Origin of the sequence: Yaniella halotolerans DSM 15476 (genome assembly GCF_000420805.1) — a bacterium.
Lineage (GTDB): Bacteria > Actinomycetota > Actinomycetes > Actinomycetales > Micrococcaceae > Yaniella > Yaniella halotolerans.
The window spans coordinates 57672-475385 of sequence record NZ_ATVQ01000002.1 but is presented as its reverse complement, the minus strand read 5'-3'; the positions used below and the strand labels follow the sequence as shown (position 1 = coordinate 475385).

Annotated in this window: 364 protein-coding genes, 11 tRNA genes, 1 other RNA gene, 4 pseudogenes and 1 riboswitch (1 of these 381 cut by a window edge); of the genes and pseudogenes, 206 read left to right on the top strand and 174 right to left on the bottom strand. The window is 54.2% G+C overall.

The window, feature by feature from the left end:
- The 4 genes from G583_RS16790 to ppk2 form a co-directional block, all read left to right on the top strand.
- Positions 1-221 (top strand): hypothetical protein (locus G583_RS16790; protein WP_029629468.1); only part of this gene is annotated, 221 nt, incomplete at its 5' end.
- A 404-nt stretch (positions 222-625) separates the two neighbouring features.
- Complete coding sequence (locus G583_RS0109765) at positions 626-1111, top strand: pyridoxamine 5'-phosphate oxidase family protein (RefSeq protein ID WP_022870995.1); 486 nt, start codon at positions 626-628, stop codon at positions 1109-1111.
- Positions 1112-1515: 404 nt separating this feature from the next.
- Entirely contained in the window at positions 1516-3606 is a 2091-nt protein-coding gene (locus G583_RS15460; RefSeq protein WP_022870994.1) for an acyltransferase family protein, read from the top strand.
- 242 nt (positions 3607-3848) lie between these two features.
- The gene (gene ppk2 / locus G583_RS0109755) at positions 3849-4766 is read left to right on the top strand and encodes a polyphosphate kinase 2 (protein ID WP_022870993.1); all 918 of its coding nucleotides are present in this window, start codon (positions 3849-3851) and stop codon (positions 4764-4766) included.
- Between the two features lie 86 nt (positions 4767-4852).
- Here ppk2 and epsC read toward each other — a convergent pair whose 3' ends face one another.
- The 4 genes from epsC to G583_RS0109735 all read right to left on the bottom strand — a co-directional run bounded on the left by epsC (position 4853) and on the right by G583_RS0109735 (position 8455).
- The gene (epsC, locus tag G583_RS0109750) at positions 4853-5437 is read right to left on the bottom strand and encodes a serine O-acetyltransferase EpsC (RefSeq protein WP_022870992.1); all 585 of its coding nucleotides are present in this window, start codon (positions 5435-5437) and stop codon (positions 4853-4855) included.
- Between the two features lie 163 nt (positions 5438-5600).
- Complete coding sequence (cysK, locus tag G583_RS0109745) at positions 5601-6536, bottom strand: cysteine synthase A (protein ID WP_022870991.1); 936 nt, start codon at positions 6534-6536, stop codon at positions 5601-5603.
- An 80-nt stretch (positions 6537-6616) separates the two neighbouring features.
- Positions 6617-7174 carry a peptide-methionine (S)-S-oxide reductase MsrA gene (gene msrA, locus G583_RS0109740; protein WP_022870990.1) on the bottom strand — a complete coding sequence of 186 codons (558 nt, stop codon included), beginning with the start codon at positions 7172-7174 and terminating at the stop codon, positions 6617-6619.
- 132 nt (positions 7175-7306) lie between these two features.
- On the bottom strand, positions 7307-8455 hold the full coding sequence (locus G583_RS0109735) for a PucR family transcriptional regulator (RefSeq protein ID WP_022870989.1): 1149 nt from the start codon (positions 8453-8455) through the stop codon (positions 7307-7309).
- A 195-nt stretch (positions 8456-8650) separates the two neighbouring features.
- Between G583_RS0109735 and G583_RS0109730 the strand changes: the two genes are divergently transcribed.
- Together G583_RS0109730 and G583_RS0109725 are read left to right on the top strand one after the other, a co-directional pair.
- A complete protein-coding gene (locus G583_RS0109730) occupies positions 8651-10684 on the top strand; it encodes a hydantoinase/oxoprolinase family protein (protein WP_022870988.1) in 2034 nt (677 codons plus the stop codon).
- Between the two features lie 2 nt (positions 10685-10686).
- Positions 10687-12675 (top strand): hydantoinase B/oxoprolinase family protein, encoded by a 1989-nt coding sequence (locus G583_RS0109725; RefSeq protein ID WP_051129705.1) that lies wholly within the window; start codon positions 10687-10689, stop codon positions 12673-12675.
- Between the two features lie 172 nt (positions 12676-12847).
- On the opposite strand, the gene G583_RS0109720 is transcribed toward G583_RS0109725, so the two are convergent.
- Positions 12848-13891, bottom strand: a complete 1044-nt coding sequence (locus tag G583_RS0109720) for an NAD(P)-dependent alcohol dehydrogenase (protein ID WP_022870986.1) — start codon at positions 13889-13891, stop codon at positions 12848-12850.
- A gap of 120 nt (positions 13892-14011) precedes the next feature.
- A complete protein-coding gene (locus G583_RS16400; RefSeq protein WP_022870985.1) occupies positions 14012-14893 on the bottom strand; it encodes a C40 family peptidase in 882 nt (293 codons plus the stop codon).
- A 393-nt stretch (positions 14894-15286) separates the two neighbouring features.
- Here G583_RS16400 and G583_RS0109705 point away from each other — a divergent pair, with 393 nt between their 5' ends.
- Positions 15287-16195, top strand: coding sequence for a Nif3-like dinuclear metal center hexameric protein (locus tag G583_RS0109705; RefSeq protein ID WP_051129704.1), 909 nt, complete (start codon positions 15287-15289; stop codon positions 16193-16195).
- 7 nt (positions 16196-16202) lie between these two features.
- Positions 16203-16943: a zinc ribbon domain-containing protein gene (locus G583_RS0109700; RefSeq protein ID WP_022870982.1), complete on the top strand. Its 741-nt coding sequence runs from the start codon at positions 16203-16205 to the stop codon at positions 16941-16943.
- Here G583_RS0109700 and G583_RS0109695 read toward each other — a convergent pair.
- Positions 16935-17684: a YaaA family protein gene (locus G583_RS0109695; RefSeq protein WP_029629464.1), complete on the bottom strand. Its 750-nt coding sequence runs from the start codon at positions 17682-17684 to the stop codon at positions 16935-16937. The genes G583_RS0109700 and G583_RS0109695 overlap by 9 nt on opposite strands.
- A 64-nt stretch (positions 17685-17748) precedes the next feature.
- On the opposite strand from G583_RS0109695, the gene rnpB reads away from it, so the two are divergent.
- The 3 genes from rnpB (at position 17749) to G583_RS0109685 (ending at position 20444) form a co-directional block, all read left to right on the top strand.
- Positions 17749-18106: RNase P RNA component class A (rnpB, locus tag G583_RS16405), an RNA gene on the top strand.
- A 30-nt stretch (positions 18107-18136) separates the two neighbouring features.
- A complete protein-coding gene (locus G583_RS15450; protein WP_022870980.1) occupies positions 18137-18862 on the top strand; it encodes an HNH endonuclease family protein in 726 nt (241 codons plus the stop codon).
- 121 nt (positions 18863-18983) lie between these two features.
- Positions 18984-20444, top strand: coding sequence for a glyceraldehyde-3-phosphate dehydrogenase (locus G583_RS0109685; RefSeq protein WP_022870979.1), 1461 nt, complete (start codon positions 18984-18986; stop codon positions 20442-20444).
- A gap of 168 nt (positions 20445-20612) precedes the next feature.
- On the opposite strand, the gene def (G583_RS0109680) is transcribed toward G583_RS0109685, so the two are convergent.
- Together def (G583_RS0109680) and G583_RS0109675 are read right to left on the bottom strand one after the other, a co-directional pair.
- The gene (gene def, locus G583_RS0109680; RefSeq protein ID WP_022870978.1) at positions 20613-21233 is read right to left on the bottom strand and encodes a peptide deformylase; all 621 of its coding nucleotides are present in this window, start codon (positions 21231-21233) and stop codon (positions 20613-20615) included.
- Complete coding sequence (locus G583_RS0109675) at positions 21234-21539, bottom strand: antibiotic biosynthesis monooxygenase family protein (protein WP_022870977.1); 306 nt, start codon at positions 21537-21539, stop codon at positions 21234-21236.
- A gap of 182 nt (positions 21540-21721) precedes the next feature.
- Between G583_RS0109675 and G583_RS16395 the strand changes: the two genes are divergently transcribed.
- Together G583_RS16395 and G583_RS15440 are read left to right on the top strand one after the other, a co-directional pair.
- Entirely contained in the window at positions 21722-22333 is a 612-nt protein-coding gene (locus G583_RS16395) for a TetR/AcrR family transcriptional regulator (RefSeq protein WP_022870976.1), read from the top strand.
- 133 nt (positions 22334-22466) lie between these two features.
- On the top strand, positions 22467-25007 hold the full coding sequence (locus G583_RS15440) for an MMPL family transporter (RefSeq protein WP_022870975.1): 2541 nt from the start codon (positions 22467-22469) through the stop codon (positions 25005-25007).
- A gap of 20 nt (positions 25008-25027) precedes the next feature.
- Here G583_RS15440 and G583_RS15435 read toward each other — a convergent pair whose 3' ends face one another.
- Both G583_RS15435 and G583_RS15430 read right to left on the bottom strand, forming a co-directional pair.
- Positions 25028-25792, bottom strand: a complete 765-nt coding sequence (locus tag G583_RS15435) for an enoyl-CoA hydratase/isomerase family protein (RefSeq protein ID WP_022870974.1) — start codon at positions 25790-25792, stop codon at positions 25028-25030.
- 9 nt (positions 25793-25801) lie between these two features.
- Entirely contained in the window at positions 25802-26605 is an 804-nt protein-coding gene (locus G583_RS15430; RefSeq protein ID WP_169558781.1) for a MerR family transcriptional regulator, read from the bottom strand.
- Between the two features lie 267 nt (positions 26606-26872).
- Between G583_RS15430 and G583_RS0109650 the strand changes: the two genes are divergently transcribed.
- Entirely contained in the window at positions 26873-27139 is a 267-nt protein-coding gene (locus G583_RS0109650) for a GlsB/YeaQ/YmgE family stress response membrane protein (protein WP_022870972.1), read from the top strand.
- 175 nt (positions 27140-27314) lie between these two features.
- Here G583_RS0109650 and G583_RS0109640 read toward each other — a convergent pair.
- A tRNA-His gene (locus G583_RS0109640) sits at positions 27315-27387 on the bottom strand.
- A gap of 74 nt (positions 27388-27461) precedes the next feature.
- Positions 27462-28145, bottom strand: a complete 684-nt coding sequence (orn, locus tag G583_RS0109635; protein WP_022870971.1) for an oligoribonuclease — start codon at positions 28143-28145, stop codon at positions 27462-27464.
- 103 nt (positions 28146-28248) lie between these two features.
- On the opposite strand from orn, the gene mptB (G583_RS15425) reads away from it, so the two are divergent.
- From mptB (G583_RS15425) to G583_RS0109620, 3 genes are read left to right on the top strand one after another with little or no spacing between them, the layout of a single operon-like run.
- Positions 28249-29838 (top strand): polyprenol phosphomannose-dependent alpha 1,6 mannosyltransferase MptB, encoded by a 1590-nt coding sequence (gene mptB, locus G583_RS15425; RefSeq protein ID WP_022870970.1) that lies wholly within the window; start codon positions 28249-28251, stop codon positions 29836-29838.
- Positions 29838-31430, top strand: coding sequence for a polyprenol phosphomannose-dependent alpha 1,6 mannosyltransferase MptB (gene mptB / locus G583_RS15420; RefSeq protein WP_022870969.1), 1593 nt, complete (start codon positions 29838-29840; stop codon positions 31428-31430). Before mptB (G583_RS15425) ends, mptB (G583_RS15420) begins: the two co-directional genes overlap by 1 nt.
- A gap of 32 nt (positions 31431-31462) precedes the next feature.
- The gene (locus G583_RS0109620; RefSeq protein ID WP_022870968.1) at positions 31463-32143 is read left to right on the top strand and encodes an SDR family oxidoreductase; all 681 of its coding nucleotides are present in this window, start codon (positions 31463-31465) and stop codon (positions 32141-32143) included.
- 57 nt (positions 32144-32200) lie between these two features.
- Here G583_RS0109620 and G583_RS0109615 read toward each other — a convergent pair.
- Positions 32201-32274 (bottom strand) — tRNA-Arg (locus G583_RS0109615).
- Between the two features lie 159 nt (positions 32275-32433).
- Between G583_RS0109615 and G583_RS15415 the strand changes: the two genes are divergently transcribed.
- Both G583_RS15415 and ettA read left to right on the top strand, forming a co-directional pair.
- A complete protein-coding gene (locus G583_RS15415) occupies positions 32434-32880 on the top strand; it encodes a single-stranded DNA-binding protein (RefSeq protein WP_022870967.1) in 447 nt (148 codons plus the stop codon).
- Between the two features lie 79 nt (positions 32881-32959).
- Positions 32960-34642, top strand: a complete 1683-nt coding sequence (gene ettA, locus G583_RS0109605) for an energy-dependent translational throttle protein EttA (protein WP_022870966.1) — start codon at positions 32960-32962, stop codon at positions 34640-34642.
- A gap of 80 nt (positions 34643-34722) precedes the next feature.
- On the opposite strand, the gene G583_RS15410 is transcribed toward ettA, so the two are convergent.
- Positions 34723-36063 carry an MFS transporter gene (locus G583_RS15410; RefSeq protein ID WP_022870965.1) on the bottom strand — a complete coding sequence of 447 codons (1341 nt, stop codon included), beginning with the start codon at positions 36061-36063 and terminating at the stop codon, positions 34723-34725.
- Positions 36064-36109: 46 nt separating this feature from the next.
- Entirely contained in the window at positions 36110-37003 is an 894-nt protein-coding gene (locus G583_RS0109595) for an acyl-CoA thioesterase (protein WP_022870964.1), read from the bottom strand.
- Positions 37004-37039: 36 nt separating this feature from the next.
- Between G583_RS0109595 and G583_RS0109590 the strand changes: the two genes are divergently transcribed.
- Positions 37040-37777: a hypothetical protein gene (locus G583_RS0109590; RefSeq protein ID WP_156832089.1), complete on the top strand. Its 738-nt coding sequence runs from the start codon at positions 37040-37042 to the stop codon at positions 37775-37777.
- Here G583_RS0109590 and G583_RS17000 read toward each other — a convergent pair.
- Together G583_RS17000 and G583_RS16995 are read right to left on the bottom strand one after the other, a co-directional pair.
- Entirely contained in the window at positions 37774-38124 is a 351-nt protein-coding gene (locus G583_RS17000) for a globin (protein WP_051129702.1), read from the bottom strand. The two genes, G583_RS0109590 and G583_RS17000, sit on opposite strands and share 4 nt — an antisense overlap.
- Before the next feature lie 288 nt (positions 38125-38412).
- Positions 38413-38838: pseudogene (locus G583_RS16995) on the bottom strand (OsmC family protein); the annotation flags it as partial.
- A gap of 72 nt (positions 38839-38910) precedes the next feature.
- Here G583_RS16995 and G583_RS0109580 point away from each other — a divergent pair.
- Entirely contained in the window at positions 38911-39357 is a 447-nt protein-coding gene (locus tag G583_RS0109580; protein WP_029629462.1) for a molybdenum cofactor biosynthesis protein MoaE, read from the top strand.
- Here G583_RS0109580 and G583_RS0109575 read toward each other — a convergent pair.
- Genes G583_RS0109575 through G583_RS15400 form a run of 3 tightly spaced genes read right to left on the bottom strand, consistent with a single transcriptional unit; the run spans position 39354 to position 41835 of the window.
- On the bottom strand, positions 39354-39584 hold the full coding sequence (locus G583_RS0109575) for a MoaD/ThiS family protein (protein ID WP_040895348.1): 231 nt from the start codon (positions 39582-39584) through the stop codon (positions 39354-39356). The genes G583_RS0109580 and G583_RS0109575 overlap by 4 nt on opposite strands.
- Positions 39581-40780, bottom strand: coding sequence for a molybdopterin molybdotransferase MoeA (locus tag G583_RS15405; protein ID WP_022870961.1), 1200 nt, complete (start codon positions 40778-40780; stop codon positions 39581-39583). The genes G583_RS0109575 and G583_RS15405 overlap by 4 nt, the downstream gene beginning before the upstream one ends.
- Positions 40777-41835: a HesA/MoeB/ThiF family protein gene (locus G583_RS15400; RefSeq protein WP_022870960.1), complete on the bottom strand. Its 1059-nt coding sequence runs from the start codon at positions 41833-41835 to the stop codon at positions 40777-40779. The genes G583_RS15405 and G583_RS15400 overlap by 4 nt, the downstream gene beginning before the upstream one ends.
- A gap of 56 nt (positions 41836-41891) precedes the next feature.
- Between G583_RS15400 and fdhD the strand changes: the two genes are divergently transcribed.
- From fdhD to G583_RS16380, 3 genes are all read left to right on the top strand, one after another.
- The gene (fdhD, locus tag G583_RS15395; protein ID WP_022870959.1) at positions 41892-42905 is read left to right on the top strand and encodes a formate dehydrogenase accessory sulfurtransferase FdhD; all 1014 of its coding nucleotides are present in this window, start codon (positions 41892-41894) and stop codon (positions 42903-42905) included.
- Positions 42906-43111: 206 nt separating this feature from the next.
- A complete protein-coding gene (locus G583_RS16385) occupies positions 43112-43759 on the top strand; it encodes a DUF6318 family protein (protein WP_022870958.1) in 648 nt (215 codons plus the stop codon).
- Positions 43760-44084: 325 nt separating this feature from the next.
- Positions 44085-44693 (top strand): PKD domain-containing protein, encoded by a 609-nt coding sequence (locus tag G583_RS16380; protein ID WP_022870957.1) that lies wholly within the window; start codon positions 44085-44087, stop codon positions 44691-44693.
- Between the two features lie 2 nt (positions 44694-44695).
- Here the strand turns inward: G583_RS16380 and pepN (G583_RS0109545) are convergent, their stop codons facing one another.
- On the bottom strand, positions 44696-47161 hold the full coding sequence (gene pepN / locus G583_RS0109545) for an aminopeptidase N (RefSeq protein ID WP_022870956.1): 2466 nt from the start codon (positions 47159-47161) through the stop codon (positions 44696-44698).
- Positions 47162-47265: 104 nt separating this feature from the next.
- Between pepN (G583_RS0109545) and G583_RS0109540 the strand changes: the two genes are divergently transcribed.
- The 5 genes from G583_RS0109540 to G583_RS15380 are packed head-to-tail and all read left to right on the top strand — an operon-like array spanning position 47266 to position 51312.
- Complete coding sequence (locus tag G583_RS0109540) at positions 47266-47772, top strand: ribose-5-phosphate isomerase (protein WP_022870955.1); 507 nt, start codon at positions 47266-47268, stop codon at positions 47770-47772.
- Positions 47772-48638 carry an Fpg/Nei family DNA glycosylase gene (locus tag G583_RS0109535; protein ID WP_022870954.1) on the top strand — a complete coding sequence of 289 codons (867 nt, stop codon included), beginning with the start codon at positions 47772-47774 and terminating at the stop codon, positions 48636-48638. The genes G583_RS0109540 and G583_RS0109535 overlap by 1 nt, the downstream gene beginning before the upstream one ends.
- A 45-nt stretch (positions 48639-48683) precedes the next feature.
- Entirely contained in the window at positions 48684-49361 is a 678-nt protein-coding gene (lipB, locus tag G583_RS0109530; RefSeq protein WP_022870953.1) for a lipoyl(octanoyl) transferase LipB, read from the top strand.
- Complete coding sequence (locus G583_RS0109525; RefSeq protein WP_022870952.1) at positions 49339-50403, top strand: lipoyl synthase; 1065 nt, start codon at positions 49339-49341, stop codon at positions 50401-50403. The genes lipB and G583_RS0109525 overlap by 23 nt, the downstream gene beginning before the upstream one ends.
- Before the next feature lie 42 nt (positions 50404-50445).
- The gene (locus G583_RS15380) at positions 50446-51312 is read left to right on the top strand and encodes a M23 family metallopeptidase (RefSeq protein ID WP_022870951.1); all 867 of its coding nucleotides are present in this window, start codon (positions 50446-50448) and stop codon (positions 51310-51312) included.
- On the opposite strand, the gene G583_RS0109515 is transcribed toward G583_RS15380, so the two are convergent.
- Entirely contained in the window at positions 51309-52424 is a 1116-nt protein-coding gene (locus G583_RS0109515) for a fatty acid desaturase family protein (RefSeq protein ID WP_022870950.1), read from the bottom strand. The two genes, G583_RS15380 and G583_RS0109515, sit on opposite strands and share 4 nt — an antisense overlap.
- A gap of 61 nt (positions 52425-52485) precedes the next feature.
- Complete coding sequence (locus G583_RS16375) at positions 52486-54381, bottom strand: sensor histidine kinase (RefSeq protein WP_022870949.1); 1896 nt, start codon at positions 54379-54381, stop codon at positions 52486-52488.
- A 94-nt stretch (positions 54382-54475) separates the two neighbouring features.
- Here G583_RS16375 and G583_RS0109505 point away from each other — a divergent pair, with 94 nt between their 5' ends.
- Positions 54476-55195 carry a response regulator gene (locus tag G583_RS0109505; protein ID WP_022870948.1) on the top strand — a complete coding sequence of 240 codons (720 nt, stop codon included), beginning with the start codon at positions 54476-54478 and terminating at the stop codon, positions 55193-55195.
- Positions 55196-55198: 3 nt separating this feature from the next.
- On the opposite strand, the gene G583_RS0109500 is transcribed toward G583_RS0109505, so the two are convergent.
- Complete coding sequence (locus tag G583_RS0109500; RefSeq protein ID WP_022870947.1) at positions 55199-55504, bottom strand: hypothetical protein; 306 nt, start codon at positions 55502-55504, stop codon at positions 55199-55201.
- Positions 55505-55813: 309 nt separating this feature from the next.
- On the opposite strand from G583_RS0109500, the gene G583_RS0109495 reads away from it, so the two are divergent.
- The 7 genes from G583_RS0109495 (at position 55814) to G583_RS0109465 (ending at position 61349) form a co-directional block, all read left to right on the top strand.
- A tRNA-Gly gene (locus G583_RS0109495) sits at positions 55814-55887 on the top strand.
- A 339-nt stretch (positions 55888-56226) separates the two neighbouring features.
- Positions 56227-56300, top strand: a tRNA-Pro gene (locus G583_RS0109490).
- Between the two features lie 85 nt (positions 56301-56385).
- Positions 56386-57732: a trigger factor gene (gene tig, locus G583_RS0109485; RefSeq protein WP_022870946.1), complete on the top strand. Its 1347-nt coding sequence runs from the start codon at positions 56386-56388 to the stop codon at positions 57730-57732.
- A gap of 214 nt (positions 57733-57946) precedes the next feature.
- A complete protein-coding gene (locus G583_RS0109480; RefSeq protein WP_040895522.1) occupies positions 57947-58543 on the top strand; it encodes a ClpP family protease in 597 nt (198 codons plus the stop codon).
- 53 nt (positions 58544-58596) lie between these two features.
- Positions 58597-59247 carry an ATP-dependent Clp protease proteolytic subunit gene (locus G583_RS0109475; protein ID WP_022870944.1) on the top strand — a complete coding sequence of 217 codons (651 nt, stop codon included), beginning with the start codon at positions 58597-58599 and terminating at the stop codon, positions 59245-59247.
- 173 nt (positions 59248-59420) lie between these two features.
- The gene (gene clpX / locus G583_RS0109470; protein WP_022870943.1) at positions 59421-60731 is read left to right on the top strand and encodes an ATP-dependent Clp protease ATP-binding subunit ClpX; all 1311 of its coding nucleotides are present in this window, start codon (positions 59421-59423) and stop codon (positions 60729-60731) included.
- 9 nt (positions 60732-60740) lie between these two features.
- The gene (locus tag G583_RS0109465) at positions 60741-61349 is read left to right on the top strand and encodes a mycothiol-dependent nitroreductase Rv2466c family protein (protein WP_022870942.1); all 609 of its coding nucleotides are present in this window, start codon (positions 60741-60743) and stop codon (positions 61347-61349) included.
- Between the two features lie 69 nt (positions 61350-61418).
- Here G583_RS0109465 and valS read toward each other — a convergent pair whose 3' ends face one another.
- On the bottom strand, positions 61419-64076 hold the full coding sequence (gene valS, locus G583_RS0109460) for a valine--tRNA ligase (protein WP_029629458.1): 2658 nt from the start codon (positions 64074-64076) through the stop codon (positions 61419-61421).
- A gap of 93 nt (positions 64077-64169) precedes the next feature.
- Here valS and G583_RS0109455 point away from each other — a divergent pair, with 93 nt between their 5' ends.
- From G583_RS0109455 to ndk, 5 genes are all read left to right on the top strand, one after another.
- Complete coding sequence (locus G583_RS0109455; RefSeq protein WP_022870940.1) at positions 64170-64943, top strand: SDR family oxidoreductase; 774 nt, start codon at positions 64170-64172, stop codon at positions 64941-64943.
- A gap of 503 nt (positions 64944-65446) precedes the next feature.
- The gene (gene ileS / locus G583_RS0109450; protein WP_022870939.1) at positions 65447-68827 is read left to right on the top strand and encodes an isoleucine--tRNA ligase; all 3381 of its coding nucleotides are present in this window, start codon (positions 65447-65449) and stop codon (positions 68825-68827) included.
- Positions 68827-70305, top strand: coding sequence for a bifunctional folylpolyglutamate synthase/dihydrofolate synthase (locus tag G583_RS15370; protein WP_022870938.1), 1479 nt, complete (start codon positions 68827-68829; stop codon positions 70303-70305). Before ileS ends, G583_RS15370 begins: the two co-directional genes overlap by 1 nt.
- Complete coding sequence (locus tag G583_RS0109440; protein ID WP_040895346.1) at positions 70292-70777, top strand: DUF4233 domain-containing protein; 486 nt, start codon at positions 70292-70294, stop codon at positions 70775-70777. Before G583_RS15370 ends, G583_RS0109440 begins: the two co-directional genes overlap by 14 nt.
- Before the next feature lie 61 nt (positions 70778-70838).
- On the top strand, positions 70839-71258 hold the full coding sequence (gene ndk, locus G583_RS0109435) for a nucleoside-diphosphate kinase (protein ID WP_022870936.1): 420 nt from the start codon (positions 70839-70841) through the stop codon (positions 71256-71258).
- Positions 71259-71299: 41 nt separating this feature from the next.
- Here ndk and G583_RS0109430 read toward each other — a convergent pair whose 3' ends face one another.
- Positions 71300-71965, bottom strand: coding sequence for an NUDIX hydrolase (locus tag G583_RS0109430; protein ID WP_084677340.1), 666 nt, complete (start codon positions 71963-71965; stop codon positions 71300-71302).
- Between the two features lie 7 nt (positions 71966-71972).
- Complete coding sequence (locus G583_RS0109425) at positions 71973-72590, bottom strand: vitamin K epoxide reductase family protein (protein ID WP_022870935.1); 618 nt, start codon at positions 72588-72590, stop codon at positions 71973-71975.
- A 318-nt stretch (positions 72591-72908) separates the two neighbouring features.
- Between G583_RS0109425 and G583_RS15365 the strand changes: the two genes are divergently transcribed.
- From G583_RS15365 to G583_RS0109360, 12 genes are all read left to right on the top strand, one after another.
- Positions 72909-75668: an Rne/Rng family ribonuclease gene (locus G583_RS15365; RefSeq protein WP_407635165.1), complete on the top strand. Its 2760-nt coding sequence runs from the start codon at positions 72909-72911 to the stop codon at positions 75666-75668.
- A 165-nt stretch (positions 75669-75833) separates the two neighbouring features.
- The gene (gene rplU / locus G583_RS0109415; protein ID WP_022870933.1) at positions 75834-76142 is read left to right on the top strand and encodes a 50S ribosomal protein L21; all 309 of its coding nucleotides are present in this window, start codon (positions 75834-75836) and stop codon (positions 76140-76142) included.
- A gap of 36 nt (positions 76143-76178) precedes the next feature.
- Positions 76179-76436 (top strand): 50S ribosomal protein L27, encoded by a 258-nt coding sequence (rpmA, locus tag G583_RS0109410; RefSeq protein ID WP_022870932.1) that lies wholly within the window; start codon positions 76179-76181, stop codon positions 76434-76436.
- A 94-nt stretch (positions 76437-76530) separates the two neighbouring features.
- Positions 76531-78096, top strand: coding sequence for a GTPase ObgE (obgE, locus tag G583_RS0109405; RefSeq protein ID WP_022870931.1), 1566 nt, complete (start codon positions 76531-76533; stop codon positions 78094-78096).
- Positions 78097-78129: 33 nt separating this feature from the next.
- On the top strand, positions 78130-79275 hold the full coding sequence (proB, locus tag G583_RS0109400) for a glutamate 5-kinase (protein ID WP_029629454.1): 1146 nt from the start codon (positions 78130-78132) through the stop codon (positions 79273-79275).
- Between the two features lie 21 nt (positions 79276-79296).
- On the top strand, positions 79297-80571 hold the full coding sequence (locus G583_RS0109395; protein WP_022870929.1) for a glutamate-5-semialdehyde dehydrogenase: 1275 nt from the start codon (positions 79297-79299) through the stop codon (positions 80569-80571).
- Positions 80572-80655: 84 nt separating this feature from the next.
- Entirely contained in the window at positions 80656-80862 is a 207-nt protein-coding gene (locus G583_RS15360) for a hypothetical protein (RefSeq protein WP_022870927.1), read from the top strand.
- A gap of 58 nt (positions 80863-80920) precedes the next feature.
- Positions 80921-81562 (top strand): nicotinate-nucleotide adenylyltransferase, encoded by a 642-nt coding sequence (gene nadD / locus G583_RS15355; RefSeq protein ID WP_022870926.1) that lies wholly within the window; start codon positions 80921-80923, stop codon positions 81560-81562.
- Complete coding sequence (locus tag G583_RS0109375) at positions 81555-82913, top strand: prolipoprotein diacylglyceryl transferase (RefSeq protein WP_022870925.1); 1359 nt, start codon at positions 81555-81557, stop codon at positions 82911-82913. The genes nadD and G583_RS0109375 overlap by 8 nt, the downstream gene beginning before the upstream one ends.
- Positions 82914-82927: 14 nt before the next feature.
- Positions 82928-83293, top strand: a complete 366-nt coding sequence (gene rsfS / locus G583_RS15350) for a ribosome silencing factor (RefSeq protein ID WP_022870924.1) — start codon at positions 82928-82930, stop codon at positions 83291-83293.
- A 36-nt stretch (positions 83294-83329) separates the two neighbouring features.
- Complete coding sequence (locus G583_RS0109365) at positions 83330-83926, top strand: histidine phosphatase family protein (RefSeq protein WP_022870923.1); 597 nt, start codon at positions 83330-83332, stop codon at positions 83924-83926.
- Between the two features lie 100 nt (positions 83927-84026).
- Positions 84027-84099 (top strand) — tRNA-Ala (locus tag G583_RS0109360).
- Between the two features lie 49 nt (positions 84100-84148).
- Here the strand turns inward: G583_RS0109360 and G583_RS0109355 are convergent.
- Together G583_RS0109355 and G583_RS15345 are read right to left on the bottom strand one after the other, a co-directional pair.
- The gene (locus G583_RS0109355) at positions 84149-84766 is read right to left on the bottom strand and encodes an SAM-dependent methyltransferase (protein WP_022870922.1); all 618 of its coding nucleotides are present in this window, start codon (positions 84764-84766) and stop codon (positions 84149-84151) included.
- Positions 84766-85728 (bottom strand): NAD(P)/FAD-dependent oxidoreductase, encoded by a 963-nt coding sequence (locus G583_RS15345; RefSeq protein ID WP_022870921.1) that lies wholly within the window; start codon positions 85726-85728, stop codon positions 84766-84768. Before G583_RS15345 ends, G583_RS0109355 begins: the two co-directional genes overlap by 1 nt.
- Before the next feature lie 92 nt (positions 85729-85820).
- On the opposite strand from G583_RS15345, the gene G583_RS0109345 reads away from it, so the two are divergent.
- Both G583_RS0109345 and G583_RS0109340 read left to right on the top strand, forming a co-directional pair.
- Positions 85821-86411, top strand: a complete 591-nt coding sequence (locus tag G583_RS0109345; protein ID WP_029629452.1) for a helix-turn-helix domain-containing protein — start codon at positions 85821-85823, stop codon at positions 86409-86411.
- A 205-nt stretch (positions 86412-86616) separates the two neighbouring features.
- Entirely contained in the window at positions 86617-88719 is a 2103-nt protein-coding gene (locus G583_RS0109340; RefSeq protein WP_084677338.1) for a penicillin-binding transpeptidase domain-containing protein, read from the top strand.
- Between the two features lie 10 nt (positions 88720-88729).
- Here the strand turns inward: G583_RS0109340 and hrpB are convergent, their stop codons facing one another.
- Positions 88730-91408: an ATP-dependent helicase HrpB gene (gene hrpB / locus G583_RS0109335; protein WP_022870918.1), complete on the bottom strand. Its 2679-nt coding sequence runs from the start codon at positions 91406-91408 to the stop codon at positions 88730-88732.
- A 120-nt stretch (positions 91409-91528) separates the two neighbouring features.
- Here hrpB and G583_RS0109330 point away from each other — a divergent pair, with 120 nt between their 5' ends.
- The 4 genes from G583_RS0109330 (at position 91529) to G583_RS0109315 (ending at position 94973) form a co-directional block, all read left to right on the top strand.
- Entirely contained in the window at positions 91529-92101 is a 573-nt protein-coding gene (locus G583_RS0109330; RefSeq protein WP_022870917.1) for a hemerythrin domain-containing protein, read from the top strand.
- 42 nt (positions 92102-92143) lie between these two features.
- The gene (locus G583_RS0109325) at positions 92144-92539 is read left to right on the top strand and encodes a hypothetical protein (RefSeq protein ID WP_022870916.1); all 396 of its coding nucleotides are present in this window, start codon (positions 92144-92146) and stop codon (positions 92537-92539) included.
- 87 nt (positions 92540-92626) lie between these two features.
- A complete protein-coding gene (locus G583_RS0109320) occupies positions 92627-93766 on the top strand; it encodes a calcium:proton antiporter (RefSeq protein WP_022870915.1) in 1140 nt (379 codons plus the stop codon).
- A gap of 130 nt (positions 93767-93896) precedes the next feature.
- Complete coding sequence (locus tag G583_RS0109315) at positions 93897-94973, top strand: NADH:flavin oxidoreductase/NADH oxidase (protein WP_022870914.1); 1077 nt, start codon at positions 93897-93899, stop codon at positions 94971-94973.
- A 6-nt stretch (positions 94974-94979) separates the two neighbouring features.
- Here the strand turns inward: G583_RS0109315 and G583_RS0109310 are convergent, their stop codons facing one another.
- On the bottom strand, positions 94980-95696 hold the full coding sequence (locus G583_RS0109310; RefSeq protein ID WP_022870913.1) for a Crp/Fnr family transcriptional regulator: 717 nt from the start codon (positions 95694-95696) through the stop codon (positions 94980-94982).
- 130 nt (positions 95697-95826) lie between these two features.
- Here G583_RS0109310 and G583_RS0109305 point away from each other — a divergent pair, with 130 nt between their 5' ends.
- The 3 genes from G583_RS0109305 to G583_RS15340 all read left to right on the top strand — a co-directional run bounded on the left by G583_RS0109305 (position 95827) and on the right by G583_RS15340 (position 98474).
- Positions 95827-96060 (top strand): heavy-metal-associated domain-containing protein, encoded by a 234-nt coding sequence (locus tag G583_RS0109305; RefSeq protein WP_022870912.1) that lies wholly within the window; start codon positions 95827-95829, stop codon positions 96058-96060.
- 84 nt (positions 96061-96144) lie between these two features.
- On the top strand, positions 96145-98154 hold the full coding sequence (locus G583_RS0109300) for a heavy metal translocating P-type ATPase (protein WP_022870911.1): 2010 nt from the start codon (positions 96145-96147) through the stop codon (positions 98152-98154).
- A 47-nt stretch (positions 98155-98201) separates the two neighbouring features.
- The gene (locus G583_RS15340; protein ID WP_022870910.1) at positions 98202-98474 is read left to right on the top strand and encodes a dihydrofolate reductase family protein; all 273 of its coding nucleotides are present in this window, start codon (positions 98202-98204) and stop codon (positions 98472-98474) included.
- Here the strand turns inward: G583_RS15340 and G583_RS0109290 are convergent.
- From G583_RS0109290 to G583_RS0109280, 3 genes are all read right to left on the bottom strand, one after another.
- Positions 98471-99844 carry a DUF1731 domain-containing protein gene (locus G583_RS0109290; RefSeq protein ID WP_022870909.1) on the bottom strand — a complete coding sequence of 458 codons (1374 nt, stop codon included), beginning with the start codon at positions 99842-99844 and terminating at the stop codon, positions 98471-98473. The two genes, G583_RS15340 and G583_RS0109290, sit on opposite strands and share 4 nt — an antisense overlap.
- 82 nt (positions 99845-99926) lie before the next feature.
- Positions 99927-101435, bottom strand: coding sequence for a sodium/proline symporter PutP (putP, locus tag G583_RS0109285; RefSeq protein ID WP_022870908.1), 1509 nt, complete (start codon positions 101433-101435; stop codon positions 99927-99929).
- A gap of 98 nt (positions 101436-101533) precedes the next feature.
- Positions 101534-102433, bottom strand: a complete 900-nt coding sequence (locus G583_RS0109280) for a LysR family transcriptional regulator (protein ID WP_022870907.1) — start codon at positions 102431-102433, stop codon at positions 101534-101536.
- 116 nt (positions 102434-102549) lie between these two features.
- On the opposite strand from G583_RS0109280, the gene G583_RS15335 reads away from it, so the two are divergent.
- On the top strand, positions 102550-106110 hold the full coding sequence (locus G583_RS15335) for a bifunctional proline dehydrogenase/L-glutamate gamma-semialdehyde dehydrogenase (RefSeq protein ID WP_022870906.1): 3561 nt from the start codon (positions 102550-102552) through the stop codon (positions 106108-106110).
- Here the strand turns inward: G583_RS15335 and G583_RS0109270 are convergent.
- Genes G583_RS0109270 through G583_RS15330 form a run of 3 tightly spaced genes read right to left on the bottom strand, consistent with a single transcriptional unit; the run spans position 106089 to position 109910 of the window.
- Complete coding sequence (locus tag G583_RS0109270) at positions 106089-106304, bottom strand: hypothetical protein (RefSeq protein WP_022870905.1); 216 nt, start codon at positions 106302-106304, stop codon at positions 106089-106091. The two genes, G583_RS15335 and G583_RS0109270, sit on opposite strands and share 22 nt — an antisense overlap.
- A gap of 40 nt (positions 106305-106344) precedes the next feature.
- A complete protein-coding gene (locus G583_RS0109265; protein WP_022870904.1) occupies positions 106345-108153 on the bottom strand; it encodes an ABC transporter ATP-binding protein in 1809 nt (602 codons plus the stop codon).
- Positions 108150-109910 (bottom strand): ABC transporter ATP-binding protein, encoded by a 1761-nt coding sequence (locus tag G583_RS15330; protein WP_245540610.1) that lies wholly within the window; start codon positions 109908-109910, stop codon positions 108150-108152. Before G583_RS15330 ends, G583_RS0109265 begins: the two co-directional genes overlap by 4 nt.
- On the opposite strand from G583_RS15330, the gene G583_RS17070 reads away from it, so the two are divergent.
- Complete coding sequence (locus tag G583_RS17070) at positions 109909-110034, top strand: hypothetical protein (RefSeq protein WP_022870902.1); 126 nt, start codon at positions 109909-109911, stop codon at positions 110032-110034. The two genes, G583_RS15330 and G583_RS17070, sit on opposite strands and share 2 nt — an antisense overlap.
- A gap of 9 nt (positions 110035-110043) precedes the next feature.
- Here the strand turns inward: G583_RS17070 and G583_RS0109250 are convergent, their stop codons facing one another.
- Entirely contained in the window at positions 110044-111558 is a 1515-nt protein-coding gene (locus G583_RS0109250; protein WP_029629448.1) for a DUF1846 domain-containing protein, read from the bottom strand.
- Between the two features lie 120 nt (positions 111559-111678).
- Between G583_RS0109250 and G583_RS0109245 the strand changes: the two genes are divergently transcribed.
- From G583_RS0109245 to nrdF, 5 genes are all read left to right on the top strand, one after another.
- Positions 111679-112386: a hypothetical protein gene (locus G583_RS0109245; RefSeq protein ID WP_022870900.1), complete on the top strand. Its 708-nt coding sequence runs from the start codon at positions 111679-111681 to the stop codon at positions 112384-112386.
- 443 nt (positions 112387-112829) lie between these two features.
- Positions 112830-113081, top strand: coding sequence for a glutaredoxin-like protein NrdH (nrdH, locus tag G583_RS0109240; protein WP_022870899.1), 252 nt, complete (start codon positions 112830-112832; stop codon positions 113079-113081).
- Between the two features lie 38 nt (positions 113082-113119).
- Positions 113120-113611, top strand: coding sequence for a class Ib ribonucleoside-diphosphate reductase assembly flavoprotein NrdI (gene nrdI, locus G583_RS15325; protein WP_022870898.1), 492 nt, complete (start codon positions 113120-113122; stop codon positions 113609-113611).
- On the top strand, positions 113611-115755 hold the full coding sequence (gene nrdE / locus G583_RS0109230; protein ID WP_029629447.1) for a class 1b ribonucleoside-diphosphate reductase subunit alpha: 2145 nt from the start codon (positions 113611-113613) through the stop codon (positions 115753-115755). Before nrdI ends, nrdE begins: the two co-directional genes overlap by 1 nt.
- A 98-nt stretch (positions 115756-115853) precedes the next feature.
- Positions 115854-116834, top strand: coding sequence for a class 1b ribonucleoside-diphosphate reductase subunit beta (nrdF, locus tag G583_RS0109225; protein ID WP_022870896.1), 981 nt, complete (start codon positions 115854-115856; stop codon positions 116832-116834).
- A gap of 156 nt (positions 116835-116990) precedes the next feature.
- On the opposite strand, the gene G583_RS0109220 is transcribed toward nrdF, so the two are convergent.
- A complete protein-coding gene (locus G583_RS0109220) occupies positions 116991-117269 on the bottom strand; it encodes a metal-sensitive transcriptional regulator (RefSeq protein WP_022870895.1) in 279 nt (92 codons plus the stop codon).
- Between the two features lie 340 nt (positions 117270-117609).
- Here G583_RS0109220 and G583_RS0109210 point away from each other — a divergent pair, with 340 nt between their 5' ends.
- Positions 117610-119028 (top strand): MBL fold metallo-hydrolase, encoded by a 1419-nt coding sequence (locus G583_RS0109210; protein WP_022870893.1) that lies wholly within the window; start codon positions 117610-117612, stop codon positions 119026-119028.
- A gap of 143 nt (positions 119029-119171) precedes the next feature.
- Complete coding sequence (locus G583_RS0109205; protein WP_022870892.1) at positions 119172-120008, top strand: thioesterase family protein; 837 nt, start codon at positions 119172-119174, stop codon at positions 120006-120008.
- A gap of 72 nt (positions 120009-120080) precedes the next feature.
- Here the strand turns inward: G583_RS0109205 and G583_RS0109200 are convergent, their stop codons facing one another.
- Positions 120081-120752 carry an MBL fold metallo-hydrolase gene (locus tag G583_RS0109200; protein ID WP_211210755.1) on the bottom strand — a complete coding sequence of 224 codons (672 nt, stop codon included), beginning with the start codon at positions 120750-120752 and terminating at the stop codon, positions 120081-120083.
- Positions 120715-121809 carry an S-(hydroxymethyl)mycothiol dehydrogenase gene (locus G583_RS0109195; RefSeq protein WP_022870890.1) on the bottom strand — a complete coding sequence of 365 codons (1095 nt, stop codon included), beginning with the start codon at positions 121807-121809 and terminating at the stop codon, positions 120715-120717. Before G583_RS0109195 ends, G583_RS0109200 begins: the two co-directional genes overlap by 38 nt.
- Positions 121810-121931: 122 nt before the next feature.
- Here G583_RS0109195 and G583_RS0109190 point away from each other — a divergent pair, with 122 nt between their 5' ends.
- The 8 genes from G583_RS0109190 to G583_RS0109150 all read left to right on the top strand — a co-directional run bounded on the left by G583_RS0109190 (position 121932) and on the right by G583_RS0109150 (position 131550).
- Entirely contained in the window at positions 121932-122717 is a 786-nt protein-coding gene (locus G583_RS0109190; RefSeq protein WP_022870889.1) for an SOS response-associated peptidase, read from the top strand.
- Between the two features lie 169 nt (positions 122718-122886).
- Positions 122887-123210 (top strand): DUF6504 family protein, encoded by a 324-nt coding sequence (locus G583_RS0109185; protein WP_022870888.1) that lies wholly within the window; start codon positions 122887-122889, stop codon positions 123208-123210.
- 2 nt (positions 123211-123212) lie between these two features.
- Entirely contained in the window at positions 123213-126731 is a 3519-nt protein-coding gene (locus G583_RS15320; RefSeq protein ID WP_022870887.1) for a DNA polymerase III subunit alpha, read from the top strand.
- 50 nt (positions 126732-126781) lie between these two features.
- Positions 126782-127495: an AMIN-like domain-containing (lipo)protein gene (locus G583_RS0109175; RefSeq protein ID WP_022870886.1), complete on the top strand. Its 714-nt coding sequence runs from the start codon at positions 126782-126784 to the stop codon at positions 127493-127495.
- Between the two features lie 53 nt (positions 127496-127548).
- The gene (locus G583_RS0109170) at positions 127549-128106 is read left to right on the top strand and encodes an AMIN-like domain-containing (lipo)protein (protein ID WP_156832088.1); all 558 of its coding nucleotides are present in this window, start codon (positions 127549-127551) and stop codon (positions 128104-128106) included.
- A gap of 99 nt (positions 128107-128205) precedes the next feature.
- A complete protein-coding gene (gene thrS / locus G583_RS0109160; RefSeq protein ID WP_022870884.1) occupies positions 128206-130212 on the top strand; it encodes a threonine--tRNA ligase in 2007 nt (668 codons plus the stop codon).
- A 5-nt stretch (positions 130213-130217) separates the two neighbouring features.
- Positions 130218-130823: an HIT family protein gene (locus G583_RS15315; protein WP_022870883.1), complete on the top strand. Its 606-nt coding sequence runs from the start codon at positions 130218-130220 to the stop codon at positions 130821-130823.
- 22 nt (positions 130824-130845) lie between these two features.
- Complete coding sequence (locus tag G583_RS0109150; protein WP_022870882.1) at positions 130846-131550, top strand: GOLPH3/VPS74 family protein; 705 nt, start codon at positions 130846-130848, stop codon at positions 131548-131550.
- A 1-nt stretch (position 131551) separates the two neighbouring features.
- Here the strand turns inward: G583_RS0109150 and G583_RS0109145 are convergent, their stop codons facing one another.
- The 3 genes from G583_RS0109145 to G583_RS0109135 form a co-directional block, all read right to left on the bottom strand.
- A complete protein-coding gene (locus G583_RS0109145; protein WP_022870881.1) occupies positions 131552-132040 on the bottom strand; it encodes an aminoacyl-tRNA deacylase in 489 nt (162 codons plus the stop codon).
- Positions 132037-132480: a cysteine desulfuration protein SufE gene (locus G583_RS0109140; protein ID WP_022870880.1), complete on the bottom strand. Its 444-nt coding sequence runs from the start codon at positions 132478-132480 to the stop codon at positions 132037-132039. The genes G583_RS0109145 and G583_RS0109140 overlap by 4 nt, the downstream gene beginning before the upstream one ends.
- A 113-nt stretch (positions 132481-132593) precedes the next feature.
- Positions 132594-133487, bottom strand: a complete 894-nt coding sequence (locus G583_RS0109135) for a sulfurtransferase (protein ID WP_022870879.1) — start codon at positions 133485-133487, stop codon at positions 132594-132596.
- 232 nt (positions 133488-133719) lie between these two features.
- On the opposite strand from G583_RS0109135, the gene zapE reads away from it, so the two are divergent.
- On the top strand, positions 133720-134778 hold the full coding sequence (gene zapE, locus G583_RS0109130; RefSeq protein ID WP_022870878.1) for a cell division protein ZapE: 1059 nt from the start codon (positions 133720-133722) through the stop codon (positions 134776-134778).
- Positions 134779-134912: 134 nt separating this feature from the next.
- On the opposite strand, the gene G583_RS0109125 is transcribed toward zapE, so the two are convergent.
- The 4 genes from G583_RS0109125 to G583_RS0109110 form a co-directional block, all read right to left on the bottom strand.
- Positions 134913-134986 (bottom strand) — tRNA-Gly (locus tag G583_RS0109125).
- 22 nt (positions 134987-135008) lie between these two features.
- Positions 135009-135082 (bottom strand) — tRNA-Val (locus G583_RS0109120).
- A gap of 78 nt (positions 135083-135160) precedes the next feature.
- Positions 135161-135231, bottom strand: a tRNA-Cys gene (locus G583_RS0109115).
- Between the two features lie 14 nt (positions 135232-135245).
- A tRNA-Gly gene (locus G583_RS0109110) sits at positions 135246-135319 on the bottom strand.
- A 157-nt stretch (positions 135320-135476) separates the two neighbouring features.
- Between G583_RS0109110 and G583_RS0109105 the strand changes: the two genes are divergently transcribed.
- The 9 genes from G583_RS0109105 (at position 135477) to hisF (ending at position 142922) form a co-directional block, all read left to right on the top strand.
- Entirely contained in the window at positions 135477-136328 is an 852-nt protein-coding gene (locus G583_RS0109105) for a PD-(D/E)XK nuclease family protein (RefSeq protein ID WP_029629445.1), read from the top strand.
- A gap of 60 nt (positions 136329-136388) precedes the next feature.
- Positions 136389-136988 carry a peptide deformylase gene (gene def / locus G583_RS0109100; RefSeq protein WP_022870876.1) on the top strand — a complete coding sequence of 200 codons (600 nt, stop codon included), beginning with the start codon at positions 136389-136391 and terminating at the stop codon, positions 136986-136988.
- A complete protein-coding gene (gene fmt, locus G583_RS15310) occupies positions 136985-137974 on the top strand; it encodes a methionyl-tRNA formyltransferase (protein ID WP_022870875.1) in 990 nt (329 codons plus the stop codon). The genes def (G583_RS0109100) and fmt overlap by 4 nt, the downstream gene beginning before the upstream one ends.
- 5 nt (positions 137975-137979) lie before the next feature.
- On the top strand, positions 137980-139494 hold the full coding sequence (locus G583_RS0109090) for an RsmB/NOP family class I SAM-dependent RNA methyltransferase (RefSeq protein ID WP_022870874.1): 1515 nt from the start codon (positions 137980-137982) through the stop codon (positions 139492-139494).
- A 38-nt stretch (positions 139495-139532) separates the two neighbouring features.
- Positions 139533-140189: a ribulose-phosphate 3-epimerase gene (rpe, locus tag G583_RS0109085; protein WP_022870873.1), complete on the top strand. Its 657-nt coding sequence runs from the start codon at positions 139533-139535 to the stop codon at positions 140187-140189.
- Between the two features lie 17 nt (positions 140190-140206).
- Positions 140207-140929 (top strand): nicotinamide riboside transporter PnuC, encoded by a 723-nt coding sequence (pnuC, locus tag G583_RS0109080; RefSeq protein WP_022870872.1) that lies wholly within the window; start codon positions 140207-140209, stop codon positions 140927-140929.
- 67 nt (positions 140930-140996) lie between these two features.
- Complete coding sequence (locus G583_RS0109075) at positions 140997-141260, top strand: phosphoribosyl-ATP diphosphatase (protein WP_029629442.1); 264 nt, start codon at positions 140997-140999, stop codon at positions 141258-141260.
- A 20-nt stretch (positions 141261-141280) separates the two neighbouring features.
- Positions 141281-142132 carry an ATP phosphoribosyltransferase gene (gene hisG, locus G583_RS0109070; RefSeq protein WP_022870870.1) on the top strand — a complete coding sequence of 284 codons (852 nt, stop codon included), beginning with the start codon at positions 141281-141283 and terminating at the stop codon, positions 142130-142132.
- A gap of 22 nt (positions 142133-142154) precedes the next feature.
- Positions 142155-142922, top strand: a complete 768-nt coding sequence (gene hisF / locus G583_RS0109065) for an imidazole glycerol phosphate synthase subunit HisF (protein WP_022870869.1) — start codon at positions 142155-142157, stop codon at positions 142920-142922.
- A 13-nt stretch (positions 142923-142935) separates the two neighbouring features.
- On the opposite strand, the gene G583_RS15305 is transcribed toward hisF, so the two are convergent.
- On the bottom strand, positions 142936-143613 hold the full coding sequence (locus G583_RS15305) for a maleylpyruvate isomerase family mycothiol-dependent enzyme (protein ID WP_084677336.1): 678 nt from the start codon (positions 143611-143613) through the stop codon (positions 142936-142938).
- Between the two features lie 66 nt (positions 143614-143679).
- Between G583_RS15305 and hisI the strand changes: the two genes are divergently transcribed.
- The 9 genes from hisI (at position 143680) to pyk (ending at position 152244) form a co-directional block, all read left to right on the top strand.
- Positions 143680-144060 (top strand): phosphoribosyl-AMP cyclohydrolase, encoded by a 381-nt coding sequence (gene hisI, locus G583_RS0109055; RefSeq protein WP_022870866.1) that lies wholly within the window; start codon positions 143680-143682, stop codon positions 144058-144060.
- Between the two features lie 25 nt (positions 144061-144085).
- On the top strand, positions 144086-145654 hold the full coding sequence (locus G583_RS0109050) for a chorismate-binding protein (protein WP_022870865.1): 1569 nt from the start codon (positions 144086-144088) through the stop codon (positions 145652-145654).
- Positions 145655-146269 (top strand): Trp biosynthesis-associated membrane protein, encoded by a 615-nt coding sequence (locus G583_RS0109045; protein WP_022870864.1) that lies wholly within the window; start codon positions 145655-145657, stop codon positions 146267-146269.
- 43 nt (positions 146270-146312) lie between these two features.
- Complete coding sequence (locus G583_RS0109040) at positions 146313-146666, top strand: HGxxPAAW family protein (RefSeq protein ID WP_022870863.1); 354 nt, start codon at positions 146313-146315, stop codon at positions 146664-146666.
- The gene (gene trpC, locus G583_RS0109035; protein ID WP_022870862.1) at positions 146666-147487 is read left to right on the top strand and encodes an indole-3-glycerol phosphate synthase TrpC; all 822 of its coding nucleotides are present in this window, start codon (positions 146666-146668) and stop codon (positions 147485-147487) included. Before G583_RS0109040 ends, trpC begins: the two co-directional genes overlap by 1 nt.
- A 63-nt stretch (positions 147488-147550) precedes the next feature.
- Positions 147551-148852, top strand: coding sequence for a tryptophan synthase subunit beta (gene trpB / locus G583_RS0109030; protein WP_022870861.1), 1302 nt, complete (start codon positions 147551-147553; stop codon positions 148850-148852).
- 4 nt (positions 148853-148856) lie between these two features.
- The gene (trpA, locus tag G583_RS0109025; protein WP_022870860.1) at positions 148857-149657 is read left to right on the top strand and encodes a tryptophan synthase subunit alpha; all 801 of its coding nucleotides are present in this window, start codon (positions 148857-148859) and stop codon (positions 149655-149657) included.
- 27 nt (positions 149658-149684) lie between these two features.
- Entirely contained in the window at positions 149685-150677 is a 993-nt protein-coding gene (gene lgt / locus G583_RS15300; RefSeq protein WP_022870859.1) for a prolipoprotein diacylglyceryl transferase, read from the top strand.
- A 67-nt stretch (positions 150678-150744) separates the two neighbouring features.
- A complete protein-coding gene (gene pyk, locus G583_RS15295; protein ID WP_022870858.1) occupies positions 150745-152244 on the top strand; it encodes a pyruvate kinase in 1500 nt (499 codons plus the stop codon).
- Positions 152245-152249: 5 nt separating this feature from the next.
- Here pyk and G583_RS0109010 read toward each other — a convergent pair whose 3' ends face one another.
- On the bottom strand, positions 152250-152849 hold the full coding sequence (locus G583_RS0109010) for an ANTAR domain-containing response regulator (RefSeq protein ID WP_022870857.1): 600 nt from the start codon (positions 152847-152849) through the stop codon (positions 152250-152252).
- Positions 152850-152963: 114 nt separating this feature from the next.
- On the opposite strand from G583_RS0109010, the gene G583_RS0109005 reads away from it, so the two are divergent.
- The 9 genes from G583_RS0109005 to rpsA all read left to right on the top strand — a co-directional run bounded on the left by G583_RS0109005 (position 152964) and on the right by rpsA (position 163875).
- A tRNA-Leu gene (locus G583_RS0109005) sits at positions 152964-153045 on the top strand.
- Between the two features lie 282 nt (positions 153046-153327).
- Positions 153328-156162 (top strand): DUF4040 family protein, encoded by a 2835-nt coding sequence (locus tag G583_RS15290; RefSeq protein ID WP_022870856.1) that lies wholly within the window; start codon positions 153328-153330, stop codon positions 156160-156162.
- Positions 156159-156548 carry a sodium:proton antiporter gene (locus tag G583_RS15285; protein WP_022870855.1) on the top strand — a complete coding sequence of 130 codons (390 nt, stop codon included), beginning with the start codon at positions 156159-156161 and terminating at the stop codon, positions 156546-156548. The genes G583_RS15290 and G583_RS15285 overlap by 4 nt, the downstream gene beginning before the upstream one ends.
- Complete coding sequence (locus G583_RS0108990; protein ID WP_022870854.1) at positions 156548-158197, top strand: monovalent cation/H+ antiporter subunit D family protein; 1650 nt, start codon at positions 156548-156550, stop codon at positions 158195-158197. The genes G583_RS15285 and G583_RS0108990 overlap by 1 nt, the downstream gene beginning before the upstream one ends.
- Positions 158194-158601 carry a Na+/H+ antiporter subunit E gene (locus tag G583_RS15280; protein WP_022870853.1) on the top strand — a complete coding sequence of 136 codons (408 nt, stop codon included), beginning with the start codon at positions 158194-158196 and terminating at the stop codon, positions 158599-158601. Before G583_RS0108990 ends, G583_RS15280 begins: the two co-directional genes overlap by 4 nt.
- Positions 158598-158867: a monovalent cation/H+ antiporter complex subunit F gene (locus G583_RS0108980; protein ID WP_022870852.1), complete on the top strand. Its 270-nt coding sequence runs from the start codon at positions 158598-158600 to the stop codon at positions 158865-158867. Before G583_RS15280 ends, G583_RS0108980 begins: the two co-directional genes overlap by 4 nt.
- Positions 158867-159292: a cation:proton antiporter gene (locus G583_RS0108975; protein ID WP_022870851.1), complete on the top strand. Its 426-nt coding sequence runs from the start codon at positions 158867-158869 to the stop codon at positions 159290-159292. Before G583_RS0108980 ends, G583_RS0108975 begins: the two co-directional genes overlap by 1 nt.
- 111 nt (positions 159293-159403) lie before the next feature.
- A complete protein-coding gene (polA, locus tag G583_RS0108970) occupies positions 159404-162160 on the top strand; it encodes a DNA polymerase I (protein WP_051129696.1) in 2757 nt (918 codons plus the stop codon).
- Between the two features lie 242 nt (positions 162161-162402).
- On the top strand, positions 162403-163875 hold the full coding sequence (gene rpsA / locus G583_RS0108965; protein ID WP_022870849.1) for a 30S ribosomal protein S1: 1473 nt from the start codon (positions 162403-162405) through the stop codon (positions 163873-163875).
- A gap of 87 nt (positions 163876-163962) precedes the next feature.
- Here rpsA and G583_RS17065 read toward each other — a convergent pair whose 3' ends face one another.
- Genes G583_RS17065 through G583_RS0108950 form a run of 3 tightly spaced genes read right to left on the bottom strand, consistent with a single transcriptional unit; the run spans position 163963 to position 166299 of the window.
- Positions 163963-164514, bottom strand: a complete 552-nt coding sequence (locus G583_RS17065; protein ID WP_022870848.1) for a phosphoribosylanthranilate isomerase — start codon at positions 164512-164514, stop codon at positions 163963-163965.
- 4 nt (positions 164515-164518) lie between these two features.
- Positions 164519-165604: a class I SAM-dependent methyltransferase gene (locus G583_RS0108955; RefSeq protein ID WP_022870847.1), complete on the bottom strand. Its 1086-nt coding sequence runs from the start codon at positions 165602-165604 to the stop codon at positions 164519-164521.
- Positions 165604-166299 carry an IMPACT family protein gene (locus tag G583_RS0108950; RefSeq protein ID WP_029629437.1) on the bottom strand — a complete coding sequence of 232 codons (696 nt, stop codon included), beginning with the start codon at positions 166297-166299 and terminating at the stop codon, positions 165604-165606. Before G583_RS0108950 ends, G583_RS0108955 begins: the two co-directional genes overlap by 1 nt.
- 26 nt (positions 166300-166325) lie before the next feature.
- Between G583_RS0108950 and coaE the strand changes: the two genes are divergently transcribed.
- The 4 genes from coaE (at position 166326) to G583_RS15275 (ending at position 171833) form a co-directional block, all read left to right on the top strand.
- Entirely contained in the window at positions 166326-166931 is a 606-nt protein-coding gene (gene coaE, locus G583_RS0108945; RefSeq protein ID WP_022870845.1) for a dephospho-CoA kinase, read from the top strand.
- Positions 166928-168097, top strand: a complete 1170-nt coding sequence (locus G583_RS0108940) for a calcium:proton antiporter (protein WP_022870844.1) — start codon at positions 166928-166930, stop codon at positions 168095-168097. The genes coaE and G583_RS0108940 overlap by 4 nt, the downstream gene beginning before the upstream one ends.
- A gap of 60 nt (positions 168098-168157) precedes the next feature.
- On the top strand, positions 168158-170302 hold the full coding sequence (gene uvrB / locus G583_RS0108935) for an excinuclease ABC subunit UvrB (RefSeq protein ID WP_022870843.1): 2145 nt from the start codon (positions 168158-168160) through the stop codon (positions 170300-170302).
- Between the two features lie 214 nt (positions 170303-170516).
- The gene (locus G583_RS15275; protein WP_022870842.1) at positions 170517-171833 is read left to right on the top strand and encodes a TerC family protein; all 1317 of its coding nucleotides are present in this window, start codon (positions 170517-170519) and stop codon (positions 171831-171833) included.
- Positions 171834-171969: 136 nt separating this feature from the next.
- On the opposite strand, the gene G583_RS0108925 is transcribed toward G583_RS15275, so the two are convergent.
- From G583_RS0108925 to G583_RS0108910, 4 genes are all read right to left on the bottom strand, one after another.
- Positions 171970-173142, bottom strand: coding sequence for an IS1249 family transposase (locus tag G583_RS0108925; RefSeq protein WP_281162095.1), 1173 nt, complete (start codon positions 173140-173142; stop codon positions 171970-171972).
- Positions 173143-173366: 224 nt separating this feature from the next.
- On the bottom strand, positions 173367-174665 hold the full coding sequence (locus G583_RS0108920) for an alpha/beta fold hydrolase (protein WP_022870840.1): 1299 nt from the start codon (positions 174663-174665) through the stop codon (positions 173367-173369).
- Positions 174666-174741: 76 nt separating this feature from the next.
- Positions 174742-175230 carry a GNAT family N-acetyltransferase gene (locus G583_RS0108915; RefSeq protein WP_040895472.1) on the bottom strand — a complete coding sequence of 163 codons (489 nt, stop codon included), beginning with the start codon at positions 175228-175230 and terminating at the stop codon, positions 174742-174744.
- Positions 175231-175274: 44 nt separating this feature from the next.
- The gene (locus tag G583_RS0108910; protein WP_022870838.1) at positions 175275-177908 is read right to left on the bottom strand and encodes a DEAD/DEAH box helicase; all 2634 of its coding nucleotides are present in this window, start codon (positions 177906-177908) and stop codon (positions 175275-175277) included.
- Between the two features lie 105 nt (positions 177909-178013).
- On the opposite strand from G583_RS0108910, the gene G583_RS0108905 reads away from it, so the two are divergent.
- The gene (locus tag G583_RS0108905; protein WP_022870837.1) at positions 178014-178862 is read left to right on the top strand and encodes a methyltransferase domain-containing protein; all 849 of its coding nucleotides are present in this window, start codon (positions 178014-178016) and stop codon (positions 178860-178862) included.
- Between the two features lie 71 nt (positions 178863-178933).
- On the opposite strand, the gene G583_RS0108900 is transcribed toward G583_RS0108905, so the two are convergent.
- Complete coding sequence (locus tag G583_RS0108900; RefSeq protein ID WP_022870836.1) at positions 178934-179626, bottom strand: MBL fold metallo-hydrolase; 693 nt, start codon at positions 179624-179626, stop codon at positions 178934-178936.
- A 231-nt stretch (positions 179627-179857) separates the two neighbouring features.
- Here G583_RS0108900 and uvrA point away from each other — a divergent pair, with 231 nt between their 5' ends.
- The 11 genes from uvrA to G583_RS17060 all read left to right on the top strand — a co-directional run bounded on the left by uvrA (position 179858) and on the right by G583_RS17060 (position 192967).
- Positions 179858-182800: an excinuclease ABC subunit UvrA gene (gene uvrA, locus G583_RS0108895; protein ID WP_029629433.1), complete on the top strand. Its 2943-nt coding sequence runs from the start codon at positions 179858-179860 to the stop codon at positions 182798-182800.
- 63 nt (positions 182801-182863) lie between these two features.
- Positions 182864-183544, top strand: coding sequence for a lysophospholipid acyltransferase family protein (locus G583_RS0108890; RefSeq protein WP_022870834.1), 681 nt, complete (start codon positions 182864-182866; stop codon positions 183542-183544).
- Positions 183545-183567: 23 nt separating this feature from the next.
- Positions 183568-185511: an excinuclease ABC subunit UvrC gene (gene uvrC, locus G583_RS15270; RefSeq protein ID WP_022870833.1), complete on the top strand. Its 1944-nt coding sequence runs from the start codon at positions 183568-183570 to the stop codon at positions 185509-185511.
- Positions 185508-186401, top strand: coding sequence for an RNase adapter RapZ (gene rapZ / locus G583_RS0108880; protein ID WP_022870832.1), 894 nt, complete (start codon positions 185508-185510; stop codon positions 186399-186401). Before uvrC ends, rapZ begins: the two co-directional genes overlap by 4 nt.
- On the top strand, positions 186398-187450 hold the full coding sequence (locus G583_RS0108875) for a gluconeogenesis factor YvcK family protein (protein ID WP_022870831.1): 1053 nt from the start codon (positions 186398-186400) through the stop codon (positions 187448-187450). The genes rapZ and G583_RS0108875 overlap by 4 nt, the downstream gene beginning before the upstream one ends.
- Before the next feature lie 54 nt (positions 187451-187504).
- Complete coding sequence (gene whiA, locus G583_RS0108870; RefSeq protein WP_022870830.1) at positions 187505-188488, top strand: DNA-binding protein WhiA; 984 nt, start codon at positions 187505-187507, stop codon at positions 188486-188488.
- 174 nt (positions 188489-188662) lie between these two features.
- Complete coding sequence (locus G583_RS0108865) at positions 188663-189286, top strand: superoxide dismutase (RefSeq protein ID WP_022870829.1); 624 nt, start codon at positions 188663-188665, stop codon at positions 189284-189286.
- A 175-nt stretch (positions 189287-189461) separates the two neighbouring features.
- Positions 189462-190685 carry a phosphoglycerate kinase gene (locus G583_RS0108860; protein WP_022870828.1) on the top strand — a complete coding sequence of 408 codons (1224 nt, stop codon included), beginning with the start codon at positions 189462-189464 and terminating at the stop codon, positions 190683-190685.
- Between the two features lie 45 nt (positions 190686-190730).
- On the top strand, positions 190731-191546 hold the full coding sequence (gene tpiA / locus G583_RS0108855; protein ID WP_022870827.1) for a triose-phosphate isomerase: 816 nt from the start codon (positions 190731-190733) through the stop codon (positions 191544-191546).
- 24 nt (positions 191547-191570) lie between these two features.
- Positions 191571-191819, top strand: a complete 249-nt coding sequence (secG, locus tag G583_RS0108850; RefSeq protein WP_022870826.1) for a preprotein translocase subunit SecG — start codon at positions 191571-191573, stop codon at positions 191817-191819.
- A 488-nt stretch (positions 191820-192307) separates the two neighbouring features.
- A complete protein-coding gene (locus tag G583_RS17060; RefSeq protein ID WP_029629432.1) occupies positions 192308-192967 on the top strand; it encodes a LysM peptidoglycan-binding domain-containing protein in 660 nt (219 codons plus the stop codon).
- 108 nt (positions 192968-193075) lie between these two features.
- Here G583_RS17060 and tal read toward each other — a convergent pair whose 3' ends face one another.
- Both tal and tkt read right to left on the bottom strand, forming a co-directional pair.
- Complete coding sequence (gene tal / locus G583_RS0108840) at positions 193076-194200, bottom strand: transaldolase (protein WP_211210754.1); 1125 nt, start codon at positions 194198-194200, stop codon at positions 193076-193078.
- Positions 194201-194203: 3 nt separating this feature from the next.
- The gene (tkt, locus tag G583_RS15265; protein ID WP_022870824.1) at positions 194204-196351 is read right to left on the bottom strand and encodes a transketolase; all 2148 of its coding nucleotides are present in this window, start codon (positions 196349-196351) and stop codon (positions 194204-194206) included.
- A gap of 203 nt (positions 196352-196554) precedes the next feature.
- Between tkt and G583_RS0108830 the strand changes: the two genes are divergently transcribed.
- Both G583_RS0108830 and G583_RS0108825 read left to right on the top strand, forming a co-directional pair.
- Positions 196555-197547 carry a heme o synthase gene (locus G583_RS0108830; RefSeq protein WP_022870823.1) on the top strand — a complete coding sequence of 331 codons (993 nt, stop codon included), beginning with the start codon at positions 196555-196557 and terminating at the stop codon, positions 197545-197547.
- 2 nt (positions 197548-197549) lie between these two features.
- Entirely contained in the window at positions 197550-198089 is a 540-nt protein-coding gene (locus G583_RS0108825) for a Cpe/LpqF family protein (protein WP_022870822.1), read from the top strand.
- Between the two features lie 84 nt (positions 198090-198173).
- Here the strand turns inward: G583_RS0108825 and G583_RS15260 are convergent, their stop codons facing one another.
- The 3 genes from G583_RS15260 to G583_RS0108810 are packed head-to-tail and all read right to left on the bottom strand — an operon-like array spanning position 198174 to position 200868.
- Positions 198174-199190, bottom strand: coding sequence for a COX15/CtaA family protein (locus G583_RS15260; RefSeq protein ID WP_022870821.1), 1017 nt, complete (start codon positions 199188-199190; stop codon positions 198174-198176).
- A 60-nt stretch (positions 199191-199250) separates the two neighbouring features.
- Positions 199251-200021: an ABC transporter permease gene (locus G583_RS0108815; protein WP_022870820.1), complete on the bottom strand. Its 771-nt coding sequence runs from the start codon at positions 200019-200021 to the stop codon at positions 199251-199253.
- Positions 200008-200868: an ABC transporter ATP-binding protein gene (locus G583_RS0108810; RefSeq protein ID WP_245540608.1), complete on the bottom strand. Its 861-nt coding sequence runs from the start codon at positions 200866-200868 to the stop codon at positions 200008-200010. The genes G583_RS0108815 and G583_RS0108810 overlap by 14 nt, the downstream gene beginning before the upstream one ends.
- A 261-nt stretch (positions 200869-201129) precedes the next feature.
- Between G583_RS0108810 and G583_RS15255 the strand changes: the two genes are divergently transcribed.
- From G583_RS15255 to G583_RS0108775, 7 genes are all read left to right on the top strand, one after another.
- The gene (locus tag G583_RS15255) at positions 201130-201879 is read left to right on the top strand and encodes a helix-turn-helix transcriptional regulator (protein ID WP_022870818.1); all 750 of its coding nucleotides are present in this window, start codon (positions 201130-201132) and stop codon (positions 201877-201879) included.
- Between the two features lie 90 nt (positions 201880-201969).
- Positions 201970-203430: a Fe-S cluster assembly protein SufB gene (gene sufB, locus G583_RS0108800; protein WP_022870817.1), complete on the top strand. Its 1461-nt coding sequence runs from the start codon at positions 201970-201972 to the stop codon at positions 203428-203430.
- Positions 203431-203489: 59 nt separating this feature from the next.
- Positions 203490-204689, top strand: a complete 1200-nt coding sequence (sufD, locus tag G583_RS0108795) for a Fe-S cluster assembly protein SufD (RefSeq protein WP_051129694.1) — start codon at positions 203490-203492, stop codon at positions 204687-204689.
- Positions 204690-204753: 64 nt separating this feature from the next.
- Positions 204754-205518 (top strand): Fe-S cluster assembly ATPase SufC, encoded by a 765-nt coding sequence (sufC, locus tag G583_RS0108790; protein WP_022870815.1) that lies wholly within the window; start codon positions 204754-204756, stop codon positions 205516-205518.
- A gap of 45 nt (positions 205519-205563) precedes the next feature.
- Complete coding sequence (locus G583_RS0108785) at positions 205564-205890, top strand: metal-sulfur cluster assembly factor (RefSeq protein ID WP_022870814.1); 327 nt, start codon at positions 205564-205566, stop codon at positions 205888-205890.
- Positions 205891-205999: 109 nt separating this feature from the next.
- Positions 206000-206683, top strand: coding sequence for a ribonuclease H family protein (locus tag G583_RS0108780; RefSeq protein ID WP_022870813.1), 684 nt, complete (start codon positions 206000-206002; stop codon positions 206681-206683).
- 79 nt (positions 206684-206762) lie between these two features.
- Positions 206763-208361, top strand: coding sequence for an ABC-F family ATP-binding cassette domain-containing protein (locus G583_RS0108775; RefSeq protein ID WP_022870812.1), 1599 nt, complete (start codon positions 206763-206765; stop codon positions 208359-208361).
- Positions 208362-208389: 28 nt separating this feature from the next.
- Here the strand turns inward: G583_RS0108775 and G583_RS0108770 are convergent, their stop codons facing one another.
- Both G583_RS0108770 and G583_RS0108765 read right to left on the bottom strand, forming a co-directional pair.
- Positions 208390-209289 carry an SURF1 family cytochrome oxidase biogenesis protein gene (locus G583_RS0108770; protein ID WP_022870811.1) on the bottom strand — a complete coding sequence of 300 codons (900 nt, stop codon included), beginning with the start codon at positions 209287-209289 and terminating at the stop codon, positions 208390-208392.
- A 249-nt stretch (positions 209290-209538) separates the two neighbouring features.
- Entirely contained in the window at positions 209539-210033 is a 495-nt protein-coding gene (locus tag G583_RS0108765) for a DUF3099 domain-containing protein (RefSeq protein WP_022870810.1), read from the bottom strand.
- A gap of 132 nt (positions 210034-210165) precedes the next feature.
- On the opposite strand from G583_RS0108765, the gene G583_RS0108760 reads away from it, so the two are divergent.
- Positions 210166-210876, top strand: a complete 711-nt coding sequence (locus G583_RS0108760) for a beta-ketoacyl-ACP reductase (protein ID WP_022870809.1) — start codon at positions 210166-210168, stop codon at positions 210874-210876.
- Positions 210877-210882: 6 nt separating this feature from the next.
- Positions 210883-211653 carry an SDR family oxidoreductase gene (locus G583_RS0108755; protein WP_022870808.1) on the top strand — a complete coding sequence of 257 codons (771 nt, stop codon included), beginning with the start codon at positions 210883-210885 and terminating at the stop codon, positions 211651-211653.
- 112 nt (positions 211654-211765) lie between these two features.
- Here the strand turns inward: G583_RS0108755 and serB are convergent, their stop codons facing one another.
- Complete coding sequence (gene serB, locus G583_RS15250) at positions 211766-212617, bottom strand: phosphoserine phosphatase SerB (protein WP_022870807.1); 852 nt, start codon at positions 212615-212617, stop codon at positions 211766-211768.
- A 145-nt stretch (positions 212618-212762) separates the two neighbouring features.
- Between serB and G583_RS0108745 the strand changes: the two genes are divergently transcribed.
- The 3 genes from G583_RS0108745 to G583_RS0108735 all read left to right on the top strand — a co-directional run bounded on the left by G583_RS0108745 (position 212763) and on the right by G583_RS0108735 (position 214810).
- Entirely contained in the window at positions 212763-213533 is a 771-nt protein-coding gene (locus G583_RS0108745; protein ID WP_084677352.1) for an ABC transporter ATP-binding protein, read from the top strand.
- 17 nt (positions 213534-213550) lie between these two features.
- Complete coding sequence (locus G583_RS0108740) at positions 213551-214384, top strand: sulfite exporter TauE/SafE family protein (protein WP_022870805.1); 834 nt, start codon at positions 213551-213553, stop codon at positions 214382-214384.
- Between the two features lie 168 nt (positions 214385-214552).
- Positions 214553-214810, top strand: coding sequence for a type B 50S ribosomal protein L31 (locus G583_RS0108735; RefSeq protein WP_022870804.1), 258 nt, complete (start codon positions 214553-214555; stop codon positions 214808-214810).
- Positions 214811-214896: 86 nt separating this feature from the next.
- Here the strand turns inward: G583_RS0108735 and G583_RS0108730 are convergent, their stop codons facing one another.
- Both G583_RS0108730 and G583_RS0108725 read right to left on the bottom strand, forming a co-directional pair.
- Entirely contained in the window at positions 214897-215802 is a 906-nt protein-coding gene (locus G583_RS0108730; RefSeq protein ID WP_169558780.1) for an FUSC family protein, read from the bottom strand.
- 136 nt (positions 215803-215938) lie between these two features.
- Complete coding sequence (locus G583_RS0108725; protein WP_156832087.1) at positions 215939-216496, bottom strand: hypothetical protein; 558 nt, start codon at positions 216494-216496, stop codon at positions 215939-215941.
- 133 nt (positions 216497-216629) lie between these two features.
- On the opposite strand from G583_RS0108725, the gene G583_RS0108720 reads away from it, so the two are divergent.
- Positions 216630-217718, top strand: a complete 1089-nt coding sequence (locus tag G583_RS0108720; protein ID WP_022870801.1) for a lipoyl protein ligase domain-containing protein — start codon at positions 216630-216632, stop codon at positions 217716-217718.
- Positions 217719-217732: 14 nt separating this feature from the next.
- On the opposite strand, the gene pepN (G583_RS0108715) is transcribed toward G583_RS0108720, so the two are convergent.
- The 3 genes from pepN (G583_RS0108715) to G583_RS15245 all read right to left on the bottom strand — a co-directional run bounded on the left by pepN (G583_RS0108715) (position 217733) and on the right by G583_RS15245 (position 223207).
- Positions 217733-220378 carry an aminopeptidase N gene (gene pepN / locus G583_RS0108715; protein WP_022870800.1) on the bottom strand — a complete coding sequence of 882 codons (2646 nt, stop codon included), beginning with the start codon at positions 220376-220378 and terminating at the stop codon, positions 217733-217735.
- A gap of 145 nt (positions 220379-220523) precedes the next feature.
- Complete coding sequence (locus G583_RS0108710; RefSeq protein ID WP_022870799.1) at positions 220524-222557, bottom strand: acyl-CoA dehydrogenase family protein; 2034 nt, start codon at positions 222555-222557, stop codon at positions 220524-220526.
- On the bottom strand, positions 222557-223207 hold the full coding sequence (locus tag G583_RS15245) for a TetR/AcrR family transcriptional regulator (RefSeq protein ID WP_169558779.1): 651 nt from the start codon (positions 223205-223207) through the stop codon (positions 222557-222559). Before G583_RS15245 ends, G583_RS0108710 begins: the two co-directional genes overlap by 1 nt.
- Before the next feature lie 73 nt (positions 223208-223280).
- On the opposite strand from G583_RS15245, the gene G583_RS0108700 reads away from it, so the two are divergent.
- Genes G583_RS0108700 through G583_RS15240 form a run of 3 tightly spaced genes read left to right on the top strand, consistent with a single transcriptional unit; the run spans position 223281 to position 226920 of the window.
- On the top strand, positions 223281-224600 hold the full coding sequence (locus tag G583_RS0108700) for an acetyl-CoA C-acetyltransferase (protein WP_022870797.1): 1320 nt from the start codon (positions 223281-223283) through the stop codon (positions 224598-224600).
- Between the two features lie 38 nt (positions 224601-224638).
- Entirely contained in the window at positions 224639-226003 is a 1365-nt protein-coding gene (locus tag G583_RS0108695; RefSeq protein WP_022870796.1) for a 3-oxoacyl-ACP reductase, read from the top strand.
- Entirely contained in the window at positions 226003-226920 is a 918-nt protein-coding gene (locus tag G583_RS15240) for a MaoC/PaaZ C-terminal domain-containing protein (protein WP_022870795.1), read from the top strand. The genes G583_RS0108695 and G583_RS15240 overlap by 1 nt, the downstream gene beginning before the upstream one ends.
- Before the next feature lie 63 nt (positions 226921-226983).
- On the opposite strand, the gene G583_RS15235 is transcribed toward G583_RS15240, so the two are convergent.
- Both G583_RS15235 and G583_RS0108680 read right to left on the bottom strand, forming a co-directional pair.
- Positions 226984-228204 (bottom strand): glycosyltransferase, encoded by a 1221-nt coding sequence (locus G583_RS15235; protein WP_022870794.1) that lies wholly within the window; start codon positions 228202-228204, stop codon positions 226984-226986.
- 99 nt (positions 228205-228303) lie between these two features.
- Positions 228304-228389: transfer RNA gene (locus G583_RS0108680), tRNA-Leu, on the bottom strand.
- A gap of 109 nt (positions 228390-228498) precedes the next feature.
- On the opposite strand from G583_RS0108680, the gene G583_RS0108675 reads away from it, so the two are divergent.
- Together G583_RS0108675 and G583_RS0108670 are read left to right on the top strand one after the other, a co-directional pair.
- Positions 228499-229842, top strand: coding sequence for a M20/M25/M40 family metallo-hydrolase (locus G583_RS0108675; RefSeq protein WP_022870793.1), 1344 nt, complete (start codon positions 228499-228501; stop codon positions 229840-229842).
- A 10-nt stretch (positions 229843-229852) separates the two neighbouring features.
- Positions 229853-231028, top strand: a complete 1176-nt coding sequence (locus G583_RS0108670; RefSeq protein WP_022870792.1) for an acyl-CoA dehydrogenase family protein — start codon at positions 229853-229855, stop codon at positions 231026-231028.
- On the opposite strand, the gene G583_RS16965 is transcribed toward G583_RS0108670, so the two are convergent.
- Entirely contained in the window at positions 231029-231202 is a 174-nt protein-coding gene (locus G583_RS16965; RefSeq protein WP_407635167.1) for a DUF5703 family protein, read from the bottom strand. It lies immediately after the preceding gene.
- Positions 231203-231434: 232 nt separating this feature from the next.
- On the opposite strand from G583_RS16965, the gene G583_RS0108660 reads away from it, so the two are divergent.
- The 3 genes from G583_RS0108660 to mshC all read left to right on the top strand — a co-directional run bounded on the left by G583_RS0108660 (position 231435) and on the right by mshC (position 233968).
- Positions 231435-231737, top strand: coding sequence for a hypothetical protein (locus tag G583_RS0108660; RefSeq protein WP_022870790.1), 303 nt, complete (start codon positions 231435-231437; stop codon positions 231735-231737).
- A gap of 60 nt (positions 231738-231797) precedes the next feature.
- Positions 231798-232631: an undecaprenyl-diphosphate phosphatase gene (locus tag G583_RS0108655; protein ID WP_022870789.1), complete on the top strand. Its 834-nt coding sequence runs from the start codon at positions 231798-231800 to the stop codon at positions 232629-232631.
- 62 nt (positions 232632-232693) lie between these two features.
- Positions 232694-233968 (top strand): cysteine--1-D-myo-inosityl 2-amino-2-deoxy-alpha-D-glucopyranoside ligase, encoded by a 1275-nt coding sequence (gene mshC, locus G583_RS0108650; RefSeq protein ID WP_022870788.1) that lies wholly within the window; start codon positions 232694-232696, stop codon positions 233966-233968.
- A 46-nt stretch (positions 233969-234014) separates the two neighbouring features.
- On the opposite strand, the gene G583_RS15230 is transcribed toward mshC, so the two are convergent.
- On the bottom strand, positions 234015-234962 hold the full coding sequence (locus G583_RS15230) for a PAC2 family protein (RefSeq protein ID WP_022870787.1): 948 nt from the start codon (positions 234960-234962) through the stop codon (positions 234015-234017).
- A 236-nt stretch (positions 234963-235198) separates the two neighbouring features.
- Between G583_RS15230 and G583_RS0108640 the strand changes: the two genes are divergently transcribed.
- The 14 genes from G583_RS0108640 to G583_RS0108575 all read left to right on the top strand — a co-directional run bounded on the left by G583_RS0108640 (position 235199) and on the right by G583_RS0108575 (position 252041).
- Positions 235199-236365 carry a site-2 protease family protein gene (locus G583_RS0108640; RefSeq protein WP_022870786.1) on the top strand — a complete coding sequence of 389 codons (1167 nt, stop codon included), beginning with the start codon at positions 235199-235201 and terminating at the stop codon, positions 236363-236365.
- Between the two features lie 24 nt (positions 236366-236389).
- Complete coding sequence (locus G583_RS15225; RefSeq protein ID WP_022870785.1) at positions 236390-237469, top strand: tRNA (adenine-N1)-methyltransferase; 1080 nt, start codon at positions 236390-236392, stop codon at positions 237467-237469.
- 72 nt (positions 237470-237541) lie between these two features.
- Positions 237542-239251: a proteasome ATPase gene (arc, locus tag G583_RS15220; protein ID WP_022870784.1), complete on the top strand. Its 1710-nt coding sequence runs from the start codon at positions 237542-237544 to the stop codon at positions 239249-239251.
- A 7-nt stretch (positions 239252-239258) separates the two neighbouring features.
- Positions 239259-240926: a depupylase/deamidase Dop gene (gene dop / locus G583_RS15215; protein ID WP_022870783.1), complete on the top strand. Its 1668-nt coding sequence runs from the start codon at positions 239259-239261 to the stop codon at positions 240924-240926.
- A gap of 21 nt (positions 240927-240947) precedes the next feature.
- On the top strand, positions 240948-241154 hold the full coding sequence (locus G583_RS0108620; protein WP_022870782.1) for a ubiquitin-like protein Pup: 207 nt from the start codon (positions 240948-240950) through the stop codon (positions 241152-241154).
- 42 nt (positions 241155-241196) lie between these two features.
- Complete coding sequence (pafA, locus tag G583_RS0108615) at positions 241197-242594, top strand: Pup--protein ligase (RefSeq protein WP_211210758.1); 1398 nt, start codon at positions 241197-241199, stop codon at positions 242592-242594.
- Positions 242595-242651: 57 nt separating this feature from the next.
- On the top strand, positions 242652-243635 hold the full coding sequence (locus tag G583_RS15210; RefSeq protein WP_022870780.1) for an FKBP-type peptidyl-prolyl cis-trans isomerase: 984 nt from the start codon (positions 242652-242654) through the stop codon (positions 243633-243635).
- A 33-nt stretch (positions 243636-243668) separates the two neighbouring features.
- A complete protein-coding gene (locus G583_RS0108605) occupies positions 243669-244064 on the top strand; it encodes an FKBP-type peptidyl-prolyl cis-trans isomerase (protein ID WP_022870779.1) in 396 nt (131 codons plus the stop codon).
- A gap of 2 nt (positions 244065-244066) precedes the next feature.
- Positions 244067-246067: a helix-turn-helix transcriptional regulator gene (locus G583_RS0108600; protein WP_022870778.1), complete on the top strand. Its 2001-nt coding sequence runs from the start codon at positions 244067-244069 to the stop codon at positions 246065-246067.
- Between the two features lie 48 nt (positions 246068-246115).
- Positions 246116-246400 carry a Sec-independent protein translocase subunit TatA gene (tatA, locus tag G583_RS0108595; protein WP_029629423.1) on the top strand — a complete coding sequence of 95 codons (285 nt, stop codon included), beginning with the start codon at positions 246116-246118 and terminating at the stop codon, positions 246398-246400.
- 90 nt (positions 246401-246490) lie between these two features.
- Entirely contained in the window at positions 246491-247288 is a 798-nt protein-coding gene (tatC, locus tag G583_RS0108590; protein ID WP_245540607.1) for a twin-arginine translocase subunit TatC, read from the top strand.
- Positions 247289-247299: 11 nt separating this feature from the next.
- The gene (locus tag G583_RS15205) at positions 247300-250233 is read left to right on the top strand and encodes a DEAD/DEAH box helicase (protein WP_022870777.1); all 2934 of its coding nucleotides are present in this window, start codon (positions 247300-247302) and stop codon (positions 250231-250233) included.
- A complete protein-coding gene (locus G583_RS0108580) occupies positions 250230-251225 on the top strand; it encodes an amidohydrolase family protein (protein WP_022870776.1) in 996 nt (331 codons plus the stop codon). The genes G583_RS15205 and G583_RS0108580 overlap by 4 nt, the downstream gene beginning before the upstream one ends.
- 84 nt (positions 251226-251309) lie before the next feature.
- Entirely contained in the window at positions 251310-252041 is a 732-nt protein-coding gene (locus tag G583_RS0108575) for a polyprenol monophosphomannose synthase (RefSeq protein ID WP_022870775.1), read from the top strand.
- 75 nt (positions 252042-252116) lie between these two features.
- On the opposite strand, the gene G583_RS0108570 is transcribed toward G583_RS0108575, so the two are convergent.
- The 3 genes from G583_RS0108570 to G583_RS0108560 form a co-directional block, all read right to left on the bottom strand.
- A complete protein-coding gene (locus G583_RS0108570) occupies positions 252117-252464 on the bottom strand; it encodes an RNA polymerase-binding protein RbpA (protein ID WP_022870774.1) in 348 nt (115 codons plus the stop codon).
- 77 nt (positions 252465-252541) lie between these two features.
- Positions 252542-253669 carry an SPFH domain-containing protein gene (locus G583_RS15200; protein WP_022870773.1) on the bottom strand — a complete coding sequence of 376 codons (1128 nt, stop codon included), beginning with the start codon at positions 253667-253669 and terminating at the stop codon, positions 252542-252544.
- Between the two features lie 81 nt (positions 253670-253750).
- Positions 253751-254218, bottom strand: coding sequence for an NfeD family protein (locus G583_RS0108560; protein WP_022870772.1), 468 nt, complete (start codon positions 254216-254218; stop codon positions 253751-253753).
- 181 nt (positions 254219-254399) lie between these two features.
- Here G583_RS0108560 and G583_RS16370 point away from each other — a divergent pair, with 181 nt between their 5' ends.
- Positions 254400-255002 (top strand): maltokinase N-terminal cap-like domain-containing protein, encoded by a 603-nt coding sequence (locus G583_RS16370; protein WP_022870771.1) that lies wholly within the window; start codon positions 254400-254402, stop codon positions 255000-255002.
- A gap of 285 nt (positions 255003-255287) precedes the next feature.
- On the opposite strand, the gene G583_RS16365 is transcribed toward G583_RS16370, so the two are convergent.
- Positions 255288-255962 (bottom strand): hypothetical protein, encoded by a 675-nt coding sequence (locus G583_RS16365; RefSeq protein WP_156832086.1) that lies wholly within the window; start codon positions 255960-255962, stop codon positions 255288-255290.
- A gap of 66 nt (positions 255963-256028) precedes the next feature.
- Here G583_RS16365 and G583_RS15185 point away from each other — a divergent pair, with 66 nt between their 5' ends.
- Together G583_RS15185 and G583_RS0108540 are read left to right on the top strand one after the other, a co-directional pair.
- Positions 256029-256436 (top strand): DUF3054 domain-containing protein, encoded by a 408-nt coding sequence (locus G583_RS15185; RefSeq protein WP_084677332.1) that lies wholly within the window; start codon positions 256029-256031, stop codon positions 256434-256436.
- Between the two features lie 30 nt (positions 256437-256466).
- Positions 256467-256742 (top strand): Lrp/AsnC family transcriptional regulator, encoded by a 276-nt coding sequence (locus G583_RS0108540; RefSeq protein ID WP_022870768.1) that lies wholly within the window; start codon positions 256467-256469, stop codon positions 256740-256742.
- Between the two features lie 70 nt (positions 256743-256812).
- On the opposite strand, the gene trpD is transcribed toward G583_RS0108540, so the two are convergent.
- The gene (trpD, locus tag G583_RS0108535; RefSeq protein WP_022870767.1) at positions 256813-257847 is read right to left on the bottom strand and encodes an anthranilate phosphoribosyltransferase; all 1035 of its coding nucleotides are present in this window, start codon (positions 257845-257847) and stop codon (positions 256813-256815) included.
- A gap of 325 nt (positions 257848-258172) precedes the next feature.
- Between trpD and ctaE the strand changes: the two genes are divergently transcribed.
- From ctaE to G583_RS17135, 6 genes and pseudogenes are all read left to right on the top strand, one after another.
- Positions 258173-258805: an aa3-type cytochrome oxidase subunit III gene (ctaE, locus tag G583_RS0108530; protein WP_022870766.1), complete on the top strand. Its 633-nt coding sequence runs from the start codon at positions 258173-258175 to the stop codon at positions 258803-258805.
- Between the two features lie 99 nt (positions 258806-258904).
- Complete coding sequence (gene qcrC / locus G583_RS0108525) at positions 258905-259708, top strand: cytochrome bc1 complex diheme cytochrome c subunit (protein WP_022870765.1); 804 nt, start codon at positions 258905-258907, stop codon at positions 259706-259708.
- Positions 259709-259772: 64 nt separating this feature from the next.
- Entirely contained in the window at positions 259773-260876 is a 1104-nt protein-coding gene (qcrA, locus tag G583_RS0108520) for a cytochrome bc1 complex Rieske iron-sulfur subunit (protein ID WP_022870764.1), read from the top strand.
- Positions 260876-262573 (top strand): cytochrome bc1 complex cytochrome b subunit, encoded by a 1698-nt coding sequence (qcrB, locus tag G583_RS0108515; protein WP_022870763.1) that lies wholly within the window; start codon positions 260876-260878, stop codon positions 262571-262573. Before qcrA ends, qcrB begins: the two co-directional genes overlap by 1 nt.
- A gap of 666 nt (positions 262574-263239) precedes the next feature.
- Positions 263240-263481: pseudogene (locus tag G583_RS16595) on the top strand (ATP-binding protein); the annotation flags it as partial.
- A 1253-nt stretch (positions 263482-264734) separates the two neighbouring features.
- Positions 264735-264903: pseudogene (locus G583_RS17135) on the top strand (ATP-binding protein); the annotation flags it as partial.
- A gap of 899 nt (positions 264904-265802) precedes the next feature.
- Here G583_RS17135 and G583_RS0108490 read toward each other — a convergent pair.
- The 5 genes from G583_RS0108490 to G583_RS15170 all read right to left on the bottom strand — a co-directional run bounded on the left by G583_RS0108490 (position 265803) and on the right by G583_RS15170 (position 270923).
- The gene (locus tag G583_RS0108490) at positions 265803-266204 is read right to left on the bottom strand and encodes a cytochrome c oxidase subunit 4 (protein WP_022870759.1); all 402 of its coding nucleotides are present in this window, start codon (positions 266202-266204) and stop codon (positions 265803-265805) included.
- Position 266205: 1 nt separating this feature from the next.
- Complete coding sequence (gene ctaD / locus G583_RS15180; RefSeq protein ID WP_022870758.1) at positions 266206-267906, bottom strand: aa3-type cytochrome oxidase subunit I; 1701 nt, start codon at positions 267904-267906, stop codon at positions 266206-266208.
- Between the two features lie 6 nt (positions 267907-267912).
- The gene (gene ctaC / locus G583_RS15175; RefSeq protein WP_022870757.1) at positions 267913-268827 is read right to left on the bottom strand and encodes an aa3-type cytochrome oxidase subunit II; all 915 of its coding nucleotides are present in this window, start codon (positions 268825-268827) and stop codon (positions 267913-267915) included.
- 219 nt (positions 268828-269046) lie between these two features.
- The gene (locus G583_RS0108475; RefSeq protein WP_022870756.1) at positions 269047-269436 is read right to left on the bottom strand and encodes a HesB/IscA family protein; all 390 of its coding nucleotides are present in this window, start codon (positions 269434-269436) and stop codon (positions 269047-269049) included.
- Positions 269437-269504: 68 nt separating this feature from the next.
- Positions 269505-270923, bottom strand: coding sequence for a dipeptidase (locus tag G583_RS15170; protein ID WP_022870755.1), 1419 nt, complete (start codon positions 270921-270923; stop codon positions 269505-269507).
- A 90-nt stretch (positions 270924-271013) separates the two neighbouring features.
- On the opposite strand from G583_RS15170, the gene G583_RS15165 reads away from it, so the two are divergent.
- Entirely contained in the window at positions 271014-271559 is a 546-nt protein-coding gene (locus G583_RS15165; protein WP_022870754.1) for a DUF3043 domain-containing protein, read from the top strand.
- Here the strand turns inward: G583_RS15165 and G583_RS0108460 are convergent.
- Positions 271544-272653 carry a quinone-dependent dihydroorotate dehydrogenase gene (locus G583_RS0108460; protein ID WP_022870753.1) on the bottom strand — a complete coding sequence of 370 codons (1110 nt, stop codon included), beginning with the start codon at positions 272651-272653 and terminating at the stop codon, positions 271544-271546. The two genes, G583_RS15165 and G583_RS0108460, sit on opposite strands and share 16 nt — an antisense overlap.
- Positions 272654-272730: 77 nt before the next feature.
- On the opposite strand from G583_RS0108460, the gene G583_RS0108455 reads away from it, so the two are divergent.
- The gene (locus G583_RS0108455) at positions 272731-273702 is read left to right on the top strand and encodes an alpha/beta hydrolase (RefSeq protein WP_022870752.1); all 972 of its coding nucleotides are present in this window, start codon (positions 272731-272733) and stop codon (positions 273700-273702) included.
- Here the strand turns inward: G583_RS0108455 and G583_RS0108450 are convergent.
- From G583_RS0108450 to hrcA, 10 genes are all read right to left on the bottom strand, one after another.
- Entirely contained in the window at positions 273689-274471 is a 783-nt protein-coding gene (locus G583_RS0108450) for an isoprenyl transferase (RefSeq protein WP_022870751.1), read from the bottom strand. The two genes, G583_RS0108455 and G583_RS0108450, sit on opposite strands and share 14 nt — an antisense overlap.
- Positions 274472-274491: 20 nt before the next feature.
- Complete coding sequence (gene recO, locus G583_RS0108445) at positions 274492-275295, bottom strand: DNA repair protein RecO (RefSeq protein WP_022870750.1); 804 nt, start codon at positions 275293-275295, stop codon at positions 274492-274494.
- Positions 275267-277021, bottom strand: coding sequence for a 2-isopropylmalate synthase (leuA, locus tag G583_RS0108440; protein ID WP_022870749.1), 1755 nt, complete (start codon positions 277019-277021; stop codon positions 275267-275269). The genes recO and leuA overlap by 29 nt, the downstream gene beginning before the upstream one ends.
- A 289-nt stretch (positions 277022-277310) precedes the next feature.
- Positions 277311-278261: a GTPase Era gene (gene era, locus G583_RS0108435; protein ID WP_022870748.1), complete on the bottom strand. Its 951-nt coding sequence runs from the start codon at positions 278259-278261 to the stop codon at positions 277311-277313.
- On the bottom strand, positions 278258-279538 hold the full coding sequence (locus tag G583_RS15160; protein ID WP_022870747.1) for a hemolysin family protein: 1281 nt from the start codon (positions 279536-279538) through the stop codon (positions 278258-278260). The genes era and G583_RS15160 overlap by 4 nt, the downstream gene beginning before the upstream one ends.
- Positions 279539-279543: 5 nt before the next feature.
- Entirely contained in the window at positions 279544-280020 is a 477-nt protein-coding gene (gene ybeY, locus G583_RS0108425) for an rRNA maturation RNase YbeY (RefSeq protein WP_022870746.1), read from the bottom strand.
- Positions 280021-280026: 6 nt separating this feature from the next.
- Complete coding sequence (locus G583_RS15155; RefSeq protein ID WP_245540611.1) at positions 280027-281004, bottom strand: PhoH family protein; 978 nt, start codon at positions 281002-281004, stop codon at positions 280027-280029.
- A 149-nt stretch (positions 281005-281153) separates the two neighbouring features.
- Positions 281154-281903, bottom strand: coding sequence for a 16S rRNA (uracil(1498)-N(3))-methyltransferase (locus G583_RS0108415; protein ID WP_022870744.1), 750 nt, complete (start codon positions 281901-281903; stop codon positions 281154-281156).
- Positions 281900-283039, bottom strand: a complete 1140-nt coding sequence (dnaJ, locus tag G583_RS0108410) for a molecular chaperone DnaJ (RefSeq protein ID WP_022870743.1) — start codon at positions 283037-283039, stop codon at positions 281900-281902. The genes G583_RS0108415 and dnaJ overlap by 4 nt, the downstream gene beginning before the upstream one ends.
- An 80-nt stretch (positions 283040-283119) precedes the next feature.
- Entirely contained in the window at positions 283120-284133 is a 1014-nt protein-coding gene (gene hrcA, locus G583_RS0108405) for a heat-inducible transcriptional repressor HrcA (RefSeq protein WP_022870742.1), read from the bottom strand.
- A gap of 158 nt (positions 284134-284291) precedes the next feature.
- Between hrcA and G583_RS0108400 the strand changes: the two genes are divergently transcribed.
- Positions 284292-285140, top strand: a complete 849-nt coding sequence (locus tag G583_RS0108400) for a DUF3097 family protein (protein ID WP_022870741.1) — start codon at positions 284292-284294, stop codon at positions 285138-285140.
- 123 nt (positions 285141-285263) lie between these two features.
- Positions 285264-285653: a DUF4870 domain-containing protein gene (locus G583_RS0108395; protein ID WP_022870740.1), complete on the top strand. Its 390-nt coding sequence runs from the start codon at positions 285264-285266 to the stop codon at positions 285651-285653.
- A gap of 9 nt (positions 285654-285662) precedes the next feature.
- Here the strand turns inward: G583_RS0108395 and hemW are convergent, their stop codons facing one another.
- Together hemW and lepA are read right to left on the bottom strand one after the other, a co-directional pair.
- Entirely contained in the window at positions 285663-286886 is a 1224-nt protein-coding gene (hemW, locus tag G583_RS0108390) for a radical SAM family heme chaperone HemW (protein WP_022870739.1), read from the bottom strand.
- Between the two features lie 39 nt (positions 286887-286925).
- A complete protein-coding gene (lepA, locus tag G583_RS0108385; protein ID WP_022870738.1) occupies positions 286926-288764 on the bottom strand; it encodes a translation elongation factor 4 in 1839 nt (612 codons plus the stop codon).
- 338 nt (positions 288765-289102) lie between these two features.
- On the opposite strand from lepA, the gene rpsT reads away from it, so the two are divergent.
- Complete coding sequence (gene rpsT / locus G583_RS0108380; protein ID WP_022870737.1) at positions 289103-289369, top strand: 30S ribosomal protein S20; 267 nt, start codon at positions 289103-289105, stop codon at positions 289367-289369.
- 73 nt (positions 289370-289442) lie between these two features.
- Here the strand turns inward: rpsT and holA are convergent, their stop codons facing one another.
- The 6 genes from holA to glpK all read right to left on the bottom strand — a co-directional run bounded on the left by holA (position 289443) and on the right by glpK (position 298903).
- Entirely contained in the window at positions 289443-290441 is a 999-nt protein-coding gene (gene holA / locus G583_RS0108375; protein ID WP_022870736.1) for a DNA polymerase III subunit delta, read from the bottom strand.
- A 10-nt stretch (positions 290442-290451) separates the two neighbouring features.
- Positions 290452-292764 carry a ComEC/Rec2 family competence protein gene (locus G583_RS15150; protein WP_169558778.1) on the bottom strand — a complete coding sequence of 771 codons (2313 nt, stop codon included), beginning with the start codon at positions 292762-292764 and terminating at the stop codon, positions 290452-290454.
- A 176-nt stretch (positions 292765-292940) separates the two neighbouring features.
- Positions 292941-293654 carry a helix-hairpin-helix domain-containing protein gene (locus G583_RS15145; RefSeq protein WP_022870734.1) on the bottom strand — a complete coding sequence of 238 codons (714 nt, stop codon included), beginning with the start codon at positions 293652-293654 and terminating at the stop codon, positions 292941-292943.
- A 207-nt stretch (positions 293655-293861) separates the two neighbouring features.
- The gene (locus G583_RS0108360) at positions 293862-294830 is read right to left on the bottom strand and encodes a DegV family protein (RefSeq protein WP_022870733.1); all 969 of its coding nucleotides are present in this window, start codon (positions 294828-294830) and stop codon (positions 293862-293864) included.
- Positions 294823-297318: a leucine--tRNA ligase gene (gene leuS / locus G583_RS0108355; RefSeq protein ID WP_407635166.1), complete on the bottom strand. Its 2496-nt coding sequence runs from the start codon at positions 297316-297318 to the stop codon at positions 294823-294825. Before leuS ends, G583_RS0108360 begins: the two co-directional genes overlap by 8 nt.
- A 52-nt stretch (positions 297319-297370) precedes the next feature.
- Positions 297371-298903 carry a glycerol kinase GlpK gene (gene glpK, locus G583_RS0108350; RefSeq protein WP_022870731.1) on the bottom strand — a complete coding sequence of 511 codons (1533 nt, stop codon included), beginning with the start codon at positions 298901-298903 and terminating at the stop codon, positions 297371-297373.
- A gap of 78 nt (positions 298904-298981) precedes the next feature.
- Between glpK and G583_RS15140 the strand changes: the two genes are divergently transcribed.
- On the top strand, positions 298982-299935 hold the full coding sequence (locus tag G583_RS15140) for an alpha/beta fold hydrolase (protein WP_022870730.1): 954 nt from the start codon (positions 298982-298984) through the stop codon (positions 299933-299935).
- On the opposite strand, the gene G583_RS0108340 is transcribed toward G583_RS15140, so the two are convergent.
- From G583_RS0108340 to G583_RS0108225, 25 genes and pseudogenes are all read right to left on the bottom strand, one after another.
- Positions 299932-302016 (bottom strand): primosomal protein N' family DNA-binding protein, encoded by a 2085-nt coding sequence (locus G583_RS0108340; RefSeq protein ID WP_022870729.1) that lies wholly within the window; start codon positions 302014-302016, stop codon positions 299932-299934. The genes G583_RS15140 and G583_RS0108340 overlap by 4 nt on opposite strands.
- A gap of 1 nt (position 302017) precedes the next feature.
- The gene (metK, locus tag G583_RS0108335; RefSeq protein WP_022870728.1) at positions 302018-303268 is read right to left on the bottom strand and encodes a methionine adenosyltransferase; all 1251 of its coding nucleotides are present in this window, start codon (positions 303266-303268) and stop codon (positions 302018-302020) included.
- Positions 303269-303329: 61 nt separating this feature from the next.
- Positions 303330-304550, bottom strand: coding sequence for a bifunctional phosphopantothenoylcysteine decarboxylase/phosphopantothenate--cysteine ligase CoaBC (gene coaBC, locus G583_RS0108330; RefSeq protein WP_022870727.1), 1221 nt, complete (start codon positions 304548-304550; stop codon positions 303330-303332).
- A 28-nt stretch (positions 304551-304578) separates the two neighbouring features.
- Positions 304579-304953, bottom strand: coding sequence for a DNA-directed RNA polymerase subunit omega (gene rpoZ, locus G583_RS0108325; protein WP_022870726.1), 375 nt, complete (start codon positions 304951-304953; stop codon positions 304579-304581).
- Positions 304954-305015: 62 nt separating this feature from the next.
- Positions 305016-305624, bottom strand: a complete 609-nt coding sequence (gmk, locus tag G583_RS0108320) for a guanylate kinase (protein WP_051129690.1) — start codon at positions 305622-305624, stop codon at positions 305016-305018.
- Between the two features lie 134 nt (positions 305625-305758).
- Complete coding sequence (gene mihF / locus G583_RS0108315) at positions 305759-306073, bottom strand: integration host factor, actinobacterial type (RefSeq protein ID WP_022870724.1); 315 nt, start codon at positions 306071-306073, stop codon at positions 305759-305761.
- Positions 306074-306185: 112 nt separating this feature from the next.
- Positions 306186-307028, bottom strand: coding sequence for an orotidine-5'-phosphate decarboxylase (gene pyrF / locus G583_RS15135; protein WP_022870723.1), 843 nt, complete (start codon positions 307026-307028; stop codon positions 306186-306188).
- Positions 307029-307036: 8 nt separating this feature from the next.
- Complete coding sequence (gene carB, locus G583_RS0108305) at positions 307037-310345, bottom strand: carbamoyl-phosphate synthase large subunit (RefSeq protein WP_022870722.1); 3309 nt, start codon at positions 310343-310345, stop codon at positions 307037-307039.
- Positions 310346-310364: 19 nt separating this feature from the next.
- Positions 310365-311489 carry a carbamoyl phosphate synthase small subunit gene (locus G583_RS0108300; RefSeq protein WP_022870721.1) on the bottom strand — a complete coding sequence of 375 codons (1125 nt, stop codon included), beginning with the start codon at positions 311487-311489 and terminating at the stop codon, positions 310365-310367.
- Positions 311486-311995, bottom strand: coding sequence for a PH-like domain-containing protein (locus G583_RS15130; protein WP_022870720.1), 510 nt, complete (start codon positions 311993-311995; stop codon positions 311486-311488). Before G583_RS15130 ends, G583_RS0108300 begins: the two co-directional genes overlap by 4 nt.
- Positions 311996-312010: 15 nt before the next feature.
- Positions 312011-313339, bottom strand: a complete 1329-nt coding sequence (locus tag G583_RS0108290; RefSeq protein WP_022870719.1) for a dihydroorotase — start codon at positions 313337-313339, stop codon at positions 312011-312013.
- An 11-nt stretch (positions 313340-313350) separates the two neighbouring features.
- Complete coding sequence (locus tag G583_RS0108285; RefSeq protein WP_022870718.1) at positions 313351-314301, bottom strand: aspartate carbamoyltransferase catalytic subunit; 951 nt, start codon at positions 314299-314301, stop codon at positions 313351-313353.
- A complete protein-coding gene (pyrR, locus tag G583_RS0108280) occupies positions 314301-314882 on the bottom strand; it encodes a bifunctional pyr operon transcriptional regulator/uracil phosphoribosyltransferase PyrR (protein ID WP_029629409.1) in 582 nt (193 codons plus the stop codon). Before pyrR ends, G583_RS0108285 begins: the two co-directional genes overlap by 1 nt.
- Positions 314883-315003: 121 nt before the next feature.
- Positions 315004-315414, bottom strand: coding sequence for a transcription antitermination factor NusB (gene nusB, locus G583_RS0108275; protein WP_029629408.1), 411 nt, complete (start codon positions 315412-315414; stop codon positions 315004-315006).
- 56 nt (positions 315415-315470) lie between these two features.
- On the bottom strand, positions 315471-316034 hold the full coding sequence (efp, locus tag G583_RS0108270) for an elongation factor P (RefSeq protein ID WP_029629407.1): 564 nt from the start codon (positions 316032-316034) through the stop codon (positions 315471-315473).
- A gap of 120 nt (positions 316035-316154) precedes the next feature.
- Positions 316155-317279: a 3-dehydroquinate synthase gene (aroB, locus tag G583_RS0108265; RefSeq protein WP_029629406.1), complete on the bottom strand. Its 1125-nt coding sequence runs from the start codon at positions 317277-317279 to the stop codon at positions 316155-316157.
- 51 nt (positions 317280-317330) lie between these two features.
- A pseudogene (locus tag G583_RS16955) lies at positions 317331-317780 on the bottom strand (shikimate kinase); the annotation flags it as partial.
- Between the two features lie 41 nt (positions 317781-317821).
- Positions 317822-319054 carry a chorismate synthase gene (gene aroC / locus G583_RS0108260; RefSeq protein ID WP_022870713.1) on the bottom strand — a complete coding sequence of 411 codons (1233 nt, stop codon included), beginning with the start codon at positions 319052-319054 and terminating at the stop codon, positions 317822-317824.
- 70 nt (positions 319055-319124) lie between these two features.
- Positions 319125-320018, bottom strand: coding sequence for a shikimate dehydrogenase (locus G583_RS0108255; protein WP_022870712.1), 894 nt, complete (start codon positions 320016-320018; stop codon positions 319125-319127).
- The gene (gene mltG / locus G583_RS15125) at positions 320019-321521 is read right to left on the bottom strand and encodes an endolytic transglycosylase MltG (RefSeq protein WP_022870711.1); all 1503 of its coding nucleotides are present in this window, start codon (positions 321519-321521) and stop codon (positions 320019-320021) included.
- Positions 321511-322032 (bottom strand): Holliday junction resolvase RuvX, encoded by a 522-nt coding sequence (gene ruvX, locus G583_RS0108245; protein ID WP_022870710.1) that lies wholly within the window; start codon positions 322030-322032, stop codon positions 321511-321513. Before ruvX ends, mltG begins: the two co-directional genes overlap by 11 nt.
- A gap of 37 nt (positions 322033-322069) precedes the next feature.
- Positions 322070-324757: an alanine--tRNA ligase gene (gene alaS / locus G583_RS0108240; protein ID WP_022870709.1), complete on the bottom strand. Its 2688-nt coding sequence runs from the start codon at positions 324755-324757 to the stop codon at positions 322070-322072.
- A gap of 72 nt (positions 324758-324829) precedes the next feature.
- Positions 324830-325153, bottom strand: a complete 324-nt coding sequence (locus G583_RS0108235; protein WP_156832085.1) for a hypothetical protein — start codon at positions 325151-325153, stop codon at positions 324830-324832.
- 159 nt (positions 325154-325312) lie between these two features.
- Positions 325313-325939 carry a 30S ribosomal protein S4 gene (gene rpsD / locus G583_RS0108230; protein ID WP_022870707.1) on the bottom strand — a complete coding sequence of 209 codons (627 nt, stop codon included), beginning with the start codon at positions 325937-325939 and terminating at the stop codon, positions 325313-325315.
- Positions 325940-326158: 219 nt separating this feature from the next.
- Positions 326159-327586 carry a replication-associated recombination protein A gene (locus tag G583_RS0108225; RefSeq protein WP_022870706.1) on the bottom strand — a complete coding sequence of 476 codons (1428 nt, stop codon included), beginning with the start codon at positions 327584-327586 and terminating at the stop codon, positions 326159-326161.
- A gap of 56 nt (positions 327587-327642) precedes the next feature.
- Here G583_RS0108225 and dtd point away from each other — a divergent pair, with 56 nt between their 5' ends.
- Entirely contained in the window at positions 327643-328095 is a 453-nt protein-coding gene (dtd, locus tag G583_RS0108220; protein WP_022870705.1) for a D-aminoacyl-tRNA deacylase, read from the top strand.
- A gap of 84 nt (positions 328096-328179) precedes the next feature.
- Here the strand turns inward: dtd and aspS are convergent, their stop codons facing one another.
- The gene (aspS, locus tag G583_RS0108215; protein WP_022870704.1) at positions 328180-330000 is read right to left on the bottom strand and encodes an aspartate--tRNA ligase; all 1821 of its coding nucleotides are present in this window, start codon (positions 329998-330000) and stop codon (positions 328180-328182) included.
- A 77-nt stretch (positions 330001-330077) separates the two neighbouring features.
- Complete coding sequence (hisS, locus tag G583_RS0108210; protein ID WP_022870703.1) at positions 330078-331439, bottom strand: histidine--tRNA ligase; 1362 nt, start codon at positions 331437-331439, stop codon at positions 330078-330080.
- Between the two features lie 170 nt (positions 331440-331609).
- Here hisS and G583_RS0108205 point away from each other — a divergent pair, with 170 nt between their 5' ends.
- Together G583_RS0108205 and G583_RS0108200 are read left to right on the top strand one after the other, a co-directional pair.
- The gene (locus tag G583_RS0108205) at positions 331610-332971 is read left to right on the top strand and encodes a DUF349 domain-containing protein (RefSeq protein WP_022870702.1); all 1362 of its coding nucleotides are present in this window, start codon (positions 331610-331612) and stop codon (positions 332969-332971) included.
- A 94-nt stretch (positions 332972-333065) separates the two neighbouring features.
- On the top strand, positions 333066-333686 hold the full coding sequence (locus G583_RS0108200; RefSeq protein WP_022870701.1) for a hypothetical protein: 621 nt from the start codon (positions 333066-333068) through the stop codon (positions 333684-333686).
- A gap of 3 nt (positions 333687-333689) precedes the next feature.
- Here the strand turns inward: G583_RS0108200 and G583_RS0108195 are convergent, their stop codons facing one another.
- The 9 genes from G583_RS0108195 to G583_RS15110 all read right to left on the bottom strand — a co-directional run bounded on the left by G583_RS0108195 (position 333690) and on the right by G583_RS15110 (position 344241).
- The gene (locus G583_RS0108195) at positions 333690-335915 is read right to left on the bottom strand and encodes a RelA/SpoT family protein (protein ID WP_040895408.1); all 2226 of its coding nucleotides are present in this window, start codon (positions 335913-335915) and stop codon (positions 333690-333692) included.
- 212 nt (positions 335916-336127) lie between these two features.
- A complete protein-coding gene (gene secF / locus G583_RS0108190; RefSeq protein ID WP_022870699.1) occupies positions 336128-337156 on the bottom strand; it encodes a protein translocase subunit SecF in 1029 nt (342 codons plus the stop codon).
- The gene (secD, locus tag G583_RS0108185) at positions 337153-338892 is read right to left on the bottom strand and encodes a protein translocase subunit SecD (protein WP_022870698.1); all 1740 of its coding nucleotides are present in this window, start codon (positions 338890-338892) and stop codon (positions 337153-337155) included. Before secD ends, secF begins: the two co-directional genes overlap by 4 nt.
- 46 nt (positions 338893-338938) lie before the next feature.
- Positions 338939-339382: a preprotein translocase subunit YajC gene (gene yajC, locus G583_RS16360; RefSeq protein ID WP_051129688.1), complete on the bottom strand. Its 444-nt coding sequence runs from the start codon at positions 339380-339382 to the stop codon at positions 338939-338941.
- A 189-nt stretch (positions 339383-339571) separates the two neighbouring features.
- The gene (ruvB, locus tag G583_RS15115) at positions 339572-340744 is read right to left on the bottom strand and encodes a Holliday junction branch migration DNA helicase RuvB (protein WP_022870696.1); all 1173 of its coding nucleotides are present in this window, start codon (positions 340742-340744) and stop codon (positions 339572-339574) included.
- Positions 340745-340747: 3 nt separating this feature from the next.
- Positions 340748-341377 carry a Holliday junction branch migration protein RuvA gene (gene ruvA / locus G583_RS0108170; RefSeq protein WP_022870695.1) on the bottom strand — a complete coding sequence of 210 codons (630 nt, stop codon included), beginning with the start codon at positions 341375-341377 and terminating at the stop codon, positions 340748-340750.
- Between the two features lie 78 nt (positions 341378-341455).
- A complete protein-coding gene (ruvC, locus tag G583_RS0108165) occupies positions 341456-342100 on the bottom strand; it encodes a crossover junction endodeoxyribonuclease RuvC (protein WP_022870694.1) in 645 nt (214 codons plus the stop codon).
- Positions 342101-342862, bottom strand: coding sequence for a YebC/PmpR family DNA-binding transcriptional regulator (locus tag G583_RS0108160; RefSeq protein ID WP_022870693.1), 762 nt, complete (start codon positions 342860-342862; stop codon positions 342101-342103).
- A 77-nt stretch (positions 342863-342939) separates the two neighbouring features.
- Positions 342940-344241, bottom strand: a complete 1302-nt coding sequence (locus G583_RS15110; RefSeq protein ID WP_022870692.1) for an alpha/beta hydrolase family protein — start codon at positions 344239-344241, stop codon at positions 342940-342942.
- Positions 344242-344370: 129 nt separating this feature from the next.
- Between G583_RS15110 and msrB the strand changes: the two genes are divergently transcribed.
- From msrB to G583_RS17115, 4 genes are all read left to right on the top strand, one after another.
- A complete protein-coding gene (msrB, locus tag G583_RS0108150; protein WP_022870691.1) occupies positions 344371-344826 on the top strand; it encodes a peptide-methionine (R)-S-oxide reductase MsrB in 456 nt (151 codons plus the stop codon).
- A 66-nt stretch (positions 344827-344892) separates the two neighbouring features.
- The gene (locus tag G583_RS15105; RefSeq protein WP_022870690.1) at positions 344893-345486 is read left to right on the top strand and encodes a DUF3000 domain-containing protein; all 594 of its coding nucleotides are present in this window, start codon (positions 344893-344895) and stop codon (positions 345484-345486) included.
- On the top strand, positions 345402-346784 hold the full coding sequence (locus G583_RS15100) for an HRDC domain-containing protein (protein ID WP_245540606.1): 1383 nt from the start codon (positions 345402-345404) through the stop codon (positions 346782-346784). The genes G583_RS15105 and G583_RS15100 overlap by 85 nt, the downstream gene beginning before the upstream one ends.
- Before the next feature lie 11 nt (positions 346785-346795).
- Positions 346796-347233, top strand: a complete 438-nt coding sequence (locus G583_RS17115; protein WP_084677327.1) for a Rieske (2Fe-2S) protein — start codon at positions 346796-346798, stop codon at positions 347231-347233.
- Positions 347234-347618: 385 nt separating this feature from the next.
- Here G583_RS17115 and G583_RS0108135 read toward each other — a convergent pair whose 3' ends face one another.
- From G583_RS0108135 to dut, 7 genes are all read right to left on the bottom strand, one after another.
- Positions 347619-348593 (bottom strand): aldo/keto reductase, encoded by a 975-nt coding sequence (locus G583_RS0108135; protein ID WP_022870688.1) that lies wholly within the window; start codon positions 348591-348593, stop codon positions 347619-347621.
- Between the two features lie 2 nt (positions 348594-348595).
- On the bottom strand, positions 348596-349084 hold the full coding sequence (locus G583_RS16355) for a hypothetical protein (RefSeq protein ID WP_051129677.1): 489 nt from the start codon (positions 349082-349084) through the stop codon (positions 348596-348598).
- A 166-nt stretch (positions 349085-349250) separates the two neighbouring features.
- Entirely contained in the window at positions 349251-351956 is a 2706-nt protein-coding gene (acnA, locus tag G583_RS0108125) for an aconitate hydratase AcnA (RefSeq protein WP_022870686.1), read from the bottom strand.
- A 161-nt stretch (positions 351957-352117) separates the two neighbouring features.
- Positions 352118-353596 carry a class I SAM-dependent RNA methyltransferase gene (locus tag G583_RS0108120; protein WP_022870685.1) on the bottom strand — a complete coding sequence of 493 codons (1479 nt, stop codon included), beginning with the start codon at positions 353594-353596 and terminating at the stop codon, positions 352118-352120.
- A gap of 145 nt (positions 353597-353741) precedes the next feature.
- Entirely contained in the window at positions 353742-354488 is a 747-nt protein-coding gene (locus G583_RS15090) for a DUF3159 domain-containing protein (protein ID WP_022870683.1), read from the bottom strand.
- Positions 354489-354539: 51 nt separating this feature from the next.
- On the bottom strand, positions 354540-355250 hold the full coding sequence (locus G583_RS0108105; protein WP_022870682.1) for a DUF3710 domain-containing protein: 711 nt from the start codon (positions 355248-355250) through the stop codon (positions 354540-354542).
- Between the two features lie 43 nt (positions 355251-355293).
- Positions 355294-355782 (bottom strand): dUTP diphosphatase, encoded by a 489-nt coding sequence (dut, locus tag G583_RS0108100; protein WP_022870681.1) that lies wholly within the window; start codon positions 355780-355782, stop codon positions 355294-355296.
- A gap of 113 nt (positions 355783-355895) precedes the next feature.
- Here dut and G583_RS15085 point away from each other — a divergent pair, with 113 nt between their 5' ends.
- Entirely contained in the window at positions 355896-356492 is a 597-nt protein-coding gene (locus G583_RS15085) for a DUF3093 domain-containing protein (RefSeq protein ID WP_022870680.1), read from the top strand.
- Positions 356493-356605: 113 nt separating this feature from the next.
- Here G583_RS15085 and G583_RS0108090 read toward each other — a convergent pair whose 3' ends face one another.
- Positions 356606-356905 (bottom strand): DUF4193 domain-containing protein, encoded by a 300-nt coding sequence (locus tag G583_RS0108090; protein WP_022870679.1) that lies wholly within the window; start codon positions 356903-356905, stop codon positions 356606-356608.
- A gap of 298 nt (positions 356906-357203) precedes the next feature.
- On the opposite strand from G583_RS0108090, the gene sepH reads away from it, so the two are divergent.
- Complete coding sequence (gene sepH, locus G583_RS0108085; RefSeq protein WP_022870678.1) at positions 357204-358442, top strand: septation protein SepH; 1239 nt, start codon at positions 357204-357206, stop codon at positions 358440-358442.
- A gap of 23 nt (positions 358443-358465) precedes the next feature.
- Here sepH and G583_RS0108080 read toward each other — a convergent pair whose 3' ends face one another.
- Genes G583_RS0108080 through G583_RS0108070 form a run of 3 tightly spaced genes read right to left on the bottom strand, consistent with a single transcriptional unit; the run spans position 358466 to position 362991 of the window.
- Complete coding sequence (locus G583_RS0108080) at positions 358466-359629, bottom strand: alkaline phosphatase family protein (RefSeq protein ID WP_022870677.1); 1164 nt, start codon at positions 359627-359629, stop codon at positions 358466-358468.
- Between the two features lie 5 nt (positions 359630-359634).
- A complete protein-coding gene (locus G583_RS0108075; protein WP_022870676.1) occupies positions 359635-360216 on the bottom strand; it encodes a DUF5998 family protein in 582 nt (193 codons plus the stop codon).
- Positions 360217-360240: 24 nt separating this feature from the next.
- Positions 360241-362991, bottom strand: a complete 2751-nt coding sequence (locus tag G583_RS0108070) for a bifunctional acetate--CoA ligase family protein/GNAT family N-acetyltransferase (RefSeq protein ID WP_022870675.1) — start codon at positions 362989-362991, stop codon at positions 360241-360243.
- A gap of 55 nt (positions 362992-363046) precedes the next feature.
- Between G583_RS0108070 and G583_RS0108065 the strand changes: the two genes are divergently transcribed.
- Positions 363047-365578, top strand: coding sequence for a DNA gyrase/topoisomerase IV subunit A (locus tag G583_RS0108065; protein ID WP_022870674.1), 2532 nt, complete (start codon positions 363047-363049; stop codon positions 365576-365578).
- 2 nt (positions 365579-365580) lie between these two features.
- On the opposite strand, the gene cydC is transcribed toward G583_RS0108065, so the two are convergent.
- From cydC to G583_RS0108050, 3 genes are read right to left on the bottom strand one after another with little or no spacing between them, the layout of a single operon-like run.
- The gene (gene cydC / locus G583_RS0108060; RefSeq protein ID WP_029629398.1) at positions 365581-369186 is read right to left on the bottom strand and encodes a thiol reductant ABC exporter subunit CydC; all 3606 of its coding nucleotides are present in this window, start codon (positions 369184-369186) and stop codon (positions 365581-365583) included.
- Positions 369183-370202 carry a cytochrome d ubiquinol oxidase subunit II gene (gene cydB / locus G583_RS0108055; protein WP_022870673.1) on the bottom strand — a complete coding sequence of 340 codons (1020 nt, stop codon included), beginning with the start codon at positions 370200-370202 and terminating at the stop codon, positions 369183-369185. Before cydB ends, cydC begins: the two co-directional genes overlap by 4 nt.
- A 35-nt stretch (positions 370203-370237) precedes the next feature.
- Positions 370238-371815 carry a cytochrome ubiquinol oxidase subunit I gene (locus tag G583_RS0108050; RefSeq protein WP_022870672.1) on the bottom strand — a complete coding sequence of 526 codons (1578 nt, stop codon included), beginning with the start codon at positions 371813-371815 and terminating at the stop codon, positions 370238-370240.
- A 309-nt stretch (positions 371816-372124) separates the two neighbouring features.
- Between G583_RS0108050 and G583_RS0108045 the strand changes: the two genes are divergently transcribed.
- The 5 genes from G583_RS0108045 (at position 372125) to G583_RS15080 (ending at position 378480) form a co-directional block, all read left to right on the top strand.
- A complete protein-coding gene (locus tag G583_RS0108045; protein ID WP_281162087.1) occupies positions 372125-372478 on the top strand; it encodes a BlaI/MecI/CopY family transcriptional regulator in 354 nt (117 codons plus the stop codon).
- Between the two features lie 21 nt (positions 372479-372499).
- Positions 372500-373471 carry a M56 family metallopeptidase gene (locus G583_RS0108040; protein WP_022870670.1) on the top strand — a complete coding sequence of 324 codons (972 nt, stop codon included), beginning with the start codon at positions 372500-372502 and terminating at the stop codon, positions 373469-373471.
- A 172-nt stretch (positions 373472-373643) separates the two neighbouring features.
- Positions 373644-374666 carry a 3-oxoacyl-ACP synthase III gene (locus G583_RS0108035; RefSeq protein WP_022870669.1) on the top strand — a complete coding sequence of 341 codons (1023 nt, stop codon included), beginning with the start codon at positions 373644-373646 and terminating at the stop codon, positions 374664-374666.
- A gap of 11 nt (positions 374667-374677) precedes the next feature.
- Complete coding sequence (locus G583_RS0108030) at positions 374678-377470, top strand: alpha/beta fold hydrolase (RefSeq protein WP_029629396.1); 2793 nt, start codon at positions 374678-374680, stop codon at positions 377468-377470.
- Positions 377470-378480 (top strand): NAD-dependent epimerase/dehydratase family protein, encoded by a 1011-nt coding sequence (locus G583_RS15080; RefSeq protein ID WP_022870667.1) that lies wholly within the window; start codon positions 377470-377472, stop codon positions 378478-378480. The genes G583_RS0108030 and G583_RS15080 overlap by 1 nt, the downstream gene beginning before the upstream one ends.
- On the opposite strand, the gene G583_RS0108020 is transcribed toward G583_RS15080, so the two are convergent.
- Positions 378477-380582, bottom strand: a complete 2106-nt coding sequence (locus tag G583_RS0108020; protein ID WP_022870666.1) for a DNA gyrase/topoisomerase IV subunit B — start codon at positions 380580-380582, stop codon at positions 378477-378479. The genes G583_RS15080 and G583_RS0108020 overlap by 4 nt on opposite strands.
- A 423-nt stretch (positions 380583-381005) precedes the next feature.
- Here G583_RS0108020 and G583_RS0108015 point away from each other — a divergent pair, with 423 nt between their 5' ends.
- A complete protein-coding gene (locus tag G583_RS0108015; RefSeq protein ID WP_022870665.1) occupies positions 381006-381227 on the top strand; it encodes a DUF7455 domain-containing protein in 222 nt (73 codons plus the stop codon).
- Between the two features lie 189 nt (positions 381228-381416).
- On the opposite strand, the gene G583_RS15075 is transcribed toward G583_RS0108015, so the two are convergent.
- From G583_RS15075 to G583_RS15070, 3 genes are all read right to left on the bottom strand, one after another.
- Entirely contained in the window at positions 381417-382667 is a 1251-nt protein-coding gene (locus G583_RS15075; protein ID WP_245540605.1) for an RNA polymerase sigma factor, read from the bottom strand.
- Positions 382668-382960: 293 nt separating this feature from the next.
- The gene (locus tag G583_RS0108000) at positions 382961-384271 is read right to left on the bottom strand and encodes a DUF4192 family protein (protein ID WP_084677325.1); all 1311 of its coding nucleotides are present in this window, start codon (positions 384269-384271) and stop codon (positions 382961-382963) included.
- 105 nt (positions 384272-384376) lie between these two features.
- The gene (locus tag G583_RS15070) at positions 384377-385516 is read right to left on the bottom strand and encodes a PAC2 family protein (protein ID WP_022870661.1); all 1140 of its coding nucleotides are present in this window, start codon (positions 385514-385516) and stop codon (positions 384377-384379) included.
- Between the two features lie 161 nt (positions 385517-385677).
- On the opposite strand from G583_RS15070, the gene G583_RS0107990 reads away from it, so the two are divergent.
- The 4 genes from G583_RS0107990 to G583_RS0107975 all read left to right on the top strand — a co-directional run bounded on the left by G583_RS0107990 (position 385678) and on the right by G583_RS0107975 (position 391120).
- Positions 385678-387231 (top strand): leucyl aminopeptidase, encoded by a 1554-nt coding sequence (locus tag G583_RS0107990; protein ID WP_022870660.1) that lies wholly within the window; start codon positions 385678-385680, stop codon positions 387229-387231.
- Between the two features lie 274 nt (positions 387232-387505).
- A complete protein-coding gene (gene lpdA / locus G583_RS0107985; protein ID WP_022870659.1) occupies positions 387506-388879 on the top strand; it encodes a dihydrolipoyl dehydrogenase in 1374 nt (457 codons plus the stop codon).
- Positions 388880-388962: 83 nt separating this feature from the next.
- On the top strand, positions 388963-390735 hold the full coding sequence (gene sucB, locus G583_RS0107980; protein WP_022870658.1) for a 2-oxoglutarate dehydrogenase, E2 component, dihydrolipoamide succinyltransferase: 1773 nt from the start codon (positions 388963-388965) through the stop codon (positions 390733-390735).
- Between the two features lie 19 nt (positions 390736-390754).
- The gene (locus tag G583_RS0107975) at positions 390755-391120 is read left to right on the top strand and encodes a hypothetical protein (protein WP_022870657.1); all 366 of its coding nucleotides are present in this window, start codon (positions 390755-390757) and stop codon (positions 391118-391120) included.
- Positions 391121-391244: 124 nt separating this feature from the next.
- Here G583_RS0107975 and G583_RS0107970 read toward each other — a convergent pair whose 3' ends face one another.
- Entirely contained in the window at positions 391245-392744 is a 1500-nt protein-coding gene (locus G583_RS0107970; protein WP_084677324.1) for a serine/threonine protein kinase, read from the bottom strand.
- A gap of 95 nt (positions 392745-392839) precedes the next feature.
- Between G583_RS0107970 and G583_RS0107965 the strand changes: the two genes are divergently transcribed.
- On the top strand, positions 392840-393643 hold the full coding sequence (locus G583_RS0107965) for a DUF4191 domain-containing protein (RefSeq protein WP_022870655.1): 804 nt from the start codon (positions 392840-392842) through the stop codon (positions 393641-393643).
- A gap of 41 nt (positions 393644-393684) precedes the next feature.
- Here G583_RS0107965 and G583_RS0107960 read toward each other — a convergent pair whose 3' ends face one another.
- Positions 393685-394095, bottom strand: coding sequence for an RDD family protein (locus G583_RS0107960; RefSeq protein WP_022870654.1), 411 nt, complete (start codon positions 394093-394095; stop codon positions 393685-393687).
- Between the two features lie 157 nt (positions 394096-394252).
- On the opposite strand from G583_RS0107960, the gene glnA reads away from it, so the two are divergent.
- The 7 genes from glnA to G583_RS0107925 all read left to right on the top strand — a co-directional run bounded on the left by glnA (position 394253) and on the right by G583_RS0107925 (position 401261).
- Positions 394253-395680 carry a type I glutamate--ammonia ligase gene (gene glnA / locus G583_RS0107955; protein WP_022870653.1) on the top strand — a complete coding sequence of 476 codons (1428 nt, stop codon included), beginning with the start codon at positions 394253-394255 and terminating at the stop codon, positions 395678-395680.
- A gap of 111 nt (positions 395681-395791) precedes the next feature.
- On the top strand, positions 395792-396577 hold the full coding sequence (locus G583_RS0107950) for a spermidine synthase (protein WP_022870652.1): 786 nt from the start codon (positions 395792-395794) through the stop codon (positions 396575-396577).
- A gap of 52 nt (positions 396578-396629) precedes the next feature.
- Positions 396630-396766: riboswitch (FMN riboswitch) on the top strand.
- 56 nt (positions 396767-396822) lie between these two features.
- Positions 396823-397881 carry a bifunctional diaminohydroxyphosphoribosylaminopyrimidine deaminase/5-amino-6-(5-phosphoribosylamino)uracil reductase RibD gene (gene ribD / locus G583_RS15065; protein ID WP_022870651.1) on the top strand — a complete coding sequence of 353 codons (1059 nt, stop codon included), beginning with the start codon at positions 396823-396825 and terminating at the stop codon, positions 397879-397881.
- On the top strand, positions 397881-398504 hold the full coding sequence (locus G583_RS0107940) for a riboflavin synthase (RefSeq protein WP_022870650.1): 624 nt from the start codon (positions 397881-397883) through the stop codon (positions 398502-398504). Before ribD ends, G583_RS0107940 begins: the two co-directional genes overlap by 1 nt.
- Positions 398501-399739, top strand: coding sequence for a bifunctional 3,4-dihydroxy-2-butanone-4-phosphate synthase/GTP cyclohydrolase II (locus tag G583_RS0107935; RefSeq protein ID WP_022870649.1), 1239 nt, complete (start codon positions 398501-398503; stop codon positions 399737-399739). The genes G583_RS0107940 and G583_RS0107935 overlap by 4 nt, the downstream gene beginning before the upstream one ends.
- Positions 399740-399746: 7 nt before the next feature.
- A complete protein-coding gene (gene ribH / locus G583_RS0107930) occupies positions 399747-400217 on the top strand; it encodes a 6,7-dimethyl-8-ribityllumazine synthase (RefSeq protein WP_022870648.1) in 471 nt (156 codons plus the stop codon).
- A 54-nt stretch (positions 400218-400271) separates the two neighbouring features.
- Positions 400272-401261 carry an LLM class flavin-dependent oxidoreductase gene (locus G583_RS0107925; protein ID WP_022870647.1) on the top strand — a complete coding sequence of 330 codons (990 nt, stop codon included), beginning with the start codon at positions 400272-400274 and terminating at the stop codon, positions 401259-401261.
- A gap of 72 nt (positions 401262-401333) precedes the next feature.
- On the opposite strand, the gene G583_RS15060 is transcribed toward G583_RS0107925, so the two are convergent.
- Together G583_RS15060 and G583_RS0107915 are read right to left on the bottom strand one after the other, a co-directional pair.
- Positions 401334-404423 carry a bifunctional [glutamine synthetase] adenylyltransferase/[glutamine synthetase]-adenylyl-L-tyrosine phosphorylase gene (locus G583_RS15060; protein WP_022870646.1) on the bottom strand — a complete coding sequence of 1030 codons (3090 nt, stop codon included), beginning with the start codon at positions 404421-404423 and terminating at the stop codon, positions 401334-401336.
- The gene (locus G583_RS0107915) at positions 404420-405760 is read right to left on the bottom strand and encodes a glutamine synthetase family protein (RefSeq protein ID WP_022870645.1); all 1341 of its coding nucleotides are present in this window, start codon (positions 405758-405760) and stop codon (positions 404420-404422) included. The genes G583_RS15060 and G583_RS0107915 overlap by 4 nt, the downstream gene beginning before the upstream one ends.
- A gap of 76 nt (positions 405761-405836) precedes the next feature.
- On the opposite strand from G583_RS0107915, the gene panB reads away from it, so the two are divergent.
- Positions 405837-406670 (top strand): 3-methyl-2-oxobutanoate hydroxymethyltransferase, encoded by an 834-nt coding sequence (gene panB, locus G583_RS0107910; protein WP_022870644.1) that lies wholly within the window; start codon positions 405837-405839, stop codon positions 406668-406670.
- Here panB and G583_RS0107905 read toward each other — a convergent pair.
- Positions 406667-406858 (bottom strand): hypothetical protein, encoded by a 192-nt coding sequence (locus tag G583_RS0107905; RefSeq protein ID WP_022870643.1) that lies wholly within the window; start codon positions 406856-406858, stop codon positions 406667-406669. The two genes, panB and G583_RS0107905, sit on opposite strands and share 4 nt — an antisense overlap.
- Before the next feature lie 46 nt (positions 406859-406904).
- Here G583_RS0107905 and map point away from each other — a divergent pair, with 46 nt between their 5' ends.
- Entirely contained in the window at positions 406905-407876 is a 972-nt protein-coding gene (gene map, locus G583_RS0107900; protein WP_022870642.1) for a type I methionyl aminopeptidase, read from the top strand.
- 51 nt (positions 407877-407927) lie between these two features.
- Here the strand turns inward: map and nrdR are convergent, their stop codons facing one another.
- From nrdR to G583_RS0107850, 10 genes are all read right to left on the bottom strand, one after another.
- Positions 407928-408413, bottom strand: coding sequence for a transcriptional regulator NrdR (nrdR, locus tag G583_RS0107895; RefSeq protein WP_022870641.1), 486 nt, complete (start codon positions 408411-408413; stop codon positions 407928-407930).
- A gap of 139 nt (positions 408414-408552) precedes the next feature.
- Positions 408553-412131: a DNA polymerase III subunit alpha gene (gene dnaE, locus G583_RS0107890; RefSeq protein WP_022870640.1), complete on the bottom strand. Its 3579-nt coding sequence runs from the start codon at positions 412129-412131 to the stop codon at positions 408553-408555.
- Between the two features lie 51 nt (positions 412132-412182).
- On the bottom strand, positions 412183-413109 hold the full coding sequence (locus G583_RS0107885; protein WP_022870639.1) for an RluA family pseudouridine synthase: 927 nt from the start codon (positions 413107-413109) through the stop codon (positions 412183-412185).
- On the bottom strand, positions 413096-413632 hold the full coding sequence (gene lspA, locus G583_RS15055) for a signal peptidase II (RefSeq protein WP_022870638.1): 537 nt from the start codon (positions 413630-413632) through the stop codon (positions 413096-413098). The genes G583_RS0107885 and lspA overlap by 14 nt, the downstream gene beginning before the upstream one ends.
- Positions 413633-413746: 114 nt before the next feature.
- On the bottom strand, positions 413747-414427 hold the full coding sequence (locus tag G583_RS0107875; RefSeq protein ID WP_022870637.1) for a DivIVA domain-containing protein: 681 nt from the start codon (positions 414425-414427) through the stop codon (positions 413747-413749).
- Between the two features lie 190 nt (positions 414428-414617).
- Positions 414618-414911 (bottom strand): YggT family protein, encoded by a 294-nt coding sequence (locus tag G583_RS0107870; RefSeq protein WP_022870636.1) that lies wholly within the window; start codon positions 414909-414911, stop codon positions 414618-414620.
- Positions 414912-414954: 43 nt separating this feature from the next.
- The gene (locus G583_RS0107865; RefSeq protein ID WP_029629388.1) at positions 414955-415512 is read right to left on the bottom strand and encodes a cell division protein SepF; all 558 of its coding nucleotides are present in this window, start codon (positions 415510-415512) and stop codon (positions 414955-414957) included.
- A gap of 106 nt (positions 415513-415618) precedes the next feature.
- Positions 415619-416275 (bottom strand): laccase domain-containing protein, encoded by a 657-nt coding sequence (locus G583_RS0107860; RefSeq protein WP_245540604.1) that lies wholly within the window; start codon positions 416273-416275, stop codon positions 415619-415621.
- A gap of 70 nt (positions 416276-416345) precedes the next feature.
- Positions 416346-417524, bottom strand: a complete 1179-nt coding sequence (gene ftsZ, locus G583_RS0107855; protein ID WP_022870633.1) for a cell division protein FtsZ — start codon at positions 417522-417524, stop codon at positions 416346-416348.
- Between the two features lie 150 nt (positions 417525-417674).
- Positions 417675-417714, bottom strand: the 3' portion of a protein-coding gene (locus G583_RS0107850; protein ID WP_022870632.1) for a cell division protein FtsQ/DivIB. The gene runs 935 nt beyond the window's last position; the window shows 40 of its 975 coding nt (coding positions 936-975); its start codon lies beyond the right edge, outside the window; it ends in the stop codon at positions 417675-417677.

Sequence of the window (417714 nt, the reverse complement as noted above, 5' to 3'; positions counted from 1 at the left end):
TCAAGGCTTCCGGGATCCTGTCACAGCCCCAGCTTGATGAGTTAGAGGCCCTATATCGCAGTCTCAACCCCGCTCAACTGACCCGGCAGATCTTGACCTACCAGGACCGGTTGATGAGCCGGGCTAAAGATAAAACCCTGGCCATGGTCGCCAACATCGAAGACAAACAACACGCCCGCACCGCCCGCCAGAAAACTGGGGTCAAAACCAAAACCGCCTGACCCGGCCATTTCGCGCTCAAATACTGTGAGGCACAACAACCCGCTCACTTGAGCCTTGGCGCTCACGATCTATGAGGCACCACTTAGCGTTCGCGCTCACCTTGACATGAGGCACTCCGCACATGTCATCGCAACGTGCAGTAGGCCATGGTGTTCTTCCAGCTATACCTCGATTGAAAAGATATTTGGTGGTGGCGTCTGGTAGACCAAGTTTCAAAAGTGACAGAAAGTATGTCCCAACCAGCTGTTCCATGAGTCTAGGCTGGTTGTTTGCTCAAGATGTTCTCAAAGTCCACTTTCCTTCGATGCCAGACAGTACAGCTTTGCAATCACGCGTGTTAAGTTGGGCTAGGTGGAGGCTTAGTGCATCAACTATGTCCCACTATTGTCTACAAGGAGGTAATGTGAGTTCGAAAGATCCGGTAGAAAACTTATTACAGAAAACTCAAGACGCCAATATCTGTATGTTCACCACGACAGAGGATGACGGCAGCCTGGTGAGTCGCCCAATGGTAATCCAGGCAATTGACGACGACCACACGATATGGTTCATGACCCGCGTTAACACTCCGGCTATGCAAGAAGTCGCCGGAGGCCAACAAGTCAACGTAAGTGTTGCAGAGAAAGGGTTCTGGGCTTCGATTTCTGGGGTTGCCACGGCTGTCCAGGATATAGACCGTAAAAAAGAATTCTGGTCGAAAACCACCGAGGCATTCTTTGGCGATGCTAAGCCGGAAGATCCAGAAGTTGTTCTGCTGAAAGTGACCCCCGAAACTGGTCAGTATTGGGACTCACCAGGACTGCCCGCTATGGCTGTTGAACTGGTGAAAGGATTGAAGGGCGATAACGAGGCTGCTCGACCAGGCGAAAGTCGCGAAGTAGATCTCTAAATCGAATGTTTCGCCACGTCACTGGCTTACAGCAGCTACCATAGCTGTTGTAAGCCAGTTGCGTTGTTCAGTGATGAGAGAGTTTTCCAAGGTATCTCTAGAGTGTTTGGTCACCGTATGAGCTTGAAACGCCCAGACCACTGTTCTTCATGTGCGGCTTTCGGCTGCCTGGGGCAGCTTATTGCCATGTCAGCTGCCCCTGCCAGTATGGTGTGCTGTTTTGAACAATAGAACTGCCATACATATCTAAGGGTTAGACCTCGTCGTATAAGAATCCGAGATCCGTCGAGGTTTCTTTCAGCATTGCGTACTACCGTTGTTGGGAAGATCTAAGCACCCTACGATCCTGTGGAGTCCGCCCAACAATGACGTCAGCAACGGTAAAGCCGCCGAAGGAACCAGCCGTGAAGGCAGGTTCGGGGTTTAGGCCGGACATCCAGGGTTTACGTGCCATCGCAGTAGGTCTTGTCCTGCTGTACCACGCAGGCGTGACCTGGCTACCCGGTGGTTATGTCGGCGTCGACGTCTTCTTCGTAATCTCAGGTTTCCTCATAACCGGTATGTTGGTTCGCCAGTCCCTAGAAAAGGGCCGAATTGATCTCGCTGATTTCTATGCACGGCGCATCCGACGAATCTTGCCCGCGGCAACAATTGTCCTGGTCTTCGTTGCTATCTTCACCCTGGTGTTATTGCCTCGAACACGATGGGAAAGTATTGGCACCGAGATCGTGGGCAGCGCGCTGTACGTTGTGAACTGGGTTTTTGCAGATGGTACCGACTATCTTGATGCCGGTTCCGCAGCAAGTCCGCTGCAACACTTTTGGACGCTGGCGGTAGAAGAACAGTTCTATATCGTCTGGCCCGCACTGATCATGGGCCTGTTATGGTTAGCGCAACTCGGTTCAAAGCATCGGGCTGATCCTGATGCGCAGAGTGCAAGAATTCATCGCTTTTTACAGATCGGTGTTGGCCTGGTCATCATCCCATCAGGTATCTGGTCGATTTACTACACGCAGACGAACCCTGCGCCAGCATACTTCGTCACAACCACAAGGCTTTGGGAGATGGCGATCGGTGCGGCCATTGCCATCTTTGTGGTGCACCTTGAAAAGATTCCCCAGAAGCTTGGCTATATTCTCCAAGGTGGGGGACTCGTGGCGATTCTGGCCGCGGGAGTTTTCTTCACAGATGCCACATCTTTCCCAGGGTATGCCGCACTGCTGCCGACACTTGGTGCTGCTGGCGTCATTATCGGAGGTATGTCTGGCCGAGCCACAGAAGGCTTCGCCGTTGTGCTGAACGTTCGACCCATGCGTTGGGTTGGTGATCTGTCATACTCGCTGTACCTATGGCACTGGCCGCTAATTGTCTTTGCGACATATTTCTTCGATGCCACCTTGCCGGTATGGGCAGGACTCGTAGTGGTCGTCTTAGCGGTCGTTCCTTCGTGGTTGAGCTACCAGTATGTTGAGCAGCCTTTCCGGGACTGGCAGCGGTTGAAGGAAAAGTCCGTGCGTGCTCTCCGCGCCGGAGGGGGTTTGATGGTGACTACTGCTGCCTGCGGTCTGATCGTTCTGGTCTCATCTTATGTACTGGCCCAACAAAATACCTCGACCACGGCAGGAGGCGAACCACAAGGTGCTGAGGTTGTCGAACAAGAGCCGGATGCGGTGGAACCTGTGAAAAAAGCCGAAAGCATCAATCCCGATGTGACTGAAGCACAAGAAGACCTTGCAGTTGCATATGAGGATGGTTGTCATGTGGATCAGGTTGAATCCGGTGTGAAGTCATGCGTGTATGGGAATGAAGACTCAGACTACGTTGTGGCGGTCGTAGGCGATTCCCATGCCACACACTGGGTGCCCGCATTGGAAAAGATTGCCGAAGAGCATGACTGGCGGCTGGAAACCTACACCAAGAGTGCTTGTGCCCTCAACTCAGTGGCTGTGAATTACCAGGGTAGTTTCTACGAGAGCTGCTATGACTGGAACCAGCAAGTTATGAAAGAACTAGTTGGCGCTGATGCCCCAGACCATGTCGTTGTCAGTGCGGCCTCGTATCCTGCGGCAGAGAGTACCGATGTGCCAAAAGACGTGAATACCGGGGAAATACCTGAGGGCCTGGCAGACGCGTGGACCAAGCTCCAGGATGAAGGTATGGGCGTGACCGCTATCCTTGATACACCGCGCCTGGACTTCGATGTTCCGGAATGCGTCGCAAAACATCCGGATGAACTCACCGAATGTTCTGAGAACCGCTCAGCTGCGCTCGAGGCCAGTGCCTATGGAGACATGCAGCAGGCGGCTGAGACCAGTGCTACGGATACGGTGGATCTATCCGATATGTTCTGTTCCTCGGATTCGTGCTCTGCCGTAATCGGTGATGTGCTTGTGTGGCGCGACCAGCATCATATGACCGCTACCTATTCCGAATCGCTCACAAATAGCCTGCAGCAAGAGTTACGCGCAGAATCTTCCCTTAAATTTGTCGAGTAGACGCAAGCTGAGATCGTTCAAGTGTCTCATCCACACCTTGTGTTGTGTTTGAGTTTAGGATGACGCGCAGGTTAGTAAAATTTGAAAAGTGCCGTAGGCGAATATCCGATAGATTCCTTCTTGTATTTACCTGTTGTTCACCGTCCAGTGGTTAAAATAGCCAGTCTACGCATGTAATTTGTGGCCGGGTCGTGCACAATACCTAGTAGATGTTTTATGTGTTCGCAAAGAAGGAGTATCCCGTGTTCGAAGAACTCATCCCTGACCAGCCTCGTCAGAATCTCCGCGAGTTCATCGACACCCTTCGCGACGGTGGCTATCAAGTGACAGACGGTCATACACCGGACCCAGACCTGATTGATCCGCTGGGCAAAGCGGTTGAAACCTGGCGGGAAAATTATCCGTACTCTGAGCGTTTGTCGCGTGAAGAATACGAGCTCGAAAAATACTATCTCCAGATTGAACTACTAAAGCTCCAGTATTGGGCTGAAGATACTGGCCAAAAGATTATCGTCGTGTTCGAAGGCCGGGACGCTGCAGGCAAAGGCGGTACTATTCAGCGGTTCACGGAGTACATGAACCCACGTACTGCGCGTACTGTCGCGTTGAATAAGCCCACGGAGCGCGAAACAGGACAGTGGTACTTTCAGCGATACATTAATCACTTCCCAACGGCAGGAGAGATCGTGCTCTTTGACCGCTCCTGGTACAACCGTGCCGGAGTAGAACGGGTGATGGGCTTCAGCAACGAAGATCAATATCACACGTTTATGAACCAGGCACCGGTTTTGGAGAAGCTGCTGGTCGACGACGGTTTTGCGCTCATCAAGTTCTGGTTCTCCGTGACGCAGACCGAACAGCGGACTCGTTTCGCAATTCGGCAGCTGGATCCGGTTCGCCGCTGGAAACTGTCGCCTGTTGACCTCGAAGCGTTAGATCGGTGGGAGGCTTATACCGAAGCCAAAGAACTGATGTTCCTACACACCGATACGGATCATGCACCATGGATCACCGTGAAATCGAACGATAAGAAGCGTGGTCGGCTTAACGCCATGCGCTATTTCTTGAGCCAATTTGATTACGAAGGCAAAGATCATGATGTCGTGGGTGTCCCAGATCCACTGCTAGTCATGCGCGGGCGCGACGCAGTAGGCGACTAAAGGCGCTTAACAAAAACTGACCCGTGGGGTGGAGCTACCTGGAAAAGAAAGCTCAACCCCACGGGTCAGTTTTTATACCGTAGATCTTAGATCCACATTGCAGGATCAACGTATTCCGCTGGGTCTACCGCAGGCTTGGCCTCTTCGGCACGCCGGTGACGTGTTTTCGCAGGGATTCCTGTTGCAATGGAGTCTTCCGGAGTGTCTTTAACAACCACCGCGTTTGCTCCAACCGCCGTGCGCGCACCAATCACAACCGGTCCTAGTATCTTTGCTCCCGCCCCAACAACAACCTCATCTTCCAGGGTTGGGTGGCGCTTTTTCTTCTCAAGTGACTGCCCGCCAAGGGTCACACCGTGGTACAGCATCACGTCGTCACCAATTTCGGTGGTTTCCCCGACGACTACACCCATACCGTGGTCGATGAAGAAGCGTCGGCCGATCTCTGCACCGGGATGAATTTCGATACCAGTAAGAGCTCGGTTGAGCTGCGACAGAAGGCGTGCGGGAGTCTTGAGCTGCTCTGTGTGCCACATTTTGTGTGCCAGGCGGTGCATCCAAATTGCGTGAAGACCCGGATAACCCGCAACGACCTCGAATGTACTGCGTGCGGCGGGGTCACGGTCTTTGGCGGCCTGAACGTCCTCGCGGAAGCGGCTTAAGAATCCCAATGTATACCTTTCGAGAAAAACTGTTGCTACTAGTGCTACTAGGCCCAACACGGGTGATGGCATAATTATTCTATGTTGAGGCATCCCCGCGAAGTAAGGCTTAAAAGGTTCTGCCTTCGGCAGTTGTATGTGCCGAAGGCAGAACGGATAAATAGCGTATTATTTAGCCGCGAATGTCTTCGTAGAGCACAGTGGAAATGTAGCGTTCACCGAAGTCGGGAATGACCGCGACGATGAGTTTGCCGTCGTTTTCTTCCTTCTGTGCTTCATCAAGCGCTGCAGCAATGGCTGCACCCGATGAGATGCCGCCGAGAATGCCTTCTTTTGCACCCAGCAAGCGAGAGTTCTGCACCGATTCTTCCAGTGTGGCCGCATATACGGAGGAGTACAGTTCAGTGTCCAAGACTTCTGGGACGAAGTTCGCGCCGATACCCTGAATCTTGTGGGGTCCTGGTTTACCGCCGGAGAGAATTGGTGAGTCGGCAGGCTCTACCGCGACAATTTTGATGTCCGAGTTCTGTTCTTTCAGGTAACGCCCCGCACCGGTCAACGTCCCGCCGGTACCGATACCGGATACCAGAACATCGACTTTGCCCTCGGAAGCGTCCCAAATCTCGGGGCCGGTGGTGTTGTAGTGAATTTCAACGTTGGCCTCGTTGGCAAACTGTTGCGCCAAAATCGAGTTCTCGGTCTCCTCAACGATCTGGGCTGCCTTCTCGACGGCACCGCGCATGCCATCGGCACCCGGAGTCAGAACGATTTCGGCACCGTATGCCCGCAGCATCACACGGCGTTCGTTCGACATGGTTTCCGGCATCGTGAGAACCACGCGGTAGCCGCGTGCAGCACCCACCATGGCCAGAGCGATACCGGTGTTACCGGAAGTACCTTCAACAATGGTACCGCCCGGACGGAGCTTGCCGGATTTTTCGGCAGCGTCAACGATTGCTACCCCGATACGGTCTTTGACAGAGTTCGCCGGGTTGTAGAACTCAATCTTGACGGCAACGTCACCTGGGAGACCTTCCGTGAGGCGGTTGAGTCGAACGAGGGGAGTCTCACCGACTGCCTGAGTGATGTTATCGAGCATCTTTGCCATATGGGCATCATCCTTTACGGGTGCAAGCGTTAAAAAGTGTTCTTGCGTTTAATAATAGAAGGTCGCGTAGTAAATCGTCATTATCGTAGCCATGCAGAGTAATGTTTGCGAACGTTGGCCAGTTTAGGGTTGATGACAACCTGGCAATATCCCCAACTTGGGTTCCGCTGGTAAAAGTTTTGATGCTCTTGCTCTGCGGGCCACCACGGTTGGTTTTCTTCGATCGTGGTCACGATCGGCTCAGACCAGAATTGCTGGTGCCGTTCGATAGCATCTGCAAATAGCTGCCGATCTTCATCTGACTGTGGGAATAGTGCAGAACGATATTGGGGGCCGACATCTGCACCCTGGCGATTCAACGAAGTCGGATCGTGGGAGGCAAAGAGCATATCTAAAATGGTGTCGGCATCGATGATGTCCTGATCAAAGGTCACTTTCACTGCTTCAGCGTGACCTGTCTGCCCGGTGGTAATTTGCTCGTATGTTGGATGATCGACGTGACCACCAATGTAACCGCATTCTGAGGCGACGACACCTTTGGTTTGACGATAAACCGCGTCCTGACACCAGAAGCAACCACCGCCAACAATGAGTGTTTTGAGATCGCCGTTTTCTTGTGAAAGTTCTGCTTCGCTCATATCAAATACAGTACACATACGAAGTGAATTATTCCCAGATATAGTGAAGACAGATTGTTGGTAAGCATATGGTTATCCATGCTTGTCTATGCCGGATGAGATTCCACACGTGCCGCCTGGGCCACGTAGTAATTACCCACTAAGCTCTTGTTGTCGTGACCGCAATTCATCATAAAAGCCTAAGCATAAGTTCGCGATAACCCAGGGGTCTGACAAGGAGCTACCAAGGCTTCGCTCAACCTTTTGCATCCGGTATCGAAGAGTATTTGGGTGCACGTTTAACGAGCGGGCAGCATTCTTTATGTCCAGGTCAAAAGACAAAAATTCTACGAGCGACTCGAGCAGCTCGGTATCGTTTCTGAGCGTCTCGCCATACCGCATCAGAACGTTCCTATCGAGACGGTCAACTGAGACAGAAACCATCCAATCGACGGGGTTCATGGCCCCGGCATACACCAGATTTGCCTTGGGATATGTCCCTCGTCGCGCATTATTTTTTGCGTGTCTGAGAGCGATTTTTGTAGCTCGGTACATATCTGGGTACATGGACAAGCTGACAAATGGCTCGGATATTGCGGTAATAAAGAAGTCTTCGAGCATTTTGGCTAACTCGGCGACCAGGGGACCCTCCGGTACTAAAAATTGCCAACTGTCCAGCTTCGATTCAGCAACGAGGATTGGTCTGTCATCGGTGTATCGGCGAATTGCTTTCAACGCGTTCTTGACCGATCTCTCACGAGCTTCATGAGACTTTGACGCTTCGCAAATTATGATCTGGAGGTTGCTAAAAGGCGCATATCCAAATTGCTCAAGACGACGCCAATAGCTGGGTTCTTGGCTGACTAGAATTCCGATCTCTAGATCTTGGAGCGTTTTTACAGAACTTACCGCGCGTTGTGCAAGAGAAGTGCCATCGATGGAGGCAACTGTTCCAAGTATAGTCGCTAAAGCTTCAAAGATCGCTGCCGAGATGTTCTCCAAGTGCTCCCGGTCCTGGTTGGCGAGCGCGACGAAGTAGTTCTGTGATCGAACGCCAACGCGTCCGGCCAACACCAACCATCGACCAATGGGAACAGGTGTTGGTGACTCTTCAATTTCGACGAGATTGTCCCTGATAAGTATTTTTGGCGCACTACCTGCTGAAGAAATAACGGCGTGATCCGTATCAAAAATCACCGCAGAACCTGCGCATTGTCGTGCCATTTGCCGTACCAAGCCGTCAAAAGGATTGTCTGAGTTGGCTGCATACAGTAAATCCCGCAGAATTTCGGCGTTGTTCATAGCGTCTCTTTCGTTTTCCACTAGCGCGTCGACATGAATACGACGGGTCCTCCGTACCCAGTTAAAACCAAAAGTCGGTAGTGACCAATGTTTGGACATTTCACAAATTAGAGAATGAATATTTTTGTTTGCTCCATTGAGACATTATGTCACCGAGGTTTACGATATGACTCACATCACAAATCAAGGAGTGTTATGCAAGATCTTCGTGTAGCAGTGGACGTGGGCGGAACCTTCACTGATGTTTGTATTTTTAACAACAATGACCATTCAATGTCGGTTACGAAGGTCCCTTCGACACCGCACGATCCGATGGCTGCGGTCCTAAACGGCATCGAGCGTGGCGACATTGATTTGAGAAGAGTTGAGCTCTTGTCGCACGGCACAACCGTTGCAACAAATGCTCTCATCACCAGAAATTTTCCGACTGCTGCAATGGTGACGACCGAAGGCTTCCGGGACACTATTGAAATTCGTGATGGGACAAAAGACGATCTTTGGGATGCTTACAAAGATGTGTCAGGTCCCTACCTGCGTCGGCGCGATCGGTTCGAGATTCCTGAACGCACTGATTATTCGGGAAAAATTGTCAAAGCTGTTCCCGAAGACGAGGCAGTGGACTTAGCCCGAATCCTCATGAAGCGTGGCGTCACGACTGTGGCCGTGTGCTTTATTAATTCCTTCATTAATCCGGAAAACGAAAAACGGATGAAAGAAATTTTGCAACGCGAGATGCCAGAAGCGAGTATTACTACGTCGGCAGATATTCTTCCCGAGATCTTTGAACATGATCGCTTCAACACGGCGATTGCGAACGCATTGCTCGGTCCACTGGTGTCAGGATACGTCGGAAATCTCGAGGCTGAACTCGTGAAAGGAGGTTACCAAAGCGACTTGCTGCTCCTGCATTCAGGCGGAGGCTCTATGACCCCCTCTCTTGTGAAGGAATTTCCAATCCGTCTTGCGGCTTCAGGAATCGCTGCCGGTGCGATTGCTGCTCGCCACGTTGCTGAACAGAGCGGCTTTCCCAATGCTATAGGCCTGGACATGGGTGGAACCTCGACTGATATTTCCCTGGTGACTAATGGTGAGCTACACACAACAAACCGTTGGGAAGTTGAATACGGGCACCCAATCCTCTTTCCAAGTATCGAAGTCCTGAGTATTGGCGCTGGTGGTGGCTCCTTAGCGCATATCGATATAGCAGGTTCGCTTCGAAACGGACCACAGTCAGCCGGAGCCGACCCCGGGCCAGCATGTTATGACCGAGGCGGGACACAACCAACAAACACTGATGCAAACCTGCTGCTTGGTCGTTTGGGGGATGAGCTTGCCGGTGGGGAGCTGCACCTCAAGAGGGAACTGTCTAAAACTGCGATCGAAGACGGTGTTGCCAAATCGCTTGGTTTAGAAGTTCCCGCAGCCGCCGAATCAATTCTCGACATTGCTAATGCGAACATGGCTGATGCAGTCCGTCTCGTCTCCATCCGACGAGGGCTTGACCCGCGAGATTTCGCGCTTGTTGCTTTCGGCGGTGCAGGAGCCCTTCATGGTGCCGAAGTGGCCCGGGAACTTGACATTCCAACAGTGTTGGTTCCGCCGAATCCTGGTGTGACTTCTGCAATGGGCTGCCTTCTTGTCGATATACAACATGATCTTTCGGGCATGTTCACAGCAGATACGACGCAAGTTGATGAACATGAACTAGATCTGCAGTTCCGAACTCTTGAGAAGACTGCGGCTGAGCGTCTGTGGAAAGAAGGCGTCTCTGAAAACGACTCCATTATCGAACGAAGTATGTCAATGCGGTATCAGGGCCAATGGCGTTCTTTGGAAGTTCGCATGGGGGGCGGTCCAGATGCTCTAAGCGAGGCTATCGAGAGTTTCCACAGTGAGCATGAACGCCAATTCGCGCTCCGGCAAGATGACAAACCAGTGGAAATATATCGGATCGAGGTCCGTGCGCTAGGAAAAACTCCTAAACCGAGTTTCAAACCCGCCGAAAAGCAAGATGCCACACCACAACCTGTGGCAAGCAGGTCAGTTTATTTCGGCGGCTCGTGGCACGACACCCCCGTCTATGACAGGGCCGATCTTGGATTCGGGATGAAAATCGTCGGGCCCGCGATTATTGAACAGCTTGATAGCACGATCGTTGTCCCTCCCGAAGATGTTGCGGAAATCGATGAGTGGCTCAATATCAGAATTAATCTTTCAATAGGAGCGTAATGATGACTACGGCATTGAACGAAGCTACAAACCAACAGGAAAATACATTGCACCCAGTGACCTTCGAGGTGCTGAAAAATGCGTTTGCTACGAGTGTCGACCTTATGAGTGAACAGATCCTGAGGACTTGTTACTCCTTTGTCATTTATTCTCGTGATTTTTCTTCTGCGCTCTGCGACGCTCAGGGAAATACCGTTATGCAAGGCAGTGGTGACATTGCTGTCCATGTCGGTACGCTACATTTTCAATGTAAAGCCGTCTTAGAACAATTCGGCGACGATATAAACCCCGGGGATGTCTTCGCGATTAACGATCCTTATCGCGGCGGGACACACATGAACGATGTGAGTTTCATTCGGCCGATATTCGTAGGCGATGAAATTGTTGGGTATGCCCAAAACAAGGGTCATTGGGCGGATATAGGCGGAAATGTTTCGGGGTCCTTTGATGTGAGTGCAACCGAACACTTCTCGGAGGGCCTGCGAATCACACCGCTTCGAGTTTGGAGGAAAGGTGAATTTCTCCATGATGTTGCTCAGTTGCTCGTGTCGAATACCAGAGCCCCTGATCAGGCTCTAGGGGACTTACGTGCCCAGGCCGGTGCTACAGCAGTATGTGAGCGGGAAGTGCTTCGACTAGTAGAAAAATATGGCAAATCCACTGTCTTGCAGGCTATGCAAGAAACACAGGATTATGTGCAACGAACCGTTCTGGAACGGATAGCAGATCTTCCCCACGGTGAATGGCGGACGGTTGACTATCTGGATGAGGATCCGGCAAAAGGTGAAGGCTTGGTTCCTATTCACATCAAGATGCGAATAGATGACGACGGAATCCATTACGATTTATCCGGTTCTTCGCCTGTTGTCGCAACTTTCCTGAATTCGGGATATGGAACAACACATTCGGCTATCTACGCTGGTACCAAGAGCTTCTTCCCCGATGTTCCTCTCAATTCGGGCTTCTATGCCGCTGTCACAGCAGAGATTGGTGAGGAAGGGACTGTTGTCAACGCAGGTTGGCCCCATGCTGTAACCGGATTCTGTTCGGGACCGTATGAAAAGATCATGAACGGCATCTTTGAGCTCTGGAGTGCGATTATGCCAGAGCGTGCTATGGCCTGCGCATTCAACCTCGAGTACTTGCTTGTGGGAGGCCATGATGCCAGAAGCGACGCTCATGACTATTTCATGTGGTACGACTGGATGGCCGGCGGCTGGGGCGGTCGTGCGACAAAAGATGGATCGTCAGCCACATCACCCGTATTTGGTACGGGCTTAGCTGTACAGCCAGTGGAAGGCCAAGAGCGTCTGAACCCAGTATTGACGACCTCTCATAATATTGCAGTTGACTCAGCAGGGCCAGGCAAACATCGAGGCGGTTTTGGTGTTCAAAAGGGTGGGACGCTAACCGATGCGACGAGTACCGTGATGAGCTACTGCTGCGACCGAGGGCGATCAGTGACCTGGGGCATTAACGGAGGGCTACCGTCGATTCCTCACGGTGTCTGGCTGAACAGGGGCACTGACAACGAAAGATACCTGGGAGCTACCTTCTCAAATGTCCCTATCGTGCCCGGCGACACCTTTACTAGGCCTTCAGCTGGCGGTGGCGGCTTCGGCGATCCGATGGAACGGGATATTGAGGCAGTCTTAGAAGACGTTATCGACGGCTATGTTTCGTTGGAGCGAGCCCGTAAAGATTACGGCGTAGTCATTCATGAAATTGACGCTGAGCTTGATCAATACGAAGTTGATCACGCAGCGACTCAGGAAGCGCGTGACGATATCCGTCACAATCGTCAGAAGTGGTTGCAAGAAGCACCGGAACAGGTCGCGCAATGGTACCTAGAAGGCAAAATCGACGTGCACGATGCGGTACGTCAATATGGCGTGATCCTAGACTGGGGAACGGCAGAACTATTCCCGAAAACTACTGAGCAGTATCGAGAATCTATGCAGAAACGCTCGGCTGTTTACTGGAACGAATAAGCCCGGACGCAAAAAGGGGGCTTGAGCAGAGATTGTTTTGCTCAAGCCCCTTTTCTGCTGCCTGCCTCAGGCTTGGCCTGGTGCACCCGCGCTATAAGCATCGCACGAGCTCCGGGGCAAAGCATGGTCGAGGAACGACTATTGATGCTGTGTAGGGCAGACGACTGGTCGACTAGATAGTCTTCGCATCAATCACGAATCGATACCGCACATCTGAGCGCACAACGCGTTCGTAGGCTTCATCTACGTCATCTGCGCTAATAACTTCCACTTGCGAAGTGATGCCATGTTCAGCGGAGAAATCCAACATCTCCTGGGTCTCTTCGATACCACCAATATTGGAACCGGTCAGTGATCGTCGCTGCGACGTCAGCGAGAAGACACTGAACGTCTGAGCATTCTCAGGTAGGCCAACGAATACCATCGTGCCGTCGAGTTTGAGGGTTTTCAGCAGCGCATCAACATCGATGTCTGCTGAGACCGTATTGATGATGAGATCAAACGTGCCGCGCAAGGCCTTGAGCGTGCCTTCTTCACCGGTAGCGCGATAGTCGCTGGCTCCGAATCGACGACCATCGTCTTCTTTTGACCGGGTCTGCGATATCACCGTGACGTGGGCGCCCATCGCATGCGCATACTGGACAGCCATATGCCCAAGTCCACCCATGCCGATCACCGCCACATTCATCCCCGGGCCGGTATTGTAATGCCGCAGTGGTGAATACGTGGTGATACCAGCACACAGCAGGGGAGCGGCCGTCTCAAAGGCAATGCCCTCCGGAATACGCAGCACGTAGTCCTGTTTGACCACGATATGGGTCGAATAGCCGCCGTAGGTGACCTCGCTCTCATAATCCTTACTGTTATAGGTCATTACAGCACCCTGCTCACAGAACTGCTCTTCTCCTGCCTGACACGGACCGCACTGACCGCAGGAGTCCACAAAACAGCCGACACCCACTCGGTCACCTACCGCGAATTTGGTGACACTGGGGCCAGCCTCGGTGACAATACCGGCAATTTCGTGACCAGGGACCATCGGATACATGCCAGGGGCCCACTCGTCCCGGGCGTTGTGAATATCCGAGTGACAGATACCGGCATAGGCGATTTCAATCAGTACGTCATCGTGACCAACAGCGCGCCGGGTGATCGTGCCGCGCTCAAATGCAGTGCTTGGGGCATGGGTCAGTAGTGCAGGAATCTGTGTTGTCATAGTCCAGGTATATCAAACTTGTGTAGGAGACCAACAACGCGAAGAGTCAAGGCGGTTAACCAACTTCGCGGTGGTACCAGAATCGGTACCACCGCGAAGTGACGGAAAACGGGAGTTTGCTTAGTAGCGTGCCACCGTATTCATTGGTGGGTTGTACTGCGTGTATGTTGACAGGGAATCAATGCTGATACCGGCCTGTGGGTTACGTGCCTGAGCGATCTGACCGTCGCCAACGTATACGGCTACGTGATAAATGCCGGAGGCAGAACCGTTATTTGACCAGAAGATGAGGTCACCTTCTTGAACATTGTCGAGGCTGTCATGCGAGCTTGCTCCGCTGAACTGAGCACTCGAGGTACGTGGAAGTTCCACACCTGCCTCAGCGAAAGCGGCTTTCGTAAATCCGGAGCAGTCGTATGCGCTTGGACCGTTAGCACCATACTGGTAGGTGGCACCCGAATTTACGATATCGACCGCGGCGCTTGTGGCAGCCGTCGTACCGGTAGCTGAACCAGAGCCGGTTGATGCAGTGCTCACCGTGCTGATGTCGCTGTCTGCGCTCGCGGTAGAGGTTTCACCCGAGGTTAGGCCAACGCCAGCATCTGCGCTCTGCCCGGAAGACTCAGCGGAGGAGGCATTGCCGGACAGCTGCAGAACATCACCGGGGTAGATAACGCTAGAGGTGCTCAAGCCATTGGCATTTAACAGCGCATCGAGTGCCACGCCCTGGGAGCTGGCAATCGAAGCCAGGGTGTCACCGGTCTGTACAGTGTAGGAGCCTGATGAGCTGTTCGAAGTAGTATCGCTGGAGCTCGATGAAGTGGCAGGAGCTGGTGCATCGTCCATGGCTGCATTAGCCGGCGCCATACCGATGAAGGAAGCGCTAGCGGCGGTTGCCAGAGTAGCGATGCCCATGGAGAACTTCTTGTTCCGACGGGAACGCAGGGCTAGCAGTTCAGCGTTTTCGGCTTCAATGCGGGCTCGGCGAGTGGTGAAGGTCATGTTGTTACTCTCAGTAAGATGGCAGAAAATATTGCTTGTCTGGACCACGGACATCTTCTTCAAGACGTATCGTTATCAGAACGTTATTAACCGTGGCACTCCTGTTATCATTTCGCAACTTCCGTGAGCGCGTTTTTCGCCCGAGTCTGGCGTAAATTTGGGGATGGTCCGCAGCATGGTGGCGATTCGGGAAAAGTCTGACAATTTCCTGTTATTGTTCTGTGATCTTCGTGTGGGGTTGATTTTGCTCCATTTCTCGCAGACTTGTCTTGACCGCACGCGGCATAGTGTCGCCACGGTGTGCTGAGACGTCTTCATTCCGCGAGCGGTTGTCCAAGACCACTGGCAGGTTAAACAGTGATTTCATTGTCAACAGCAGGCACAATAGACAACATGGCATCATCGCAAGCATCAGAACATTCTGTCGTTCATCCAACGCTTTCCCAGGTCATCCAAGCAATGGAAGCACTGTGGCCGGTCAGCTTGCAGCAGGGGTGGGATGCTTCCGGCATCGTTGCCGGCCGACCCGAACAAACGATCCAACGCATTCACTGGGCTGTCGACCCAGTCCAGGCAGTCGCTGACGAAGCAGTAGCCCATGGGGCCGATCTGGTGGTGACACACCACCCCCTATTCTTGCGACCGGTTACTTCAATGGCGGCGACAACGTTTAAAGGCAAAGTGCTGCACACACTTGTCGAGAATTCCTGCGCGCTCATTACCGCTCATACCAATGCGGACTCGGCGGTCGGCGGTGTCTCTGATGTACTAGCAGAAATCTTGGGCTTGGAAAACGTGGAGCCATTGGCGGCCGCAGAGGAGGGCTTGACCGAAGAAGGCATCGGCAGAGTAGGGACACTCCCTACAGCTCTACGCCTCGAAGATTTTGCAACGCGGGTATATGGGTCCCTGCCTGCCGTCGCCGGGGGTGTCCGCGTGGCCGGTGATCCAGACGGGATCGTCTCTAAGGTGGCGATTACCGGGGGAGCCGGCGATAGTCTGTTCGACGATGTGCGTCGGCACGAAGCCGATGTTTATATCACAGCTGACCTCCGTCACCATCCAGCCTCAGAAGCCAGAGAGCAAGCCATGGCGGAAGCAGACCGACCCTATTTGATAGATGTGTCGCACTTCGCTTCGGAATGGTTGTGGCTACCAGCCGGAGCGAAAGCTTTGGAGCGTGCTCTTTCAGATGAAGGTCTCACCGTGACCACAGCTGTATCAGCCATTAATACCGACCCGTGGGACTTCATCTTGACCTCGGGCGACGAGACCAAGCAGATCGACAACGAAACGGAATAGTTGAAACATGAGTATCACCGCGACCACACAGCAGCAACGTCAACTTCTTGATCTGCAGTCACTCGATAGCCAGCTGACCCGGTTGCGAACTCAGCTGAGCGAACTGCGAGATGATGCTCAGTTGGCCGAGCTGCGTAAAACGGGAGCCATGGCAGTAGACCATGCTAAAACTGTTCAAGCTCGCGTTGAAGAACATCAGGCCGCTTCCCAGCAAGCAGAGCAGGCAGTTGAAGAAACCACCAAACGCAGAAACAGTCACCAATCTCGACTGGATGCAGACAAGGTCTCGCCTCGCGATGTTCAGGCAGTCACCATGGACATTGCGGAACTGACGGTCCGCATTGATCAGCTTGAAGAAACACAAGTTGAAGCGATGCAGACGCTGGAAACTTCACAGACAGACTTAGCCAACGCCCAGGCTGCGATCGCCGAAGCCGAACAAGCCGTCAATGTCCGGATTGCAACGATTAACGAGCAGGGGCAACAGCTCTCGAAACAGGGCAAAGAACTCACGGTTGAACGGGCCGCCCTAGCTGAGACCCTGCCGACGGACCTGGTGGCTGAGTATGAACAGCTTCGCGATGCCAATCACGGGATCGGCGTTGTTGAACTGACACCGAAGGGCCTGTCTGGCGCCGGTCTTCCGATTGCCCCTGCCGAGCTCGCTGAGATTAAAAAACTTCCTGCTGATCAACTGGCTTACTGCCCAGATACCGGTGCGATCTTGGCCCGAACCGAGCTAGTTTAGGACGATCCGTAGCGAGCCCGCCTTTTTCTCAGTTGGCGACACGAGTTCAACCTCGTAGAGCTCGCTGACTGCCTCTGCGACCTGTTGAACCGATCCCAGAGGTTCCTGGGCGTGGTGTTGCAGTAGATGTCTGGCAACATAGCCGCGCGCCTGCTTGGCCCAGTGGGACACAACTTTCAATTCGCCATCGACACGTTGAAACACATCAATAGTGACCGTGCGAAACGGGGGAGTTTTCCAAAACGAGCGGTAAGTTGTTGAGCGACAATCAATAATCGGACCACTGCCGTAGTCCGCCAGTTGATCGGTGAGGCGCGCACGCCACCAGGTGCCCACATTCCCAACACCCGGCAGCTTAGCTGTAGCAGGATAGCGGTAACTTGGAATATTGTCCGATAGTCGGGTCACACCAAACAGGGCCGAAAATACGAGGGTGAGATCGTCGTCAACATGCTCGAGTGCGCCGTAATCTAGGGCATCAAAGAGTACCCCCGTATATACCTGCCACGCTGGGGCAGTCGGGGCCTCAAGCAGGTGCTGATTTGCTGCGATTTCTTCGTGAAGAGACTTGCCGACTGTCAAAAGTTCGTGTGCGTTGCCCAAACTGGAAACAACTTCTAGCTCCTGAATAAGCGTCCGGCGTTCTCCAGACAGTTCTGGAAAGATCAAATCATCAAACGCGAGCTGATCGCCGTGCTCAGGTGCGGTTTTACCTTCAGAAGGGGGCAGCAAAATTAACATAAGTTTGAGTGTAGTTGTTCGAATTACGTTCATCGGACAATGTTCGGTAAAGTGAGATTTTCGGGATGGAGTTGCGGGTGATCGCGACAATACGTCGAGGAAAGTCCGGACACCACAGGGCATGATGGTGGGTAACGCCCACTCGGAGCAATCCGCAGGCTAGTGCCACAGAAAGTAGACCGCCTCCCAGGAGGTAAGGGTGAAAGGGTGGAGTAAGAGACCACCAGCGGGCGCGGTGACGCGCCCGGCTCGGTAAACCCCATCCGGTGCAAGATCAAGCAGAACACGTTATGAGGCTGCCCGCCCAGTGTTCGGGTTGATCGCTTGAGTACTGCGGCAACGCAGTCACCAGATAGATGATCATCAGCCAATCGGAGTATTCCGAATGGCCACAGAATCCGGCTTATAGCACTCCATCCCGTCCCCACACCACACGTCTTGAAAGTGCAATAGTGTCTCAGCGTCGCCGGAAAAAGTCGCAGCTCGCCAAGCTGCCGCTGCCGATAGCCATTGTTGTTGTCGGCGTTTATCTCATCGCCACATTCGTCCTTCCAACCGAAAAAGATTACGTGCCCGCAGAAGGTACGGCGCTAGAACAACTAGAAACGCTGGAGGTTAAGGGACGTGCCCCGAAAACCGGATACAGCCGTGATGAATTTGGCGACGGCTGGTTAGACCCTGACGGTAATGGCTGCGACGGGCGTAACGACGTCTTGAACCGAGATTTAGAGAGCGTCGTACACGCCGAAGATGGCTGCAAAGTGCTCACCGGCGTGCTCCAAGACCCGTTTACAGGAAAGACCATTGATTTCACCCGAGGTGCAGAAACGTCGATGGACGTGCAAATCGACCACATTGTCGCGCTATCTGACGCCTGGCAAAAGGGCGCCCAGCAATTATCGGCAGAAGAACGTGCACGTTTCGCTAATGATCCAGTCAACCTGCTGGCCGTCGACGGACCTGCGAATAGCCAGAAGTCGGATGCTGACGCTGCGACATGGTTGCCTCCCAACAAGGATTTCCGTTGTGAATTTGTGGCTATGCAGACAGCGGTAAAGGCAAAATATGATCTTTGGGTTACCGAGCCCGAGTACGGTGCGATCGTTGACGTGCTCTCCGAATGTCCTGATGAGCCCGCATATACCACCGAGGGCGAGCTGCCCTTACTTCGCCACTAGCGCCATGACTTTATGAACGCTACGTTTATCGGTATCCTTTGCCCTGAAACGCTAAGATGAGAATGTTTTCAAATAGGTTGGCCGTCCGCCAATCGCACACTATGAAGAAAAGGACCACATCGTGGCAGATATCACCGCCAGCACGCAGGAGACTCTACAACAATGGAGTGAACGTGAGCAGTTGGCTGAGCAAATGGTTCCGCTCATTGGTTCGTTGTACCGCAATAACAACATCGTGACCTCCATTTATGGTCGGAGCCTCGTTCATCAGTCGGTAGTCGACATCTTGAAAGCACACCGCTTTGCTCGCCAGGTTGATGAATCAATTCTTCCAGTCGAAGATTCGTTTGCGATTGTTCAGGCAATGTCAGAGCTCAACCTTGGTGCTGGCTCGGTGGACCTGGCTCGCATGGTCAAGAAGTTCCGTGAAGCAGGCGGCGACGCGAAAGACTTCGTGCGCAATGAACTCGCCGATATCGCTGACAAGAATGGCGAAGGCCTCGGCGACACCACCGATGTGGTGCTCTACGGTTTCGGACGCATTGGCCGTCTGCTGGCCCGCATCCTTCTCGACCACGCTGGTGGCGGTACCAAACTTCGTCTGCGTGCGATCGTTGTTCGTCGCAACTCTGACGACGACATCATCAAGCGTGCCTCCCTGCTGCGTCGCGACTCAGTACACGGTGCCTTCAACGGCACCATCGAAGTCGATGAAGATGCCAACACCATCACGGCCAATGGCACCAAGATTCAGGTCATCTACGCTTCTGACCCAGCTTCACTCGACTACACCGAGTACGGCATCAACAACGCCATCGTGGTCGACAACACCGGTGTGTGGCGCGATGAAGAAGGCCTGGGCCAGCACTTGAAAGCGAAGGGCACTTCCAAGGTCATTCTGACCGCACCTGGTAAGGGCGATCTGAAGAATATTGTCTTCGGTGTCAACACTGATGACATCACCCCGGAAGACACCATCATCTCGGCTGCTTCCTGTACCACCAACGCTATTACTCCGGTATTGAAGGTCCTCAACGATGAGTACGGCATTCACCACGGTCACGTTGAAACTGTTCACGCGTACACCAACGACCAGAACCTGATCGATAACTTCCACAAGGGTTCCCGTCGTGGTCGTGCAGCTGGGCTGAACATGGTGCTCACCGAAACCGGTGCGGCAACTGCGGTCGCCAAGGCGCTGCCAGAACTGTCCGGAAAACTCTCGGGTAACGCCATCCGCGTTCCAACCCCGAACGTCTCCATGGCGATTCTCAACCTGGAACTGGAAAGCACAACCTCACGCGACGAAGTCAACACCCGTCTGCGCCAGGAATCCCTGACCGGCCCACTGAGCAAGCAGATCGACTACATCTACTCACACGATGCAGTTTCCAATGACTTCGTGGGCTCCAACCGCGCCGGCGTGGTCGACGGTCTTGCAACCATCGTCAACGAAGGCTCCAACGGTTCCAGCCTGGTCCTCTACGTCTGGTACGACAACGAATACGGTTACTCCACACAGGTCATCCGTGCGGTAGAAACCATGGCCGGTGAAAACCTGCCGGTATTCCCCAAGAACTAAGGCTACTCACTAGGACATAGGCCGAGAGCCCTACGATGTGAGGTCGCTGCGAACAGGGCGACCTCACATAGCGTTGAAGCACTGGAGCCACGGTGTCCAGGCAAGCAAAAAGCCGCTGCAACAGGGTGAATGTTGCAGCGGCTTTCTGCGTGCGGAAGGAAAAGCGGCTTAGCTTTCTTCTGCTTCGTTGGCAGCTTCAGCGTCGTGGCCAAATGGATCTTCGTCATCACCGGGCATCCACGTATTGCCCGCTGTGGTCCAACCCTGCTTTCGGAGTTCCTTTTTCCAACGCTTTGACCAGCGCGGATTGAGCCGATTGACGTACAGGGTGGCGTTGAGGTGATCAAACTCGTGCTGCAGGATCCGTGCAAACCAATCGTGGGCTTCAAAATCAATGAGCTTGCCGTCGACGTCAAAACCCTGGAGACGAACGTGAGCGGAACGCTTCAACGGGTAACCAAGAGCAGGTACTGAGAGACAACCCTCCGTTTCGCTATCCGGATCTGGATCTTCCTGCGAAACCTTCCCCAACAGGGTCAGTACGGGATTGAGTACTTCGCCCTTGGTGGGAGCATCTCCGGTGTGTTCGAACTCCCACGTGAAAATACGCAATCCAGCTCCGACCTGGGGTGCGGCGAGACCAACGCCGCGGGCAGCCTCCTGGGTAACGTGCATATCGGCAACTAATTGACGAATGTCGTCGTTGATTTCTTCAACTTCGGAAGCGCGGTTATGCAGTACCGGATCGCCATGGATGACGATTGGTAGGATCTTTCCTTCTGCGGTCACTTACAGCTCCACGATGTCGAATTCGAGCAGTTCAGCATCGCTGGCTACTGGCTTGCGTGGTTTGCCGTCCTGGTCTGCATGTGCTGCAGCGCTATCGCGAGAGTCGCGCCAGTTTTCGTAGTCTTGGCGTGACGCCCACTGGGTGTATACAAAGTACTGGGTGTTGTCACCGGTTGGGCGCAACAGATTAAAGCCCTCGAAACCTGGTGCCTGGTCGACTGCATGCTTGCGGGCTGCAAAGCGTGCTTCGAGTTCGCTACCTTGACCTTCTGGAACGCTCAGAGCGTTAATAACCACGATCGACACGGATGTCTCCTTAAATTACAGGGCTGGGGTTTCCTGCCGGGCTCATTGCCTCAAACATAGATACATGCTTGGCATCATGTACCGACATTACCGAATCTCTAGATGTGACACCAATGCGCGAGCGGAACACAGTTAGCGTTATAGTCCCAGTATCACCATGTTGCAGGGAGGCAAGAAATAGGATGGACGCTGTAGAACCGGCACCGGAAAAAGCACCGCGGGGGCGACCACGCAGCGCGACGTCACATCAAGCCGTGCTCAATGCTGTAGCGCGACTGCTTGATGAACAGCACCAGGACTATGAAACCCTGACGATCGAAGGTATTGCTGCTGAAGCCGGCGTTGGTAAACAGACCATCTATCGTTGGTGGTCCACCAAGGCTGCCGTACTGTTAGAAGCTATTTTGACCGGCCACGTCAAAATGCACATTGGCGAAGTCGACGACACCGGAGATCTTCGAGAAGACCTTAGCCGATGGGTCCAGGTGCTTCGGACGAATCTATTCGATGCCCAAAGTGTATCGCTTGCACGGGCGTTGGTATCAGCGGCCATTATTGAAGAGGTCAACCTCGAGGACTACCTCACCCAGAACGAGCTTGAACTGACCGCCATGCCGTATAAGCGCCTGATAGCAGAGGCCCGACGTGGGGGTCTGCGCTCGGACGCCGATGTATCAGCAGCCCTTGGTGCACTGGTGTATCCGATTATTTTGCGACTGATTTCCGGAGTGACTCCCGAGCCTGAATGGTTCGATGCGTTGGTCGACGTCGTCGTCAATGGGGTAGGGCGCTAAGTTCTGTCGCGGATTTTCTAGTGTGGTCTTGAGCACAATTCCCCAGAAAACCACCATCTCAGTTTTGCGAGACGCAGCGTTCCGTTTATCGTAGGGAGGGTATAAACCCCGCTCTGTGTTCAGGAGTCCATCCATGGCAAAACTGCTCTACCGGCTTGGTATGTTCAGCGCACGTCGCGCTAAAACCGTTATCATCGCCTGGCTTGTAATACTGGGGGTGGCCGCAGGCGCATTCCTGACCTTCGGCGGCCAACTGTCTAACCAGATCAGCATGCCAGACCTGGAGACCACCGAGGTTGCCGATCGGATGACCGAAGAACTCGATGACGGTTCAGGCGGTAGTGCCAACGTCGTCATTCGCACCGAGGACGGTGAAAGCTTCACGAGCGAGCAGCAAGAGGCGATTGGTGAGCTGGGGACCGAGGTTGAATCACACGACATCGTGACCTCAGTGACGGATCCATTTGCAGCCGCCGACGAAGTCGAGACGAACCGTTCGGAGCTGGAATCCGGGCGGGACGATCTTGCCGATGGCATGGAGCAACTGGAGTCTGGCCAAGAAGAATTTGACGCGGCACGACAAGAGCTTGATGCTGGCCAGGATGAGCTTGATGCGGCAGCTGAACAAGCTGAACAATCAGGGATGGCGCAGGCTGTGCAACCGCAGCTGAATGCTCAGCAAGAACAACTGGATGCAGGACGCGCTGAACTCGACGCAGCTCAAGAGGAGCTGGACACCTCACGTGCAGAAATCGAAGATGGACAGGTTGAACTGGATCGTGGTCAAGCAATGCTGGACCTGTCCGAGGGGATGGAAACGGTCTCCGACGATGGCTCCGCAGCCCTGATGGTGGTCAACTTCCCACAGTCAGTCCAGGGCCTTGATATGGATGCAGTCACCGCTGTATCGGAAACACTCCTTGCCGCAGACATCGACGGCGTCGAAGTCTTACCGACACAAGATCTCAGCTTCGAAATGCCCGCCATGTTCTCAATGGCAGAGGTCATCGGGCTCATTGTCGCTGCGGTCGTCCTGTTGGTCATGCTCGGGACCTTCATCGGTGCCGGTCTTCCGCTTGTCAACGCTCTGATCGGTGTGGGGATCGGTGTTGCCGGTGCCATGTCGCTGTCCGGCGTCATCGAGATGATGTCGATTACCCCGATCCTGGGACTCATGCTTGGCCTGGCAGTAGGGATTGATTACTCACTCTTTATTCTGCACCGGCACCGCCAGCAGCTCAAAGGCGGCATGGGGGTTCGAGACTCGATTGCATTGGCGAATGGCACTTCGGGCAACGCCGTCGTCTTTGCCGGAGCCACCGTGGTCATCGCACTGCTGGCGCTCAATGTTACCGGCGTCGGATTCCTGGGCATGATGGGAACGGTTGCGGCATTCTGTGTACTGGTGGCAGCACTCATGGCTGTGACCATGACCCCCGCGCTGCTGTCTGTCACCGGGTATGCGATCTTGTCGAAGAAGGAACGTCGTTCAGCAGGCCGAGCCAAAGCACGCCCGAACCAGCACAACGGTGACAAAATCACCACCGGTTTGGGTACCGGCAAATCAGTACTTGCCACGGTCGGCGCGGTCGTTGCATTGGTGTTTTTGGCACTGCCCGTTGGATCCATGCGACTCGGCCTCCCGGACGCGTCACAGGAGCCAGCCGATTCCACCAGCTACCAGGCCTATCAAGAAACCGAAGCATCATTTGGTGAAGGCATGAACAGTCCACTGTTGGTGCTGGCGGACCTGCCAGACTCCGATCTGTCTCAGGGGGAGGCAACGGATCAGCAAATTGCCGTGGCTGAACAGTTGGCCGAACGTGACGATGTCGAGACCGCCGTCCCAACGGGTATGAACGACGATCACAGCGTGATTGCCTTAGCGATCATTCCAACCGAGGGCCCGGCCGCGGCGTCCACCGAGAATCTGGTCCATGAGTTACGTGCTGGTGGGGTACTGGCAGACACCGACGTCGCCGACGTGGAATTGTCAGTTGCCGGTGCGGCAGCGGCAAGCATTGATATTTCGGATGTGGTCGCGGATGCGCTACCCGTCTATCTTGCGGTCGTGATTGGGTTGTCGCTGTTGCTGATGATCATGGTGTTCCGGTCGCTCTTGCTTCCTCTGGTGGCCACCCTCGGGTTCGTCGGCTCGTTTGCCGCGACCATGGGCATCATTGTCGCTATCTTCCAGTGGGGCTGGTTCGGGGACCTCTTCAGCATCACCGGCACCGGTCCGATCTTGACCTTCCTGCCGATCCTTGTGATGGGAATCCTGTTCGGGCTGGGTATGGACTATCAGCTGTTCACTGCCACCGGCATGCGCGAAGCCTACGCACAGGGTTCAAAACCACAGGTTGCGGTACGAAAAGGTCTAGTTGCCGGCCGTGCCGTTGTGACTGCCGCCGCGCTCATCATGATCTCGGTCTTCGCCGGGTTCATTTTCACCGACGATGTGATGATCACATCCATCGGGTTGGCACTTGCCGTTGGTGTGCTGCTCGACGCGTTCGTCGTCCGGTTGCTGCTGGTGCCCTCGGTACTGCACCTGTTGGGTCCTGCAGCATGGTGGCTTCCCAAGTGGATCGACCGCATTCTACCCAACGTCGACGTCGAAGGCACCGCGCTAGAAGAGGAAATCACCAAGCGCTCACAAGGCGCTGGCATTTAGCCAGGGCCCTGCGGACCCGCCTAGTGCCGCCCCAGGTTCTGGGCGGTGTCCGTGAAGAACCCTAGCGTTTGGGCTGTGAGTTCGGAGTCCAAATGTGAATCTAGCGAGGTGGTGGCAGCGGCGGCCAGTAACCGTTTCGAAGCGGTGACCGCATACGTCTCGAAGCTGCCGATGTGCTCGCCCATGACCTGTGCTGCGGCAACCACGTCGTCTTCAATCGAAGACACTAACCCGATTTCCAGGGCCTTATCGGCGTCGTACTGTTCGGCATTGAGAATCATATGAGTGGCTCGAGTCAGCCCGATGATCCGTGGGAGGAACCACGACAGCCCAAGGTCACCCCCGGAGATGCCGAGTTTAATAAATGGTGCCGAAAAGACGGCTTCGGGAGAAGCCAAACGGATGTCGCAGGCCGCGGCAAACGACATGCCGGCACCCACCGTATGCCCATTGACCGCTGCAATCGTAGGCTGGGGGACACCCGCCAGGGTCCGGATGAAATCGGTTCCATAGCGTAGTGCCTTTGACAGACGCGACGCCGGGTTCGTTTCGTTACTCCACGGCATATCATCAGCGCCGTCGAAACGCTGTTTTAGATCAAGTCCAGCGCTGAAAGCACGTCCTTTACCCGTGACCACAATAACTTTGACCTCTGGGTTATCGGAGAGTTCGCGGATACCAGACTGCCATTCGGTCAGGACCTTGGCGGTCATCGAGTTCATGGCTTCTGGACGATTGAATGTTGCGGTACCAACACCGTAGGCGACAGACAGTTCGATGGACATGGGGCTCCTTCACGTGGGATTGCTGTGTGGCGAGTTAAGATCTGGATGTTGTGTTTGCGAGCGTTCTTGTCGTCGGGACTGCGCTGCTATGGACTCCCGCTGACGTAATGCACCCAGAGCCTGCTCATAGCTTCGGGCCAAAGCGGCGATGGAGACGGGCTTGAACAGTGAGACAAAGCGTTCAACGTCACTATCGGTCATGTTTTGGTCCGACAGTTTCGGCTTGAGCATCCGGGTATACGTTTCTTCGAGGTCTGCCGTGAGACGCTGGCCGGCTGTTTCAATGGCTTTAGTAATCTCAGCTGAGGTAGCAGGCGTCAGGCCGAAATCAATCAGGTCGACCCCGATGGAGAGCAATGCGGTGGCGACGGCATACTGCGGTGGTTTTGCTTCGTCTGGCAGCCGTTGAATGACACCTAGGTGTTCTAACATGGTCAGATCATCGTCGCTGAGTGGACGGTTCGTCCGGGCAGCGAGTTCGGCGCGTGTCATCGTCGTGGGTCGATCAGCTAGCCAAGGCGCCAACATAGTGGAATGCATGGCGATCGAGGTATCGGAGGCATCGACGGGGATGCGGTTCAAATGCTCTTTGATGGCGGCGAGTCCAAAGCCATGGCCCTGCAACTCACGAATAAGTTCCAGCGTGACCAAGTGCTGGGAAGTATAGACAGCCGCACGGCCTTGTTTCCCCGGTGCTGGAAGTAGGCCCTCGGTCGTGTAGAAGCGAATGTTGCGGACAGCTACACCGGACCGTTCAGCTAATTCGGCTAACCCGAACGTGACCTGCTGCTGCGCCTCAAAACGCTCCGACACCGGTGTACCTCCAGACAATGCATGAGCATGCTTATGATGTATCTCACCATGGTAGGTCACAGGGTCAATGCCAGTGTCACTGTGAAGGTTTGACGATAGTCCACCGTGAATTGCTCGTGCGTCGGCCGCCACAGAATTTCATTCGCAAGGGTAGCCTAGAAAATCGTGGGTGAGATGGTGTTTTATGGTGATCACGTCGATAAAATATCAACTAAGCATCAGTGTTCTGATGTGACGCAAAATTTAGTTTAGTTCTAAGGAGGCGTCATGGGATTCATCGGTTGGATTGTTCTCGGCTTGATTGCAGGTGCAATTGCAAAAGCTGTCAAACCTGGAAAGCAAGGCGGAGGCCTGTTAGCCACGTTGCTGCTTGGAGTGCTCGGCGCTGTCCTAGGAGGCTGGCTCGGCTCAGCTATTTTCGGTGTGGGAGTCGACGAGTTCTGGTCGATCTCCACGTGGCTGCTGGCAATTGGCGGTGCGCTGATCCTCTTGGTCATTTGGGGATTGCTGACCCGCAATAAGAGTGCAGCCTAAGCAAGAGCAGAATACTGACTCTCTCCAGTCCTGGGGTTCGCCGGTCTTCCGGTGAGCCTCAGGATTTCTCTTGCTTGTGTGTACGCTCCGCTAGGACTCAGCGAGGCACAGCGTAGAACCTGACAAATACAAAAGATCGGCATGAACATTTTCACATTCATGCCGATCTCATCCGGGTGAGTAACGGGGCTTGAACCCGCGACCTTCTGGACCACAACCAGACGCTCTACCGACTGAGCTATACCCACCATATCGAGCTATATCTCGAAAGTGATTGCCATCAGGCAACGCGTCTCACTATAGCTCAGATTTTTTGTTTTGACTAATCCTGGTCCTGAGCCAAGGTTGGCTCCTTGTACAGCACGAGATTGTCGCGCACTTTGCGCGCGTCTTCGACCTTCGGTCCAGGGGGAATGACCATGATTGCTTCGCGGTAGTAGCGCAGCTCGTTGATGGAATCAGTAATGTCGCCCAGCGCCCGGTGGTTGCCGAGTTTCTCCGGCGATTTCGCATAAGCGTTCGGGTACCAGCGTTTCGCTAATTCTTTGATGGATGACACATCTACTATGCGGTAGTGCAGGTGTGCGGCCAACTCTGGCATCTCAGCAAACAGGAAACGTTGGTCCTGACCAACTGTGTTCCCCGCTAACAGCGCAGTGCGTGGTTTGGGGCAGAACTTCTTCACGTAGTCCAGTAACTGTTTTTCCGCCTCAGCTGCGGCGATCCCGTTGTGCCACTGATCTGAGAGCCCATTGTTGCGGTGCATCTCGACAACTACGGGGTCCATCTGTTCGATAGCTGCTGCAGGTGGTTTGATAATAATGTCGATACCGTCGTCCAAGACATTCAGATCGGCATCGGTAATAATGATGGCGACCTCAACCAGTGCGTCAACACCGGGATAGAGACCGGTCATTTCCGCATCGAGCCAGACCATATTGCGGTCCTGATCGTTTGATGCTGCTGAAGCTGGCTCAAATGGCTGGGGCGTTGTTTCGTTGTTCAAGATATTTCTCCTACCTAAGGTGTCGATATTCAGCCTACCGATGTCCGGTGATACATTTATGCCCAACGTCAATGATATTAAACTGTCCAATTGAAAGTTGTTGATGGCCACTCTGGAAGTTGCCCGACGCGGCACAACACGGCACGCCTGGCCCGCCATAGCGGTCGGGCTGCTGGGCTCGGTGATTCTCACCGTAGGCTCCTGGTCAGTTGGATGGGTCGCACCAAACTCCGGCATTAACTCGGCCCAATGGTTGGCTCCATTTCGCACCACTGAATGGGGCGTAACACTTGGCACGGTGCTGTTGACCGTCGGCGCCTGGGGCATGATCTGGGGCTGGTTACGGCTTGGCCGAGTACTACGTCGCCCAACGCAACAATACCGTGGAAAATACGAATTCGCCCCCGGCGGCATGCGCATCATTAACTGGACGGTTGCCCTGTGGAGTTTGCCACAACTCTTCGCGCTCACGATCTTTTCCCGGGACATGTTGGCGTATCTGAATCAAGGTCGTCAGGTGTTAGCCGGCCAAAATCCGTATGAGTCTGGCATTTCGAATTTGCCGAACTGGTTTCAACTGGGCACGGACACCATGTGGGCTGAAGACGCCACTCCTTACGGACCTATGTTCTTATGGATCGAAGGTGCAGTCGTTGGTACCACCGGTGTAGACCAACCGGATTTGGCGATCTTCCTGTTCCGCCTTGCGTCCCTGGTTGGTGTTGCGCTGATCATGTACTTCGTTCCCAAGCTTGCCCAGATGCAAGGTTGGGACCCGGCCCGTGCTCAATGGATCTCCGCGGCAAACCCCCTGTTTATCATCTCGTTTGTAGCCTCCGGGCATAACGACTCATTGATGGTTGGGTTCATGGTGGCTGCTATCTATGCGGTGTGGCGGGGCCACGGTGTGCTGGCCGTACTCTTGATGAGTGTCTCGATCGGCATGAAGGTTATTTCGATTGTGTTGCTGCCATTTATCGGCCTGTGGTGGGCTGGGAGAAAAGCTTCATGGCCAAAAATCTTCTGGTACTGGTTCATCACGCTCGGCCTAACGGTCGTCATCATGCTCGGGGTCGGTTGGCTCAACGGTTACGGCCTGGACTGGGTTCGGGTCATCGCTGGCACCGGCTCGATCTGGAGCTTCTGGTCACCGGTCGGCGCACTGGGTGAATTGGCACGTGTGGCCGTGGTCGAGCTGGGCCTGGGCGACGGTGAGTCCGTCATGGGCGCCGTGCGTTTGGCCGGGCGACTGCTGTCCGTTGTCATCGTGTTGTTCTTGATGTTCTGGCGGAAAACTGACCACGTTTTAGGTCGAGCCACCTGGGCGTTTGCCGCACTGGTTGTGCTCTCGCCGGTGATCCACCCGTGGTATCTACTCTGGCTCTTGCCGCTGTTTGTGATGCTGGGCATCCGCTCCAACTGGCAACTGCGCTGGGTGATCTTCACCGCGGTGTTCTTCACCGCCTACGGTGCCGGGGACCAACTGTATATCTGGCAGTTCTTAGAAATCGGCGGGCTCATGCAAATGCTGTCCTGGGGGCTGTCCATCGCGCTTGCCGTGTGGGTGCTCTACTTCGACCCCTGGACGTCGCCGATGTTTAAAAACGAATGGCATCTGCGCCAGTCCTGGCAGGCGGCACAACAGACGTACGGACGGTGGAAGACCAAACGCAAAACCTCATCGGAGCCGTGATGACCAAGTCGTTTGTTCCATCACGGATCGACACGGATCCCGGCCACCATATTCGCATCGGCGTGGTCGCTTCCATCATCATCATGGTCGCCTCCTGGGGCGTGGGTTGGCTGCCGCAAGCCCAAAACTCTTGGTTCGCCGGCACGACCATCCTGAACCCGATGCGCGTGTGGACTCCCGGGGTCACGATCAGCGCCGTTGCCCTGGTCATCGGTGGGCTAGTACTGGTCCGTTCCTGGCTGCGACTCGGCCAAGCCCTCCAGCTGCCCTTTACCACCGGCTCCGGAGGGCCCAATGTCGGATCGGTCAAAGAATCCGCACGCAAACACCGGCTCAACGACCACAAACTCTCCATCATCAACCAGGCGATCTGGTGGTGGGTCACACCGCTGGTCTTCGCGTTTCCCATTATGTCCCGGGACGTGTTCTCCTACCTAGCCCAGGGCCGACTGCTCCACTCCGGCCTCGATCCCTACGGCGAGGGGGTTTCCTCGTTGCCCGGGTGGTTCATGATCGGTGCCGACTCCCTGTGGGCACAATCCCCATCACCCTACGGTCCAGCGTTTTTGCTCGTCTCACAGTTCGTCTGGTTCATCACCGATGGCGGTCCCGAATGGGCCATCCTCGTCTTTCGACTGATGTTTCTTAGCGGCATGGGTCTATGTATGTGGGCTGTGCCGCGCCTAGCACGCCGCTTTGGCGCCCGCGGCGACTGGGCACAGTGGATCTTCATCGCCAACCCACTGTTTGCGCTCTACATGATCGCAGGCGCCCACAACGACACCTTGATGCTGGGGCTGCTACTCACCGGGTTGTACTTCATCAACCACGGGTGGCGACCAAACATCCGACGACGTCGCATTGTGTTCGGCTTCGTCCTGCTCGCCGGGTCCATCGCCATCAAACCCCTGACCGTGCTCGTGTTGCCCTTCGCCGGACTGCTCATCATCTGGCGGCCGGGGCGCCGCACGTCGTACCGGGCCCGTTTTGTGGTCTGGGCAAAATCTGTGCTCGTCGTCGGCACCGTGCTGGTCGTCTTTGGAGCCGTTACCGGGTTGTGGTTCGGTTGGATCGAAGCGATGTTCACCTCTGGTGAAGCCGCCTTCCCATATGCACCCTTTGGGCTGATCGGGCTTGGGCTCGGCTGGGTAGCCGATGCACTCTTTGGGACTGGTATCGACCCGATAGCCCAAACCTTTTATTCCATTGGCACCCTGGCCATTGTCGTTGTCACCGCCTGGCTCGCACTGCGGCCTCGGCCAATGCGTCCCGTACTTGCAGCAGCCTTGGCCCTGACCACCGCGGTTCTGGTCGCACCTGTGTTTCAACCCTGGTACGTGTTGTGGCTTTTGCCACTCTTCGCCATCGTTGGCGTGTGGCGCGGCTGGGCATCGTCACTGCTGTATTTACTGGTCACGGTACTCGTGGTGGCGGGGGTCGTCGATCAACTGGCCGTGTCCCAGTGGATTCCGATCCTGCCGCTACGCATTCTTACGGCTGCCGTTGGACTCATAGGAGTGCTGGTGTTGGTGTTCTTTGATCCCTTAACGCGGAGAGCGTTTCCGCAAACCAAGAAGACGGTAGACCCTTAGAGTAGTTAACACATCAATCTGAAGGGAAGCACATGTCAGTAATTACCCTTATTGGCGGCCACGGAAAAGTGGCCCTGCGCACCACACCGCTGTTGCTTAATGCGGGATATTCGGTCGCCTCGGTGATCCGCAATCCAGAACAATCTGCTGAGATCGAGTCGGCCGGTGCAACCCCGGTTGTCGCCGACGTCGAACAGCTCGACACCGACGCCCTCGCCGACCTCTTTGCCGGCAGCGATGCAGTTATCTGGGCCGCGGGTGCAGGCGGTAGCGGACCACGCCACACATGGGGGATCGACCGCGACGCCGCGATCCGTACCATAGATGCCGCACAGCAGGCCGGTGTGGCACGATTCGTCATGGTCTCGTACTTCAACTCGATGCTTGAGGACGGCGAAGTCCCCGGCATCGAACCAGAAGACGACATGTACGCCTACTACAACGCTAAGTCCCAGGCTGACGAGCACCTTCGCAACTCTAAGCTGGACTGGACGATCGTTGGCCCCTCGGCACTGACACTCGATGAGCCGACCGGGCACGTCACCGTTGATAACTCCGGTGCTAACCGTGATGTCGATGTGCCATCCACCTCGCGGGGAAACGTTGCTGCCCTCATCGCAGCCGCACTGGAAGAGCCAGCAGCAATTGGCGCAATGCTGTCATTCCACGACGGCGACACCCCGGTAGCCGAAGCTGTGGCACAGGGAAACTAAGCGTTCTAGAACAAAGAAAAACCGGCACCTGAACTTGTATCAGGTGCCGGTTTTTTGCGCCCCAGGAGGGACTCGAACCCCCGACCTACGGATTAGAAGGCCGTTGCTCTATCCGGCTGAGCTACTGAGGCAACAGGCGATAGTCTACCCAAAATGTTGTCCACACCGCCAAATGGGCACACGCCTTATCCACAATCCTACGACGAGCCGGTCGAATATGGGTCGTCATTGCGTTGACTGAGACCTATTCGAAGCGTATTCGAATACTTCGTCAACGAAAGGATACGACCATGAAAACTCAACTGACTGCTCGAGGCAATGTTGCTACAGCACCCCGCCGCGTCGTGACAGATTCTGGCACGGTGATCGTGGAATTCCGACTCGCCGCGACCGAAAGAATCATGAACCGTCAAACTCAACAATGGGAGGACGGCAATACGTCTTGGTACACGGTGACTGCTTTCCGTCGTCTGGCAGAAAATATCTTCCGCTCGTTCACCTTGGGCGATCCGGTCACCGTTACCGGACGGGTCGCCATCAAACAGTGGGTTTCCAAAGATGAAGCAAAACGTGGGACCACCGCAGAAATCGTTGCCGACACGGCCGGGCATGATCTGATGATGGGATTCACCGATTTCACCCGATACACCAAAGCTCATCAACGTATGGAAGAAACGCACGGCGATGGGCCACTGGTTGATCCTGAATGGGAAGCACCCGAACCAATGACGGCCTGATGTTCGCTGAAAACTGGACGCGTTGCGGCAGCAGGATAAGAATTACGTTCTGCTGCTGCAACCGACTACTGTAGAGGATATGGCCGAATTTATTTATCAAATGATCAAAGCCCGCAAAAAAGTTGGCGATAAGGTCATTCTTGACGACGTAACCATGTCCTTTTTCCCCGGTGCCAAGATCGGTATGGTCGGACCCAACGGTGCTGGTAAATCTACAATCCTCAAAATCATGGCGGGCCTCGATGAGCCTTCCAACGGTGATGCTTGGCTGTCACCCGGTTACTCGGTGGGTATCCTCCTACAGGAACCACCTCTAACCGAAGATAAGACCGTTCTAGAAAACGTCCAGGAAGGTGTTGGTGAGGTCTACCAACAGCTCCAGCGTTTTAACGAGATCTCTGCCGAGATGGCCGAACCAGATGCAGACTTTGATGCCCTGATGGAAGAAATGGGTAAGCTGCAAGAAGCCATCGATAACGCTGAGGGCTGGGACATTGACTCTCAGATCGGTCAGGCTATGGAAGCCCTCCAGCTGCCAGACGGCGATGAGCCAGTAACTCACCTCTCCGGTGGTGAACGCCGTCGCGTTGCGCTTGTGAAACTGCTGTTAGAAAAACCAGACCTGTTGCTGCTCGACGAGCCGACCAACCACCTGGATGCTGAATCAGTAGCCTGGCTGGAAGGTCACCTAGCTTCGTACCCCGGTGCCGTCATCGCGATTACTCACGACCGGTACTTCTTGGACCACGTTGCCGAATGGATTGCTGAAGTCGACCGCGGTCGTCTCTACCCGTATGAAGGTAACTACACGACCTACCTGGAGAAGAAACAGGAACGCCTCGACGTTCAGGGCAAGAAAGACGCGAAACTCAACCGCCGCTTGAAAGACGAACTCGAGTGGATCCGGACCAACGCCAAGGGTCGACAGACCAAGCAGAAGGCGCGTCTGGAACGCTATGAAGAGATGGCCAATGAGGCCGAGAAGACTCGCGTACTAGACTTTGAAGAAATCCAGATCCCACCAGGACCACGTCTGGGTAGCCAGGTCATCGAGGCCGAGAATATTTCTAAAGGCTTTGACGGTCGTACCCTCATCGATAACCTCAGCTTCTCGCTACCACCAAACGGTATCGTCGGTATCGTTGGACCGAACGGTGTGGGTAAAACCACGTTGTTCAAATCGATTGTCGGGTTGGAAGAAGTCGACTCAGGTGACCTGAAAGTCGGCGAATCAGTCAAGATTTCTTATGTTGACCAGAACCGTTCCAACATCGACCCAGAAGAATCGCTGTGGCAAGTGGTCTCTGAAGGCCTGGACTACATCCAAGTCGGCAACGTCGAAATGCCGTCACGTGCATATGTCTCAGCCTTTGGTTTCAAAGGCCCAGATCAGCAGAAGAAAGCCGGTGTCCTCTCGGGTGGTGAGCGCAACCGTCTCAACCTCGCGTTGACCCTGAAAGAGGGCGGCAACCTGCTGCTGCTGGACGAGCCGACTAACGACCTCGACGTTGAAACCCTGACCTCACTGGAAAACGCGCTGCTGGAATTCCCAGGCTGTGCCGTGGTTATCTCGCACGACCGCTGGTTCCTGGACCGCGTTGCCACCCACATCCTTGCGTGGGAAGGCACCGAAGAAAACCCAGCCAACTGGTACTGGTTCGAAGGGAACTTCGAATCCTACGAAGAAAATAAGGTTGAGCGTCTCGGCCCAGACGCTATTCGTGAAGGACGCGCAACACACCGCCGTCTAACACGCAACTAGTCCTCGTCGTTTCAAGATTCTGCCTCGTATCCCATAGCGGATGCGAGGCAGAATGCTTTAACTATGCTCGTGTAGACGGGCTACATTCTCACGTGTTCTTTCGTAGAGGTCTTGGGGTCAGAGACCGGCCACAGCAGGATGAGCCCGGCAATCAAGACGAGAATAATCGCGGGAACCATCATCCTCGACTCGCCGCTGAAACCGACGAATAGGGCAATGAGCGCTGGGGTGAGAAACGACACGGACCGCCCGGTGGTTGCATAGAGTCCATAGATTTCTCCGGCGGTTTCCTGATTAGTGAGCCGTCCGAGGAATGCGCGCGAGGAGGACTGGACCGGGCCGACGAAGAAGCACAAGAATAATCCCCAAATCCAAAACGCGAGTGTGCCGTCTTGGACGAAGACAATGGTCGCAGAAACCAGCAGCCCTAACAGCGACACCACGATAATGCGTTTCGGACCGAATTTATCGTCAAAGAGCCCGCCGAGAAATGCTCCTGCTGCTGCCACGACGTTTGCCCCAATTCCGAAAAATAAGATGTCACCCGGATCCACCCCATAGACGGTCGTCCCCAGTATCGCACCGTATGCAAAGACTGCACCAACACCGTCACGAAAGACCGCAGAGGATACCAAGAACCAGAACGTATTGCGTTCGTGCTTCCACAGATTCGCAATGGTGCCCAAGAGCTGGCGGTAGGATTGCGCGATGCTGACACGGCTTACCCGGGGCTCCTCGGGCTCTGCGGGGTCCTTCCGCCGGCGCATCACGATGACCACCGGCAGAGCAAAAACTAAAAACCACAGTGCCGCAAAGAGCGCAACTACTCGAATGTTCATGGCATCGTCGTCTGTTATCCCAAACCAGTGAGCGTCGCCGCCGATAAATCCGACATACACCAGTAACAGTAAAAAGATACCGCCAAGATAGCCGGCACCCCAGCCCAGACCAGAAATACGCCCGATGGTCGAGGGCGTAGAGATTTTGACCATCATCGCGTTGTATTGCACTTCGGCGAACTCGAAGAACACGTTCCCAGCTGACAGGAGGATGACACCAAGCAGGAGGAACGACTCTTCGGGTTCTACAAAGAAGCACGCGGCGGTTGTGAGGATCACCAGGGCGGTATTGACGCCCAGCCACAATGAGCGACGGCCGTCACGGTCAGCCCGTTGGCCTATCACCGGTGCAGTCAAAGCGATGATGACCCCGGCGACGGCGTTGCCGGCGGCTAACCATGATGTCCCACGATCATCAGCACCGAACGCGTCGGAGGCGAGATACGTGCCGAACACGAAGGTGATCATCACCGCGTTAAACGCAGCTGACCCCCAGTCCCACATCGCCCACGCGGCAACATGTGATCGCTTAACTCGGGGCGCGGGATTTTCGGCGGTGTGATCAGTGATGGTGTCAGACATAGTGGCATCGTACCCATAGTGGTGTGGACCGCCGGTGAACCGGCGGTTACTGATCGAACTGCGGCAGCCGAATCATGCCCTCCTGGGCGACGGTTGCCACCAGATCTCCAGTGATTGTGTAAATTCGGCCCATACCAAGACCCCGAGCGGATTGTGCCGAGGGCGACTCTTGGACAAACAGCAGCCATTCGTCGAGGTTGAATGGGCGGTGGAACCACATGGCGTGGTCCAGCGAGGCGATCGACTTCTTGGGCTCGATCCAGGAGACCCCGTGGTTGCGCAAAATTGACTCCAACAGGGTGTAGTCGGAGACATAGGCGAGCGCTGCACCAGCAACATTGCGTGACACCTCCACCGGTGTGAACGTTTTCATCCACACGATATTGCGGTTGACCTTCTCGGATCCCGGGCGCAAGAAAATGGGCTCGTAGGCGTACCGAATATCAAAGGGACGGTTATATGCCAGATCCTGGGCGGCCGGGTCATCGATCATGCCAACCAGCGAGGAAATCGGTGGGAGATCATCTGGCATGGGGATGCCTTCGGGCATCGGCTCTTGGTGTGCGACGCCGTCTGCCTCCAGCTGGAATGAGCAGGTCAGCGACAGGATGACTTTATTATGCTGAGTCACTTCAACGTGGCGGACCGAGAAGGACCGTCCGTCGCGGTGGTGATCGACCTTGATGTTCAGTGGCACCGAGGCATCACCTGGCCGGATGAAATAGCAGTGCATGGAGTGCAGCAACCGATCCGGCTCAACAGAGTGACTGGCCGCGACCAAAGACTGCGCCATGACCTGCCCACCAAATACCTGTCCACGGGTTTGGGTAGGGGTGAAACCCTTGAACAAGCTCGAGTCCTCATCGGCGTCCACGCGTTCCAGCTGGAGCACGTCGCGCAGAATATCGGTTGGATCATCAGGATAGGAAGTGTTTGCCATAGTTGCCTTTCGGTTGAATCGCCTGGTCATACTCTAGTGCTGTCAGCTCAATTCCCGGCAGCCCTGATGCCCGTGCCGGGCGGCGTAGGCATAATTGGAGACATGGAATATGTCTTGCCGTTTGCCACGCTGAACGCCGTTAAAGATTTGCAAAGCTTTGTGACCCGGGCAAAACCCTTGGATACTACCGGCGTACGATTCCAGGTTGCCGGTGATGTCCTGGCGGTCTCGGTGTCCGTGATGCACCCCGGGGGCCTGGGCGATAAGGTGCCCATGGTGGTGGGCATGCGAACGCTTGCACTAGATTTTAGCGGCGCCGAGCGTTTCAGCATGGACTCGGTGTTTGAAATGGATGCCATTACCGAGAGAACGAACCGGATGATCTCGCAAGACTCGACACAGTTTGTGCTGCCACCCCGAGAAATCAACGTGATGTGGTCGGCGATGAACGCGCCACGTTCCGGTTGGATGGCCAAGGCCGTGGTGGATGACTTCGAGATCCGCAAAATTGCGCGTGACGGTATTAGCCGCGTAGGGGAGATGCTGCCTGAAAACGCCGGTGGCCCGGTGCTGGCAAAGGTCCGTGCAGACGTGTGGGCCGAGACTATTGGCGACCCGGAGCGCGTGGAATTTCCCACGGGCGCCACGTTGGGCGCACACAGCCTCGGGTTTCTTGCGCCGCGGGGTGAAACCACCGTGTCAACGTCGCAAAATTGGATTCGCCTCTCATCGGCCGGGGGACACGTGCTGGTCCGCCCCGCCGTGATGGTCTAAGCCTGATTTTGCATGGCGCGTGCGGCGCGCTGAAAGTAATCCCACATGGTGTCATAGTGCAGCGGTGCTAGGTCCAACGTATCCATGGCATTGCGCATGAACCGCAACCAGGTTTCGCGTGCTTTGGCATCGATGTGGAACGGCATGTGGCGTGCACGCAACCGCGGATGGCCACGTAGTTGGGAGTAATCCGAGGGTCCACCCCAGTACTGGATCAAAAACAGACGCAATCGCTCCTCGGCCGGACCCAGATCATCTTCCGGATACATGGCCTTGAACTCCGGATCGGCTTCGACCTGCTGATAAAACTCATGCACCAATTTTGTGAAGGTCGGCTCCCCGCCCACCTGATCGTAAAACGAGGTCTGCTCGGCCGGGGCATTCGTGCGCTGTGCCTTGACGGCGGCTTCGCGCGTTTGCTGTGCTGAGGCGTTGGGATCTTCGGTTGCATCACGGCGCCGACGTTCGGCTTCTTGCTCCGCACGAAGGGCAGCGAGTCGGGCGTCATCATTGCCTGAAACCTGCGAGGGTTTTTTCGACTGGCGTGGTTTCAGCACGGCAATCGGGGCGCCGAGTCGGGAAGAAAATTGTGGCAACTCCGGCATCTGATGCTGATGTGGGACTTCCAGTGTGATCGGGAAGTTCACACTGCGAGCAATGAAGCACTGACGGTGTGCTTCCTCATGCAGTTCGCGAGCCCGGGGCAACAACATTGCATCGGCCACCCAGACTTCCGGGTACAGGGTGGCACCGGTGATTTGGCCGCCGTCGGCACCTGCTTGCAGCGTAAGTTCACCGCGCACCGAGACTTTCTCGACCGAAATCTCGGCTTCACCGGCCACATAGAGATACGACAAAATATGGCATTCGGCTAGCGCGGCCAGCAACAGCTGCTCCGGATTCCAGCGATCCGGATCCCCGTGAAAAGGTTTGGCCGCGGAGCCGTGCAGTTCGCCCGGCCCCTCAGCCTGGATGACGACGTCGCGGGAGAAGCCGCGTTGTGGATGTGGGCTGGCCTGGGTGGTATTCCATTCGGCACGTAACGAAAACTCATGTTGCACGGTAGCCAGTCTAGTTCAGTCACACCTGGCCACAGCGTATTGCCCCGAGCAGCGAACATCTAGAGTGGAACCATGAATTTGGTTGAACTGTCCGTGGTAACCGAAGCCCCGTTGGATGCCGGTGCACTGGAGGCTGCGGTTGCGGCCCCGGACGCCGGTGCAACAGTCGTATTTCAAGGTGTCGTTCGAGACCATGATCCTGAAGCGGAAGGCACGGTGACCGGGCTGGAATATTCTGCCCACCCGGATGCCACTGGTTATTTGCGAGACGTCGTGGCCGAAGCGAACGTTGCGGTGCATAATGCGCTGGATGTCGAGCCGTTACCCGTTCGGGTGGTCGCAGCCCACCGGATTGGTTCCCTAGCTATTGGAGATACCGCGCTGGTGGTCGCTGTGTCTGCCGCGCATCGTCAGGAAGCTTTCAGCGTGTGTAGTGATGTCGTGGAAAAAATTAAGGCCCGGGTACCCATTTGGAAACGCCAGTTCGGTGCCGAGGGTAGCCACTGGGTGGGAATTTAACCCCCGGCAAACGGCGGTAGTACGTCTACGGTAGCGTCGTCATCCAGCGCCGTTTCCGGTTCCGCTTTGGTGCCGTTCACCAAAAACGAGCATCGCGCGATGACGCGGGTGGTGGTTTGGGCATCCGAGAGTTGCTCGATCACATCGGCAACGGTTTCGGCTTGAATCTTGAGTTGTTTGGTGCCGACGACATCAGCGGCCGCGGCAAAAAGACGAACGGTAATCATAGGGGTAAGTAATCGACAATCTGGTCTGCTTCGATGTGCTCGACTTCGGCGGGCACCTGGATGAGGCCGGTGGTTTGCGCCATTTTCACGGCCAGATGGGAATTCGACGGTAGCGGAGTCACCTGATCTCCGTCGAGAGTCGCCAGCATATAGTAGTTGACCTTTTTCGGGGTGGATAAGGCGCGAGTGGTGTAGACGTGCAGCTTTCGCCGATGTGGTGCTCGGCGTTGCATTTTCGCTAACCCCGGGGCCACAAACAATCGCAGCGACACCAATACGGCCACCGGATTGCCCGGTAATGACCACACCGGTGTGCCCGCCGGCGATAACCCAAATCCTTGGGGTTTACCGGGCCGAATATTCACCGTCGTGAACCTGATGGCCTGTGTCGGATCCTCGTGTTGCCACGACGAGAGCACGTATTTGGAAATATCGTGGGCACCTACCGAGGCGCCACCGGTCAAAATGATCGCATCGACGGAGTACTCTAGCTGTGAGATCGTATGCTCCAGGCTCGCCGCCGAATCGCGAATGCGTAACTGATGGGTTGGATGCGCCCCGAGTTTGCTGAGCGTAGCAGCGACCAGTGGGGCATTGGAATCTGGGATTTGCCCGTAGTCAGGCGGGGTGCCCGGCGGGACGAGCTCATCACCGGTGGAGATAATGGCGACCCGTGGGCGACGGGCCGTATATACCGAACCGTTGCCGGTGGCAGCAATCGCCCCGATGTGCTGGGGCTGCAACACTGTGCCAGCAGCTGCCACGATCGAACCGGCGAAGGTGTCTTCGGCACGACGTCGAATGTGTTGGTCAGGTTTCGGAATGTCTTCGAACGTAATTGAATCAGGAATCTGCTGACTGGGCTCGTGGAACACTTCCAGCGGCACGATCGTATCGGCACCGGCCGGTACCGGAGCGCCAGTCATGATCGCGGCAGCCTCCCCGGGCTGGATCCGTTCCGGTGTCGTGTGGCCGGCAGGAATACTCTTGGTGACCGGTAGCGTTCCGACCGTGAAACCTTCTAGTGCAACCGCGTAGCCGTCCATCGCTGCTGCATCCCAGGGCGGAAGATCCATACTCGACGTCACATTGGATGCTAACGTGTGGCCAAGTGCTTCGGCGAGCGGCACTTCTTCAACGGGTAACGGCGCCGTCAATTCCAGAATCCGCGCCAGGTGTTCTTGTTGGGTGATCATTGCACACTCGCCTCACTTTGCAGTGCCTCGACTCCACCATCAAGATACCCCACAACTTGGTAACCGGCCGCAGCCAAGGTTTGCGCTGCCCGCACTGAGCGTGGTCCGGTGCGGCATAGCGTCACAATGCTACTGCCCGGTTCAACCGTGTCGTGGATGTCGCCCAATTGGTCGAAGGGAACGTGGACGACGGGCATGGGAGCAGGCTGCTCGGCAATTTCTTCGGCACGGCGCACATCAATCACTACCGGTGGATCGTCTTGGTCTAACACATTGGTTGATACCGCCATCACCTGCACCGCAGCTTCATCTGCTGCATGAGCCAAGGGAATTTCTGTGACCTGCATATCCAGGGCATCGACCACCAGCATGCGACCCACCAGATTCCGACCGGCGCCCACAAGCAGTTTGATGGTTTCGGTGGCCAAGATAGTGCCGACCATGCCCGCCACCGACCCCAGGATGCCCATCTCAGCACAGCCCGGGGTGGCCCGTACTTCGGGAGTATCTGGGAAAATATCGGTCAACCGCACCGCTGGCCCATAGGCACCGGCCGCATCGAACACGGTAATTTGGGCCGACCACTGCATTAGTGCCCCGAACACCACCGGCACGCCGAGTTGTGCCGCGCCCGCATCGACAATAAACCTTGTATCAAAAGAATCGGACCCATCGACCACGATATCCGGCTGGACTGCACCAACGACGTCGACAAAGTTGTCGCCCAACCGGAGCTGATGCCCGACCACCTCGACCTCGGGGGCGATGCGCTCACCGGCAGCAATCGCCGAGGCAACTTTCGGCTGGCCAATCGACTCGGCCGAGTGCAAAATCTGACGGTTGAGGTTCGACAGCTCGACGACGTCATCATCAAAAACATCGATCCGACCCACCCCGGCCGCCGCCAAATAGGGGATCACCGTGGAACCCAAACCGCCGGCTCCTACAACGGCAACACGCGCGCCAGCAAGCCGGTCAGCACCGCCGTCACCAATTTCAGCCAGGCGCCGGTGCCGGGCCGTTCGAGCGCGTACAAAACTTGGGTCAGGTGTCATGCTTCAAGCCTAACAACACCCTGCCATTAAGGGAGCTGCACGGCTACGATGGAGTTATGCGTTCTTCACAAGCTCGAGTCCGTGTTGCCCGCGTGCATGCCGACACGGGGCGAACCCACCGTGCCGATACCCTCGCCGTTGAGGAACCCCTCGAGATCCGCGTGAATGGCACACGCTTAGCAGTCACCATGCGCACACCCGTGCACGACTTCTCCTTGGCCGTGGGCTTCGCCTTGTCCGAAGGGATCATCAACTCTGCCGACGACGTTTTTAGGGTCCGTTACTGTCAAAAGGACCAAGGGCCGAAAGGTCTCAACCCGCACACCCAGGCACAGCCACAGGATCACCCCGACGGCAACAGTCTCACAAGCGATCTGGCACCGCCCTTAGGACTCGGCGCGTTTTCAGGAACCGAATCCGCATTGCAAAACACTTCGGACAACGTCGTCGACATAACGCTGGCGCCACACGTTCTGCCTCCGACCGCCACCGTGCAGCGTCAGCTGGTCGTCAATTCCTCATGCGGCCTATGTGGTCGGCAGTCTCTGGACGAGGTGCACCAGAATGGTTGCTATCCCATTGACGAGCGCTCTGATTTCACGCTTGATGAGCTCACAGTCATGGGGCTTCCTAATCAGCTGAGTGAGGATCAAAAAGTTTTCGCCAAAACCGGCGGCCTCCATGGTGCCGGCCTTTACGACGTTAAAACTGGCAAGATGCTGGTGGTACGTGAAGACGTCGGACGACACAATGCCGTGGACAAGGTGCTTGGATGGGCCCTCATGGAAGGACTCCTGCCATTAAGCGACAAGGTATTGGTTACCTCATCCCGCGCAAGCTTTGAACTGGTCCAAAAGGCAGCCATGGCCGGGGTTCCCATGCTCGTGGCGGTGTCAGCCCCATCATCATTGGCGGTGGAGCTTGCCAAAGAATCTGACATGACGCTGGTTGGTTTTACCCGTGGCCATCGGTGTGTCATCTACGCGGGGGAGGAACGCATCGTCCCACCTGCAACTGAGACTGACGCAGATGTTATAGACGTTCCTGATGACGCCGCGAACAGTCTCTAGTGCACTGTAGTGAGTGCTTGAGGTGCAACCGATCGCGGAAGTTTTGAGGTATACCGCGGCACGATCGTAGGTATTTGTGGATAAGTGGTCCCGTAAGTAAAACGTAAACGAATTCTCCACAACCTGGCTGTGAGATCTGGATTACATCCCGACGAGGGATTACTTTGTTATAAAACATCATTTCTCACTTACTCGAAAGTGCCTTAATGCCACGTCTTCTAAAGCAGTCTGTCCCGAGTCGTCTCGTCGCCGTTTTGGCCGCGCTGTCCCTTGCCGCGGTTCTCACTGGCTGTTCAAACGATGAGGATGCGGAACTTGAAGAGACGGTTGACGCTTCTGAAGCTGGAACCGCTGAGTATATTCCGGCGTCAGCTGATGGGCCCGCGCAGAATGTTCCAGAGCCCAAACTTCCCGCTGTCGCTACAGAAAAAACGGAAGAAGGGGCCGAAGCAACCCTCAAATATTTTTGGGAAGCCATCGACTACGCTCGGCTCACAGGAGAGACTGATCCTATAGCTCTGGTCTCGCACGACGTTTGCGAATTTTGTGATTTGTATATGGAGGGTTGGCGTGAGCGCTATGAAAACGGGGATTGGGCCGTTGTTGAGGATTCGGTGGTAATTGATGTCAGCGATGTTTCCACACATACCGATGATGAAGGTCAAGAATGGACTGCACTAACTTTTGAAATTACCCAACCTGCTGCAGAGCTTTACTCTGATTCAGAGAAAGATGTTGAAGAAAGTGTTGAAGAAAATTCGGCGGAATGGATTGCTGATCTAAGTTACAACGGTACAGCCCAACGTTGGTTGGTTGAATGGACAGGACCGGATAGTGAGAGCAGTGGTACATAAGCCGAGAACTAGTGTTCTATTGGTCTGCAAAGCCTCCTGGATCTCGGTATGCAGCTTAATACTTTGTCTTATTCTTGCTGGTCCAGCATACAGCTCAATAGATATTGAAGATCGGTCTAGTCAGGACGCACTAGGGGTCGATATATTCAAGAATATAACGTCTACTAACGAACGACCGAGGACAGTACGTCGACCTGCTGCTCCTGCACCAGCGCCGGCAACAGGTAATTCGAGTGGCGGAGGCGGAAGCACCTCCAGCAATAGCGTCTCGAGACCGACTTCAGCATTTCCGCCGGTCAGTACAGTTGCTCGAGGTACGTGCCTTGTGACTCAACTCTTTGGGGGAGCAGACGACTTTTGCCCGACTACAACACCAGCCGCACCTGCGGCACCGGGCCCGGCACCAGCGCCTCAAACCCAAGTTGTCAGTGAACCAGTCACCATCACGATCACCACGTCCGACCTGTTGGAACTTATCCCAAGTTCACCCCAAATTCTGATGGACCGGGGTCCGTTTGGTCTAAAGAACACCCATACCAATTTCTATGCGAGTCACCACGAACCGCAAACCATCACACAAACCATGTTCGACCAGGAAGTCACTATTACCGCTACACCGGTTGAATACCGGTGGGACTATGGTGACGGCAATACCCTCGTGACCGAGCTGCCCGGCTATCCGGTTGATATTTTCAACACCGAAACTGATACAAGCCACCAGTTCAGCGAACCCGGTGTTCACACCGTCGAACTCACCACGATATTCGAAGGCACATTCCAAGTAGACGGCGGCGAGGTGCAAGAAGTCAGCGCGCCGGTTACCCAGCAAGCCGACCCAATCGAAATCAGAATCTTTAGTGCGGTGACCCGAAACGTTGACCAAACCTGTCTCGAAAACGCAGATGCCTGGGGATGCCACGCTCCGGCAGAATAGTCCTAGAAGGCCGCTTGCGCAGTCAGGGCACGGCGAACATCGTCGTGCAACTCAGTGAGAATACGATCAAGACCTGTGTAGGACGTCGTTTCGGCAACCTGCAGGGTGCGGTTTGCGGTTTGCTCAGTAATTGCCCACATTGGGAACAATCCTAAGGCGAGTGTTTCCGCAGTTTCGAAACTACTGTCTGCCCACAACTGGTTGATCTGATCGAAATATCTATTGACATACGGTTCGAGCAACTGCGCCTCGTGAACATCACTGAAACCCATCACCATGTGCCGTAATTCGAGATTGGTGAGCTCCCCGGTCGTAATGCGATCCCATGCTTCGGCTTTAGCGTAACTGGTAGGGATCATGGCACGGGCTTGAACTGCGGCCAGATGACCGGTCGAGGACTCATCCTCGGCCAGGGCATCATCAATCTCTGTCTCACCAACTTCACCAAGTGCAACTAGCCGCTGCAGTGCGGACCATGACATATCGGTGGAAACAGAGAAACCTTCAAGCCCACGCTTCTCAGCCAGCTGTGCCACGATCGTGGCGTGGCGGGCGTGTCGAACATAGGCCTGCACGAGTTGCAACTGGATATCGGATCCAGACTCGGCCTCCTGAGCAAGTTCCCAGACACCGCTAGCAAATTGTTCGCGGTAACTGGAACCGTGCGATGCGGGCACGAAATTATCCAGGGCCGTCGCAGCTTGTCTCAGCAACGAAAAGACCACCGATGAATCGGTTTCGACGCCGATGTGTCGCAGCAACAGTTCCAAGAACCATGAAGCCGAGGCTTGACCGTCTCGAGTCTGATCCCAGGCAGCGCCCCACAACAGGGAACGGGTCAGTGAATCGTCGACATCACCCAGATGCTCCGTCAGTGTCTCGAGCGAAGTACTATCCGGACGCAGCTTTGCGTACGTCAGGTCGCCATCATTGACCACGATCAAAGGCGTAGCTTGTGCCTCGATCGTGGTCGCTTCTGATTTGAGATCAATTTCCGTGAGCCCGACTTGCGTGAGGCGCTGCTCGATCACATCGTAGAACCCGATGCCCACGCGATGCTGCCGCACAGGTTGGGACTGGGTGATCACCAGGTTGTCGTCATGGCGTTCCCAGGTCAACGTATTGACCCCAGTGGAATGTAACCACTCATCGGACCAGCCGGCCAGCTCACGGCCGGAAGCAGCTTCCAGGTGACGCAACAGATCAGAGAATTCGGTATTGGACCAGGCGTGCTCCGCGAAATAGGTACGTACACCGGCCATGAAGTGCTCGGTGCCGACCCATGCGACCAGCTGGCGCAAGACCGATGCACCCTTGGCATACGTAATGCCGTCAAAGTTCACGGCCACGGCGTCGAGGTCGACCATATCGGCGATCACCGGGTGGGTAGTGGCCAACTGATCCTGGCGGTAGGCCCACGTCTTCTCCGTGGAGTTAAAGGTGGTCCATGCATCGGAGTAACCGGCGTGCATCGCGGCCAGATGCGATACAAATTCGGCGAAGGACTCGTTGAGCCAGAGATCGTCCCACCAGCGCATCGTGACGAGGTTGCCAAACCACATGTGCGCCAGCTCGTGCAGAATCGTGATAGCTCGACGCTGCACCATAGCCTGCGGGACTGCCGAGCGGAAAATGTACGACTCGGTAATGGTCACCGCTCCGATATTCTCCATGGCTCCGGCGTTGAACTCGGGCACAAAAATTTGATCGTATTTGGTGAACGGGTAGGCCACGCCAAACTGTTCTTCATAGAACTCGAATCCGGCGCGCGTTATGTCCAACATTTCTTCTGCATCCACGTGGACGGCCATGGATTTCCTGGCCCAGATGCTTAGGGGCACGCTGGCTGAATCGGTATCCCAGGAGCCTTGTGCGACCTGCGTATATTCGCCGGCAATCAGCGCGAAAAGATATGAGGACATGACCGGAGTCGTGTCGAAACTCCAGTGGGCGACATCGCCGTCCAACCTAAAATCGCCGGGCTCATTGGAGAGGACCGACCAGTGGGCCGGGGCCGCGACATGCAGCTCGAAGGTTGCTTTGAGATCTGGCTGTTCGAAGACCGGGAATATTCGGCGGGCATCGGCAGGCTCGCACTGCGAGTACAGGTATTCGGCCTCATCGAACGGGTCGACGTAACGGTGTAGACCCTCACCGGTGGACGAATACAGGGACGACGAAGAGACCACCAGTTCGTTGTCCTCTTGCAGGTTTTCAAGCGTCAAACGTGCCCCGTCGTAGGAGACATCCGTCCCGTTTAACGTGGCTGAGAACACCTTGTGCCCGAGCAGATCAATGAAACAGGTGTTCCCGATTGCCCCGCGCGAGGCGGAGAACGTGATGACGGCGTTGACCCGAAATTCGGCGTCGTCGGTGACATCGAGCTCCAACCGGTAGTGGTGTACCTCGAGTTGAGCGGCCCGAAGTTGAGCCTGGTCGCGGGTGATGGTTTGGGAAATATCCGACACGCTGACGTTCCTTTCGAATCAGTGTCACCATTGTTTCACCAATCCACACAAGTGTTAAAGCCGGACTATGCTGGAGTCACGATTTTCCAATTTGAGGAGCCCACGTGCGCGTTCACATTGCTACCGACCATGCCGGTCTGGAACTGGCCCAGTACTTGATTGAGAACCTGACTGCCGCCGGTTACGACATGATCGACCACGGCCCACAACAATACGATGCGCTGGACGACTATCCGTCATTCTGCATCAACGCGGCCAAAGCAGTCGCCGCAGAACGCTCAGCCGGCAAAGATTCGCTGGGAATAGTGCTCGGCGGATCGGGTAACGGAGAACAAATGGCTGCCAATAAGGTAGCGGGTATTCGTGCGGCACTGGCCTGGAACATCTCCACGGCACAACTGGCACGTGAACATAACAATGCTCAGGTGGTAGCCGTGGGCGGACGCCAGCACGAGCCAGCCGAAGCACTCGAGATCATCAAAACCTTCCTGACGGCCCAGTGGTCCGGGGAAGATCGTCACGCCCGCCGCATCGGGCAGATCGGTGAGTTTGAAACCAGCGGAGCCATCGCCGGATTCGACTTGGGCACCGAGGGGATTGCCAAACCTTAATGCCTGAAGGTCACTCCATTCACCGTATCGCCCGGCATTTCGACGACGTCTTTGTCACCCAGCAACTGCGGTTGGCCTCGCCACAGGGCCGTTTCGTTGAGGGTGCCGAATTGCTCAACGGTCGCCGCGCCGTTGCTTCTGAAGCCTATGGAAAGCACTGGTTTTTGTATTTTGATAACGAGCTCGTGCTCAACGTGCATCTGGGCATGTATGGTGCCTGGACCTTCGGAGGCCAGCAGCATTCGTCGATCGGGGCGCCGCGCAAGATCGGGGAGCAGGAAGACCATACGGGCGGCGCCGTAGAGCTAACCGAACCGCGCCCCACCACAAGGGTGCGGATAATCGGGGAGCATTCCTGGGCAGACTTGGTGGGCCCGGCAATTTGCCGGACGCTCACGATCGCAGAAGCCCAAGACGTGATCGATGCCATCGGTCCGGACCCGTTGCGTCACGATGCAGATCCGCAACGATTTTACGATGTCGCCGCCAAAACCAGGCGCCGCATTGGGGCCGTGCTGATGGACCAGAAGGTCATTGGTGGCATCGGCAATATTTTTCGGGCCGAAGGGCTGTTCCGGCTGAACCTGAACCCGCATACACCAACCAACACCCTGACCCACGAGACCCACGAGGCCGTTTGGCAGGATCAGGTTCGCCTGTTGGAGATCGGTGTCGAAACCGGTCGCATTATCACCACCGACGCGAAACATCGTCCCGGTGTAGAGCTGCATGATGCCTGGCCCGAACACGCCAACTACGTGTATCAACGTCAAGGCAAACCCTGTCTGGTCTGCGGTGATGACGGGATCATTGTGGAGGAGTTGGAAGCCCGGAAACTGTACTGGTGTACAACGTGTCAGCAGTAGGAAACGAAACTTCAATCGTTCACGATCCTGCCGAAATGTGGTTTAGTGGACATCGTGCATGTCATAAATTTACTTGATACCGGTCTGAAAACCTACGGGGCGATGGACACGTTGCAGCGCGAACTGCACGCCAGAATTGCCAACGGTGAGCACCCGAATTCGTTTCTCATTTTTGAGGCAGAAGCAAGCTATACGGCCGGTCGGCACACACAGCCACACGACATCATCGACGATTCCATCCCGATCATCGAGACGGATCGCGCCGGATCAGTTACCTGGCACGGCCCCGGTCAGCTGGTCTGCTATCCGTTGGTGAAACTCGCCGCTCCGGTTGATGTCATCAAATACATTCGCGCCGTCGAAGGTGCTGTCATCGATACGCTGCAACAGCACTTTGGTCTCGCCGTGGATCGCATCGAAGGGCGCGCCGGCGTGTGGATTGAAAACCGTAAAATCTCGGCGATCGGCCTCAAAATTTCTCAGGATGCCACGTTGCACGGCATTTCCTTGAATATCAATACAGATCCAGCGTCAGCATTCGCCGGGGTTATCCCGTGTGGCATTACCGATGCAACCGTAACCTCCATGGCGGAAGAAGGCGTCAAGACGTCACTGCAGGATGTTGCCGAGGTACTCACGGACGCGCTGGAACATCGTCTGGTACCGCTACTTGCCCCAGAATCAATTAAAGGAGAGGTTAATGTCTACCATCCCGCAGGCTGAAGGTCGAAAGCTGCTTCGGATTGAGGCACGCAATGCTGAAGTGCCTCGGGAACCCCGCCCGGAATGGCTCAAAACCCGAGCGACGGTCGGTCCCGAGTACCAGAACTTGCGTAGCCAGGTAGCCAATACCTCCCTGAACACCGTGTGTGCTGAGGCTAATTGTCCAAATATTTATGAGTGCTGGGAAGACCGGGAGGCCTCGTTCCTTATCGGCGGCGCGGTATGTACTCGTCGCTGCGGCTTCTGCGATATCGCCACTGGTAAGCCAGAAGAATATGACACCGAAGAGCCGTACCGCGTTGCTGAATCTGTAGACGAACTGGGCCTGCGCTACGTTACGGTGACCGGTGTAGCTCGCGACGATTTGGAAGATGGCGCATCCTGGCTTTATGCCGAAACCGCCCGTGCGATCCACGAGCGCACACCGCAGACAGGCGTCGAACTCTTGGTCGATGACTTCCGCGGTGGCGAATCAGCGCTCCAGAAGATCTTCGATGCAAAACCTGAAGTCTTCGCACACAACATCGAAACAGTGCCACGGTTGATGAAAATCATTCGCCCGGCCTTCCGCTACGAAAAATCGCTGGCAGCCATCACATCGGCGCGCGACGCAGGACTGGTCACCAAATCCAACTTGATCCTTGGGATGGGGGAGACCACCGAAGAAATTGAGGACACCATTATCGACCTCATCAACGCCGGTACCCACATCATCACCATTACCCAGTACCTGCGTCCATCACCGCTGCATCACCCCGTAGACCGCTGGGTCAAACCTGCAGAGTTCCTGCGGTTGCGCGACTTCGCCTATGAACACGGGGCAGCTGCCGTAATGTCCGGTCCTCTGGTGCGTTCGTCCTACCGTTCGGGCAAACTCTACGTTGAGGCCATGCGCTATTTGGAGCGCCAGATTCCTGCACAGTTTGATCATCTGGTAGAAAATGCTGATACCCCGGCCCGCCAGGAAGCCGAATCGGTGGCTGCCCGGTTTGAAGATACCAACGACGACGTCGCTGCGGTTCCCGCCGGAGCTATCAATTAACGGTCGCATCGAGGGTCCGGCTGCGTCGTGTAACAAGCATTCTTGCTGCTGTATCGTGTTCGCGGGATACTCCTTGCGACCACGGTCGTAGTGCTCGTCACGTTCGCGCTCTTTGACTCGTGGCTACCGCAGACCGTTGCCGGAGCGATGGTGTGGATCGCGCGTTGGGCATTGGTCGGAATGGTGCTGGGTGTCGTCCTGTCACTGCTCGGTCCACGATTCCTGAGGACACAAGACTCCGTGGTGATTTGCGCACCGGTGCAGGGACGTTGGTTGGCGCTGAATAGTCCCGCCACGAAAGTTCCGAGTCACGGGATACGGGCGTACGGCCAAACATATGCAATCGATCTGGTGTATGAACCTCCCGGAGAGGCGCGCCCTATATTCGGTACTGGACCAGCCATGCGGCCACCCCGGCACTATCCTGCCTTTGGGCAGCCCGTCTACTCCATGGTCAGCGGAACCGTTGTTCGTGCGTCATCATGGCATCGTGACCACCGGTCTCGATCCAGGATGCTTGCCGTCATCTATATGATGCTCGAAGGAGCTTTTCGGGAATTGGGCGGGCCCGGCTTTATTCTTGGCAATCACGTGGTGATTCGTAGCCACGACGGTGTCTACGCGGTGATTGCGCACCTGCAACAAAATTCAACTACTCTGCAGCCGGGGCAGACCGTTCGTGCCGGTCAGCTCATCGGCCGCTGCGGTAACTCCGACAACAGCAGTGAACCGCATGTGCACTGCCACCTCATGGATCGAGCATCATTATTTCGTGGCATAGGGGTGCCGATGACATTTGCCAATATCACGCTTGATGACCAGGTGGCGGGGGTTGATGCTGTACCGGAAAACGGGCAGCACATGACCGCCAATTCCCCAGTTCAGCCAGATTCGAGCACGCAACTTTAACGGGGACGGTATTGGGAAACCAGCGGACATTCCATGGGATCCGCGTAGCCTAGACCCACCCGGTTCAGATATTTCACGACGATCGCATAAGACTCGATGAGACCGGCTTCGGTGTAAGGGATACCGCGCTCAGCACAGTGCTGACGAACCAAAGGCTGGACCAGGGGCAGATGTGCACTGGGCATCCGCGGAAAGAGATGGTGCTCAATTTGGTAGTTCAGTCCACCCATGGCCCAGTCGACAATCTTGCCGCCGCGGATATTGCGTGAAGTGAGTACCTGACGGGATAAGAAATCTATTTTTGAATCATGTGGAATCAGTGGCATGCCTTTGTGGTTGGGCGCGAAACTGCCACCCATGTACGCGCCAAACACCAGGAGTTGTACGCCCATGAACGCTGAACCCAACCCCGGGCCCAACACAACCAGTACGAGCAACGGGAAGCTGATGAAGCGCCATACCAGCAGCGCCAATTCGATGCGGCGATGTTTTAGCTTACGGTTCTGCAGCACCGATTTTACAGAGTTATAGTGCAGCGCAAAGGCAAAGAGACATAACAGCGGGAAGAACAGCCACCCCTGACGACGCGTGATCCACCCCATGAATCCGGTGCGATCAGCCTCTTCAGGAATGAATACCAGCGCACCGGTTGAGATATCGCCGTCTTTGCCAACGGTATTCGGGTTGGCGTGATGTCTTCCGTGCTTGCGGGTCCACCAGCCGTAGCTCAACCCCACGATCAGGTTGCCGGTGATACGTGAGAACCACGCATTGCGCTTGCCCGAGGAGAAAATTTGTTGGTGTGCTGCATCGTGGGTTAGAAAACCTGCCTGGGTAAAGAGCACGCCAAAAAGCGCTGCCACAGCGAGCTGCCAGTATGTGTCACCCAGGGTGAATAGCAGCGTAAATGCGCCGGCCAGTGCCAGTCCCAAGAAAATCATTCGGGCGATGTAGCGGCCAACCCGCCGTTCCATGAGACCGGCATCTTTGACTTTTCGAGAAAGTTCAAAAAAGTCACTGACCTGTGGGTTCTCACCGGGTTGTTTTACTGTTCTTCGGCCCGTCGTAGCCGGCGCAGACTCGAGCTGTGAAGTTTCTTGGGGAGATGGCATAGTCTTCACGGTATGCAAAACCCGACACTATTACATCACCCACCAGAGCCAATCACACCCCCTACCGGGGTAGGGGGTGGCTGTGTAGCGGCAAGCTTGCATAGACGGCGAAACCACCGGCGGATGTGGGACGGGTTTCAGATGTTCCGCCAACGGCAGCGGTGCGTTCGTGAATGCCTGTGAGTCCAAGACCAGAACCTGGCACTGAAACGCTGGGATGCTCCGGAGGCCCATTGATCACAGCTATGTGTAACTGGTGGATGCCATCATCGGAGTCATCGATGCTGAGTTCGACTTTGACCTCGGTCCCGGGAGCATGGCGCAACGCGTTACTCAAAGCCTCTTGAACAGTACGATACGCAGCTAGGGAAGTGGCAGGGGCGACGTCACCCAGCATGCCGTCGCGGGTTTCATCTAGACCCTGATAGTGGATGACAGTCCCAGATGCGCGAGTGGCCTCTATGAGTGCGTCAACGTCTTGGAACCCAGGAGTTGGTGTGGTTGGTGCTTCGTCATCATTGCGCAAGATACTGAGCAGCATTCGCATTTCCCCCAGAGCCTGTCGTGACGAGCTAGCAATTTCTTCGAACTCTCGCTGCGCAGTGTCCCCAATATCCGGGTTACGATACCGTGCAGTGGCCGCTTGAACACTGATGACTGACATGCTGTGGGCGACGACGTCATGCAGCTCACGAGCAATCCTGTTGCGCTCGGCGAGTTCTTTGCTTCGGCGATCCTGCAGTGCGCTGGTTCGTTCTGCGGCCTGCAACCGACCGGCATTGCGTATCCACATTCGGCCCAGGGTTGCTGACGCGACCGTACCTGCACTTACCGAAACGAAAACGATGCTGTTGCCTAACGCCCCAGCCGGCAAGTCTGCAGCATGTGCAAACAACACTCCGAGCGTCATCAGCACCGATGCCGACCAACCTGATAGTGCATAAAACCAGGGCTTTACGAAGCCCACGACGATGAATACCGCACATTGGGTCAGCAGCACTGTCACCGGCCAGGGCCAAACCGAGACACCTGCGTCAGCGGTCAGAACCATCAGGAATCCCGATGCAAGCAGAGATATGCCCATCCCAGCCCAGGCCCATCGGAGGCAGCATAAAATCATCGCGCAATGCACTGTCACCCAGAACATTGCCTCGAGAACGCCCACAGAATACAACACGGTCAATACCGGCCAACCGACTGCCAACAGGGTAATCGCAGCTACTCCGGCTCCGGCACGAGACCAGGCGGTGATGCTGAAAGACCGTTCGGGGGACAGATCTGTTGTATCGGATGCGTTGTCGTGAGTGCCGGTTCCCAACAGTGCAACTGTGAGTGTTGCATCCAGCTTGGCTAACGCAGCCACCACCGGTGGTAACGTCGCCAGAAATACGAAGCCTACTACAAAGAACGTTCCCGCATCGAGCAGGTACCGGACCCATGAGCTGTCGGGAAGAAGTGTTGGCTGGAGGTTGTGTAAGAGCAATAGGACCCAGCGTTCACCGGGCACATATATGGACCAGAAGAAATAGGTGACTCCACCCAGTCCAATCACGGCCCAATTGAACATGACGACAAAAGTCGTCAATCGAAGCGGAAAGGCAAGTATGCCTTCAAATGCTAGATCGAGCCAGCGCCGGGGATCCGAGATGGTTCGAAGTTTGCCGAACACTCCGGAGGCATAGCCACGATAGGTGACGGGTTCAACGCTGACCCCCAGGAGTCCTAAGCGGTGTTTTGAAAGTGCCGCAAGGTATGAGCCAAATAGCAGGGTGAGCGGCAGCAGTAGCGCGCCCAGCCAGACCACCAGTGTTGCAAGAGAAACCGTGGTCATAATTACCAAGACCGGAAAACTCATGATCGCAATCGGAAATCCCGCGAGCACGTACGCCACGTTCTTGCCGAATCGATAGCTAGCTGTGGACTGATCCGAGTCGGACTGTTTGGCGGCTGTGTTCATGTTGGTCACTCTAAGGCCAATACTGTGCTCAAGACATCACACTGCAGAGTGAAGGTCACACAACATGCATGTTGTGGTGCTGTAGGTTTAAGACGTGTCTGAATCTTCACCTGTTGCCGAATCTGACGCATCTGATTCGGGATCCGATGTGCGAGTACTCATCGTCGATGACCAAGCAATGATCCGTGCGGGTTTCGCAGCCCTGTTGGATGCACAACCCGGCATTGACGTCGTTGGTACGGCCGATGACGGTGAGGGGATTGTAGACGTCGTTAAACGCACCAAACCCGATGTCGTGCTTATGGATATCCGGATGCCGAAGGTCAATGGGCTTGATGCCACCCGACATGTATTGGCTGAGGCCGGCGAGGTGCCGAAAATTCTTATGCTGACGACCTTCGACGCCGATGAATATGTCTTCTCAGCACTTCGAGCCGGGGCCAGTGGGTTCTTATTGAAGGACGCAGCTCCCGAAGAACTCGTGTACGCGGTGCGGGTTGTAGCAGCCGGAGATGCGTTGCTGTCACCGCAAATCACCAGAACACTCATCTCTGACTACGCCTCGCGTCCGGTTGTGCCCCGAACAGACAGCACCGTTGAAAAACTGCTCACCGAGCGTGAACTTGAAGTTGCGCGCCTGGTGGCTCGTGGACACTCCAACACAGAAATTGCTGCGATGCTCTTTCTCGCTGAGCAGACAGTGAAGACGCATGTTTCTCGAATCCTGAACAAACTGGATTTACGAGACCGGGTCCAGATCGTCGTTACCGCTTATGAAACTGGCTTGGTCCGCCCCGGCGAATCCCACCAGTGAACGCTAGAAGCCGTTTCCGTGGTCCCCAGAAAATTTTGTGAACAGGTCGTTGAGATCGGATTCGGTCAATGTGGCTTCGCGCTCGATCCAAGACTTATAGACCACACGGATCATATTGAGCTCGGGTGACAGTGTGGTGTTGACCCAGTCAGACTCGCGATATGTCACGACTTCTTCAGGGGTCACAACGTCCACGCTGCCTTTTTCAGGATAGTGATGGATGGCCTGAATGACGGCCACGGATTTGCCATCACGGTAGATCAACGTCTGACCCACGTTTCGATGGTCGAGTGTTTTGGCTTCAAACATTGTGCTTCTTTTCCTTTAATTTCATTTGAACGGTAGACCCACGCTTGGCGTCGCTCCTTGAGACAACAATGTTGTACACTCGGCTGGCTTCTTTTGGTTTGCGTTGCAAGACCCAGTTCGCTGCGTAAGACCGTGGACTTTATCCTATGCGATCAAGCCCCGAAAATGAACGCTGCACAAGGTCCATTTCTACTTCGCCAGACACTTTTCTCGATGCCAGAGATGAAACGCGAAACGTCACAGGTGGACCAGCCGATTTTGCACGTTCGAAACTTATGGGATATCGTAGTCTTCGTTGCTCAACGGCACGCGGATGTAGCTCAATGGTAGAGCCTCTGCCTTCCAAGCAGATAGTGCGAGTTCGATTCTCGTCATCCGCTCCAAGCTCCGATTCTGTTATGAGAATCGGAGCTTCTTTCATTTCTGGAATCTTTAGCTGTCCTGGACCGACTCTTGGAGCTGCCGCTGATACCGGGGAGCCTGGGAACAGCAACGACACCTCGCCTCAGTAGAAACGGCTAGCTGCAGGGTATGCAGAAGATCACTTTTATGCTGCAGAAGCCTGCAATGACGCCAAAATTTTCCCACGGGTCAGAAAATCCTCACTTCGATTTGGACTTTCGGATTTCTTTGTCATATAGTTATCTCTCGGCGCCATGGTGCGAGCCGCTACAGGGTAAGACTTCAATGGCGGATAATCCAGCAGGTCATTGACCTGATCGCGGGACGTAGCTCAGCTTGGTAGAGCGCGCGCTTTGGGAGCGTGAGGTCGCAGGTTCAAATCCTGTCGTCCCGACTGCATGGTGCTGTCGGAAGCATAGTATGTGATTCGGCCAGTACCGAAACCATAAAATATTCCGATTAGAACCCAGGAGTCCTACGTGGTCCAATCCACCGTTGAAAACCTCGCCCCAACACGGGTCAAGCTTGAGGTTGAGGTTCCTTTTGATGAACTCAAACCGCGTATCGATGCTACGTATAAATCACTGGCAGATCAGATTCAGGTCCCTGGCTTCCGTAAGGGCAAAGTTCCAGCAAAACTGATCGACCAGCGCGTCGGCCGCGGCTTCGTTATTGAGAACGCTGTCAATGACAACCTTGATGCTTTCTTCCAGGAAGCACTGCGCGAGAAAGAACTCACCCCACTCACTCGCCCAGAAGTTGATGTCACTTCTGTTCCAGGCAACGAGGGTGACGACGAAGCTCCGCTGAAGTTCAACACTGAGTTTGACGTGCGCCCAACGATTGACGTTCCAGATTACAAGGGTCTCGAAGTCACCGTAGAGCCCATCACTGTCACTGAAGAGCAAGAAGCAAAAGTTCTTGACGACCTGCGCGAACGCTTCGCCACCCTGGTTGACGTTGACCGTCCAGCAGAAAAAGGCGACAACGTGACGATCGGCCTGACCGCCACCATCGACGATGAAGAAGTCGATAGCGCAGAAGGCCTCTCCTACGAAATCGGCTCCGGTTCAATGCTCGATGGCATGGACGAAGCCCTGGAAGGTCTTTCAGCCGGCGAAGATGCCGTCTTCGAAACCACACTGGCAGGCGGCGAGCACTCAGGTGAAACCGCTACGGTCAAGGTTGTTCTGGATTCCGTCAAAGAACGTGAACTGCCAGAAGCAGATGATGACTTCGCACAGCTGGCCTCCGAGTTCGACACCATCGAAGAGCTCAAAGAAGACCTGAAGAACCAGGCAACAGAAGAATCCAAGACCAATCAGGGTGTCGAGGCCCGCGAAAAGGCCTTGGAAGAATTGCTCAAGCTTGTTGAAGTTGACGTTCCGGAGAACATGCTCACCGAACAGGTAGAGCAGCACTTTACTTCGCAGGGTCACGCCGAAGGTGACGACCACGACACTGAAGAGCACCGTGAAGAAGTCACACAGAACTTCCGCGAAGCCTTCGTAAACGAAGTCGTTCTGGACACCATCGCTGACGCAGAAGAAGTTCAGGTCGATCAATCCGAACTGATCGAATACATCGTGAGCTCGGCGTCGCAATACGGCATGGAGCCAAACCAGTTCGCACAAATGCTGGATCAGGCCGGACAAGTCCCAATGATCATGGGCGAAGTACGTCGCCGTAAAGCACTTGCTGCAGTTCTAGAGGTTGCCAAAGTTGTCGACACTAATGGCAATGAAGTTGATCTCTCATTCTTTTTGACACCTGAAGGTGAAGAAGAGACTGCGTCAGAAGAAAACGTTGACGAAGACAACAGCTAAGTTCTGATCAAACACCAAGGTCCGCTCCTATAATAAGGGGTGGACCTTGGCTGTTTAAGTACAGATAACGGCTTTCAGCGAAAACAGTGAGTCAACCCTGCTCAAGTTGTGTTTTCGCAAGTAATGTCTTTCAACAGAAACAAGTTTGCAAAACCATATGCACGCCAGTGAAGGAAGGTAGGACGTCGTGACTGAATCGTCCAACGCGCCACGCATGGCATCGGTAGATCCGGCCAACCGTGAAGACTACATCTACAACCGTTTGCTCAAGGAGCGCATTATCTGGCTCGGGTCAGAAGTTCGTGACGACAACGCGAACGCCATTGCATCGCAGATGCTGCTATTGAGCGCCGAAGACCCAGAGGCAGACATCTTCCTCTACATCAACTCACCCGGTGGGTCAGTGACTGCGGGAATGGCTATCTATGACACCATGCAGTTGATTCCAAACGACGTGGTAACCGTAGCAACCGGCCTAGCTGCTTCTATGGGACAGTTCCTCTTGTCGTCCGGAACGCCTGGTAAGCGCTATGCCACCCCGCACGCCCGTATCCTGATGCACCAGCCATCCGGTGGTATTGGTGGTACCGAGTCTGATATTCGTATTCAGGCACAGCTGATCATGCACATGAAGCAGGTCATGTCTGAACTCACCGCAGAACAAACCGGTCAGAGTCTAGAAACCATCCTGGAAGATAACGCCCGCGACAAATGGTTTACCGCTGAAGATGGACTAGAATACGGCTTCTTCGATCACATCGCCTCCGGTACCGCCTCAATGGTCGGTGGCGGCGGAATTGGCAATAAATAATCGCCGGTAGCCCAGTCGCGAATACTTATACGATTTTCCTTCAGGAGACTTTCATGAACCACGAAATGCCACAGGGTACTCCGGCCACTCCGATGCCCTCTAACCGCTACATCCTGCCACAGTTTGAAGAGCGCACTCCATACGGCTTCAAACGTCAGGACCCATACGCGCGCTTGTTCGAAGACCGCATTATCTTCCTGGGTACCCAGGTCGATGACGCGTCCGCTGATGATGTTATGGCTCAGCTACTTGTGCTGGAAGCCATGGACTCGGACCGCGACATTACGCTCTACATCAACTCACCCGGTGGATCATTCACCGCGATGACCGCTATCTATGACACCATGCAGTTCATTCGTCCTGAAATCCAGACGGTAGCACTGGGGCAGGCCGCATCGGCTGCCGCTGTGCTGCTTGCCGCTGGTACACCAGGCAAGCGCTTGGCGCTGCCGAACGCCCGTATTCTGATCCACCAGCCTTCAATGGGCGGCGACCGTGGGACAGCAACTGATCTGCAGATTCACGCAGATGAACTGCTACGTATCCGTACCTGGATGGAAGAGACCCTGGCGAACCACTCCAACCGAACAGCAGAACAAGTTCGCGAAGATATCGATCGCGACAAGTTCCTATCCGCTGCCGGAGCCAAAGAATATGGCTTGGTCGATGAGGTACTCGAATCACGCAAAAAAGATGCTGAATAATGTAAGCCTCTGAGCCTGATGGCGTCCCGCTGCCCTGCGGGGCGCCATCAGTGCATTAAGCCGAATGCACAGGGTGACATCGGCAAATAAACTTATCCACGCCTGGCGCAACCTCCCCGGGAATAGGCGCCCAACCAATTATGCTTGACCAGTAAGGCGCATAAGGAGATGAAATGGCTCGAATCGGAGAATCGGCAGATCTGCTGAAGTGTTCTTTCTGTGGGAAAACACAGAAGCAGGTACGAAAACTCATTGCAGGCCCAGGGGTCTACATTTGTGATGAGTGCATCGAGCTGTGCAACGAAATCATTGAAGAGGAATTGGCGGAAGTCACCGAAAGTGAAGACTTCACCCTTCCTACACCCCAAGAAATCTATGCTCACCTTGACGAATATGTGATTGGTCAGGACCGTTCCAAAGCAGCCTTGTCCGTAGCGGTGTATAACCACTACAAGCGTGTTCACGCGCAAGACAATATCAAAGCTTCTATGCGCGAATCCTTCGGCACCGAAGTCGACTTTAGCCACCTCGAAGATGTTGAAATCGGCAAATCCAACATTATGCTTGTTGGACCTACAGGCTCAGGTAAGACCTATCTGGCACAGACCCTGGCCCGGAAACTTGATGTCCCCTTCATTGTCGCCGATGCAACCTCGCTGACCGAAGCCGGCTACGTTGGCGAAGATGTAGAAAACATCTTGCTGAAGCTGATCCAAGCCGCAGACAACGACGTGGCGAAAGCTGAACAAGGTATTATCTATATCGACGAGATTGACAAAATCTCACGGAAATCTGAGAACCCATCGATTACTCGTGACGTCTCTGGCGAAGGTGTACAGCAATCACTGCTGAAAATTCTTGAAGGCAGTGTTGCCTCAGTGCCCCCACAAGGTGGTCGCAAACACCCTCACCAAGAATTTTTACAGCTCGACACATCCAATATTCTCTTCATCGTGGCAGGGGCCTTTGCCGGACTTGAAGACATCATCGAAGCACGCGCCGGACATAAAGCCATCGGCTTTGGTGCTCCGCTGAAAGTTGCCGGCGTGAATGAGAACCCGTCGTTTGCAGATGTACGCCCGGATGACCTGGTGAAATTCGGGCTGATCCCAGAATTCGTTGGTCGTCTCCCGGTTATCACTGCAGTGGATCACTTGGACGAAGCTTCCTTGATCAAGGTGCTCACCGAGCCCCGCAACGCGCTGATCAAGCAATACCAGAAGATGTTCGCACTCGATGGTGTTCAACTGCACTTTGAAGAAGACGCGCTCAAAGCGATTGTTTCGAAAGCAGAAGAGCGGGGGACCGGTGCTCGTGGCTTGCGGTCTATCATCGAAGATGTACTGCAACCAATCATGTTCGACTTACCATCGCGCGACGACGTCGCTGAAGTAACTATTACCAGTGGCACCGTTGACGGTAAAGGACAGCCCGTCATGGTCCCGCGCGAAGTAGAACGAAAACGTCGCAATAAATCCGCCTAAGGAGATGCATTGTCACAAACTGTAAAATTTTGGTTCGATCCAGCCTGCCCATTCGCCTGGATCACCTCTCGTTGGATCCGTGAAGTAGAAGAGGTCCGCGATATTAAGGTGGACTTCAATGTCATTTCGTTGGGGGTACTCAACGAAGGCAAGGATGACCCCAACAACCCAGAGACCCACAAAAAGTGGCAAGGTGCCCGTGCATCGCTAGCAGTTCGTGAACGTCACGGTGTTGAAAAAGTCTCCGAGTTCTATACTGCAGCCGGTACCCGCATCCACAATCAAGGCTACGGCCTCGACGAGTATGAGGCAGCGCTATCTGAGGCACTCGAAGAAATCGGTGTTGATGACGCAGCAGAAATCATCGAAGAATCCAAAAAGGAAACCTACGATCAAGGTCTTCGGGATTCCACCCAGGCAGCGCTGTCGCTGGTCGGCAATGACGTTGGTACCCCAATTATTGCAATCGGTGACTCCGCGTTCTTCGGTCCGGTCATGACCCGGATCCCACGTGGCGAACAGGCCGGTAAAATCTGGGACGGTTTTGCCGCACTGGTCGAGTACCCATACTTCTATGAGCTCAAGCGTGCACGCAACAGCGATCTGGATTTTAGCTGATCAATAATACGACATAGTTCTGCCCCAATGGTTTTCGAACCACTGGGGCAGAACTGTATCTAGGTGAGACTACTCAGCGTCAGCTAACGTAACCTCAGTCAAACGCAGATCGACTACTTCATCGTCGTCCGTGGTGACCGACTCACCCTGTTCCAGATTGAGCTCACTGACATTGCCTGCAGCACGCAGGTCATCCAAGCCAGCTTTCATCTCATTGATCCTAGGCTCTGTCGCCGTAATCGTGGCTGTAATGACCTCGGTACGTTGTTTGACCTTGGCATCAGACTTCGCTTTACGGATGCGCGAGATTGCCCGTGTAACGGTCGTCAGGACATCTACATCGCCACAGGCAGCTGCTTGAGCAATGCCACCGAGTTCGCTTTCAAGGCCCGGCCAAGCTTGCTCATGCACCGATCCGTTACGCCACCAGGACCATACTTCGTCGGTAGCAAATGGCAGGAACGGAGCCAATAACCGCAGCAATGCGTCCAGTGCCGTAGCCAACGTAGCCACCACAGATGCCTGTTCGGCTTCACCACGGGAACCGTAGGCCCGGTCCTTGATGAGCTCAATGTAGTCATCCGTGAAGTGCCAGAAGAAGGTTTCGACGAGGTTCAAGGTTCGAGCGTAATCATATTTCTCAAACGAACGAGTCGCTGGCACGATTGCCTCGTGCAATTGCGCCAACAATGACTGATCAAGCGGATGGCTAATGACCTTAGCGTCAGCCGCACTCGTTACAATCTTGTCCTCCGTGGCACCAAGATTCAGCGCAAACTTCGAAGCGTTCAGAAGTTTGATGGCTAGACGACGACCAATCTTCATTTGGTTGACTTCATAGGCTGTATCAGCACCTAGGCGTGCAGAAGCTGCCCAATAACGCACAGCATCCGAACCGAACTGATCCAAGATGTCCGACGGCACCACAACGTTGCCCTTGGACTTGGACATTTTTTGGCGCTGCGGATCAAGAACCCAACCCGACAGGGCGGTGTTCTTCCACGGGACGGTGCTTTGCAATTGATCAGCGCGCACCACTGTGGAGAACAACCAGGTCCGGATGATGTCGTGTCCCTGTGGTCGAAGGTCGAACGGGAACACATTAGCGAAGTAGTCGTCGTCCTTGGACCACTGGCCAATGATCTGCGGGGTCAACGACGACGTCGCCCAGGTGTCCAGGACATCTGGATCCCCGGTAAAGCCGCCTGGGACATCACGTTGGTCGGCACTGAAGCCCTCCGGCACATCATCGACGGGATCTACCGGCAGCTGCGCGTCGGACGGAATAATTGGGGTGTCATAGTCGGTGTTGCCCTGGTCATCAAGGCGGTACCACAATGGAATAGCCACACCGAAAACGCGCTGACGCGAAACCAGCCAGTCGCCGGTGAGATTCTCAACCCAGTTGGTATAGCGTGACTGCATAAAGCTTGGATGCCACTGCAGTTCGTTGCCACGTTCCGTGAGTTTCTGCCGTAGCTCCGCATCACGACCGCCGTTACGCAGGTACCACTGACGGGAAGTCACGATCTCAAGAGGCTTATCGCCCTTTTCGAAGAAGTTCACCGCGTGGGTGATCTTTTCAGGTTTACCATCGAGTAAGTCGGCCTCTTCCAGCATCTCGATGACAGCTTTTTGTGCGGAGAAGACCGTTTTGCCAGCGACAGCTGCATAGTTGGTCGCACCGCGTTCGGAAGTGATCCATTCGGGCGTCTCGCGAGCAAAACGTCCGTCACGACCAATGAGCGTGCGCGTCGGTAATTGCAGTTCGCGCCACCAGGTGATGTCGTTCTGGTCACCGAAGGTACACACCATCGCGATACCGGCACCCTTATCTGGTTGTGCCAGCTCGTGCGGGTAGACCTCGACTTCAACGTCGAAAAGTGGCGAGGTTACGGTCTTGCCGAAGAGATGCTTATAACGGTCATCCTCCGGGTGTGCGACCAAACCTGAACATGCGGGCAGCAGTTCTGGACGCGTGGTTTCGATGAAGATTTCTGCACCGTCATCGGTATAGAACGCATACCGGTAGTACGCTCCCGGCACTTCTTTATCTTCAAGTTCGGCTTGTGCGACAGCCGTCTGGAAACTGACATCCCACATCGTCGGGGCTTCAGCGTTGTAGGCGTGGCCGTCAGCCAGGTTCTGCAAGAAGGCGCGCTGAGAAACTTCACGAGAATGCTCATCAATGGTCCGGTAGGAAAGATCCCAATCCACCGATAGGCCCAACTGAGTGAACAGTTGTTCATAGATAACTTCATCGTCTCGGGACTGCGCCAAGCACAGCTCGATGAAATTCTGTCGCGAAACCACATCCCAATCCCGGCGATTTTTGGCGGGCTTTTCTGGTGGCTGATAGTTCGGATCGTAGGGCACGCTGGTGTCGGTGCGCACTCCGAAGAAGTTCTGCACGCGACGTTCGGTCGGCAGCCCGTTATCATCCCAGCCCATGGGGTAAAAAACGTTCTTGCCGCACATCCGCATAAACCGTGCAATGACATCGGTTTGCGTATAAGAAAAGACGTGGCCCACGTGCAGTGAGCCAGATGCCGTGGGTGGGGGAGTGTCGATCGAAAACACTTCGTCGCGAGTAGTGTGTGCGTCGAATGCGTACACTCGGTTTTCAGCCCACCGGGCGTTGAATTTATCTTCGAGTCCTTCGAGTCCAACTCGGTCAGGAACATTTACCGTTTTGGGCGTGTCTGTGCCCGTCTCATTTTCAGCCATGGCCACCATTGTTTCACATTCGTAGGTCACTTCTGGCCTCTGACAACACCTTAGAGATCGATATTTAGAAGGCGGTGTTTTAGTGTTGACGTCATGAGTGATTCACAGCGTTCTGCCCTTGTTACCGGTGCGACCTCGGGGATTGGTCGTGCGACCGCCAAAAAGCTGGTGTCTGACGGATGGATGGTCTTTGCTGCCGGACGACGCCAAGAGCACTTAGAGTCGCTGGCCGCAGAGAGCGGACAGCTTGCTGGCAAGCTGGTACCGGTCGCCACGGATGTAACCGACGAGGCTTCGATCCACACGTTATTCACGACTATCGAGGCGGCAGGAGGCATCGACACCGTTCTAAATATTGCCGGTGGTGCACTCGGCACAGAGCCGATAGCCGAAGCCAAACTTGAGGATTGGCAATGGATGATCGAAACCAACGTCTTGGGATCATTACGAATTATCCGGAAGTTCCTCCCGATGCTCCGAGCGCACGGAGAGGGCACCATTTTGAACCTGACGTCCACAGCTGGCGTCGTCACATACGAGGGCGGTGCTGGATATAACGCTGCAAAATACGGTCAGCACGCACTGACAGGAGCTCTCCGTCTAGAAGAGGCCGAGCACAACATCCGTGTGGTCGAAGTGCTACCGGGGTTAGTGAAAACAGAAGAGTTTGCCTACAACCGGATGCGCGGCGACGAGTCCAAAGCCGCAGATGTATACGCCGGTGTTTCAAAACCCTTGACCGCCGATGACGTCGCTGATGTGTGTGCCTATGCGGTGAATCTGCCGCATCACATTAACCTCGATGAAATTGTGATGCGCCCAGTGAAGCAAGCCGCACAGCATAAACTCATCCGTGACACGGAATAAAAGATCACTACAAAATAGTACTGACGCGCGCCTCGCGCAGTCTGCCTTGGGCCACGTTGTCCAGGTGAACTGCTAGGTCACCACATACTCCATATCTACGCCAAGAGAACTCGTCTGTTGTGCGGGTACATCATGGAGTTGAACCAGGATCAACAGGTCACTATCTTCCAAATCATCAGCAAGCTGATCTGCCCATAAGGAAAAAACGCTATACGGTCTGGTGGGTCGAGTCCGTCTGGAAACAAGTAGCTTTTCACACAGCGGTCCTGTACGCCACCCGGTGTAGTACTGACCAAAGATTGTTGTAGGATAGTTGCGATTGCGTAATGATCCGGCCATCACCGGGGAGTGCTTCGGAAGAACGGCGCCAGCCTAGTAGAACCGAACGGGTCAGCCCGATACAGCTGCAATAAGCGATCTTGGAGCCCAAGATAAGCAGGGTGGTACCGCGCCAAAGGCGTCCTTGCAGACCGAATGACGAAGTCGATGCAAGGAAGGTAACTGTGTACCCTCTGGCGAGTTCCCAACAAGGGTGGGTCGAATCTGGCGCTACCCCATCTACACCCAATCTGCCTACGATCGAAGAATCGATTCTCAAATACTGGGATGAAGATGGCACCTTCAAAGCATCGATTGAGAACCGTCCGGCAGAGGTGGGCGGCGAGAACAACGAATTCGTGTTCTATGATGGCCCACCGTTTGCCAACGGCCTGCCACACTACGGCCACTTGCTGACCAGTTACGTCAAAGACCTTGTGGCACGCTATCAAACCCAGCAGGGTCGCCGTGTCGAGCGCCGCTTCGGCTGGGACACCCACGGTTTGCCTGCCGAGCTAGAAGCCATGAAACAGCTGGGCATGACGGACAAAGCTGAAATTGAAGAAATGGGCATCGATAAATTCAACGATGCCTGCCGCGCCTCGGTATTGGAATACACCAAGGAGTGGGAACAATACATTAACCGCATGGCGCGCTGGGCCGATTTCGAAAATGACTATAAGACCCTGAACCCCTCCTTCATGGAATCGGTCATCTGGGCGTTCAAAACCTTGCACGAACGCGACCTAACCTACCGTGGTTTCCGGGTTTTGCCCTACTGCTGGAATGACGAAACCCCGCTGTCGAATCACGAACTGCGCATGGACGACGACGTCTACAAGATGCGTCAGGACCCATCGGTCACCGTACAATTTACGATCACGGGATTGCCCGAGGATCCAGCCCTGATTCCTGCCGATGGAGCTACCAAGGACATCGCCGAAGCACTCAAAGGCGTTGGTGTTCTGGCATGGACCACCACGCCGTGGACACTTCCAACGAACTTCTCCGTCGCTGCAGGTCCAGAGATCGAATACGCGGTTGTACCGGTTGTTAAAGCCGAAGTGGATACCTTCAGCGCACAGCAGGTCCTATTGGCTACCGACCGGGTTGGCGCCCATGCCAAAGTACTCGGGTATGAGGACGCCGAGGCTGCAGTTGCCGCAATTACCGCGACATACACCGGTGCCCAGCTGGCAGGTCTCGTATATGAGCCACTGTTTACCTACTTCGTCGATGCTGAAACGTATGGCACCCAGAACGCGTTCCGCATCCTGGCCGATGACTATGTCTCAACCGAAGATGGAACCGGCCTCGTCCACCAGGCACCTGCCTATGGTGAAGAAGACCAGCGAGTCAACGACGCCCACGGTATCCCCGTGGTGTTGTCCGTGGACGAAGGCGCGAAATTCCTCCCGCTGTTCGGTGATGAGACCGTCGGTGGCGGAGCGCTCAAGGACATCGCCGGCGTCCAAGTGTTTGATGCCAACCGCACCATCATCCGAGCACTGCGTGCCCAGGGATCACTGTTGACCGAACAGTCCTATGAGCACTCCTACCCGCACTGCTGGCGTTGCCGTACACCCCTGATCTACCGCGCCATTACCTCCTGGTACGTCAAAGTCTCTGAATTCAAAGACGACATGCTGCGCCACAACGAAGAGATCAACTGGATCCCGGGCAATGTGAAGCATGGGCAGTTCGGGAAATGGTTAGAAAATGCCCGCGACTGGTCGATCTCCCGAAACCGCTACTGGGGTTCGCCCATTCCAGTGTGGGAATCCGATGACCCGAACTACCCACGCCTTGAGGTCTACGGATCGCTTGACGAAATTCAAGAAGCCTTCGGTCAATTGCCACGCAATGCCGACGGCGAAGTTGACCTGCACCGTCCCTGGATCGATGAGCTGGTCAGACCCAACCCGGATGACCCAACCGGCAAATCCATGATGCGCCGTGTGGAAGATGTTCTGGACGTCTGGTTCGACTCGGGTTCAATGCCGTATGCCCAGGTGCATTACCCAATGCAGAACAAAGAGTGGTTCGATACCCACAACCCCGCTGATTTCATCGTGGAATACATCGGCCAAACTCGCGGCTGGTTCTACACAATGCACGTGCTAGGTACCGCACTGTTTAACCGTCCAGCATTCAAGAACGTGATTTCTCACGGCATCGTGCTGGGCTCAGACGGCAACAAGATGTCCAAGTCGTTGCAGAACTACCCCGATGTCAATGAGGTGCTAGACCGCGACGGCTCCGATGCCATGCGCTGGTTCCTCATGGCATCACCTATTCTTCGCGGCGGCAATTTGATCGTCACCGAAGAAGGCATTCGCGAAGCCGCCCGCCAGGCCATCCTGCCGGCCTGGAACGTGTGGCACTTTTTTAGCCTCTATGCCAACTCCGCGACCGACGGTGGCAACCGTCCGGGTGGTTACCAAGCGCAATTGCGTTATGAATCCACCGACCCATTGGACCAGTACATTCTGGCCGCCACCGGCACGATGCTGCGCGATGTCAAAGCCGCACTGGATGACTACAACGTCTCCGGCGCCGCCGACACGATCCGTACCTATATGGACACCATGACCAACTGGTACATTCGACGCTCACGTCAGCGCTTCTTCGCCGAAGACACCCAGGCATTGGACACCCTCTACACAGTGCTGGAAGCCTTCTCCCGTGCAGCCGCCCCACTGATGCCCCTGGTCGCCGAAGAAATCTGGCGCGGTCTGACCGGTGGCCGCTCAGTACATCTCACCGACTACCCGGATGCGGATCTCTTCCCATCCGGTGACGAAGCCATAACCCTGCAAGACACTATGGAACTGGTACGAACGATTGCCTCCTCGGCGTCCTCATTGCGCAAGGGAGCCAACCGTCGCGTCCGTCTCCCGCTGGCAGAACTGACCGTGGTCGTCCCGAACGTAGAACGCTTCACCCAGGCATTCACCGACATCCTCTCCGATGAGCTGAACGTGAAAAACATCAAGCTTGTCGATGTCGCGAATACCTCGGCAGAAGATTTCGGTATTTCCCAGCAACTCACAGTCAACGCCCGGGCAGCAGGACCACGTTTGGGCAAGGCCGTACAAACCGTGATCAAGGCGTCTAAAACCAACGACTGGTCGGTTGCCGACGACGGTACGGTGGTTGCCGGTGGTATTGCGCTGGAATCTGCAGAGTACACCCTGTCAACCGTGGTTGAAGACGATCCTGACAACCCAGAATCGGCCGTTGCCGTCATCCCGGCAGGCTTCGTGCTGCTGAACACTGCAGTCGATGAGACACTAGCTGCCGAAGGCGCGGCTCGTGACGTGATCCGTGCTGTGCAATCGGCACGCCGTGATGCTGCCCTCGACGTGTCCGACCGGATCCATACTTCTATTACCGGTTCTGAAGTCGTGATCGAAGCGATCCGTCCCCACGAGACACTGATCAGTAATGAAACACTCTCACTGCAGGTGACGTTTGAAGCAACAGATACGCCAGATCCTCGCGAATCGTTCGCCGATGACGCCACAAAAGCCGTAGAAGTTACCGTCAAGAAAGCGGACGCCTAATGTTTGAAACCGCAGAACAGGTCTATGAACACCTGTTATCGCGGGCTCCGGAAAACAAGATGGAGCCCCGCATGCAACCCATGCGTGACATCATGTCCCTGCTGGGCGACCCCCAGGCCAGCGCCCCCGTCATCCATTTGACCGGCACAAACGGTAAAACGACGACGGCCCGAATCATCGAGCAAGTACTGATCGCACACGGCCTGCGGACCGGCCGCTATACGTCACCGCATCTGTCCAAGGTCACCGAACGGATTACGTTGGATGGCCAACCGGTAGCCGACGACACATTCGTGCGGATCTGGAACGAGATTGCACCGTTGATCGACATCATCGATGCACAACTCGACGAGGCTGGCGAGCAAAAGCTCACCTATTTTGAAACCGTAACCGCCCTGGGCTTTGCCATTTTTGCCGATGCTCCCGTGGATGTCATGGTGCTGGAGGTTGGCCTGGGCGGCATCACCGATGCTACGAATGTCGCCGATGCTCAGGTATCAGTGGTCACCCCCATTTCGGTCGACCACGCCGATCTCCTGGGGGACACCCCCGGGGCCATCGCGGTGGAAAAATCTGGGATCATCAAAGACGACGGGTATCTCATCTCTGCCGCCCAAGACCCGGAAGCCGCACAGGTGCTGCTCGAAGCTGCTCGCACCAAACGGGCGAACTTCAAATTCGAGAACGTGGAATTTGGTGTGACGGAGCGTTCCGTAGCGGTTGGTGGACAGCAGGTCTCCATTCAGGGGATCTCAGCCGACTACAACGAGTTATTCCTCCCGTTGCACGGGGCACACCAGGTGCAAAACCTGGCGGTCGCCATCGCCACGCTGGAGGCATTCTTGGGTGCCGGTGAACAGGCATTGAACCAGCAAGTACTCCAGGACGGGCTGGCACAAGTCACCAGTCCAGGACGACTGGAACTGTTGAAATCGAACCCGTCGCTGGTCATCGACGCCGCACATAACCCCCATGGTGTTGACGTCACAGCAGCAACCATGCTAGAAACCTTTAATTTCTCGGCGCTAGGCCTCGTCGTCGGCATTCTCGATGATAAAGATGCCCTGGGTATTCTCACCACACTCTTCGATCACTTTGGTGACGAGACCGAGCACTTGGCCATCACGCAGTCCAACTCACCGCGAGCCATCAGCGCAGAAGATCTCACCGAGATCGCACTGGATGCCGGTTGGGATGAAGACCAGATTTTCACCACCGAATCTCCGATTGACGCCATCGCCTGGGCCGTCCGCGGTGTACGCGACATCGACGCAAGAGTCCAAGACGCCGGAAAAACCCTCACCGCAGGCACCGGGGGAGCGGGCGTACTCGTGACCGGTTCCATCACCTTGGTGGGCCAGGTGCGTGAACTGTTAGGTGCCGAAACGGAAGGCACTGACGCCGGTGTCGACGTTGCGGAGCACGACGATTTCAGCGAGTTCTTCGATGAAGACAATCAGGAGGATGACGGTGTCTGACGAATCACAGGGCCAAGAATCATGGCGTCCGCAGCGCGAAACAAAATCGCAGCGCGAATGGCAGCCCGGACAACAGAAGAAAGAACGCTCCATCCTGGTGCTGTTTACCTCCACTGTGCTCTATGGTGAAGCATTCGTCATCGCCTTCTTTGGGCTGATGTTATACGGACTACACCAGAACAACGGCGGCCTCTGGATGCTGGTGGGCTGTCTGGTCCTCGCCATCATTGCCGGGGGTACGGCACGACTGGTGACGAAACCCCTGGGCATAGCCATCGGATGGATCATCCAGCTACTGCTGATCGTGTCAGGGTTCTTAGAACCCTGGGGCTTCGTGGTCGGAGTGCTCTTCGCCGGCGCCTGGTGGTACGCAGTCGTCAAAGGACGCCAGATCGATCGCGAGAAGCGTCAGCGTGAGCAAGAACAACTGGCCTGGGAACGAGAACATGGCTCGGAATCAGAAGAGCTTTAGGTATGATCAAGTATGATAGCGCGTACCGCACTAGCCAACGCATCTGATGAATGAGGTAGTCATGAGCCAGCCTGAACGCACACTTGTACTCGTCAAACCTGACGCCGTAGAGCGCGGACTCACCGGCGAAATTCTGGCACGCATCGAGCGTAAGGGGTACCAAATTGTCGAGCTCAATATGCTCCAGGCTTCCCACCAAATGCTCGCCGAACACTATGAAGAGCACGAAGGCAAAGAGTTCTTTGAGCCACTTGTAAACTTTATGGCTGAAGGGCCCGTCGTCGCTGCCATTGTGGAGGGTGAACGCGTCATCGAAGGCATTCGGTCACTCGCTGGCATTTCGGATCCAACCCTCGCAGAGCCAGGCACTATTCGCGGTGACTTTGGACGCGACTGGGGCGAAGGCGTGCAAAAGAACCTCATCCATGCCTCTGACTCAACGTTGTCGGCTGAGCGTGAGATGGACATCTGGTTCGACTAAGTTCTAGACCTCAAGCAAATCTTTGATGGTTTCGCGAGTGCTTAGATGCCGCGAATGGGCTGGACGATTGGGTCGCGACCCAGCAGGTCGTCAATCGTTTTTTGCTCAAAGATGTCGAGCAACAAGAACTTCGTGGGGCGCATCAGCGCAATGCGTCCCTGCTCAGCGTCCTCCAGCAGGGATTCGATGCTGTGCCAATCTGCATGGACAGCCTCGGTTGTGATGTTTTCCGGGAGAACATCCTCATCCGGTGTGGCGAGGAAAAAGAACGTATCGAAACGTTTGGGGTAGCCCACCGGAGTAATGAGGTTGCCCCAGGGGCGCAGCAGATGCGGATGAAGCCCTACACCGGTCTCTTCCTCAACTTCACGCAGGCCTGTTCGCAGCATCATCGAAGAATTCGAGAACGCAGTATCGCGATTATCCGAGCCCAAAGAGGTTCGTTGCCAGCCATGAACGTGGTCAAGCACGACCGAGTGCACATCATCTTCGAATGTGAACAGTGCGTCCTCGGCATCAGTGCGTCCGCCCGGAAAAACAACGGCACCGGCTGCGAAGTCCATGGTGGTTGCGCGATGTTGCACATAGACTTCGAGTTCCCCGCCGGAGGCTTGTCGCACCATGATCACGGATGCGGCCTGCTTCGATGCCACATACGGGTGCGTTAGTTCGGGGCGGGCCATGCTATTGAATTTCTTTTCGTCCACAAGTTTCCTAAAACATTGCTTCGCCGAAGCGCAGCAAAATCGATGCACCGATCACCACGTAGCAAAGGATGATCGTTGGCCAGGCGGCCGTCGTCAATATCATCTTCGTCCGTGGTGTGACTTTGATCAAATCGTGCGAGACATTTCGCGCCAGTATAAGGATGGCAGCGGGGATGGTAACCACCCAGACGATCATGCAGTACAAGCACAGGGTATTGATCACGTAGACGGCTTGGGTCCATAGCCACAAGCAAAAAATCATAGCCATGACCAGACCAATCGAGGTGGCATGCCACCACCACGCCGTAAATCGGGCCCCCGCGAGGATAGCCATGCCGATGGTTATGAGGATCGCGAAACCAATGATGCCAATAAACTGGTTCGAAAATCCGAAAAGGGACGCCTGCCAAGACTCCATGACGGTGCCACACGAGACCCAGACGTTAACATCGCACGAGGTAACGTAGCCGGGATCCATCCACAATTGGACTCGCTCATATGTGAGGACAAGGGTGGCGATCATGCCGATAATTCCGGATACCAGAAGGACTATGGCGGTGCCATAACTTCTGGCATACCAGGGGAGTGCATCGCCGTCGTTAGGAAGTTTCGGTGCGGTATTCACGCGGCTCAGTATAGGGCCGTTAGCTGAGTGCGAGCAGCAAATAACCGCTTTTAGCCAAAAGTGTGTCACAATAGGGGAGACCTCTACGGGCACGCACACCCGTTTGGTCCTGCGGAAGCTTTATGGTTTGCCGATTGCGAAGGTCGATTCCATCGTCAACAAGATGTCGAATCCCCCGACGGTAAGCACCTGAAGTTTTATTGAATTGTCTTGAACGCTTCTGCTGGCTCCGGCACAGCCGGTTCATATTAGGCTTTTTCGAAGTGCGTGCAAGCCATACTGGCGTACGCACAACCGAATTTGGTCTAACCGCGATGAGTGCGGATCGCGCTTAGGCCCGGGAGGCGCAGCATGCCAGCTGCCGATAACACGCAAGTACAGTCTGACTCTGTTCAAGAGTCTTGGAACACCGGCACACCGATGCCCGATGATCCCACCGCGCTGGTCTTTCAAGCGCCAGATTACTCGCAGATGCCAGTTCGTCGACGCAAACCTGAGCGTCACGATCATGAAGACGATGACCACGGCAATACCAATGGCGGTCGCGGGCAGCGGAACCAGCGCAACTCGAAGCGGAACAACCAGCGACAGTCCTCGTCACGCAATAATAAACGCGACGACACGACCGATCAGAACGAGCCCCAGGACGAAGAGCAAGACGGCGCCCAAGGCGCTCAAGAGGACAACGCCAAACAACACTCACGTCGCGGACAGCGTGACGGGGGGCAGAACACTGCCGAACAGGATGACGATCAGACCACTGTTTCACACCGTCGTCGTAGGCGGCGTCGTGGCAATGTTGACCTAGAGATGGACGGGGGAGGCGACGGCGACCCGGAAGATACCGTCACTCGGGTGCGGGCGCCACGTCAGGCCTCAACCAGCGGTCCGGACGAAGTTACGTCGCTGCGTGGTTCCACCCGTCTTGAAGCAAAGCGTCAACGTCGTCGCACATCACGTCGTGGTCGTCGCAAGAACGCCGTCGTATCAGAAGCAGAATTCTTAGCGCGCCGCGAATCCGTCGAGCGCAAAATGATGGTGCGCCAGCACGATAACCGCATTCAAATTGCGGTGTTAGAAGACGGCGTACTGGCCGAACACTTCGTATCCAACACCCAACAGGATTCCCTGATCGGCAACGTGTACCTCGGAAAGGTGCAAAACGTTCTGCCATCTATGGAAGCTGCCTTCGTTGATATCGGCCGCGGTCGAAACGCCGTGCTGTATGCCGGTGAAGTCAATTGGGATACCGCCCAGTTAGACGGCAAGGCCAAGAAAATCGAGAACGCACTGAAATCAGGCGACTCAGTGCTTGTGCAGGTCACCAAAGACCCGGTAGGTCATAAAGGTGCTCGCCTCACCGCGCAGGTCTCGTTGCCAGGCCGCTACCTCGTGTATGTACCGGGCGGTACTATGACGGGTATTTCTCGTAAACTCCCGGATACGGAACGCAACCGTCTCAAATCGATTCTGAAAGAACACTTGCCCGATAAGACGGGTGTAATCGTTCGGACAGCAGCCGAGGGCATCGCTGAAGACGAGCTACTCAACGACATCAACCGCTTGCGTGTGCAGTGGGAAGAAATCGAAGAGCTTTCGAAGTCCAATAAGATTGTGGCCCCTGAACCGCTGCACTCTGAACCAGACCTCACCATTAAGGTCGTTCGAGACGTGTTCAATGAAGACTTCACTAAGATGATCGTTGAAGGCGACGACGTTTGGGACAAGATCGAAGCCTATGTCACCTACGTAGCACCAGACTTGCTCGACCGGTTAGAAAAGTGGGATCCAAAAGCCTATAACGACATGGATCTCTTCGGCCATCATCGCCTCGATGAACAGCTACATAAGGCACTCGAGCGCAAGGTCAACCTGCCCTCCGGTGGTTCCCTCGTCTTTGACCGTACAGAGGCCATGACCGTTGTCGACGTGAACACCGGGAAATTCACCGGTTCAGGCGGAAACCTGGAAGAAACCGTCACCAAGAATAACCTCGAAGCAGCTGAAGAAATCGTACGCCAATTGCGACTGCGCGATATTGGCGGCATTATCGTGGTGGACTTCATCGATATGGTGCTCGAATCCAACCGGGATCTCGTGGTACGCCGTCTCGTGGAATGTTTAGGACGAGATCGTTCACGTCACCAGGTCGCCGAGGTGACCTCACTCGGATTAGTGCAGATGACCCGTAAGCGTATGGGCACCGGCTTGGTTGAAGTGTTCTCACATACCTGTGAACACTGTGCCGGCCGTGGGATCGTGGTTCACGACGAACCGGTTGAACGCGGCAAACCCTATGATTCCTCACAGCGTCGTCGTGGTGGAGATGCCGGTTCCCGCCGTAACCGTCGTCGCAATAACAAAGACCAGCAGTCTCAGGGACAGCACAACGACACTCAGACCTCCGAGCAGTCTGCAGACGATGCCCAGCCAGCCGAGAAAGCTGAGCAGACCCGCAACGCGATGGCTTCAATTGCTGCCGCGACGAATGGACACGACGAACAATCTTCGGACAAACAGTCGACAAACGACGATGAGTCGAAAGAGTCCAACGGGAATTCTTCCCGTCAGCGTCAACGAAATAATCGCCGTCGCAATCGACGTGGAGACTCATCCTCAGAGCAGCAACAGGATGCTCAGCAACAAGAATCCAAGCAGCAAGAGGCTGGAGAAAAAGAGCAGCAGCCTGTCCAAGAGTCGTCACCACGAGGCGGCCGAAAGCGTCGTCGGGCCTCCGCGCCGCAACAGGTCAGCCAAGCACAACAGCGAACAGGTGAATCGAAGCAGGCTAACGTCAAGCCAGTTGTGGACACCGAGCCAGTCAAGGCACCAAACACTTCGGATGCTGGTACACAGCAGACCAAAGAAGCAGCACCGAAACGTCGTCGCGCTGCGACTTCACCCACCGGTGCTACAGATATCCAGCAAGCCTCAGTTGAGACACAGCAGCAAGGTAAAAGCTTTGCCGCAAGTGCCGCAGATCAGGTAAAAAAGCAGGATAAACCCGTGAAATCCTCTGCGATTTTGGGGGTCGGTGTGGCAGCCGACGAAATTTCGTCACCAGGTTCGCCACGCTGATGAACAATTTGGAGAACGAGACAAAAAGCGCTAAACTGCTTGTTTGGTGCTGTGAAGCCTGGCAGTTGGCGTTCCAATCCGGCAACTTGTCTCGTTAGCCAATACCCTCAGGTGTTATACAGCTGAACAAAATTTTTTGATTAACGTCGAGAGAAGTGAGTCCAAATGGCATACGCGATTGTACGCGCTGGCGGACGCCAGGAAAAAGTCTCTACAGGAGACTTGGTAGTCCTAGATCGCCTCCCAGCAGATGTTGGCAGTTCCATCGAACTACCTGCCCTCATGCTGGTTGATGGCGATAAGATTACCTCAGATAAAAAAGAGCTGGAAAAAGTCACTGTTTCCGCAGAGGTGCTAGAGCACAACCGCGGAAAGAAAATTGTTATCCAGAAATACAAAAACAAGACCGGTTACAAAAAGCGTCAGGGTCACCGTCAGAACCAGACCCGCGTGAAGATCACCGATATCAAGTAAGCTTTGAATCGGAAGAACTCGTAAAGGATTTAACTCATGGCAACAAAAAAAGGTGCTAGCTCCACACGTAACGGTCGTGACTCCAACGCCAAGTTTCTCGGTGTGAAGCGTTTCGGCGGCCAAGACGTCAACGCTGGTGAAATTCTGGTTCGTCAGCGTGGAACCAAATACCACCCCGGTCGCAACGTCGGTGTTGGCAAAGACCACACTCTGTTCGCACTCGAAGCCGGCTCGGTAGCATTCGGTAGCCGTCGCGGACGCAAAGTTGTGGACATCGTCCCAGCTGAAGCCTAAAGAGCTTTCGTTTTTCTAACGCTCCAGCGGGGGCGGACCACCCCGGTCCGTCCCCGCTTTGAGTTTTTACAACTAAAATTCCTGGAGGAACTCCATGTCACAATTCATTGATCATGTGACCGTGCATGCCACCGGAGGCGACGGTGGACACGGGGAGACCTCCGTGCTTCGCGAAAAGTTCAAACCCCTCGGTGGCCCGAACGGCGGCAACGGTGGACACGGCGGCAACGTCGTGGTTGTTGCCGACCCAGACGTCACCACACTGCTGGACTTTCACCATCAACCGCACCGGAAGGCCACCAACGGTGAACCAGGTCGCGGCGACATGGAACACGGCAAAAACGGTGAGACGCTACACCTGCGCGTTCCCGTAGGTACCGTCATCAAAGATACCGACGGTAATATCCTGCACGACCTCGTCACCCCGCACGAAGAACTCATTCTTGCCCACGGAGGTACCGGGGGAGCAGGCAACGCCTCACTAGCGTCACCAAAACGCAAAGCTCCAGGCTTTGCGCTGCTGGGAATCCCTGGGGAAGAACGCAGTGTGGTTTTAGAACTGAAAACTGTGGCAGATATTGCCCTGGTAGGTTTCCCCTCCGCAGGAAAATCCTCGCTCATTGCCGCCATCTCTGCAGCACGGCCAAAGATTGCCGACTACCCCTTCACCACACTGGTGCCCAACCTGGGTGTCGTGGACGCTGGAGGAACCCGGTTCACTGTAGCTGACGTACCGGGCTTGATTCCTGGCGCATCACAGGGCAAAGGTCTAGGCCTAGAGTTCCTGCGGCACGTGGAACGCACCCATGCCCTCGTGCACATTCTGGACGCCGGGACACTGGAATCTGACCGAGACCCCATCTCGGACTATGAAGCACTTGAAAGAGAACTAGCGGCCTACGCGGTCGAACCCATCCTGACGGAATCCGGCGAACAGTTAATCCCACTCGATGAACGACCACAGCTGGTGGTCATTAACAAGGTGGACCTACCAGACGGCCAAGCCATGGCTGATATGACCCGGGCTGAACTAGAATCCCGGGGTCTCAGGGTCTTTGAGATCTCCGCGGTGAGCCGTAAAGGCCTCGACCAGTTGAAATTTGCCATGGCGGAACTCGTGAATGAAGCCCGAGCGTCACATGCTGAAGCTGCACAAGCTCTCGAAGCTGTACCCGAGACGATTACCATCGAACCTAAACATCGCCGTCGTGGGCACCGTCCACAAGAGTTCACCCTTACCAAAGAAGAACGTAGCCTCAAACCGCTCTTCCGGATTCGTGGCGATAAACCTGAACGTTGGGTTGCACAAACCAACTTTAATAACGACGAAGCGGTCGGCTATCTGGCAGACCGGTTGGAACGCCTCGGAATTGAAAAATCGCTCTTCGACGCCGGGGCACTACCCGGTGATGCCGTCGTGATCGGTGATGATGAACTCGGGGTGGTCTTTGATTGGGAACCAACCATGACCACTGGTGCCGAACACTTAACCGGTCCTCGTGGAGAAGACGCACGATTCGAGGAACGGGCGCGACCAACCCGCCGAGAAAAACGAGAAGAATATGCCGAGCGTAAAGCCGCTCGCGCCGCAACCCAGGCTGAGATGGAAGAAGAACGTCGCTCCGGGCTGTGGACCAGTTACGATTCCGACAACGAGTAAGAAAGAATTTTCGTGTCCACCCCCAACCTGGCAATGCCAAACCCGGTTACCGACCGCACGAAACTGCGTGCGGCACGTCGCATGGTCGTCAAAGTTGGCTCGTCGTCGCTAACTGACGGCCAAGGCAGCGTCTCAGTATCCGCTATTGACACCCTGACACGTGTGGTCAGCCAGCTCTACCACGGTGGCGCCCAAGTCATTGTGGTGTCATCGGGGGCCATTGCTGCAGGATTTAAACCGCTGGGTCTTGACAAACGACCCCGTGATCTAGCAACCCAACAGGCCGCCGCCGCAGTAGGCCAGAGCCGGCTGATGGCACAGTACTCCGAGTCCTTTTGGAAACACTCCATCAATGTGGCTCAAGTACTGCTGACCGCAGAAGACCTCATGCGGCGTACCCAGTACAACAATGCGTTTCGTTCTCTCAACCGGTTGTTGAACCTGGGCGTGGTGCCGGTGGTCAATGAAAACGATGCGGTGGCCACCCACGAGATCCGCTTTGGCGATAATGACCGATTGGCAGCGTTAGCAGCATCCGTGGTCAAAGCCGATGCGCTGTTCCTCTTATCCGACGTTGACGCGCTCTACGACGGGCCACCAACCCGGACCGGAGCGCGCCGCATCGCCAACGTCTCCGCCGATGCCAACCTGTCACACGTCTCCATCGGAGATGCTGAATCAGAAATCGGTACCGGCGGTATGGTCACAAAACTCCAAGCGGCCTCAATTGCCACCGATGCCGGCATTCCAACTTTCCTCACCTCGGCCGAGAACGCCCAGGCGGCCATCGATGGTCAAGACATTGGTACCTGGTTCGACTCTCGAGGGGAACGCAAATCTGCGCGCAATGCGTGGCTGGAACACATGGCAGTCTCCCGAGGTCGGATTATGATTGATGACGGTGCTGTTGAAGCCATCACCGTTCGGCACCGCTCACTTCTGCCAGCCGGCCTCATCGGGGTTTCCGGCACATTTGAAGCAGGAGACGTCGTGGAAGTCGTCAACGCCGCAGGTTCCGTCGTCGCCCGAGGTCTCACCAACTACTCGGTGAACGAATTACCAGCCATGGTTGGGAAATCGACCCGCCAACTGCGCACCGAATTGGGGCCCGAATACGATCGCGTCGTCATGCACACCGATGACACCGTCATTGTGAAGCAGACAACGCTGACCCAGTAGAACAAGGATTACAATACGATCATGACTGCTCAACTAGATTCTGATTCCGTAACCGCCCAGATCGCCGCGGTCACCAAGGCTGCACGCACTGCTCAAAAGAGCCTGGCCTCTGCCTCTCGAGCCGATAAAGATGCCGCCCTAGCCGCTATGGCCGAAGCCATTGATGCCAACCGTGCTGCAATCCTGGAAGCCAATGCGACTGATCTACAGCGCGGTAGAGAACAACACACCGCTGAGGCACTGCTAGACCGTCTCCAGCTGACTGACGAACGAATCGACGGCTTAGTCTCAGCCCTGGGTGATCTCGCAGCCCTGCCCGATCCCATCGGCAACGTCATGCGAGGCAATAACCTGCCAAACGGTATTCGCATGCAGCAGGTTCGCGTGCCGCTCGGCGTCGTTGGTGCAATCTATGAAGCACGTCCAAACGTCACCGTCGATATCGCCGGTATCGGTATTAAATCCGGTAACGCCGTTATTCTCCGTGGTGGTTCGGCCGCCGAAACTACCAATGGTGTGACGATCTCGGTGCTACGAAAAGCCCTTGAATCTCGTGGACTGCCAGCAGACCTCATCCAGGGTATCGACCAGTGGGGGCGCGAGGGTGCCAACGCTTTGATAACCTACCGTGGGGGAGTCGACGTACTCATTCCACGCGGTGGTCCCGGTCTGATCCGCGCTGTCGTTGATAATGCTGCCGTACCGGTCATCGAAACAGGTGCTGGAGTTGGCCACGTGTTCGTGGATGCTTCGGCGAATCCACAAAAGGCCGTGGATATTGTCTTCAACTCAAAGACACACCGTCCTTCAGTCTGTAACGCAGCCGAAACCGTCCTCATCCATAAGGACGCAAAAGAAACGGGAGTCAGCGTGCTCAACAGCTTGCAGCACGCCGGCGTGGTGCTCCACGTGGACCAAACCGCTGCTACATGGATTGCTGACGCTGTTGCTGCAACCGCGGAAGACTGGTCAACCGAATACCTGGACATGCAGATGTCGGTCAAAATCGTCGACGATATCGATCAGGCACTCGAACACGTGGAAACCTACTCGACGGGCCACACTGAAGTGATCGTCACAGAAAACCTGTCCAACGCCGAACGCTACGTCGCAGATGTCGACGCGGCCGTCGTAATGGTCAACGCGTCATCCCGATTTACCGATGGCGGTCAGTTCGGCCTCGGGGCAGAAATCGGGATTTCTACCCAGAAACTGCACGCTCGCGGACCGATGGGGCTCGAGGAACTCACCTCGACAAAATGGATTCTGCGCGGTGACGGTCAGATCCGTGACTAGGTCCCGACACCGTTACCATCAGAGCCGAAAAATTCGGTAAGCTCGTTCTCTAGTAACACTCGTACGTACAGGAGTAATAAACCCATGCAACTGTTCCAAGCAGCAGCGGAAGAAGCCGCCGTTACAGAACTGCCGTTTGACCCACTGGTATACGGTATCGCGATTTTCGCTGCGCTGATGTTTCTGCTGTTGGCTATCATGTCGCTACGCTCAGTAGCACTGCGTCGCGAAGCTCCAGCATCAACCGACGTTGAACAGCCACAACAGGGCTCAACCTCCGCACATCGTTAAGTTGCCTGTGACCCAAACTCCGCACACTCCACCGTGTCGCCGGCCGCGGCTCGGCATTATGGGTGGCACCTTCGACCCCATCCATCACGGCCACTTGGTCGCGGCCAGTGAAGTCGCGGCAGAGTTTGACCTTGACGAAGTCGTCTTTGTCCCCACTGGGCAACCCTGGCAAAAATCCGATAAGGAAGTTTCCCCGGCAGAGCACCGCTATTTGATGACCGTGGTCGCAACCGCATCAAACCCACGGTTTTCAGTATCCCGGGTAGACATCGATCGACCAGGCCAAACATATACGTCCGATACCTTGGACGATGTGCAATCCTTGCGCCCCGATGCAGATTTATTCTTCATCACCGGGGCCGACGCCATGGAACAAATCATGACGTGGAAAGACGTCGAGCTTCTATGGGGCAAAGCACACTTCGTCGGTGTTTCCCGGCCGGGCCACGAACTGACAGACTTTGGACTCTCCGATGAGGTTTCCCTGATGGAAATTCCAGCCATGGCGATCTCATCGACCGACTGCCGTGATCGCGTAGCCGCGGGTAAACCCGTGTGGTACCTGGTACCCGACGGTGTCGTCCAATATATTGGCAAATACGGGTTGTATGTCGACAACAACGGACAGCGTTCACGTCATAATATTGCCCCCTACGTGCCATCATCACTGAACAATCGACCGGAGGAAGACGATGAGTAATCCTTATCCTTCCCGCCGAGAACTGCGGCTGCAACGCGAACGCGAACAACGCGCCCAACTGCGTGATGAAGAAGCCCAGCGCTGGGCAGAAGAAGTTGAAGATCGCCAGCAGCGTGCAGCAGGCGAGGAGCAACGAGCCCAAGAAACACTGGCCACAGTCGAGCCCGTGCCGGCAAGTGATGTGACCGATGTTCCGCTGGAACCTGCTCAACTTGATCAGCAAGATGACGGCTCGGCAGGTCGACGGGCAGCGAATTCTCCGGTGGATGCCCCGACGGATGCCGATGCACCTATCGAGGAAGCCGTCCCACCGCGTCGTCGGCGACGCGCAGATTCTCAAGTGACCTCCACGGGGATGCTGCCGCTCATCACTAAACGCCGGGATGAGCCGGAGCAGGAACCGAAACCGCGCTCCCGTCGTGAGGCACGCGAACATGCACGTCGTGCCGCAGTCGAACGCCAAGACGATATTGCGACACTCAAGGCTCAGCAGGAAGAACAACAGCGTGCTCCTGCCAAGCCGGTGCGGCGCGCAACTTCGCCGCAAGCGCCACCACCGCCGCTGCCTGCGGTCGGACAAGACCCAACAGGTGCTCAAGAACCGCAAGATGACGAAGCAGCTGCTGATAATGCGGAAGATACTGTGGTGCTCTCCACGTGGGATCGGTACGGCGAATCTGCTGTTGAAATCACGGATATGTCAGGGCTGGATACGGTAGAAATTCGTCGCGCAGAATTGCGTGATGAAACGGAACGGCTGACCCAGGAAATTATTCAACTGGGCGAGCAAAATCCAAACGTTATCGACCCTTTATTGCTTCGTCGGCAGAAAGAGCTCGCCGAAAAATCCCAAGAGCTGCAAGAACTGGAAACCTCAGCCATTGAGATTGTCGAAGACGAAGACACTCAAGACGGTGAGGCAACAGCTCAGTCTGAACCTGATGCAGTCGCCACTGTTTCGGTAGATAACCAAGAGCCTCAAGAGGAACTGCACTCGGAAGATCAACCGGCACAGGAAGACGAAACAGCAACGCGGCGGGCACGTCGTGCCAGTAGCGGACCCATGATGACCGGTCCCTTTGAAGTCTCTGACAAGGAAGCATCAGAGGGGCCCACCACTAAGGACACCAAGCCAGATTTCGCAGAGCACTTTAAAGCTGAGCCCGAGACCAACGCAATGCCGGTTACCGGACCGGAACAACCCCTCGATGCAAACTCAGCACATGGACTCGATACCTTGGATCCGAAAGAATCGGAAGCTCCTGAGCGCCGGATTTTGGCCATCTCGATCGCTGTGTTTGCGATTGGCGTTATCGCACTAATCATTGCACTTATTCTGTTTACTCGATGAACTAAAGGAGTTCCGTGGTCGTACCCGAACCCACACTCAACGCTCTCACGATCGCTGCGAAAGCCGCAGCAACCATGCAGGCCGAGAATATTTCCGCAGTAGATGTAGCAGAACGCCTCGGTATTACCGACGCCTTTTTCTTTGCCTCTGCACCTAGCGAACGACAAGTGAAATCGATCATCGACGAGATCGAAGACGACCTTCGTGAACAACTCGAGCTGAAACCAACCCGACGGGAAGGCGAATCCGAAAGCCGGTGGGTGCTACTGGACTACGGCCATTTCGTTATTCACGTTCAACACGATGAAGAACGCGAAAATTATGCGCTTGATCGGCTTTGGTCAGACGCCCCACAGATTGAACTGTCAGAAACCGAATAATCACACCCTAAAGAATGAACTGGTGAGACGTTACAAATGAAGACACTCGTGTTTCTCCGCCACGGTGAAACAGATTGGAATGCGCAAGGTCGCTACCAGGGACAAACCGACATCCTGCTCAACGATGCTGGCCGAACCCAAGCAAAACAAGCAGCTCGCCGGTGGAGTCACACCGAATTCGACATCGCGATTGTGTCGCCTTTGGCACGTGCCGATGAGACCGGTCGCATCATGCTGCGAGGCCGAGATCTCGAACTCGCGGCCGTCGACGATATCAAAGAGACCGACGGCGGAGCCTGGGAAGGGCTAGTATTCACAGATATTGCTGAACAGTGGCCAGACCAGCATGCCGCATTTCGTTTGCCCGGCCTCGACGCAGGACCGGTAGGAGGCGAAACCCCTCGGCAGTCAGGTACCCGGACTGCAAACGCGGTCATTGCTGCTCTAGGAGACGCCGATGTCATCCTGGTTATTTCTCACGGCAACACGCTGCGTGCCGCCGCGCACTTGCTTACCGGACGCGATGATGAAGACTATGCCACGGTGCCTCGACTCGAAAATTGTCGGGCCCACGTGTTGCAATCAAACACCGGTGCCTTCGGGACATTTACCTTAACGCAAACCAGTGTTTAAAGTCACCGCTCCAAAGCGACATCTCAAATTTGTTTTCACCTAAAAGGTATGTATACTAATTGATGTTGCCCGGAGCGGTGACGAGAAAATAACTTGATAAGGGGCTTTGGCGCAGTTGGTAGCGCGCTTCCGTGGCACGGAAGAGGTCAGGGGTTCGAATCCCCTAAGCTCCACTCACTAACCCGCTAGATCACACAGATCCAGCGGGATTTTTTATGCCCGTCAGCCCTGAAGTCGCTGGACGCGGACGACCACATCATGCAACTGGCCTGCACCGTGGTGACCCCTGTCGATGGTCCGGGTGTTTTCATAGCTTGCGTCGATACTCCAGGAAGGTGCATGAAATAGCTCAGCAATCGCTTCCAGGGTAACGGTAGCTTCCTCCGGATGATCGTGTTGGTGATGCGTACCGTGATGATGCCCAACAATGAGTAAGGATCCGTTTTCCGCCACCCATGATCCTAGGAGTTCATAGAAAGGAAGTTGGCCGGTATCCGGATGTGCATAGTGAGTCGTTACTAAATCCCACGTCCGGTGTGGCTCCCAACGCGCTACATCCGTCTCGATCCATTCGACGCTGTCCGCCTGCCCGGCTTCCGCCGCTCGTTTTGCTGCTTTGTCGAGTGCGGTTGCCGAAATATCAGCGCCGGTCACCTGCCAACCGTGTTCCGCCAGCCACAAAGCCTCGGTACCTGTCCCGCAGCCAGCATCAAGCGCTGTGCCAGGATTCAGGTGCCTGGTCTCACTCGCCAGATAGGGGTTGACAGGCATGTGCCGGTCTTGTGCCGAAGCTTTGGGAGTCCAGTGGTCTTCCCAGTAGGTTTTATCAAATTGCGGCATCAGGACCCTTTCTCTGTTGAAGGTTTCGGCATGGTGAGCCCAGCGCGTGCCAGTGCCATTTCGGCATTGAGAGTCATGGCCACACGTGCACCGTGGGCGGCAGCTTCACTCACCTGCATCCAAGGGCCCATGACGTTGCCCGTTGCCCATACACCCGGCACTGAGGTTCTGCCCGCGTCATCAACTCGTACAGCCACGCCCATCGCGTTCTCAGTTGTATCCAAGGCAAGACTGGCCAGTCCCTCAAGGCGGGCTTTAACCTGGGTCGGTACCGCCAGCGCATCCAAGGCGACGCTCGTACCATCATCTATGGTGACACCGGTGAGCTGATCATTGGCGACCTCGATGTCCTCGACGGATCCCGACACAATCGTGACGTTCAGATCACGCAGTGTATCAAGCTGATCAGCAGGAATTTCGACGTTATTGACGAAGAACGTCAGGTTTGCACTCCACTGATAGAAGAGCATGGCTTGCATTGCCGACATTGGGCCGGTAGCAAGCACGCCGATTTGTTGATCGCGAATCTCCCAGCCGTGGCAGTAAGGGCAGTGCACAACGTCGCGGCCCCAGCGCTCGGCAAGGCCAGGGATATCCGGGAAGTCATCCTGCACTCCGGTCGCGAGGATGAGCTGACCTGCACGGTGGGTAGAACCCTCTTCCAACTGCAGCACGAAACCTTCCTCGGAACTACCCATCGCATCGATCAGCGCTGAATGCACGACTTCAGCACCATAACTGGTTACCTCTGCCCGTCCCTTGCTCAACAGGTCTAAGGGATTGGTACCTTCAAGACCCAGCAGACCGTGGACTGCAGACGCTGGAGCATTCCGCGGTACGCCACCATCGATAACCAGCACGCTGCGACGAGACCGAGCGAGCGTTAGCGCGGCACTTAAACCCGCAGAACCCCCGCCAATAATTGCGACATCCCATGTGCTCTCAACGTGTTCTGAAGTCATGAATATTCTCCTCTCGAGTTGGTATCAGGTATAAGACTGACAGCCAGGATGCTAAATTGCAATGTGTGTTGCCAAATGGCAATATATGGTTCATGAGCGAATCAATTGATGACACCCTGGATACCGTTGGCCCCCGGCTGAAGCATCTTCGACTGCACCGAGATCTCACCTTGACGCAGCTGGCGGTGGAGACTGATATCTCGAGCAGTACACTGTCTCGACTGGAGGCAGGGCTTCGGAGACCAACGCTTGAACAGCTTCTACCGTTAGCTCGCTATTACGGGGTGACTATTGATTCACTGGTCGACGCCCCACGGACAGCAGACCCCCGGGTTGATTTGCGGCCCATGGCGGTTGGCGATGGGTCTGTGGTCATTCCACTCACCCGACGCCCTGGTGGGATCCAGGCCTATAAGTTTGTGCTGCCCGCCGGTAGCGACGACGTGATTCCCGAGTTGCGATCACACGAGGGACACGACTGGGCCTATGTGCTCAACGGAACACTAAGGCTGGTGCTGGGGGACCAGGATCTGTTGTTGCAAGCAGGTGAGGCAGCGGAGTTCGACACCCGAACACCGCATTGGTTCGGTGCGACCAGTAGTGGCCCCGTCGAATATCTCAGTCTTTTCGGGCGTCACGGCCAACGAGCACACGTGAGAACCACGACAGCAACGCAAGAGTGAGCCGTTGTGCCTATGGGCGCTGGGGTGCTGGAGGTGCCCTGGCACGGCCGATGCAGTTCATGGCGTCTAAGCATGATGCAACGCGCAGCATGCACCGATCATCGAGTCGCTGCTGCCTAATCGATAAGGGCCAGGAGGCCGTACGTAGCTTAAAGCGGACTTCACTAGGCTTACACCCGCTTTAAACGTCAGTAGACTTCAGTGCATGATATCTCCGTCAGTCTCACACCAGACGAAACCATCGCACCGACGACACAGAATTACTGGATTTGCCGCCTTGGTCGTGGTCGGAACACTTGGGCTTAGTGCGTGCGGATCAGTCGATGATCCGACGCAGGCCGCTGAACTGTTCGCAGAGCAGCTCGGCTCTGAACAGTTGGAAGCATTCGGGGATGCCAGTCTGGCCGAGGGGTCGACGGATCCAGAAGTATTAACCGAGTCGACGGCAGCCCTGGCTGATTATCCTGTGACCGTCAGCTTAGAATCTGTGGTCGAAGAGGAGACCGAGGAACCGACCGCTACTGCAGCTTACACGGTGACCTGGGACCTTTCTGGTGGCGCGGATGCTGATACCGCCGATGAGACATCAGAGGCACCAGAAGATGCTGAGGACACTTCTGAAGCGACCTGGACTTACTCAACCCAGGCCACCCTGGTCTGGAACGAAGAGTCGGAGGTATGGGAACCGCAATTAACGCCGGAGACGCTGGTCTCGGGACTTGCAGGGGGCGGACGCGTTGAGGTTTCGGAAACACCGGCTGACCGCGGGGAGATACTTGATACCCAAGATCAACCATTGGCAACCGAACGGCCCGTCCAACGGATCGGCATCGATAAAACCCACCTACTCGATGCACTTACCGCCGGTGGGGCGGAGCCAAGCGATGATGAAGTAACGGAAGCAGCAACGGATTCAGCGACGGCACTAGCCGAAGCACTAGATCTCGACCCAGAGACATTTGTTGATCGCGTGCTTGCTGCCGGAGAGCGTGCCTGGGTTGAATTCATTGTGCTGCGTGACGATGAAGAAACCGAGATCCCATTCGATGAAATCAGCGGGATTTCCGGCGCCGTCGCTCGCGAAGACACCATGGTTCTGGGGCCAACGGCGACCTTTGCTCGCTCTATCCTAGGGTCCTACGGCTTGCCGAATGCCGAACAGATTGAAGCATCTGATGGCGAGATTACCGCTGGTATGCCGACCGGTCTATCCGGACTGCAACAAACCTATAATGATGAGCTGGCTGGTGTGAGCGGTTTGGAAATCACCGTGGATAACTCCGATGTTCCAAGCGAGAACCTACCGACCAGTGATCCGGAGGAATTCAGCCGAGAAGCTACTGATGGTACCGCGGTTACCACGACCTTAGACACCCGGGTCCAAGAGCTTGCCGAAGATATGATCGGTGACTCCGATGTCTTGGCAGGCCTCGTTGCCGTCAGACCGTCCGACGGGCACATTCTTGCCGCAGCAGAAGGACCCGAAGATACGAGCTGGCCCTTGGCGATGCAGGGTTCTTATGCACCAGGGTCAACCTTCAAAGTTGTCACGGCGCTGTCGATGTTGCGTAACGGCATGGATCCCGACTCGAAGGTCGAGTGTCCCGAGACCATTAATGTCGGCGGCACCGAGATTTCGAATTTTGACGGTTATCCTTCTGAACACGTCGGTGAGATCAGCCTGGCCGATGCCATTGCCCAGTCATGCAACACAAGTTTCGTTGGCCAGTATGAGGATATTTCCCCGCAGCAACAACACGATGCAGCCGTTGCACTGGGACTCGTTGAGGACCCAGTTGTCGGCTATGACGGTGCCTTCTTGGGCTCAGTTCCCACCGATGTTGAAGGTACTGAACACGCCGCCGGATTATTCGGACAGGGCGTCGTCCAAGCGTCACCGCTGGGTATGGCCACCGTTGCCGCCTCGGTATCGGCCGGAGAAACTGTCAGCCCCGTGCTCATCAGTGATCCTTCGGTGGATCCCTCCCAGAACGAGAATCTGCCGGGAGATACGCCGCTGACCGAGGACGAAGCCGAACAGTTGCGCGAGCTCATGGCCGGCCCCGTAGAAACTGGAACGGTTCCGATCCTGCAAGATGTACCGGGGGCACCGGTCTTGGCGAAGACGGGTACCGCGGAGTTCGAATCCGATGGTGAGGACCTGGCGCACACCTGGATCATGGCGACCCACGGTGATCTGGCCGTCTCCTTGTTCTTCCACGAGGGCTTAGCCGGCGCACAAACAAACGGACCGGTGGTACAAGAGTTCTTGACCGAACTTGAAGAGATGATCCCGTCAGATTCCTAACCGGTGAAGGCTACTTTTGCTGGGCTTGACTGCCACGTAGGGCACGGTTGGTTTTGGCGGTCGCGACGGCGGTGAGCGGATCCTCGGGCCAGGGATGTTTGATGTACCGGCCGCGGTTCTCGGCTCGAACCTGTGGGTAAATGTTGCGCCAAAAGCTCGCCAGATCGGAGGTCACCGCCAGCGGTCGGCGAGCCGGCGATAAGAGATGCAGCACGATCGGCACGCGCCCCTCGGCCACGGTGGGACTACCCGTCCAGCCAAAGCACTCCTGAAGCTTCACCGCCAACACCGGTGGGGCGATCTCGTCGTCGGTATGATCCTCCGGTGCAGGCCAATCCAACCGCACCGTGGCACCAGATGGCACGCTAATCCGCTCCGGAGCCAGTTCCTCCATCCGCGCGGCATCGGGCCACGGTAGGAGGCGCCGCAAGGCAGACGTGAGGTCAATACGCTCGACTCGTGTTCCGGAGGCTAACTGTTCAAGCTCCGGGGCGAGCCATTCGAAGAGCCGATCGGTCAGTGCTGTCTCCGAGACATCCGGCCAAGGGGCACCATAGACACGATGGAGCATCCCCATCCGAGAGCGCAGACTGTTAAACGCAGCATGCTGTTTGGACGTCGCACTCACCTTGAAGAAAGCCAGAACGCCGGGGCTGCGGATATCAGCGGCTACCGCATCGCGCGTGTGTTCTGGCGTTGGTTTGATCGGCGTCGATGACAGCTGGATGGCACCCAATCGGACCACTGCACGCGCTGAAACTTTCCCGTCAACAAAGCGTGCTTGCGTCTGCTCGACGAATAAGGGGCCTGCCGCCAACTCCGCGTAGTCTTGATCCAGCTCGGCGGCGGTACGAATGATGGCTCGTTCTCCGTGTAGCGTGATATCAGCGACGGCCAGCCAATCAGCACCCTGCAGTGACGAACCCCGGGGGAGCGAGGCTGCCGTTCCAGAAGCCAGGAGATACTCGGCGTCTTCGTTTTGCCCACCGCCGGGTGTCCGTCGCCGAGCAATTTGTTGGGGATATGCCAGCGCCGTGACGAGTCCTAGGTCGTATGGTCCAGCCGAACCATGCCCGGCACGAGGGGAGCCCTCGCCCTGGGATACGGCGCGCAATAAACGTGCAGCATCATCGGTCCAACGCTTGGGACGTGTAGACCGTAACCGCCCCATCAGCTTGCCCAGATCAGCTTTTTCGGCCCGTTCGTCAGACGAGAGCGCGGCAATCACCTCGGCGGCTAATCTCGCACCGACGAACTCGGCACCATCATAGAGCGCCCGTCCTAGCCGGGGATCCACCGGCAGGATAGCCAGCTTCCGGCCCAATTCGGTAATGCGCAGTTGCCCATCGTGCTCAGCACGTTCCAGGGCGCCCAATTGCGTCAGGCTGGTTACCGCGGCGTTGAAAGCCCGTGTTGGCAATGGCTCGGGCAGTCGCAGCCCGGAACCATCCGCTGCACCCCAAGATGCCAGATCCAGCACCGCCTGGGTGAGATCTGCGGTCCGAACTTCAGCAGGCCGGTGGGCTGGGCGAGCAGCGAATTCTGCCTCAGACATGCACCGCACCACCAGTCCCGGGGCTTCACGTGCGGCACGGCCGGCGCGCTGGATCATGGCTGATTTGGCAGCACCAACCGTCACGAGTCCTGCCACCCCGCGGCCAGCATCCAAACGAGGCTGGCGGTCCAACCCTGCATCAACGACAATCCGCACCCCAGAAACCGTCAGGGCAGATTCGGCAACATTCGTCGCCAACACAATGCGCCTGTTCCCGCCGGCAGCCGGCGGAGTCAAGATCCGATCTTGTTCACCGGCTGCAGTAGATCCCAGCAAGGCCAACACATCACATGATGTTGAACCGGTCAGCTGCTGTGCCACCCGATCAATCTCTCGAGCCCCGGGGAGAAATACCAACACATCGCCGTCAGGTACGTTCTTGACGGTCGTGAGCACGGTGTCTGTAACGTGGCTGAGGAATTGGTTGGTGACCCCACGAGCATCCAGGGCTCGTTGTGTACCGGGTAATGGTGCCCACTGTTCCGTCAGCGGATAGGAGAGGGCCTCGACCTTGAGCACTCGAGCCGGATTTGCAGTATCTGTGGATAATAGCGCTGTCCAAAAGTCTGCCTCCAGGGTGGCTGACATGACGACGATATCGAGCGGATCCGCTGCGCCACGCAGTTCGCCCAGCTGCTGCACCATCGCAAACGTGAGATCTGTATCCAGTTGACGTTCGTGCACTTCGTCCAAGACGACCGCCGCGATATCTGGTGCGTCAGGATTACCGATGAGCCGTCGCAGCAGCACACCCGTCGTCACAAATTCGACCGCGGTAGCAGCCGAGGTTTTTCGGTCGCCACGAACCGTATAGCCGACTTGTTCACCAACTTTAGTACCGGTCAGATGCGCTAACCTCCGCGCCGCAGCGCGTGCCGCCATCCGGCGTGGTTGGGTGACGACGATCCTGCCATTGCGGCCCAGCAGCTGCAATCGGTTCGCCAGAGTCGGCGGGACGACGGTGGTTTTGCCGGTGCCAGGGGGCGCCACAACAACAGCGCGCAACGGGGCATCGGTGGGCCGGTGATCCTCCAACAGGTCGGAAATCAGCTGCGCTGCAGGAAGCCCGGCAGCCACCGTCCTGAGGTCAAACGCCTCAGAGCCGCTCCGGGACTCATGATTTACGTCGTTCATCGTTTCCACTCTATGCCGGTACATACTCGATCCAAACTTAAACGTCGCTCGCGGTGGCCTATAGACCTCTTCGCATGGCGCAAACTAGCGTGGGAATGTACCTCCAATGAAAGGTCGATCATGACGACAGAGAATTCCACGACGCAAGAACGAGACGTTGTAGACGTACTGACAGCCGACCATCAAGCCATGTTGGATCTTCTCGACGAAACAAAACAGGCAACCAACGCAGAACATCGTCGCGATACCGCAGACACAGTCATCGCTGAAATTGTGCGCCATTCCGTTGCCGAAGAGATGCAGGTCTACCCAGCGATGAGACAACACCTGCCAAATGGTGCCGAAGAAGTTGAACACGATATCGAGGAGCATAACGAACTCGACGAGGTTATGAAACGCCTAGAAGACGTTCCGGCCGATGACGGGCGGTTCATGCAAATTCTCGAAGAACTCGAAGCACATCTTCGCCACCACATCAGTGATGAGGAAGATGAACAGTTCCTGAAGCTTCGCGAGCATATTCCTGCTGCCCAACTTCGTGAGATGGGGGAGAAGGTAGAACAGGCCAAACGAACGGCCCCGACACGTCCACATCCCAATGCCCCGAACTCGGAGCTCTATCACAAAACCGTTGGTGCAGGGGTTGGCATGGTTGATCGCCTCCGCGACAAATTAGCGAATCGAAAAACCTAATGACGTCCACCGATAGACCTCTATTACCAGGAGTGTGTCTCTATGTCCTCGAGTTCTAGCTCCCTATCGGTTATCGACATACCCGAGCACTGTGGCAATGCTCCAAGAAAAGTGGTCATACGAGACTTCCTCATCGCTTTGTATTCTGGAGCCGTTGACGAGACGCTCGGAATGCTTAAAGACGATGTTCGCTGGGAAATCGTCGGATCGAACGTGCTGTCGGGACAAGCCGAGACTCGAGCATGGTTGATGAACCAAGACAGCACGCAAGAACTGAAACTGCATACTGTTATCACGCACGGGACGGACTGCGGTGCCGATGGTGTGGCAACATATGCGCAGTCTCGCGCTGTATGTTTTAACCACGTGATCCTGTTTGCGGGGCATGGCAAAGCTGCGAAGATTAAAGAAATTCGCAGTTACCTCATCGAATCCTGAAACAGTTACCATAGTGGCAAGAAGTGCGTTCGGGACGACCCGATCGTGAAAACACAAGCTGGGACGGCCCACAGGACGGCCGATCTCATGTTCTCATCGATACGCACTGCACTGACCCCAACCGCCACGTTGCAGCTGCTGCTTGGATGGGGCAGCGTTCTCATACTCGTTCAGACCGGTCCAGCTTTAGGCGGTCCGCTGACAACACCTGGGCTCTTCATAATTTTGGGCGTGATCATTGCTGTTGTCCTCAGCTGTGCGTTCGGCGTCGTACGGCAGGCCGAATATTTGGCACAGCGGCTGGGCGATCCCTACGGGACGCTCGTACTGACATTATCCATCGTCATTATCGAGGTCATTCTCATATCGGCGGTCATGCTTGGTCCGGGAGAACATCTCACGATTGCTCGAGATTCAGTCATGGCAGTTTCCATGATTATTCTGAATTTCGTCATTGGTATTGCGATCCTGGTCGGCGCCACTCGGCATGCCAACCTGCAATCGAACAGCGTCGGAGTGTCTGCCTACCTATCCATCCTGGCTGTCTTATTGGTCGTGGCATTTGCTCTGCCGCATTTCCTCGGTGCTTCCGGTATGTATGCTCCACTTCCGGCTATCGTTGTCGTAGGCCTCACGCTGATCATGTATGGCTATTTTCTCTATCGTCAGCTGGGACAACAGCGCAGTGATTTTCAGGAAGTTACCTCAGCGGATTCAACAAAGGCTGTTTCCGCACAACCACAGCAAAGCCTGTCCGCGGTCCTAGCCCAACATCGAGGTGAAATTTTAACCCGGACAACGGTCTTGGTCTTCACTGTCGTCCCCATCGTCTTGCTGTCACACGAGATGGCCGCGCTCTTAGACCAAGCCCTTGAACACCTCGGAGCTCCAATAGCACTTTCAGGTATCTTGATCGCCGCAATTGTGTTTCTGCCAGAAACCATCACCGCGATTCGAGCCGCTTATCTGGGAGAGATGCAACGTGTTAGTAATCTGTGCCATGGCGCGCTCGTCTCAACAGTGGGACTCACCATACCGGCAGTCCTCATCATTGGGCTGGTAACGGCTCAACCTGTGGTGTTAGCCGAAAGCCCTGAGAATCTGTTGCTACTAGCCGTTACGTTATGTATTACTACGGCGTCGATGCTCGGCAAAAGAGCTACCGCCCTGCATGGTGCAGCGCACCTGATGGTTTTCGTGCTCTACTTGCTCGTGGTGTTCTCGTGAGGCCAGAACCAGATAGACATGCTGACGGTAGTACTGAGACGTGTGAACCCCAGCACCATACGACCTGATAACATCCGAAATGGAAATAGAAAGCCATTTTGGCTCTTCCGGCAACGTTAGGAATATCAGCTTGTCTCGTTTGCTCTTCGAACCGATCACCTTGCGTGGCGTCACCGCCCGAAACCGCGTGTGGGTTCCGCCCATGTGCCAGTACAGTGCGGAAAACGCCGACGGCATGGCAACCGACTGGCATATGGTGCATCTCGGGAGCTTAGCCCGCGGGGGAGCAGGGGCTGTCATTGTTGAAGCAACGTCGGTGACTCCGGAAGGCCGTATTTCTCCGCAGGACCTCGGCCTGTGGAACGATAGCCAACGCGATTCTTTGGCACCGATTGTAGAGTTCATGCACTCGCAAGGAACCCTAGCTGGGATCCAGTTGGCACATGCCGGGCGTAAAGGGAGTACTTATCGCCCCTTCGACTACGACAACGAGGGCAGCGTGCCCGAAGACGAGGGCGGGTGGACCACCGTCGCGCCGTCGGCCAAAGAATTCCCGGGGCTCGCTACTCCAGAAGCACTCGACCAAGCTGGGATCGATAACGTGGTTGCCGCATTCGTCGCGTCGGCACGACGAGCAATCGACGCCGGCTTTGACCTGTTAGAGATCCATGGCGCACATGGTTATCTGCTCCACCAGTTCTTGTCCCCGCTCAGCAATGATCGGGATGACTCCTATGGGGGTTCATTGGAGAACCGAGCGCGGTTGCTGCTTGACGTGGTTGATGCAGTACGTGCCGAAATCTCCGACCAAGTCCCATTGCTGGTTCGCCTTTCGGCTGTGGATTGGCACGAAGACGGTCTGACAATCGACGACACCGTACAAGTGGTGCAGTGGCTGCACGAGCACGGTGTTGACCTCATTGATGTTTCCAGCGGTTCGAATCTGCCGGCGAAGATTCCGGCAGGTCCGGGCTACCAAGTGGCGTTTGCTGAAGCGATTCGCCGCCGCACTGGAGTACCGACTGCTGCCGTTGGGTTGATCACCGAACCCTTCCAAGCCGAGCACATCCTGGTGACCGAACAGGCCGATGTGGTGCTGGTTGGCCGAGAATCACTGCGGAACACCGATTTTCCAATTTATTCGGCCCAAATACTGCGGCATGACGCTCCACCGGTGCCAGCGCAATATCACCGGGCATATCGCTAGACAACCTCATTCCGCGGTGATCAGTTCCTCTAACGCATCGGGTTGTAGAAGTGATACCACATCCTCATCGACGGCTACGAGGCCCTTTTTTCGCAACCGTGCCAGAGCGCGGCTTAACGATTCTGGCGTCGTACCCAGCAAGGACGCAATGTCTTTTTTACTCATGGGCAAGCGGGCGCGCATCACGCCGTCAGGTGTCTGAGCATTTCGGACCAACGGTTGTTGCAAGAGATAGTCAGCGATGCGCAGATCCACGCTTTGGCTACTCAACGTCAGCCGATGCTCGGTATGGGCTAGCCGGTCACCCAGGGTCCGCAGCATCCGATGCGCAATATTCGGATACTGGTCGATCAGGTGCGTCAGGTCCTCGTGCGCAAAGATGCAGAGCCTCGTCTGCGAGCGCGCTTCGGCCTCTTCCAACGTGGCGCTACCTGTAAGAAAAGCATGCTCACCGAGTGTGTCACCGGGACGGGCAACGCGCAGCAGATGCTTTCTGCCACTAGGCAGCGTACGACTAAGTTTGATTTCTCCAGTGTGTACAACGAACATTTTGCCAGTCCGTTGACCAGGCCCATGGATGAGCTCACCAGCAGATACGAGCTGTGGACGTGCCAGAGTCGCTACGAGATCCTGCTGTTCTGTTGTTAGCCCGGAAAAGATGGGCACCCGTCGTACGCAGTTATCATCGTGTTCGGTGATGTCTCGGATAGGCAATTCACGCATGCCTTCACATGGTACCGGAAGGCAGCTACCGGGACTTGACCAACGTCAAGGAGAACACCTCCGGTTCCCCCTAATCTAAAGATAACTCCTCACGATACGAGGACAGTAGATCACAAGGAAAGGGAACCGGATGACCGCCCAGAACATCACTCATACACTCCTTCGTGCAGAAGGCTTTTCTTGCCCCTCATGCGTTACCAAGATTGAAAAGCGGGTTGGCAAGATGCAAGGCGTCGACAACGTGAAAGTGCACTTCGCAAGCTCCCGCATTGAAGTTGATCACGATGAGACGCGAGCAACGGTTGACGATCTTGTGCAGGCCGTAGCGCAGGCCGGCTACACAGCCAAACCTTCAATCTTCTAAGCATCACGCACATCATGGTGGCCCGAACGATTCGGGCCACCATAGCTTCGCAGAGTCGAGTACATCACTACAGAAATGAGCACAGTGAGTAAGTTCGAGAAGTGGATCCGCGGTAATTGGGCGGTACCGGTGATTTCAGGCCTTCTGATCCTGGTGTCATCTGCCGTCAACAATATCCGGGACGGGACACTCAACCCAGAGTTAGTGTCGCGCTGGTGGGTCGATGCCGGCGTCCACGCTCATGATGGTACCGATGTCTTCACACTCGCCAATCTCTTGATGTTGGCGGCGGCTGTGGTGGCGGGATACAACATCGTCATACAGGCTGTCCGAGCACTCACCACCAAGATGATTAGTATTGACCTCTTAGTGTCGGTAGCCGCCATCGGTGCGGTGATCATTGGAAACTTCTGGGAGGCCGCTGCCGTCACGTTCCTGTTCTCCATTGGTCACGCATTGGAAGCCGGCACGATGAATAAAACCCGATCAGCGCTAGCTGAGTTGGTGGCCGTCGCACCAGATACGGCGATTGTGATGCGCGACGGAGCTCAACACGAGGTTCCAGCTCACGAGGTCTCACAGGGCGAGATAGTCCTGGTAAAAAACGGTGCCAAAGTACCGGTCGATGGCGTGGTGTCGGATGGTACCGGGTCCATCGATGAAGCCTCAATTACCGGTGAATCCATCCCGGTAGAGAAGACGACAACCGATCAAGTCTTTGCCGGCACAATTTCACGCGGCGGATTCTTGCAGGTCAAAGCCACCGGCATCGGTGCCGACACCACCCTGGCGCGCATCATTCACCGTGTGGAAGAAGCACAAGATGCCAAAGCAAAAACCCAGGCTTTCATCGACCGTTTCTCTACCTGGTATACCCCGGCGGTCATGATGTTGGCCTTGCTTGCCGGGTTGATCACCCAGGATGTGGTCCTTGCTCTGACGTTGTTGGTGATCGGTTGCCCTGGTGCGCTGGTGATTTCGATACCGGTTGCCATTGTGGCTGGTATTGGACGTGCCGCACGCAACGGGATCCTGATCAAGGGTGGTGAGTACCTGGAAACCTCGGGCAGAATTTCGGCCGTAGCCGTCGATAAGACGGGCACTCTCACCGAAGGGCGCCCCGAGCTGACCGACGTGTTCGTGGTTGCTGAAGGCATGACAGAAGATGATGTGTTAGCCATTGCTGCGACTGCAGAAGCCGGTTCCGAACACCCGCTAGCCCGTCCTATTCTGGATGCCGCACAAGCACGAGGGGCTTCACCGGATGGTTTTCCGCAAAAGATTACACCCGTTGTTGGTAAAGGTATTGTCGCCGACGTTGAAGAACAACAAATCCTGATCGGTAACCCAGCCCTATTGGCGCAGTATGAAGTGGCCGAAAGCCAGGATGCTACCGAATCGGCTCAGACGTTTGCGGCAGCCGGTAAAACACCGATGATCGTTGCCACGGACCAGACCGTGCTGGGTGTTCTCGCTGTTGCAGACACTATTCGCACGGATGCTCCGGATATGGTGGCCCGCCTGCACGAAGCCGGTGTGACTAAGGTCGTCATGCTCACCGGGGACACCCGACTGGTAGCTGAATCCATCGGTCAAGCCACCGGGATCGACGAAATTCACGCGTCACTGCTACCGGAAGACAAGCTCGATGCTGTGACCAAACTGCAGCGCGAGGGGCACACCGTGGCCATGGTCGGGGACGGGGTGAACGATGCGCCAGCATTAGCAACAGCCGATATTGGTGTGGCCATGGGAGCCGCAGGTTCAGGAGTCGCCATTGAGACGGCTGATATTGCCCTGATGGGTGACAACCTCATGAAATTGCCAGAGTCCATCAGCTTAGCCAAGCGGACCACCCGGGTGATGAAGCAAAACATCGTCATTGCGTTAGCCACCGTCGTGGTGTTACTAGCCGGCGTCTTTGCTGGCGGCGTGACGATGTCGTTGGGCATGTTGGTACACGAGGGCTCAGTGCTCGTGGTGATTGTCAACGCCATGCGGCTTATGCGCAATGACAAGCACCCCACCCCGCTAGCGAAACAGGAACACGCTTCGGCAACGAAGCACGAAGCTTCAGCAGCTGTGCGACCATAAGCATTCCAACAGCTTGGTCTTGAACACATAGTTCAAGACCAAGCTTTTTGTTGCGGGTATTCGACCCGCAACATATCAGAGCACTGAAATGTTCATCCGACCACGATCTCACCATTGACGGACCGACCCTGGCCGCTGAAGCTTTGCGCCACGGACTCGTGGATCGGTTGATGATCTTGTTATGCCCGGTGACGGTAGGAACCGGTCTGGCCTTCTGGCCACAACACAGGCTAGACCTTCACCTGCATCGTGTTGAACAGTTTGATGGCGGCGTTGTCTTTCTCACGTACGACATTCCACAGTCGGAGACCTCGAACTAGAACGTCACCGCATCGGCCGCTGCAGCAATGGTGGGGAAGCGGTAGGTATAACCTGATTCCATAAGCACAGTAGAGCGCGCTTTGGTACTGCCCAGCAGAAGGCCTGGTTCCATCCGGATACATTTCATCCCCCAGGAGAGCAGCTTGGCAGGAATTGGGAAGTGGCGTGGTCCCGTTGACGGGGCGAGCGCATGAATGGCTTCTGAGAGGCGAGTCTGTTGTGGCGCGACCGCGACCACCGTGGAGGGTGGATTGGGAGTGCTCAGCAGATGCTGCACGATACCAACCCAGTCGTCTTCGTGTATCCACGGTAGGTAGCCATCGATTCGCGGGCGTGTTTTGGTCAGTGCCATAGCGATCAGTCCCATGGAGATTTGTGCCTGCTGACCAAGCACGACACCGGTTCGCAAGATGATCGCATCATCCGGGGCGGATGCTTCCCAATCGGCCACGAGTTGCCCCATACCATCCGGTCCATCTTCATCCGCCGTGGGGGACGTCGTTTCGGTGAATTCTTTGGTTGAGTCCGCAGACCATAAGGGCACGGCACTGCCCTGGAGCCAGCGATGCAGGACTCCGCCGCGTGCCCGAGCAGCCGATACCGCGCTGCGTAGCGTTGCGGTCGTCTCCACGCGTGAGATCTCTTGCCGTGCCACCTCTGTGGGAGTGAACTCTGGGCCTAAGGGCCGACCGGCCAGGTTGATGATGTTGAAGCCTGCGGGATCCATCAGATGGTCGTCCAGCTGGCCGAGATTGTCATGGTCCCAGCCAGCTTGTGGGTATGGTGCTCCGGAGCGGGGGGATCGGGTCAGTACGACGGCGCGCTGTCCTGCTGCCAACAAGCGAGTCACGAGTCGCGAGCCAAGATAGCCTGAGCCCCCGACTACAACATTCACCGGCTGATCAATGTTGGGTCCTGCACAGGCCATCTGAAACATGCGTGCGCCCACGGCACCAAGATCCTGTGTCAGGGGTGCTGCCAGTGCCGTAGCCAACGGTGCTGCAAGTGGCCCAACCACGAGGGTGCGCCGGGTCAGATACGTGCCACCTTCGGACGCGGGCTCGATCTGCCAGCTTTGTTGGGTATAACCGCCGGGCTGATCTTGCCGCCAGACGATTTCGCGTTGTGGTCTGGCGAGCACGATGGTTGCCGGGGGCGCAGTTGCCGCATGGATAAATCCGCGAATGAGTGCTTTAGGTACCACCTTGACGGTGTCGCCGACCTGGAGCCTGTCACTGGCCATTTCAACGGGCGCGAACTGCTGAAGCTGATCATTCCACTGCAGCCACGCACCGGGGTCACTGATGAGATCCCAGACCTGTCCGGGAGCAAGCGCGACAAAGATCGTTTGTGAACGAGAAATACCCATGGCTCTATCGTAGGGCCGTTAAACACAACGGTTGGCAACCCACACAGAAGGTGTTGCCAACCGTTGTACGACGTAGCTGAAACTATTTCGCCGAGATCGTTTTTTGCATTCTATTGAATTCTTCGTCGATTTCTGGAGCGGGCTTAGCGGTCAGCAAGGAAACCACGATGGCAACCGCGAAGTTCGCCAGCACACCCGGCACAATTTCGTAGAGGTTGAGGGCTTCCTTGATCGCTGGGACTGTACCCCAGATGTAGGCAACGGCGGCACCGGCAACCATACCGGTCAGCGCTCCCATCGCAGTGACTCGGCGCCAGTACAGTGCCATCAGGATCATCGGACCGAAGGCTGCACCGAAACCTGCCCAGGCGAAGCCAACGAGATCCAACACGGTGGCTTCAGGATCTTGGGCAATCAGGATTGCAATAACGGAGACCAGCACGACGGAACCACGGCCCAGCCACAGTTGCGTGCGTTCGTTCGGGTTGCGTTTGAACAGCCCGTAAATGTCTTCGACTAGCGCCGACGAGGAAACAATGAGCTGAGACGACATGGTCGACATAATCGCCGCAAGAACAGCAGCCAGGATGATGCCGGCGATGAATGGGTGGAACAGAATTTGCGACAGCACGAGGAAGACTGTTTCCGGGTCGTCGAGCGTTCCACCTTCACGTTGGAACCACGCGACGCCAATCAGTCCCGTCAACACCGCCCCGAGCATGGAGAAACCGACCCAACCGGTACCAATACGGCGTGCGGTTGTTGCTTCCTTATGGCTTCGGATGGCGAAGTGACGTGCCAGAATGTGTGGCTGACCGAAATAGCCGAGGCCCCAGGCCAGCCCGGAAATAATGATCAGGATCGACGCGGTGCTCATGCCACCGCCGGTAAACGACAAGTGCTCAAGACCAGCCTGCACATCGGATTCGCTGATCAAACTGACGACTTCGCCGGGCCCACCGAGCTGGACCGTAGCGATAATAGGCACAGCAATCAGTGCAACGAGCATGAGGAGACCCTGGGCGACGTCGGTGAGTGATACGCCAAGGAATCCACCGAACACTGTGTACAGCAGAGTGAAACCGGCTACTACGAACAGACCCGTCATATAGGGCCAGCCGAACGCAGACTGGAAGAAAGCCCCGGAAGCGACCATCATCGAGGCGACATAGAAAATGAAGAACAGCAAAATGATCACCGCTGAGACGGAGCGCAGCAGTCTCGTGCGATCTCGGAAGCGTTGTTCGAAAAACGCGGGCATAGTGATCGCATCTTCGGTGATCTCTGAATAGACGCGTAAACGTGGTGCAACGATTTTCCAGTTCAACCACGTACCGAGGATCAGACCGATCGCAATCCATGCTTCGATCAGACCGGTGGCATACAGGGCACCTGGCAGGCCCATCATGAGCCAACCAGACATATCGGAGGCACCGGCAGATAAGGCTGCAACTCGGGGGGACAGGTCTCGGCCAGCCAAGAGGAATTCTCGACCTGTGTTTGTCCGGCGATAGGCATAGAAGCCAATGCCGATCATGAGCAACAGGTAGAGAATGATGGCGGCGAATTGATAGACATGTTCTTCACTCATAGCAAACAATTATTCGCCACTGTCACACAAATCACCAAATCAATGTTGCGTTGCAAAGACACATGAATTCACAAGTTCCTGAATATACCCTGGATGGTTTAGCTTTGCGTCGCATCTTGGGCATGTCGTTGTATTGCAGAGGCCACTGCGGCAACCGCTGGATGCCCCGCCGATGCTCGACGCATAGCCAAAAAGATGTGTCGTTGTGGTGCTGTATCGAGTTGTACCCAGGTAACCTGCGGTGGCCGATAGCCACCCAACATGCCGGGCAGAATCGCTACCGCCTGTCCTGCTTCGATGAGTTGGACATGCGCTTGCAAGTCGGCTGAAGAGTACCGTATATCTGGTTCAAATCCGGCGACTCTGCATTGCTGTAATGCCCAATGGCGTGATGCGGCCGGGGTAGGCTCCATGATCCAGGGGAAACCTGCGGCGTCAGTAAGCTGCTTGACGTCATGGGCCAGATTCGCAGGGATGGCTAAGCGAAGCGGATCGTTGACCAGCGGGGTCGTGAGCATATCTGGCAGCTGAGGTACCGCATGACCGGGGTATTGTTCGGCAACAACGATGTCGAAGTCTCCAGCCCACGTATCGTGCAGGGCTTGTTCTGGTTCACGCTGTGCAACCTCTAAACGGATACCGGGATGCGATGTTGCCAGTAGCCGAAGCGTTCCCGGTAACACGGCCAAAGCAGATGTCTGAAACATCGACAGGCGCACGGTCCCGGCCACAATAGAGTCTGCGTCAACCAGCTGTGCAGTGGCTTCTTCCATGATCGCCAGCATGTCATTGGTGTGCTCCACCAATCCCAGGGCTGCGGTGGTGAGCATAACTTTTCGACCGGAAGACACCAGAAGTGTCCTACCGGCCTCTTGTTCAAGCCTCGAGAGCTGAGCCGAGACTGTAGAAGGCGCGAAATTCAGTGCGGTAGCCACTTCAGTGATGGTCCCACGAATCGCCAGCTCCCGTAACAGCCTCAAACGGTGGAGATCTAACACAATGATCCTTCGGGTTTTATGAACGGTGCTATTCGAAATTATTCGCTATACCCGAATCTACCGGTCAGCGTATGCTGTGTGTCACTATCCGAGACGCTTCGTGGATGAGGAACATCATGCAGTCAGCACAACATCAGCATTCTGACATCATGCCGTGGCAGCTGGGTGATGCCGCGATTGCTCAGGTACGGACCTGGTTAGAAGCCGCGGCACAGATCAAACCGGACGCATCGGCTCAACGGCTAGCCGGGGTGCTCAAAGATCCAGCTGGACTGGATTTCACCGTTGGATTCGTTGACCGCGTCGTGCGTCCAGAGGACAATGCGGCCGCCGCGGATGCACTTGCCCACATCGCCGAAGACGTACCGGAATTTTTGCCCTGGTACCTACAAGCAGCAGTTCGCGCCGGTGGAAAACTCGCCAGAGTCTTGCCCGGTGTTGTGGTTCCGGCAGCCCAAGCAGCGCTTCGCTCGATGGTTGGGCACCTGATTATTGATTCACGAGACCCCCATCTTGGGAAAGCAATTAACAAGCTTCGCACCGAGGGGGTGAAGCTCAACATCAACCTGTTGGGTGAAGCCATTCTGGGACAGGGGGAGGCTGACCGCCGTATCGCCGCAACCCTGGCATTGATTGAACGCGACGACGTGGATTATGTGTCGATTAAAGTTTCGGCCACTGTTGCCCCGCATAATCACTGGGCGCATGATGAGGCTGTTGAAGATATCGTGGAAAAGCTCCGCCCGGTGTATCGGGCAGCACTGCATGCCGACCCAGTGACCTTCATCAATCTCGACATGGAGGAGTACAAGGACCTTGACCTGACCTTGGATGTGTATCGCAGATTGATATCAGAACCGGAGTTTCGAGATTATGCCTCAGGTATCGTCCTCCAGGCCTACCTGCCAGATGCATACCAAGCGATGGTTGAGCTCCAAGAATTTGCAGCGGAACGGGTGGCCGCTGGGGGAGCGCCCATCAAGGTGCGTGTCGTCAAAGGGGCCAACCTGCCCATGGAACAGGTGCAAGCAGCCATGCACCACTGGCCTCAGACCGTCTGGCCAACGAAACAGGACACCGACACCAATTACAAGCGCCTCTTAAACCTGGCACTGACCCCAGAACATTTACAAAACGTACAGATCGGCGTGGCAGGACAAAACCTTTTCGATATAGCACTGGCATATTTGCTCATGCAGCACAGGGGAATTGACGTTGATGGTCCGGTCGATTTCGAAATGCTGTTGGGCATGGCTACGGCTCAAGCTGAAGCCGTGCGAGCCGATGTAGGACGGCTGCTGCTCTACACACCGGTCGTACACCCAGACGAATTCGATGTTGCCATTTCTTATCTTGTGAGGCGCCTTGAAGAAGGCGCCTCACAAGAGAACTTCATGTCGGCGGTCTTTGAACTCGACGACGAACACTTTTTTGCTCGAGAAGCAGACAGGTTCTTGGCCTCACTGGCACAGCTGGAACACGACGTCGATGTGACGCCGCAGCCTCGACGAACCCAGAACCGCCAAACCGAAGACTTCAACACTGCCTCACCTGTAGTCTTCGCAAATGCGGCAGACTCGGATCCTGACCTGGCTGCTAACCGGGCCTGGGGCCGGCAGATTCTTGAGCGTATGCGCCATTCCACGCTGGGAGATGAATTGGTGCACAACTCTACGGTCACAACCCAAGAGCAGCTCGAAACTGTGATCACCTCGGCTATGCAGGCCGGCGCAGTCTGGCGTGAGCTGCCGCTGACAAGTCGCAGTCAGGTGCTGATCCGCATCGGGGACCATCTCGCGCAGGCACGAGGTGATCTCATTGAAGTTATGGGCTCCGAAACCGGAAAGACCATCGATCAGTCCGACCCAGAAGTGTCAGAAGGTATCGACTTCGCCCGCTATTACGGCGAACAGTGCCTGCGGTTAGGTGACGTGTCAGGAGCAACGCCACACCCCGTAAAGCTAACCGTGGCCACCCCGCCATGGAATTTCCCGATGGCCATTCCGACCGGATCAGTCACCGCTGCGCTGGCCGCAGGCTCGCCGGTCATCTTCAAACCCGCACCACAGGCACAACGGACCGCGGCAGTGATCGTGCAGGCGATATGGGCGGCCCTCGATGAATTCGACCTACCCCGCGAGATCGTAGCGTTTGTGGTCGCTGAAGAATCGACCATCGGCACCAGCTTGGTAACCGATCCACGAGTCGAACGCGTGATCTTGACCGGCGGGTATGAGACCGCCAAATTATTTAAAGACCTGCGTCCCGATATGCCCCTGCTGGGTGAAACCTCGGGCAAGAACGCACTGATTGTCACACCTTCGGCGGACCTGGATCTTGCCGTCGCCGATGTGGTGAATTCAGCGTTCGGTCATGCTGGCCAGAAATGTTCTGCTGCCTCGTTGGTGATTTTAGTCGGTCAGACTACAACCAGCCAGCGTTTTCACCGGCAACTCTTAGACGCCATCAGCTCTTTGGTTGTCGACCATCCAGACAACCCGCAGGCACAAATGGGGCCGCTTATTGAAAAACCTGGTGAGAAGCTTCGCCGGGGTCTAACCCAACTGGAACCCGGCCAACGCTGGCACCTGCAACCTCGTCAGCTTGATGACACCGGTCGGCTTTTCTCACCTGGGGTGCGCTCCGGTATTAAACCCGATTCGGAATATCATCTGACCGAATATTTCGGCCCCATCCTTGGCGTCATGTCCGCAGCCACGCTCCAAGATGCCATTGAATACGTCAACGCCGTACCGTATGGACTCACCTCGGGCATCCACTCATTAGACCCCGAAGAAATCGCCACGTGGAGTGAGCACATCACCGCCGGAAACCTCTATATCAACCGCGGTATCACCGGGGCAATTGTCCGACGACAACCGTTTGGCGGATGGAAACGCTCATCCATTGGACCAGGTGCCAAAGCAGGTGGCCCAAACTACCTGGTTGGGCTCACCGACTGGACCGATGCACCCGATACTGTTCCAGAAACGACCGATCCGATCGTCGATGAGGTAACCGACGCTGCGGCACAATACCTCCGTGACGATGACGCGGCCTGGTTAGCAAACGCTGTAGCTCACGATGCCATTGACGTCGAAACCTTCACCGGCCAACGGGATATCTCGAATATACAGGTTGAAGTCAACGCGCTCCGGTATCGTCCCGTGGCTGTAACGATTCGCCTTACCGATACCTCGTCAGAGGCAGTGGCACGCATGCTACGGGTTGCCAGTGCAGGGTCACGAGTCCAACAGGCTGTAACCTCCGGCCAAGGTACCGGAGTGGTTCCAGCCAATACGGTATCGCTGCCCCCTGAAGTGGCCGAAGGCGTCGCGCAAGTGTTGGCACAACTCGACGCTGCGGTCGTTTTTGAAGATACCGAGGAATGGGTGCAGCGCGCCAGACGTCTAGCAGCTACTGATCCAGCCGAAGGTACTGCTCGTATTCGACTTATTGGCACGGCTGAAACGCAGGCAACTATTTCGACAATTTCCCACAGTCCCGAAACGGCAATTTATGAGCAGCCGGTCACCTCGGCTGGCCGACTCGAAATGCTGCCATTCCTTCGTGAACAAGCAGTGACCATGACGGCCCATCGGTTCGGGACGCTCAATGACCTACCCGAATATTCCCTTGGTGAGATCAAGTTTGGTCACGACTCGTCATCAGCATAGATGCCCTTTTTCTGATCATAGGCGCGTACCTGGAACCATGCGAAAGCCGCGATACCGACAGCAAGGATAAGCCAGGACCGTTCGGTGGCGAAGAATGCTTCATCGTTCAAAAACACCGCGACCAGTTCGATGATGAGCACGACGACGGCGCCAACTGCCGCACCGAGTAGGGCTGCTTTGACTTTGCCTGGCATATGAGGATCCTCTGTTCAGTAGTGCGGGTAGCGTTACAGATTATTCAGTCAGTGTGTCTTGCCACGCTTTATGCAGTTGCGAAAACTGACCTCCAGCGTTGATGAGCTCATCGGGTGTGCCGTCTTCAATAATTCGGCCACCTTCAACAACCAATACTCTATCGGCAATCATCACCGTGGATAAGCGGTGAGCAATAATAAACGAGGTCCGTCTGCCCAGCAGCTCTTGAAGGCCTTCTTGCACCATCACCTCAGTCGGCGCATCCAGGGACGACGTCGCCTCGTCTAAAATGAGCACATTAGGATCCGCCAGAAACGCCCTTGCAAAAGACACGAGTTGACGCTGTCCAGCAGACATTCGTCCGCCTCGAGCTCGAACATCAGTGTCGAACCCCTCGGGCAAACGCTGGATGAAAGAATCTGCGCCAATGATGGCCGCTGCCGCTTCAATCTCTTCACGACTCGCCTCCGGGTTTCCCAAGGCAATGTTGTTGGCTACGGAACCGGAAAACAAGTAGGACTCCTGGGTGACCATCACGATGTTGTCGGTCAAGGTTTCCATATCCAAGTCTTTGAGGTTGACACCGTCCAGAGTGATCGAACCCTCGGTGACATCATAGAACCGGGCCATCAGTTTAGCGATGGTGGATTTTCCGGCACCGGTAGAACCGACAATGGCAACGGTTTGTCCAGCAGGTACCTGCAGTGAGGTCTGTTGCAGTGCCAGGGGAAGTTCCTCGTCATAACGAAATGACACATCATTGAAAACAATCTCGCCCTGTACATCCGTAAGTTCAACGGGATCGTCAGGATCGGTTACCGACGATTTTTCGGCCATCAGACCGGAAATCTTTTCCAGTGCTGCGACCGCAGACTGGAAGGTGTTATAGAAGTTGGCGATTTCATCGATGGGCTGGAAGAACCGACGAGCGTATAGGACCAAGGCCACGAGCACGCCAACCTGCAGCGCATCATCCAGCACACGGAAACCACCGACCATGAGCACTGCAGCAACCGTGATAGACGATAACCAGCGCAGCGTGGGTTGGTAAATCCCGAAGAGCCGAATCGACTGTAGCGCGGACTGGCGATGATCTTCGGCTAACTGCTCGTACCGTTCGCCGTTCGCGCGTTGCCTGCGGTAGGACTTGACCGCACGGATCCCGCTGACGGTCTCGACAAAATGCGATATGAGACGAGCGGAGTTCGTCTGAATCTGGCGATAGATGACCGAGGAGCGTTTCTGGAACCATACGGTGAGCATGGTTGCAGGAATCAACAGGCCCATCATGACGAGGCCCGAGGGAATATCCATGGTCACGATCAGAACCAGGGTAAATACCATTTGCAATACTGAACCGACCATGATGTCTAACCCGGAGTTCAGCAAGTTCGCCAGAGCATCCATATCGGAGGTTTGCCGGGCTACAGTCCGTCCTGAAGCGTAGGTCTCATGGAATTTCATGTCCAGACGTTGACTGTGTAAGAAGAGCCGCTTGCGCAGACCGTACAACATATTCTGGCCGATGGTCATATTCCACCGAATAAACACGTACATCAGCCCGCCGCCGATGAGAGCAGCTGCGATATGCGCCACGGATGCCGCCATGGCTGGGGTGGCATTGCCCTCGAGCAATGCGGGAATACCGTTGTCAATGCCCCAGGCGATAATGGCCGGCCCGGCAACAGAAGCCAACTGGGCCAAAACGACAATCACCGAGAGTCCCACGAGTTGCCAGGTATACGGTCTTAACAACGTTCCAAGCAGGCGTAGTGAGGCCCGACGTTCTTCCTTGGTCATCTGGGCATAGTGCGCTGACCCGCCGCGGGCTCTTCCGGGACCACTCATTGATTCACCTCCTGACTACCTGAAGACTGGCTTGCCATAATGTAGCGGTAGCGCGATGAAGAACGCAGTAATTCGTGGTGGGTTCCGACAGCGACAATTTGGCCGTCGTCGAGTAAGGCCACACGGTCAGCCAGCGCAACGGTGGAGGAGCGATGGGCAATGATGAAGGTGGTGGTGTCGTGAAGCACCGATTTGAGCTGAGCGATGACTCGTTCTTCTGTCTTGGTATCGAGAGCTGACAGCGGGTCATCCAGCAGGAGTAAGGATGGACGGGCAGCAATGGCTCGGGCTAGAGCAATGCGTTGGCGTTGACCACCGGAAAGTGAGAAGCCTTCTTCGCCGATGCGCGTGTTGATGCCGTGTACTAGGTCGGCTACGAAAGCTGCATCAGCAGCGTGGAGTGCTTCCCACGCGATGTCATCCTGGACAGTATCGGGAAGCTCGGGATCGACACCCAGCAGCACGTTGTCCCGTACCGACGAGGAGAACAAGGTGGTATCTTCAAACGCAAAAGCGGTGAGTCTGCGCAGATCATCGAGGTCCATATCGTGGACTGAGACTCCATCGATGGTGATGCGCCCACCCGTGATATCAAAGATGCGTGGCACCAGTTGGAGCAGTGTTGATTTTCCATTGCCGGTCACACCTACCAAAGCCATTGTTTCACCAGGATGGATATGGAGATCTACACCCTGGAATATATCGGGCTGGTCAGCAGCCGCATCGGGGAATTGGAAGCGAACATCCTCCATGACCAGTTCACCGGTAGCGCTAGCAAAGTCCACGGTAACCGGAGTCTTAGGAGAGACGATAGTATTTTCGGAATCCATCACTTCGAAGTAGCGTTCAAGTGCTGTGGTGGCATTGACGGCTTGACCAAATAGCATGCCCAACATCCGAGTTGGGCCGACCACCAGGGTGGCCGTGGCAAAGAAACTGGCTAGCTGTCCTACATTCATCGCGCCTGAGTTCACTTGGAAGAGCCCCAGTAGTAATGAGATACCCAAGACACTTTCGGGCAGAGCCATCATGAACATGTCAAAGCGTGCTGTCGTTGTTGCTTTCCGGATTTCGTTGTCCCGTAGTGCACCGGCGTTGACTTGAAAATTCTCGAGTGCGTGTTTGCTTCGACCGAAGGCCTTGAGTACGCGAATACCCTGGACGGATTGCTCCATCGTGGTAGAAATTTCCCCGTTGAGATCCTGTGATCGACGTGTGAGGACAGAAAATTCTTGCTGAAATCGGTAGGTCAACCAGACAATCGGCAGGACCACGACTAGAAAGATACCGGCTAAGAGCAGCGATGAGCGCGACATCATGTAGATACCGACTAAGACCGTGGCCGCGGATGACATCATCATGATCATGCCAAAAGCAATCCAGCGACGTATCTGCGTGACATCTTGTTGGGCACGTGAGAGCAGCTGGCCAGAACCCCAGTCGTTGTGGAAAGCCACCGGCATATCTAAGATCCAGTTATAAAACCGGACTCGCATTTCACGTTCGGTATTGGTTGATGGTCCGATGGCAAACACTCTTCGGAGCCAGAGCAGCACGGCTTCGATTAGACCGAGGGCAATCACCACACCGCCGGCGATCCAGACGGTAGCCGCTGTGGGGGAGGAGTTGAGGTTATTGACTAACACCTCGAGTACCTGGGGGATCAGCAACCCAACGACTGAAGCTCCAATGGTGACGAGTAGTCCCATATATAACCGACCACGAATTGGCGCGATAATCCGCCATAAACGTGACATGGCCGCTATCATGAACCAGGCCTCCTACCAGACCGCTGGGATGCAACACTACGAAAACTATCCTGTTTATCGTACTGATGTGATTTGGCGGTTTGAAGGCGCAGAAGACGAATTACGCTATTGAGTGCGGTTGTTAGCTGCGGTGAAACAGTGATTTTCGCCAGTACTCCGGTTCTGCTGTGATCAACATTCCCAGCTGGCGAAAGATCGATTCATCGACCGAGCCGAGAATCGTGGTGGTGTGCACATCGCTGCCGCGCAAAAGCTGGAGCATATCGATGGCCTTGCGGGCATCTTCTGACTCAGCTGCAGAAACCGAGAGGGCTATTAGCACTTCATCGGTGTGCAATCGTGGATTGACAGAGCCCAGGTGACGAGTTTTCAAGGTTTGAATCGGTTCAATGGCCTGTGGACGGAGCAGGTGGACGTCGTCGTCGATTCCCGCCAAGTATTTCAAAGCGTTGAGCAGCATGGCGGCTGAGCAGCCCAAGAGGTCAGAAGTCTTACCGGTGATGATTGTGCCATCCCCAAGTTGCACGGCACTCGCGGGCTGTCCGGTGCGCTGTGCAACAGCAGCCGCTGGAGCAACCACCGCTCGGTCATCGCGTGAAATCCCGACCCGGGTCATGATGAGTTCAAGCCGTGTGGAAACCGTGTGATCGGTGGTATCCATCCGACGCTCTTCTACCCTGGCCTTATACCAGCGGCGAATGATTTCCTGTTTAGCCGCTTCGGCGCACACTGCGTCATCGCTAATGCAGTGTCCCACCATATTGACTCCCATATCGGTGGGGGATTGATAGGGCGATTCGCCATAAAGTTGTTCCAGCATGGCCTTGAGCAAAGGGAATGCTTCAACATCTCGGTTATAGCTCACTGCCTGCGATTGGTAAGCGGCTAGATGATATGGGTCAATAATATTGTTGTCGTCGAGATCTGCGGTTGCGGCCTCGTAGGCCTGATTGACAGGGTGCTGCAAGGGCAGATTCCAAATGGGAAACGTTTCGAATTTCGCGTACCCAGAACGAATATCGTGTTGAAAGTCGTGATAGATCTGTGACAGCGAAGCCGAGAGTTTTCCAGAGCCTGGACCAGGTCCGGTCACGACCACCAGCGAACGAGTGGTTTCAGCATATTCGTTTTGGCCAAAGCCCTCTTCCGAGATGATTTTCGCAGTATCGGTCGGATAACCGCTGGTGGGGTATTGGTGCGTCACCTTGAGACCAGCACGCTGCATCCGATCGCTAAAGGCCAGTGCATTGGAATACTCTGCGGACAACTGGGTGATCACGAGATGTTCGACCATGAATCCCTCGTCACGAAAAATATCGATCAGCCGCATCGCTTCGTCTTGGTAGGTGATGCCCAAATCGGCTCGAATCTTTTCGTACTCGAGGTCTTTTGCATTGAGCACCATCATGATCTCGAGCTCATCTTTGAGCTGCTGGAGCATCAAGATTTTGTTATTGGGGGTAAAACCCGGCAGGACACGTGAGGCGTGGAGGTCATCGAAGAGTTTGCCACCCATCTCCAAGTACAGCTTGTGGCCGATGTCTTGGCGCCGCTGAGAGATGAATTGGGACTGCAACTGAATGTACTTTTGCGAGTCGAAACCAATATCAGGGCGAAACGATCTTTCTGGGGTCATATACTCAGCTTCCACGAGACACCATTGTTCCATGAACGTTCGAGGGAACCTAGTTATTGAACGCGCGATGATGGGGCCGTAACATCATCAAGAAATATATTCTCGAAGGCTTTCGACTATGTGAGCGCCACCCAAAAACTCTTCACAACTACCGCACTGCTTGCGGGACTAGCGCTATCGACGACCCCGGCACATGCTGCCGTTCCGGTCGTGTCCGCGCTCGAACTGCTCGGGCACATCCCCATCTCCGAAGAAGTGTCTATGGAAACCTTTGCACCAGAGGCATGGACTCCCGATCCGGATGAAGCACCAGGGTATTACCGGTCCTCCGGGTGTACTGCCGTACAAGATACGCTGATTCGTGATACCCAAGCTGGTGAACAACAGCTTGCCGACGATGGTTGCACCCTGCTCGTAGGCGGTATAAGCGACCCATATACCGGCGATGCTATGGACTATGACCGGCAACAAGACGCAGATGCGGAACCGTTTACCGTCGACCACGTTGTTTCCGTTGAAGAGGCGCACCGTTCTGGCGGTCATGACTGGTCGGCTGGTCGACAACTGACGTTCTATCACGGTGGCGAAAACTTGATAACAGTCAGTGCAGCAGAGCACGATGTTGCCTATTCGGTGCTATCAGAGGATCAATGTGGCCATGTGGGGGCGCTGCCAGCCAAAACTTTGGCTGAACGCGTCAGTCAGAATGACTTTGTGGATTGGGCACAAGAAAACTCCGGTGTCGTAGCTGCGGTGAGTATCAGTCTGGTTGCGATAGCCATCCTCGGTGGGTTGGCGCTCCAACGAAAGCTGCGCGTCAGGAAGTAGTGGTGTTCTGAACCACCAAGCGACCACAATGTATAGGGGTTACGGGTGGGCGGCGGCACAATCAATGGTGGTGGTTGGGGTACAACACGCCGCTTAAAAAATTCTTTTTCTGTGGATTGGGCAAATCTTCGGCGCCTGAGGGAATGTGGAGAACTTTTTATCTGTTGTAGTAGACCCGCACCATGATGCCGATGCGGCGAATTTCAATCCCGTGGAACGTTGGTGGATAAGTTGTGGAGAACCCTGTGGGTGAATGACACTTATGTAATCACTACATCTAGTTATGCTTGGCGTTCGTGATCCCTAGATGTAGTATTAACTCTGTGGTTGAAGCCGATGAGGACTTCACCAAGAATTCATCAAGAGAACACCGTTGAAACTTCGAATTCACGAAGTCTGCGGAGTTGGCCGGCTTAGAAACAGCGATCAAAGGGAGATAGATCATGACTGTGACCGTTTACAGCAAACCAGCATGTGTACAGTGCAACGCAACCGTGCGTGCCCTGGACAAAAAAGGCATCGAATACGACGTTATCGATATGTCGCAAGATATGGATGCTCTGGAGCGCGTTCGTGCTCTTGGCTACATGCAGGCACCGGTCGTCATGACTGAAGCTGATCACTGGTCAGGTTTCCGCCCGGATAAGATCGCCGAGTTGGAGAACGCTAGCTCCGCGGCATCGACCGTTGCCTAGGACGAGTTGCAACAGAAGTTTTTGAAAGCAGGGGTAAAATGACTACCCAGGTTCAGGATAGATCATTCGTAAAATCCCCAGAGTCGCAAGACCTGGTGGAGACCAACGCGAAGCTGATCTATTTTTCCTCGGTATCTGGTTACACTCACCGTTTTGTAGAGAAATTGGATTTTAAAGACGAGTACGTGTCACGTTTGCCGCTGATTACTCGTGAACCAACCCTCTATGCACGCGAGCCATTTGTGTTAATGCTGCCAACATACGGTGCGGGCAAGGGCCCCGGGGTTGTTCCCAAACAGGTTATAAAATTCCTGAATGTAAAAAACAACAGAGAGCTGATTCAAGGCGTCATCGCTGCTGGTAACACAAACTTTTACGACGCCTATTGTCTTGCCGGCGACATTATCTCGGCAAAGACGAACGTACCGCTTATGTATAGATTCGAACTGATGGGCACTCCAACCGATGTGACCAAGGTTCGTGAAGGATTGGATGCATTTTGGCAACAACACTCACTGAACAAGAATTGATTCAGTCAGCTAAAAAACTCCCTGATGCTTGGCAAAATTTGGGATACCACGAACTGAACGCCATTTTGAATCTCTACGGTCCTGATGGCGAGATCCAGTTCGAAGCTGACCACGCAGCTGCACGGCAGTATTTCTTGCAACACGTTAATAAGAACACCGTGTTCTTCCATAGCAAGAAAGAACAAATTGATTACCTGATCGAAAATGATTACTACGAGCCTGCCACCTTCGCGCAGTACCCAGAGCAGTTCGTTTTCGATCTTTACGATCAGGCCTACGCACACAAATTCCGTTTCACCTCATTTTTGGGCGCCTTCAAGTTCTACACTTCTTATGCGCTCAAAACCTTCGACGGTGAGCGCTTCCTCGAGCGCTATGAAGATCGCGTTGTCATGAACGCCCTATACTTGGCACGCGGTGACCAGGACATGGCCAGCCGTCTGGTTGATGAAATTATCCTGGGTCGCTTCCAGCCAGCTACCCCAACCTTCCTCAACGCTGGCAAGAGCCAGCGTGGCGAATTGGTCTCCTGCTTCTTGCTGCGCGTGGAAGACAACATGGAATCCATCGCTCGAGGTATCAACTCCTCATTGCAGCTGTCCAAGCGCGGCGGCGGTGTAGCGCTGAACCTGACAAACCTGCGCGAACAGGGCGCTCCGATCAAGAAGATTGAAAACCAGTCTTCCGGAGTAGTCCCGGTGATGAAGCTTCTTGAAGACTCCTTCTCATACGCCAACCAGCTTGGTGCACGTCAAGGTGCGGGTGCTGTTTATCTGAACGCACACCACCCAGACATCACCACGTTCTTGGACACCAAGCGTGAAAATGCTGACGAAAAGATCCGCATTAAAACCTTGTCACTCGGTGTGGTTGTTCCAGACATCACCTTCGAACTGGCAAAAAAGAACGAGCCGATGTACTTGTTCAGCCCTTACGACGTTGAAGCTGTCTACGGTATACCGTTCAGCGAGATCTCTGTCTCCGAGAAGTACTACGAAATGGTCGACGATCCTCGTATTAAGAAGACCAAAATCGCACCACGTGATTTCTTCCAGACCGTGGCAGAACTGCAGTTTGAATCTGGCTACCCATACATGGTCTTCGAGGACCATGTTAACGATGCCAACCCGATCAAGGGTCGCATCTCGATGTCGAACCTGTGTTCGGAAATCCTGCAGGTCTCAGATCCATCCACCTACAGCGCAGACCTGTCCTACGAGCATGTTGGAAAAGACATCTCGTGCAACCTGGGCTCGATGAACATTGCCAAGACGATGGATTCCGAAGACTTCGGCGGTTCTATCGAAACAGCAGTGCGGGCCCTGACTGCAGTATCAGACCTGTCAGATATTTCATCAGTCCCATCCATTGCAAAAGGCAACTCCCAGTCACACGCAATTGGACTTGGACAGATGAACTTGCACGGCTATCTGGCACGTGAACAGGTCCACTACGGTTCTGAAGAAGGCCTGGACTTCACCAACATGTACTTCTACACGGTGGTGTATCACGCACTGCGCGCGTCCAATAAGATCGCGATCGAACGTGAGGAAGTCTTCGGTGGATTTGAAGACTCCAAGTATGCATCAGGTGAATTCTTCGACAAGTACACTGATCAGGAATGGAAGCCAGCCACCGATAAGGTAGCGCAGCTCTTCATCGATGCTGATGTACACATTCCAACCCAGCAGGACTGGAAAGAACTGAAAGCTTCGATCATGAAGCACGGTATCTACAACCAGAACCTGCAGGCGGTACCACCGACCGGCTCGATTTCATACATCAACAACTCGACCTCGTCGATCCACCCTGTGGCATCCAAGGTTGAGATTCGTAAAGAAGGTCGTCTGGGTCGTGTCTACTACCCGGCGCCGTACTTGACCAACGATAACCTCGAGTACTTCGAAGATGCCTACGAAATTGGGTACAAGAAGATTGTCGATACCTATGCGCAGGCCACCCAGCACGTCGATCAGGGCTTGTCGTTGACCTTGTTCTTCAAGGACACCGCGACCACCCGTGACGTCAACAAGGCCCAGATTTACGCCTGGACCCAGGGCATCAAGACGCTCTACTACGTTCGTGTTCGCCAGTTGGCACTCGAAGGTACCGAAATTGAAGGCTGCGTCTCCTGCATGCTGTAAAGCACTAACATGAGGGTGTGCCGTATGAATATCATTCAGACGGCACACTTTCTCATGTGAGCACAAGCGCACAAGTTTTAACCGTAGAAAGAAGTTGCATGACTCCTGAAGAAGTAGCGCAGCGCATCCCCACCTACCAGGCAATCAACTGGAACCACATCGAAGACGATAAGGACCTTGAAGTCTGGAACCGTCTCACCACAAACTTCTGGCTTCCAGAAAAAGTCCCGCTTTCGAATGACCTGCAATCGTGGGCCAACCTCACCGAGGACGAACGCGAAGTCTCGATGAAGGTCTTTGCCGGCCTGACCCTGCTCGATACCATTCAGGGCACTATTGGCGCACTAAAACTCATTCCAGACTCGTTGACGTTGCACGAAGAAGCCGTGCTGTCCAACATCGTGTTCATGGAAGCAGTTCACGCAAAGTCATACTCGTCAATCTTCTCGACCCTCGCCTCGACCGAAGCTATCGATAATATCTTCCGTTGGACACGCGAAGAGCCAACCTTGCAGTACAAGGCCCACGAGATTATCAAACATTATGAAGGCGATGACCCGCAGAAACGCAAGATCGCGTCCGTCATGCTGGAATCCTTCCTCTTCTACTCGGGCTTTTACTGGCCAATGTACCTGTCCTCACAGGCACGTCTGACCAACACCGCTGACTTGATCCGATTGATTATCCGTGACGAAGCGATCCACGGCTACTACATCGGTTACAAGTATCAGCGCAACATGGAAAACGAGACGCCAGAACGCGCGGCAGAACTCAAAGAGTTTACCTACGATATGCTGCAGGATCTCTACGATAACGAGGTGGCATACACCCACGATATTTACGATCCACTGGGTCTGTCTGAAGACGTCAAGAAATTCTTGCACTACAACGCCAATAAGGCACTGATGAACATGGGATATGAGCCAATGTTCCCGGATTCGCTCACCGATGTGAACCCGGCGATCCTTTCGGCGTTGAGCCCGAACTCGGATGAGAACCACGACTTCTTCTCCGGTTCCGGATCTTCGTACGTTATCGGTGCCAAGGAAGAAACCCAAGACGACGACTGGGACTTCTAACTCACCCCACAGCCATTGCCGCAAAAACAGCCCGCATCGAGCAGTCACGTGCTCGGTCGCGGGCTGTTTTGCGTCTGAAAAGCCCCGCAGACCCGGCCGGCATGAGACCTCGGGGCCCAACCAGGTGGCAGCCCCCGACGTCGCCGCTGCCAAACGTTATGCGAAGGACATGAACAGTTTTTCTAACTGTGCAACGTCGTCTTCATGAATGTCGTCTTCAGACAAGCACTCCTGTAGTGCAGACGAGATGACTAAAAAGCCCGCCCGATCTACAGCCTTGGACACTGCGGACAGTTGCTGGACAATCTGCGCACAGTGGGCGTCATCTTCGACCGCGTTCATGACCGCAGCTAATTGACCGTGCGCCCGACGCAGGCGATTGATAATCTTCTTTTTCGCTTCCGGGTCGTTTTCTAAACCGGTTGATTGCACCATATGACACTCCACATCTGAATCTTGAATTGCCTTCATTATACCCCCTAGGGTATTGTCTGAATTATACCCCCAGGGGTATACAAGTAATATGCGGTAATACCAGCGAGGAATATCACTATGTGCCGACCGGTCAAATGCGACGTCTGCGAAAAAACCACTTGGGCTGGCTGCGGCCAGCACGTCAACGAAGTCAAAGCCACTGTTCCTGCGGCCCAGTGGTGCAACGGCCAACATACACAGCAAGAAATTGCTGCCGCTAAAGCAGCAAACCCGGGATTCTTAGCCCGGTTGTTCGGCCGATAAGCCACAATTTCAGCCAAACTTCCCTTAAGGACTCAACATGCTACTTGAACATATTTATGATCCAGATCTGGCCCAAGGAAGCTACTTCATCGGCTGCCAGGTCGACAACACCGCCATTGTCATTGATCCGCGTCGCGACATTCAGGTCTATCTCGATCTCGCTGAGCGCGAAGGGATGGAAATCGTTGGTGTTGCGGAAACACATATCCACGCCGACTATCTTTCAGGCACGCTCGAATTAGCTAAGGCCACTGGGGCCCAAGCCTACGTGTCCGATGAGGGCGGCCCAGACTGGACCTACGGCGACGGTTTTGCCGATGCCGTACGCATGAAACACAGCCACGAGATTACCCTGGGAAACATCACGCTGAAAGCAGTCCATACCCCCGGGCACACCCCAGAGCACATGTCATTTCTCGTGACTGATGGTGCGCAAACTTCCGAGCCTGGCTTTATGCTCAGTGGTGATTTCGTTTTCGTCAGCGATCTGGGTCGTCCTGATCTGCTGGACGAGGCAGCCGGGGGAGTCGACACTCGTTTTGAAGGAGCCCAACAGCTCTTTGACTCCTTGCGCGATCACTTCCTGACGCTGCCGGACTATGTTCAGGTGCTACCTGCCCACGGCTCGGGATCAGCATGTGGCCGCGCACTGGGCGCTGTGCCAACAACCACCGTGGGTTACGAACGCAACTTCTCTTGGTGGGCACCGTATCTGGACGCCAATGACAAAGACGGTTTCGTTGCCGAGCTGCTAAATAATCAGCAAGATGCGCATTCCTATTTTAGCCGTATGAAAGCTCAAAACCGACAGGGACCAGCTATTCTTGGTGACTTGCCAGAATTGGTGCGCTACACGCCGGCAGAACTCAAACCACTGGTTGAAGCCAACGAAAAAATCCTGGTCGATACTCGTCCGCACAGGCAACGGTATGAAGCAGCCGTTGGTGGAGCGTTGTCGATCCCAGATGCAACCAAAGCGGCAACTCACATCGCCTGGGCATATGACCCAGAGACAGAACATCGTCATCTGATCGTGCTCGCCTCAGATGCAGAGCAAGCCAGGCAATATCGTGATCACTTCATCCGCGTTGGCGTCGATGCCCTGACAGGTTATACCACCAGCCTGGATGGACTTCTCAGTGATGGAGTGCCCACAGTGGATGTCGATGAACTCGATACCCTCGAGGAGCACTTCGTCTTGGACGTCCGCGGTGCTGATGAATACGCTGCTGGGCATATCCCGGGTGCACACCGATTGGCTACGAGCCGCGTGGTGTGGAACTCTGACCAACTGCCAAGGCAACGCCCGGTCGTTGTCTATTGCGCTTCTGGGCGTCGGGCCGCAATTGGGGCCTCTGCCTTACGTCGCAAGGGATTTAATATCGTAGAACTCAACGGTGATTTTGGGAGTTGGGCAGCTGCTCAAGGTAACGTTGCAGCAACTGTGACCGGTTAAGCCAGCAATGATCTACCTCGGCTCGCTGAGTGGGGCTCGCTGAGCCCCTTGAACTTCTGAGTTTTCCAGCCTTCGCTGACCGGGCATGAAACACAGCCGTGCGATAACTCACAAGACCGGCAACTATCTGGCAAGATAGGCTCATGACCTCATCACAGGAACCAACTAAAATAGAAGATTCTGCGTACTTTCGACGGGTAAAGTCCATCGAAATGTCCGAGGACGTGCGAACCTCGTATTTTGTTTCCACAGCACACGCAGGTGGCGCATGGCAGGATGACGAATTGCATATGGCACCGGTCTCGGGACTCGTAGCTGCTGAACTAGAGGCCTATCAACCGCGTGAAGATTTCATCACCACACGTATCAGCTTTGACATTTTGGGCAAACTGCATGCCGGCGAAGTCAAAGTCGTCACCGAAACTGTGCGCCCGGGACGAACGATTGAACTGATCCAATCCACGGTTTATGCACAAGGCCGTGCGGTACTTGTCGGTCGCACGTGGAAGGTTATCGCATCGGATACCAGCCAGATCGCGAAGCTCAACGACCCAACCTTGCCACCGGTTGATCAAGCAGAACCATGGGACGAGATGTCGAAGCGTTGGCCAGGGGGATTCATCAAATCTATCGAGGCTCGAAAATTTGCCGATCACACCCCGGGTCACGGGCGTGTTTGGATCACTACCGACATTGATGTGATTGAAGGCGAAACCCCGTCACCATTCGTCAAATTGATTGGACTCACCGACACAGCAAACGGGGTGGCACCGATTGCTGAGCCAAGCACAGACAACGTCTTTTTTGCCAATGTTGATCTGACAATTCACTTCTTGCGCGAACCAGTTGGGGCATGGTTGGGCTTTGCTACTTCAGCAAATATTGGCGCAACTGGCGGAGGAATCACTTCGGCAATCCTCTATGATGCTGACGGCATACTTGGTCGCTGCGAGCAGTCACAGACTGTTCGGCTAGCTTAGAACGATCCGGTAGGAACAGTTCGGCCCCGCAACCCGGCAGGATTGCGGAGCCGAACTCGTTATGCGGCGTTTTTAGTGGCCGCGCTTGATCCATTCGTCCAGGTGTGGTTTTTCATCACCAATCACTGTGGAGTCACCGTGGCCAGTGAGCACTTTGGTGTGCTCTGGCAGTGGGAAGATCTTGTTCTTGATTGATTCGATGATGACATCGAAATCTGAGTACGAACGACCGGTAGCGCCGGGACCACCATTGAACATGGTGTCGCCCGAGAACAACACCCCGCCCTCGAGGTCTGGTGCGTGGAAGACCACACAGCCAGGGGAGTGGCCCGGTGTGTGAAGAGCAGTCAGCGTTACATCAGCGATAGTAAATGTATCGCCGTCGTTGATGTGGCCGTCTGGTTTTTCATTTGGATGGGTAGCATCCCACAGCATCTGATCCTCCTTGTGGATCAGAACCGGTGCATCGACGAGTTCACGGAGTTTGATGACCTCGGAGATATGGTCATCATGACCGTGGGTCAGCAGGATAGCTGATACGTTGCGACCGCCGATTGCCTCACGCACTTTTTCTACATCGTGGGCTGGGTCAATCACGATCACATTCTGATCGTCGCCAACAATGTAGACGTTGTTGTCTACGTTGTGGGTTTCACCGTCAAGTGAGAAGGTTCCGGAAGTTACAATATTTTCAATCTGAGCCAATTTACATCTCCACCACTGAACGCAGGACTTTGCCGGCATTCATTTTGTCGAAAGCTTCGTTAATATTGTTCAGGCTGATGCGTTCGGTGACGAATGCATCCAGATCCAGCCTACCTAGCAGGTACTGTTCTACCAACATGGGGAAGTCGCGTGATGGCAGGGTGTCACCGTACCAGGCGGATTTCAGTGAGCCGCCGCGGCTAAAGACATCCTGGAAGGGCAGTTCCAGTTTCATATCTGGGTGTGGCACCCCGACGAGCACGACGCGACCGGCAAGGTCACGGGCGTAGAAGGCCTGCTTATAAGTTTCTGGGTGACCAACGGCTTCAACTACTAGATCTGCGCCGAAACCATCGGTGTATTCACGAATGGTTTCCACTGGATCCTGGTTTTTGGAATTGATCGTGTGGGTTGCGCCAAGGGTTTTGGCTTGTTCGAGTTTGGCGTCGTCAATATCGACGGCGATGATTGTGGTGGCTCCAGCCAGCTGGGCGCCTTGGATGGCCGCCATGCCGACACCACCACAGCCGATCACGGCCATGGTTTCGCCACGCTGGAGTTCACCGGTGTTTATTGTTGCACCAATACCGGCTACGATACCGCAGCCCAGCAGGCCAACAGCAGCGTCTTGCTGGTCTTCGAGCTTGGCGTCAATCTTGGTGCACTGGCCTGCAGCGACCAAGGTTTTTTCGGCGAAGGAGCCGATACCCAGGGCAGCTTCTAGCTCGGTGCCGTCTTCCAACGTCATCTTCTGCTGGGCGTTATGCGTGTCAAAGCAATACTGCAGCTGGCCTTTCTTACAGGCGCGGCATTCGCCGCAGACGGCGCGCCAGTTCAAAATCACTTTGTCGCCAACTTTGACGTTGGTGACGCCTTCGCCGATTTCCGATACGACGGCGGTGGACTCGTGGCCAAGCAAGTATGGGTAGTTATCGCCTACGCCACCTTCGATATAAGAATAGTCCGTGTGGCAAACACCGCAGGTGGAAACATCCACAACCACTTCACCGGGACCAGGATTTGGCACGATGATCGTCTCGATGGTTACCGGGGCGTTTTTCGACCGCACAACAGCGGCTTGGACTTTATGCGCCATGAGGTTTGGTTCTCCTTCAAAGTCATAGGTTTGCTCACAGGATCTGTGGGCAGTCAGACACTATCTGACCATATCTTGGGTCCCCTTGACCATGGTTGGCAACATGCTGGCATACTTGAATTATGTGCGGACGTTACGTAATAGCCAGAGCACTTGGCGATCTCATGGCAGCTTCGGGTGCGGATAACGCAAATTTCGAAGAGCTCCAACCGGATTATAATGTCGCGCCAACCAAAAATATCCCGGTGGTGGTTGAGCACTACCAGCAGCCGCGTGATCCGACGACGACATGGGAACGCAATCTGTATTTAGCGCGTTGGGGGCTTGTGCCATCGTGGGCAAAAGACCTTTCGTTTGGCCAGCGCACCTTCAACGCTCGGGCTGAAACAGTTGTTGAAAAACCCTCGTTTCGTTCCGCAGTGAAATCCCGGCGGGCAGCGATTCCGGTGGATGGCTATTACGAATGGCTGGCGCCACAGACCAAAGGCGAACGCAAGCAACCGTATTACGTTCGTCCCAAAGACGGCTCTCCAATCTTCTTCGCCGGATTATATGAATGGTGGAAGGACCCGATTGCCAAAGATGATGCAGCATGGGTGTTGTCTGCCACCATGTTGACCGGTGCATCCCCCGATGCAGGCGCGCAACCCGCAATCCTGGATGACCTCTCTGGGTTGCATCACCGGCTGCCGCTGCCAATGAGCTCATCAATGATGGACGAGTGGCTGTCCGCAGGTGAGGTGACCAAAGACGAAGCAGCGCACTTGGTTGACGCCGTCGTTGCTGAAGCTTATGACGTCGCTTCTACCTGGGAAATGTATCCGGTCGCACCGGCTGTTGGTTCAGTAGCCAATAACGGTCCAGAACTCATTGAACCATTTGAGCCAGGTCAAGATTCTCTGCTTTAGGATCTGTTGTTTTAGTCGAGTTGACCTTAGAAGGCAGAGTTGACCATGGCCCTGATGAGGGTCGCGGCAGGTGCCCATGACAGCCTGTGCTTATCGTGTCCATGACGATTTCTAGGCTGATGACACGAAAAGAACAGGGGGTTCTTTCAGTGATGAAAAGGAGTTTTTGATGGGCACACTGACACAATCTATACACGTCACCTGCACCACGGCTGGCATCCCGCTGCGGTTGCTGTACGGAGGCCGCTCCTACACGGTTAAAGCCGAACCTCAGCGGTGGTATGTTCGTCGGCGCTGGTGGGCGGAAGCACATCGAGCAGAAATTGGTCACGGTCCGGGCCTGGTCGACTATCAGGTGTGGCGTGTGCAAGTTGGGTTGACGCGAGCCAAGAATGCACCGATGCTGACGTTAGATATTTCCCATCACATTGAATCTGGCCGTTGGCGGTTGGTACAGATCCACGATGCGCTGCACCTGGAGGAAACCGCCTAACCATGGCTTCCACGTTTGCCCATCTCAATGTCACAACCGCTTACTCAGCGCACTATGGCGTTTCTTGGCCAGAAGAGTTGGTAGCGGTTGCGGCAGCCGAGGGTGCCCACATTCTGGGCTACACGGATCGGGATGGACTATATGGGATGGCGAAGCATCTCAAAGCCTGCATGGCGCACAACATCCTCCCGGTTGTCGGCGTTAATCTCGCGGTGGCTTGGGACCCGTCAACCACCGTGGATGGCAAAGTGTTGCCTGCTGGGCGTGTCACCATACTTGCCGCCAGTGCTACTACCGCGGGTTATGGTGCAGCGGACAACCTCTGTGCTGGTTACCAGTCCTTGGTGCGACTCATCTCCCTGGCACATCGTCAGCTTGACCACACCGAGACTCCATTTGTATACGTCTCCCAACTGGCTGCAGCAGCACAAGGTGGTCCAGACCTTTACGTCTTGTTGGGACCTGAAACCGATGTGGGCGTTTTTATGTCGCAGCGCAAATACTTGCAGGGGCGTTCACGTCTGAAGCTTTGGAAAAAAGCTCTGCCTACGGACAGTGCTCGAGTCGAGATCGTTTCGCATATGGCTTTGCCTACAGCGAGACTGTCTACCTCCCAGGCGGTACGCATGCTGCGGGCCAGCACCGAACTGAAACTGCCCGCAATTCTCACCAACGCGGTCCGGTATGCGACTCCAGACGGAGCAGCAACCGCCGATGTAATCGATGCAGCACGTGCTCTCAGCAGTTTGGACACCCTGACCGATCTGCAGCCTAACGGCCAAGGGTGGTTAAAATCCGGTGCGGCTATGCACGAGCTCGCTCATGAGATCGTTCGTGATGCCGGAGCAGGCGCAGCTGTTGCATACGAATTACTGGATAACACCCAACGGCTGGCCGAGGCTTGTGCTCTGCATCCTAAAAATGATTTGGGGTGGGGCCAGCCCCGTGTTCCAGAATTTGATGTCATTGGTATTGAGGGAGACCCTAATGCGGTCTTGTCGCAACGAGCCAGAAATGGTCTTGCCCAACGGTTCGCACACTTAGATCCGGTTGGTGAAGCTTATGAGCGGATCCTCAATCGGCTTGATCATGAACTCGACATCATCCACAACCTGGGGTTCTCAAGTTATTTTCTGACGGTTGCCGAAGTCGTAGAGATGATCGAGGAGCGCAATGTTCGCGTCTCAGCCAGGGGATCGGGGGCTTCATCACTGGTCAACTATGCTTTACGAATTTCTCATGTTGATCCGATAAAACACGAGTTGATCTTTGAACGCTTCTTATCTCAAGACCGTTCGACCCTCCCAGATATCGACATTGACGTAGAATCCGCTCGACGCCATGAGATTTATCACGCAATCTTTGAACGGTTTGGTAGCGAACGTACCACGTTGATGAGTATGCAGAACGGGTATCGAATTCGTGGTGCAGTCAGAGACGCAGGCCGGGCTTTGGGGTTGGAACGTGATCGGGTTGATCAGTTAGCAAAAAAGCTCTGGCGGTTCTCTGCCGCTGATTTTCGCCAAGCCATGGGGCATATGCCAGAGCTGCAAACCTTCGCTGAACAAGTACAAAACAGTCGAAAATCTGGTAACCAGCAACTTGACCTACTTGTGGATCTGACGGAACGACTTGACCGATTACCTCGCCACATTTCTATGCACCCCTGTGGTGTCATTCTTGGAGACCACACCTTGCTGGATCGTACCCCGGTAGAAGCCTCCGGTATGGGACTTGCTATGAGTCAGTTCGACAAACACGATATGGATCCCATGGGCATGCTCAAACTCGACGTGTTGGGCGTCCGCATGCAATCCACTATCGCGTATGCCATTAATGAGGTCGCTCGAACTACTGGTGAAACGATCAATCTTGAACACATCCCGCACGATGATGCTCAAACCTACGAAATGATCAAAACGACTCACACACTGGGGTGTTTTCAAATTGAATCTCCCGGTCAGCGAGAACTTATTGGCAAACTAGAACCCGAATCCATTAATGATCTCATCATTGATATTTCACTATTTCGTCCCGGGCCCATGAAATCCGATATGGTCCGGCCATTTTTGGATTTTCGCCAACAATTGGCCCCGGCGCACTACCCGCACCCGCGTCTCAAACCCATTTTGCAAGAAACCCACGGGGTCACCGTCTTTCATGAGCAACTCCTTCGCACCTTTGATGCAATGACCGGGTGCGGACTGGCCGCAGCTGATGAGTTCCGTAGACGTCTCGGTACGGAAGAACAGACAGAAGTTGAAACCTATTTCCGAGCCAAAGCGATGGAGAATAATTGGGATATCGATGTCATTGATGAAGTGTGGCAGACCGTTGCATCTTTTGGATCTTTCGGTTTTTGCAAAGCCCACGGTGCGGCCTTTGCGATTCCTACCTTTGAATCTGCCTGGCTCAAAACTCACTACCCCGCAGCCTTTATGGCAGCTGTACTAGAACACGACCCCGGTATGTACCCCCAGCGCCTCATGGTCGCTGAAGCCCGTCGAATAGGCATTGAAATCCTGCCCGTCGACGTCAATAAATCCACCACCGAAATGCACCTTGAATGGGTGCCAAAAACGCAAGAAACTCCCGAAGGACGGTGGGGGATCAGGCTGTCCTTCAATACTGTTTTAGGCCTGACCAAAAACGAAATCCGACGTTTAGAACGTGGCCAACCATTCGACAGTCTTGCCGATCTTCGTGACCGAGCACGACTGAGTAAAAAAAGTTTTGAACATCTTGCTCAACTCGGCGCCATCGACAACATGTTGCCCCCAACAGGAGTCAGCCGCACAGACCTGGTCCACCACCTTGAATTTTTGCATTCAGCTACCAAACGAGATCGGACCGGAAGAACCTTGCGTACAGGACGGCCACAGGTTGAAGGCCAGCAAGCATTTGCTCTTGGTGACACCGAAATTGCGACGCTACCAGCCCTCTTCCCAGAACCCACTGCTCAACAACAAATCCGGACCGAACTTGATTTAACCGCGATCGACACGACAGGACATTTGATGCAATCGCATCAACCATATTTAGAAGCTTTAGGCGCGACCCCAGCCGACCGGTTACTCAAGTTGCGTAACCACACTCGAGTTTTGGTGGCTGGAGTCCGGGTGGCCACCCAAACACCCCCTATGCGCTCTGGCGATCGCGTCGTCTTTATCTCGGTCGACGATGGGACCGGCGTCGTCGACACCTCATTTTTTGCACAAGCTCAACACGCCTCCGGGGACATTTTGTTTTCTACACGTCTGATGCTGATCGAAGGTATAACCCGTCGCACCGGAACACGCGGCATTACATTGCAAGCAATCCGCGCGTGGGATATGCACGATCCCGCTTCACTACCGGATCCTGACTACTGGGATACCCAGCGCGATCAATGGGCACAGTGGTTTGCCAAGACATCCCAGATGCCGGCCCCAACCGTGGTGCATCAAAGTCAATTACGTCAGCACACTCAGATGCAGCGAGCATTATCCCAAGACGTTCGAACGCCTGTGCGGTACCGTTAAACATACAACTTTATAGGCCACATAAAATGTCCACTGAATACGGATAGCTTATGAACACTTCATCTCCCACCAGAAATACCAGACTTTCATTAGCCACCGTCCTTGTCGCGGGGCTCTTTATCGCCGGTTGTGGCCAAGATGATGAGGTTGCAGACGAAGAGCGCCCTCCGCCCCCACCGGCCGGAGAAGAAGTCACCCTCGGCCCCGAAGATGACATTGAAGATGAAACCGAGCCAGACGAAGACGCTTCCGGAGAAGTTTCGACTGAGCCCGTCGGTGAGTTCTCTACCGAGCTCTATGAATCTGAAGACTGGCCGGCTTTTGGCGAGACCTATGGAATTTATCCGACAGAAGTCCGTTCAGCTGTTTTCGATGGCTTTGAACGAATAGTCATTCAACACAGTGGAAGCGGAGCCCCTAGCTACATGGCTCAATACACGGATGAACCTGTTGAACCAGGAAGAGGTCAACCAGTCGATACCGGTGACGCTGCGTATCTTGAAGTGATTGTTTCAGGTACTACACCACCCGAGATGCTAGATGACGATGATCTTCGCAATACCGATGACACAGAAATGTTGGAACACGGCACGCAAATCACAGACCTGGAAACAGAAGCGACTGGAACCGTGGTGAGTTTTGCTCCGTGGGAAGCAACAAGCAACTACATCATTGGGCTCGATGAGCAACGCCCATATGCCATCACACTCTTGGAAGACCCGGTTCGAATTGTGATTGATATACAACTGGATGATCAAGAATAACGAGTCACTTCATGCGACACCTCACTTCGCGAACACTTTCGATCCCCACTCTTATGACCACAGGAATCCTCCTGGCCGGCTGCGGCAACGATGAAGAAACAACGCGTCAGATCGAGGAGACCGACACACAACCCGTCGGAGAATTTTCTACCGACCGACAAGCATCCGATTGGCAGCTCTTTCTAGACGAGACCCAAGGAATCTACCCCACAGAGATCCGTTCAACTCATCAAGAAGGCTTTGAACGGATCATCATCGAACATGCCGGTAGCGGGCCTCCGACGTATACGGCCCAGTACACCGACGATCCGGTAAATCCCGCTCCTGGACTTCCCGTAGTGACCGGTGATCAGGCCCATCTGGAAGTGTTGGTTTCAAACACGGCTACGAGAGACGAGATCGATGAAGATCAAATGCTCGAGCACAACACACAAATCACCGATCTCGACACTGAAGCAACCGGGACCGTGGTCAGCTTTGTGCCGGTGCAAGAAACCAGCACGTACGTTCTCGGCTTGGATGAAGAACGGCCATACGCCGTTGCCATTCTTGAAGATCCAGTTCGTGTCGTTATTGATATCCAACTTGCTGAGCATCAGGAATCATGGTGAACCTGCAAACCGTCAGTCAAGCAGATACAATGGCGGATGGCTTATCGGTGGTCCAGTATGCCACCGGATACAAAGCTTAATCCAAGGAGGAACTGGCACGTGGCCGAACCTAAAGAAATATCCATTACCGTAGACCAAGAGGCAATCCAGGTTGCTGAAGGTACAACAGGACATGACCTGTTTGGTGACGAAAAAACTACGGTAGTGATGCTAGTAGATGGCAATCTTCAAGATCTTTTTCGTGTCATCCCCGAAGGCGCAACAGTTGAACGCGTAGACATCACAGATCAGGCCGGGCTGGAAGTACTGCGACACTCAACAGCTCACGTTCTGGCACAGGCTGTTCAGGAAATGTATCCAGACGCCAAACTCGGAATCGGACCGTACGTTCAGGACGGCTTCTACTACGACTTCGACGTCGATGAACCATTCACGCCCGAAGATCTCAAGCAGATTCAAAAACGCATGATGCGCATCGTCAAAGCTAACCAGACCTTCGCCCGGCGTGCCGTTGAAGAAAGCCAAGCTCGTGAAGAATTAGCCGACGAGCCCTACAAATTGCAACTCATGGACCGTCAACACGACGACGAAACTGACGGTGCCTCCGTAGAAATTGGTGCTGGAGAAATCACCATCTATGACAACCTCGACCGTAAAGGTGAAGTAGTCTGGAAGGACCTGTGTCGTGGTCCCCACATTCCCACCACCAAACTTATTGCTAATGGTTTCGCGCTCACTCGTGCCGCCGGCGCATACTGGTTGGGACAGGAAACCAATCCGCAATTGCAACGCATTTACGGTACCGCCTGGGCATCAAAAGATGACCTAGTAGCCTACCAGCAGCGGATCGCCGAAGCTGAACGCCGCGATCACCGCAAACTTGGTGCAGAACTCGACCTGTTCTCGTTTCCTGACGAACTGGGCTCAGGTCTGCCGGTCTTTCATCCCAAAGGCGGCATCCTGCGTAAGGAAATGGAAGACTACTCGCGCAAACGCCACGAAGAAGCCGGCTACGAGTTCGTCTACACCCCACACATCACCAAACAAAATCTGTACGAAACCTCGGGTCACCTCGAGTGGTACTCCGACACCATGTTCCCACCGATGCACGTCGATGAAGTTCGTGACGAAGAAACCGGTGAAGTGACTCGTGCCGGAGTTGACTACTACTTGAAACCCATGAACTGCCCGATGCACAACCTAATTTTTGCATCGCGCGGACGCTCCTACCGTGAACTTCCACTACGGATGTTTGAGTTTGGTTCCGTCTACCGTTACGAAAAATCCGGTGTGGTGCATGGCCTGACTCGTGTTCGCGGTATGACGCAGGACGATGCCCATATTTACTGCACCGAAGACCAAATGAAAGCAGAGCTCACCACCACGCTCAACTTCGTGCTAGACCTGCTCAAGGACTACGGTCTCGATGATTTTTATTTGGAGCTCTCTACCAAAGACCCTGAAAAATACGTTGGCAGTGATGAGGTCTGGGAAAACGCCACTCAAGTCTTAGCAGAGGTTGGCGCCGCATCAGGTCTCGAGCTCGTTGATGATCTTGGGGGAGCCGCGTTTTACGGTCCGAAGATTTCGGTTCAAGCACGTGACGCACTGGGGCGTACCTGGCAAATGTCTACGATCCAATTGGACTTCAACCTGCCAGAACGTTTCGACCTGCAATACCAAGCTGCAGACGGTAGCCGTCAGCGGCCAGTCATGATCCACCGTGCGCTCTTTGGATCCATCGAACGGTTCATGGGAGTTCTCACCGAACACTACGCTGGCGCATTCCCCGCATGGTTAGCCCCAGAGCAGGTCATCGCTATCCCAGTAGCTGACGCTTTCAACGACTACATGTATGACATCGTCGATAAGTTGAAAGCTCGCGGCATCCGCGCCCACGTGGACAACTCAACCGACCGCTTCCCAAAGAAGATTCGTACTGCTTCCAAGCAAAAAGTGCCGTTTGTTCTCATTGCCGGCGGTGAAGACGCCGAAGCAAATGCGGTATCCTTCCGGTACCGTGACGGATCGCAGGATAACGGTATCCCGGTTGATGAAGCCATTGATCGGATTGTGAGCGCAGTAGAAGAACGTCAGCAGGTATAAACGTTATGGCAAACCGCAATGCAGAAGACGATGCAGCCATCACTGATGATTTTGCATTAGCCGGTGCGCCAGATGCTTTTGATCGGCTATGGACGCCTCACCGGATGGCTTACGTCTCCAAAGGACAAAGCCAAGTCACCGATGAGGCGTCCTGTCCGTTCTGTTCTGCACCACAAAAGGATGACGAGACTTCGCTGATCGTAGCCAGAGGAAAATCTTGCTACGTGGTCATGAATCTTTATCCCTACAATCCAGGGCATCTTTTAGTATGCCCATACCGCCACGTCCCGGACTATACGGACCTGACTGTTGAAGAAACAGCAGAATTTGCGCAGTTATCCCAAATTGGTATGGAAGTACTTCGGGATGTCTCTCACGCTGCCGGATTCAATCTTGGGATGAATCAGGGAAAAGTTGGGGGAGCAGGTATTGCAGCGCATTTACATCAGCACATTGTGCCACGCTGGGGCGGCGACGGGAACTTTCTGCCGATCATTGCCCAAACCAAGAATGTCACCGGCACCATTGGCTCGATGCGGCCACTGATTGCAGAAGCCTGGGAAGCCGCAACAGACCGATTTCTAGCTCACCAAAATCGTCAAGCAGAGTAACGCTAGCTAGGACAATAGGATCATGACACCGACTCCTGAAGAAGCAAATATGCGAGCACTCAATCTCGCCGAATATTATCTGCTGACGTGTTTAGACCAGTCTGGAAGGTTACTAAGTCAGTCGCACACCATCCGAGTTGGCTTAGCTGGTGCAGTCCTCACTGATCTTGCAAGACGCGGTAGCATTCACGTAACTCAAGACCTCGTGACGGTTGATGACACCAAGAACCTAAAACTCGAAGCTCCGTTGGATGCAGTTCTGCAAATTATTCGAGATTCCCCGGAACCGCAGGATGCCGAGCAGTGGATCAATAGGTTTTCACGTCCAGGCCTCATGGACACCATTATCAAAATCTTGGAGCATAATGGCCAGCTGATGGTCACAGAAAAACGGCTGCTGGGGCTCTGGCCCCGTACCCGATACGTGCTAGGTGATGCCTATGACCGCATGGATATCTATGTACGTATGAGAGGTACGTTGATGGGTCGTGACACTTCATTGGATGCGACAAGCTGGCCGCTGATTCAACTCCTCTATTCGACCAACATGCTCACAAGTGTGTTTCCGGGCATTCGCTCCAAGACGATGAAGGAACGTCTTGGAGCCTTCCGACGTGGGGCCGAAGAGCTGGAACCTGACATGGCCGAGGCGCTACAGGCCGTTGAGAATGCAATCGTTGAAGCACTCACTGCGACACGAGGTCAGGCCACAGGGCTGGGCGGCTGAGTCACCGCCGAATTGTCACTACAGTAGCGTTTGAAAGCTCCAGAAAATCCTGGGTCTTGAGTTCTAAAGACATCCCACGTTGACCGCCGGAAACGATAACCGTGTCAAATCGTTTGACCGCACTGTCCACGACCATGGGCAACGACGTTTTTTGCCCCAGTGGTGAGACACCACCTAGAACGTATCCGGTCTTTTGCTGAACTTGGGCGGGTTCTGCCATTTTAACGCTTTTGACTTTCAGTGCTTTAGCAACACGTTTGAGATTCAACATATCCGCAACAGCAAGAACAGCGTTGGCCAGTCGGCCGTCAGAAGTTCTCACCACCAGGGTTTTCAGAATACGTTGGGGATCGGCACCCAATTTATCTGCGGCTTCGGCGCCGAACCCACGTACGTCATCATCGTTATGCTCGTACTCAAACACCTGATGCCAGAGGTCGGCTTCAAGAACTGTCCGGACAGCTGGTGTTGCGGCTGATGAGGTACTCATGCGTTGAGATGTTCGGTGATGTTGCGTTTAATGCGTCCAAGCAAAGCTGACATGCCGCGCAGGCGCAGCGGTGTTAGGGCGTTTGTGAGGCCCAATTGGTTCGGGACGTCATCTGGAACCGACAGGATGGTTGAAGCGTTGTGCCCGGAGAGTCCCTCAAGGAGAACACCAGCAAACCCACGAGTAGTTGGGGCTTCCGGCGGAGCTGAAACGATGATCGTCACTTCGGGATCTTGTTCATCGGTGTATTCCAACGCGAGGAACAGTGGAGTCTGACACTCGACGACTTGTTCCATTTCCTCTTCGTGACCTGCGTAGCGCTCTGGGGGTTCCGGAAGATTATCGGAAAATTCTAAGAGCAGTTCGAGACGATCTGGTTCATGCATGTCTTGGAAATCATCGATGATTTCTTGCAGAACCGGTGGTGTTTGGACAGCCAATGGGATCCTTTCTAAGGTTTGATCCGACGTCTATTCTAACGCGCTTGACCATTAATACACCAAGCCGGTGTCAGGTATTCCCAACACCGGCTTGAACCGTACAAAATCGCGTTTTATTTGGGCGCCTGGCCAGGTTCGGCTCCAACAACAATTGGAACACCGACGCTGTTACCCCATTCGGTCCACGATCCGTCGTAGTTACGTACCGATTCGTAGCCCAAAAGATGTTTCAAAACGAACCACGTATGCGCGGAACGCTCGCCAATGCGGCAGTATGCGATGACCTGGTCAGATGTTCCCAAACCAGCGTCATCGGTGTAGAGCTTGGTCAGCTCCTCACGAGATTTGAAGGTGCCATCTTCGTTGGCAGCTGTAGCCCATGGCACTGACTCAGCGGTTGGCACGTGCCCACCGCGTAGCGTGCCTTCTTGTGGGTAGCCGGCCATGTGTGTCGTCTCACCGGTGTACTCGGCAACTGACCGCACATCGATCAGTGGCAGTTTGCCAATATTTTCCAGTACCTGCGCTTTGTTAGCACGCTCTGTTTGATCGTCGCGTTGCACAACAGGGTAGTCTGCTTCTTTGACCGAAGGCGTCTCACGGGTAATTTCGCGGCCTTCAGCGATCCATTTATCACGTCCACCGTTCATCAGGCGAACGTCCTCATGACCGTAGAGTGTAAATACCCAGAGCGCATAGGCGGCCCACCAATTTGATTTGTCTCCGTAGAAGACAACCGTCGTGTCGCGGCTAATCCCTTTGGAAGCAGCCATCTTCGCGAAGCCTTCTGGGTCAATAAAGTCGCGAGTCACTGGGTCATTGAGTTCTGTATGCCAGTCGATCTTTACAGCACCGGGGATGTGTCCGGTTGAATACAGCAGGGTATCTTCATTGGACTCAAGAACGACGACATTGGGATCGTCTTTGTGTTCTTGAACCCACTCGGTTGAGACGAGTTTTTCTGGGTGAGCGTAGTCCGAGGTTTCCACGGGTACTTGTGTACTCATCTGGGGGATTCCCTTTCAATCGTGATTGGCCGTCAAGATGTGGCGCGTTCGACTATTAAGCATACAAGCATGTGTGTTATTTGCTACGAGTAGCGTCACACAACTACTTGTTTGGCCTATTGACAAAGTAACAGTGCCCTGGCTATATGCATGCGTCCTAGTATGTAATGGTTGGCCACCCCTTACGGGTGAGTAGGTACTGCGCCAAGCGTCAGAAGAGATTGGACATAACGTGACAGAGATCGTAGCTCTATCGGAACGAAACCCTAAGGTTTCTCCCGAAGAACTCCTGGCAGGATTCCATCCGTCATATCGTTTTGGCGAAGTATCGTTTGACACGTATATCCCTGATTCTGCGCACCCTTCACAGGCTGGTGCCGTTGAGCGACTTCGTGATTTTGCAGCAACGATCGGGGCGCGCAAATCGTCAGGTGGCCTGCTGTCGCTGTTTTCTCGTAAGGCAACCAAGAATAAGTCGAAACACCCTCATGGCGTGTATCTTGATGGCGGTTTCGGTGTCGGTAAAACGCACCTCTTGGCTTCGCTGTGGCATGCAGCTCCCGGGAAGAAAGCTTTTGGGACATTCGTGGAGTACACGAATCTCGTGGGAGCGTTGAGTTTCACCACCACCGTGGAAGTCCTGAAGGAATACTCACTGGTATGTATTGACGAGTTTGAACTAGATGATCCGGGTGACACCGTTTTGATGTCCCGTTTGATGCGAGAACTCTCTGATGCAGGCGTCAAATTGGCCGCTACCTCAAACACCTTGCCTGGCTCCCTGGGGGAGGGGCGGTTCGCGGCCCAAGACTTTAAGCGAGAGATCCAAGTCCTGGCAGATCAGTTTGAAACTATTCGTATAGATGGCGAAGACTATCGGCACCGTGGACTTGAAGCCGCACCAGAGCCGGTCACGGTAGGAACCGAACTCGACACGGCGAAAGCGAACTTTCCTGAAGAACAGGTTTATGCCGTTGATGATTGGTCCTCATTGACTCAGAACCTGTCACGTGTCCACCCCTCGCGGTATCGCGAACTGGTACGAGACGTCGATGTGCTGGTGCTAAGTAACGTCACAACCATTACGGAACAAGCCATGGCTTTACGGTTTGTCGTATTGGCTGACCGTCTCTATGACAAAGATGTCCCTGTTGTTGCTTCCGGTGTGCCATTCGAACAGTTGTTTACTGAAGACATGATGGCAGGCGGCTATATGAAGAAGTACTTCCGCACGGTGTCCCGCATGACGGCTCTGGCCCGTGAAGGTCAATTGGGTGAAAAGGCGGTCTAGGGTTTAGACCACACTCCGACTCCGATTATTGCGATGCCCGCTACTGGGCCCTAGCCCGTTTAAATGAATGGAAAGTGCGGTTAAATGCAAAAGAGGCCCCGATAAAAGTCATCGTGGCCTCTGAGCAACCGCAGAGCGGATGACGGGATTCGAACCCGCGACCCCCACCTTGGCAAGGTGGTGCTCTAGCCAGCTGAGCTACATCCGCGTGAATTACCTACGTAATTCTGTGCGCGATACTGGACTCGAACCAGTGACCTCTTCCGTGTCGGGGAAGCGCGCTAACCAACTGCGCCAATCGCGCTTGTGCTCCATTATCTGGAACTCAAGTCTTGCAGATTCCTACGGTACCAGCTTTGCTGCTACCTTGGAAATCCGATCGAGGTGGGGACGGGAATCGAACCCGCGTACGCGGCTTTGCAGGCCGCTGCCTCACCACTCGGCCACCCCACCCTGAGGGTGTTGCGAGCGGATGACGGGATTCGAACCCGCGACCCCCACCTTGGCAAGGTGGTGCTCTAGCCAGCTGAGCTACATCCGCGAAACGCTTGTGAACTGCAGTATAAGTTGTTCACTGTGCGTCCAACAGATTGAAACTATACCCAATCAAAATTCAAAAGCGCAAATCAGACTCTCCGGCGTGTTTTATTCATGACAGAAACCCTTAGGTTGTCCATGCCATGGCCGATAATGGAACCATGACTCAACCACAGCTTGCACACCAAACAAACGCCGGCAGAATGTACTCCAGGTCCCTGAGTGGCTTGCCGGCGGTTCCGTCAATCACCACCGTGATCGGACAACAGCATATGGACCTCAGTGGGTGGGCGTGCCATATGGCGACAACCCAATTAATCACGGACACTCGGTTGGCAGAATCGGTTGGATCACCCGCCAAACTCAAAACGCTCGCCCGGCAGTCCAATGATGCGGCTGTGCGCTATCGCGATGACGCCGCCGCCCGAGGGGACCGCGTGCACAACTATGCCGAGCAGGTCGCGCTGCGAGCGCTTGGGGAGCCCCACGCTCTTGCCGAAGCTCGAGAGGTTCTCGCAGAACATCACGAGTCACGCTTCGCCGATCGGTTCGATGAATGGTGGGAAAATTTTCAGATCAAACCTCTAGCCGCTGAGATTACTGTGTGGAATCACACAGTCGGATATGCGGGGACGCTTGATCTGGTCGCAGAAATTGGTGGACGCGTCTGTCTGATTGATTACAAAACCCGCGGCACGGATCGCTCGGGGCGTGTTAAAGGTCTCAGTCCCAACGTAGTCATGCAGTTAGCTGCGGGCTACAAAGCCGAAGAATCCCTTGTCGATGCCGAGGCTGGAACTTGGGAAGAGTGGGCTTATGGCGAAGACGTCATGCTGCTTGGCGTCGCTGTAGGGGAAACCGAAGTAGCGGCATACCAGGCCAATCCACAATCGTTGCCGCAGCACTGGCAGAAGTTCTGGGCATTACGCCAAGTCTGGGAATATCAGCAAGCTGTCGATTCAGCCCCAAACCCACTACAACCAATTGGTCCACCAGTGAGCTTGTCGCAATAATCGGTTCGTGCCGGTCACCCACCGCCGGTACAGGGGCACATATTTGGGTAGTCTTACCCCGTGAGTGTTTTAACTATTCGGACGTTGCCGGATCCTGTCCTGCGCAGTAAGACGTCCCAGGTTGCAGAAACCCGCTTTGGCTCGACAGGACTCCAACGGCTCATCGACTCGATGCACGAAACCATGGATGCCGTCTCTGGTGTCGGTTTGGCCGCCCCCCAGGTAGGCATTGGGCAAGCAATATTTGTTTTTCATCTCGATGAACGCCGTGGTCATGTCATCAACCCCGTACTTGAGGCATGGGGTGATCCTGTCCAAGACACCAGAGAAGGTTGCCTTTCAGTACCCGAATTGTATTTCACTCCTGCTCGCACCCAATATGCAAAGGTTTCTGGACTCGACGTCAACGGCCAAGACGTCGAATATGAAGGTGAGGGACTCTTCGCCCGCATGTTGCAGCATGAAGTGGACCATTTAGACGGCTACCTATTTGTGGATCGCTTAGAGGACGAACAATTCCGGCGGGCTCGTCGTGCCATGGCCTCCGCTGATTTTGCCGAAACCACACGGCGGGTTAATGCAGAACGTGCAGCTGACACGAGCTCAATTTTCAGGGCAGGTTCAGCATTCGGGTCTGCCGCGGGGACAGGACACCTATGAGAATTCTTTTTGCAGGAACACCTGAGCCAGCCGTTGCATCACTGAATGCACTTATCCAAGCAGGCCATGACGTGGTCGGTGTGTTGACTCGCACCGATGCCAAAGTAGGTAGAAAGCGGGTCCTGACTCCGTCGCCGGTGGCTGAGCGTGCCACAGAATTAGGGTTGCCGGTAATCAAGGCTGACAGGTTCTTCGGTGATACTGGCCAGGCAGCGATTGCAGAAATCCAAGAACTGCAACCTGACCTCGGCGCAGTAGTCGCCTATGGAGGCCTCCTGCCCCAGGGGGTCTTGGATATGTTGCCCAACGGGTGGGTCAACCTACATTTCTCCTTGCTGCCGGCATATCGAGGAGCGGCTCCGGTGCAGTGGGCCATCATCAATCAAGAATCCGTCACTGGAGCTGCTGTTTTCCAGCTGGAAGCAGGACTCGACACCGGACCAGTATTCGCTACGGTAACGCGAGCATTGCAACCGGAGGAGACAGCTGGAGAAGTGCTCGCTGATCTCGCAATCTCTGGTGGAACATTACTATCAGACACGCTCTTCGATATTGCTGCTGGGTCTGCGGTCGCTACACCACAGCAAGGAGAGGTCAGTTGGGCACCGAAAATCACCAGTCGTGACGTGCAAATCGATGCGTATCAGCCCTCAGCCGTAGTGCGGGGGCTCATCAACGGCGCTTCACCTGCACCGGGAGCGTGGGCCACCCTGAATGGTGACAGCACCAAAGCCCAGCGATTTAAAATTGGTGGTGCAGCACCGGTTAGTGACATGCCGGATCAAGGAAAGGCTCCGGGAGAATTCATCATCGAGCCGCATCGCGTGCTGTTGGTGTGCCATGATGGAGCTGTCGAGCTCACCAAAGTGCAACCATCCGGCAAAAAAATGATGGTGGCAAGTGACTGGGCCAATGGAGTCGATCCAACCATTGGACTTCACACCTCTGCAACGCACCCCACTGAGTTTGACGTGGACGAAGGATAAGAATTTTGGCAGACAACACTTCACAAAGCCGACGCAACACGAAAGGCCGCCAACGCAATCGCGGACAACAGGGGCGCCAACGGCAGTTCTCAGAAAAAGCGCCGGCGCAACGTGCGAGAAGGGCTGATCCTTCACGGTTGACAGCGTTTCAAATTTTACAAGCCGTAAGCAATGACGATGCATATGCCAACCTGGTCCTGCCGACTCGCATTCGCAGAAACAAACTTGACCGCCAGGATGCGGCTTTCGCTACGGAATTGACCTACGGCACGCTTCGCAACACCGGAACATACGATGCGATCTTGGCGGAGTGCGTTGACCGTCCTGTTATCAAGCTAGATAAACCGGTTTTGGACGCCCTGCGCCTCGGCACACATCAGCTCCTCAATATGCGAGTCCCCGCCCACGCTGCGCTGGATACCACCGTGGCCCTAGTGCGGTCGGAAATTGGGGCAGGACCGTCGGGACTTGTGAATGCAGTCTTGCGCAAAGTTAGCCAGAAGAGCATTGAGGAATGGTTCGATACGCTGGCCCCCGGAGACACCGACAAGGATTTATCGGTCCGGTATGCCCATCCCACCTGGATTTTGCGGGCCATTAAACAATCCATGGCCTATCACGGGCGGAATCCTGCAGACTTGCCGCAGGTACTTGCGGCAAATAATATTGCCCCAGAGCTCAACCTCATTGCGTTGCCTGGTATCGGGGAGCTTGGACCGGTCATCGACTATGGTGCAACCGCATCGACCCTCGCACCGGAGGCCGCGGTGTTTGCTGGTGGTGACGCCGGTCGAATTCCCGGTGTGGCTGAGGGCACGGTCCGCGTGCAGGATATCGGCTCACAGCTGACGGCACGGGCACTCGTTCGTGCACGGCCGGTTCAGTCCGGTGAAACCTGGCTTGATATGTCTGCGGGCCCCGGCGGCAAGGCAGCTGTTTTGGCGTCGCTGGCCGCCTCTCAGGGTGCAACACTCGTGGCGAATGATGTTTCCGAGCATCGAACCAAGCTGGTCCAGCAAGCACTTCGTGTTGTTGACGAGGACGCCTGGACGACTTCTGTTGCAGATGGAGTACAAATGGGCGAGGATCCTGACAACGCCCACCGTTTCGATCGCATCTTGCTTGATGCCCCGTGTACAGGTCTCGGTGCTCTTCGCCGTCGTCCAGAGTCACGTTGGCGCCGCACCCCACAAGATCTCGCCACACTGACGAAACTGCAAGCCCAACTCTTGGATGCTGCGGTCAAGATGTTAAAGCCAGGAGGGCTGCTTGCCTACGTTACGTGCTCGCCACATATCGCCGAAACAGCACTGCAGGTCACGGATGTCATTAAACGAAACCCCGATGTCCGGCTCCTTGACTCGGCATCAACCCTGCAGCATTCCGCGCTGGAAGGTGAAGGGGGATCGGTCCTAGCTCGTGAGTCCGTGACGTCAGGTGAAGCGGAATCAAATATGACGCAGCTTTGGCCCGACCTGCATAAAACCGACGCCATGTTTTTCGCTGTGCTGACCCACTAACCGTTACGCCGTCTACGTATCGAAGGAACACGATTCTGATGCAAATTAATCCCTCCATTCTGTCCGCAGACTTCGCTTACCTCGCTGATGAAATTGAACGAATCGGAAACTCGGACGCCATTCATGTGGACGTCATGGACAATCATTTCGTGCCGAACCTGACCATGGGTCTACCAGTCGTGAAAGCAATACGGGCAGCGACACACAAGCCACTGGATATCCATCTCATGATCGAGGACGCCGACCGGTGGGCGCCTGACTACGCCGACCTCGGTGCTGAATCCGTCACCTTTCACGTGGAAGCCTCCGGAGCTCCGATCCGACTCGCTCGCGAATTGCGTGCTCGAGGCTCCAAGGCCTCCATGGCGCTGAAACCAGCAACGCCGATCGAGCCGTATATGGATATGCTGACCGAACTCGACATGGTGTTATTGATGACGGTCGAACCAGGTTTCGGCGGGCAGTCCTTCTTGGATGTCGTGTTGCCAAAAATCCGGCGCGCACGACAAGCTATTGAAGATTCTGGGGTCCCTATCGCGCTTCAAATTGACGGAGGAGTGGCGCCGGATACTATTGAACGAGCCGCGGAAGCCGGGGCTGATGTATTTGTCGCAGGTTCGGCCGTGTACTCCGCCGATGACCCGAACAAAGCCATCGACAATTTGCGAACTCTAGCACGTAACTCACAACGTTAAAAAGGGGACTCATCACCATGCAGTGGCTCATTGACCTGTTCAATTGGACCATCCCGATTGCAGGCGGCGGGCTGCTGATGCGAGAAGTGTTCGGCAATGTATTTGGCTTAGCCTCAGCGCTTGGTGGGATGCAACGCAAGGTTTGGGCGTGGCCGGTCGGTATCATCGGCAACCTCACCCTGCTGACGGTATTCTTAGGCAGCTTATTCGGTGGTGCAGATGTACCCAGCCTGCTGGGACAAGCCGGTCGACAAATTATGTTCATCGTGGTGTCTATTTATGGCTGGGTGCAGTGGCGAAAATCTCAAACAGAGCGCTCCTCAAGCGGTGAAGCCACTGCGATCGTGCCGACCTGGACTTCCTGGCCTGTCCGCACCTGGTTAATCGTGATTCTCGTCGTGGGAACGCTGGCACTGACCCCATTGTTCCGCATACTCGGCTCATTTGAACCCGTCTGGGCAGACGCCTGGACATTTGTCGGCTCACTATTAGCGACCTACGGTATGGCGAAGGGATGGGTAGAGTTCTGGCTCATCTGGGTCGTCGTCGATATCGTTGGTGTGCCGCTCCTTTTCTCCGCTGGTTACTACGCCTCAGCATTTATGTATGTGTTTTATGGCGTCTTCACGCTCGTCGGATTCTTCGTCTGGGCACGCGCTAGGGCCAAAGAAAAACCCGCAGTCGAAACGCTCATGCTCGACCCCACACTGCAAGACTCGGCCACGGATTCACATCGGTAAATAAAAAACCGTGTCATGAAGTGCATCGTTGTACACGAACCTGGTTTTGAACAACTACGCTAGTACTGTGAAAACCTTCGAAGAACTCTTTGCTGAACTAGCTGAAAAAGCTCGCACCCGCCCAGAAGGCTCTGGGACCGTACAACAACTGGATGCCGGGGTCCATGCGATCGGTAAGAAAGTTGTCGAAGAAGCAGCAGAAGTGTGGATGGCCGCACGTTATGAAACCAATGATGAAGCAGCCGAGGAGATCTCCCAACTGCTCTATCACCTCCAAGTCATGATGCTTGCCAAAGGTATCTCACTGGAAGATGTCTACAAATACCTCTAACTAGGAGAATCAAACGCAAAATGTTGCGCATTGCTGTGCCCAACAAGGGCTCCTTGTCCGATGCAGCTCGTGAAACGCTCAGTGAAGCTGGTTACCGGCAGCGTCGTGATTCTAAAGAGCTAGTGCTCGTAGACCCCGAGAATGATGTTGAGTTTTTCTACTTGCGTCCACGAGATATCGCTATCTATGTCGCCAAGGGGACGCTCGACGCTGGGCTCACCGGTCGAGACCTCTTCCTGGACGCTCAAGTCGGGAATGCAGCCGAAGAAGTCATGGGACTGGGCTTTGCCCGTTCCACCTTCCGTTTTGCCGCCCCGGCCGGAAAATTTACCTCTGTTAATGAACTTGCAGGAAAGCGGATCGCAACGTCCTACGACGGTCTGCTATCGGACTTCATGAAGTCCTCTGATATTCAGCCTGAACGTATTGTCCACCTGGACGGCGCGGTCGAATCCTCGGTCTCGCTCGGTGTTGCTGACGCTATAGCCGATGTTGTCGAGACCGGCTCAACGCTCAAAGCCGCCGGTATGGAAATTCTTGGCGACCCGATTCTGCATTCTGAAGCGATTTTGATCGGCCAAACAGGACAACATCCAGCCGCGCTGGACAAACTCATCCAGCGGCTCCGTGGTGTACTGGTCGCTCGCGAATACGTCATGGTTGATTATGACGTACCAAAAGAACACATGGAAGCTGCATTAAAAGTGACTCCGGGACTGGAATCACCGACGATCGCATCGCTGGCCGACGAAAAGTGGGTCGCGGTCCGTTCCATGGCCAAGAAAAAAGACATGAACCGCATCATGGACGAACTCTATGAAATGGGGGCCAAAGCAATTTTGGCCTCAGCGATTCACGCTATCCGCCTATAACCCAACAACCGCGAGGAAAATCATGAGCACTGTAATTCGCGTCATCCCATGCCTGGATGTCAATAACGGCCGAGTCGTCAAGGGCGTAAATTTCGAAAATCTTCGAGATGCCGGAGACCCTGCAGAACTTGCCCACCGTTATAATAACGCCGGTGCCGATGAGATCACCTTCCTCGACGTCACCGCAACAACCGAACAACGCGACACAACATACGAACTCGTCAACAGCACCGCTAAAGAAGTGTTTATCCCACTCACCGTTGGTGGCGGGATTCGTAGCGTCGAACACGTTGACCAACTGCTTCGCAATGGTGCTGACAAAGTCTCGATCAGTTCGGCAGCAGTTTCTAATCCTGATCTACTCAATGAAATCTCCAATACATGGGGAGCCCAGGTCCTTGTCCTGTCGCTCGATGCACAAGCAAATCCCGCTATGCCATCCGGCTATGAAGTCATGATCAAGGGCGGCAAAGAGGGTACCGGAATGGACGCTATTGCCTGGGTTCAAGAGGCAGAAGAGCGTGGTGTTGGCGAAATTCTCATCAACTCCATCGACGCGGACGGAACCCGCGATGGCTTCGATGTTGACATGATTAAAGCTGTTCGAGCTGCTGTGTCAGTGCCACTGATTGCCTCGGGGGGTGCTGGTGAACCATCACACTTCCCACCCGCCATCGAAGCAGGTGCGCAAGCTGTATTGGCAGCATCACTGTTTCACTACGGACCAGACGATATGATTGGTCAAGTTAAAGACGCTATTGAAGCAGCTGGATTTACCGTACGTCGCTAACGACTCGACCGTTTTAAGGACGATCGATTAAGACCAGTGCGTGGTCCGGACGGCCGAGAGCATGAAGAACTAACTCTCCGGCCGGGCCGGTCACGTAGGTCAAGGTCGTGCCACGTTTGGCCACAATTCGTTCCCCGTTGGTGCGCACCAAAACATAGCCAGTTTTTGCATTGCCGTAGTACTTTCGAGCTTGTTCACGCAACTGTTCAAAGAGTGCACTGGCGTAGGTATCAGAGAGCTTTCGTGGAGCCCAGCGACTCTGAGCGCGCCGAATATCTTCTGTATGCACAAAGAATTCTAGGAGCAAACTCTCTGTTTCGTGCCGACGCTGCTTCATAGAATTTCGAATACGCTTGAACAGCGAGGGACGTTGTCCGGCTGATTGTGACTCGGCGCCATCACCAATTTTGCGCACGAGATTATAGAACGCCTTGCGAGAAGACGATTCCTCGGCCAGTTTTTCGATAGCCGTATTCATTGTTGCGCTGGAAGTTCCAGATGCTCGGCTTGTGACTTGGTGCGGGTTTTCTCGAAGATAAACTGAAGCCGCAAGGTGCTGCGTCTGCCACTGATCCACAAGAGTGGGCTCATTTGGACCGGCCGCATATAGCGCTGCCACAAAGGCAGCACGAGATGCGGCAACAAAGTCGTCGCCGTCTTGAGAATGGGGCCCCGCAGAAATGTTTGTCACATATGTGAAATTATCACGTGTTGATCAGTGGCAACAGCAGACAAGCCGTCCTACACTAGATCCATCATGAACAATTCTGAAGTTTCTCTGCCTGAATCCGATCTTGACCCCAAGATTGCCGCGCAACTGAAACGAAACGCCGACGGATTAATCCCCGCGATCGTCCAAGACGCTCAAAGTCATGAGGTTCTCATGCTGGGCTGGATGAACGATCAAGCCCTCCATAAGACATTGACCACTGGCAGAGCCTGGTATTGGTCACGTTCACGCGCAGAATACTGGCGCAAAGGTGATACCTCCGGCCACACACAACACGTGGTATCAGTCGCTCTCGACTGCGATAATGACACCGTACTGGTGGTCGTCAACCAGCAGGGTCCGGCCTGTCACACAGGTACCCCCACATGCTTTACCGGTCGAACACTGACCGTTACTGGCACCGAATAGATTTTTGACCACATGAAAGAACATAATGCGTGATATTGGCCCAGTGTTTCCCACCCGCGAAGCGTTCCACGAACTCGCAAAAGCCGACCATAAGGTCATTCCGGTAACCACCACGCTGCTACCGGATGGTTTGACCCCCGTCGGAATTTATCGACGGCTAGCAAATGATGCTCCCGGCACGTTCCTGTTGGAGTCTGCCGGACAAGACGGTAAGTGGTCTCGATATTCCTTTATCGGAGCTGGGACAGCTGCCACTTTAACTGAACAGGATGGTCAGGCAGTGTGGCAGGGTCGAGTGCCAGCCGGGGTACCATCCTCGGGCACTCCCTTGGAGGTACTCGAAGAGTCGCTCAATTTTTTGGCGACCGATGCTCGGGCTGATATCTCGGATGCGCTGCCACATTTAGTTTCAGGTTTCGTAGGATTCTTGGGCTGGGACACGGTCCGTGCATGGGTGGAACTCGGGGAGGGGCCCAAAGACGATCTCAATCTGCCGTCGATGGCCATGAACCTCGTCACCGATCTCGCTATTCATGACTCCTGGGACGGCACCGTGACCCTTGTTGCCAATGCCATTAACTTTGATGGCGAGTCCACGGGGGTCGACGGCGCATACGATCGCGCAGTAGCACGACTCGAGAGTATGGTTCAACGCCTTGCCGAACCGGTGGCCGACCCCGTTTCGTTTGCACCTGCAGGATGGTTGGACCAAGACTTCTCCACGAAAATTGGGCATTCCTGGCATGAAAAGGATTTTCTCAATGCGGTGCGGAAGACCCAGCAGTCAATACGTGAGGGAGAAGTTTCGCAGCTTGTCATCTCCCGTCGCTTCACCACAGAAACCACGGCAACTGCCTTCGATACCTACCGCGTATTGCGTGCCATCAATCCCAGCCCATACATGTTTCTGTATACCTTTGAATACCCGGATCGAGACGGCACTTACCATCTTGTCGGAGCGTCACCAGAGACCTTGGTCTCCGTCAAAGATAAGCGCGTCCTGACCCACCCCATCGGTGGTTCTAAGCCGAAAGACCCCTCGCACACGATCCGGTCGATTAGCGAGGAGTTGCTCGGAGATCCGAAAGAACGGGATGAACACGTCCAGTTAGTCGAACTGGCCAAAGCCGAACTCTCTGCAGTGTGTGCACCCGGTACTGTAGAGGTTTCCGACTTCATGATCGTCCAGCAGTTCTCACATATTCTGCACCTGGTTTCTACGGTGGAGGGCGATATTGGTGCAAACACCACCGCCCTGGACGTTTTACGGGCAAACTTCCCGGCGGGAACACTCTCGGGCTCACCGAAACACCGGGCGCTCGAACTCCTCGACGAATGGGAACCACAGGCACGAGGCCCATTCGGCGGTACTGTCGGCTACTTCGATCTTGCCGGCAACATGGACATGGCCATCACGATTCGAACCGCCGTCATCAAAGATCAAGTAGCCTATCTACAGGCAGGCGCAGGCATTGTGGCCGAATCCGTTCCCGCCACTGAAGCGCATGAAACGCTGACCAAAGCTACTGCCGCAATTCGTGCAGTCTTGGCAGCCCAAGAACTCCAAGACATCAAGGCTGGAAAACAGAACTAGATGACCACTCCGCTCCCTATTGATAACCCTCAGTCCTCCAAAGGTCTCAACCGCGGTATGACCGTGCTGGTGTTGTTGATTGGAGGCGCACTAGCATTGATCGGCTCCACTCAAACCTGGGTGACGGCCGCTGGATTCGAGGCAACACACCTCACGCAAATGACTTTATCCGGTCAAGAAGCCTCGCCCGTGATTACCGCAATGTCGTTGGTAACTATTGCCGCCGGTGCGGCTCTGTCCATCGCACGCAACATTGGGCGATGGATTATCGGCTGTGTAGCCATCCTCGGAGCATTAGCGATCGGCGCAACAACCATCAATGTACTGGTCAACCCATTCAATGCTGCAGCCCAGAAGATCTCGGAATCTACCGGAACCACAGCCACAACAAATGCTGTCGAGAATATCGAGGTATCGCTGCTGCCCTGGCTGACAGTGCTGGGCGCCGTCATTGTCCTGGTCGGAGGCATCATTGCGTTGACACAGGGCTCCCGCTGGTCACTTGGAAAAACCAAAAAGTACGACGTGAACCAGCCAACACAAGCCAATCACGATGGACCGCTTGATGAAATCGATACTTGGGATGAATTGTCCCGCGGCGAAGATCCAACCTAAAATCCCGTAGTAGTTCGTGTTCTACAGTGGTCACTACGAAAAAATGGCACAATGGGACACATATCATCGTCAGCAACTTGAGGCTGCCGGAAAATGTTCTGGCGGAAAGAAAGGCATCACCCAAATGGCGAATATGACTGAAGAATTAAAAGTTGATGAGTACGGTCGCATCTTGAATGACCCAACTCACGATGAATCACCAAGCCATGGTAACTCGCCGGCTGCATGGGCCCTCGTGATGTTGGTGCTCGTCGGGCTTGTCATTGCAGGCATTAGCGCACTTGCATCAGGCTGGGTTGTCATGTGGATCGGGATCGGAATCGCCGTACTCGGTTTGCCAGTTGCCTTCTTTATGCGTCTGGCAGGCAAGGGCGCCAACGGAGATTACAAGGGCTAATGACACCAAACCCGATTACCGGTACGGTCCTTGATGACATCATCGCTGGTGTCATCGAAGATATGGACGCCCGCAAAGCCATAACACCGCTGTCGCGCATGCAACAGCTTGCTGCCGATGTTTCACCGGCACGGGATGCGCATGCTGCCCTCGTCGGCGGTCGCGATAACCCCGATGGTGTTGGCATCATTGCCGAGGTCAAACGTGCGTCGCCCTCAGCAGGTCCGTTAGCGAATATCGGTTCTCCAGCAGATCTTGCTGCGCAATACGCGACCGGGGGAGCATCCGCCATTTCCGTGTTGACGGAACAGCGGAGATTCAACGGCTCTTTAGCGGACTTCGATGCGGTTCGAGCACGCGTGGATATCCCCCTGCTGCGCAAAGATTTCACGGTCGATGAATATCAAATCTATGAAACTCGTGCCCACGATGCTGACATAGTCCTCTTGATTGTGGCCGCGCTTGATGATGCCCAACTGCGTGATTATCTCGCGTTGACTCATGAGCTTGGCATGCATGCTCTTGTCGAGACACATACCGTTGAAGAGATTGAGCGAGCCGCTGCAGTTGATGCGTCTATCGTCGGAGTTAACGTTCGGAACCTGAAGACACTGGAAGTTGATACCTCGCATTACGGCACCCTGGCCGACCGGCTACCAGATAGCGTCATACGAATTGCAGAGTCCGGCGTCAAAGAAGCCAGTGACGTTGCCATGTATGCGGCACAAGGTGCAGACGCAGTCTTGGTAGGGGAGGCACTGGTCCGTCACGGCGAACCAACTCAAGCGATCACGGATTTCCGTCAAGCCAGCAGATCATAAACCACACACCGTGCTGCCCCGGACATATGTGCCGGGGCGGTTGTCGTATTTGGAAAGAAACATATGAGCACTCCAATCGAAAGACCAGCACCCGGTTCATACGAACATGACGGCGACTTCCAGCAGCTGCAGGGTCCATACTTTGGCCGCTACGGCGGTCAGTGGATGCCTGAATCGTTGATGGCTGCACTGCAAGAAGTTGAGGAAACTTTCCGGCATGCTGTCAAAGATCCAGAGTTTACTGCAGAGCTCAATGACCTCAACGCCAACTACATCAACCGCCCGTCACTGCTGTCCGAAGTTCCTCGCTTCGCACAGGATCACCCTGGCGTTCGAATCTTTTTGAAACGCGAAGACCTGAACCACACAGGTTCACACAAGATTAATAACGTCATCGGTCAAGCGTTGCTAGCGAAACGCATGGGCAAAACTCGCCTGATCGCCGAGACTGGAGCTGGCCAACACGGTGTGGCCACTGCAACTGCAGCAGCACTGTTTGGCATGGAATGTACTGTGTACATGGGTGAGGCCGACACCAAACGACAAGCGCTCAACGTGGCACGGATGGAAATGCTTGGTGCCGAGGTTAAAGCTGTCACCATTGGTGCACGCACACTTAAAGACGCCATCAACGAAGCCCTACGAGACTGGGTGGCCTCCGTGGATACCACCCACTACCTCCTGGGCACCGTAACCGGACCGGCCCCTTTCCCTGAAATGGTCCGTTACTTCCACCAGGTCATTGGAGACGAAGCCCGTGAGCAGTCTCTTGAACAGACCGGCAAACTGCCAGACGCGGTCATTGCGTGCGTAGGTGGTGGCTCGAACGCCATCGGCCTATTTCACGGTTTCCTCGATGACAAAGATGTTGAACTCTACGGCATGGAAGCCGGCGGCGCGGGTGTCGAAACGGGCAAACACGCAGCGCCCATCGCACTGGGACGCGTCGGAGTGCTTCACGGAGCTCGCACGTACCTGATGCAAGACGAAGATGGCCAAACTATCGACTCTCATTCGGTATCAGCCGGTCTCGACTATCCAGGAGTTGGACCTCAGCATGCGTTCCTGCATGATACGGGCCGAGCCATCTACCAGCCGGTCAGTGACTCTGAAGCCATGGACGCATTCAAGCTCCTGACGCGGACCGAAGGCATCATGCCCGCTATCGAATCCGCACATGCATTAGCCGGAGCACTCCGGTTGGCTGCCAAGTGGGTTGCAGACGGTGTCGTTGACAAGAGCACACCGCAAGACGAGCAAAAAGTGATCATCGTGAACCTGTCAGGTCGCGGCGATAAGGACGTGAGTACCGCTGCCACGTGGTTCGGTATGGTCCCAGAGGATCAAACGGAAGCCGGAGAGTAACAAGATGACAGACACCATTCGCTCACTGACTGCTGAGAAAATTGAACAGGCCCGTGCCGACGGTCGCACCGCATTTATCGGCTACCTGCCGGCCGGTTATCCGACAATCGAAGACTCCATCGAAGCCGCTGTGCAACTCGGCAATAATGGTGCCGACATTATCGAGATCGGTCTTCCGTATTCCGACCCGGTGATGGACGGGGAAGTCATCCAACTTGCCACCGCGGAGGCACTTGAAAACGGCTTCCGCGTCGCCGACGTCTTCCACATCGTCAAGGAAGTCACGTCGCGAACCGATGCCGCCGTCGTCATTATGACCTACTGGAATCTCGTCGATCGCATGGGCGTCGACGAATTCTCCCGACGCTTCGCAGAAGCTGGGGGCGCTGGACTCGTCACACCAGACCTTGTACCCGAAGAAGCCAGCGAATGGTTTGAAGCCTCAGATAAATATGAACTGGACCGAATCTTCCTCACCGCACCGTCATCTCCTGACGAACGTGTAAAACTTACCGTGGACTCCAGCAGGGGCTTCGTGTACGCCGTCTCCGTGATGGGAATTACCGGTGCTCGCGGCGAAGTATCGAATGCCGCTGAACGCGTTGTCCGCCGTGCACATGAGGCTGGAGCACCGCGCGTCTGTGTTGGGCTGGGTATTTCTGAACCACAACACGTCGCTGAAATTGGTAGCTATGCCGACGGTGCTATCGTTGGTACCGCCCTGGTAGCAGCACTGCGTGATAATGGTCCACAAGCAGTCGGGGAAATTACCCGAAATCTTGTCACCGGAGCATCCAAGAAGTAGCGCACAACACGAGGACAGGCCCAACCAATGCAGTTCGCAACCTTGATCGCATCAATTCCGCCACCACCGTTGGATGGTTTCGAACTCGGTCCCGTCAAGATTCACCTTTACGCGTTGTGCATTATCCTCGGCGGTGTCCTCGCTTTCTGGCTCGGCGGTAAACGCTGGGCCGCCCGCGGGGGCAAGTCCGAACAAATGTATGATGTCGGCCTCTGGGCCGTCGTCTTTGGCATTATCGGAGCGCGCCTCTATCACGTGCTTACCGTGCCTGATCAATACTTCGGGCCCAATTACGATGGCACCGGCGACCTGTCTAAAATCTTTGCCATCTGGGAAGGCGGCATCGCTATCTGGGGCGCTATTGGTGGTGGTGCCCTGGGCGTGTGGTTCGCATGTCGCCGATACGGGTTGCGTATGCCTGCAATGGCGGATGCAATCGCGCCGGGGATTCTTTTGGCACAAGCCGTAGGACGCTGGGGCAACTACTTCAATCAAGAACTCTTTGGCGAGCCCACCACATTGCCATGGGGGCTCGAAGTTGAAGCAGACCACTACAACTATCCAGCTGACGTGCCGGCCGACGCCCTGTTTCATCCGACGTTTCTCTACGAATCGATCTGGAACCTGCTCGGTGTTGTGTTCCTGCTGCTGATTGACCGGCGCTTCAAACTGCGAAACGGCATGATGCTCTGGTCCTACATTGTTTGGTACACCCTGGGCCGTATCCCAATCGAATCCATTCGACTCGACACGGCGCAGGAATGGTCAATTCTGGGGATCGAGGCCCGCACCAACACTTGGACCTCCGTGCTGATGTTCCTTATCGCGGTGATTCTGTTGACGTACGCCATCGTTACCCGTCCCAAGACTCCAGAAGAGCGGGCTGAAGCGGATAAAATTTTCCGAGACGATCATGCAAGAGACGAAGACGCCCAGGACGCGTCCATCGACAGCGCCCCCGACGTGAACAATGATACCGCGACAAGCGACGATGAAGGTACTTCAAATCCCAGAACATGACCTAAGTCATGTGACAGATCAAAGGCCAATCATTAACTTTCACAATCTTCGGCCATAGACTTGGACTATGAGACACGCGAAGATCGTCGCAACATTTGGCCCTGCTACACAGGGATATAAGACAACAAGCGAGCTGCTAAAGGCCGGGGTTAATGTCGCCCGGATGAACTTCAGCCACGGTGAGCATGAGGTCCATGCGAACACCTACAACACCATTCGCAAAGCTGCCTCCGATCTTGATCATTCGGTCGCTATTTTCGCAGACCTGCAAGGCCCCAAAATCCGACTCGGTAGATTCGCTGATGGGCCGTATTTGCTTGAAGACGGGGATACGTTCACTATCACCACGCGTGATATCGAGGGAACCCAGGATATTTGCTCCACCACCTTCAAAGGTCTGCCACAGGACGTAGCAGTTGGGGATCAGCTTCTCATTGACGACGGCAAGATCGCCCTGCAGGCTATCGAAGTCAGTGAAACCGAGGTTGTGACCAACGTGGTGATTGGTGGCGAGGTCTCTAATAATAAGGGAATCAACCTCCCCGGAGTTGCCGTTAGCATCCCTGCGCTCACCGAAAAAGATGAAGAGGACCTTCGATTCGCGCTGAAGCTCGGCGTCGATATGATTGCGCTGTCCTTTGTGCGCAGTGCCAAGGACATCGAACCGGTCCATGCGATTATGGAGCAAGAGGGTCGTCGGATTCCGGTCATCGCCAAACTGGAAAAACCTCAGGCAGTTGAGAACCTCCAGGAAATCATTGATGCTTTCGACGCCATCATGGTGGCTCGCGGCGACCTCGGTGTGGAACTGCCCCTAGAGGATGTCCCCGTCGTGCAGAAAAATGCGATCGATTTAGCACGGCGCTGGGCCAAGCCGGTCATCGTTGCTACACAAGTCCTGGAATCCATGATCGAGAATGCGCGACCTACCCGGGCAGAAACCTCTGACTGCGCCAACGCCGTCCTCGACGGTGCAGATGCAGTCATGCTCTCAGGCGAAACCTCCGTCGGGAAATATCCAGTGCTCACCGTGCAAACAATGGCGAAGATCATCGCATCGACTGAAGACCACAGCCTGCATCGGATGCCTCCACTCGGTACACGTCCTGGCACCCGCGGGGGAGCGGTAACTCGTGCGGCTGTCGACATTGCGGCTTCGCTAGAAATCCCGTTCTTGGTGAGTTTCACCCAATCCGGTGACTCAGCCCGACGTTTGTCACGGCTACGTGCCCCGCAACCAATTTATGCGTTTACCCATTCCTTCACCACAAATAATGTGCTGTGTCTGTCATGGGGTGTGACACCAAAACTGGTTCCGTTCATGGACTCAACGGACAAAATGACCGAGCAAATAGATTACGAACTCGTCAAGGCTGACCTGGCAAAGATCGATGACCTCGTGGTGATGGTCGCTGGGTCCCCACCAGGAGTACCGGGCTCAACAAATATGCTCAAAGTACATCGAATGGGATCGACCAAAGCGGAAATCGATCCCGCCCTGGTTGACACCGCAGTAGCCCCGCCAGCACATCGCTGGGATAACGTTTCCGGCTGGTCACCCATGTAGGGTGCTTATGACGGGTTGCCCAACTGCTCGATGACAGTTTGGGCAACGTCTTTCATCATCAGCCGCCGATCCATTGAGGTCTTCTGAATCCAGCGAAATGCCTCGGGCTCAGTAATTTCGAGCTTCTCCATAAGCAGACTCTTCGCCTGGTCCACGAGCTTTCGTGTCTCAAAACGTGTTGTCAGATCCGAAATCTCAGCTTCTAGCGTTATGAGTTGTTCGAAACGGGCCTTGGCCAGCTCAATAGCCGGCACCAGATCAGTCTCACTAAATGGTTTGACAATGTAGCTCATTGCCCCGGCATCAGTCGCTTGATCAATCAGATCTCGCTGTGAAAAGGCCGTCAAAATCACGACGGGGGCTAACGACCGCTCGGAAATGTGGCGGGTAGCAGAAATACCGTCCATGACCGGCATAGAAATATCCATCAGCACAAGATCTGGGGCATGCTCCTCGACCAATTCGATGGCCCGCTGGCCGTTGTCGGCCTCAGCAACAACGTCGTATCCCTGGCCGCGCAATGTTTCCACGATATCTAACCGAATAATCGTTTCATCTTCGGCTACCACAATACGTACAGGATGTGTTGCTTCGGTATCAGTCATAGTGACCTCATATCGTCGTGGTAGCGTGTTTGTCAGTCTCATATACTACGACAAAACTCTTGTGAGTACCTTTTGGTTATTCGAAAAACTTGTGTAAAATAGGTCAGGTGCCCGGCCCGAATGGCGGAATTGGTAGACGCGTTGCACTCAAAATGCAATATCGAAAGATGTGTGGGTTCGAGTCCCACTTCGGGTACAAAATATAATTTAAAAGCCATCACGTCCCGCATCAATATGCGGGACGAAGTGCTTTAACAGCCTTCATCATCCACACGGGTCGCCCTTCGCAACTCCTGCAACCGCGTCGGTGTATATCGTGTGCAACACATTTGATCCAGCAAGTTAGCTATGCAAGTATTGTGTGGTGCGCAAGACCATTGCGCGCCACACTTCTGAGTCCTATGACTTGACGTTGATATTCGAACCGGTGACCCACTCACAACCTGACCGCCGGTACTTGCGAAGAGGGTGAAGCATCGTGCTCTTATGGGCGGTCTTACTAGTACTGATCGCAGTGGTACTCTCGGCTCCACTTTCACATTATTTCGGTCGCAAGGCCGGTTGGTTCTTGTGGATTCCACTCATCGCTGCCGCAGTGCTGCTGGTCCAAGCATTCGCAGCCTCCAATGGCGAAATAGTTGAGTATTACCCGTGGATTCCAGATTTCTTTAACGTTGGCTTCCATTTACGACTCACCGGCCTATCTTTGCTCTTCAGCCTCTTGGTCCTTGTGATCGGTGCTGGTGTGCTGTTCTACTCCGCAAAGTATCTGGCGCGCACAAAGATCATCAGTTTCTATCTGTCAATGTCAACGTTTGCGTTAGCCATGCTGATTCTGGTGTTGGCCAATGATTTGATGGTGCTCTATGTGGCATGGGAAGCCACGACGCTTGCGTCTTTCTTTTTGATCGCACGTTCCGGATCACATGCTAGAAAACCTGCCGTCAGAACACTGCTGGTAACTGTGACAGGAGGACTAGCCCTCCTCGCAGCAGTGGCTATCATGATCGCTTCCGCGGGAAGTACCGTCGTGACCGAAGTGCTGCTGGCTGACCTCTGGAAAGATCCCACAATTGTCACGTGGCTTATCATCACCCTGGTACTGGCGGCTTTCACGAAATCGGCTCAGTTTCCATTCCAATCCTGGCTGCCTGATTCAATGGTTGCTATTTCACCGGTCTCTGCCTACCTGCACGCTGCCGCAATGGTCAAAGCCGGCATCTATTTGCTCTTACTCTTCTCACCGGTTTTAGCCGGTAATACGCTTTGGCTGACCCTGTTGGTCAGTTCTGGGCTCATAACGGCTCTACTCGGTGCGGTTGCCGCATTGCGCCGTTACGATCTCAAGGAACTCCTGGCGTACTCCACTATGTCGCAGCTTGGCTATTTGGTCGCACTGATTGGCATTGGGTCTCCAGCCGCCCTGACGGCAGCCGTCTTGCACACCATTGCGCATGCCCTGTTCAAATCTGCACTCTTCCTGGCCGTCGGGGTGATTGATCACGAAGCCGGTACACGAGATATGCGCATGCTCACCGTGCGCAAGATGGCCATGCCGGCCACTATCACCGTAGTCCTGATCGGATCGGCTTCAATGGCGGGCATTCCACCGATGCTTGGGTTCATCTCCAAGGAACATCTCTTTGAAGCGTTCCTCGGAGCAGATCTGCCGGGCCTGCTGCCATGGGTGCTGACCGGGCTTGCCGTCCTAACTGCCATCGGTACTTTCGCCTACTCCGGTCGGTTCGCTCTGGGAGCGATGGGGCACTATCGGTCCCCGCTGAACTGGATCAATACGCCTCGCGGAACGACCGCCAACCTGAAACCCGTACATGAAGCGCCACTGAGTTTTTGGGGCTATCCAGCAGTCAACGCCTCACTTACCCTGATCTTGGGAATCGTTCCGTTTGTCCTTGCCGGAACCGTATCTTCAGCAGCTACCGGTGCGATTGGCAGCCCACAGACCGTAGAACTTTCGCTCTGGCACGGTTTCACGCCCGCTTTCGCCCTTTCAATAGCAGTCATGGTGATCGGTGCCGTTGCTGTCTGGCAGTTACCACGGCTTGAAGCCTTCTTGGTGCCTCGGCCCCTGTCGCTGTCAGGACTTGGCGTGGTGGAAGATCTTCGCCAACGCACCATCCAACTGGGTGCGATTGTCAGTTCTTGGACGTCCGGTCTGAACCCTGGGCGCCACTTGGTCGTCCCGTCGCTGCTGCTGATCAGTATTGCGATCACTGGTTGGTTCACGGTTGACGAACTCCCCAGTCAACAAGCCGATCTGACACGCTGGACCGATTGGCTGTTGGTGATCATCGTGGCTGTTGGCGTCATTGCTACGGTACGGGCCAAAACCCGCGTAGCGGCCATTGTGGTCCTCGGGGCCGTCGGTTTTTCAGTGACACTATGGTTCCTTGCTCTAGGAGCTGTAGATGTCGCACTAACCCAGCTTTTGGTAGAAATTTTGACGGTCGTTGTGATGGTCTTACTGTTACACCGACTCCCGAAGTCCTTTGGAAAACAAGAAAAACTTTCCAAAGTCGGCCTGATATCGGCCGTCGCAGCGGGTATTGCAGCATTTGCCGGAACCTGGGCGCTCACAGGTCGTCGAGATATGTCAGATCCGGCGAAGTATCTCACAGAACACGGTGCTGAAGTTACCGGTGGTAATAACCTGGTGAATGTCATCCTGGTCGAATTCCGAGCTCTGGATACTCTAGGGGAGCTCACCGTACTTGGCATGGCCGGTGTGGCAATCGCTGCCCTCTTGGCCTCGCGCAAACCCAATCCAATTCGTCCGGTGAACGTCATTTCTACTTCGCCGATTTCTGATCCTCAGACCAACACCACGTTCCTGCGCGCGTTCTCGAAAGTGATGACACCAATCCTGGTGATTATCAGTATTGTTCTACTCCTGCGGGGACACAATGAGCCAGGAGGCGGATTCGTCTCTGCCCTGCTGGCGGGTGCTGCATTCGCACTGCTCTACTTGGCAGCCCCCACGAATGAAACACGTTCGATTCGCTGGCCGTACATGGGACTCATCGGCACAGGTGTCGTTTTAGGTGCGGCCGTTGGATTTATAGGCCTCTTCGAAGGTTCCTACTTTGCCCCGCTGACTTGGGACATCTTCGGTTACACCTTGTATAGCTCCCTGATTTTTGATTTTGGTGTCTACTTCGCCGTACTCGGCGTGATCCTTGGTGCGCTCAATATGATGGGCACGAAGCGTGGGCTCGATGTCGTTATGGAACAGCCTTCCATTTCCAGCCCGAGCACCAAACAACCCGAGAAGACACAGGAGACTGTCAAGTGACGCTGGCTTTAACCATCGGACTGTTGACTGCCGGAGCGGTCTATCTCTTCACCAAACGTGAGATGTTACGGGTCATCTTAGGCTTCGTGCTCTTAGGCCACGCTGCCAACCTCATATTGTTCGCAGCAGGTGGGACCGATCGACGCAGTGAGGCCTTTTACACGTCTACTGACCCGACTGCCATGGCCGACCCACTGCCACAGGCCTTTATCCTCACCGCGATCGTCATCGCATTTTCCATCACGATCTTTATGCTGGTGCTCTCAGTAACAGGCGAAGATAGTGACGAAACCGCTGAGAAAGTCGAGAAATTGGACGTCGCAGCCGAATCGGAATCTGACGGTACTCCACATAAATCATTCCGTACGAATGGTGAGGGGAAATAATGAGCGCTAGCACTATCGGCATATTACTGCCACTGTTTGTCGGGCTTCCCCTTCTTGTTGCAGGTATTTTGATCTGCACTGGGCACCGGCTTCGCCTCCATGCCGTTGTCACCATGCTGACCATGCTGACAATGCTTGCTGGCGCAATGTACATTGTCTATCACTTTTGGACAACCGACGGCGGAGCGATCGGGCACCAAGTTGGACACTGGCCAGCTGGTATTGCCATCCCATTCGTGGCGGATATGTTTACCGCCCTAATGTTGTCTGTGACTCTGCTTCTCACCGTGGTGAGTATCTGGTTTGCACACGCCTCACAGGCGGCAAATTCCAAATACTTCGCACCATTAGTTTTGGTGCTCAGTACGGGGGTCAACGGTGCACTGCTCACTGCGGACCTATTCAACTTATTCGTGTTCCTCGAAGTGATGTTACTGCCCAGTTATGGTCTATACGTGCTCAGCGCCAACCGAAAACTCCCGGTGCGACGCACACACGGCGCAAGACTCTACGTCACGTTGAATCTGTTCACCTCCACGTTGTACATGGCCGGTGTCGGCTTCCTCTACGGCACTGCAGGATCAGTCAACATTGGTGTATTGGCAGAACAAGCAAAACACGACTCCACCGTGGCATTGGCCGGTGCAGTCACCATATTTGCACTGTGCATTAAGGCCTCGGTCGTGCCCGTCCACGGTTGGTTAGCGAGGGCTTATCCAGCAACCTCGCCCGCCGTCACTGCCTTGTTTTCCGGGCTCCACACCAAAGTCGCCATTTATGCGATTTACCGGATTTATGCTGTCGTCTACGATGGCGACACGCGCTTCCTTTGGATCGGCGTGGTGTTGTTCAGCCTGACCATGCTCATCGGCGTGTTTGGTGCCGTGGGGGAGAAGACCACACGTACCATTCTGACCTTCCATATGGTCTCTCAGATTGGCTATATCTTGCTGGGTGTGGCGCTATTTACAGAACTGGGTCTTACCGCGGGTATTTTCTATCTGCTCCACCACATGATCGTGAAGGCTGCATTGTTCATGGCCACCGGTGCAGTCGAAGTACGGTACGGCACCGGAGTCATTGGTGCACTGGGCGGTATTTCACGCACCGAGCCCGTGATTGCGGTTGCCTTTATGATCGCCGCGCTGTCACTGGCTGGAATACCACCTTTCTCAGGATTCGTCGCCAAGTTCATGCTCATCGTCGGCGCAGTCGAGGCCGGAGAGATTGCCGCGGTTGTCGTTATGTTGTTTGTTTCGCTGATCACGTTGCTGTCCATGCTGAAAATTTGGACCGGCATGTTCTGGGAGAAAGGCTCCGGCGGTCCAGCAACCAAGTCGGGCACCATTATCACTTCGCAGACTCGGGATCCATACGCTCAAGAAGTGTCCTATACCCCCGAATTGGCTACCGAAGCGACACGAGCTCAGGTGACCACACTGACGGGCACGCAGACTATCGTCGAAGCCGATGAAGCTACTGTTCCAGCGCGTCGTATTAACTTTGCTTTGGCCGCCCCCGCCGTCACACTGTCACTCATTACAGTGGCTTTCGGTCTCGGTGGCCAGTTCCTCCTATCGCTGTCGGGCATTGCCGCCGAAGGCCTCTACGATGCGACTGAATACGTGCAGGCGGTGCTGCAACCATGAATATTCTGACTTGGCTCCCACGCTGGATTTGGCTCATTATCTGGTTTATCGGGCAAATTATCACCTCCTCGTGGTCGGTTTTGAAGGACCTGACCACCCCGGGGATCAGAGCCAAACCCGGCATTGCTCGAGTGTTGACTGACTGCCGCACCGATGCGGAAGTTACCATGCTCGCGGCGCTAATAACCATCACACCCGGCACGTTGACCCTGGGAACGGACGTTGACGACGAAGGTGCCCGGTGGATCTACGTTCATTCCCTGTATGACGGCGATCCCGCGAGTGTGGCTGATGGGTCTATCGACATGCAAAATCACCTTCTATCAGCCATGCGGCGCAACGGATTTACCCCGCAAGACTTTGACCAAACGGACCGCCATCTTCCCAGGAGGGCAGCATCATGACCGCCCTAAATTTTGGGTTGTATATCGCGCTAACCATTCTAGCGATTTGTATGATCGCCATAGCGTATCGGATGATTAGCGCTTCCAACGATGCAGACCGGTCTGTCTCGGCCGACTTACTGATGTTCTCGTTTATCGGCATGCTGGCCATCATCGGTGTATTGCTGGCCGGAGAGTACTTTTTCGACTTGATTCTCGTCGCGTCAGTGGTTGGCTTCATTTCCTCTGTAGCGTTAGCACGAGCACTCACCAGGGGGCGTCGCTAATGGACATCAACTCGTTGCATACCGTTGCTGCCAACTTCATCATTTTGTTAGGCGTCCTGGTCTTCGTTGTTGCCGCCGGTGGCCTCTTCAAGTTTCGCGATACCTACCAGCGCATCTCGGCCGTGGGAACGGCAGCGGGTCCGGGAATTTCCTTGATCGTCATCGGTGTATTTTTGACCGTGCCGTCGTGGCAGAACGCCGTGCAGCTACTGATTATTATCTTCCTCCAGCTGTCCACCTCGTCCATCGGGACCATGTCAATTGCACGCTCCGCCTACCTCACGGGTGTCAAGATGCAGCCGGGGTATTTCGATCAGCTCGCGGAAGATCAAGCAGAGGTCGAAGACACCAGCGACATTGACGAAGACGGCGACATCGCTCAAGAGCTCGGGAAGAACCGGGCACAGGAACCGCCACAATATTAATCACACTGGGCCGCCGACTTGTGGAGAAATGGGTTGATGGCCATTCAGCTCGTTAGACTAGAGATCGTGACTGCTTCCAAACTTACTGCTTCAGATAACTCAAACACCCTGATGGTCATCGATGGCCACTCCATGGCTTACCGCGCATTCTTCGCGTTGCCAGCCGAAAACTTTCAGACCGCTACCGGCCAACACACGAACGCCGTTTACGGTTTCTTATCAATGCTGCTGGCGATGATCCGAGAGCAAAAACCTACGCACGTGGCTGTAGCTTTCGACTTAGAAACTCCAACATTCCGTTCGGAACAATATCCGGAGTACAAGGCCGGACGCGATAAAACGCCCGAGGAGTTCTACGGACAAATCGACTTGATCAAACAGGTCATGGACGCTTTGCAGATCCCCTCCATTGAAGTTGATGGCTACGAAGCAGACGATATCGTGGCCACGATGTCGACATCTGCCGCCGAAGCTGGCTGGGATGCCCGCATCGTTTCTGGTGATCGAGATACCTTCCAACTGATCAATGACAAGGTCACCGTGTTGTACCCGATGCGCGGGGTTTCGGAGCTTCCGCCGTTTGATGCAGATGCCATTGTCGAGCGGTACGGTGTCACACCATTGCAGTATCCAGAACTCGCTGCATTGGTGGGGGAGAGCGCGGATAACTTGCCGGGTGTTCCCGGCGTCGGCCCCGGCTTCGCTGCACGCTGGTTGAAAAAATACGGCAGCCTCAAAGGCATCTTGGACAACATTGATGATATTGGTGGCAAAAAGGGCGAAGCACTGCGTGAAAACCTCGATCAGGTTCAACGCAACCGGGAATTGAACGCTCTGGTGACGAATCTCGAACTTCCCATCACGCTTGATGAAGCCGTCTTGGTCAACCCCGACCGCAATATGGTTTCTGAGCTGTTCGATGCTCTGGAATTCGACAACATTCGCAATCGAGTTTTCACCACGTTCGAACAACACCTCGGCTCTTCTGAAGAACCTGATCCACCGGAAGAAATGCCAGAAACAGCTGTCATTAAAGACGTTGAGGAATGGCAAAACTTCTTGGCATACGTTGATCAGCGGGTCTCGGTCTTCTTTCATATCAATCCACCAGCGACGATTACTCGCCGGAAGATTCCTGCACCAGGAGACTACGGTGAGATTCGTGCGGTCGGTTTTGCCACGTCGGATGCCACAGCCGTCATTGATCTCGATGACGCCAACGCCGCTCTGGGATCGGCAGTTACACAGTTCTTAGGTGATCAGCAGTATTCCAAGGTCGTCTATGATCTCAAAGCCACGCTGAAAGCATTGGCAACGTCTCCAACACAAGCCGTGCTAGAGCCGCTGCCAGATGTGAACACTTCATTGGTGTCGGTAGCCGATGACGTCTTACTGTCTGCTTACATTCTGCAGCCCGATCGTCGCGGTTATGAGTTAGCTGATCTCGTTCAGACCTATCTCAAGACCCGCTTGGAGGCTGTAGCTCCAACTGAAAATCAAGGGCAATTGGAACTCGAAGGCTTTACCGACGATAACGCTGCTCAACTGGCGCAATACGCTCGGAACGCCTGGATGATTCACCGTCTGAACGAAGCCATGGACGAAGAACTCCAGCAGCGCGATGCCGTTGGTTTGCTCCATGATCTTGAAATCCCACTGTCGGTCGTCCTGGCCGAAGTGGAATTGACCGGTATCGGCACTGACCGTCAGCGTCTTGACAGCCTCTTGGAAGGGTTCACCAACGAAGTAGAGAAGGCTCAAGAATCTGCGTTTGCCGCGATTGGTGGTCAAGAAGTCAATCTTGCTTCACCAAAACAGCTTCAGGCGGTGCTGTTTGACACGTTGGACATGCCGAAGACTCGAAAAACTAAAACCGGGTATTCTACTGATGCCGATTCGTTAGCGGATCTCTTAGAAAAAACCGACCATCCCTTTTTGCACAATCTCATGTCTTACCGGGACGCGACAAAGCTACGTCAGACGGTCCAGGGACTCTTGGACTCCATTGCCGAAGACAACCGGATTCATACGCGCTTTTCGCAGACAGCAGCAGCTACTGGTCGACTGTCGTCCTTGAATCCGAACCTCCAGAATATTCCTGTTCGCACCCCTGCGGGCCGTCAGATTCGGGACATCTTCGTGGCTGGCTCGAATCCTTATTCGGACGAATCCACCACATTGTTGACAGCAGACTACTCGCAGATTGAAATGCGCATCATGGCGCATATGTCCGAAGACGAAGGGCTGATTCAAGCCTATCGTGACGGAGAAGACTTGCACCGCTTCGTAGGCTCTCAAGTGTTCGAAGTTGAACCCGATGACGTTACAACTTCCATGCGTGACAAGGTCAAAGCTATGTCCTATGGTCTCGCCTATGGACTAAGTTCCTTCGGGCTCTCACGACAGCTGCGTATATCTGTTGATGAAGCCCGAGAATTGATGACCACATATTTTGATCGTTTCGGTGCGGTCCAACGGTATCTGCGCAACGTTGTTCGTCAGGCTCGCAAGGATGGGTACACCCAAACCATGTTGGGACGTCGTCGGTATCTACCGGATCTCCAGTCCGATAACCGCCAACTTCGTGAGATGGCAGAACGGGCCGCGTTAAACGCACCCATTCAGGGCTCTGCTGCAGACCTAATCAAAAAAGCAATGCTTGGGGTGCAGAAGCGAATTGAAACTGATGGTCTAAAGTCACGCATGATCTTGCAAGTCCATGACGAATTGATCCTAGAAGTCGTTGACTCCGAAATCGATGCTGCAGAACAGCTCCTGGTTGAAGAAATGTCGGCCGCAGCAACACTCACTGTTCCTCTAGACGTCCAGGTTGGCAAAGGCTATTCCTGGCATGAGGCTGCGCATTAAGGGAATAGCACCTGACGCTGACAAAAAGACTGTCAGCAAAAGAGCTCGGAAGTCGCATGATTCCGCCATCGAAACGCCGTAAATCGCGTTCGTCTTACGTTGATTTTGACAGGACGAATACCGTACTATATTAAACGGTGCCTATTTTGGCGCAAAATTATTGTGATGCAGCGCTGTTTGCTGCGTTATAAAAACCAAGTAAGTTTATCAATCATATTAATCCATATCGGAGTCCCTACTACATGACCACTACTAGCAACGCCCCTCAGGTCGCTGTAAACGACATCGGCTCAGCTGAAGAATTCATGGCTGCTGTCGATGAGACCATCAAATATTTCAACGATGGCGACCTGGTTGCAGGCACCGTCGTCAAAGTCGATCGAGACGAAGTGCTGCTCGACATCGGCTACAAGACAGAAGGTGTCATCCCTTCACGCGAACTCTCCATCAAAAATGACGTCGACCCAGATGACGTTGTTGAAGTTGGCGATTCGGTTGAAGCCCTGGTTCTGACCAAGGAAGATAAAGAAGGCCGCCTGATTCTCTCCAAGAAGCGCGCACAGTACGAGCGCGCTTGGGGCGACATCGAAAAGATCAAGGAAGAAGACGGTGTCGTTACCGGTACCGTCATCGAAGTGGTCAAGGGTGGTCTCATCCTGGACATCGGCCTGCGTGGCTTCCTGCCCGCATCCCTGGTCGAAATGCGCCGTGTTCGCGACCTGGCACCATACGTCGGGCAAGAACTCGAAGCCAAGATCATCGAACTGGACAAGAACCGCAACAACGTTGTGCTGTCACGCCGTGCATGGTTGGAGCAGACCCAGTCCGAAACCCGTTCGAACTTCCTGCAGGCACTGCAGAAGAGCCAGGTTCGTACCGGTACCGTTTCCTCGATCGTCAACTTTGGTGCCTTCGTGGACCTGGGCGGCGTCGACGGTCTGGTCCACGTTTCCGAACTCTCTTGGAAGCACATCGACCACCCATCAGAGGTTGTCGAAGTTGGTCAGGAAGTCACCGTAGAGGTTCTCGACGTCGATATGGATCGCGAACGCGTATCCCTGTCACTGAAGGCTACTCAGGAAGACCCATGGCAGGTCTTTGCCCGGACCCACGCCCTGGGCCAGATCGTACCGGGCAAGGTCACTAAGCTTGTACCATTCGGTGCATTCGTCCGCGTTGAAGATGGCATCGAAGGTCTGGTTCACATCTCTGAACTGGCCAACCGCCACATCGATACCGCCGAACAGGTCGTATCGGTCAACGAAATCTTGTACGTCAAGGTCATCGACATCGATCTCGATCGTCGTCGCATCTCCCTGTCGCTCAAGCAGGCCAACGAAGGCGTCGACCCAGAAGGCACGGAATTCGACCCAGCCCTATACGGTATGGCTGCCGACTACGACGAAGACGGCAACTACAAATACCCAGAAGGCTTCGATCCTGAAACCAACGAGTGGATTGAAGGCTTCGAAGAAGCACGCGCCGCATGGGAGCAGCAGTACGCTGACGCTCAGGCACGCTGGGAAGCTCACAAGGAACAAGTTTCCCGTCACTTGTCAGAGGCAGAAGAAGCAGCAGCCTCCGCTCCAGCAGAAGCTGCTAGCGGTTCTGCTTCATACTCCTCTGAGGACGAAGAAACCCCAGTCGAAGACGCCGGCACCTTGGCTTCCGACGAAGCACTTGCTGCACTCCGCGAGAAACTGACCGGTAACTAACCCGTTAGCCCTTTCGACAGAAACATAACCGAAGGCCGCTACTCACTGCGAGTAGCGGCCTTCGGTCTTTAACAGAACTCTAAGGAATTATGCGACGGTTCGAACGGCTTCGATGAAGGCCTTCATGAGGGCATAATCCTTCACACCTGCCGACGCCTCGACGCCGGAAGAAACATCCACCCCGTCAGGACGATACCGAGCAACTACCTCGGCAACATTGCCAGGATTCAACCCACCGGCCAGAACAACTCGAGCATCAACATCGCGAACCCACTCCGGAATATCCGAAAATGTTCCGGTCCCGTGTGACGCATCATAAAACCAGTAGGCGAGACCATCCGTGGTCGGTGGAGGAGTGTCCGAAGCCAACGCTAGTGAAGGCACATCGGCGTATTCGTAGAGCTGGATCGTATCAACAGCATCCCGGATCGGTTCGACCTCGTCTAGAGTCATTCCCACGGCGAATGTCTCTATCCGGCCCGCCGCATGTGCCGCAAGATGACGAGCGGTTTCGACATCCACCAGTCGTGATGATTTCGGAGCCTGCATCAATCCTATAGCATCATAACCAAGCTCGATGGCCCAATCCAACTGCTCAACATGCATGATGCCGCAGACTTTAACGTAAAGGTTGGACATATACCTATGCTTTCTGTGATCGAGTAACAATGAAACGCGAATCGCGCGCAATCTGTTCCGTCGGCCCCACCAGTTTGACCAGAGCCTTTTGATATCTTCGCGATACGTTGAACACCGTCCATAAAATACCGTGGGGTTTCAACACACGACCGGCTTCGGCAAACAAGAAGTGCGCAATATCGCCGGTAATTTCCGTACCCTTATGAAACGGCGGATTCAGCACGATCGTGTTTACCGAGGCATCCTCGAGGGTGCCGAGTCCTGACTGATGCATCAACTCGACACCGCCAAGATTATTCGCCGCCAGGGTTGCCTCCGTGGACCGTACCGCTGAAGCAGAATCATCGCTCGCAATAATCGCCACACTCTGCGTTGTTTTCGCGAGAACGGCGGCGATGGTACCGTTGCCGCAGCCCAAATCCACGGCAGTACTACCCGGTACAAATGAATCCAGTCCACCCATAGTCAGAGCCTCGAGCAATAGCCGGGTTCCCGGGTCCAATTTCGCTGCGCCGAAGGTGAGTCCGTAGGCGCGGAGTTCCAGCGATTCAGAACCAACCGTAACACTGTTTTTCCGAGGGATACGCGGGGGTGCATGACCGGTTAACGCTTTGGGCGACGCAGCACGCAAGGCTCTCGCCTTGTAATAGCCTCGCGATGCCGAGACATCCGTAAAGACATTGGCCAGCACAGTGTTCATGGAAAAATTCAGATGACGCTGTAACTGCCCTGCCAGCAGGAGCACCTGCGGATCTGCCCAAGCAGCAACTTGCCAGGCCAGTTCTTCCAACGCTTCCAACGGGCGTGCGAGTCTGTAGAGCACCGTTGCGACGTCCTTCAGGACATCTTCGGTTGGCAGGTGAACAACTGGACCGGTCACGGGGGCTTGGACGGTACTCAACGCCGCTGAATCCTGGACAAAACGCACATCAAGGTCGTGTTCAACAGCCCAAGAGCTCAAGGCACCTGTCGCATCGTTGATGACTACAACGGGTGCATGCTTTCGCCACGGCTCCTTGGCAAACGTCTCTTCGAGTACACGGAGCAACATACGATCGACATTGTCTGGCGCAAACCGTTCATCGCTCATCAGGTCACATCCTGCCACCGAGTACCGATTGCCACGGCTTCGGACTCGCCGGCGGTCATTGATGCCAAGTGGCCGTTAAAATCGACCAGAGCATTATTGGTGTCGTCCAACCCGATCGTTACCGTTGCGGCGTGGCCGTCGTATTCGGTGCCCAGTACCTCATACTGGGCTGAGCGAAGCTCATTTTCCACCCGTCCGACATCGGCGTGTGGGGCATCAATGGTCACCAACAGCATGCGTTTGCGGACAATCAGAGGTGTTTGTTCCAATGCGGCCACCGCGGTATCCGAGTAGGCCCGGACGAGACCCCCTGCACCGAGCTTTACCCCGCCAAAATAGCGAACGACGATGGCACAAATATCTGACACATCCGAGAATTCCTCACCGTTATGCACCGCGCGGTAATTGGTCAAAGCCTGGATCATAGGCATCCCGGCTGTCCCCGCTGGTTCACCGTCATCAGAGGAGCGCTGGACGTCCCGATCTGCACCAAGCACAAACGCTGGCACAACGTGTGTGGCCGCATGATGCTCACCTCGCACCTCATCAATCCATGCGCGAGCTTCGTCTTCAGAGTCGACGCGGCGGATCATACCGATAAACTCAGAACGGCGGATATCTAAGGTGACCTTCACTAGATCACGGTGAGCCACCACGGTATAACGTCTATTACGAGCAGAATCGGCATGTTGCATGTCCATCAGTCTACCCAGGAGAATTCATGCGTCATCTCGCCCTGACCGGCGGCATCGGATCGGGAAAATCTACCGTTGCCACGTTCTTCGCCGAACGCGGCGCGACCATCATCGACGCCGACGCTATTTCACGGGCCCTCATGGAACCAGGCCAAGAAGTGCTGGATGAAGTTGTCGACACCTTTGGAGAACATCTCCTCGATGCCGCGGGCCGGCTCGACCGTGCAGCGCTGGCCAACATCGTGTTTAACGACAACGAGGCACGTGAGCGACTCAACGGTATTGTGCATCCGGCCGTACGGTCGGAATCAGCCCGGCTGCGTGAAGAAGCCTTGGCCGCCGACCCGGACCATGCCGTCATTATTCAAGACATACCTCTGCTGGTCGAAACCGGACAGGCAGACCAATTCGATGGTGTCATCGTTGTCGACACCGACCATGACACCCGTCTACAACGTTTGGTCGAGGCTCGAGGCATGGAAGTCGAAGATGCTCAGGCCCGCATTTCGGCACAAGCTACTGACGAGCAACGCCGCGACGTTGCAGACTGGATCATTGATAATTCGGGCCCGTTGGACAGCACCGAGGATCAGGTTGCTGCGGTCTGGACCGAGCTTACCGAGGACCAATGATCACTAAACGGTCCCAGGTGTTTACCCCGAACGCGTTAGCTCGCGTTGTTATCGGTTGGGTGGCAGTCATCGTCATGACGACAACCCAGCACCTGCTGACGCCACCGGTACCCGGCACAACGCTCGTCGTGGTCCTGGCCGGTGTCGTAGCCATCATCATGGTGTGCTCCTTCGGTGTGGTCACTCAAGCAGAACAACTGGCACGTCGCATGGGGGATCCTTATGGCTCGCTGGTACTGACCATCTCCATTGTGCTTATTGAGGTCATCCTCATTTCTGCGGTTATGCTTGGCCCCGGAGACCACACCACGATCGGCCGAGACTCAGTCATGGCGGTCTCGATGATCATCATGAACTTGGTGATCGGTATCGCCGTGTTCATTGCGACGCGCAAGCACGGTTCACTGGGACACAACCACACGGGAACGGCCAGCTACTCGGCGATGCTCATCATTCTGTTGGCATTAGCATTCGTCATACCCGCTCACCTGGACCACCAGGGCACCTATCCGCCGGCAGTGGCTGTCACAATCGCGGTCGGCACTCTGCTCACGTATGCGTATTTCTTGTACCGCCAAATGTTTCACCAACCAGACGACTTTGCCGAAACCGACCCGATCAGCATTGCAGCAGCGCGCGGTGACGGAACGACGAGTACAGGAGCCGTGGCGGAAGTACCGCGCCAACCCATTGGTGAAATTTTCCAAGCACATCGCACAGAGATTCTGCTGCGTATCCTGCTGCTGGTTGTCACAGTCATCCCGGTCATTATTCTCGCTCAACACATGGCCGCCCTGCTGGATGACGGTCTAGGCCGCACGAATCTACCCATTGAACTCGCCGGCGTCCTTATCGCCGCCATAGTATTCCTGCCCGAAACCATTACTGCCCTGCGAGCTGGGTTGGCAGGGGAAATGCAACGCGTGATCAATCTTTGCCACGGTGCGCTCGTGTCTACCGTGTCATTCACGATTCCCGCGGTGTTGTTGATTGGACTAGCCACCGGACAAACCGTCGTCCTGGCTGAGTCGACGGTCAACATCGTACTCTTGGCCGTGACCATGATGGCCACCATCACAAATTTCTTGGCCCCGAAACTTACCGTGATGCACGCGCTGCCGCATCTGATGATCTTTGTGGTCTACGTACTCATGCTCTTTAGCTAGCGCCTTAGCCAGGGGGCGAACGGGTGGTTACTCTAATCTGACAGGCGTAACATGTGGGGCATGAGTATGGCCCGAGAGATCAACCGTGTTGTCGCACCCTTCAAAGTAGAGGCACCTTACGAACCGGCAGGGGACCAACCCCAGGCAATTGCCGAACTCGCGGAACGAGTTGAGGGCGGCGAAAAAGACGTGGTGCTGATGGGGGCCACCGGTACCGGTAAATCGGCGACGGCTGCCTGGTTAGTGGAACGTTTACAGCGTCCCACGCTTGTGCTGGTGCAAAATAAGACCCTCGCAGCGCAACTGGCCAACGAGTTCCGGGATTTGTTACCGAACAACGCCGTTGAATACTTCGTGTCCTACTATGACTATTACCAGCCGGAAGCATACGTACCGCAATCCGATACGTTCATTGAAAAAGACTCTTCCATCAACGAAGAAGTCGAACGCCTTCGCCACTCGGCGACCAACGCACTGCTGACCCGTCGAGACACCCTGGTTGTTGCCACCGTCTCGTCAATCTTCGGGCTGGGTACGCCGGAAGAATATATCGCGCAAATGGTGACTGTGAAAAACGGTGATCTCTTAGATCGCGATGACCTACTGCGCCAATTTGTGCAGATGCAGTACGTCCGCAATGACGCTGACTTTCACCGAGGCACTTTCCGTGTGCGCGGCGATACCGTCGAAATTATCCCGATGTACGAAGAATTAGCCGTCCGCATTGAATTCTTCGGTGACGAAATTGACTCGATTCAAACTCTGCACCCACTCACCGGACACATCGTGCGAGAAGAGGAAGAAATGTACATCTTCCCTGCATCGCACTATGTTGCCGGTGATGATCGAATGGCGCGAGCTATACGTGACATCGAGGATGAGCTGCGGGTGCGGCTCGAAGAACTTGAATCCCAGGACAAACTCTTAGAAGCCCAACGCCTACGTATGCGGACCACATATGACCTAGAAATGATGCAGCAAATGGGCTACTGCAACGGCATCGAAAACTATTCACGTCACATTGATGGGCGGACGCAAGGTTCTGCACCACACACCCTGCTCGACTACTTCCCAGATGACTTCCTACTGGTGGTTGACGAATCTCACGTCACGGTCCCGCAGATAGGTGGGATGTATGAGGGCGACGCCTCCCGGAAGCGGACACTGGTGGATCATGGTTTCCGCCTTCCCTCAGCTCTGGATAACCGGCCGTTGAAATGGGACGAATTTCTGGAACGCATCGGTCAGACCGTATACATGTCAGCAACTCCAGGGCCGTATGAGCTGTCACAAGCCGATGGGGTAGTGGAACAAATTATTCGCCCAACCGGTCTCATCGACCCCCAGATCGTAGTAAAAGAAACGCAAGGACAAATCGACGATCTCATGGACGAGATCAGGTTGCGGGTCGAACGAGATGAGCGCGTGTTGGTTACGACGTTGACCAAACGTATGGCAGAGGATCTCACCGAATACCTGGTCGAACACGGCGTCAAAGTCCAATACCTCCACTCAGACGTCGATACGTTGCGTCGTGTCGAACTGATGACTGAGCTGCGCAAGGGCGTCTTTGATGTTCTGGTCGGTATTAACCTGCTCCGTGAAGGGTTGGACTTGCCCGAAGTATCGCTCGTCTCGATTCTAGACGCCGATAAAGAGGGCTTCCTACGCTCAAACCGGTCGCTTATCCAAACGATTGGCCGTGCCGCCCGTAACGTGTCGGGCGAAGTCCACATGTATGCGGATAAGATCACGGCATCCATGGAATTTGCTATTGACGAGACCAACCGGCGTCGTGAAATACAAATCGCGCACAATAAGAAGCATGGCATCGACCCGCAACCATTGCGGAAGAAGATTGCCGATATAACGGATCAGCTCGCTCGTGAAGATGCAGATACTCAGGACCTCATGTCTGGGATGGCGGGCATTAAAACTGGCTTCGACTATGGCATGGGCAATCGCGGTTACACCGCCACCATTACCGAGGAGCAACAGCAAGCCAGCGTGGCAACAGCAGACGGCAAGGTTGCCAAACTGGCTGCCGTACCGGCAAATGATCTCACCGATCTGATTCAGCAGATGTCAGATCAAATGCACCAGGCTGCAATCGATCTCAACTTCGAACTCGCTGCACGGTTGCGTGATGAAGTTCACGAGCTGAAGAAGGAACTCCGCGACATGCAACGCGAGGGCCACGCTTAACGAGCCTGATCGCCGCCCCCACGCCCGGCGGAGTGTTCTTTGTCGGTGGCGCATTGCTGATATAGTCGATGCCGAACAAGGGAGTATCCCAAAAGTTCCGCAGACGTCAACACGTCGGACATCGCTGTCCGGCCGGATGTGGACCCCGTTGTCAACGTCGGGGGAGAGACTTGTGGGCTAGAAGTTACCTAAAATTAGGAAGGACTCCCTTCATATGGAGATCACCGGTTTAACCTGGGGCATCACAATTGCTGTGATCCTGGCTCTTATTCTGTTCGACTATTTCTTCCACGTAAGAAAAGCTCACATACCTACACTCAAAGAAGCAGCCCTCTGGTCAGCAATTTATGTTGGAATCGCCCTCGCCTTTGGTTTAGTGTTCTTTGCCTTCGGAGACACCGACCACGCAATTGAATATTATGCGGGGTTCATTACTGAGAAGGCATTATCGGTAGATAACCTGTTCGTCTTTATGATCATTTTGACGAGCTTCAACGTGCCGCGACAGTATCAGCAAAAAGTACTGCTATTTGGTATTGCCTTTGCACTCATCAGCCGTACGGTCTTTATCCTCGCCGGTGCTGCCATTTTGGAAGTGTGGACCGACGCATTCTACATTTTCGGTATTTTCTTGTTGATCCTTGCCGGGCAGCAGCTGAAATCTGAATTCTCCTCGGCAGATGAAGCGGGTTCCGAAGCCGACAACTTCATGGTTCGATTCGCTCGGAAAATCCTACCGGTATCGGAGCAATACGACGGTGACAAGCTCGTCACCAAAGTTGACGGCAAACGTCTCGTCACGCCTATGTTGCTCGTCATGGTTGCTATCGGTGCCACCGACATTATCTTTGCCATCGACTCCATCCCTGCCATTTATGGACTAACGCAAGAGCCATATATTGTCTTTACGGCCAACGCGTTTGCACTGTTAGGTCTACGTCAGCTGTACTTCCTCATCGATGGCCTGTTGGACCGCCTCGTCTATCTCGGGTACGGCCTGGCGGCTATCCTGGGCTTTATCGGTGTCAAGCTCATGCTGCACGCGCTAAGTCAGAACAACCTACCGTTCATCTATGACGGTCAGGATGTTCCAGTTGCAGAGCCATCCACCGGTATGTCCTTGCTTGTCATCGTTGGAATCCTGATCGTCACCATCGTCTGGTCGCTCGTTAGTCCCCGTGGTAAAGCACTCCGTGCACTCCAAAACGCAGAAAAATTTGCACACCGCTACTCGCAGCTACCCGAGGACACGTCAGCGGAGAAACGCAAGGAAGCGGCGGAAAAGATGGACTACTGGACACAACAAGCAGAAGCTACCGAGCATCGCTATCTTGAAGAGCTCATTAAGCATAAAGACCAGTGGTCCGCCATTATCCGAGTCGCCCACGAAACACGACTCGAGGACGCGAACCAGCGTGGCATACCAGCGGTGACCTCGCAAAAGATCGTCACCACCGATGGTCCAGTCTTAGCTCCCGACACGAACGGGAAATCCTCTGAAGAATCGCACGAAACCAAAGCCAACGACTAGACCCTCGTAGCTGCAAATTGTTCGCCAGAGAGCCTTTACTCTGGCGAACAATGCTTTAACCAGAGACGAGTGTTGGTCACGAGACGTGGCAGACGAGACGGCTTATTTGCCAAAACGTGTGCTTTTTAACAGCGTGTCAGCGTGATCGTCCGCCCCATCCTTGTTGGATTCCGTTGCCATCTTGGGCACTGAATGCGGTGTCATAGAGAGCTGGTCCGATACGCTCTGGTGGCATCTGTTTAGCCGTGGTTTTTGCGGTGGTTTCCCAATGTTCTGGATGGACCAGGGTCCATGGGTCGGCTGGATTTTCGGTTTTGAAGTACAGCAACCAGCCAATGGCTTTCATTGCATGTTTTGGGGTCATACCCCGGTGTTTTCGTAACAGTTCTTTAGCCGCGGTATTGACGCCGCCTTCGAGCGGGTTGGTGGTCTTGGGCAGCGCTTCATCGGGTTGGCTCTGGGTCATCCAGGTGAACAGCTTGTCGCCGGTGATCAGCCCGTTGATCAGCTTGTAGGCTCTGCGTAGTCGTAGGTGGGTGTACCACCATTGCTGGCCTAACTTCACGTACGATGGCCGCTCAGAGCGCTGCTGATTGGCGTAGGTGCGCTCCTTGAGCACGCTGTCCCACCGCGAGGCCCAGGAGGCGAATTCTGCCTGGAATGCCGCCGCCTGGTCGGGTGTGGTGATCGTATTCAACGTCTTGATCAGTGCCAGCAATTCACGGCCGGGTTGGGTGCCTGGATTGCGCGTCAGATGCGTGTGGATACGTTGGCGGATATGGAAATAACACCGCTGCAGGTTTGTATCGGGCCACAGGCTGCAGATGACTCGTTCCAGGGGCCCGTTGCCATCAACCACCGCAATATCTGGTGGAACTAATGGTTGGATCAGCGCAGTCCAGGAGGCATTCTTTTCACGGTCACAGAACTGCCAGCCCACCACGTGGGTGCCGTTGTAGGCCACCAGGACGCAGTAGTCGTTGAAATAGGTGCCATCCAGCATCAGATACCGGTGAATCTCACCGGTAGGTGCAGGTATTGGTGGAGTGATCTTCCAGCACCAGGCGGTGCGGCGGTAGAAGCTGCGTTGACTGATGTGAGTTGGCATGATTCCGGTGAATAACCAGTCGAGAAACCAGCTCAGTTCGTGGCGCCTAGCCACATCGTTGCGGGTGTTGGACCGGCTGGCCGATGCGCCACAGGCTGGATCTTTGCACCGAAATCGTTGGGTGCCTTTGGGTGTTTTGCCGTTAGCACGCATCGGTTGACCACATACATCACATTTGAGTTTTCTTCCAGCAAGCGTCACTCACATAGACTGCCGCCTATGACGATCGGCGTTTTGCCGCATGACTATGCGCGACAAGGCGTTTAAAAAGCACACGTTTTGGCAATTAACCCGACGAGACCGCCCGAGGCGAAACCTCCACCTCATACAAACCAACAACCGACTATTACCCCAGCCAAGGCAAGACCATACGGGGCTAGGGTCCTGTGCTCCTCTGATACTGTGAGGATTGATGCGACCAGAAGTTAGTCAGCGCCAATCATGCTGTGGAGACGATGAAAGATCTCCGCACCAGCTTCACCAATACCATCATGGTGCCATTGATCTGATTCCCAAACCTGCAAATTGGCAACTTGCTCGGCAGAAACCACTGAAAGATCCCGCTCCACGAAGACGTCATCGGTATACACCAGAGCAGCAACTGGAACTGTGTTCTTGTGTAGCTGGTCTACGTCATACAGCGGACCCCAGTTCGAGTAGGTCGCGAGCATTTCGGTCACTCGTGCAATAGGCTGCAAAACGGGATCGAGTTCTGTATACCAGTCAAAACACATTTCACCGGTAAGCAGGGGAGTGTCTGACTTCTTCGGATTGAAGTCTGGGTAATCAGCCAGCACGCGCTGGGCAGCCCAGTTCGTTGGCTGCGCACCAGGCTGCGCATAAATCGACTCATGCATAACCAAGTACAACGGATTCGTGGCCCGCGATACCTGCTGGTAAACAGCCTCAAGAAAAGTATCCGAAAGGGTTGATGTCCCCGGGATAAAGGCTTCCTCAAAGATATAGTGCAGTGCGTCGATCCGTGTATTACCGCCCAGATACATTCCCAAAGCTTGAACGCGCCCCACGGTTAAGGGGGAACCATCTAGCAGATACACATCACCGCGACGAACACGTCGATAAATACTCGCTAAGGTTTCCTGATCTTTTGGAAAGCGGCGAAAATATTCACGATTTCGGGCACGCATCCGCTGATACGTAGCGTGATACACCTGATCGGCGGGACCGTCCAATGGTGGAATACCTCCTGTGATCATTGATCCCGCTAGACCCTCAGGAGCAAACGACAAGTATGTCAGGGTGCAGAACCCACCGAATGATTGTCCAAGCGTTACCCAAGGATCTGACCCCAAAGAAAGTCTGATGGCCTCAGCATCGGCCACAATATCGGGAGCGCGGAACTTTCGAAGATACTGCGCCTGAGCTCCCGGCGCCCCACGTTGTGCAAGTGATTGCCGAGTGATTGGTGTTGACAGGCCGGTACCGCGCTGATCCAACATCAACACCCGGTAATGTTTCAGAGCTTCAGCCAGCCACCCACTCACACGGGCTGGACGTGAACCCTTCCCACCTGGACCGCCCTGTAAATACAGCAGCCACGGTTTGTGCTCGCCATCAGCAGCCCGAAATTCGCGTGCAAAAACCGACAGACTCTCACCGTCCGGCTGGGCATGATCCAGCGGCACGGTAAATGTATGATCTCTGATTCCGGTACCATCATGCATCCAGGAAACTGTGCCAGGCGTGTGGTCAGCGGTAGGCATAGGAACTCCTTGCAACGTGTGTGTGCATTCAAGTGTGGCAGGTAGCTGCGAACTTGGCGAGGGCCCCCAAACCCGCTTAACGTTGCGTCGCAGCGTGCAGGCGAGCACCTTCAAGACGATATGTAGTCCACTCACTCATGGGGACTGCACCGAGTGATTCATAGAATTCGATTGAAGGAGTATTCCAGTCCAGGACGGTCCATTCGTATCTGCTGTATCCACGCTCAACCGCAATGTCCGCCAGGTGGAGGAGCAACCGTTTACCGTGTCTGCGTCCTCGCATCGCAGGGATCACGAACAGGTCCTCTAACCAGATACCGTGGACGCCCTCCCACGTTGAGTACGTCTCGAACCAAATCGCCATGCCAACAACCTGCGGTGTACCGTCGACGACGTCGTCGACCACATGGCAAAAGACTCGGGGAGTATCACCGAACAAATGGTCGTGCAGCATCTCTGGAGTGTTCTGCACGGCATCCGGTTCAAGTTCGTAAACAGCCAGCTGATGAATCAGGTCCAAAATAGCTGGTACATCTTCGGGGGTTGCTTCGCGCACCTGGCCGATAATTTGTCCAGTTGTGGGAGTTTCTGTCATAACCGTAGCTTCTCCTATAGAACCGGTTTTCCAACGGATAGGGTCGTCACAGCAGGGGAGCCTTGCTCATTGGAGGCTTCCAGATGAACGACAGCATTGATGGCAAAGTCGTGGTTGCCCTCCGGATCCACAAGCACCTGAGTCACCAACCAGTAGTCTTTCTCTGTTGCCCCAACATCGGCCATTTCGCCACTGGAAAGTTCCGGATTGGTGTTCATCCGGAAAAACGCAGGGACGCGAGCGGCCGGTGAGTCATCGAGATCTTCGTACTGATTGAAGAAGTCATCGAGTGCGTCCGCCCAATTATCTGATGTGAAGGGGACGGCCCCGTCGGCAAGATGATCTAAGGCTTCGAGGCGTTCATCGCGTTCGTCGCCGAATAATTGAACCCTGTGGAACATCGCGTTACGTACCATGACGACAAATACCGATTCTTTGTCGGTGAGTTTTGGTGGTTCGGGCGGGGCCAGTGACTCGTGATCAGCGATCAGTTTATCGACATCATCCGTCATCATATTTTCCCACTCTTCAAGTAGTGAAGAGTCGGTGGTCACGATGATGGTCTCCAACCATTGCTGTAGCAAATCGAGTTCTTCGGTGCGCGTTTCCTGCGGAATGGTCTGACGTAACGCCTTGGCAGCGTCCGTGAGATAGCGCAACAGCACCCCTTCGGAACGTGCGATACCGTAGTAGTTCACGTAGTCACCGAAGCCCATTGCGCGTTCATACATATCTCGCACAACGGACTTGGGCTGCAATTCAAATTCAGCCAGCCACGGTGCACCCTGCCGATAAATTTCAAATTGCTGGTTCAGTAACTCAGCTAGGGGTTGGGGATAGGTGAGTTCGTCTAGCACTTTCATTCGCTCATTGTATTCGGCGCCCTCGGCGCGCATACGTCCCATTTCTTCGTCGCGAATTTTTCGCAACTGGGCGGTGAGAATTTGCCGTGGACCATCAAGCGTCGCTTCAATAATGGACACCATATCCACCGCATACGTAGGGGACCCTGTTTCCATCAACTCAAAAGCTGCCAAAGCAAACGGTGACAGCGGTTGGTTCAAAGCAAAATCGGCTTGTAGTTCAACGGTGAGCACTAACCGGTTGCCCCACTCATCTGGGGTGTCGTTGACTACTACAACGTCGGTCACCAATAATTCGCGCAGAATACCGATAGCCCTGCGTTGGAGTTGAGCTTTAGCAGCCTTGGTTTCGGCTGAACGTTGGATCATCCGGCGTACTGAGGTGATGGGATTGCCCGGTCGAGCCAAGATGTTGAGCAGGATCGAATGCGTAATGCGCATCCGCGAAACCATGGGTTCTGGTTGACCCACTACCAACTTATCGAAGGTCGTCCGGGACCAAGAGACAAACCCCTTCGGCGGGGATTTCTTAGGTTGAGATTTGGTGGACTGCGCTATCCGACGGGCACGCTCGTCTTCATTTTTGATACTTGAGAATTTCTCCGCGGCCTTCTGATCTGCTAACGCATTCTCGATGACGTGCTCTGGAGCTTGAACCACCACGGTCCCGGCCGTATCGAAGCCGGCGCGACCAGCGCGACCCGCAATCTGATGAAATTCACGGGCGTTGAGGTGACGCTGCCGGGTGCCATCAAATTTGGACAAACCGGTGAGCAAAACTGTTCGGATCGGCACATTGATACCCACTCCGAGCGTATCGGTCCCCGAAATAACCTTTAGCAACCCATCCTGGGCGAGGCGTTCGACGAGCCGGCGATATTTTGGCAGCATCCCTGCATGGTGGACACCGATCCCTTGGCGAATCAATCGATTCAGAGTCTTTCCAAACCCAGACGTAAAGCGGAAGCCCTCAAGAATCTCAGCGATGCGATTCTTTTCTTCTCGCGTAGTGACCGATATTGATGACAGGTTCGAAGCCTGTTCCACAGCGTCGAGCTGTGAGAAGTGCACGATATAGATCGGTGAAAGCTGTGATTCGACTAGTGCTTCGATCTGCTGTTGCACCGGAATTTCCGAATATTCAAAGTGCAACGGGATCGGACGGGTGGCAGAGGAGACTGTCACCGTCTCGCGACCCGTCCGTTTGGTAATCGATGTTTCAAATTGGGAGGTATCACCCAGAGTTGCCGACATCAGCACAAACTGGGCCTGTGGTAACTCTAAGAGGGGTACTTGCCAAGCCCAACCTCGCTGTGGGTCCGCGTAGAAGTGGAATTCATCCATAACCACGGGGCCAACATCGAGCCCAGAGCCCTCACGCAGCGCATGAATCGCGAGAATCTCTGCGGTGCAACAAATGATCGGAGCATCCGGGTTGATCGCTGAATCTCCCGTGACCATTCCGACGTTCTCGGCCCCAAAGATCTCAATCAAATCAAAGAACTTCTCCGAAACTAAAGCTTTGATCGGAGCCGTGTAATACGTGGTCTGGCCCTGGGCCAAAGCATAAAAATGTGCCGCGAGCGCCACCATCGATTTCCCCGAACCCGTGGGAGTCGCCATGATGACATTTTTACCGTCTACTAGTTCAGTGACGGCCTCGTCCTGGGCCGGATACAGTTGAATGCCACGTTCGCGGGTCCACTCAACGAATCGATCATAGAGCAGTACCGGTTCAATCTCTTCGCCGCGGTCAGGATCAGGAATGTAATCAGTTAGTTGCACCTAATACATCCTAGTACGCCCCCCACGGTCGGCAGCATATGCCAAACATTGCGATTCATAACGCCGCAACATGGCACCTGGACTCCACCGGTTTAGGCTAAGACCATGAGAAACTTCGTATGGGATCCAGCCCAATATGCCCATTTTGCCGGCCACCGCGCTCGACCTTTCGTCGACCTAACAAACGCGGTCCAGGTTGATGCCCCCAAGCAGGTCTACGACATCGGTTGTGGTCCTGGAAACATGACGGTCACCCTAGCCCACCGGTGGCCGGAAGCCAGTATTACAGGCTTCGACGCTTCAGCAGAGATGATCGACGATGCTCGGCGCCTGGTAACTCAGGCTGATGACGATCAGTATGCAAATGTGTCGTTTGCTCAACAGAATGCGGCCACGTGGGAACCCCCTGCTGAGACTGATGCCATCGTTTCAAATGCAATGTTCCAGTGGATTCCCAACCATATAGACATCATCAGCGAGTGGTTAAAATCGCTGAAACCTGGCGCGTGGTTTGCCATGCAAGTCCCAGGGAACAGCGTGGCACGATCGCATCAGTTCATCGGAGAACTTGCCGGTGAAGAGAAGTTTTCGGTTGCTGCTGATGCAGCATATACCGGAGAGACGGTGCACTCGGTCGAAGACTATACTCACATGCTGCTAGAACACAGCTTCCGCCCCAATGTCTGGGAATCGACGTATCATCAAGTACTCACCGGCCCGGATCCCGTGTTCGACTGGGTCAAAGGTGCTGCTTTGCGTCCGGTGTTACAAAAACTGACTGAGCATGATGCAGAACACGGCACTACTCTGCACGACTCTTTTGTGGCCCGCTATAAAGCCGAAATGCTAGACGCCTATCCGCCATATGTCGGTCCGGACGGCCAGGAGGTCACTGTTTATCCCTTCCGACGCATTTTTGTGGTCGGTCATAAGGAACTGGACTACTTTATTTAGTTCGGCACCACGGTTGAGCGACAACCTCGGGGAGGGATCTCAGCGGATGGGGACGTGGGCGAGGTGGGCTGTTACCAACCGCGTTCGCGCCACTCTTCGACATGTGGTCGTTCAACACCGAGCACCGTAGAACCGCCATGTCCGGGCAGCACAACGGTATCGTCATCGTATTTCTCGAAAATACGTTGTGACACATCGTTGATCAGGGAAGTAAAACGCTTCGGGTCATTCCACGTATTGCCGACGCCTCCTGGAAACAACGAATCGCCGGAGAAAATAATGGTCGGCTCATCACCATTTGGCACATATACCAGGGCGACTGATCCCGGGGTATGGCCGCGCAGTCCAATCACGTCTAATTCGATTCCAGGGAACTGAGCCTTGTCACCGTGCTTCAGATGCACTTTGGCGGTAACCCCGGTGGCTTCTTCGATTGCGTCGGCGTCCGGCTCCCCAGCTGAAGTTGGCACTTTCGTTCGATCCACGATTTCGGCTAATGCTCGAATATGATCCCAGTGCTCGTGCGTGGTGATCAAAGAAACCAAATCGAGGTCACACGGCGTGTCGTCTGCCGCAGACGCCAACAGCTCCATGATCGCATCTGGTTCATCTGCTGCATCGATCAACACCTGGGACCCGGTGGTTTTTGAGGTAATCAGGTACACGTTATTGTCCATCTCAGAAACCGAACGCGTTCGGATCGTGACCTGAGGCAGGTCATGCAGGAGCTTGATGGAGCCGATAGTTGGAGACGTTTTGGACATGACCGCTAATTTACACCTTCACGCGCGTCGTTGCGAATGGGGTCCCTCCCTAGAAAAGCTTAGCTTTGCGCGAAGAGTCGGACGTGCGGGTCGGCCACAATCCGTGTTATGCCAAGAAGTGTTCTATCCTGGAAGTCTAGTTTTCTACTGTCTTTCAGGACTCGAGGGATCACGTACTTGACCACCACACATAACGTTGACGGCGCATCCAGCCAGCAACACTCCAACAGTCTGGTATCGCAACGGGAACAAGCTAACGCTATAGAGGGCGAGCACGAACCCGACCGGATTGTGGTCCAGGGGGCTCGTGAACACAACCTAAAGAATGTGAATCTCAACATTCCACGTGACGCGTTTATTGTCTTCACGGGTTTGTCTGGTTCAGGTAAGTCCTCACTGGCGTTCGACACCATATTTGCCGAAGGTCAGCGGCGCTATATTGAGTCGCTGTCGTCATACGCTCGAATGTTCCTGGGCCGTGTCGATAAGCCGTCGGTTGATTTCATCGAAGGGCTCTCACCTGCAGTCTCGATTGATCAGAAGTCGACGTCGAAGAACCCGCGTTCAACAGTCGGTACGATCACCGAGATTCACGACTACATGAGGCTCCTCTGGGCCCGAATCGGTGTCCCACACTGTCCAGAATGTGGTGAACCCGCTTCCCAGCAGACACCTCAACATATCGTCGACCAATTACTGGACCTAGAAGAGCGCACTCGCTTCCAAGTACTTGCCCCGGTAGTACGAGGCCGTAAGGGCGAGTTCGTTGATCTCTTTGCCAACCTCTCGGCCCAAGGGTTCTCCAGAGCCATTGTTGACGGGGAACAAATTCAGCTTGCTGATCCACCAACACTCGAAAAACAGGTCAAGCACAATATCGCGGTGGTCGTTGACAGGTTGGTCATTCGTGACGGGATTCGCCAGCGACTGACTGACTCCGTTGAAACATCATTGCAACTCGCAGAGGGCGTCGTTGTAGTGGACTTCGTGGATATTGACGCGCAGATCAGCCCTGATAAACGCAATACGGGGGACTGGGAAGCCGTCGACGACGAAGGACGGGCAAAGTTCCGGTCATTTTCTGAGAAACTCTCATGTCCTAACGGACACATTCTCAATATTGATGAGATTGAACCGCGGTCCTTTTCCTTCAATAACCCCTTCGGCGCGTGCTCGACCTGCACCGGAATCGGTTCCCAGCTACAAGTTGATGAAGAACTGATCATTCCTGACCCAGATCTGACGCTTGCCGAAGGCGCAATTTCACCGTGGGATATCGGTAAACGCACGCGAGAATACTGGCAGCGTTTAATCTCGGGGCTTGCCGACGAAGTCGGTTTCTCGATGGATACGCCGTTTAAAGAGCTCTCCAAGGCGGCGAAAAAAGCACTCCTGCACGGTAAAGATTTCAAAGTAAAAGTCTCTTACCGCAACCGCTGGGGACGCGAACGTCGCTACACCACCGGCTTTGAAGGCGTCATCGATTACGTCAAGCGCAAATACGATGAAGCAGAGTCTGACCAAGCACGTGATCGATTCCAGTCCTATATGCGTGAAGTCGCCTGCCCGGCGTGTGGGGGAGCGCGGCTGAACCCCACATCACTGTCTGTGCTTGTGGGCGGTAAGTCGATTGCTGAAGTGTCGCATATGCCCATGGAAGACTCGATCGAATTTATGGACCAACTCCAGCTCTCAGAACGAGACGCCAAGATCGCTGATCAAGTCCTCATTGAGATTAATGCTCGTTTGAAATTCTTGCTTGACGTCGGTCTAGACTATCTCAACTTGGAGCGTCCAGCCGGTACCCTGTCGGGTGGGGAAGCGCAGCGTATTCGACTGGCAACCCAAATCGGATCGGGTCTTGTCGGAGTGCTGTATGTATTGGATGAACCCTCGATCGGGCTGCATCAACGAGATAATCGTCGCCTCATTGAAACGCTGTTGCGCTTACGCGATCTCGGCAACACGCTGATCGTCGTTGAACACGATGAAGAAACCATCGGTGAAGCCGACTGGATCGTAGATATCGGTCCAGAGGCTGGCGAAAAGGGTGGCCACATCGTGCACTCTGGCTCACTGGAAGGCCTCAAAGACAATACTGCTTCGCTGACCGGCGACTACCTTGCGGGTCGCAAAGAAATTGTCATTCCGACGACTCGACGTCCAGTAGATAAAGATCGCCAGATCGAAGTTGTTGGAGCTCGTGAAAACAACCTCCAAAACGTATCTGCAAAATTCCCGTTGGGCGTTTTCACGGCCATTACCGGAGTTTCAGGATCAGGGAAATCGACCCTGGTCAATGAGATTTTGTATAAGGTCCTAGCCAACGAACTCAACGGGGCTCGACACGTTCCCGGACGACACCGTCGTGTGAATGGTCTGGAGCAACTCGATAAAGTCGTACATGTTGATCAGTCGCCGATTGGCCGCACGCCACGTTCCAATGCTGCTACCTATACGGGCGTCTTCGACCACGTGCGCAACCTGTTTGCTGATACCCAAGAAGCGAAAGTCCGCGGGTATAAACCCGGCCGGTTCTCGTTCAATGTTAAAGGTGGACGCTGTGAAGCCTGCTCGGGCGACGGTACCTTGAAGATCGAAATGAACTTCCTGCCCGATGTGTATGTCCAATGTGAGGTTTGCCATGGGGCCCGGTACAACCGAGAAACTCTCGAAGTGGAATACAAGGGCAAGAATATCTCGGAAGTCCTGAACATGCCCATTGAAGAAGCAGCCGAATTCTTCGCTCCATATCAGCGGATCGCCCGTCACCTGAACACTCTCGTCGACGTCGGACTCGGCTATGTACGACTCGGACAACCTGCCACCACGTTGTCGGGCGGGGAAGCCCAGCGCGTCAAACTTGCTACCGAACTTCAACGTCGAGCCACTGGTAAATCTGTCTATGTGCTTGACGAACCCACCACCGGCCTGCATTTCGAAGACATCCGCAAACTGCTCGTGGTGTTGAACCGCTTGGTAGAAAAGGGCAACACCGTCATCACCATCGAGCACAACCTAGACGTCATCAAGTCAGCCGACTGGGTCATTGATCTTGGACCAGAAGGAGGCTCTGGCGGCGGTGAGATTGTCGCGACCGGAACACCTGAACAGGTTGCCAAAGTTCACCAGAGTCACACCGGTAGATTCTTAGCGGATGTATTGCATACATAACGTTGTAGAATCAATGAGTCCACACGCACTAACACTGCCCTACACTGGGCAGGGAGGGTCATAATGGCAATCGGCGAAACTGGGATTGTGCGCACCAGCGTGCGCACACTACTCCGTGTCGGGGCGCGCCCGGAAACATCAGGTTTTGAACACGTCCCAGCATCTGGCGGGTTTATCGTCGCGAGCAACCACTTGTCGTTCCTGGATTCCGTGATTATCCAGTCCCTTTTGCCCCGTCAGGTACGCTTCTTTGCCAAGGCAGATTACTGGACCCAGAAGGGCCTTAAAGGCAAAATTATGCGAGGCTTCTTCGACTCAGTAGGCTCCATCCCTGTCGAGCGTGGTGACCACTCCGCATCGGTGACAGCGCTGAAGCAACTCGTCGAGTTCGTTGGAAATGGTGACGGCGTTGGGATTTACCCAGAAGGCACCAGATCCAGAGATGGTCGCCTCTACCGAGGGCGAACCGGTGTCGGATGGCTTGCCCTAACAACCGGTGTCCCAGTGATCCCAGTAGGTTTGATTGGCACCGACAAGCTACAGCCTCCAGGTAAAAACGTGATTCTCCCTCGAAAATTCGAAATCCGAGTCGGAAAACCCATAGAAGTCGAACATCTTGGACCCAAGCACGGACTCCAAATACGACGTAAAACCACCGATCATATTATGGCAAGGATTGCCGAGCTGACCGGCCAGGAACGCGTCGACGAATACAATAAGAGGCCAGACGAAACGGCCTCCTAACTACGCAAGGAGACCCGAAACCTTTGGCTGATCCAGCCTCCTACCGGCCAAAAACCTCAGACATTCCCACGGATCCGGGTGTCTACCGTTTTAAGGATCCATACGGCCGCATTATTTACGTGGGGAAGGCCAATAACGTCCGCTCTCGTCTGAGCTCCTACTTCGTTAATCCCAACACGCTACCGCCGAAGACACGCACTATGGTGCACGCGGCCGCAGCCGTGGAATGGACCACCGTTGCTTCTGAACAAGAGGCAATTCAGCTGGAATACACCTGGATTAAAGAATTCACGCCCCGGTACAACATCATGTACCGGGACGATAAGTCGTATCCGTACCTAGCTGTCACCATGAACGAAAAATTTCCACGGGTTATGGTCATGCGAGGTGACCGCCGAAAGGGCGTAAAGTACTTTGGCCCATTTCACCCGGCCAAGGCAATCCGCGAAACAGTTGACCGCATGCTGCGTGTTTTTCCTGTACGAACGTGCTCAGCCGGGGTCTTTCGTCGCGCCCAGCTCGCAGACCGACCATGCTTGATGGGGTACATCGACAAGTGTGCTGCACCCTGTGTCAACCGGATATCTGAGGAAGACCACTACGCACTGGCCGAAGACTTCGTCGCGTTCATGAACGGCGATGTGAGACCATACCTCCGGGAACTTGAACAGCAGATGCAATCCGCTGTTGCGGAGCTACGATACGAAGATGCTGCACGGTACCGTGACGATATCGAAGCTTTGAAGAAAGTTTTCGAACGGAACGCTGTCGTACTCCCCGAGACCACCGAGGCTGATATTTTTGCCTTTGCTGAAGACGAATTAGAAGCCGCATTTCAGGTATTTCACGTTCGAGATGGCAGGATTCGTGGTCAACGAGGTTGGGTCGTTGAAAAGGTCGAGGATACCACCGAACCGCAGCTCGTCGAACAACTGCTGCTGCAAATCTACGGCGACATGGAAGATACTGAACGCATTCCCCGCGAAATCTTGGTGCCTGTGTTACCTGAGAATCCAGAACAGATTGAAACTTGGATGGCCCAACGACGCGGTGCCAAAGTAGACCTACGCGTCCCACAACGCGGCACGAAGAGCCAACTTCTGGAAACCGTTAAAGAGAATGCCGACGGGGCGTTGCGGTTGCACAAGTCGCGTCGCTCCGGAGATATCACGGCACGATCAGCGGCCCTGCGGGAGCTCCAAGAAGCGCTCGAATTCGATCAGCCCCTGCTACGTATCGAAGCTTATGACATATCTCATGTACAGGGCACCAACGTGGTGGGTTCCATGGTCGTCTTCGAAGATGGCTTACCCAAGAAGCGTGACTACCGGAAATTTAATGTCACCGGAGATGCTGCACGTGACGACACTGCCGCAATGGACGACGTGCTGAGCCGCAGATTCAAGAACTTCCTAAAAGAACAAGCCGAAGCACCCGAAATGCACTCCGGGGAACTCTCGACTCAAGAGGAACATAGCGAAGAACGCAAGAAGTTCTCGTATCCGCCCTCACTGGTTGTCGTTGATGGGGGACTGGCGCAAGTTAATGCTGCTCAGCAAGCCCTATTGAACTTAGGCATTGATGATGTTCCGGTGGTTGGCCTTGCGAAACGTCTAGAGGAACTTTGGATTCCGGGGGATGACTTCCCCATGATCCTGCCGCGGAGTTCACAGGGTCTCTATCTCCTACAGCGTCTCCGCGATGAGTCACACCGTTTTGCTATTCAGGCACACCGATCAAAACGATCCAGTTCAATGATCGCGTCGGTGCTGGATGAGGTACCAGGACTCGGTGAAAAACGTCGCAAAGACCTCCTGAAACACTTTGGATCACTCAAGAAAGTCCGGCAAGCATCCGTAGCGGAATTGCAGGTTGTTTCAGGTGTCGGTCCCAAACTCGCACAGGCCATTTTCGATACTTTGGCCGACCAATCAGCGTCGAAAGAACAGGGTAAGCTACGATCATGAGCTCTGAACTGCAACCGGTAAAACCAGATACCGCTGAAGTCCTAATTATCACCGGCATGTCGGGTGCAGGACGCACCACCGCGGCCCACTCTTTGGAAGACCTCGGCTGGTATGTCGTCGATAATCTTCCACCGCAATTGTTTTCCACGATGGCACAGTTGATCGGTAAAAATCCCGACACCCCGTTAAAGCTCGCGTTGGTGGTGGATGTACGGTCCAAGGAGTTCTTCCAAGCGCTGCAAGAAGCCATGAATCAGCTGCGTACCGATGGTGCTGAGCTCCGTGTCCTTTTCCTTGACGCTGCCGATGAAGTTCTGGTGCGCCGGTTTGAAACGCTTCGTCGTCCACACCCATTGCAAGGCGACGGTTCAATCCTTGAGGGCATCGCTGCTGAACGTGAGCTCATGGCTGCCCTGCGAGATCAAGCTGAGATGATGATCGACACGTCGGACCTCAACGTCCACGATCTCACCACGTCAACAACAGAGCTGTTTACCGAATCTGGCCCGATCGTCATTCGACTGAACGTTATGTCTTTCGGTTTTAAATACGGTGTGCCGCAAGACTCAAACTATATTGCTGATGTACGTTTCATCCCCAATCCGCATTGGGTGCCGGAACTCCGACCATTTACCGGTCAAGATCAAGAGATCTCGAACTATGTGCTGGAGCGCAAAGGCGTCGCATCTTTCATGGACAGCTATGTAGCCATGATGGAACCTGTGATCGAAGGGTACCGCTCGGAAAATAAGCACTATGCAACGTTGGCCTTCGGTTGCACCGGCGGGAAACACCGTTCGGTAGCTATCGCTGAAGAGATCGCCAAGCGACTCGCCACATATTCCGGAGTTAAGGTCAAAATCTCTCACCGTGACATGGGGCGCGAATGAGTATGCACTTTACCGGTCAATTGCCGTTAGCACCTGTACAGCGTCCTGAACGTGCCACGATCGGGCACTATTCTCCAAACCTCAAAGTCACTGCCTTAGGCGGTGGCCACGGACTTTACGCCACATTATCAGCCCTGCGATTGATTTCCGGTGAAATTACCGCGATCGTAACCGTTGCCGACGACGGTGGTTCTTCCGGCGTCATCCGTCAAGAAATGGATGTCATCCCACCCGGCGACCTCCGCATGGCACTGGCTGCACTGTGTGATGATACCGATTGGGGTCGAACCTGGCGCGACACCATGCAGCACCGGTTCAAAACCTCTGGCCTGAATGGCGATCCGGGCACCTTAGACAACCACGCCCTCGGGAATCTCTTGATTGTGGCGCTCTGGGAGCTGCTCGGCGATCCCGTTGATGGTCTGACATGGGCCGGTGCACTCTTGGGTGCACGCGGTGTTGTTTTACCCATGTCCACCACGCCGATGACTATCTCGGGGACTGTCTTGGCTGATGAAGAGGGTCAACTCACTCGCCGGTCGGTAACCGGTCAGGCCAAGCTCGCCAAGATCGCGGGCGCTGGGAGGGTAAGCCACATCGAGCTTTCACCACCAAACGCGCCAGCCACGCCGCAGGCATTAGATGCGATAGAGCTGACCGACTGGATCATTTTAGGTCCGGGCTCCTGGTACACCTCAGTGCTGCCGCACCTATTATTGGAAGAACAACGTACTGCTCTGACGCAGTCCACGGCCAAACGGTGTCTCGTCATGAATCTGCAGCCGTCAACGACCGAAACACAGGGGATGACTGCAGCTGAACACCTTTCCGTACTGCACTACTATGCACCTGAGTTCCGAATCGACGTGATCATTGCGGACCCAACTGTAGTCACCGAAGAGCATGCTGCTGAATTCAGCGAAGCAGCCGAAAAACTGGGCGCAACCGTCGTGTTTAGTAAGGTAAAGGACGAGCATCGCGATAGCGTACATGATCCATTACGTCTTGCAGTAGCCTTTTCTGAGGCATTCGATAAGATTCCGTCATAACTCGAGGAAAATAGACCGTTCGCGCTCGCGCGAAGAAAGAATAGTGAACACCACATGGCACTCACCGCAACCGCTAAAGAAGAACTCGCACGCGTACCTGTTACGCGACTGTCTGAACGTTTAGCGGAAGTTGTCGGTATTTTGCGATTCGGTGGGGGCCTACAACTGCTCCCCGGTCGTCTGATCATTGAAACAGAGCTCGACCATGAGGGCGCAGCACGCCGGTTACGCAGCACCCTGCACGACACCTTTGGTACAGAATGCGACCTCATTACGCTGCAAGGGTCAAGCTCACGTCGTGGTGCCCGCTATGTATTGCGCATCATGGAAGGCGGCGCACAGCTGGCCCGCAAAACCGGACTCATGGACCCCCGAGGGCGTCCTGTACGGGGTATGCCACCAGCAGTCGTAAACGGCAGTGTCGCGGACGCTGCTGCGGCATGGCGCGGGGCTTTTCTTTCCCAAGGCATCCTCACTGAGCCGGGCCGCTCTTCTGCGCTAGAAGTGGTAGCCCCGGGTCCCGAAGCCGCATTAGCACTTGTTGGAGCGGCCCGTCGGCTCGGCGTAACGGCTAAAGCCCGAGAGGTACGTCAGGCTGATCGGGTCATCATTCGTGATGCCGAAACCATTACGACGCTATTGACCGCCATGGGCGCCCAACAGACAGTTGAGACTTGGTTGAAGCGTCAAACCACCAAAGAGGTTCGTTCCTCGTCGAATCGACTCGCAAATTTTGATGACGCAAATCTCCGTCGCTCAGCCCAAGCGGCCGTTGCTGCCAGCGCCCGCGTCACACGTGCACTGGAGATTCTGGGGGATGAAATACCAGACCATCTCGAGTACGCGGGCAAGCTACGTGTTGAACACCAGCATGCCTCCCTGGACAAACTCGGACGCATGGCCGAACCGCCTATGACCAAAGACGCTATCGCAGGCCGTATCCGTCGTCTGCTAGCTATGGCTGATAAGCGCGCTCAGGAACTGAGCCTGCCAAACACACACGATGCCGTTCCCGCTGAATTCCGTGAGAGCAACTAGGATCACACTACTGTTCGCAGACCGACGAGCTCTCAGGCCTTGACCGAACCCCGGGGGGCGCGGCCTATTATAGAAGGTAGTGGTTCGCGCAAATTTCGTGGACCAACAATCTCGCTGATGTATAGATATCAGCAAATCACTCGGATCATTATCCGAACTTACTAGGAGGAATACGTGGCGAAATACACTCTGCCAGAACTGTCCTACGACTACGGTGCCCTGGAACCACACATTTCCGGTCGCATCATGGAGCTTCACCACTCCAAGCACCACAACACCTACGTCAATGGTGCCAACACTGCTCTTGAGAAACTCGAAGCTGCACGTGAAGCTGGCGATTTCTCGAACATCAACCAGTTGACCAAGGATCTGGCCTTCAACCTGGGTGGCCATACCAACCACTCAATCTTCTGGAACAACCTCTCCCCAGAAGGTGGCGACAAGCCAACCGGTGAACTCGCTGCAGCGATCGACGAGTTCTTTGGGTCATTCGACAACTTCAAAGCTCAGTTCACCGCAGCAGCACTGGGTATCCAGGGCTCCGGCTGGGCTATCCTCGCCTACGAACCAATCGGTGGCAACCTTGTCATCGAGCAGTTCTACGACCAGCAGAATGGCGTCCCAGTAGCTACTACGCCACTGTTCATGCTGGACATGTGGGAGCACGCCTTCTACCTCGACTACCAGAACGTCAAGCCAGACTACGTCAAAGCCATCTGGAACATCGTTAACTGGGCAGACGTTCAGTCACGTTTTGAAGCAGCTCGGGCCAACGCTGCTGGCCTCGTCAAGCCATAACGTGAACACCTGCCGGTCTGACCGGTAGCGACGAATTTCATATTCAAGGGATCTTTTGTCACACGACAAAAGATCCCTTGTGTTTTAAAGCAAAAACTTTTCCGTACACGGCTAAGATGTTAACGGCCCGCAACTGCTGGCCAGACCATATTGTCGAGACCCGAAGAGTATTTTGATGACGGCCCAAACAATTCGTGACCTCCTACCTTCTGCTGCCGGACGCACCGTGATTGTCCGATCCGATCTCAATGTCCCCCTCGACAATGGAAAAGTCACCGACGACGGTAGAATCCGCGCCTCATTACCGGTCATCACCGATCTCGCCCAGGCAGGCGCAAAGGTCATTGTTCTGGCACACCTTGGTCGCCCCAACGGGACCGTTGATCCACAATACTCTCTTGCACCGGTTGCGCAACGCATGACGGAATTGACCGATTCGGACGTCATGCTCGCAAAAGATGTCACCGGCACATCAGCCCAAACCCAAGCTTCACAACTCAAAGATGGCCAGATACTGCTGGTCGAAAATGTTCGCTTTGACGCCCGTGAAACATCCAAAGATGACAGTGAACGAGCCGCACTCGCCAAGGAATTTGCTGCACTAGCGGGGCCTGACGGGGCATATGTCAATGACGCATTTGGCGCAGTTCACCGCAAACACACCTCTGTTTACGACATCGCCACCCTGCTGCCTAGCTATCAGGGTGCGCTGGTGGCCACAGAACTGGATGTCTTGGACCGCCTCATCGCGGAACCAGCCCGACCGTACACAGTCGTGCTTGGTGGTTCCAAGGTCTCGGACAAACTGGCCGTGATAGATAACCTTCTCGATCGCGCCGACACGTTGTTGATCGGTGGGGGAATGGCCTTCACTTTCCTAAAAGCTCTGGGCCACGATGTAGCATCCTCGTTGCTTGAAGAAGATCAAATTCCCATTGTGCAAGATTACCTGCGTCGTTCCGGAGCAGGAGCTGCAAAAATCGTCGTTCCGACGGACGTTGTTGTTGCCGAAGCGTTCAGCGCCGATGCAGCACACGCTGTGGTTGATGTTGACGCCATGACGACCGGACCCGGCGGTTCAGATGCTCTCGGTTTGGACATCGGACCGGAAAGCGCAAAAATCTACGCACAACATATTGAAGCATCGTCCACGGTCTTTTGGAACGGACCGATGGGCGTCTTTGAAATGGAAAACTTTGCCGGTGGAACACGCGCCGTGGCCCAAGCGCTTACGAATGTCAAAGGCCTTTCGGTAGTCGGCGGGGGAGACTCAGCAGCGGCTGTACGAGTTCTCGGCTTTGCTGATGAAGACTACGGCCACATCTCCACGGGTGGGGGCGCTTCCCTGGAATATCTAGAGGGCAAAGACCTGCCAGGAATCGGTGCCTTGGCTCGCTAACCCCAACTGAATAACCGCATCGATTCACACACGACAGGAGTTTCATTGACCGCAAAGACCGACGGAGTCTACGACCGCACCCCACTCATCGCCGGCAACTGGAAGATGCATATGGATCACTTCCAAGCCGTCTCGCTGGTGCAAAAACTTTCGTGGACGCTCGCTGACCACGATCACGACTTCGACAAAGTACAAGTCGCAATTTTCCCACCATTTACTGATCTACGTAGCGTTCAAACGCTGATCATGGCGGATAAACTTGACCTGACCTACGGTGGTCAAGACCTATCACAGCACGACTCTGGTGCTTACACCGGCGATGTCTCCGGGGATTTCTTACGCAAACTCGGATGCATTTACGTGCTGATTGGCCACTCAGAACGGCGGACCATTCATGGCGAAACCGACGACACCGTCAATGCCAAGCTCAAGGCAGCAGTACGCCATGAACTCACGCCTATACTCTGTGTCGGCGAAGGACTTGAAACAAGAACTGCAGGGGAGCACATCGACTTCACGATGAACCAGCTGCGCGCAGCTCTAGCGGGGCTATCGGCCCAAGAAGTGGCCAATCTCGTGGTGGCCTATGAACCGGTCTGGGCCATCGGCACGGGAGAAGTAGCCGGCCCCGATGATGCTCAAGAAATGTCGTCAGCCCTCCGCCGAGAAATCGCTGCTCTCTACGACACTGAAACAGCTCAGACCACCAGGGTGTTGTATGGTGGATCTGTCAAAGCTGACAATGTAGCTACCATCATGCGTGAACGCGACATTGATGGTGTCTTGGTCGGTGGGGCAAGCCTCGACGATGAACAATTTGCTAGTATTGTCAGGTTCGAACACCACCTGTTGACCGACTAGACAACGAAGAATGGAAAATACCCGTTGAATTTTGAACTTGTGCTCCAGATCATTCTCGTGATCGTGTCAGTTTCGTTGGTCTTTGCCATCCTGCTGCACAAGGGCCGCGGCGGCGGCATGTCCGACATGTTCGGCGGCGGTGTGACTAGTGGCCTGAGTTCGTCAGGCGTCGCAGAACGAAACCTAAATCGCCTCACCGTCACCCTAGCGCTGCTATGGGGCGGCATCATCGTCGTCTTAGGTCTCATGTCGCGTTTCTCTGGAGATTTCTAACATAACAAGCTTCCACCCTGTGGTTGAAACCGGTAGAGCGAATCACGCTCTACCGGTTATTTATTTCCCGAAACTCGGAAATATCACGCTTCTCCTACGCCGTTTACACCGCGCTTTTGGCATCGAAACCATAACGAAATACGCCAGTATCGGACACTAGGCGTTTTCTGAGACGATTCACAGGCCATTAAAAGGTCCTACATTCAAGCGATAATACCCCGCTGTGACTTGGCATTTTATCGAGGCCCCATTTCCATGAAACCGAAAACGTGACGACGGGCACCCACCAGATGGTCTATAACGTTTTGATAACGAACCATGAACATGTATTGTGGCGAACTCAGGTCATTTCGTACCTGCTGGCATCCGCCAATGAAATGAAAACTCAATGAACTCTCACGGGATGCCGTGACCTGGAAACGAATCCCTATCGCAAAGTTTGCGAAGGAAAGGACTGACTAAACTTGAAGCATGAAGCACGCCACGCCATGACCAAACCGTCACGCGGCAAACTCGCAACCAAGACTCTTATCGCAGCTGCTGCGATCTCCGTTCCACTCTTCGGCTTTGCTGCACCAGCAAATGCGGCACCTGATTCAACTTGGGATCAGCTAGCCGAATGTGAATCCGGCGGTGACTGGAGCATCAACACCGGTAACGGCTACGAAGGCGGCCTACAGTTCAACCCACAGACATGGCAAGCACACGGTGGCTCCGGCAGTGCAGCTGACGCAAGCCGTGAAGAGCAGATCGCCGTGGCTGAAAACGTCCTAGACAACCAAGGCTGGGGCGCTTGGCCATCCTGCTCGCAGCAGATCGGTGCTTCGGGCCAGGCTGAACCAACCGGACAGCCTATGGAGCAGCAAGAACAGGCACCTGCTCAAGAACAGCAGGCACAGGCTCCTGCGCAGGAACAGCCTCAGCAGCAGGCTCCTGTCCAGGAACAGCCAGTTGAACAGCAGGCAGCTCAGCCTGCACCGAAGGCAGCTGCTTCCGGTGAAACCTACACTGTCCAGTCAGGTGACACCCTCAACAAGATCGCCACTGAACAGGGCGTTGACGGGGGCTGGAGAGCACTCTTCGAGCTGAACACCGATCAGATCTCCGATCCAACACTGATCTTCCCTGGCCAGGAACTGGCTCTCTAAAGCACTAGCTGCTTTAAACTCACGGTCGGGCCGCCGCATCTTTTCTTGATGCGGCGGCCCGACCGTTTAATGAGCATTATTCTTTGGCGCGAGGCGCCGAATTTTAGATCAGGCTTGCGCGTCGAGCTGCTGCTGGATCTTCTCTAGCAGTGCGTTCCATGCATCGACAAACTTTTCGAGCCCCTCGTCTTCAAGCTTGGTTACCACCTGGTGATAATCAATGCCAGCCCGTGCTAAGTCATCGAGGTGATCGTCGTCCATAGCGTAGTTGTCTGGGATACGACGTTCCGTGATTTCCCCGTGGTCAGCAACGGCGTTCAACGTATCTTCCGGCAACGTGTTCACCGTATAGTCGCCCACTAGACCGTTGACATACCGCACGTCAGAGTACTCTGGGTTTTTCGTGCCAGTCGATGCCCATAACGGGCGCTGCAGTCGCGCACCTGCTGATTCCAGAAGACGCCACCGTTCAGTGTCTTGCATCTGCTCGAAGATTCGGTAGGCGAGGCGGGCATTGCCGATTCCAGCTCTGCCACGCAATTGCATGACATCTTGTGCAGGAAGCTTCAGTGCCTCGAGTTGTGCGTCAATTTCACTATCAACTCGTGAGACAAAGAAACTTGCCACCGAGTGAATTTTTGCCAGGTCATAACCCTTGGCGCGTGCACCTTCTAAACCGCTCAGCCACGAGTTGACCACTTCTCGATAGCGCGAGAGCGAGAAGATCAACGTGACATTTACGCTGATGCCTTCAGCCAGAACCTTCGAGATCGCCGGGAGCCCCTCCACGGTCCCAGGAATCTTGATCATGACATTTTCACGATTAACGGTCTTTGCTAGCTCGATGGCTTGTGCGATGGACTGGTCGGTGTCTCTGGCAAGACGAGGATCCACCTCGATTGATACGCGGCCGTCGTAGCCATTACTCTTCTGGTAAATAGGCGACATAATGTCGCAGGCTGCTCGGACATCATCGGTCGTCATTTCGACGACTGCGGTTTGCGCATCCGCACCCGATGCCGCAAGTTTCGACAACTGTTCGGTGTAGGCCTCGCCGGTAGTGAGTGCTTTACCAAAAATCGCCGGATTGGTCGTCACCCCGGTGATTGTCTTCGTGTCGATAAGGTTTTGGAGGTCACCCGAATCGATGCGGTCCCGCGAGAGATCGTCTAGCCAGAGGGAGACACCAGCGTCATGCAGCGCTTGAGTGTATTGGTTTTGTGTCACAAACAATCCTTAGGCGTTGTAGAGGCTTTGGACTTTTGCCACGAGTGCGTCAGCGGTGATGCCGAACTGCGTGAACAAGGTTTGATAGTCAGCAGATGCACCGAAGTGTTCAAGTGATACTGAATGACCGTCGCCACTGGTGTACTTCTGCCATCCCTGCTCCACACCAGCTTCAACGGAGACTGTCAGAGTGTCTGTCGGAAGTACCGCTGTGCGGTAGGAAGCATCCTGGGCATCGAACCACTCCAATGACGGCGCAGAAACTACGCGAGTGGCAATGCCTTGACTTTGCAGGGTTTCACGGGCTTCGACAGCAAGCTGTACTTCGGATCCGGTACCGATGAGTACGACGTCTGGTGCAGTCTCGCCTGATTCATTGGTGGCTTCGACGAGCGTATACGCTCCACGGGCAACACCATCTGCAGAGTGGAAAGCTTCCTGACTCCGGTCAAAGACCGGCAGCCCCTGACGGGACAGGATCAGTCCGGACGGACGTTCGCGCTGTGACAAGATCGTCTTCCACGCAACCGAAACCTCATTGGCATCAGCCGGACGAACGACATCCAAATTTGGAATCGCACGCAAGGCTGCCAGGTGCTCCACGGGTTGGTGTGTCGGACCGTCTTCACCGAGACCGATAGAGTCATGCGTCCACACGAAGATCGAGGGGACACCCATCAGTGCAGAGAGTCGCACCGCAGGACGCATGTAGTCCGAGAAGATGAGGAAGGTTCCAGCATAGCCACGCGTCATCCCACCCAGGGTGATGCCATTAACGATAGATCCCGAGGCGTGTTCGCGAATACCAAAATGCAAGGTCCGGCCGTATGGATGACCCGACCACGTTGTGGTTTGACGATCAACCGGCAAGAAGGATGGTTCGCCCGCCATGGTCGTATTATTTGAACCAGCGAGGTCAGCGGAGCCACCCCAGAGCTCTGGCATGACCTCTGCAAGACCGCTGAGGACCTTGCCGGAAGCTGCACGGGTTGCCATAGTGCCGTCTGCTGGCTCGAAGGTAGGGAAGGCATCATCAAAGTTTTCTGGCAGTTCCTGTGCAACGAGACGATCATAAAGTTTCGCCCGGTCTGGGTTATCAGCACGCCAGGACTGATAGGCCTCTTCCCAAGTTTTGCGGTACTCAGCGGAACGCTCTCCAACGCTGCGGGAGTGGGCTAGTAGCGCTTCGTCCATGACAAAGTGTTCCTCGGTATTAAAGCCCAGGACTTCTTTCAGCCCCGCAAGTTCCTCGGTGCCCAGTTTTGCACCATGAATGCCACCGGTATTCTGCTTCTTTGGTGATGGCCAGCCGATAATAGTACGCAAGGAAATCAGGGAAGGCTTATCAGTTTCGTGTTTCGCATTAGCGATCGCTTCATAGAGAGCCTCGGTGTCTTCGACATAGTCGCCGGTCTGAAGCCAGTCAATCCGTTGGACATGCCAACCGTAAGCTTCATACCGCTGCTCAACGTTTTCGTTGAAAGCAATGTCAGTGTCATCTTCAATAGAGATCTTGTTGTCGTCCCATATGACAATAAGGTTGCCAAGTTCCTGGGTGCCGGCCAGGGACGAAGCTTCGGAGGTAACACCTTCCTGCAAGTCCCCGTCCGATGCGATCACATAAACATGATGATCAAATGGAGAGGTCCCTGCGGGTGCGTCGGGGTCCATCAAACCACGAATTCTGCGCTGGTCGTATGCAAACCCTACTGCTGAGGCTAGTCCCTGTCCTAGAGGACCAGTTGTGATCTCCACATGATCAGTATCGCCGTACTCAGGGTGTCCCGGTGTTTTCGAACCCCAGGTTCGTAGCGCCTGAAGGTCTTCCATCTCTAAGCCAGCTCCCGCAGCAAAGAGTTGGAGGTATAGGGTCAACGACGTATGGCCGGGGGAGAGGACGAAACGGTCGCGCCCCTGCCAGTGCTGATCAGCCGGATCAAAATGCATGACATTCTGAAAGAGTTGCCACGCAACAGGCGAAAGCGAAAAAGCAGTGCCGGGGTGTCCTGAACCAACTTTTTCGACGGCATCGGCAGCTAAGACTCGTAGCGTATCGACTACGCGTTGATCCTTGTCAGAATAAACATACTGACGCGCTGGAAGGTGGCGGTTGAGTGCGAAAGTCGAATCGGCTGGGTTTGAAACAGTGGGGGCCACGAATTGCCTTCCTGAAGGTAACTAAGTTTGAGTTCTTTACCGTGATGTTGCAGAGACTCATTCTAAGCTTACCGGGCAAACGCTTCCATACGCCAAGATTTGCACGCAGGGCAATACACAACAGCTACACTAGATAGAGGAGTGCCGACACGATTCGGTTTCCAAAGATTTACTTACTTGTTACTTAGAACTCGAGAGTATTGATGTCAACATCGTTAGAGTCCGCCGCCACTCAGGGTACTACGCCCGCCATTGCACCGGAGTCGACTCGACAGAAGATCGGATTTCGACGCAAGGCAAAAGCGTATATTTCGCTCACCAAGCCGCGTGTCATGGAATTGTTGTTGGTCACCACGCTTCCAACCATGATTCTTGCAGAACGTGGTTGGCCCGAACTTTGGACCGTGTTTGCCACCATGCTCGGCGGAGCGCTTGCCGCAGGGGCTTCGAGCTCGTTTAACTGTTACATCGACCGTGATATCGATCAGTACATGGAGCGGACCAAAAACCGTCCGTTGGTTACCGGAGAAGTTACACCCCGGGAAGCTTTGATCTTCTCATGGGTCCTGACGGTTGCCTCGATCGGTCTCTTGGCACTCGGCACCAACTGGCTTGCAACAGCCTTTGGCATTGCCGCCATCTTCTTTTATGTGGTCATTTACTCCTTGATCCTAAAACGTCGTACCCAGCAAAATATTATCTGGGGAGGACTCGCTGGGGCCTTCCCAGTGTTGATCGCTTGGGCTGCCGTTCGAGGCACCATCGAATGGCCCGCTGTAGTTCTGTTTGTGGTTATCTTCCTGTGGACTCCACCGCACTACTGGCCACTGTCCTTGAAGTATAAAGAGGATTATCAAGAAGTCGACGTCCCCATGTTGGGTGCGATTGCCACATCTCGTCGGGTCTCGTCACAGGTCGTTCTCTATACCTGGGCGACGGTGATTTTCTCACTACTGCTTGTTCCGATGGGATGGGCTGGCGTTGTTTACACCGCCACCGCAGCCGTTTCGGGCGGTTGGTTCATTTATGAGGCACACAAGCTTTACCGCGACTCGCAACGTCCGGATTTCACCGATAAGAAAGCAATGCGAGTCTTTCACCTTTCGATTACCTATCTCACCCTGATCTTTGTTGCGCTAGCCGTGGATCCATTCGTCGGCTCACCGCTGATGGGTGAAATGGTTACTGCGCCCTAACTATGCAACTTTCAAAAACACGCACCATACTTCTCACGACCTTCACCGCTGTCACGCTGTCTCTCACAGGCTGTGTTGCCGACCCGGAGATCGCTGACACACTGCCTGACCGCGGGTCTGCGCCAACCCACGTTGAGGAAATCAGTTTCCCAGATACCGAAGTTGGCAACATGTCCGAGTGGATCGTCAACGAAATCAATGGCACTCGATCGATCAATAAACAAGACTGGTATCCACTCGTTTCACCTGAGATGAGTGAAGAAATCCCCGTCGATTCTCTGGTAGGGACGATCAATTCCGAACTCCGACCGTCTTTGCCTTTCGTTCCAGCTGAATATACGGAACCAGAAGAGAACTACGGCGTCACCCGGTTGGCTCCAGACCTCACCTCTGCTCCGTTAGATCTACATGTACAGGTCGATGACACCGGACGTATTTCCGATCTTTGGTATGAGGAAGTCGTCACGGACGCCAATCAACAAGAGGAGCCTGTTGAAGACGCTGACGATGACTCGGCACCGTCCGACGGACTAGGGCAGTAAGATTTCTGCCTTGTTTCTAAGCACAAAAGAACCGCCATCTTGAATCTTCTTCAGGATGGCGGTTCTTGTTTGCCCAAATAGTACTTAGGCGTGGATGAGCGTTTCTGGTTCCTCTTTTTGAGCTACTTCGTACTGGGTTGGCATAGATTCATACTTGGAATTGAACACGTCCAGCACGACGGTCATGGCCCACGTGACGAGTCCAATACCAAACATGTGCATCCATACAACGCCAATTGGTAAATCATTGAAATGCTGGTAGAAACCAACGACGGCTTGGAAAACCAACACTGCCGCCAAAGACCATACTGCACGACGCTGACGCACCGATGTTTGGAGCCGATACATCACGACCAACAGAACCACCGTCAGCGCAACCATGAGATATACCGGTGCGGCGTGCATACGGGTGACCAGCAGTTGATCAAACTCGTGCCGAGGTGCAGCTGGATCTCCGCCATGCGGACCGGAGCCAGTAACAATGGTCCCCATAACTAATGTGAACCAACCGGCGATGTAGATGGTGATCGAAGAAATCCGTGTCAACGGCGTCGTGACACCATCTTGGATCTTGCGATCATGGGTGTTCGTTAGGCGTGCACGACGTTCAACACCGACCCGATACGCAAGGAGTGTGGCGATCGAAACCATCAAGGCTGAAACTAGGAAATGCAGCATGACAACCCATGGGTTGAGGTCTGTCCAAACGGTGATACCACCGATAAGGGCCTGTGCCGGAATGACCAGCGCGAGCACTAGAGACATTCCAAAGAGCTTGCCATGTGTCTTGCGAAGCCGCCAAAGCGCTAAAATCATCAGGACCGCGATCGCAGCGAGAACAAACGTCAAGAGACGGTTACCAAATTCGATAGCACCGTTAATGCCCATCTCCGGGGTCGTCACATACGACTCAGGTGTACAGCGGGGCCATTCAGAGCAGCCCAGTCCAGAGGCAGTTAGCCGAACTGCCCCACCCGTTACGATGATCCCGGCTTGCGATACGACGGAAGCTACAGCCAGCACCATGGTCCACAGCGTGAAGGTGCGAGGCATCAGAGCATCGGACCACCGACGAGTCGCCTGGTCGCCTGCAGTTGTCATGAAAGTATCCTCTATTTGAATTGTCAGGTGCCGAGTGAGCATCCATGACGCGGTGTTGTGTTAACGCCACTTAAACCAGCGTATAGTGCCCACGCTTAAAATGATTCCCCAAAGAGTCAAGATGACAAATGCGGTGGCGTCAAAACTTCCATCTATCAGCGCAGATCTCAGCCCATTTCCAAGGGCAGCAGAGGGTAGAAACTCAATAACAACGCTGCCCGCGAAATCAGCTACTGGAAAGACGACGCCTCCTACTGCGCCGAGAATGACCCATAGAAGGTTGGTCAGCGCGAGAGTTGCTTCCGGTCGAACTGTGCCGGCGATAAACAACCCCAGACCAGTAAAGGCCATTGCTCCGAGCACGATGAACAATGCCGCGATCCCCAGTCCAGCAAGATGAGGGCTCCAGCCCATTAACACTGCAGCGCCGCCAAGCACTACCACCTGCGTCACTTGTACCATCAGCACAGCGAGCACTTTGCCCATCAGCAAGCCGATAGGCCCTAGGGGAGTAGTCGCCAAGTATTGTAGGACGCCATATCTACGATCAAATCCCGTGGCAATCCCCTGGCCGGTCAGGCCGGAGGATAACACCGATAGCGCTAAGACCCCGGGTGTCGCTATATCGATGGTTGAAGGTCCATCAGCGGTGTCGAAGAGCCCAGTGACGAACAGTCCGGTTAGCGCCAGGAGAGGAAGGATGATTGATACGAGTAGCTGTTCACCATTCGTCATGGTGATACGTGTTTCGTACCGTCCTTGCGCTATAACCTTGGAAAGCAGGGAAGAGGAATGCGGTGCTTCGACCGGAGTGAGATCAAGCCTTGTCATGTGTCGTAAGCTCCCAAAATACGTCCTCGAGGGATTTTCCGGACAATCCCATGTCGGTGGGCATTAAATCGTGGCGTAACCACCAACCAGTCACAGCATGGAGGTCAGCCGGTCCTTGTACGCCGGTGACGCGCCAGACGCCAAACTTCGCAGAGGAAGAACCCTGCAACAGTGTCAGGTGCGCGGGAAAATCGGCCCGCTGTTCTTCGGTAAGTGACCGTGACGTTCGGAATGTCAATGGTGGACGAAGCTCTGTGGCAGTCAATTCTTCAACGCTACCCGCCGCCTCAACAAGGCCTTCACGGATGAGGACAACATGATCGGCCAGGCGTTGCGCGTCCTCCAGGAGGTGCGTCGTCAATATGATGCACACGCCAGACGCCTTGAGCTCTTCGATAAGTTCAAAGACAATGAGGCGTGATGCAGGGTCCAGACCAGCTGACGGTTCATCGAGGAAGACAACGCGGGGCCGGCCAACAAGTGCTGCGGCCATTCCTAGCCGCTGCCGCTGGCCTCCCGAGAGTCTCCGAATCTGGCGATTCTTGAACTCATGGATCTGCAAACGATCCATCAAAGCCTCAATGTCGGCCGGGGCTTGATACAGCCTGGTCAAATGATGGAGGAGTCGCTCACCTGTGACGGCCATGGGCAGACCGCCTTCTTGCAGCATGACCCCGACTTGGCTCCGTAGACCCGCGCCCGCTCGGTATGGGTTAGCACCCAAGAGTCTTACGGTTCCGGAGCTTGCCTTATCAATGCCTTGCGCAATTGACAGGGTGGTTGTTTTACCAGCGCCATTAGGCCCTAATAGCGCGGTAACCTCACCAACCTTGGCTTCGAAGCTCACGCCTTTGAGGATCTGAAAGCGACCGCTACGTGTTGGGACATCGCGATGAACATTCGTTAACGACAGCATGAACTATGAACTCACAAAGCTCGAGCAAATAATGACTGTAAACACGGCCCTTAGTCTATCCACAGATCACCGGTGCACTGACCATACCGCGACGGCTGACATTGGCCGTCAGCAAAATCACAGCGACTATGACCAGTAATACAACTCGCCGGGTGGCCAAACCCAAGATCTCGTCTATAATTAGGACATACAATGGTTACTAATTTCGCAGACGCCCCATCGGACGGCCCAACGGCCGGTAACGGATCATCGCATACGACCCGCGAAAAGGTCATGCATGCCGTCCTGTCCCAGGGACCGGTGAGCGCAGCGACCATTGGCAAAGAACTTGACTTGACCGCAGCTGCCGTACGTCGCCACCTCGACACTCTAGAAGAAGAGGGTCTGGTAGAGGTCAAAGCTGTCTCGGGGTCGCAGCGTGGGGCAGGTCGTCCATCTCGACGCTACGTCGTGACCCATCAGGGACAGGTGGAACTTGGCGACGATTATTTGGGCGTTGCTTCCGAAGCAATGTCTACACTCGTAGAACTGGGTGGTCAGGAAGCACTGCGGGGGTTCGCCCGCAAATACTTCGCAGACATCGAAACACGCTTTTATCAACAGCTGCCACAAGATGCCATGCTGAATGACCGGATTCAGACCTTGACGGCTGTACTTGCCGATCTAGGTTTTGCCGCAACGACCCGTCGGGCTGGTCGCGCGGCTAAAGTAACGACACTTCGCGCAGCTCAGATTTGCCAGGGCCACTGCCCGATTCAAGAACTTGCCGGAGAGTTTCCGCAATTCTGTGAGGAAGAAACTGACCTATTTGCGCGTTTACTACAAGTAGACGTCCGACGACTATCGACGATGCCCACCGGTGGCCACGTGTGCAACACACACGTACCATTGGGACGGGCTGCGCACGCATCACTCATAGCAGCAAGCGGATCTAAGAACTAGCGAACTACAAACAAAATATTCATCGAGAGACTCCAGCACGCTGGAGCTCGATGGGCACAAACCACGCCCCGTTTATAAAAGAGGTTGATAATGACGGATCAAATCAGTCAAGAAACCGCCGATCCCGGTGTGATCCAAGATGTTCTGGATGCAAACCCAGAACTGGAAGGCATCGGTGCATACGAATTCGGCTGGCATGACCCGGACGAAGCCGGCGAGAACGCACAACGCGGTATTAATGAAGACGTTGTACGCAACATCTCGACGCTGAAAGAAGAGCCGGAGTGGATGCTGAAGACTCGCCTCAAGGGTCTGCGGTACTTCGATCGTAAACCGATGCCGACCTGGGGTGCAGACCTTTCCGGTATCCATTTCGATCGCATCAAGTACTTCGTTCGCTCAACCGAGCGTCAAGCGACCAGCTGGGAAGACCTGCCGGAGGACATCCTCGAAACCTACGAGCGTCTTGGCATTCCAGAGGCTGAGCGTGAACGCCTCGTTGCAGGTGTTGCTGCACAGTATGAATCTGAGGTTGTATACCACCAGATCAACGATGAACTGGAACGTCAGGGTGTCATCTTTTTGGACACCGATACCGGACTCAAGGAACACGAAGAAATGTTCCGTGAGTACTTTGGTTCCGTCATCCCTGTCGGTGACAACAAATTCTCAGCTCTGAATACCGCAGTATGGTCAGGTGGATCGTACGTCTACGTTCCAAAGGGCGTACACGTCGAAATCCCACTGCAGGCATACTTCCGTATTAACACGGAAAACATGGGCCAGTTTGAGCGCACCCTGATCATTGCTGATGAAGGTTCCTACGTGCACTACGTAGAGGGTTGTACAGCACCGATCTACCAAACCGACTCACTGCACTCTGCCGTTGTTGAGATCATCGTGAAAAAAGATGCTCGCGTTCGGTACACCACCATCCAGAACTGGTCAACGAACGTCTACAACCTCGTCACCAAGCGTGCCGTCGTTGAAGAAGGTGGAACCATGGAGTGGGTTGATGGCAACATCGGCTCAAAAGTCACCATGAAGTACCCAGCTGTATATCTGACTGGTGAACACTCCCAGGGTGAAACCTTGACCATGGCCTTCGCCGGCAAGGGTCAGTACCAGGATACCGGTTCCAAGATGGTTCACCTGGCTCCGAACACTAAGTCAAACATTATTTCCAAGTCCGTAGCCCGTGGTGGTGGCCGCTCCGCATACCGTGGACTGGTCCAAATCACCGAAGGGGCCAAGGGCTCAACGAACAACACCGAGTGTGACGCCCTCCTGGTAGACACCATCTCGCGTACCGATACCTACCCATACATTGATATTCGCGAAGACGATGTCACGCTGGGTCACGAAGCGACTGTGTCCAAGGTTTCGGAAATGCAGCTTTTCTACCTCATGAGCCGCGGTCTTTCAGAAGAAGAAGCTATGGCAATGATCGTGCGCGGGTTCGTTGAACCAATTTCACGTCACCTGCCAATGGAATACGCTCTGGAACTGAACAAACTTATTGAACTGCAAATGGAAGGATCGGTGGGCTAAGCGTGGCCAACACTGACGCAACTACACTCGACGAGGGACCAGACCTACTCATCCCAGGTATGGGTGAAGAGGGCGAAACACTCGTCGTTCAGCAGGCCGAAAATCAGCCTGTCGAAGATGAAGAGACCAAGTATGGCACCTCACGCGCTGATCGCAAGACGAGCTTCAATCTCGCCGACTTTCCAGTCCTAACAGGTGAAGAAGAAGACTGGCGCTTCACGCCGCTCCACCGGCTGGCGAACCTGCACCTCCCTGAAGGGGACGAAAAACTCCTCACCGGTGCAGCCCCAGCGGTAAGCGTGACCGAACACGACGGTGTTTCGATCGAAACCGTTGCACGTGACGACCAGCGTCTTGGTTCCTTCATGGTTCCAGACGACCGCACATCAGCTATCGCCTGGAACTCATTCAGCGAAGCAACAGTTGTGACCGTTGCGGACAACGTCAACATCGAAGAGCCCATCACCATTTCGGTAGAAGGCAATTCAACGGACCCTGCCGCGCAGCACATTCATGTTGCCGTTGGGGCCAACAGCAGGGTCAACCTGGTCATTAACCAGACAGGTAAAGCCGTTGTCTCCCAAAACGTCGAATTCGCCGTCGGAGAGGGCGCGACAGCCAATGTCACCTCGCTCCAGGCATGGGACGACGAGACCATCCACGTTGGTTCACAGCAAGCCTCGCTTGGTAAAGACTCCACGTTTAAGCATGTAGTCATTACCTACGGCGGTTCGCTCGTTCGTCTCACACCGATCACTCGGTTCGCTGGGGAAGGCGCCACCACCAACATGTACGGCCTGTACTTCGCAGACGCCGGACAGCACATGGAACACCGCATCTTCATCGACCACTCGACCAATAACTGCACCTCCGACGCGCTCTACAAAGGCGCGCTCCAGGGCAAGGGTGCTCGTTCGGTCTGGGTTGGAGATGTCCTCATCCGTGGCAACACGTCTGGCACAAACTCATTCGAGAAGAATGAGAACCTCTTGTTGTCCGAAGGCGCCCAGGCCGATTCGATTCCGAACCTCGAAATCGAAACCGGAATCATTGATTCAGGAGGACATGCTTCCTCCGTGGGACGCTTTGATGAACAACAACTGTTCTATCTCATGGCTCGGGGCATCCCAGAGCCGCTCGCCCGCAAGCTGATCGTTCGTGGTTTCCTCAACGAAATCATCCAGAAGATCGGCATCGAGGACGTCGAAGCCGCCGTGACCGAGGTCATGGAAGAAGAAATCGCCGACCTCGAGCTCTAAACCCCAGCTGTAGCCATAACTTAAAGTCCCGTTCCACGCGGGCAACAAGGAGACTTAAACAACAATGTCAACACTTGAGATCAAAGATCTACACGTCAGCATTGAGACCGAACAGGGCGACAAAGAGATCCTCAAAGGTGTCAGTCTGACCATCAAGTCCGGCGAAACACATGCCATCATGGGACCAAACGGCTCCGGCAAATCTACACTGGCCCAGGCTATCGCAGGCCACCCGTCATATAATGTCACCGGCGGTGAAATCCTGCTTGACGGTGAAGACGTCCTCGACATGGAAGTTGACGAACGTGCACAGGCAGGCCTCTTCCTCGCCATGCAGTACCCGGTAGAAGTACCAGGCGTTTCCATGTCTAACTTCCTGCGGACCGCAAAAACCGCGCTAGACGGCGAATCTCCAGCAATTCGTACCTGGACCAAAGATGTTCGCTCGGCCATGGACAACCTCGAAATGGAGTCGTCATTCGCCACTCGTAACGTGAATGAAGGCTTCTCCGGTGGTGAGAAGAAGCGCGCAGAGATCCTGCAGCTCGAACTCTTCAAACCAAAATTCGCCATCCTGGACGAAACTGACTCCGGCCTTGATATTGACGCGCTTCGCGTCGTATCCGCGGGAGTTAACCGAGCACAGGAAACCAATGATATGGGCTCCATGCTTATCACCCACTACACACGCATCCTGCGCTACATCAAGCCAGACTACGTGCATGTATTCGTCGACGGAAAGATCGTCGACTCGGGTGGAGAAGAACTAGCCGACCGTCTCGAAGACGAAGGCTATGTCAACTACGAGAAGACCCAAGCACCTGCCTAAGTCTTTTTCTGATAACGTGCCAAGCAGACGGATCAGGAGGTACCCATGACCGACACTGTTGCACAAACACCGCTTGAAGACATTGAGGAAGCCCTCAAAGATGTTATCGACCCTGAACTGGGCATTAACATCGTTGACCTCGGCCTCCTCTACGGTTTGAACTATGCCGAGGACGGCGCACTCATCGTAGACATGACACTCACGACAGCTGCCTGCCCTCTCACCGACGTGATTGAGGACCAAGTTGGCCGTGCGGTTGAAACCATGGTCGATGAATGGCGCCTCAATTGGGTTTGGATGCCACCTTGGGGTCCCGAAAAGATTACCGAGGACGGACGCGAACAAATGCGCGCCCTTGGGTTCAACATCTAAACTCAACGGTTTAAATGGACCGGCCGCAAACCACCTTTGGTTTGCGGCCGGTCCATTGTTTAACCCCCTACACTAGAAACGACCCATCACCACATTTGGAGGAACAAGCATGCTCACAGTTGGAGTAGACGGCTCGGCGCTCGGCAATCCAGGCCCCGCAGGCTGGGCCTGGTACATCGACGACTCCAACTGGGCCGCGGGCGGGTGGGAAAACTCCACCAATAACCGTGGCGAACTCTCTGCTATTCTCGAATTCCTCGAGGCGACCAAGGACACCACGCACGACGTCAGTATTCTCGCCGACTCACAGTACGCCATCAATTCGATTACGAAATGGATGCCCGGGTGGAAACGGAAGGGATGGAAGAAATCTGACGGTAAACCGGTGAATAACCAGGACCTTATGATCCGACTCGACGAGCTGATGACCACTGCAAAGGCAGCCGGACGGACCATCACGTTTGAATGGGTTCGAGGTCATTCCGGCCACCCTTTGAACGAAGCAGCAGACTCCCGAGCAAACGCTGCCGCCAAAGCATTCCAGAGTGGGACGACGGTGGCAGCGGGGCCGGGGTTCAACCTAGACAACACAGAACCAGATACTGTCGAGTCGATCACTATGCCAGAATCTTCAGCTAAGCCCAGGGACACCGTCACAGTGCATACGCAACTGGACAAGGACCTAGCGGACACGATCGTCAAACGTGCCCAACAACGAGGTGCAACACCCCACGAAGAACTAGCCCGTCTGATTCAAGCGGGCATGGATTCTGCATACACCACCAATGAGTGAACAAAATCGCTAAATACCCCTGCCGTCACCTAAAGTAGCCGGTGGCCCACCCGTCTTATTCTTTTGAGGTTGTACATACATGATTTCAGCACAGCAGCTGTCTGTTGTGGTTGGCTCCAAGACACTCCTGTCTGACGTCACGTTTCACATTAATCCCGGCGATCGAATCGGACTCGTGGGACGAAACGGGGCTGGCAAAACCACACTGACAAAAGTGCTCATGGATGAGTTTATCCCCGCAAGCGGCACGGTTATGCGCTCTGGCACAGTGGGGTATCTGCCTCAGGACCCACGCACGGGGGACCTCAGCCAATCCGTTCGCGACCGCATTCTTTCAGCACGCGAACTGGCAGAACTGACACGCCGCATGCGTCGTGCCGAGGAAGAAATGAGTTCTAGCGATCCGAAACTTATGGAACGCGGGATGCGCCGGTATCCTGCCGCCGAAGCAGAGTTCATAGCTGCTGGGGGATACGCTGCTCAGTCCGAGGCGGCCTCAATCGCTTCAAATCTTGGTTTGGAAACCTCGATCATGGATCGTCCCCTCGACACGCTGTCTGGTGGACAGCGTCGCCGCGTGGAACTGGCTCGGATTCTGTTCGAAAAACCCGACACGATGATTTTAGACGAGCCAACAAACCACTTGGATGCAGATTCCATCATCTGGCTGCGTGAATATCTCAAGACGTATGAAGGTGGTCTGATGATCATCTCGCACGACTTGGACCTGATTGACGAAGTGGTGAACATTGTCTTTTTCTTGGACGCCACACGCCAGGTCATTGATATCTATTCCATGGGCTACCGGGCCTATCTGAAACAGCGCGAGGTTGATGAACGACGCCGACGCCGCGAACGCGCCTCAGCAGAAAAGAAAGCCGCCGCATTACATTTGCAAGCCGATAAAATGCGAGCGAAAGCAACCAAAGCTGTCGCCGCACAGAATATGGCCAAGCGCGCCGACCGTCTCCTAGCGGGTCTTTCCGAGGAGCGCGTCGAAGAAAAGGTAGCCAATTTGCGTTTCCCGACGCCCGCGCCATGTGGCAAGGTACCGCTGACGGCATCTGGACTGTCAAAATCTTACGGTTCAACCGAAGTCTTCACCGGAGTGGACCTAGCTATTGACCAAGGTTCAAGAGTAGTCATTCTTGGTTTTAACGGTGCCGGAAAAACCACACTACTGCGGATCTTAGCGGGGCACGATGAACCAGACTCTGGCGAGGTCAATCCGGGATACGGCCTCAAATTGGGGTACTATGCCCAGGAACACGAAACACTGGATATCAACCAGTCGGTGCTCGACAATATGAAGTCAGCAGCGCCCGACCTGGATGACACAACAGCCAGAACGGTTCTGGGTTCTTTCCTTTTCTCTGGCGACGACGTATATAAGCCGGCCGGGGTGCTGTCTGGGGGAGAGAAAACTCGCTTAGCGTTAGCCACACTGGTGGTGTCCGGGGCAAATGTTTTGTTACTCGACGAACCGACGAACAACCTGGATCCGGCTTCGCGTGAGGAGATTCTGGGTGCCATTCGCAGTTACGTCGGCGCAATCATCTTGGTGACGCACGATGCGGGTGCGGTGCAAGCACTTGACCCAGATCGAGTCCTGATCTTGCCGGATGCTGACGAAGATATATGGTCTGACGAGTATCTCGAGTTAGTAGAACTTGCCTAAATGCCTTGTGTTTGGTTGGGAAATATTCCTAACCATTCAGCATGGCGTCTTCAATCTCCTCATCCGTCATTTGTCCCTTGCGGCGCTTCACCGGTTTAACACGTTCAACGCGGTGCGCAGAGATAAAGCCATCTTCCTCACGTTCGCCATACATCTCGTCTTCACGATTTCGTACAGCTTTCTGGTATGCTAACCAGCCCCACACGACGAATGACATCAAACCAAACGTAAACCATTGCATCGAATACGATAAGTGCGGCCCCTCATCTCGTTGAGGTTCTGGCATCTGCTGTGGCGACTCGGCAGGAGCAGGAGATTCAGCGGCCATCAGCCCATACGCTTCATCAGCTATGTCATATCCCAATTGATCACGAATACTTGCCAAATTAATGGAAGCTACCTGCCCCTCCGGGGCACCGCGATCTACTGACACTTCACCAGGCATGGCTCGAATAATAATTTCCGTCTGTCCTTCGGGAGGAGCTGGAACAGAATCCGGGGCAGACGCATCTACTCCCAACGGCAACCACCCACGGTCTACCAGAATACGGTCGCCTGAATCCGTTCTAAACGGTACAAGAACCTCGAAACCTGGTCGACCGGCGCGCGGCCTGTTGCGTGCGACCAGGGTGTCCTCGTCCAAATATTCGCCCCGGACTGTAATGGGAGTCCACTTTTGTTGTTCGTCAAAATCACTGAACACGTGCGAAGCCTCAGCGTACGATACTGGCTGCTTGTCATAGTTATCGACGATGGTGTTGATCTCATCAAGTTTGTCCATGCGTCGGTCCATCTGCCAGTTGCCTAGGAACACCGTAGCGATCGCAAAGATAATACAAAAGACAAATCCACCGATCCATGCACCAGACAGCAAAAACCGAAAATTCAACTTCGGCTTCGTCGAAGATGCGGGGTGTTCGTTAGTCATGGAAGATGTCACCTAGTTAGCGGTTGAATTTCTTGGAGGAATGACCTGGACGATAAAAAATCAGCTAAGAATTGCCGGTGCTCGTCGCAAGCTAACCAAATTTTTCGACGTTCTGGAGTGTGGACCTTGGGATTATTCCACACTAACTGCCAGACGGCCTGAGCACTGCACCCTTTGCGAGAGCACTGCAATTCTGCCGCCTGTGGTTCGGTCGATGCAGAACCAGTCTGCATAAGATTGCCGAGAAGATCAGGACCCTGTGTCATCATTGTCCTTCTTATTGTGGTCTACACCAGCCTTTGAGGCATCATATTCCGCGGAAGGCGAGGACGTGCTTGCGTCCGGGTCATCAACTACGAAATCACCAACGATTACGGTGTCGTCACCATCATCTGTCTGCTTTCTCGCAGCTTCCAAAGCTTCGCGTTGTGGAGGGACCGCCTCTATCGATCGACCATCAACTTGCCGGATATTATTTGCAATCTGTACCCCGAGCCACGGTGCCAACATGCCGGTCACAAAAACGGCAATTTGTACCCACCCATCTGTCGCTAACACGACAAATAATGAGATAATACGCACACCTATGGTGATGGCGTAGGTACGGTTCTTGCGCTTGGCATCAGCCACGACGGACTCGGAAGCCCCAGTTATGAGATAGACCTGATCGTTATCTTTTTTAGACTGACGCCGTGCAGCATTTCGCCGGGAGTTCGCGTTGGAGGTGTTTGATGGCTTTTCCAAAACAGTCTCCTTTCGCACCGTGTCTGTTGAGGGCACAGATTTTTTCGTTGTTTTTGGGGTTGCAACATCTATTCTCTCACTTTCCGGCCTAGAGTAGAGGCAAAACGTCTTTATCAATCTTGAGGAGTAATTGTGGCGCAAGGCCGAAGTGTATTGGTAACCGGAGGAAACCGGGGGATTGGTTTAGCCATCGCCCAAGCGTTTCAGGCAAACGGCGACCAGGTGGCAATCACATCGCGTTCAGGGGAGGGCCCCGACGGAGTGCTGACCGTCAAAGCCGACGTGACCGATATGGAATCCATCGACCAGGCCTTCACCGAAGTTGAAGAGGCACATGGTCCTGTCGAAATCCTCGTCAATAACGCTGGTATGAATAAGGATCAGCTACTGCTTCGCATGTCGGAAGATGATTTTGACGACGTCGTGAATACGAACCTGACCGGTTCTTTCCGTACCCTCAAGCGTGCAACCCGCGGCATGGTCCGCCTCAAGAAGGGACGGGTCATCTTTATTTCGTCAGTCGTTGGACTCTACGGATCACCCGGCCAAATTAACTATGCCGCCTCAAAGGCCGGCCTTGTAGGCATGGCACGTTCCTTGACTCGTGAGCTAGCTTCCCGCAACATCACAGCTAATGTCGTAGCACCGGGCTACATTGATACAGAAATGACACAAGAGCTCGACGAAGGCCTGCAGAAACAGTACAAGCAAGCCATCCCTGCCGGTCGTTTTGCAGAGCCAGAAGAAGTTGCCAACGTAGTTCGCTGGTTGGCCTCGGACGAAGCAAGCTATATTTCAGGCGCGGTCATCCCCGTTGACGGCGGTCTAGGAATGGGACACTAAAGAGATATGACACAGACTCAAGATTTAGCAAACACCGGCATCATTGTTACCGGATCATCACGTGGTGTAGGTGCCGCAACCGCACAACTACTGGCCAAACGCGGCGCCGGCGTCGTCATCAACTATCGCCAAAAAGCGCCCCGTGCCAATAAAGTTGTCAAACAGATCGAAGAAGCCGGTGGCAAGGCTGTTGCTGTAGGTGCCGACATCACCACTGACGAAGGACGCAAGTCCATGATCGAGGGTGCTACCGATAACTTTGGCGGCCTCAATACGTTAATCCTCAACGCATCTGGGGGCATGGAATCCGACCTCGGATCAGATTATGCCATGCGACTCAACAGAGACGCCCAAGTCTCGATGCTGAAGGCTGCAGCTGAAGTCATGGAACCGGGCTCACAAGTCGTGTTTGTCACTAGTCACCAAGCACATTTCATCGACGAAGTGTCGACCATGCCGGAATACGAACCCGTAGCAAAATCAAAGCGTGCCGGTGAGATCGCACTTCGCGAACACATCCCAATGTTGAAAGAAAAGGGCATCGGTTTTGTGGTCGTCACAGCAGACATGATCGAAGGGACCATCACCGCCACGTTGCTCAACCGTCTCAACCCAGATGCAATCGAGTCACGACGACAGGCAGCGGGAAAACTCTTTACCGTAGAAGAGTTCGCTGAAGAAATTGCTGCCTTGGTTGGTCGCGACGATCTAGCAATCGGTCACACGGAATATGTTGGCGGAGCCAAAGATTATTTCGAACAAATCGAAGGGAAATAACTCCTGCTACTCCTGAGATTCGGCGCCGGGCAATATGTCCGGCGCCGAATCTGTCTGCACTCGGCTGTCACGAGCCAGCAGTGGGAATGCTCATTTTTTCGCAAAACGGATGTCAGAGTCCAAGCACAGCGCGTAGCACATCGTGTGTGGGGACCTCGACGATAAGATCTGCATGTTCTCGAACGATGGGTTTCGGACAAAACCCAACGCCATAACCGGCAAGCTCAAGCATGTCGAGATCATTCGCTCCATCACCAACGGCAACGGTCGCTTCTAACGGAACATTATGGTCGGCTGACCAACGACGTAGCATCGAAGCCTTTGCTGCACGGTCGATTACCTGACCGGTCACTTTCCCCGTCAATTTGTTGTCAGCCGTTTCCAATGTGTTTGCAGCAAAACCATCCAGTCCAAGCTGTGTTGCTAGTGGTTCTAATGCGTGGGTGAAGCCACCAGAAACTGCATACACGTAGCCGCCAGTGCGGTGAACAGCTTGTACAAGTTCGTAGGCGCCCTCATGAATTGTCGCTGCTGCCGCCACTTCGTCGAGAACTTCCACCGGCAAGCCCTCTAACGTTGCTACACGGTAGTGCAAGGACTCAGCGAAATCGATTTCCCCGCGCATAGCCCGTTCAGTGACTTCAGCAACCTCACGTTCTTTGCCAGCATGCGCAGCAAGTAACTCGATAACTTCCTCATGGATGAGGGTAGAGTCCACGTCAAACAATACAAGAGGTGCCTGTTGGTGCAACATCTCGACCTGTTTTTTCTGCATAATTGCCGGATACCAGTCCTGCGGCAGATCTTTCAGGCGATCGGCAGCAGAAATCCAACGATGACCGGTAAAGCCGACTCCATTGAGTGCTTCTGCATACGTTGGTACCCCGTCTAAACGCGGGTGGCCCGCATTGTTATAGACCACCACGCGGTCACCAATCTTCATGTTGGCAGTATTTCTCGGCATACCGGTTCCTTTCACCAAATCCTCTTGTATCTAGCCTAGTCTGGTTCATATGAGCTCATCCGATCTGACCTACTCTGCAACAACCGCGCAACGTCCCATCATGTCACCACAAGAATTTATCCCTATAGACGACTCTGTCGTGCACATGTCTCACGTCACGTATCGGCGTGGTAATAATGTGCTGTTGGATGATGTTTCGTTGTTGGTCGAGGAAGGCCAACGGTGGATTGTTATGGGTCCAAATGGGGCTGGTAAATCCACCATGATCAATATAGCGGCTGCGCGCGCTCACCCAACCATGGGCAATGTTTCGATCTTAGGTGAAGTATTGGGGGCAGTCGACGTTTTTGATCTACGTCCCTCCATCGGCTTGTCGTCCACTTTGTTGGCAGAACAGATCCCCGGCAATGAAACCGTCCGCAACCTGGTTGTCACCGCTGCCTACGGTGTAACCGGCCGCTGGCAAGAAGTGTATGAACCGGAAGATTTGCAGCGCGCCGAACAACTTTTGTCGAGGTGGGGGATTGCAAAATACGCCGACCGGCGTTTCCGTACCCTGTCAGAAGGGGAGCGCAAACGTGCGCTCATCGCTCGAGCCATGATGACAGACCCTGAACTCCTCATTTTGGATGAACCCGGCGCAGGTCTCGACCTCGCCGGTCGAGAAACGCTTGTACGCTCGCTGTCACAACTCGCTGCCGACCCACTCTCACCAACACAGATCCTGGTGACCCACCACGTTGAAGAAGTCCCGCCGAATTTCACTCACGCCTTGCTGCTACGTGAAGGACAAATCATTTCGGCCGGCCCGATAGAAACAGCTTTAACCGAAGAGACGCTGTCGGAAGCTTTCCGATTGCCTTTGAACGTCTCCCGCAATGTTGACGGCCGCTTTACAGCGTTTGCTCGTACCTAAACCTTCCGAGGAGACCCATGGAACTCTTCTTGGGCTTGGAATGGTGGCAGCTACTACTGGTCTTGTTGGCCGGCTTCTGGGCCGGTACCATAAACTCCGTTGTTGGATCGGGCACGCTTGTGACGTTTCCAGTGCTGGTCGCCGTTGGCTTCCCACCCGTAACAGCCCAAATGTCGAATGCAATGGGCTTAGTTGCCGCTGGATTCTCTGGCACGTGGGGTTATCGACGAGAACTTCGTGAAGCCGACAGTATTGCAAAAACGCTCACTTGGGGATCTCTCGCGGGCGGACTTATCGGCGCGAGTTTACTCATGTCCTTGCCTGCCACGGTATTCGACTTTGTTGCGCCGGTCCTGATTATTTTCGCAATACTGTTTGTCGTTTTCCAACCTCGATTAAATGCCTGGGTTCGACGACGTCGTGCAGCCTGTGGGGATGAGCCCATCACCCCTGAAATTGCGCCACTGCCAACTGGAAGGGTTACACCAGCACTATTTATCCTGATCTTTCTCACCGGTATCTATGGAGGCTACTTTGTCGCAGCCCAGGGGGTCTTATTGATGGGCATCCTCGGGGTCTTCTTGACGTCTGGAACACTGGTTCACGCAAACGCCATCAAAACCTGGCTCTCACTAGCGGTCAATCTCATCGCCGCTGCTGGGTATCTGCTTTTTGCGTTCGACAGAATCGACTGGACGGCGGTGCTGCTAATTGCTGTCTCATCACTAGTCGGCGGATCAGTTGGCGCAAAAATAGGCCGACGTATCAAACCAAATGTCTTACGCGGCGTCATCGTTGTGGTCGGCTTGGTCGGCCTAACGGTGATGATCCTACGCTTGTTGAGCAGCTAAAAACCGAGCGGATACCCTTCAGCATCAGACCGCATGAACACGCTGCTGGTAAAAGATGCTAGTTCCGCCTTAAACCTGTAATATGTACCCTTGGTCAGTTGACCGATTTTATTAACTCTGTCTTCGTGCGGCTGGCAAAATCCAGTGGCACCAACGAAGGAACTAGACATGCAAAAAGATATTCACCCTGATTACAACTACGTAATCTTCAATGACCTAGCGTCAGGCGAACGTGTCCTGACACGCACCACCGCAACTTCTGATCGTACCGCTGAGTGGGATGACGGCAACACCTACCCGGTAATCGATGTTGAAATCTCAGCTGCCTCCCACCCGTTCTACACCGGTAAGCAGCGTATTCTGGATACTGCCGGCCGCGTCGAGCGCTTCAACGCTCGTTTCAAAGGCTTTGGTGGCAAAAAGTAACCACTACGGTTTTCTATCTCAGCTTTACAATAGCGTCGCGCCCACGGGCGCGACGCTGCTTGTGTTAAAGCCAATTTCCTATATACCTAGCTAGGCCGTTCGTCCGTTCGGAGTTTTGCCGATACCAGGGCGATACCAGTACCCACAAGCGAACCGATAAAGGTCTCAAACACCCGGTCAGCCACCAAAATTTCGGGGTCAATTGGATTAGCTAAACTGACCATCAATAAAGCCAAAGGTGTTACTGCTAACATCGCCACACCATAGTTGCGACCAATGAGTAATTCTGCCGCTGCTTGCAAGACGATCACCGCGCTTATCACAGCCAGGGTTGGCATCTCAAACCACAACAACACTCCGGCCATCAGCACACCCAAGGTCGTTCCGATGAAGCGTTGAATGCTGCGGGTGAGCCGAGACGTTGTGGCGGCACCGGCCAACACGACACTGGCGGCAACCATCGCCCAATACCAATGGTCATCGTCAAAGGTTTGCCCTATCAAACCGGCTAAAAGAGCACCTACGCCCACTGTGACTGCTACTGACCAGTCCGCCTGAAATACTGCTGGGCGTATAGGTCGAAAGACTTTAGTCCAACTTCGCGTGCGCAACAGGCCTAAGGCAGCAGTGAGCAAGACGCTAAATAATGCGGCCGCGCTCGTCACCACCAATATTTGTGCCAGGTTTATCCAGTCACCCGGCATGGTTGCCACTGCACCTGCCACAAAGACAGCAAAAGTTGCACCATCTGGATGCCACTTGTAACCACCAACGATGCCGGTCACGAGCGTCGCGACAAGAGCGATTGTCATGATCCGCACACTTGTATCTGTATCTAAGACGGCCAACAGCGTGCCAATCAGCAAGACACTTACAAAAATAACACCGGCGCCAAGTTGCATACGGACTCGGTCACCATAGTAATGAAATCGACCGTAGAGCGATGATAGTGCGCCAAAGGCAGCGTAGACTGACAGATCCATTCGTCCCATGCAATATAGGATGATGAGCGGGACACCGATCGATGTTGCTGCCCGAATGGCAACCCGATGGGCACCCGCGTGTGGTCCGATGGCCAGGGCGGCTTGACGGATCTTTCGAAGTGGTCTGGTCTCGGGACCTAAAAAACTATTTCTCTCGCTGATAGTATTCGTCCTCACCCAGAATCGCGAAGTAACCATGACCCTGGTAGTGGTCTTCATCTTCAGTTCGTATGGGCCCACCTTCTCGGGAGTCGAGCACAGCAAATACCGCCGCAATTATGCCAGAAATGATCATGATGATCGCCGCTGGGTTTGCAATGGCTGAACCAGCACCTTCCCAACCAGGTCCAAAAAGCACGGCTATCAGTGCGGTAGCCTGCTCGTGCGACGTCGCAGAAAATATCGTGTCATCTGGAAAAAAGAGTCCAACAATAAAAGCATTGAGAAAAGAAAACCATAACCACGCAACTGTTCGCTTACTCGGGCTCTGTCCGCGCTTCGCCGGAACCCCAAGTGCGGCACAACTGATTACCAAGAGAATCAGCGGAAGCAGGATGGTCATGACCAGTGCGATCGGAACGGCGGTGCCGATAATAAGTCGTGGCACAAGAATCCATGCTGCGAGCAGAAAGGTCGCGATCCAACCGCCTCGGATCGCTATCTTATGCCAACCAGTTGCAACAACTTGCTGTGAATTTCCCATAATAAATAGGGTAGCCTGAAGTCGAATTTTATGAGTGCCTGACGTGACCGTTACTACAACGCGAGACCACAACGCCACCCAGCATCATGACACACATTTACGACCCACTCAACGGTACAAGTAAGCTGGATATATGACTGCGACACAAGGGTTTCAAGGCAAACAATTTCACGGCGAATTCAAAGTGCCCGGCGGTAAACTGGTGATCGCCGACCTCGACGTAACGGATGGCGTCATATCTCGAGCCAATATCAATGGCGACTTCTTTTTGGAACCCGATGAGGCCCTCGACGACATCAATGGATCACTAGTCGGCTTAAAATACGATGCAAGCCACAAAGTCATCGCGGACGCCATCGAAGCAACCGTTGATGATTCCGTGGTGATGTTCGGTTTCGATGCACATGCGGTAGCAACTGCAGTTCGTCGTGCAACCGGTTTCGCTACCAGTTGGCAGGACCACGATTGGGAAATCATCCTGCCAACGGAAATACCCATCTTCACCCAAGTGGCACTCGATCAGATTCTGACCGAGGATGTAGCAGCCGGACGAATTCAACCCGCTATGCGTTTATGGCGCTGGCCTATCTCTGATCCTTCGGTCGTTATTGGCTCGTTCCAAAGTTATAGCAATGAAGTCGATCCCGACGCCGTGGCAGAACACAACATTAAAGTCGTACGTCGGATATCTGGCGGTGGCGCGATGTTTATGGAAGCGGACAACGCAGTCACATACTCGCTCTATACTCCGACCTCAATGGTTGATGGCATGAGCTTTACCGATTCATATCCATTTCTCGACGCATGGGTGATGGATGCATTGGCCCGTATGCAGGTCAAAGCCTTCTATGAGCCGCTCAATGACATCGCTACTCCTGAAGGGAAGATCGGTGGGGCCGCGCAAAAGCGGCTAGCTGCTGGGTCGATGTTGCATCACGTAACGATGTCATACGATATTGACGCACAAAAGATGACAGATGTACTGCGTATTGGGCGTGAAAAGATCTCTGACAAGGGAATTACCTCTGCACAAGCTCGCGTTGATCCGCTACGCAGACAGACCGGCATGTCACGTTCAGATATTTGGGATGTCATGATCAAGACCTTCGCTGAACGTTATGCAGCGAAAACCCGGGAAGTCACCTCTGAAGAGCTCACCAGAGCAGAGGCTCTGGCAGAGGAAAAATTCATGACAAGTGAATGGATCCACCGAGTTCCCTGATACTTGGCGAGGTGCTAGAACTTTGTGGCCTGAGCAACCAGTCTGTTGACTATGTCGGTGCGACGTTCAACGACGATGCGCTGCAGTGCTGCTGGTGCGGCGGTGTATTGACCGAGCCAGGCATCGATGTTGACGACCACCGGGTGTTTCTCTTGGACAGCCGGACCGCCTTTAATCGGCTTGTGAACCAGGGGGAAGAGGCCGTTAATTGTGCGGGTCGCCAGGTTATTGGAACGGGATTCCCAGATAAACATGAGACCTTCCAACAGTGACTGAAGGTGTTTGCTCAGGAAGCCGGGTTGTGATGCTGACAAGCCCTGGGCAGTAGCTGTGACTTGCGCATTACTCAGCGGGGTCCCCTCGGTATCGGTTCCATTATAGATTTCCATCCACAGAGCTGTTCGATGTGCTTGGTCGGGCAGTGCTGCTACAGCGGTACGGTAATTCAATTCATTGGTTGCGGTGTGCGAAGCAGCCAGTTCATCATCCAAGCGGGTAATATCTATCCGCTCAAGCGACGCCAGGCTGATCAATAACAACCATTTCATTTCGTCATCAATTTGCAGGCCGGGCGAGAGCTCAGACGTTTCATCACCGGCAAGTAAGAATGTCATCTCGGCTGCCAGTGAATCCGTGTCCTGACTCAGTACGGCTAAAGCTCGTGCAACAGATCGCTGCCGATCTGAAGCAGGTTCTAACTGTACAAGACCGTCCATTAGGGCAGTACTGAGTATTTTAGTCAGCCGTTTACGCTGCCCCGCGGGAGCAAACTCCTGTATAGCAGCAACGGCTTGCTGAAGCACTCTGGCATGCATGGATACATCGTCAATAGAGTTGCTAAGTTTTGCTGCCGCTCGTACAAAGGCTACTGCAGGAAGTGTGGCATTTCGAACCATCGTCCACAGTGTGGACCAAACTGTTGCAATCGCGGTCGAATCTGGATCAACAACTGGATAAGTGGTTACCGCCTCCAGTGACTCTTGGTCAAAAGCCACTTGGGCGTATGTTTGGTCATGATGATTAACCAACACCACGCGAGGTCGATCCGTTGAAATCGTTAAACCTTCGACAACAACTGATGATTCACCGGTTGGTATGACGACTTCCGATTCGTCAGTACTGACCAATTGGTTGTCGTCGTTGAGAGCAAAAATCGATACAAATAGGTGATGCGGTCTCAGCACTGTTTCGCCAGTTATAGGATCGGTGGATTCCTGACGTAGTGTGACCGTGCCATTTGGTTCAACGATGGGTCGCAGTGTTGCGGGACCGGATGTCTCCAACCAAGCAGATGACCACTCGCGCATATCTCTTTTTGAAACTTCTTCCAGAATTTCTAAGAAATCCGCTAGTTCAGCAGTACTGAAGGCGAAGCGTTCAAAGTACATTCGACATGCCTGGAGAAATGCGGCTTCACCGACATAGTGGAAGAGCTGTTTAATAACAGCAGCGCCCTTCGCATAGGTAATGCCATCGAAGTTCTGACGCGCGGCCTCGAGATCGACAATGTCAGCCACAATGGGATGAGTCGTGGGGTAGGAGTCTTGGAGATAGGCCCAGGCCTTGCGCTGATGGGCGAAGGATTGCCAAGCACCCGGCAGAGTAGTCGCGTCAGCTACAGCTTTTGAACCGAAAAAGTCCGCGAAGGACTCCTTTAACCACAAATCATCCCACCATTTCATGGTGACTAGGTTGCCGAACCACATGTGGCACATTTCGTGCATAATGGTCGTTGCTCTGCCGGTATATTGCGATATCGTGGCTCTGGAAGTAAAAATATATGCTTCGTTAAATGTCACAAGGCCCGGGTTTTCCATCGCACCGAGGTTATATTCTGGGACGAACGCCTGATCATATTTGCCCCATGGATAGGCGACCTGGAACTGGTCATGAAACCATGTGAGCCCCTGTTGAGTCTGGCCAAAGAGCGTATCGACGTCAACATGCTCAACTAATGACTGCCGGGTAAAAATCCGCAGGTCGATGGGTTCAGCACCGGTAGCTTCGTGCCCGTCCCAGGTGTCGGCAAATTCGGCATATGGACCGGCTAGGAATGTTGTTAGATAAGTCGAGGTAGGTTTTGTTGGTGCAAATTGCACCCTAACGATACCTTCGGCTACCTGTTCGCGAGTGCTTTCAGCGCCATTAGAGGCAATCGTCCAGGTATCTGGACCGATCATGGTGACGTGAAAAACAGCCTTGAGATCGGGTTGTTCCATATTGGGATACACCCTGCGTGCATCTGCCGGTTCGAACTGGGAGTATAAATACACTTGTCCGTCGACGGGGTCAACGAAGCGGTGCAGGCCTTCACCTGAATGTGAATAGAAACTGTGTGAGCGGATCACGACGGTATTTTTCTCTGCTAGGCCCGGAAGCAAGATCCGTGCCGAGCCCGCTACCTGGTCAACATCGAGGTGTTCTCCGTTTAGAACCACCGACTCGACCGTATCGCCCAGGTAATTCAAGAATGTTTCGGCACCCGCGGAGGTTGATGTGAAATGCAGGGTCGTGGTCACCGGATAGGTGGCCCGGTCAAGATCCATTGCTTGGCGAAGGTCCAACTCAAGATGATAACTTGCTATCTCAATGAGGACAGAACGAGTCTGAGCTTCATCCCGGGTCAAGCGAGCATCATCTAACAGTGCAGTATTCGACATGGCTCTCATTCAATCACTGGATTTGGTGTAGCTCACTCATATAACGAGACATGTTTTTCTGGATTTTTGGAGTGGATTAATGCACTGTGTCGCCACTCCCTACGAGAATGGCGACACAGCAGGGTCTAACTTGTAATTTGGCAGCTTACTTTTGACGTGCTCGATACACTTTTTCCGGAATCGGAGCATCACCCGAAGCACGGAGGCGACGATAATATTCCATGGCCTCCTCTTGTCGTTCACGTTCGATCCCAGAGGTGATATCCATGCGCAGGTGGTTTTGGTTATACCCAAAGGCATCAACGAGGTCTTGAGCATGTGCTCGTAGTCGGGCAGCCAAGCGATTGGTATATTCGCGCAGTGTCCGAGCACGTTGTTGAGAGATACGCCCGTATTCGATAAACCAGCCCAGGTCTTGTTCAATCGTGGACAGGGCGAACAAGTCACGCATCCATGTCATGACCTTGAGTGTTTCAGGATCTTTGATCTTGTCGAGAGCATCGGTAAACGATTCCCACTGGAGAAGCTGGGCATGAGATTTCGAAGCTTTAATGAGTTCGTATTGATTTTCGTTGAAGACTCTAGCTTGCTCTGCTTGGGATTTCTTCGCCACAGGACGCAGTGCCTCAGCGACTTCAGCAATCTGAGTACGCACACGGTCAGTAAAAAGACTGCGCTGGACATCGGTATCTTTCAACCAGGACGCCGACCGACGGTCTGATCCAATATCGCTTACTTGCTGTACTACACGACGCAGCCCGGAGCGTTCGTACAGCGTCTGTTCTGCGCGCTCGGCTACATACCGGCTGAGAACTTTAAACGAAGGGTTCGATAATTCCTTTGAATAATCGCCTAGGAGACGACGTCCAACGAGTTGCAACAATACGTTATTGTCGCCTTCAAAGGTGGTGTATATGTCCAGGTCGTCGCGCAGAGCACCGAAACGGTTCTTGGAGGCGATGTAGCCTGCCCCACCCGTTGCTTCTCTTGATTCTTGGAACGTATCCATGGCGTTCCACGTTGTGACGGCTTTGATTCCGGCAGCGAGTGTTTCAAGTTCTTGGCGATTGTCGTCGGTGTCGTCTTGGCCAGAGAAGACTTCGTGAAATTTCACTAGCAAATCGTTGGTCGTAAAGATATCGGCGTATGTCCGAGCCAAACGGTCAATCAAACGACGTTGATGCAAGCCATAGTCGAGCAAGACCTGTTCTTCAATATCTGAAGCTGCGTTAAACTGACGTCGTTGATTTCCGTAGGTGATGGCCCCGGTAAGTGCCAGTGCGGATGCATTTGCCGCAGTCGTAGCAAGTGAGACACGGCCTTGGACCAGAGCTCCCAACATGGTGAAAAACCTGCGACCTGATGAAGGGATCGAGGTGCTGTAATCACCATTCTCATCGACGTCGCCCAATTTATTCAGCAAGTTTGTTCTTGGAATTCGCACATTTGTAAAGTGCAAGCGACCATTATCGATACCGTTCAAGCCGCCCTTGAATCCATCATCCTCGCCACCGACTCCGGGCAAAAAGTTTCCGTCATCATCGCGCAATGGCACAAAGAAAGCGTGCACACCGTAATTGACGTTCTTCGTGATTAACTGGGCAAACACCACAGCGGCTTTACCGTCTTTGGCAGCGTTGCCAAGGAATTCTTTCCAAGCAGCTCGAAATGGCGTGTGAATTTCGAACTCATCGTCTTCAGGGATGAAGGTAGCGGTGGTGTCAACGTTACCGACGTCCGAACCGTGACCAATTTCGGTCATTGCATACACTCCGGGGAGTTCAAGACTCAAGACACCCGGAAGCCAGCGCTGATGCTGTTCTTCATTCCCGAGGGTCAGAATAGCGGAACCGAAGAGGCCCCACTGTACTCCGCCTTTAATCTGCATGGATGGATTAGCGTGGAACATTTCGGCGAATCCTGCGACATTGCCACCAGGATTTTCTTTGCCGCCGAAAGCTTTTGGATACGCTTTGCCAATAAGCTTTCGATCAGCCAGTTCTTGAATTTGCCGTAGGGTCAACTCACGTTGGTCCTCTTTAGTGAGGTTGAATTGGTAATGGAAAATCGGTTCTTCCATGATCTTACGGAGTTGTCGACGGTCTTCTGCCCAAGGGCCAAGAAGATGCTCTTGGAGTTCGTCTTTGTTGATTTGTAAGTTCTTATGCTTGGACGACATTAGGGCTCCTCATGCGGTGTATTGGTAGTTCCTGTGGTATCGATACCCGTAAGCAACCAGTCAGAGATGCTCCGGGCTAATACGTCGGCACTGAGTTGTTGACGTTGTTGAGGATCAGCGATCCATGATTCACCGGCAGCACGGACGAAACCCACGGCTGCCGTGGCCCAGTAGTAGGCCAAGTTTTTGTTACCACTCTCGCCCTGGTATTCGGGGAGAACATTCTCTACGCTGCGTTGTAAAAATCGCGCCAAGTTTTCTGTAATGATCGCCATGCCGGTTGGGATGGCGATCGAAAAATTGTAGACGTTGGGGGACGAGTCGGCGAGGCGCAGATATGACAGCACCATGGTGAAGAGGCCATCCTGAGCACTGGTCGCAGATTTCCCCGCTTTTTTAAGCTCGGCTTCCATGAAGTCTATAGAGCCCTGGGCAACCGCGTGTTGCAAACCCCTCTTATCTTCAAAGTAACGGTAGAACACGGATTTAGAAGTCCCCGCATGGCTAGCGATTTCTTCCATGGAAACGTCAGGACCAATAGTGTGGACGGCAGCACGGGCTGCACGAATAAGCTCACTGCGCCGTTGACGACGGTGTGCTGCCCAACGCGTATTGCGCCCGTCTGGAGTGGGTCTTTCAGAGATCTTCACGATACTGAGAGTATCAGGTAAAGTGAGTGTTGGTAAACACATTCACAGCAGAATCAATGCGAAAGAGATTTGAATGACTTCTACATCGAACGCGGCAATTGCCGGTGGCTCCCTCCGTCCAGCAGTAGTGCTTGGCGGTAACCGTATTCCTTTTGCACGAGCGCACGGCGCCTACACTGGTGCTTCTAACCAGGACATGCTTACGTCCACGCTAGAGGGACTGATCGCTCGGTTCGGCCTTCAAGGTGAACAGTTGGGAGAAGTCGTTGCCGGTGCTGTTATGAAGCACTCCGCAGATTTCAATCTGACACGGGAATCTGTCCTGGGAACCTCACTAGCAGCTCACACACCTGCCCACGATGTGCAGACTGCCTGCGCCACAGGTATTGAGACTGTGGGCGGTGTGGCCAATAAAATTCGACTCGGGCAAATTGATTCAGGTATCGGTGGTGGTGTCGATACCATCTCTGATGCCCCCTTGGCCTTTAATAGTGACGCCCGCGAACTGTTCATGCAGTTGAATCGTGCGCGCACCACGCAGGACAAGATTAAAGTTGCGATGAAACTTCGCCCGAAGCACTTCGCCCCGCTGGCCCCGCAAGCTGGAGAAGTCCGCACGGGTCTTTCCATGGGAGAGCACCAGGCATTAACTACTCACGACTGGGGTGTCACCCGGCAAGAACAAGACGAAATCGCCATGAACTCGCACAATAATATGGCGGCAGCCTACGAAGAAGGTTTCTTCAATGATCTGATGACACCATTCCGTGGCCTTGACCGTGACAACAACATGCGACCAGGCTCCGATCTTGAGTCTCTTGGCAAGCTTCGAATCGCGTTTGGAAAACAGCTCGGTGAAGAAGCAACGATGACAGCGGGCAACTCGACGCCGATGACCGATGGCGCCGCAGCGGCCTTGTTATCTTCTGAAGAATGGGCAGAGACAAACAACCTACCGATTTTGGCTGAGTTCATGGACTTCGAAGTCGCTGCTGTAGATTTCGTGAACGGTGAAGATGGCCTGCTCATGGCTCCAACCTATGCGATTCCTCGGATTCTTGATCGACACGGTCTTGGGCTAGACGATATTGACTTCTTCGAAATCCACGAAGCCTTCGCAGGCACAGTTGCTGCAACTATGAAAGCCCTGGCTGACGAAGATTACAACAAGAATGTTCTTGGCCGCGACAAAGCACTTGGCCAGATTGATCCGACAAAACTGAACGTGAAAGGCTCTTCGTTGGCTGCGGGACATCCCTTTGCTGCCACTGGCCCACGTATCGTAGCTAGCCTGTCCAAGATGTTGCACGAAAAAGGACCCGATTCATTGGGACTCATCTCTGTATGTGCTGCGGGGGGACAAGGCGCAGTTGCTCTGCTCCGCGGACGCTAAACGACGAATTGGGATTTTTGAAAGGACGACATTACTTTATGTCACAAACAGACGGTTACACTCGGTTCGTCAACCAGCCATTTGGTAAAAAAATTGCAAAAACCGCTGGATTACCGCAACCAGTACCACTACGTAGGCACACTCAAGGTGATCCTTTAGTCACCGGTCCGGTTCTAGTACTCGGTAGCTCGGCAGCAGCCGAGTCAGTGGCCAAGCAACTATGGAAGGAAGAATATGATGTCCGTCGAGATGTCGGACTCAAGCAGAACTTCGCGGCCGTTGTCGTGGCACTCGACGGTGTACAGCACCCACAGGATCTCTCGGACACGGTCCTGGAACTGGGACAAGCTCTGCGCCAACTGGACTCCAATGGTCGAATCGTGACCATTTTCCGTGATCCGAATGCAGCTTCCGTTACCAACGATGCCACAGCACTCGCCGCACGACGGGGCGTAGAAGGTTTTACCCGATCACTGGCCAAAGAGATGCGCCGAGGCGCTACAGCGAATGGGATTGTGCTGGGCGATGATGTCGAGATGACCGCCGCCTCAGCCCAATCCGCCCTCCGGTTTTTCCTATCTGGGCGGTCTGCTTATGTCGCCGGACAATTCCTGACGGTCTCATCTTCCGCCGGCGAGGTACCGGCCAACTGGGATGCGCCTCTGGCTGACAAAGTCATCGTAGTTACCGGTGCCGCTCGAGGCATCGGCGCCGCAATTAGTGAAGTATTAGCCCGTGACGGCGCGACCGTTATCGGTGTCGATATGCCATCAGCGGGGGATGCTTTGTCTGACGTCATGAACCGAGTCGGCGGCATCGCTGTCCAAATGGACATTACTGCCGAAGATGCCGGAGATCAGTTACTCCAAAAAGCAGGGGAGCGCTTCGGCCGACTCGACGGTATCGTGCATAACGCCGGTATCACCCGTGACAAGCTCCTGGCCAACATGGATGACAGTCGCTGGGACTCGCTGATCGCCGTCAATATCACAGCGCCACTGCGCATCAATGAGCAGCTACTCCAAGCACGTGGAGACGGGATTGTGGCTGACAGCTTACGGATCACTTCGCTGTCTTCTACTTCAGGGATTGCAGGCAACCGCGGACAAACCAACTATGCCGCGGCAAAAGCCGGGATCATAGGTATGACACAGGCCTATGCTGAACTGCTGGGGGAGTCCGGCGGATCGATCAACGCGGTAGCACCAGGATTCATCGAAACAGCGATGACCGATGCAATGCCAACAGCAACCCGTGAAGTGGCGCGTCGAATGAACTCTCTCCAACAGGGTGGTCGTCCAGTGGATGTTGCCGAAGCGATTGCACTGTTCCATGCAGATGCTTCAGCTGGAATCAACGGCACAACCCTGCGCGTATGTGGTCAGTCGATGGTGGGGCAATAATGGAAACACCAAACATCATTGACTCGGACCCAAAACCAGAATCACTGCGGATCGTCTCCGTACAGGAGACGCCCTCGCTGACTTCGTCGTATGGCAAAGTTGCAGCCAGTGTCGTACGTCCTAAAAAACCTATTGCGGTGAGCTTACCGGGCACGTGCTGGCAAACGACTGATGTAATCTCGCGTCAGCTGGTCGACGACTACAACTCTCTGCTGGGTGCCTCCGGCAGCGTTGGTCACAACTCGGCACCATCATTAACCGCACATATCACGGCATTTAGCCTTTCCACTGCAATGATGGCTGAACGGGACTTCCCGCTGCCGCTTTTAGGCATGGTCCATCTACAGCACAAGGTTTGGCACATGTCTGATATCCCCATTGGGCAACCGCTGCGCATTGCAACCTGGGCCCAAAACCTGGCACCACATCACGCAGGCACAACGGTGGAAATCTGGGTGCAGATTTTCGACCCGACGACCGACAAATTACTGTGGCAATCCATGGCACTGTATCTGTCACGGTCAGTCCAGCTACCGGGTGCAGAACAACCTCAACGGCCGCAGAGGGAACGCTTTCAACCACCAGCAATAACTGCTCAGTGGCACCTGCCCAAAGATATCGGTCGACGCTACGGCGCTGTATCAGGCGATCGGAATCCGATTCACCTGTCCAATATCACAGCCAAGGCTCTCGGCATGCCAGGTGCTATTGCACACGGTATGTACGCCGCGGGACGGATGCTAGCAGGACGCGAAACCACGGCACCGTATACATGGGCGATCGAATTCGCCTCGCCGATGCGTTTACCAGCCAAGGTTGCGGTGAACTATCACCAGGCTGATGACCTGGAGCTCATCACAGGCTGGAACGCTCGAAAAGACAAGCTCCACTTCACTGCAGAAATTCGACTGCACTAAGTCGAACTACCCTGTGAAGCTCACTGGCCGGCTCCGAAAAAATTTCGGGGCTGGCCAACGTGTTTATGACCGGGGAGCGGCGGTGACACATGACGTATAAATTTCTGCCATTCGTTCTGCCATGGCAGCCCAGGAGAACTGTGCTGCATGCTGAAGCCCGGCAGCGCCATAGTCCCGCCAACGCTCAGGATCCTCAACCAGAGACTGCAGTGCGTCCGCCCAGGCAGTTGCATTGAGGGAATCCACGAGATGCCCGCTGACGCCATCCGCTACGGCAGTATTCAATCCGCCCACCTTATGAGCTAACACCGCGGTGCCGCAGGCTTGCGCTTCGACAGCAACGAGACCGAAGGACTCAGAAACCGAAGGCATGGCTACAACATCGGCTGCTCGCATATAACTGGCAAGCATTTCCGGTGATACCGGGGACGAAAACGAACACCACTGTGCAACCCCAAGTAAATGTGCCTTGGCATGTAAATCATAATCAGGCGAACCGGAAACAGCCCCGGTAAAATGCAACACCGGCAGGGTGTGAAAGCCACGATCTCGTAAAATCGCTAGCGCTTGCAGCAGGACATGTGGGCCTTTATATCGCTGCTGGCGGCCTGCGAAAAGAATGCGCGGAACGTTGGGAGTCATTCTTCCGGGCCACTCAGATTCTCCGTCCGGGCAGAACACGTGGTGGTCTACACCAGGATGGACAACTTCCACGCGTTGCGGAATGACCGCCGTATGTTGTACCAATTCCTGCTTTTCCACCATCGTGTTTGCGGTGACTACATGGGATTGTGCGCAGATAAAAGCTTCACGTTCTACACGATATGGCGGCTCACTCCCCGGAGACGAGCTATTTTTCGTAGCCCCTAAAGTGTGCATCGTGTGTACAACGGGGGCGCTCAGATGCAGCGCAGCTTGGTGCGCCACCATTCCAGACAGCCAATAATGCGAATGCAAGACCACAGAGTGTCTGGCATATTGCTCCACGCCTCGTACAAGGTCGTCTGCAAATTGTGCTGTCAACTGATCCAGAGCTTCTTTAGGTAAGGCGAGTGGGCCGACGCTTAGCGGAACAACCTTCGAACCGGTGACCTCATCGAGCACAACGGTCTGGTCTGTTGCCGCTGTTTTCCGCGTGAAACTCAGCACCTGATAACCAGCCTGAATTAAAGCGTCGGTGAGGTTTTTGAGATAGACGTTCAAGCCTCCGGCGTCGCCCTGTCCGGGCTGCGCCAACGGGGAGGTGTGCATGGAGATCATGACGATCGTTAATTGTGCGCCCAAGAAATCCTCACCTAGTACCGAATAGGACTAACGTCGATGTTAAACGAAAAAATCGGGACACGGTATGCTTCCCATGTCCCGATTCTCAATCGTACAACGTGCGCGGAGGGGGACTTGAACCCCCACGAGCGATAAAGCTCACAGCGACCTCAACGCTGCGCGTCTACCAATTCCGCCACCCGCGCTGGTGGTGATTCCTCCAGGTGCTGGAGAAGGCAACAGCGATAACTATAACACAAATTATTCGGTGGTTGCACCATGGTCGGTCGTTGTCGTGTTCGATAGAGTGCCATTATGGCTGAACACACTGATAATGGCGCGATTACGCCAGGAATTTTTCGAGATCGAGTAGCAAGGATCACGCGCGACCTGATTCAAATAGACACCACAAATTACGGTGGCAACGACTCGCGGGGCGAGCCAGATGCTGCATCGTACTGCGCCAGACTGATGGACGCCATGGGCATGCAACCGGAAATCGTGGAGTCAGAGCCCGGCCGCGCGTCTGTCGTTGGACGCATGAAAGGTTGGGACGCCGCCGCACCCGCCTTAATTTTGCACGGTCATATCGACGTGGTCCCCGCTGATGCCGCTGAATGGTCAGTGGATCCATTCGGCGCAGAGGTTATTGATGACATGATCTACGGTCGCGGCGCAGCCGACATGAAGGGCATGGATGCGATCATGCTCACCGCCCTGGAGCACTTGCACGCTACAGGCCAACAACCAAGACGCGACATCATCCTTGCGTTTTTCGGTGACGAAGAAGCAGGCGGCGTGTACGGTTCCGAATGGCTTGTCGCAAACCGGCCCGACCTTTTTGCGGGCGCTAGCGAAGCCATTTCTGAAGTCGGAGGCTTCACCGCAACGGTTGCCGGCAAACGAGCATATTTTCTACAAACAGCCGAAAAGGGCATTGCCTGGCTCAATCTCACAGCTACCGGAGCACCAGGACATGGTTCGTCGCAGCATAAGGACAACGCGGTAACAAAGATGGCAGATGCCATTTCGTCCATTGGTCACCACGAGTGGCCACTGCATTACACCGCCACGACACGCCAGCTGATGGAGGAGGTCTCCGAACTCATGGGGGTCGCCTTCGATGAGCGTGATCCCAGCGCGCAACTGGAAGCTATCGGATCAGCCGTGACCTTTGTGGGTTCCACTCTCAGTAACTCGTCGAACCCAACCGGTCTGACCTCCGGCTATAAGCACAATGTCATTCCGGGGAAGGCAGAAGCGACGCTTGATGCAAGACCCTTACCCGGTCAGGATGAGCACCTACTAGAAACGATTCGCGAACTAGCGGGTGACGACGTGGAAGTGACGTACGAACATGGGCGGCAAGCTATCGAGGCACCGTACTCGGGCCCCCTCGTTGAAGCGATGATTGATGCCATTGCTACAGAAGATCCAGGCGCCGTGGTCCTGCCGTTTATGATGTCTGGTGGAACGGACAACAACCCACTTGCACGGCTGGGTATTGCTGGTTATGGCTTTATCCCACTTCAGCTGCCACCAGATTTGGAATTTCCCAAACTCTTCCATGGCATCGACGAACGTATGCCGATCAACTCACTGGATTTCGGGGTGCGCGCGTTGTTGCGCATCCTAGAACCAGCAACGAATGCTTCCTGAAAGGAAATTGATGGCCTTCCCTTATTCGCGGTATCAACAGCAGATAGATACGATCCTCACTGAGGAAATTCTGACTGGAATTCGTGAACGTGCTGCTGGTTACGACGAGCGCAATGAGTTTCCTTATCAGGATCTCGAGGTGCTTCGTCGCACGGGATACCTAGCTGCACTTTCCTCGGAAAAAGACGGAGGATTGGGCTGGAGTTTCGCCGCCGTTGTTGATGCCCAGAAAAAACTTGCGGCCTATGCCCCGGCAACCGCTTTAGCCGTCAATATGCATCTGATTTGGTCCGGCGTAGCGAGTATATTCCAGGCGAATGGCAATCATGACCTCGACTTCATCCTCGAGGAAACTGGCGCAGGAGAGACCTATGCGTTTGGCATCTCTGAAGCAGGCAACGACGCTGTGCTGTTCGATGCGGAAACCGTCGCTGAGGAAGTTGGTGATGGTTCGTTCAAGTTTACCGGCACGAAAATTTTTACTACTTTGTCACCCGCGTGGACACGGTTAGGTATTTTCGGCAAGACCCCAGATGGCGCTGAATTGATCTATGCGATCCTGGATCGTTCAGAAGGCAATACCGAGTCTGATGGTTCCCACTGGGACATGCTCGGTATGCGAGCAACACATTCGTTTGTGACACATCTCAATGGCGCCAAAGTTCCCGCCGATAGAATCATTCGTCGTATTCCAACCGGCCCCAATCAAGACTTGCTTACGTTTGGTATTTTCGCCGCATTCTTGACATTTACTTCAGCCGTCTATGCGGGGATTGGCGACCGGGCGGTGGAAATAGCCGCGGAAAAGCTGCAAAGCCGAAAATCGAAGGTCAATGACGCCGCGCTGTCCCAGGACCCGATCCTGCGCTATAAACACGGCGAAGCAATTTTGCGTCAAATGAGTCAGGACCAACAGATAACCGGGCTAGCCGAAGCCATCACGCAACTCACTGACTACGGTGATGAGTGGTCCACACGCTTGGTAGCCAACAAGATTTCGGCCGTTCGGATTGCCAAAGCACAGGTCGATTATGCGTTCGAGGCCGCCGGAGGAGCGGGGTTCCACCGCTCTGAGGAAATTGCACGACTCTATCGTGACGTCATGGCCGGGATGTATCACCCGTCAGACGACGAATCGGCTCACACGACATTTGCTACCTTTGGCCTCGGGCCGATCAGCGAATAGTCACACCACAACGAGGGTGGACTCGACCTTTATGGCCTTGCGTCGCAACCAAAAACGTCGAGTCCCACCCCTGTACAGCAGTGATCTTTGCAACTCCCATTGTCCGTATTCTGCGTGTTCAACTAGCCGTTGTCGAGCAGCCGCCAATGAATCATTCGGCGCAACAGTAATCACCAAATATTCCCATGCGTTCTTCCGGGTTAGAGCATCGACACTGCTGGCAATCGGGGTCTCTCGCACTCGCTGGTCCTCCTACTGGTTAGCGCGCTATCCTTGGAATAGTACATCTACTGTAGTCAGCTGGCCTCGAAATCGGAACGTATCGATTTTACTGTTTCGCAGCAGGCCAAGCACATAAACGCATAAAGTGTAGTCCCTCGGCATAATCCACGATAATCTAGACTCCATGAGCATCGATCCTCGCGTCTCGCTAGACGCACTTGTTTCCGCACTCCAAGAACACTTTGCTGCCGCAACGAACAAACGTGGCGAAGATGATCCAACATTGGAGCACACCTATTACGCCCTGGCTGACGCATTCGAGGGCTATGAAGATGCGCTCTACGACGCTACGGGAGAGGTCACGCCGCTAGATGTCTTCGAAGACGACGATGATGAGGACGACGACTTCGATGACTACGACGATGACGAGGATGACTTCGATGATTTCGACATTGACGACGACAATAACAGCGGCGAAGATAACTAACTAAGGTCAACGTGTCGTAGCTTCAAAACTTTTCCATTTGAGTGTCGTAGGGTTGTCCGAGTGAACTGGATTGAAGTTATCATCCTAGGCCTGGTGCAAGGCCTAACAGAATTTTTGCCGATCTCATCGTCGGCGCACCTGCGCGTCGTCGGCGAATTCTTGCCCGGCGCAGCTGATCCTGGTGCGGCGTTTACCGCCATCACCCAAATTGGTACCGAGCTTGCTGTACTTCTTTACTTCTGGCGAGACATCACAAGAATCATTACTCAGTGGTGTCGAGCATTAGCTGGGAAAGTCGCCCACTCGGATCCGGATGTGCGTATGGGCTGGCTCATTATTGTCGGCTCGATTCCCATCGGTGTGCTCGGCCTATTATTCGAAGAATATATTGACACTACGTTCCGCTCACTTTGGCTCGTAGCAACCATGCTGATTGTTTTTGGCGTGATCCTTGCCATGGCAGATACGTGGGGCAAACAGATCAAGCCCATCAGGAAGCTGACCTGGCGAGACGGTATCTTGTACGGGTTCGCTCAGGCAATGGCGCTCATACCTGGTGTGTCACGCTCTGGCGGGACCATCACGATGGGTTTGGCTCTGGGATATACCCGACAGGCTGCAGCGCGCTATGCGTTCCTGCTTGCGGTTCCCGCGGTCTTTGCCTCAGGCTTCTATAAGCTCGGGCAATCGATTGCTAGCCCAGATCCGGCAGCAACCTACGGCATGCTCGAGACACTGGTAGCGACAGTCGTCGCATTCTTCGTCGGATATGCGATTATCGCATGGCTGATGAGATTTATTTCAAACAACTCGTTCAAAATCTTTGTTTGGTACCGCATCCTGCTGGGTGCGGCATTGTATGTCCTGCTTGGCTTAGGGATCATTAACGCCTGATCCGCCGCCAGTGCAAAACCCTCATCGGATAAACGTCATTCGTAAGGAACACGCTAGTTTTCATGAAATCTTGGATTACTCCATTTCCGGTTGCCATTCCGAAACAGGAAGATGGTCTGCAACTCTTTGACACCGCCACCCAGCAAAAACAGCGGGTGAGCGTGCACGATAACCACGCCACGATGTATGTTTGCGGCATCACGCCCTACGATGCAACGCACCTGGGCCACGCCAACACCTACGTAGCGTTTGATTTGCTCTACCGTTATTGGATCGCTGCAGGATATCGTGTTACTTATACGCAAAATGTCACCGATGTAGATGATCCCTTATTTGAACGGGCTCGAGAAATTGGCGTGGACTACCAGGAACTCGGTCAAGAACAAACCGACTTGTTCCGTTCCGATATGCAGCACCTTAACGTTTTGGCTCCGTCACATTACCTAGGCGTCGCAGAAACGGTTGATTGGATTCGCACCCTTGTACGCCAAATGATGGATGCCGGCGTGGCCTATACCGTTGAGGGCGACGACCAGAACCCTGCAGGCGACATCTATTTCTCTATCGAGGCCGCCGAACAGCATTCAGACTGGCGTCTCGGTTCAGTCAGTGCATACTCGCAGGATGAAATGGAAGAGATTTTCCCCGAACGGGGCGGCGATCCCGACCGTGCCGGTAAGAAGAATCCTCTCGATCCGTTGATCTGGTCGGCTCGTCGGGAAGGCGAGCCCTACTGGCACGACGACGTGTTGGGAGCCGGCCGTCCAGGTTGGCATGTTGAATGCTCTGCGATCGCTCACCACACGCTACCGGTGCCATTTACGGTGCAAGGCGGTGGCTCAGATCTACGGTTCCCGCATCACGAGTTCTCTGCGGCACATGCGACTTCGGTAACAGACAGCCCGATGTCTAAGCACTATGTTCACTCCGGCATGGTTGGCCTCGACGGTGTGAAAATGTCCAAGTCTCTGGGCAACTTAGAATTGGTGTCCAATTTGGTTGCTCGCGGCGAGTCGCCGATGGCGATTCGTACACTGCTTCTGGATAATCACTACCGCAGTGATTGGTCCTACACGGATCATGCTCTGACCGCCGCAAATCAGCGACTCGAATCATGGAAGACAGCCATGGCCTTCGAGCAACCGGGACAGGCTGAAGCACTCACAACAGAAATCTTTTCAGCCATGTCAGACGATCTCGATGCTCCACGTGCATTAGAAGCCGTGGATGCCTGGGCGGCGCAGGCTACCCAACAAGCTGTGCCGCGCGATTCCAATCTGCAGTCTATTAACGTAGCAGTTATTGTCGATGCACTCTTAGGCATCAAGCTGTACTAATTTTCACTCAAGACGAGGGGCGCCCCTCAGCTTTTGCAAAGGTCTTTTAGTGAGTGCCTTCTCCTTGAGAGGCAGTACCACCGTCATCGTCATTACGGCGTTTCAGGTAGCGTTCAAAATCTTTGGCAATCTGCTCACCCGATGCCTCTGGCAGTTGTTCTGTGTCGCGAGCTTTTTCCAACTGTTCAATATAAGCCGCTACGTCTGGGTCTTCGCCAGCAAGCTCATCGACACCCCGCTCCCAAGCCGCTGCATCGTCAGATAAGAGATTCATATCCAAGCGCAGGCCCAGGAGCTCCTCGAGTTCTCGAACCAAGGCCAGTTGGGCTTTGGGGGACGGTGCCTGTGCAACATAATGGGGCACTGTGACCCACGCCGATACTGTTGGGAATCCTCGAGATGCAGAGGCAGTCGTCAGCACACCGGTAATACCGGTAGGACCTTCATATGTGGGCTGTGCGTAGCCTTTCAAAGTCTCCCGTAGTTCCTTATGAGCGGAGGATTTTGACGGTGTTAGGGGCCGTGAGTGTGGCACATCTGCCAGTAGAGCTCCGGTTATGACAATGGCATCAATGTCCCATTCTTCGGCGTAGTCGAGAATTTCCTTAACGAAATACCGCCAACGCAGACTGGGCTCTGTACCGAGAATCATGAACAGCTCGGGCTGATCAGGTTGTGTCTGTCCCGCGACGGAGTGGAATACCCTCGTGCTCGGCCAGGCTATCTGACTGGTGCCATCTGCATTTCTCGTCACAACCGGTCGGGTGACTTGATAATCGTAGTAGTCGTCTTGGTTCAGCTCGGTCATGAGTTCGGCGTTCGTTTGTCGGGCGATTTCTTCGATCGCGTCCGTCGCAGCGTCACCAGCATCAGACCAACCCTCGAAAGCCGCAACCATCACCCGTGCAGCGCGAGACGTTCGCCCAGACAAGGTGGGAGTGTGCGTCGCCAACCAGCCAAGGAAGCTCTGGTCCACGCCAGAAAATTCAGACATACATTCCATTCGATACGTTCAATCAATCAGTACACTCCAGCTTAGCCAACTGTTTCCCGCCGTGATACCCGTGTTCGCTGACACCACGTAGAGTATGAACTCCTAGATGCTGTGGTCCACGCCCACAGCGCAATTTGGACACCGTGCTCTTCCCAAACCATGTGGTTTGGGAAAATATGGCACTCTTTAACGGATACCCCTCGTTTAGCGACACTTCTTAGGATGGTTCCTTCAGTATGACCGCCAAAAAAGGCTTGCAGATTGCCTCGCTGGCTGGCATACCAATTTATGTCAGCTGGTCCTGGTGGTTCTTTGCCGCATTGATCATGGTGGTCTTCCGACCTACATTTGCCCAGGCACTGCCACAAACTTCGACTGCTTGGACCTGGGCCGTCGCTGCGTTCTTTGTGCTCATCATGTTCGGCACAGTGCTCATCCATGAGCTAGCTCATGCTCTTGCAGCAAGTAGTTTTCGGTGGAAGGTCAATGAGGTCACCCTCAATTTTTGGGGTGGTGCCACAGTCTACGAGCATTCATCCACCGGAAAAGCACAAACACCGTTGCGCTCACTCACCGTCGCTATTGTTGGGCCGATTTCCAATCTCATCATCGCGGCGGCTGCCTGGCTCATACTGCAAGTTCTGTTAGATCCGGCCGGTACAGCTCAGGTGCTCCTGACCATCACGGTTTGGACAAACCTCTTGATTGGCGTCTTCAATCTGTTGCCCGGTCATCCACTCGACGGTGGACGGGTTGTCGAATCAGCGGTCTGGGCTGCCACCGGATCACGTGCCCGTGGCATGCGTGCTGCAGGTTGGTCCGGACGAATTATTGTACTGTTCTTATTGGTTGGTGGGGTACTGGTGCCCCTCATACAAACCGGAGAGATCTCACCGTTCACACTGGTGATCGTCGTACTTCTGAGCACCATGCTTTGGCAGGCGGCGTCTGCCGCCATTAAGGCAGCCCAGGCTCAACTCTTAGCTGAGCAACTAACCATTACAGAGTTAACGACGCCGGTCCAAACAATTCTGTCTGACGCCAGCATCTCAAAGTTAATACCGTTACTTACTGGGTCGGGGCCCGGACACGAATACCAACAACTACCAATAGCTGTTCTAGAACTCGATACGCACAACGGACATGAAGTGCCCGTTGGCCTCGTGGACTCCCACGCCCTAGCCTCTGTCCCGCGCAGCGCATGGCATCTACCGGTGCATACCGTGGCACGTGCCTTAAATCCGCAAGCACAGGTACATAAGTCAGACACCGTTGAAACCCTCTTCACTACGTTTATGGAGTTCCCGAACGAACTCATCGCGGTGATTGACGACTCACAAGTACCCCACAGAGTACTTGGCATCATTAATCCGGAATCTCTCGCCGGACGTCTCCAAGACTGAACCAGTTTGTGAAAGGACTGTTGTATGACCACCTCGGGTGAACACAATCCACCAACCGGCGCCCTGAGTCGCCGTGGCCCATTGCGGGCTGGTGAACGAGTCCAGCTCACGGATGAACGTGGCAAACTCCATACAATCACCCTCTTAGCCGGTGAGTCATTCCATACTCAGCACGGTGTACTGCATCATGATGAGTTGATTGGCGGTCCAGAAGGGGTCGTCATCGAAAATACCCACGGATTTGAATATCAGGTCTTACGACCGCTGATATCGGACTACGTACTATCAATGCCCCGCGGAGCCACGGTGATTTACCCCAAAGACACCGGACAAATCATTCATATGGCAGATATTTTTCCAGGTGCCAGGGTCATTGAAGCCGGAGTTGGATCAGGCGGGTTATCCATTTCGCTACTGCGAGCGGTAGGGGAGCAGGGCAAAGTCTTCTCGTATGAGAGGCGAGCCGATTTCGCCGAAATTGCTGAATCAAATGTGACAACGTTTTTTGGGGAACGCCATCCGGCTTTTAGCATCACCCTCGGAGACGTTCAAGAGGAAGCTCTCCAACAACATGCGCCAGGTTCGATCGACCGCGTCGTCCTCGATATGTTGGCACCGTGGGAGGTCGTGGATACCGTTGCCGAACTGTTGGCGCCAGGGGGCGTGTGGTTGAACTATGTTGCGACGGCCACCCAACTTTCCCGTATCCACGAAGCAATCCGAGACGACGGCAGATTTACGGCTGCCGAAGCTTCTGAAACCATGCTGAGGGGTTGGCACCTCGATGGGTTAGCTGTCCGACCGCAGCACCGCATGGTTGGTCATACCGGTTTCTTGATCATGACTCGCAGATTGGCGTTGGGTCAAGAAGGTCTAGAGTTGCGCCGACGCATCAAAACGTTCAAACAAGAAGACATGGATATTTGGACACCCGAGGCCTCCGACCAATGGCGGCCCGAACAACATGGTCAACGGGAACCCACTACGAAACGCGCGAAGAAGGCAGTCCGGCAGTCCAAAGCACAAGCTGAACGATCCAGGGAATCGATTAATACTGTGCGGACGGCTAAAAATTCGCAACAAGACGACGAGAATTCCGAATGAACCAAGACGGAAATCTCCAAGCCACGTAGACTGTTGACTACGTATCCGTAAACTTTTGGAGGTAGGGTTCGCTTGTCTGACAACGCGCCGATCGAAACACCACGGGAGTCGGTCTCTGCCGAAGTACATACAGATCTGCAGCAGAAGTATGACTCAACACGGCGCAGACTAGCCACTCTGGTTGAGAATAACCGGCAACTACGTGCAGACCTCGACGCCGCCTCCCGCAATAATCGCCGTATGGTCGATATCCTGAACCTCACGCGAGAAGAGATCACAGATCTCAAAGACTCTATCGCTGACAATGCGCAGCCGCCGTTTAACTTTGCCACGGTGCTCGAAGTACACGCAGGCCGGGAACATGACCCTGCCCTCGAGCTGCCATCAGTGGCACGTCCGTCAGCCGATGTGCTCTTTTCGGGACGCAAGATGCGAACCCACATCTCACCGATGCTCAGTTCCGAAGCTGTCACAGCCGGGAGCGAGGTGCTCCTCGATGAAGCATTTTCCATCGTGGCTGTTCTCGGTCCGAATCCCACGGGAGACACCGGACGCGTCAAGGAGCTCTTTGACGATAACCGGTTGCTCGTCGTTGGACGGAGCGATGACGAGCACGTTGTCACTCGTGCTACAGAACTTCACGACGCACGGTTGCGCGTGGGCGATGCTGTGCTGGTGGATTACCGTTCGGGTTTCGCGACCCAGGTGCTGGATGTTTCTGATGTGCAAGACGTGATGTTGGAAGAAGTTCCAGATGCGACCTTCGACGACATCGGCGGACTTGGTCAGCAAATAGGCCAAATACGTGATTCCGTGGAACTGCCGTTTCTTTACCCGGAGCTTTACCACGAGCACCATTTACAACCGCCAAAAGGCATCCTGCTCTACGGGCCACCGGGTACAGGGAAGACTCTGATCGCCAAAGCTGTCGCCCAATCACTCACCGGACGTGTTGACGGAGTCGACCATTCCTATTTCTTAAACATCAAAGGGCCCGAACTCCTCAACAAATACGTGGGCGAGACCGAACGACATATCCGCACCATATTTTCTCGTGCACGCGAAATGGCCTCCGCAGGTTATCCGGTTGTCATCTTTTTTGACGAAATGGAATCGCTCTTCCGTACTCGGGGCTCGGGTACTTCGTCAGACGTTGAAACCACGATTGTTCCACAGTTACTCGCGGAAATCGACGGTGTAGAGTCCCTCCAGAACGTGATTGTCATCGGAGCCTCAAACCGTGAAGATATGATTGATCCGGCAATTTTGCGTCCAGGACGACTCGACGTAAAAATCCGAGTGGATCGCCCTGATGCCAACGGCGCCCAAGAGATTTTTGGTATCTATCTGACCCCAGAAATCCCGGTACATCCGAATGAAGTTATGCAACACGGTGGGGCACAGGCCGCGGTCGAGCACATGATCGATCAGACCGTAGAGTCGCTCTATGCTCGAGACCGGGACAACGAATTCGTAGAAGTAACGTATCAAGACGGAACGGTTGTCGTCCTATATTTTGCTGACTTCGTTTCCGGCGCGACGATCGCCAATATCGTCGACCGTGCTAAACGTCTTGCTATCAAAGACTATCTGGACGCACGCACCACTGACGCTCACGCTGCTAAAGGGGTCAAGACGAGCCACCTCCTTCAGGCCAGCAGTGAAGAAAAGGCCCAGCAATTGGACCTCCCGGATACGTCAGCCCCACAACAGTGGTTACGACTAGCAGGTCACCGAGGCGCTCAAGCAATTGCCTTGCGTGTCTTACAGAATGGACAGTGATTTTTCGATGACACACGTGTCGTTGATTCCCACAGCATTAGCCAATAAATTCCCCTCCGACCGTCCAACCGTCGGCTACGGTGTGCACCGAGTGGTTGGGCTCGAAACTGAATTTGGTATCCATGCTCCTGCACATCCGCAGGCTTCGCACTCGGTCATGTCGCTCGAGCTGATCAACGCGTACGGGCACAAACTCACCTCTGAAGGAACCAACGTAGCCAGTACTGAGTGGGACTATAACGAGGAGTCGCCCCTTTCAGATGCTCGAGGCTGGCAGATGCCTCGTTCTATTGCGCATCCATCTCAGCTCACGGATCAAGCACTCGCCAATAACGCTGGCCAAGATATCCATATGCTGGTCAACTTGATCCTGCCCAACGGAGCACGGTTTTACGTCGACCATGCCCACCCCGAATATTCCTCACCTGAAACCACCAATCCAATCGACGCGGTGATATGGGATCAAGCAGGAGACCGGATCGCGCAACAAGCCGCCGACCATATAGCAGACGCTAACGGTGCCGCGGAGATGATCTTGTATAAGAACAATACGGATTCCAAGTCGGTGTCCTACGGAGCACACGAAAACTATCTGGTAGCTCGCGACTTAGATTTCGACGAACTTTCTGACCATCTCATTGGGTTTTTTGCAACCCGACAGATCATTACCGGGGCGGGCAGAGTCGGCATCGGCAGCCTCAACGACCGCACTGGATTTCAAATCTCCCAGCGTGCAGATTTCTTTGAGGAAGAAGTCGGTTTAGAAACCACTATCCGACGGCCCATTGTCAATACGCGAGACGAGCCGCATGCGACGCCTGAGTCCTATCGTCGGCTACACGTCATCATCGGCGACGCCAATTTATCGCAGTACTCCACCTGGCTGCGTGTTGGCATGACATCGTTAGTCTTGTCATTGATCGAACTGGGGGAGTTGCCAATGGTGGAATTGGCCGAACCCGTTCAAGCACTCCAGGATATTTCACACGATCCGTCCTTACAGACCCAGGTATTGGTCAATGGTCGCGGCTGGATGACAGCCATTGAAGTCCAGCGTATCTACCAAGAAGCCGCCCAAACCTATCTCGACCGTTATGGAATCGACGATCAACAAAGCCTGGACGTCGTCAATGCCTGGGCGGAAGTCCTAGATCTTCTTGAGCACGATCCAGCTCAACTTGCTGACCGTCTTGATTGGGTCGCGAAGTATCAGCTGCTCAACGGGATGCGCGAACGTCACGCACTAGACTGGTCCAACGCCAAGCTAGCTATGCTTGATCTCCAGTGGGCCGATCTACGCGAAGAAAAAGGCCTGTACTATACGCTCGTTTCACGCGGAGCGATGCGGACTATCGTCACGGTTGAGCAAATACAACAGGCGATCTCTATGCCCCCGACCACCACCAGAGCCTGGACCCGTGGACGTCTCATCGATCGTTTCGGCGCACACCTGGCAGGAGTATCCTGGGAATCAGTCTTGGTGCGTCCCTTCCGGCAAGGTCCGCTGCAACGTTTCCAGTTATTAGAGCCTCTCGCAGCAACGGCCGACGATTTCAACGGTCTCCTGGCTGCAGGCAAACCACAGCTCACGCTGGAAGATACCCCGGAAAATCAAACAGAACTAACGCAGCTGTTAAAACAGTTGCAACCGTATAGAGTTACCGGACGCAAATAGTCCGGTATTTAGGAGTTCACGATGGCACAAGACCAACAACGTCCCCCACACCAGCGCCACGAAGAAGACCAGCATATTCCGGACCCTCTGCCTGAAGGCACACCTTCTCCGGGATCAGCCAGTGCTCAGAGCGCTGATCTGGACTCGTTACTAGACGAGATCGACGGCGTGCTCGAAGTCAACGCAGAAGAATTTGTCCAGGGCTTTGTGCAAAAAGGCGGCCAGTAACTACCCCGAAAACTCTAGGAGCTGGACTTGGATACCCGCATCATGGGGGTGGAAACCGAATACGGTGTCCACACGGTACACCCCACGAAACGCCCGTTAGCACCGGATGAAGTAGCACGCTACATGTTTAAACCAGTCGTGGACTGGGGCAACTCATCGAACGTGTTCATATCCAACGGTTCTCGCCTGTATCTCGATGTAGGTTCACATCCAGAATACGCAACCGCTGAAACCACCCGACTCGATGAACTCCTCGCCAGTGATGCCGCCGGTGATGCGATCATGCACCGGTTAGTGACCAAAGCTCAGCAAGCCATGGCAGATGACGGCTTCGATGGCCAGGTGTATCTGTACCGCAACAATGCCGACTCGTTGGGCAACTCATATGGCAGCCACGAAAACTACATGATTGAGCGGACGACCCAGTACCGGCGTTTGGCAGAAGCACTCCTACCGTTCATGGTAACTCGCCAACTGATCTGTGGTAGCGGGGTGGTGATCCAAGATCCAAACGTCCTCCCGCTGGTCGAGCAGTTCCCGACCCGCAGTGATCCGCACTTTGCCTTCTCGCAGCGTGCCGATTACATGTACGAAGCTATCTCTTCGTCCTCCACGCGTGCACGTCCCATGATCAATACCAGGGATGAACCGCACGCCGACTCGTCAAAATTTCGGCGCCTACATGTCATAGTCGGGGATTCCAACATGTCCGAAACCACCCAATTACTGCGGTTTGGTGCCACCGATCTGTTGTTGCGAATTATCGAAGCCGGCAAACCACTTTCAAACCTGCAGTTGGCTCATCCAGTGAGAGCGATTCGCAATGTTTCGCACGACCTCACAGGCAACGCACCACTGGAGCTTGTCGGTGGGCGAACGATGACCGCCCTAGAAATCCAAGAATACTATTTGGACATGGCACAGGAATTCCTCAACAAAAATGGCGAACATCATGGATATCTCAAGCAGATCATGGATCTTTGGGAGCGCACGCTCGAAGCGATTCGGAGTCAAAACTATTCGGCAATCGATACGGAAATCGATTGGGCTATCAAATATAAGTTCTTTAACGCCTACGCACATAAGAACAACCTGGACTGGGACACAGCACGCCTGGTCCAGCTGGATATGTCGTACCACGATATTGATCCGCAACGAGGCTTGTTCAATCTTTTAGAAGCCAGAGGAGCGGCTGCACGAGTGCTCACTGATGCGCAGGTTGAAGCAGCTCATAATAATCCACCTGCTACGACACGCGCGCTGTTGCGTCACCGGTTTATCCATAGCGCACGGGCGCTTGGCATGGACTACTCCATGGACTGGACACATATGAAACTCAACCATCATCCGATGCAGACCCTGTATATTCGCGACGCGTTTGAGACCGACATTTCAATCGTCGATGAGCTGTTTGCTAAAGTCGCATCAGCTGATCTCTAACCGTTGTTGATCCCGCTAAACTTATGTGCGGCGTAACAACCAACCACAAGGAACCACATGTCAACGAAATACAGCCGCCCCAAACTCGCAACCACTGCGGGTATTCTCCTCACCGCGGCGCTGGCCCTGCCCGCCTGCGCGTCTGACGACGGCGAGGACACCGAAGACAATGCGGGGCAGGTCGAAGATCCCGACGTTGAAATCTCCTATGAGATCTCCGAGGACACCGAAGAAGTCGAAATTGACGGCGAGCTCGAACTTGATCAGCCAGCAGCGTGGGTCATCAATGAAGGGGACGGCGAACCCGTTGAAGAAGGCGACCTGATGCAAATTTTGACCGCCAATATCGATATGAACAACCAAGAAGTACAGAGTCACGACTTCGATCTGGGTGGGTCGACACTACAGCTCAGCGATGAATTTGCTTCCACCAATCCGCAAGCATACGAAGCCATGACGGGCGCCCCTCTCGGCTCTGATATTGCGTTCTACCTGCCCGCTGACACCTTGGGCGAAGGTACACCCGCCTACCTGAACATTATTGCGCTTGAAGATACTGTTCCAATGCATGCCACCGGCGAAGAGGTCGATGCTGCCGAACTGGATGATTCGCTGCCGTCAGTGAGCCTCGATGAAGAAACCCAGGCACCATCGATCGAAACTCCTGAAGGCACGCCACCAGAAGACTTGGTTGTCGACGTGCTGAAACAAGGAGACGGCCCAGAAGTACAAGCCGAGTCCTATGTGACCATCCACTACCGAGGTGTCTCCTGGTCCGACGGCGAAGAATTCGACTCGTCTTGGGGTGAAGAGAACACCGGCGCACCTGCCCAATTTGAACTGCAACAACTGATCTCAGGTTGGCAACAGGGCCTCGAGGGCCAAAAGGTTGGATCCCAGGTCATCATGTCGGTCCCACCACAACTGGCCTATGGCGAGCAAGAAGATCACGAGCTGGCAGATGAAACCCTAGTATTCGTCGTCGACATTCTGCACTCCGCTGACCCTATGCCAGCTGAAAATCCTGAAGCTACCGAATAAATCCCATACCGACAACCGAAACGAGGAGACCACATGTCATTTGGCAAACGCGAACTGGACCGCACCCGCCCAGAAATCGATTTCCCTGGTGATACACCGCCAGAAGACCTGGTGGTTGAAGACATCATCGAGGGGACCGGCACAGAAGTCATTGCTGGCTCACCCATCTCATGCCACTACGTAGGCGTAGCATGGTCCACCGGCGCTGAGTTCGACGCCTCTTGGAATCGCGGCGAACCACTGGACTTCACCGCAGGCATCGGGCAAGTCATCACTGGTTGGGACCAGGGACTACTGGGCATGAAATCCGGCGGCCGTCGTCGTCTCGAAATCCCCCCGCACCTGGCCTACGGGGAAAACGGTGCCGGTAACGATATCGGTCCAAATGAGACGCTCATCTTCGTAGTTGACCTGGTCGAGGTCCGCTAACCGTGTCCCGTTCCGCGGAACGCATCGTTTCGCTGCTCTGGCTTCTGCTAGAAGCCGGAGCAAACGGACGCACCAAAAATGACATATTCACCTATCTCTATGACCACCAAAACACCAGTACGGCGGCCAAACAGCGCCAATTTTCTCGAGACAAAGAGGCGCTGACCACCATTGGGGTGCCCGTGGAATTCGATCAACATATAACCGCCGACGGCGTCTACACGATCGATCACGACCGGCTCTACCTCCCCGATCTGGAATTGACCGATGAGGAAATCCTGGCACTACACCAGGCGCGTGCCCTGTGGATGAAGACCCCGATAGAAGATGCTATCCATACTGCACTAGCTCGTATGACCGCAGGCCAACCGACGAGTCGCCCGTTCGTTGGCGCCCAGCTTGCCACGGGACAATCGTTATTGACCGATATCGTGGCGGCAACCCGTGAACAAGCACCCATCAGCTTCAGCTACCGCACCGTGGGCCGCCAAGAGATTACCACCCGACGGTTGCGCCCCTGGGCAGTCTTTATGGTGCACCAACACTGGTACGTGGTGGGCTGGGACTTAGATCGCGGGGACGAGCGAATCTTCCGGCTCTCCCGTATTGAGTCCAACGCGATTACCGTGCTGCCCAACGACGCGCTCACAGGACAACGAGAAGCATCGTTACGACCGGAACAGTTCAGCATAGACGCTATCCGCTCACGCTTGTACACCGAGCAAACTGCCACCGAGGCATATGTTTGGATTGCTGAGAACGTCAGCAGCAGTCTTCGTGTTCGTGCTGATATTGTGCAACGGTCATCAGGGTGGGAGCTGTTGCACTTCACTTACCGCGACCCGTTGAAGGTAGCTGCCAGCATCACTGCATTGACCACCGGTGCGCACGTTGATTTACAGCGCAGCCCAGAGCTCGCTGAACTTGTCGACGACCGCACCGCTATGGTCCGCGACGCCCACACCGGGGCTTCCGCATTGTCGGTACCAGAACTTACCAAAGTCGCTCGAACCCGTAGAAGAACCGGAGATAAAGACGTGATTTCACGTCGTCTCGGGATCGTTGCCGTGGTGAACCAAAACGGTGGAGCAATGTCTCGCGAGCAGGTATGTCAGCGCTTCGCTATCGACGATGCAACGTTAACTGAAGATCTATCCGCCATGCAATTTTGGGGCATGCCAGAAACGGATTTCGCTGGCGGACAGTTCGAGGTCGATCCACACGCTGATCCAGTTGAGATCTCCAACGCTGAGTTATTAGCACAACCCTGGCGACTCTCTGCGCCAGAAGCTCTCGGCCTGATATCCGGGCTCAAAGCGGTTCCAACCATCCCGGGAATTAGTCCTGTACAGCAGACAGCTGCCCAAACCCTTGGGAACAAACTTCGCGATGCCATCGATCTTGTGGATCCGCCAGCAGGAACTGAAGAGCATATTGTTCATCCAGATCTGAGCCTAGGGGAGGACGACGAAGTTACCGAAGTACTCCATCATGCAGCTCGACTGCACCAGGTTGTCAGCATAAGCTACTACTCAGAATCATCGGGTGGCATCAGCATTCGCGACATAGAACCCCTGCAATTGGTCTACGCTTCGGGCCACGGGTACGTACATGCCTGGTGCCAAGAAACTGCAGACCACCGCACATTCCGTGTGGACCGAATCGGTGCAGCCACAATGACAGACCGATATTTTGACCCTGCACGTCGCCGTCTACCGCAAAGCCCTGTTGCGCCAACGATGACCGATGAAGCTGTCACAGTTATCATCCATGCCACCCACCGGTATCGTGATGTCATCAGCGCCTATCACCCAACTGCGACAGCCATCGCTGACGATGGTTCTACCTATGCCCAACTGGCATTCCAAACACTGACCCCGTTGTTAGACTTACTGGCAACACACGCAGGACAAATCATCGTTGTCCAACCGCAAGAGGTACGCGAAGCTATCTGGGAGATGACAAACGGCACTATGCCAACTCATCAGGGCTCGACCCGGTAAGCTCAATGGCAGCTGTACAATAGAGTCAGCTGCATAGAAAGGTAGACTATGAACATCTTCAGGAACCCAGTCATTCTTCTGGTGCTGGTTCTGCTGGCATTCTTGCTCTTTGGCGCCAATAAGTTGCCAAAAATGGCACGGAACATGGGTCAGTCGATGCGCATTCTCAAGTCTGAAGTCAAAGAAATGAAATCGGACGGTAAGGGTTCTGAAAGCGCCAAAACCTCTAAAGAATCCGACGCGCAAGAAGACGAATCTGCTGTCGAAGGCACCGTAATCCCTCAAAGCGAAAAATCTGCGAATTCTGGCTCGGAAGAACAGCGTTCGAATTAACCTGTAGCCGAGTCCATGACTTCAACTGATCACCGTTCTTCGTCGAAGAAAAAAGGACGTACAAAACGTTCACGATCTCCCGAAGGACAAATGTCGCTTCGCCAGCACCTGCGGGAATTGCGCACTAGGTTCTTTAAAGCGGGCCTTGCAATCCTGTTGGGAACGATTATCGGCTTTATCGTCTACCAGCCGGCCTTCACCATACTGACTGAGCCAATTACAAGCTTGTCTACTGAAGACGCACCGGTCGAGGTGATGTTCTCCTCCGTAGCGCAGCCTTTTGACATCATGTTGCAGGTTGCTCTATTTATTGGCCTGATTCTTGCGTCACCGATGTGGTTGTACCAAATTTGGGCATTCATCGTGCCTGGCTTGCGCAAGCATGAACGCCGATATGCAATGGGCTTCATCGCAGCTGCTGTCCCCTTGTTCGTTGGAGGTATTGCCCTCGGGTGGTTCGCGCTTCCACAGGCGATGGCCTTCTTTACTTCCTTGACTCCCGACGGCAGTGCCCACCGTGTCATGGCGACCGTTTACATCCCCTTCGTCACACGACTCCTCCTGGCATTTGGCGTCGCCCTAGTTATACCCGTGGTACTAGTCGGACTGAACATGGCAGGAATTCTGGAAGGCAAGACCATGCTAAAACACTGGCGTATCTCAGTGTTTTTGATCGCTGTCATCGCAGCAATGGGCGCCCCAGGCTCGGATGTCATGACCATGTTCTATCTCGGTGCGCCGCTTGCCCTACTCTTCGCGCTGGCACTCGGGATAGCGTTACTAACTGATCGTCGGCGCTCAAAGAAAGCGGCCAAGAATGGTACCGTCGGCGAAGCAGAGATTCAGCGCGGGGCACAGCCACTGTCTGAAATTACTCGTGAGGACTAGCATTACACCATATGTGTGCCGATACCCCTGATCATCAGCATCAAGACCTCTCTCCATCGGAACGCTACGCTGCTTCAAGAAGGCGCGCAGAATTCGCCAAGACCGAATTGGGCAAGTTTTCAGCCGACCTAAAGTTCCCCATGGACGGTTTCCAATACGAAGCAGCCGAGCATTTAGAAGACGGGCACGCAGTTCTGGTCGCGGCGCCGACCGGCGCCGGCAAAACAGTTGTGGCGGAGTTTGCGATTCACCTGGCGCTGGCTCAAGGCAAGAAAGCCTTCTACACTACTCCTATCAAGGCCCTGAGTAATCAGAAGTACACTGATTTAGTTGACACTTATGGGAGCGAAAAAGTCGGCCTACTGACCGGCGATACATCTCGTAACCCCCATGCCCAAATCGTCGTCATGACCACCGAGGTCCTGCGCAATATGTTGTACGCAGAATCCGATACCTTGGAAAATCTGGGGTATGTGGTGATGGACGAAGTCCACTATCTGGCAGACCGCCACCGTGGGGCCGTGTGGGAAGAAGTCATCATTCACCTGCCGGAATCAGTACAGCTCGTGGCCCTATCAGCCACTGTCTCGAACGCTGAAGAATTTGGCGCCTGGTTAGACACTGTGCGGGGTTCTACCACCGTAGTAGTCTCCGAGCATCGTCCCGTACCGCTGTGGCAACACGTCATGGTCGGAAGAGACCTTTACGATCTGTTTTCAATGACCGGGGATCAGCAACCGACAAGCCAAGTAAACCCTGAGTTAGCCCAACTCGCCGAACTGGCCCGTAGAGACGCCCAGTCCAACGACTGGGGCCGCCCGGGATCACGTTCGCGAAACCGGCAACGTACGCGGGGTGGTCGCCGACAAGGTAACCGTCGGCAATCCGATTTTTCAGCATCACGTAACGCCAACGATCGACCACAATCCCAGCGCAAAGACATGCGGGTCTCGCGTCCTCAAATGATACGGACCTTATCCCGGGAGGGACTGCTGCCGTGCATCGGTTTTATATTCTCCCGAAACGGCTGCGAAGCTGCCGTGGAGCAGTGCTTGAACGCCGGATTGGATCTCACCACCGATAGCGAAAAACGCCAGATTTTAGAGACAGTAGACCGCGCTGCAACAGTCTTAGCCGAACAGGATCGTGACGCTTTAGGTTTCTGGAACTTCCGCGACAGCCTACGTCGAGGTTTCGCTTCCCACCACGCAGGCTTACTACCCCTGTTCAAAGAAATTGTCGAAGAACTCTTTGCAACCGGACTTGTCAAAGCAGTTTTTGCTACCGAGACACTTGCGTTGGGTATCAACATGCCTGCACGTACCGTCGTCATCGAACGACTCGTGAAATTCGATGGTGAATCGCACAAGGACATCACACCAGGGGAGTACACTCAGCTCACCGGACGTGCGGGACGACGTGGTATCGACGTCGAAGGACACGCCGTGGTGATGTGGCAGCCGGGTCTCGATCCTTCCGCCGTAGCTGGGCTCGCAGCACGCCGTACGTATCCGCTAAATTCCTCGTTCAAACCCACGTACAACATGGCGGTCAATCTCTTGGCCAGTTTTGGCCGCGAACGCTCCCGCAATATTCTTGAGTCCTCGTTCGCCCAGTTTCAGGCTGATCGTTCTGTCGTTGGTGTAGCTCAAGAAGTTCAACGCCAAGAACGCTCCTTAACCGGGTACGAAGAAGCTATGGAATGCCACCTGGGGGATTTTACAGAGTACGCACGACTGCGGCAGGAAGTCTCAAAAGCCGAAAAAGCTGCCTCCCGATCACGCAATCGTGTACGTCGTCGCGCTATTATGGAGTCGCTGAATAAGCTTGCTGAAGGTGACATTATCGATGTGCAGGGCACGAGAAATCTTGGTACTTCGGTTGTCGTTTCAGCTGCTGGTAATCCGACCAACCCACGGGTAGGAGTCGTTACTTCCAAAGGACAATTGCGACGGCTCTCAACGGATGAAATGGAAGAGCCGGTTATACCATTTGCCGGCGTCGAGCTTCCACGCAAGCTGCTGACGAAGTCTCCAAAGCATCGAAAGAACATCGCAGGATGGATGCATGGAGCTATCAGCCAGCAGCTACCTCCTATCTCTGATGGCAAGGCACCCGTTGGCTTCCGGTATAAAGATGAACACGATCTCAACCGGTTAGAAGAACTCCGCGCAGAACTGCATGCTCACCCCTGTCATGGCTGCCCAGACCGTGAGCAACATCAAGTTTGGGCGAACCGGTGGAATAAGCTTCGAGTCGAAGCTGACAAGAATATTGCCAAAATCCAAGGTCGAACCAACACGATCGCTAGAACATTCGACCGGATCATCAATTTACTGACTGACTTTGGCTATGTTGAAAATGATCGCATCACTGAACCAGGGCAATCCTTGCGCCGTATCTACGGTGATAGGGACCTACTGGTCTCGTTGCTCCTGCAATCAGGATTGATGGACGACATGGCGCCAGAAGACCTAGCGGGTTTTGCCGCTCTGCTGGTCTTTGAATCGTCTGCTGAAGAACAGATCTTCCAGCCAGCTATGCCAACACAGAAGCTCCAAGAAGCTTTGGATACCGTTGATGAGCACTGGTACAACCTGCAGCAGACGGAACGTCAAGCTGATTTGGTGGTTACAGCTCAACCGCACCCCGGTCTGGTTTGGCCCATCGTCCGTTGGGCGCGCGGCCACGAACTTTTGGCGTCATTAACCGGGGCTGACATGGCAGCGGGAGATTTCGTTCGGTGGGCACGGCAGGTCATGGATCTGTTGGGGCAGCTCGCATCCCTCGACGATACTCACCCAGACTTAGCACGCCGATGCCGACGAGCCAGAGACCTCGTCAACCGAGGAATTATTTCGTATTCCTCAACGGTCAAACTCCCGCATGCAACCGACGATATCGACGAGTACAACCCTATTGAACGACTGGATTTGAATCAGTGACTACCAGCCTGCTGTTAACCAACGGCTACATCCATTCCATCTCAGAGCCTTATGCCAATGCCCTCAATGCCGACAATGGCGTCGTGGCGTGGTTAGGCTCAGATGAAGCAGGGGAGCGGCTTGTGGCAGCTACTGTCACGGGTCCGGTACATACGAAGGACCTGCGCGGAACCCTGGTAACCCCAGCCTTTATCGATGGTTTCTCGAAAACTGACATTAAACCCGGTGATACGCGAAGCATGTTCAGTTCGATGATTCCCGGTGACAATCGCGTTTATTATGCATCACTTAATGCTGATCCTAGTGATGCTGACGGCCAATTTATTGCTTCAGCACAGCTTGATCAGTTGCCCGAGGTCATGGGAAGCATCAAACCACCTACACAATTGATGATCCAATCCGACAGTTCAGATCATCTCGACTACGTGCTGGAAGCTCTGTCACAACAAAACAACGCTGCCCTTATGCGCAGTCGACATCGGATTCTAGCGAATCACACAATGAGTCCGGAGCAGATCAGCAAGCTCGTGACACTGCATGCTTCCATCACCATAGTTCCCGCACACGTAGGATCCACACCGCAGATCCTCGCACCTGCTGCGTCCCTTATTTCAGCGGGCGTCCATGTTGCCTTGGGCACGGGGGAGTGGTCCGGTTCAATGTGGGAGCTCGTGACGGCCTTGATTGAAAATGAAGATACAGACGAGCGAATATCTACCCGCGCCGCATTTAACACCGTGTCTCGAGATGCTGTACGAGTCCTGCCCAACCGCATTGCACAAGCAAATATGGCAGCTGGACAGATTGCTGTAGGGGCACCCGCAAATTTGAACGTCTGGCAGGCAGATCAACTTGGAGTTCAGGCACCTGATGTGAGGGCTGCACACTGGTCGACAGACAAGCGAGCAGGCACAGCGCTACTGCCAATTTTGTCTTCGACCGACGAGCCACCCCGATTCCAGTTCTCCATCCGCAACGGTCAGATGGTCTAACTCCACTCAGACTCTCTAGTTAGAATCGATGGTTGGTCCAGGTTCATTAACCGTGATCATAGACATTGTACGAAAAGGACACTTGTGCGCGTATTGACGATTATTCCCACATACAACGAAGCTGAATCATTGCCGGGGACGCTGCAGCGACTTCGCGCAGCCGTGCCCGAATCCGACGTATTGGTGGTGGACGATAACTCACCAGATGGCACCGGTCTCTGGGCGGATGCACAAGCTGCAAAAGACGATCAGGTCTTCGTTCTACACCGACAGATCAAAGACGGCCTTGGCGGCGCGTATATCGCTGGGTTCCGGTGGGGGTTAGAGCGTGAATATGACGTATTGGTTGAAATGGATGCTGATGGCTCGCACCAACCAGAACAATTGCCAAGGTTATTACAGACCATCGATGAGGCAGATCTCGTGATCGGATCACGTCGTGTCCCCGGTGGCAAAATGGTCAATTGGCCATGGTACCGAAAGCTCTTGTCTATTGGGGGCTCGCTGTATCCGCAGATCCTCTTGGGACTGCGCCTAACTGACATTACCGCCGGCTTCCGTGCATACCGTGCAACTACGCTCGAAGCTATGGACCTGGATGCCGTTCAGTCCAAGGGCTACGGTTTCCAAGTAGACATGTCCTTTAGGACCGCGCAATTAGGCAAGCGTATTGTTGAAGTGCCAATTACCTTTACGGAACGTGAATTTGGTGAGTCCAAGATGTCGGGGAACATCATTACTGAAGCGTTCAGTAGCGTAACCCAATGGGGGCTTACCGCAAGAGTTCAAAAGCTCAAACAACGTTTTGGACGCTAGCAGATAAGACGAGAAAAGCGGGGCCCACAACTTTGGTTGTGGGCCCCGCTTTTCTCGATAAATAAAACTACGGTGTTAGGCGTCGACGTCCTCGCCACGGCGTACTCGCAATTTCTTAAGCTGACCTTCTAGAGTTTCCTCTAGCTCATCAATGCTGCGACGCTCTAGGAGCATGTCCCAGTGAGTACGCTGCGGTTTGGCATCATCGAGTACCGGTGTCTCACCGTCTACACGAAGAGCTTCTTTTCCAGATTTGGTGGTCCAGCTATCGGGTACATCAGCTTCAGCAGCGAAGGTTACGACAACCGATTCGCCATCTTCTGAGCGGTACTCAACTTGTTGACGTGGTGCAGGCTCGACACCTGCTTCGGTTTCCATAGACTGGGCACCGAGACGCATACCGCGCAATGAACGATCAGACATTCAGAATTTCCTCCAAGCAACTTTGCAGACAAGATAGTCTATCTAACTAGGCTTCGCGATGTACAACGCATTACGAGCTATTTTTGTTCCCCTGCGTTTCCTTTGTTTGGTGCATCCCGAAAGATATCTTCTTCAATTTCAGGTTCCGCCAACGCGTCTTCCAGAGAAGTATCTTCTAATTTCGGAGCCTTCGGCGCAACGTCAGCAATCTCTGCTGCAGTTGTTGGACGCTTTGCTCGTCGACTTTTTGGTGCTGGCGGGGGAGTCGGTGCGTCCGACGATGGTCCAGAATCACCTGAGCCGCCGCCCGGCGAAGTCGAACCACTCGGTCCAGCCTCTGGACCGTATGTGCCACTAAAACGGTTCAGTGCATCGGTAACTTCTGAAGGGATAATCCACATCTTAGACGAATCAGATTCTGCGATTTGGGGGAGTACCTGAAGGTACTGATAGGCCAACAAATCAGCATTTGGCTTACCCTCGTGGATAGCTTCGAAGACTGTCACAATGGCCTCTGCTTCAGCGTTCGCGCGCAGAATCGCCGCCTGAGCGTCACCCTCAGCCTCGAGAATAGCTGACTGACGTTGACCTTCAGCGGTTAAAATTTCCGACTGTTTCTGACCTTCAGCGGTCAAAATCGCAGCGCGTCGATCACGCTCAGCCCGCATCTGCTTTTCCATAGAATCCTGAATGGTTCGTGGGGGATCGATTGCTTTAATCTCAACACGGGAGACACGAAGACCCCATTTTGATGTGGCTTCGTCGAGAACCCCACGTAGCTGTGTATTGATAGCGTCGCGCGAAGTAAGTGTCTCTTCAAGGTTCATAAAACCAACCACGTTACGAATAGTTGTGGTGGTCAAGTTTTCCACGGCTGCAATATAGTTAGCGATTCCATAGGTCGCCGCTGTAGGGTCGTTGATTTGAAAATAGACCACCGTATCGATCGACACCACGAGGTTGTCTTCGGTAATGACTGGTTGCGGCGGAAACGTAACCACCTGTTCACGCATGTCGATCAGCGGGAGCATTTCATCAACAAACGGCACCATCATGGTAAGCCCCGCCATTTGAGTTCGCTGATATTTCCCAAGTCGTTGGATAATTCCACAGTGACCCTGCGGCACAATTTTGAATGACTTCGCCAAGATGGCTACCACGAAGATAGCCAACACAACGAAGAGGATAATTAGAAAAATCTCCACAGTGTTTTCCTCTATTGATCGTTGGTCTCGCTTTTATATGAACTGTCGCTACCCAAATAGACAGCGCCACATCTCTTCGGCCTATAGTTCAGACGAATCAGGGGTGAGAGCAACCCAAACAATGGCTCCTTCAATTTGCTGGATAACCACCGGTGTATCCATAGGAATCGGGATTGAACTGTAAGTCCGGGCAGACCAGATCTCGTTGCCGATACGAACTCTGCCCTGGCTCGTGGTGACTTCTTCTGTGACGTCACCCACGCTACCGACGTATCGATTTACGCTCCAGGGGGAGGGGCCGCTGTCATTTTCAGGACGTTTGGTGTCAAAACTCCGTAGCCAGATCAACGAAGCAATGGATATCACCGTGACGATGATGAACTGCACATAAATTGGCGCGCCCAAAACATCCGCTACAACTGCTGTTAGAGCCCCTGCGGAAATGAGGAGAAAAGTCATTTCACCGGTCATGACTTGCACACTGATGAGCAGCAACATCATGATCAGCCAAAAGGACCAGAAATTCTCAAGGATCCATTCAAGCATCATGGCCTCCCATATGTGTGTTCATATATTTAGGATACTTGTTACGCTCAACAATGTCGGCAGAATGACCCATCACACAGTGAAGATTTTACGATGCATCAGGGAGTAGCACACTAATGTGATTAAAGTCCTGGGCCCAAATGGGCGAGCTGAGATTTTTCAGGTCACCGCGTAGACTAGTTACATGGCCACAATTTATGTAGTAGAGACCAGCCCCACCAAAAAAGAGTTTGTAGCCGCATGGTTAGACAAACAGTTCTGGGGCGGTTCTGGAGAACCAGAACTTATCGGCACGTATCGCTTTGACGATACAGGTGGCGAAGTGGGCTTCGAAGGTTTCATTCTGAAGCGCGAAGACAAAATCTTGCATCTACCGATGACCTACAGGGCGGCGCCGCTGGAGGGTGCAGACGAATACCTCATCGTGAAAATGGACCACCCGGTGTTGGGTGACCGTTGGGCTTATGACGCGATGGCAGATCCAGTCGGAATTCATATGCTCAATCAGGCACTCGCTGGTGAAATCCAACAGGCAGACTTTCATTTCTATAACCAAGACGGGCAATATCAAGGTACTGAAGATTCCGACATCAGTATCTACATTCGAGGCGAACTCCCAGAAGATTGGGGAACCGTATCAGTTCATCATGTATTGGACCACTTAGACCAAGATGGTGGAGAACTTCGTCGTCTCGTCGGGCGCTGGGAAGATGCCTCAGCAACTCTCTTCGAACTTACACCGACTCAGATCACTCCAACAGATACTCAACCCATCATTTCGGAGTAATTAACGAAGAATTCCGAACTGTCTAAAACGCCGATAATCTACATTATGTAAAGTTGACTGTTTTAGGCTACCCCTTCTGGATTTTCCGGAAGGCATGTTGATTGATTGCATGCTTTTTGGTTCACTCATCCCCAGCAAAGCTGGCTTCACGACCCAACCCGTGAACATGAGGCAACATCGGAACGCACGATTTTACTTCAACACCCATTAATCCTGGTCCTTGGCTTAGGAGCATCCAGGATCGCTCGCCCACTTACGACGGCACTTCTACTGCCCTCGATGGAATCAGGATTGCATAAGCTCAGACAGCTGTTGCGCCAGCCAGTATGCAACTCTACGAGATTCATACCAATATCCTGCCTGCAGACGAGAAGACACAGCCTGCTGAGATACGCTGAGATGCTCAGCCGCGGCCCTCTGGGATGAGCCAGCATTGATCATGAGGCCAGCTTCTTGCCCTTCAACGGATCGACGACGCTCAATCGAGCACAAAAGCTGCATTCCCGCTTCTATCAAACCTAAAGCAGGAGCACTGCCCGCTCCTACAAGGGAATTGCCTTGTGCCATCATCACCTGCACTCCCCCGGGCGCTCTTGTCGCATCAAGTGACTCGAGTTCCTGAACCTGCTTCCCCATTAAATCGCCTGATTCGCCATGAGACCAGTCAAACTCATGGACCTGATCCTTGTCGAGAAGGGCCGTTAAATTCACACCCCATGACCCCGATCTTGCCGCAGAAAGTATAAAACCAACCACCTCATCGGCGGACCTGAGCCAGCCCTGAACTTGGCGCTGACCAACCTTCTGAAAACTCGCCACCGGTCCTCCCCCAGTCTCCGGTTGGACGGTCAAAGAATCTGTGAGCTGCTCTATTATCTGAGCTGCATCGCCCTGGGAAATATTTTTCATCACAGTTAGTGTCACGCGGAACATGTCAACAACCTTACGTCCTTGTATCATGCATTGATGCTAGGCAGGGCCTCGCGTCTACTATCTGAGTGCCATTAGCTGTCCTAGACTGTTGGCATGGCCACGACCCCACAATCCTCTCCCCCGGTTGCTTCGAAGTCCACCGTAAGCATGATGCTCGGCATCGATGCGGTCCTTATTATTATTTTTGCCATAATAGGTGTTTCGTCCCATGATGGTGACCTGGGTTTTCTCAATATTGCCCGTGTAGCGTTGCCGTTTATGCTGCCGTATCTCCTTTTATCTGTTGCAATAAAACCGGGGAGGCTCATCCATAATGTTTTTCCTGCCGGAATTGCCTTATGGATTATCACAGTGATTCTTGGACCGATCCTGCGGGCAATACTGTTCCGAGACTCGTCTGAGTTCGCGTTCGTTCTTGTCACCGCTGGAGTATTGGGTGTCCTCCTCATAGGTCGACGCAGCATTTCTACACTGGTGAGCCGCCGAGGTAAAAACGCCTAAACTAGACCCACAGACTTCCTGAGGAGGACCATGGTAACCGCATTCGTCATGATCAGAACAGATACGAACCGTATCCCTGAAATTGCTACTGAGCTAGCCGATAAGGAAGGCATAACTCAGGTGTACTCGGTGACCGGAGCTTGGGATCTCATTGCTATGGTCCGGGTTCGTGAATTTGACCAGTTGGAAGATGTCATTTCCGATCGACTCTCGAAGGTCGAGGGCATTAAAGACACTGAAACACATCTAGCATTCCGCGCCTATTCTCAGCACGACCTCGAAGAAGGGTTTGCGCTGGGCTTCTAGGTGTAAGCGAGTATTCATAGACGAAATGCTGCCTGCTGTTTTTGCAGGCAGCATTTTCGCGTCTAGAGATTCACTGCTCGTGAGGTCGAGAGACGTTGACCCAACTATTTAGGACGTGCTGCGCTGCACCAGAGTCGATTGACTCTTCCGCTCGCTCCATATTTGCCCGGAGACGATCAAATAGGTGCCCATCTGCGCTCATGTCGTAGGCCGTTAACCCCGCAGCGGTATTGAGTAGGACAGCGTCACGCACTGGGCCAGGCGCGCCCGCCAACATGTCCCGGACTATACCGGCGTTGTGCGTGCCATCACGGCCTGCCAACGCCTCAACAGGAACAATGTTGATACCAAAATCTTGCGGGTTGAGTTCGTGCTGTTCGACCTGACCGTCGCGCACCTCAAAAATTGTTGTGGATCCGGAGGTTGTGATCTTGTCACGACCGTCCGATCCGCGAAATACCAAACCACGCACATCCCTGTCCGCCAAGACCCCGGCTAGAAGTGGAGCCATGACCTCAGATGCGCAACCAAGAGCTTGCGCTTGTGCTCGGACGGGATTGGAGAGTGGACCGAGGTAGTTGAATGCAGTCGGTACACCAAGCTGCTTACGTGCCGGCGCTACATAGCGCATCGAGGGGTGATACTCCTGGGCAAAGAGGAAAGTTATACCCGCTTCGTCCAGCGATTCCTTGGCACGGGACTGCGTCAGGTTGAGGTCTACACCCAGGGCCTCGATAACGTCGGCCGCTCCTGCAGTGGATGACGAACCGCGGTTGCCGTGTTTTACGATACGAGCGCCTGCCCCGACTGCAACAAGAGATGACATCGTTGAGAGATTGACTGTGCCAAGACGATCTCCACCGGTACCCACAATATCCAGTACGTTCGAGGGCAGGTCCACTGACACTGCCTCGTCGAGCATCGCATCGGCGAGCCCTAGCAGTTCCTCAACGGTCTCCCCTTTCGTGGAAAGTGCCATGAGGAACCCCGCGATTTGGGCATCGGTGGCAATCCCCGACATCATTTCCTGCATGGCCCACGCGGCTTGTTCCTGCGTCAAATGCTGTTGACTTGAAACTGCAGATAATACGGTGGGCCAATTCATGTGCGACGCTTCCTAAGGACTGACGGATTCCTCTTTACTGACCATCATCCTATTACCTATCACGCAGCACTGACTGCACATAACTCCGCAAGGCCCGCACAGCTCGAATGACTCGCACTGGAAAGTGCCCAGGAGCTTAACAATTCAGCACCTTCTGGAAGTCAAAAAGGCTCAAAAATCCTGACCCTCAGAGCAACGAAAACTGCGTACTTCCTGGTAAATATGCGGGTTCACTGCCAGTCGTGTCGTTGACCTCACAGGAAAAAGACACGCAGCATGCAAGTCTCATTGTGAATCTTGATCGTTTTCGGGCCATAATGAAGGGGTGACAACATCAACTCAGACTCTCTCGCATAATCCCACCGGCTTCCCAAGTCGGCCCAACCTGAGTGCCGTGGGCACCATGGTCTGGCTGTCATCAGAAGTAATGTTTTTCGGTGGCCTGTTCGCTATGTACTTCACGCTGCGTTCTACCTCCCCCACACTGTGGGAAGAGAACACTGCATTACTAGACCCAGTCTTGGCGACAATCAACACCGTCATCTTGGTTATCAGCTCGTTTACCGCACAGTGGGGTACGCACGCTGCCATCAACCTTCGGCCTCGTCGCACAAGCAACAAGTTGAAGGACTGGGGTGTCGTGGAATGGTTTATCGTTTCCTTCATTCTGGGCTCGATCTTCCTGTCCGTGCAGTCCTATGAATACGCAATGCTGGTATCCCACGGCGTCACGGTGGCTTCGGGCGCCTACGGCTCCGCCTTCTATATCACGACAGGTTTCCACGCACTCCACGTACTCGGTGGCCTCATCGCATTCCTGTTCGTAATTGGGCGCGCCTACCTCGCAAAGCGCTTCGGTAACCATGAATCCACGATTGCCATTGTCATTTCGTACTATTGGCACTTCGTCGACGTCGTTTGGGTCGCACTGTGGTTTATCATCTATGTCATTCAGTGACTTGTTCGGTCCGCCGGCTCGACATCAATCGCACCCGAGGTAACCGGAACGGACTTGTCACACCTCATCCGGTTATAAAACACGTAAGGAACACATAAAGTGAAGGCACTCTCACAGAACCGCCGCCACCCCATGGTCGGTGTGGCCCTGCTGTTGTTGGGTCTGTTGCTAACCGGAGGTCTCTACTCGCTTGCCTCCAACATCAACTCCGCATCGGCATATTCTCAGGCTGACTACACCAGCGCCGACAACATCTCCGATGGTGAGACCCTGTTCAACGCGAACTGCGCGTCCTGTCACGGCATTGGAGCTACCGGTGGACCTGCCGGCCCCTCCCTCGTCGGAGTAGGTGCCGCCTCGGTTGATTTCCAGGTTGGTACCGGACGCATGCCACTGCAGATGACAGGGCCCCAGGGACAGGAAAAACAGAACCAGTTCAACGAAGAGCAGACTATGCAGATGGCTGCATACGTTCACTCACTGGGAGCCGGCCCATCCATTCCAGAAGATGAATACCTGGACGCCGATCATGCCGACGTAAACCTGGCACGAGGTGGCGAGTTATTCCGCGTGAACTGCGCGATGTGCCACTCTGCGTCAGCCGGTGGTGGAGCACTAACCCGCGGTAAATATGCTCCGACGCTACATGGTGTTGAAGAAGAACACATCTACGAAGCAATGGTTACCGGTCCACAGAACATGCCAGTCTTCTCGGATTCGAACCTGACCCCAGAAGACAAGCGCGACGTCATTGCTTACCTCAAAGAATTTGAAACCCAGGGCTACCCTGGCGGTGCATCCCTCGGGTCATTGGGCCCGGTAGCTGAAGGTCTCTTTGTTTGGACCGGCGGCCTTGCACTACTTATCGGTTTTATGGTTTGGATGACAACCCGGTCTTCCTAACTGATTATCGAATTATCGTCGATTAGAACATCACCAACATCACTCGAGTAAAGGAATCAGATCTATGGGCGAGCAACGCCACGGAGATCCCGGTAAACCGGGCGCCGTAGAGCGCGCTGGTGACGATTCGGGTAACTTCGCTATCGAAGACCCAGGATTGCCACCTCACCGGCCACGTATCACTGATGAGGATCCACGTGCCGCCAAGCGCGCTGAACGCCAGGTTTCTTTCCTGTTCATTCTGTCCATCATCGGTACCATCGTCTTCTTCGTTGGCTACTTCGGTGTCGGACAGCTTCCACTGGACGAAACAGACATGGGCATCATCCGCCTCCAAAATACACTGTTGGGCCTTGGTACCGCATTTGCCATGCTCGGCATCGGTGTAGGGATCGTCCAATGGGGTCGCGCTTTGATGCCGGACCATGAATGGGTCGAAGAACGTGAATCAGTTGCCAACGAGGAAGACCGTTCTGACGCGGTCAACATGATCAATGACATCGCAGATGAGTCACAGATCAAACGCCGTCCCCTGCTGCGCAACACCCTCATCGGTGCTTTGGCCATTGCGCCACTCCCAGCCGTCGCAATGTTCCGTGACCTGGACAACACCGGCAACCAGTCGGAGGATCCTGCCCAAAACTTTGGTGTAGAGCGTATGCGTCATACCATGTGGGATACCGGTACCCGATTGGTTCGCGACGTCACAGGAACACCAATTAAGGCCGAGGACGTCACCATCGGTTCGGCCCTACACGTCGTACCAGATGGTCTCCTCGACATGGAGCACGACAAGCTGAACCAAAAGGCTAAAGCTGTAGTTCTGCTGATGCGTCTCAACCCAGAGCAAATGCAAATTAGCGATGGTCGTGAGGACTGGCATGTTGATGGCATCGTTGCCTACTCCAAGATCTGTACACACGTCGGTTGCCCCATCGCGCTGTACGAACAGCACACACACCATTTGCTGTGCCCATGCCACCAGTCAACCTATGACCTGACTCAGGAATGCAAGGTTGTTTTTGGTCCGGCATCACACCCACTGCCGCAGCTGCCTATCACCGTGGACAACGACGGTTATCTCGTCGCACAAAGCGACTTCCAGGAACCAGTTGGCCCGGTTTATTGGGAGCGCGACCCAAGACCAGCTGAGGAGCGTGGTGCATAATGTCCGTTATTCAGGACTATCAAGCTTCCACAAAAACTGGCAAGATCGCCAATTTTGTTGACACCCGTATGGGCGCGTCCAAAATGGTCAAAGAGTTTGGACGTAAACTCTTTCCCGACCATTGGACCTTCCTCTTTGGCGAAGTAGCACTCTACTCCTTCGTCATCGTGGTTCTGTCTGGTGCCTTTTTGACGTTCTTCTTTGACCCTTCCATGGCGCACGTGGTCTATGATGGCGCATACAAGCCTCTCTACGGTGTCGAAATGTCCGCAGCATACGCTTCGGCCTTGGATATCTCATTTGAAATTCGTGGTGGACTGTTCATGCGGCAGGTACACCACTGGGGCGCTCTGATTTTCGTTGCAGCTGCCTCGGTACACATGCTTCGTGTATTCTTCACCGGAGCATTCCGTCGTCCACGTGAACTCAACTGGGTTGTCGGCTCGGTACTCCTTATCTTGGCGCTAGCAGCTGGTTTCACCGGCTACTCGCTTCCTGACGAAGTGCTGTCCGGTAACGGTCTGCGTATTATTGACGGCGTCATGAAGGCACTACCTGTCGTCGGGACATATATGTCGTTCTTCTTCTTTGGAGGAGAATTCCCCGGCGATCAGATCATCCCGCGCTTGTACTCTCTGCACATCATGGTAGTGCCAGCTCTCATCATCCTGATGGTCGCTATCCACTTGTTCATGGTGGTTGTACACAAGCACACCCAGTACCCCGGACCTGGCCGCAAACACACCAACGTAGTTGGCTATCCAGTAGGTCCCGTTTATGCCGCGAAAGCCGGAGGATTCTTCTTCATTGTCTTCGGTATCATTGCGCTGATCTCAGGCTTCCTGCAGATCAACCCAATCTGGACCTACGGACCGTACGACCCCTCACCGGTATCCGCTGGGACACAGCCTGACTGGTATATCGGTTGGGTCGACGGTATTCTTCGCCTGATGCCTGGTATGCTTGGCGACTTCTCAATGCTCTGGCATATTCCGATGCCGTGGGGTTGGAACGCGCTGCCACTCGGTGTACTGATTCCGCTGATACCTGCCGGTGTATTGATCGTCGGTATGGTTCTGTGGCCATGGCTCGAACGAGGCATGACTGGTGATAATCGTGAACACCACATCTTGGATCGTCCGCGGAACGCACCTGGTCGGACAGCGGTTGGTGTAGCTGGAGTTATCTTCTACTGTGTCATGTGGGCAGCTGCGTCATCAGACTTGATGGCTGTTTACTTCATGTTATCGCTGAACGATGTCGCATATGCCTTGCGATTCCTGCTCATCTTTGGTCCGATCATCGGGTTCATTGTCACCAAGCGAATCTGCTTGGCGCTGCAGCGTAAGGATCGCGAGATCGCTCTGCACGGACGTGAAACCGGTATTATCGAATGGACTCCAGAGGGTGCCATTCTTGAGCGTCACGAGATGGTAGACGATTACCGCTTGTACGAGCTCGTTGCATATGAAACTCAGCAACCAATTCCAGCTCAGCCCAACAATAAGGGTCGTGTTGGTCTATGGTCCAAGTTCAAAGCGGCTTGCTCACGGGCATTCTACGAAGATCGCGTAGAGCCTGTAACCGCACAAGAACTCGCCGAAGCTCATGCAGAGCACGATCAAGATCGACGTAAACTGCAGGGCTCAGTCGGTAGGACTGTGCAAGAACTCGAAGGTAAGCGTGACAATTCCTAATAGCTAGGAAAATCGACGATAGGTCTGTCCGGTTGAATTTGTTTCAACCGGACAGACTATTTTAAGCACCTTCACCCAATCAGGGTTATAGGCAAGAAATGTGTGTCCGGTCCTGGTGTGTCTGATGGGTTAGAGGCCTTTCCATCCTTGTTGGATGCATGCCTTCTTCGTTTGAGAATGCTCGATAAGAGAGTGCTGGTCCCATGGGCTCCTCAAGGATCGGTGGTGTGATGCGTGCTGCCGGGTCATAGTGATGCTGCAGGATGAAGGTGTGGACGGGTTCGGGGGGGGGCTTCGGTGCGTTGATGTAGCCACCATTCCACAGCACGTTTCTTGCGCGACAAACGCATAGCGCGGTGTTGGGAGAGCATGCGACGCAGTGGTGCGTTGACGCCGCCTTCGATCCGATTGGTGGTCGATGATAGCGGCGTCTGGACTTGGTCGAGTAGGCCTGGCTAGATGTGCGTGGTGTAGTAGCCGACCCACGCTGGCCGTAGCCAGGGTTTTGGGCATCAGCGTGTCAAAGGATGCCGACTGTAGAATCGATGACAGACGCCATCGAGGTGCGTTCTTAACAGGCTTCCACGAAGCGGTCGAACGCTTCAGCGGCCTAGTCCGAGACTGGCAACAACTCAATATCATCGAGTTATGTAGATATCCGCATAAATTGACGAATTTGGATATTTACCGATAGATGATGCAGGCGCCAGACTGCTATTCCAAGTCATTTCTGACGGCTACGAGAAACGCAGCCTGGTGTTGACCACCAACCGGGAATTCGCCCGATGGGGCACCGTATTCGGAGATCCCACCATGGCTGCCTCGATATTGATCGCATCGTCCACCACGGCAGACTGCTGCAATTCCGCGGCGAATCCTACCGCGTCAAAAACGCTCTCATGAAATAAACCCCTTATCGCCACTTTGGCAGGTTTTGTCGCCGAAGTGGCAGGATTCTTACCGCTTTAATGCCCGACTTCTAATTGACAACCGCCCGCGACGTCGTTTTTTCTGATCCTCCAACCCCCATAGCCTGGAGTAATTCGTGGATTTTCTTGGCCATAATATTGCTCTCGGAACGATCCACCAATTCCTCGATTGTAACTAGATAACCATCCGTCAGCTTGGCTTAGATCACCCGTTGAGGCAGCGGATCACCCGCATCACGGGCCAACACGAATTTCTTGACGGTATTGAGCGAGCATCTCACATGCTTGATCGCGGCTCGGTAGGAGCCATAAAAACCAAATCCTTCTAGAATATCTATGATGGACCTTTCGGTTCTCATCAATGGCCCCGCTACTTTATTGACTAGATCCATTCGGAAGGCCATCTCGATTGGAAGACAACCCGGGAACACCCGCTTCACCAGGGAAAACACCTGGTTCAGGATTGTCTGGGACCGTGCAAAACACATGTCCCTATCTGTGCAATTTAGTCTGTCTCTTCACATAGATAAACGTAGGGGTACAAGGCACTCCCCTGATTATGAAGCAAAGCCTTCTAAAAAGATTGCAGTTCGCGTCTACTACTACCTGTGCAATGCACAGCTTTCCCGGCAACAGAGGTAGATTACTAAGCTGCTAGATGTCGTATTAGGTTCGTCTCTCCGTACGAAACCGATTTACAACATCGTCAAAAAGCAGTGCAAACGTTGGAGCAAGCCCAAAAATTTTGGTCACCAATATTCTTCGAACTGAACGCTATAGCTCCAAATTTGTATGTAACAACAGACACCTGGCCAGATCTTTAAGCTCGCGTGAATATTCGCAGTTTTTAGAGCCGGTGATGGTGCCATTGAGAGCCACCGTGTTGTGAGGGCGTTGGGCTTGTTCGGATCCATCAATGGTGGCTTTCTGAGCCACATAGGATTAGGTTCCTGCCGTCATGTGTCAATTCCACGTCCCGGGAGGACGTTCTCATAATGGTACGCAACATTCGAGCGAAGCTGGTCCTAGAACTTCGTGCGCAAGGGCTGTCAGCTCGAACAATCCCCGAGGTATCCGGCATATCGCGCAGTCATATCGGCGCTGCATGAGATTGCGCCGGTCCATTCGAAATCCGTTGGAACGATAAAGCCGACCTGTCAGAAATCGAGGTATATGAGATGGTGCTTCCCGGACGGGGCGATCACCAGAGCGTCGATGCTCAACCAGACTGTTACGATACCGCTTCGACGGTCTTCTGCACCGTACGCGAAGAACGAGTGGCATCAGCGCATCGGGCCAGGAGTGCATGCAGATGCCAGGGACCGCATCGTGCACAACCCCAGCTGGGTCCAAACCGACAGTCACAACATGCGCACCTACACAGCCCTGAACGAGGTTTAAGAATGCTCTCGACTGCCAGTGGCTCTCAACAACACCATCGCTGGCTCTACTCGGCACCATCACCGGCTCCGTTTGCCACCGACAGGTGGCTCTAAACACCCCGAATATTCACGGCGGGGAGCACGACTAAAGCAGTATGTGTTCCTCCCCAACCGATCAGACTGTTGAAGACAAGAAGGCTACGATGATGATAATTGCAACAACTACAATAGGTGGCAGGAGCTGCCGTAAACCAGGTTTGTCACTCTTTTTGCCGCTCTCTGAACCTAGACCTTGCAGTCCGGTACCTGATGCATCAGATCTTGTATGAGCGGGGCGTTCGTAACTCGATTGATTATAGGATGCATAGTCCTGGGATTGTGTGGGCGAATATGAGAAGGAACTCTCGTAGACGTCCTGGCTCCTATTACCCGAATAATAGTCCCAGGCATTACCGAAGTTCAGTTCGGAGTTATGCCTTGGCTGTAGTCCTTCACCTTCCCACTGTGGTTGGGGATAAGAATTATTTGCTGAAGTGACGAACGACTCGGTGGAAGACTGGACTCGACGGCTCTCCTGTTCGGACGAATAATCGTGAAGGACACCTGCGGAGTCCTGTTGGCTACTGTCCCATTCAGCATCGAGCTCGAGATCAATATCGATACGCCTGCGTGTCCGCTCATGTGCACGCTCCGAATCACTCCGGGACTTTGCCCATTGCATTGCGGGGCCAATCCGTCGTCTTTCTGCTGGTCTTTTACCGTTCTGCATCTATTACACCCCTTTAGTCCTGTGCGCCATCCGTCTTCAATCTAGCGAACACAGAGACGGATCGCAGCTTGAAAGAATAGAAAGTTAAATACTAGAGGGCCCCGGCCAAATGGCTGAGGCCCTCACGTACAGAGGATAGGCACTACTGCTTAGTGCTTGTGTTCTCCCTTGGAAAATTCGAAGACCCAACCGGTCACGAAGAACATCCCGAGGAAGATACCGATGATGAAAATCCACCAATCGATAGCGACGCCGAGGAACACAACGGCTACTGCAGCACCGAGGCCCAATGGCCACCAGCTCCACGGAGCAAAGCGTGCGTAGACACCGGCGTATTCTTCAATTTCGCCGTCGTCTTGATCGTCGACACCTGTTTTATATTCCTTGTCCACCAGACGCAGGTAATACGCAATCATGAACTGCATTGCGGCTAGAGCAAACAGACCTGGAATACCAACCCATTCAGTTCCACGAGTCCAGATGGTATAAACAACTGCAGCTGCGAGGAAAAACAGTCCAAGAATGGTAAAGAGTTTGACGTTAATTTTCACGCTAGACACCTGCCTTTGTTGTCATCTGCTCGCGACGCTCGAGCGGAATGAGTTCTGGATGGTGTAGATCCAGAGCGGGACGTTCCGAACGAATTCTAGGCAGGGCGTGGAAGTTGTGACGTGGTGGTGGACAAGAGGTTGCCCACTCGAGTGAGCCACCAAAGCCCCACGGATCGTCGACCGTAACCTTTTTGCCATAACGTGCTGTGTAGTACACGTTCCAGAGGAACGGGATGATAGCGGCGCCGAGCACCATCGACGAGACCGTCGAGAATTGGTTCATCACAGTGAAGCCGTCTTCGACCATGTAGTCCGCGTAGCGACGTGGCATACCCATGACGCCGAGCCAGTGCTGGACCAGGAAAGTACCGTGAAAACCGAGGAAGAGCATCCAGAACTGGATCTTGCCCCAGGTTTCGTTCAGCATCTTTCCGGTGAACTTTGGCCACCAGAAGTAGAAACCAGCGAACATAGCAAAGACGACGGTACCGAAGACAACGTAGTGGAAGTGTGCAACGACGAAGTACGTGTCCGAGACCTGGAAGTCCAGCGGTGGTGAAGCAAGAATAATTCCTGTCAGACCACCGAATAGGAAGGTCACCATGAACCCGAGGCTCCAAAGCATTGGAGTCTCAAAGGTAATGGAGCCGCGCCACATCGTACCGATCCAGTTGACGAACTTCACACCGGTCGGTACAGCGATGAGCATGGTCATCAGGGAGAAGAACGGCAGCAGGACGGAACCGGTGACGTACATGTGGTGAGCCCACACAGTCATCGACAGTGCGGCGATTGCTGCGGTCGCAAACACCAACGATTTATAACCGAAGATTGGTTTACGTGAGAAGACCGGAATGATTTCGGAAACGATACCGAAGAACGGCAGAGCAATGACGTAAACCTCTGGGTGACCGAAGAACCAGAATAGGTGCTGCCACAGAATAGCGCCACCGTTCTCTGGATCAAAGATATGTCCACCAAAGCGACGGTCAAGACCGAGTCCGAACAAAGCCGAGGCAAGCGGAGGGAATGCCATCAGCAGGAGAATACCTGTGATCAGTGTGTTCCAGGTGAAAATCGGCATGCGCCACATGGTCATACCTGGTGCACGCATCGAGATGATGGTCGTGATCAGGTTGACACCACCCAGAATCGTACCAAAGCCCTGAAGGCCAAGACCGAAGACCCAAAGATCTCCCCCGATGCCTGGCGAATACGTTGCATTGGATAGGGGCGCATAAGCGAACCAACCAAATGATGCTGCACCCTGTGGGGTGAGGAATCCTGCAACGGCGATCATTGAGCCGAACAGGAAGAACCAGAACGCCAGAGCGTTCAGACGCGGGAAGGCCACATCAGGCGCTCCGATTTGTAGCGGCATAATCACATTCGCAAAACCAATAAACAGCGGTGTAGCGAACATGAGCAGCATCAACGTGCCGTGCATGGTGAACAATTGGTTGAACTGTTCTTTGGTCTGCAGAACCTGCATACCTGGAGAGAACAGTTCAGCACGAATCAGCAACGCCATAACGCCGGCGAGGCCGAAGAAAATGAACGACGTGATCAGGTACATGTACCCGAGCGTCTTATGGTCAGTCGAGGTCAACCAGTTAACGATAACGCGGCCCTTTGAGACCGGTACTACCTGTGGTCGAACACGCGACTGAGAGTCGTCTTGTGTGTATTCGTAAGTAGTCATGTACTTTTACTCCTCGATCCGTTGTGGATCGCCCAAAGGTACCTCTTGGTCCTGCCAACCATCTGGGTTTTCATTCGGGTTACGGTTGAGCTCGGAGCCCGAGAGTCCCTCTGGAAGCTGACGAATTTCGTTCAGGAATTCATCTTCTTCAACGATTTCTACGTTGAAAAGCATTTCAGAGTGGTATTCACCGCAGAGCTCGGCACACTTCCCTTGGAAGTGTCCGGTCTCCCCCGGGGTGAGGTACATACGGTTTGTCTGTCCTGGAACCATATCCAGCTTCTGCAGGAAGGCTGGGACCCAGAACGAGTGGATGACGTCACGTGACTTCAGCTGGAATTCAACTGGCACATCGACGGGAAGGTACAGGGTTGGCAGCGTCTCTTCTACGCCCTCTTCACCGGTCAGTTGTCCCTGAATGCCATAAAGGTGACGTTCTTCAGTCTGTCCATCTGCGGTGGTGTACTCGTAGTCAAAGTCCCATGCCCATTGCTTACCATGAACGGTAACAGTCAGCGGGGAGTCTTCAACTGGCGTTCCGATCTCGCGCTCAACGCGATCGGTGAAGCCCCACAGTGTCAACACCAAAATAATTGGGATCACTGTGAACATAGTTTCCATCGGCATATTGTAGGCAAGCTGACGTGGGTAACCTTTATCGCCTTTACGACGGCGGTACGCCACGATGACCCAAAGCATCAGAATCCACGTAATGACACCAATTACAAGTGCAGCAACCCAGGTTCCTACCCAAAGATTGGTGAGCAGCTCGTTGTGGTTCGTGGTCTCGTTGGACCCGGGATACCAGCCTCGTTTGGCTTGCTCCGAACACGCGGTTAGAACAAGCAATGCCGTGGCGCCAATGACTCCCCCCTTTAGGAGTCTCTTGCCGCGGCTGCCGGCTTGTTTTAGCAGTCTCACAGACGGCCCTTCCTCTTCTTTTTCCAGTGCGAGTGTTTTGCGTGAAGTCTACAGACTGTTCTCATGACGCTCTGAGAATAAGCACAGCAAAACAACTTTGGCTGAACACTAGCTTAGTGCTTTTTTATCCTGAAATGTGGACCATGACAGCAAAACGGCGAGTCAGCGTCGTATGTGACGCCAACTCGCCGAGTGCCTAAATTTTTCTATGATTTACATCTAGTGGAAAGAGTCCCCGCAGGCGCATGAACCAGCCGCTTGCGGGTTATCGATCGTAAATCCAACCTTTGTGATGGAGTCCTCGAAATCAATGGACGCACCAGACAAATATGGGACGGACATTTTATCGATAATAACTTCAACGCCGTCATAGCTCTTGACGGCGTCACCATCTAGGACACGCTCATCGAAATAGAGCTGATAAATCAGACCGGAACAGCCACCTGGCTGAACAGCAATCCTTAGGCGGAGGTCTGGACGGCCTTCTTGCTCAAGCAAGTCGCGGACTTTTCCTGCGGCCACATCCGACAGTGCGACTTCGTGGGAAGGTAGTCCTTCAGCTGGAGCTGCTTCGGGCAGCTGGTCGGCGATACTATCTGTCTGTGACATCGTTTTTCTCCTCGATACATCTAACACCAGCGGTCAACAGAGTGAACACGCCGGAGGCTGATTCTATTTCACCTGCTAACGGCCATTCTGGCAAGTACCAGTACCTCGGCTTCAATCGCATGGCGTAATACGGACAAGTCTAACGATTCATTCGGCGAATGCGCTTTGGTGTAAGGGTCTTCAACCCCGGTCAGCAAAATACTTGCGTCCGGGAACGCATCCACCAGATCAGCAACGAATGGGATGGAACCGCCTAAACCGGTTTCGATCGCAGCGGTCCCCCATGCATCGGAGAGAGCTTTTTTCATCATGTCTGTTGCAGGAGCTTCCGGTTCGACCACGAATGGACGTCCGAACTCGCCGGGGTGGACCTGGACCTTGGCGCCGCTGACTTCGAGAGCACTGACGTGACGAATGACTGCTTCCATGGCTTCATGCGGGTCCATGCCGGGCCCCAAACGCATTGAAAAGCGTGCTCGGGCCGTAGGCACGATGGCGTTAGCCGACTCCGAAATCGGTGTGGCGTCAATCCCGATAATGTTGAGAGCAGCCTTATTCCAAAGACGGTCCGCAAGACTTCCAGTGCCCGCGAGTTTGAGCCCTTCGACAGCACCGGTTTGAGTTCGAAAGTCTTCGTTTTCGTAAGTAACGTCTGCCCACCGAGTCTGCTTCAACCCTTCAACGGCCACGTCACCACTAGCATCGTGCAACGACGCGATAATCCTGGAAAGAACAATAATCGCATCAGGCATGGGCCCGCCAAATAGTCCCGAATGCACCGGATGATCAGCCACCGTGACTTCGATGACGCCGTCCATCATCCCACGCAGGGAGGTCGTCAATGCGGGAACATCAACCGACCAGTTGGAGGAATCAGCCACCAAGATGGTGTCGGCAGCTAAGAGATCTCGGTGATGCTGCAAGAACTGAGCGAAAAATGGGGAGCCAATTTCTTCCTCACCTTCGATAAACACCGTGACACCTAGGCCATGGTCTTTTCCAAGGAGCTCGTTTAGGGCTTTGAGCGCCGCATGGTGCACAATAATCCCTGCTTTATCATCGGCTGTTCCGCGACCGTAAAGTCGTCCTTGATGCTCGGTCGCGACCCAGGGATCCGTGTGCCAAGCGCTGAGATCACCGACTGGCTGAACATCCTGGTGAGCGTACAACAACACGGTTGGCTTGTTGCCGGAAGCTGGTACCCGGCCGATCACAGCTGGACCGGAGGTGTTACCATCGTCATCAACTTCTGTCAGACAGTGTAGTTCTTGTAACCCGACGTCCCGAAAGAGGTTTGTAACAGCTTCCGAGCAAGCCTGCAGCGCCTCGCGGTCGTAACCGTCAAAAGCTAGTGATTGATGCGTTACGAGTTCAGTGAGATTAGCCTGGATGGTTGCAAAATGGTTATCAACCCACTTCCTGACAGCTGTGACGAATTCTGACGAGTGTGGATCGGGATAATTCTCCGCAGACAGTGAAGCATTCATGGTCTTTAGAGTAGTCGGAGTGACAGCCCTATTAGAAGTCCTAGAATAGAGGCAACAATCATCCGACCACGTTCTAACAGAAGAGAAGTAATGACCGAAGAAGACCAGGGTATTGGCCGGCAGTCCGAAGGGAAAGGGCGTCCAACCCCAAAACGACGCGACCAGGAAGCCGCGAATCGGCGTCCGCTTATTTCCGATGACCGGAAGGTTGCCAAACAGCAGCATAAACACGCTGTCGCCGAAGAACGCGCCCGGATGCGCCGTGCTCTCGATACAGGGGAAGAAAAGTATCTACCACCACGAGACAAGGGACCCCAACGTCGCTATGTTCGTGATTACGTCGACGCTCGTTGGGGTGTCGGTGAGTGGCTAATTATCGGTGTGCTGGTCTTTTTAGGCTTAAGCTTCGTTCCCGTACCGGAGATGCAGCTCCTTTCGACCATCGGCATGTTGACCTTTGTCTTCTTGGTAATTTTCGAAGGCTTCTGGGTTGGTTTTCAGGTCAAGAAGCGGTTGGAAGCGAAATTTGGTGCGATGGAGCCTGGTACGCGGTGGTATGCCGCCATGCGGGCCACGCAGATGCGTCGCATGCGGCTTCCGAAACCTCAGGTAAAGCGCGGTCAGTTCCCTGAGTAATGCTGTTCGAGGGCGGCGTTGATACGCCCCGCCCACAGCGGTCCCTCATACAGGAAGGCGGTGTAGCCCTGCACCAGGGTTGCACCAGCTTCCAACCGTTCTATAACATCTTCCCCCGTCGTCACACCACCGACCGATATAATGCTGGCCCTGGTGAGATGCTGAGCAAGCAGTTCTAAGACGGCAAGGGATCGATTGGCGACTGGTGCTCCTGAAACACCTCCGGCACCCATCGCATCGATCTCACTTGGGGCTGCGGTTAGTCCCTCTCGAGAAATCGTTGTGTTCGTTGCAATAACAGCATCCAAGCCAAGATCTGTGACCATATCAGCCACCGCAACGACGTCTTCATCAGCAAGATCCGGAGCAATTTTTACTGCTAATGGCACGTGCCGCCCCGTAACGGCATCGGCGGTTTTTGACACCGCAATCAACAACGGTGCAAGTGAATCAATGGCCTGCAATTGTCGAAGGCCCGGCGTATTCGGGCTAGAAACATTGACCACCAGATAGTCGGCGTGATGTGCCAAAAGACGGGTGGAAACCAGGTAGTCCTCGATGGCGTCGTCGAGCTCAACGACCTTGGTCTTTCCAATATTGACGCCCAAAATGGGGCGGTGTTGACCAAATCGTCGTGTCAACGTGTGGCGCGTTTTCGCTAATCGGGGTGCAACGGCTGCGGCACCGTGGTTATTGAAACCCATGCGGTTGATCAGTGCACGATCCTGCGGAATCCGGAATAACCGCGGCTGGGGGTTGCCGGGCTGCGGCTGTCCGGTAATGGTGCCGACCTCGATATGGCCGAACCCTAGGTCTGCTAACGCGCTCGTACCTATACCAGCCTTGTCGAATCCGGCGGCCAAGCCAAACGGTGAAGGGAAGCTGATGCCCATCGCATTGGTTCGAAGCTGCTTGGCCGGTTGAAATGTTGCGCGCAATATTCTCGATGCACCGGTTTTCTCAGCTGTTCGGATAGCTTTAAACCCGATGTCATGGGCCCGTTCGGCGTCCATGTTAGAGAAGACCGCATCAAAAATTCGAGGATACAACAGTGGCGTCTGGCCCGCGAGACGCGCAGCAATTAGGTTGGTCATAGGTGGTAGTCAACCATAATCGTGAGCAGCACTCGCAACTATTCACGCGTTTTGTCACATGATGAGGGGGGTCTAGAATGCATTATGGATTACTCGAAGATACCCCGCCAGACACGTGGGTACCGGATGTGCTACCGGGCTTTTCCCGCAGGACGCTCCCACTAGGCGTAGATTCCGAGGGGCCCGTATCTGCCACTCTGATTCGTTTTGACGTGTCAAAAGGTACGCCGGTGCTCTATATCCACGGGTGGTCAGACTATTTTTATAACACTGAGCTCGCCGATGCTGCTTCAAAACACGGTTATGCATTCTATGCCTTGGACCTGCGCAAATATGGTCGGTCGCTGCGCCCAAAACAGTCTCCAGGATATATCGATGATCTTGCCCAGTACGATGACGAAATTGGGGCAGCTCTGGCACTGATCAAATTGGACCATCCTGGTACCCTCCCGACGATCATCGCTCATTCCACCGGTGGACTTATCGCCGCACTCTGGGCGGAGCACCACCCCGGACAAACCGGAGGCCTTGTGTTAAATGCGCCCTGGTTGGCTTTGCAGGGAAACGCCTGGTTGCGCGGGTTTGCCAATACGGTTGCAGATCCCATCTGGAGATCGGCTCCCGAACGGAAATTGTTGCTTCCGAAGTTTGACTTCTTTTACCGTTCTATTTCGGCCAACGAGCACGGCGAGTGGGTCTTACATCCACTGTGGCGGCCCAGGTACTCCTTCGATATCCAAGGCGGCTGGCTGGCCGCAATTTTGGCGGGGCATAGTCGCGTTCGAAAAGGGTTGGATATTGATGTCCCGGTATTGGTGCTTACCTCCACGCAGTCTCATTTCGGCGCCAAATATTCCACCAAAATGCGGCACGCTGACTCTGTGTTGGACGTTCACGCAACAGCTCATCGGGCGGTGCAATTGGGGAACCGCGTGATGGTCCACAAAATCCGGGACGCTCTCCACGATGTCTATGCGTCTCCACGGCCAATCAGAGACGAGGCTTTTGACGCCACCTTCAGGTGGCTAAACTATTTCAACGGTTCGTAGCCGATTTATCAATCGCTCCACCATATCGGCGGTCCCGCGATGCGTAAATTTCGACGGCGTCCCAAAGAGTCTTCCGATTGACATCCGGCCACAGGACATCTAAGAATACCAACTCAGCATAGGCTGATTGCCACAGTAAGAAATTCGATAACCGTTGTTCACCCGAAGTCCGTAAGAATAGGTCAACGTCTGGGACATCGGGTTGACGCAGATGCTGTGTCACCGTTTTTTCACTGATCGCCTTAGGCTTCATCTTGCCATCCGCTACCTGCTGAGCAATATCTTGTACTGCATCGGCGATTTCGGCGCGACCGCCATAATTCACACACATGACCAGGTTAGTCCGGTCATTATTCTTGGTCAGCCCTTCCGCAGTCTGTAATTCCTTAATGACAGATTTCCACAAACGTGGTGTACGCCCATTCCAGCGGACCCTTACTCCCCAATCATTCAGCGTGTCTCGTTGCCGACGCAAGACATCTCTCGAGAACCCCATAAGGAACGCCACCTCATCGGGTGAGCGTTTCCAATTCTCGGTAGAAAAAGCATAGACGGAAACGTATTTGATGCCCATCTCAACTGCACCGGCCATGACATCGAGCAGTGCTTGTTCTCCAGCACGGTGGCCTTCTGTCCGTGGAAGCCCCCGCTGGTTTGCCCAACGACCATTCCCGTCCATCACAATGCCTACGTGTTGTGGAATGAATTTCTGGTCGATGAGTGGCATGACGAAACCATCCGGATGTGGGGCCGGATTTTCGTATGGCATATATGTGACTCCTGCGGTGTTTAGCCCTGGTCCATCACGGATAGTGACTGCAAATTCTTTTCTAAATGGTACTGCAAATATTCTGCCACGAAGCTGGTTGCCTGCCGGGTATCGGCGAATTGTGCCTGGTCAACCGTCGGCCATTCCCCCACAAGAAGGGCTTGTAAGAGCAACACCACCCCATCGGGAACATAGGTGGTCTGCGGTGGTGCACAGTCATCGCAAACTACACCACCCATAGGCTCCGAAAGCCAATTATGTGTTCCCTCGATACCGCACCGACTACACTCGCTAAATCGTGGTGCCCAACCTGCCACTGTCAATGCTCGTAGCAAATACGAAGTCAAGAGCATCATAGGAGCAGCTGCACGACGAGCAAGTGCGGCAATCGCCCCGTGGAGCAGTCGGTACTGGGTGGCGCCATCTGCGCCATCGTCATCGCGTGTCAATTGTTCTGCAGTTTCGACCATGGCGGACGCAGCACCGAACGTATCGTAATCATTCGTGAGCATCATGCCGTAGGAGTGAATTGTTTCGGTTTGCGCAATGACATCCATGCCGCGTCTGGGAACCAGCTGTAACCGGGTGTGCATAAACGGCTCCAATGTTGAACCGAACTTCGACGTTGTCCGGCGAACACCCTTAGCCACCGCGCGAATTTGACCGTGGTCAGCGGTCAGTACGACAATGATGCGATCTGCTTCGGCTAACTTATACGTGCGCAGAATAATCCCGTGGGTCCGGTAACTTTGGGCAATATAGGTTCCGGAGCCACGGGATCTTTTACGCGGTGTCTTATTCAGTGGCTTTTTCAGACTCTTCATCACGCAGGTACCGATTGACTGCGGACGTGACTGCCTGTAGCGATGCAGTGGAGGTATTGTAATCCAGTCCAACACCCCACAAGATGCGGTCACCAATCGCGGCTTCTACGTAGGCTGCGGCCATGGCTTCGCCACCTTCAGTAAGCGCATGTTCGGCATAGTCCAGAACACGGACGTCAATCCCGGCTTCGTTGTACATTGCCACTAGTGCGGAGATCGGACCATTTCCCGTGGTCGAACGAGTAACAATTTCACCATCGCGGTCCATCTGGACTTCCATGGAAAATTCACCCTGCTCTGTCGTCGAGGATGTCGACGATACCAGGTGATAGCGTCCCCAGCCATCTTCGGGATTTTCGGTAGGCAGGTATTCATCGGAGAAGACTTTCCACAGCGTCTCCGAGGTGATCTCTCCCCCATGGGTGTCCGTGTAGTCTTTTACGACTGCTGAGAATTCGACTTGGGCGCGGCGTGGCAGGTCAATTTTGTGATCCGTTTTCAGCATGTAAGCAACTCCGCCCTTGCCAGACTGGGAGTTCACACGGATGACCGCTTCATAGCTCCGGCCGATGTCTTCGGGATCAACTGGCAGATATGGGACGCCCCAATCGAGGTCCTCGGTGGTGACGCCGGCTTCGGCAGCGCGGTCATTCATATCGTTGAACCCTTTATTGATGGCATCCTGGTGCGAACCAGAGAAGGCGGTGAAGACCAGTTCGCCTGACCATGGTGAACGTTCATGTACTTGCATCTGCGTGGCATATTCGTAGACTTCTTGGATTTTGTCCATATCGGAGAAGTCAATTTCAGGGTCAATACCTTGTGTGTAAAGGTTCATACCCAGCGTGATCAGGTCGACGTTACCGGTACGCTCGCCGTTGCCGAAGAGACAACCTTCGATGCGGTCGGCACCGGCCATATAGCCAAGCTCTGCTGCCGCGACACCGCTTCCTCGGTCATTATGCGGGTGTAGCGACAAAATGATCGAGTCTCGGTTTTCGAGATTGCGGTGCATCCATTCAATCTGGTCGGCATATCGGTTTGGTGTCGACATCTCGACTGTTGCCGGCAGGTTCAGGATCATTTGTCGATCAGTTGAGGCTTCCAACACGTCAGAAACCCGGTTTGAAATTTCCGCGGCGAATTCCAGTTCTGTTCCCGTAAAGGATTCTGGTGAGTACTGATAGACAACATCGGTATCGGTGAGTTGCTCTTCGTACTTTCGGCACAGCATTGCACCGCGGGTAGCGATATCAATGATTCCGGATTGTTCTTCCCGGAAAACGACGCGACGCTGCAAAACTGAGGTCGAGTTATAGAGGTGGACAATGGCCCGCGGAGCACCTTCGAGTGCCTGATAGGTGCGTTCGATGAGGTGTTCACGCGACTGAGTCAATACTTGGATATGTACATCATCTGGAATGTGGTCTTCTTCGATCAGCTGCCGCACGAAGTCGTAGTCGGTCTGTGAGGCTGCGGGGAATCCGACTTCAATCTCCTTGTATCCCATATTGACCAGGAGCTGAAACATTCGTAGTTTGCGCACCGAGTCCATGGGGTTCACAAGTGCTTGGTTCCCGTCGCGCAGATCTACCGCACACCAACGTGGAGCTTGGGTAATGATTTTGTCGGGCCAAGTGCGATCCGGCAGATTTACTTCGATTTGTTCCTCGAATGGCACGTACTTGCTGAAGTTCATACCGGATGGTTGCTGAAATTTGCGCAAAGCTTTTCCTCAATCTTTGACTGCCTGGTCCTGTTGTTGAGTGTAGTGGACCAATGGTGACATACCGGTGTTTTAGAACTCATGTCTCACCGGTGGCAGACCGTGTCGTTGGCTCCGTAACGGGGTCCGGTCCTACCAGGTGGCATTTTCAAAGCATGTGCTTGAGAATGCTAGGCCCCGCTACGGCACGGTAGGAGTAAGCCTGGAAGGGCACCAAGAATTGCACGGTTGTCACCGTGACGTGGGGTGCCCTGAGTGCGATGCATGCACTTAGCCTAACACCGTGAAGTTAGAAACCCAACCGATTCATGTGTTTTGGATTACGCTGCCATTCTTTGGCGACTTTGACGACGAGGTCGAGATGGACCTGGGTCCCGAGCAAGCGTCGAATACTTTTTCGCGACCGCTGGCCAATTGTCCGCAGCTGGCTCCCGCCCTTTCCGATGATGATGCCTTTTTGGCTATCGCGTTCAACATAGATCTCAGCATAAATATCTGTGATGGCCGGTTCGCCAGGTTCAACCTCGCGTTCGGCCATTTCATTGACGACCACGGCCAAAGAGTGTGGCAGCTCGTCAAAGACATCTTCTAATGCTGCTTCCCGGATGAGTTCTGCCACCATGACATCGTCAGGTTCGTCCGTAATCACGCCGTCTGGGTACAACGGTGGCGACTGCGGGAGATATTTGGTCAACACATCCACAACAGTGTCGACTTGCACATCACCCTTTACCGAAACGGGCACAATTTCTGCAAAACCTTCCCCGCCATCTGGCGTGAGTACTTCCTCGCCCAGTTGTTGAACGGCAATGAGTTGATCAGCGAGGACTCCCCTAGTCACGGTATCCACTTTTGTTACGAGTGCAATAACGGGAATTTTATGTAGTTTCGCGAGCTGTTCGGTAATGAATCGATCACCTGGCCCAATTTTTTCATTCGCAGGAATGCACATAGCCACAGCGTCCATCCCAGACAAAGTTTCGGCGACGAGGTCGTTTAGCCGCTCGCCTAATAGCGTGCGCGGACGGTGAAGGCCAGGGGTATCGACCAGTATCAGCTGATGATCATCAGCAGACACGATACCGCGAATCACGCGCCTGGTGGTTTGTGGTTTAGAAGAAGTAATGGCCACTTTGGTGCCAACCATGGCATTTGTCAGTGTCGATTTACCGGCATTTGGCCGGCCGACCAGGCTGACAAACCCAGACCGAAAGTTTTCTGGATATTCGGTTGGGATCATAGTTTGGGCTCCTGCAGGGTTGTTTGGCGTGTAACGCGTATAGTATCGACACGGTTTCGTCGTCCAGTCAGTGTCTCAACGGTCAGCGTGAGGTTCTCGACATCAGTCACTGATCCTTTAATAGGAATCTTACCCAAACTCTTCGCGAGTAAACCGCCTACAGTATCAACGTCCTCATCTTCATCGTCGTCCAATAGCAAGCCGAAAGCTTCCGAGAAATCTGAAACTGACATCGACGCTTTCACCAGGTACTCACCATCGGGTTGCGGGATAACATCGGCGATTTCGGCGTCATCGTACTCATCTGAGATATCGCCCACGAGCTCCTCGATCAGATCTTCCAGGGTCACAAATCCTGCGGTACCACCGTACTCGTCGACAACCACTGCCGCGTGGATGGCCTCACTTTGGAGTTCTTGTAGTAAATCCCAGACCGACTTGGATTCTGGGACGACACGTATCTCCCGTGCAATCAAGTTGACCGCATCACTTGAGCTCAGCTTGTGCATGTGCATGGCCCGGATGATGTCCTTGAGGAATATGATGCCTAGAACGTCATCTGGGCTGTCTCCGATCAGGGGTATCCGGGAATACCCCGACCGTATGAACACATCGGTGGCTTCAGCAAGCGTGGTACCGGAATCTAACCAGACGACGTCGGTGCGGGGCACCATGATGGCACGGACCAGTGTGTCGTCCATGTCAAAAACTGATTGGATCATTTCTGCTTCGTTGTCCTCGAGAACATCGGCCGCCGATGCCCGAGAGACGTATGCGCGAAAATGTCGTTCTTCCAGATCATCGTCATCGTTTTCGTCGTCTTGCTCATTTTCGGTTTCGGCAATAAACAAACCTGGAAGTGGGCCCAACACTGCAGCGAGCGGACGAACTAACCATGCTGTCAGGCGTGCGGATACCTCGTAGTGCTTGGCACCAATTCTGCGCGGGCTTCGCGCCGAGATGGCTAGAGTGAGGACGGCCATGACAGCTATGCCGCCGGCCGCAGCAAGCCATACGTTACTCACGAAATGGTCAATAAACACCGTCATGAGGACAGCGCTGGAAGCGAGGAAGACCGTATTCCAGAAGCGGGTGGCAAGTTGATGTTCTGCCAACCGGTCCATGATGTGCACGACCGGATTGGATGGATGTTGAACTACGATGGCTTCGGCATCACGAAATGAAAGGTAGTCCAGAGCTGTTTCTGCCAACGTCAGAATCCAAGTGAGGCTCAAAGCAACAAGAAATAAAAGTACTAGGACAATGGGCGCGACCATATTGACTACTTCCCAGGGTCGGCTAGTTGTGGAGGCGTATAGCCCAGGAACTGTTCAAGTAGTTGGTCCTGTGTATCGAACATCTTCTGCTTTTCGTCTTCGTCGTGATGATCGAAACCCAACAGGTGTAGTAAGCCGTGGGCGACGAGTAAGGCGATTTCATCGGCCACTGTATGCCCGCCCTGCGAAGCGTGCTCTGCAGCGACGGTGGGGCTGATGACAATGTCGCCCAAGAGGCCCTCTGCGGGAGCTTCGTGAGTGCCCGGACGTAACTCATCCATCGGAAAACTCATCACATCCGTTGGGCCCTCAAGCCCCATCCATTCCTGGTGCAGGAAACTCATTGCCTCGTTATCAACGAAGACAACTGCGACTTCAGATTCGGGATGAATATGGAGTCCTTGAAACAGGTGTTTGCCGAGGCTCACCACTCGCTGAATATCAATGTCGTCGTCTGTTTCATTCAGTACTTCGATTGCCACGTTGACCTATCGGTTTCGGTTTCTCCCTGCCCGCTGCGGACGGGTAGGTTCTGGTTGGTGTCGATCGTATGCATCCACAATTCTGGAGACCAAGTTGTGGCGCACAACGTCGGATGATCTTAGTTTGACGATAGCGATATCGTCGATGCCGTCGAGGTACTCGATCGCTTGGGCGAGTCCAGAATCCGTACCGCGAGGCAGGTCCACTTGGGATGCGTCGCCGGTGATAACCATGTGGGAGTTGAACCCGAGTCGGGTCAGGAACATTTTCATTTGTTCGGCTGAAGTGTTCTGAGCTTCATCAAGAATAATAAACGCATCGTTGAGTGTGCGGCCACGCATATAGGCCAAGGGCGCGACCTCGATGGTTCCGACTTCAATGAGATGCGGGATGGTATCCGGTTCTATCATTTCGTGCAGCGCATCATACAGTGGGCGCAGATACGGGTCGATTTTTTCGCTCAGAGAACCCGGTAGATACCCCAACGACTCCCCTGCTTCAACTGCTGGCCGAGTAAGGATAATGCGGTTCACTTCGCGCGCCTGGAGGGCTTGAATGGCTTTGGCCATGGCCAAATAGGTTTTGCCGGTTCCTGCCGGACCAACACCAAAAACAACCGTATTATTATTGATCGCGTTAACGTAGACCTTCTGATTATCAGTCTTAGGTCGAATCTTCTTGCCCTGCGATGCAACGATCAACTCAGCTGGGCCACTACCCGAAGTATTGTCTTGAAACGCTCGTACGCCTGAGATGCTGGCCTCGATTATTTCTGGGCCAATTGTCGTACCGGCACGCGCGACAGCTCGAAGGTCGTTAATGATCTCGACTGTTTCAGAAACGTCATCTGGGTGGCCTTCGAGTTCCAGCTGTTGATCACGAACTAAGAGTTTCAGACCGGGATAGACCCCTTCGACAACGCGCAGCAACATATCTGAGGGACCGAAGGTTTGCACCATGTCGCTCTGCGAGTTGAAAGTGATGACTTGCCGACTCTTACGGTTAGCTTCGCTGCGTTCTGTCAGGTTGACTCCATTACTACGTTAGTTCCTTAGGACTCAGTCTAGTGCCTGGCGATCAAACAGGTCCACGGTTCTCCACTCACACCGGTGAATTCCCACATCTTGCCTGATTACCACCGGTTGAAGAGCTGATTGAGTATCGCTACAGCGACAGGTCCTGCCGTGGATGCTCGCATCACATTGGAACCAATTCTGACTGCGGAGCCGCCAGCAGCGATCACGGCGTCGAGCTCTTCTGGCGAAACACCGCCCTCAGGGCCCACTACAAGGTGAAGCGTTTTAACATCTGGTAGTGATTCCACGACGTGAGCCAGATTTTCGTCGCCATCCTCGTGCAGCACAATCACATAGTTACGATCCTGCGGCGAGTGGAGAGCGGCGATGTCTTCAGCAACGACCGGTTCTCCCAACGTTGGGATGTAGGGGCGACGTGCCTGTTGTGCGGCAGCTTTGAGTTTAGCTTCCCACTTAGCCAAAGTTTTCTGCAGCCGCTCGGGGCGGAACCGCACAATGGAACGCCGGGCTTGCCACGGGATAACGCTGTCAACACCGATTTCAGTCGCCATTTCTGCGGCTAATAAATCACGATCGCCTTTGGCTAGGGCTTGCACGAGATTTACCTGTATCTTGTGTGACTGCGCCACTGTGACCGTTTGAATTCGTATGGTGGCGTGCTGGGGATTTGCGTCTTCCAGCACTCCCTCAGCCAGGGTACCCAACCCGTCGGAGATCAGTACCTGATCCCCGACGTCCAGGCGCTGGGAACGAACCGCGTGCCCCGAAGCAGCAGGGTCCAAGGCCACCGCTTGTTGGGCGGTCGCACCCGTCACTTCGGGACTATAGAACAGTGGATGTGTCACGATTCATCGTGCGAAAACATGTTGTCGAATCCGGTTTTTAGGCGTGAGAAAAAACCTCGGGATTCGATCTCGCCGTTGGCTACGTCTTCTGCACGAAGTTCGGCAAGCTGAGCCATGAGTTCACGTTGTTCATCATCGAGTTTGGTTGGAGTGGTGACGTTCAGCATGATCTTCATGTCGCCACGCCCGGTGCCCTGGAGACGATGTGCCCCCAAGCCCTTCATGGTGATCACATGGCCAGACTGAGTGCCGGGTTCAACGGTGAATGTTTCCTCGCCGTCAAAGGTCTCAACTTTAATCTTCGTGCCCAGTGACGCAGCAGTCATGGGGACGGCCATTGTGGCATGGAGATTATCGCCTTCACGGGTGAAGACATCATGGTCGCGAACTCGGATTTCTAGATATAGGTCGCCGTTTGGTCCACCTGCGACACCTGCTTCGCCTCGACCGGCAAGTTGAATGCGCGTACCGTCACGAACACCCGCTGGGATTTTGACGGTGAAGGAAACCCGCTCACGAACACGGCCCTGACCGGAACATTTGCCACAAGGATCGGTAATGACATCACCGAAGCCACGGCATGTTGGGCACGCCTCAGTCGTCATCATACGGCCCAGGATGGAGTCAACCGGACGCGAAATTTGTCCTGCACCACGACATGTCGTGCACGTCTCTGGGTGCGTTCCCGGTTCCATGGCCGCACCGTCACAGCGATCACAACGAACAGCAGTCTCGACATCGATCGTTTGCTCGGTTCCGAACACTGCGTCCTCGAGATCAATGTGCGTAGCGATCAGCGCGTCCTGGCCACGTCGGGCGCGGGACATGGGACCGCCTCCGCCACCTCCGCCGAAGAACGTCTCGAAAATGTCGGAGAACCCGCCAAAGCCACCGCCGGCGCCCCCGAACCCGGCACGTCGTCCATCTTCGTGACCGGTTGCATCATAATTACGACGCTTCTCAGCATTTGAGAGAACTTCGTATGCATGGGTGACCGTTTTGAACTCTTCGGCCGCTTCGTCAGTAGGATTGTGATCCGGGTGAAGTTCACGGGCCTTTTTACGGTAGGCCTTTTTGACCTCTTGTGCTGTGGCGTCACGTTCGACACCCAGGATCTGATAGTAATCTTGTGCCACTTGTTGGTCGTATTCCTTTCAGTTCAAGCATCCGGCGCTTGAAACCGTGTTGTGGTCAAAGTCCATTATCTTGGCTAAGGCTAGCTCGTCAAAATCCTCGACAGATAACGAGCGATGGCGCGTACCGCAGACATGGTCGAGGGATAGTCCATCCGTGTGGGACCTACAACACCAATTTTTGCGGCGGCGCCAGGCCCATAGCCAGCAGCTACCACTGAGGCATCCCCCAGTGAACCGAAGTTTTCATCCCCGATGCGTACTGATAATCCGTGCGCGTCTTGCTCCATTTCAGTGAGTAATTTTAGTAGCACGACTTGTTCTTCTAAAGCCTCAAGTATCGGTCCTATTGAATGACTAAAATCCTGCGGGGAGCGCGCCAAATTTGCTGTTCCGGCTAACAAAATACGATCCTGGTGTCCCGCATCCGCCAACAGATGCAAGGCGTCACTTAGCGACTTTGCCAAAGCTTGATACTCGTGAGGAATAACCGATTGCATCTCTGCAAATGCCTGCTGCAAGCTGTATGGACTCACGTTATCCAAGTACTGCATGAAGAGTTGTGCCAGTACATCGAGAGAGGGCTGTTTAACTGGCTCATTTATATGTACGACACGTTGGTCCACACGGCCGGTAGAAAGAATCAGCACCACGAGGAGCCGATGTTCAGACAACACGACAAATTCGACGCGGCGTATCACCGAAGAGTCCAGTTGGGGATACTGAATCACGGCAACCTGACGGGTCAGCTGCGATAAGACTTGAACGGTGGAGCCCATGATGTCGTCCATGTCATCAGAGTTATCCAACAGGGTTTGCACGGCCCGTCGCTCTGCCGTTGATAATGGGCGGACCTCAGAGATTCGGTCTACGAAATAACGATAGCCCTTATCGGTGGGGATTCGCCCAGAGGACGTATGCGGGGCAGCGATAAGCCCGTCGTCTTCGAGGTCTGACATGTCATTGCGCACCGTTGCTGACGAGACGCCGAGGTTATGACGCTCGACGAGCGCTTTTGAACCTACGGGTTCCCGAGAAGCAACATAGTCCTCGACTATGGCTTGCAATACTTTCATCCGACGTGGTTGATCAGTCATCTACCCTCCCCACAAAAAATTAGCACTGTCACCAGCTTAGTGCTAATCGTAGCTGGTCAGGCTTTATTGATACAGAATTAGCAGCGGGTTCTTCGCTGACGACTGATCCACCTTTGGTAGCCTCTGATGAGACCGCACCAGGAAGGCATGAGAAGAAGATGAATTGGGATCAGTGGGGACCGGGGAACGTCACGGGACCAAAGCCAAGTACACGGCCGGAGAAAGTTCCCGCGAGTAGAGGCCTAGTTATTGAAGACGCTGCTTCAGGTTTTACCGGCGCCGTGACCCGCATCGAAAAATCTGGCGGCATACACCTGGTGGTCCTCGAGGGCCGCAACGGTGCTACGCGATCCTTCCCCTTGGGGTTGGGCTTCATGGTTGACGGGCGAGCTATTGAACTTTTACCCCCGCAACGCCAGCAAAAACCTACTCAACAACGTACGGCTTCTGGATCCCGCACGGTCAGTGCTCAACCGGCACAGGTCGCGAAAGCTTCCCGCATTTGGGTAGAAGGCATACACGATGCCGAGCTTGTCGAGAAAATCTGGGGAGATGATCTGAGAGTCGAAGGCATCGTTGTCGAGCCTTTGCACGGTATTGATGATCTTGCTGGTGCCGTCTCGGCCTTTAAGCCGCAGAAAAGCCGACGACTTGCCATACTATTGGATCATCTCGTGTCAGGTTCCAAAGAAGAACGCATAGCCACTGACGCAATGAAGGTGCCAGGCGCCCAAGACAATGTCTTGATTGTCGGCCACCCATACGTGGACATCTGGCAAGCCATTAAACCCGAGGTTATCGGCATTAAAGCCTGGCCGCAGATCCCACGTTCTGAAGACTGGAAGACCGGAATGCTGGCTCGGCTCGGGCTGCCAAATCAGAGTGCCAAAGATATCGGTTTGGGGTGGAAAAAACTTCTGTCACGAGTGAATAATTTCTCCGACCTTGAGGCAGCACTCTTGGGACGCGTCGAGCACATGATCGACTTCGTGACTGTACACGATTAGCGGAATTTCTACCGAACCACGCTGATCTACCGTCTTTAGCAGCAGAACGGGTCTACACTGTTAACGTATTGTCTGTCTCAGCAAAATTTCATGTGGCTGAATCGACTGTAAAGGGAGCATAACGTGGCACAAACCCCTGGCGCCTCAGGACAAGGCAGCGAAACCATCTCGCGCAGGCCGCTGACGCCATCGGAGGACCGACAGTGGGCTACTGTTGCTCATTTCGGTGCATTTTTGGGCTTCGTCCCGTCGCTCGTCGTGTTCATTGTGTTTCGGTCACGGGGACCGTTTTCTGAGCAAGAATCTAAAGAGGCGCTGAACTTCACCTTGCCGTTAACCGTGGTGGGCGTGGCCATGAACATTTTGGCGTTCTTGCCGATTATGGGCGCGATCTTCGGTGTTGTGGCAGTCTTGCTATGGGTCTTCATGACCATCTCTGGTGTTATCGCAGGCATCGAGGTCAATAAAGGTCGACCATACCGGTACCCCTTTAACTTACGTATCATTCGCTAGCGCTGCTGTTTAGAAGCCGGCGAGTCTGCGAGTAATGGCATCGTCTAAAAGGCGACCTTTTAGTGTCGGCACGATCTTGCCGTTCTCTAAAGCTGACGATTCAATCAGTTCCTGAGCACCTAAGACTTTGGCTTCGCGTTGCACCAGCGCTGCAGCCTCTTTATTTTGGGCCGCTAGTTCCTCGATATCAAGACCTTCTGCTAGCCGTACCCCGAGCATGATTTTCTCGAGCAATCTTGCATCGCTGTCTGGAATCTCATGGCCGATGGCGGGTGACTTATTCGCCAGTACACGAGACGCATAGGCGGCCGGATGTTTGGCGTTCCACCATCGTAAACCCGCCATATGAGAATGAGCTCCTGGCCCAATCCCCCACCAGTCCTGGTCACGCCAGTAAGCAAGATTATGTTGGGATTGGTGAATGCCCTCGTCGTGAGGGTCGTAAGCCCAATTTGAGATTTCATACCATCGATAACCGGCGGCCGCAAGGCGCCTCTCCGTTAAGAGGTACTTGTCAGCTTGATCATCCGGGTCGGTATTTGGATAGACACCGCGTCGAATTTGAGCGGCGAGTTTTGTGCCGTCTTCGACAATCAGCCCGTAAGCCGAGACGTGATCTGGTTCCAACGTTAAGACGGCATCCAGCGATCGCTTCCAGTCCGCTATAGATTCCCCTGGCGTGCCAAAAATGAGGTCTAAGGACATTTCGAGGCCGGAGTCACGGATCCACCCGGCGGCTATCTCTACATTGTCTGGGTTGTGTGTCCGTTCCAACACTTGCAGTACATGACTGACGGAGGACTGCATCCCCATGGATATGCGGTTAAATCCACCATCTGCCAGTCTCTGCACGGCATCCAGACTCAGCGAATCTGGGTTCGCTTCGGTCGTAATTTCTGCGGCATCTTCGATCCCAAACAACTGCTCGGCGCGTTGCAGGATGCGAGTCAGATCAGTGGCCTGCAGGAGAGTCGGCGTACCACCGCCAAAAAATACCGAATGCAACGGCTTTGCCGCAACGCCTGATTTCTCCATCGCGTCAGCCGCGAATTCGAGTTCCTTGATGGCAGAGTCAGCATAACTTTCATGTGATGCTCCAGGACCAAGGTCTGGGGAGATATAGGTGTTGAAGTCACAGTACCCGCAGCGGCTGCTGCAAAATGGCACGTGCACATACAGGGAAAATGTCCGATCACTGCCGTTTACCGCAGCCGCAACAAAATCGGGGAGCATGCCCGTGCTGGGTGGCGAATCAGTTGTATTCAAGATCGTTTAAGTATCCGTATCGGTCGACAGAGCTGCAATAAAGGCCTCTTGCGGAACTTCAACGGTACCCACCATCTTCATCCGCTTTTTGCCTTCCTTCTGCTTCTCAAGCAACTTGCGCTTACGAGAAATGTCGCCACCGTAACACTTCGAAAGCACATCTTTACGAATCGCCCGAATGTTCTCTCTAGCGATGATCCGAGAGCCAATGGCCGCCTGGATGGGAACCTCAAATTGCTGGCGTGGGATCAGTTCCTTCAGTTTCGAAGTCATTTTTACACCATAACTATATGCGTGGTCACGGTGTGTAATGGCGGAGAATGCATCTACTGCGTCACCCTGAAGCAGGATGTCGACTTTGACCAGGTCAGCAATTTGTGAGCCGTCACGATGCCAGTTCAGTGACGCATAGCCCTTAGTACGGGATTTCAAGAGATCAAAGTAGTCAAATACGATCTCTGCCAGAGGGATCCAGTAGCGAATTTCGACGCGCTCTTCCGACAAGTAATCCATACCGCTGAGTTGGCCGCGTTTATTCTGCGACAACTCCATTACCGAACCGATGAATTCTGACGGCACAATCACTGTTGCCATCGCCATAGGCTCGTCTACTTCGGTGATTTTTCCTTCTGGAAACTCTGAGGGATTCGTGACACGAACGACGGTCCCGTCTTCAGTCGTGACGTTATAAATGACGTTCGGTGCAGTGGAAATCAGGTCCAGATTATATTCGCGCTCAAGCCGCTCACGGACGATTTCGAGGTGCAATAGGCCCAAGAATCCGACACGGAATCCGAAGCCAAGTGCCACCGACGTCTCAGGTTCATACGAGAGGGCAGCATCGTTGAGCTGCAATTTCTCGAGCGCTTCACGAAGTGCAGGATAATCCGAACCATCGATTGGATACAGGCCGGAGAAAACCATGGGCTGAGGTTCTCGGTAACCGCCGATTGGTGCTTCCGCGGGCTGCTTCTTTGACGTGACGGTATCACCGACCTTGGACTCGGCAACGTCTTTGACACCGGTGATCAGATACCCAACTTCGCCCACGCCGAGGCCCTTGCTTGGGATAGCATCCGGCGAATAGATTCCGGACTCCTGCAGCTCATATGTCGACCCGGTAGCCATCATTTGAATACCCTGTCGTGGCTCGAGTTTGCCGTCAACCATACGAACATACGTAATTACACCGCGGTAGGTGTCGTAGATCGAGTCAAAAATCATAGCGCGGGCAGGGGCCTCTGCGTCACCCGATGGTGCTGGCACGTCTCGCACGACACGGTCCAACAGCTCTTCGACGCCTTCTCCAGTCTTGCCTGAAACTTTGAGCACGTCATCGGGATCGATGCCGATCAGATTGGAAATTTCCAGTGCGTAGCGCTCTGGTTCGGCTGCTGGAAGATCGATCTTGTTCAAGACTGGAATAATTTCCAGATCGTGCTCCATGGCCATGTACAGGTTCGCCAGTGTTTGCGCTTCGATCCCTTGGGCTGCGTCTACCAGGAGGATGGCGCCTTCACAGGCCGCCAACGAACGCGAAACCTCATAGGCAAAGTCCACGTGGCCAGGAGTGTCGATCATGTTGAGAATGTAGTCCTCGTTGCCGACCTGCCATGGCATACGCACAGCTTGGGATTTGATGGTGATCCCGCGCTCTCGCTCAATATCCATGTTGTCCAGGAATTGATTTTGCATCTCACGAGGTGTGACGACCTTGGTGCTTTGTAGCATCCGGTCAGCAAGCGTCGACTTGCCGTGATCGATATGCGCGACAATACAAAAGTTCCGAATCACAGATGAATGAGTAGAACCTGGCTGAGGCGGATTGGACGCCACTGGCGACACGTGCACCATCCTTAGATATCTTCATAGACTTGTAAGATCATGAAAGCTCTGCCATTGCAGCAGCTTTTGTCGTTGCTCTATTCTTTCACGTTTCACAACGTGGGGCGACTACATATCGCGTCAATACGTGAGATTCCGAACTTCCCGGTCAAACAACACTCGCGCTTGTTTGCGGATTCGCCGATCGCCCCAGGGTTTGATAGACTTGACGGCTGTGTGTCCGCGCAGGTCGACGGGCACTCTTGACCAGGCTTACCTAGGTACCCCCACACCGCTCAGTCGCTTGGGCAAGAATACCCCTCACCGACCCATAATTTTTAGAATGATAGGACCATACATTGGCTAATCTAAAATCTTCGAAGAAGCGCGCAATCACGAACGAGAAACGTCGTGAACGCAACACCGCAATTAAGTCTGAAGTCAAGACTGTAATTCGCAAAGTAAATAAAGCGGTTAGCGCTGGCGATAAAGAAGCTGCGGTGAAGGCTCTTTCAATTGCTGACCGTAAGCTCGACAAAGCCGTCAGCAAGGGCGCTATCCACCGTAACCAGGCTGCTAACCGCAAATCCGGTATTGCAGCTCGCGTAAACGCAATGGATGCCTAAGTTCTAACGGAACTTTGATACCTGTTTGAGGCCACTACGGTTCACGTAGTGGCCTCAAACATTTAAGCAATAATCAATGGCGCCCAGCCATACCAGCTACTTTCGTCACCATCCGTTCAACAGCAAAGGCAGCGTCACGCGCCTGGCCTTTGGCTTCGGCATCTGCTCGTGCAATGAGTTCAATAGCGCCGGCAATATTTACGGGTGTCCAGTTCCGGGCAGTAGCCATGATGCGCTGGGCCTGCCAGGGAGCCATGCCTAAAGCAGAGGCAAGTTGTCCCTGTGACAGTTTCGCGTCCACCACTCGTGCAACCTGCCGAGCTTTCATCGCAAATGATGCCGTGATTGCCACAGGTTGCACTCCGGTCGCTAACGCATGGCGCAATAAGGCGGTGGCAGGGCCAAGCTGACCGTCCAATGCGCTATCGGCCACTTTGAACGCGGTGGCTTGAACTCGGCCTCCATAGTACTGTTCAACCGTGTCTTCGGTAATGGTCCCTTGCGTATCTGAGATGAGCTGATGGGCAGCAGCCGCAAGTTCACCGAGATTCTGTCCAATTGCATCAGCCAATGCCCGGAGAGCATCGGTATCGATTCTGCGACGTGCCTCGCGGAATTCTGCTTGCAGAAATTCGATCCGGTCCCGGTCCGATTTTATGGGTTTTGCCTCAATGTGTTGGCCGGCTTTCTTGAGCGCATCTAAGAGTCGTTTGCCGCGATTGCCTCCACCGTGCAAACCTAGAAAGGTCACATCTGGGTTTTCGTGTTGAATGTATTCCAGACCGTCCACCACAAACGCGTCGGTCATCTTATGCATGTCGTCGAAGACCAGCAGTTTCTTCTCGCCAAATAGCGAGGGACTGGCCAAGACCTGTAGCTCACCCGCTTGGTATTCTGCTGCGGAGAGATGATGAATTTCGGTGTCAGGTTCGGCCTTTTTGAGCTGGGCTTTGACCGAGTCCGTCACCCTGGTGTGGATATATTCTTCACCGCCTTGGACCAAGATCAATGGTGAAACGGTTACATCGCGCCAGGATGCTCCAGAATTTTTCGAGCGACGAGGGGAAGCCATGCAATCGAGTCTAACGGTCCAGTGCCAAGTAGGTTTGATTCTGTTCGAACGTCACTGAAAATGTGCTGTCCATGTCGGTTCGGCGAATTTCTACGTTCGGTCCCAATGCAGACAAAATGTCATCATGGGGATGGCCGTAACTATTCTCTGCACCAACACCAATCAGTGCCATCTTTGGAGCGGTATGTTCTATCAGCTCTATACCACCATTTTGTGCACCGTGATGAGAAAGTTTCAAAATATCGATATCGTCGGGCACCAGGTCCTGCGCTATTAGACGAGCTGCCGCGTCTTCCTCCAGATCACCTGTGAAAAGCGCTTTGACGACTCCTCCATATCGATAGATTTCCACGAGAAGAACCATCGAAGCATTATTCTCCTGAGCTGATTGTGAGTCAGCCGCTAAAACCGTCCAACGAACCTGTACGGGATGCTCGCCTTGGCCAACCGCATCGTCGATGACTTGGACAACCGGTTCCGTAATCTGTTGCGCGTCATCAGTTAGGCCAACGGCAGCAGCCTCGTATGTAGGATCAGTCCCCGTGGAATACACCACTTGATTTGGCTGTATCTTTGCTTTGACACCTGCTAGACCTCCGACGTGGTCTGCATGGAGGTGGGTAACCGCCAGAACATCTACCGATTCGACGTTCGCTTCGGCAAGACAGCGCTGTGCCAACGCTTCGTCTGGACCCGTGTCGATAACCATTGCCGATGTAGCACCTGTTCGAACCAGGAACATATCTCCTTGACCCACATCGCACCCAACAATATCCCAGTTATCATCGACTCCCCCACTGTTAACAGGCCAGAACACCGCTACATGTGCTACGACAGCAATCACAAGGACCGTGGACTGTGCGAAACTCATCGCACCACGGTGTTGGCGGTAGAGCGCATAGAGTGCGCGTTGCCAGGCGGGCGCACGGTCATCGAGTTTAACCGGAGGTTTTGGCCGACGTTGCGAACGTAAGAGTCGCACGATGAAAATGGCGCAAGCCGCCCAGTGCAAGATGATGAGGGCAACGCCGGCTATACCTTCCGGCCAGGGCAATTTCGATCCGGGTAGATCTGTCACAGTCATTGCAACCCACCCGATGCCGGAAGCGGGGAACGCCACAAGATACAACATGACTTGAGAAGCCTGCGGCAGCACGATTGCGATTCCAGCTGCAAGTGTTCCGGGCACCGTAATCAGTGGCAACAACGGCGTGGCGAGCAGATTCGCCAGCAAAGAATAGGCGCTGACGTAATCAATAAAAGTTAGCAATATAGGTTGGCACGCGAGTTGGGCTGTCGTCGATATTGCTAACGACGAGCTGAGCATCGACGCCCAGAAATCCGGTAGTGCCTTATTTAGGTAACCATATAACCACCGCTCGACTGGCTGTGCGCCCAACACAATTCCAGCAGTAGCCGCGACGGATAGTTGAAAGCCCACGTCATGTACTAGCTGTGGTGAGATCGTGAGGATCAGCATAGTTGAGAGGGCAAGAATAGGTAGCGCTTGCGCACCTCGTCCGAAAAATAATGCCCAGGCGCCGATTGCACCCATAGTTGCAGCTCGAATAATTGAGGGTTGCATTCCAACGATCTGGACAAATAACAGTAGCGTGCAAAAGAAGGCGATGATCACGATTGGGCGTGGTAAGCGCAAACTGCGAAATAGTAGGGTTGCTGCGGCAGCGATCAGTGATGTGTGGGCTCCTGATACGGCCGAAAGATGGCTGAGTCCCGATATTTTCATGGCTTCATCTAGAGATTCAGACTGTTGCGAGCGGTCCCCTAGGATCAGTCCCGGCAAGAGCTCTGGGGCATACCCCCATGTTTCATCAGCTTGATTTCGCAAGCTCGTTCGCATTTGGTCCCGCCCCGTCGGAATCTGGGTGCTATCGGGTTCCAAACATGTGCCTGGACTGGCTTCAGTAATTGAGCTCACAAAGACGCTAGATTCGTTATCCGAGACCCGCCCCATAAAACACACTGCGTCTTCCGCGCTGAGTTCAGCCCAAGTCTCATCGCCGGAAACGACTATCTTCGCCGGATGGTCTGTAGCCAGGAAGTCTTTTCCGAAGTGCTCAACATTGGCCGTTACGAACCAGTTGGTGCCAAATGGGCCCTGACGTTCAACGGGATCTGTGCTGAGTTTTGCGGATATTTTGGCCGTCCCTAGATCTTCAACGAATTGCAACCACCCAGAATCTTCTGCAGCGATGCGCTGCTGTTGCACCAGAAAAGCGGCAGGGGTTGCCATCCAGCAGGCGATCGCGAAAATGAGCGCGAAGTTCACCAGGCGCCGCTTTTTGGAAAATCTGAAAAACAACAATGCCAGCGTCGTTATCGCACCCATCAACACTAAAATGGCCGGAACCCAGTGCACCCAAAACATTGGAAGTTCGGGTATATAAAAGCAAATGCAAAAGGTCAAGATCGCAGCTGGAATGAGTCTGATGTCTAAGGGAGGTGCGATGTCACCAGGCTTGATATGGTCGTGCTCCATCACCAACTCACCAATCCATCCAGGCGCTCGAGCGTTGCAGGGCCGATACCGGAAACTGCTTCCAGGCTGGCCAGATCAGTGAAATCCCCGTGTTGTTCCCGATGGGCAATAATCTCAGCGGCCGTCGCCGGGCCTACTCCTGGTAGTGTTTCCAAGGCCGCAGTGTCACCGGTATTGAGATTCACCGGGCCGTTGTCTGTACCAGCGGACCCGGGCGTTGAGGGCACAGAGTTGGCCCCAAGGTTTGACCCCTCCGCTTCGAGGTCAGGGACAAGGATATAGTCCCCGTCAGAAACCACGGCAGCCAAGTTTAACGCATCGAGCTGGGCCTGCTGCGTTGGGCCACCCGCTGCTTCGATTGCGTCGACGACTCGATCCTGTGCAGTAAGTTCTACTATTCCAGGTTCGTGCACCTCACCGGCAACGTGGACGATAAGTAAGGTCTCGCCGGGTTCGTCAGGTGCAGCAGACTCCTCACCATCTTGCTCTGCTGTTGGATCTTCCTGGGATGCAGAACCGGGTGTGTCTTCTTGGTTGTTGTTCACCGCCAGGGTGGTGTCTTGGGTGCCGGGCTGTTCTGTTATCAACCACCGAAATCCAAATATCGTTCCAATGACTAGGGCCAGCATCAACACCGCAGACAGCGCGACTTTAGTGCGCCAGAGTGGCGCCCGCGGCTGATGTTCGCTGGGCTCCGCCAAATGTTTAGCCATACCTACAGCTTGGAATATGCGCGCTCGTGCACGCTGTGCTTCAAGTCAGGTTGTGGAAAAGGTTCTATTCGGCGTGTGTTGTGGATACACCTCGCACCGGATCGTCTCCTGGGCTGTTAAACCGGCTATCGAGCCAGCCCGTATCCACGTCGTTCATACGTTGGGCAGCATGACTGAGGTTAACAGCCGCGGAGCATTATGGCCTGCTTATCCTGTGTAATCGAGCACAGGGCTCATCGAGACGCCCAGTGCACCTAATCCTAGGTGGGCTGCTAAAACAGCGGGCAGTTGCAATACCGGTACGGGCATCGTTGAGTGCTCTTCTAACGCATCTGCTAGGTCGTGAGCTGTAGCAAAATCGCCATAGGTTTGGACGCTTAAGCGCACTGGTTGTTCGGCGGAGTTGGCGATCTCGGTGATCATTGCAAGTGCTTTTGCCTGACTTCTGGGTCTGTCGAGGAGTTCGATTGCCCCGTCTTTAAGATGCATCACGGGTCGGACTTGAAGGAGCTGGCCAAGTAGGCCAGGCAGGGCGGGTATGCGGCCACCCTTCCGTAGAGCATCAAGGTTGGGCACCGTAAAAATTGTTTGGCCGACTTCTGCTTGCCGTTGGGCGATATTCGCCAGGTAATCTGACGTGAGTCCTAGTCGGGTCCGCATCAGCACGTCTAAGACTGCGTGACCAAGTGACATGCCTGCGTTATATGAGTCGATGACCGTGACCGGAATGGGCGAGTTTTCGGCGGCGATACGCGCAGCATCTGTGGTACCTGATAGACGTGATGACAGGTGGATAGACAAGATGCGGGAATACCCTTGTTCGGCCACTCGCTTATACGTTGACGAAAATTGCCCGGGTGATGGTCGTGAGGTCCGCAGTGTCGTTCCCGAGGCCAGGGCAATGGAAAGATCCTGATGTAGGACTTCGTCGTCTTCATTATAAATTTGGTCGCCGATCATGACCGGGATCGGGATCATGAAGAGTTCTGACGCGTTAGGTAGCTTGTAGACCTCATCAGGTAGGGCCGCCGAGGTGTCGGTGACAATGGCAACCCGGTCTTTACGAGCTGGTTTGATGTAGCGCGCCCAGCCGACCGCCTCGCCGCGTACATCACGCGACGTGGCGGCGAGTCTGGCGATCCACGCTGCTACATCCGACATATTGTGGTTAGCCAACTACGAAGTTGACGAGTTTGCCCTTGACCACAATGACTTTTCGAATGTCTTTGTCGCCGATGGACCGTTGGACGTTTGGCGAGTTTCGTGCGACTTCTTCAAGGTCTTCGTCTGAGATGTCTGCGGGTACTTCGAAGCGGTCTCGCAGTTTGCCTTGGACCTGGGCGATGACAGTGATCTTGTCTTCAACAAGCAGCGACTCGTCAACAGTCAGCCATGCTGAGCGGGAGACTGACGGTTCGTGGCCGAGAAGAGCCCACATGTCTTCGGCCGTGTATGGCGCCACGAGAGACAGCAACTGTGCAATAACCTCAACGGCTTCTCGGACTGCCGGGCTGGCGGCACCCTCGCCCTTGTCGACCTCTTTCCGTGTCGCGTTAACCAACTCCATGGTCCGGGCCACGACGACGTTGAACTTCTGATCGTCCAACAGTGATTCTGCTTCGTGGACTACTTTGTGGGTGATCTGACGAAGTGCAGTGGCTGCCCCGCTGGCATCTGTTCCCGGTGCAGAATCAGCGAAGTGTACGTCTTGGGCGAGCCGCCAGGCACGAGCCAAAAACCTGAGCGACGCGGCGGGCGATACATCGGCCCAGTCGACGTCATCTTCGGGCGGCGAGGCAAATACCATGGTCAGACGAATCGCATCGACGCCGAAGGCATCGAGCTGTTCACCAAGTGCTACACCGTTTCCAAGAGATTTCGACATGGCCTTGCCACCGTTGAGGACCTGCCCCTGGTTAAGCAGTCGGGTAAAGGGTTCGGTGAAATTCACCATATCCATGTCGTACAGCGCTTTGGTGAAGAAGCGTGAATACAACAGGTGCAGAATTGCATGCTCGACGCCACCCACGTACTGATCAACTGGGCCCCACCGGTCGAGTTTGTCCCGGTCCCAGATCTTTTCGGCATTATTTGCCGATACGAAACGCATGTAGTACCACGACGAGTCCACAAACGTGTCCATGGTGTCGGTGTCACGCTGCGCCGGACCATTACAGGTTGGGCAGGAAACATTGACCCAGTCTTCAGCTGCTTCAAGAGGGGATTTACCTTTGGGAGCAAGTTGCTGTCCGTGCAGGTTTTTCGGCAATTCGACAGGCAGTTGGTCATCTGGCACCGGTACTTCGCCGCAGGTATCACAGTGAATGATAGGGATAGGTGCACCCCAGAACCGTTGCCGGGATAATAGCCAGTCACGTAACCGGTAATTCACGGATTTGTAGCCGGTGCCCTTGGCCTCTAGCAGTGCGATGGCGTTATCGATAGCGGCTTGCCCTGTAAGGCCATCGAGCTCACCGGAGTTGATGTTGGCACCGGTACCGGTTGTAGCTTGACCGGTCTCTTCTGGGTTGTCTTCACCGGTATCTACGACCGTTCGAACAGGGAGTCCCATGGCACGAGCGAAGTCCATATCTCGCTGGTCGTGTGCGGGCACGGCCATAATGGCACCGGTACCGTAATCAGATAGCACATAATCTGACGCCCAAATGGGGACTCTCTCACCCGACAGAGGGTTGATGCCATACCGCCCCAAAAACACTCCGGTTTTTGGTCGGTCTGTTGACTGACGATCAATGTCTGAGACGTGCCTCAGCTCTTCCCGGTAGGCTTTGAGGGCTGCTGCGTGCTCGTGGGTGACGAGTTCTTCGGCGAGTTCTGCATCGGCAGCAACGACCATAAATGTGGCGCCGTACAGGGTGTCCGGACGGGTCGTGTAGACCTCAATCGCCGGGCCGTCTTCAATAGCAAAGGTGACGCTTGCACCGGTGGATTTGCCGATCCAATTGCGCTGCATATTCAGCACGCGATCTGGCCATTTACCTTCCAGAGCGTCCATGTCCTCGAGTAGCCGATCGGCGTAGTCAGTAATCTTGAAGTACCACTGCTCAAGGGCCTTCTTGGTCACCTCGGTGCCACAGCGTTCGCAGGCTCCGTCGACTACTTGCTCATTGGCCAGCACGGTTTGGTCTTTAGGACACCAGTTCACCGGCGAGTTTTTGCGGTATGTCAGACCGCGTTCGTAGAATTTTAGAAAGAGCCACTGGGTCCACCGATAATATTCTGGATCCGAAGTGTGCAGAACTGTGTCCCAGTCTACGGAGATTGCGTAGCGTTCAAATGATGCTCGCTGTGTCGCAATATTCTTGTAAGTCCATTCGGCAGGATGTGCATCCCGAGCGATCGCAGCATTCTCGGCTGGCAGACCGAAAGAATCCCAGCCGATGGGGTGCAAGACGTCGTAGCCACGCAGCATCCAGTAGCGAGAAACAACATCGCCCATGGCAAAGGCTTCAGCGTGCCCCATGTGGAGGTCCCCGGAAGGATAAGGGAACATATCGAGCACATATTTCCGCGGTCGCTGACCGTCGTCAGCCGGCTGAAATACTTTGTTCTTTTCCCAATAACCGGCCCAGCGCTGCTCGATGGCAGAAAATGAGTATTCTTCGCGCCCAGTATCGGCCTGATTCGATGTGTTCGTCACGATGTCCTGTCTACAATTTCTACGAAAAGGTCAGATCTAGTGTCAGTCTAATATTCTAGCTGGTCTCATCAACCGGCCAGCCAATCGTGTGCTCAATTGCCGCACGCCAGCCTCGGATAAGTCGATCACGTCTCGTCGGGTCAATTTGCGGATACCATACCCCACCTGATTGCCACAGTTCACGAAGTTGTGAAATCTCCTGCCATACTCCAATGCCGAGCCCCGCGGCATAAGCGGCCCCGCGTGCGGTTGTTTCGACATCTGCGCTGCGTTCAACGACGACGTCCAAAATATCGGACTGGAACTGCATCAGCTGGTCATTGATGGTCATTCCCCCGTCGACGCTAAGACGCTGCAGCTTCTCACCGGTATCGGCTTCTACTGCTTTGACTACATCAAGTGTTTGATAGGCTGTGGCATCCAAAGCAGCCCGGGCAATATGACCCGATGTGGCATAACTGGTCAGTCCGATGATCGTCCCGGAAGCATCAGGACGCCACCACGGTGCAAACAGTCCGGAAAATGCTGGGACGAAATACACGCCTCCGTGGTCAGTAACGCTATTGGCAAGGGCTTCAACGTCTTTTGAACTGCGAATGATGCCGAGTTGGTCACGTAACCACTGGACCACCGAACCCGCTTGAGCAATGGACCCTTCAAGCGCATAAACGGGTGGTTCGTCCGGCAACTGGTAGGCAACGGTGGTCAGTAGCCCGCTGGTTGAAACAACTGGTTCCGTGCCGGTGTTATATAACAAGAAACAGCCGGTGCCATAGGTGTTTTTGGCTTCGCCCGCCGCAAAGATGGTCTGACCAAAGCTCGCCGCTTGTTGGTCCCCCAACACACCGGTGATAGGTATGCCCGCCACAGGTAACCCTTTAACTACCGTGCCGAAGTTGTGTATTGACGGGTAAATTCTTGGCAGGGCCGTCTCCAGTACCTTGGGGTCCAAGTCGAAGACTTCACCCAATGCTAGATCCCACTGTCCATTTTGAATGTCCATCAACGAAGTCCGTGATGCATTGGTGATGTCGGTTGCGTGCACCGTCCCGCCGGTCAAGTTCCAGATAATCCAGGCGTCGATCGTGCCGAAACGCAAACGGCCACGAGCTGCAAGGCGGGCGGCCTGGTCACTATGCTGCAATATCCAGGCCATTTTCGGCGCAGAAAAATACGCTGACAGATTCAAACCTGTCCTTTTTTGCACCAACTCGTTGTGTCCTGCTGCAATGAGCCGTTCGACCACCGTGTCAGTGCGGGCATCCTGCCAGACAATAGCGCGGTGCACAGGCTGTGAGGTATCAGCGTCCCACGCCACGACGGTCTCGCGTTGATTTGTAATGCCGATGCTGACGATATCGTCCGCAGTGAGCTGGGCACGAGCTAGTGACAAGGCAGCAAGCTCGCGGATGTTTGCCCAGATTTCAGCTGCGTCGTGTTCGACCCAACCGGGATGGGGAAAGTATTGTTGGTGTTCTCGCGCCACGATGGTCACGGCGTTCCCCTCGGTGTCGTAGAGCGCAACACGGGTCGAGGTCGTGCCGAGGTCTAACGACATGATGATCTGTGCAGATGATTTGGCGGCCATAGGCGTTACTTAACCACACGTGTGTCGTATTGGTCACTTCGCTGCCCTGGTGCGCCCAGTTTTTATAGACTGGCCCGTATGACATTTGGCATTTGGCCGCGGTTGAGACCACAACATCTGGTTCGCGACAGAGCATTACTGACCGGCAATTCGCAACGAGCTCCGAACCGCTTCGGGCTAGAAGTTACCGATCCGGTCAGCGGGGCTCCCTTCGAGGTAACAGTCTTTCAGTATCCCGGACCTCCAGGTAGTCGCCAGCTCTTAGCGATGCACGGGTTCCGCGGTGATCACCACGGTTTGGAACTTGTGGTTGATGGTTTATCGCAATACGACGCGTGGGTGCCAGATCTGCCCGGCTTCGGGGCATCACCGGCCATGCCCGATGCCGAACACACCGTTGAAAACCTGGCTCATGTGGTCAATCAGGTTGCAGATCGCTTAGACGCTCCTGCGCTGTTAGGGCATTCCTTTGGTTCCGTCATTGCGGCTCACGCAGTGCAGCAAGAGGCTTTCAAGTATCGTCATCTCGTGCTGCTGAATCCAATCGCTCGCCCAGCACTGGCTGCGCAATCCTGCACCGATCGGACTGCCACGGCCGTCACCAACGGTTTTTATCAGGTGGCCGCCACCCTGCCCACAGCACTAGGTCGCCGGCTCTTGAGCAACCGCTTGATTGTTTGGGCCACGGGCGCATTTATGACCAAGACTGATGACCCGCGGATTTTGGCCTACACCCATGATCAACACCAAGCATATTTCTCAGCATTTGATTCTCCGAAAGTACTCCTGGAAGCCTACCGCGCCTCGATAGAACATACGGTCTCCGATGTCGCGCCAGCACTGAAGCTACCCGTCACCATCATCGGTGGTGACGGCGACGAGTTATCTTCACCCGAAGACATCGCTGCGCTCGCGGACCACATCGGCAGAAGCAATAACGACGTCGAGACACATATACTGCAACGAACCGGTCACCTGTTGCACTATGAACGTTCAGCCGCTGCTGCAGCGCTGATAACGTGGCGTCTCTAGAGCACATCCGTCGGATCGATTCGCAGCCGCACCGCCGTAGATTCTCCTCGTGCCGACAGCTGGGCGCGGGTGGTTTTCAGTGTTGGAATCACTTGATCAGCAACATGCTGCGGGAAGAAGAGCAGAGCCCGATGTGTTCGGTCGTCTACGAGGACGGGTCCGATCCACGGTGACTCTTCTGATTGGTACGGCAGCGGGGTTTGTCGCATCATTCGTTGGATCTCATCTAGGGGTCCCAACAGTTCCGCAACCCTCATAGCCGGCGGAAGACCCAGTTGTTGGCGCTGTGCTAATTGTCGAGTCGCCCACGCGATCGGATTCATTTGCACCAGGGATGCCACTGCGTCGTCGTATTCGGCCGTGACCACTACGACTCCCCCGTCGGTAGCGGGCCGCACAAGTGTTGCGGCACGCATCCAATGCCCCAGAACCTGTTCGGGTACGTTGAGACCCTCACGTTGCAGTTGTGCGTCGCCGTCCAACAGTAATGCAGCGGCATAACCGTTAGGGGCGATAGGTTCTGCACCCGGAGTCGCGATGACCAGCGCAGGACGATCTTCAATAGTCACTAGTAAATGGTCCGCTGACGACGACATAATCGGAATCATCGGAAATGCTCTGCCCAGCTCATCGGCGGTACGGTGCACTCCCCTGGCTCCAGCACGCAATTGTCTCGAGGCGCATTGAGGGCACGCGAAGTTTCGTTCTTTGATTCCGCACCATCGACATGTAGCTTCGTGTTTTTGCACGGCGAGGCGGTCTGTATACCCCAGGGGCCCTACACAGTGTCGACAGCGGGCAGACTCACCACAGCGGGCGCAAAATAGGCCTGGGATGAACCCCGCACGTGCAACCTGAACGAGTACGGGACCGGGCGGACCGTGTTTCCCTTCGAGGGCTTCACGCGCGGCACGGTGGGCATTGTGTGGAATCCGGGCGATTTGTGCAAGCGGATCGCGTTCCGCATGAAACGAGTCGGACGTCGCTACGACGCGTGGCGCTAAGGCGTTGCGAACACTGCGGTCGACGCCGATCTGGGTCACTTCGGCATTCGCAACCAGCTGTTGCACTTCGATGGCCCGAGAAGTCGATGCAAGTAATAAACGGGCCCCGTGCTGTACTGCCCGCAGTCTAGCAACAGAGTGCACATGAAAGTACGGGGTGCGTGGCTCGATGAGATGGTCGCTGGTGGGCTCCCATACCGCAATCAGGTCAATGTGTTCCAGGGGCGCCCAGATCGCTGATCGGGTGCCAATGACGATGCGATACTGTCCGGTCAATATTTTGAGAAATGTCCGGTATCGGGCGGTGTTGCCTTGTTCTCCACTGAGCAGGCCGAAACCGTGTTTCCCGACTCGTTCCTCGAGCTGGCGTTGCAACCGGGAGAGGTGTTTATGATCCGGCACGATGAGCAGACTCGTTTGTTCTGTAGCGGCCAACCGTTGTGCGGCGTCTGCGAGTACCCCCATTGCGTCCCAGCTGCCAAACGCTGACGGCAGGCTCAGTGCATAGTGCTCGGCGTGGCCGGGGCTAAATAGCTGGTCGGCACCTTCAATTAGGTCCCAACGAAATTCTGGGCCCGAGCCTTCCGATAGAGGTATCTCACCAGGGTGTTCAATGGCCGGTGGCTGAGGGGTGCTTCCGTCATCGCGTTGTTGGGCTACTTCGCGTTCGACACCAGCCATGCGCCGCGGGATAACTGCTCGCAGCACATCTGCGGTAATTGATCCGTAGTGTTGTGCGACCTGCTGTGCCAGGGCTAAGACGTTGGGTTCAAGGACCGGCATAACCGATACCACTTTTTGGATGGTCGTCAGTCGGGATGTTGTGTCTATGGTCTCTGAGCGTTGAATGAGCCAGCCAAAAAGTTGCTGGTGTCCGAACCGTACTTTGACTCTGACACCGGGTTGAGCAGCTTCGTCTAGCTCCCTGGAAATAAGGTAGTCAAAGAGCCTATCCAGATGCGGCACCGGTGTTTCCAATAGGATTTTGGCCACCGGTTGTTCCGGCCAACCATCCCGTGCCGGCGGTAGTTTGGCACGCGATTCTGGAAGGTCGAAGAGAGCATCTGTTTCGGGCACGTCACCAGCCTACAGCGGCCCGCAACTCGTCAACCTTATCTGTACGTTCCCAGGTAAAGTCAGGCAATTCCCGACCAAAGTGACCGTTCGCTGCTGTTGCTTGATAAATGGGACGTAGCAGTTGAAGATCCTGAACAATTGCAGCAGGACGCAGGTCAAAAACTTCGTTGATTGCCGCCACAATATCCTTGTGACTAGTTTTCTCCGTGCCGAAGGTATCCACATACAACCCGACCGGACGCGCTTTACCGATCGCGTATGCCACTTGTACTTCTGCTCGTTCAGCCAGTCCAGCTGCCACAATGTTTTTAGCAACCCAACGGGTGGCGTAGGCCGCTGAACGGTCAACTTTGGACGGATCTTTTCCAGAGAAGGCACCACCGCCGTGCCGGGCCATCCCACCGTAGGTGTCGACAATGATTTTTCGTCCTGTTAGACCGGCATCGCCTACGGGTCCACCGATCACAAACGGGCCGGAAGGGTTGATGATGAACTCGGCACTGGAGTATTTCAAACCAAAGTTTTTCAGCACGGGCTCAATAACGTGTGTTCGGAGATCTTCGTGCAGTTGTTCCTGTGTAACCTCAGCGACGTGCTGTGTCGATACAACGACAGTTTCCACGCTTTGTGGCACATGGTTCTCGTCGTATCCAATGGTTACTTGCGTTTTGCCGTCTGGCAGCAGGTAAGGCATTGGTGATTTGGGTTGCTGACGCACATTGGTGAGGCGCTCTGACAGGCGATGTGCGAGATAGATGGGTGCTGGCATTAATGCCGGTGTCTCATTTGAGGCATAACCAAACATCAGGCCTTGGTCCCCAGCACCTTGTTTGTCGATTTCGTCGACAGAGCCGTCACGGGATTCTAGCGAGGTAGAGACACCATCGTAGATATCTGTGGACTGCTGGCCGATTGACACGTTGACGCCACACGTTGCACCGTCAAAGCCATTGGCCGAAGAGTCGTACCCAATATCTAGGATGGTCTTACGTACGATTTCGGGTATTTCCACATACGCAGACGTGCTCACTTCACCAGCGACTTGGACCAAGCCGGTGGTCACCAACGTCTCAACAGCTACTTTAGCGTTGGAGTCCTTTGCGATGATCGCATCAAGAACGGCGTCAGAAATTTGATCGCAGATCTTGTCTGGGTGACCAGCGGTCACTGATTCAGAGGTGAACAGACGGAGCTCGCCATCACCGATGCCGGAGTAGGGCTCGTACAAGGAAGAAGTATTTTTAGCAGTCACAGTAGGAGAGTTTACCTGTTGAGGCCTCGAAGGGCCTACCGTGGTTCATGGATCGTAAACTTCAGGCAAACGCGTCGGCGAGTTGATTGATAATCTCCACGGCTACACGGTCTTTACTGCCTTGAATCGGCACATCATCGCTGCCATCAGCGAAGATGATGGTTGCATCATTGTCGTCTTGTCCAAAGACTTTTCCAACACCAACCTCGTTGACTACGAGGATTTCGCATCCCTTACGCTGTAGCTTGGCACGCCCGTATTCCAAGGGGGTGGTGTCTGCGTCACCAGTCTCCGCCGCAAATCCAACAATGACGCGCGGCAACTGCTGTCCAGCTGCACGTTGTTCGACCGTAGTCCGTAAAACATCCTCAGTTTGTTCCAGCACTATGGTTGGCGCAGTGTTACCGTCTTGTTTCTTCATCTTTTCGTCGGTTACTGCTGCAGGACGAAAATCGGCCACGGCTGCTGCCATAATCAATCCGTCCTTGCCTTCTGCGTGGTGCAGTACAGCATCCAGCAGATCACGAGTCGATTCAATAGCTACCACAGAGATATTTGGATCTTGCGGTGCCGCAATATCCATGGCTCCAGCAATGAGCGTTACGTCAGCACCAGCTCTGGCGGCTGCCAGAGCCAAGGCGACGCCTTGTTTGCCGGACGAGCGATTGCCGAGGTATCGAACGGGGTCCAGGGCTTCACGGGTACCTCCGGCACTAACGACAACGCTCTTCCCCTCGAGATGTCGCTTCGCGGCACCTCGGTCTAGAAGGTCTTTGGTCTGTGACCAAATATCTTCCGGTTCAGGAAAGCGTCCTTTACCGGTATCGCTACCGGTCAGCCGGCCAGTAGCCGGTTCTATGATGTGGATACCACGGGCACGCAGAGTGGCAACATTGGCTTGGGTCGCCGCGTTCTCCCACATTTCTGTATGCATGGCTGGTGCCATGACCACCGGCACCGTCGCCGTCAGTAAAATATTTCCGATCAGATCATCAGCCAAGCCGTGTGCAGCTTTCGCCAACGAGTTTGCTGTTGCCGGTGCAAGAAGCACAAGATCTGCGAGACGGCCCTGCAAAACGTGGTTGACTTCTTCAACGGCCTCAAACGTGTCGTTGTAAACAGGCCGACCTGAGAGAGCTTCCCAGGTGGCTTTACCAACAAAATTTAGTGCTGAATTGGTGGGGACTACATGCACCTCATGTCCTTCTTCGGTCATGAGACGCAACAGCAAAGCTGCTTTATAAGCGGCGATGCCGCCGGATACACCAAGGACGATCCGCATGTTGTCCCCTATCGAGCTAAATTAAGCTTTATTCGTCTGTCGAGCCAGCAGCGTCTTCTTCTGGCAGCGCAAACGGATCATCATCATTTGATGGAAGTTCAAAAGTCGGGAACTCTTCGTCGAGTTCCTCGGCAGCGGCAGCCTGTACTTCTTCGACGGGCTTCATTTCGAGCAAGCCGGCATCCACTTCACGCAGTGCGATCGACATTGCTTTTTCATTAAGTTCGGTATCTACGAGCGGCCCAACGTACTCAAAGAGGCCTTCGTGCAGCTGAGAGTAGTAGGCATTGATTTGGCGTGCACGCTGTGCGGCGAAGAGCACCAGCGCATATTTCGAATCAACCTTTTCTAGCAATTCGTCTAGTGGTGGGTTGACGATACCTTGAGTGTTTTGTTCAGTCACTGACTCTCCAATTAGTCCCCCGTAGCGACCGGGGATCGTGGATGTAATATTCTATGCCATGGCTACTGCTGTGCAGGTAACTGCATGACTTCTACCAGTCTGGAAGCAGCTTGTCCAACTGTATCGTTGACAATCACGGCATCAAACTCTGGTTCTGCAGCCAGTTCCAGTCTAGCGGTTTCTAGCCTTCGATGCTGCTCGTGCGTTGATTCTGTCCCCCGCCCAACAAGTCGTCGAACAAGTTCATCCCAGCTGGGCGGTGCTAAGAAAACGAATGTTGCTTCCGGCATGCTCTGCCGAACCTGCCGAGCGCCTTGTAGATCGATCTCCAACAGGACGTGCTGGCCATCTCGTATCGCCGCCTCCACCGTGTCCCGACGCGTGCCGTACTTGTTTAAGCCATGTACTTCGGCCCATTCCAGCATTTTGCCCTGTTCTATCAAGTGGTCGAACTGGGGATGGCTGAGAAATGAGTAATGTATTCCATCTACCTCACCAGGTCTGGGCTCGCGCGTAGTGGCGGAGACCGACAGTGAGACTTGTGGGTAGTGCTCGCGAATATACTGGCTTACAGTTCCTTTTCCAACAGCAGTGGGGCCAGCCAAGACCGTCACGGCAGGAATACTGCCAGCGTGCTCAGGGCGCAGGGTCAGTTCTCGTGGACCGGGAATGACCGGTGGCTTCTGATCTGGCAAAATTATCCTCAGCTGACTGGGTTCATCATGACTGCAATTACGCTATGGAGCAGGGTACCCCAATGTTAGTCGATCCCCAAAAGCGAGAATACATTTGCGCATAATTTCGCCTAGCGGCCAAGCGCTTCGATTAACGCTTTGCGTTGCCGGTGGCCCAAGCCTCGCAGACGACGATTTGGTGAAATATCGCATTGCTCCATAATGCCTTGAGCGCGGATTTCACCGATCCCTTTGAGGGACGTCAATAAGTCAATGGTACGCATACGTGCGACAGCATCATCGATGTCACTTTGCTCAAAAACCGCTGCTAGGGACAACGCTCCACTAGCAAAATCCGTTTTCACTTTAGCGCGCGCTGTCCGGGCATCAAGCGCCTTTTGACGCGCAGCTTGTCGTTCGGCGGGTGTCAGATCTTTAAGGACCATTGGTTCTGCCTTTCGCGCCCAACCCTACCCTACAAAAGGTAAGGATAGTCACTCCCGCATAGAGAGTGACTACTCCGTGTATTGACCTACATATTGCCTAGTGAAATGTAGTCTACTTCACACTTAGGTCTTTACGGGAGTGCTCAATTGCAGCGTGTAATGCAGAGATTTCTGGACCCTGTCGCAGAATCGCACGAGACGAGTTGACTAGGACGTTGTCCCATGCCTGACCGAATCCTGCCCGAATTTCCGCAGCCTGTGCTCCTTGAGAGCCATACCCAGGTGCCAGGATAGGGGCATTTGCCCTCGCCAAGTCGATATTCAATCGTTCAGCAGCGCTGGTCACCGTGGCACCGACAACCAATCCAATCGATCCGAGTTCTTCACTATCGGCGTTGTCATGTGCCACCGCCTCAACAATACGTTTTGCCACGGACTCGCCATTCTCTGCCGCATGTTGAACACTTGCACCTTCGGGATTCGAAGTCAGAGCAAGCACGAAAACTCCGCGGTTATTCGCAAGTGCTAGGTCGAGTGCAGGCCGCAGTGATTCATACCCCAGGTAGGCCGACAACGTTACGGCATCTGCAGCCAGGGCAGAGCCATCAGCAAGCCAAGCTTGTGCATAGCCGGCCATAGTCGAACCAATATCACCACGTTTTGCATCAGCGATAGTGACAATATTGGCTTGTCGTGCAAGCTCTAACGTCTCTTCCAGCACGGCAAAACCCGCTGAACCAAATCGCTCATACAAAGCTACTTGGGGTTTCAGCGCAGCAACACCGGTAGTCTCGGCTGCTGCTTGGACAATAGTTTTCGAAAACGTCTCAAGACCGGCAGGATCATCATTAAGACCCCACGTCTGCAACAACTCCGCATGGGGATCAATGCCCAAACACAGGGGTCCCTGGCGGTCCATCGCCTCAGCTAAACGTGCTCCAAACGACTGTGACATGGCGGATCCTACCGTTGGTTTTCAATCACTGCGGCAAGACGACGATCATGTTCCTGCAGGCTGGTGACATCCCAGGAGTAGTCGCGCTGGGCTTGTATAGCTTGCAAGGCGGTGCCGAAAGCAGCCTGGGTGGTCACAATCGGCACACCTAGTGAATTTGCAGCGGCGCGGATCTCGTAGCCGTCTCCACGTGCTTCCGAGCCCGATGGCGTGTTGACGACCAGATCGACTCTGCCGTCCTCGAGCTGATCAAGAATGGTTTCTCCAGGCTGATCTGCATCACTAGTAATTTTATCCACGGTTTCAGTGCTGATCCCGTTGCGTGCTAGCACGTCGGCGGTACCACCGGTTGAAACCAGTTCAAAACCCAACTCAGTCAACCGTTTAGCATGCGCAACGATGCCGCGCTTATCGCGGTTTGCCACTGAGATGAAAACCCGGCCGGTCGTTGGGAGTTTTCCGCCAACAGCGTCCTGCGATTTGGCATAAGCGGTGTCGAAGTATTTGTCGATACCCATGACCTCACCGGTTGAACGCATTTCCGGTCCCAGTAGAGAATCAACCACACGACCTTCTGGAGTACGGAAGCGGGTGAACGGGAGTACAGCTTCTTTGACAGCGATGGGAGCACCAAGTGGTAGCGACCAACCATCGTGGGTCGCAGGGAGGCCACCGGTCTCGCGAAGTTCGGCGATCGTAGACCCAACACCAATTTTTGCAGCCGCCTTGGCGAGGGCAACGCCGGTGGCCTTGGAGACAAATGGCACGGTTCGGGACGCACGTGGGTTCGCTTCGATCACGTACAGAATATCTGCCGTCAGCGCGAACTGGATATTGATCAGCCCCCGCACTCCGACACCTTTAGCGATGGCTTCTGTTGCTTCACGAACCCGGGCTAGCACGTCTGGCGCCAACGTTGTTGGGGGCAACACACATGCGGAGTCACCGGAATGAATCCCGGCTTCTTCGATGTGTTCCATGATGCCACCCATAAACAGTTCGTGGCCGTCATACAGCGCATCAACGTCGATTTCGATCGCGTCATCGAGGAAACGGTCGACGAGCACGGGATGTTCTGCTGTGATTTCGGCGGTGGCGTTTGTGATGTAGTCCGACAGCTGCTCTTCGCCGTAGACGATCTCCATACCGCGACCGCCCAGTACATACGAAGGGCGTACCAGAACGGGGTAGCCGATTTCGTCAGCAATGGTTTTCGCGTCTTCAAAGGACACGGCGGTCCCATTCTTTGGCGCAGCGAGGTCTGCTTGCTGCAGCACCTGAGCAAATAGTCCACGGTGCTCAGCCAAATCAATGGCCTCTGGTGACGTCCCGAGAATGGTCACGCCGGCGTCAGCAAGATCTTGGGCCAGTTTCAATGGCGTTTGGCCGCCCAACTGTACAAAGACACCTTCGACGGGTCCGGTTTGTTCCTCAGCGTGGATGATCTCTAGGACGTCTTCCAAGGTCAGTGGCTCGAAGTATAGACGGTCTGACATATCGGAGTCTGTCGACACAGTTTCAGGGTTGCAGTTGACCAGCACGGTGTCGTAGCCGGCCTGTTGCATCGCCATGGTTGCGTGAACGCATGAATAATCGAACTCCACACCCTGACCGATACGGTTTGGCCCGGAGCCCAGGATCACGACCGTGCGGCGTTGGTGTTCTGCAACTTCACTTTCCTGGCCGTCATAAGACGAGTAGTGGTAAGGAGCTTGAGCAATATGTTCGCCGGCTGCGGTGTCCACCGATTTATAGACGGGGCGAACACCAAGAGCATGGCGCACACCACGCACCACGGCTTCATCCATGTGACGCAGTTCGCCGATCTGACGGTCGGAGAACCCATGACGCTTGGCGTAACGAAGCAGGTCCTGGGTGAGTTCTTTGGCGGCACGAATCTCGGTGGCGACCTCGTTGATCAACATCAGCTGGTCAATGAACCACGGGTCAATCTGGGTCGTAGCAAAAATCTGCTCTGGAGTGGCACCGCCCAGCAGGGCTCGCTGCACTTGACCGAGTCTCGATGTCGTCGCGGTTTTGGAGGATTCCAGTAGTTCGGCGACTTCCGCTGCGTCTGGCACGGTGAAGTCTAGTTCAGCATCGTTATCCTGTTCGAGCGAACGTAGCGCTTTCTGGAGTGCTTCAGCAAAATTCCGTCCTATGGACATCACTTCGCCGACAGCCTTCATTGTGGTGGTCAGCGTGGCATCTGCTGCTGGGAATTTCTCGAAAGCAAAACGTGGGACTTTTACCGCCACGTAATCGAGCGCAGGTTCAAATGCCGCGGTGGTCGTACCCGTAACGTCGTTGGAAATCTCATCCAGTGTGTAACCCAGTGAGAGTTTGGTAGCGATTTTTGCTATCGGGTATCCGGTGGCTTTCGACGCCAGCGCAGAGGAACGTGATACACGCGGGTTCATTTCAATAACAATGATGCGGCCATCTGCGGGGTTCACTGCGAACTGTATATTACAGCCACCTGTGGCCACACCGACCTCACGAATGATCTTGATCGAGATATCGCGCATCTTCTGGTATTCGCGGTCGGTCAGTGTCACAGCAGGGGCTACGGTGATGGCGTCGCCGGTGTGAACTCCGACAGGGTCAAAGTTTTCGATCGAGCACAGCGCGATAACGTTATCGGCGCTATCGCGCATCATTTCGAATTCATATTCTTTCCAACCCAGAATCGACTCTTCTAACAAGACCTCTGAAGTTGGCGAGTACTGTAGACCGGCACCGGCAATACGGTGGAGGTCTGCTTCGTCGTACGCCATACCCGAGCCCAGACCGCCCATCGTAAACGAAGGGCGCACGACCATCGGATAGCCGAGTTCGTGTGCAGCTTCAAGTGCTTCGTCCATCGTATTGACGATGACTGAACGCGCCGATTCAGCGCCACAACGCTCGACGACACCTTTGAATTCTTCGCGGTCTTCGCCCAGTTCAATTGCGGCAATATTGGCACCGATAAGTTCGACACCATATTGTTCTAAGACACCGCGCTCATCCAACTGGATCGCAGTGTTCAAAGCAGTTTGGCCGCCCAGAGTGGGCAAAAGGGCATCTGGTCGTTCTTCGGCAATGATCTTTTCGACGACGTCGGCAGTAATCGGTTCAACATAGGTCGCATCGGCCATCTCTGGATCAGTCATAATCGTGGCCGGGTTGGAGTTAACCAGCACCACTCGAATGCCTTCTTCTTTGAGCACCCGGATGGCCTGGGTTCCTGAGTAGTCGAATTCAGCCGCTTGGCCGATAACAATCGGACCTGAACCGATGACTAGTACGGATGAGAGATCTGTGCGTTTTGGCATGGTCTAGAGTTCCTTCGTCTTACTCGCCGGTGGCCATCAGAGTTGCGAAACGGTCAAACACCGTATGCGGTTCATCAACTTCCAGCGCCGAATTTTCTGGGTAGTACTGCACGGTGACAACCGGAAGGTCAGTCAGTTCTAGAGCCTCGACCGAATTGTCATTGAGGCTGTATTGGGTGACCGTAGCCTCCCCGTAGTCAGCCATTGGGGCGATTTGAGTCCCCAGTTCAGCCTGCAGTGCATACGCATGGTTTTGAGAGGTGATGGCACTCTGGCCCGATGCCACGTCGTAGACCGGCTGGTTCGGGCCCCTTTGAGCTTGTGGCAACAAGTATGTTTCAAAGCCTAATGCCAAGCCGATCAGCTGGTGTCCCAAGCCAATCCCCAGAATAGGAGTCTTTGCATTCAGCAAGTCTTTTACCAGATCGATATGGTCCGATAATTCCGCGGGGTTTCCCGGTCCCGAAGAGAGCACGACTCCGTCAACACCGGCTACAGCAATATCAGCTGCTGTTGTAGCGGCCGGCATAACCTGCACAGTATTGCCACGTTCTACCAGCTGGTTGATAGTTGCTTGCCGTACACCGAGGTCGATGAGTGCAACGGTAGCTTGAGGATTCTCGGCCTTGACCACATAGGTTGTGGAGGTAGAAACGGTTTCCACCAACGAGCTTGCTGTCGGTGGAGTCCAATCTCGCACCTTAGCAATGAGCTCTGCATCAGATTGAGCTGCTGCTTCACCAGAAAAAATTCCGGCGGTTACCTGTCCCATCATTGCGATGTGTCGAGTAAGAGCACGGGTGTCGACCCCAGCGATACCCACAACTTCCGCTTCGGTTAGGACCTCGTCAAGGCCTTGTTCAGCCTGCCAATTTGAGCGCACGCGGGCCGGATCACGCACGACGACGCCGCTGGGCCAGTAGTGTTCGGATTCAGCATCGCTGGTATTGACACCGACATTCCCGATGTGTGGAAAGGTGAACACCATGATGGTGGCAGCATTCGACGGGTTGGTCAGGCTGTGCTGGTACCCGGTCATGGAGGTGTCGAAAACCAGTTGGCCAAGTACGCTGCCGGTTGCGGCATAGGTGGTCCCGGCGTAGATGGTGCCATCCGCCAGGACAAGTTTGGCTGATGTGCTCATGCTGTCTGCCTTCCGTTGGTGAGGATCTCAAGTTGTGTGCGAAGTTCTTGGTGCTCCGCAATGGTTTCGGTGCGGAAACCAGTGGTGACGTCAATATCACCAAGGTTCCAGGTGATAGCCAAGATGCCATCTTTCTCGACAAACTTTCCGGCCATCCCGGAAATGGTGGAAACCTTGGTAATGTCACCGGTTGGAATAAAAAAGTTTGGCTCGCCTGCGCGCATCACGGCCACTCCGGCATTATGAACTTCAACCTGAGCCTGGCTCCGGTTTCCCAAGCCGTGAGCCATCACCCGTTCAAGAAGTTCCTGCCCAAGCACAGTGGTGACGTATATTCCTTCAGCTGCGCCCAAGGGTTGCTGCGTCAGCAGGGATTCTGGCACAGCAGCTGGTACAGCAATGTACTGTTGCCGTTTCGTGCGGTTTCTAAAACCAACGATAATACCGATGACGATCGCTGCGATGAGGATTGCACTCAACGTTACGGTGAATGTTGTCTCGTCCACGTGTGGGGTCTTTCCTTATCGGCTGTGATGAAATGGTGTGGTCATGCGCGCATCAGCTACGACCTGGTGTCCACGATAGAACACGTCAGTAACTTGACCCGACAATTCCATGTTTTTATAGGGTGAGTTTGCTGACTTTGAGTCGTGCTCGGCTGGGTTGACCACAAATGTATGTGTTGGATCGTAGACGGCTATATTGGCCACTGCGCCCTGGACTAGTCCCCCGGTCTTGGTCAGCTGACCTTGATCCGAGTGACGATAGATTCGCGCGGGGTTGGCGGACATCACACGGGCGACGTCATGCCAGCTCAGCAGACCGGTATCAACCATGGTGTGCTGAATAACAGGTAGTGCAGTTTCCAATCCGGTCATACCCATGGCCGCAACAACCCATTCACACTGTTTGGTTTCTTCTGTATGCGGGGCATGGTCTGTACCCACCGTGTCAATCGTGCCGTCAGCGAGGCCCTGCCGCAGGGCATGCACATCAGAGTCTTTTCGCAGCGGTGGATTGACTTTGTACACCGGATCGTATGTTTTGACGTAGTCTTCAGTCAGGAGCAAGTGGTGCGGTGTGACTTCTGCAGTTACGTTGATGCCTTGTGATTTTGCCCAACGAATCAATTCAACTGATCCGGCCGTTGAGACGTGGCAGATATGTACACGCGAGTCCACGTGCTGTGCGAGGAGTACATCGCGGGCAATAATCGATTCTTCAGCAACCGCTGGCCACCCCGTCAAACCGAGTTCAGAAGATAACGCCGACTCGTTCATCTGCGCGCCTTCTGTTAACCGGGGTTCCTGTGCGTGTTGGGCAATAAAGCCATCAAAAGATTTCACATATTCCAGGGCTCGTCGCATGAGCACCGGGTCCCAAACGCAGATGCCGTCGTCGGAAAACATCGTCACGTTGGCCGCGGAATCATGCATGGCAGAGAGCTCAGCCAAACGTTCTCCCGCCAGACCCACGGTCACAGCTCCGACCGGGTGCACGTCCGTCCAGCCGGCCTGTTTTCCTAGGCTGTAGACCTGTTCGACGACACCTGCGGTATCAGCTACCGGATTCGAGTTGGCCATGGCATGCACGGCGGTGAAGCCACCCTTGGCTGCTGCTCTTGTGCCGGTTTCGACAGTTTCTGCGTCATTATTGCCTGGCTCACGCAGATGAGTGTGAAGATCTACAAGTCCCGGGAGCACAATTTTATCTGTCGCGTCGATGACCACGGCGCCTTGTGCCATGAGTCCTTGACCAAGTTCCGCAATCAGACCGTCTGCGTCAAGGGCGATGTCAGTCTGGACTCCGTCCGGAGTAGTGCCACCGGTGATGAGGTAAGTGATGTTCATGATGTGGCCTTTCATTGCCCTGGTTGACCCGCAAGTAACAGATAGAGGACTGCCATACGCACGGATACGCCGTTGGCGACTTGTTCAAGCGCCGTGTTTTGTGCTGAATCGGCTGCAGCAGCGGAAATCTCCAGCCCGCGGTTCATCGGTCCTGGGTGCATGATCAGTGTGTTGCAACCTTCAATGCGCTTATACCGGTCATTGGTGAGCCCCCAGCCTCGTGTGTATTCGGCTGCGGACGGGAAAAAGTCCCCCGACATGCGTTCAGCCTGGACCCGCAGCATCATGATCGCATCGGGTTGTTCGGCGAGCAGAGCGTCCAGGTCATAGTTGATCTCCACCGGCCAGGTCGTAACGCCGACGGGCATAAGTGTTGGTGGCCCAGAAAGGGTCACTTTGGCCCCGAGAGTATGCAAGAGCCATACATTTGAGCGAGCTACTCTCGAGTGCAAGATGTCGCCAACGACTACTATGTGGAGACCTTCGAGGTCCTTACCGGATGCATGTTGACCGTGTATACGGTCACGCAGTGTAAAGGCATCTAAGAGGGCTTGTGTGGGATGCTCGTGTGTCCCATCTCCCGCGTTGATCACAGCCGATGAGGACCAACCAAAGTTCGCCAGTTGTTGCGCAGCCCCAGAGGCCCAGTGCCGCATAACAATGGCGTCCCCACCGATAGCCTCAAGCGTTTGAACCGTGTCTTTCAGGGACTCCCCTTTGGAGACTGACGAAGTTTTGACCGCAAAGTTCAGGACATCTGCCGATAGCCGTTTGGCTGCAGCTTCAAATGAGGTCCTGGTTCTGGTGGAGTCTTCGAAGAAGAGATTCACCACTGTCTGACCGCGCAAGGTCGGTAACTTTTTGATGGACCGATCCGATACAGTGGCCATCTCCTGAGCCGTGTCCAGAATCGCCATGGCGTTATCGTATGAGAGATTCCGTGTTGCAAGAAGATGGCGCATTAGTCCATCACATCCACGATCTGGACTTGATCCGAGGTGTAGTCAGCGTCGGCGCCATCGATTTCTGCAAGTTGAACCATCACGCGTTCGGTGGATGCTGTTGGTAGATTCTTACCAACATAATCTGCGCGTAGCGGAAGCTGACGGTGTCCTCGATCCACGAGGACGGCCAGCCGGACTGTTCGCGGACGACCAATGTCGGCCAGTGCATCGAGAGCGGCCCGAATCGTGCGACCGGAATATAGCACGTCATCGACCAACACTACGACAGTGTTATCGACACCAGCGGGCGGGATCATCGTTGTAGCGGGGATACGCGATTCCGCTCGTGCCAGATCATCGCGATACAGGGTGATATCAAGTTGTCCGGTGCGTTCCTGAACAACATATTCAGGCTCAATCTCGGCAAGTTTTTGGGCCAGACGGTTTGCCAGCGGAACTCCACGGCGTGGGATCCCAAGCAAGATTAAGTCTTCGACACCGCGGTTGGCTTCTAAAATTTCATGGGCAATGCGAGTCAGGACCCGTTGAATATCGGATTCGGACATCACGGTACGTGCTTCACGCACGGGTTCTTGCACCACGACGATCTCCTTTCCCGCCTCACTGGACGGAGCATTAAAGGATCTGCGGGATATGTGGTGTTCCCGTCAGTTTCACTGAATGTAACTGTAGCACCGGCTGGTAGCGATGACCGGACGGTTACAGAAAGAGCGTCGGCTTCAATTCCTGGAGTCTGCCGAGTACACCGTTGATATAGGTTGGCGAATCATCGTTGGAATACTCACGAGCCATGTTCACGGCTTCATTGACGGCGGCACCGTCAGGCATATCCTCGTTGAACAGCAGTTCCCAAGCACCTAAGCGCAAGATCGACTTGTCCATGGGGAGCATACGCTCCATAGTCCACCCATGAGCGTACTGGGCGAGTAATTCATCAATCTGGTCTTGATGCGTGATGACCCCATCAAGAATGCTTGTGGTGTAAGGGTTGATGGTTTGTTCAGTGTAATCGCGCCGACGTTGCAACGCCTCAAGTGGCGGGACGCTGCGATGTTCAGCTTCGAAGAGGATTTCGAGGGCACGACGACGTGCCCGACCTCGGGAGCCGATCTTTCGTGGCTGATCTTTTGAGTTCTTAGACAATGTGGTGTTGCTCCGTGCCAGCGTTATTCTGTCGCCCGGCCTTGGTATTCACCATTGCGGGTGTCTACTTTAACCTTGGTTCCAACTTCCATGAACAGCGGTACTTGGATTTCGTACCCGGTTTCCAGCGTTGCTGGTTTTGTACCGCCAGAAGAGCGATCGCCCTGAAGGCCTGGTTCTGTGTATGTGATTTCAAGGACCACCGATGGTGGGAGTTCAAGATAAAGTGGCGTACCGTCCGAAATCGCGATCTGCGCGTTGTCGTTTTCGAGCAGGAAGTTCGCTGCATCTCCTACGACGTTGGCCGGGACCATAACCTGGTCAAAGGTCGTGAGATCCATGAAGACAAACTCATCGCCATCACGGTATAAGTACTGGTACTCAGAGCGATCTACGGTAGCAAATTCAAGCTTTGCTCCGGCGTTCCATGTCCGATCTACGATCTTATTGGACGTGAGGTTTTTAATTTTGGTGCGGACGAATGCCCCACCCTTACCTGGTTTGACGTGCTGGAACTCTTGGACCTGCCACAGTTGGCCGTCGACAACGACGACCGAACCATTTTTAATGTCGTTACTGGTGAGCATAACCATAAGGCGTATTCTCCGTTGAAGTTTTCGTTAAGTGCATATTCTGGCAGATTCCAGGCGCGGCCATATAACTTGACCTTGGTCTAGTGTAGACCACCCGCGAACATATGCCGTCCTCTAGTCGGCAATTTCTTGGTAAGCCGCAAACAGGAGTGACTCATCTGGCACATCGTAAATGATCGGCGATCCCTGTGCTTCAAGCAAGATGAAGCGCAATTGTTCGCCACGGTTTTTCTTGTCACGACGGATACCGTCAAGCAGTGTTGCCCAGCGGTCACCGTGATATGAGGTTGGGAGGCCGATGCCTTCGAGAATAGTCTTATGGCGTTCGACCGTAGCGTCATCAAGGCGTCCGACGGAACGGGCGAGTTCTGCCGCAAACACCATACCGACAGCCACAGCAGCCCCATGGCGGTACTGGTAGCGTTCTGCCAACTCAATTGCGTGGCCAAGGGTGTGTCCATAGTTCAGCATGTGCCGCTCATTGGACTCCTTAAAGTCCTTCGTCACGACGTCGGCTTTGACTTGTATGGCCCGTTCAATCAGTTCCCGCAGAACGGGTGAATGCGGGTTGGTGACCTGGCTCTCGTTTTCTTCGATGAGTTCCAGGATGCGTTCGTCGGAGATGAAACCACACTTTACGACCTCTGCCAGGCCTGAAATGATTTCGTTTTTGGGCAGGGTGAGTAATGTGTCAAGATCAGCTAAAACTCCTGCAGGTGGGTGGAACGAGCCCACAAGGTTTTTGCCTTCAGCTGTATTGATGCCGGTTTTACCACCAACTGCAGCATCCACCATGCCAAGTAGCGTTGTTGGCATATGCACGACGCGTACACCGCGCAGCCAGGTGGCTGCGACGAATCCGGCCAGGTCTGAGACCGCTCCCCCGCCTACTGATACCACTGCATCTGAGCGCGTGAAGTCGCTTTGTCCAAGGACTTGCCAGCAAAACGAGGCGACTTCAATATGTTTGCCCTCTTCCGAGTCTGGGATCTCTACCAGGATGGCGTCATACCCAGCATCATCAAGGGCGGATTTCACAACGTCACCGGTGGCACGCAGGGCTCGAGGCAGAATGATCGCTACGCGGTATGGATGTGGGCCCAGGATTGCAGGCAGTTTCGACAGTAGTCCACGACCAATGACGACGTCATAGCCGCCGGTGACCTCATGTTCTCCCCCGCCGGAGACCGGGATCACGGTGGGCTGGTCGGTACTATCAGTTGTCGTGTTTTCAGACATAGGGGTAATCGTTTTCCTTGACAAAAATTGTTGGTGTCCGTCGATAATCTTAGTAGCCACGTCATCGACGTCTAATCCGGTCGTATCAATCACATTGTGGGCTGTTATCCGAAAAAGGTCGAGTCGGTCGGCACGGATCCTCGACCAGTTACGGGCTGGATCCCCCGCCAGCACAGGGCGTGCCGAGGCATCGCCGAGCCGTTCCAAGGCCTGATCTTCACTGACATCCAAAAATATGACATAGCCGCGGTCACGAATAATTTCGCGATTAGCACTCCGAAGGACTGCTCCGCCGCCTAGCGAAATGACCCCCAGCTGAGGCGCCTGCATAGCCTCTGCAATGATGTGTTGCTCTGCATCGCGAAAGGCCGGCTCTCCGTGAGTCGAAAAATATGTGCTTATCACACCGTGACGCTCCACGAATAGCGCATCAGTATCGGCATACGATGCGTTCAGGTGTTGAGCTATATGTTGTCCCACGGTGGACTTGCCCGACCCCATGGGACCAATCAAAATGATCGGAGATGACTGGTCTGACATGGTTAGAGTGGGTCACCCATATCGTTGTCAGCCACTGCATTTTCTGCGGGTTCTGGCACAGGCTTCAGGGCTGCGATGAAGGCCTGCATATTCCGATAGGTCTCGTCAACAGAATCACCACCGAATTTCTCCAACACTTCTTCTGCGACCACAAGTGCCACCATGGCCTCCGCGACGACTCCCGAAGCGGGGACAGCGGTTACGTCGGAACGCTGATGATGTGCTTTGGTGGCCTGACCGGTTGCCAGATCAACGGTTTGTAGTGCCCGTGGAACAGTAGCAATGGGTTTCATAGCAACACGAACACGGATAGGTTCACCGGTTGACATCCCGGCTTCGATACCACCGGCACGCTGAGTTGTCCTGGCTACTGAGCCGTCAGGATTCCGAGTAATCGCGTCATGGGCATCTGAACCCACTCGACTCGCCGTGTCAAAGCCATCACCGATCTCGACGCCTTTCATAGCCTGGATACCCATCAGAGCACCAGCAAGCTTGGAGTCCAGTCTGCGATCCCAGTGAATGTGGGAGCCCAAACCAACCGGTGCATTATGGACAAGCACCTCGGTAACTCCACCGAGTGTTTCACCAGCTTTCTTGGTCGCATCGACGGCGTCGACCATTCGAGCGGAAACCTCCGGATCGATGCAGCGCAGCGGATCGGCGTCGAGTGCTTCGACGTCACCAACAGTTGGGAATTCGTACCCGTCGGACAGTGCCACCTCACCCATCTGCACAGTATGTGACACTGTTGTGATCCCCAGCTGTGTAAGGAAGTGCTGTGCCACGCGGCCAAGTGCAACACGAGTTGCAGTCTCACGGGCGGAAGCTCTTTCCAGCAGCGGACGAGCCTCGTCAAAGCCGAATTTTTGCATACCGGCCATGTCTGCGTGGCCTGGCCGAGGACGCGTCAGAGCAGCATTGCGGGCAAGACCTTCGATTTCCTCTGCGGGCACGGGATCCGGGTTCATAACCTTTTCCCATTTCGGCCATTCGGTATTCGCAATATGGATGGCAACGGGTGAGCCAAGCGTGACGCCGTGACGGACACCTGAGATGATCGTGACTTCATCTTTTTCGAATTTCATCCGTGCTCCGCGACCGTATCCGAGTCGGCGGCGTAGCAATGCTTCTTGGATATCAGCGGTAGTAATTTCAATACCGGCCGGTAATCCTTCAATAATTCCTACGAGTCCAGAACCATGGGACTCTCCTGCAGTTAACCAACGCATCATACGCTCGATTCTTTCATGTCCAGCGCGTGAGCGCTTACTTCATGTCGATTTCTGTCCACCGACAACGTTCCTAGTGACCGGGTAGACCAAGTGCTCTAGCCATGTGTGACGTCACTGGCTGCCAATCTATCGTTGTGCGTGGATCCACGAGTTTCTGGGTAAACAGTTTCACCTGTTCCACGCCCTGATGAAGCAGCATGTCTAAACCAGACGCAACACTGACTCCAGAGGCTTTCCAACGCTCGACAAGAACCGTAGGCCACGGTTCATAAATAACATCTAACAATGGCGGCAGATCGTACTCGGGTAGTTGCGCAGCCAACCAGTCGGCAGCTCCCGCCGGAAGGGTGGATACCACGGCACGATGTTCTTGAACATACCGTGGAAGGTCTGTGAGCATTTTGACCTGCGCCGACAGTCCGTAATGGTGTGCTACGTCCAGCGAGTCTTGTGCTTTTTCCGGATTCCGGACATACAGCACCACGGCATCCATTCCGGTTTCTGCTGCAGCAGCTATAGCAGCCGATGCAGTACCGCCAGCACCAAGAATTCCCATCGAACTACCCAGGTTTGCTCGGGAGTCTGACAAAGCGAGAGCACGCCGAATCCCGTCGACGTCAGTATTATGTCCCGAAGGGATGCCGTTGCGGTCGAAGACCACGGTATTGAGCACACCTAACCGGGCAACACGATTCGATACGTTGTTCATGTGCGGTACCAGTGCCGCCTTTAACGGCATGGTCACCGAAAACCCTGCAATTTGCTGGACTGAACCATAGCGTTGGCTCAACGAAGACATAAAGTCTTCAACTTCACTGACGGTCAGTTCGAAGCGTTGATAGGTGATCGGTACGCCCAAAACGTCGTAGGCAGCGCGATGCATAATCGGAGATTTCGAATGCTGGATTGGCGAACCAAGTACTGCCGCCTGAAACCATCCTTGAGTCTTTTGTGCTTCTACCACTTAGCCACGCCCACAAATTTCAGGGTTATCATCGCAATACTCACGATATTCTTGTTGGTACTCCCTGTGCTGCTCATAGGTAGCGGAGAATTTGGTTTCACCGGTTTCAATATTGGTCGTGATCCAGTAGTAGTTATCGGAATCATTTGGCTCCGCTGCAGCATCGAGTGCGGCGATGGATGGAGCGCCGATTGGGCCAGGCGGCAAACCAGGATGTTGGTACGTGTTGTACGGGTTGGATTCATCTTGTCGGTCCTCTGACGAGAACTGCAACTGGCGCACACCCATGCCGTAGATGACGGTGGCGTCAATTTGTAGATAGCCGGCTGTCTCGGAGTTTGAACGGTCGAGGCGATTTTCAATGATGCCTGCGACTTCTTCAAAATCTTCAGTCCGAGCTTCGGCTTCTAAAATCGATGCGATTGTGACGATACGGAATTGCTCTTCTGGGTCTTCGATCTCGAGCCGCTCGAACTCTTCCATGGTCGGTTCGATCATTTGTTCCAGAATCTCATCAATGCCGGCACCTACTGGAAAACGGTACTCACCGACAGCAACATATCCTTCCAGGGAGGGTGCATGCTCAGGAAGCCCGAAATCAGTCGGTTCGGCTGCCTCTTCGATCTCTTCGGCTGTATAGCTAGTTTGCTCAGCAATGTTGTCGTAGACATCATCGATACGGTGGCCTGAGTTGACGTAGACGTAGTGCTGACTTTCCGCATCTTCTCCAAACAGAATGGAAGCTGCATCGCGAGCTGGCATCTCTTCACGAAGTGTGTACTCGCCTGGTTGAATCTGCGCGTCACTATCAGCAGCTTCGAAGGCGTCTCGAAACGCTTTGGTCGATGCGACGATATCTTGTTCCACCAACCGGTTCCCGATGACGATTGCACCTTCGCCCGGATTGACCTGAAACTGCACTTCCTTGCCACCCGGGCCAGGATAGTCGTTGTTTGTCCAGCCAACGAGCTGGCTCACACCAAGGCCAACGACAACAAGGAGTCCAAGAAAAATACCAAAACTGCTCAGCATAATGAGCGTACGACGACGTTTGCGGATCTTACGGGCTTGGAGAGCTTCGTCATCAACTTGTGGCGCAGGTTCACTGCCATCTGCTACCAGAACGTACCCCAAAAGACTCTCGTCCGTCTCGTCTTCTGTGACTTCCTTTGGTGAATAGGCGGCAACCTCAGAGACTAAGTCTGGATAATCACGAGTGTCTTCGGGCAGCGGGTAGAGATCACCTAGGTCCTCGTTTTGATCGGTATCATAACGGCCTGAACGTAGTACGTCATCGTGATGCGAAGGAGTTTCTGGCTGGTCAGAACCGTCGTCGACGCGCGAATCAAAAATATCCTCTTCTGAGGCATCCTGTCCATCGACAGTGCTACGGGCCCCTCGAGCCCGACGTGATCGTTCCTGAGCCTGTTCATATTCGCGTCGCTCACGACGGCTCATGAATTGCGGTTCAGGAGATTCACCAGACAGATGCTCATCCGTCACTATTGTCCTCCTGTTCCGCTGAGACCAAGGTTCCGGTATCGGCACCGGTATTGTTCTCTAGCGTCAGGGCATGTTCCAGAATCGCTACTGCTGCAAGTTGGTCGATGACTGAGCGTTGGTTTCGTGACGACACTCCCGCCTGGTGCAGTTTTTGAGATGCACTCACGGTAGACAACCGTTCATCAATTAACCGCACCTGAGTTGCCAACTCTTCCTCAGCCAGGAGTTGAGCCAACTGGCGTGCAAATAGATGCGCGTCCTCGGTCGAGGCCGTCTTTTTGCCGCGCATATTAATTGGGTCACCAACGTAGACGCGAACTGCATTTCGCTCAGTTGCTTCAGCAACAATCTGATGAAGGTCACTGAAGTGACGGGTATCGCGTTTCAAAGTGTCTACTGGAGTAGCTAAGATGCCAGCAGGGTCCGTTGCGGCCAAGCCCACGCGGGCCCGGCCTACATCTACTCCGAGGCGAGAACCATACAGCGTCTCGCGAGCGTTCAATGTGGTCATGAAATGTACTAATTACCGTATCGTCGTTTCATACTCATTATGCCGATTCGACTTCTTGACGGATGCTCGCCAGAGCGTCATCGAGTTTCGAGACGTCTTGTCCCCCACCTTGGGCAAGGTCAGGTTTTCCGCCACCTCCACCGCCTAGGATTTGCGAAGCGGTCTTGACGAGGTTACCGGCTTTAAGGCCAACAGCCTGGGCGCCCTCATTCACCGAGATCACCAAGAGTGGCCTATTATTTGATGTTCCCACCATGCCAACAACAATATTCTGATTGCCAGCTTTCGTCAGGCGGTCGCGTAAATCAAGTACGGTTGAGCGCAGGGCGTCAGCACTCGATACATCACCCATGTTATGAGTCAGAAGTGTCACGTTGCCGACAGTTTCAGCTTTGTCGACCAGTTGACCTGCCTGAGCGAGCATTTGTTGTGCACGAAGATCAGCCAGTTCTTTTTCGACCTGACGGAGTTTCTGTAGTGTCTGCTCAACGCGACCTGGAATCTCAGCAGTCGGTGCTTTGAGCATGCTCGAGAGTTGATTCACAAGAGTACGCTCGGCCGCAAAATGATCGAATGCGTCCAAGCCGACAAGCGCTTCTACACGACGATTTCCGGAACCAACGGACTGCTCGTTGAGTAAGGCAAGCGTGCCAATTTCAGCGGTACTGGTGACGTGGGTACCACCGCACAATTCACGTGACCAAGCACCGTCAATTTCTACAACTCGAACCCGGTCACCGTATTTTTCCCCAAACAGGCTCATGGCACCCATAGCCTGGGCGTCTTGCAAACTGGTTTCAATGGTGTTCACAAAGAAATTGTCGCGAATGGCAATATTTGCGAGTTCTTCAACCTCTTGACGTGCCGAGTCGGACATCGCGTCTTGCCAGCGGAAGTCGAAGCGTAAATAGCCCTCTTTGTTGAAAGATCCCGCCTGGACGGCATCATCACCGAGAATTTGGTGCAACGCAGCGTGAATAATGTGGGTCGCCGAGTGCGACTTTTGTGCGTCCAGTCGACGCCGTAAATCGATGGCTCCTACGGCTTGAGCCCCAACAGGCGCTTCACCTTCGCGAATAATGCCCTGGTGCACCGAGAGGCCGTTAATGGGCGACTGCACATCTTGAATTTCGATGACGAAACCGTTACCGCTGATGAGGCCGGTATCGGCCGCTTGTCCCCCAGCTTCAGCGTAAAAAGGTGAAGCGTCCATGACGACTTCTACCTGCTGTCCCTGTTCCGCAAACCCGGCTGCTTCCCCATTGACTAATAGAGAACGGATCTGGGATTCCGTTGTGTGCTCGGTATAACCGGTAAATACTGTGTCCTGGCCAGCATGTGCCTGATAGTAAAGGCTGGTATCGGCGTGACCTGTTTTCTTGGCTTTAGCATCCTTGCGTGCACGCTCACGTTGTTCTTGCATCAGTTCCGTGAACTTGCCTTGGTCTACTGAGACGCCGGCTTCTTCTGCCATCTCGAGGGTCAAGTCAATTGGAAAGCCATAGGTGTCATGGAGCTCAAAGGCTGCTTTCCCCGATAGCTGTGTTCCGGTTGACCGCGCCTGGGCAACTGAAGATTCCAGGCGCGTCGTGCCGGCAGCGATCGTGCGCAAGAAAGCGCGTTCTTCCGCATAAGCAATGCGTGAAATACGGTCGAAATCTTCTGCGACTTGCGGATAGGTGCCGCGCATTGCATCTCGGGAGATCGGGAGGAGTTCTGGTAGTACCGCGTCAGTGACGCCCATGAGGCGCATGGCACGGACTGCACGACGAATCAAGCGACGCAGCACGTAGCCACCGGCTTCGTTGCCGGGTACAACTCCGTCGCTAATTAACATCAATGCGGAACGAATATGATCGGCGATATACCGCAACCGCATATCATTGGCGAAATTCGGATCCTGGGTATCTTCGCTTGAGGTGTATTTAACACCGGCAAGTTCGGCAGCGCGATCAAGTACCGGCCGGACCTGGTCCGTCTCGTACATGTTTTCAACACCTTGCAAAACCATGGCCAAGCGTTCTAGCCCAAGCCCGGTGTCGATGTTTTTGTTGGAAAGTTCTCCCGCGACGTCGAAATCAGCTTGGCTACGCACATCAGCCAACTGATACTGCATGAAAACAAGATTCCAGATCTCGAGGTATCTGGTGTCATTTGCTGCCGGTCCTCCGGCAACACCATACTCGGGGCCACGGTCATAAAATATTTCAGAACACGGGCCACCGGGACCGGGCTGGCCGGTGTGCCAGTAGTTGTCTTCTTTTCCGATGCGTTGAATGCGCTCTGCTGGGAGCTTCACAACATCACGCCAGATGCTATAGGCCTCTTCATCTTCGGTATAAACCGTCGCCCACAGCCGTTCTGGGTCGAGACCGTATCCACCGTCTTCCTGCGGTGTGGTCAGCAGCTCCCAGGCCATGGTGATCGCGCCTTCTTTGAAGTAATCACCGAAGGAGAAGTTTCCGGCCATTTGAAAGAACGTACCGTGACGAGCCGTTTTACCAACCTCTTCAATGTCAGCGGTCCGAATACATTTCTGCACCGATACAGCACGGAGGTAGGGCGGGGTTTGCTGACCTAGGAAGTACGGAATGAAGGGGACCATACCAGCGACGGTAAACAGCAACGAAGGGTCCGGAGAAACTAACGACGCCGATGGAACTACACTGTGGTCGTGCTTTTGAAAGAAGGCGTTCCAACGGCGGGCAATTTCATGTGTTTGCATAACTGTTTTCCATCACATCTTAGAAACCGGTGGACACACCGGTTGAAGGTCAAAATCTTTTAGAACGAAACGTTATTCGGTGCGATCTGCGGCTGGGTCGGTGACTTCGCCCTGCAAGGGCTGCACGGTTTCGTAGTTCTCCAATACCGGAGGGATGGGCTGTCCACGATTCAGCGCTGGAATCTGCTCTCGAACCGTAGAAAAGAAGCCTCGCGTTGATTCCACGATAATATTTGCGGCTCCCTCGCCGATGGTACGGCCGAGGTTCTCTGGAGCGAGTGATGTACGTAGGGCTTCTTCAGCACGTAGCGCTGCTTCATCCCGCCCCTTGGACAACTTAGAGTGCCCGTACCATCCGATTGCAGCACCTACGCCAACAAGTAAGACTCGTTTCACAACTGCCAACCCTTTCTGTTTCGTAACCGTACTTACTCTACCAACCCATAATCAGGATGGGCTATTGAAGTCGATACTTTAGGAATCAAGACACCACCGGCCCGGGGCCTTGCCAGAGCAAGATCCACCGAGCCGGTTTCAAAGTGTAGAACTGGGTGTTTAGCGCGAGTAGTGCTCGACAACCAGGTTTTCTTGGATCGACACAGGAATGTCGGCGCGTTTTGGTTCACGAACCAGGGTTGCGCGAAGCTTGTCGATTTCTACGTCGAGGTAGCCTGGCACATCTGGTAGGACTTCCTGATGTGCACCGGTTGCAGCAATCTGAAACGGAACCATGGTTTCGCTGCGTTCAGCAACGTGAATCAGCTGACCTTCCGAAACCAAGAATGATGGACGGTCAACACGCTGGCCATCCACCAAGATGTGCTGGTGAACAACGAGCTGACGTGCTTGCGCAATGGTGCGGGCAAAGCCTGCACGCAGCACGAGGGCGTCGAGACGTGATTCCAGGAGCTCAACTAGGATTTCACCGGTTAGACCAGCACGACGGTTGGCCTCGTTGAAGTAGCGCAGCATCTGGGCTTCACGGATATTGTAGATCGCGCGAAGACGCTGCTTTTCCTTCAGACGGACCGAGTAGTCAGAATCGGCGCGGCGACGTGCGCGACCGTGCTGACCTGGGCCGTACGGACGGCGCTCCATGTATTTTTCAGCTTTAGGGGTGAGCGCAATGCCGAGCGCGCGTGAGTGGCGCACGGTGCGACGGGTACGTAGACCTTTTGCCATGTTTGTGGCTTCCTTTTCTTGTCATGCGGTATTGATTGGTTTTTGCATCATCTGCACGACAGAGCCGACTAGCTATGATGTAGATGAATCCTGGCCTCTGATGTCAATGTTTTCCAGAGAGCTGAGGGTTATACCGCCAACCGTCATAACTACCGTTCCTACCGTTGGGCAGAAACGTGCCAGACAAGGGGATAGCCTAGCAGACGCCGAAGTGTCGACCTAATCGTCAGTCGTCTGATCTGGGGATTGCTCGGGCTTTTGCTGTGGGGGCGGTTCGTTCCGTAGAACGGCACGAAGTCTGGCGACGCGTTCCGAGATCATGTGCTCACGACCATTGGTTGTTGGATGATAATACTGCCGGTCTTGAAGTTCATCTGGCAGATATTGCTGAGCGACAATCGAATGTGGATAGGAATGGGGGAATTTGTACCCCTCTCCGTGGCCGAGAGCCTTCGCACCTGCATAATGCGAATCCCGTAAATGCTTGGGCACCACCCCAGCCCGGCCGGATTGGACATCAGCTAACGCACTGTTAATGCCGTCATAGGCACCACTGGATTTCGGAGCAGTGGCTAAATGGACCACGGCTTGAGCTAACGGGATTCTGCCTTCGGGCATACCGATCAACTGAACGGCTTGTGCTGCAGCAACCGCCGCTTGCAGAGCAGTAGGGTCAGCCATGCCAATATCTTCTGATGCGTGGACGATCAGGCGTCGTGCGATATATCGTGCGTCTTCACCGGCATGAATCATTCGCGCCAGGTAATGCAACGCTGCGTCAACATCAGATCCTCGAATGGACTTGATGAAGGCTGATATTACGTCGTAGTGCTGATCGCCATCTTTGTCATAACGCAAGACAGCTTGGTCCATCGCTTGAGCAGCATGTTCCACGGTTACCACGGGCGGCTGCTCCCCTGCTGCCTGGTCAAACCCAACGCCTGCGGCTGCTTCTAGTGTTGTCAAGGCCCGCCGTGCATCACCCTGAGCCATCCGAATCAAGTAGTCCCTGGCCTCGTCGTCGAGCTCCACGGTTTGATTGAGGCCGCGTTCATCTGACAGTGCACGATCGATCAGCTCACCGATATCGTCATCGGTCAATGGTTCAAGCGTCAGCATGATCGATCTGGACAGGAGCGGAGATATGACGGAAAAGGATGGATTTTCTGTGGTCGCGGCAACGAGGACGACCCAGCGATTTTCTACTCCGGGCAAGAGCGCATCCTGCTGAGCTTTGTTGAATCGGTGTATTTCGTCCAAGAATAAGATAGTGGTCCGGCCGTAAAGATCTCTATTGTCGAGGGCCTGTTCCATCACCCGGCGGACGTCTTTTACACCCGCAGAGATCGCAGATAGCTCCACAAACTTACGATCAGGCGCTTGAGAAATAACGTGTGCCAGAGTGGTCTTGCCAGTACCCGGAGGCCCGTACAGCATGATCGATGAGGGACCTACTCCAGATGGACCATGCGCTTCAGTCAACTTACGCAGCGGTGAACCGGGTGTTAGTAAATGCCGTTGGCCAACTATTTCGTCCAGACTCCGCGGGCGCATTCGCACCGCCAGCGGGGCTGCTGCCGATGTTTTACTGGAAGTATCTGGGCCGTCTTGGTCGTCATCACGAGCCGAGGAGAACAAATCGTGCACGCCCCTACTCTAGTGATTATGAACTTGAACGGATATCCAGGACTACACTTGGGGCCATGCGCGCAGTTATTCAAGTAGCTTCTTCCGCCAGTGTGACCGTTGATGATCAGGTAGTCGGTGAACTCCCCCGCCCGGGGTTGATGATCCTTTTGGGGGTTCACGTTGACGATAGCGAGGCGGAAGCTGATGTTTTAGTCGACAAGATTGTCAACCTTCGCATTTTGGGAGACGAAGAATCCGCAATAGACCTCAATGCACCCGTCCTCGTCGTCTCGCAGTTTACGTTGAATGCCGACGTGCGAAAGGGACGGCGCCCCTCCTGGTCAAAAGCAGCACGACCTGAACAGTCAGAGCCACTCTATGAATATTTTGTGACCAGAGTGCGTGAACACGGTGTCGAGGTTCACACCGGCCAGTTTGGTGCAATGATGGACGTCGGATTGGTAAACAGTGGTCCATTTACCCTCGTTATTGATTCGGACGACCTGGCTGCTCCTCGTCGCGGCTAAGGACAGCCCTGGCCCAGAACGCAAAAGTACCGGTCTGATCATCGTGTGATCAAGACCGGTACTTTTTCTTATTCGAGTGTTGCGCTAAGCGCCTGAGCCCTCTTGCTTTTGGGCTTCCTCATCGTCTTCAGGAACAAAGTCCACGCCTGTTTCAGAGCGCTGTTCATCAGTGATCGGTGTTGGCGCAGCAGTTAGCGGATCATGACCGTTCCCCGTTTTCGGAAATGCGATAACTTCGCGAATCGAGTCAGTTCCGGCCAAGAGCGCGATGATACGGTCCCAACCGAACGCGATACCGCCGTGCGGTGGCGCACCATACTGGAATGCGTCGAGAAGGAAGCCGAACTTCTCCTGAGCATCTTCTTCTGAGATGCCCATAATGTTGAAGACCCGCTTCTGGACATCTTGGTTGTGTATACGAATCGAGCCGCCGCCAATTTCGTTACCGTTGGCGACAATATCGTAGGCATACGCCAAAGCGTCCCCAGGATTCGCATCAAACGTCTCGAGGAATTCTGGTTTCGGTGAGGTAAAAGCGTGGTGGACTGCTGTCCACGCACCATCGCCTACGGCGACATCGCCTTCAGCTTCGGCTGCTGCCGCTGACTCAAACATCGGTGCATCAACGACCCAAACAAATGCCCAATCCTGCTCTTCAGCGGGAACTTCAGAATTCGGCTTGATCAGACCAACGCGGTGCGCGATTTCAACACGCGCGGCGCCGAGCAACGCGCGCGAATCAGTCGGTTTTCCAGCCCCAAAGAAGATCGCATCGCCGGGGTTCGCCCCAACGGTTTCAGCCAAGTTTTCACGCTCTGTTTCGGAGATGTTTCGGGAGACTGGTCCGGTCAGTTCACCATCCTCCTGGACCAGCACATAGGCAAGTCCGTGGGCGCCTCGCTGTTTGGCCCATTCTTGCCAGGCATCAAGCTGACGACGAGGCTGCGATGCTCCACCGGGCATCACGACCGCGCCAACGTACTCATTTTGGAATACCCGGAATGGAGTGTCTTTGAAGTACTCCGTCATGTCCGTCAGTTCTAAACCAAACCGAAGGTCTGGTTTGTCGGTACCGTATTTTTCCATGGCTTCGCGGTACGTCATACGTGGGATTGGCGTCTGAACTTCTACGCCTATGAGTTTCCAGATGGCCACTAGCAGCTGTTCCGCGAGTTCGATGATGTCATCTTGCTCGACAAACGATGCTTCAATGTCCAATTGAGTGAATTCTGGCTGCCGATCGGCTCGGAAGTCCTCGTCGCGATAGCAACGGGCGATTTGATAGTACCGTTCGATCCCCCCGACTTGAAGTAACTGCTTGAACAGTTGAGGTGACTGCGGGAGGGCATACCAGGAACCCGGATCAAGTCGTGCAGGAACGAGGAAGTCTCGTGCGCCTTCGGGCGTCGAGCGCGTCAGAGTTGGGGTTTCAACTTCGATGAACTCTTGGTCGGCCAAAAGGTTGCGAGCAACACGGTTAACTTCAGAGCGCAATCGCATGATTCGAGCTGGTTGTGGTCTGCGCAGGTCCAGGTAGCGGTGGGCTAAGCGAACTTCTTCGCCAACCTCGACGTGCTCATCAATCTGGAATGGCAACGGAGCTGAGGTATTCAACACGGTCACTTCGGAAGCGTAGAGTTCAACCGCACCCGAGGCGATATTGGTATTCTCGCTGCCTTCTGGGCGTGCTTTGACTTCTGCGATGACCTGAAGGACATACTCATTTCGCAAATGATCGAATTGGTTTTCGTCATGAACCACGATCTGAGCAACACCGGAGGCATCACGAAGGTCGATAAAAGCTACCCCACCGTGATCACGGCGGCGAGCAACCCAGCCTGCCACGGTGACGGTCTGTCCGATGTATTCGGCGTTGAGCACGCCGAGTTTATGGGTGCGAAGCACGTTGTGTTTCCCCTTTTGAGTTCTACGTGTTGAATAAAAACTATAAATTGTTCGTAGTCAGTCTACCGACGGCAAGGCTACTCGCCGTTGTGTTCGACCTCTACGATGGCAGGCTGCAGATCATCTGCTGGTGGCATCCAGGTTGACGGATCTGTCCTAACTTGCTCGCCGGAGCGGATGTCTTTTATCTCGTGACTGGCTCGTCCCTCGTTGTCGTATGTCCTGAACCATACGTATGGGATACCGCGGCGATCAGCATGGCGGATCTGCTTGCCAAACTTCTCAGCTTTGGTTGCGACTTCGGTATTAATCCCCCGTGCGCGCAGGGTTTGGGCAATATCTTGTGCTGCAGACCAATCATCGTCAGAGGTCAACGCGACATATACGACCGTTGGCACCTTCCGGGTCGTTTCGACCATATTTTGCGAGAACATGCGCGAGATCAATCTGGTGACACCGATGGAAAGGCCTACACCTGGAAAGGTACGTTTACCTTTAGTGGCTAGCGAGTCGTATCTGCCACCGGAGCATATGGACCCCAATTGCTCATGTCCAACTAGGTGTGTCTCATAGACCGTACCTGTGTAGTAATCGAGCCCGCGGGCAATTGAGAGATCCGCTACAGCGGTGCCCGGTGCACGCTTGTGAAGTTCATCAATAACTTCAGCTAGTTCCTGTAGCCCTTCTTCTAACAACGCGTTTTGAACACCAAGCGCGCGGACCTCGGTAACAAACGAAGAGTCTTCAGCACGAATCTGTGCCAGTGCCAAGGCGAGACTAGCCTGCTCCTCCGACGCTCCGAGTTCTTTCTGAAGTTCATCAGTGACCTTCTGCGCCCCAATTTTTTCTAATTTATCGATATGACGTAACACTCCAGCGGTGTCATCTAGTCCAATACCCTGATAAAAACCTTCAGCTAGCTTGCGGTTATTGATTCGAATGACGAACTGCCCAATCGGCAATTTGGACAGTGCCTCAGACATCACCAGCGCAACGTCGATATCGTGTCGGAAATCAAGTACACCGTCACCCACCACATCGATATCAGCCTGGGTAAACTCACGGGCTCGACCTTCTTGCGGACGTTCACCACGCCATACTTTTTGTATTTGATACCGCCGGAAAGGGAAAGTTAGATGACCGGCGTTTTCGGTCACGTAACGGGCAAATGGCACTGTCAGATCAAAGTGCAATGCCAAGCGCGAAGTATCATTGGGGTCCGGTGCATCCGTTTCATGGATACGCGAAACGGTGTACACCTCTTTATCGATTTCGCCTTTACGAAGTAGCGTCCCCAACGACTCGACGGCGCGAGTTTCGATACTGGAAAATCCATGGAGTTCGAAGACTTCTGCAAGTGTATTGAGCACATGGAGTTCAACGAGACGCTCTTGTGGCAACCATTCGTGAAATCCAGATAATGAAGTCTTACGGGACATGTCGGTATATTCTCCAAGGGTTAAGCACGTCTGCGCTGCAATGAGCACTTTCGTGCCTGCTTTTTAAAGTACTCTGCCATTGTATGCGTTTCCCGTAAGCTAACAGTGACCATCTCAGAACAGTCCTCCGATGGCTGACGGGATCTCCACCTAGGAAGAAAGTTTTAGCGGTGACACCTAGTCAACAGCCCGACGTCCCAAAACCGGCGGCTCCCAAACCAAGCTCTGTAACACCGGCCAAGGTAGCCCCAGCGGCCCCAGTTGCACCAGCTCCGGCATATACTTCGAATCTTACGGAAGCTCAGCAATTTACGGAAATTTCCGAGGAGGGAGTCGTAACTCTCCTTGATGGCAATGACAAAGTTGAGGTGGGCCAAGTCCCTGAGGCGTCCAAAGATGATGCACTCGCCTACTTTGTTCGCAAATATGACGATGTCATGACGCAGCTATTGCTCCTCAAACAGCGTCTCGAGACGGATGCGGCCAATAAGGAGCTAGAAAAGACGCTCGCCCAGATTGACGCGGTCATAGACCAACGTCAGATGGTTGGCGATATGGCGAAACTTCGCGAGCAGGCAGAGACACTGCGAAGCGCGCTCGTTGAGCGTCAGGCTCAGCAGCAAGCACAGAGAGACAAAGCACTCGCTGAGCAGCAGAGCGCCCGCGAAGAAATCATTGCACAGGCCGAGGAAATCTCAGCCCAAGATCCCGCAAAAACGCAATGGAAACAGTCCACTGCGAAGATGCGCGAGCTCTTTGACCAATGGCAGACCGTTCAAAAAGCTGGTCCGCGCCTACCTCGTGCGACCGAAGACGCTCTATGGAAACGTTTCCGATCCGCTCGAAATACTTTCGAAAAAAATCGTCGGGCATTTTTCTCACAGTTAGACGCCCGGAATGCTGAAGCAAAGAAAGTCAAAGAGGAGCTGATCACCCGCGCGGAAGCTCTTCAGAACTCCACAGAATGGGGCCCAACCACGCTGAAGTATCGGGACCTGATGAACGAGTGGAAACAATCCCCTCGTGCCTCACGAAAAGATGACGATGCACTATGGGCTCGTTTCCGTGGTGCCCAAGATGTCTTTTTCAAAGCCCGCGATGCGGCCAACGCCGAGGTTGACCGAGAGTATGAGGCTAACCTCGCCACCAAGGAGCAGATCCTTAAAGACGCTCAGCAGCACCTTCCGTTTACTGACGTCGAGTCAGCACGTAGCGTCATGAAAGATCTTCGCACACGTTGGGAAGCAGCTGGTCGGGTCCCGCGCAAGGACATGAGCCGTATGGAAACTGAGATCGGCAAATTTGAACGTGCTTTGACAGACCTAGAAGAAGAGCATTGGCGTCGCAGCGATCCTGAAACGAAGGCTCGGACTACCTCAGCGCAAGCGCAGCTAGAAGATGCCATCGCGCAATTAGAGACAGATTTAGCGGATGCCGAACAGGCAGGCGATCAGCAGAAGATCGATGCTGCCAAAGAAGCTCTTGAGGCGCGCCGCCAGTGGTTGCAAGTTGTTCAAGCAGCTAGTGAATAGTACATCTATTGAACGCATAGATTCTGCAAGTTAGTTATCCACAGCCCCAGCCGACACACCTTCGGCTGGGGCTGGTCTTTGTCATCATGGTTCTATGGCTTTTCTTGCACTAGATTCGATCACGAACCGCTACGATCTCTATGTCCCTGACGATCCATTTTCACCATCGGAACTCTCGGCGATGGCTTACCATGGGCTCCTACGCCCTCAATTCGGTCCGTACTATGTTGATGCGACAACGCCCGATACCGCAGCTCAACGCGCCAAGGCTGTGCGTTACGCAGGTGAACAGCTTATCGATAGAGACTGGACTGCTACGATGCTCACGGCCGCTTGGATTCACCTTGGAGGACTCGCACCTGAAATGTTTGAAGCCTCTACTGCCACGTATCAAAAAACTAGGTCACGTACAAAGATCATCCCAACGGCATTTCGACACATCGACTATATGCAACGCAGCGACATTGCAGAGCAAGACCTCCTCGTCATCGGAGGCACCATTGTCACTAGTTTGGAGTTAACTTTGGAGGATCTCTTGCGTAGTGGACGCACAGCTCGTCACTACAAATGCGCGGAAGAACTCGCTGACCTGGTAGATCTTGATAATCTTCAGCAACGTTTCCACCACAAGCGTCACCTATACGGTGTGGAGCAAGCTAGGCAACGTCTAGAGCATCTTCTAACGCCATCTAAAGATTTGGCAGATGTCCGTTAGCCACTAGTTGGCGGAAGGATTCTTTTTGCGGTCTGATCGACGGTAGACATCGTAGACACCATCAACTTGCCGCACCGTATTCATCAAGTGCTGCAAATGACCAGTGTCTCCCATCTCAAATACGAAGCTTGTTTCTGCCACCCGATCACGCCGAGTCTTCACATTTGCTGAAAGAATATTTACATGATGCTCAGCTAGTACGACGGTCAAATCGGAAAGCAGTTGTTTTCGGTCCAAGGCCAAGACAAGAATATCTACTGTAAATGCTGCCTCCGAAGTCGGTGCCCATTCGACCTCAATAAGACGATCCGCTTCGGGGGTGTGGACCACGTTGGGGCAGTCGTTTCGATGAACGGAAATCCCCGATCCTCTCGTAACGAACCCCACGATATGATCTGGTGGTACAGGAGCACAACACCGTGCAAGTTTGGCAAGTACGTCGCCTGCACCAGGGACCACCACCCCTGAATCTGCATGACGAGAGGGTTGAGGAATTGTGGGGATCGATACCGTATCAGGTTCAGGTTCATCCTTGTGGGGCTCTGGTACCAGAATGTTTTCGATTCTCCGCAAAACGTTTTGCAGAGATACAGAGCCCTCACCGATGCCAGCATAGAGCCCTTGGATATCTTCGTAGTGCAGACCGGTAGCGACTTTCGTTAACGTATCGGTACTCAACATCTGCTGAAGAGAAAGCGTATGCTTGCGAGCTTCTTTTGTCAGGAGCTCTTTTCCTCGTTCAATGACTTCATCCCGACGCTCTTTAGAGAACCAGTGCCGGATCCTATTGCGGGCGCGACCAGAACGGACAAACCCTAGCCAGTCTTGAGAGGGGCCGGCGCTCTCGTCCTTATCGGTAAAGACTTCGACGGAGTCGCCGTGGTTCAGCACTGTATTCAGCGGTACGAGACGACCATTCACCCGTGCACCAACGGTTCGGTGTCCAACTTGTGTATGCACACTGTAAGCAAAGTCAACTGGTGTAGATCCAGACGGCAACGCCTTGATCTCCCCTTTCGGGGTAAATACGTAAACCTCTGCCGAACCGATCTCGGTCCGCAATGAATCGAGAAAATCGTTTGGATCAGCAGCATCTTCTTGCCAATCCAATACGGTCTTCAACCAGCCAGGAGTTTCTGCATCTGCAGTTCCAGCACGCTTATAAGCCCAGTGTGCCGCCACACCGTATTCAGCTCGATGGTGCATTTCATGAGTGCGAATCTGAATCTCGATCCGCTTCCCACCGGGCCCGATCACCGTCGTATGAAGTGACTGGTACATATTGAATTTGGGCATTGCAATATAATCTTTGAATCGCCCTGGTATCGGCGACCACCGTGAATGCAGAGCTCCAAGTACGGCATAACAGTCACGTACCGACTCGACTAATACTCTGATTCCTAGCAGGTCATAGATTTCGTTAAATTCTTTGTCCTGCTCCTGCATTTTTTGATAGATGGAGTAATAATGTTTCGGTCGCCCAGTAACCGTGGCACGAATTTTTGAAGACCGCAGTTCCTTATCAACCTGCTCTGTCAAATTCGCTACGATCTTCTGACGTTGAGGAGTGCGTTCTCCAACTAACCGAACGATCTCTGTATAGACCTTTGGCGAAAGAGCTGCAAATGATAGATCTTCAAGCTCCCACTTAATGGTGTTCAAACCAAGCCTGTGCGCGAGGGCGGCATATATTTCAAGAGTCTCTTTGGCCTTGCGAGCAGACGATTCGGGGGCAACATAACGCCACGTTCGAGCATTATGAAGACGGTCCGCAAGTTTAATCATTAGGACACGAACGTCCTTGGCCATGGCGATGATCATTTTTCGGACTGTCTCAGCTTCGGCTGCAGCCCCAAACTTCACACGGTCAAGTTTCGTGACCCCATCCACTAGCAGTGTCACATCGGGGCCAAAGTCCTTATCAAGCTGTTCTAGCGTGTATTCAGTATCTTCGACAGTGTCGTGAAGAAGTGCGGCAATGAGTGTCTCGCCAGTGAGTCCTAGTTCCGCAAGGATCGTGGCCACTGCCACCGGATGCGTGATGTAAGGATCGCCAGATTTCCGATATTGCTCCCGATGATGATAGTTGGCCACGTTAAAAGCACGTATAATCGGACCAATATCGTCTTTCGGCTGACGCACTTTCAATGTCCGGATCAGGGGTTCCAATAACGGTGAGTAACCGCGACCGGCCAACCGAGAGAACCGGCCAAAACCACGTGCAGGCACTAGGGCATCGGAGCCTGCCTGACCGCCGTGAGATGAAGCCACGATTTCTCCCTTTGTGTGTATTGAAGATGTACTTGAGAGACTTAGCTTACTTCGTGCAATAACGTTTCCACTACTTCCCAGCTACCACTGGGCCCTTCTATAAAATAAAGCGCTGTCCTGCAGCTTGATTTCAAGGTTACAGGACAGCGCGTTTATTCCACTACTGCTGCTTATTGCGACGCAGCGGACTCTGTTGACTCATTTTCAATCTCTTGCTCTGCGTCAGTTCCCCGGCGGCGCAAAATACGCTCGTCCCGCGCTTGAAGGTCATCCTCGCTTTTGCGGAAGAGAGCATACAGTGGCGCTTGAATAAACAGGGTTGCGACAGTTCCCACGATAATACCAACGAAGATGGAAAGAGAGATATCACGCAGCGTTCCCGCTCCGAGAAGGCCCGCACCAATAAACAAAATCGAACCAACGGGCAGTATACCTACGACAGACGTTGTGATAGACCGAACCAACGTCTGATTGACGGCTAAGTTTACAAGCTCGTCAAAGGTTCGCTGGCGGTCCTCCGCTAGATTCTGGGTGTTCTCGCGTATCTTGTCGAAAACCACCACCGTGTCATATAGCGAATACGACAAGATAAGCAGGAAGCCGATAATGGCAGGCGGGGTAACTTCGAAACCAACGGCACCGTAAATGCCCACCGTCAACATCACGACATATAGCAGGCCAACGATGGCGGCAGCAGACATCTTCCATGTTCGGAAGTAAATAGCCAAGTACAGGGAGACCAGGACCAGAAAAACGATCAGGCCTATAAACATCTGCTCTGAGACCGCTTGCCCCCAAGTGGGGCCAACGAAGTTGGACGTCACGTCTTCAGCGGTTACGTTGTATCCCTGTTGTAGATTCTCCGCAACTTCAAGAGTTTGTTCATCGGAGAGCTCTGTTGTCTGAACTCGAATAGTGCCACCGGCAATGTTCGTTGCTGTTGCCTCGGCTTCCGATATAACTTCTGTCACTGCTTCTTCGCCGATAACTGGATCCGTATTCTCAACGCCTGAGACTGTGAATTCCGAACCACCACGGAAATCGATACCCATGTTGAAGCCACCGCGCAAAGCAGTGATACCGGCAGCCACAGCCAATAAGATCAGCGCTACTGCGAACCAAGTCTTCCATTTTTGTACGAACGGATACGATTTCTTGCCCGCATACAGTTCATTACCCCAAGTTGCTAAGCGACTCATGAGTCCTCCCGCGCAGGCTTCTGGTCCGATGATGTGGTCGTTTGCAATACTTCAGCTCTCTCGGCGGCACGCCGTTCAGCGATAGTTTGTCGCTTCTGAGCTTCCTTGCTCGATCTGGTGTTCTTTTTCCCACGCTTTGGTGCCACGGCGTCATCCGGGCGAAATTCACGAACACGTCCAGCACCTTGGTAAAGAGGCTTTTGTCCAAGCAACGAAGGGTCCATGCCTGACATCGGGTGCCCACCTGCGAAGAATTTGGTCGTTGCCAATAACTTCATCACCGGGTGCGTAAACAAGAACACCACAATAAGATCCGCTATAGAGGTGAGCCCAAGTGTGAAAGCGAATCCGCGAACGTTCCCGACGGCTACAAAATACAAGACCACCGCGGCCAGCACGTTTACGAGCTTCGATACAGTAATTGTTCGCTTCGCTCGATCCCAACCATAGTTCACGGCTGATTCGATTGGTCGACCATTGCGCATCTCATCTTTGATGCGTTCAAAGTAGACAATAAAGGAGTCTGCAGTAAGACCGATCGAGACGATGATCCCTGCGATGCCTGCCAACGAGAGCCGGTAGTTGTCTGACCAACCGAGTAGAACAATTGACAGATATGTCAATAAGCCCATAATCACGATCGATGACAACGTGACCAAGCCCAACGCGCGGTATTGGAAGAACTGATAAATCGCAACCAACCCGAGTCCGATGAGACCTGCAACAAGACCCCAGAATAATTGGTCCTGGCCTAAAGTCGCCGAAATCTGTTGCTCTGATTCCACTTCAAAGGAAATAGGCAGCGCACCGTATTCGAGCTGTTCAGCAAGTTGCGCTGCGCTTTCTTCGTTGAAATCTCCAGAAATCTGGGCTCGGCCATCAGTGATTACTGCCTGTGAAGCCGGGGCGGAGACGATCTGACCGTCAAGTAAAATAGCGAACTGATTTTGCGGCGGGTTCATACCGGTCAGACGCTGGGTAACTTCGCGAAAACTCTCAGCACCTTCATCTTCGAAGGCAATATTGACGACCCATGAACTAGCAGAAACACCAGTCGGTGTCTGAGACATTCCGTGATCGGCCGAATCGATCTGATCACCAGAAATTTCTAATGGTCCCAAGATATATTTTGAACCGGTGTCGAAGTCACAAGCAACGATGGCTTCGTCAGCGGGGAGGTTCTCACGGATCTGGTTAGCATCGGATGCCGTGCAATCGGTGCTCTGGAATTCTTCGTACAGCTCTGGAGTAATCCAGTTGGGGTCCGAACCGTGTTCAGGCTCTGCATCAGGTTCCGGGACATCTGATACGTCAGTGCGTTCTTCTTCCGGGACAGCGGTAAATGGACCCGAAGTAATCACCGAACGAAACTCCATGTTAGCGGAGGCCTGAATCAGCTGGCGTGTTTGCTCATCTGGAGAACCCGGCATCGATACCACGACATTGTTGTCGCCCTGAGTATTGATTTCGGCTTCTGAAACTCCTGAACCATCGACACGCTGCCGAATAATTTCGACTGCCTGACTCATCTGGTCCGAAGTGACGGCTTCGCCGGTCGATGTTTCTGGGGATAATACCATTTGGGTACCGCCCTCAAGGTCAAGCGCCAACAGGGGGACACCGTTGGAGTTATTGGTTGCAATACCGATGCCCAGGATGATTCCTAAGCCAACAAGAATTGCAGTTAGCCACGCCAGGGATCGCCGGGCACGGGATTGAGGGGTCTTAGACGCCATAGGTCAGGGGCCTTCGATGCTTGTTCGTTATGGAATACGGAGTGAGTTAGCGGTCTCTGTCATCGCGTGGATCGTTTTTGTATTCTGATCCGTATTCGTTGTCTAACGTTTCGGTTGAGGACTGCTCTGGATAATCAGGAACATCATCAATCGTGATATCAGATTCTGGGAGCTCATCCTCAGTAGGTTCTTCCACAACCTGACCGACAGCCTGCAGGTGAATTGTTGCGTATTGGCCAGGTGACAGTTCAAGCGTGGCTTTATTGTCGTCATGGTTCACATCAACGACCGTGCCGTACAGGCCGAAGGTCGTCATAACCTCCATGCCCGGTTCCATAGATGCACGCTGCTCTTGCTGCTTTTTCACGGCTTTACGGCTGCGGCGAATCATCATAAAGAACAATAGGCCCAATACAGCCAACATGATGAGCATGAACATGCTGGAGCCGCCTTGTTCACCGCCCCCAGCCTGCGCAATAACGGTGGCCATTTCGGAATTGTAAGTCATAAACGTCTACCATCTATCTTGTTGTCGTACTCGGACACTGGGCAGTGTCCACGAGAAAATCAGCCGGGAGCCCGGCAATCTACATATAATGTCTCAGCCTATCCTAATGTGCACACCGAAATAGCGTGAATTCCGTGAAGATTCAGCCCGTATAAGATCACCGTCTGTGAATTAGTCATCGCCGTCGTCGGTAAACAAAATATCGTCCACGCGCCCCTGAACCGCATCAGTGGACTGTTCCTTAAGTCTCGACGTGGTGTCGCCTTCGCCCCCGGATCCGTCAACCATTAACGACCATAAACCTTTCGTCGTTGAATCATCCGGTGGCGTCAGACCGAGATGTTCCCAAGCTGCAGGCATCGCTATACGACCACGCGGGGTCCTGCCCAATAGACCCTCACGAACCAGGTATGGCTCCGCCACAGTTTCAACTGTCTCGACTTCTTCCCCTACCACTATCGCCAGAGTAGATAGGCCCACCGGTCCCCCATGGAATTTGGTACACAGGGCATCGAGCACGGCGCGGTCTAAGCGGTCTAGCCCCCGTGAATCAACTTCATACATATCTAGCGCGGCTGCTGCAGCATGTTCATCGACGTCGTGGAGCTTACTGACTAACGCCCAATCCCGTACACGTCGCAACAGACGATTTGCGATCCTCGGGGTCCCCCGTGAGCGTGATGCAATCTCAGTAAACGCTGCACTGTTCAACCGCATGTCGAGCATGGCTGCAGAGCGTCGCAGCACAAGCTCAAGTTCCTCGTTTGTATAGAAGTCAAGATGCCCAGTAAAACCGAACCGATCACGGAGCGGTCCCGGCAAAAGGCCCGCTCTGGTGGTGGCTCCGACAATTGTGAATGGTGGAAGCTCCAGTGGGATCGAGGTCGCACCCGCTCCCTTGCCGACCACGATATCGACACGAAAGTCCTCCATCGCCATATAGAGCATTTCTTCCGCGGGACGTGACATTCGATGTATCTCATCAAGGAAGAGGACTTCGCCCTCGGTCAGGGAAGACAAGATGGCTGCCAAGTCACCGGAATGCTGGATTGCCGGGCCAGAAGAGATACGTAGAGGAGCACCCATTTCTTCTGCGACGATCATCGACAGCGTGGTTTTTCCTAGGCCAGGCGGGCCTGACAACAAAACGTGATCGGCAGTTGCACCACGCAGCTTAGCCGCTTCCAAAACTAGGGATAGCTGATTTCGAACGCGGTGCTGACCAACAAAGTCTGCGAGATTTTTAGGTCGCAGCGCCGCTTCAACTTCTCGTTCTTCATTCGCAGCGCTACCTGCAACAATGCGATCTTCATCGGAGTTTGAGGGAAATGCGGATTCAGTCATATATTAGAGTCGCTGCCTTGCCTGTCCTTCACCGAGATTCCGGAGTGTAGCGCGCAATGCAGCCGAAACATCTGCAGACGCGGCAAGTTCCGGATCAGCCTCGAGCGCTTGTTCAATACCTTTCGTGGCATCTTTTTCCTTCCAACCAAGTCCGATCAATGCTTGATGAACTTGCTCTTTCCAAACCGGCTCTCCGCTGCGAGCCGATTTCGTACCGGTCTCAGCTTCCTCACGAGGAACAAGTTTTCCGGAGAGTTCAAGGATGATACGTCGGGCCGATTTTGGACCAATTCCGGGAACTTTGGTAAAGGCCTTATCGTCCTGTTGGTCGATATGCTGGCGAACCTCGTCGGGATCAAATACGGAGAGCACGGCTAATGCGATGCGAGGTCCGATGCCTGAAACGCTCATCATCACTTCAAAAATTTCACGCTCATCGGCTGTACTGAAGCCGTACAACACCGGATTATCATCTCGGATCAGTAATTGCGTTTGTACGGTGACTTCTTGGCCGGTGCGTAACATCGAGAGCGTGTTTGGGCTTGCCGAAAAAAGATAACCGACCCCGCCGACAGCGATGACAGCGCTATTGACTGTGACGTGTTGAATTTCGCCGGTTAGCGACGAGATCATGCGTTCTCCCTCTGATAGCAATAGAGCCATCACATCAGTGTGAATCTAAGTTGGCGTCCCAACGCCCACTAAATTCTATTATCTAGCGCGCCGTTCTGCGGCAAGCCAGAGTTTCTGCGCTGGGGTCAGATTCGTTTCTGGCCGCGCACTTGAAAATTTTGAAGCAGCGCTACGGCTGGTGAGCTTGCCGGTATCTAGACCCCTACCGAAGAGACCACCTCGCCATGCATGTGCGATGGCGATGGCGATGGCATCGGCAGCATCAGCAGGCTTCGGCGCGGTGTGTATTCCTAAGATTCGCATGACCATCGAAGTAACCTGCTTCTTATCTGCTGAGCCGGAACCAGTAACAGCAGCCTTAACCTCCGAAGGCGTCAGCAGCGCCGTTGGTACGTTGCGCCTCGCGCCTGCGGCAATGGCCACTCCCGAAGCTTGAGCGGTACCAATAATCGTTGGCGTGTTATTTTGCGCAAACATACGTTCGATCGCTAAATGATCGGGTTGATACTTGTCCAGCCAACTATCCATGGTCGTATCGATGACCGATAAACGTTCACCAATGGGGTCAGTCCCCGGGCTTCCAACGACAGTAACATCCACAAGTTGGGCTCTACGGTTGGCGGCAATATCGACGACTGCGATACCACACCGGGTTAGTCCGGGGTCGACTGCGCAAACTCGAAGTTGGCTCACCGGCTGGGAACGGCGACCGGCGTCTAACACTTAAGCGTCCTGCGCCGATAGTTCTTCAAGAACTTCGGCGGTAATTTCGACGTTGGCGTAGACATTCTGCACGTCGTCGAGTTCCTCTACTGCATCCCAAAGCTCTATGAAGGACTGGGCTGATTTTGCATCCAGTTCGACTTTCATATCAGCGAAAAACTCGACATCATCAGAGTCGTAGGCAATTTCTGCCTCGTCTAGTGCCTTGGCTACCGCCTGGATATCCGAAGGGTCAGAGACAATTTCAAACGCTGTGCCGGAACGAAGGATCTCATCGGCGCCCGCTTCGATTACGGCCATCATGATGTCGTCCTCGGTGTGATTTTCAGCAGGCACGCGAACGACTCCCCTGCGTTGGAACATGAAAGCGACGGAACCTGGATCTGCCATAAAGCCACCGTTACGTGTCACGGTCGCACGCACTTCCGAGGCCGCGCGGTTGCGATTATCCGTTAGACATTCAACTAACAACGCAGACCCCTCGGGCCCGCGGACTTCGTACATGATTTCGGCGTAGTCAATAACTTCACCGGTGAGTCCAGCACCACGTTTAATGGCGCGATCAATATTGTCATTGGGCACCGACTGCTTCTTCGCTTTTGTAACCGCGACTTCTAGCCCTGGGTTACCGTCAAGGTCCGGTCCGCCGGCACGTGCTGCAACTTCAATCGCCTTAATGTGGTTGGCATACATTTTGGCACGCTTGGCGTCCAACGCTGCCTTCTTATGTCGCGTTGTATGCCATTTTGAGTGACCTGCCACTGTATAGAACTCCTCTCCCGTGTGTAGTCACGGGCAATGTGGGAAAACTGACTGCTCCCATTATAGATGCAAGCCGACTATTCAGCAGTCTTTGGGCTGGACAGGCTTAATCGGGAGTGCTGGGGGCCGGTCAACAAAACATGCAACCAGGTAAGCATGGCGGAATCGAATCTCTCGGGGTCCACATTCCATTCCCGGGTGTGACGGGCCTCTTGAAAACGAACCATACTGACCAACTTGCGGTTCTTTGCCGCGAGTTGCTCTGAAGGACCGATCGGCACAAAGTCATCGTTTTCAGAGTGCAAGATCAGGATCGGATGAGTAATATCGTCGGACCGCGTCACCCAGTCTAAGCGTTGCAGGTCCACAGGTGAGGCCAAGCCAGTGATGGTCTTCCCCCAGGGCGACTCGATCAGCCAGCTTCCTAGCTTTCCAGCAATGTGCGGCAGTCTATTGATACGGGCCTGATGTCGCAGGACATCCAACCAGTCAATGACGGGCCCCACCAGGACAAGCCCACGAATGTAGCTGGATAATGCCGATCGGTACATGACTTGCAGGCTGACTGCCCCACCCATCGAAAAACCGCCCAGCACGACGGAGGTGGCCCCATGGTTGAGGGCATACAGGATGGCCGCTTCAATATCTGGCCATTCTGTAGCTCCTAGGCCGAATTTTCGGTCTCTAGCATCGGGAGCGTCACCATCGTTTCGATACGAGACCATTAAGCCAGGCATCCCCATCCGTTGGGCAACCCCCATCATACGGAGCCCCTCATTACGCTTGGACCCGCGTCCATGCACAGTGATCAGCCAAGTGTTGGAATGCTGCGTTGAGCGCTTTGGTTCGATAAGCCAAGCTGGGGCTAAACCGTCATCGACTGGAATCTCAACATTCCGATACACGTAACCGGCTTCTTTGGGAGTTGGCCACACAAACCCCGCCCATCTGCCACGAACTGCCTGGGTGAGATCTCCGCTATATACCTCTTCAACAATTCGCGTTATCGTATCGCGTTTTCGCTCTGTAGCTACGATTTCACCAATACGCGCGACACCGGTGCCCTCATTAAACACCAAAGCGTACTGGCCGCGCACAGTGGTCTGCGGCGTAACGGATAATTCAATTAAGCCCGCTCCAGATACGCCACGGGTAGGGAGATAGTTATAAACCTGCACGTCTTCAGTAGGTTTCGGGTCTGGTGTTACGACGGTGCGAGCAAAGATGGAAGCCAATGTAGGGATGATAGCAAGTGCGGTACCCACAAGAGCACCGGTAATTGCCCCCACGGCCGACCAGCGTACAGTCCGTTTTACTGGTTGTTGCTTTGATCCAAAAGAAGGCAGTCGAACGACGTTAGAAAGGTTGCTTTCACCCATAACTACATTGTCACCCGTACGCACATATTTCGCTAGTATCTCTGTCACAAGAGACCTCACCAAATATGGCTGTTTTGCAGTCAGGCAAATCTCTAGCCACCACACTTTTCTCCACGATAGATTGTTCTCATGACTACTCCCTCAGATCTTCCCGCCGATGCTACCCCACGATTGTCTCGTGAAGAAGCTCAGTCGCTTTCCGACAAGCAATGGCAAGAACGCCTCAGCCCGGAAGCCTTCCATGTGCTCCGTCAAGCAGGTACTGAACGACCGTATACCGGAAAATATTGGGACACCGAAGACGTAGGAACGTATTCTTGCCGAGCTTGCGGTGAAGAGCTCTTTCAGTCCGACACAAAATTTGATGCACGTTGCGGTTGGCCTTCGTTTTACGCGCCAACAGACAACGAGAAAATCACCTACGTCGAGGACACTTCCATGGGAATGACTCGCGTCGAAGTTCTCTGCGCAAACTGCGAATCGCACCTCGGGCACGTATTTGCCGGCGAGGGCTTCGACACTCCAACTGACCTGCGTTATTGTCTCAATTCGCTCAGCTTGAACTTGACAAAATCGACGGAATAAACGTGTCATTGTTTTCATGCGGCGCGCCGCCACCGAATCCTTCAAGTACGGGTTTAACCTAGGAATGTGAATCCACAAGAATCCCACGCGCAAGCACTCCATGATGCACCGCAGACTTTTCGAGTCGCCCTTGATGAGCTGCGGCAAGCAGACACGCGCGCCGAGGTTGATATTGTGGAAGTCCCCGCTCCTTCCAAGCTGGCCCCGTATGCAGTCGCAATGGCCGCCGAGATCGCGGATGAGAACGGCGAAGCGCATGCTGTAGGTCGTTTTATCCTGCTATACGACAGTCAACATTCTGATGTTTGGGATGGCAATTTTCGTATCGTCACCTACATTCGGACGAGTGTAGAGACTGACCTTGGAGAAGATCCCCTCCTAACGGAGGTCGCTTGGACCTGGATCCTAGAATCGCTCGACGAAGCTTCAGCCACGTACCGGCAACCAGGTGGCACCGCCACTAGAGTTCTCTCTAAAGGCTTCGGCATACTCGATCAGCAAACCGAAACCACCGATCTTGAACTCCGGGCCTCGTGGACACCCGCCGGTGATAACCTAAATAGACATTTAACAGCTTGGACCGATATGGTGTGCACGTTCGCCGGTTTGCCACCCGTTTCAGAGGGCGTAATCCCGCTGAATCCAATCCGAAGGAAGTAACGATTTCTAGCAGGCATCTCACCGCAGATGGTTTTGAGGAATTTCGCGAGCACGCCCGTCAAGATTCTCAAGATCACAACAACGAACCGACCCTCATAGAACAGCCAGTCGGTGGGATACCCCCAATCGTAGATACCCAAACCCAGCTTGCGCACGTTGCCAATAAACTTCGCTCCGGGACCGGCCCGGTAGCAGTTGATACTGAACGGGCAAGTGGCTACCGGTACGGACAACGCGCTTTCCTCATTCAGCTCAAACGTCAAGATGATTCAATATGGCTGCTGGATCCCGAAGCGTTGGACAGTCTGTGCCCGGTTCAGGAAGCGCTCGAAGGTGTCGAATGGATTCTGCACGCTGCCATCCAAGATCTTCCATCGTTGCGACAGGCCGGTTTATGGCCCGACCGCCTCTTTGATACTGAGTTAGCCGGGCGTCTCCTCGGCTACCACAAAGTGAGTTTATCTGCGCTTCTTGAGCACAAACTCAATATCACCTTGGCCAAAGAACACTCAGCTGCCGATTGGTCAGTCCGCCCTCTCCCAGAGGATATGCGAAACTATGCGGCACTCGATGTAGAACTCTTGCACGAACTTCGCGAAGTAATCATCCAAGAACTCGAAGCAGCTCATAAGCTAGAAATCGCTTACGAAGAGTTCAACTCCCTCCTTACTAGACCGCACAAACCGCCACGTAAAGATCCGTGGCGACGCACGTCGGGAATCCATGAGATCACTGATCGTCGGACTCTGGCGATCGTAAAGTCATTGTGGACAACTCGTGAGAAGTTGGCCAGGTCGCGAGATCTCCCACCAGGAAAACTCCTGAATGACCGGTCTCTGGTAGCGGTCGCAAAAGCAAAGCCAAGAACTGTTCCGCAGCTTATGAAAATTCCACGGATGCGTCGCAAGGCTGCCTCTCGTGACGCAAGGCGCTGGTTACAGGCGATCCAGGACGGCATAAAGATTGCTCAGGATCCGGACAAGGTGCCTCCCATGAGGGCGTCCTCCCAATCGCCACCGGCCGTCAAGGCGTGGCGTGACAAGGAACCTCTGGCAGCGCGCCGACTCCAAACCTGCCGCAATCGTCTAGCACGAGTGGCTGCTGATCAGAACATGCCACTAGAGAATCTCCTACTTCCCGAAACCTTACGGGAAATCTGCTGGCGTCCTCCTGAACCTATTACGCCTGAATCAGTCGAACGTCGGCTCACCGATTTGGGAGCACGTCCATGGCAAATAGAGGCAACCTCCGCTGTCATCACTGTTGCCTTACTTGATCCCGACCCTTTAGAAGAATAAGCGCAGGTCTCATGAGTTGTTGTCAGCATAACCCCTCAAGACGAACCTTTCTCGCAGCAAGCGGCCTTGCCACGGCAGCCGTAACTCTGGGAGCGTGTTCCAGTGGTCCCGAGCAAGAAACGTTCTCGGGCGGCGTCCGGACTCAAGCTCTTAAATTGGATGAGCTCCCCGTGGGCAAAGCCATACAGCAAGCCGTAGGCGGCGACCAGATCCTCATATATCGGGAGTCCGACGAAACCGTCCGAGCTTATTCGGCCGTATGTACGCATCAAGGTTGCATAGTTGGAGCAAGCGAAGACACAACTGACCCCTTTATATGTCCTTGTCATTCCTCAAAATTTGATAAGACAACTGGCGAGGCTATCGCCGGCCCTGCGCAATTACCGCTGACCAAACACAATGCTTCGACAGAAGACGGCTGGATCTTAGTTGAGGTAGAGCCAAAGTAGTCTGCCTACGAGTCGCCGACCTGTTTGTACCGGCCCCGGCTCGGTCGTGGTCGCCTTTGGTGTCCGCGAGCATACTTGTTCACTGAAGGATCCCAATCAGGATCAAGAGCTTTGCGACGGGGGTAATGACATTTGATCCACCACCACCATGCAAAGGTTCCGACCCCGGGCAAGATGAGGACAGCTAGCATCCACCAGACGCGTTGGGTCGGGTTCAACGGTGAGCGGCTCAGACTCCACAACGACCACGTCATAAAGACAACAAGTGCGATTGCACCCAGAGTTACCGCGATATCGATAATGCTACTTATGATTTCTATCTACTTTCGGCTGAGCCATGTACAAAGAAGTTTCAAATGGGTTTGACGAAACATGTTCGACGCCCCTAATAAAGGGCAACTCGGTCGGGTGACGGGAACATCTCATCGAGGATAGCCAAATCGTGGGACGTCATTTCATAGTCTAGAGCACTCGCATTTTGCTGTACTTGCTCCACTCGTGTGGCCCCCGCAATAACTGATGCCACAGGTTGCTGAGCCGAAAGCCAGCTAAATGATGCCTCAACTTCGGTAATTCCACGTTCTCTAGCAAAATTAGCGTACTGCGTCAGCTGCTCCCAATTAGCCTCGGTGACCATATGCTGGCGCACATAGGAAAGTCGCGACCCTTCCGGTGCTGCATCCTGACGATATTTTCCAGTGAGCAGACCATTGTTCAGCGGAAAGTATGGAAAGACACCTAGTCCAAAGGTCTTTGCTGCCGGGAGCACTTCAAGTTCGGCACGACGATCCATAAGATTGTAATGATTTTGTGCCGAGATAAAGCGTTCTCGTCCCAACTCTTTGGCTACATAGTGGGCTTGAGAGATTTGCCACCCGGACATATTCGAGTGTCCAATATAGCGCACTTTACCGTCTGCAATCAGTTGGTCTAGTGCACCGAGGGTCTCGTCGATAGGGGTAAGTGGATCCGGGGTATGGTATTGCAGCAGATCTATGTATTCGGTGTCCAGCCTGCGCAAAGAAGCTTCTACAGCTTTGACTATGTACTGTCTCGATCCTCGAGCGCCAAAATCTACACCGTTACTGCCTCGCATGTCCATGCCAAACTTTGTCCCGATGATCACTTGCTCACGCACCGTGTTGAGTGCTTCGCCAAGGTACTGCTCGGATTGGCCTGGGGTTTTTCCATATGCATCTGCTGTATCGAAAAAGGTTATCCCTGCGTCTACCGCTGCCCGAACAACTCTTACAGCCGTTGTTATGTCCTGCGTTGGAGAATTAGGACGCCCAAGATTATTACAGCCAAAACCGATAGCCGAGACGACGAGACCAGAGTCACCGACACGTCGAAACTGCATGGTTACCGCCCTTCCATGCTGAGACGGTCTGCACGGATGTCCGTCTTTTGTATTGCCTGCGAAGCTAACTTCATGGCCTTATTGCGGTGGACACTTCGAACCTCGAACACAAATTTTCCTTGACCTGGAACTGCTTGCCAGTCTTGAACCGCTCCGATCCCACGCCAAGCTAGTAACGCTGTATATTCCTGGAGAAACTTTTCCGCGTTCGTGAATTCCACAGAAGTTGGGTCTTGACCCTTTTGTTTGATCGTGACCGTACAGTTCTCTTGGACGATCTGATCAACATCAACGTAGCTGTCGTTTTGGCATTGCTCGAGGAAAGACGATAGCAAGGTTTCTGCTTCGTTCGGCTTGGAAACTGATTCAACTTTCGTGGTACCTATCTCCCCCACTTTGCCGTAATGAAGTACGAACTCCTTGGTTTCTTCTTCCCACCAAGCTTCTCTGTAGTGCGTCGGGCGTTTGAAGTCTGGGCTCTGAAGGTACATGCGAACTATTGTCACTGTCGTCCTTGGGTCTCGGGCTGAAGGTTCTATTGAAATTCTACAGTCCTCAGCTCAGATGGAGTAAACAAAACAGATGGCCCGAAACCCACGTGTGGGTTTCGGGCCATCCAGGTGTCAGATTATTGACGTGCGGTACGTCGCATGGAGACTAGTCGTTCTTTGTCGCCATCTGACGTAGTACGAACTGCAGGATTCCACCGTTACGGTAGTAATCGGCTTCACCTGGAGTGTCAATACGGACCTTGACGTCGAATTCAACCTTGTTGCCATCTTCACTGGTTGCAGTGACATGGACAGTCTCGGGGGTCGTGCCGTTGTTAAGTTCGCTGATACCTGCGATATCGAAGGTCTCAGTACCGGTCAGTCCGAGTGAATCTGCTGATTCGCCCGCTGGGAATTCAAGCGGTAGAACCCCCATACCGATCAAGTTTGAACGGTGAATACGTTCAAATGATTCGGTGATAACTGCCTTCACGCCCAAGAGTGCTGTACCTTTAGCCGCCCAGTCACGTGACGAACCGGAGCCGTACTCCTTGCCACCAAGAACAACCAGTGGTGTATTGGTTTCCTGGTAGTTCATCGCGGCGTCATAGACGTAGACCTGTGGTCCACCTTCTTGGGTGAAGTCACGGGTGAAGCCCCCTTCGACGCCATCCAACATCTGGTTGCGGATACGGATGTTTGCGAAGGTTCCGCGAATCATGACTTCGTGATTACCACGGCGCGAGCCGTAGGAGTTGAAGTCCTTACGTGCTACACCGTTCTCAATGAGGTACCGGCCAGCTGGAGTATCGGACTTGAAGGCACCTGCAGGAGAGATGTGGTCAGTAGTTACCGAATCACCGAGTTTCAGCAGGACCCGTGCGCCAGCAACGTCTTCGACTGGTTCTGGTTCAAGAGTCATACCTTCGAAGTAGGGAGGTTTCCGTACGTATGTGGATTCTGGATCCCATTCGAAGGTCTTGCCTTCTGGGGTATCAAGTTCTTGCCAGCGGTGGTCGCCGTCGAAGATAGTCGAATATTCTTCGTTGAACATATCAGTATCGATCGAACGATCAATGATCTGCTGAACTTCGGTTGGGTCTGGCCACAGTTCAGACAGGAAGACGTCGTTACCTTCGCTGTCCTGTCCCAGTGGTTCGTTTTCAAAATCGAAGTCCATGGTGCCGGCGAGTGCGTATGCAACGACCAGAGGTGGTGAGGCCAAGTAGTTCATCTTGACGTCTGGGTTGATTCGACCTTCGAAGTTACGGTTACCAGACAGCACCGAGGTCACTGCCAGGTCGTTATCGTTAACCGCCTGGGAGATTTCTGGAGCAAGTGGGCCAGAGTTACCGATACAAGTCGTGCAACCATAACCAACGATGGAGAAACCAAGTTCTTCCAGGTGTGGAATGAGACCGGATTTTTCGTAGTACTCGGTCACAACGCGTGAGCCAGGTGCCACGGAGGTCTTCACCCATGGTTTCGAGGTGAGACCTTTCTCGACGGCGTTGCGTGCCAGGACAGCAGCAGCCATCATGACCGATGGGTTGGAGGTGTTGGTGCACGAGGTGATCGATGCGATCGCTACCTTACCGTGGTCCAGTTCAAATTCGTCACCATTGCTGAGTGCCACATCGGCGGTCCGGGATGGACGTCCGACGCCAACCTCATCGGCGTCTGCAAAGTCATGGATATCCTTGCGGAACTGTTCCTTGGAATCGTCGAGAATGATGCGATCCTGTGGGCGACGTGGTCCTGAGATCGACGGAACGACCGTCGATAGATCCAGTTCCATGTATTCGGAGTAGGAAACTTCGTTGGATGGGTCATGCCACATGCCCTGTTCCTTGGCGTAGGCCTCAACCAGTTTAATGTTCTCTTCGGAACGACCGGTCAGACGCAGGTAGTCCAGGGTGACTTCATCAATCGGGAACATGGCTGCAGTCGAGCCGAACTCTGGCGACATGTTACCGATGGTTGCTCGGTTAGCCAGTGGTACTGAGCCAACACCTTCACCGTAGAATTCAACAAACTTGCCCACGGCGCCGTGTTCGCGAAGCATTTCGGTAATGGTCAGTACAACGTCAGTTGCGGTCGCGCCGGCTGGAATTTCACCAGTGAGCTTGAAACCGACTACGCGTGGTACAAGCATCGAGACGGGTTGACCAAGCATTGCTGCTTCGGCTTCAATACCGCCGACGCCCCAGCCAAGCACGCCGAGACCATTGACCATGGTGGTGTGGGAGTCAGTACCAACACAGGTATCTGGGTAGGCGCGCAGTACACCGTTGACTTCGCGGGTCATCACGGTGCGTGCCAGGTATTCAATATTGACCTGGTGGACAATACCCATGCCAGGAGGAACCACTTTGAAATCGTCAAATGCGGTCTGTCCCCAGCGGAGGAACTGGTAGCGCTCACCGTTACGCTGGTATTCAATTTCAACGTTGCGCTCAACTGCGTCTGGGGTACCGAAGTGGTCGATCTGTACCGAGTGGTCAATAACCAGTTCAGCCGGTGCCAGCGGGTTCACCAGTGCAGGGTCACCGCCGAGATCGGTGATGGCTTCACGCATGGTTGCCAAGTCAACAACACACGGTACACCGGTGAAGTCCTGCATCAGGACGCGTGCCGGAGTGAACTGGATTTCGGTGCTTGGGTCAGCCGATGGATCCCAGCTGGCTAGGGCCTGAATCTGATCCTTGGTGATATTCTTACCGTCTTCAGTGCGAAGCAGGTTTTCTAGCAGAATTTTCAGTGAGTAGGGAAGTTTCTGCGAACCCTCGACCTTGTTGAGTCGAAAAATTTCGTACTCAGCACCATCGACGTTCAAGACGCCTTTGGAACCGAAGCTATCTACTGTAGTCACAGTGGACTCCTCTTTTCCCGCCCGTATCAGGGCGATTCAATTGTCCTGTGTTAGCGCTGACCCTCTAAGCATGCAGGTGACACATCAGGGCATTGCCGGTGCGAACCGCCCAGCCCGGTTCATCGCATGCGAAGGCGGTGTGGCTTTTATTCTAACGCGCCTCAGCTGTGAGTGCGTGATTGTCTCAAAGCAGCGGAGGGTCGGAAGACGGTCACGGTCTCCATGTGGAAGGTATCTGGGAAGAGGTCGTAAATGGTACTTTCCTCGATTTCCCAGCCGTGTTCGACCAGCCATTTGGTGTCTCGAGCAAACGATGCAGGGTCGCATGAGACGTACACGATTTTCTCGGCATCTAACTGATGGATTCGCGTAATAGCCGCGCGTCCGGCACCCGAACGAGGCGGATCCAGCACGACCGCGTCGACCTGTCGACCACCTAGGCCTCCCTTTTCGATGGGCGCGTCCGGACGTTGCAACCAGGACCCGATAATACGATCTGTGAGACCGTTGATCACAAATGCTTGTTTCTTGTCATGCAAGTTTTTTCGTGCATCTCGTGAGGCGCCTGGTGACGCTTCAACGGACAACACCACGCCGTTTTCTCCCACACCATCTGCAATGAACTTGGAGAACAGTCCTGCGCCGCCGTAGAGGTCTGCAATAACTTGCCCCGGCTGGGTATCGAGAGCGGCCATAACTGCATTGACAAGTGTTTCAGGGGCGTCCCGGTGCACTTGCCAGAACCCGTCGCCAGAGATGCGGAATTGGTGGGCGCCATAGGTTTCAGTCTCAACGAGTTCCCTCACCCATGTCCGGCCGCGGAGTCGCACGAGCTCTACGGGACCAAACTGTTTCGAGCGCAATCCAACGACGACTGAAACTTTGGACGGCAAGTGAATCATTCGCTTACGCCACTGGGCAATATGCTGTTCAAGAAGTTTCTTATCAGCAACTACAGATTCCAGCGGGAAGATTACGACGAGTACTTCTTCTCCATGGGCTGGAGTTGCTACTTCGACACGACCGGCACCACTAAAATCGATGTCCCAGAGTTGCAGTGCATCTAGCTGACGCACCCCCAATGGAATATTGCGAACCGGCACTACAGTTGCGGAACGGTGCACGTTCATTGCCAGACGACCCGTCGATGTAACGGCAAATGCGTTGCGGGTGCGCCAATGCAGGCCTGTGGGCTCATCTTCAGTTATACCGACGACTTGAGCCTCAACATTGAGCTTGCCAATGCGAGTCATCGTATCGCGGAACACCTGTGCTTTGAGACGACGCTGGTGTTCCAAAGTGATGTGCCCATACTCAGCTCCACCAACTGGGTAGCGTCCGGAAGCATGCGCGCGAATAGAATCTGCGAGTTTCCACTGATGGGATCGGCGAAACTCAGACGGACGGACAACCGATACAGTATCGGCACGCCAAAACCGTGCGTCTTCTCCCCCAGAGGTAACAGCTGCGTTGACTATTTCGCCAGGAATTGCATGTCGCACGAAGATGACACGACCGTCATGGCGCGCGACGCAATGTCCCCCGTGGGCCATGGCTCCTATTTCTAGGGTAAGAATCTCGCCAGCATCTTTGTCATGTGCTGCCAGATGCGCGGCAGTTTGTGAACCGGTGCTTGTCATTGATCGGCCTGCTTCAAATTGTGGTGTGAGTGTTGTGTTGCGGTGAATCTCGGCAAACCGATTTTCACGTCTAATTCAGTTATCAATGTCTTGACCACCATAGTATCCCCCACCCGTGTGTGATGTATCACTGTGTCTTGAAGGGTCATACTCGTGGCTCCACCCCCGGGCCTGGTTCAGACTCTCCATCGTCTCGATGAGTGTAGGAATAAGGCCCACTGTCTGCTGTCGGACGAGATACCAGCCAACCAAACCAGAGCACGAGTGCGTATAGTGGTACGCCCATCACGAGTCGAGCAGTCCCCAGGGCTACGACATCATCTGCCCAGTACATTGGCAATTGGACAATAAGTCGTGATGCAAAGACCAGCACCATGAGGAAGGTGGCAATTTGATACTTCTTGCGTCGGACAAGATCCTTTTGCCACGTCAGCCCTTCACCGCGAATCCAGCCATAGATGAGCCCCATGATCGGCCACTTGAAGGCCATGGAAACTGCAAACGCGAGACCATACGCTGCCGAAACATAGAAGCCTATGACGTAGTATCCACGTGCATCACCCTGGAGCAACGCAACTGCTGCCGAAACCGCAACGCCGATGACGCCGGCTAAAGCTTGTGTGAGTGGTTGGCGCTGTATTAGTCGGAGGACACTGGCCAGAGCTGCTAGGCCTACGGCCCAGATTGCAGATGTCCAGATATCTGTAGTGACGACGAAGGTCACCAGAAACACGAGAGCGGGGACAATGGCCTCGGCGATCCCTCGTAGACCGCCAACGGAAGCCATGAGGTCCAAGCCTCCTGAGGAAGTTACCGACGTGTTTCCGGCAAGACGCTCAGCAACTTTCTTGAGTTGGTCTTTGTCGTCTGGCTGCTGATCAGCATGCGTCAATGTTGTGCTCGTTTCCGGCTTGTCAGTACGAATTGGGCCTCGAACCGATTCCTATTTCTGCTTGGTTTGTTGTTGCGCTTTGGCTTCTTGACGGCGGCGGGCTGCTGCTTCGCGCATTGCGGCTTGAACATTTTCTGGTGGTGTCAATTCCAACATTTGCCGCGCTGGCAGCGGTTGGTCCCCGCGATCGATCACCGTGTTTTTCAATATGTCATACAGGAGGGCCGCTTGGTCTTGGTTGAGTGCGGCTTTGCCCATGATCATCGCTCTGATCATCCACCGAGGGCCGTCAATGCCTAGGAATCGGGCAATTCTTTCACCTTTACGACCGTCAGGTAGCTCTGCCGGTATTCGGATCAGAAGTTCTTTACCGAATTCGCCTTCTTCAGTGGTGACTTTGGCACCTTTGGCCGACTTGTTTTGATCAAACATCTCCTGGCGAATCTCATTCCACTGTCCGCCGGAATGCGGTGCAGCGAACGCCTGAATTTGAAGGGTTGAGTTTTCGTATACAGCTGAGACAGCAAAAACTTTTTGTTTTGTTTGCTCTTGTTCCAGACGGTAAGAAACCTTCTTGCGCATTGGCACTTTTATTGCGCCGAGGTCCATATATCCTTTACTGAAGTCACGCGTTTCGACCTCAGAGATATCAAAAGGCCCTGACGGTCGCTCATCAGCGGCAGGCGCATCTTCTGGACCCCGCAAATGCTCCGGCAGAACGACCGTTTCAGCTTGAACGTTTCTGTTGCGTCCAAAAAGCATCGTGAAAAATTCTCCTCTTGACTCAGTAGGACCGTAGTGCAGGCTAAGGGCCTGGCACAAAACCTCCGGTGGAACCAAAACCAGCATCCTTACGGATGGAATCTGGCAGTTCATCAACGACTGTAAATTCAGCCTGGTAGACAGGTTGTAGGACTAATTGCGCGATTCTTTCTCCGCGTGCCAAGTGAATCGTCTCGCGTGGATCAAGATTGATCAGCGGGACCTTGATTTCGCCGCGATACCCAGCATCTATTGTGCCCGGAGCATTGACGACACTGAGGCCTGCTCTCACCGCCAGTCCAGAACGGGGATGGATAAACCCAGCGACCCCTTCTGGGATAGCCATCGCAATGCCCGTAGGAACGAGCTGACGCTCCCCAGGAGCAAGTGAAACGTCGATGGTTGTGCTGAGGTCTGCGCCCGCATCGCCAGGCAGGGCGTATCGAGGTGCCGCAATACCGTCATCTAACATTTTCAGCTCAACACTCAGCTGACGTCGTGAGTGTCCGTGGTCTGACGGTGTGGCTGTCATGTAGCGCACGCTCCTGGGGTTTATATCAGTGGTACAGGGTCATAGTCTAGTCACCACGAACCACTATTGCCCAATATGATGGCGCCTTCAACTGGAGCTGTAAACTGGGACGCATGATTGAAAATGCTGAGAAGCCAAATGGGCCGGGTGGATCCCCGATCGTGTATCACGAGAAGTTGCGGCCCACGTGGCCAATGTGGTTGATGGTGCTGTTAGCCGGAGGGATTGGCTGGCTGACCCTCGCCCCCTTTGGGACCGGATGGGGCATTGGCTCCGGAATAGTTGTTGCAGCAATTGCGGCCTTTGTACTGCTATCGACAACAACAGATATCAGCGTAAGCACAACCCATGTGCAAGTTGGTCGAGCAACAATTGAGCGAGAATATGTAGGGACCGTAACCGGCTTCCGTGGCGATGATGCTTTTCAGCAACGGGGACCTAAACTCCATGGCTTGGCCTACCTTCACTTACGCAGCTGGGTGAAACCAGTCGTGCGCATCCAAATTGAAGACAAGCAAGACCGCACTCCGTATTGGCTGACTTCAACAAATAGACCCGAAGATCTCGTAAATGTTCTTGGCGGGGCGATGTTCACGCAAGAAGATCACGACAAGCATCACGAAGAAGATATCCCGCAATGGCTGATCGATGCTGAGCGTGAACAGTTAGAGGCCGAGCAAACCTCAGATAGAACACAACAAGAGAAATAGGGTTCAGCCGACTAACCGGCTTAACATAAGCAAAGGGGCGACCGTGTGTACACGGTAGAGCCCCTTTGTTGTTTGCTTTGATCGACTATGCGACCGAGCGCATAGACAATGAATTAGCCCTCGCAGTCAGTGCAGTAGAGCATGCCGTCTTCTTCTAGAGCAACCTGGGAGCGGTGCCGTACCAGGAAGCAAGAAGCACAGGTGAACTCGTCCGACTGGGCAGGGAGAACCGTGACTTGCAATTCCTCATCGGAAAGATCGGCGCCAGGCAGCTCAAAGCCCTCGGCAGCTTCCGCCTCGTCCTCGTCTACAACAGCCGACTGAGTATCAGTTCGACGGTTTTTGAGTTCCTCAATAGAGTCCTCGCGAAGCTCGTCGTCGTTCTTGCGGGGGGCGTCGTAATCCGTAGCCATGAATCTCGCATTCGGTAGGTGGTCACATCATGTTTTGATGCTGTGGTTCAGATGTGCTCTACGTTTTATCACGTCACTTGACATCTGTGAGTCAGATTCACCTTAGGCGGATTCTGACTCAACGTTTTCGAGGTGATCTAACCTTATTGACGCCAACATTGCAAGTCGAAATATTCTGCTGTACAAGATGTGTCTCAACTGACTGCGAAATAGTGCGCCACACCGGGCAAATTCCAAGCAATCTCGAGGCTTTCATGGCAGAGTTCACAAAGAAGTAGTATACGTTCGGAGGCCTTGCATGGGTTCATCTATCACGCACGATTCGGCTCGTCGGCTTCGCTTAGTGGGAGTCGCCGACAATGGCGACGAGCTTGTTTTGTCCAATACCGATGGCGAAGAGTTCTATTTGCCGATCAATGACGCGTTACGCAACGCTGCAACACGTCCCATAGGACGTCCGTCAGCTGCCGCTGCGGACGAAGCGGCAACGGAGCTCTCCCCTCGCGAGATCCAGGCAATGCTTCGTGCGGGACTCACGGTCGACGAGCTCGCTGCCCAGTACGACATGGATCGAGACCGTCTGGGCGTATACGCCACTCCTATCGTCGCTGAACGCGACTGGATCGCAAGACAAGCCCAAGAACTCGAGGTTGCCGCGCCACAGTTGGGCAATCATGCGTATGAAGCGGTTTTCGGCGACGAACCCGCTTTGCTCGGCGAAATGGTAGACCACCGGCTTCAAGCCATGGGACTCGACCCAGAAACGGTCCAATGGGACGCTTGGCGCCAAGCAGATTCGACTCTCTGGACGATTTCGGCCAACTTTTCAGTTGAAGGTCTCGGTGACTCCGCAATTGGTGATCCACCGCCCGCATTGTGGTCCTATAAACTGCAGTCTCAGCACTTGGAAAACTCGAACCGCTGGGCACAGGTGCTTAGCGAGTTCGGTCCTGCCGATTCCCCGGTGTCTTCCACCTCCACGCGTAGTCGCCTATCAACCGTCTCGGATACCCCGTTTGACCTTGAGTCGGATGCTACCTCGCAGAAATCCCACCCCTATACCGGTAATGAAACACATGAAGAGCTCTTAGACGTGCTTCATGCTCGGCGCGGCCAGCGTTTGGGAGTCGATGAAGAATCCGACGATGAATTAGCCGCCATGATTACCCGTGACGAAGAACCTGCGACTCCATTGCGGCCTAAGCTGGTGGTATCGCAAAACGATGGTGCTACTGATGAGGACGAAGCTGAATGGACTACCGAATACGAAGTGGCTTGGTCTGACACTGATGCCGATGATCCCTCTGAATGGGATGGCCAGGAAGTTATCGCAGGAGAGGACGACAGCCAGCACGAAACTCGTGACCACGTTGGTGCAGACCAACAGCTAGAAGGCCAGACTGACGCATTTGAAGACATGGCCGAGGACGAGACCGCTGAGGCTCTCAAGAAATCAGAACAACCGAGTCGTCCACGGCGCCGCCCGACTGTGCCGAGCTGGGACGAGATAATCTTTGGTACCCGTAAAGATTCCTAACCACGCCAGATTCTTCAACGCGGCTATGGGGTCTTAAAGACAACCCAGGGAACACGAACTTCAGCGGTTGTCGGGGCACCGTGGTGTCCTACCATCGCAAAGCTGTGTGGTGCAGCATGACGCGCGTCGTATAATGCGATCGATTCGTAGCCCGTAACGATGAGATTGCCGATGCGTGGTCGTACGTGGTCTGCGACGTTGCCAAACCAACCTGCTGTAATTGCCTCTTCACGGGTCGCGATCCATGCACGATCGCCAAAGTATTGGTGCCATGCATTCTTGGTTACTGCTCTTTGCTCTGTGCTGGCATCCGAATCAAAATGTAGTTGCACCATCCGGGGTTCGCCTGCTGTATGTGCGATGTGTTCGATTAACTCACCGTGAGCCGAAAAATCAATACGATCTTCCGGCTTGACCTCAATCATCCCGTGATCACCCGTCACGGCCGCGAGAGTGTCCGGAGCGAGTTTTCGGCTCAACCGTCGCATATTGAAGTCGAGCTCTTCCAGAACTTCTAACCAATGTGCTGAACCAGGACCACTTGCATGTCCCGCTTTATCGAGCTCATTAACATATAGGTAAATTAATGCTCCCGGATGCTGCGCTTCATGTGCTGCCTGGTTAAAACGCTTCGCCAGATCGTTTTGGCCAACAAATCGGGGCCCACGTAGCGCAGCTCGTGTCAGAGCAGACTCTTCGAAAGCTGACAGTGATACGGTGATCGGTTCGATCGCATGATCACCCGCCTGACGTTGGGCATTAAGCGTCTCGAAAATCGTGGGATTGGGTTGCCACGCTACTGGGTCAGTTCGTTCGTCCCAGCCACCCAATTGATTCACGACCACTTGTCGCTGCGGGTCATAGACGTCATAACCAATGAGACCGTGTTCCCCGGGCCCGAGACCGGTGCCTAAAGATGACAAACCGGCGGCAGTGGTCGAGGGATACACCGACGACATTTCAGATTGAGCCCTCGTTTGTTGCTTTAACTTACCTCGCAGAAATGGTGCGTGCGCGGCAAACTGTTCCAATTGCTCTAATCCCAGACCATCGACGAGCAAGAGTATCGCCGACCGAGAGCTTGGCAGCTGCAGAATATTCTTAAAGTCTGCGCCGAGACTAGCAGCTAGCGATGGAAATACATGCGTGAGGTTGCGATGCTTCGAGTAGCCGGTAGGTAAAGCCATCGTTACTATGCGTTCTCTAAGATTGCATCGCGAAGCTCTCGACTAAACGCCAGGGCTTTGTCGACAGCGGGCTGTCCATCGGCTTTGCCAGCAATGCGCAGAACCAGGTCTTCAGCGATACGGGTGGCGAGATAGCCATGGTCGGCTTCACACTCAGGATCGTCACAGAGATTGGGCAGAAATTCCATTCGTGCTCCACCTGCCCAGCTCAGTACCAGTGTGACTTCCGATGGAGCTTGGCCCGGCTCATAGTGTTGCGGAGCATCGTAACCGGTGGTGACCACACACGAATCAATTTTCGACAATGGCACGATTTCGGTAGCTACCGAAGCTCGCGCTGCACTTTGCGGCTCATCTTGCAGATCATTGAGGTGCAGGGCAGCCAAGACATTACCTGCAGCCAATACCAGCACAGTAATATGACGGTGCAAATCGTCGTATCCGAAGTGTGTTTCCACGTGCACGTAATGCGACAAAATCTCACGCGCACCCAGCTGTTGTCCCATAACATCGGCGACTAGCTGTGGGTAAAACCCTGCACGTTCAATATCGAGTGCCAGTTCGGCTGGCAGTACGGGGTTTGGCATATTAATGTGTTTCGTCCTTTATTCCTAGTGAATCAACAACGCACGGCGCGCTGAGTCGGTACGTATGGCAGCATTCGCAATATATAATTCTGCTTTCAGCACGGTGACAGCACCGGGCGCGGCTAGCAGCGGGTTAAACCGCAATCGTGCGACTTGGGGCAAATCATCCTTCAACTGAGAAACTCGGGCAAGGAGGTCTTTTATGCCTTCGGTGTCGACAGCAGGAATGTCACCGTAACCAAAGAGCTTAGCCGATGCCTGAGGTGTGCGGAGGAGTCGATCTAAATCGTGATCTGATAGAGGCGGCACCACATGCACCCAGTCATCCAAAAGTTCTACGGCGTCACCGGAGATGCCGAAAGACAACACCGGACCAACGAGCGGGTCCTCAACAGCAGCGACGATGCAACCCTGGCCCGGGGGCGCCATCGCTTGAACTTCAATAGAAGGGGCCCCATACGGAGCCAACACTTCGCGCATCGAGTCTATGTTGGCTCGTAGGGCTTCTGGACTTTCAATATTTAGTCGTACACCACCCAAATCAAGCCGGTGACGCAAGATTGAATTATCGGCTTTCAACGCGACGGGGTACCCGAATTCTTGAGCATACTCTAAGGCTTGATCTGTACTTTGGAACCGGCGGGATGGCAGAACGCTGATCCCATAGCAGCCTAGTAACTCATCGGTTTGAGCTCGGGAGAGCTTCAGCAGTTCGGTACCTGATGCCTCTTCAGTCCATGCAGTCACGAGTTCTTCGGCTTTGTACCGGTCGATATCTTCATACTCCACTGCAATCCCCTGCTCGGCATCCCGCCAGGCACGGTACCGGACCAACTCAGACAACACTGCAACGGCTCGTTCTGCGGACGAGAACAGTGGTAGCCCATACTGTCTTGGGCTACTGGTTTGGTCATCGGGTTCAACGGTCAATTGCTCTCGAAGTTTCCCTTCACCAATAATTGTTGTAGGACTGAAACTCTGTTCGAGAACCGCGGTAAACGACGCCATGATGCTCACATCTGTGTCTCCCCCGGCATCAGTAATAGCTTGCGCGATCCGTCGAGCGTCACCATCCGACTGATACATGCTGGGTTGCACTAAGACGATGATTGCATCGGTTTGCCCCGCGTCGAGAGCGTCCCTAATGGTCTTCGTTAAGGTCTCAATAGCCTGGTCTACCGTATGCTCAGCGTCCAAGATGTCAACATCCTGGACGTCAACAACTTCGAGGCCAGCACTTCGAGCATTTTCCAGGGTGAGCCTGTTAATAGCCGGAGCGTTGCCAATGACCGTGAGCCGTGGTCCTGCCGGTACTGGTTGGCAGGCCAACACCTGTAAAATATCAATCAGCTCGGTATAACTATCTGTCTCGATTGCGCCGGCTTGTCGCAACATCGAAGGTACCGTCCCACGCGGTGCTTCGGTGGTTCTCGTGGAGTGCCCCGGTGGGATGCGGCGACCCATGCCATGTGATCTGGAGACGACTACAGGTTTTTTGCGGGCCAAGCGGCGCACAATTCGTGAAAATTTACGTGGATTGCCAAAAGATTCCAGATAGAGCCCTACAGCGCTGGTATTGGGATCGTCCTCCAGATATTGCATGGCATCGTTGCCTGATACATCGGCACGGTTGCCAGCATTGATCATCGAAGAAACACCGATCCCTCGCTGTTGTGCTGCAGTAAAGAGCATGGCACCGATGGGTGCTGACTGTGAAAACAAACCGATCGACCCGTGCCGTGGCATCGTCGGTGAGACCGAGGCGTTGAGGCTAATATCTGGATCGGTGTTGATAATACCTGCTGAAGCCGGTCCGATAACCCGCATGCCGTGTCGGCGCGCGACTTGCACAAGCCGACGCTGCTCAGCGAGACCTTCTTCGCCCTTGAAGCCTTCGGTGACCATGATGAGGCCTTTGACACCGTGTGCTGCACAGTCCTGAACAACGGACCGTATTTGGTCGTACGGCACTGCGATAACAGCAAGATCTATATCTTGGGGTACTTCGGCAAGGGACGCACGCGAGATCATCCCGGCAATCTCAAGGGCGTCCTTATTGATCCCGTACACCGGGCCGGTGTAACCGCCTTCGAGAATATTCTCGAGGAGGGCAAAGCCAATCGAGCCCCACTGCCGCGACGCACCAATAACCGCAATGGATTCTGGGCGCAGCAATTCAGCCACAGATCGAGCCTCAGCACGGTGCTCACGAGATTCCATAACAGCTCGGACTCGCGCGGTGGGGTCAATCGGGAATTCAACAACAACTACGCCGTCTTCAAACGATCGGGAGGTTTCGAAGCCGGCTGCCTGAAACACCGACAACATTCTGCGATTTTCGGGCAAGACCTCGGCGGTAAAGGTGCGGATCCCATTTTCCTTGGCTGCAGCGGCCAGGTGTTCCATAAAAATTGATGTTAGGCCGCGGCCTTGGTGGGCGTCAGCGATGTTGAACGCTACCTCAGCTTCGGTGGCGTTGCCTAAACGGTCATAACGGCCGATACCCATGAGCTCATCGCCCAGAAGAATGACGAAAGCGACCCGGTCTACGTAATCAACTACGGTGAAACGCTCCAACTCTTTAGCCGAAAGCTGGGACTTATACGTAAAATAGCGAAAGTAGATAGAATCCTGGGATTGACCCTCGTGCAATTTTTGGAGTGCATCGGCATCGTTTGGAGAAACCGGGCGCAGCCGAGCCGTCGCACCATCGCGTAACAGCACATCGGCTTCCCAGTGGGCCGGATATGGGCGTTTGGTTTTCTGTTCAGCCATATAATTATCTTAATCCACATTCAGGCCGTGGGAACCACGTGACAGGAAAGGTCAGATGTCAAAACGTTCAAACCAGAGGTCTTCTGCGAAAGCTAGTGCTGCACTTGTACCGCTTGAAGACCAGAACATTGTCGACATTGATGTCGCTTCCGAGATGGAACACTCCTTTTTGGAGTATGCCTATTCGGTGATTTACACCCGCGCGCTACCGGATGCACGGGACGGCCTGAAACCAGTCCAGCGACGGATCCTGTACATGATGGACCAGATGGGGCTTTCCCCGGATAAAGGCCACGTGAAGTCCGCCCGTGTAGTGGGCGAGGTGATGGGGAAACTCCATCCGCACGGCGACTCGGCGATCTATGACGCTATGGTCCGTCTCGCACAAGACTTCAACCTCCGCTTACCGCTGGTTGATGGCCACGGTAACTTCGGTTCTGTTGACGACGGACCGGCTGCATCTCGTTACACTGAAGCGCGCATGTCTCAGGCTGCCGTGGCGATGACCGCTCATCTCAACGAAGACACGGTCGATTTCGAGCCGAACTATGACAATCAAATGCAGCAACCGTCAGTCTTACCCGCTGCGTTCCCCAACTTGTTAGTTAACGGTGCGGCTGGGATTGCGGTTGGCATGGCCACCAATATGGCACCGCACAACCTGGGTGAAGTCATTGCGGCCGCGCGTCATTTGCTGGAGGATCCCGAGGCTGAAACTCAGGCTTTGATGAAGTTCGTCCCCGGCCCCGATCTGCCGTCGGGAGCCCGCATCGTTGGTCTTGATGGCATCAAAGAGGCCTACGAGTCGGGACGTGGCCGGTTCACTATGCGAGCCACCGTTGATGTTCAACAGGTGTCAGCTCGTCGCACCGGCCTCGTCGTCAGCGAACTGCCTTACGGTGTTGGGCCAGAACGAGTCATCGACCGACTGAAAAATGCGGTTAACAACAAAAAGGTCACCGGAATCGCCGATGTCATGGACCTCACCGACCGTCACAACGGCCTGAAGTTGGTCATCGAGCTGAAATCTGGGTTCAACCCCCAGGCGGTCCTGGCCCAGCTCTACAAACACACACCGCTAGAAGAAAACTTCAGTATTAATAATGTGGCCCTCGTTGATGGCCAGCCGCAGACTTTGGGACTCAAGGATCTTCTGGCCGTCTATATTGATCACCGGTTGACCGTGGTACGTCGTCGTACTGCCCGCCGCCTAGGCAAACGGCAAGACCGTCTCCACTTGGTCGAAGGTCTCTTGCTCGCACTCGTCGATATCGACGAGGTTATCGAAATCATTCGTACTTCCGACGACGCCGCTGCAGCCCGGGAACGTCTCATGTTGGTTTTTGATCTCACCGAGGTCCAGGCCAACCACATTTTGGAACTCCGATTGCGGCAACTGACAAAGTTCTCCCGTTTAGATCTTGAGACCGAGCGGGATGACCTTATTGCCGCAATCGAAGAATTGGAAGCCATCCTGAATTCTCGTGCGAAACTCCGGGAGGCGGTTTCCGATGAGTTAGCTGCAGTAGCTGAACAGTTTGGTGATGAGCGCCGCACCAAGTTGGTCAAGTCCGAAGAACTCGAACCGGCAATCACCGCATCATCATCCAAAACTGAGCGAGCAGCTGCCGCCTCCGCCCTGTTAGTGCCAGATGATCCTTGTTGGGCAGTGCTGTCTGCTTCCGGTCGGCTGCTGCGTACAAAGGATCGCACGCCGATAACAGCCGAGGGCCGTCGCCGTCGTCACGACGTCTACACGTCAGTGGTAGCAACCACAGCACGGGGTGAAGTCGGTGCCCTCACGGATACCGGACGCTTGATTCGTCTCAATACTGTTGAGCTGCCCGCATTAGAGCAACCTACTGCCACGCCGACGCTGGCTGATGGGGTGAAAGCCACTGATTTTGTGACACTACAGCGAGGCGAAAAGATTATAGCCCTCGTGCCATTGAATCAGGTGTTGGCCGTGGGTACTCGTGATGGTGTGGTGAAGCGGGTTCGGCATGACGACTGGCCCCTGAACCAAGATGAGTTCGAGGCCATCACGCTCAAAGGTGATGACAAAGTCGTGGGCGGTTCGGTTGCTGCCAATGACGACGATCAGCTGGTCTTTATTTCCGATGCGGGGCAATTATTGCGCTTTGCCGCCGAGTTGGTGCGTCCGCAAGGACGTGCGGGTAGCGGTATTGCCGGTATGAAACTCGTTGAAGGCGACCAGGTACTGTCCTTCACAGTTGCGCCTGCCGCCCAAGTGGATGAGGCCACGGTGGTAACGATTACCGCCACTGACGACGGTATGCTCGAGTCCGCGCCGACGGCGAAGCTCACAAAATTGGTGGAGTTTGCGCCCAAGGGCCGCAATACTCAAGGAATCCGTGCCCACCGCATGTTGCGCGGCGAACTGGGCTTGGCGCTGGCCTGGGCTGGGCCCCATCCATTAGCCTCCACGGTTGGCGGAGTCGCCCGGGTGCTTCCACAGGAATATTCAGACCGTGATGCTTCTGGCATTATGTTGGATTCCGCGATTGGGGTCATCGGCGCTGGCGCGTCACCTGCCTCAGGAGAAGACGTTTCGTCTGAAGCATAGCCCTATAGGCGCACTGGTCTTCCCGCAGTCGCGAATCGCTGATCATGCGTCACCATGATGGTGATTTTGTCGACGAGAGCGCGCTTGAGGTCGTCGATGAGGTCCGCTGCTTCATCTGCGCCCAAATGCGCCGTAGGTTCATCCAGTAGCACGACATGGGCATCTGCCAGGAGCGCTCTGGCTACAGCGACACGCTGGCGTTGTCCTCCCGAGATGAAGTGACCCGATGGTCCCAGTCGGGTGTCTAACCCATGCGGTGCCGTAGCTATCCAGTCACCCAGTCCGACGGTTTGCAGCACATCGTGCAGTTCGGCGTCGGTGGGTCGGTGCGCCGGGTCGCGGGATAATGCCAGGTTGGAACGCAGCGTGGAGTCAAACAGATAAGCCTCTTGCGGGCACCAAGCCACATGTTGCAACGCCTCATGTGCGGTAGGCTCGGCGGCCGTGACCGTATAGGCGCCGCCCTGGGGCTGCAAAAACCCTTGTAATACCGCCAGAAGCGTCGATTTACCGGATCCTGAAGGACCGACAACAACCACGAAATCCCCTTTGGTTGCCTCCATGGACAACCCGTCGAGGACCTCAGAGCTGGCCCTGCCATAGGACACAGTAATTTCATCAAGCTTGATACGCGCTATGCCATCATCATTGGTATGTTCCAACAAAACCCACTGTTGACTACGGTCATCCTGTTGTTCGAGCATCGGCAGCAGTTTGCCAAGTTGATGATGAAGTTTGCGGGCTTCTGTGGTGGCTTCGCTGAATCGTCCGAACGGTTCGGCCATGGCTAGCATGAGCATCACGACCAGTGCGGTGTTGGGCGCTGAAATCCCGTTAGAGATCGCGACCCAGAGTGTCTGGACAGCCGCCCAGCCGGCGATCAACGAGGTGAGGCCATCGCCGAAACCTGCGGCCAAGGCATTGCGTTTCAACGGGGCGGTATTTTGTGTGTCCATGGCAGCGAAATCACTGGCTGCACGATCTGTCATGCCATTAGTCGCCATGTCACCTGCTGCGGTGAATAAACGCGAAGTAACGGTCACAAGTCCTGTGCGATGGTCTGCGAGCGCAGTGGTTGTACGCGCGTCGACGAGCCGGACAATGACGGGGACGAGGATGAATGCTGCCACCCCGGCTACCACAGCAGGCCACCAGGAGTCCGGGGCCATGTAGGCTACGATGCCGGTAGCTAGGGCCCAGGTGATGACAGCCGCTGGAATGGGGACGATAACGCGAGGAACAGCGTCGCGCAGTTGGTCAACATCTGATATCAATACCGATAGTGCCCCACCCGACCGGGTAAGACGATTCCATTCTATGGCGTGTGAGCCCAACGCATCCCAAACACGAAGTCGAATACGATTAGCCCACGACAAGACAGCATCATGCACGGTGACTCGCTCAGCATAACGGAAGACAGCACGGCCGGTGCCAAAGAACCGGACCCCAACAATGACGGCCAGCAAATACAGGATCGGTGGTTCATAAGCCGCTTGGACAATGAGCCACCCTGAGAGTGCCGACAGTAATGCCGCGGCCAGAAACGCTGCGGTAGCCCAACCGATGCCGGCCAGAAACTGACCGCTGTTCAAAGGCAGGTAGCGCAACCAGTCACGGAGGCGTACCTGCCGGGTGGAGTGGACCGTAGCGGGCTGTTGTTGTCCAGACGACGACTCGGTAGGCTCAGCTGTCTCTTCGTCGGTGATGGGAGCATCGACCACCACAACATTCCCAAACAATTGGTCTGCTGCTGCGTGTACTACACGGTCATGTGATGCCACCAGGAGTATCACGTTGAGTTGCTGACCATTGGGCAGGTTGCCATTGGCTAGAGCCCGGAGCTCACCGCGTATCAGAGTTGCCGATGTGTGATCTAAGTGTGCCGTTGGCTCGTCCAGTGCCACCAACCATGGCTGCTGAGTTGCTCCAACAGCGCTGGCCGTCAGCAATCGCATGAGTACCCGGGCGAAGCCGAGACGACGTCGCTCCCCCGGAGAGAGATTGTCAATGTGGCGCGCGTGTGTATTCGGCAGGTCAGCATGCTTGAGTGCGAGACCGGTGAGCTCGGCAATGTTCGGCGTAGACTGTCCCCCGGTAAGTTCTGCCGCTGTCGCTTGACCGACCATGGCTAATTCTTGGTCTACGGTGTGTGCTACAAATACCGGGTGCTGGCTAAGATATGCCGTCGGTTTGGAAACCAAGCCATGTACCGAGCCGTCGAACGTGGCTTCGGCTGAGGTCAGCAGTCCGGTCATTGCCGCTAGCAGGGTCGATTTTCCGGTGCCGGATGCGCCTCCCAGTACCGTGTACTGTCCCGGCTCGAGGTGTAAATTCATGTTGGTGATGACGGGGTCTAGTACCTCGACATCATAGTGGGGCAGGTAGGCGTCGTCGTTATCGACCGGCTCGTCGCGAGCTGCTTTTTGTGCTTCGGAGAATTGTTGCGGGGTTAGATACTCTGGGCCCGCATAGGTCTCACGAGGGATTTCTTGGAGGGCCTTATAGGAGATGGTGACGTGTGTCAGGTCAATAGCTGTCGGCGCTTTGGAGCCAGCATCGAGCACGGTTGCCATGGACTCTGGGATCGGCTGGTTGATCTGTGCCTTGGCCCGCTTCAGTGCTTCTACGCCGTCTTCTGAAGCATGGAACGCTGAACCGATATTCCGAAACGGCAGGTAGACTTCGGCCGCCAGTGTCAACACCATAATACCCGCATAAAGCTCCATGGAACCGTTCACAAGGCGAACGCCAATCACCACGGCAATAATCGCCACGGATAACGATGCCAACAGCTCCAGTGCAAGTCCTGACATGAATGCCGCCTTCAGCGTGTTCATGGTGGTTCGCTGATATGTTTCAGAAACCTGCTGCAGGGCTTGGCGTTGCATTCCGGCACGACGTAAGCCCACCAGCACCGGTAACCCTCGTGCAAGTTCCAATAGATGGTGCGAGAGTTTATTCAACCCCGTGGCAGCTTCAGCTACGCGATGTTCTGTATATCGGCCGATCAGAATCATAAACATTGGGATCAGCGGTATCGTCAGCAGCAACACTGCAGCACTCAACCAGTCGTGCACCAAAATCCAGATACCTAGGCCCAATGGGATGACCATCGCCGAAACCAGTGAGGGCAAAAAGTCAGTGTAGTAATCGTCAAGCCCGTCGAGGCCCTGCGAGACCAAAATACTATCTTCACCAGCACGATCTGCATGGGCCCCTGCTGCGGCAAGCCGATGACGGACCAATTGGTCTCGCAGATGCTCTTTTTCACCGAGTGCTGCTCGGGTAGCCAACACCTGCTGGCCCCACTCGGCCAGACCACGCAATACCGCACCACCGAAGCCGAGCCCCAGCGTGACGATGAATTCAGGACTGGTTGTGAACTCGACCAGGGTGTCAATGAGGCCGGGTGCTGTACGCGGGGAATCGAAGAGAAGTTGCAGCAGTTGTGCAGCATCGGAGGCCGGCAGAGCTGCCGCGAGCTGGGAGATACCGCGTGCTAGTGAAACAGCGATAAGGATCCAACCGGCCAATTTGACTAGGGCTAGGACGCCGAGCCCAACCAGTGCTCGACGTCCTGCACGGGAAGCGGGAAGTTCCGGTATCAAACCGGTGTCACCACAACGGACTCAGGAATGTGTTGTTCTCCAAGACGTTGGCGGAATACCCAATAACTCCACACGCTGTACGCTAAGACCAGCGGGAAGAAGACCGCGGTGACTATCGCCATGATCGTCAGGGTATAGTCCGAGGACGAGGCCGTGGCGACAGTGAGGTTATAGGCCTCGTTGATCGTTGATGGCAAGACGTTGGGGAACAGTGCAGTAAATATTGCTCCGACCCCAAAAACAATGAATACCACCATGCCGGTGAAGGTCAAGCCTTCTTTTCGACGGCCCGATGCCAACCATGCCACCGCTAATCCCAAGGCTGCAATGGTCAACATGGCCCATGCGGAGACCTTTGGGTATCGCATCACCACCATGATGGCCCAGCTAGCCGCGGGTAAGAAATACAACGGTAAGTAGCGTCGAAGCTGTCGGTTTCCTGCGGCACGTGGTGCGCCGAGGGTTTTCAACGTCAAGAAGGCCCACCCTTGAGCAAGTGAGATGCCAACAACCGCCAGTCCACCCAGGATAGCCCAACCGTTGAGCCAGGCAAACGGGCCACCGACGCGATCACCATATTCATTCAGTGGAAGACCTGTGGTCGTCAGTGCCAGCATTGCACCGATCGTAAAGGCCGCCACAAACGAGCCTCCTGCCATTGCCCACGTCCAGAGGTTGCGTGCAATCTGACTGTGAGATTTTCCGCGATATTCAATGGATACCGCACGCAGAATCAGTGCAAGCAGGGCGAGGGTCAATGGAATATATAACCCGGCAAACATCGAAGCATACCAGTGCGGAAACGCTGCGAAAGTTGCTCCTGCTGCCGTCACCAACCACACTTCATTACCGTCCCAGACGGGGCCGATTGAGTTGAGCAAGACCCGGCGCTGGGATTCGTTTTTGGCCCAAACCTTCATCAACATGCCGATACCTAGGTCGAAACCATCAAGGACCAGATACCCGATCCACAGCACAGCGATGAGGATGAACCACAACGTGGGAAGAACTTCCATGGTGATTTACCTTTCTACTCCTGTTGTGGGCTGCACTAGTATGCGAAGGCCAACACGTCGGACGAGGGTTTATCCTCGTCGTCATTATGTTCATCCGCGAGAAGTTCAGGCATTCCTGCCGGGTGACCGCCCTTGGTATAGCGAACTAACAACACGACTTCAACTACTAACAGCAGCGCATAAATTAACGTCAGGGCGATAAGAGAAAATACAATCTCTTGCCCTGTCACCCCTGGCGATACCGCGGCTGCCGTGAATTGCCAGACCTGGTCCACCCCGGTTGGGTCCGGATTCGGGGCGACGGTGAAGGGCTGGCGTCCCATCTCGGTAAAGACCCACCCGGCTGAGTTGGCAGCAAACGGAGCCAGGATCGATAACCATGCCATGTTCATGAGCGTCGTATCGTGTGGCACTGTGCCCTTTCGTCCGATCCATAATCCAAAGGCGGCTGCAGCGGCGGCTACACCACCGAACGTAATCATCAAGCGGAAGCCCCAGTAGGTGACTTCCATAATAGGGAGATATTCAATTTCAGAACCAGCGCGCTCGCCATATCGAGGATCATCTGGCAGATGGGTACCGTAGGCTTCCTGGTACTTCGGGATCAGTGAGTTTACGCCTTCTACCGGAGTGGTGAAATCGTTGTGGGCCAAGAAAGATAACAGCCCCGGTATCTCAAATACACCAACGACATCGTCGCAGGTCGTTGCACCGTCGCTATCGCGACTAGCAACCGACAACACTGAAAAGCCCGTACCATCGTGGCACGCTGCCTCTGCGGCAGCCATCTTGAGTGGTTGCTGTTGAATCATCATCTGTGCCTGGGTATGACCGGTAAACGCCGTACCTAAGAATGCGACAATTGCGATCCATCCGCCCCAGCGAAATGACGAACGCCAACCCTTATAGTCGACCTCGTCGCGAGCTTTGGAACCTGTCGTTCCAACAACGACATAGCCGTTGTCGTCCACGGTATCGATGCCTTCTTTACGACGTTTCCACAGGTGGTACCAGCCGATGCCAAGCAGCATTGAACCGGCAACCGCAAGCGCACCGAAGATCGTGTGGGGGAAATGAATTAAGAGCGTGGGGTTGGTCATGACAGCCCAGAAATCAACCATCTGGGCACGGCCATCAACATACTCAATGCCAACCGGATGCTGCATAAAAGCATTCGCAGCGAGGATGAAGTATGCAGAAACTACAGAACCGGCAACTGCCAGCCACAGCACAGTCAGGTGAATTCTTGGCCGTACGCGGCCCCATCCGAACACCCAGATGCCGATAAAGACTGATTCCAAGAAGAAAGCGATAAGAGCTTCCATCGCCAATGGGGCACCGAATACATCGCCGACGAAGCGCGAGTATTCACTCCAGGCCATACCAAACTGGAACTCTTGAACCAGGCCCGTGGCAACCCCCATGATGAAGTTGATCATGAAGATTTTGCCCCAGAACTTTGTCATCCGGAGGTACTGTTCTTTACCTGTTCTGTGCCACGCGGTTTGCATCGCAACTAAGACAATGCCCAAACCGATGGTCAGTGGCACCATCAGGAAATGGTAAACAGTTGTAATACCAAACTGCCACCGCGCTACCTCAAGAGGATCCATTGTGGGTCCCTCTCCCTCTGGCATGAACGCCGACGCTCGAAATTCTAGAGAATACCGTTGTGGTACTTCACAGGCCAACAAAGCCAATTGAAGCCTCAGCGGCAGGTTGCTAACCAACCTCTAGGGTCATAATAACCACACTTCTACGCAATGTAGAAATCGATATTTCCGAGCCAACTCAAGATTTTCTACGCAATGTAGAAATTACGATGTTGTTGCGTTAGTATGTTGAGTCTCAAGGTAACCGCACTGAACCGAAGAACTCTCACTCACACCAGGGTTAGTGCAGAAAGTTATGAAGGGGCGTCATTGGGCGAACTGGAACAGGCGATTATGAATTTGCTGTGGGATTCCACAGAGCCGCTCACCGCGAACGAGGTGCGCGAGGCACTCGCGCAACGCCAAGACAACGAACCAGCTATCACGACAGTGCTTACTGTCCTCGGTCGACTCAGCAAAAAGGGATTTGTTACGAAAGACTCGTCGCGTCGTCCCCACGAATTCAGCGCAGCGACCAGCCGCGAGGAACACACCGTTCAGCTGTTGAATGACGTGCTGGGTTCAGCCGTTGACAAACATGCCGTGCTTGCTCGTTTTATCGGTGGCATTGAACCTTCCGATGCCCAGCATGTCCGCCATCTGCTCCAATCCCGCGACAGCTAGCCACACCCTGCTTGGAGGCGCATGCTGACACCCTATCTTCTCGCATGCCTAGCTATCCTGCTCGCATGGCCGGTCCCCCTGTGGCTCCAAAAAGCCAAGTGGCCGTCGCGGGCCCCCGGTGCAGCCCTCATACTCTGGCAGGCCATAGGCCTCAGCGGTGGCCTGGCACTTGTCACTGCACCACTCACCTGGGGCCTTCAGCCTTTTGGAAACGGCATACTCAGCGCCAGCACTGAACTCTGGCACGTACTGCAAAGCGGCGGCATAGAGGCAGTATTTGCCGACGACCGCTGGGAGCCGTTTGGGTTCGCTGCGATCACTCTTGGCTGCATACTATTCGGACACCTGACCTTAGTACTCCTACATACGACTTACACAACATTTAGCCAGCGGAAAAAACACCGTGAGTTTGTCGAAGTCTTGTCCGCGTCGCTCGGCAACCACGATCATGAACTCGATAATGCAAGACGACCGACCACAAGCACCCGTGTACTCCCCGTAGAGCACCCTTTGGCATACTGCCTTCCGGCCATCAACCAGCCCATCACTGTGGTCTCGCGGGGTTTGCTCGACGAATTATCACCTAGGCAACTTGCTGCTGTCCTAGCCCACGAGTCAGCGCATCTCACCCAACGCCACGACTTACTGCGTTTAGCGTTTCAGGCGTGGCACAAGGCGGTACCCTGGTTCCCAGCCACCCGTGCCGCCGTCAATGAAGTGACCCAACTCACCGAGATAATGGCCGATGATGCCGCGCTATCTCAGCACGAACGCAATGATCTCAAAACTGCTCTAGCGCGCACTCTGGCCGATACTGCGGCAACTACACAGCAACCGCTACCAGGGACAGAAACGCAACATACTGCCGCTGCGTCGCGACGTTTCAGGCGGCTCATAACGCCAGATACACCACTGGACTCATGTAGAGTTAGCCTGGTCATAATCTCGGCCGCCCTTCTGATAACGGTGCCTGCAGCCGTCAGCCTCTTATAGGTAAGCCCCAAAATACCTTCCCGATAAGAGGAACTAAGCTGCGAGGATAGGCCGCACACGGAAATCGCGTGGCGTATTAATCCGCGCTAGGCTGGTAAGTTATGACAAGTCAAAAAATTGGCGCCCTAGCTGCCAATTTTGAACGGAAATAAACAGGAATGGACAATCCAACGTGAGTTCTAATGCGGTTTCAATTCACCACAATGCGGCATTACTTTCTGTGGTAGAAGTGACCGCTCCGGTAGAAGTCACTTCCGACATGATCGACGACCGTCTCGCGGCCGTGCTCAAGCGTCTTCGGCTTCCCAAACGCCTGCTAGAACGCGTAGCCGGGGTCCAGGCTCGACGCATGTGGGAAAGTCCCCAAGATTATGTTGCCGGTGCAGCCCAAGCCGGGGTCAAAGCGCTAGCCGAAGCAGGCATTACTCCTGACGCGGTAGGTTTGCTGATCAACACTTCGGTTACTCGAACAGAGCTAGAACCAGCCGTTTCTGTTCAGATTCATGATTCCATGGGCCTGTCCCCCAAAGCTACGAACTTTGACATCACCAACGCCTGCCTCGGGTTCGTCAATGGCATGGACCTCGCTTCAACCCTCATTGACGCCGGGCAAATTGATTATGCCGTCGTTGTAGCGGGAGAAGATGCCAAGCAGGTTCAAGAAGCCACCTTGAGAAACCTACACTCCGACAAGACCACTCGTGATAATTTCATGGAGCAATTCGCTTCACTCACCCTTGGTTCAGGTGCTGCAGCAGCTGTCCTGGGACGTGCGGATCGACATCCGGAAGGCCACCGTATCCTTCGTGGCGTCACTCGAGCAGGCACCCAGCACCATCAGTTATGCCAGGGTGGTCATAACGGCATGATTACCGATTCAGGTGCCCTACTCGAACACGGTCTAGCCCTTGTCATGGACGCCTGGAATGACACCCCTGCGGACTGGAACTGGCAAAACATGGACCGTTATATCACGCACCAGGTATCGCAGATGCACACCGATGCAATTATCAAATCTGCGGGGATCGAGCGTACAAAGATCCCCACAACTTTTCCTTCGCTCGGTAATATTGGACCAGCGGCCCTTCCCATCACACTCGCGCGTGAACTTGATTCTCTTGAAGCAGGTGATCGGATCCTCACGATGGGTGTAGGCTCCGGTCTCAACGTTGCAATGCTAGAAATAGAGTGGTGACCCTCTCCCCCATGATTTCCCCCAAACCGGCACAAACCCCACATGCAGTACTAGATCCGCAACAGCTGCCGGGATGGGACCCGCAGTGGTCTCGGCTCGTCGAGGCCAACACTTGTGACGGTGCCCGAGAGTTTCACGTACTTGACACCGGCCCAGCCTTGACCGATCTTGGCTTCGGTGCAAACGACGTCGATGCCATCGTGATCGCAGTACACGGCAATCCGACCTGGTCATATTTATGGCGTCATATTGCCCAGGCCAGCATTGATGCCGCACAAGGCAAGGTGGATCTCGGCCCAAGCGCCGGTAAAGCACCCATTATTCGAGTCATCGCACCAGACCAGCTCGACATGGGCTTCTCTGAACGACTCGGACATCCAGGCTTCCCCTCCACTACTGCAAACACCACGTCGTATCGGACCTTAGAACAGCGAATTTCCGATCTGGATGCAATCATCAAAGAGCTTGTTGACGCCTCCAGCAACATTCCAGTCTTTAGTCTTGGTCATGACTGGGGCGGCATAATTTCTCTGGGCTGGGCAACAAACGCAGCGGTCCGTTCCGCCGGCTCTCAAATTGAGCCGACCGGCATGATCTCGCTGAACACAGCCGTGTGGCATGATGAGTCCGATCCAATTCCTGCACCTTTACGGGCTGCCTTAGCCGGCCCAGTCTTAGCAGGCTCAACAGTCGTCACTCCAGCGTTCCTCGATACCACCTTGGCGCTTGGACAACCAGCACTGTCTGGGTCCGTCAAAGCAGCATATAAGGCGCCATACGCTAGCCGTGCGGAGCGTGGCGGGATCGGCGGTTTTGTGGCGGACATTCCAGCCACTGACAGCCATCGTTCCCGTGCCGCGCTGCGAACAGTAGCCGACCAACTCGCCTTGACCGACAAAGCCGCTCTCCTACTGTGGGGCGCTAAAGACCCGGTATTTATCGATCGGTATCAGCACGATTTATTGCAGCGTATCGACAACGTCGAGATCCACCGATATAACACCGCTGGTCACCTCCTTGCCGAAGACCGTGACATTTCTATTCCTCTTCTCGGTTGGATACGCCAACAACTTGACAGAGATACCCGGCCTACCCCTGATCCGGCAGCTGGGCGAGGTTCGGAGGCCGTTGGCGAATACTCTCCGCTCTGGTCTTACCTTGATCAGTGGTCCGGGTCCACAACGAAGGCCATGGTCGACATGACGATCAAGGATGCCAACAGCAGACCCTTCGAAGTCACCTGGGCAAAGCTATCCTCCATGGTTGATGCCATGGCCGTGGGGCTGCGAGAAGCAGGGATGCGTCCTGGCGACCGAGTCTCGATGCTGGTCGAACCTGGCAGGGACCTCACCGCGGCACTCTACGCTGTGCTACGCGTCGGCGGTGTCGCAGTCGTCACCGATGCTGGACTTGGCGTGGACGGCATGACACGCGCTATCAAATCCGCTGCACCGCAATGGATTATTGGTCAAACACCAGGACTTTCTCTGGCTCGGATCAAAAACCTCCCGGGCAAACGACTCAGTGTAAAAACCATGGACCCCCTCGCCAGAAGTATCCTTGGACTCAGTGGCTCGATGTACGGTTTCGCGTCAACTTACGCGGGTCAAAAGTACCGGCCAACCGCACAACATCCTGATCCTGACCCTGCTGATGACGCAGCCATCCTTTTCACTTCTGGTTCGACAGGACCGGCCAAGGGAGTGCGATATACCCACCGAAAACTCTCCGCACTAACGCAGCGTCTCCAACACACCCTCAACGTTGCACCAGGGTCCAGTTTGTTGGCAGGTTTTGCGCCGTTTGCACTCCTCGGGCCAGCGATCGGTGCCACTTCAGTGACTCCAAATATGTCAGTTACCAAACCGGCGACCCTGACAGCCACCGCTCTTGCTGACGCTGCTATAGCTGGTGATGCCACCATGATCTTTGCTTCACCTGCCGCGCTGAGCAATGTAGTGGACACGGCTCATGAGCTCAACGCACAACAACGCGAGGCACTCAAACACATTTCCATGCTGCTATCTGCAGGCGCTCCCGTACCGGTCCCCCTCATGGATGAGGTATTAGAGCTGATACCAAACGCCGAATTCCATTCCCCATATGGGATGACAGAATCACTGTTGGTCTCAGATATCGATCATCACACGCAGCATGCTATCGCCGACCGAACTGATCGCGGTGTATGCGTAGGCAAACCCCTTGACGTTGTTCGGGTAGCGATGGCACCCCTCGATTTCTTGGGACGATCATCGGACCAACTCGTCGAAGGCGATGAAGCGATCAATCAACTTTCTGAAATAGTCATTTCTACACCGCACATGCTGGCTGGCTACGACAAGCTCTATAACACGAACCGGCAGACCCGTGTCGACTCAGTCGATGGTTTGCAATGGCATCGAACCGGCGATATCGGCCATTTTGATGAAGACGGCCGACTTTGGATCGAAGGGCGTACACAGCACATCGTCACACCGGCAACCGGTGCCATCGGTCCAGGAGGGCCCGAGGATGATATCCAACGGCTATCCGAAATCAACCGCGCAGCGATAGTAGGCGTAGGTCCCGCGGGGACACAAGCAATCGTGGCGGTGATCGAACCTCATGATCAGTCTATCAAGCCCGGCTTAGCTCCAACTGCTCTCACTGATGACGTGAGAGCTGCTACTGATGTTGATCTCGCCGCTGTCCTAGTCACTCACAAAGTGCCCGTAGATATTCGACACAATTCGAAAATTAACCGTCCCCTGCTAGCTCAGTGGGCAACCGATGTCCTGGCTGGAGGAAAGGTAGGCACACTGTGATGACTAGCCAGTTCCACTATGTTACTGCAGACCTCACGGGGTACAACGTCCTGGTGACAGGGGCCTCGGGTGTTTTAGGTTCCGGGGTGGCACACGCTTTACGTGATGCAGGTGCTCGCGTGACGGTACTCCAGCGGTCCGCCTCCGGACTCGATGGCGTTCGTGAGATCCAAGGGTCGGTAACCGATCCCGAAGCAGCCCGTCGCGCTGTCCAAGGAGTGGATACCGTCATTCATATTGCAGCGAAAGTATCCGTGTCTGGGCCTTTAGAAGAATACGAACACGTCAACGTTGAAGGCACGCGTACTTTGTTGGCTGCCGCTCAAAAGGCTGGGGTCTCACGTTGGATTCATATCTCTTCGCCCTCGGTGGCACATTCTGGTGCCTCGATTATCGGTGCCGCCGCGGAACCTGCAGACCCAAACACTGCACGTGGCAACTATGCGGCGACGAAAGCCGCCGGTGAACTGCTCGCGCTTGCTGCCGATTCAGCAAACTTCCGAGTGCTTGTCCTCCGCCCTCACTTAATGTGGGGACCCGGTGATACACAACTGACGGAACGTATTATCGACCGTGCACGTGCAAATCGGCTACCGCTCTTAGACGGCGGAACCGCTCTGGTCGACACTCTCTTTTTAGTCAATGCAGTTGAAGCTATTGTCACGGCTATCGACGCAGTCGATACCACCCACGGCGAGGCATTAGTTTTGACCAATGGGCAACCTCGTCCTATCGGCGAGATGATTCGACGTATCGCCGTAGCCGGTGGCGCAAAAGAACCCACCCTGGATCTTCCATCAGGGTTAGCCAAGACTGCAGGCAGCGTCATTGAATCATTCTGGGACGCCGAGGCACGCGGTGACGAGCCGCCAATCACCCGCTTCTTAGCCGAACAGATGTCGACTGCGCACTGGTTCGATCAGCGTCGGACCCAAGAAGTTTTGCAGTGGAAGCCCCGCATCTCCTTGGAAGAGGGCTTCCGACTGACTCAACAGTATTATCGTAACTAAGCGTCGATTTGCTGACGGTCTAGTTCCTCTGCCCCGGAGATTATAAAATCCCGGCGAGGAGCGACATGACGGCCCATCAGCAGTTCAAAGATTTCCTCGGCTTTTTCCACTTCTTCAATGTTCACACGCCGAAGTGTTCTCTGTGCCGGATCCATCGTGGTCTCTGCCAACTGATCCGCGTCCATTTCGCCAAGGCCTTTATACCGTTGGATCGGTTCTTTAATTCTGCGGCCCTCAGCCTCGACGCGCCCTAGAACTTCATGTAATTCCTGTTCGGAATACGTGTAGATCACTTCGTTGGCTTTCGAACCTGGGTTTATGACTTCCACGCGATGTAATGGCGGAACCGCCGCGAAAACTCGCCCCGCTTCCACCATCGGCCGCATGTACCTGAAGAACAGGGTCAGCAGGAGGGTCCGAATATGGGCTCCGTCGACGTCAGCGTCGGTCATCAAGATGACCTTGCCATAGCGGGCCGCTTCCATGTCAAAGCTACGTCCCGAACCCCCGCCAACGACTTGGATGAGTGCGGATGCTTCGGTGTTGCTGAGCATTTCGCCTACTGAGGCTTTCTGCACATTCAAAATTTTCCCGCGAATAGGCAGCAACGCCTGGTAGTCCGAAGACCTCGCGAGTTTCGCGGTGCCTAGTGCCGAATCCCCCTCGACGATAAAGAGTTCGGTATTCTCAACCGATGTAGACCTGCAGTCAGCCAACTTAGCTGGCATTGATGACGTCTCGAGAGCGGTCTTTCGACGTTGGGTTTCTTTGGCCGTACGCGCCATTATGCGTGACTTCATCTCGGCCACGATCTTCTCTAATAGACCATCCACCTGCTGCTTTACAGCACGTTTACGCGATTGCAAGATCTCTGTCAGCTGGTCAGCAACAACCTTGGAAACGATCTGCCGTGCCGCAGGCGTCCCGAGAACCTCTTTCGTTTGTCCTTCAAACTGTGGTTCAGCGAGTCGAACAGTCACTATTGCCGTCAAGCCAGCCAGAATATCGTCTTTTTCAACACGATCGTTACCAGCCTTCAAACGACGAGCGTTTGCTTCGACAGCTTTACGGAACACCTTCGTCAACGCCTGGTCGAATCCAGTATTGTGAGAACCGCCCTTTGGGGTAGCAATAATATTGACAAAACTCCGTATTTTCGTGTCGTAACCGACATCCCACCGCAATGCCACATCAACTTCACAAGAACGCTCAACATCTTGCATATGTGCCTGCCCTGAACTGTCGAGGACAGGAACACGTTCACTGAAATTTCCTTCACCATGGAGACGCCATACGTCTGTAACGGGGTTGAGCTGGGACAGGTGGTCTACGAATTCAGATATGCCGCCGTCATACTGGAACACTTCTTCATGGGAACCGTTTTCTCCTGCTGTGCCAGCAAGTCGACGTTCATCACGTACTGTAATGCGCAGACCTGGAACGAGAAAAGCAGTCTGCCGGGCACGTTGCTCCAGTTCTTCATACAAAAAGCTTGCGTCGGGAGTAAAAATTTGAGTGTCGGCCCAGTAACGCACTTTGGTTCCAGTCGTGCCGCGCTTCGCTTTCCCGACAACAGCAACCTCTGTGCCAGGTTTGACCGCTTCGAAAGCTCCATCAGCGCTGGGCTTTCCCTTATCCATGAACTGCCCTGGTTGGCCTCGTTTAAAGCTCAGTTGATTGACTTTTCCGCCACGGGTTACTTGGACGTCCAAACGGGCAGATAATGCGTTAACAACCGCAGCACCTACACCGTGCAGGCCGCCGGCCGCAGCATAAGAATCAGAACTAAATTTACCGCCGGCATGAAGTTTGGTGAACACGACTTCAACACCCGACAACCCGGTACGTGGCTCAATATCGACTGGAATACCGCGCCCATTATCGGAGACTTCGACCGACCCATCCGCGTACAACGTTATCTCTATTGACTGACCATAACCGCCAAGCGCCTCGTCGACCGAGTTGTCGATGATTTCCCAGAGACAATGCATGAGCCCACGGGAATCGGTAGACCCGATATACATACCCGGGCGTTTACGCACGGCTTCTAGCCCTTCAAGGACTGAGAGGTTTCGTGCACTGTACTCGGATTGTTTGACCACGTAGTGTTTGAGCCTTTCAAAGATGCTTTAGCGAACATGCAACGACCCATCCGAAACTGCACGGATTACCACCATGCTTGCTGTCGGAGGATATATGTAAGAATAATGCGTTCCCGGATTATTTTTGGGACTTTCGCCATTCTTGAACTACCAGCCGAAAGTTTCTCGCACTTCTTTCGCCTCCCGCGGATGGCGCTGGTCAGGTCTTTGAGAAAGATAAATCAAGTGGCACTATAGATCCACTGGTTATGTTTACATGACCGTGTATTCCAACGTTGAGAGTACGCTTTGTTCGCCGGTGGCAACGCAAGCACTTTCAGGCATAATTCTTATGTTTGGTACGTTGTTCTACACAGGAATCGAATAACCTGTCAGGATGGAAGGACCAACCTACAGAGTTTGGACCACAAATTAGGAGGCCCAATGTCCACGGCTACTAGTCTTGAGCAACCTACCCTCAATGCCGCCGATCGTTGCGACCGTTGCGGAGCCCAAGCTTACGTTCGTGCAGTGCTACCTTCGGGTGGTCAGCTGTACTTCTGTGCCCACCACGCACGTCAGGTTGAAGAGAACCTTCGTCCCCAGGCTGATGTGTGGCAAGACGAAACGGACCGCCTTGAGCAGGAGCGTGCAGCAAGTTTGTAGGCCCTGGTTGTTGCAGCTTTAGCTAGTCGGGCTGCTCTGCCGTAGCAAGATAATCCCCGGGGCGGGCCTCAAAACGATGAGGCCCGCCCCGGGGATTTTTGCATGGAGCCGAGCAGGGATGTTGTAGCGAAACGAAAGATGGAGCGGTTCATTGAACCGCTCCATCTTTTCCTTTGCACAATCTTCGGTTTACTCGAGGTAGTCGCGCAACACCTGTGAACGTGAAGGGTGGCGCAACTTCGACATAGTCTTGGACTCAATCTGGCGAATCCGCTCACGAGTCACGCCATAGACTTTTCCAATTTCATCGAGGGTCTTTGGCTGACCATCAGTTAACCCAAACCGCATTGCCACTACACCTGCTTCTCGCTCGGACAACGTGTCGAGTACCGAATGCAACTGTTCTTGCAATAGGGTGAAGCCCACCGCGTCAGCTGGTACAACAGCCTCTGAGTCTTCAATCAGGTCACCGAACTCTGAGTCACCATCTTCACCAAGCGGTGTGTGAAGTGAAATTGGTTCCCGCCCGTATTTTTGAACCTCAATGACCTTGTCAGGAGTCATATCAAGCTCAGTGCCCAGCTCTTCAGGCGTGGGTTCACGGCCAAGGTCCTGCAGCATCTGACGCTGGACTCGCGCCAGTTTATTAATCACTTCAACCATGTGGACCGGAATACGAATAGTACGGGCCTGGTCGGCCATCGCACGAGTGATCGCCTGGCGAATCCACCACGTGGCATAAGTCGAGAACTTAAAGCCCTTGGTATAGTCGAACTTCTCGACTGCGCGGATTAGGCCGAGGTTACCTTCTTGAATCAGATCGAGGAAAAGCATGCCACGACCTGTATAACGCTTGGCCAAAGATACGACCAGGCGCAGGTTTGCCTCAAGCAAGTGGTTCTTAGCACGACGGCCATCTGCAATAACTAATTGCATGTCGCGTCGCAACCGCACGTCGGTATATTCTTCTTCTTGCACCTTGTGCTCAGCGTACAAACCGGCTTCAATCCGAGTAGCCAGGTCGACTTCCTCAGCTGCATTGAGTAGTGCTACTTTACCGATTTGTTTGAGATAATCTTTGACCGGGTCAGCCGTGGCCCCGACAACATTCAGCGCACGCTGCTGCGGTGCGTCTTCTTCGGTCTCCGATACAACGAAACCACCAGCGCGTATAGCCGAGGCGATATCTGGCTTTTCGGGACCTGCAGTTTCTTTGATTTCGGTTTCAACTTTGTCTTCTCCGACGGTTTGTTCTTCCTGAGCACTGTCAGAAGCAACTTCGACGTCTTCGTCCTCGTCTTTGACGTCTAAGTCCACATCGTCGACAATTTCGTCTTCATCTTCGTCTTCAGAAAACTCTTGAGAAGCCATTGTTGCCTTCTTACCATTTTCGGTAGCAGCTGCCTTTGCTGCAGTCGCCTGTTTAGGAGTAGTAGTCACTCAGGTCCTTTCCTCATTGGCAGCCGTATGAGTAACGAGCTCACACACGATCAACACGCCTATGACCCTGTCAAGTCCGTGTTTGGATAATCGTTGGTCCCGTCGGACACTTCCGAGTGTCCGACCGTTGCAAGATCCACGGATGCAGGGTCTCTATTGGGTGTAACGCGCTAGTAGATGGTTTTGTTCCCATCATGACAAAAAACTTTGTAACAAGTTTTTCCACACAGCCGTTAGACCAAAACATTATGCCATAAGACCGGGCTCTTTGCGTCTATGACAGGTGTCTCCATTCATGCGGCGTGTTGCGGACTCCATGCACTTGCCTTTCGGGTGGCCCAACCTGCCACGCGCCCCTGATTTAGGAATTTTTCTAGGTTGGCAAGTGACTGTTCCGTTGGAAAATGTTTCCTCGCTTGCCTTACGTAGGTCATGGCAATACTTCCTCTTCCACGCGCCCATTCAATCCAAACGAGAATGCCCGCCACAACTCCACCCGACCGAGTATCAGAAAGCGGTAGAAGCTGGTGACATAAACGCTCGAGTTGCCGAATCCGTGTCCAATCCGGAGCTCGAGCAGAGCTTCCGTTCATGCAATCCTTGACGGTTAATCCATCCAGAGCATTCGCAGCAAACTCCACGCCATCAAGGATACTTAAGGGGAATTTTTCCAGGGCAGCCATACCTTGGACTGCAGTCTTAAGATCGAAGCAGACCAGAGCAAGTACTGCCTCTCGGACGCGTGCATGTTCCAAGGATTCCAGGAAGGTAGCGACTTGTAGAGAGTCGAGCATTCGAGGACCAGTAGTCACATTGTTGTCCCATAAAACAAGCCAATCTAATACAACATGCGGCTCTTCACGGAACAGCCGATGTGTGTCCGGCACATGCCCGGAAAGCGGTAAGGGCGCGGGCGGAAACAATAAACTACGGGAAGCCGGCAGCCGCTCCTGAGCTGTCAGCCCCTCGGGATCGAGGGCTTGATAGATCGCGGTGTCTTCCGGCTTGCCAACGATTTCACCTTGAATGAAACATTCAGTAGTTGTCGCACACCGAAGGTGCCACAGCCTGCTGTCATTCATGATCCAAGACTGGTCAATTGGTATTCCCTGTAACCCGAATTGGCTAGCGATAATTGAATTCGCGGCACCAGTCACAGATAAAACTTGCTGCGCAGCGATCGTGACGTCATCACAAAGGTAGAGCGCTAAGCACGATGTCGTGCTCGATTCACTGGCCATGAGCTGCCCAAGATGGCGTCCAACTTCTGTTAACTGGAGTTTGTGCGATTCTGTCAACCCGAAATCCATATACGTTACACATTCCGAAGTGTCAGAGCGCAGCATTTGTCGAATAGGCTGTGGCAAATCACATCGTACTACCGTGGAGAGTTGTTTCTCCGTAAATGCCACGAGCACCAGTGAATCCTTGGGGGCAAACCCAAGCGTGCACTGGATATATGCCAGAACCTCTTCGGGGGAACTGACTTGTATTCGATTATTAGCGCCACCCAACTCATTTTTACTGCTTGGAGTTACATAGAGCTGAGGAGCTTCGGGATTTCTACGAGCGTTGGGATTTGAGGGCTGTTTCTTATGCATCATGAATCCAGCATGAAAGAAAATTGTCTTTCCCGGAGCCCGGACTTGACAATTGTGGATAAGCCTACATAGAAGCCACGGTGCTTCTGTTCTAAGACTCAGATAGCGTCAGGATCTTTCGCCTGAATTCGTGCCGTCACCGTCTTCATCATCTGGTTCATCCACAACAAACCAGATCGACCCAGGCTCCACATCGGCACGCGAGGGCCTCATGGGGTCTTCTGGGGCCTTCTTTCTACTGACCTTACCTGTGTATTCCAGAGCATCCAGCTCATCAGAGTTCAGTCCGGCATCATCTTGCTGCACATGATCACTCAGGTATGTCTCCACAGCTGAGCCGATCTCATCAGCATTCGGCATATCCTGATCGCGATTAAGTAGCAGTGAGCGAGTCTGATGTTCTGCCGCGTAGCCGTCGAAGCGTTCTTCTAAGCTGTGCAACATAGAAGCTATTTCGGGTCGGTTCTGCACCTGTTCGGAAATTTGCTGCTCTACGTCTCTACCAGATTCCCGCAGTTCCTCACTGGGCAGCATCAGTTCCATTGCCGCACCTACATATTCCAGCGCCGCGACAGCAGCCTGAGGATAGGTTGCATCAGCGAGATAGTGCGGCACATGGAGGGTGTAACCGCTGACTTTTCGTCCGGCCTCAGCAATGCGCAATTCCAATAGCTGGGCTGCACCCGCAGCAATACGGCCCTTAGGAGACCAGGTAGCTAGACCTTCTAACAGCTCTTCGGCGTTGCCGTGCGTGGTCACTCCTATCGGACGGGTATGTGGAACCGGCAACGGTATAGCATCCACCAAGCTAACCAATTGAACGTCAAACTGCTCGACAAGCATCATGACGGCAGCAACAAAGCGATCCCACTGATAGTCCGGCTCAGGGCCGCTCAGCAAGAGAAATGGCTTCTGCATCTGGTCTCTGACGAGATGTAATTCGAGTTCTGGCGCTTCGTAATCGAAAAATTGCCGGCCATCAAAACGTAGTTGTGGTCGTCGGGAACGGTAGTCAAGCAGTTGATCGGTTTCGAATGTTGCTAGCAGCTGGTGATCCAACCTTTCCAACAGCGCATTCTCTAGTTGCGTCGAAACACTGCCCGCATCAAGATATCCAGAGAACACAACAAGCATGTCTAGGCCATGAAGAGCAGAGTCGTGCGCAAAGGCTTGCTTAGATGAGGCCGTCCCCAAGAACAACTGCTTGGCGGATGAAGACATACGAATCAGATCAATCGGATCGAGCACGCAATCTCCTCACTTTCAGCTTGTATTCAAGCTGCACAAGACGTTTCGTTAACAAAACACTCGGCCAGGTTGGCTTATTCCTTCACCGATGTTCTCCACCGTCGTTATGATGGAGAAGCCAATCAATTCTATTCCGCCAAACACTCAAAGGACGTGATTTCGTGGCTCAAAATGCCGCTACCACTGATTTCATTGCGGAATTCACCGCCAAACTGACAACTACCAAAACTCTTGAAGCAACCGATGCACTCGTGCTCGGCGTTCAGTCAACGGACAACGGGCCCGTAATCGTAGCCCCTGCTCTTGATGAATCCGCTGTTACTGATCTGCAAGATCAACTCGAAACGCTCGGTGTTAAAGGCAAAGCTGACGAAGTCACACGTGTTCCCGGAACAGCAACACAGTTCGAAGCAAAGCTTGTTGTACTGACAGGCATCGGTTCCACTGATGCACCCATCCAGGGCAGTCCGACGTTAGATAATTCCACGCCCGGCAATATTTCTGCAGAGGCTCTACGCCGTGCAGCTGGAGCCGCAACTGCCAAATTGCCCCCTATCACTGATGTCACCCTCGCGTTGCCAGCAGAGAGTGCTGCACACCTCACGGCAGTGGCAGAAGGTGCGGCTCTAGGCACCTATTCATTCTCCGGCTACAAGGCAACCGAAGAATCCGAAGAAGACGTCGAGCATCTCTCCCTAAAATTCGTGACCAGCATTGCCGAAGCGGATGACCTAGTGCAACGCGCAGCTGTCGTAGCACGTGCTACTTTCGTGACACGAGACCTCGTGAACACCGCGCCTTCCCATCTGTTCCCCGGCACGTTCGCTGAGGAAATTGACGCCCTGGTGGCAAGCTCCAAGATCAAAGCGACCATTTATGACGAAGAAGCGCTCGCAGAAGGCGGGTTCGGGGGCTTACTTGGCGTTGGACAAGGATCAGCTAACCCACCTCGGTTGGTAAAACTCGACTACACTCCCGACAACCCTAAGGGCCACATCGCTCTGGTTGGTAAAGGAATTACCTTTGACAGTGGAGGTATATCACTCAAACCAGCGGGCTCCATGGAAACCATGAAAATGGATATGGCAGGCGCGGCCACGGTCGGTGCCGTTGTACATGCTGTCGCTGAGCTCGGCTTGGACGTCCAAGTAACAGGCTGGCTAGCAATGGCTGAGAATATGCCTTCGGCCACTAGCATCAAGCCTTCAGATGTCATTACCCTACGCGGCGGCAAGACAGTCGAGGTGATGAATACCGACGCCGAAGGACGTCTTGTGCTTGCCGATGCTCTGGTCGCTGCTACAGAAGAGAACCCCGACGTCGTCATTGATATCGCGACCCTCACTGGTGCAGCAATGGTTGCGCTTGGTGTTCGCACAACAGGGCTGATGGGACGTGAAGATGTTCGACAGGAGCTCACTACTGCCGCTTCGACAACGGGTGAAATCGTTGTCGAATTACCTATTCCGGAAGAAGCTCGCGGTGGCTTCGATTCCAATGTTGCAGACATGAAAAATACCGGTGAGCGGTTTGGTGGCATGCAAGGTGCGGCTGCGTTCTTACGAGACTTCGTAGGTGAGACACCATGGGCACATCTCGACATCGCAGGCCCTGCCTTCAACGAGTCCGGTCCACGTGGCTACACAGGAAAAGATGCTACCGGAGTAATGGTGCGCACGCTCATTGAGTTTGTGAGCAACCGGGGCAATCGCTAGACAATGACATAACAAATTGGGCCGTCCGAGAAGGGCGGCCCAATTCTAGCAACATACATCACTTAAGTCCGCTTTCTTGCTGCGGTGCCAGAGGCCGGGCGCGTTAACGTGGTACAGGTTATGGAACAACCGCCGTAGGAAGTTATACAGTTAATAGGAAGTGTCCAGCGACTGGCCTGGCGATTCCAGCAGTACAGGATAAGGACGCATGGTTGGAAACCATTTACGAGGACTAATGCGGGGCAAACCTCCGCAAAGATGAGGAGCATCGATCGTGACTGAAACCGCTACAGAATTCGACGTACTAATTCTCGGCGGTGGCTCCGCCGGTTATGCTGCAGCTATACGTGCATCACACCACGGACTCTCCGTAGGAATTATTGAACGTGACAAACTCGGCGGCGTTTGCCTCCACTATGGTTGCATCCCAACCAAAGCCTATTTACACGCTGCAGAAGTTGCCGACTCAGCACGCGCTTCCGAAAAATTCGGCGTCAAAGCTACTTTTGACTCGATTGATATGGCCGCTGTCCGGGAGTACAAAGATAAAATTGTCGACGGCAAGTTCAAAGGTCTTCAGGGCCTGCTGAAAATGCGTAAGGTAACCACCATTGCAGGCAACGGTCGCTTGGTGTCTGAAAACCAGATCGATGTTGATGGCACCGTGTATACCGGTAAACACATCATCCTCGCCTCCGGTTCTGTTTCCAACACGATGGGTCTCACGATCTCCGACAAGATCCTCACCTCAACCGAAGCACTGCAGTTGGACTACACCCCGAAATCGGCAATTGTGCTCGGTGGCGGCGTCATCGGTTCAGAGTTCGCCTCCGCCTGGAACTCTTATGGCATGGATGTCACCATTATCGAAGGCCTTGACACACTCGTGCCGAACGAAGATCCTGCCATTATCAAGCAGCTCACACGTAACTTCCGCAAGGCCGGCATCAAGTCGAACCTCGGCGTATTCTTCGAGAAAGTCGAAGAAACCTCGGATGGCGTCAAAGTCACCCTGGCTGACGGCAAAGAGTTCGAAGCCGATATCTGCTTGGTTGCTACAGGACGTAAGCCAAATACCGAGAACATGGGCTATGAAGACGTCAACATCCCGCTGGATGGTGCACACGTTGCCACGAATGATCGCTTGCACACAGGGGTAGGCAACATCTACGCCATCGGCGACATCGTAAAAGGTAAACAGCTCGCCCATCGCGGTTACCAGCACGGGCACTTCGTCATCGAAGAAATCATGGGCAACAACCCTCTGAAAGTCGAAGACCGCAATATCCCTGGCGTGACATTCACTACACCAGAAATTATTTCGGTCGGCATGACAGAGCCTGTCGCCCAGGAAGAATTCGGTTCCGATAACGTTGAAACCGTCGAGTACAACCTCGCCGGAAACGGCAAATCAACAATCATCGGTACAAGCGGTATTGTTAAGATGATTCGACAAAAACATGGTCCAATCGTCGGCGTGCACGCAATCGGTGACCGAATCTCAGAACAAATTGGTGAAGCACAGCTGATCGTCAACTGGGAAGCATACCCAGAAGATATCGCCCACTTCATCCACGCACACCCAACACAGAACGAATCACTGGGTGAAGCAGCAATGATGCTCAACGGATTCCCGTTGCACGCCTAGTCCACCATGGTGGTTTTGCCACCTGTGCTTAAAGCACTGAACGTGTGAGCATTCGAAGAGGAATAGAGAGGAAACCGGACGTAATGTCTGAAACCATTACTCTGCCAGAACTGGGCGAATCGGTTACTGAAGGTACCGTTACCCGTTGGCTAAAAGAAGTCGGCGACACCATCGAAGTCGACGAACCCATCGTGGAAATCTCCACCGACAAAGTCGACACCGAGATCCCATCCCCGGTCGCTGGAACAGTCCTGGAAATTCTCGTTCAGGAAGACGAAGACATCGAGGTCGGCCAAGGCTTAGCCGTTGTTGGTGAGGAAGGTGAATCTGCAGCTGACAGCCCAGCGGATGACTCCGCCGCGGAAGAAGCGCCTGCCGAAGAGGAGCCTACTGAGACCGCAGAGTCTACGGAGGAATCCGCTGAGACATCAGCTCCGGTGGCCCAAGAAGAGGCACCTGCTTCAGCGTCAGCAGATGCTCAAGAAGTCACCCTGCCAGAACTGGGCGAATCGGTTACTGAAGGTACCGTTACCCGCTGGCTAAAAGAAGTCGGCGACACCATCGAAGTCGACGAACCCATCGTGGAAATCTCCACCGACAAAGTCGACACCGAGATCCCATCCCCGGTGGCCGGTACTGTTCTGGAAATTAAAGTTCAGGAAGACGAAGACATCGAGGTTGGCCAAGTCCTAGCTCTCGTAGGTTCTTCCGACTCGGCGCCAGCAGAAGAAGCTCCACCAGCTGCTCCGGCTCAGAAAACTTCGGAACCAGAGCCTGCCGCAGAGAAGCCAGAACCAACACCCGAGCCTGAACCTGCGCCAACTCCAGAACCTGAGCCTGCGCCTACCCCTGCACCAGCTGCAGAAGAGACGCCAAGCTCTCCTGACGACACGCCACGCGGTGACGGCTACGTCACTCCGCTAGTGCGTCGTTTAGCACGTGAGCAGGATGTCGATCTAGACCAGGTCACCGGAACAGGTGTTGGCGGTCGGATCCGCAAGCAAGACGTACTTGCCGCTGCAGCAGCAAAAGAGTACGAATCTCGTGGCGATCAGACAGCAGCTCCCGCAGCTGCTTCACAGCAGGCTTCACGCCCAGCGCCTAAGGATCCGACCTCTTCGATCGATCCGTCCAAGCGTGGCACGACAGAAAAAGCTTCTCGCATCCGTCGCGTCATCGCTGATCGCATGGTCGAATCACTGGATACCTCAGCCCAGCTGACACAGGTTCACGAAATCGATATGACTCGAATCGTTAACCTCCGTAATCAGGTGAAGGAGCGGTTCAAAGCTGAAAACGGCGCTAACCTCACATTCCTTGCCTTCATTACCCAGGCAACAACTGAAGCACTCCGCGCCCACCCGGCTCTGAATGCTCAGTACAACACTGAGACCCAGGAGATCACCTACCACAGCACCGAAGACATCGGTATTGCAGTAGACACTGAGCGCGGTCTCCTCGTGCCAGTCATCAAAAACGCAGGTAACTTGAATTTGGCTGGAATAGCCAGCTCGATCTCAGATGTTGCCTTGCGTACCCGCGACAACCAGGTCAAACCTGACGAATTGTCCGGCGGCACGTTCTCAATCACGAACCTCGGCTCATTTGGTGCACTGTTTGATACGCCGGTCATCAACCAGCCACAGGTAGCGATCTTGGGTCCAGGAAACATCGTCAAACGCCCAGTTGTTATGGCAGACGCCGACGGCAATGATTCTATCGCTATCCGTCACATGATGTACCTGTCACTCACCTATGATCACCGCATCGTAGACGGAGCAGACGCAGGTCGATTTATGACCACGCTGAAGAACCGTCTCGAAAGAGCTGAATTCGGTGGCGAGCTAGGCCTCTGAAAGGAACCCCGGCAGAATAATGACTATCGTCACTACGATTTTCATCGCAGTCCATATCCTGTCGATGGCAGCGATTGTTGGGGGTTGGTTAGCCAACTTTAAGAACCCAACGGTCACTATCTCACAGTGGTACGGTGCGATCTTCATGATCATCTCAGGAGCGGTCCTCTTCGGGCTAACGGAGATGAACGGTATTGGGGATCCGGCGCAACGTATCAAGCTGACGATCAAACTGCTCTTGGGCCTCATGGTCTTTACTACCGCCCTCCTGGGCCGTCGTAAAATCAACCGAGGTCACGAGATTTCTACAGGTCTGGCACATGCTACGGGTGGCACTGCCATCATCGCAGCCCTCGTGGCAACACTATGGCGCTTCGATATGTAGTGGAGGTTCCATTGCAAAAAACCGCAGAGTTCGCTCTGCGGTTTTTTCTTTGCCAAATAGCAGTGATGCACCAAATCCCAGCTAATTCATAGGACCGCTAATGACTGCTGCAAGGTGGGTGACGTCATGGCGCTGCGTCTGTGATCTTCCACCCCTCAGCTGTCTCGTGCAAAATCAAGTCAATGTTTTGGGAATGTGGTTCGAATTCTTCGATAACATCCCCAGCAGTATCTCGCTGTGTATACCGATCCATCCGCCAGTCCACGGTGACTTTTGCGTAATCAGCTGTCTGCGCTGCCGCAAGGACTGTAGCTCGCATTCGTATGCCGTCGAGACTATGACCGGCTTCAGCGAGCGACTCCAATAGATCGCGGTCTTGACTCTGGATTGCAGAATCAGGTGCCGCGTAGGTAGTGCTAAGGGACGCATCTGCGTTGGCCCAAGCAGTACTGCGGGCTTTAGCTAGTGCATCAATGACGGCCTGGAAATCCACTTGGTGTGGGGCCTCGACTTGCTCTTCTTTCCGTACGTCTGAGGCAACTTGCTCCACATTGGGCGTTGCGTAGATACTCGTTACTATCACTCCCCCGGCTAAAATGAGCGCTCCTAATCCCAGTACTAATCGACGAGGCTTAGGACTCGTTAACCGTACGGCATTCGCTGGCGGGCGGGCTTTGGCCTGCTGCCGTTGGCGCTGTTTTCGTTTGCGACGTTTCGGCGTCCCCTGAGTTAAAGGCTTTCTAGTGGGCAAAAGCAGCTCGTATTCTTCCCCCACTGCCGGGAATAGGTCAACTGGCTCCGGTTCCTCCCAGTGTGGGACAGCACCCATCAGTTGATTCAAGCTGGGGCGTCGTGCAGGGTCTGCCGATAGTGAGGCTTCCAAGAGCTCAATGATGTCAGTAGCTAAGTTTGGGTTCATAGTTACCAAGGGCACCCTTGCATGGGGTGGCCCCGGAATCATACCGGTTAGACAAAACCACCCAATAGCCCCAAGGGAATAGACATCTGCCGCAGCGCCCAGCCCTTCGACCTGATTGGAAGGGCCCAAAAGCTCGGGTGCTGTGAAACCAGGTGAGCCGGTCTGTGTATAAGCGTGGGCCGTTGCCCTGACAGCTCCCAAATCAATCAGTACCGGTCTGCCCGTCAGATCAAAGAGTATGTTTCGAGGTGAGATGTCACCGTGGACGATTTGCAGCCCCTGAAGATACTGAGCCACCTGGAGCATGGCCGATAGGACTGTGACAGTCTGCGCAGTACTCAGAGACCCCGCGGATGCCACGAGATGTGCTAGTGAACCGGCAGGTAAAAACTCCCAAAACGTAGCGTGGGCCGTACTCAATGCTGGGGCTAGTTCGCTTGGCGAAATCAGATTCTCATGGTGCAACCCCGCGGCCAACTGCGCTTCCTGCGAAAGCGTAGTCGCATCCACGTCTGTTTTAGGAGTCTTGCACGCAACATAGTGTGAACATGATGCGTTGTGCAAGAGCCAGACATGCGCGGTAGAACCGCTACCCAGGTGCCGAATAACTCGCCAGTCGTCGAGTGCGAGTAACTGTGGCGGTGCGAATTTCGTTGCTATTCGGGTACTGAGTAGATCCGATGTTCTATCTGTGGGCGAATTCACGGTTTATCTCCTCGGACAGGTAGGCTCTATCATGCCCGAAAATGCAAAGGTCAAATTAAGTTGTCCACAGGGGTTAGGGCTAGAATAGGTTTATCATGGCTGAACAAAAATCTTCCGGCGCAGCTCAAGCGCCCAAAAAGGACCTCAAAACCGTTAAGGCTGAGCAGAAGGCTCGTCGTAAGACTGAAAAAATTGAGGCGAAAGAGGCTAAGAAGGCCAAGAAGGCTAATAAGCGCGGCTTCTTCAAACAAATTGCCGACGTCTTTAAAATGACGCGGAAGTTTGATCCATCAATTATCTGGTGGATGGTCGGTGCGTTTGTCGCCGCCCTCTTGATCGGTCTCATCATCGGTCTACTCACGGGCTCTCCCGTGCTCTGGACACTGATGTTCATTCCTCTCGGCCTTCTCGCCGCGATCATCATTATGAACAAGAAGGCTGAAAAAGCCGCATTTGCCCAGATTGACGGTCGGCCTGGTGCTGCTGGCGCGACGCTGTCGCAGTTGGGCCGCGGTTGGGTTGTTGAAGAGGACCCGGTTGCAGTTAACCCAAGAACCCAGGAGACTGTTTTCCGTGCGGTCGGAAAAGCCGGTGTTGTCCTGGTAGCCGACGGCGACTATAACCGTGCTAAGAAACTAGTGGAGAAACAACGCAAGCACCTTGAGCGGTTCTTGCCGAATGTGGAGATCCGCACGGTTCAAGTTGGCCACGGCCCCAACGAAGTTGAGTTGCATGAGGTCAAGTCCACGATCAAGCGGATGAAGAAGACCCTAAACCGTCACGAAGTTCGCGCTGTTGAGCAGCGTATCTCGTCTATGCCGGTCAACAACTTGGGTATACCGAAAGGTATTGACCCAAACCGAATGCGTCCAGACCGCAAGGCTATGCGCGGTCGCTAATCGTTTAAGCCACTGTCACTCAACTGGCCGGTGCCGTGTGATTACATATGAATCTCTACGGTGCCGGCCAGTTTGTCGTGCAGACCACGACTATCACGATCAATGATAAGAACCGGCAGAACCAGGATCAGTAGAACCGCTCGTATGGCTGCTTGATATAGCTTGATTGTGGATCCTCCAAGCTGCACCACCTGAATTCTAAACACTCGTTTACCCAGTGTCGTAGCGAACAGCCACAACAAGGCGAAATGTAAGAACAAGAAGGTGGCCAGCACGACCCACTGGTTGCCTGGCGCTATGATCATGCCGACGCCGCTCGCCACGAACCAGTCGATGAAAACCGCTCCGAGACGACGCGGATACGAAGCCATCGAGGCCGGCCCTGATTCAGGGAGTCCAAGGAATTGACCAGCCCAGCGTGGCTCTTGCGAAGAATTTTGTCCGTTACTCATCAGCTCTAGCCTAATAGCTTTGTTACAAAGCATGCGCATTGCATGTTTAACGCATGTGTATTGCGCCGCAATCTCGCGTTCTGAAGACTCAGAACTTCAATGTGGTCTGATTAGTCGTTAAGCTTGTACCAACTTATACGCAATGAATGGAGTGACAATGTTCACCTCACCCGAAGAAGTCTTATCCTATATACAGGACGAGGACGTCGTCTTTGTAGATATCCGGTTCACCGATATGCTCGGGGGCCAGCATCATTTCAACGTCCCTGCCGAATCCGTAGACGATGACTTCTTCACCATCGGGCAGCTCTTCGATGGTTCTTCCATCCCTGGCTTCGCCGGTATTGCCGACTCGGACTTGCAGCTGATCCCTGATGTAGGCACTGCTTTCGTTGACCCTTTCCGCAAACACAAAACCCTGTGCATGTCATTTTCGATTCTGTCACCACGCACAGGCGAAGCTTACGTCCGTGACCCTCGATCCGTCGCGCAACGTGCAGAAGATTATGTGGCGTCGACCGGTATCGCAGACACCGCCATCTTTGCAGCCGAAGCAGAGTTCTACATTTTCGACGACGTACGATTTGAGACACATCTGCCAAATCGCTCTTTTGCGTCTGTAGATTCTGACGAAGCTTTCTGGAATGACGGAAAAGAAATCGAGGGTGGCAACCTTGGTCACCGGAACCGAACCATGAAAGGTTACTTCCCGGTTTCTCCGGTTGATAAACACGCTGACCTACGCGATGACATCTCACTGCTTCTGGGGCAAGTTGGACTTGAAGTCGAGCGTTCACACCACGAAGTTGGTGCAGGTGGTCAAGGCGAAATTAACTATCGCTTCGACACACTGATGCGTGCAGCCGACGATGTCCAACTTTTCAAATACATCGTCAAAGGTGCTGCAGAACAAGCCGGCAAGACCGCAACCTTTATGCCCAAACCAGTATTTGGCGACGGCGGTTCAGGTATGCACTGCCACCAGTCGCTGTGGATGGACGGTGAGCCACTGTTTTACGACGAAACCGGCTACGCCAACCTCTCCGATACGGCACGGTGGTACATCGGTGGGCTGCTGAAACACGCGTCAGCGGTCTTGGCGTTTACCAACCCGACGGTGAACTCCTACAAGCGCCTCGTCAAAGGTTTCGAAGCCCCCGTCAACATGCTGTACTCCCAGGGTAACCGCTCAGCAGCAGTCCGAATTCCAGTAACCGGATCGAATCCGAAGGCAAAGCGCTTGGAATTCCGCGCACCGGACCCATCAGGCAACCCGTATCTCGGGTTTGCTGCCCAGCTGATGGCCGGACTGGATGGTATTCGCAATCGTATTGAGCCCGCAGAGCCAATCGATAAGGATCTCTACGAGCTCCCGCCAGAAGAATCCCAGAATATTCAGCAGGCACCACGGACGCTGGAAGAAGCCATCGACGCTTTGGAAGAGGACCATGAGTTCCTGCTTGCCGGCGATGTTTTCACCGAAGATCTCGTAGAAACCTGGATCCAGCTCAAGCGTGACACTGAAATCGCACCGATGCAGGCGATGGTTTCACCGATGGAGTTTCAGCTGTACTACTCAGTCTGATCGAACAGGTTATCGCACTCACCAACAATCCCGGTCCGCAGCTGCCAACTCGGCACGTGCGGGCCGGGTTTTGTTCTATGCGACCACACTTTGCGTTTACGCTAGAAGATCATGACTACCTTTTCCAAGCACGCCAAGATCGTCCCCTCCGAATTTGACGACGGTTGGATCTTAGAACTCGACGGCGACATTCAATCTCACGTCGACTTAGCCGATCCAAGGGTGATTCGTTTTGAATACCTCCACCGGATCGCCAATGTTATCGACACCAGTTGGCCAGCCAACCGAGCCATCAAGGTACTACATCTGGGCGCCGGCGCCCTCACACTCCCCCGGTATGTTCAGGCCACCCGCCCGGGCTCCCATCAGACCGTCGTCGAGCTCGACCCACAGCTCATTCCGCTCGTAGTCGCCGAACTCCCGTTACCCGAAGGCACGCAGCTGGAAGTGGTAACTGGCGATGCCCGGGCCCAGGTTCAAGCCATGAAAACGCAATCCTTCGATGCCATCGTGGTTGATATTTTTACCGGTGGAGACACTGCTGAGCATCTCACCGGTGAAGGCTTTTATCGGGAACTTCTGAGTCTCTTGACGCACCACGGCGTGCTGCTAGTGAATATTGGGGAGGACGAAGCCGGCTTACGGTTTTTTACTACGCAAGCTCAGGCGATGGATAGCGTGACTCACCAACTTCATGGGGTGTGGACGCTAGCCGACGCGTCCACACTGGTACACCGGACTTCGGGTAACGCAGTGCTGGCTGCAGGCGGCGGATTACCTAGCGATCCTGATGCCCAAGAAGGTTTGCGTTCTCGGCTATCGGCAGCAGGACCACACCCAGCGACCGTCCTCACACCGAGCGACACAGCGTCATTGCTTGAGAATCTCAATAGTTAACTTTCATGAAGTTACAGAGTGCCGAATGTGACCCAGACCGTGTACAGTAGTGAAAGTGTTCCGGGGTCGGTGAGAATCCGAACCGGCGGTAAAAGTCCGCGACCCCCGCGCCCGCGGGGTTGAATCAGTGAAATTCTGATACCGACGGTGATAGGTATAAAGCCTTAGTCCGGATGAGAGGAACGCGCTGCTGTCAGCAATAGCAGCCATTCCCGGCGCACCTGTATCAAGGAGTTAGCCGCCGGATGTTATCTCACACCCAGCTTTCGTCTGCGATGCAGCGTGCCATCACGCTTGCACAACGCGGACCGTCCGATGATATTAATCCTCAAGTCGGATGCGTGATCGTTGATGCGGCCAATTCAGTTGTTGCCGAAGGTTACCATGCCGGCGCCGGTTCGGATCACGCCGAAGTAGCAGCCCTCAAGAACCTGGATTCACAACTCAATCCGGTGGGCCTGACTGCAGTCGTCACACTGGAACCATGCAACCACACCGGCACCACGCCACCATGTGTTGAGGCCTTGCATACCGCAGGGATCGGGACCATCGTGTATGGCCAACCTGATGTCGGCCAACGTTCATCGGGTGGTGCAACCGAACTTTTTGCCCGTGGTCACCGTCTGATCGGCGGTGTGGAATCAGAAGCGACCGCTACACTGTTGCGCGACTGGCACCAGCGCACCGAACAGACCCGTGGCCGAGTCATCGCGAAATGGGCTCAGTCGTTGGACGGTCGGCTTGCCGCGGCTGACGGTTCCAGCCGGTGGATCACCGGCGCAAAGGCACGACGTCACGTACATTTACAGCGCGCATTGGCCGATATCGTCGTGACCACCACCGCTACCGTGTCTGCCGATAATCCCGCTCTGACCGCACGGGATGAACATCAAAACCTGTTAGTCGCACCGCAGGACCAACCACTACCGGTCATCTTCGGGACCGGTACTGTCGCAGACGATGCACTGGTCCACCAGCATCCTGCCTTGATCTCACGAGGCCTTGCTCGGGCCCCGCAATTTTCTGGACAGGACCTCAGAAATCAATTCGCGGGTCTTTCCAAGTACATCGATGCGACCCCGCGAGTATTCCTGGAGGCCGGTCCTCGATTCACCACAGCAGTCCTCGGCCAGCATCTAGCCGATGAACTGTTGATCTACACCGCACCGCTGCTGCTAGGCGGGCCGCACCATGCAGTCGGTGAGTTGGGGATAGAAACCCTCACCGACGCCCACAAATTAGTTTTCTCCAGTATGCATCAACTCGATGCAGATACCGTTTCCACTTTGCGTAAGGACCACTAGTGTTTACCGGCATTATCCAGACCCGAGGCAAAATAACTGCCGTCGATCAAACCTCCCCCGCCACGTTAGCAATGACGATCCAGGCCCCAGCGGTCCTCGCTGATGTCCGCCGCGGCGATTCAATTGCAATCGACGGTGTCTGTCTTACAGTTACAGATTTTAGCGAGCAGCATTTTACGGCTGATGTCATGGTCCAAACCCTGCGCCTAACATCGCTGGGCGCCATGAATCCAGGCGACGAAGTCAATGTCGAACCGGCGATGGCAGCAACCGATCGATTTGGAGGCCACATCGTCCAGGGGCATGTGGAGGCGACTGCCACGATCAACGAGATCGAGCCCGGGGCACAATGGACCCGCATCCGCATAAGTTTGCCCGAGCGGTTAGCACCGTATCTGATCGACCAAGGATCCATCACCGTCAACGGTATCTCACTGACGGTTGCCAAAGTTTCCGAACCTCACGCAGTAGAGCACTGGTTCGATATCTTTCTCATCCCCGAAACACTTGAAGCGACCACGCTGGGTACAGCTGAGGTTGGCGATGTGGTCAATTTGGAAACCGACCTCCTCGCTCGCCATGTCGCTCGTATGCTCCAGTTCAACACCAAAGAGGAAAAATGAAACTCGCCACCATTCAACAAGCCATTGATGCGATTGCGGCAGGTCAACCGGTTATCGTCGCCGACGATGAGGACCGCGAAAACGAAGGTGACCTGATCATCTCCGCCGAGCTTGCGACCCCCGAATCGATTGCCTTCATGGTCGAATATTCTTCGGGACTGTTATGTGCGCCTATGTCGGACGAAGTTGCCGACGGGCTCGAACTTCCCATGATGGTCTCTCAGAACCAAGATGTGCGCCAGACGGCCTACACGGTGACCGTCGATGCCGCCGAAGGTGTCACTACAGGTATCTCGGCAGCAGATCGTTCGCACACTGTAAACCTCTTGGCCTCCCCCGACACTGCGCCGTCTGATTTGAACCGTCCAGGGCATATTTTGCCGTTACGCGCCGTGTCCGGTGGTGTCCGGCAGCGCCCTGGCCACACCGAAGCAGCTGTCGAACTTATGGGGCTGGCCGGGCTGTCGCCGGTCGGTGTTATTGCTGAAATCGTTGCCGACGACGGCGATATGATGCGTCTGCCCGGACTCATCGAACTCGGGGCAGAACATAATATTCCGGTCATCACCATCGAAGCGTTGGCCGACTACTTGAACACCAACCACCCCGAGACCGCTCCATCCGAGATCATCCACCGGCACGTATCGCAACGTGCCGAGGCACTCGTCCCCACCACATTCGGACCATTGACCATGAAGGTCTACCGCGACCGCAAAGCCGGGGTCGAACACCTGGCACTTGTCGGTCCGGATACCGTGCTGGCCACGGATGAGCCCACCGTAGTCCGGGTACATTCTGAATGCCTCACGGGTGAAGCCTTCGGTTCGTTGAAATGCGAATGCGGGGCACAACTGGATTCAGCATTAGAACATATCGGTACACACGGCGGCATTCTCATCTACCTACGCGGTCATGAAGGACGCGGCATCGGCCTGGGAAACAAAATCCGGGCATACCAGCTCCAGTCCACCGGTTTGGACACGATCGAAGCGAACGAACACCTGGGCCTACCGGTTGACGCCCGCAGCTACACGGCGGCTGCCGAGATCCTGGACACCCTGGGTATTAATAACGTCAAGTTATTGACGAACAACCCGGATAAGGTCGACCAGCTGCAAGCAAACGGCATTAACGTCTCCGAACGCATCGGGCTGGTGGTTGGACGACACCCCGAAAATGCTGGCTATCTAACCACCAAAGCCACAAAACTCGATCACATCATCCCAACAGAATAGGAACATCATGGTCAAACACGGCGCACCCCAATTAGCAGTTGACGCTACAGGATACCGCGTTGCTATTATCGCTGGCTCTTGGCATACCACCGTCATGAACGGACTCATCGACGGTGCCACCGCCACCCTCGAAGCGTCCGGTGCAACCCGCAGGTTGATCACCGTAGCCGGGTCCTTCGAAATACCACTGGCCGCACAAGCTGCCCTCGCCAACGGATACGACGCCGTTGTGTGTCTCGGTGTCATCATCCGCGGCGATACGCCTCACTTTGATTTTGTTGCAGACGCGGTGACCTCTGGGCTTACACGCGTGCAGTTGGACGCTGGCAAGCCGGTTGGCTTCGGTATTCTCACCGTGGATAATGACGCCCAGGCACTCGACCGTGCTGGACTAGATGATTCCTCCGAGTCCAAAGGTCAAGAAGCCGCGGAAGCTGCCCTACAGTTGGCTGTAACGGTGAACGGGCTTGCGGAATAATCTGGGCCTCACTGGGCGCTGTACCTTCTAGACGTCACTACTTTTGGAGGTACTTTGACCGCTCCCTATCCCGTGTCCATCCTAGATTTGGCCACCGTCCGTCATGGACAACCCATAGCTGAATCTTTGCAAGAATCCACGGAACTTGCCGTACTGGCCGACGAACTTGGGTTCCATCGTCTCTGGTTCGCAGAGCACCACAATATGGAAACGATTGCATCGTCGGCCACATCGGTGTTGTTGGCACATATGGGTGCCCATACAAAAAATATTCGTTTGGGTGCCGGAGGCATCATGCTCCCCAACCACGCACCGTTAGTTATTGCTGAGCAATTCGGGACACTCAAAGAACTCTACGGCGATCGTATTGATCTTGGACTCGGGAGAGCCCCCGGTACCGATCAAAAAACGCTGATGGCACTGCGCCGCACCAACCAGTCCTCTGAGCGGTTCCCCTCCGATGTGCTGGAGCTGCAAGGCTATCTCAAGGACGCGTCTCGTATCCCTGGGATTAATGCATACCCCGGATCAGGTACCAATGTACCGCTTGTGATTCTCGGTTCCTCACATTTCGGTGCGCAGTTGGCCGCCCAACTTGGCATGACGTACAGTTTCGCGTCGCACTTTGCGCCGCAAATGCTGGAATCAGCTGCAGCAACGTATCGCACCGAATTCACGCCATCACAAGACCTGCCGAAACCGCATTTCATTGCAGCGGCCAACGTCGTCATTGCTGACACCGACGAACGTGCCCAAGAAATGTGGGACCGCGCTAAGCGCGCACGCATCCGCACCATGCTCGGACGTGGACGAAAGCTGACAGACGAAGACGTCGAGCAACTCCTCCACTCGCCCCCGGGACAACAGGTACTCCAGATGTTGGAAATGACTGCGGTGGGTACACCAGACACCGTGCGCGACTGGTTGGACGAATTCGCGGCACGCGTCAATGCCGACGAACTCATTATCACCAATATGGCTGGACCACTTGAAGATCGGAAACGTGCACTGCAATTGATTTCCGATTACATCATCAACCGTTAGACACCAGCAGATCACGGCCCTGCAACCCTCGTTGGAGGGCTGTGATCTGTGTTCCGTCTCGCGACATCTCGCCTAATTTTCGTAGGACCTTGAGGAACGTTTCGGTGACATTCCGTAGAACACCCGTTCGAATACTGCTCTAGCATGTCGGGTAATTCGCAGGTAGTCATCCTCGAACTCTCCAACCTCCCCCGAGTCGTAACCGGTCCAGCGTGCCAGGGCCTCAAGTTGCTCCCGGTTGGTAGGCAGCACGTCAGAAGATTTGGCCGAGGAGATCACAATTCCCGAGCGAATTCGGGTGGCGAAGCTCCAGGCTTGTATGAGGATATCTGCGTCCTCGGCCTCGAGTAGTTGTGCCTCTCTGGCAGCTTGGAGCGCTTCGAGCGTATTGGTTGTTCGTAATGCAGGGTGGTCAGGCGTGTACTTCAATTGGATTGTTTGGGTCAGCCATTCGACATCCGTTAGCCCTCCACGACCCAGTTTGATGTGTCGTGTCGGGTCCGCGCCGCGCGGCAAGCGCTCGGCTTCGACCCTAGCTTTCATACGTTGAATAGCCTGTTCTTGGGCAGTGTTGAGTCCATGGGTATAGCGGACTGAATCGGCCCACCCCATAAACTCCTCTAACAAGTCTGTAGCCCCCGCCAGCGGCCGTGCTTTGAGCAGTGCCTGGACCTCCCACGTATCAGCCCATTGCTCGAAGTATGCCTTATATGAATCCAGTGAGCGCACCAGTGGGCCTCGACGGCCTTCGGGGCGTAAATCGGCATCAATTTCTAATACCGGTTCCAATACGATTGGCGGACGAGTCGGCATCTTCATGAAACTGATCAAAGCTTTCGCCACTTCGACTGCAAATCGAGTCGCTTCTGCTGCTGCCACCCCGGGTGCCGGCTGGTGGACAAACATCACGTCAACGTCGGAGCCATACCCGGCCTCACATCCCCCTTGGCGTCCCATAGCTATTACCGCAACATTCGCGGGTGCTACCTCTACATCCCACTTTTGTTCCACATGATCGTGCACGATCCCAAGTAATGCTTCAACCGAGGCCTGATCTGCGGCTGCTAGGGCCTCCGAAACCTGCCGTTGTTCGATAAGGCCACAGGCATCTGCAAGACTTATCCGTAAACCTTCACGGCGACGCACCAGTCGAATGTAGCGGGCAGCATCAGGCAGATGTGGATGACGACGTAAGAGAGCGGCTATTTCGGTTTGCAGTGTAGCGAGACTCAATGGCATCAAGTCCTGGTCTCGATCCATCCATGCTGCAGACTGCGGGGCGTGTTCCAGCATGTCTGCGATATACCGCGATGACGACAAGACGTGTGCCAAACGCTCACCAGCAGCCGAGGAATCACGCAACATATGGAGGTACCAGTGCGAGCTACCTACCGATTCGCTGAGTTTTCGGAAGCCCAAAAGTCCGCTGTCTGGATCCGGGCCTGAGGCCAGCCAGCCCAACATGGCAGGCAAAATCTGACGCTGGAGTTTCGCTTGTCTAGAGACACCTGAGGTCAGTGACTCAATATGACGAACGGCGCCGGTGGGGTCCCGGTAACCAAGCGCTGCCAAGCGTGCTGTGGCGGCTTCAGGCGTGAGTCGTGCGTCATCAGTCGATAGGGCCGCAGTTGCAGGCAGCAACGGCCGATAGAAAATCTGCTCAAACAGGGTGCGATTGGAACGTACAGTGGCCTGCCAAGCCTTGACGAGTTGTTGATAGTCTTTAGGCCAACCGCCATCCATGGGACGTACCCCGCGCGAGAGACTGCGCAGTTCTTCTTCGTCCTCGGGCATCATGTGGGTACGTCGCATTTGTACCAACTGGACGCGATGTTCAATGAGACGCAAGAACCGATAGTTGCTCGCCATCACCTGGGCATCGCTGGGCCCGATATAGCTGTGCGCCTGCAATGCGTTGAGCGCATCTTCGGTGGCACGCACTCGCAATTCTGGATCAGTTTTACCGTGCACCAGTTGCAACAGCTGGGCAGGAAACTCGACGTCGCGCAATCCACCCGGTCCAAGTTTAATTTCGCGTTGACGTTGCTGGTGGTCAATATGGTCGATGACCCGGTTACGCATGCGCTGTACTTGCCGGACGAAGCCGGGTCGTGTGGATGCCTGCCAGACCATCGGTCCTAGAACATCGAGATAACGCTGTCCTAGCGACATCGCACCAGCGACAGGACGAGCTTTCAGCAACGCCTGGAATTCCCACGTATGGGCCCAACGCTGGTAATACTCCAGGTGAGAGGCAATAGTCCGAGACAGAACACCATCCTGGCCTTCCGGCCGCAGGTTGGTATCAACTTCCCACAGTCCTGCTTCTCGAGCGGGCTGGGTGATCACCGTGGAGATCCCTGCTGCTAGATCCACAGCGATATCTGCCGCTGCTTCTGGCGACAGGGAGGAACCGTCCACCACGTCGTGCACGAAGATGACATCAACGTCTGAAAAGTAATTCAATTCGCGTGCTCCGCATTTACCCATGGCCATCACGGCGAGCTCAACATCTTCGGTATATTCGTGGCGTGTTTGGAGTTCGGCCCGCGATACGGCCAGGGCGCTTTCAAGGGCTGCTGTTGCCAAATCTGACAGCCACACTGATACCACGGGCTGTAGCATCACAGGATCAGCTGAAATAAGATCTTGCACCGTGATGGCAACCAGCTGACGACGATACTCGGTCCGTAAGGCAACGGCTGCGTCTTTTCCAGTCACACTCGCAACGGGTTGCGAGGCCTCTGGGTCTGCACCAACAGCCTTCAAGAGGGCGGCTCGCAGCTGCACATCAGCCGGTTTCAGCGCCCCGCTCTCGTCGACCAGTCCCCCGCTTGCAGGCGTGGACTCGACCTTGGGTTGACGAAAAATATCGGTATGTTCCGGTCGGCGAATTAAAAATTCGCCGAGCGCCTCTGAGGCGCCCAGTAAGCGCAAGAGCGGCTTCGCCTGCCCATCTGCCACGAGCTTTCCGATGGAGGCATCGCGTTCCAGCAACCGGATGAGCAGCAATAGTGCCTGATCGGGGTCTGGAGCAACAGCCAACTGTTCGAGTAGGTTTTCTTGATTTTGATCTGCAAGTTCAGCTGATTGCAGCAGCGATTCCGCTCGGGTGCCATCGCGTAGTCCAGTCGATAGCAACCGAAGTTGGCTCACACTCATATGGCATCCATGTAGCGACGAATTTCAAAGGGTGACACGTTGACGCGGTATTCGTCCCATTCGTCCCGTTTCGTGCGCAAGACAGATTGGAACACCGTTTCGCCCAAAACATCAGCGACGAATTCTGATTCTTCTAGGACTCCAAGTGCACCGTGCAACGTAGTTGGTAGAGAGTCATGTCCCATCAGGATGCGTTCGCGCGCCGTGAGCTCGCCGATGTCATCGTCAGCGGCTTCAGCTAGTTCGTACTCTTCCTCAATGCCTTTCAGACCGGCGGAAATCAGCAGGGCATAGGCCAGGTACGGGTTGGCTGCCGCATCAATACCGCGGTACTCAATGCGTGCGGATCCGGCCTTATTGGGTTTATGCAGTGGGATCCGCACCAACGCTGAACGGTTGTTATGTCCCCAGGAAACATAGGATGGTGCTTCACGGCCACCCCACAGGCGCTTATAGGAGTTCACGAACTGATGTGTTACGGCCGTGATCTCCGGGGAATATTTGAGGATTCCGGCGATAAATCTCCGTGCTGTGGTGGACAGTTGATATTCTGCACCGGGTTCATGGAAGGCATTCGAGTCGGATTCAAATAGCGAGAAATGGGTGTGTAACGCTGACCCCGGCTGTGAGCCCAGGGGTTTTGGCATAAACGTAGCGTGTAGATCCTGGAGCGTTGCGACTTCTTTAATCACGGTCCGCGCCGTCATGATGTTATCGGCGGTAGACATGGCATCGGTCGCACGCAAATCAATCTCGTTTTGCCCCGACCCAGCTTCATGATGTGAGAATTCCACGGAGATGCCGACGGCCTCAAGCATGGATACTGCCTCGCGTCGAAAATCTTGGGCAACCCCACCTGGGACATGATCGAAGTATCCAGCTTGATCCACCGGGACGGGAGCCCCCTGATCGTCTTTGAGACCGGCCTTGAACAGGTAAAACTCTATCTCCGGGTGGAGGTAGCAGCTGAACCCCATATCAGCAGCATGGTCAAGAGTACGGCGTAACACGTGACGCGGATCAGCCATCGAGGGTTCACCGTCAGGCATTTTCACGTCGCAAAACATCCGGGAGGTCTGTTCCTCGTCCCCTCGCCACGGCAGAATCTGAAAGGTCGTGGGGTCAGGCTGCAGGAGCATATCCGATTCGAAGATACGGGTGAATCCATCAATGGACGATCCATCGAAACCAAGCCCTTCTGAAAAGGCATATTCCACTTCAGCCGGGGCCAAGGCCACAGATTTCAGCGCTCCGACGACGTCGGTGAACCACAACCGGATAAACCGCACATCTCGGTCTTCTAGGGTGCGTAAAACATATTCTTGCTGACGATCCATGGTATCGAGGTCTCTTTCGTCCTGACAATTTGTTGGGTCTCCTACCAGGATAGCAATGTGACGTTAGACTATTGGCATGGTTGATACTCCGTATTCAGTTTTGAAAAAGACCCCGACCCGATACCGCACCGTGCATTTCCAACAAATTAAGGAAGCCGGCGGCAAATTCGCCATGCTCACGTGTTACGACGCGATGACTGCTGCAATTTTCGACGACGCTGGCATTGAGACGCTGCTCATCGGAGACTCCCTGGGCAACGTTGTCCAGGGGCAGAACTCGACCTTGGGTGTGACCATGGACGATATGATCACGTTTTCCAAGGCTGTCGTTGCTGGCACCGACCGCGCCCTGGTCATGGCCGACCTGCCATTTGGGTCCTATGAAGAATCCGTGGAACAAGCTGTAGCCTCAGGTATTCGACTAGTGAAAGAAACGGGGATCTCGGCCGTTAAAATGGAAGGTGGCGTGGAATATGTGCCCCACATCCAAGCCCTTACCGCCGCAGGAGTCCCGGTCGTAGCTCACACTGGCTTCACTCCCCAATCTGAGCATGTCCTGGGTGGGTATCGAGTCCAGGGACGACAAGAAGATGCAACAGCCCACATGGTCCAGGAAGCTCTAACATTGCAAGACGCAGGTGCCGTGATGCTCCTGATGGAAATGGTGCCAGCCGACGTTGCAACAGCTGTCGATGAAGCTCTGACCATCCCAACCATCGGGATTGGTGCCGGTCACGGTACCACCGGACAGGTTTTAGTTTGGCAGGACGCCTTCGGAATGAACCAAGGCCGAGTCCCATCGTTCGTCAAACAGTATGCCGACGTGGGTGGGGCGTTATCTGATGCTGCAAAACGTTACCGAGAAGATGTCTTGAAGGCTGACTTCCCGGATGCGGGTCATAGCTTCTAGAGCAATCCCCAATCGTCGTCTTCGTCTTCTTCGTCCCAAGCACGATTGCGTTGCTCATAAGTTGCCAGCGCATTTGCGGCCTCGTCGCGAGTAGCAAACGGACCTATTCTGTCTTTGCCCATCGATTGCGGACCATCTTCAACTTCGCCGGTTTTGACGTTGTACCAATAGCGTTTTTCCTCAGTCATACTTCTTTCATACCAGATAGGCCCACGGTCCAGATAGAGTACAACCATGACCTTTACACCACCGAACCTCGATACTCGCCAGCCAGTTGAACCTGGCTCGGCTGCCTCACACAACTTGCCGGTTGATTCACCACCGCGCCCAGACGTAGGGTCAAAAGCACCGAAAGGCCGACTCGCCCCCGGGTATATTGCGCCTCAGCTTCCGGTGCCCACCCATATCGTCCGACCAGACTACGTCGGCAAGAAGGAGGCGATCGAAGGTCTTCACGGTGATATTTATGATGCCGCTGGCATCGAACAGATACGGTCCGCTGGCCGTCTTGCGGCTGAGGCGATGAATCTGGTGGAGCAGTATATCCAGCCTGGCATTACAACAGCCGAACTGGATCGTATTGGTCACGAATTCATCATCGCCCAGGATGCTTGGCCCTCCACCCTGGGTTACAAAGAGTTCCCGAAGTCCATGACCACTTCCCTAAACGAAGTGATATGCCATGGCATCCCGGATGACACCGTCTTGGAAGACGGCGACATTATCAATATCGATATCACAGTCTATAAAGACGGCCATCACGGAGACCACAACAAAACCTTTTTAGTAGGGACCGTCGATGAAGAATCGCGCCTGCTTGTGGAACGCACTGAAAAGGCCCTGGAACGCGCGATCAAGGCGGTCAAGCCTGGCCGAGAAATTAATGTGATCGGTCGCGTGATTGAAACCTATGCGAAACGCTTCGGCTACGGTGTCGTCGAGGATTTTGTGGGCCACGGCGTGGGCAAGGAATTCCACTCCGGATTGATCATTCCGCATTACGACACGGCACCCCGTCACAATGACGTGATGCAGCCGGGCATGGTTTTCACTATCGAACCGATGCTCACGCTCGGCGATATTGCCTGGGACCTCTGGGACGATGGGTGGACGGTGACCACCAAAGATAAGCAACGCAGCGCCCAGTTCGAACACACGATAGTCGTGACGGACGACGGCGCAGAGATTCTCACCGTCGCTGAGTAAGTGTACCGGTGGTGAACCTGGCTTCCCCTTCCAGGTTCACCACCGGAAGTTTTAGCGGGTAAATAATTTTGCTTGCAGAGGTTCTTGCACCTCTGGTCGCTCCCGAAGTTCGTCAATAGCTTTTTCAAAGTCGTCGAGATTATCGAAATCCTGATATACCGACGCGAATCGCAAATACGCGACCTTATCCAGTCGGCGCAGTGGGCCTAAGATGGCAAGGCCAACATCATGAGCGTCGATTTCTGCGTGTCCTGTCGCGCGGATAGCTTCTTCTACTTCCTGCGCCAGCTTCGCAAGGTCATCGTTATCGACCGGTCTGCCCTGACATGCCTTGCGCACACCATTGACAACTTTGGCGCGGTCAAAGGCTTCGGCTACCCCAGACCGTTTGATGACACTGAGAGATGTGGTCTCCATTGTCGTGAACCGTTTGTCACACGAACGGCACTCACGTCGACGTCGAATCGCCGACCCGTCATCAAGTGAACGGGAATCAACGACTCGGGATTCTTCGTGTCGACAAAACGGACAGTGCATGGTGGGGAGGAAACCTCTCTACGGAATAGGTCTATCAGGAATTGTAGTCCTACATATAGTTGCAATTCAACCCACACTACTACTACATATAGTGACGCCTACTCGTCTCAGGAGGCGTACGACACATGATGAGCTGGCGCTACTCCAAGCAGGCCGGTCCTAGCAGTACCTTCAAGTCCCCAAAAAGCGCCGGGTTCGGCGCGACCTTATATTGTGGACCCACCCGCATAATTTCCATCGTCAGGTTGCCAACGAGTTTGATATTCACGTCCGTGGTGCCAGAGTGCGCTTGCAACACATCGCCTAGCTGTCGGATGAGTGGTTCGGTGGCTTTGAAAGATGGAATCGTGAGATTCAACGGGCCACCAGCTCCCATATCCGTGGTATCAATAATTGTCATCTCTTGAGCAGAGATCACGACTGAACCATCATCACGTCGCTGGACTCGACCTTTAATCGAAACCACAAGGTCTTCTGCGATGACGCTGGAAATTGGTTCATAGACCCTGCCGAAGAACATCACGTCGATAGAAGCTCCGAGGTCTTCGACTTCAGCACGAGCATAAGGATTACCAGAAGTTTTCGCGACGCGACGTTCCAGGGAAGTGATCAACCCCGAGATCGTCACAAACGACCCATCTGCCGGACCTTCGTCATCCAAAATTTGACTCACGGTGTGATCAGCGTGCTGCTCTATGACCTGTTCGAGTCCTTGCAGCGGGTGATCAGAGACATAGAGTCCGATCATTTCACGTTCGAAAGCCAACTTTGTTTTCTTATCCCATTCGGGGAGATCCGGTACGGTGACGCCGAATCCGGTATCAATGGTGTTGTCGTCCTCTTCTAATAATGAGAAGAAGTCGAACTGATTATTGGCTTCCTGTCGCTTCTGCACCACAGAGGAATCAACGGCTTCCTCGTGAACAGCAAGCAAGGCGCGGCGACTGTACTCGAGTGAGTCAAAGCCACCAGCTTTGATCATGGATTCAACGGTGCGTTTACTGCATACTTCCTGCGGAACCTTCTTGAAGAAGTCTTGAAACGAGGTGAAAGCTCCCTGTTCCTCGCGAGCTTTGACCATACCGGCCACCACGTGTGCACCAACGTTTCGAACAGCACCCATGCCGAAGCGAATGTCCTCCCCCACGGGTGTAAAGTTCTGCGTTGATTCGTTGATATCCGGTGGCAGAACGGTGATGTTCATGCGTCGACATTCGTTTAGATACAGCGCGAGCTTGTCTTTATCATGGGACACCGACGTGAGTAGGGCAGCCATGTATTCTGCCGGATAGTGGGCTTTCAGATAGGCGGTCCAGTAGGAGACCAGCCCATAAGCTGCCGAGTGTGCCTTGTTGAACGCATAATCCGAGAACGGCAGGAGGATATCCCACAAGGCTGTTATCGCTTCTTGTGAATACCCGTTACCCAACATGCCCTGTTGAAAACTGACATACTGTTTATCCAGTTCGGATTTCTTTTTCTTACCCATGGCACGACGCAGAATATCCGCTTGTCCAAGCGAATATCCGGCCACCTTTTGTGCGATGGACATAACCTGTTCCTGATAGACAATCAGGCCGTACGTGACACCGAGAATCTCCCTCAGCGGCTCTTCTAGTTCAGGGTGAATTGGTGTGACTTCTTGCAGTCCGTTTTTACGCAGCGCATAGTTGTTGTGCGAGTTGGCGCCCATTGGACCGGGTCGATATAGCGCTAGAGTTGCGGAAATATCCTCATAGTTGTCGGGTCGCATAAGTTTCAGCAGCGAACGCATCGGCCCGCCGTCCAGCTGAAAGACCCCGAGGGTATCGCCTCGCGCCAGCAATTCGTACGACGCTTTGTCATCCAGTTGAAGTGATTCAAGGTCCAGAGTGAAATTGCGGTTGAGCTCGACGTTTTCGACCGCATCAGAAATCACTGTAAGGTTACGCAACCCCAAGAAATCCATCTTGATCAGTCCGAGAGCTTCAGCTGTTGGATAATCGAACTGGGTAATGACCTGTCGGTCAACCAGCCGTCGCATCAGTGGAATGACATCGATAATGGGATCGGAGGACATAATCACACCGGCGGCGTGAACCCCCCACTGGCGGATCAGGCCTTCGATACCTTTGGCGGTTTCGAATACCTCTTGGGTTTCGGGCTCTGCTTGCAGCAGTTCGCGAAACTCCCCTGCCTCTGAGTAACGAGGAGCCTCAGGATCCTCAATATCGCTCAATGGGATATCTTTTGCCATGACGGCCGGGGGCAACGCCTTGGTGAGAAGCTCACCCATGGAAAATGGTTTACCCATGACTCGCGCGGAGTCTTTGAGCGCTTGTTTCGTCTTAATGGTTCCATATGTGACGATCATGGCCACACGTTCGTCACCGTATTTTTCGGTGACATAGTCGATGACTTCGCCACGGCGGCGATCGTCAAAGTCCACGTCGAAGTCCGGCATCGAAACACGGTCAGGGTTCAAGAACCGTTCAAAAATTAGACCGTGCTCAAGCGGGTCTAATTCGGTGATGCGCAGAGCATAGGCCACCATGGAGCCGGCACCGGAACCACGACCGGGGCCGACACGTATACCTTGTTCCTTTGCCCAGTTAATGAAGTCAGCAACGACGAGGAAGTATCCAGGGAAACCCATATTGATGATGACATCAAGTTCGTAGTCTGCCTGTTTTTGCACGTGCGTCGGAATCCCATTGGGGTACCTCAGGTGGAGACCCCTGTTGACTTCCTTGATCAGCCAGCTAGTTTCGTCTTCTCCGGGCGGGGTCGGGAAACGCGGCATATAGTTCGCTTCGGTATCGAAGCTCACCTCACACTGTTCTGCGATGAGCAACGTATTATCTGCTGCTTCTGGGAATTCTGAGAACAATGCCCGCATTTCTGCCGCGGATTTCAAGTAGAAGTCATTACCGCTAAACGCGAAGCGTGAGCCACCTTCATCATAGGTTGGTTCACTGAGTTTGGAACCAGACTGCAGCGCCAAGAGGGCTTCATGGTGTTTAGCATCGTGCTGGTATGTATAGTGCAAGTCGTTGGTCGAGACCAGCGGTAAGTTTAGGTCTTTCGAGATCTGAATAAGGTCGCCGAAGACGCGCCGTTCTAAGTCGAGACCGTGCTGCATGATTTCGACGTAAAAATTCTCTTTGCCGAAGATGTCGCGAAATTCAGCAGCAGCGTCCAATGCCTCCTGATATTGGCCAAGACGCAAGCGAATTTGCACTTCTCCAGAAGGACAGCCCGTAGTACCAATGATCCCCTCGGAGTAATCATTGAGCAGCTCGCGGTCGATACGCGGCCACTTAGCATAGACCGCGTCCAACGACGCGTGCGATCCCATCCGGAACAAGTTGTGCATTCCAGTATTGTTCTTAGACAACAACGTCATGTGCGTGTAAGCACCGCCACCTGAGACATCATCTGAACGCTGGTCTGGGTCACCCCAGCGAGTTCTCGTCTTATCCGTGCGGTGCTGCTGTCCAGGGGCAAGATAGGCTTCTAGCCCGATGATGGGTTTGATGCCATGTTGCTGTGCCTTATTCCAAAAATCAAAGGCACCAAAGAGGTAGCCATGGTCTGTAATGGCGAGGGCTTCTTGCCCTAGTCGACTCGCTTCGGCAAAGAGATCATCAAGTTTCGCCGCCCCATCCAACATTGAATATTCGGTGTGGGTGTGAAGGTGTACGAAACCATCGCGCTGTGCGCTAGATCCACGGGCCATGAAACTGTCGACCTCCAGATAAGATTTTGAATAGCGTCAGTCAGTCTAGCCCTAGTATCGCAAACGATCCAACGCGTATGACAGGTCGACTGGATACTCAGAGGTGTAACTCACATGCTGACCAGTGACTGGATGTTGAAAGCCAAGACCAACAGCGTGTAACCATTGGCGCGTAAGTCCTAGATCAGCAGCAAGGTCCGCATCAGCGCCGTAAGTTAGGTCACCAGCTAGTGGATGTTGGAGCGCGGAAAAATGGACCCGAATCTGATGCGTCCGACCCGTATGTAGTTGCACGTCAACGAGCGTGGCTGGCCCAAAAGCTTCAATGGTGGCGTACTTCGTAATTGCTTCCCGACCACCCTCTACTACAGCGAAACGCCACTCATAGCCCGGGTGACGATCAATTGGAGCGTTGATGGTTCCATCGACAGGATCCGGGAGACCCTGAATGAGGGCGTGGTAATTACGCTGGGGGGTGCGGTCGCGAAAGGCAGCCTTCAAGCGACTATAGGCAATTTCGGTTTTGGCGACCACCATGAGCCCCGAAGTGCCAACGTCTAACCGTTGAACTATTCCTTTGCGTTCGGGTGGTCCAGACGTGGAGATACCAATTCCCAAGGCTGCTAAACCGCCCACAACTGTTGGGCCGCGCCATCCCTGTGATGGGTGCGCCGCCACACCGACGGGTTTATCGATTACGACGTAGTCTTCTTCATCAGCTATCACGTTGAGATCTTGCACGGCTTCAGCTTTCACCTCTAACGGATTGGGATCATCAGGCAGCGTCACAACTACAATATCGCCGGGACGAAGCTTGGTAGATTTTACGGCTAACCGGTCCCCCACTCGCACTAGCCCTCGCTGAATCCACTCAGCTGCTTTGGTGCGCGAGATATCCACTGCTCGCGCCACTGCCGCATCAGCCCGTACGGCCTTCGTGGCTTCGAAAATCTGAGTGTTGGGTTCAGCGTTTGGCATGTTCAGCGTCGTTGCTATCCTCTGGGCGACCATCCATGGTTTTACCCATCATCACCAGTAGGACAACCACGATGATGGAGACGACAATGAACGAATCCGCGATATTGAAGATCGCAAAATTCGGGACAGCTATAAAATCAATTACGTGCCCGGTACCGAAACCAGGCTCTCTGAAAAGTCGATCTGTGAGATTGCCAGCGATGCCTCCGCCGAGTGCACCAAGGGTTAGGAGCCACGGGAGCGTCCGTGCTTTACGCACAATCAGGTAGAGCACGATAATGAGGCCTACAGCTTGGATGATTGTGAACAACCAGGTGTATTCAGTGCCTATCGAAAAGGCAGCCCCGGGGTTTCGTATGAAGTGCCAGGTAAGGATAGGTTCCAACACCGCTATGCGGTCGCCTTCTTGCATATTGGCAAGCACGGCTTCCTTCGACCAGAGGTCGGCTACATAAGCGACAACCAGGGGGATCAGCGCGATCCACCACGCTCGCTGCGGTGCCTGTTGTTCATCTCGGGCCACGCTGGCTCCTTATGAGTAAAAGTTGTTGTACATGAAGATGGTCGGCTATTTTCTGAAAATAGCCGACCATCAATCGTGGTGGAGAACTCCCGGAAGTCGTCTCGGGGTACCAGACTAGTCTGTGACTCGAGCTTGTGAGTCCAGATCCTGTAGTTGGTTTTCGATGAATGAACGCAACCGTGAACGGTAGTCGCGTTCGAAACCACGGAGTTCTTCGACTTCGCGTTCCAGCACAGTCTTGCGCTCTTCAAAGTCAGCCAAGGTTTTACGTGAAGTTTCTTGTGCCTCGGTAACGAGACGGTTTGCTTCGCGCTCTGCTTCAGAGACGATCTCGTCGCGTTTACGCTCACCGTCGGAGACATATTCGTCGTGCAGGCGCTGCGCCATGGCCAAAACGCCGGCTGCGGACTCTGCGGTATCTTCGTGACCGGACGAAACAGGAGCAGCCGCTGTTGCGGTTGGCTGCTGAACCTGCTCAGGCTCTGCTTCTACTGTCGCAGGAGCTTCGGTTTCAGTTTCCTGTTCTGGCTCAACAACAGGAAGGTCTGCTGCCGAGGTGGTTGTGGAGTCTTCTCCGTCGCCAGCAGGAACAGGGGCCGGGACTGGTGCTTCTTCACCGGTTTGAGCTTCAAGCTCAGTCACCTGACGCCGTAGATCGTCATTTTCTTGATTTAGACGGCGCAGTTCCTCAACGATCTCGTCGAGAAAATCGTCTACTTCGTCTTGATCGTAGCCTTCACGAAATTTCGTGACTTGGAACTTCTTATTGACTACAACTTCCGGCGTGAGAGCCATGTGGTCACCCCAATTACTTGGTCATGTACATATTCAGAAAACTTGAGTTTTCTCATCAGTAGTTCAAGTCGGAACTCTAGTCTACTTATTCATCTGAGGATTACATTATCACCGTGGCTTGGTAAACGAGTAGTCCACGCCGCCATAATGACGAAATATCCTAAAATTTCAAGAATATCACTTTAGTTGGTCAGCTTGCTGCGGCCTGTAACGCCACGAAGCGGATGATCATGACGATGAAGAACACAACGATAAATGATAGATCCAATGACACTTGTCCTATGCGCAACGGTGGAATAAACCGACGGAAGAAGCGTAGTGGCGGATCAGTTATTGTCATTACCAGCTCGGCAATGATGAGGTTTATTCCACGTGGTCGCCAGTCGCGCGCAAAGGAGTTGACTAGTGAATATAGGACGCGTACCACGAGGATGAAAAAGTAAATGGTCGCAACCAGATACAGCGTGGTCCAAACTATTTGCACGAGTCCTCAATATCCTTGATTCAGTGTGGCTTTGCGGTTCGAGTTACGCCTGGTCGAAAAAATCTTCGTCGTGGGCGGTAGCCGAATGCCCGTCAATGACGTTTTCGACGTTGGTCGGAGTCAGCAGGAACACTTTATTCGTTACGCGCTCGATCGCTCCGTGGAGACCAAAGGCAAGACCCGCTGAAAAGTCCACTAGTCGTTTCGCTTCTGCTTCCGACATGTCGGTGACGTTTATGATGACGGGAATCCCGGAGCGGATTGCTTCCCCGATGAGTTTCGCGTCATTATAGGACCGCGGGTGGATGGTACGCAGTTTATGCACTTCAGCGCTTTCCTCTCGGGACTGGACTACACGTTTGATAGGTGTAACCGGTGCCCGGTAGTCATCGTCTTGGTCTGGAACCGCACGTGGACCTGCCTGCGGTGTTTCCACGGGTTGTGTCGGCTCAGCGGCTGCCTCGCGCACCTCTGGCTTCGGGGCAGGTTCGGCTGGTGCCTGACTTGCTTTACGTTCTTCTTCTATAAGCTCTTGCTCATATGCTTCATCACTATCAGCCAGACCCATACGGATCATGGCTTTTCTTAATCCGCTAACCATGCGCACCTCAACTCCTTGAATGTCCTAGGACACCTTCGACCTTAGTAGACAACTGGTCTAAAACCAGGGAAATGCGTCTCTATCGTTGGTGTGTCGTGCAGCATTCCTAAGCTTTATGTGTCGGCAACACGACTCCGGCCAGACGGCCAATTCCTGGAGCACGTCGGTGAGAAAAGAGTCGTTCATTTGTGAAGGTGCATTCGTTCACATGCCGCACCTCGACGTCTTGCTCCTGCAGGATGGCCTCAGCCGCTGCGGGGAGATCTAGAGCAGCACTTCCCCACGTCGTCTGTGAAAATATGGCCGGGTGATCTTGGGCAGCCTGGTCACGCATATGCTCGGGGACTTCGTAACACTTGCCGCAAATACCGGGACCAATGGTGGCCGAGATCGTCCCGGCTCCTTGAGTGTCCAAGGAACGGAGGTACCGGACCGTATTTTGAATGATGCCGTCTAACAACCCCACCCGACCCGCGTGCGCAATGGCAGTCGGTCCATAGTTCGTGGTGAAAGCAATCGGCAGACAATCGGCCACCAAGATGGCGATGGGATCCCTGCCGTCTTCCGAGATGATTGCATCGCCTTCACCTAGGGTGTCGACCTGTCCCCATCCTCTATCCCCGGAGGATTGCACAATCGCTGAATGAGTCTGAGAAACAAACCTTGTTGTCCCTGGATCAATACCCAGAGCTGATTCGAGAGCTCGACGGTTATTCCTCGTATCTTCAGCGGTATGATGCTGTTCCAGCACTGTGAGCGACATATTTCCGGCGTCCACAGATGTGAATCCAACATTGTGTCCGGAGTCGGTGCTGTGCTGGTGGACCAGCAGCTTACTTGAGGAAATCAGGCACATCCAGGTCGTCATTACCCTTATTTGATGTCTCTACAACGGTCGGCAACGGTTCGACCCGGTTTTGCTCTGGCTTATCTTCCGTTGCTTCCTCGGTGTCCTCTGATGCCTCTTCAGGAATATTTGGTTCCGGTGCACTCACCGGGCTGATCGAGGCCACTGGTGCAACTGGTGCAGCTACTTGTGACGTTCCTGCATTTTGTGACGCATTAACAGGATCGTCGAAACCGGCGGCGATAACAGTTACACGCACTTCGTCACCGAGATTGTCGGAAATGACCGCACCGAAAATAATGTTGGCTTCTGGGTGAGCAACTTCTTGTACCATGCGGGCGGCCTCGTTAATCTCGAAGAGCCCCATGTCTGTGCCGCCCTGAATTGACAGGAGCACCCCGTGAGCACCGTCGATCGAGGCTTCTAGAAGTGGTGAAGCAATCGCTGCTTCAGTTGCCTCTACCGCTCGGTTCTCACCCTGTGCCGCGCCAAGTCCCATCAAAGCTGAACCGGCACCTTGCATAACTGACTTGACGTCTGCAAAGTCGAGGTTAATAAGCCCTGCAGTGGTAATGAGGTCTGTAATGCCTTGCACACCGGATAAGAGCACCTTATCCGCTTCTTCGAAGGCTTCCATGATCGAAATAGATCGATCAGAAATCGAGAGCAGTCGGTCGTTCGGAATAACAATCAACGTATCGACTTCGTCACGCAGAGTGTCGATACCTGTCTCAGCGTTCGTTGCTCTACGACGACCTTCGAAGGTAAACGGTCGCGTGACCACACCGATGGTTAGGGCACCGAGCGACCGTGCAACACGAGCCACGACGGGGGCAGCACCGGTTCCGGTTCCGCCACCTTCGCCTGCTGTTACGAACACCATGTCAGCACCTTTAAGCGCTGCTTCGATCTCTTCGACATGATCCTCAGCGGCTTGACGGCCAACCTCTGGATCGGCACCTGCACCGAGACCGCGGGTTAGATCACGGCCGACGTCGAGTTTTACTTCTGCAGACGACATGAGTAGTGCCTGGGCGTCGGTGTTAATAGCAATGAACTCAACACCGCGCAATCCGACATCGATCATTCGGTTAACAGCGTTCACGCCGCCGCCGCCGACACCGACAACTTTGATGACGGCCAGGTAGTTCTGGGGTGAGCTCACGATATGATCCCTATTCTGCGTTCGTTTGTGGGACGGAGTTCAAGCTGCGTCCAAGTTTACTTCTCTAGCACACAATATGCCCACACCAACGGCTGGGCAATGACCGTTGACCGTGTGTCGGCCCGATCACCAGATAAAAAGCGAATGAAGTCACCGAGTGACCGGAAAGTCTGGTGCAGAGACATCATAT

Bases quoted from the DNA above. Each gene is read 5' to 3' on its own strand.
- trpC (WP_022870862.1), top strand. From the start codon at position 146,666: ATGACACCAAACCCGATTACCGGTACGGTCCTTGATGACATCATCGCT.
- G583_RS0109010 (WP_022870857.1), bottom strand. From the start codon at position 152,849: ATGACTGATACCGAAGCAACACATCCTGTACGTATTGTGGTAGCCGAA.
- G583_RS0109535 (WP_022870954.1), top strand. From the start codon at position 47,772: ATGCCTGAAGGTCACTCCATTCACCGTATCGCCCGGCATTTCGACGAC.
- hrcA (WP_022870742.1), bottom strand. From the start codon at position 284,133: ATGACTGATCAACCACGTCGGATGAAAGTATTGCAAGCCATAGTCGAG.
- G583_RS0108950 (WP_029629437.1), bottom strand. From the start codon at position 166,299: ATGCAACATGCCGATTCTGCTCGTAATAGACGTTATACCGTGGTGGCT.
- mihF (WP_022870724.1), bottom strand. From the start codon at position 306,073: ATGGTCCTTAAAGATCTGACACCCGCCGAACGACAAGCTGCGCGTCAA.
- era (WP_022870748.1), bottom strand. From the start codon at position 278,261: ATGATCCCAACCGAATATCCAGAAAACTTTCGGTCTGGGTTTGTCAGC.
- secD (WP_022870698.1), bottom strand. From the start codon at position 338,892: ATGGCGTCTAAGACCCCTCAATCCCGTGCCCGGCGATCCCTGGCGTGG.
- G583_RS0108675 (WP_022870793.1), top strand. From the start codon at position 228,499: ATGGCTGAACACACTGATAATGGCGCGATTACGCCAGGAATTTTTCGA.
- tatC (WP_245540607.1), top strand. From the start codon at position 246,491: ATGTCGCTTCGCCAGCACCTGCGGGAATTGCGCACTAGGTTCTTTAAA.
- G583_RS0109620 (WP_022870968.1), top strand. From the start codon at position 31,463: ATGTCAGTAATTACCCTTATTGGCGGCCACGGAAAAGTGGCCCTGCGC.
- hrpB (WP_022870918.1), bottom strand. From the start codon at position 91,408: ATGAACGACGTAAATCATGAGTCCCGGAGCGGCTCTGAGGCGTTTGAC.
- pyrF (WP_022870723.1), bottom strand. From the start codon at position 307,028: ATGTCACAGTCGTTTGGAGCACGTTTAGCTGAGGCGATGGACCGCCAG.
- G583_RS0109190 (WP_022870889.1), top strand. From the start codon at position 121,932: ATGTGCGGACGTTACGTAATAGCCAGAGCACTTGGCGATCTCATGGCA.
- G583_RS0109650 (WP_022870972.1), top strand. From the start codon at position 26,873: ATGGGATTCATCGGTTGGATTGTTCTCGGCTTGATTGCAGGTGCAATT.
- G583_RS0107905 (WP_022870643.1), bottom strand. From the start codon at position 406,858: ATGACTGAGGAAAAACGCTATTGGTACAACGTCAAAACCGGCGAAGTT.
- aroB (WP_029629406.1), bottom strand. From the start codon at position 317,279: ATGTCTGAAAACACGACAACTGATAGTACCGACCAGCCCACCGTGATC.
- G583_RS0109210 (WP_022870893.1), top strand. From the start codon at position 117,610: ATGCTACTTGAACATATTTATGATCCAGATCTGGCCCAAGGAAGCTAC.
- G583_RS0108905 (WP_022870837.1), top strand. From the start codon at position 178,014: ATGAGAAACTTCGTATGGGATCCAGCCCAATATGCCCATTTTGCCGGC.
- pepN (WP_022870800.1), bottom strand. From the start codon at position 220,378: ATGTCGAATACTGCACTGTTAGATGATGCTCGCTTGACCCGGGATGAA.
- G583_RS0108135 (WP_022870688.1), bottom strand. From the start codon at position 348,593: ATGCAGTTTCGACGTGTCGGTGACTCTGGTCTCGTCGTCTCGGCTATC.
- G583_RS0109720 (WP_022870986.1), bottom strand. From the start codon at position 13,891: ATGACAACACAGATTCCTGCACTACTGACCCATGCCCCAAGCACTGCA.
- G583_RS15280 (WP_022870853.1), top strand. From the start codon at position 158,194: ATGAATATTCTGACTTGGCTCCCACGCTGGATTTGGCTCATTATCTGG.
- G583_RS15260 (WP_022870821.1), bottom strand. From the start codon at position 199,190: ATGACAACTGCAGGCGACCAGGCGACTCGTCGGTGGTCCGATGCTCTG.
- G583_RS0108770 (WP_022870811.1), bottom strand. From the start codon at position 209,289: ATGACTAACGAACACCCCGCATCTTCGACGAAGCCGAAGTTGAATTTT.
- G583_RS0109695 (WP_029629464.1), bottom strand. From the start codon at position 17,684: ATGTTAATTTTGCTGCCCCCTTCTGAAGGTAAAACCGCACCTGAGCAC.
- G583_RS15400 (WP_022870960.1), bottom strand. From the start codon at position 41,835: ATGACACCTGACCCAAGTTTTGTACGCGCTCGAACGGCCCGGCACCGG.
- G583_RS0107950 (WP_022870652.1), top strand. From the start codon at position 395,792: ATGACTACCTTTTCCAAGCACGCCAAGATCGTCCCCTCCGAATTTGAC.
- G583_RS0108815 (WP_022870820.1), bottom strand. From the start codon at position 200,021: ATGACAAGGCTTGATCTCACTCCGGTCGAAGCACCGCATTCCTCTTCC.
- G583_RS0108290 (WP_022870719.1), bottom strand. From the start codon at position 313,339: ATGAACATCACTTACCTCATCACCGGTGGCACTACTCCGGACGGAGTC.
- G583_RS16395 (WP_022870976.1), top strand. From the start codon at position 21,722: ATGGACGCTGTAGAACCGGCACCGGAAAAAGCACCGCGGGGGCGACCA.
- hemW (WP_022870739.1), bottom strand. From the start codon at position 286,886: ATGCTCCCCGATTTTGTTGCGGCTGCGGTAAACGGCAGTGATCGGACA.
- G583_RS0109455 (WP_022870940.1), top strand. From the start codon at position 64,170: ATGAGTGATTCACAGCGTTCTGCCCTTGTTACCGGTGCGACCTCGGGG.
- G583_RS0108725 (WP_156832087.1), bottom strand. From the start codon at position 216,496: ATGGGAAATTCACAGCAAGTTGTTGCAACTGGTTGGCATAAGATAGCG.
- rpmA (WP_022870932.1), top strand. From the start codon at position 76,179: ATGGCAACAAAAAAAGGTGCTAGCTCCACACGTAACGGTCGTGACTCC.
- G583_RS0108040 (WP_022870670.1), top strand. From the start codon at position 372,500: ATGCTGACACCCTATCTTCTCGCATGCCTAGCTATCCTGCTCGCATGG.
- G583_RS0108700 (WP_022870797.1), top strand. From the start codon at position 223,281: ATGACTTCTACATCGAACGCGGCAATTGCCGGTGGCTCCCTCCGTCCA.
- G583_RS0108785 (WP_022870814.1), top strand. From the start codon at position 205,564: ATGACCGACACTGTTGCACAAACACCGCTTGAAGACATTGAGGAAGCC.
- G583_RS0108080 (WP_022870677.1), bottom strand. From the start codon at position 359,629: ATGGCTTTACCTACCGGCTACTCGAAGCATCGCAACCTCACGCATGTA.
- G583_RS15335 (WP_022870906.1), top strand. From the start codon at position 102,550: ATGCAGTCAGCACAACATCAGCATTCTGACATCATGCCGTGGCAGCTG.
- G583_RS0109050 (WP_022870865.1), top strand. From the start codon at position 144,086: ATGCGTGATATTGGCCCAGTGTTTCCCACCCGCGAAGCGTTCCACGAA.
- mshC (WP_022870788.1), top strand. From the start codon at position 232,694: ATGAAATCTTGGATTACTCCATTTCCGGTTGCCATTCCGAAACAGGAA.
- lgt (WP_022870859.1), top strand. From the start codon at position 149,685: ATGCAGTTCGCAACCTTGATCGCATCAATTCCGCCACCACCGTTGGAT.
- G583_RS0109040 (WP_022870863.1), top strand. From the start codon at position 146,313: ATGGCACAATGGGACACATATCATCGTCAGCAACTTGAGGCTGCCGGA.
- G583_RS15085 (WP_022870680.1), top strand. From the start codon at position 355,896: ATGATTGAAAATGCTGAGAAGCCAAATGGGCCGGGTGGATCCCCGATC.
- rpe (WP_022870873.1), top strand. From the start codon at position 139,533: ATGCAAATTAATCCCTCCATTCTGTCCGCAGACTTCGCTTACCTCGCT.
- G583_RS0108780 (WP_022870813.1), top strand. From the start codon at position 206,000: ATGCTCACAGTTGGAGTAGACGGCTCGGCGCTCGGCAATCCAGGCCCC.
- G583_RS0108640 (WP_022870786.1), top strand. From the start codon at position 235,199: ATGACCGCCAAAAAAGGCTTGCAGATTGCCTCGCTGGCTGGCATACCA.
- G583_RS0108695 (WP_022870796.1), top strand. From the start codon at position 224,639: ATGTCACAAACAGACGGTTACACTCGGTTCGTCAACCAGCCATTTGGT.
- ruvX (WP_022870710.1), bottom strand. From the start codon at position 322,032: ATGACCACATTGAACGCTCGCGAGACGCTGTATGGTTCTCGCCTCGGA.
- G583_RS15210 (WP_022870780.1), top strand. From the start codon at position 242,652: ATGTCAACGAAATACAGCCGCCCCAAACTCGCAACCACTGCGGGTATT.
- map (WP_022870642.1), top strand. From the start codon at position 406,905: ATGACCTTTACACCACCGAACCTCGATACTCGCCAGCCAGTTGAACCT.
- G583_RS0107915 (WP_022870645.1), bottom strand. From the start codon at position 405,760: ATGGATCGTCAGCAAGAATATGTTTTACGCACCCTAGAAGACCGAGAT.
- G583_RS0108860 (WP_022870828.1), top strand. From the start codon at position 189,462: ATGACGGCCCAAACAATTCGTGACCTCCTACCTTCTGCTGCCGGACGC.
- G583_RS0109325 (WP_022870916.1), top strand. From the start codon at position 92,144: ATGTCCTCGAGTTCTAGCTCCCTATCGGTTATCGACATACCCGAGCAC.
- trpD (WP_022870767.1), bottom strand. From the start codon at position 257,847: ATGAATTGGCCCACCGTATTATCTGCAGTTTCAAGTCAACAGCATTTG.
- G583_RS0108955 (WP_022870847.1), bottom strand. From the start codon at position 165,604: ATGAGCGATGAACGGTTTGCGCCAGACAATGTCGATCGTATGTTGCTC.
- nrdR (WP_022870641.1), bottom strand. From the start codon at position 408,413: ATGCACTGTCCGTTTTGTCGACACGAAGAATCCCGAGTCGTTGATTCC.
- G583_RS0109515 (WP_022870950.1), bottom strand. From the start codon at position 52,424: ATGCCATCTCCCCAAGAAACTTCACAGCTCGAGTCTGCGCCGGCTACG.
- G583_RS0108775 (WP_022870812.1), top strand. From the start codon at position 206,763: ATGATTTCAGCACAGCAGCTGTCTGTTGTGGTTGGCTCCAAGACACTC.
- G583_RS0108990 (WP_022870854.1), top strand. From the start codon at position 156,548: ATGAGCGCTAGCACTATCGGCATATTACTGCCACTGTTTGTCGGGCTT.
- G583_RS0108000 (WP_084677325.1), bottom strand. From the start codon at position 384,271: ATGATGCATAAGAAACAGCCCTCAAATCCCAACGCTCGTAGAAATCCC.
- G583_RS15345 (WP_022870921.1), bottom strand. From the start codon at position 85,728: ATGACTTCAGAACACGTTGAGAGCACATGGGATGTCGCAATTATTGGC.
- G583_RS0107960 (WP_022870654.1), bottom strand. From the start codon at position 394,095: ATGAGTAACGGACAAAATTCTTCGCAAGAGCCACGCTGGGCTGGTCAA.
- G583_RS0108720 (WP_022870801.1), top strand. From the start codon at position 216,630: ATGACTGCGACACAAGGGTTTCAAGGCAAACAATTTCACGGCGAATTC.
- G583_RS15240 (WP_022870795.1), top strand. From the start codon at position 226,003: ATGGAAACACCAAACATCATTGACTCGGACCCAAAACCAGAATCACTG.
- G583_RS0108070 (WP_022870675.1), bottom strand. From the start codon at position 362,991: ATGGCTGAACAGAAAACCAAACGCCCATATCCGGCCCACTGGGAAGCC.
- ribH (WP_022870648.1), top strand. From the start codon at position 399,747: ATGGTCAAACACGGCGCACCCCAATTAGCAGTTGACGCTACAGGATAC.
- ettA (WP_022870966.1), top strand. From the start codon at position 32,960: ATGGCCGAATTTATTTATCAAATGATCAAAGCCCGCAAAAAAGTTGGC.
- G583_RS15320 (WP_022870887.1), top strand. From the start codon at position 123,213: ATGGCTTCCACGTTTGCCCATCTCAATGTCACAACCGCTTACTCAGCG.
- G583_RS15405 (WP_022870961.1), bottom strand. From the start codon at position 40,780: ATGATCACCCAACAAGAACACCTGGCGCGGATTCTGGAATTGACGGCG.
- G583_RS15160 (WP_022870747.1), bottom strand. From the start codon at position 279,538: ATGGTCGCGCCCATTGTCCTAGTACTTTTATTTCTTGTTGCTTTGAGC.
- G583_RS0109480 (WP_040895522.1), top strand. From the start codon at position 57,947: ATGGCATCGGTAGATCCGGCCAACCGTGAAGACTACATCTACAACCGT.
- rpsA (WP_022870849.1), top strand. From the start codon at position 162,403: ATGACCACTACTAGCAACGCCCCTCAGGTCGCTGTAAACGACATCGGC.
- G583_RS0108075 (WP_022870676.1), bottom strand. From the start codon at position 360,216: ATGCCAAACCCCGTACTGCCAGCCGAACTGGCACTCGATATTGAACGT.
- G583_RS0108940 (WP_022870844.1), top strand. From the start codon at position 166,928: ATGATCACTAAACGGTCCCAGGTGTTTACCCCGAACGCGTTAGCTCGC.
- holA (WP_022870736.1), bottom strand. From the start codon at position 290,441: ATGGCTTCCCCTCGTCGCTCGAAAAATTCTGGAGCATCCTGGCGCGAT.
- G583_RS0108090 (WP_022870679.1), bottom strand. From the start codon at position 356,905: ATGGCTACGGATTACGACGCCCCCCGCAAGAACGACGACGAGCTTCGC.
- rapZ (WP_022870832.1), top strand. From the start codon at position 185,508: ATGAGCTCTGAACTGCAACCGGTAAAACCAGATACCGCTGAAGTCCTA.
- G583_RS0108605 (WP_022870779.1), top strand. From the start codon at position 243,669: ATGTCATTTGGCAAACGCGAACTGGACCGCACCCGCCCAGAAATCGAT.
- hisF (WP_022870869.1), top strand. From the start codon at position 142,155: ATGAGCACTGTAATTCGCGTCATCCCATGCCTGGATGTCAATAACGGC.
- G583_RS0109705 (WP_051129704.1), top strand. From the start codon at position 15,287: ATGGCATCATCGCAAGCATCAGAACATTCTGTCGTTCATCCAACGCTT.
- qcrB (WP_022870763.1), top strand. From the start codon at position 260,876: ATGTCCGTTATTCAGGACTATCAAGCTTCCACAAAAACTGGCAAGATC.
- G583_RS0109220 (WP_022870895.1), bottom strand. From the start codon at position 117,269: ATGGTGCAATCAACCGGTTTAGAAAACGACCCGGAAGCGAAAAAGAAG.
- G583_RS0109320 (WP_022870915.1), top strand. From the start codon at position 92,627: ATGTTCTCATCGATACGCACTGCACTGACCCCAACCGCCACGTTGCAG.
- G583_RS0108660 (WP_022870790.1), top strand. From the start codon at position 231,435: ATGAGCATCGATCCTCGCGTCTCGCTAGACGCACTTGTTTCCGCACTC.
- qcrA (WP_022870764.1), top strand. From the start codon at position 259,773: ATGGGCGAGCAACGCCACGGAGATCCCGGTAAACCGGGCGCCGTAGAG.
- sufD (WP_051129694.1), top strand. From the start codon at position 203,490: ATGGGTGAAGAGGGCGAAACACTCGTCGTTCAGCAGGCCGAAAATCAG.
- G583_RS15255 (WP_022870818.1), top strand. From the start codon at position 201,130: ATGGTTACTAATTTCGCAGACGCCCCATCGGACGGCCCAACGGCCGGT.
- sufB (WP_022870817.1), top strand. From the start codon at position 201,970: ATGACGGATCAAATCAGTCAAGAAACCGCCGATCCCGGTGTGATCCAA.
- sucB (WP_022870658.1), top strand. From the start codon at position 388,963: ATGTCTGAAACCATTACTCTGCCAGAACTGGGCGAATCGGTTACTGAA.
- hisI (WP_022870866.1), top strand. From the start codon at position 143,680: ATGAACAATTCTGAAGTTTCTCTGCCTGAATCCGATCTTGACCCCAAG.
- G583_RS17060 (WP_029629432.1), top strand. From the start codon at position 192,308: ATGACCAAACCGTCACGCGGCAAACTCGCAACCAAGACTCTTATCGCA.
- nadD (WP_022870926.1), top strand. From the start codon at position 80,921: ATGGGTGGCACCTTCGACCCCATCCATCACGGCCACTTGGTCGCGGCC.
- G583_RS0108450 (WP_022870751.1), bottom strand. From the start codon at position 274,471: ATGCCATACGAAAATCCGGCCCCACATCCGGATGGTTTCGTCATGCCA.
- alaS (WP_022870709.1), bottom strand. From the start codon at position 324,757: ATGCAAACACATGAAATTGCCCGCCGTTGGAACGCCTTCTTTCAAAAG.
- G583_RS0109205 (WP_022870892.1), top strand. From the start codon at position 119,172: ATGACCTCATCACAGGAACCAACTAAAATAGAAGATTCTGCGTACTTT.
- G583_RS0109500 (WP_022870947.1), bottom strand. From the start codon at position 55,504: ATGTTTGAAGCCAAAACACTCGACCATCGAAACGTGGGTCAGACGTTG.
- G583_RS15415 (WP_022870967.1), top strand. From the start codon at position 32,434: ATGAAAACTCAACTGACTGCTCGAGGCAATGTTGCTACAGCACCCCGC.
- G583_RS0109310 (WP_022870913.1), bottom strand. From the start codon at position 95,696: ATGCGTGAATTGCCTATCCGAGACATCACCGAACACGATGATAACTGC.
- G583_RS0108745 (WP_084677352.1), top strand. From the start codon at position 212,763: ATGTCTCACGTCACGTATCGGCGTGGTAATAATGTGCTGTTGGATGAT.
- G583_RS0108400 (WP_022870741.1), top strand. From the start codon at position 284,292: ATGAATTGGGATCAGTGGGGACCGGGGAACGTCACGGGACCAAAGCCA.
- G583_RS0108540 (WP_022870768.1), top strand. From the start codon at position 256,467: ATGGTAACCGCATTCGTCATGATCAGAACAGATACGAACCGTATCCCT.
- polA (WP_051129696.1), top strand. From the start codon at position 159,404: ATGGTCATCGATGGCCACTCCATGGCTTACCGCGCATTCTTCGCGTTG.
- G583_RS0108890 (WP_022870834.1), top strand. From the start codon at position 182,864: ATGGCAATCGGCGAAACTGGGATTGTGCGCACCAGCGTGCGCACACTA.
- coaE (WP_022870845.1), top strand. From the start codon at position 166,326: ATGCGTCATCTCGCCCTGACCGGCGGCATCGGATCGGGAAAATCTACC.
- G583_RS0108730 (WP_169558780.1), bottom strand. From the start codon at position 215,802: ATGGGACGAATGGATCTGTCAGTCTACGCTGCCTTTGGCGCACTATCA.
- G583_RS0108735 (WP_022870804.1), top strand. From the start codon at position 214,553: ATGCAAAAAGATATTCACCCTGATTACAACTACGTAATCTTCAATGAC.
- G583_RS0107935 (WP_022870649.1), top strand. From the start codon at position 398,501: ATGAAACTCGCCACCATTCAACAAGCCATTGATGCGATTGCGGCAGGT.
- coaBC (WP_022870727.1), bottom strand. From the start codon at position 304,550: ATGCGGATCGTCCTTGGTGTATCCGGCGGCATCGCCGCTTATAAAGCA.
- proB (WP_029629454.1), top strand. From the start codon at position 78,130: ATGCCAAACCCGGTTACCGACCGCACGAAACTGCGTGCGGCACGTCGC.
- G583_RS0108900 (WP_022870836.1), bottom strand. From the start codon at position 179,626: ATGTCCAAAACGTCTCCAACTATCGGCTCCATCAAGCTCCTGCATGAC.
- G583_RS0109365 (WP_022870923.1), top strand. From the start codon at position 83,330: ATGAAGACACTCGTGTTTCTCCGCCACGGTGAAACAGATTGGAATGCG.
- G583_RS0108755 (WP_022870808.1), top strand. From the start codon at position 210,883: ATGACACAGACTCAAGATTTAGCAAACACCGGCATCATTGTTACCGGA.
- G583_RS15140 (WP_022870730.1), top strand. From the start codon at position 298,982: ATGACATTTGGCATTTGGCCGCGGTTGAGACCACAACATCTGGTTCGC.
- msrB (WP_022870691.1), top strand. From the start codon at position 344,371: ATGACTACTCCCTCAGATCTTCCCGCCGATGCTACCCCACGATTGTCT.
- whiA (WP_022870830.1), top strand. From the start codon at position 187,505: ATGGCACTCACCGCAACCGCTAAAGAAGAACTCGCACGCGTACCTGTT.
- hisS (WP_022870703.1), bottom strand. From the start codon at position 331,439: ATGTCCCGTAAGACTTCATTATCTGGATTTCACGAATGGTTGCCACAA.
- G583_RS0108920 (WP_022870840.1), bottom strand. From the start codon at position 174,665: ATGCCTACCGCTGACCACACGCCTGGCACAGTTTCCTGGATGCATGAT.
- ctaD (WP_022870758.1), bottom strand. From the start codon at position 267,906: ATGACTACTTACGAATACACACAAGACGACTCTCAGTCGCGTGTTCGA.
- ndk (WP_022870936.1), top strand. From the start codon at position 70,839: ATGAGCCAGCCTGAACGCACACTTGTACTCGTCAAACCTGACGCCGTA.
- efp (WP_029629407.1), bottom strand. From the start codon at position 316,034: ATGCTCACCAGTAACGACATTAAAAATGGTTCGGTCGTCGTTGTCGAC.
- G583_RS0109575 (WP_040895348.1), bottom strand. From the start codon at position 39,584: ATGATTACCGTTCGTCTTTTTGCCGCGGCCGCTGATGTCGTCGGCACC.
- G583_RS0109340 (WP_084677338.1), top strand. From the start codon at position 86,617: ATGATATCTCCGTCAGTCTCACACCAGACGAAACCATCGCACCGACGA.
- G583_RS0109105 (WP_029629445.1), top strand. From the start codon at position 135,477: ATGACTCAACCACAGCTTGCACACCAAACAAACGCCGGCAGAATGTAC.
- msrA (WP_022870990.1), bottom strand. From the start codon at position 7,174: ATGAGCGAAGCAGAACTTTCACAAGAAAACGGCGATCTCAAAACACTC.
- G583_RS15080 (WP_022870667.1), top strand. From the start codon at position 377,470: ATGACTAGCCAGTTCCACTATGTTACTGCAGACCTCACGGGGTACAAC.
- pnuC (WP_022870872.1), top strand. From the start codon at position 140,207: ATGCAGTGGCTCATTGACCTGTTCAATTGGACCATCCCGATTGCAGGC.
- carB (WP_022870722.1), bottom strand. From the start codon at position 310,345: ATGCCAAAACGCACAGATCTCTCATCCGTACTAGTCATCGGTTCAGGT.
- G583_RS0108875 (WP_022870831.1), top strand. From the start codon at position 186,398: ATGAGTATGCACTTTACCGGTCAATTGCCGTTAGCACCTGTACAGCGT.
- G583_RS0109440 (WP_040895346.1), top strand. From the start codon at position 70,292: ATGACGGTGTCTGACGAATCACAGGGCCAAGAATCATGGCGTCCGCAG.
- mptB (WP_022870969.1), top strand. From the start codon at position 29,838: ATGACCAAGTCGTTTGTTCCATCACGGATCGACACGGATCCCGGCCAC.
- ruvB (WP_022870696.1), bottom strand. From the start codon at position 340,744: ATGACTGAATCCGCATTTCCCTCAAACTCCGATGAAGATCGCATTGTT.
- valS (WP_029629458.1), bottom strand. From the start codon at position 64,076: ATGGCTGAAAATGAGACGGGCACAGACACGCCCAAAACGGTAAATGTT.
- fdhD (WP_022870959.1), top strand. From the start codon at position 41,892: ATGCGTTCTTCACAAGCTCGAGTCCGTGTTGCCCGCGTGCATGCCGAC.
- G583_RS15205 (WP_022870777.1), top strand. From the start codon at position 247,300: ATGTGTGCCGATACCCCTGATCATCAGCATCAAGACCTCTCTCCATCG.
- recO (WP_022870750.1), bottom strand. From the start codon at position 275,295: ATGAAGAGTCTGAAAAAGCCACTGAATAAGACACCGCGTAAAAGATCC.
- pafA (WP_211210758.1), top strand. From the start codon at position 241,197: ATGGGGGTGGAAACCGAATACGGTGTCCACACGGTACACCCCACGAAA.
- G583_RS0108570 (WP_022870774.1), bottom strand. From the start codon at position 252,464: ATGTCTGATCGTTCATTGCGCGGTATGCGTCTCGGTGCCCAGTCTATG.
- cysK (WP_022870991.1), bottom strand. From the start codon at position 6,536: ATGGCAAAGATGCTCGATAACATCACTCAGGCAGTCGGTGAGACTCCC.
- G583_RS17115 (WP_084677327.1), top strand. From the start codon at position 346,796: ATGAGTTGTTGTCAGCATAACCCCTCAAGACGAACCTTTCTCGCAGCA.
- G583_RS0109150 (WP_022870882.1), top strand. From the start codon at position 130,846: ATGACACCGACTCCTGAAGAAGCAAATATGCGAGCACTCAATCTCGCC.
- tatA (WP_029629423.1), top strand. From the start codon at position 246,116: ATGAACATCTTCAGGAACCCAGTCATTCTTCTGGTGCTGGTTCTGCTG.
- G583_RS0109290 (WP_022870909.1), bottom strand. From the start codon at position 99,844: ATGGGTATTTCTCGTTCACAAACGATCTTTGTCGCGCTTGCTCCCGGA.
- nrdI (WP_022870898.1), top strand. From the start codon at position 113,120: ATGACTACCCAGGTTCAGGATAGATCATTCGTAAAATCCCCAGAGTCG.
- G583_RS0108825 (WP_022870822.1), top strand. From the start codon at position 197,550: ATGCAACTTTCAAAAACACGCACCATACTTCTCACGACCTTCACCGCT.
- sepH (WP_022870678.1), top strand. From the start codon at position 357,204: ATGGGTTCATCTATCACGCACGATTCGGCTCGTCGGCTTCGCTTAGTG.
- G583_RS0108460 (WP_022870753.1), bottom strand. From the start codon at position 272,653: ATGACCAACCTAATTGCTGCGCGTCTCGCGGGCCAGACGCCACTGTTG.
- hisG (WP_022870870.1), top strand. From the start codon at position 141,281: ATGTTGCGCATTGCTGTGCCCAACAAGGGCTCCTTGTCCGATGCAGCT.
- G583_RS16355 (WP_051129677.1), bottom strand. From the start codon at position 349,084: ATGTACCTTCAGAGCCCAGACTTCAAACGCCCGACGCACTACAGAGAA.
- dut (WP_022870681.1), bottom strand. From the start codon at position 355,782: ATGACAGCCACACCGTCAGACCACGGACACTCACGACGTCAGCTGAGT.
- G583_RS0109725 (WP_051129705.1), top strand. From the start codon at position 10,687: ATGACTACGGCATTGAACGAAGCTACAAACCAACAGGAAAATACATTG.
- G583_RS0108285 (WP_022870718.1), bottom strand. From the start codon at position 314,301: ATGCGCCATCTTCTTGCAACACGGAATCTCTCATACGATAACGCCATG.
- G583_RS15360 (WP_022870927.1), top strand. From the start codon at position 80,656: ATGCAACTGTTCCAAGCAGCAGCGGAAGAAGCCGCCGTTACAGAACTG.
- G583_RS16370 (WP_022870771.1), top strand. From the start codon at position 254,400: ATGGCCACAATTTATGTAGTAGAGACCAGCCCCACCAAAAAAGAGTTT.
- G583_RS0107975 (WP_022870657.1), top strand. From the start codon at position 390,755: ATGACTATCGTCACTACGATTTTCATCGCAGTCCATATCCTGTCGATG.
- G583_RS0109345 (WP_029629452.1), top strand. From the start codon at position 85,821: ATGAGCGAATCAATTGATGACACCCTGGATACCGTTGGCCCCCGGCTG.
- obgE (WP_022870931.1), top strand. From the start codon at position 76,531: ATGTCACAATTCATTGATCATGTGACCGTGCATGCCACCGGAGGCGAC.
- ruvA (WP_022870695.1), bottom strand. From the start codon at position 341,377: ATGATCTCGTCGCTAACCGGCGAAATTCAACACGTCACAGTCAATAGC.
- G583_RS15145 (WP_022870734.1), bottom strand. From the start codon at position 293,654: ATGGCTAAACATTTGGCGGAGCCCAGCGAACATCAGCCGCGGGCGCCA.
- G583_RS17065 (WP_022870848.1), bottom strand. From the start codon at position 164,514: ATGTCCAACCTTTACGTTAAAGTCTGCGGCATCATGCATGTTGAGCAG.
- G583_RS0108030 (WP_029629396.1), top strand. From the start codon at position 374,678: ATGATTTCCCCCAAACCGGCACAAACCCCACATGCAGTACTAGATCCG.
- G583_RS0109175 (WP_022870886.1), top strand. From the start codon at position 126,782: ATGAACACTTCATCTCCCACCAGAAATACCAGACTTTCATTAGCCACC.
- dop (WP_022870783.1), top strand. From the start codon at position 239,259: ATGACACACGTGTCGTTGATTCCCACAGCATTAGCCAATAAATTCCCC.
- G583_RS15060 (WP_022870646.1), bottom strand. From the start codon at position 404,423: ATGAGTGTGAGCCAACTTCGGTTGCTATCGACTGGACTACGCGATGGC.
- pyk (WP_022870858.1), top strand. From the start codon at position 150,745: ATGAGACACGCGAAGATCGTCGCAACATTTGGCCCTGCTACACAGGGA.
- G583_RS16385 (WP_022870958.1), top strand. From the start codon at position 43,112: ATGCCACGTCTTCTAAAGCAGTCTGTCCCGAGTCGTCTCGTCGCCGTT.
- trpA (WP_022870860.1), top strand. From the start codon at position 148,857: ATGACAGACACCATTCGCTCACTGACTGCTGAGAAAATTGAACAGGCC.
- G583_RS15330 (WP_245540610.1), bottom strand. From the start codon at position 109,910: ATGTCACGTTTATGGCGGATTATCGCGCCAATTCGTGGTCGGTTATAT.
- G583_RS0107875 (WP_022870637.1), bottom strand. From the start codon at position 414,427: ATGGCTCTCACGCCGGAAGTTGTAGTCAATAAGAAGTTCCAAGTCACG.
- G583_RS0109475 (WP_022870944.1), top strand. From the start codon at position 58,597: ATGAACCACGAAATGCCACAGGGTACTCCGGCCACTCCGATGCCCTCT.
- G583_RS15315 (WP_022870883.1), top strand. From the start codon at position 130,218: ATGGCAAACCGCAATGCAGAAGACGATGCAGCCATCACTGATGATTTT.
- G583_RS0108710 (WP_022870799.1), bottom strand. From the start codon at position 222,557: ATGTCGTCCAAGCATAAGAACTTACAAATCAACAAAGACGAACTCCAA.
- G583_RS0109135 (WP_022870879.1), bottom strand. From the start codon at position 133,487: ATGAGTACACAAGTACCCGTGGAAACCTCGGACTACGCTCACCCAGAA.
- glpK (WP_022870731.1), bottom strand. From the start codon at position 298,903: ATGGCCGCCAAATCATCTGCACAGATCATCATGTCGTTAGACCTCGGC.
- G583_RS0109250 (WP_029629448.1), bottom strand. From the start codon at position 111,558: ATGACCCCAGAAAGATCGTTTCGCCCTGATATTGGTTTCGACTCGCAA.
- rplU (WP_022870933.1), top strand. From the start codon at position 75,834: ATGGCATACGCGATTGTACGCGCTGGCGGACGCCAGGAAAAAGTCTCT.
- G583_RS0109730 (WP_022870988.1), top strand. From the start codon at position 8,651: ATGCAAGATCTTCGTGTAGCAGTGGACGTGGGCGGAACCTTCACTGAT.
- G583_RS0109395 (WP_022870929.1), top strand. From the start codon at position 79,297: ATGACTGCTCAACTAGATTCTGATTCCGTAACCGCCCAGATCGCCGCG.
- G583_RS0109045 (WP_022870864.1), top strand. From the start codon at position 145,655: ATGACCACTCCGCTCCCTATTGATAACCCTCAGTCCTCCAAAGGTCTC.
- G583_RS17070 (WP_022870902.1), top strand. From the start codon at position 109,909: ATGGCCGCTATCATGAACCAGGCCTCCTACCAGACCGCTGGGATGCAA.
- G583_RS0109355 (WP_022870922.1), bottom strand. From the start codon at position 84,766: ATGCCGCAATTTGATAAAACCTACTGGGAAGACCACTGGACTCCCAAA.
- secF (WP_022870699.1), bottom strand. From the start codon at position 337,156: ATGAGTCGCTTAGCAACTTGGGGTAATGAACTGTATGCGGGCAAGAAA.
- nrdF (WP_022870896.1), top strand. From the start codon at position 115,854: ATGACTCCTGAAGAAGTAGCGCAGCGCATCCCCACCTACCAGGCAATC.
- G583_RS15185 (WP_084677332.1), top strand. From the start codon at position 256,029: ATGGCCACGACCCCACAATCCTCTCCCCCGGTTGCTTCGAAGTCCACC.
- G583_RS15225 (WP_022870785.1), top strand. From the start codon at position 236,390: ATGACCACCTCGGGTGAACACAATCCACCAACCGGCGCCCTGAGTCGC.
- putP (WP_022870908.1), bottom strand. From the start codon at position 101,435: ATGAGTGAAGAACATGTCTATCAATTCGCCGCCATCATTCTCTACCTG.
- G583_RS0108455 (WP_022870752.1), top strand. From the start codon at position 272,731: ATGCATTATGGATTACTCGAAGATACCCCGCCAGACACGTGGGTACCG.
- G583_RS0109265 (WP_022870904.1), bottom strand. From the start codon at position 108,153: ATGAGTGGTCCCGGAAGAGCCCGCGGCGGGTCAGCGCACTATGCCCAG.
- G583_RS0108560 (WP_022870772.1), bottom strand. From the start codon at position 254,218: ATGATGCTTGAATGGATCCTTGAGAATTTCTGGTCCTTTTGGCTGATC.
- G583_RS15370 (WP_022870938.1), top strand. From the start codon at position 68,827: ATGTTTGAAACCGCAGAACAGGTCTATGAACACCTGTTATCGCGGGCT.
- G583_RS0109525 (WP_022870952.1), top strand. From the start codon at position 49,339: ATGTCTACCATCCCGCAGGCTGAAGGTCGAAAGCTGCTTCGGATTGAG.
- G583_RS15230 (WP_022870787.1), bottom strand. From the start codon at position 234,962: ATGTCTGAATTTTCTGGCGTGGACCAGAGCTTCCTTGGCTGGTTGGCG.
- G583_RS0108300 (WP_022870721.1), bottom strand. From the start codon at position 311,489: ATGAGCACATCAGCCAAACTTGTCCTGGCGGATGGCACCATCTACGCC.
- G583_RS15170 (WP_022870755.1), bottom strand. From the start codon at position 270,923: ATGAATGCTTCACTGTCTGCGGAGAATTATCCCGATCCACACTCGTCA.
- G583_RS0108200 (WP_022870701.1), top strand. From the start codon at position 333,066: ATGGCTTTTCTTGCACTAGATTCGATCACGAACCGCTACGATCTCTAT.
- mptB (WP_022870970.1), top strand. From the start codon at position 28,249: ATGGCCACTCTGGAAGTTGCCCGACGCGGCACAACACGGCACGCCTGG.
- G583_RS0108050 (WP_022870672.1), bottom strand. From the start codon at position 371,815: ATGGATCCTCTTGAGGTAGCGCGGTGGCAGTTTGGTATTACAACTGTT.
- G583_RS0109330 (WP_022870917.1), top strand. From the start codon at position 91,529: ATGACGACAGAGAATTCCACGACGCAAGAACGAGACGTTGTAGACGTA.
- G583_RS0108740 (WP_022870805.1), top strand. From the start codon at position 213,551: ATGGAACTCTTCTTGGGCTTGGAATGGTGGCAGCTACTACTGGTCTTG.
- G583_RS0109170 (WP_156832088.1), top strand. From the start codon at position 127,549: ATGACCACAGGAATCCTCCTGGCCGGCTGCGGCAACGATGAAGAAACA.
- ribD (WP_022870651.1), top strand. From the start codon at position 396,823: ATGTTATCTCACACCCAGCTTTCGTCTGCGATGCAGCGTGCCATCACG.
- G583_RS0108475 (WP_022870756.1), bottom strand. From the start codon at position 269,436: ATGTCACAGACAGATAGTATCGCCGACCAGCTGCCCGAAGCAGCTCCA.
- G583_RS0109145 (WP_022870881.1), bottom strand. From the start codon at position 132,040: ATGAGTACCTCATCAGCCGCAACACCAGCTGTCCGGACAGTTCTTGAA.
- aroC (WP_022870713.1), bottom strand. From the start codon at position 319,054: ATGATGCGTTGGTTAACTGCAGGAGAGTCCCATGGTTCTGGACTCGTA.
- G583_RS0108120 (WP_022870685.1), bottom strand. From the start codon at position 353,596: ATGACAAGCACCGGTTCACAAACTGCCGCGCATCTGGCAGCACATGAC.
- G583_RS0108980 (WP_022870852.1), top strand. From the start codon at position 158,598: ATGACCGCCCTAAATTTTGGGTTGTATATCGCGCTAACCATTCTAGCG.
- G583_RS0108065 (WP_022870674.1), top strand. From the start codon at position 363,047: ATGTCAAAACGTTCAAACCAGAGGTCTTCTGCGAAAGCTAGTGCTGCA.
- G583_RS0107965 (WP_022870655.1), top strand. From the start codon at position 392,840: ATGGCTGAACAAAAATCTTCCGGCGCAGCTCAAGCGCCCAAAAAGGAC.
- G583_RS0108670 (WP_022870792.1), top strand. From the start codon at position 229,853: ATGGCCTTCCCTTATTCGCGGTATCAACAGCAGATAGATACGATCCTC.
- G583_RS0107860 (WP_245540604.1), bottom strand. From the start codon at position 416,275: ATGTCGCTCACAGTGCTGGAACAGCATCATACCGCTGAAGATACGAGG.
- G583_RS0108620 (WP_022870782.1), top strand. From the start codon at position 240,948: ATGGCACAAGACCAACAACGTCCCCCACACCAGCGCCACGAAGAAGAC.
- G583_RS0109375 (WP_022870925.1), top strand. From the start codon at position 81,555: ATGAGTAATCCTTATCCTTCCCGCCGAGAACTGCGGCTGCAACGCGAA.
- G583_RS15275 (WP_022870842.1), top strand. From the start codon at position 170,517: ATGGAGATCACCGGTTTAACCTGGGGCATCACAATTGCTGTGATCCTG.
- G583_RS0108975 (WP_022870851.1), top strand. From the start codon at position 158,867: ATGGACATCAACTCGTTGCATACCGTTGCTGCCAACTTCATCATTTTG.
- G583_RS16365 (WP_156832086.1), bottom strand. From the start codon at position 255,962: ATGATACAAGGACGTAAGGTTGTTGACATGTTCCGCGTGACACTAACT.
- glnA (WP_022870653.1), top strand. From the start codon at position 394,253: ATGTTCACCTCACCCGAAGAAGTCTTATCCTATATACAGGACGAGGAC.
- G583_RS15410 (WP_022870965.1), bottom strand. From the start codon at position 36,063: ATGTCTGACACCATCACTGATCACACCGCCGAAAATCCCGCGCCCCGA.
- G583_RS0109305 (WP_022870912.1), top strand. From the start codon at position 95,827: ATGACCGCCCAGAACATCACTCATACACTCCTTCGTGCAGAAGGCTTT.
- dnaE (WP_022870640.1), bottom strand. From the start codon at position 412,131: ATGGCCCGTGGATCTAGCGCACAGCGCGATGGTTTCGTACACCTTCAC.
- G583_RS15435 (WP_022870974.1), bottom strand. From the start codon at position 25,792: ATGTCCATCGAACTGTCTGTCGCCTACGGTGTTGGTACCGCAACATTC.
- G583_RS0109595 (WP_022870964.1), bottom strand. From the start codon at position 37,003: ATGGCAAACACTTCCTATCCTGATGATCCAACCGATATTCTGCGCGAC.
- G583_RS16375 (WP_022870949.1), bottom strand. From the start codon at position 54,381: ATGAACACAGCCGCCAAACAGTCCGACTCGGATCAGTCCACAGCTAGC.
- serB (WP_022870807.1), bottom strand. From the start codon at position 212,617: ATGCCGAGAAATACTGCCAACATGAAGATTGGTGACCGCGTGGTGGTC.
- G583_RS0109270 (WP_022870905.1), bottom strand. From the start codon at position 106,304: ATGCCAGGCAAAGTCAAAGCAGCCCTACTCGGTGCGGCAGTTGGCGCC.
- rpsD (WP_022870707.1), bottom strand. From the start codon at position 325,939: ATGGCAAAAGGTCTACGTACCCGTCGCACCGTGCGCCACTCACGCGCG.
- nrdH (WP_022870899.1), top strand. From the start codon at position 112,830: ATGACTGTGACCGTTTACAGCAAACCAGCATGTGTACAGTGCAACGCA.
- cydB (WP_022870673.1), bottom strand. From the start codon at position 370,202: ATGGAAGTTCTTCCCACGTTGTGGTTCATCCTCATCGCTGTGCTGTGG.
- panB (WP_022870644.1), top strand. From the start codon at position 405,837: ATGGTTGATACTCCGTATTCAGTTTTGAAAAAGACCCCGACCCGATAC.
- G583_RS0109195 (WP_022870890.1), bottom strand. From the start codon at position 121,809: ATGGCGCATAAAGTCCAAGCCGCTGTTGTGCGGTCGAAAAACGCCCCG.
- G583_RS0108830 (WP_022870823.1), top strand. From the start codon at position 196,555: ATGTCAACATCGTTAGAGTCCGCCGCCACTCAGGGTACTACGCCCGCC.
- G583_RS0109700 (WP_022870982.1), top strand. From the start codon at position 16,203: ATGAGTATCACCGCGACCACACAGCAGCAACGTCAACTTCTTGATCTG.
- clpX (WP_022870943.1), top strand. From the start codon at position 59,421: ATGGCTCGAATCGGAGAATCGGCAGATCTGCTGAAGTGTTCTTTCTGT.
- sufC (WP_022870815.1), top strand. From the start codon at position 204,754: ATGTCAACACTTGAGATCAAAGATCTACACGTCAGCATTGAGACCGAA.
- G583_RS0109735 (WP_022870989.1), bottom strand. From the start codon at position 8,455: ATGAACAACGCCGAAATTCTGCGGGATTTACTGTATGCAGCCAACTCA.
- trpB (WP_022870861.1), top strand. From the start codon at position 147,551: ATGAGCACTCCAATCGAAAGACCAGCACCCGGTTCATACGAACATGAC.
- fmt (WP_022870875.1), top strand. From the start codon at position 136,985: ATGAGAATTCTTTTTGCAGGAACACCTGAGCCAGCCGTTGCATCACTG.
- G583_RS15110 (WP_022870692.1), bottom strand. From the start codon at position 344,241: ATGGGTGAAAGCAACCTTTCTAACGTCGTTCGACTGCCTTCTTTTGGA.
- G583_RS0109200 (WP_211210755.1), bottom strand. From the start codon at position 120,752: ATGCCGGCAAAGTCCTGCGTTCAGTGGTGGAGATGTAAATTGGCTCAG.
- G583_RS15440 (WP_022870975.1), top strand. From the start codon at position 22,467: ATGGCAAAACTGCTCTACCGGCTTGGTATGTTCAGCGCACGTCGCGCT.
- G583_RS0107885 (WP_022870639.1), bottom strand. From the start codon at position 413,109: ATGCCAAACGCTGAACCCAACACTCAGATTTTCGAAGCCACGAAGGCC.
- G583_RS16400 (WP_022870985.1), bottom strand. From the start codon at position 14,893: ATGACCTTCACCACTCGCCGAGCCCGCATTGAAGCCGAAAACGCTGAA.
- G583_RS0108015 (WP_022870665.1), top strand. From the start codon at position 381,006: ATGTCCACGGCTACTAGTCTTGAGCAACCTACCCTCAATGCCGCCGAT.
- G583_RS0108105 (WP_022870682.1), bottom strand. From the start codon at position 355,250: ATGCTTTTTGGACGCAACAGAAACGTTCAAGCTGAAACGGTCGTTCTG.
- G583_RS0107865 (WP_029629388.1), bottom strand. From the start codon at position 415,512: ATGGTTAGCGGATTAAGAAAAGCCATGATCCGTATGGGTCTGGCTGAT.
- G583_RS0109185 (WP_022870888.1), top strand. From the start codon at position 122,887: ATGGGCACACTGACACAATCTATACACGTCACCTGCACCACGGCTGGC.
- dtd (WP_022870705.1), top strand. From the start codon at position 327,643: ATGCGCGCAGTTATTCAAGTAGCTTCTTCCGCCAGTGTGACCGTTGAT.
- G583_RS0109580 (WP_029629462.1), top strand. From the start codon at position 38,911: ATGAATTTGGTTGAACTGTCCGTGGTAACCGAAGCCCCGTTGGATGCC.
- uvrB (WP_022870843.1), top strand. From the start codon at position 168,158: ATGAGTATGGCCCGAGAGATCAACCGTGTTGTCGCACCCTTCAAAGTA.
- yajC (WP_051129688.1), bottom strand. From the start codon at position 339,382: ATGGCCACCGTTATTGCGCAGGCTGGGGGCGGTGAACAAGGCGGCTCC.
- G583_RS15165 (WP_022870754.1), top strand. From the start codon at position 271,014: ATGACCGAAGAAGACCAGGGTATTGGCCGGCAGTCCGAAGGGAAAGGG.